This is a genomic window from Streptomyces sp. NBC_01551 (assembly GCF_026339935.1).
Lineage (GTDB): Bacteria > Actinomycetota > Actinomycetes > Streptomycetales > Streptomycetaceae > Streptomyces.
In genome coordinates, this window is the sequence record NZ_JAPEPX010000001.1 from 1,843,346 (window position 1) to 2,301,632 (window position 458,287).

The following is a 458,287-nucleotide window of genomic DNA, read 5'->3' on the forward strand; positions in this document are numbered from 1 at the left end:
GAGGCCGGTGGCGGTCTCCGCGTACCCGAGGACGACCGCGGCGGCGGCCGCCTCGTCGCCCAGCAGGGCCCGGACCCGCTCGCCGAGCCCGTGTCCGGCGGCGTAGACGGCCTCCGGGGACTGGGGGACGTGCTTGCCCAGCACCTGCGAGACCAGCAGGTGCGCCCGCTTGGGGTTGCGGCGCAGCGCCAGTCCGAGCAGGGCGTCCAGCCGCGGGGCGGCCGGGTCGCCGCCCTCCCGCAGGCTCACGCCCAGCCGGTCAGCGACCCAGGTTCCCGACCACACCGTGTCGATCTTCTTGCCTTTCTCCATGGTCAAGGCCCGCTCACACCTGGAGCCCGGCCGTCAGGAGGTCGACGAAGCCGACCTCCTCCTTCGCCACACCGAAGACCTCGGCGCGCAGCATGGTGCGCTCGGCCCAGGCCCGGTGGGGCTTCACCTCGTTCATTTTGTTCGTATAGGCGGAACGCATCACTCCGCCGCCGCCGCGCTCGGGGCGCAGGATGTCCTGGGCGTCGCTGAACTCCTCGTGGGAGACCACCGACAGCGCGTGGACGGGTGTGACGTGGGCGGGGTGGATGCAGGTCTTGCCCAGCAGCCCGTTGGCCCGGTCGAGCTCGATCTCGCGGAGCAGCCCGTCGAGGTCGTGCTCGATGAGGGCGGTACGGAGTTCCTCGACGCCTTCCTCCAGGAAGGGGCTGCGGCGCAGCTGGGGCTTGAAGAGGCGCTGCTGGCTGCGGAAGTACTCCCAGACCGGGCCGGTGACCGTGAAGCCGGTGCCGTCGGCGCGGCTGAGCACGTTGACCACGTCGGCGATGACGCCGGCGACGATCTGGACGTCGTAGGCGGTCATGTCGGGGGTGCGGCGCAGCCCGTAGGCGGAGCAGAAGTCGGTGACGCCCAGGCGCAGGGCCAGGACCCGCTCGCGGTAGTCGTTGACCGTGCGGGAGATGCCCGAGAGGGTCTCGACGCGGGTTTCGAGGTGGAGCAGCTCGGGGGTCTCCAGGACCGGCATCGCATACAGGCGGGGCAGCCCGCTGTCCGCCTCGGCCTCGGCGACGGCGTCGAGGAAGCCGATCCCTCGGTGCTCGCCGAACTTGGGAAGTACGAATCCGGCCAGTCGGCGCGCGGAGCCGCCGAGCCGGCGCACCAGGTCGGGGATCTGCTCCGGCTCACGGACCCGGATGAACAGCAGTGGGAGCTCGCCGGAGTCGGCGTCGAGCTCGGCGAACTGCCGGACGAGGTTCTCCTCGCCGCCCTGGACGTCGGCGTCGGAGATCGAATCCTCCAGGCAGAGGACCATGGAGACGACCCCGCGCGCGGCCTGCTTGCGGATGTCCGCCGCGAGGGTGGGGCGGGTGGCCGGGCTGTAGAGGGTGGCCCCGAGCGCGGCGGCGAGCACACGGGCGGGAGAGGCGGCGTTGAACTCGGCCGGCTCTTGGTGGAAGAGGTCCTTGCGGACAGTGGGCGCTATGTGCCCGAAGTGACGCATGTGCTTCCCCCGTACTGCCTCGGCGGCCCGTCTGGCATGGCCGGTAATAGTACGTACGAATGTGATTCAAGAGTTCCTCAAAGACATGAAGTTCAGGTAACCCTCATGCACCATGCCCACGTCTTCGGGCAGGGACAAGGCCCGGGGCGAGGGCGCGGACACGCCAGGAGGGGGGCCGCATTGTCCGGTCCGGGCCCGGGAGGGCAGGATGACCGGCATGACGCACGCGATGCAGAAGGGCTCGAACATCCCGGTGACCGCCGTGGCGGTCCGGGCGGTGCTGCGCTGGACCACCGGCCCCGAAGTACCGGACGTGGACGCCTCGGCGCTGCTCGTGGGGGCGGACGGGCGTGTGCGTTCGGACGAGGACTTCGTCTTCTACAACCAGCCCCGGCACCCCTCGGGAGCCGTGTGGCGCCTCGGCAAGAAGCAGATCGGCGAGGGGATCACCGACGCCGTGCAGGCGGACCTGCGGGCGGTGACCCCGGCGGTGGACCGGATCCTGGTCGTCGCCTCCGCCGAGGACGTGCCCTTCGAGCGGGTACGGGACCTGCGGATCCTGCTGTACGACGCCACGGCGACGGGCGGCTCCGAGCCGCTGGCCTACTTCGACGTGCGGCCCGAGACGGGCGCCGAGACGGCGCTGATCTGCGGGGAGCTGTACCGCCGGGGCGAGGCGTGGAAGTTCCGCGCGCTGGGCGAGGGCTACTCGGACGGGCTGGTGGGGCTGGCGACCGACCACGGGATCTCCGTGGACGAGAACGCCCCGGAGGCCGGGGCGGCCTCGGCCGCCACCGGCCCCTCCGCCGACCAGACGGCGGCGATGCGGCCGCCGACCCCGCCGGTGCCTCCCACGCAGGCTCCGCCGGCCGTGCAGCCCGCGTACGGGTACCCGCAGCCGGTGTCCCCGGCCCCGGTGCCGGTTCCGGGCGGGGACCCGACGTTCCGGCTGCCGGTGCAGGGCCCGCAGTTCATCCGGCGCTGACGGCTGCCGGTGCTCAGGCCTTCGTGCTCTTGTAGCCGCGGCCCCACTGGAGCCCCCAGCCGTACAGCCGGTCCAGCTCGGCCTGGAACCCGTACACGAACTTCACCTCGCGCCGGACGATCAGCTCGCCCTTGACCTTCTCCAGCGAGACCACCGCGCAGGAGCGCGCCTGCGGGTGCCGCTCGTCGAGGGCGATCTCGATGCGCGGCCCGGTGGTCGGATAGAGGGTGACCAGGGCGTGCGTCCGGTCGAAGGCCGGCGTCTGGTCGTAGATGTAGACGAACACGAGCAGCCGCTTGATCTCCTCGGCGTGGTCGAGGTTGACGAAGATCGTCTCGCCCGACGGAGCCCCGAACCGGTCGTCGCCGCTGAGCTTCACGTACGGCGGGCTGTTGATGTCGCCGTGCAGGTTGCCGAGCGGCTGGACGACGCCCCGGGTGCCGTCGGTGAGCTCGTAGAGGCAGCCGATGTCGAGGTCGACGTTGACCATGCCCTGGGTGTGCGCCTGCACCATGTCCGGCTTGAACAGCTTGAACGGGTGCCGCAGCAGCTGCCCGCTCTGGCCCGAGCGGCCTCCGATGTCGGAGGTGCGCATCCGCCACGACAGGTTGACCCGCAGGTTGCCGTGCACCGCCTGCTGTTTGGTCAGCGACACCGTCGGCTGCCGCCTGGTCAGCTCGATCGCGTTCGACGAGGCGTTGCCCGACTGGAACTGCATGGCGCGCGCGCCCCTGAGTCCGTCGAAGAATCCCATCCCTGTTCCCCCCTTGATCCCTTGGTCCCCTGGCCCCTTGGTCCCCTGGTCCCCGGACTGCCCGACCCTCTGGCCGTACGGAAAAAGCGGGGCGGCCCGCAGGGTCCGAAGACCCCTCGGGCCGCCCCGCAATGGAGCGTTCCGCATTACCGCCGCGGTCATGCCTCCGCGGCGGATCCCTCCAGCTCCAGGCGCTTGTTGCGGCGCACGGAGGACCAGAAGGACCAGGCGATCAGGATGACGCCGACGAGGCCGGTGATGACCTCGTTGATCTCGTACTGGATGGTGACGAGCAGGATCAGGGCGAGCGCGCCGATGGCGTAGTGCGCGCCGTGTTCCAGGTAGACGTAGTCGTCGAGGGTGCCCTGGCGGACCAGGTAGACCGTGAGCGACCGGACGTACATGGCACCGATGCCGAGGCCGAGGGCCATGAGCACGATGTCGTTGGTGATGGCGAAGGCGCCGATGACCCCGTCGAAGGAGAACGAGGCGTCGAGGACTTCGAGGTAGAGGAACATGAAGAACGCGGCCTTGCCGGCCATGGTGACGGCCGAGACGGGCTTGCCGGCCTTCTTGGCCTCTTCCTCGGCCTCGTGCTCGGCTTCCTCCTCTTCCTCCAGCTTGTTCTCGAAGTAGCCGGAGAGGCCACCGACGATCATGTAGGTGATCAGGCCGAGAACACCGGAGACGAGGACCGTCTGCGCCTTGTCCACGTGCACGCCGCCGTGCTGGTGCGCGTTGGCCGCGAAGGTCATCGAGGTGATGACCAGCACGATGAGCGCGATGCACGCCGAGAGCATGTCGATCTTGCCCAGCTTGGCCAGCGGACGCTCCAGCCAGGCGAGCCACTTGATGTCGCGGTCCTCGAAGATGAAGTCGAGGAAGATCATCAGCAGGAACATGCCGCCGAAGGCGGCGATGGACGGGTGAGCGTCCGTGACCAGCTGCTCGTACATTTCCTTGTCGGTCAAGGCCAGATCGACGGCTTCAATCGGCCCGATCTTGGCGCTGATCGCGACGATGACGACGGGGAAGACCAGTCGCATACCGAAGACCGCGATGAGCACACCGACCGTGAGGAAGATCTTCTGCCAGAAGGCATTCATCTTCTTCAGGATCCCGGCGTTGACCACCGCGTTGTCGAAGGACAGCGAGATCTCGAGGACGGACAGGATCGCGACGATCCCGAAAGCGGTCCATCCCCCGTAGAACACCGCTGCGACCAGACCGAGCGCAGTGACTGCGAACGACCAGCCGAAGGTTTTCAGAACCACTGGCACCCCATCGTCTTGTACGGCTTTACGAAACGTTGACCCCGAAGTCTAGAGCGATGCCTCGGAGCCCCGACGCGTACCCCTGCCCCACGGCCCGGAACTTCCATTCGCCGCCGTACCGGTAGACCTCGCCGAAGATCATCGCGGTCTCGCTGGAGGCGTCCTCGGTGAGGTCGTAGCGGGCCAGCTCCTGGCCGTCCGCCTCGTTCACCACGCGGATGAAGGCGTTGCTGACCTGGCCGAAGCTCTGCCGGCGGGCCTCCGCCTCGTGGATCGAGACCGGAAAGACGATCTTGTCGACCCGGTCCGGCACCTTGGTGAGGTCGATGATGATCGACTCATCATCGCCTTCACCCTCGCCGGTGAGGTTGTCCCCCGTGTGTTCGACGGAGCCCTCGGGGCTCTTCAGGTTGTTGTAGAAGATGAAGTACTCGTCCCCGAGCACCCGGCCGCTGTTGCACAGCAACGCGCTGGCGTCGAGGTCGAAGTCGGCCCCCGTGGTCGAGCGCGCGTCCCATCCGAGCCCGACGAGAACCCGGGTCAGGTTCGGTGCGGCCTTGGACAGGGAGACATTGCCCCCCTTGGCGAGTGTGACGCCCATGTTGTGGTCCTCCCCGGACGACGTGGGGGCCGCGGCATGGCGTTTCGCGGCCCTGCTGTGGTGAAACCCGCGGAACGCCCGCGGTAAACCCAATCCGGCGCCGTACACACAGTGCACGGCGCCGGACGGAGACTGCCCTGAGACGCGGGCCGCGATGCGACTCAGACGTTGACGCCGAAGTCCTGCGCGATGCCGCGCAGGCCGGAGGCGTAGCCCTGGCCGATGGCGCGGAACTTCCACTCCGCGCCGTTGCGGTACAGCTCGCCGAAGACCATGGCGGTCTCGGTCGAGGCGTCCTCGGAGAGGTCGTAGCGGGCGAGCTCGGTGTTGTCGGCCTGGTTCACGACGCGGATGTACGCGTTGCGGACCTGGCCGAAGCTCTGCTGACGGCTCTCGGCCTCGTAGATCGAGACCGGGAAGACGATCTTGGCGACATCGCCCGGGACGCCGGCGAGGTTGACCTTGATCGCCTCGTCGTCGCCCTCGCCCTCACCGGTGGTGTTGTCACCGGTGTGCTCAACCGAGCCGTCCGGGCTCTTCAGGTTGTTGAAGAACACGAAGTTCGCGTCGCTGGCGACCTTGCCCTGGTCGTTGGTCAGGATCGCGCTGGCGTCGAGGTCGAAGTCGACACCGGTGGTGGTGCGAGCGTCCCAGCCCAGACCGACGATGACCGCCGTCAGGTTAGGCGCGGCCTTGGTCAGCGAGACGTTGCCGCCCTTGCTGAGGCTGACTCCCACGGGTCCTCCAGAGGTAATTGTGTGGGGCGGGGCCCCGTCGTGCGGTTTCTACGGGATCAACGTTTCGATCCTAGTGACGGGTTCCCGCCCGCAGGCGGTTTTCGCACGGAACCTCGTACGGAACTCGTACGACGAGGCTCCTCAGGAGTTTCAGAGGCTGTCGAGCGCCTTGATGTACTCGTTCAGGTCACGCGCGTCGGGCAGCCCGTTGACGACGGTCCAGCGCACGACGCCGTCCTTGTCGATGATGAAGGTGCCGCGGACCGCGCAGCCCTTCTCCTCGTCGAAGACGCCGTACGCGCGGGAGGTCTCCCCGTGCGGCCAGAAGTCCGACAGCAGCGGGTACTCCAGGCCCTCCTGCTCGCCGAAGACCCGCAGGGTCGGCACCGAGTCGTTGGAGACCGCGAGGAGCTGGACGTCGTCGTTCTGGAAACGGGGCAGCTGGTCGCGCAGCTCGCACAGCTCGCCTGTGCAGACGCCGGTGAAGGCGAACGGGTAGAAGAGCAGCACGACGGCCTTCTCCCCCCGGAAGTCGGAGAGCCGCACGGTGGCGCCGTGGTTGTCCTTGAGCTCGAAGTCCGGGGCCTTGTCGCCGACCTCGATCGCCATCTGTCGCATCCCTTCGTTCCCGCATCCCTGCGTTGGGCCGTCCGGGTGACAGCCGCCTTGTCGTGGCCAGCCTAGGCGCGGCGCGGCCCCGGGTACGCACGCACCCCGCCGACCGGGGTTGGAATCCGGTCGACGGGGTGCGTGTCTGTTTGGCTGCGGGGCGCGGCTCAGCGCTTGGCCTTGGCTGCCTTCGGCGTCACCAGCTTGGTGGAGGTCCACTCCTTGCCGACGGGCAGGCCCTTGGCAAGGGAGAGGCCGGCCGTTTCGGCCGCCTCGCTGATGTCGCTGGCCTCGACGTAGCCGTCACGGCCCGTCTTGGGGGTCAGCAGCAGGATCAGTGCGCCGTCCTCGACCAGCTCGGTCGCATCGACCAGGGCGTCCGTCAGATCGCCGTCCTCGTCGCGGAACCACAACAGCACCGCGTCGGCGACGTCGTCGTAGTCCTCGTCGGCGAGCTCGCTGACGAGCTTCTCGACGGCGTCACGGAATTCCTGATCGACGTCGTCGTCGTAGCCGATCTCCTGGACCACCTGTTCGGACTGGAAACCCAGCCGGGCGGCCAGGCTCTCCGCGTGGTCCGCGGTCGCGCTCACGGGGTGCCTCCTGCTCATGTTCGGTGAATGTCTTTCGGCGGCGCGCGTACGCGCAGCATTGGGCGTAGTCCACACGGGCGCGGCGGATCGCGCAAGTACCCGGCCGCCGAGACCGTCGAAACGGTGACGATTGCGGCCGTCTCGCCGCAACTTTCAGCCTCCCCGTGTGCACCTCTGGTGATTCATCCCACACCATTCCAGCTCATTCGGCATCATCGGCGACGCTCGACGGCTTTCCTACCTGTTTGAGGGACGAACAGCCTTACGAGCCGGCTGATCGACTTGGGGCGTAAGGTGCGGTTTGGCCGGACTCGCTCCCTGCCGCGAAGCCGCCCGCTCCCGGACGCCACCCCCGATGGCCGGAAGTTCCAAGGGTTACCCGGGGGTAAAGATGAAGATTGCCGCCGAGCGTACGACCATGGGAGGCGGCGACCCCAGGCGCGACTCCCCAGGCGCGACTCACACGACAGCGAAGGAACAGCGTGGCTTCCGCATCCGATCGCAATCCGATCATCATTGGCGGCCTTCCGAGCCAGGTCCCGGACTTCGATCCGGAGGAGACGCAGGAGTGGCTCGACTCCCTGGACGCGGCGGTCGACGAGCGGGGCCGTGAGCGGGCCCGCTACCTGATGCTGCGCCTGATCGAGCGCGCCCGCGAGAAGCGCGTGGCCGTGCCCGAGATGCGCAGCACGGACTACGTCAACACGATCGCGACCAAGGACGAGCCGTTCTTCCCCGGCAACGAGGAGATCGAGCGCAAGGTCCTCAACGCGACCCGGTGGAACGCGGCCGTGATGGTCTCGCGTGCCCAGCGTCCCGGGATCGGCGTCGGCGGCCACATCGCCACCTTCGCCTCCTCGGCCTCCCTCTACGACGTGGGCTTCAACCACTTCTTCCGGGGCAAGGACGAGGGCGACGGCGGCGACCAGATCTTCTTCCAGGGCCACGCCTCCCCCGGCATCTACGCCCGCGCCTACCTCCTGGACCGGCTCTCCGAGCAGCAGCTCGACGCGTTCCGCCAGGAGAAGTCGAAGGCCCCGTACGGCCTCTCCAGCTACCCGCACCCGCGGCTGATGCCGGACTTCTGGGAGTTCCCGACCGTCTCGATGGGCCTCGGCCCGCTCGGTGCGATCTACCAGGCGCGGATGAACCGCTACATGGAGGCGCGCGGGATCGCGGACACCTCCAAGTCCCACGTTTGGGCGTACCTCGGCGACGGCGAGATGGACGAGCCGGAGTCGCTGGGCCAGCTGTCGATCGCCGCCCGCGAGGGCCTGGACAACCTGACCTTCGTGGTCAACTGCAACCTCCAGCGCCTCGACGGCCCGGTGCGCGGCAACGGCAAGATCATCCAGGAGCTGGAGTCGATCTTCCGGGGCGCCGGCTGGAACGTCATCAAGCTGATCTGGGACCGCTCCTGGGACCCGCTGCTGGCCCAGGACCGCGACGGCATCCTGGTCAACAAGATGAACTCCACCCCCGACGGGCAGTTCCAGACGTACGCCACCGAGTCGGGCGCGTACATCCGCGAGCACTTCTTCGGCGGCGACCAGCGGCTGCGCGCGATGGTCGAGAACATGTCCGACCGGCAGATCCAGCACCTGGGGCGCGGCGGCCACGACCACAAGAAGGTCTACGCGGCGTACGCGGCGGCCAAGGCCCACAAGGGCCAGCCGACGGTGATCCTGGCTCAGACGGTCAAGGGCTGGACGCTCGGCCCGAACTTCGAGGGCCGCAACGCGACGCACCAGATGAAGAAGCTGACGGTCGACGACCTCAAGCGCTTCCGCGACCGCCTGCACATCCCGATCACGGACGCGCAGCTGGAGACCGGCGCCCCGCCGTACTACCACCCGGGCCGCAACTCGCCCGAGATCCAGTACATGCACGACCAGCGCAGCGCGCACGGCGGCTACGTGCCGACCCGCGTGGTGCGCGCCAAGCCGCTCCAGCTGCCGGACGACAGCGCGTACGCGACGGCCAAGAAGGGCTCCGGCCACCAGTCGATCGCCACGACGATGGCCTTCGTCCGCATCCTGAAGGACCTGATGCGGGACAAGGAGATCGGCAAGCGCTTCGTGCTGATCGCGCCGGACGAGTACCGCACCTTCGGCATGGACGCGTTCTTCCCGAGCGCCAAGATCTACAACCCGCTGGGGCAGCAGTACGAGGCCGTCGACCGCGAGCTGCTGCTCGCGTACAAGGAGTCGCCGACCGGCCAGATGCTGCACGACGGCATCTCGGAGGCGGGCTGCACGGCCTCGCTGATCGCGGCGGGTTCGGCGTACGCGACGCACGGCGAGCCGCTGATCCCGGTGTACGTCTTCTACTCGATGTTCGGTTTCCAGCGCACCGGTGACCAGTTCTGGCAGATGGCCGACCAGCTGGCGCGCGGTTTCGTCCTGGGCGCGACCGCGGGCCGGACCACCCTGACGGGTGAGGGCCTCCAGCACGCCGACGGTCACTCCCAGCTGCTGGCGTCGACCAACCCGGGCTGTGTCGCGTACGACCCGGCGTACGGGTACGAGATCGCGCACATCGTCAAGGACGGCCTGCGGCGCATGTACGGGCCGACCGCGACGAACGAGCCCGGCGAGGACGTCTTCTACTACCTGACGGTCTACAACGAGCCGATCCAGCACCCGGCCGAGCCGGCGGGCGTCGACGTGGACGGCATCCTCAAGGGCATCCACCGGGTGTCGCAGGGCACCACCGGCGCGATCGGGGCGCAGATCATGGCCTCGGGCGTGGCGGTGCCGTGGGCGCTGGAGGCGCAGCGGATCCTGGCCGCGGACTGGAACGTCAAGGCGGACGTCTGGTCGGCGACCTCCTGGAACGAGCTGCGCCGCGAGGCCGTCGAGGTGGAGGAGCACAACCTGCTCCACCCGGAGGAGGAGCAGCGCGTCCCGTACGTGACGCGGAAGCTGTCGGGCGCGGAGGGACCCTTCGTCGCGGTCTCGGATTGGATGCGCTCGGTTCCGGACCAGATCTCGCGCTGGGTCCCGGGCCGGTACACCTCGCTGGGCGCGGACGGCTTCGGCTTCGCGGACACCCGCGGCGCGGCCCGCCGGTTCTTCCACATCGACGCGCAGTCGGTGGTCCTGGCGGTGCTGACGGAGCTGGCCCGGGACGGCCGGATCGACCGCTCGGCCCTGAAGCAGGCGATCGACCGCTACCAGCTGCTGGACGTGGCCGCGGCCGACCCGGGCGCGGCGGGCGGGGACGCGTAGCCGTCACGGGCGACCGTCACGCGTAGCGCGTCACTCTTCCGTGGGGCGCTGGGACACCTGTCCCAGCGCCCCTTACGCGTTCTTTACGATGCTTGTCATGAAGGAACCCTCCCGCCAGGCGCGGTGGGAGCGCCGTACGCAGGCTCCCCTGCTGGTGCTCGCCGTGGCTTTCGCCCTCGCCTACGCCGTGCCGATCGTCGCTCCCGACGCGAGCCCGCAGGTCCACCGGGCGTGCACCCACGCGGAGTGGGTGGTGTGGGGTGCCTTCGCCGTCGACTACCTGGTCCGGCTGGGGCTCTCGGCGGACCGGAAGCTGTTCGTGCGTACGCACTGGCTGGACCTGGCGGCCGTGGTGCTGCCGCTGGTCCAGCCGCTGCGGCTGCTGCGGCTGGTGGCCACCTTGATGCTGGTGGGCCGGCGGGCCCGGATGGCCCCGCAGATCCGGCTGACGACCTACGTGGCCGGGGCGGTGGTGGGGCTGCTGATGTTCGGCTCCCTCGCCGTGCTGAGCGTGGAGCGGGACGCCCCGGACGGGAACATCAAGAACCTGGGCGACGCGGTGTGGTGGTCCTTCACCACGATGACGACCGTCGGGTACGGCGACCACTCCCCCACCACGGGGCTCGGCCGGGTCCTGGCGGTGGGCCTGATGCTGTCGGGGATCGCCCTGCTCGGTGTGGTGACCGCCAACATCGCGGCCTGGTTCATCGCCCGCTTCGAGCGCGACGACCGGGTGGAGCTGGCGCAGACCGCCGCGATCACCGCGCTCGCCGAAGAGGTACGGGCGCTGCGCGCCGAGGTGGCGCTGCTGCGCGGCCCGGCCGGCGCTCCGGCGCGGGAGGACCACACCGGAGGGCCGGAGGAGCAGGACCGGGAACGCGCCCCGGACCGGGAACGGGACCGTGACCCGGACCGGGATCAGTCCGCGGTGGTCACGGCTAGCGCTCCCACACCTTGAACGCCCGCACCTGGTAGGGCGACTGCGGCAGCCAGACCCCGTCGCCCGGGTAGGTCTGGAACTCGCCGGTCTCGGCGCACTCCGCCGACTGGTAGGTGGTCACGGGGCGGCCGGTCCGGTTGACGAGCGACTGGGCGGTGGTGCCGGCGGGCAGCGCGGTGCAGCTGTTGATGTCGAGGGTGCTGAGCTCGTGGGTCCGCTTGGTGCCCTTGAACTCCGCCTTGCCCCACAGGCACAGCTGCCCGGTGGCGCAGGCCCCGAGCGTCGGCGGCCCCGAGGCGTGACCGCCGGGCCGGACCGCCGCGCGGCCTGCCGCCGGGTCCGCCGCGTGGGCGGCGGCATGGGCGGCGGCATGGGCGGATCCGGCCGTGCTCGGGATCAGGGCGGTAGCGGCCAGCACGGTGGCGGCGAGAGTGGTGCTCCACGTACGCATGACGGGTCAACTCCTTGTGGACGTACGGGCCCCGGACCGCTTCCGGAGCTCCGTCGCCACCACGCTGACCTGCGGTGACGGCCGGGCGGAAGGGGGCACGAGCGGGTCCACCCTGATAGGCGACAGCCCCGCCGGAACCATCCGGCGGGGCTGTCCTCCGTACGGAGTTGACGCCTCCGCGGCCTGCGAGAGCGGGGATCAGATGTGGGCCGCGCCCGCCCCCGCGCCCGCGTGCTCGCCGCGCTTGGTGAAGCAGGCCACGACCGCGGCGAGGACCGCGACCACGCCGGCGACGGTGAAGGCGGTGCTCATGCCGGACACGAACGTGTCGTGCGCGACCCCGGTGATCGCCTGGGCCACCGGCTCCGGGGCCCCCGGCGGGACCGGGGCGATGCCGACCTGGACCCCCTTCTCGGCGAGGGCCTGCTGCTCCGGGGTGAGCGGCGGCAGCTCGGCCTTGGCCCAGTTGTCCCCGAACGAGTCACCGACGGTACTGGCCATGACCGCGCCGAGGACCGCGGTGCCCAGGCTGCCGCCGACCTGCATGGCGGCCTGCTGGAGCCCGCCGGCCACCCCGGACAGCTCCAGCGGGGCGTTGCCGACGATGACCTCGGTGGCGCCGACCATGACGGGCGCGAGCCCGAGGCCGAGCAGCGCGAACCAGAGGGACATGGTGAGGGTGGCGGTGTCCGGGGTGAGGCGGGCCATCCCGAAGCAGGCGACGGCGGTGGCGACCATGCCCGCGACGAGCGGGACGCGCGGGCCGACCTTGGTGATCGCGGCGCCGGCCAGCGGCGAGCCGACGATCATCATGCCGGTGAGCGGCAGCAGGTGCAGGCCGCTGTCGACGGGGCTCATCCCGTGCACGTTCTGCAGGTAGAAGGTGACGAAGAAGAGGCCGCCCATGAACGCGAAGGCCATCAGCACCATCAGCACCGTGCCCGCGGACAGCGGCAGCGAGCGGAACATGCCGAGCGGGATCAGCGGCTCGCGGACGCGGGTCTCCCAGAGGGCGAAGAGCGCGAAGCACAGCACGGACAGGGCGAGGAAGAGCACCGTCCTGGAGTCGCCCCAGCCCCACTCGGCGGCCTTGATCAGCGCCCAGATCAGGGAGAACATCGCCCCGGACAGCAGCAGGACACCGAGCACGTCAAAGGAGCGCGGGGCGTTCTCGGCGCGGTGGTCGACCAGGATCACCAGGCCGAAGACGAGCGCGATGACGCCGACGGGCACGTTGATGAAGAAGACGGACTGCCAGCTGACGTGCTCGACGAGCAGGCCGCCGACAATCGGCCCGGCGGCGGTCGAGGCGCCGATGACCATGCCCCAGATCCCGATGGCCATGTTGAGCTTCTCGGCGGGGAAGGTGGCGCGCAGCAGGCCGAGCGCGGCGGGCATCAGCAGCGCGCCGAAGAGGCCCTGCGCCACGCGGAAGCCGATGACGAGCTCGACGCCGCCGGAGAGGCCGATGGCGGCCGAGGAGACGGCGAAGCCCGCGATGCCTATGAGGAAGGTCTGGCGGTGGCCGAAGCGGTCGCCGAGCTTCCCGGCGGTGATCAGGGAGACCGCGAGGGCGAGGAGGTAGCCGTTGGTGATCCACTGGACGTCGGCGAGCGAGGCGCCGAGGTCCTTCTGGATCGCCGGGTTGGCGACGGCGACGATCGTGCCGTCGAGGGTGACCATCATGACGCCGATCGCCACGGCGAAGAGGGTCAGCCAGGGGTGGCCGCGCAGCCCGGAGGCCGGGGCGGGCGCCGGGCCGGATTCCTTGGTCAGCGACGGGGTGCCGGCGGTGATCTGACTAGTCATGCGAACAGGCTAGTGACAGCGACTGACACTTCACAAACGGCTTAACGGGACAGTCGCTGTCAGGTCGGTCACAGGTACCCTGACCGCTTGCCCAGCGCTTACCCAGCGTCAGAATTCAGCGTCAAAGGGGACCTCGCGGTGATGACCGACCAGCGGCCCGCGCCGGCTGCACCGGCGGCCGGACTGCGCGAACGCAAGAAGCGGCGCACCCGCGACGCGCTGCTGCGCGCCGCCCTCGTCCTGTTCATCTCGCAGGGGTACGAGCAGACGACCGTGGACGAGATCACCGACGCCGTCGACGTCTCCCAGCGCACCTTCTTCCGCTACTTCGCGAACAAGGAGGAGGTCGCCTTCGCCGTCCAGGACCTGGTCGAGTCGCACTACGTGGCCGCGCTGCGGGCCCGGCCGGCCGCCGAGGGGCCGCTACAGGCCATGCGGAGCGCGGTGCTCGAAGCCTGGGACACCGTCGGCGAGGCGATCTCGGAGGTGGTCCCGGTCGACCTCTACATGCGGACGTACCAGCTCATCGAGTCGACCCCGGCCCTGCTCGCCGTGCACCTGCGCCGCTCCACCGAGCTGGAGGAGCGGATCGCCCGGCTGATCGCCGCCCGTGAGGGCCTGGACCTGGACGCCGATCCGCGGCCCCGGGTCGCGGTCGCCGCGTTCTCCGGGGTGATGAGGGTCACGGGGCGGCTGTGGGGGCAGGGCGAGGACACCAGTGTGGCCGCGATCCGGCGGATGACCGAGGCCTACCTCGACCAGATCGGCCCGGCCCTGGCCTCCGACTGGCGGTGACTCCCGTCACGCGGAGCGCCACGGCCCGAAAGGGTCTCTTACGCTGGTCCCAGTGAACGTGCCCGGCCTCGCCCAACTCCCCCCGCCCAGCGCCGCCCCGCGCCTCACCGCCCCGCGCAGCCTGCTCGCGCTGGCGGTGGTGTTCGTCATGCTGGCGATCACCGGCTGGACCGCCGTGCACCGGCCCGAGGCCGGCGTCGCCCCGCGGGCCGTCGCCCTCGCCGCCTGGGCCTCCGCGCGGATCGACGGCCGGCCACTGCCCGCCGCCAACGCGCCCGTCCGTACGGTGAAGCGTTTCTTCGCCGGCCTCGACGGAGCCCAGCGGGCCCGCCTCGCCGACGGCTACCCGCTCGTCGTCGGCAACCTCGACGGGGTCCCCGCCACCACCCGCTACCGGGCCAACCTGCGCTCGCTGGAGCAGGCCCAGCGGATCGAGGAGGCCCGCGGCCGCGACGTCGCGCTGACCCCCGCCGACCGCACCACGGCCACCCGGCGCGCCCACCGCTTCGCCTCGCTCGCCCAGCCCGGCCGCCAGATCCTCGCCTTCGACCCCACCGGCGGCGGCCTCGTCGCCGAGGTCTTCGGCGACCTCGACCGGGCCCGCCGGGTCTCGGTCGTCGTCCCCGGCGTCGACACCGACCTGCTCACCTTCGAGCGCACGCAGCGCCGCCTCACCGCCCCCGCCGGCATGGCCGCCTCGCTCTACGAGGCCGAGCGCGCGGCGGCGCCCGACACCCCGACGGCCGTCATCGCCTGGGCCGGCTACACCGCGCCCAACGGGGTCGGCGTGGACGCGGCCACCGGCCGGCTGGCCGTCGAGGGCGCCGTACGCCTGGAGTCGCTGACCGCCTCCCTGCCCGGGGACTCGGGCGTGGCGCTGTTCTGCCACAGCTACGGGTCGGTGGTCTGCGGGGTCGCCGCGCACGACCTGCCGCGCCGGGTGACCGACCTGGTCGTGGCGGGCAGCCCCGGCATGCGCGTCGGGAAGGCCGCCGAACTCGGCACCTCGGCCCGCGTCTGGGCGATGCGGGACGCCGGCGACTGGATCGCGGACGTACCGCACCTGGAGCTCGGCGGAGTGGGCCACGGCGCGGACCCGGTGTCCCCGGAGTTCGGCGCGCGGCTGCTGTCCTCGGCCGGGGCCAAGAGCCACACCGGCTATTTCCAGCCAGGTACCGCCTCTCTGGACAACTTCGCCAAAATCGGAACCGGCGCGTTCGGTTCGATCGCCTGCGTGACCGGCGGCGATGCCTGCCGGAGTGGAATTTCCGGGGCAGACGGGGACTGACACGTGTAGAGGTCCGGAAAACGGGCTCCGCACCGAGGGGGACGCATGGGCGTGCCTCCCTTTACCATGTGCCGCATGGGTGACGTACTGGCCGGAAATCATGCCGTCTGGGAGTTCGACTCGGACTCGGTGCTCATCCGCTTCGCACGGGGGATGCGAACGCCTCGCCTCTGGCACGCCCTCGGGCCGCGCCGGATCCCCCTGGAAGCGCTGTCCGAGGTGACCGTGAACCCCGGGAAACGGGACACGGTGATCCTGCGTGCCGTCCCGAGACCGGGCGCGGACCCGCTGATGGAGGCCGCCGCCGGGCAGCTGCGCGAGGCCTGCGACCCGTACCGGCTGGTGCTGCCGGGCGACCGGAACCCGCAGGCCACGGCCTTCGCGGAGGCCGTACGGGGGCAGTTGGGGCCCGAGGCCGCCGAGCCGGCGCCGCGCTTCCTGGTGGACGTGCCCGAGCCGCAGCGCCACCTGAAGGCCTCCGACGCGCGGGTCGGCTTCGACGGCTCGGCCGTCACCTTCCACTGGTCCCGCACGGGCGCCACCAGCACGAAGTGGAGGGCGGGCGACCAGCGTTACCCGCTCGGCGAACTCGCCGGCGTCGAATGGCACTCCCCCGAAGGACCGGGCGACGGCCACCTGCGGCTGCTGCCGCTGGTTCCCCGCAGCGGCGGCGGCCACGACCCCCGGCCCGCCTACGACCTGGCGGCCGCCGTCCTCGGTATCGGGCACGGGGCCGTCCACGAGTCCCTGCCGTTCACGGCCGCCGTGCTGGCCGCCCTGCCGCGCGAGCGCCGGCCGGCCTCCGCGCGGGGCCTGCTCCCCGCCCCGCCGCCCCCGCACTGAGCGGGGGACGGGCGCGCGGGGAGCCCGGGGTCACGCCTCGCGCTCGACCGAGGTGAAGGTCATGTCCGGGTAGCGGTCCCCCGCGACCCGCCCGGCGATCGGCTCCAGCAGGGCCAGCTCGGCCGCGCTCAGCGTGATCCGCGCCGCGGCCGCGTTCTCCGCGAGCCGCTGCGGCTTGCGGGTGCCCGGGATCGGAACGACCGTCAGCCCGTGCACCGCCGCCCGCTGGTGCACCCAGGCCAGCGCGATCTGCGCCGGGCTCGCCCCGTGGGCCCGCGCGATCTCCCGTACCGGCTCCAGCAGTTCCGCGTTGGCCCTGGCGTTGTCCCCGGTGAAGCGGGGCTGGTGCGCGCGGTAGTCCCCGGCCTCCAGGTCCTTGCCCGCGTCGGCGAACGCGCCCGTCAGGAACCCGCGCCCCAGCGGGGAGTAGGGCACGAAGGCCACTCCCAGCTCGGCCGCCGCGCCCACCGCGCTGTGTTCCACGTCCCGGCTGAACAACGACCACTCCGACTGGAGCGCCGCGATCGGGTGCACCGCGTACGCCTCGCGCAGCTCCGCGCCGGTGACCTCGCTCAGCCCCAGGTGGCGCACCTTCCCCTCGCGCACCAGCTCGGCCATCGCGCCCACCGACTCCGCCAGCGGCACGGCCGGGTCGCGCCGGTGCATGTAGTAGAGGTCGATCACGTCCGTCCCGAGCCGGCGCAGGCTGGCCTCGACGGCCTGCCGGATGTACGGCGGGTCGTTGCGGATGCCCCGGTGCCGCGGATCGTCGCTCCGCTCCAGGGCGAACTTCGTGGCCAGGGTGATCTCGCCGCGGTGCGCGGCCACGAACGGGGCCAGGAACTCCTCGTTCGCGCCGCGCCCGTAGGCGTCCGCCGTGTCGAACAGCGTGACCCCGGCGGCCAGCGCCGCGTCGAGGGTCGCGCGGGCCACCGACTCGTCGGTCTCCCCGTAGAACTCGCTCATGCCCATGCAGCCCAGGCCCTGGACGCCGACGACCGGGCCGCCCTTGCCGAGCTCCACCCGCTCCAGCCCGCCGTGCCGGGTCTCGCCGTGCTCCGTCTTGCCGTGCTCGATGTTGCCGTGCTCCGTCACTGCTCCGCCTTCCCCGCGACCGTGCTCATCGCATACATCCCGATCTTGAAGTCCAGTACGGAGAGCGCGTCCGTCAGCTCCGAGATCCGCGAGCGCACCTCCTGGCGGGTGCGTTCCAGCAGTTCCCGCCGCTCGTCGAAGGTGTGCTCCCCCTCGCGGACCAGTTCCGCGTACCGGACCATGTCCGCCACCGACATCCCGGTGGTGCGCAGCTTGCCCACGAAGGCCAGCCAGTCGAGGTCCCGGTCGCTGAACCGCCGCTGCCCCGAGTGGGAGCGGTCCACGTGCGGCATCAGGCCGATCCGCTCGTACCAGCGCAGCGTGTGCTGGGTGAGGCCGGTCCGGGCCTCCACCTCGCTGATCGTGTAGCGCGTCTCCGTCAGGCTCATGACGACCACGCTAAAACCTTGGAGTGCACTCCAAGCAAGTAGGCTCGGCCGCATGGAGAGCGTGGAGGGTACGGAGACCGTGAACACCATGGAAAGCCTGCGGATCATCGAGACATGGCCCGTGCCGACCGCCGCCGCGGCCGTGGTGCGCGCCGACGGGAGCCTGGCCGGCTCCCACGGGCCCGTCCACCACCGCTTCCCGCTCGCCTCGGTCACCAAGCCGCTCACCGCGTACGCCGCGCTCGTCGCGTACGAGGAGGGGGCGATCGAGCTGGACGAGCCGGCCGGACCCGAGGGTTCCACCGTCCGTCACCTGCTCGCGCACACCAGCGGCCTGGCCTTCGACGACCACCGCCCGACGGCCCCGGCCGGGACCCGTCGGCTGTACTCCAACGCCGGTTTCGAGGTCCTCGGCGACCACATCGCCAAGGCGACCGGGATCCCCTTCGCGGACTACCTGCACCAGGCCGTCTTCGAGCCGCTGGGCATGGCCTCCTCCGCCCTGGTGGGATCGCCCGCCAAGGACGGCGTCTCCACCGTCTCGGACCTGACCCGGTTCGCCGCCGAGTTGCAGGCGCCCCGGCTGCTGGACGTCCGTACGGTCGCCGAGGCCGTCTCCGTCGTGCACCCGGGCCTCAAGGGCGTCCTGCCGGGCTACGGGCACCAGTCCCCGAACGACTGGGGGCTCGGCCTGGAGATCCGCGACGGGAAGTCCCCGCACTGGACCGGCTCCGCGTCCTCCCCGCGCACCTTCGGGCACTTCGGGCAGTCCGGCACCTTCCTGTGGGTGGACCCGGACGCGCGCGCCGCGTGCGTGGCGCTGACGGACCGCGCCTTCGGCCCGTGGGCCGTGGAGGCCTGGCCCCCGTTCACCGACGCGGTCCTCGTGGAGCTGCGAGCCGGCTAGGTCGTGTCGTCGAACTAGGGCAGCTCCCAGAGCAGCAGTTCCCCGGGCGACCCGGCGACGATCTCCAGGCCGCTCTCCCCGGTGATCCGCGCCGAGTCCCCCGGCTCCAGCTCCTCCCCGTCGAGCCGCAGGTCACCCCGTACGACGTGCAGGTACACCCGCTCCGCCGCCGGCACGGGGATCCGCTCGCCCGCGCCCGGGCGCCGTACGTGCAGGACCGCGCCGGCCGCGGGGACCTCGTACGGCGTGCCGTCCCCGATGCCCCGGACCAGCTCGTACGAGGGCTCCCCGGCGGCGTTCAGCGGCGCGAGCCACATCTGTACGAAGCGCAGCGGCTCGGCGGCGTCGTTGCGCTCCACGTGCCGCGCGCCGGACCCGGCGCCGAACCGCTGGAGGTCCCCCGGCCGGACCACGGTGGACTCGCCGGTGGTGCTGCCCTTGTGGGTGAGCTCGCCCTCCACCACCCAGGTGACGATCTCGGTCTGGCTGTGCGGGTGCTCGTCGAACCCGGCTCCGGGGGCGAGCCGCTCCTCGTTGCAGGCCAGCAGCGGGCCGAAGCGGATGTTGTCCGGGTCGTAGAACTGCCCGAAGGAGAAGGCGTGCCGGGTCGTGATCCCGGCGGCCCGGTCCCCGCCCTCGTAACGGTCGGCGGCGCGGCGTACATCAATCATGGGGGCCACGGTAGCCCCGCGTGCGAGACCGGAGTCGGCGGCGCCGCCCCGATAAGGCAGTCTTGTTCCGTGCCCGAACCCGAACGTGAGCAGTCCCCCGCGACCCATCCCGCTCATCCCGCCCATCCGCACGCCGCGACGCTGCGCCGACTGGAGAAGTCCTCCGGCCGGCTCGCCGCCAACGCGATCACGCGCATGGACGAGACCCTGCCGTGGTACCGGGCGATGCCGCCGGAGAACCGGTCGTGGATCGGCCTGGTCGCCCAGGCCGGCATCGCCGCGTTCACGGAGTGGTTCCGGCATCCCGAGACCCCGCAGGCGATCTCCACCGACGTGTTCGGGACGGCTCCGCGCGAGCTGACCCGGGCGATCACGCTGCGCCAGACCGTCGAGATGGTCCGCACCACGATCGAGGTCATGGAGACCGCGATCGAGGAGGTGGCGGCCCCGGGCGACGAGTCGATCCTGCGCGAGGCGCTGCTGGTGTACGCCCGGGAGATCGCCTTCGCGACCGCCCAGGTGTACGCGCAGGCCGCCGAGGCGCGGGGGGCGTGGGACGCCCGCCTGGAGTCCCTCGTCGTCAACGCGGTGCTGTCCGGCGAGGCCGACGAGGGCGCGCTGTCGCGGGCCGCGGCGCTGGGCTGGAACTCCCCGGAGCACGTGTGCGTGGTGCTCGGCACCGCCCCGGACGGGGACAGCGAGCTGACGGTCGAGGCGATCCGGCGCGCCGCCCGGCACCACAAGCTCCAGGTCCTGACGGGGGTGCTGGGCGACCGCCTGGTGGTCATCGCGGGCGGCAGCGACAACCCGCTCCAGGTCGCGAAGTCCCTGATCGGCCCGTTCGCGGCGGGTCCGGTGGTGGCGGGTCCGGTCGTCTCGGACCTGCTGAACGCGACCAAGTCCGCGCAGGCGGCGGCGGCCGGCCTGAAGGCCTGCACGGCCTGGCAGGACGCGCCGCGGCCGGTGCTGGCGGACGATCTCCTGCCGGAGCGCGCGATCGCCTCGGACCCTTCAGCGCGCGAGCAGTTGGTGGAGGAGATCTACAGACCGCTGGAGGAGGCGGGGTCCGCGCTGCTGGAGACGCTGAGCGTCTATCTGGAGCAGGCGAGCAGCCTCGAAGGCGCGGCGCGGATGCTGTTCGTGCACCCCAACACGGTGCGCTACCGGCTCCGACGTGTGACCGACGTCACCGGCTGGTCGCCCTCTGATGTCCGTTCCGCGTTCACGCTGCGAATCGCCCTGATCCTGGGACGTCTGGCCGACGGCGATCTCCAGTCCTAGACTTTTGTCGGACATCAACAATTACCCTGACGGTTCTTGGTCCCTGTCCCCACGGGCGGCGGGGACCCACCACAAGAGAGAGTGTGAGGGTGCTCGTACTCGTCGCTCCCGGCCAAGGCGCACAGACGCCCGGCTTCCTGACTCCCTGGCTCGAACTCCCCGGCGCGGCCGACCGCGTCGGCGCGTGGTCGGACGCCATCGGGCTCGACCTTGCCCACTACGGCACGAAGGCCGACGCGGACGAGATCCGCGACACGGCCGTGGCCCAGCCCCTGCTGGTCGCCGCCGGTCTGCTGTCCGCCTCCGCGCTGGCCACGGCCCACGCCGACAGCCGTACGGCCTTCGGTGCCGTCTCGGGCCACAGCGTCGGTGAGATCACCGCCGCCGCGTACGCCGGCGTCCTGTCCGAGGCCGAGGCCCTGTCGTTCGTACGGACGCGCGGGCTCGCGATGGCCGAGGCGTCCGCGGTCACCGAGACCGGCATGGCCGCGATCCTCGGCGGGGACCCCGACGTGGTCGTCGCGCACCTGGAGAAGCTGGGTCTGACCCCGGCCAACATCAACGGCGCGGGCCAGATCGTGGCCGCCGGCACCATGGAGCAGATCGCCGCCCTGGAGGCCGAGAAGCCCGAAGGCTCCATGAAGGTCGTCGCCCTCAAGGTCGCGGGCGCCTTCCACACGCACCACATGGCCCCCGCGGTCGCGACGCTGGAGAAGGCCGCCCAGGCCCTCTCCCCGGCCGACCCGGAGCTGAAGTACGTCTCGAACAAGGACGGCCTCGTCGTCGCCACGGGCGCCGACGTCGTCGCCCGCCTGGTCGGCCAGGTCGCGAACCCGGTCCGCTGGGACCTGTGCATGGAGACGTTCGCCGAGCTGGGCGTCACGGGGATCATCGAGCTCTGCCCCGGTGGCACCCTGACGGGTCTGGCCAAGCGCGCGCTCAAGGGCGTGCCGAGCGTGGCTCTGAAGACCCCGGACGATCTCGAGAAGGCCGCCGCGCTCATCGCCGAGCACGCGGCCTGAGAGAAGGAGCCCACACAGCATGTCGAAGATCAAGCCTGCCAAGGGCTCCCCGTACGCCCGCATCCTCGGGGTCGGCGGCTACCGTCCGGTCCGGGTGGTGCCCAACGAGGTCATCCTGGAGACGATCGACTCGTCCGACGAGTGGATCCGCTCGCGCTCGGGCATCGCGACCCGGCACTGGGCCTCGCCGCAGGAGACGGTCTCCGCGATGTCGGTGGAGGCCTCGGGCAAGGCGCTCGCCGACGCGGGGATCGCCCCGGAGCAGATCGGCGCCGTGATCGTCTCGACGGTCTCGCACTTCAAGCAGACGCCGGCGGTCGCGACCGAGATCGCCCACCGGATCGGCGCGGGCAAGCCCGCCGCGTTCGACATCTCCGCGGGGTGCGCCGGGTTCGGCTACGGCCTGACGCTCGCCAAGGGCATGGTGGTGGAAGGTTCCGCCGAGTACGTCCTCGTCATCGGCGTGGAGCGGCTCTCGGACCTCACCGACCTGGAGGACCGCGCGACGGCCTTCCTCTTCGGCGACGGCGCGGGCGCCGTCGTCGTGGGCCCCTCGGACGAGCCGGCCATCGGCCCCACGGTGTGGGGTTCGGAGGGTGACAAGTCCGAGACCATCAAGCAGACCGTGCCGTGGGACGAGTACCGCACCACCGACAGCGGCGAGAAGTTCCCGGCCATCACCCAGGAGGGCCAGGCGGTCTTCCGCTGGGCCGTCTTCGAGATGGCCAAGGTGGCCCAGCAGGCACTCGACGCGGCCGGGATCACCCCCGAGGACCTGGACGTCTTCATTCCGCACCAGGCGAACATGCGGATCATCGACTCGATGGTGAAGACTCTGAAGCTGCCGGATCACGTCACGGTCGCCCGTGACGTCGAGACCACCGGCAACACCTCGGCCGCCTCGATCCCGCTCGCCATGGAGCGGCTCCTGGCGACCGGAGCGGCGAAGAGCGGCGACACCGCGCTCGTCATCGGCTTCGGGGCGGGACTCGTCTACGCCGCGACGGTCGTTACCCTCCCCTAGGGCCGGGACACACGTCCCGCGTCCTGATCCACCAGTTAGCAACAAGAAGGAGCGCCACATGGCCGCCACGCAGGAAGAGATCGTCGAGGGTCTCGCGGAGATCGTCAACGAGATCGCCGGCATCCCCACCGAGGACGTCGAGCTCCACAAGTCCTTCACGGACGACCTGGACGTCGACTCGCTGTCCATGGTCGAGGTCGTCGTCGCCGCCGAAGAGCGCTTCGACGTCAAGATCCCCGACGAGGACGTCAAGAACCTCAAGACGGTCGGCGACGCCGCTGACTACATCCTGAAGCACCAGGCCTGAGCCTGACGAGCGTTTGTCGCCACCTGGCGGTGGCGCCGTGACAATTCAGCACCCCCTTACACGTGGAGAAAGAATTCCTGTGAGCCCGACCAATCGCACCGTGGTCGTCACCGGTATCGGCGCAACCACTCCGCTGGGTGGCGACAGCGCTTCGACCTGGGAAGGTCTGCTTGCCGGCCGTTCCGGCGTAAAGCCCCTGGAGGGCGAGCGCTTCGCCGAACTCCCGGTCCGCATCGCCGCCCCGGTCGCTGTCGACCCGAGCGAGGTTCTGCCCCGGCCGCTGGCCCGCAAGCTGGACCGCTCGGCGCAGTTCGCCGTCATCGCCGCCCGTGAGGCCTGGGCCGACGCCGGCTTCACGGCGCCCGCGGGCGAGGACGAGTCCATCGTGCCGGAGCGCCTGGGCACCGTGATCGCCTCCGGCATCGGCGGCGTCACCACGCTGCTGGACCAGTACGACGTCCTGAAGGAAAAGGGTGTGCGCCGGGTCTCCCCGCACACCGTCCCCATGCTCATGCCGAACGGCCCCTCGGCCAACGTCGGCCTGGAGGTCAACGCCCGCGCGGGCGTGCACACCCCCGTCAGCGCCTGCGCGTCCGGCGCCGAGGCCATCGGCTACGCCGTCGAGATGATCCGTACCGGCCGTGCCGACGTGGTCGTCGCGGGCGGCACCGAGGCGGCGATCCACCCGCTGCCGATCGCCGCGTTCGCCAACATGATGGCGATGTCCAAGAACAACGAGAACCCGACCGCGGCCTCCCGCCCGTACGACAAGGCCCGCGACGGCTTCGTCCTCGGCGAGGGCGCGGGCGTCGTGATCCTGGAGTCCGCCGAGCACGCCGCCGCGCGCGGCGCCCGGGTCTACTGCGAGGTGCTGGGCCAGGGTCTGTCCGCGGACAGCCACCACATCGCGCAGCCGGAGCCGACCGGCCGCGGTGTCGCGGCCGCCGTGCAGAACCTGCTCGACAACACCAACCTGGACACCTCCGAGCTGGTGCACCTGAACGCGCACGCCACGTCCACCCCGCAGGGTGACACGGCCGAGCTGAAGGCCCTGCGCAAGGTGCTGGGCGACGACCTCGACCACATCGCGATCTCCGCGACCAAGTCGATGACGGGCCACCTGCTGGGCGGCGCCGGCGGCATCGAGACCGTCGCGACCGTGCTCGCGCTCTACCACCGGATCGCCCCCGCGACGATCAACGTGGACGAGCTGGACGACGACATCGACGCGGACATCGTCGTCGGCGAGCCGCGCAAGCTGCCGGCCGACGGCCCGATCTCCGCGATCAACAACTCGTTCGGCTTCGGCGGCCACAACGTCACCCTGGCCTTCCGCACCGTCTGACCGGACGCGGCAGTACGTACGGAAGGGCCCGCCCGGCATTCGCCGGGCGGGCCCTTCCGCGTTCCCGTGTGCTCGGGAGCTCAGACCACCTGGTGGAGCCAGCGGACCGGGGCGCCCTCGCCCGCGTAGCGGAAGGGTTCCAGCTCGTCGTCCCAGGGCTTGCCGAGCAGTCTGGCGATCTCCGCCTCCAGGTCGGTCTCGCCGCGCGCGGAGCGGGCGAGGGCGGCGCGCAGCCGGTCCTCGGGGATGAGGATGTCGCCGTGCATTCCGGTGACGGCGTGGAAGATGCCGAGTTCGGGGGTGGAGCTGTAGCGCTCGCCCTCGGCGGTGGCGCAGGGTTCCGCGGTCACTTCGAAGCGCAGCAGGTGCCAGCCGCGCAGCGCGGAGGCGAGCTTCGAGGCGGTGCCCGCTTCGGCCTGCCAGGAGAACTCGGCTCTCCAGGTGCCGGGGGAGGCGGGCTGCCTGATCCAGTCGAGGTTCACCCGCACCCCGAGCACGCCCGCAACAGCCCATTCCACGTGCGGGCAGAGCGCGCGCGGTGCGGAATGCACGTACAGAACTCCACGTGTCGTCACCGGGACCTCCAGTGTGGGACGAGGTCGGGAATAAACTCCAGAAAACGGACAGTATGTGACGTGATGTAATTTAGCGGAAAGAATCTGACAATGCGTCGCGGGACCTGCGGCCGAAACGCCACGGGAAAAAGCTACCGTGCGCCAGGGGTCCTGGTGTGACGTACGGTCGGTCCAAACCCGGTAAACACAGAGCTTTCACTCAGCAGGACGCCCCCGAAGGACACGGGGCGACGAGGGAGGGGACCAACCCGATGCGCACCACCGCTCCGCACCGCCGCGCGCGTCGCACTCTCGCGGGAGCGCTCGCGACGGCGGCCGTCCTGGCCGGGACGGTTACGGGGTGCCACTCGGGCGAGTCGGACGCCGGCGGCGAGCGCGGGGCGCAGGCCGCGCCGCGCTGGAACACCGCGCCCGCCTCGATCGCCGCCGTGGGTGACTCCATCACACGCGGTTTCGATGCCTGTTCGGTGCTGGCGGACTGCCCGGAGGTCTCCTGGGCCACCGGAGACGACCCCGCCGTGCAGTCGCTGGCCACCCGGCTGCTCGGGCAGGCCGAGGCGCCCTCGCGCAGCTGGAACTACGCGGTGACGGGCTCGCGGATGGCGGACCTGCCGGGGCAGCTGGCCTCGGCCGCCGAGCACAAGCCCGCCCTGGTCACGGTGATGGTGGGCTCGAACGACGCCTGCCGGCCGCTGGCTTCCTCGATGACCCCGGTCGCCGAGTTCCGGGCCGGGTTCGAGAAGGCGCTCGCCGGGCTGCGGGCCGCCTCGCCCGAGTCCCAGGTGTACGTGTCCTCCGTGCCGGATCTGCAGCGGCTGTGGGAGCAGGGCAAGGACAGCCCGATGGTGCGGCAGATCTGGAAGCTGGGCATCTGCCAGTCGATGCTGGCCGACCCGCTGTCGGCGGCGACCGGGGCGACGTCCCGCCGCGAGCAGGTGCGGGCGCGGGTGGTCGAGTACAACGAGGTGCTGCGCGAGGTCTGCGCGAAGGACGAGCTGTGCCGCTACGACGGCGGCGCGGTCTTCCAGTACCCCTTCGAGGCGGACCAGTTGAGCCGCTGGGACTGGTTCCACCCGGGGAAGAACGGGCAGGCGCGGCTGGCCGAGCTGGCGCACCGCCAGGTGACCTCGGCCGAGCCGCCGCGCTGAGCACGGAGACGGACCAGGGGCCGGGAGCACCTCCCAGCGGTGGCTGGGGAAGCGTCAGGGCCCGCCCCCGGTCCGGTTTATGGGTGATTTCCGGCCATATCGCGAACCGGAGCTCTGGCCTTAGATCTCCAGGGCCGCCGTGAGGCGCGTATCGGTGTGGGAGTGGCTCGCGCGGACCTCGTAGGCGCCGCCGATCCGGCGCCAGCCGCGCGCCTCCTCGTCCCAGATCTCGAAGGCGCGGGCGGGCAGCGCGATCTCGGCCTCGACGCTCTCCCCAGGGCCCGCCTCGACGCCCGCGAAGCCGGCCAGCCAGCTGGCCGGGCGCTCGACGGAGTCCGCGACGGGTGCCAGGTAGACCTGGACGGTCTCGCGGCCGCGCCGGGCGCCGGTGTTGGTGAGGCGGACCCGGGCCGTGTCGGGCGTGACCTCCAGGGACTCGTAGGTCCAGGCGGTGTAGCCGAGGCCGTGCCCGAACGGGAAGGCGGGGGCGATGCCCTGCTTCTCGTAGGCCCGGTATCCGATGAAGAGCCCCTCGCGGTACTCCAGGCGCCCCTCGGCGGGGACGACCTCGGTGACGGGCGCGTCGGCGAACTCCGCGGGCCAGGTGGTGGGCAGCCGCCCGCCAGGCTCCGCGTCCCCGAGGAGTACGTCGGCCAGCGCGGCGCCGCCCTCCTGCCCGGGGAACCAGGTCAGCAGCACGGCGGCGACGTCCTCGCGCCACGGGAGCGCCACCGGGGAGCCCGCGTTGACGACGACCACGGTGTTCGGGTTGGCGGCGGCGACGGCGCGGACGAGGTCGTCCTGCCGGCCGGGCAGGGTCAGGTCCTTGCGGTCGAAGCCCTCGGACTCGACGCGCTCGGTGGTGGCGACCACCACCACGGCGGTGTCGGCGGCCCGCGCGGCCCGGGCGGCCTCGGAGATCAGCTCGTCGGCGTCGCGCCGCGGGCCGAGGTGGAGCAGCGAGAACATGATCGCCTTGAGCGGCAGCGTGCTCGTGTCGGGGACCTGGAAGGTCAGCGACACCTCGACGGGCTCGCCCTCGGTGAGGGTGACCCGGGCGCGCTCGCTGGGTGCGCCGAAGAAGGCCTCGAAGGGGTCGGCCTCGTCGCCCATCGGCTGGACGCCCTCCCAGAGGGTCTCGCCGCCGACGGCGAGGGCGAACGCGCCGAGCCCGCGCGTGCCGAAGGCGTGCTCGCCGCTCTCGCGCGGCAGATACGTGCCGGTGACCTCTATGCTCGCCATCGTCTCGTACGTGGCGCCCGCGGGCAGGTCGTCGCCGATCCACTGGACCTGACCGGTGGGCAGGCTGCCCGCGCCGAGGAGCGCGCCGGAGGCGTCGCGGCAGACGGCGCGCAGCTCGAAGCCCTTGTCGGCGGGGGCGAGTTCCTCGCTGGGGTCGGCGCCGACGCTGAAGGTCAGGGCCCCGTCGGGGAGGGCTGCGGTGAGCCCGTCGAGCGGGGAGACCACCCGCTCGGGGAAGACGGTGGCGGAGCCGCCGCCGAGGACCCGGGCGTCGCGGGCGGCGGCGCCGATGAGGGCGACGGTGCCTGCGGCCGCCGCGTCCAGCGGCAGGGTCGCGTTCTCGTTGCGTACGAGGACGAAGCCGCGGGCGGCGAGTTCGCGGGCCAGCGCCTGGCCGTCGACGGCCGCGGGCGGCTCGGTGACGACGGCGGGCGCGCCCTGAAGGATCCCGACGCGGGCGGCGAGGCGCAGCACGTTGCGCACGGCCGCGTCGACGGCGGACTCGGGGACCTCCCCGGCGCGCACGGCCTCGGCGAGCGCGGGCCCGTAGACGGTGGCCGGGCCGGGCATGGCGACGTCGAGGCCGCCGAGGATGTCGCCGGTGGTGGAGCGGGCGGCCATCCAGTCGGAGACGTTGTAGCCGTCGAAGCCCCATTCGGCGCGCAGGACGTCGTTGACCAGGTACTGGTGCTCGGTCATCGTCGTGCCGTTGACCCGGTTGTACGCCGTCATGATGCCCCAGGGGTGGGCGTTCGCGACGATCGCCTCGAAGGGGGCCAGGTACAGCTCGCGCAGCGGGCGCGGGGCGATGACGCTGTCGACGGTGAAGCGCTCGGTCTCGGCGTCGTTGCCGACGAAGTGCTTGACGGTGGTGCCGACGCCGCCGTCCTGGACCCCGCTGACGTAGCCGCTGCCGATGGCGCCGGTGAGGTACGGGTCCTCGGAGTAGCACTCGAAGTGGCGGCCGCCGAGCGGGGAGCGGTGCAGGTTGACGGTGGGCGCGAGGAGGACGTGGACGCCCTTGCGGCGGGCTTCCTGGGCGAGGAGCCGGCCGGCGCGGCGGGCGAGGGCGGGGTCCCAGGAGGCGGCGAGCGCGGTCGGGGAGGGCAGGGCGACGGAGGGGTCGTCGGCGGTCCAGCGCACGCCGCGCACCCCGATGGGGCCGTCGGACATGACCAGGGACTTCAGCCCGATCTCGGGGACGGCGGGCAGGGACCACATGTCCTGGCCGGCCAGGAGACGGGCCTTGGTGTCGAGATCCAGCTTGCCGAGCGCCGCTTCGACGGCGTCTTCACGAACCTGATCGGCATCGGTCACGGCCGTGCCTCCTCATGTGAGTGCGGGTGCGGGGTGCGAGTGCGGTTGCGGGGGTGTTGCGGTGCGGTTTCCTCATCGTGGACCGATTACCTGGTGAACGGTAGGGTTTGTTATATACCCGTAACCTCCAGTTGTGTCGTACGGTCCTGCTGGCATGCAGTGGACGGAAGGGGAGCCGGGGCGATGGCCAGGGCGAGGAGCGAGGAGCGGCGCGGCGACATCGTCCGCGCGGCCGTCGAGGTGATCGCGGAGCGCGGCTACCGGGGGGCGTCCCTGGGCGCGGTCGCCGAACGCGTGGGCCTGACCCAGCAGGGCCTGCTGCACTACTTCCCGACCAAGGAGGCGCTGCTGGTCGCGGTGCTGGAGGAACGCGACCGCTGGGACACCGGCGGCGGCTCGCGGGCCTCGACCGGGACCTGGCGCCTGGACCTGCTGGCCTCGCTGGTGGAGTACAACGCCATGCGCCCGGGCATCGTGCAGACCTTCTCGGCGCTGCTCGGCGAGAGCGTCACCGACGGGCACCCGGCCCGGGAGTTCTTCACCGAGCGCTACGCGCAGGTCCGCGCCGAGATGGCCGCCGTCCTGCGCGCCGAGTTCGGCGACCGGCTGCCCTCGGGCCTCACCCCGGAACAGGCCGCCCCGCTGCTGACGGCGGTGATGGACGGCCTCCAGTACCAGTGGCTGCTCGCCCCGGAGTCCGTGGACATGGCGGCGGCCTTCCGGTCGTTCCTGACCCTGCTGCGGGGTCCCGGGGCCTGACCCCTCAGGACCCCAGCAGCGGGTCGTGGACCGGACAGGGCGGGCGCCGGGACGGAGCGGGCACGCGGTAGTAGGCGCGGTCGCGCAGGCGGCCCGTCCAGGGGTCGGCCGTCGAGGGGCGCTTGACGAGCAGATGGCGGCTGCTGCCGGTCCGCAGGTGCGCCCGGTACTCGCCGAGCAGCGGGTCCGCCTCGCCGAGGAAGTCCCGGATCTGGTCCTCCAGCAGGCAGAACGGGCAGTCCGGTCCGGGCATGACGTGGAACTGCGTGCCCTCGGGGTTGTCGTCGCCGGGGAAGGCGGTGAGGGCGACGGAGCCGCTGAACAGCACGCAGACGCCCATGACCTGCGGGCCTTCCGCACTCGCCACCCGCCGCACGAGGGTGCGGAACACAGGGGCGTCGATCCGCCGGATCCGGGCCATGGTGGTGCGCGCGGCGGCGAGCAGGTTGTAGACCGCGGCCACCAGCGAGACGGCGGCGACCACCGGCAGCGACCAGGACGGCCCCTTGTCCCACACCAGCCACAACAGCAGCGCGTTCGCCACCACGACGTAGAGGACGCAGACGCGCAGCCCGGCGCCGCTGACCCGGATCGACCGGGTGCACAGGATCAGGAGCGCGCAGGCCAGGACGGTGTAGAGCCAGGCGGGCATCGGGCGACCTCCGTCAACTCCCTTGAGTGAGCAGGCGGTTACAGCATCACCCGCATCGCGGCGGTACGTCGAGCCCCCTGCCCGGCGCTCCCCGGCACCCCGGCTGGCATGCTGGGGCGGTGAAGATCGCCGCAGCCCAGCTGACCTGCGTCCCGGCCGACATCGCCGCGAACACCGCGCAGGCCGCCGCCCTCGCCGCCCGGGCCGGCGACCAGGGCGCCGAACTGGTCGCGTTCCCCGAGTTCGCGCTCACCGGGTACGAACTGGAGTCGCTGGCCGCCGACCCGGGCCTGTGGATCACCGGCGCCGACGACCCCCGCCTCGACCCCGTCCGCTCGGCCGGCATCGCGACCGCCGTGAACGTCGCCCTGCGCACCGCCGGCCCGCTCCCCGCCATCGCGACGCTGGTCTACGGGGCGGACGGCGCGCACCTGACGACGTACGCCAAGCGCCACCTCTACCAGCACGAACAGGGCGCCTTCCACCCCGGGGACACCGACGGCCGCTTCGAACTCGGCGGGATCCGCTTCTCCCTGGGCGTCTGCTACGACAACCACTTCCCCGACCTGACCGGGCGGGCCGCGGCGGACGGCTGCCGGGTCCATCTGGCGGGCTCGCTCTACGGCACCGGCGACGGGATCCGCGAGCGGGCCACCGTCTACCCCGGGATCGCGCGGGAGCACGGCCTCTACGTCGTCCTCGCCAACCACGTCGGCCCGGCGGGCCCGTGGACCGGCTGCGGCCGCGCCGCCGTGTGGGCCCCGGGCGGAGCGCTGCTGGCCGAGGCGGACGACCGTACGCCCTCGGTGGTGACGGCCGACATCGACGGGGCCGCCGCCCGTCCCCTCTAGGCCGAGTCCGGGAGCAGGTGTTTGGCGCCCCACTCCCCCAGGGACGTCAGGGCCGAGCCCAGGTCCTGGCCGCGCGGGGTCAGCGAGTACTCCACGCGCGGCAGAACCTCGTCGTAGACCTCGCGGTGGACGATGCCGTCCGCCTCCAGCTCCCGCAGCTGGGCCGAGAGCACCTTCTCGGAGACCCCGGGGACCAGCCTGCGCAGCTCGCCGAACCGACGCGGGCACTGCTCCAGCTCCCACAGGAGCGAGACCTTCCACTTGCCGTCGATCACGGACATCGCCGCGGCGATCCCACAGTGATCCGCACCGGGCCTTCGCGTCAGCGCCATCGCACACCCTTCCCGACCTGCTCGCTCACCCTGGGGTAAGCACCCACTCCAAAGTGCGTACTTGAGGCCCTGTCAGCCCGCCACCAGGCTAAACGTCATGACCGACAACCTCACGAAGACCCCGCTCACCCTCCTCGGCCTCGGCGCGATGGGCACCGCCCTCGCCCGCACCTGGCTCGCCGCCGGCCACCCCCTCACCGTCTGGAACCGCACCCCCGCCAAGGCCGAGGCCCTCGCCGCCGAGGGCGCCGCCGTCGCCGCGAGCCCCGCCGGGGCGGTGGCCGCGAGCGGGCTCGTCGTCCTGTGCCTGCTCGACGACGACACCGTCGGCTCCGCCCTGGAGGGCGTCGACCTGACCGGCAAGGACCTCGTCAACCTGACCACCGGAACCCCCGCCGAGGCCCGCGCCCGGGCCGCCTGGGCCGAGCGGCGCGGCGCCCGCTTCCTCGACGGCGGGATCATGGGCACCCCGTCGATGATCGGCGCCCCGGCGGCCGGCGGGTACGTCTTCTACAGCGGCTCCCGCGCCCTCTTCGACGCCCACCGGGCTGTGCTGGAGGTCCCGGCCGGGGCCCGGTTCGCCGGGGAGAACCCCGGCTACGCCGCCCTGCACGACGTGGCGCTGCTGAGCGCGATGTACGGGCTGTTCGGCGGGATCTCGCACGCGTTCGCGCTGATCGAGGGCGAGGACATCGCCCCGCAGGACCTGGCGCCGCTGCTCGGCGAGTGGCTGGGCGCGATGGGGTTCTTCGTCGGGAACGCGGCCGGACGCCTCGCCTCCGGGGACTTCACCACCGGCGTCGAGTCGAACCTGGCGATGCAGGTCGCGGCCGGCGGCACCCTGCTGCGCACGGCGGCGGAGCAGGGGGTCAGCGCCGAGCTGATCACCCCGTACCTGGAGCTGATGCGGGAGCGACTGGAGGCCGACCCGGCGGCGCACGGCGCCGAGGACACGACGGGCGCGATCGCCCTGCTGAAGCGGTAACCGGCCGGCCGGCGGCTCCTACATGCGCGGCGGCGGCCCGAAACCCCCGGCGGCGGGCGGCTGTGACGCCACCCCGCCGTCGGCCCGGGCTTCCCCGGACTCCTGGCCCGCCTCCCCCGAGGCACTGTCCTCCCCCGTCAGCTCCCGCGCCATCAGCGTGGCCCCCGCCACCGCCCCCGGCATCAGGAACACCGCCACCAGCGGCACCAGGAACGCCAGCACCAGCGGCACCCCGAACCCGAGCACCAGCATCCGCCGCGACCGCAGCAGCTCCAGCCGCTCGGCCAGCTCCACCTTGCGCCGCTGTAGCGCGACGGAGGTGAGCTCCTCGGTGAGGAAGTACCCGGAGACGCAGAACCCGATGGCCGGGATCACCGTCTGCCCGACGACCGGGATGAACCCGAGCGCGAACAGCAGGATCCCGTACAGGGCCACCCGGCAGAGCACCTTCAGGCTGTCCCGGGCCGAGATCCACAGCTCCCGCCCCAGCGAGAGCCCGGACTCGGGGACCGCGCCGCCCTCGGTGCGGTCGACCTGCTCCGAGAGCGACTCGTAGAAGGGCTGGCCGATGAGCAGGGTCACCGCGGTGAAGGTGATCACCGCGAGGAAGAGGCCGAGGCAGAAGACCAGGCCGGTCAGGAAGCCCCGGAACAGCCCGAGCCACGGCGAGGACCAGCCGTCGGCGAAGGGCGTGGCCCAGGCGGTGAGGTCGTCGGCGCCGTAGCCGAGCCCGATGAGGGCGCCGGTGTACAGCACCAGGGACACCAGCCCCGGCAGCAGGCCGAAGCCCAGCCAGCGGCCGTGCCGGAACACCCATCGCTGTCCGGCCAGCAGATGGCCGAATCCCCCCGCAAGATCACGCATGGGTCCAGCTTAAGACCGCGTACGGCGAAGGCCGCACCCCGGTGCGGGGTGCGGCCTTCGGCGAGCGGGGTGCCGGATCAGACGGCGAGCTCGACGGTGATGTTGCCGCGGGTCGCCTTGGAGTACGGGCAGACCTGGTGGGCCTTCTCGATGAGGTCCTTGGCGGTGGCGACGTCCACGTTCGGGATCGAGGCGGAGATCTTGACGATCAGGCCGAAGCCGTCGTCGTTCTTGCCGATGCCGACCTCGGCGGTGACGGTGGAACCGGAGATGTCCGCGTTCTCGTTGCGGGCGACGACACCGAGCGCGCCCTGGAAGCAGGCGCTGTAACCGGCGGCGAAGAGCTGCTCCGGGTTGGTGCCGGCGCCGCTGCCACCCATCTCCTTGGGCGGGTTCACCACGACGTCGAGCTGACCGTCGTTGGTCGCGACGCGACCGTCACGGCCGTTCTCGGCGGTGGCGACGGCGGTGTACAGGACGTCGGACTGCTGGATGGACATGTAAGAGGATCCTCCTGGTAATCGCCGCGACTCGCGCCCACGATCGCGACGGTGTGGAGTGAGCCTAACCGGTGAAAGAAACGATCATCTTTCCGGTGTTCTCACCGCGCAGCATTCCGAGGAACGCGTCGGTCGCGTTCTCGACGCCCTCGACGACGGTCTCGTCGGCCACGAGCTCGCCCGAGCGCAGCCAGCCGGCCACGTCCTGGACGAACTGCTGCTGGAGACCGGCGTGGTCGCCGACCAGCACGCCCTGCAGGCGCAGCCGCTTGCCGATGACCTGCATCAGGTTGCGCGGGCCGGGAGCGGCCTCGGTGTCGTTGTAGTGGGCGATGGCCCCGCACAGGGTGGCCCGGCCGTGCACCTTCAGGGAGGAGATGGCGGCCTCCAGGTGGTCGCCGCCGACGTTGTCGAAGTAGACGTCGATGCCCTCGGGGGCGGCCTCGGGGAGCTGCTGGGCGACGGGGCCGTTCTTGTAGTTGAAGGCGGTGTCGAAGCCGTACTTCTCCGTGAGGAGCGTCACCTTCTCGTCCGAGCCGGCGGAGCCGATCACCCGGGAGGCGCCCTTGATCTTGGCGAACTGGCCGACGAGGCTGCCGACGGCACCGGCGGCGCCTGAGACGAAGACGGAGTCGCCCTCCTTGAAGGAGGCGACCTCGAAGAGGCCCGCGTAGGCGGTCAGGCCCGGCATGCCGAGGACGCCGAGGTAGGCGGAGAGCGGGGCGAGGGCGGCGTCGACCTTGGTGCCGTGCGCGGCGTCCAGCTCCGCGTACTCGCGCCAGCCCAGGTGGTGCAGGACGTGGTCGCCGACCGCGAAGCGCTCGTCGGCGGAGGCGACGACCTCGCCGACCGCGCCGCCCTGCATGGGCTCGTCCAGCTGGAACGGCGGTACGTAGGACTTCGCGTCGTTCATCCGGCCGCGCATGTAGGGGTCCACGGACATGTGGAGGTTGCGGACGAGGATCCGGCCGGCGGCGGGCTCGGCGTTCACCGGGGCCTCGCGCAGGGCGAAGTCCTCGGCGACGGGCCAGCCCTGCGGGCGGCGGACGAGGTGCCACTCACGGCTGACGGCGGGGATCTCGAAAGACATGCGGAGCTCCTGACGAAGGAAGGTGGGCCGGCGAAGAAATACTTCACCAGGTGAAACAACCATGCGCCTGGATATTTCATGTTGTCAAGTAAATGGGTACGCTGGTTCCATGCCCAGTCGTCGCGCAGACCCCCTGACCCTTGAGGTCGTCGAACTCATCGGCGATGTCGTGGCCCGCTACCACGTGGAGTACGAGCACGCGGCCGCCCAGCACCAGCTCACCGGTGCCCAGGCCAGGGTGCTGACCATGCTGTCGCTGGAGCCGTCGCCCATGCCGATGCGCAAGATCGCGCAGAAACTGCGGTGCGAGCCCTCGAACATCACCGGCATCGTGGACCGGCTGGAGACCCGCGGCCTGGTCGAGCGGTTGCCGGATCCGGCCGACCGCAGGGTGAAGCTGGCCGCGCCGACGCAGGAGGGTCTGCAGACGGCGGACCGGCTGCGCGAGTCGCTGGACTTCGCGCGGGAGCCGCTGGGCGGCCTGTCGACGGCCGAGCGGACGGCGCTGCGGGACCTGCTCAGGCGGATGCTGGGCTGACGGCGGCCCGCGCCGCCCTGGGCTCAGCCGCCACCCCTGGACTCAGCCGCCGCCCTCGGCTCAGCCGCTCCTGGGCTCAGCCGCAGATGAACCAGAAGATGCAGCCCTTGGTCTTGGTCGGGCTCGGCTGCGGGGAGGGCGTGCCCGGCCCCGGCGTGGCGGGGCTCCCGCCGGCGGAACCGCTCGGCGAGGGCTCCCCGGACTTCGACGGCTGTACGACGACCCCGCCCCCGGGGCCACTCTGCGTCGGCCCCGGCTTCCCGGAGGCGGAGGCACTCCCACCCGGCCCCGGCTGCGCACTGCCGCTCGGGGACTGCCCCGGGGCGGCCGACTTCGACATCCCGGCGGCGCCCTTCGCCGGCCCGGGACCCTTCGCCGACGGCAGCGCCGAGGGCGCGGCGGGCGCCCGGCTGGGCAGCGGAGCCGGCTGATCCGGTCCGGTGTCGTCGGTCAGCATCACCTTGGAGGCCCGGTCGGAGCCCTCCGCCCCGGTCACCATCCTGGCCACCGCCACCCCGCCCCCGACGGCGAGCAGCAGGCCGAGCCCGATGCTCATCCCGGTCCGGCGCCGGCGGCGGTTCACGCTGCGTCGGCGGGCCCCGGGGTTGCGCTCGTTCGGCGCCGAGAGGGTGACGACCCAGTCCTCGGCCCCGGCCCCGGTCTCGGCGGGCCCGGGGACCTCCGCGGGTCCGGCGGGCTCGGGGGACTCGGCGGACTGGGCCTGCGAGGGCCCTGGCGGCGCGACCCCGGGCTGCGCGGGCCCGGGGTACACCGGCCCGGGGTACGCCGGCGCCGGGTACACCGGCCCGGGATACACCGGCGCCGGGTACACCGGTCCCGGCGCGGGCTCGGCGGCCACCGGGGCGGCGGGTATCAGGTACTCGGCCGGGGTTCCGCACCCGGCGCACGCCAGTGCGCCGTTGAGGTGTCTGTGGCAGGCGTGGCAGTAGTTCATGGCGCCCGCAGGCTACGTGGTCCCCCGCAACATCCACATCGCGGGAACGTAAGGATCCTGTGTGGAATCGTGTCCTCCATGACCGCGCCACCCCCCTCGGGCCGCTTCGGGCCGGCCTCCTTCCAGCTGGTCCTGCTGCGCCGGATGGCCGACTTCCGGCCCGACCTCGCGGAGGCGGCCCGGCTGCGGCTGGGCGCCTCCCTCGCCGAGCAGCGGGAGGCGAACAAGCGCTGGCAGGCGATGGTCCGCTCGCCCCGTTCGCGCGGCGCCCTGGCCCGCTACCGCTCGGTGCTCGGCCCGCCGGAGTCGGTGTCCGCGCGCACCATCGGGGACCTGGCGTGCGAGGCCCTGCTGTGGCCGGTGCCGCTCTGGCCGGACCTGCGCTTCGAGGTGCTGGCCGGGCCGGACGGCGCCGTGTGGAACGAGTGGCTGGTGCGCGCCCCGGGTGCGCCGGGGCCCGTGCTGGAGGGACCGCAGGACCTGAGGCCCTGGTCGGCCACGGTGGACGAGGTGGCCCGCGCCTTCGCCCCCGTACGCCCCATGGAGGGCACCGCGCCGACCCGGTGGCGGCTGGCGTTCGCCGCCCGGGGGCGGCCGTACGTGGCGGAGTTCACGTACGGCCTGCTCCAGCGGGTGCTCGTGGACGGGGTCGAGACGGACCTGCCCGGATCGCCCTAGGGGGTGTCGCGGCCCTGGGAGGCGAGGAAGGCGCGGACGCCGGCCGAGGTGGCGTCGTCGCCGAGCAGGTCGTTGTGCTTCAGGCAGCCGACCGGCGTGTTGACCGCCCCGGCCAGCGGGACGCTGCCGTCCGGGTTGATGACCTCGTCGCAGTTCGACCAGAAGGTCGCGTACTTGACCGCGCCCGGGGTCTCGTCCCCGCCCGCCAGGTTCCTCACCACGTACGAGCCGGGGGTCATGTCCCGGCACGCCTGGTCCCACAGCGCGCACGCCCAGGCGGTGGAGGTGCCGTGGTTGGGGCCGGCCAGCGAGACCCAGTGGTTCACGGTCGCGGTGCCGCCGCCGTGGCTGACGTACCAGCGGCTGACCAGGGAGCCGAACGAGTGCGCCACGATGTCGACGCGGGCGGCGCCGGTCTGCCGGCGGACCTCCTCGACGTACGCGCCGAGCTGCCCGGCGAGCACCTCGTTGACGGAGCGGTGGGTGTCGTAACCCCAGGAGAAGAGCTCCGAGTCGGCGTACCCGTCGGCCCTCAGGTCCTCGCGCAGGGCGCCCCAGACTCCCGGGTCGGCGTTGTAACCGTGCACAAAGACGACCGGATCACGGGGGGCGGCCCGCCCGGACGCCTGGGCGGCGGACCAGTCCCGGGACGGGCTCGCGGCCTGCGCCGGGAAGGGCGCCGACAGGGCCAGGCAGAGCGTCAGGAGTGCCAGGATTCGCTGGCGGGGCGTCAGCATCGGGTCCCCTTTACCTTGTTACGCACGAGTAGCGCGGGCGGTGTGCGCATGGTGCTGCCTGTCGGTACAGAAATCCACCCCCGTGCAGCACCCGGGCCACCCCCTCGGCGCACCCCGACCGGAGCACCACAACGGGCGAAATGTCCCATCTACCCGAGAAGATTGAGCTGCGCCCGGCACCCGCCGGTCTTCTTGCGCCAGCGCTCTCGGGAGGATCTGCCGTGACCGTCAGTCTTGAGCAGTTGCGTCGCTGCCACGTCGCCGTCGACCTGGGCGCGGCCAGGACCCGCGTCTACGTCAAGGGCGCCGGCCTCGTCGTCGACGAACCCAGCGTCGCCGCGGTGAACACCCGCACCGGCGCACTCATCGCCGTCGGCACCTTCGCCGAGCGGATGACCGGCCGCACGCCCGACTACATCCGGGTCGTACGCCCCGTCTCCGGCGGCACCGTCGTCGACATCGAGATGGCCCAGCGGATGCTGCGTCACCTCCTCGGCGAGAAGCTGCGGCGCGCCCTGCGCCGCAAGCCCCGGCTGCGGGCCGCCGCCTGCACCCCGCACGACGCCGACCCGCTCGCCCAGCGCGCGGCCGTGGAGACGATGGTCGGGCTCGGCGCCCGCCGCGTCGAACTGGTCGACACCCTGATCGCGGCGGCCGTCGGCTGCGGCCTGCCCGTGGAGCAGCCGACCGCGACGATGATCATGGTGTGCGGGGCGGCGGCCACCCAGGTGGCGGTGCTCTCGCTCGGCTCGATCGTCACCGCCGAGCGGATCCCCGTCGGCGGCGAGGCCGTCGACCACGCCGTCGTCCAGCACCTGCGCCACGCGCACGACCTGATGCTGCCCAGCCAGGCCGTCCGGCCGCTCCAGCTGGCCCTGCACGGCAACGGCCTCACCGCCGAGGGCCCGGCCTCCACCCTGATCCACGGCCGCGACGTGGCCACCGGACTGGCTCGTTCCGTCCACGTGGACACCGCGGCCGTACGGGACGCCATCCACACCCCGCTGACGGCCGTGCTCGACGGCATCGGCAAGGTGCTGCGCGACTGCCCCCCTGACCTGGTCGCCGACCTGACGGACCGGGGGATCATGATGGTGGGCGGCAGCGCCCTGCTGCCGGGGCTCGACCAGATGCTGCGGGACGCCACCGGAATGCCCGTCGCCATCGCGGAACGCCCCGACGTGTGCGCCGTACTCGGTCTCGGCGCGATGCTCGAAGGGAAGATCTCGCCCATGGTGCTGAACCCGCTGGCCGAATGACGTTCGCCGATCGAGTCGATCCCGGGGACCCCCGGGATCCCGGGGGTGCCGTCGGTACGGGGCCCGAGCGGCCGTCCGCCCTCCCGGTCCTGCTGGAGGCGGTCCTCAGCGTCGGCTCCGAGCTGGAGCTGAACACCACTCTCCAGCACATCGTGGACTCGGCGGCCGAGCTCTGCGACGCCCGGTACGCGGCGCTCGGGGTCATCGACCCCGAGCGCGTCCGGCTGACCGCGCTGATCACGACCGGGCTCACCGCCGAGGAACGCGCCGCGATCGCCGGACCGCCCGACGGACACACCGGCGTCCTCGGCGCGCTCGTCCGCGACCCCCGCCCGCTGATGCTGGACGACCTGACGGCGGACCCGCGCTTCGAGGGCTTCCCGCCCGGCCACCCGCGGATGCGCGGCTTCCTCGGCGTCCCCATCCGGGTGCACACCGAGGTGTTCGGGAACCTCTACGTGACCGAGAAGCGGGGCGGCGGCCCCTTCACGGACGCGGACCTCTCGCTGCTGCGGGTCCTCGCCTCACAGGCGGGCATAGCGATCGGCAACGCCCGGCTGTACGAGACCGCGCGCCGCCGGGAGCGCTGGATCGAGGGCGCCGCCGCGGTGACCACCGCCCTGCTGGCCGGGCGCCCGGCGGCGGACGCCCTGATGTGCGTGGCCGAACGGGCCCGGCTGCTGGCGGACGCGGCGGCCGGCGTGATCCTCCAACCGACGTCCGAGGGCGGCATGGAGATCGTGGCCGCCTCCACCCACGGGGATCCCGGGGACCTGGTCGGCACCTCCATCGCACCGGGTTCGGCGGTGCTGGAGCAACTGCTGGGCGGCGAGCCCGTCTTCATAGAGGACTCGGCGACGGACCCCCGGATGACGACCCACGTGCGGGAACGTTTCGGCCCGAGCATGATGCTGCCGCTCCAGAGCGGCGGCCAGCTGATCGGCACCCTCGCCCTGCCGCGCGCCCGGGGCGGCCAGCCGTACGACGCGGTGGACCGGCTGCTGGCCTCCCAGTTCGCCTCGCAGGCCGCGCTGGCCCTCGTCCTGGCGGATGCCCAGCACGACCGGGAGCAGCTCGCGGTGTACGAGGACCGCGACCGGATCGCGCGGGACCTGCACGATTTGGTGGTCCAGCGGCTGTTCGCGACGGAGATGATGCTGGAGAGCACCCGGCGCCGCTCCTCGAACGCGCCCACCGGGGACACCGTGGAGGACGAACTCGGCCGTGCGGTGGACGAGCTGGACTCCACGATCCAGGAGGTCCGCACCGCCATCTTCGCCCTCCAGCAGCCCCCGACGGACGCCCCGACGACCTTCCGCGGCCGGGTCCTGCGCGAGACGGGCGGCGCGGCGGTGCTGCTCGGCTTCCAGCCGTCGGTGCACTTCGCGGGCGCGGTGGACGCGCTGCTCCCCGACCCGGTGGCGGCCGGCCTGCTGGCGGCGCTGCGCGGCGCGCTCGCGGCCGCCCACCGGCGCAGCGGCGTCACCTCGATCGACGTCGCGGTGGACGCCACCCCCGCCCGCGCGCGCCTGACCGTCTCCGACGACGGCATCACGGAGCCGGGCGCCCGGGGCACGACGGTGACGTGGGAGTCGGCGCTGTAGCTGGCCCGACGCGTGAGAGGTCTCCGCGTGGCCGCGTGCCGTCGCGCGGCCGCATGCCGTCGCGCGGCCGCGTGCCGTCGCGTGGCCGCGTGCCGTCGCGTGGCCGCATGCCGTCGCGTTCTCGCGGCGCGGCGGGCACGGCACCGGGGCTCGTCACGGCCGTACCGGCCCGCCCGAACCCGGCCGGGTGGCTGCCCGGAGCGCGATGCGGGTGCTGGACTGGGCCACCCCGGCATCCCGCTTGAGCCGGCGCAGCAGCGCGTCGAGGGCGGCCGGGTCGGCGGCCCGGGCCCGTACGAGGTAGTCGTACTCCCCCGTGACGTGCACGACCTCGGTGATCCCGGGCAGGTGCGCGACCTGCCGCTCGAACTCCTCGTTGGTGGTGTCCTGGCGCAGCGTGAGGTCGATGAAGACGACCAGCCCGCCGCGCGTGTCGGCGGCCGGGTCTACGACGACGGTGAACCCGCGGATCACCCCGTCACGGCGCATCCGCCGCACCCGGTCGGCGGACGCGTTCGCGCTGAGACCGACGCGGACGCCGAGGTCGCGGTACGAGATCCGCGCATCCTCCTGCAGGATTCCGAGAATTTCCCTGTCGAGGCGGTCCATGCCGCGATTCTCGCAGCCGGGGCCGATATGCGCTGCCGCGTTCCGGGGCCGCCGCGCACCCTCGCCTCCATGAGCGAACTGTTGACGCCGGCCCTGTCGGGCGCGGTGGCGGGCCTGGGCGTGGCGATGCCGATGGGTGCGATGAGCGTGCTGCTGCTCCAGGAGGCGATCCGGCACCGCCGCACGGCGGTGGCGGCGGCCGCGGGCATCGCCGCGGTCGACCTCGGATACGCGGCCCTCGCCACCGCGCTGGGCCCCTGGGTCGCCGCGCACGTCACCCCGGTGGAGGCCTGGGTCCGCCTCGCCTCGGCCACGATCCTCCTGACCATCGCCGCCCACGGCCTCTGGACGGCCCGCCGCACTCCACCCCCGAACGCCTCGGTCCCGGGCTCCGACTCCGCTGCGGGCCCGCACTCGGGCCCTGGCCGGGCCGAGCCGGTACCGGCCCCGGCCGGCGCCCGGGCCACGGGCCGCGGCCCGGGACCTTCTCCGACCCCCGCTTCGGACACGGACGCGGGGTCCGGGGCGGGGCCGGGGAGGGCGTTCGCCCGGTATGTCGGGCTCACCGCCGTGAACCCCACCACCGCCCTCTACTTCGCCGCGCTCACCACCGCCCAGGGCGCCTCGCTCCGCGCGGGCGCGGCCGGGGCGGCGTTCCTCGCCGGGGTCGCGGTCGCCTCGCTCCTGTGGCAGCAGACCCTCGTCGCCATCGGCGCCTTCGCCGGCAGCCGGATCTCCCCGACCGCCCGGGCCTGGACCTTCCGCCTCGGCTACGGCCTGGTCGCGGCGTACGCGCTGAAGATCGCCTTCCCCTTGCCGTAGCGCCCCCCGGGCCGGCCGGCGGCCGCCACTTCGACGACAGGACCTAGGGTGGGCGCGTGACGATCCGCCTCTCGGCCCGCGCGGCCATCGCCTCCGTGAGCGACCCCGGCAGCTTCACCGAACTCCCCGCGCCCCACCGGGAGTCACCCCCCGACGGCCCGCTCGGCTGGTCCGGGTACGACGACTCCCGCGCCCGCGCCGCGCAGCGGACCGGCGAGGAGGAGTCCGTCGTCACCGGCACCGCCCGCATCGGCGGCCGCGAAACCGCCCTGATCTCCTTCGAGTTCGGCTTCCTCGGCGGGTCCCTCGGCGAACGCACCGGGGACCGTCTCGAAGCCGCCTACGCCCACGCCCGCGCGCACCGGCTGCCCCTGGTCTCCCTCATCGCCACCGGCGGCTCCCGGATGCAGGAGGGCATGCTCGCGCTGACCCAACTCCAGCGCGTGGCCCGCCAGTCCGTGCTCACCCGAGCTGCCGGGCTCCCGCAGATCGCCGTGCTGCGCGACCCCACCACCGGCGGCGGCTGGGCCACCCTCGGCGCCGGGGCCGACGTCGTCCTCGCGCTGCCGGGGGCGCAGGTCGGCTTCGCCGGCTCCCGGGTGCGGCCGGCGGACGCCGACCCGGCGGCGTACACCGCCGAGGGGCAGTACGCGGCCGGGCACGTGGACGCCGTCGTTGCGGCCGCCGGCTTCCCCGAGGTACTGGCGGACTGGCTGCGCCTGCTGGCCGGACCCCGCGCCGAAGGCCCCGTAGAGCCGGTCGAGCCCCCGGCGGCGCTGGGAGGCGTACTCGACGGGCCGCCGCCGGCGACGGGGTGGGAGGCCGTCTCCCAGGCCCGCCATCCGCGGCGCCCGCGCGCCGAGGCGTACCTCGACTCGTACTTCAGCATGCGGCGCCCGCTGTCCGGGGACCGGGCCGGGGGCACGGACCCCGGGATGCTGTGCGGATTCGGGCTGCGGGAGGGCCGGGCGGTCGCGTACGCGGCCCAGTGCGGCACCGCGACCCGCCCGGCGGGCTACCGTACGGCCGCCCGCGTCATCCGGCTCGCGGACCGGCTCGGCATCCCGGTGCTCACCCTGGTGGACACCCCGGGCGCGGCCAACGACGCGGCGGCGGAACACGCCGGCGCCGGCGCGGCCATCGCGGACACCTTCGCGGCGGTCGCGGCGGCCGCGGTCCCGGTGACCACCCTCCTGATCGGCGAGGGCGGCTCGGGCGGAGCCCTCGCGCTGGCCGCGCCGGGGAACACGTGGGTCACGCCGGACAGCTACTTCTCGGTGATCGCCCCCGAACTGGCGGCGGCCATCCTGAAGCGCCCCCCGTCGCAGGCCCCCGCCACGGCGGACCAGCTCCGCATCCGCCCCCAGGACCTGGTGGCCCTGGGCGTGGCCCGCGGCGTGGTCGGCCCCGCCTGACCCGGCTCCCCGGCGTTGTCAGAGGCCTCGGCCAGGATGTCCCTCATGACAGACGGAATAACCTGGCTGGCGGCCCCCCGGTCGATCGCCTTCGGCGGGTACAGCGTGGTGATGGCCCGAGGCCTCACCCCGCAGGAGCTCGTCGGGCGCCTCACGGAGACCGTGTACGGGCCCGAGCACACCGCGGTACCGGTGGGCGACCTCACCGGAGCCGACCTCCTCGCCCTCTTGGTCGACTACGAGGACATCGGCCTGCGCTACGGCCGCTGCGGCGACTGGTCGTACACGGTCGCGTACGGGGGCTGGATGGGCGAGTTCGGCGACGGGCCGCCGCTCTCCCGCGGTGGCGTGGACATCTGCCACCTGGAGTTCGAGGAGGAGAACGGCAAGCCGGTCCCGCCGCAGTTCGCGTACACCCGCGACGAGGTCCTGCTCAGCGCCTTCAACCTGCACCTGGACGGCTCTTGGGGCTATGACGGAGTCGACGGCGACCCCGAGACGGCCTCGCGCGTACAGGCCGAGCTGACCGCCGCGGGCCTCCCGGCGGACGAGGGCGCCTGCGACGACGCGGACGACAGGGAGGTCCACCGCACCGCCCTCGGCGTGCTGGAGCGCCACTTCGGCCTCTCGCTGCCCCGGGAGGAGATCGTGAGCGGCACGCTCCCGGCCGTACTCCTGGAACCGGCGTGAGCCCCGGACGGGCAGGCCCCCGCGGCGGCGGCCTGCCCGTCCGGACCTACCGCCGCCGCGGCGGGCGCACGCAGCCACGGATCACGCCTGCGGCGACCTCGCGTCGTACCGGGCGAAGTCGCGCCAGCGCAGGGCCAGCAGGAGCAGCACCAGTACGCATCCCAGCCCGCCGCCCGTGATCGCCACCGCCGGGGAGGTCAGGTCGGCGGTGGTCCCGGCGAGGAAGTCACCGAGCCGGGGCCCGCCCGCGACGACCACGATGAACACGCCCTGCAGGCGCCCGCGCATCTCGTCCGGGGTCGCGGCCTGCATCATCGTGGAGCGGAACACCATGGAGATGGTGTCGGCCCAGCCCGCCAGGGCCAGGAAGAACAGCCCGAGCCACAGGTTCCGGGTGAGCCCGAAGACGGCGATGGCCAGCCCCCAGGCGGCCACGGAGATCAGGATCGCCAGCCCGTGCCGGCGGATCCGGCCCTGCCAGCCGGAGAACAGCCCGCCCAGCAGCGCACCGACGGCGGGGGCCGCCACCAGAAGGCCGACGGTCTTGGCGTCGCCGCCGTACCAGAGCACGGCGATGGCCGGGAACAGCGCCTTCGGCTGGGCCAGCACCATGGCGGCCATGTCGGAGAAGAAGGTCATCCGGATGTTCGGCCGGGTGCCGAGGAAGCGCAGTCCGTCCAGTACCGAGGCCCGCCCGCGCTTGTCTCCCTCCCGCTCGGGCAGCATCGCGGGCAGCCGCCACACCGCGTAGAGCGCGGCGCAGAAGGTGACGGCGTCGATCAGGTACGCCGCCTGGTAGCCCCACCAGCCGACGATGACCCCGCCGAGCACCGGGCCGAGCATCGTCCCGGAGGTCATGGTCACGGAGTTCAGCGCGTTCGCGGCGGGCAGCTGCTCGGCCGGCAGCAGGCGCGGGATCATCGCGGAGCGGGCCGGCCCGTTGAGCGCCCCGCAGACCGCCTGGAGCGCGACGACCGAGTACAGCAGCCAGACCCGGTGGTAGTCGAGGAGCGCGGCGCCGGCCAGCGCGATCGACAGCGCGGCGAGACCGGTGGAGCTGTAGAGGCCCAGCTTGCGCCGGTCGACGGTGTCGGCGATGGCCCCGCCGTACAGTCCGAAGGCGACGAGCGGGACGAGCGAGAAGAGGCCGACCAGTCCGACGGAGAAGCTGGACCCGGTGATCTCGTAGACCTGGAGCGAGATCGCGAGGGCGGTCATCGCCTGGCCCATCCAGGAGATGGTGCCGCCGAACCACAGCCGTCGGTAGTGCGGGGAGGTACGGAGCGGGGTCAGGTCCGCGAATATGCGCGGCCGGGGGCGGGTTTGCTCGGAAGTACCAGTCACATCGGATGATAACCGGCGGCCCCGGCGGGCCCCGGGCGGCCGGTGGCCCGTTCACGCTCCCGCAACAGTCGTCCCACGCGGACCGGCGGCCCCAGCCAGGGGGCACCCTTGCCGGTAACTCGCCATTATCACCTGACATTTGACTGAATCGACGTGCGCTCCTCGCCTCTTGTTCAGCTCATGATGAAAAGACTCGTATGTCCAGGGAGGCGCAGTGATCGAACCTGGCACCAGCACCACGAGCACCAGCTCCCCGACCGACACGGTCCCCCTCACCGTCGGGGTCGAGGAGGAGTTCCTCCTCGTCGACGCCCGTACCTTCCGGGTGGTCCCGGCCGCCCCGCTCGTCCTCGACACGGCCGCCGGGCTTCCGCAGGAGCTGCACCCCGAGGGCACCCGCTACCAGGTGGAGATCTCCACCCCGGTCGCCGACTCGGCCATCACCCTGCGGGCGGAGCTCGCCGCACTGCGGCGGACCCTCGCCCGGGCGGCCCGCACGCACGGCTGCCGACTGCTGGCCGCCCCGTCGCCGGTCGTGGCCGTGGAGGGGCCGCTGCACCTGACCGACGACGAGCCGCGCCAGCGCGAGCAGCACCGGCGGTTCGGCGCGCTCACCGACACCCTGGTCAGCTGCGGCCGGCACATCCACATCGGCACCCTCGACGTGGACACGGCGGTCGCGGTGTCGAACCGGGTCAGGCCGTGGCTGCCCACGCTGATCGCGCTGGCCGCCAACTCCCCGTTCTGGGGCGGCCGTGACACGGGTCACGCCAGCTGGCGGGCGATGGCCTGGTCGGGCTGGCCGTCGGCGGGGCTGCCCCCGCACTTCACGTCCACGGCCCACTTCCGGCGCTCGGTGCAGACCCTGCTCGGCTCCGGGGCGGCCCTCGACACCAAGATGGTCTACTGGGACCTCCGGCCGTCCGGGCACTGGCCCACGCTGGAGATCCGGGCTCCGGACATGTCCCCGGCCATCGACACGGCCGTCCTCCAGGCGGAGCTGGCCCGCGCCCTGGTGGCGGTGGCGCTCCGGGAGATCGCCGAGCACCGCCCGGAACCCGCGCTACGGGACGACGTGCTCCGCCTCGCCCGGTGGCGGGCCGCCCACGACGGGCTGGAGGGCTTCGGCCTGGACCCGTACACGGGCGCGGAGCTCCCGGCGGCCGACCTCGCGGAGGCCCTGCTCGACCACGTCGCCCCGGCACTGGCCGCCGCCGGCGATCTCGACCACGCGGCGAAGACGATGGGCGACCTGCTCCGCGACGGCTCGGGCGCCCACCGCCAACGCGCGGCCTTCGCCCGCCGCCAGGACCTGACGGACGTCCTGCGCCACCTGACGGACGAAACGGAGAACTTCTAGCCCGCTCCCCCTGCGGCCGCAGGCTCACCCTCGCCTGCGGCCTTCAGGGCCGTTCGGAACGTGCTGCGGCCTACCCCCGGAGAAAGGCGTGGATCGCCGAGGCGATCGCCGTTCCGAGTGGGATGGGAACGGCGTTCCCGATCTGGGTGGCGATCTCGTTCTTGCTCCCGCACCAACGGAACGTCCTGGGGAATCCCTGGATGCGCGCCGCCTCGTAGTGCGTGATCGGACGCAGCTCCGTGGGGTGGAGGTAGCGGCCCTTCTCGGGCTTGAAGAATTCCGTCCGAATAGTCACGGACGGAGCACTCGTGCGAAGTCGACCCATGACGTCGCCCGTTCCGTTGGTGTGCCTGTCCCAGCTCTCCGTCGAGAGGTACTCGACAGGGGTCGTCACACCCGGCGGATTCGGCACGTCGAAGACCTGGACATCTCCGCTCTCCTCGACCGTGAACCACTTTCCCCGCAGGTCCTTCCGATTTCCGCCCGGCGGAATGGCCTTGTATCGGGCTATCGAAAGCGGCTTGGGATTGCGGCCGATGTGCAGCTCGGTCGTGCTGAAGGTGCCCGCGATCTCGGAGTCGATCTCGGCGATGCGCTTCTCCCTGTTCGGGAGTTCGGTCCCCCGGATAGAGAGCTTCTTCGATTCGGCAAAGACACTGCCGACGGGCTGCCAATGGCCGACGGCGCCATCAAGCCCGTCGAAGGCCTGCACGCCGTTACCCTTGGCGCTCTTCGGCGGCTGCTTGTGCGTCGCGACCGGATAGGACATGCGTCGGTCCTGAACCGCATCACGTCGGACCCCGATGACGATGGCGCGCTTACGAGCCTGGACGGCTCCGTGGTCCGCCGAGTTCAGGACATAGCGCTTGTTCTTCACCTCTGCCTTTTCGCCGAGCTGGTGCCCGGGCGGATCGACCAGCACGTAGTCCTCCAACTGGCCGCCCTCCCCGACCTCCCCGAGCAGGTTGAGGAACTCGTCGGATTTCACGAAGTCCACGACGTTTTCGATCACGAAGACCTTGGGTCGGATCGTGCGGACGACCCGTACGTATTCCTCCCAGAGGCGATTGCGTTCCACGCCCTTCTTGTCCCGGTTCAGGGCGGAGAATCCCTGACAGGGCGGACCGCCGACCACCACGTCCACGTCGAGTTCGGCCGCCGTCGGCTCCCACTCCTCGATCGGGCCGACGTGCACCCGCGCCTGCGGCAGGCTCGTGTCGGTCCGGCCGCTGCCGAAGTTCGCCGCGTAGGTCGCGGCGGCGGCCCTGTTGTGCTCGACGGCCGCGAGGCTGTGGAAGACCGGCCCCCCGTCGTTCGCTCCGGCGGGCCGGAATTCGTGGAACCCCTGGGTGAAGCCGCCACAGCCGGAGAAGAGATCCACGACGGTGATCGGGTCGGAGGTGTGGGAACGGGGTTCGCGCATAGGGGTGATCCTAGTCGTGGAGAGCCGCTGCGATGGCCCGCCCGACGGCGGCCGCGAGCGGCGGGGGCATGGCATGGCCGATCTGCCGATACCGGGACGTCTTGCCGCCGGAAAAGCGCCAGTCCTCCGGGAAGGCCTGGATCAGTGCGGCCTGGTCCAGAGTCAGTCGCGGCGAGCCGTCCTCGGGGAATGCGGAGTCGGGGACACTGTCTCCGAGGCTGGTCCCGTTGACCCGAAGGGCGGCCCATGCCTTCTTGCTTCCCGTCGGCCCCAGGTCGGCGCCGCCCCGTCGCTCCGAGCCCCCGACTAGAGCGGGCGCGATCCGATCGGCCTCCTTGGTCCATTGCGCCGCCCCCGGCCACCCGCCGCCGGCCATGGACGGGCCGAGGACGTCGCCGACCGTCGGAGGAACCTCGTGGTCCGGCTCGGGCCAGACGAAGCCGGCGGCGTACTCGTGGCGCAGGGCCACGAGGAAGCCACTGTTTCGGTTCTGCGGCACTCCGAAGTCCGCGGCGTTCAGGACGCGCCACCGCGGCTGATATCCCATGCTCCGCAGCTCGGCCTCGATCCACTGGCGCTCGTCGGCGAAGTTCTCGCCCTCCACCAGTTCCGGCAGGTTCTCCAGCAGGACGGCCTTCGGCCTTATCCGGAGCGCCAGTTGCACGGCGCGGTTCAGGACGTTCCGTTCCTCGTTGTCCTCGGCGCGGCCGACGGTGGCGGAGGACTTCACCCGTGGCAGTCCACCGCTCACAAGATCGACGCCGAGGATCTCCGGCCGGTCGTCGGGCCGAAAGTGACTCAGGTCCATGCAGATGACGTCCCAAGCCGGCCGGTTGAGGTCGATCGTGAAGCACGCATCGGCCTTGCTGTCGATCAGGACGACCGGATCGAATCCCGCGCGCTCGAGGCCGAGGGCTTGGGCGCCCGCGCCCGCGCAGATCTCCACCGACGTGAAACGGCGAGGGGTGGCCGGGACCCGGCGATCCTGTCGGGGCAAGGAGGGAGTCGAGGACGCTCCGGGTTCGGACGAGGCGGCTGCCACGGCGCGGCTGCCCGCATCCGCCGCGGACTCCGCTCTCACCCCGCCGACACCGCGCTGCGCCTCGACGGATTCCATGGCCACCCTGCGCAGCTCTTCGTCCAGGGCGTCTTCCTCCACCCCGTCGAAGAGGACGAACGGCGCCAGCCTGAGCAGCCTCTTGAGAAAGTCGCGCAAGGTGTCACGCTCGGTGACGGAGGTGAGGTCGAGCCCACTCCAAACCCGCAGGATCGCCCGGACGAGATGAGCGCTCCCGCCCAGAGCCGCCCGACGTGCGTAAATCTGGTCGAACGCCGCCTCCCCGAGGATGTCGAGGGCGTCGTACGGCTCAGGGCGGTCGGGGGAATGGACGAGTTGCGCCCTCCACCACAGTCGCCCCAACACGTGCCGGGTCAGATCGGTGCCGAGGACTCGGTCCCCCGGCGGCTTCGGATAGCGCCAGAAGGCGACATCGGGCAACAACACCAGGGCAAGGAAGGCCCAGACATCGGGCGCGGCCGCCTCGGCCGGCACCATGTCCATCTCCTTGTGCAGGAGGACGGCCAGCTTCAGGTCGAACTGCGCCCTGCGGGCCCGGTCGCTTTCACCCGGAAATCCCGCCTGCTCCGCCAGGCCCAGGACGAGTTCGCGCAGTTCGCGAAGTCGAGCGGGCGATACCCGGTCCCCGCCGGTGGCCACGTAGACCGCCGCGTCGTGGGCATCGGCCACGCGGCCGGTCAGCTCCGGGATCTCCAGTCGCCCGTAGCCCTCGAAGAGGGGCTTGGCCTGCGCGGAGAGCAGCCGAGGGTAGAGGAAACTCATCACGCAACCTCGAAGATTCTGACCGCCGCCTGGAGATCCGAGGCGAACAGCGCGGGCGCCTGAAGTCGACGCAGTCGGACATCCGTGATCGATTGCTCCGGGAAGAGCCGGTCGAAGAGACCCAGCAGAGTGGAGCCGAGCGACCCCTCGGGAAAGTCCGCCTCATCGACGAAGTCGTCGCTGTTGAGCCCGTGCTCGATCATCACGCGCGCCACGTCCGCGTACACGGCGGAGAGCACCACGCGGTCGACCGGCCGGGGCCGGGCCGCATTCCGGAAGGCGCTGGTCGTCACCGTATTGCGCTCGTTGACGAGCAACAGCAACGACCCCATGGTGGCGCTCTCGAGGCCACCGGTGATCTGCAGGTGCCACGCAGCCCCTTCGGGAAACGACGTGCGGGCAAAATCGATCACCGCCATGGGGTACTGAGGCGCATCACCCTGGAGTCGTACCGACGCACGGTCGCTCCACAGCACCGACCCTGCACGACGCGGCGCGGCCGGTCGTGCGGAGTCGAGCCGGTCGGCCAGGAGGAGTGCCGTGTCGAGACGGACCACGCCGCCCAGGTCCGCACCACGGAGACGGACGTCGAGCGGGACGGAAACGACCCCGGAGTCCGTCAGCCGCACCTGTCGCGCAGGCCCGCTGAGCCTGGACCCGGTGGCGGTCCACACCGTGGACAACATGAGCGGCGCGTCGGCGGGGAGGCCCGACCCGGAACGGGCACGATCCAGATCGACCCGCACGACCCTGACCACGTGCAGGTCCATGCCGTAGTCCCAGTCCGGCAGGGCGTCCGAAAGCGGCAGCTCGCCGTCCTCGACCACGCGGCGCCAGCCCTCGGCGCTCACGACGTCCTCGGGCGGAACGCGGTACGGCAGAACACGCCTGCTCACGGACCCGTCACCGCCTCGACACGGACGCCGATCTCGGTCATCGTGTCGGCCGCAGGCCTCACGAGAGCTCGCCAGACACTGTTGCCGCCCTCGATCACGCAGTCCTCCGGCTCGTGGAACCGCTCTTCATGGTCCTGCCAACCGATCAACGTCGGCATGCTCGCGCCCACGGGCGGATCGGTCTCACGAACCCCGGCCCCTGGGAGCACGACGGCCAGTTCGATCCTGACCCGTTGCTGCCCGGGCACCGGCAGACGGAACTCCTGGACTAGCACAGAGTCGGCAGCGCGATCCTCGTAGTAGGGCTCGCCGACGTACTCCACCCGTGGTCGGCGGCGCGGTGGCGTCGTCGTGTCCCCGGCAGCGGGTGCGCCTGGCCGTGGACCGTCGCCGACCGCAGTCGAGGACGACCGGCCCTCCAGGGATGGTGAGGAGCCTGCCGCCGGCTTGCGGCGCCGCGGGTCAGGGACGGTCGTGCTGCCGGGCTTCCCGTAGTCGGTCGCCCCGCCGATGCCCCAGGCACCTCCCACCAGCCCGGAAAAGTGGCTGCTCGCCGCTCCGAGGGCAACGCTGCTAGCACCGGGTCGGACAACGCCGTGCAGGCTGAGGAGACCCTCGAGTGCCTCGTCTATGCGGGTGAACGTCGTCTTCACGAAAGTGCTCTCCGGGTACGAGAGCGACTGGGGATGCCACGCGTCGTGTGTGGGAGGCTCGGCCTTCGCGTAGACCTCGTCCATGCTCACGTCGGCGCGAAAGACGCCCGCGTATCCCTGGTTCTCGCTCGGCGGCTTCGGCCCCCGGCGATAGGTGACGACAAGTTCGGCGGGACGCATGAGACACACGTGGTGGACAAGATCCTCGACGTCCATCAGTCGAGAGGCGCGCGTCGGCTCCAACGGCGGCAGGACCCGCTTGACCAGTCCGAGGCGACCCAGATACCGCTTGGGACTCTTGCACTCCAACCGGCTTCCCCCGGGTCCCACCATGTTCTCGTACGCGGCGACGAACAAGTTGAGCGGACGCGTCTGCCGAGGGTCCGGCACCGGCTGTGGAACGCCGTCGCAGGACACGGAGAAACGCATGGCCGACGGCTCGCCACCGACGGAGATCATCTTGGGCCACAAATGCCAGGCGAGCGAGTCGGCCAGGTACGAGGTGGCCTCCATCGGCTCGAGTTCGTCGAGGTCCGGGTCGACGACGACGATCGTCGTACCCGTCTCGGCCGGACCGAACGGCTTGAGTCCCAGACGGTGCGCGACGGACTCGGCCTCAGGGCCGACAAGCGGCTCCACCACGTCGCCGGACGTGTCGCCCCACCAGTGTCGCCCCGTGTAGCGCCGACTCCCCCCGGGCTCGGCCCCGGTGTAGCTCTTGTACAGCGTGCAGCCGATGAGCCGCGTCTCGGCGCCCTGCGCGGTCCGGCACCGCGAGTGCACCAGGACGGTACCCGGACGGGACAGGAGGAAGAAGATGCCCTTGCCGAAGCCGTACGTCCCGCCGCCCAGGGGTGTGTCCCGGGGCTCACCGATGTTGCGGATGAAGTTCACGAAGTCTCGGTCGGGCCCCACCGCCGCGTCGGCTCGGGTGGGCCCGCCCAGACCTCGTGTGCCTCGGTCGGACACGGCGAGCACGCGGATCGAACCCTGCTTGAGGGTGTCCCGCAGGGGGAAACGCTCCGCTCCGGCCGGCGCACCGTTGAGGAGCATGCGACGCCAGGCCTCGGCGTGCCCGGGGCCGACCGTCCACAGGTCGATCCCGTAGTCGATCGGTGCGGAGGAATCGAGCGGGCGCGCGTCCCAACTGTTTTGCGCCGACTCGCGCACCAGGATGGTGAGGAGGTCCAGCTCGGGGCGACCGAGCTGATTGCGGATGCCTTCGGCGGCGCTCGCGCCTTCCGGTGGGTAAGGCTGTGAGTACCAGGACGGCTGGATCACGCGGCTCCCTGCAACAGACTCGCGACCGTCCGGGAGGCCTCGGACGGTTCCATGGGAAGGGGGACCGCGCCCGACAGGTCGACGGTGTAGGAGACGTCCAGCACGGCCACGGGCACGCCCGCCGCCGTGAGCGCCTGCGCGGTCAGTCCGGGGAACTCCGGGCCCACCCGGTACCACCGTTCCTCGCGTACGACGAACCAAGTGTCCTGGTACCTCTCGGCGTCCGTCACGCGATATCCGACGCGGGCCAGCGAGTCGAGAAGGGCACTCTCGTCGTCGCACAGACGCAGCAGTCGATCGACGAGCCCGGGGACACTCTCCCCCACGGTGGGGCCGGCCGCGCGCCGCAGCCCCAGCCATACGAGCGACAGTTCTCCGCCCGTGGGCGCTTCGAGCTGGTCAAGGCCGTGTATCCGGGCTCGCCTGCCCTCATCGACCGTGCTCGTCTTCACCTCGACGGCATCGGTCGCACCAGAGAAGTCGTGGCGGTGGCCGTCGGGACCCGACCACAGGCGGTGTGCGCTCGGGTCCAGCTCCAGCAGCCGGTGCAAAACGGTGAGTTCGCCGAACAGACCCGCGAGTTGGTCCGGCCCCAGCAGCGTCCCCTGCGTGCGGAAGAGAGACCGCCACCGGTCCAACACGCGGTACAGCGCTTTGACCGGGTTCTCGGGCAGGTCCTCCGCGGCACTCATGATGTCGACGCACAACTCGGTGAACAGATCACCCAGGTCGTCGCGCAGGCAGGAGAGGTCTGCGTAGTACTGATACGTGTCCTCGTCCTCCAACGGCCGCTTGCGCAGACGCAGACCCGGGCCGTCGATACCGGCGCGCAGCCGCCTGTCGGAGGGGATCGGTATCAGGATGTGGCGTCGGCCCTCGTAGTCGATCCCGACCGCGAGCGGTCCATGGACAACGTCGACCGGAAGCGGGGCGACACGCAGACGCCCGTCGCCCGTGGGCGCCTCGGCCTCCAGCCCTGCCCAGCTCTGCGCCATGACCCGACGGAAAGTCTCCTCGCTCACGTGTCCTCGCCCTCGAGGAGACTGAACACGTCCTCCTCTTCAAGCAGACCCATGGGGAGCTTGGCGGAGATGTACTTCTCCACGGTGCTGTCCTTGCCCACCGACTCGGGGAACACGAGTCCGACGCCGATCACATGTTCTTCGGCCCCCAGCGCCTCACGTGACCCCTCCTTGGAGGGGTGCGGCTCGGAGTCCTTGTCGATCGGGTACAGCACCAGGAGACCGGTGTCCGGCGCCTGGGCCTTTCGTAGTTCCTTGATGCCCGCCTCGTTGAGCCGTGACGTCTCCCCGGTCAGGTCGACGGCCGCATCGCGGCGGCTCATCAGCGTCTTGATGTCCACCGTGCCGACCTTGGCACCCTTGCTCTTGAGCCGGGCACGCGTGATGCGGCCGACGGTCACGTCGGGCCCAAAGGTGTAGTCCTTCTCCCCGGCCGGATTGCCGATGACGGCGATGTTCCACCGCCCCAAGGAACCGGCGTTCGAGACCCGCTTGCGGATGTAGCCGATGATCAGGTCGGCGTCGTTCTCCGGGGAGTCCTCGTGGAACTTGTAGGTCTGCAGGAAGTCGACGACCGCCCCGTGAGGTACGTCGCGGAAAACGTACCGGCCGTCCTCAGGGCATTCATCGGCCCGCACGGAAGTGGCCACCGAGGCCTCGATCAGCGTGTGCGCGGCCTCGGCATTCCGGCGCAGCCACGCCGCGTCGGTCTGGAAGTAGTGGGTCTGCACGCGCCGGCCGCTGTAGGAAGAGGCAGCTGTGACGGCGTCGCGCATTTTCGCGGCCGCGGTCACCCTCAGGGACGGATGTGTCCGCAGACGGACGGCGAAGGTGAGGGGGTCCTCGCTTTCGGTCAGGTAGACGTCGATGTCGCGCCGCATCTCGGTCTCCACCGTGGCGAGGTGACGGAACCACTCGGCGAGCTCGTCCGTCATCCAGATCCTGGGCAGATCGGCGTAGCCGTTGCGGAAACCGAACCAGCGACCCATCTGCAGCAGGGTGTCGTAGGCGGAGACGGCGCGGACGAAGTAGCTGACGGAGAGACCTTCGAGCGTGAGACCGCGGGAAAGGGTATTGCCGCCGACCGCGATGGCGACGACCGGACCGTTCTCGTAGTCGAGGCGGTCTTCACTGCTGGAGTTGTCCATGATGACCCGGCAGTCGTCCAGGACTGCCGGCAACACTTGGAGCAGTTCGTCGAACAGCACGGGCTTCTCGCCGAACTCCTCGGCCGGGACGCGCGCGGTCTCCTCTTCCCACAGTCGTCGAAGTCCTTCGACGGCTGTGGTGTCCGTCAGGGACTGGGCAACACGCTTGCGCAAGTGCAGCAGAGGCCCCCTGAAGCTGTTGTGCACGGAGGTGTTGACGCTGGTGTGGATCAGCATCGTGTTGTGCGGGTTTCCCGTTCCGCGCACCCGCCGAGCTGCTGTGACCAGCCAGAAATACTCGACGGCGCGTCGCAGCGTGTCAGTGATCACGGGCTCGAAGCCTTCGACCTCGTCCCGCGTCATGGGACGCACGCACGGCACGTCATCCTCTGGAACGGACCTGATCATGTCGTGACCGTCGTCGACCTCGTTCGGATCCTCACCGTCGAGTGCGTAGCGGCCGAACAGGACCTCCGTACCGAAGTGTCCCTTCGGCTTGGGCAGGTTGACGACGAAGTGCTCGGGATAGAGGTCCTGGCTGCTCGGGTCGATAAGGAGGTTCGCAAAGGGGGAGGCCGTGTAGCCCACATAGGCGGACTTCGGCAGAGACTTCATGATGGACAGGATGAGCGGGTTGATCGATTTCGTCGCCACCGTCGCCTGGTCGGCCTCGTCATCGATGATCAGCGCCGGGCAGTCCTTGAGGTAGTCCGAGGCGCTCTCCAGCCATCGGGACAGCTTGCGCAGCACCGTGGCGTTCTTCTTGACCACGCACAGGACATGGGTGTTGTTGCTGCTGCCGAAATAGGCGGCCGGGTTCTGCAGCGGGGTGAAATCCTTGTCGAGCCCCGTCAGCTGGGACCACCGCGAGGGGTTCGGTTCCACCAGCTGCTGGACGAGCCGCGCCTGGGTTTGGCGCCGGAGGCCGTTGTGGATGCCGGCGAGGACGATGAACAGCTTGTAGCCGCGATCCGCTGCCTTCGCCATGACCGAGGTGAAGCTGGTCGTCTTGCCCGACTGAACGTAGCCGACGACCAGGCCCTTCGTGGTGAAGGCCCGTTCCTTGGGGTGATTGAGGAGGGAGGTGATCCGCGTGGAGGAGTCGTCAAGGCTGCGGATCGCGGGCTCCTGTGGCCAACCGTCCTTCCGGAGCAGTTCCGCGATCGCCGGCCAGTACTTGTCCCCCGGCTGCGGCCCTGTGTACCAGGTGTCCCGGTTGCCGAGGACCACGGACTGCGGCTCCTCGAGCTCCTTGATCCGGATCGTATCGGCCTCGTGTCGCTCGCGGATGCGCTGCATGACGTCCTGGCTGACGCCGAATGACTCCAACCGCTTCACTGCCTCAACCGGAGGGAAACGATCGAGAAGGGCCACGAACGTCTCGTAGTTGTCGTTGAACTCATCGGTCATAGCCTCGACCGCCCCCGGTTCTCGCTCGTCTTGGCCGGTGGGGCCCCCGGGACCCTTCCGCCTCCACGGTTGTGTTCGGCGAACGACGTGGGCGCCCCGAAGAGCGCGCACCGGCGTGGCACCCTCATGCAACGTCACACATTATTGAGTTAATCCGTCTCGCCGCACAGGTTCTCAGCCATGATCCACCACTCAGGGTGGCCATGGGCATGACGCGAATCAAGAAATATCTGCTGGAACAGGACAAAGGGTACCGATGGTTCGGAGGCGAGTGTCTCGGGCACTCCACCAACGATTCGGGCACGGGGCGCGGCCGCCGGGCAGTCAACGGCATCGTCGAGTACCGCGTCGCCGGCGACCCCTGCGGGGCCCGTCGCAGGACACGGCGACCGGGTGGCCGAGGCCCAGCGAGGCGGGTGCCCAGCGCGCACGCACCGCGCGCGTGCGGGGCCCGGGCCGGGCGCGCAGCATGGAAGTGTCGCCGTTCCACCACCGCCCGGCCGGGGCGATCGCCGCAGCCGACGCCGGTCAGCTGCCGGGGCGGGACGCCTTCGTTCGCCTGGAGCCCCGTATGTCCCCCCACCCGCTCCCGGGCCCGCCCAAGGCCGCCTCCGCGGCCTTCGCAGCCGTGCTGGCAGCCGCCCTGGCCGTCGTACCGGGCGGCCCTGCCCACGCCTTCACCGGCGCCAACCACGAGGAGATCACCCGGGCCGCGCTGCCCTGGGATCCCGTCACGCTGACCGCGATGGCCGACGCCCACGACGGGGCGATCAACGCCAACGACCGCCGCCCCTACTTCGACATCGGCCCCCTGCACTGCGACAACGCCGACTACCTCGCCCCCCGCCACTCCGCCGGCTACCCCCGCACCCGGGACGAGGCCTCCACGGAGCTCCTCGCCTGCGTCCGTACGTCCGTCGCCCGCTTCCGCGACGCGGTCCGGGCCGCCGACGGCCTCGTCGACGCCGACGGCACGGTGCGCGCTGGCGAGAGCGACCTGTCCTCCCCCTGCACGTGGGACGAGAAGCCCGGGCGCGCCAAATGCGCCGTCCTCGAACAGCTCGGCCGCGGCTGGCACCAGATCGAGGACTTCTACGCGCACTCCAACTGGAGCGACCGGCCCGCCGCCGGTCCGATCGGCCTCGACAACCCGCCCGGCCTGGGGCGTACGGACCACCCGCCGTTCCTCGACATCCGCCGCTACAGCGCCATGGACGACGCCGACTGGACCCGCGAGGCGCGCGAGCGCATCCCCGCGGACCTCACCACCGGCTGCTACCCCGACATCGACTCCACCGGCGTCAAACCCGCCGACTGCGACGGCCGCGTCGCCCACACCCGCACCCTGAACAAGGACACCGTCGCTTCCCCGCGCGCACGGACGGGCGACAATTTCCGCCGGGCGACGGCCGGGGCCACCGCCGAACTCACCCGCCAGTGGAACGACTTCAAGGCCGAGCTGCTCACGGCGTACCCCGACCACCGGCGCGGCGCACAGATGATCTGCGCCCTCGTCCACGACGCCCCGGCCGCGGCCTGCCCCTGACGCGTCAGGCCGCCTGAGGAGCGAAGGGGAACAACGCGTCCGCGCCCGGCCGCACGACGCCGTAACTGCTCTCCGGTACCTGGTTCCAGGCGCCGGGCAGATCGCCGAGGGGCTCGGAGACGACGAGGCGGGTCTCGTCCGAGACCTCCTGGAGGAACGCCATGTCGGGGTGGAGCCTGCGCAGGCTGTCCACCCGGCTGCTGTAGAACAGCGACCTGGATTCGCCCTTGCTGGAGTAGCGGAAGGCCCAGACGCTCTCGCCGTCGGTCACGGCCACCGTCATCTGCAGCGGGAACTCCACGCCCCGCTCGTGTCCGATGCGCTCCACGACTCCGGCCATCCGCGCCACGGCGCCCGGCGGGTCCTGCTCCAGGCCGAAGGTGACGGCGAGGTAGAACATCACCTCGGAGTCCGTCGTTCCCTCGATGTCGGTGAACAGCGCGGGGTCGACGAGCAGGCACAGTTCCCGGCGCATCAGGTGGAACCCGGAGATGGCCCCGTTGTGCATCCACAGCCAGCGGCCGTGCCGGAAGGGGTGGCAGTTCGTCTGCTGCACCGCCGTTCCGGTCGACGCCCGGATGTGGGCGAAGAACAGGGGGGACTGCACGTGATCGGCGATCTCCCGCAGGTTGCGGTTGTTCCAGGCGGGCCCCACGTCCCGCAGGACCGCCGGAGTACCGGCGTGATCCGTGTACCACCCGACGCCGAAGCCGTCGCCGTTCGTCGTCTCCACACCCAGTTTCGAGTGCAGGCTCTGGTCGATCAGCGAGTGCGCCGGCTTGTACAGGATGGTGTCGAGCAGAAGGGGTGAACCCGAGTACGCGAGCCATCGGCACATGAGTCATCACCTGTTCCTCGTTGTACCGGCAGTCTCATCGTCGGCCCATCCCACGGTGATCGCCACGCAGGCGGGAGGCGCACACGCAAGTGCCCCGCCCGGGAAGCCCGGGCGGGGCACGAGACCGGCCGGTCGCAACGTTTCTGCGGACCAGCCCTTCGGTGGGGCGGGTGGGACTCGAACCCACGGCCGACGGATTATGAGTCCGCTGCTCTAACCGGCTGAGCTACCGCCCCTTTACGGCGTGGCGCGTACATGTGTGCGCGCCGTCTGCCGCAGCATAGCCGCTCATACGATCTCCTGCCTCGGATGCCTCGCATGATCGGCTTCGCCTGTTCAGAGAGACCGCGCCGAGGGCTGCCCGGTTCCGTTCCGGGGGCAAAAAAAGAAGAGGACCCCCCTGGGGCCCTCTTCCTTCACGCTCCCCCGGCTGGACTCGAACCAGCAACCCTCCGGTTAACAGCCGAATGCTCTGCCAATTGAGCTACAGGGGACTGCGCTCCCCCGACTGGACTCGAACCAGTAACCTGCCGGTTAACAGCCGGCTGCTCTGCCAATTGAGCTACAGGGGATTGCTGCGGTGCACCGAACAGCCCACCTCCGGCCATTTCCGGGGGGCGAGCGCTCGCTGCGAGTCATAGATTAGCGCAAGCAGGGGGGTGCTCCGCCAATCGGTATCGGAAGCAGGCCGGGCACCACACGACGAAGGGTGACAGGCATGCGGTACAAGATCGCTTTCGCGCTCGGACTGGGCGTCGGCTACGTGCTCGGGACCCGGGCGGGGCGGGAGCGGTACGAGCAGCTGCGGAAGTCCGCGCGCCAGGTCGCGCAGAACCCCGCGGTGCGCAACGCGGCCGAGAGCGCCGGGCAGACCGGCCGCCAGTTCGCCGGGAAGGCCTTCGCCGCCGTGAGCGACAAGGTCGGCGACGCGGTGCCGGGCTCGCTGGCCGGACGGGTGCGCGGGCTGCGCGACCGGGTCGGCGGTGGCTCCGGCGCCGAGGACGACTGGGGTACGAGCAACACCTGAGGCACCGGGGCCCGCGGAGCCCGCGGGCCCCGGGGTGCCGCGCCGGTGGAGCCCGTCACCCCGTGCGGCAGAATTCTCCGCATGGGGATAGTCGCCGGGCTGGACAGTTCTTCCGCCTTCACTCGCATCGTCGTCTGTGACACCGACACGGGTGCCGTGCTGCGCCAGGGCTACGCGCCCCATCCGCAGCCCGCGGGAGAACCGGAGGGTGCGCACCCGTACGAGACCGACCCGCAGGCCTGGCTGCTCTCCCTCGGTGAGGCGGCCGGCGGCGGGCTCCTCGAAGGGGTGCAGGCCATCGGCGTCTCCGCCCAGCAGCACGCCGTACTGCCGCTGGACACGCAGGGCGCGCTGGTACGCCCCGCCCTGGTCGGCAACGACAAGCGCGGGCAGGCCGCCGCGGCCGATCTGATCGACGCGCTCGGCGGGCGGCACGCCTGGGCCGAGGCCGTCGGGTCCGTCCCGCACTCCGCTCAGCCCCTCGTGAAGCTGGCCTGGCTGGCCCGCGCCGAGCCGGAGGCGGCCCGGCGGGTGGCGGTGCTGCTGTCCCCGCACGACTGGCTGGTCTGGCAGCTGCTGGGCCGGCCCGCGCGGCGCACGACCGACCGGGGCGGCGCCTCCGGCACCGGCTACTGGTCGCCGGCCACCGGCTCCTACCGCCCCGACCTGGTCGAGCTGGCGCTCGGCCACATGGCCCTGCTGCCCGAGGTGCTCGGCCCCGCCGACGCCGCCGGGACCACCCCCGAGGGGCTGCTGATCTCCGCCGGCACCGGCGAGACGATGGCCGCCGCGCTCGGGCTGGGCCTCGGCCCCGGCGACGCGGTGGTCTCGCTGGGCGCCTCGGGCTCGGTGATGGCCGTCCACCGCGAGGCCCTGTCGGAGCCGGGCGGGCTGATCACCTCCCTCGCGGACGGCGCCGGCATGCACCTGCCCGTGGTGAACACCTCCAACGCGGTACGGGCCCTGCGCGGCACCGCCGAACTGCTCGGCACCGATCTGGAGGGGCTGTCCGCGCTCGCGCTGAAGTCGACCCCGGGTTCGCACGGCCTCGTCCTGCTGCCGTACCTGGAGGGCGAGCGGACGCCGAACCTGCCGCACGCCGCCGGGACCCTGACCGGGCTGCGGCGGGACGCCATGAAGCCCGAGCACCTGGCGCGGGCCTCCTTCGAGGGCATGCTGTGCGGGCTGGTCGACGCCCTCGACGTGCTGCGCTCGCGCGGCGTCGAGATCCGCCGGGTCTTCCTGCTGGGCGCGGCGGCCGGGCTGCCCGCCGTACAGGCCTTCGCCCCGGGGCTGTTCGGGACGCAGGTCGTCGTGCCGGCGCCCGCCGACTACGCGGCGCTGGGCGCGGCGCGGCAGGCCGCGTGGGCGCTGGGGGTGCAGCAGGGCACGCTGGCCCCGCACACCCCGCCGGTGTGGCCGTCCCCGGCGGCGCAGGTCTTCGAGCCGGACGAGGAGTACCCGGCCTGGCAGGCGGTGCGCCAGCAGTACATCGCCACGCGCGAGCAGATCCACCCCGGGGCGTTCTGAGCGGGAGTTCCGGGCGGGGCGCTGCGGCGGCGGCGCGGGCGGCGTTGCGTGCGGCGTTCCGGCGGCCCTTCCGGCGGCGTTCCGCGCGGGCCGCGTTCCGGGACACAGCGGGTCGAATCCCCGGCCTAGGACCCCCGTCGGGCCCCTACTCCTTTTGACCGGCCTTTGCGAAAACCGGTGGGGTTCCGGCCGGGCGGTGGCTCAAGATGGAGTGAACCCCCTCGATCTTGCCGACCGGAGCCTGCGCGTGCTCATACGACTTCTGCGGACCCATCTGGGTCCGTACCGGAAACCGATCGCTCTCCTGGTCCTGCTCCAGCTGCTGCAGACCAGTGCGACCCTCTACCTCCCGACGCTGAACGCGGACATCATCGACAAGGGTGTCGTCAACGGTGACACCGGCTACATCCTGCGCTTCGGCGCCCTGATGCTCGGCGTCTCGCTCGTCCAGCTCGGGTGCAACATCGGCGCCGTGTACTACGGCGCCCGCACGGCGGCGGCCGTCGGCCGGGACATCCGCGCCGCCGTCTTCGACCGGGTGCAGAGCTTCTCCGCCCGGGAGCTGGGGCAGTTCGGCGCCCCGTCGCTGATCACCCGTACGACGAACGACGTGCAGCAGGTCCAGATGCTGGTCCTGATGACCTTCACCCTGATGGTGTCCGCGCCGATCATGTGCGTCGGCGGCATCGCCATGGCGCTCTCGCTCGACGTGCAGCTGTCGGGCGTGCTGCTGGCCGTCGTGCCCGTGCTCGGCGTCTCGGTCGGCGCGATCGTCTTCCGGACGCGGCCGCTGTTCCGGCAGATGCAGGAGCGTCTGGACACCGTGAACCGGGTGCTGCGCGAGCAGATCACCGGCAACCGGGTGATCCGCGCCTTCGTCCGCGACGAGTACGAGAAGGAACGGTTCCGGGAGGCGAACGCCGACCTGACGGGCGTCTCGCTGGCCGCGGGCAAGCTGCTGGCGCTGATGTTCCCCACCGTCATCGTGGTCGTGAACATCTCCAGCGTCGCCGTCATCTGGTTCGGTGCGATGCGCGTCGACAGCGGCGACATGGAGATCGGCCAGCTGACGGCCTTCCTCGCGTACCTGATGCAGATCGTGATGGCCGTGATGATGGCCACGTTCATGTTCATGATGGTGCCGCGCGCCGAGGTCTGCGCCGAGCGCATCCAGGAGGTCCTGGACACCGAGTCCAGCGTGGTCCCGCCCACCGACCCGGTACGCAAGCTGCTGCGGCGCGGCCTGCTGGAGCTGCGCGGCGCCGACTTCCGCTACCCGGGCGCCGAGGCGCCGGTGTTGCGCGGGGTGGACCTGGTGGCCCGCCCCGGCGAGACCACGGCGGTGATCGGCTCCACCGGAAGCGGCAAGTCCACGCTGCTGGGCCTGGTGCCCCGGCTGTTCGACGCCACCGGCGGTGACGTGCTGGTCGACGGGGAGGACGTACGCCGCCTGGATCCGGAGCTGCTGGCCAAGACGGTCGGCATGGTCCCGCAGAAGCCGTACCTGTTCTCCGGAACCGTCGCGTCCAACCTGCGTTACGGGCGCCCGGACGCCACCGACGAGGAGCTGTGGCAGGCCCTGGAGGTGGCGCAGGCGAAGGACTTCGTGTCCGAGCTGGAGGGCGGCCTCGACGCCCCCGTCACACAGGGCGGAACCAACGTCTCCGGCGGCCAGCGCCAGCGGCTGGCGATCGCCCGCACGCTCGTGCAGCGCCCGGAGATCTACCTCTTCGACGACTCCTTCTCGGCCCTGGACTACGCGACGGACGCGGCGCTGCGCGCGGCGCTGGCCCGCGAGACCGAGGACGCGACGGTGGTCATCGTCGCGCAGCGGGTCTCGACGATCCGCGACGCCGACCGGATCATCGTGCTGGACGAGGGCCAGGTCGTGGGTGAGGGACGCCACCACGAGCTGATGGCCGGCAATGAGACCTACCGGGAGATCGTGCTCTCCCAGCTGACGGAGGCGGAGGCCGCATGAGCGGGCCCGGAGGACGGATGATGATGGGGCCGGGCGAGCGGTCCCTGGACTTCAAGGGCTCGGGCAAACGGCTGCTGGGGCAGCTCGCGCAGGACCGGGCCAAGCTGTGGGGCATGGTCGTCGCCGTCATAGGCAGCGTCGGCTGCGCGGTGGTCGGGCCGAAGATCCTCGGCCGGGCGACCGACCTGGTGTTCGCGGGGATCGTCGGCCGCCAGATGCCGGCCGGCGTCACCAAGCAGCAGGCGCTGGACAAGCTGCGCGCGGACGGCCACGGCGGGATGGCGGACATGCTGTCCGGCACCGACTTCACGCCGGGCGAGGGCATCGACTTCGGCGCCGTCGGCGTCGTGTCCCTCTGGGCGCTGGTGGTCTTCACGCTGGCCGGTCTGCTGATGCTGGTCGCGACGCGGCTGTCGAACCACGTCATGAACGGCACCGTGTACCGGATGCGCGAGGAGCTCCAGGCGAAGCTGTCGCGGCTGCCGCTGTCGTACTTCGACAGTCAAAAGCGCGGCGAGGTGCTGAGCCGGGCGACGAACGACATCGACAACATCGGGCAGACCCTCCAGCAGACGATGGGTCAGCTGCTGAACTCGCTGCTGACGATCGTCGGCGTGCTGGCGATGATGTTCTGGATCTCGCCGCTGCTGGCGCTGGTCGCGCTGGTGACGGTGCCGGTGTCGGTGGTCGTCGCGGCGAAGATCGGCAAGAAGTCGCAGCCGCAGTTCGTGGCGCAGTGGAAGACCACCGGCACGCTGAACGCGCACATCGAGGAGATGTACTCGGGCCACAACCTGGTCAAGGTATTCGGCCGGCAGAAGGAGTCCGCGGCGGTCTTCGCCGAGCAGAACGAGGAGCTGTACCGGGCCTCGTTCAAGGCGCAGCTGGTCAGCGGGATCATGCAGCCGGTCATGCTGTTCATCTCGAACATCAACTACGTGTTGATCGCGGTGGTCGGCGGTCTGCGGGTGGCCTCGGGCACCCTGTCGATCGGTGACGTGCAGGCGTTCATCCAGTACTCGCGCCAGTTCTCGATGCCGCTGACGCAGGTCGCGTCGATGGCGAACCTGGTCCAGTCGGGCGTCGCCTCGGCGGAGCGGGTGTACGAGCTGCTCGACGCCGCGGAGCAGGAGCCGGACGCGGTGGTGCCGGAGCGTCCGCAGGACCTGCGCGGGCAGGTCACCTTCGACAAGGTCGCCTTCCGCTACGAGCCGGACAAGCCGCTCATCGAGAACCTGTCGCTGACGGTCGACCCGGGTCACACGGTCGCGATCGTGGGCCCGACGGGCGCCGGCAAGACCACGCTCGTGAACCTGCTGATGCGGTTCTACGAGGTCACCGGCGGCCGGATCGCCCTCGACGGCACGGACATCGCGAAGATGCGGCGCGAGGAGCTGCGCGAGGTCATCGGCATGGTGCTCCAGGACACCTGGCTGTTCGGCGGCACCATCGCGGAGAACATCGCCTACGGCGCTCCGCGCGAGGTGACGCGCGCGCAGATCGAGGAGGCCGCGCGGGCGGCCCACGCCGACCGGTTCATCCGTACCCTGCCGGACGGCTACGACACCGTGCTGGACGACGAGGGCGCGGGTGTCAGTGCCGGCGAGAAGCAGCTGATCACCATCGCCCGGGCGTTCCTGTCGGACCCGGTGATCCTGGTGCTCGACGAGGCGACGAGCTCGGTGGACACCCGTACCGAGGTGCTGATCCAGAAGGCGATGGCGCGTCTCGCGCACGGCCGGACGTCGTTCGTGATCGCGCACCGGCTGTCCACGATCCGCGACGCGGACGTGATCCTGGTGATGGAGAACGGCACGATCGTGGAGCAGGGCACGCACGAGGAACTGCTGGCCGCGAACGGCGCCTACGCGCGCCTGTACACGGCGCAGTTCGCGCAGGCGGTGGCCGAGGTCGACTAGGCCGGCCCGCGCGGACCGGTGCGGGCCGCGGATCGGGTGCGGACCGGGGGTGCCCTCGTAAGGGGGCACCCCTTACGCGTCTGCGCGGGCGGCGGCCGTCAGTCCAGGTAGCCGCGGAGCTGGTCGGCGAAGGCGTGGTCGCGCAGCTTGTTGAGGGTCTTGGACTCGATCTGCCGGATGCGCTCGCGGGTGACGCCGAAGATCCGCCCGATCTCCTCCAGGGTGCGCGGGCGGCCGTCGGCGAGTCCGTAGCGGAGCTGGACGACCTTGCGCTCCCGCTCGCCGAGCGTGGACAGCACGGCTTCGAGGTGTTCGCGCAGCAGGAAGAACGCGGCGGACTCCACGGGCGAGGCGGCGTCGCCGTCCTCGATGAGGTCGCCGAGGGCGACGTCGTCCTCCTCGCCGACGGGTGCGTGCAGCGAGACCGGCTCCTGGGCGAGGCGCAGCACCTCCAAGACCCGCTCGGGGGTCAGTTCCAGGTGGGCGGCGACCTCTTCGGCGGTGGGCTCGTACCCGCGCTCCTGGAGCATGCGGCGCTGTACGCGGACGACGCGGTTGATGAGCTCGACGACGTGTACGGGCACGCGTATGGTCCGGGCCTGGTCGGCGAGGGCCCGGGACATGGCCTGGCGGATCCACCAGGTGGCGTATGTGGAGAACTTGTAGCCGCGGGCGTAGTCGAATTTCTCAACGGCCCGGATCAGTCCGAGGTTTCCCTCCTGGACCAGGTCGAGCATGGTGAGGCCGCGGCCGACGTAGCGTTTGGCGACGGAGACCACGAGCCGCAGGTTCGACTCGATGAGGCGGCGTTTGGCCATCCGGCCCATGACGACGAGCTTGTCCAGGTCAAGTGTGAGCTGCAAATCAAGATCGGTGTGGCCGGCGAGCTTCTCCTCGGCGAACAGCCCGGCTTCGACGCGCCGCGCGAGCTCGACCTCCTCCGCCGCCGTGAGCAGCGGGATCCTGCCTATCTCGCGCAGGTACTGCCGGAAGAGGTCGGCGGAGGGACCCGATCCGCTCCCGCTGTCGGCGGCGCGCTTGCGCTGCTCCGGCACCTGCTCGATCAGCTCCAGGGGCTCGGGTTCGTCTTCCACGGCCTCGGCCTCGGGCTCTTCGGCCTCGGCGACGTCGGCGTCGTGGACGGGCCGGCTCAGGTTCACGGTCAGGGTCTGGGTCTGCACGGGGGCGACCTCCAGGGCTCCGAGGACTCAAGCACCGCACCTCAGTGTGGGGTACGACACATCGCCGCCACGAGGGGCGTGCGAGCACTTTCTGAGTCCGGTGCGTGACCGGATGGTTACCCCCCGCCGGGAGCCCCGACGCCTACCGGACGCATGTCCGACCGGACTTCCGCCGCTCCCCGGGCGGCCCGGCGGGGCTACCGGCCCGTGAGGTTCCGCGCCGTCAGGCCGGCCGTCCAGCCGCCGTCCACCGCGAGTTCGGCGCCCGTCACGTACGCGGCGGCGTCGGAGAGGAGGAACGCGACGGCGGCCGCGATCTCCCGCGGGACGCCGACGCGGCCGAGCGGGGCGCCGGGGAAGCCGCCCTCGCCGGCCTGGATGCCGATCGGGGCGGTCATCGGGGTGAGCGTCATGCCCGGGTGCACCGAGTTGACGCGGATCCCGTCGTCGGCGAGTTCGACGGCGCCGATCTTCGACAGTCCGCGCACGCCCCACTTGGAGGCGCCGTACCCGGCGGTGAGCGCGAGCCCGGTCAGGCCAGCGGCGGAGGAGATGTTGACGATGGAGCCGCCACCGCCCGCGCGCAGCAGCGGGATCGCGGTCTTGACGCCGATGAAGGTGCCGACCAGGTTGATCTCGACGACCCGGCGGAAGTGCTCGACGCTCTCGTGTTCCAGCAACTGGCCGGTGGGGATGCCCGCGTTGTTGACCAGGCCGTCGAGGCGGCCGAACTCGGCCACCGCGTAGTCGAGGGCGGCCCGCCAGTCGGACTCGCTCGTCACGTCGTGCCGCAGGAAGCGCGCCGCGCCGCCCAGCTCCGCCGCCGTCTCGGCGCCCTCCGCCTCCAGCACGTCGGTGATCAGCACCCGGCCGCCGCCGTCCACCACGGCCCGCGCGGCCGCCGCGCCCAGCCCCCGGGCCCCGCCCGTGATGACGACGGCCTTGCCGCTCAGATCCACTCCGGCCACGGTTTCCCCACCCCTGACGCGCCGACAGACGAATATGACTAATCGGCATACGCCGACAGCGGCGTCAGTCTGCCAGAGCGGCCAGGGCCCGCGACACCCCTTCCTCCTTGGGTCCCAGGAACCGCGGCTGCGGCTTGAACGCCGCGTCCAGCGCCGCCTTTCCGGCGGCGAAGACCTCGCGCGTGCCGCCGTAGTACCAGGTCGCGTCGTGCACGGCGTCCACCCCGACCCCGTACGAGTCCACGCCCGCCGCCTGGCACAGCGCGACGGCCCGGCGGATGTGGAAGCCCTGGCTGATCAGCACCGCCCGGTGCACGCCGAAGATCTCCTTGGCGCGCACGCAGGAGTCCCAGGTGTCGAAGCCGGCGAAGTCGCTGACGATCCGCTCCCCCGGCACCCCGTGGGCGGTCAGGTACGTCCGCATCGCGTCGGGCTCGTCGTACTCGGTGCGGCTGTTGTCCCCGGTCACCAGGACGACCTTGACCTTGCCGGCGCGGTACAGCTCGGCGGCGGCGTCGAGGCGGTGGGCCAGGTAGGGGGTGGGGCGCCCGTTCCACAGGCCGGCCCCGAACACCACGGCCACCCCGGCCGCCGGGGCGTCAGCGGTGGTCCGCAGCCGGTCGGCGGCGACCGCGTGCGTCCACGCGGACGGCAGCAGCGCCAGCACGCACCCGGCCATCACCGCCCGCACGGCCCGCCGCCGGGCCCGTACGGTGCGCGGCAGCAGCTTCCGCGCCCCGCGCGCGATCTGGGTCAGGCGCGCTCCGCGCATGTTCGGGTTCCCCCTCGGTTCCGTTGGCCGTGACGGCCGTCGTGGCCGGTGATCCGCTGGTCAGGACGCCCTGGAGGAGCGCGCGGTTTCACCCGCGGCCCGGGCCGGCGCCGCCCGGGAACCCCCCGAGGGCCGCCGTGCCCCCTGTGAGCAGGTGGAAAAGACCCGTCACCCCGGCGCAACGCCCCGGCAACCTCGGACCCCCAGGATCGGTTCATGACGGAGCCGGTGCACCCTCCCGAGTCCTTGACCCTCCCCCTTACCCCCGCCACCACCGCGGAGCTGCTGGGCCGGATCACCGCCCAGCTCGGCACGCAGCTCAGCGGCCTGCGCCCTCGGCACAGGACGGGGGACCGGCCCCCCGGAGTCCTCCCATGCAGCCCACCCTCGTCGCCGTGGCCCACGGAAGCCGGGACCCGCGCGCGCCGCACGCCGTCGAAGCCCTCCTCGAACGCGTCCGGGAGCTCCGGCCCCGCCTCGATGTCCGGCTCGGCCACATCGAGCTGAACCGGCCGCTGCTCGGCGACACCCTCCGGGAGGTCTCCGGGTCGGCGGTGCTTGTGCCGCTGCTGCTCGGGCGCGGCCACCACGTCAAGCGGGACCTGCCCGCCGGCGCCGCCCGGGCCGCGCACCTGCGGATCCGGATCGCCGCCCCGCTGGGTCCGCATCCGCTGCTCGTGGAGGCCCTGTACGACCGGCTGCTGGAGGCCGGGTGGACACCGGGGGCCGCCGTGGTGCTGGCCGCGGCCGGGTCCCGCGACCCGGACTCCGCCGCCGACACCCGGCGCACCGCCGCCCTGCTGTCGGAGCGGCTCGGCGGGATCGCGGTGGTGGCGGCCTACGCCTCCGGGGCCGGCCCGCGCGTGCCCGACGCGGTACGGGCGCTGGCGGCGCGGGGCCACCACCGGGTGGCCGTGGCCTCGTACTTCGCCGCGCCGGGGCGGTTCGCCACCGAGTGCGCGGCCGCCGCGCCCGGTCCCGCGGCCGCGCCGCTCGGGGCCCATCCGGCGCTCGCCCGGCTGGTCTTGCAACGCTATGAGGCCGCCCGGGCGGCCTTCGTACAAGAGGAACGGCGGGAACTGGCCACCGCGTGAGGACGCCGCCGGTTCGGATTGCTCCGATTGTCGGTCCCTGCGGTTAACGTCTGAGCATGGAAGGCTTGCAAGGATCCCCCGCACCCCACCGACCCGATGGCCCCGAAAGCCCCGCGGACGCGTACGGTCCGTCGGACACCGAGCGCTGGTGCGCCGAGCCCGACAAACGCCCGGGCCGCACCGCCTTCCAGCGCGACCGCGCCCGGGTGCTGCACTCCGGCGCGCTGCGCCGCCTCGCGGGCAAGACCCAGGTCGTCACGCCCGGCACCCGCTCCTACGACTGGGACGCCAGCCCGCGCACGCGCCTGACGCACTCGCTGGAGTGCGCCCAGGTCGGCCGTGAGCTCGGGGCGGCGCTCGGCTGCGACCCCGATCTCGTCGAGGCGGCCTGCCTCTCGCACGACATGGGCCACCCGCCCTTCGGCCACAACGGCGAGGAGGCGCTCAACGAGTTCGCCAAGGACTGCGGCGGCTTCGAGGGCAACGCCCAGTCGCTGCGGCTGCTGACCCGGCTGGAACCCAAGCGGTTCATGCCCGATCCGGTCACCGGCGAGCTGATGAGCGTCGGCCTGAACCTGACCCGGGCCTCGCTGGACGCCGCGACCAAGTACCCGTGGGCGCGCGGCGGCCACCCCACGGACCCCGGCTCGGTCAAGTTCGGCGCGTACGACGACGACCTGCCGGTCTTCGAGTGGCTGCGCCGGGGCGCGCCCGCGGACCGCAAGTGCTTCGAGGCCCAGGTGATGGACTGGGCGGACGACGTGGCGTACTCCGTCCACGACTTCGAGGACGGTCTGCACGCGGGGCACCTCGACCCCAACCTGCTCTTCTCCGAGCCCGAGCGGGCCGCGATCTGGCGGGTCGCGATCGGCCGGTACGTCCCGGCCGACACCGAGCCTGAGGAGCTCCGCGAGGCCCTGGACCGGCTGATGGAGGAGGAGTGGTGGCCGCACGGGTACGACGGTTCGGCCGTCGCCCAGGCCCGGCTCAAGGACGCCACCAGCCAGCTCATCGGCCGGTTCTGCCTCGCCGCCGAGGGGGCGACGCGCGAGGCGTACGGTTCGGGTCGGCTCACCCGGTACGCGGCGGAGCTGGTCGTTCCGCGGGCGGCGCGCAACGAGTGCGCGGTGCTGAAGGCGGTCGCCGACCTGTACGTGATGCAGCGCGACGAGCAGGAGCGGATCCGCGCCGACCAGCGCATCGTCCTGGCCGAACTCGCCGAGGCGCTCAGCGCCCGCGCACCGGAGGGGCTGGACCCGCAGTTCCGGGCGATCTTCGACGCGGCGCCGGACGACAAGGCCCGCAAACGCGCGGTCATCGACCAGATCGCCTCGCTGACCGACGCGGCGGCGCGCTCCCTGCACGACCGCCTCACGCGGCGCACGCGACGCGCCGAAGGGTGAGCTGATCGGGCCACGGCCCCTTCACGCGGCAGGCTCAGTGCGGGACGCTCGCATGTGGTCGCATGTGACGGTGAGGTTATGAGGAGGCATCAGGTGGTCGACGCACACCGGACGTTTGTCATCGTCGGCGCGGGGCTCGCCGGGGCGAAAGCGGCGGAGACGCTGCGGTCCGAAGGCTTCACGGGCCGGGTGATCCTGATCGGGGACGAGCGCGACCATCCCTACGAGCGGCCCCCGCTCTCCAAGGGCTACCTGGCGGGCAAGGAGGAGCGCGAGAGCGTCTTCGTGCACGAGGCGTCCTGGTACGCGCGCTCCGACATCGAGCTGCACCTCGGCCAGCCGGCGGTCCACCTGGTCCGGGACGAGAAGAAGGTCGTCCTCGGCGACGGCACCGCGCTGCACTACGACAAGCTGCTGCTGGCCACCGGGGCCGAGCCGCGGCGCCTGGACATTCCCGGCACGGGCCTGGCGGGCGTATACCACCTGCGCCGGCTGGCGCACGCCGAGCGGCTGCGCAACGCGCTGTCGCGGCTCGGCCGGGACAACGGCCACCTGCTGATCGCGGGCGCGGGGTGGATCGGCCTGGAGGTCGCCGCCGCGGCGCGCGGGTACGGGGCGGAGGTCACGGTCGTCGAGCCGGAGCCCACGCCGCTGCACGCGGTGCTCGGTCCGGAGATCGGCCGGCTCTTCGCGGACCTGCACGCGGAGCACGGGGTCCGCTTCGCCTTCGGGGCCCGGCTGACGGAGATCGTCGGGCAGGACGGCATGGTGCTGGCGGCCCGTACGGACGACGGGGAGGAACACCCGGCGCACGCGGTGCTCGCGGCGATCGGGGCCGCGCCGCGCACGGCGCTCGCCGAGACCTCCGGGCTGGCCCTGGTGGACCGGGAGCACGGCGGCGGGATCGCGGTGGACGCCTCGCTGCGCACCTCCGACCCGGACGTCTTCGCGGTCGGGGACGTGGCCGCCGCCCACCACCCGGTGCTCGGGACCCGGCTGCGGGTGGAGCACTGGGCGAACGCGCTCAACGGCGGCCCGGCCGCGGCGCGGGCGATGCTGGGGCAGGAGGTGTCGTACGACCGGGTGCCGTACTTCTTCTCGGACCAGTACGACGTGGGCCTGGAGTACTCGGGGTACGCGCCTGCGGGGGGCTACGACCAGGTGCTGATCCGCGGGGACGTGGCCAAGCGGGAGTTCATCGCGTTCTGGCTGTCGCAGGGGCGGGTGCTGGCCGGGATGAACGTGAATGTGTGGGACGTCACGGATCCGATCCAGGCCCTGATCCGGTCCAAGACGCCGGTCAACCGCGAGGCGCTGGCGGACCCGAGCGTTGCGTTGACCTCGCTCCTGGAGGCGGAGGGGGCCTGACGGGTTTGCCGGCGCCCGGCCGTAGACTTCACGGGTGGCAGGACGGATCAACGACGACGACGTGAAGGCGGTACGGGACGCGGTCCCGATCGACGCCGTGGTCTCCGACTACCTCCAACTGCGCAATGCGGGCGGCGGCAACCTCAAGGGCCTCTGCCCCTTCCACGACGAGAAGTCCCCGTCCTTCCAGGTCAGCCCGAGCAAGGGCCTGTACCACTGCTTCGGCTGCCAGGCGGGCGGGGACACCCTCGACTTCATCATGAAGATCGACCACCTCTCGTTCTCGGAGGCGGTCGAGCGGCTGGCCGGGCAGGCCGGCATCACCCTGCGGTACGAGGAGGGCGGCTACACCGCCGGCACCAGCGGCCGCGGCGAGCGCATCCGCCTCGTCGAGGCGCACAAGGCCGCGGCCCAGTTCTACGTGGACCAGCTGGGCGGCCCCGAGGCCGAGATCGGCCGCAAGTTCCTGGCGGAGCGCGGCTTCGACCAGGCCGCGGCCGCGCACTTCAGCGTCGGGTACAGCCCGGCCGGCTGGGACCACCTGACGCGCTTCCTGCGCGGCAAGGGGTTCAGCGACAAGGAGCTGATCACCTCCGGTCTGGCCCAGGACAGCCGCAGCGGGAAGCCGATCGACCGCTTCCGCGGCCGGCTGATGTGGCCGATCCGCGACATCAGCGGCGAGGTGGTGGGCTTCGGCGCGCGCAAGCTGCGCGACGACGACAACGGCCCCAAGTACCTGAACACGCCGGAGACGGCGATCTACAAGAAGTCCCAGGTGCTCTACGGCATCGACCTGGCCAAGAAGGAGATCGCCAAGACCTCCCGGGCCGTGGTCGTCGAGGGCTACACCGACGTCATGGCCTGCCACATGGCCGGGGTCACCACCGCGATCGCGACCTGCGGCACGGCGTTCGGCGGGGACCACATCAAGATCCTGCGGCGTCTGCTGATGGACAACGCGACCGCCGAGGTGATCTTCACCTTCGACGGTGACGCGGCCGGGCAGAAGGCGGCCCTGCGGGCGTTCGAGGACGACCAGAAGTTCGCCGCCGAGACCTCGATCACCATCGCCCCCGGCGGGATGGACCCCTGCGACCTGCGCCTCGCGCAGGGCGACGCGGCCGTGTCCGGCCTGGTGGAGGCCCGCACGCCGCTGTTCGAGTTCGCCCTGCGGCACATCGTGTCGCGGCACAACCTGGAGAACCCGGCGGGCCGGGCGGCCGCGCTGGACGAGGCCGCGCCCGTCGTCGCCAACATCAAGAACATCGCGATCCAGCACGAGTCGGCGGTCCAGCTGGCGGGGATGCTGGGCATCCGCGACGAGCAGTTCGTCGTCAAGCGGGTCGCGCAGCTGGCGCGCTGGGCGCGCGAGCGGGGCAACCAGCCGCAGCCGTCGTCGTCGCGGGGCCGCCCCTCCGCGTACGAGAGCGCCGCCCCGGCACCCGCCGCCCCCGCCGGCGGTCCCGCGCTGAACCTGCGCAGCCCGGCCCACCGCACCGAGCGCGAGCTGCTGAAGCTGGCGTTGCAGCGGCCGGCCCTGGTCTCCCCGGCCTTCGACGCGTACGGGATGGACGAGTTCACCGCGCCGCCCTACGCGGCGGTGCGCCAGGCCATCCTCGACGCGGGCGGCGCGGCACAGGGCAGCGACGACTACCTGGCCCGGGTGCGCGAGGCCGCCCCGAACGACACCGTCCGGGCGCTGGTGACGGAGCTGGCGGTCGAGGCCATCCACGCGAAGACGGTGGACGAGATCTACGCGGGGGTCCAGCTGGTGCAGGTCCGCCTGCGCGCGGTGGACCGCCGGGTGCACGAGATCCAGGGGACGCTGTCCCGGCTGGGCCCGCACGCCCCGGCGGAGCAGCTGGCCGCGGTCCAGGAGGAGCTGTGGGTCCTCCAGCAGTACGGCCAGCGCCTGCGCAACCGCGGCGCCGAGGGCCTCTGAGCTAGCGCCCGAACCAGTCGCCACCCGGTATCTCGGTGCCCGACTCGCGCAGCCGGCGGGCCAGCAGCGGAGCCGCCAGGTAGACCCAGGCGGGGATGCTGGTCCCGTCCGGGCGGATCGCCTCCCTCCGGACCCGGTCGTAGACGTTCAGCGGTCGGCCGGGCCCGTGGTACTCCTCCAGCCGGTCCAGCTCGGCCAGCAGCCTCCCGTAGGCGCCGGGCGCCGCGGTGACCAGCTCGCCCACGATCTGCGACCCCGGGTGGTGGACGGCGTACGGGTAACCGGGGCCGTCGTAGAGCAGCGCGTCGGGCAGCCGGGCGGGCTCCTCCGCGGCGGTGCGGCCCTTGAGGAACAGGTCGTGGTTGACCTCGCCGGGGCGCAGGGTGCCGTAGACGAAGAACGGCAGCTCACCGCTCATCCGGCCGCCACCTCCGCCGGATCGACGGTGGTCAGAACGGAAAAAATCCCCGATGCCATGGCCCCTCCTTCTCACACCCGCGAACACCACCAGTGTCCCCGCCGGACGCCCGGGCCGGGGTCAAGCCCCAGGACCGTCCGGCAGGGGGCAGCCGTACCCGCCCGGCCAAGACGGAGTCACCCGGACGGTGTCCCCCCACCCGGACGGCCCCCCAGGCCGTCTGACGTGCGCCGATGTGGATACAGCCGGACTCGGCCACCGGATCTGACACACCCTCAGCAGGCGCGCCCCCCGTACGCCGGTTTATCTCGAACCACGACCCCGCGTCACCCAGGAGCCGCCATGCGCCGACGCACCGCCCACGTGCTCACCGCCTCCGCGCTGACCGCCGTCGCCTTCGCCGGCCCGGTCGCCGGAGCGGTCGCCGCGGCCGAACTCGGCGTACCCGGCCTTCCCGGTCTCCCCGGCTCGCACGGTTTCGCGCCCGGCGACTTCGCCTCGCTGGAGGTCTGGCCCAAGTCCGCCGCCCCCGGCGCCACCGTCACGGTGAACACCACCGCCTGCGGCAACGGCAGCCACGCCGAGGGCGACGCGACCACCGTGCGAGGCGGCCGCTTCAAGCTGGTCCCGGGCACGCACAAGGAGGTGGTCGTGGGGCAGTTCCAGGTCGCCCACGACCTCCGCCCCGGCTCCTACGAAATCGGCGCGACCTGCGCCAACGGCAAGTTCGCCACCGGCGACCTCGTCGTCACCGAGCGCGGCCCACAGGGCCACGTGAAGACCGGGGTGGGCGGTGGGACGACCACCACCACCGACCCCGCCAAGATCGCGGCGGGAGCGGCCGTCCTGGCCGCGGCCGCCGCCGGCGGTACCTGGCTCCTGCGTCGCCGGGCGAGCGGCACGCGGAGCTGACGGGCGCCCACCGCGGCTTCGGCCGCGGTCCGACCGGTACCGTCCCCCGTTGCCCGCCCCGCGAGGTCCCCCCGTTCGCGGGGCCGGGCGACGGCCAGTCATCCGCACACCCCAGGGGGCAGGCATGGGCAGCTCCGGCCACGCCGGACCCGGCGGTCGCGCCGGCCGCGGCGGGCTCCTCGCACTCGCCGCCTGCGTCGGCATCTGGCTCGTCGGCAGCGGGTCCAGCGAGCCGGTCCGGCCCCCGCAGCCCTCCCCCGCCGACTCCCTCAGCGCCCGGGCCGGCGACTACGGCCCGAGCATCGCCCCGCTCCCCGGATCCCCGCCCACGAGGATCCGGATCCCCTCCATCCACGTGAACGCCCCGCTGACCGGGCTCGGCCTGGCCCCCGACGGCAGCCTCGAAGTGCCCCCGCCCGCCCGTCGCGACCTCGCGGGCTGGTACCGCGACGGCACCACGCCCGGCGCCACCGGCACGGCCGTCATCGCCGGGCACGTGGACCACGCCACCGGTCCGGCCGTCTTCTACAACCTGGGCGCGCTGCGCCGCGGGGCCGCCATCGAGGTCCCGCGCGCGGACGGCCGTACGGCCGTGTTCACCGTCCACGCGATCGAGGTCTACGACGCCGACGCCTTCCCCGACTCCCGCGTCTACGGACCCTCACCGCGCGCCGAACTCCGGGTGATCACCTGCGGCGGCGGCTTCTCACCACGCACCGGCTACAAGGGGAACGTGGTGGTCTTCGCCCACCTCACGGCGACGTACTGACCGCCGCCCGGTCCTGACCGCCGCATGGGCCGGCTGAGGCCCTGAGCGCCGCCCGGCCCGGCCTCCTCATCCCCACTGCTCGAAGCCCAGCTTGACCACCAGCGCGGACACCACCGTCAGCAGCACGGCACGGACGAACCCGCTGCCCTTCTTGAGTGCCATCCGCGCCCCGATCATGCCGCCGGCCAGGTTGAACACGGCCATCAGCGCGGCCAGCTGCCACAGCACCCTGCCCTGGTAGGCGAACATCGCGAGCGCCCCGGCGTTGGTGCAGCAGTTGACGATCTTGGCGGTGGCCGAGGCGGAGACCAGGTCGAGGTGGAGCAGCGCGGTCAGCGCGAGCACCAGGAAGGTGCCGGTGCCCGGGCCGATCAGGCCGTCGTAGAAGCCGATGCCCAGGCCCGCGAGCCCGATGGCGAGCAGCACCCGCTGCCGGCTGACGGGCGTGGCGCCCGGGGCGGTGCCGAAGGCCGGACGGAAGATCACGAACCCCGCGACGACCACGAGCACCACCATGATCAGCGGGCGCAGGGCGTCCTTGCTGATGCCGCCGGCCAGCGCGGCGCCGCCCATCGAGCCGGCGAGCGCGGCCAGGCCGATCCGGACGGCGAGCTTCACGTCCACCGGGGCCTTGCGCACGTACGTTACGGCCGCGCCCGAAGTGCCCACGATGGCGACGGCCTTGTTGGTGCCGAGGACGGTGGCGGGGTGGGCGTTCGGCAGACCGAGCAGCAGGGCGGGCAAGAGCAGGAGTCCGCCGCCGCCCACCACCGCGTCGATCCAGCCGGCCGCCGCGGCGGCCACGCACAGCACGATGATCATGGTCGTTGATATGTCAGGCACGCCCATGACCCTATGGATCCGATGGGTGCAGTAACCATCAATCCCCGGAAACTTGCGCAAAGGTTGAGGTTTGCCGGGCCGGCACCCGGTCCGGGGCCACCGGAGCCGCCGGGTCCACGGCCGCCGTCAGCACCGTCGCGGCCAGCACACTGGCCAGCCCCAGCCCGGCCGCGACCCGCCGCCCGGGCGGTACGCAGGCCAGCGCGACCGCCCCCGCCCGCAGGGCGGAGGGCCCGCGCGGCTTGCGGTGCCGGGGCGCGGCGGCCGACGCGGTCGAGGGGGCCGGCGCGGACACGGGCGCGGACACGGGCAGAGGCGCGGACACGGGCAGGGCAACGTGCAGCGGATGGCGCATGACTCGGTGTGACCTCTCGCGGGGCGGGGATCGGACGAGGCTCGGAGCAGGGGTCGGACGGGGCTCAGAAGCTGAAGCACTCGGAATGGACGCGCCCGGCCGGCACCCCGGCCCGCAGCAGCGCCGAGCGGGTCGCGTCCGCCATCCCCGGCGGCCCGCACAGGTAGACGTCGTGCTCCGCCAGGTCCGGCACCAGCTCGGCCAGCGCCTGCGGAGCCAGCGGATCGTATGCGGCGCCCGACGACCCGAGCAGGTAGTGCAGCCCGGCCTGCCGCTCGGCGGCGATGGCCTCAAGCTCCTGGCGCAGCACGAGCTGCTCCTCGGCCCCGGCCCGGTAGAGCAGGGTGAGGTCCCCGGGCCCGCCGGGCAGCGTCTCGAACAGGGCCCGCATCGGGGTGATCCCGACGCCGCCCGCGATCAGCAGCACCTTGGGCCGGGTCCGCCGGGCGGCGGTGAGCGCCCCGAACGGCCCGGTGGCGATGACCCGGGTGCCCGGTCGCAGCCGCCGGATCCGGCGGGAGTGGCCGCCCAGCGCCTTCACCGTGATCCGCAGGGTGGCGCCGCCGGCCGGCGCGGAGAGCGAGAACGGCAGCGCGGTGTGCCAGAGCCGCCGTTGCAGGAACCGCCAGCGCAGGAACTGCCCGGGCTCGGCGCGCAGTTCCGCCAGGTGCGTCCCGTACATGACGACGGAGACCACCCCGGGCCCCTCGGCCCGCACCTCGCCCACCCGCAGCGCGTGCCGCAGGGCCTGCCGTACGGGGACCACGGCGCGGTACCAGACCAGCAGGACGGCGACGGTGGCGTGGGCGAGGGCCCAGAACCAGGCGGCGACCGCGAGGTCGGGCCCGGCGAGCTGGTGGCCGAAAGCGAGCGCCGCGGCGACGTAGACCAGCAGGTGCACACCGCGCCAGGTTTCGTGCGGGACGCGGCGGCGTACGGAGCGGGCGGAGCTGACGCCGACGGCGGCCAGCAGCCCCGTACCGGCCGTGGCGGCGGCCACGGCCGGGTAGCCGAGCAGGTCCCGGACGGCGCAGACCACGTCGGCACCCTGGTGCACGGCGTAGCCGAGGAGCGCGAGCAGCCCGTGTCCGAAACACAGCAGCAGCACGTACCGGCCACCGAGCGCGTGCCAGCGGGCGAGCCGGTCCGCGCCGACCCCGTGCTCGACGGCGGGCACCCGCGCCATCAGGAACAGCAGCACCAGCACCCCGTACCCGGCGAGCAGCCCGGTCAGGTGGGCGGCGGTGGCGAAGAGCGCGTCGAGCCGGGCGGAGGGCCGCACCTGCGCCGCCCACAGCAGGGCGACGACCCCCGCCCCGCCGAGCATCCCGCCCTTGACCCGCACCGCCGCATCTCGCATGGCGCCCACGCTAGGGGCCCTCCCGGGCCGTCAGGGCCCGCTCCGGGCCCGGCGGATGATCCTTAAGCCCGCCTTGAGGAACGCCTCACGGGCGCTTAATCCGGGTGCTGAGGTCAGCGTTCCGCTCGGGTAACAACGGCGATGCGGCGGGGAAACAGCGGCGGCGCACGCTCGTTCCATGCCCTCGGAGCAGGGTGCGGTGGCAGGTCGGCGGCGGCCTCCCCGGCGCCCCGGCCCGCCCCCGGTCCACCGGACCCCCGTCGCCCATCCCCCGGTCCACCGTCCCCCGGACCCCGCGCTCACCCGCCGCACCTACCGCAGGAGGCTCCTGATCATGGCCGCAGCCACGCCCACTCCCGCCATCGTGCTCATCGGCCACGGCATGGTCGGCCAGCGCTACCTGGAGGCCCTCGCCGAGCGCGGCGCCACCGCCACGCACCGGATCACGGTGCTCTGCGAGGAGCCCCGGCCCGCCTACGACCGGGTGCACCTGACCTCGTACTTCTCCGGCACCACGGCCGAGGAACTGTCCGTCACCCCCGCCTCCTTCATGGCCGAGCACGGCATCGAGCTGCACCTCGGGGACCCCGCCGAGAGCGTCGACCGCGAGGCCCGCACCGTCACCTCCCGCTCGGGCCGGGTGTTCCCGTACGACGTGCTCGTCCTCGCGACCGGCAGCTACCCCTTCGTCCCGCCCGTCCCCGGCAAGGACGCCCCGGGCTGCTTCGTCTACCGCACCATCGAGGACCTCCTCGCGATCGAGGAGTACGCGAAGGCCGGCGCGGTCACCGGCGCCGTCGTCGGCGGCGGCCTCCTCGGCCTCGAAGCCGCCGGCGCGCTCCAGGGCCTCGGACTGGCCACCCGCATCGTCGAGTTCGCCCCGCGGCTGATGCCCGTCCAGGTCGACGAGGGCGGCGGCGCGGCCCTGCTGCGCACCATCGAGAACATGGGCCTCACCGTCCACACGGGTGTCGGCACCCAGGAGGTCGTCACCGGCGAGGACGGCTCGGTCAGCGGCATGCTGCTGTCCGACGGCTCCACCGTCCCCACCGACCTGGTCGTCTTCTCCGCCGGGGTCCGCCCCCGCGACGAGCTCGCCCGCGCCGCGGGACTGGCCGTCGGCGAACGCGGCGGCATCGGCGTCGACTCACGCTGCCGGACCTCCGACCCGCGCGTCTACGCCGTCGGCGAGTGCGCCTTGGCCACCGACGGCCGGGTCTACGGCCTGGTCGCCCCCGGGTACGAGATGGCCGAGACCGCCGCCGAGGACCTGCTCGGCCGCGACAAGGAGTTCACCGGAGCCGACCTCTCCACCAAGCTCAAGCTGCTCGGCGTGGACGTGGCCTCCTTCGGCGACGCCCACGGCACCGCCCCCGGCAGCCTGGACGTCGTCTACTCCGACTCCCGCTCCGGCGTGTACAAGAAGCTGGTCGTCTCCCCCGACGGCGTCCTCCTCGGCGGGGTCCTGGTCGGCGACGCCGACTCGTACGGCCTGCTGCGCCCGCTCACCGGCAGCGTCCCGCCCGTCGCCCCCGAACAGCTGGTGCTCCCCGCCGGCCTCGGCGCGCCGGTCGCGCTCGGCCCGTCAGCGCTCCCCGACACGGCGGTGATCTGCTCCTGCCACAACGTCACCAAGAAGGCCGTCACCGCCTGCGCGGACCTCGCCGAGGTCAAGAAGTGCACCAAGGCCGGCACCGGCTGCGGCAGCTGCGTCAAGGTGATCGGCCAGCTGCTGCCGAGCGCCAAGGACAAGGGGCTGTGCCGCTGCTTCCCCTTCACCCGCGCCGAGCTCTACGAGATCGTCCGCACCCGGCGCCTGACCTCGTACCGGCGGCTCCTCGACGGCCACGGCCGCCCGCAGGCGCGCGGCGGCGAGGGCTGCGAGGTGTGCAAGCCGGCCGTCGGCTCGATCATCGCCTCGCTCGCCCCCACCCTCGGCGCGAGCGGCTACGTCCTGGACGGCGAGCAGGCCGCCCTCCAGGACACCAACGACCACTTCCTGGCGAACCTCCAGCGCAACGGCTCGTACTCGGTCGTCCCGCGCATCCCCGGTGGCGAGATCACCCCGGACAAGCTGATCGTGATCGGCGAGGTGGCTCGCGACTTCGGCCTCTACGCGAAGATCACCGGCGGCCAGCGCATCGACCTCTTCGGCGCCGCCGTGGACCAGCTGCCGCGCATCTGGGCGCGGCTCGTGGACGCCGGATTCGAGTCCGGGCACGCCTACGGGAAGGCGCTGCGGACGGTGAAGTCCTGCGTCGGGCAGACCTGGTGCCGTTTCGGGGTCCAGGACAGCGTGCGCATGGCGATCGACCTGGAGCTGCGCTACCGGGGCCTGCGCGCCCCGCACAAGCTCAAGTCGGCGGTGTCCGGCTGCGCCCGCGAGTGCGCGGAGGCACAGAGCAAGGACTTCGGGGTCATCGCGACCGCGAGTGGCTGGAACCTGTACGTCGGCGGCAACGGCGGGGCCACTCCGCGCCACGCGGACCTGCTCGCCCAGGACCTGTCGGACGCCGAGCTGGTCCGGCTCATCGACCGGTTCCTGATGTTCTACATCCGCACCGCCGACCAGCTGGAGCGGACCTCCACCTGGCTGGACCGGCTGGAGGGCGGCCTGGAGCACCTGCGGGACGTGATCGTGCACGACTCGCTGGGGCTGTGCGCGGAGCTGGAGTCACTGATGGCCGACCACGTGGCGCACTACCGCGACGAATGGGCCGAGACGCTCCAGGACCCGGAGCGGCTGCGCCGGTTCGTGTCGTTCGTCAACGCCCCCGGCGCCCCCGACCCGACCGTGAAGTTCGTTCCCGAGCGCGATCAGGTCAAGCCCGACCTGAGCGTCCTGACCCTTCTTCCTGTGGGAGGTCCCCGATGACCGTGGAACTGCGTGTGGCCGAAGGCTGGCTGACGGTGTGCGAGCTGTCCTCGCTCACCCCCGGGCGCGGGGTGGCGGCCCTGCTGCCCGACGGGAGCCAGGCCGCGGTGTTCGTCGACCGCGCGGGGCGCCCGTACGCCATCGCCAACCAGGACCCCTTCACCGGGGCGCAGGTGCTCTCGCGGGGGCTGGTGGGGACCGTGGCGGGCCGGGCCTTCGTGGCCTCGCCGCTGCTGAAGCAGCGCTTCGACCTGGAGTCGGGGCACTGCCTGGACGACGAGGCGGTGGCGGTCCGGACCTACCCGGTGCGGACCGCCGTGACCTCGGGCGCCGCGGCGTAGCGGGGCATCAGCCCTGGACGGCCGCCGGGTCCATCCACACGTACTCCCAGACGTGGCCCTCCAGGTCCTCGAAGGCGCGGCCGTACATGAAGCCGAGGTCCTGGGCCGGGCGGGGCTCGGTGGCGCCCGCCGCGAGGGCGGCGCCGACCACCTCGTCGACCTGCTCCCGGCTCTCCGCGCTCAGGGCGAGCATGACCTCGGTCGTCTTGCCGGCGTCCGCCACCTCCTTGGTGGCGAAGTCCTTGAAGCGGGCCTCGGTCATCAGCATCGCGAAGATCGTGTCGCTGATGACGAGGCAGCCCGTCGACTCGTCGCTGAACTGGGGGTTGAAGGAGTAGCCGAGCTTGCCCCAGAACGCCTTGGTGGCCTCGATGTCCTTGACGGGCAGGTTGACGAAGATCATGGTGGGCATCTCGGTCCCTCTTCCTTCTCTCGTGTGCGTGCTTTCGAGAGGTAGACCGGGGACCCGGGGGAAACTCATCGCTCCCGCGGAAAATTTTCCGGACTTCCCTCGACGGGACATGAAACCGCAGGTCAGCTGGCTGAGGTCGGAGCCTCGCCCCGAGCCGGTCGCTCCCGCGTCATGAGGAATTGACGTCACGTCAATTCGGCGCCCCTAGGTTCCTCGACGCGTGCGATCCCGCGGCCGACCGGACGCGGGCTTCCCTCCCCACAGGAGTGACCGTGGAACGTCGTACCTTCCTGCGCGGCGCTGTGATCGGATCCTCGGCCGCCGCCTTCGGCGGCACGCTCATGCGCGGGGCCGCCTACGCGGCGCCCGCCCAGCCCGGCGCCGGTCCCTACGGCGCGCTCGGCGCGGCCGACGCCAACGGCATCATGCTGCCGGCCGGCTTCAGCAGCCGGGTGATCGCCCGCTCGGGCCAGAGCGTCCCCGGCACCTCGTACAGCTGGCACAGCGCCCCCGACGGCGGCGCGTGCTTCGCCGACGGCGCGGGCTGGATCTACGTGTCGAACTCGGAGGTCAACCCCGGCGGCGGCGCGAGTGCGGTGAAGTTCGATTCCTCCGGCACGGTGACCGGCGCCTACCGGATCCTCTCCGACACCCGGCAGAACTGCGCGGGCGGAAAGACCCCGTGGAACACCTGGCTGTCCTGTGAGGAGGTCAGCCGCGGCTACGTGTACGAGACGGACCCGTACGGGGTGAACGCGGCCGTGCAGCGCCCGGCGATGGGGCAGTTCAAGCACGAGGCGGCCGCCGCCGACCCGGTGCGCAGGGTGGTCTACCTGACGGAGGACGAGACCGACGGCTGCTTCTACCGCTTCGTCCCGACGACCTGGGGAAACCTCTCTTCGGGCACGCTCCAGGTCCTCAAGGCCTCCAGCGCCGCCTCCGGCTCCTTCACCTGGGCCAACGTCCCGGACCGTGACGGCTCCCCCACCGCCACCCGCAGCCAGGTCTCGGGCGCGAAGAAGTTCAACGGCGGCGAGGGCTGCCACTACGCCAACGACACCGTCTGGTTCACCACCAAGGGCGACAACCGGGTCTGGCAGCTCAACCTCGCGAACAGCACCTACGAGCTCGCCTACGACGACTCCCTGGTCCCCGGCGGCGCGGCGCCGCTGACCGGCGTCGACAACGTCACCGGGTCCTCGTACGGCGACCTGTACGTCGCGGAGGACGGCGGCAACATGGAGATCTGCGTGATCACCCCGGACGACGTGGTGGCCCCCTTCCTGCGGATCACCGGACAGTCCTCCTCGGAGATCACCGGCCCCGCCTTCTCGCCCGCCGGGAACCGGCTGTACTTCTCCAGCCAGCGCGGCACCTCCGGCAGCTCCTCGGCCGGCATCACGTACGAGGTCATGGGCCCGTTCCGGGTCTGAGGCGACCGGCGACGCCTACAGCCGGCAGCCGGCACCCGGCAGACAGCAGCCGAGGGCCGGCTGCCGGCGAGCGGAGGGCCCGGACGACCGGCCCTCCGCTCCCCGCCCCTACGAGGCCACCGCGCCGCCCTTGAGCAGCGCGGCCCCCAGCGGCGTCACCGTGTGCAGCACCGCGTTGCCCCGGCGCAGGGTCGTCACCAGGCCCGCCTCCCGCATCACGCAGGCGTGCTGGCTCGCGGAGGCCAGCGAGACCCCGGCCCGGCGGGCGAGTTCGCTGGTGGTGGCGCCGTCGCCGATGGCCCGCAGGACCACCGACCGGGTGTGCCCGACGAGCTTGCCCAGGGTCCGCTGGCGCTGCTCCTCCACGGGCCGCCGGGCACCCCCCTCGCCCCCGGCCGGCGCCGACACCAGCTGCGCCGCCGCCGGGTAGACCAGCACCGGCGGCAGCTCCGGGTCCTGCAGCGTGACCGCGGTGCGCCGGCAGAAGAACGACGGCTGGAGCAGCAGCCCGCGCCCCCGCAGCCGTACGTCCCGGTCCACCGGGTAGTCGCACTCCAGGACGGGCGCCCGCCAGCGCAGCATCGGCGGCAGCGAGGCCAGCAGCTCGTCCGCGCCGCCGTCCAGCAGGGCCCGGCCCCGCGCGGCCCGCTCGGCCTCGATCTGGGCCTGGATGTGGGTCCAGTACGGCTCCACGGCCGCGCGGTGGTACCCGCGCAGTTCGCCCAGCAGGCGCGGCAGGTGCTTGGTGCCGGCGTCCAGGAACTCCCGTACGCGCGGCGACGGCGGCGCCGCCCCCGCGCCCAGCAGCGTCAGCTCGCGCCGCAGCCGCTCGGGGCGGATCCCGCGCAGCGCGTCGAGGCCCACGTCCCAGCCGTACTGCCCCTCGACCGGGGTGAGGAAATCCGGGAAATAGCCGCGACTCGGTATGAGCGCCCCGAGCAGACGTGTTTCACTATTCAACCGGCTCCGGGCTTCAGTACGCCATTCACCGAACAACCGGGCGTCACGCCGGTCTCTTAAACGGTGAAAACTAAGAATCGTTTCCCACAACGCATCGGGACGCCCTGCCATCCGTACGCGTGCCAGGTCCACTCCAGTGAAATGGATACGAAGCACCGAACCCCCACCTGTGCAACCGCAATCCCCCCGCCTCATGAGTATGCATGCCGTCACACGTGGTCACCACGCCCTTTCGGCCACAGTTGAAACCCCTTTCGGCAGGGGCGTGACAACCGAAATCCTGTACTCCGCCGGGCACACTCCGGTGCGACCGAAACGCTCCGCGAAGGCCGTGGGGGGCTTTGCGGGGCCTGGCGGTCGGTCGCACCGGGAAGCGCCGACGTGCTTGGCGGATTGGCGGCAGGCGGTGGACGGGTGGGGATCCGTCCACCGCCTGCTGCCGTAAACATTTGTTGAATATTGCGCCGTCGCAAAACAAGACCGCGCCCGCCCCCGGTGGTCAGGGAACCCGGGGCAGGCGCGGTCGGTGGGACCGAATAACGGTCCTGTGGCCGGGCCGCCGTTCGTGCGACGGCCCGGCAGCGGCCCGAGGGCCGCGTCAAGGGGGGCTCGGCGAGCGCCGGAGCCCTTCGGCTCAGCGGCTGTCGGAGCCCTTCGACTCGGCGGCCGCGCGGCCGGCCTCCAGACGCGCCACCGGAATCCGGAACGGCGAGCAGGAGACGTAGTCGAGACCGACCTCGTGGAAGAAGTGGACGGACTCCGGGTCGCCGCCGTGCTCGCCGCAGACGCCGAGCTTGAGGTCGGGGCGGGTGGCCCGGCCGGCCTGGACCGCGCTGCGGACCAGCGCGCCGACGCCGTCCTTGTCGATGGTCTCGAACGGGGAGACCCCGAAGATGCCCTTCTCCAGGTACGCGGTGAAGAAGCTGGCCTCGACGTCGTCGCGGGAGAAGCCCCACACCGTCTGGGTCAGGTCGTTCGTGCCGAAGGAGAAGAACTGCGCGGCCTCGGCGATCTGGCCGGCGGTCAGCGCGGCGCGCGGCAGCTCGATCATCGTGCCGATGCTCAGCTTGAGGCTGGTGTCGGTGGCGGCCTCGACCTCGGCGATGACCTGGTCGGCCTCCTCGCGGACGATCTCCAGCTCCTGGACGGTGCCCACGAGCGGGATCATGATCTCGACGCGGGGGTCGCCCTTGGCGTTCTTGCGCTCGGCCGCGGCCTCGGCGATCGCCCGGACCTGCATGGCGAACAGACCGGGGATGACCAGGCCGAGGCGGACACCGCGCAGACCCAGCATCGGGTTCTGCTCGTGCAGCTTGTGGACGGCCTGGAGCAGGCGCAGGTCGTTCTCGTTGGCGTCCTTGCGGGACTCGGCGAGGGCGACGCGCACCGACAGCTCGGTGATGTCGGGCAGGAACTCGTGCAGCGGCGGGTCGAGCAGCCGGACGGTGACGGGCAGGCCGTCCATCGCCTCGAAGAGCTCGATGAAGTCCTTCTTCTGCAGCGGCAGCAGCGCCTCCAGCGCGCCCTCGCGCTCGGAGTCGGTGTCCGCGAGGATCAGGCGCTCGACCATCTCGCGGCGCTCGCCGAGGAACATGTGCTCGGTGCGGCACAGGCCGATGCCCTGGGCGCCGAAGCGGCGGGCGCGCAGCGCGTCCTCGGCGTTGTCGGCGTTGGCGCGCACCCGCAGGCGGCGCACCCGGTCCGCGTAGGCCATGATCCGGTGCACGGCGGCGACGAGCTCGTCGGCGTCGTCGGCGCCGGCGTGCATGCGGCCCTCGAAGTACTCGACGACCGGGGAGGGTACGACGGGTACCTCACCGAGGTAGACCTTGCCGGTCGAGCCGTCGATGGAGACGACGTCGCCCTCCTCGATGACCGTGTCGCCGACCGTCATCCGGCGGCGCTTGGTGTCGACCTCCAGGTCCTCGGCGCCGCAGACGCAGGTCTTGCCCATGCCGCGCGCCACGACGGCGGCGTGCGAGGTCTTGCCGCCGCGCGAGGTCAGGATGCCCTCGGCGGCGATCATGCCGTCCAGGTCGTCCGGGTTGGTCTCGCGGCGGATCAGGATGACCTTCTCGCCGGAGCGGGACCACTTGACGGCCGTGTACGAGTCGAAGACGGCCTTGCCGACGGCCGCGCCCGGCGAGGCGGCGATGCCGCGGCCGAGCAGCTCGGTCTTGGCGTTCTCGTCGAAGCGCGGGAACATCAGCTGCGCGAGCTGGGCGCCGTTGACGCGCTGGAGCGCCTCGGCCTCGTCGATGAGGCCCTGGTCGACGAGCTGGGTGGCGATCCGGAAGGCGGCGCCGGCGGTGCGCTTGCCGACACGGGTCTGGAGCATCCACAGCTGGCCGCGCTCGATGGTGAACTCGATGTCGCAGAGATCCTTGTAGTGGGTCTCCAGCGTCGTCATGATCGTCATGAGCTGGTCGTACGAGGCCTTGTCGATCGACTCCAGCTCCGCCAGCGGGACGGTGTTGCGGATGCCCGCGACGACGTCCTCGCCCTGGGCGTTCTGCAGGTAGTCGCCGTAGACGCCCGCGTGGCCGCTGGCGGGGTCGCGGGTGAAGGCGACGCCGGTGCCGGAGTCGGGGCCGAGGTTGCCGAAGACCATGGAGCAGATGTTGACCGCGGTGCCCAGGTCGCTCGGGATGCGCTCCTGGCGGCGGTAGAGCTTGGCGCGCTCGGTGTTCCAGGAGTTGAAGACCGCCTCGACGGCGAGGTCCATCTGGTCGCGGGCGTCCTGCGGGAACTCGCGGCCGGCCTCCTTCGCGACGATCTTCTTGAAGGCCTTGACCAGCTTCTTCAGGTCGGCGGCGTCGAGGTCGGTGTCGACGGTGACCTTCTTGGCGGCCTTGGCCTCGTCGAGGGCGTCCTCGAAGAGCTCGCCCTCGACGCCGAGGACGGTCTTGCCGAACATCTGGATCAGGCGGCGGTACGAGTCCCAGGCGAAGCGCTCGTCACCGGCCTGGGCGGCGAGGCCCTGGACCGACTCGTCGGACAGGCCGATGTTGAGGACCGTGTCCATCATGCCGGGCATCGAGAACTTGGCGCCGGAGCGGACCGAGACCAGCAGCGGGTCGTCCGACTGGCCGAGCTTCTTGCCCATCTTCGCTTCGAGGGCGGCAAGGTGGGCGCTGACCTCGTCGCGCAGCGCGGCCGGGGCCTCACCGCTCTCGAGGTAGACCTTGCAGGCCTCGGTGGTGATGGTGAAGCCGGGAGGGACGGGAAGACCAAGGTTGGTCATCTCGGCGAGGTTGGCCCCCTTGCCGCCGAGAAGGTCCTTGAGGTCCCGGTTCCCCTCGGTGAAGTCGTAGACGAACTTCTGATCTTTGTTTTCCGACACGGGTCTCGACTCCTCGAGGACTCGGGTGGCTGCCCTGACGGCCAGGAACATACCCAGATCGAAGGCGTCTGGGTACGTCCACTTGGTCGTCATACGGCTGTAACCACTCGTGCGCCAGCAGATCGAAAGTAACTCACGGGTAGCTGGATCGGACTGAGAGCGTTCACCTCCCGAAGGGGGAAGGGGCTTCTGAGGCTTGTTTACGCTCGGATGAGCGATCATCGATACATTTGCGTTCAAGTCTTGAACGCACAAAGGGTGGCACCCAGTGCCACCCTTTGGAAGTCATACCCTTGGTTTTGACGCTCATCTGAGCGCAACCCCACCCATGCGTGGCGTATATCACGCTACCGCGAGGGCGAAATGTCAGCCTCCGGACGTGTCCAGCTCGGCGTCCTCGCTCACGCCGGCGCAGTCGTACGGATCCTTCAACCAGCCGTCCGGCAGGACAACCCGGTTGTTTCCGGACGTCCGGCCGCGCGGACCGTCCGCGCTCTCGGGCCAGGACTGGTCCAGGTCCAGCTCGCTCAGATGAGCGTCCAGCTCGGCCAGTGACGAAGTGACCGCGAGCTTCTTGCGCATCTCGGATCCGACCGAGAAGCCCTTGAGGTACCAGGCCACGTGCTTACGGAAGTCGATCACCCCGCGCGCCTCGTCGCCGATCCACTCCCCCAGCAGCTGGGCGTGCCGGTGCATGGTCGCCGCGACCTCGCGCAGCGTCGGCTTGTGGAAGTCCTCCGGGCGCCCCTCGAAGGCCGCCACGAGGTCGTTGAACAGCCACGGCCGCCCCAGGCAGCCGCGGCCGACGACCACGCCGTCGCAGCCGGTCTCGCGGACCATCCGCAGCGCGTCCTCGGCGCACCAGATGTCGCCGTTGCCGAGCACGGGGATCTCCGGCACGTGCTCCTTGAGCCGCGCGATGGCGTCCCAGTCGGCGGTGCCGCCGTAGTGCTGGGCGGTGGTGCGCCCGTGCAGGGCGATGGCGGTGACGCCCTCCTCGACGGCGATCCGGCCCGCGTCCAGGTAGGTGAGGTGCTCGTCGTTGATGCCCTTGCGCATCTTCATCGTCACCGGCAGGTCGCCGGCGCCCGCGACGGCCTCGCGCAGGATCGCCCGCAGCAGGTTCCGCTTGTACGGGAGGGCCGAGCCGCCGCCCTTGCGGGTCACCTTCGGGACCGGGCAGCCGAAGTTCAGGTCGATGTGGTCGGCCCGGTCCTCCTCGACGATCATGCGGACCGCCTTGCCGACCGTCGCCGGGTCTACTCCGTACAGCTGAATCGAGCGAGGCTTCTCGGTCTCGTCGAAGTGGATCAGCTGCATGGTCTTCTCGTTGCGCTCGACCAGGGCGCGGGTCGTGATCATCTCGCTCACGAACAGCCCCTTGCCGCCGCTGAATTCGCGGCAGAGGGTACGGAACGGGGCATTGGTGATGCCGGCCATCGGCGCGAGCACCACCGGGGGCTGCACGGTGTGCGGGCCGATCGCGAGAGGCGGAGGGAGCGTGGTCATCCCCCCATTGTCGCGCATGCCCGGGTCGTTAGTTAGCCGTACTATCTGCCACATGTCCGACTTGAGCCACCGGCGGCGCGTGCTCGTCCTGGCGATCTGCTGCATGAGCCTGCTCATCGTCAGCCTCGACAACACCGTCCTGAACGTCGCGCTCCCCTCCATGCGGCGCGAGCTGCACGCCTCGGTCGCGGGGATGCAGTGGACCATCGACGCCTACACCCTGGTGCTCGGTTCGCTGCTGATACTGGCCGGCTCCACCGCGGACCGGATCGGGCGCCGCAAGGTGTTCTCCATCGGCCTGGCCGTCTTCGTCGCCGGATCGCTGCTGTGCTCGCTGGCGCCCAGCCTGGAGTGGCTGATCGTCTTCCGCGGGATCCAGGCGATCGGCGGCGCCATGCTCAACCCGGTCGCCATGTCGATCATCACCAACACCTTCACCGAGCCCGCCCAGCGGGCCCGGGCCATCGGCATCTGGGGCGCGGTGGCGGGCGTCTCCATGGCCGCCGGGCCGCTGATCGGCGGTGTGCTGACGGACTCGGTCGGCTGGCGCTCCATCTTCTGGGTCAACGTCCCGGTCGGGCTGGTCGCCCTGGCCCTGACGCTGCGGTTCATCCCCGAGTCGCGGGCCGAGCGGCCGCGCCGCCCCGACCCGGTGGGGCAGCTGCTGGTCATGGCGCTGCTCGGGACGGTGACGTACGGGATCATCGAGGCGCCGACGGCCGGCTGGAGCTCCGGGCTGATCCTGGGCTGCGGGGCGGTCGCCGTCGCCTCGGTGGTGGGGCTGCTGGTGTACGAGCCGAGGCGGGCGGACCCGCTGATCGATCCGCGGTTCTTCCGCAGCGCCCCGTTCAGCGGCGCCACGGTGATCGCGGTGTGCGCCTTCGCGGCGATGGCCGGGTTCCTCTTCCTGAACACCCTGTACCTCCAGGAGGTACGCGGGCTGGACGCCCTGGACGCGGGGCTCTACATGCTCCCAATGGCGGCGTGCACCATCCTGTCCGCCCCGGTGGCGGGCCGGCTGATCGGCGCCCGGGGGCCGCGGCTGCCGCTGCTGATCGCGGGCGTGGCCATGGCCGTGAGCGGGCTGCTGTTCGCGGCGTTCTCCGCCGAGACCTCCACCCCGCTGATGTTCACCGGGTACGTGCTCTTCGGGCTGGGCTTCGGCATGGTCAACGCGCCGATCACCAACACGGCCGTCTCCGGGATGCCGCGTTCGCAGGCGGGTGTCGCGGCCGCCATCGCCTCCACGAGCCGGCAGACCGGCAGCACGCTGGGCGTCGCCGTGATCGGCGCGGTGCTGGCGGCCGGGATGGCGGGCGGCGGCGACTTCGGCTCCGCGACCGGTCCGGCCTGGTGGATCATCACGGGCTGCGGGATGTTCGTGCTGGTCGTGGGCGCCGTGAGCAGCGGGCCGTGGGCCATGGCGACGGCCGAGCGGACGGCGCGGACCCTGGAGCCCGCCCACACCGACCGCGCCTCGGCCGGGGCGCCTCCGCACTCCTGACGGCAGGGTCGGAGCCGGGCGCCCCCGCGTGGGGGCGCTCGGCTACTCCTGGCAGTCGAATGCGTCCGGGTGGGCGTCGATCCGGGCCAGCAGTCCGCGCAGGACGTCGCGGTCCTGCGCGGAGAGCCCGGCGAACAGTGCGCGTTCCACCTCGTCGAGCGCCGCGTTGGTGCGGGCGAGGACGGCGGAGCCGGCGTCGGTGATGACGACGTTGTGGCGGCGGCGGTCGGCGGGGTCGCGGCGGCGTTCGACGAGGCCGTCGCGCTCCAGGTCGTTGAGGAGGCCGACGAGCACGCTCGGGTCCACCTCCAGCCGCTCGGCGAGCGCCCGCTGGCCGATGGGGCCGCCTTCCAGGTGCATGAGCGTCATGGCGTGCCGGGGGGTGATTCCGGCGGTGCCGAGCGCCTTGCGCATGCGGGTCTGGGTGACCGCTCCGTGCCAGGCCAGCAGCATGCCCAGCCGCTGCGGCGGGTGCGGGGCCTCCTGCGCCTCCTGCGCCGCCGTCGCTTCCTGTGCTGCCGTCATGTTCCACACCGTAGCAGCCGAGGAATGATTGCGATCAGTCGATCGTTGATGCTATTCAATGGTTCCTGACTTTCGACCATTGGAGACCGTCATGTTCATCGCCTACGCCGTCGTCGGCACCCTGCTGGCCCTGGCCCTCGCCGCGTCCGCCACCCTCACGCTCCAACGCAACGGCCAGATCGTGGCCAACATGCGGGCGGTCCAGGTTCCGGATTCCTGGCTGCCACGGCTCGCCGCCCTGAAGGCGGCCGGCGCGGTGGGCCTCCTCGTGGGCCTGTGGGTGACCCCCTTGGGCATAGCCGCCGCCATTGGCGTGACCCTCTACTTCGTCGGCGCGGTCATCAGCCACCTGCGGGTAAGGAACTTCGAGCTCGCCCCGGCGGCCGTCCTGGCCGCGGTCGCGGTGGCGGCGCTGGCGCTGCGTGCGGCCGCCTGACCCTGACGGGTGACAGATATTGAAATCTGTCACCCGTCATGCCATTCTCGTTCCATGACGAAAAACGTGACGAAGAACGAGAACGCCAACCCCCCGCGCCGCGCGCTCGGCACCACCGGCCCGGCCGTCTTCCCGATCGGCCTCGGCTGCATGGGCATGTCCGCCCTCTACGGGGAGGCCGACCGGGCGGAGTCGATCGCCACGATCCACGCCGCCCTGGACGCCGGGATCACGCTGCTCGACACGGGCGACTTCTACGGCATGGGCCACAACGAGCTGCTGATCGGCGAAGCCCTGCGCACCGCTCCGGCGGCGGCCCGCGAGCAGGCGCTGACCAGCGTCAAGTTCGGCGCGCTGCGCACGGTCGAGGGCGGCTTCACCGGGTACGACGGGCGACCCGCGGCCGTGAAGAACTTCCTGGCCTACTCGCTCCAGCGGCTCGGCCGGGACCACATCGACATCTACCGGATCGCCCGGGTGGACCCGGACGTGCCGATCGAGGAGACCGTCGGCGCCATCGCCGAGGCCGTCCAGGCGGGGCACGTCCGGCACATCGGCCTCTCCGAGGTCGGCGCGGACACCCTGCGCCGGGCCGCCGCCGTGGCCCCGGTCTCCGACCTGCAGATCGAGTACTCCCTGATCTCCCGCGGCATCGAGGAGGAGATCCTGCCGACGGCCCGCGAGCTCGGCATCGGCGTCACGGCGTACGGGGTCCTGTCCAGAGGCCTGATCAGCGGGCACTTCAGCCGTGACCGCACGCTGGCCCCGGGCGACTTCCGCGGGATGAGCCCCCGCTTCCAGGGCGAGAACCTGGACCGCAACCTCGACCTGGTCGAAGCGCTGCGCAAGGTCGCCGAGGGCAAGGGCGTGAGCGTCGCGCAGACCGCCATCGCCTGGGTGCTCTCGCGGGGCGAGGACATCGTGCCCCTGGTGGGGGCCCGGCGCCGGGACCGGCTGAGCGAGGCACTGGGTGCCATGGAGGTGGAGCTGACCGCCGCCGACCTGGCGGCGATCGAGGAGGCGGTTCCCGCCGGGGCCGCGGCCGGCGAGCGGTACCCGGCGGCGCAGATGGCCCACCTCGACAGCGAGCACTGAGCGGGCGGTACGGTCGTACTCATGCCACCCGCTGCCGCCGAACCCCTGACGCCCGAGCGCATCCTCGAAACCACCGAGGAAGTGCTGCGCCGCTTCGGCCCGGGCAAGGCGACCGTGGTGGATGTGGCGCGCGCCCTGGGCGTCAGCCACGGCAGCGTGTACCGGCACTTCCCGTCCAAGGCGGCGCTGCGCGAGGCCGTCACGGACCGCTGGCTCGCCAAGAGCGTCGTCGCGCTGGAGAAGATCGCCTCCGCACCGACGGGGACGGCCCCCTCCAAGCTGGAGGCCTGGCTGGAGGCGCTGTTCGAGGCCAAGCGCCACAAGGCGGGTGACGACCCGGAGCTGTTCGCGACGTACACCGTGCTGCTCGGCGAGAACAGCGGGGTGGTGGACCAGCATCTGACCGAGCTGATCGACCAGCTGGCCCGGATCATCGCCGACGGTGTCGCGGACGGGTCGCTGTCCGCCCCGGACGTACCGGCCGCCGCCCGCGCGGTCTTCAACGCCACCGGCCGGTTCCATGATCCGCAGTACGCGGCGGAATGGCTTTCGCCCACCATCGTCGCGGAGTTCGAGGCGGTCACCGCCCTCGTGATCCGGGGCCTGCGGGCCTGATTCGGCCAACCCCATCCGGAATGGCTAATTCCGGACAGCTTGGTGATCATTTGGGGCGGGGGCCCTGTCGCAGAGCCGCACACCTGCCCTAGGTTCCCCCCGATCACATCTCATCAGGCACTTCTCAGGGGGAACCATGTCCGCTCCAGAGCCTTCGGGCGACCGCCCGGAACCGCCCGCCCGCTCTCGTTCCGCGGCGGCGCTCGGCTGGATTCTGACCATCGGTCTCAACGTGGTCGCGCCGATCATCACGTACAACCAGCTGCGCGACCATGGCTGGAGTGAGTTCGGGGCGCTGCTGGCCAGCAGCGCCTGGTCCGTGCTCGACACCGCCATCAGCGTGGCCTGGCGCCGCAAGGTCGACGAGTTCGCCATCATCACCATGGTGTTCCTGGTGATCACGGCCGTCGTCTCGCTGATCGGCGCCCATTCGGCCCGGGCCTTGCTGATCAAGGACTCCGGGGTGACCGGGCTGTTCGGGGCGCTCTGCCTGGCGACCCTGCTCGCGCCGCGTCCGCTGATGTTCTACTTCGGCCGGAAGTTCGCCACCGACGGCACGCCCGAGAGCACCGCGTGGTGGAACGGCCTGTGGCAGTACGAGGGCTTCCGCCGGACGCTCACCGTCATGACCACGGTGTGGGGCGTGGCCTACATCGCCGAGGCCGCGGTGCGGATCGCCCTGGCGTACGCGCTGCCCACCGACACGATGGTGATCATCAGCCCGATCATGATCTACGCGGTGCTCGGCATGCTGGCCGTGTGGACCGCGCTCTACGGCAAGCGCTCGCAGCGCGAGGGCGAGCGCCGCGCCGCCGAGGCGGCCGGAGCCGCGGCCTCGTAGGCGCGGCGGACGACGGAAGCAACAGTGGCCCGGTGCGCAGTGCGCGCCGGGCCACCGGTCGTTCAGGTGCGGAACCTAGCAGCCGAGCAGACGGCTGCCGAGGTAGCTCTGGATCTGGTCCAGGGAGACGCGCTCCTGCTTCATGGTGTCGCGCTCGCGCACGGTCACCGCGTTGTCGTCCAGGGTGTCGAAGTCGACGGTGACGCAGAACGGCGTGCCGATCTCGTCCTGGCGACGGTAGCGGCGGCCGATGGCGCCCGCGTCGTCGAACTCGATGTTCCAGTTCTTGCGCAGGTCGGCGGCGAGGCCCTTGGCCTTCGGCGACAGCTGCGGGTTGCGGGACAGCGGCAGGACGGCGACCTTGATCGGCGCCAGGCGCGGGTCGAAGCGCATCACGGTGCGCTTCTCCATGACGCCCTTGGCGTTCGGGGCCTCGTCCTCGTTGAACGCGTCGAGCATGAAGGCGAGCATGGCGCGGTTGACACCGGCCGCCGGCTCGATGACGTACGGGGTGTAGCGCTCACCGGCCTCCTGGTCGAAGTAGGTGAGGTCCTGGCCGGAGGCGGCGGAGTGGGCCTTGAGGTCGAAGTCGGTGCGGTTGGCCACGCCCTCGAGCTCGGAGAACTCGTTGCCACCGAAGTTGAAGCGGTACTCGATGTCGGCGGTGCGCTTCGAGTAGTGGGACAGCTTCTCCTTCGGGTGCTCGTACCAGCGGATGTTCTCCTCGCGGATGCCGAGGTCGCGGTACCAGTTCCACCGCTCGGCCATCCAGTACTCCTGCCACTGCTCGTCCTCGCCCGGCTTGACGAAGAACTCCATCTCCATCTGCTCGAACTCGCGGGTGCGGAAGATGAAGTTGCCCGGAGTGATCTCGTTGCGGAAGGACTTGCCCATCTGCGCGATGCCGAAGGGCGGCTTCTTGCGCGAAGTGGTCTGGACCTGGGCGAAGTTGGTGAAGATGCCCTGGGCGGTCTCGGGGCGCAGGTACGCCTTCGAGCCGGTGTCCTGGGTCGGGCCGAGGTGGGTCTCCAGCATGCCGGAGAACTGCTTGGGCTCGGTGAACTGGCCCTTCACACCGCAGTTGGGGCAGTTGATGTCGGCGAGACCATTGGCGGGCAGGCGGCCGTGCTTGGCCTCGTACGCCTCTTCCAGGTGGTCCGCGCGGTGGCGCTTGTGGCAGGAGGTGCACTCGGTCAGCGGGTCCGAGAAGGTCGCGACGTGGCCGGAAGCCACCCAGACCTCGGGGGCCAGGATCACGGAGGAGTCGATACCGACGATGTCCTCACGTCCGGTGACCATCGCCTTCCACCACTGGCGCTTGATGTTCTCCTTCAGCTCGACACCGAGCGGGCCGTAGTCCCAGGCAGCCCTGGAGCCGCCGTAGATCTCACTGCACGGGAAAACGAAGCCACGGCGCTTGCTCAGGCTGACGATGGTTTCGATCTTGTCGGCGGCCACGGTGCTCTCTTCATTACGAGGACGAACGGCGAATGCCTCAGGTTACCGGCGCCCGCACCCTCCCTTTCAAATCGGGATCCCCTTCCACGACCCTACGCCCGGCCGCCCACCAGGGTTTTTGACAATCGTTTCCATCTTTGATGAAAATGGATGTCATGAACGTACGACGCCTCATACCCAACGCCGCCCTCGCCGCGGTCGCCGCCCTCGGTGCGGCGGCCCTCACCGCCTGCTCCGGAGCCGGGGCCGACGGCGGCGCGGACGGCAAGCTCGGCGTGACGGCGTCGTTCTACCCCATGCAGTTCCTCGCCGAGCAGATCGGCAAGGACCACGTGCAGGTCACCACCCTGACCAAGCCGGGTGTCGAGCCGCACGACCTGGAGATCACCCCGAAGCAGACCAGCCGGCTCGGCAGGTCCGACGTGGTGCTCTACCTCAAGTCCCTTCAGCCCGCCGTCGACAAGGCCGTCGCCCAGTCCGGCGTGAAGACCGTCGTCGACGCCGCCGCCCTCACCTCGACGGAGTCCCACGGCGCCGCCGGCCACTCCCACGAGGGCGAGGAGGGACACGGCGACGACCACGGCCACAGCCACGGCGAGGACGGCAAGGACCCGCACGTCTGGCTCGACCCGGTGAAGTACGCCGAGGTCGCCAAGGGCGTCGGCGCGGCCCTGGAGAAGGCCGACCCCGGCCACGCGGCGGACTACCGCAAGAACACCGGGGAACTCGTGGCCAAGCTGACCGCGCTGAACACCGAGTTCGAGGACGGCCTGAAGAACACGGCCACCAAGACCTTCATCACCACCCACTCCGCCTTCGGCCACCTCGCCGAGCGCTACGGCCTCGAGCAGGAGGGCATCTCCGGCGTCGACCCCGAGGCCGAGCCGAGCCCGGCCCGGATGAAGGATCTCCAGGCCATCGCGAAGAAGGACAATGTGTCCACCGTGTTCTTCGAGACCCTGGCCAGCGACAAGACGGCCAAGAGCCTCGCCTCGGACACCGGCCTGAAGACCGACGTCCTCGACCCTCTCGAGGGCATCAGTGACAAGTCCCAGGGCGCCGACTACTTCGAGGTCATGCGTTCCAACCTGAAGAACCTGCAGAAGGCGCTCGGCACCAAGTGATGGCAGCAGTAGCAGCAACGGAGGCGCGAGCCATGGAGTCCGCGACAGCCGCGACGGCGGCCGAGCAGCCCGTCATATCCCTGCGCGGGGCCACGGCCTCGCTCGGCTCGCGCCCCGTGCTGCGCGGAGTCGACCTCACCGTCCGCCGCGGCGAGGTCGTCGCCCTGCTCGGCGCCAACGGCTCCGGCAAGTCCACGGCCGTTCGCGCCGTGGTCGGCCAGGTCCCGCTGAGCGACGGCGAGCTCTCCCTGTTCGGCACCGGCTTCAAGCGGTTCCGCCAGTGGTCGCGCATCGGGTACGTCCCGCAGCGCACCACCGCCGCCAGCGGCGTCCCGGCCACCGTCCGCGAGGTCGTCTCCTCCGGGCGGCTGGCCCGCTCCCGCTTCGGGATCCCGCGCAAGGCCGACCGGGCCGCCGTCACGCGGGCGCTGGAGCTGGTGGAGATGGGCGGGTACGCCGACGCCTCGGTCAACGCCCTCTCCGGCGGCCAGCACCAGCGCGTGCTGATCGCCCGGGCCCTCGCCGTCGAACCCGAACTCCTGATCATGGACGAGCCGATGGCGGGCGTGGACCTGGCCAACCAGGAGGTCCTCGCGAACGCCCTGCGCGAGCAGGTGGCCGCCGGCGCGACCGTGCTGCTCGTCCTGCACGAGCTGGGCCCGCTGGAGCCGCTGATCGACCGCGCCGTCGTCCTGCGTGACGGCTGCGTCGTCCACGACGGGCCGCCGCCGGAGGCCGTGGGGCAGCACGCCCTGCCCGGCCACGACCACGTACACCCGCACGCGGCGCACGACGCCGAGCCCCTCCGGACGGGACTGCTGAGCTGATGGACCTCCTCCAGGACCCCTTCATGGTGCGTGCGCTGATCGCCGCCGGGCTGGTCGGACTGACCGCCCCGGCCATCGGCACGTACCTCGTCCAGCGCCGCCAGGCGGTCATGGGCGACGGCCTCGGCCACGTCGCCATGACCGGCGTCGCGCTGGGCTTCGTGCTCAACACCAGCCCGGTGTGGATGGCCACGCTCGTCACGGTGCTCGGCGCCATCGGCATGGAGATGATCCGGGCCCGCGGCAAGACCAGCGGCGACGTCGCGCTCGCGATGCTCTTCTACGGCGGCCTGGCCGGCGGCGTCATGATCATCAACGTGGGCGGCGGAACGACGGCCATGCTGCTCGGGTCGATGTTCGGCTCGATCACCACCGTCGCGCCCTCGGACGTCGTCGCCATGGTGATCCTGGCGGTCTTCGTCCTCGCCGTCACCGTCGGCCTGCGCCGCCAGTTCTTCGCCGTCTGCCAGGACGAGGAGTTCGCCCGCGTCACCGGCCTGCCCGTGCGGGCGCTGAACCTGCTGATCGCGATCACCGCCGCCGTCACCGTCACCGTCGCGATGCGGATCGTCGGCCTGCTGCTCGTCAGCGCCATGATGGTGATCCCGGTCGCGGCCGCGCAGCGCCTGACCCGCGGTTTCGCCGCCACGCTCGGCCTCGGCATGGCGATCAGCCTCACCGTCGCGCTGACCGGCACGGCCGCCACGTACTACATCGACGCGCCGTCGGGCGCCACGATCGTGCTGCTCGCCATCGGCGTCTTCATGGTGATGACGGCCCTGTCCGCCCCGCTCGCCCGGCGCCGGGCGAACGCGGCCCGCGCCGCCGAGCAGATCTGTACCCGTGACGACGTAAAGGTCTAGTTCGGGCCGATCGGTCGCCTGGCACAATGGGCCGAGACCGACACGAGGAGGAACCGGTGGCGACTGCGCCTGGCGAGACCGCGCCAGTACGAGGACGATCCACCCGGCAGCGGGCGGCCGTCGCCGCGGCGCTGGACGAGGTGGACGAGTTCCGCAGCGCCCAGGAGCTGCACGACATGCTCAAGCACCGCGGTGACTCCGTGGGCCTGACCACCGTGTACCGCACCCTCCAGTCGCTCGCCGACGCCGGCGAGGTCGACGTCCTGCGGACCAGCGACGGCGAGTCCGTCTACCGCCGCTGCTCCACTGGGGAGCACCACCACCACCTGGTCTGCCGCAAGTGCGGCAAGGCCGTCGAGGTGGAGGGACCCGCGGTGGAGAAGTGGGCGGAGTCCATCGCGGCCGAGCACGGCTACGTCAACGTCGCGCACACCGTGGAGATCTTCGGCACCTGCGCCGACTGCGCCGCCGCCTCCGCCTAGAGCCGGCGCAGGTTCGCGTCCAGGAGGGCCCGCAGGCCGTCGGCGTCGGCCGGGGCCTGGATGCCCCGCTTGGGCAGGACCGTCATGGCCACCGCCCCCTTGTCGTCGCTCAGCATCACGAACGCGTCGGCCGTCTCCGCGTACGTCGGCTGCGCGGCCCAGCCGATGCGCGTCTCGGAGGACGCCGTCGCCACCAGGACGCCCGAGCCGTCGACGACGGCCCGGGTCTCCCCCGCCTTCTCCAGCAGCCCCCGGAAGGCCCGCGCCTGGAGCCGCGGGCCGAACAGGGTGATCATCCACAGCAGCGCGCCGGCGGCCACGAGGCCCAGCGCCGGGCCGGTGACGGCGCCGTCGGTCACCATCTCCAGCACGCCGACGCCCAGTCCGAACGTCCCGGCGACGGGAAACGCCCAGCGCCTGCGCCGCCCCGCGGCCGTGTGCGCGTCGCGGGCGCGGAGCGCACGCGCGACGTCCGCCGTGGAGGTCCGGTAGACGAGCTCGACCGTCCGCTCGTCCCGCCGAACCGCCTCGTCATTCGTGTTCATGACGGCAGAGCCTACGGTCCGGTCAGCCGGCCGAGCCCTCCGACTGGTTCGGGACGGCGCCGCCGAACCGGCGGTCGCGCTGCGCGTACTCCAGGCAGGCCTGCCAGAGGTTGCGGCGGTCGAAGTCCGGCCAGAGCACGTCCTGGAAGACCATCTCGGCGTACGCGCTCTGCCAGAGCAGGTAGTTGGAGGTGCGCTGCTCGCCGCTCGGGCGCAGGAAGAGGTCCACGTCCGGCATGTCCGGGTAGTACATGTACTTCGCGAAGGTCTTCTCGTTGACCTTCGACGGGTCCAGCCTGCCCGCCGCGACATCGCGGGCGATGGCCTGAGCCGCGTCCGCGATCTCGGCGCGGCCGCCGTAGTTGACGCAGAAGTACAGGGTCATCGCGTCGTTGTCGACGGTCTGCTCCTGCGCGACCTGGAGCTCCTGGACGACCGACTTCCACATCTTCGGCATGCGGCCGACCCAGCGGATCCGGATGCCGAGCTCGTTCATCTCGTCCCGGCGGCGCCGGATGACGTCGCGGTTGAAGTTCATCAGGAAGCGGACCTCGTCGGGCGAGCGCTTCCAGTTCTCCGTCGAGAAGGCGTACAGGGAGAGGTTCTTGACGCCCATCTCCAGGCAGCCCTTGAGCACGTCGAGGACGACGCCCTCGCCGACCTTGTGGCCCTCGGTGCGGGGCAGGCCGCGCTCCTTGGCCCAGCGGCCGTTGCCGTCCATGACGACGGCGACGTGGTTCGGGACCAGTTCGCCGGGGATCTTCGGCGGGCGCTCACCGGACGGGTGCGGCTCGGGAACCTTGTACTCCCGGCGAGAGCGTCCCAGAATCCCGCGTCGTGCCATGTGTCCAGCTCCTATTTCTCGACGTATCGCAGGGAGCGTAGCCCGCGCTCCAGATGCCAGTGCAAATAGGCCGAGACCAGCCCGCTGCCCTCCCGCACGTGACGCGCCTCGCAGGCGTCCGCGTGGCTCCAGTCGCCCGTCAGCAGGGCGCTGAGGAGGGCGATGGCCTCCGATGAGGGTACGACGCTGCCGGGGACGCGGCAGTCGCCGCATATGACACCGCCGGCGGCGACGGAGAAGTGCCGGTTGGGGCCGTGGATCCCGCATTTCGCGCAGTCGTCGAAGCTGGGCGCGTAGCCGTTGACGGCGAGCGAGCGCAGCAGGAAGGCGTCCAGGATCAGGTGCGGTTCGTGCTCGCCCCGGGAGAGGGTGCGCAGGGCGCCGACGAGCAGCAGGTACTGCTGTACGGCGGGCTCGCCCTCGTTCTCGGTGAACCGCTCGGCGGTCTCCAGCATCGCGGTGCCCGCGGTGTACCGGGCGTAGTCGGTGACGATGCCGTTGCCGTAGGGGGCGATGATCTGCGTCTGGGTGCAGAGCGGGAGGCTGCGGCCGATCAGCTCGCTGCCCCGGGCGAAGAACTGCACGTCGGCGTGGGAGAAAGGTTCCAGCCCGGCCCCGAACTTGGACTTCGTACGCCGCACCCCGCGGGCGACGGCCCGGACCCGGCCGTGGCCGCGGGTGAGGAGCGTGATGATGCGGTCCGCCTCACCCAGCTTCTGGGTGCGCAGCACGATGCCGTCGTCGCGGAACAGACTCATGGGCCCATTGTCGCCTGTGCGGGCGCGGCGGCGGCCCTGCGTCCGGACACGGGTCCGGACGCAGGGCCGTCACCCCTTGGGAGGGTCAGGGGGCGGGCGTCGCGGCGTCGTCCGCCTTCTCGGCCGCGGCGCTTTCGCCGTCGGCCTTCTCCGCGTCGGCCGGGGCGGCGGCCGCCTGGGCGGGCAGCGCGGTGGGCGGATCGGCGGGGGCGGCGGCGTGCGGGTCGCCCTTGCCGAGGCCGTTGAAGATCAGGTTCAGTACGATCGCGGCCGTGGCGCCGAGGGTCACACCGCTGTTGAGCAGCGAGGACAGGTCGGCGTCCATGTGGTCCTTGAAGAGCACCGGGACGGTCGCCGGGAGCAGCGCGAAGGCCAGGGAGACGCCCACGACGAGGGCGTTCTTCTCCTCCTTGAGGTCCACCTTGGCCAGGGTCTGGATGCCCGCCAGGGCCACCATCGCGAACATCACCGTCGCCGCGCCGCCGAGCACCCCGTGCGGGACGGCGGCGACGATCGCGGCGGCCTTCGGGATCAGGCCGAGCACGATCATGAAGACGCCCGCGGCGACCACGACGAAGCGGCTCTTGACCTTGGTCATGCGGACCAGGCCGACGTTCTCGGCGAAGGCCACGTACGGGAAGGAGTTGAGGACGCCGCCGAGGGCGGTCGCCGCTCCGTCGGCGCGCAGGGCGCGGGCCACGGTCTCGCTGTCGATCTCCTTGCCCACGATGTCGCCGACGGCGTACGTGTCGCCGGTGGTCTCGACCATGGTGATCAGCATGACGATGAGCATCAGCAGGATCGGGAACCAGGCGAACTTCGGGGCTCCGTAGTGGAACGGGGTGGTCACGCCGATCCAGTCCGAGTTGCCCACGTCGCCGAACTTGGCGTCGCCGAGCAGGAAGGCGACGACGGTGCCGCCGACCAGGCCGAGCAGGATGGAGATGCTGGAGAGGAAGGGCTTGCCGAGCTTCATCAGGACGAGGATGAAGAGCATCGTGCCGCCGGCGTACGCGAAGTTCTTCGGGTCGCCGAAGTCGGGGCTGCCGAGGCCCCCCGCGGCGTCGTTGAGGCCGACGGGGATCAGCACGATGCCGAGGACGGTGATCACCGTGCCGGTGACGACCGGCGGGAAGAGCCGCATGACCGCGCGGAAGGCCTTGGGGGGCAGCCAGGCGAAGGCGAACGTCGCGATGCCGGCCGTGATGACGGCGCCGTAGATGACGAGCAGGCCGGCCGTTCCGCCGCCCGCGCCGAGGCCGATGGCGATCATCGGGGAGACCGCGGTGAAGGTGACGCCCTGGATCAGCGGCAGTCGGGCGCCGATCCGGCCGATGCCCCAGGCCTGCAGGATCGAGGCGATGCCGCAGGTGAGCAGGTCGGCGTTGATCAGGTAGACCAGCTGCTCGGTGGTGAGGCCGAGGGCGCCGCCCACGATGATCGGGACGATCACCGCGCCGGCGTAGAAGGCGAGTACGTGCTGGAAGCCGTACAGCGCGAGCTTGGGGAGGGGGAGCACCTCGTCGACCGGGTGCGTGCTCTGCTCTCCACTGGCGGAAAGCCGGGCGGCGACACGTGCCATCTCTGCCTTGCCCTTCAAGAGGTAGGTAATCGAGAGGAATCTGGTTATCCCTGGTCGGAGTGGGTCGCTATCCCGTTGGTCCGCCAGGGTTGTCAGTGCGATCACGTGAATCGAAGCCCCGCGGTGTTTCCGCCGGCGTCTCGTCGTGTGACCGGAATTGAACGCCTGTGGGCGTGCTCACAGATATCGTCGACTTCCACAAACTGTTGACGTCTGGTGGCCCCAGCGTTGGAGGTTCGCCCAATGGCGGGCGCAGCGGCGACGCCGTATGGGCGCGCGTCGGGTGAACACCCCGCTCCTGCCCCACGAGCGTGAAGCGCCCACGGCCTGACCTGCGCGTACAGGGTTCGCGGCCGTTCGGCCCCGCAAACCCGGGCAGCTGGTTCCGCGTGTCCGGCCGGTGCGTCACATGAGCCCGGAGCGATCAGCTCCACCCCTCGCACGGACGGCACGGCATGCCGGTTCAGGCCCCGTGAGGCCGGATCGTTACCTCGTCCCGGGCTACGCCCCGGTCGCCCGTACCGCCGACAGCAGCCGGGACACCTCGTCCGGGCTCATCCGCAGCGCCGCGCCCACCGTGGCCAGCACCTCGCGCTCGGCCGGGATGTACGGGCCGTCCGCGAGGGCGATCCGGGCGCCCTGGAGCAGGATCGACTCCCGGCCCGGCGCGGCCAGGTGCGGGGCCAGCGGCTCCAGGGCCTCGTGGAGCTCTATCGACAGCGCGGCCCCGCAGCACTCCGGGCCGTCGTACAGGCCGAGCCGACCCTCGTCGGTCGCCAGCGCCTCCACGAGGGACTCCAGCTGCTCCTCCGTGCAGTCCTGGAAGCCCGCCGACCGTACGGCCGACACGGCGCCCTCCAGCGCGCTGCGCGAGGCCGTCCCGCCCGCCGCCAGCACGGCCAGCGCCACGGTGTGCACGGCGTCGCGCAGCAGCGCCGTGAACCGGTGGGTGGTGAGGTGGTCCAGGACCTCGGTGTCGTAGCGCTCCCGGCAGGCCTGGCACTCGACGATCGGCCCGGCCTGTCCGCGCGGCAGCAACGGCACGCCGAGGACCGTGAAGCGCCGCCGCCCGATGCGTCGGCGGTAGTTGCGGTCGCCGCCGCAGTCGGGGCAGAAGAACTCCCCGTCGCCCACGGTGCTCCAGGTGGTACGGATCCCCCAGACCGTCAGCTTCCGGCCGTCCCCACCCCGAACTGGCAGCACGTCGCACCTCCGTCACCAGCCGGCAACATCGCCGGTTTGGCGTGATGTTAGCCACATCGGTGAGGATCCGTCAGTCGTGTGACAAGACAACCTGCGCCACCCGGGGGACTTGGCCGAACTGCGCCCCCGGCGCCCTCCGCTTTTCCCTACGCTCGGCGGCGTGAACGAGAAGTCTTGTCTGGTGACCGGTGCCGCGAGCGGTATCGGCAAGGCCACCGCCCGGTTGCTGGCCCGCTCCGGGGCCCGCGTCACCGCGGCTGACATCGATGGCCCCGGGGTCGAGGAACTGCGTACGGATCTGGCCGCCGAGGGCCTGCGCATCGCCGTCGTGACGGGTGACGTCTCCGATCCGCGGGCCAACCGCGCGATGGTCGACGCGGCCGTGGAGGCGTACGGGAGGCTCGACGTCGCCGTGGCGAACGCCGGGGTGCTGCCCCTTTCGGACGTACGGGAGACCAGCCCCGAGGACTGGGACCGCGTCATGGCGGTCGACGGCCGGGGCATGTTCCTGACCTGCAAGTACGCGATCGAGGCCATGACCTCGCAGGATCCGCCCGGCGGCGCGCTGGTCTGCGTCTCCTCGATCTCCGGGGTGGCCGGGCAGGCCCGGCAGGCGGCCTACGGGCCGGCGAAGTTCGTGGCGTCGGGACTGACCAAGCACCTGGCGGTGGAGTGGGCGGCTCACGGGATCCGGGTCAACGCGGTGGCCCCGGGAACCATCCGGACGGAGCGGGTGGTGGCGCTGCGCGACGAGCCGGGCGGCCCGGAGTACCTCGAAGAGGTGACCGCCGCGCACCCGATGGGGCGGCTCGGCGAGCCGGAGGAGGTGGCCCGGGTCATCGCCTTCCTCGCCTCGGACGCCGCCTCCTTCGTGACCGGGGTGGTGCTCCCGGTGGACGGCGGCTACCTGGCCCGCTGAACCCGGGAACGACGCGGCCCCCGCCCCTGCGCGAGGAGGGACGGGGGCCACGGACGAGCGGTCAGCGGCCCGCGCGGTTGACGGCGGAGATGACCGCCTTCAGGGAGGCGCGGGTGGTGTTGGCGTCGATGCCGATGCCCCACAGGACGCGGCCGTCGATCGCGCACTCGATGTACGAGGCGGCCACGGCGGAGGCGCCCTCGCTCATCGTGTGCTCGGTGTAGTCCAGCAGGCGGGCGTCGACGCCGATGCCGGCCAGCGCGTCGAAGAACGCGGAGATCGGGCCGTTGCCGGTGCCGTTCAGGACCGTCTCCACGCCGTCCACGACCGCCTCGACGGTCAGCGTGTCCGTACCGTCCTTGTCGGTGGCCGTCGAGCCCGAGCGCAGCTGGATGCGGCCCCACGGGTTCTCGGGGTTGGGCAGGTACTCGTCCGCGAACACGTCCCAGATCGCCTTCGGCGTGACCTCGCCGCCCTCGGCGTCGGTCTTGGCCTGGATGATCCGCGAGAACTCGATCTGCATGCGGCGCGGCAGGTCCAGCTTGTGGTCGTTCTTCAGGACGTACGCGATGCCGCCCTTGCCGGACTGCGAGTTGACCCGGATGACCGCCTCGTACGAGCGGCCGACATCCTTCGGGTCGATCGGCAGGTACGGGACCGCCCACTCGATGTCGTCGACGGTCTTGCCGGCGGCGGCCGCGTCGGCCTCCATGGCGTCGAAGCCCTTCTTGATGGCGTCCTGGTGGGAGCCGGAGAAGGCGGTGTAGACCAGGTCGCCCGCGTAGGGGTGGCGCGGGTGGACCTCCATCTGGTTGCAGTACTCGCTGGTGCGACGGATCTCGTCGATCTGCGAGAAGTCGATCTGCGGGTCGATGCCCTGCGAGAACAGGTTCATGCCCAGGGTGATCAGGTCCACGTTGCCGGTGCGCTCGCCCTGCCCGAACAGGCAGCCCTCGATGCGGTCGGCGCCGGCCATCAGGGCCAGCTCGGCGGCGGCCACGGCGGTGCCGCGGTCGTTGTGGGGATGAACGGAGATGCAGATGTGCTCGCGGCGGGTCAGGTTGCGGGCCATCCACTCGAAGCGGTCCGCGTGCGTGGACGGCGTCGAGCGCTCCACGGTGGCGGGCAGGTTCAGGATGATCTCGCGGCCCTCGGACGGCTGCCAGACGTCACAGACCGCCTCGCAGACCTCCAGGGCGAAGTCCAGCTCGGTGTCGGTGAAGATCTCCGGGCTGTACTGGTAGCCGAAGGTGGTCTCGGGACCCAGCAGCTTCTCGGCGTACTCCATGACCAGGCGGGTGCCGTCGACGGCGATCTGCTTGATCTGCTCCTTGGAGCCGCGGAAGACGACCCGGCGGAAGGTCGGGGCGGTCGCGTTGTACAGGTGCACGGTCGCGCGCCTGGCGCCGACCAGCGATTCCACGGTGCGCTCGATCAGGTCCTCGCGGGCCTGGGTCAGTACGGAGATGGTGACGTCGTCCGGGATCGCGCCCTCTTCGATGATGGAGCGCACGAAGGCGAAGTCGGTCTCGCCGGAGGAGGGGAAGCCGACCTCGATCTCCTTGTAGCCCATGCGCACCAGCAGGTCGAACATCTCGCGCTTGCGGGCGGGGGTCATCGGGTCGATCAGCGACTGGTTGCCGTCGCGCAGGTCGGTGGAGAGCCAGCGGGGGGCCTTGGTGACGCGGGCGTCCGGCCAGGTGCGGTCCGGGATGTCCACCTGCTCGTAGGAGCCGTACTTGTGGATCGGCATCCCGGAGGTCTTCTGGGTGTGGGTCGCGTTGGTGATGGGCGTGGGGCGACCGACAAAAGGCTGCTGGCTCATGGCGTTGGGCTCCTCGCGTGTCCGCGTGTAGTTCGCTGGGACGGCCGACGGCGGTAGTGAAAACCGCAACACCAAACTCCGCGGGGAGGGGGCCGGCCTACGACTACAGACCCTCGCCGCGGCAGCTAAGGAGAAGCAGCCCGAAACGCATGATGGACCGAGCCTAGCCGAGCCGCGCCGTAACGCGAGGACCTGTTTCAGTATGCAAGACCCGGGTGTCCGATTTGTAACGAATGTGAGCTACGCCTCCTTCTTGCCGAGAGGTCCGGGCGATCCGTCAACGCCACGAGGCCGCTTTCAGACAACCGAATGAATCATGGTCACCAGTAGTGACATCAGCATGACCGAATGCGACATTTCCCGGCATGGATGCCTCCCACGCCCCCACGCACCCCCACCGCCACCCCGTGTTCTGCACCGTCGTGCCGCCGCACCTCCTCGACAAGATCGCCCAGTCCGAGGACACCCGGCGCGCCGACGCCGCCCAGCGCACCCTCGAACAGGACTCCCTGCTGCGCACCAGGCGCCGGGTCACCACCGTCCGGGGCATCGCCCCGGCGCTGGGCACCCCCGTCGGGGACGACCCCCGCCGGACCGTCTACGACGCCGAGCACCGCACCCGGCTGCCCGGGAAGAAGGTGCGCGCGGAGGGCGACGCGGCGCACAAGGACGCCACCGTCAACCGCGCCTACGCCGGGCTCGGAGCCACGTACGAGCTGTTCCTCAAGGGCTTCGGGCGGCACTCGATCGACGACGCCGGGCTGGCGCTGGACGCGACCGTGCACTACGGCGAGGACTACAACAACGCCTTCTGGGACGGCCAGCAGATGGTGTTCGGCGACGGGGACGGGGACCTGTTCCTCGACTTCACGGTGTCGGTGGACGTGATCGGGCACGAACTCGCCCACGGGGTCACCCAGTACTCGGCCAACCTCGTCTACCGGGGTCAGTCGGGTGCGCTCAACGAGTCGATGTCCGACGTGTTCGGCTCCCTGATCAAGCAGTACTCCCTCGGCCAGAGCGCCGACCAGGCGGACTGGCTGATCGGCGCCGGGCTCCTCGGCCCCAACGTCACCGGGGTCGCGCTGCGCTCGATGAAGGCGCCCGGGACGGCGTACGACGACGACGAGCTCGGCAAGGACCCGCAGCCGGCCACCATGGACGACTACGTCGACACCTACAGCGACAACGGCGGGGTGCACATCAACTCCGGCATCCCCAACCACGCCTTCTACGTGGTGGCGACGGAGCTGGGCGGCAAGGCCTGGGAGCGCGCCGGGCAGATCTGGTACGACACCCTGACGGGCGGGGAGCTCTCCTCGAAGGCGACGTTCAAGGACTTCGCCCGGCTGTCGCTCGCGGCGGCCGTCGCGCGCTACGGGGACGGCGGAGCGGAACACCAGGCGCTCCAGAAGGCGTGGTCGACGGTGGGTGTGCCGACCGCCTAGGGGCGGGGTAGACAGCCCCCATGCGGATTCTGGTGGTACGTACGGGAGGGTTCACGGGCATCGAGCGCCGGGTCGAGGTGGACACCTCGGGCCGGCCCGACGAGGACGAGTGGCGGGCCCTGGCGCAGCTGGCGCTGCGGCCCGGCCCGCCCGGGGGCGAGGCGCACCGGGTGCGGGACGGGTTCTCGTACCGGATCACGGTGGACGGCCGGACGGTGTCCTGCGCGGAGCCGAACCTGTCGGACGCGCAGCGGTCGCTGATCTCGCGGGTGCTGAAGGAGGGTGCGTAGGGAGCCCGGGCGGCGGGGCCCCTCGGCCCGGACCGGCCCCTCGGCCCGGGCGGCCGTGAAAGCAGGTGACCGCGCCGGGCGGCTTTGCTTGTATGACCGGATGACCAAGATCTTGGAATTGCTGGAGCGGTACTACGACGCGGTACCGCGCGTGGGCGGGGCACGGGGCGAGGACTTCGGGGCGCTGACCCTGTTCGTGCAGGAAGGCGACGGCTGGCCGTACTACGCCCGGCCCGCGCTCGGCGGGCCGGACGCCGAGGCGGCCGACGTGGAGCGGGTCCTGGCCCGCCAGCGGGAGCTGGGCGTCCCGGAGTCCTTCGAATGGGTGGCCGAAACCAGCCCCTCCCTGCGGGCCGCCGTGGAGGCGGCGGGGCTGCACGTCCACGAGCACCCGCTGATGGTGCTGGACCCGGCGGCGCAGCCGCTCGCACCGCATCCGGACGTGACGCTGCTGGGCGCCGACGACCCGCTGCTCGCGGCGGCGGTGGCCGTGCCGATGCTGGCCTTCGCGAACCCCGGGACGGCGCGCGGCGAGGCCGGTCCGGCCGAACTGGCGGTGGCGGTGACGGACCCGTCGGTGGAGGCGCGCCGGGCCATGGTGGCGGGGAAGCTCACGGAGGGCACCACGGGCATGGCGGCGGCCGCGCGGGACGGGGTGGTGCTGTGCTCCGGCCAGTACAACCCGGTCGGCGAGGTCGCCGAGGTCGTCGCCGTCGGCACGCTGCCCGCGGCCCGTCGCCAGGGCCTGGCGCTCGGCGTGACGGCGGCCCTGGTCGCGGACGCCCTGGCCCGCGGCGCGGCGACGGTGTTCCTGACGGCGGGCGACGAGGACGTGGCCCGCGTCTACGGCCGCGTCGGCTTCCGCCGGGTGGCGACGGCCCTGATCGCGGAGCCGCCGGAGCGGCCCTGACCGGTGTTGCCGGAACGGCAAGAATTGTTGCCCGTGCGGGACGGGCGGGCGGAGCATCGACGGCACAGGCACCGCACCCGGTGCGCGAACAGGGAGAGGCCCCGATGTCCGAGCAGCGCACGCACGACCACCGGCACCCGCACGGCCACGACCACAGCCACGGGCCCGGCCCCGGCCACGCCGCCCACTCGCCCGCCCGCGCGGGCGAGGAGTTCTGGAACGCCCGCTACCAGGAGACCGACCGGATCTGGAGCGGCGAGGCCAACGCCATGCTGGTGCACGAGGTGTCCGGCCTGGCCCCGGGCCGGGCCCTGGACCTCGGCTGCGGGGAGGGCGGCGACGCGGTGTGGCTGGCCCGCCTCGGGTGGACCGTGACCGGGACCGACATCTCCGGGGTCGCCCTCGGCCGGGCCGCCGAGCACGCGGCGGACGCCGGGGTCGCGGACCGCGTCACCCTGGAGCGGCACGACCTGACCGAGTCCTTCCCGGAGGGGGAGTTCGACCTGGTCTCGGCGTGCTTCCTGCACAACTACGGGGACTTCCCACGCGACCGCGTCCTGCGCGCCGCCGCCTCGGCCGTGGCGCCGGGCGGCACGCTGCTGGTCGTCGGCCACGCGGGCTGGGCGCCCTGGCAGGAGGACCGCGAGGAGGCGTACTTCCCCACGCCGCAGGACGTCGTCGCGCAGCTGGAGCCGGTCACGGCGGGCTGGGAGGTGCTGCGGGCCGAGGAGACCGAGCGGGTCCAGAACCAGCCGGACGGCACGCCCGGTACCCGTACGGACAACGTGGTGCGGCTGCGCCGTCCCGCGTAGCGGGTGGGCCGGCCCGGTCCCCGGCCGGTCTCCCGCGCGGGGGACCGGCCTGGTGGACCGGCCGGTGGACCGGCCGCCGTGGAACCTGGAACCCGCGTCAGAAGCCGAGCTTGCGGAGCTGCTTGGGGTCGCGCTGCCAGTCCTTGGCGACCTTCACGTGCAGGTCGAGGAAGACCGGGGTGCCGAGCAGCGCCTCGATGTGCTTGCGCGACTTCATCCCGACCTCCTTCAGGCGGGCGCCCTTCGGGCCGATGATGATGCCCTTCTGGCTGGGCCGCTCGATGTAGACGTTCGCGTGGATGTCCAGCAGCGGGCGGTCCGCCGGGCGGTTCTCCCGGGGGATCATCTCCTCGACCACGACGGCGATGGAGTGCGGGAGTTCGTCCCGTACGCCCTCCAGCGCGGCCTCGCGGATCAGCTCCGCGACCATCACCATCTCGGGCTCGTCGGTGAGGTCGCCCTCCGGGTACAGCGGCGGGCTCTCCGGCAGCAGCGGCGCGATCAGGTCGGCCAGCAGCTGGACCTGGGTGTCGCCGACCGCCGAGACGGGGACGATCTCGGCCCACTCGAAGCCCAGCTCGGCGCCGAGCTGGTGGACGGCGAGGAGCTGCTCGGCCAGCTGCTTGGACTCGACCAGGTCGGTCTTGGTGATGATGGCGATCTTGGGGGTCTTCTTGATCCCCGCGAGCTCCTTGGCGATGAACTTGTCACCGGGACCGAGCTTCTGGTCGGCCGGCAGGCAGAAGCCGATGACGTCGACCTCGGCCCAGGTGGTCCGGACGACGTCGTTCAGGCGCTCGCCGAGCAGCGTGCGCGGCTTGTGCAGACCCGGGGTGTCGACCAGCACGAGCTGGGCGTCGGGGCGGTGCACGATGCCGCGGACGGTGTGGCGGGTGGTCTGGGGCCGGTTGGAGGTGATCGCGACCTTGGTGCCCACGAGTGCGTTGGTCAGGGTCGACTTCCCCGCGTTGGGGCGGCCGACGAAGCATGCGAAGCCCGCGCGGTGCGGGGCGGTGGGCTCGGGGGAACGATCGCTCATACGGGCCATTCTCCCCGATGCCGGTCCCAGCGCCGACCAGGCCACGGCCAGGAGGGCCAGAGCGGCGGAGAGCGCGGTCGCGAGATCCGGCCGCGCGGCGTGGCCGACGGAGGCCCGGGCGGCCGCTCCGACGCCGCTGACCTGCACCGTCACCTCGGCCCACTCGACGGCGGGCGGGCCGGTCCAGGGCGTGGAGAGCCGGACCCGCTGGCCGGGCAGCAGCTCGGCGGGCAGCCCGGAGAGCTCCCGGTCGAGCAGTCGGCGGCCGAAGGCGCCGGAGGCGGTGAGGGTGGCGCGGGGCCGGAGCGTGACGTTGCCGAGGTTGTGGAGCGTGTACGAGACCTCCGCGCCGGGGGCGCCGCCGGGGCGCGGGGTGACGCGGAGGCCCTGGACGGCGATCGCCGGGGCGGTGGGGCCGCTGACGCGGAGGTAGAGGCGGGCGGCGACGGCCTGCCGCACGCCGATGCCGGCGGGCGCCCCGCTCGGGGCGTCCTGCACGGCCATGGCCACGATGGCGCCGGGGTGGTCCCCCGGCTCCGCCCGGTCGGGGACGGTGAGCGTGAAGGCGACGTCCGCCGAGCCGTGGGCCGGGACGGTGACCCGCTCCTGGGCGAGCTTCGCCCAGGCGGCGGTGGCGCGGCGCGGCTCGTCGGGGCCGCGGAGGGCGAAGCCGCCGTCGCGGGGCGTGTTGTACGCGTCGGCGGCGTAGAGCCGGAAGGTGCGGGGGCGGTCGGTGCGGTTGGTGACGGTGACGGTGTCGCCGACGCTCCCGCCGGGCTCGGCGGCGAGGTAGAAATACGGCCGCCGGGTCACGGCGTTGGCGGCGGGCCCCACACCCCACTCCCCGTTGTCAGCCGCCCCGGCCGCCACGGCCGCCCCGGCCCCGCCGCCCAGCAACCCCCCGAGCCCGATCACGACGCCCACGACCCCGCGCAGCAGCACCCGACCGCGACGAGACGGGCCGGACCCTGCGCCCACGGCCCCGCCGCCACGCGGCGAAACCCGTCGCACGACCGCGGCCGCCGCCCCGCCGCGCAGCGGAACGCGTCGTGCGACCGCAGCCCCGCGGCCGCGCAGCCGGCGCCCGAGCCCGGTCTCCCACACGTGCCTCCCGCTCGGCCGCGTGGAGCGGAGGGGGTGCGGCGCGGTCGCGAGGGGGGTGGGCGCGGGGGCTACGGGGCGGGTCACGACAGGGTCAGGGTCAGGACCGCCTGGTAGGCGTCCGGTGGGGTGTACGGGGGCACCCGCAGGGTGACGGTCGCGTCGATCGTGAAGGTTCCGCCGACGGCACCGGCGTCCGGGGCCGACGCCAGGACCGCCCCCTCCGGCCCCACCACCCCCGCACTGCCCGCCACGCACCGGCTCGGGCTGCCCTCGGCGGCCACGCAGGACGGGGTCCAGCTCAAGGACGCGCCCGGGATCCGCACGCCGCCCGGACCGGTGAAGTCCGTGACCTTGCCGGTCAGGGTCCACCCCGCCGGCCCGCCCCGCGCGTCCTTGACCGTGACCGTCCCGATCCGACCCGGCGCCGCGCCCCCGTCCCCGTACGGCACCGCGCCCAGCACCACCGACTCCCCCGCCTGGGACATCGACAGCGCCCCCGGCTCCACCACCGCCGTCACCTTCTGCGTCCCCGGCGGCGGCGGAACGGCGTCGATCACCGTGTACGCCGCCGGTCCCGAGCCCCGCCCCGCGGACCAGGCCGTGCCCTCGTACGCCACCACCGCGGTCGTCGCCTTGTCCGACACCGGCAGCTCGGCCTCGAAGGCCCCCCGGTCATCGGCCTTGGCCGCCACCCGGTCCGGGGTCTCGGCGGCGCCCGCCCGGCCGGCCACCGTCACCGATGCCCCGGGGGCGAACCCCGCGCCGGTGACCTTCACCCGCGCGCCCGGTTTCCCGTACGCCGCGGCGAGCGAGACGCCCCGCAGGTTGGCCGTGGGCAGCGGGCTCGCGGTGAGCCGCTCGGAGACCGGGGTTCCGGTCGCCGTGCAGACGGTGTCCAGGTCCAGCGGGTGGCTGGTGTGCAGCGTGTAGCCGCCCGGGGCGAGCGTGACCTCCCCCGGCGCGGTGACGGTGAAGGTGCCCGTCATGGTGACCCCGGGCAGCGCCGCACCCGCCTCGACGGGGTCGTTCCGCTTGGCGCCGACGACGGTGACCTCACCGCTCTGCGCGCCCCCGAGCAGGACCCGCCCGGTCGGGGTCAGCGCGTCGGCGGGCAGCTCGCCGCCGACCGGGTTCACGGCCGGGGTGGTGGCCACCTGGTACGTCACGGTGACGGTGTCCCCGACGCGCGGCGCCGGGTCGCCGACGGTGATCCGGGCGGTCGTCGTCCCGTCGGCGGGCGGGAGTCCGGCCTCCTGCGGCGGCAGGCAGTGCGTCGGGAACTCCACCTGCCCCGGGGGCGTTTCGCCTTGGGCGACGGCCGGCGAACCCAGCCCTCCCCCGGCCGTGGCCGCGAGGACGGCCAGACCGGCGGCCAACGCCCATCTCCTGCTGCCCGCCCCTGTCCGCACTGTCCGCCCCCTGGGTTCCGTCCCGCCGCGACAGGGGGCCATTCACGAGCGGGCGGCGGGAGAAGTCAATGCACGGACCCGGCATCAACTGATGGCCCATCAGGAGATGGCAGAGACGCCCGCACCCGCACCCGACGACGCCCGGAACGTCCGCCGGTACTCCGTCGGGCTCACCCCCAGCGCCGCCTGCAGGTGCTTGCGCAGCGACTGCGCCGTCCCGAACCCCGCCTGCCGCGCCACCTGTTCCATCGGCAGGTCGCTCTCCTCCAGCAGCGACCGGGCCCGCTCCACGCGCTGCCCGACGATCCACTCGCCGGGGCTGGCCCCGCACTCCTCGCGGAACCTGCGCGTGAAGGTCCGCACCGACATGGCCTCCTGCCGCGCCAGGTCGGCCAGCGCCAGCGGCTCGTGCAGCCGGTCCAGCACCCACGCGCGGGCCGCCGCCGTGCTGGCCTGCGCCGGTTCGGGCACCGGACGCTCGATGAACTGGGCCTGGCCGCCGGGCCGGTGGGGCGGTACGACGGTCCGCCGGGCCACCTCGTTGGCGACGGCCGCGCCGTGGTCGCGGCGCACGATGTGCAGGCACAGGTCGATGCCGGCGGCGACCCCCGCGGAGGTCAGCACGTCCCCGTCGTCGGTGTAGAGCACGCCCGCGTCCACCCGTACCGCCGGGAACATCCGCTGGAAGTGCTCGGCGGAGGCCCAGTGGGTCGTGGCCGGGCGGCCGTCCAGATACCCGGCGGCGGCCAGCACGTATCCGCCCGTACAGATGGACACGAGCCGGGTGCCCGGGCGGATGTGCGCGAGGGCCGCCGCGAGTTCGTCGGTCAGCCTGCCCTCCTCGTGGACCGGGCCCAGCTCGTACGAGGCGGGCACCACCACCGTGTCGGCGGTGGCCAGCGCCTCGGGGCCGTGCTCGACGTGGATCGCGAAGTCGGCCTCCGTGGCGACCGGGCCGGGGGCGAGTCCGCAGGTGACGATCGTGTAGAGCGGCCGCCCGGCGGAATCCTTGGCGCGGCCGAAGATCCGGTGCGGGATGCCGAGCTCGAAGGGCAGCAGCCCGGTGAGGGCGAGTACGACCACGCGGTGTGTCTTCCGCTTCGACTCCATGGCCCGATCGTACCGAAGCATGGCATTCAAGCCACTGTCCTGCGGACGCCCCGGACCGGAAGCTGGTCCGCGTGACGCAGACAGAGTCCTCCACGACGCCCTCGACCGCCCCCCTCGCTCCCCCGGCGAAGCCCGGCCGCGTCCACCGCGCCTGGTTCGTCGCGGCCGTCGGCTTCGTGACGATCATCGGCGCGGCCGCCTTCGCCTCCCTGCCGGGACTGCTCATCGAACCGCTGCACAAGGAGTTCGACTGGTCGCGCGGCACGATCGGCTTCGCCGTCTCCGTGAACCTCGCGCTGTACGGGCTCACCGCGCCGTTCGCGGCCGCCCTGATGGACCGCTACGGCATCCGCCGGGTCGTGGCACTGGCCCTGATGGTCATATCCGCCGGCACGGCCGCCACGGTCTGGATGACCGCGTCCTGGCAGCTGGTGCTGTTCTGGGGTGTGCTGGTGGGCCTGGGCAGCGGCTCGATGGCGCTCTCCTTCGCCGCGACGATCACCAACCGCTGGTTCACCGCCCGGCGGGGCCTGGTCACCGGCATCCTGACCGCCGCCGGCGCCTCCGGCCAGCTGATCTTCCTGCCGCTGCTGTCCTGGCTGGTGGAGCACCACGGCTGGCGCCCGGCGGCGGTGACGGTCTCGCTGGCGGCGCTGGCCGTGGTCCCGCTCGTGTGGCTGCTGCTGCGCGACCACCCCGCGGACGTGGGGCTCGCCCCGTACGGAGGCACGTACGCGGCGAAGCCGGCCCCCGTGGCGGGCGCGGCGCGGCGCACGGTGACGGTGCTGTTCAAGGCGGCCCGCACCGGCCCGTTCTGGCTGCTGGCGGGCACCTTCGCGATCTGCGGGGCCTCGACGAACGGGCTGGTCAAGACCCACTTCGTGCCGGCGGCGCACGACCACGGCATGCCGGTGACGGCGGCGGCCGGGCTGCTGGCGGTGATCGGAGTGTTCGACGTCGTCGGCACGGTGGCGTCGGGCTGGTTCACGGACCGCTTCGAGGCGCGGCGGCTGCTGGCCGTCTACTACGCGCTGCGCGGGGTCTCGCTGCTGTTCCTGCCGCTGCTGCTGGCTCCGACGGTGCATCCGCCGATGGTGTTCTTCATCGTGTTCTACGGGCTGGACTGGGTCGCGACCGTGCCGCCGACGATCGCGCTGTGCCGCGAGCAGTACGGGGAGGACAGCGCGATCGTGTTCGGCTGGGTGCTGGCCTCGCACCAGGTCGGCGCGGCGCTGGTGGCCTTCCTGGGAGGCGTGGCGCGGGACGCGTTCGGCTCGTACGACGTCGTCTGGTACGCGTCGGGCGCCCTGTGCGCGATGGCCGCCCTGATGTCCATGGTCATCCGCCGCCGCCCGGCTGCCGCCGCCCCCGCCGTGGCCCCCGCCGCCGCGTAGGCACCCAGGCCCCGCAACCCGGCGGGGGCCGAAGCCCCGCCGGGGTCAGGCCCCGGCCGGGATGGTGGAGCGGAGGGTGCCGTCCGGGGCGGCGAGCAGGACCGGGGTGGTGGCGCCGCCGAGGTCGCGGACGGCCGCGCGGTCGGCGTCGGGCACCGACTCCGCCGCGCTGACCACGGCCGCGGCCTCAAGGGAGCGGGCTCCGCTGGCCACCGCCATCGCCACCGCGGTCTGGAGCGCGCTCAGCTTCAGGGAGTCCAGCTCCACCGTGCCGGCGACGTACGTGCGGCCCGTCTCGTCCCGTACAGCCGCCCCTTCCGGCACCCCGTTGCGGGCCCGGGCGCTGCGCGCCAGCGTGATGATCTTGCTGTCCTCGGGGTCGAGCCCGGTGGTGTCGGTCATGGCGAAAGCATAAGGAGCGGCTCCCGGCCCGGGCGCGACCACCCCGCCGCAGCGGTCAGGGCCGGTCCAGCCGCAGCCGCTGCGCCCTCGGCAGACCCGCGACCACCAGGTCGTACGAGTCCTCGACCAGCTCCCGCACCAGCGCGTCGGGGAGTTCGGACACCGTCACGGTGTTCCAGTGGCGCTTGTTCATGTGATAGCCCGGCTGGATCGCCGCGTGCTCCGCCCGCAGCCGTACCGCCAGCTCGGGCTCGCACTTGAGGTTGACCTTCAGCGGGTCCGCGTCCAGCGCCGACAGTGCGAACACCTTGCCCAGCACCTTGAACACCGAGGTCTCCGGCGTGAAGGGGAACTCCTCCACCGCCGCGTTGAAGCCGAGGCACAGCGCCCGCAGCCGTTCCGGAGTCATTGCGCCGCCTCCTCGCCCTCGCCCGCAGCCGGAACCACCGGCTCCACGAGCACCGTCACGATCTTGTTCCGGCGTCCGGCCGGGGACTCGGCCGTCAGCCTCAGCGGCCGCCCGTCCGGGAGCTCCACGACCGCCGAGGCGCCCGCGATCGGCACCCGCCCCAGCGCCTTGGCCAGCAGGCCGCCGACCGTCTCCACGTCCTCGTCGTCGTAGTCCTCGACCTTGAACAGCTCGCCGAGGTCGGTGATGTCGAGGCGCGCCGTCACCCGGTAGCGGTCCTCCCCGAGGTCCTCGACGGGGGCGAGCTCGCGGTCGTACTCGTCGGTGATCTCGCCGACGATCTCCTCCAGGATGTCCTCGATGGTGACGATGCCCGCCGTGCCCCCGTACTCGTCGATGACGACGGCCACGTGGTTGCGCACCTGCTGCATCTCGCGCAGCAGGTCGCCCGCGTTCTTGGTGTCCGGCACGAACACCGCCGGCCGCATCGCCGTGGAGACCAGGTCCGACTCGGCGTCCCGGTTGATGTGGGTCTTGCGAACCAGGTCCTTCAGGTACACGATCCCGACGATGTCGTCCTCGTTCTCCCCGGTCACCGGTATGCGCGAGAACCCGGAGCGCAGTGCGAGCGTGGTCGCCTGACGGATCGTCTTGTACCGCTCGATGCAGATCAGGTCCGTGCGCGGCACCATCACCTCGCGCACGAGCGTGTCGCCGAGCTCGAAGACCTGGTGCACCATCCGGCGCTCGTCGTCCTCGATCAGCGATTCCCTCTCCGCCAGGTCCACCATCGCGCGCAGCTCCGCCTCGGAGGCGAACGGCCCCTTGCGGAAGCCCTTTCCGGGCGTGAGCGCGTTGCCGACGAGGATCAGCAGCTGCGGGATCGGCCCCATCACCCGGGCGAGGGGGACCAGGACGTACGCGGCCGCCGTCGCCGTGTTCAGCGGGTGCTGGCGGCCGATGGTGCGCGGGGACACGCCGACGGCGACGAAGGAGACGAGCACCATCACGCCGATCGCCACGAACAGCGCGGTCCAGTTCTCGCCGAACTCGTCGAGGCAGACGTACGTGACGAGCACGCCCGCCGCCATCTCGCAGGTGACCCGGACCAGCAGGGCCACGTTCACGTAGCGGGTGGGGTCGGCGGCGACCTGCGCCAGCTTCGCGCTGCCGCGCCGCCCCTCCCGTACGGCCTGCTCCGCGCGGAAGCTGGAGACCCGGGCGATCCCGGACTCGGCGCACGCCGCGAACCAGGCGACCACGACCAGCAGGACCGCCCCGGTGATCAGCTGCGGGGCGCCGGTCACGAGACGGTCGGGGCCGGGGACGGGCCGGTGATGCCGCGTTCGCCGCGCCAGCCGTCGACGATGGCCGCCTGGAGGCCGAACATCTCGGCCTTCTCGTCCGGCTCCTCGTGGTCGTAGCCGAGCAGGTGCAGCACCCCGTGGACGGTCAGGAGCTGGAGCTCCTCGTCCATGGAGTGCTGCGTCGGGGCGTCCTCGCCCTGCTTCTTGGCCACCTCGGGGCAGAGCACGATGTCGCCGAGGAGCCCCTGCGGGGGCTCCTCGTCGTCCTTCGCCGGCGGACGGAGTTCGTCCATCGGGAACGACATGACGTCGGTGGGTCCGGGCAGGTCCATCCACTGGATGTGGAGCTGCTCCATCGCCCCCTCGTCCACGACGATGACGGAGAGCTCGGAGAGCGGGTGGATCCGCATCCGGGTGAGCGCGTAGCGGGCGATGTCGAGGATCGCCTGCTCGTCGACCTCGATCCCGGACTCGTTGTTGACGTCGATCGACATGGTGCGCTGAGTTCTACTTCCGCTGGTAACCGTTCGGGGCCTGCTGGCTGCCGTCGTACTTCTCGTACGCGTCGACGATACGGCCGACCAGCTTGTGCCGGACGACATCCTCGGACGTGAGCCGCGAGAAGTGGATGTCGGGCACGCCTTCGAGGATGTCCTGAACCTGCCGCAGGCCGCTCTTGGCCCCGCCCGGGAGGTCGACCTGCGTCACGTCACCGGTGACGACGATCTTGGAGTCGAAGCCGAGGCGGGTCAGGAACATCTTCATCTGCTCGGTGGTGGTGTTCTGCGCCTCGTCGAGGACGACGAACGCCTCGTTGAGCGTGCGCCCGCGCATGTACGCCAGCGGGGCCACCTCGATGGTCCCGGCCGCCATGAGCCGCGGGATCGAATCCGGGTCGATCATGTCGTGCAGCGCGTCGTAGAGCGGACGCAGATACGGGTCGATCTTGTCGAAGAGCGTGCCCGGCAGGAAGCCGAGCCGCTCGCCGGCCTCGACGGCGGGCCGGGTCAGGATGATCCGGCTGACCTGCTTGGACTGCAGGGCCTGGACCGCCTTGGCCATGGCGAGGTAGGTCTTGCCGGTACCGGCGGGGCCGATGCCGAAGACGATCGTGTTCTTGTCGATCGCGTCGACGTACCGCTTCTGGTTGAGGGTCTTGGGACGGATGGTGCGGCCGCGGCTGGAGAGGATGTTCTGGGTGAGCACCTCCGCGGGCGTCTCCTCCGGCCCCTCGCCCTTGCCGTTGCCGCTCGCCTTGAGCATGGCGATCGAGCGTTCCACTGCGTCCTCCGTCATCGGCTGCCCGGTGCGGAGCACCAGCATCATCTCGTCGAACAGGCGCTGGATCAGGGCGACTTCGACCGCCTCGCCGATCGCGCTGACCTGATTGCCCCGAACATGGATGTCGGCCTTCGGGAAAGCCTTCTCGATCACGCGCAACAGGGCGTCGCCGGAACCGAGCACGGTCACCATCGGATGGGCGGCCGGAACGGTGAAGTGGGCTCGCGCCTGCCCGGGCGCCGGGGTGTGGGCTGTCGGTGTCTGAGTCATGGGCCGGCACTGTGGCCTGCGCATACCTCCCGCTGAGGGGCCGCGCCGATCGACGACCTCCGGAATACCAAGGGTACGACTTGGCCGCCGCTTCCCCGAGGCCTTTTCCGCGCCGCCCGGCGGGGCCTGAAACCGACGACAGGGCCTAGGCGCCCGGCCGGAAGCCGATCGTCGGCACCGCCCGGCGCCGCGGGGCCGGGGTCGCCGGCGGCGGGAGGAGCGCGTCCAGGAAGCCGTACCGCGCGCGCAGCGCGTCCGGCGCGGAACTCCACCAGTGCGCCACCTCGGCCCATCCCGGAGCCGACAGCGAGCCCCCGAACTCCTGCACCGACAGCGCCGCCGTCAGCCCCGCGAACGCCAGCCGGTCCGCCAGCGGCCACCCCGCCAGGGTGCCGGTGACGAAGCCCGCCACGTACACGTCGCCCGCCCCGGTGGGATCGAGCGCGTCCACCGCGATGCCGGGGACCTCGGCCGTCTCGCCCGTGCGGCCGTCCACCGCGCAGGAGCCTTCCGGGCCCATCGTCACGACCGCGATCGGCACCTTCTCCGCGAGCGCGCGGGCCGCCGCCCGGGGGCAGTCGGTGCGCGTGTACCGCATGGCCTCCCCGGCATTGGGCAGGAACGCCTCGCAGTGCTCCAGGTCGGCCAGCGCCCCCAGGTCCCAGCGCCCGCTCTCGTCCCACCCCACGTCGGCGAAGACCCGCGCCCCCTGCCGGGCCGCCGTCGCGATCCACTCCTCCCCCCGGCCGGGCCCCAGGGAGGCCACGGCCGCGCGGGCGCGCGGCGGGCACTGCGGGAGCCGGGGGTCGGCGGGCGGCGGGGCCTCGTGGCCGTGCGAGACCATCGTGCGCTCGCCCTCGTAGGCCATCGAGACGGTGACCGGGCTGTGCCAGCCGGGGATGGTGCGCGACATGGACAGGTCGATGCCCTCGCCCTGTTCGAGCGCGTCCCAGCAGTACTCGCCGTAGTGGTCGTCACCGAACGCCGCGGCCAGCGAGGTGCGCAGGCCGAGCCGGGCCAGCGCGGTGGCCATGTTGGCCACGCCGCCGGGGCTGGAGCCCATGCCGCGCGCCCAGGACTCCGTGCCGCGCACCGGGGCCGAGTCGAGGCCGGTGAAGATGATGTCGAGGAAGACCGTGCCGGTCAGGAAGACGTCGCAGCCGGGTTCGCGGGGGTCGCGGAGGGGGCCGAGCGGGTCCACGGCCGCGGTGTGGTCCACGGCGGTGATGTCGCTGGTACGGCTGTCCCGACTGGTCACGGTGTACTCCCCGGCTGGTGCGCGTGCGGTCGAAGGGTCGTTTCTGCAAGACGGGTTTCTGCGGAAAGCTCCCAGCCCTCCCCGCCCAGGCGCAACCCAAACCCAAGTGTGGCCCAGATCACCCTCAGGGCGCTCTTCTCCCGCCTTCGCGCCGTTGATAGACAGAGCCTCCGCCATCCTGCGGAGTATCCCGTTCCACCTGCGCGCCACCAGGAACACCCGTGTCCGACACCCCCTCCGCGCCGCCTGCCGCACACCCCTGCGCACCGGCTTCCGCGCGCTCCGCCGACTGGCCCCTCGTGGCCCTCTTCACGGCCGGGTACGCCGCCCCGTACTTGCTGCCCACCGTGGTGGGACGGCTCGACGCGCATCTCCCGCTCAGCCCCGCGCAGGCCGGGCTGGCCGGCTCGGCGCTGCTGCTCGGATCCGCCGCCGCCGGCTTCACGCTCGCCTCCCGCCTGCCCCGCCGCGGGCCGCGCCCGCTCGCCCGGCTCGGGCTGCTCCTCGCCGTCATCGGCTACGGGAGCGCCGCCGCGAGCACGCTGCTCCCGCTGGTCGTCGCCGGGGCGGTCGTCGGCGGCTTCGGTTCCGGTACCGCCACCGCCGTGGCCGCCGCCGGGATCGCCGGGCACCGCGATCCGCACCGCACCTCCGCGCTGGGGCTGTTGTCGGTCTCGGCGACGGCCGGCGCGCTGTACCTGACCCTGCCGCGCCTCGGCGGCGGCCACGGGCTGCCGTTCGCCGCGCTCGCGCTGGTCGCGGCCGCCGCCTGGCCGGCGACGGGCCGCCTGGGCGGGCCCGCCCGCGCGGAGCGGGCCGTACGGGCGTCCGGGCGGCTGCCGTACCCGCGGGCCGGAGTGGTCCTGGCGGGCGGCCTGATGCTGTGGTCGCTGGCCCAGAACGCCCTGTGGGGCGTCAGCGGCCGCATCGGCGCCGAGCAGGCCGGCCTGTCCGAGGTCACCCTCGGCGTGGTCTTCGCGGCGGCGCTGGGCGCGGGCCTGCTCGGGGTCACCGCCGCCTCCGCCCTCGGCGCCCGGCTGGGGCGGGCCGTGCCGATCGGCGCGGGCACGGCGCTGATCGCCTGCTGCGTGGTGGCGGCCTCCTGCGCGCGGGGGCTCGGCGGCTTCGCGGCCGGGGAGATCCTCTGGAACGCGCTCTACCCCGTCGTGCTGTCCTACGTCATCGGGCTGGCGGCCGCCCTCGACCCGCGCGGCCGCTGGGCGGTGCTGGCGGGCTCCGCGTCCTCGCTGGGCGTGGCCTGCGGGCCGGTCACCGGGAGCCTGCTCGCCGAGGCAGCCGGGTTCCCGGGCATGGGACTGGTGCTGGCCGGGCTGCTGCTGGCGGTGGCCGGGCCGATGACCGCCGTCGCGCTGCACGCCGGCGGCCGCCCGCTGACCCCGGGCTCGGTCCGGCGGCGCGGCGGGGCCCCGGCGGCCGTGGTCGCGGCCGGCGCGGGCGCCCCGTCGGGCGCGGTGCCCCGGGTGGGGTCGCCGGAGCTGGAGGTCGCGCAGATCCCGGTGCGCCGGCTGCGCCCCGTACGCCGCGCCCCGCTGCGGGTGCTGCTGCTCAGCCCCGCTTCGGCAAGGGAACTCGTACGAGGTCGGCGGCGATCGTGAGCTCCCCCTCGAACCCGGCCGCGCGGGCCTGGCGTTCGAACTCGGCGGGGTCGGAGTAGCGCTGCGAGAAGTGCGTCAGCACGAGGTGCCGTACGCCCGCGTCGCGCGCCGTCCGGGCCGCCTGGCCCGCGGTGAGGTGCCCGTGGTCGGTGGCGAGCCGCTCGTCCTCGTCGAGGAACGTCGACTCGATGACCAGCATGTCGCAGTCTTGGGCGAGTTCGTCGACGCCCGGGCAGAGCCGGGTGTCCATGACGAAGGCGAAGCTCTGCCCCGGCCGGTGCTCGCTGACCTCCTCCAGGCTCACGCCGTCCAGCCGGCCCTCGCGCTGGATCCGGCCGACGTCCGGCCCCTTGATCCCGTGCCGCGCGAGCAGTTCGGGCACCATGCGGCGCCCGTCGGGCTCGCTGACGCGGTAGCCGAAGGACTCCACCGGGTGCGACAGCCTGCGGGCCTCCAGCGTGTACGAGGACCCGCGCGCCAGGGTCCCGTCCCCGGACACCGGCTCCTCGGCCAGGGGCACGGTCTCCCGGTAGGCGGTCGCGTACCGCAGCCGGTCGAAGAACTTCTGCCCCGAGGCCGGGTAGTGCGCGGTGACCGGGTGCGGGACCTGGTCGAGGTTGATCCGCTGGATCACCCCGGCGAGGCCGAGGCTGTGGTCGCCGTGGAAGTGCGTGACACAGATCCGGTTGATGTCGTGCGCGGCGACCCCGGCGCGCAGCATCTGGCGCTGCGTGCCCTCGCCCGGGTCGAAGAGGATGCCCTCGCCGTCCCAGCGCAGGAGGTAGCCGTTGTGGTTGCGGTGGCGGGTGGGCACCTGGCTGGCGGTACCCAGCACCACGAACTCTCGTACGGACACGGGCTATCCGGGGGGCCACTGGAGGCCGCGGCCCCCGAGGACGTGGGCGTGGGCGTGGAAGACGGTCTGGCCGGCGCCGGCGCCGGTGTTGAAGACGATCCGGTACCCGTGGTCGTCGATCTTCTCCTCGGCGGCGATCCGGCCGGCCTCGCCCAGGACGTCGGCGGCGACGGCGGGTTCGGCGGCGGCCAGGGAGGCCGCGTCGGGGTAGTGGACGCGCGGGATCACGAGCACGTGCGTGGGCGCCTGCGGGTTGATGTCCCGGAAGGCGACGGTGGTCTCGGTCTCCCGGACCACGGTCGCGGGGATGACCCCGGCGACGATCTTGCAGAACAGGCAGTCGGCCTGCGGTTCCCCGGCCATTGCGTTCGCCTCCCGTGACGTTGGATCGGTCGGGGCATCGTATCCACCGTGCCCCCGGCCGGAGTTCCACCACCCCCCGGCCGCAATCCCGGCCGCAACCCCGGCCGCCGGCCCGACCGCAGCCCCCGTCGGCCCGACCGCAACCCCCGCCGCCGGACGGGCCGCAGCCCCGGCGCCCGGCCGCAGCCCCGCCATCGGCTCGGCCGCAGCCACGGCCCCGGGCTCAGGACCAGCGGCCCGTCCGGGCCAGGAGGACCGCCGTCGCGGCGGTGCCGGCGGTGGAGGTGCGCAGGACCGGGCGGCCCAGCCGGTACGGGTGGGCGCCGACGGCCGCGAAGGCGGCCAGCTCCTCCGGGGAGACCCCGCCCTCGGGGCCGACCACCAGCACGATCGACCCGGCGGCGGGCAGCTCGGCCGTCGCCAGCGCCTGCGAGGGCGCGTCCCGGTCCTCGTGCAGGACCATCGCCAGGTCGGCGTCCGCGAGCAGCGCCGCGACCTGCTTCGTGGACATGGCCTCCGCGACCTCGGGGAAGCGGACCCGGCGGGACTGCTTGCCCGCCTCCCGGGCCGTGCCCCGCCACTTGGCCAGGGACTTCGCGCCCCGGTCGCCGCGCCACTGGGTGATGCACCGCGAGGCCTGCCACGGCACGACGGCGTCCACGCCGGTCTCGGTCATCGTCTCGACCGCCACCTCGCCCCGGTCTCCCTTGGGAAGGGCCTGCACGACGGTGATCCGGACGGCGGGTTCCGGCTCCGCGTGGACCCCGGACACCGAGACCACCAGCCGGTCCTTGCCCTCCGCCGCCTTGACGACGGCGTCGGCCCAGCCGCCGCGGCCGTCCGTGAGGACCACCGCCTCGCCGGGGTTCAGCCGCTTCACCGACACGGCGTGCCGGCCCTCGGGGCCGTCCAGCACGAATTCCGGCCCCGCGGGGACCTCTTCGACCACGAACACGGGGGCCGTCATGACACTCTCCTCGTCTGCGTTTCCTTCAGCACGCCCTGCGCCTCGGCGAGTTCCGCCGCCAGCACCTCCACCAGCTCGCCCGCCGGCAGGGTCCGGGCCAGCCGGTGCCCCTGGCCCGCCCACAGGGCCATGCCCTGCGGGTCCCCCGCCGCCGCGGCCGCCTTGCGCAGCCCCGCCGTGAGGTAGTGGACCTGCGGGTACGCGGCCGGGGCGTACGGCCCGTGCTCCCGCATGAACCGGTTCACCAGCCCCCGCGCGGGCCGCCCGGAGAACGCCCGGGTCAGCTCGGTGCGCACGAACAGCGGGTCGGTCAGCGCCGCCTTGTGGAGCGGGTGGGCGCCGGACTCCGGGCACGTCAGGAACGCGGTGCCGAGCTGCGCCGCCTCCGCTCCGGCCGCGAGCAGGGCGGCGATCTGCGAGCCGCGCATCAGGCCGCCCGCCGCGATGATCGGGAGGGCCACCGCCTCGCGCACCTGCGCGACCAGCGCGAGCAGCCCGATGCCCGCCGTGCCGTCGGCCTGCGGGTCGTCTCGGTGGGTGCCCTGGTGGCCGCCGGCCTCGATGCCCTGGACGCAGACGGCGGCGGCGCCCGCCTCCTGCGCGGCGCGGGCCTCGTCGACCGAGGTCACGGTGACGACGGTGTGCGTGCCGGCCTCGCGCAGCCGGGCGAGCGCCGAGGGCGAGGGGCAGCCGAAGGTGAACGAGACGACCGGGACCGGGTCTTCGAGGAGGATGGCGAGCTTGGCGTCGTAGCCGTCGTCGCAGGTGCCGATGGTGTCCTCGGCGGCGAGTGAGACCTCGTACCAGCCGGCCTCGCCGGCCAGCTGCCCCCGGTAGGCCTCGACGACGACCGGGTCGACGTAGGCGGTCTGCGGCATGAAGAGGTTCACGCCGAAGGGGCGCCGGGTGAGCCCGCGCGTCCGCTTGATCTCCTGGTACATGCCGTCGGCGGTCTTGTAGCCGCCGGCCAGGAAGCCCAGCCCGCCCGCCTCGCACACGGCCGCGGCGAGCGCGGGACAGGAGGCGCCGCCCGCCATGGGAGCCTGCACGATCGGGAACTGGTGGAGACCGTTCGGTGCGGAGGACATGGACTGCATCGTGCCATGTCCCGCTCACCGCACCGAATCACGGCATTCGCCTGGCATAGTCCGCTTCCGCGCTGCGGCGGTCATCCGCCGGGCGCCGCCGCACCGCCCGCCGGTCGCACGCGTCGAGCCCGGTCCGGGGCGTCCCCGGACCGGGCTCGTACGTGCGGTGCGGGGCGCGGCCCGCCGGCGGCGTCAGCGGCCGTTGAACGCGTCCTTCAGGCGGCTGAACAGGCCCTGCTGGCCCGGCGCGAACTGGCCCGTCGGCCGCTCCTCGCCGCGCAGCTTGGCGAGCTGGCGCAGCAGCTCCTCCTGCTGGGCGTCCAGCTTGCCCGGCGTCGTGACCTCGACGTGGACGATCAGGTCGCCCCGGCCGCCGCCGCGCAGGTGCGTGACGCCGCGCCCGTGCAGCGGGATCGACTGGCCGGATCCGGTGCCGGGCCGGATGTCGATCTCCTCCATGCCGTCCAGCGTCTCCAGCGGGCACTTGGTGCCCAGGGCCGCGGCCGTCATGGGGATGGTCACCGTGCAGTGCAGGTCGTCCCCGCGCCGCTGGAAGGTCGGGTGCGGCAGCTCGTGGATCTCCACGTAGAGGTCGCCGGCGGGGCCGCCGCCGGGGCCGACCTCGCCCTCGCCCGCGAGCTGGATCCGGGTGCCGTTCTCGACGCCGGCCGGGATCTTGACCGTGAGGCTGCGCCGGGAGCGGACCCGGCCGTCGCCCGCGCACTCGGGGCACGGGGTCGGGACCACGGTGCCGAAGCCCTGGCACTGCGGGCAGGGGCGCGAGGTCATGACCTGGCCCAGGAAGGACCGGGTGACCTGCGAGACCTCACCGCGGCCGCGGCACATGTCACACGTCTGCGCCGAGGTGCCGGGTGCGGCGCCTTCGCCGGAGCAGGTGTTGCAGACGACCGCCGTGTCGACCTGGATGTCCTTGGTCGTCCCGAAGGCCGCCTCGTCCAGCTCCAGGTCCAGGCGGATCATCGCGTCCTGGCCGCGCCGGGTCCGCGAGCGCGGGCCGCGCTGCGAGGCCTGGCCGAAGAAGGCGTCCATGATGTCGGAGAAGTTGCCGAAGCCACCCGCACCGAATCCGCCCGCGCCCGCGCCGCCGCCCGAGGAGGACAGCGGGTCCCCGCCGAGGTCGTAGACCTGCTTCTTCTGCGGGTCCGAGAGAACCTCGTACGCCGCGTTGATCTCCTTGAAACGCTCTTGCGTCTTCGGGTCCGGATTCACATCCGGGTGGAGCTCACGCGCGAGGCGGCGGAAGGCCTTCTTGATCTCGTCCTGCGATGCGTCGCGGCGTACGCCGAGGACGGCGTAATAGTCCGTGGCCACTTACGACTCCGCCAGGATCTGTCCGACGTAACGTGCCACTGCGCGTACCGCTCCCATCGTTCCGGGGTAGTCCATGCGGGTCGGTCCGACCACGCCGAGTTTGGCGACTGTTTCGCCGCCCGAACCGTAGCCGACCGAGACGACGGACGTGGAGTTCAGTCCCTCGTAGGCATTCTCATGCCCGATCTTCACGGCCATCCCCGACTCGTTGGCCTCGCCCAGCAGCTTGAGGAGCACGACCTGCTCCTCCAGCGCTTCGAGCACCGGCCTGATCGTCAGGGGGAAATCGTGTCCGAAGCGGGTGAGATTGGCGGTGCCGCCGATCATCAGCCTCTCTTCGGCCTCCTCGACCAGGGTTTCGAGGAGGGTGGCGAGCACGGTCGAGACCGTGCCCCGGTCCTCCGCCTCGAAGGATTCGGGGAGGTCCTGCACGAGCTGCGGCACGTCGGTGAACCGACGGCCGACGACCCGGCTGTTGAGCCGCGCCCGCAGATCGGCGAGGGAGGCCTCGCCGAAGGGGGCCTGGCAGTCGACGAGCCGCTGCTCGACCCGCCCGGTGTCCGTGATCAGTACGAGCATCAGCCGGGCCGGGGCCAGCGACAGCAGCTCGACGTGCCGGACGGTGGAGCGGGTCAGCGACGGGTACTGGACGACGGCGACCTGCCGGGTGAGCTGCGCGAGCAGCCGCACCGTACGGCCGACCACGTCGTCGAGGTCCACGGCGCCGTCGAGGAAGTTCTGGATGGCCCGGCGCTCGGGCGTCGACAGCGGCTTGACGCCCGCCAGCCGGTCGACGAACAACCGGTAGCCCTTGTCCGTGGGGATCCGGCCGGCGCTGGTGTGGGGCTGGGCGATGTAGCCCTCCTCCTCCAGCACGGCCATGTCGTTGCGCACGGTGGCGGGCGAGACGCCGAGCCGGTGCCGCTCGGTGAGCGCCTTGGAGCCGACGGGCTCCTCGGTCCCGACGTAGTCCTGGACGATGGCGCGCAGCACTTCGAGTCTGCGTTCGCTGAGCATCGCGCACACCTCCAGCTGTGATGCGTGGTCGTGGTCTCGGTGGTGATCCCGGCCCCCGTTGGCACTCGGGGCGTACGAGTGCCAGAGAACCCCCGGTCAGTGTACGGCCGGGTGGTACACCGGAGGCAAGGGCGGTCGCCCGGAGGTCGCGCGCGGGGTCGCCAGGGTAGCGTCACGGCATGGACGTCCGATGGGAAGAGGCGGGCTGGGAGCGGTTGACCGGGCGGACCGGCCGACGGCGGCTTCCGGTGTGGGATTGCACGGTGGGGCTGGTGGTCGGGGACGATTCGGTCCTCTTGATCGATCCCGGATCGTGCGTGCGGGAGGGCGCGCAGGTGCGGGCCGAGGCGGAGCGGTTGACCGGCCGGCGCGTGACCCATATCGCATTCACCCACGGCCATTTCGATCATGTGCTGGGCGGCGCCGCGTTCTCCGGGGCCGAGGTGTTCGGGGCGGTCGGGCTGGACGCGCTGCTCTCCACCGGCCGCGACGAGCTGCGCGGGGACGCGGTGCGGCACGGGCTGGCGGAGGCGGAGGCGGTCGAGGCGGCGGACCTGCTGGTGCCGCCGAAGCACCTGGTGTCGGGCGAGTGGACGCTGGATCTGGGCGGGGTGCAGGTGCTGCTGGCGAACGTGGGCCCCGGGCACACCCGGCACGACCTGGCGGTGTTCGTGCCGGGCGTACGGGAGGTGGTGTTCTGCGGGGACCTGGTCGAGGAGTCGGGCGACCCGTCGGTGGGCCCGGACGCGGTGCCCCGGCAGTGGCCGGCGGCGCTGGACCGGCTGCTGTCGCTGGGCGGTGACGACGCGCTGTACGTGCCGGGTCACGGAGCGGTGGTCACGGCCGGGTTCGTGCGTGCGCAACGGGACACACTGCGGGCGCAGTTCGGCGTGTCGCAGGCGTGAGCGCGGGCCCTCTCGTACCGTCGGCCGGATGCGCGAGTACTCCCCCGACCTGACCCCCCAGTGGAAGCGCCCCAAGCCGGCACCTGAGGTACCGGCGGACACGGACCTGGTGGTGGAGGTGGCCGGTACGGACTTCTGCGGCGCGGTGGTGGCCTGCGAGGCGGGCACGGTGACGCTGGAGGACCGCTTCGGCAAGCGGCGGGTGTTCCCGCTGGAGCCGCGCGGGTTCGTGCTGGAGGGCGCGGTGGTCACGCTGACCCGCCCGTCGCGGGGCCCGGCGGCCCCGGCCCGTACGGCGTCGGGCTCGGTGGCCGTGCCGGGGGCGCGGGCACGGGTGGCGCGGGCGGGCCGGATCTACGTCGAGGGGCGGCACGACGCGGAGCTCGTGGAACGGGTCTGGGGCGACGACCTGCGCATCGAGGGGGTGGTGGTCGAGTACCTGGAGGGCATCGACGACCTCCCCGCCGTCGTCGCCGACTTCGCCCCGGCCGCGGACGCCCGCCTCGGCATCCTGGTCGACCACCTCGTCCCGGGCTCGAAGGAGTCCCGCATCGCGGCGTCGGTGACCTCCCCGCACGTGTTGATCGTGGGCCACCCGTACGTGGACGTCTGGCAGGCGGTGAAACCGTCCTCCCTGGGCATCCCGGCATGGCCGGTGATCCCCCCCGGCCAGGACTGGAAGACGGGCGTCTGCCGCGCCCTGGGCTGGCCGGAGAACACGGGGGCGGCCTGGCAGCACATCCTGTCCCGCGTGACGTCGTACAAGGACCTGGAGCCCACCCTCCTCGGCGCGGTGGAACACCTCATCGACCACGTCACGGCCTGACCGCCGCCGCGGGGCCCGGCGGGCGGGGTCAGTCGACCAGGTCGCGGACCACCGCGTCGGCCAGGAGGCGGCCGCGGAGGGTCAGGACGGCGCGGCCCGCCGCGTAGGGGCCGGGATCCAGCAGGCCGTCCGACAGGGCCCGCCCGGCAGCGGCGAGACCGGCGGGGGCCAGCAGCGACAGCGGGACCCCGTCCACCAGCCGGAGCTCCAGCAGGATCCGCTCCACCCGCCGGTCCTCCGCGGACAGCAGCTCCCGCCCGGCGCCCGGCGAGCGGCCCTCGGCCAGCGCCGCCGCGTACGCGCCCGGGTGCTTCACGTTCCACCACCGCACCCCGCCCACGTGCGAGTGCGCGCCGGGACCCGCGCCCCACCAGTCGGCACCGCGCCAGTACAGCTCGTTGTGCAGGCAGCGCCCCGCCTCCGAGGTGGCCCAGTTCGACACCTCGTACCAGGAGTACCCCGCCTCGGCCATCACCGCGTCCGCGATCAGGTACCGGTCCGCGTGCACGTCGTCGTCCGTCATCGGGACCTCGCCCCGCCGAATCCGCCGAGCCAGCTGGGTGCCCTCCTCCACGATCAGCGCGTACGCCGACACGTGGTCCGGCCCGGCCCCCAGCGCCGCCGCCAGCGAGTCCCGCCAGTCCTCGTCGGACTCGCCGGGCGTGCCGTAGATCAGGTCCAGGTTGACGTGCTCGAAGCCGGCCGCCCGCGCCTCCGCGACGCACGCCTGCGGCCGCCCCGGCGTGTGCGTGCGGTCGAGCACCTTCAGGACGTGCTGCTTGGCGCTCTGCATGCCGAAGGAGATCCGGTTGAAGCCCCCGGCCCGCAGCTCCGCCAGGTACCGCGGGTCCACCGACTCCGGATTGGCCTCCGTGGTGATCTCGGCGTCCTGCGCCAGCCCGAACTCGTCGCGGATCGCCGCGAGCATCCGTACGAGGTCCCCGGCCGGCAGCAGCGTCGGCGTACCGCCGCCCACGAACACGGTCCGCACGGCGCGCGGGTCGTCGCCCAGCACCTTCCGGGCCAGGCGCACCTCGTCGATCAGGGTGTCGGCGTAGTTCTCGCGCGAGGCGAGCACCCCGCCGGTGCCCCGCAGCTCGGTGGCGGTGTACGTGTTGAAGTCGCAGTACCCGCAGCGCGTGGCGCAGTACGGGACGTGCAGGTAGAACCCGAGCGGCCGGTCCCCGGCACCCGCCAGGGCGTGCGACGGCAGCGAGCCGTCTTCGGGCATGGGTTCACCGTCGGGCAGTGCGGAAGGCATGCACCCATTGTCCCGCACTGCCCGAAGGTCGTTTACGCCTCGCGCGTCCCGGCGTACATCTCGTCGATCAGGTGCTTGAACTCGCGCTCGACGACCGGCCGCTTCAGCTTGAGGCTGGGCGTGAGGTCACCGTGCTCGACGTCCAGGTCCCGCGGCAGCAGCCGGAACTGCTTCACGGTCTGCCAGCGCTGGAGGCCCGCGTTCAGCGTCTGTACGTACGTCTCGATCAGGCGCGTCGTCTCCGGCGCGGCCACGATCTCGGCGTACGTCTTGCCCTCCAGCCCGTTCTCCCCGGCCCAGACCTCGATGGACGGCCCGTCGAGGGCGATCAGCGCCGAGCAGAAGTTCCGGTCCGCGCCGTGCACCACGATGCTGGAGACGTACGGGCAGATCGCCTTGAACTGGCCCTCGATCTCCGCCGGGGCGACGTACTTGCCGCCCGACGTCTTGATCAGGTCCTTCTTGCGGTCGGTGATGCGCAGGTAGCCGTCGGGCGACAGCTCGCCGATGTCGCCGGTGTGCAGCCAGCCGTCCGGCTCCAGCACCTCGGCGGTCTTCTCGGGCTGGCCGTGGTAGCCCTGCATGATGCCGGGGCCGCGCAGCAGGATCTCGCCGTCGTCGGCGATGCGGACCTCGGTGCCGGGGAGCGGCTTGCCGACGGTGCCGGTGCGATAGGCCTCGCCGGGGTTCACGAAGGAGGCCGCGCTGGACTCGGTCAGCCCGTAGCCCTCCAGGATGTTGATGCCGGCGCCGGAGAAGAAGTAGCCGATCTCGGGGGCGAGGGCGGAGGCGCCGGAGACGGCCGCGCGCAGCCGCCCGCCGAAGGCCTCGCGGAGCTTGGAGTAGACGAGCGCGTCGGCGATCTTGTGCTTGGTGGAGAGGCCGAAGGGGGCCGTCGCGTTGCCGGTGCGCCGGTAGTTGTCCTGGGTGACCTTGGCGTATTCGCGGGCGACGCCGACCGACCACTGGAAGATCTTGTACTTGGCGCCGCCGCCGGCCCGGGCCTTGGCGGCGACCCCGTTGTAGACCTTCTCGAAGATGCGCGGGACGGCCGCCATGTAGGTCGGCTGGACCACCGGCAGGTTCTCGATGATCTTGTCGATCCGGCCGTCCACGGCGGTGACGTGCCCGACCTCGATCTGGCCGGAGGTGAGCACCTTGCCGAAGACGTGCGCCAGCGGCAGCCAGAGGTACTGGACGTCCTCGCTGGAGATCATGCCGGTCGCCACGGTGGCCTTGGCCATGTACGACCAGTTGTCGTGCGGCAGCCGCACGCCCTTGGGGCGGCCGGTGGTGCCCGAGGTGTAGATGAGCGTGGCGAGCTGGTCGGCGGTGATGGCCCCGATCCGCTCCTTGATCGCCTCGGGGTGCTTGGCGAGGTACTCCCTGCCGCGCGCCTCCAGGTCGGCGAGGGAGAGCACCCAGCCCTCCGGATCACCCTCGGCCGGGACCGCGTCGGCGCTCTCGATGACCACCACGTGCGACAGCGCGGGCAGGTCGGCCCGCCGCTCGCGGGCCTTGGCCAGCTGGGAGGCGTCCTCGGCGATCAGTACGTGGCTGTCGGAGTCGGCCAGGATGAACGCCGACTCCTCGGCGTTGGTGCTGGGGTAGATGGTGGTGACCGCGCCGCCCGCGCACATCACGCCGAGGTCGGCGAGGATCCACTCCACCCGGGTGCCGGAGGCCAGCGCGACGCGCTGCTCGGACTCCAGCCCGAGGTCGACCAGACCGGCCGCGATAGCGAACACGCGGTCGGCGGCCTGCCCCCAGCTGAGCGACTTCCACTCGTCCGGGCCCTGGCCGCCGGCCGCGGGGACGGGGAACCGGTAGGCCTCCGCGTCCGGCGTGGCGGCGACACGCTCAAGGAACAGGGCCGCCACGGTGGGCGGGCGGTTCTCGATCAAGGTCTGTGTGTCGCTCACGGACGTCCTCCGGACCACGCGGCAAGGCCTGCATTGGGCAAGTGACTCTGGGCTGAACAGTGACTCGATGCTTTGGTGACTGGCGAGTAACCAGAGATCAGACTAGGGGTCCTCCGGCTGGCGCGTAAGGGCCAGCGGGCGGCCGGTTCATAACGAAACAGGCCCCCGCGCTCTCGTGCGGGGGCCTGTTTCGCATACAACGGCTACTTCTTCTTGCCGCCGGAGTCGTCGCTGGACAGCACCGCGATGAAGGCCTCCTGCGGAACCTCCACGGAGCCGACCATCTTCATCCGCTTCTTGCCTTCCTTCTGCTTCTCCAGCAGCTTCCGCTTACGGGAGATGTCACCGCCGTAGCACTTGGCGAGGACGTCCTTGCGGATGGCGCGGATCGTCTCGCGGGCGATGACGCGGGAGCCGACGGCCGCCTGGATCGGCACCTCGAAGGCCTGCCGCGGGATGAGCTCGCGCAGCTTGGCGACCAGGCGCACGCCGTACGCGTAGGCCGCGTCCTTGTGCGTGACGGCGGAGAAGGCGTCGACCTTGTCGCCGTGCAGCAGGATGTCGACCTTGACCAGGCTGGAGGCCTGCTCGCCGGTGGGCTCGTAGTCGAGCGAGGCGTAGCCGCGCGTCTTGGACTTCAGCTGGTCGAAGAAGTCGAAGACGATCTCCGCGAGCGGGAGGGTGTAGCGGATCTCGACCCGGTCCTCGGAGAGGTAGTCCATGCCGAGCAGGGTGCCGCGACGGGTCTGGCAGAGTTCCATGATCGCGCCGATGAACTCGCTGGGCGCGAGGATCGTCGCCCGCACGACCGGCTCGTACACGTCCGAGATCTTGCCCTCGGGGAACTCGCTCGGGTTGGTGACGGTGACCTCCTTGCCGTCCTCCAGGACGACGCGGTAGACCACGTTCGGCGCGGTGGCGATCAGGTCGAGACCGAACTCGCGCTCCAGGCGCTCGCGCACCACGTCCAGGTGGAGCAGGCCGAGGAAGCCGACGCGGAAGCCGAAGCCGAGCGCCGCCGAGGTCTCCGGCTCGTAGACGAGCGCGGCGTCGTTGAGCTGCAGCTTGTCCAGGGCCTCGCGCAGGTCCGGGTAGTCCGAGCCGTCGAGCGGGTAGAGGCCCGAGAAGACCATCGGCCGCGGGTCCTTGTAACCGCCGAGGGCCTCGGTCGCGCCGTTGTGCAGGCTGGTGATGGTGTCACCGACCTTGGACTGACGGACGTCCTTCACGCCGGTGATGATGTAGCCCACCTCGCCGACGCCGATGCCGTCGGCCGGGGTCATCTCCGGGGAGGAGACGCCGATCTCCAGCAGCTCGTGCGTGGCGCCGGTGGACATCATCCGGATGCGCTCGCGCTTGTTGAGCTGGCCGTCGACCACACGGACGTACGTGACGACACCGCGGTACGAGTCGTAGACCGAGTCGAAGATCATCGCGCGGGCGGGGGCGTTCTTGACGCCGACCGGCGCCGGGACGGTGGCGACGACCTTGTCGAGCAGCGCGTCCACGCCGAGACCGGTCTTCGCGGAGACCCGCAGGACGTCCTCGGGCTGGCAGCCGACCAGGTTCGCGAGCTCCTCGGCGAACTTCTCCGGCTGGGCCGCCGGCAGGTCGATCTTGTTCAGCACGGGGACGATCGCGAGGTCGTTCTCCATCGCCAGGTACAGGTTGGCGAGGGTCTGCGCCTCGATGCCCTGGGCGGCGTCCACCAGGAGGATCGTGCCCTCGCACGCGGCGAGGGAACGGGAGACCTCGTAGGTGAAGTCGACGTGCCCGGGGGTGTCGATCATGTTGAGGATGTGCGTCTTGCCCTCGTCCTCGCCCGTGGTGGGCGCCCACGGCAGTCGGACCGCCTGGGACTTGATCGTGATGCCTCGCTCACGCTCGATGTCCATGCGGTCGAGGTACTGGGCGCGCATCTGCCGCGAGTCGACGACACCGGTGAGCTGGAGCATCCGGTCGGCAAGGGTCGACTTGCCGTGGTCGATGTGCGCGATGATGCAGAAATTGCGGATCAGCGCCGGGTCGGTACGGCTCGGCTCGGGCACGTGGCTGGGGATCGCGGGCACGCAGTGTCCTGATTCTCGGGTCGCGGTCGGAACGAAGTCTGAGCGAAAGTCGAATGTCGTCGCCCTCGTCGGCGCGCGATGTCGGATCTGTACGCAGACTCCCATGGTCCCATGGACGGGGCAGTGCGCTCGGTTTGGGCCGGTCGGAGCCTGCCTGGTAGCCTGGGCAGCTGTGTCTCGTATGCCCTCTCAGCTGTCGGGACACAATCCGAAGATCAAATCTCTGAACCTGAAAAGGCTCTTTCGTGGCGAACATCAAGTCCCAGATCAAGCGGAACAAGACGAACGAGAAGGCGCGCCTGCGCAACAAGGCCGTCAAGTCCTCGCTCAAGACCGCGATCCGCAAGGCCCGCGAGGCCGTCCTCGCCGGTGACGTCGAGAAGGCCACCGTGGCTTCCCGTGCCGCCGCGCGTGCGCTCGACAAGGCTGTCTCGAAGGGTGTCATCCACAAGAACGCCGCCGCCAACAAGAAGTCGGCGCTGGCCTCCAAGGTTGCCACCCTGCAGGGCTGAGCTCCCTGATGCGAAAGCCGGGTAGGGACCCAGTGGGCCCTCTCTCCCACTCCTGACCGGCACCCCGCGCCGCACACGAAGCGTTCGCCACGCGGGTACGGCGCAACCAAGCACCACCCGAAGGCCCCGACCACTCCCCTTCCCCAGGGGAGCGGCCGGGGCCTTCGCCTTCCCCAGACCCCACCGGCCCCGGCCCGAGGCGCCGCCCGGCCCCGCCGGCGTTTGAGCCGAAGCGGCCCCGCCCGGCGGGGCAGAGGCCCGCCCGGCCGGAAGAACTAGCGCCGGTGCGGCCGCGCCGCACGGGCCACGGCCACGACCGCCTTCTCGAGCGCGTACTCGGGATCGTCACCCCCGCCCTTCACCCCGGCATCGGCCGCGGCCACGGCCCGCAACGCATCCGCGACCCCGTCCGCCGACCACCCCCGCATCTGCTGGCGAACCCGGTCGATCTTCCACGGCGGCATCCCCAGATCCCGCGCCAGGTCACCCGGGCGGGCCCCGCGCGGCGCGGACGCCAGCTTGCCGATCGCCCGAACCGCCTGCGCCAGCGCGCTGGTGATCAGCACCGGCGCCACCCCCGTGGACAGGGACCAGCGCAAGGCCTCCAGGGCCTCCGCCGCCCGCCCCTCGACCGCGCGGTCGGCGACCGTGAAGCTGGAGGCCTCCGCCCGGCCCGTGTAGTAGCGGCCCACCACGGCCTCGTCGATGGTGCCCTCGACGTCCGCGCACAGCTGCGCCGCCGCGCTCGCGAGCTCCCGCAGGTCGCTGCCGATCGCGTCGACCAGCGTCTGGCACGCCTCGGGGGTCGCCGACCGGCCCAGCGTCCGGAACTCGCCCCGTACGAACGACAGCCGGTCCGCCGCCTTCGTCATCTTCGGGCAGGCGACCTCCCGGGCCCCCGCCTTCCGCGCCGCGTCCAGCAGGCCCTTGCCCTTGACGCCGCCCGCGTGGAGGAGGACGAGGATGATCTCCTCGTACGGCGCCGCGAGGTACGCCTTCACTTCCTTCACCGTGTCCGCGGACAGGTCCTGCGCATTGCGCACGATCAGGACCTTGCGCTCGGAGAAGAGCGAGGGGCTGGTCAGCTCGGCCAGCGTGCCGGGCTGGAGCTGCTCGGACGCGAGGTCCCGCACGTCCGTGTCGGCGTCGGCGGCACGGGCGGCCGCCACCACCTCCCGGACGGCACGGTCGAGCAGCAGGTCCTCCTGCCCCACCGCGAGGGTGAGCGGGGCGAGCGGATCGTCGGTGGGGTTCTTCCTGGTGGCCATCGGCTCCAGCATCCCATGCCGCACTGACAGTCCCCCGCGTCCCGGCCCCTCCCACCGCATGCCCGAGAATGGCCGGGTGAACGTGCGACATGTGCTGGTGCTGCCCGACCGCGACGCCGCCGAGGAGGTGGCGCAGGAGGTCGTCGACCGCTTCGGGCTCTCCGAGGACCCGCGGCTGGTCCGCGACGCCCTGGCCGGCGAGGACGACGCGGACGACGCCCAGTGGCTGGTGGTCGTCGAGGACCCGAGGCAGCAGCTCGACCCCACCGCCCTGGACGCCCTCGCGGCCGACCACGAAGGCTGGCTGGAAGCCCCCGACGGGGCCTAGCCCGCCCCTCCCGGGCCCTACGCCTTGTGGACGATCTGGACGTCCAGCTCCACCTCGACGTTCGAGCCGACGGCGGCGATCCCCTGCGCCAGGATCGACTGCCAGTTCAGGGTGAAGTCCTCGCGGTGCAGTTCGGCGGTGGCCCGGCAGGCGGCTCGGGGCTCGCCCTCCAGGCCCGTGCCGAGGCCGAGGTACTGGGTGTCCAGGGTGACGGAGCGGTTGACGCCGTGCAGCGTCAGGGCCCCCGCGACCGTCCAGCGGCTGCCGCTGCGGTGGATGAACCGCTCGCTGTAGAACTCCACGGTCGGATACCGGGCGGAGTCCAGGAAGTCGGCGGAGCGCAGGTGGTCGTCCCGCATCCGCAGCCCCGTGTCGATGCTCGCCGCGTCGATGATGACGTGCATGGAGGAGTCCTCCATGCGGTCGGCTATCCGCACCGCTCCGGCGAACGTGTTGAACCGGCCGTGGATCCGGGCGAAGCCGATGTGCCGCGCCGTGAAGGCGATCGACGAATGCGCCGGGTCGAGCTCCCAGTGCCCCGGCGCCGGGAGCAGCGGGGGCTCCACCGCGTCGAGGATGATCTCCCCCGTGCCCGGCTGCGCCGGGTCCCCGACGAGCGTCGCCCCGTGGAAGGGCGCGTAGCCCTCGGCCGTGACGGAGAGCCGGTACTCCCCCTCCGGCACTGCGGCGGTGAACCCGCCGAACGGATCCGTCTCGCCACTGACGATCCGTCGGCCGATCGGGTCGGTCACCTCGAACCTGGCCTGGCGGACGGGCTGATGGACCGTGTCCAGGACCCGGCAGCTCAAGAGGCCCGCGGTGGCCGGCAATGACAAGGTCGCGGATGTGTGTGAGCTGGCACTCCCGGCCGTCTCCATCCCCCGTCGACGTCCGAACATGGTTGATGCACCCCCGTGCGGTGTGAACTTGTGCCGTTCTGGCGAAAACGCATTCGATCATGCTGTCGGGTTGTGGGCAAACAGAGTGGTGCCGCCCGGTATGCCCGCGCCGGTTCCGGCGCCGTCCGGCCGGAAATGCCCTCATCCGCGAGCCGCTTCCGGAGATGGCCACGGAGCCGTCCGTATCGGTGCGCAGGACGGTCGCCCCCAGTGCCCGCAGCCGCGCGAGCGTACCCGGCGCGGGGTGCCCGTAGCGATTTCCCGCGCCGACGGGGACGATCGCGATCCGGGGCCTGAGCCGGGCCTGAAGGGCCGGGTCCTGGTGCGCCGAACCGTGGTGGGCGACCTTGAGCACGTCCACGGGACCCAGCTCCGGACGGACCCTCAGCAGGGCCTGCTGGGCGGGTGGTTCGAGATCGCCGAGCAGCAGCAGCGTGAGCCCCGGGCCCCGGATCAGCAGGGCGACGCTCGCGTCGTTCGGCCCGTCCGGCGGCGGGCCGTCGGCGGGCGGCCAGAGCACCTCCCACTCCACCGGACCGGCCCGGCGGCGCTCCCCCGCCGCCGCGGTGACGACGGGCACCCCGGCGGCCGCCGCGGCCCGCCGCACGGCCGCTGCCTGCCCGGGCGGCTCCGCCAGGGCGGTGGTCTGAATCACACCCACCGCCCGGCCCCGCAGCACCCCGGACAGGCCGCCCACGTGGTCGGCGTGAAAATGCGTCAGCAGGAGCAGCGGCACCCGGCGCACGCCCAGGGTGCGCAGGCAGTCGTCCACCGGCCCCGGCTCGGGGCCCGCGTCGACCACCACGGCGCTGTCCGGGCCGACGGCGAGCACCCCGGCGTCGCCCTGGCCCACGGCGCACTGGACGTAGCTCCAGTCGGGCGGCGGCCAGCCGGTCAGGCCCCGGGTGAGCTGCGGGGGCCGCAGCACGGCGAGGAGCAGCAGCACGGCCACGGCGGCGCAGGCCCACTTCCGGCGCCCGAACCACCCTCCGAGGCCCACGACGGCCAGCGTGGCGGCGGCCAGCAGCAGGCCGCCGGTGACCCCGCCCGGCCAGGCCAGCTCCGCTCCCGGGAGCCCCGCCCCGGCCCGCGCGACTGCGGCGATCCACCCGGCCGGCACGCCCGCGCACCAGGCGAGCAGCTCCGCCGCCGGCATGCACAGCGGCGCGACGGCGAGGGCCGCGAAGCCGAGCACGGTCGCCGGACCCGCCGCGAGCTCCGCCAGCAGGTTGCACGGCACCGCCACCAGGCTCACCCGGGCGGAGAGCACGGCGACGACCGGCGCGCACACCGCCTGGGCGGCCGCCGCGGCCCCGAGCGCGTCCGCGAGCCGGGGCCGCACTCCGCGCCGCCGCAGGGCCTCGCTCCACCGGGGCCCGAGGGTCAGCAGGGCCCCGGTGGCCAGGACGGAGAGCAGGAAGCCGTAGCTCCGGGCCAGCCACGGCTCGTACAGCACGAGGAGCAGCACGGCGGCGGCCAGCGCGGGGATCAGGGACCTGCGCCGCCCGGTCGCGAGCGCCAGCAGGGTGACCGACCCGCAGGCGGCCGCCCGCAGCACGCTGGGCTCGGGCCGGCACACCACGACGAACGCCAGCGTCAGGGCCGCGCCGCTCAGGGCCGTCGCCCGCAGGGAGAGCCCGAGCCGGGGTGCCAGCCCGCGCCGCTCCACGTGCTGGGCGCCGGCCGGGGGCCCGAGGAGCACGAACAGGACCACGGTCAGGTTGGCACCCGACACGGCCAGCAGATGCAGCAGGTCGGTCGCCCGGAAGGCCTCCCGCAGGTCGGGCGGCACCCGTGAGGTGTCCCCGACGACCAGCCCGGGCAGCAGGGCCCTGGCATCCGGGGGGAGCCCCTCGGTGGCGGTCCGCAGCCCGGCCCGCAGGCTCCCCGCGACGCGCTGCGCGGCGTCCGGGCCGCCCGTCACCCCGGGCGGGGTGCCGCCCGACGGGCGGACCAGCGCGACGGCGCGCTCCCCGCTCCGCGCCGGAGCCAGCCGGGCGACCACCTGCACCCGGGTCGAGGGCAGCAGCCGGGCCCAGTCCGGATGCCCGGCGAGCACCCGTACCGGAGTCCCGACCCGGGTCCGCGACCCGTCGGGCCCGGTCACCCGGGTCACCACCGCGTCCAGCATCACCAGGGGCGGGCCGTTCCCACCGCCGACGGTCCGCGGGTCGGAGCCGACGGTGAGCTCCACGGACACCCGGGCGTGCTCCCGGGCCAGCGCCTCCACCGGCCCGGCCCGCGCCTCGGCCCGCTGGAGCCCCGCCACCCCGGCCGCCGCGGCCGCGCACAGCAGGGCCGCGGCGGCGGCCGTACCGGCCCTCCACCAGGACTCCGGGCGGCAACGGCCGCCTGCCAGCATCAGCAGCCCCGCGCCGGCGACGCCGAGCCCCACCCCGGCAGCCGTCCAGCCGGCCGGCGCGTCCAGCGCCAAGGCGGCCGCCGCCCAGGCGGCCGCGGCCGGCGCCACGAGCCGCAGATCCACCGGCCCGGGCCCCTCCACGCCCCGCTCCCCGGGCCCGTTCACGGCCGCACCAGCTTGCGCAGGTCGGCGAAGCGGCGCTCACCGATGCCGTTGACCTGGCGGAGCTCCTCCACGGAGCGGAATCCCCCGCGCGCGGTCCGGAAGTCCACGATGTGCTGCGCGAGCACCGGGCCCACCCCGGGCAGGCCGTCCAACTGCTCGACGGTGGCACTGCCGAGGCTCAGCGGCCCGGCCCCCGCACCCGGCCCCGCACCGGCACCGGCACCCGGACCGGAAGCCCCGGGAACGGGCTGCGCGGAGGCGCCGACGAGCACCTGCTCCCCGTCCACCAGCACCCGGGCCCGGTTCAGCCCGGTGGTGTCCGTGCCCGGGCGCACTCCCCCGGCGGCGGTCAGCGCGTCCTCCACCCGCGATCCGGCGGGCAGCCGGCGGACCCCGGGATCCCGGACCTTCCCGCTGACGTCGACCACGATCCGGCCGCCCCCGCCGGCGGACGACGGCACGGGCCCAGGCCCGGGCGCGGGCGCCGGGGCCGGGACCGGAGCGGGAGCCACCACGGCCGGCGCGGTCACGGGCTGCGGGCGCCCCGACCAGTACTGCTGCGCGGCGAACCCGACGGCGGCGACGAGCACCACCCCCACGGCGGCCACCGTCCGCGGCTCCACCCCGCACCGGACTTGCAGCCACACCGGCAGCCGCTCCCGTAACGCCAGACTCCGGCCCACCCCGGCGGGCAGCCGCCCAGGCTGCTCCACCTCCGGAGGCGGCGGCTCGGGCGGCGGCAGAGGATCCGGCGGCAGCTCGGGCACGGGTGGTGCCACCGCCGCACCACCACCCAGCAGGGCCTCGGCCCGCCGCCGCACCACACCGGGATCCGGATGCGGATCGGCGCCCCGCCGGCCGCCGCGGCGATACCGCAGACGGCCGTCGGAGAGCCGGGGACGGCCGGGGCCACTGGTGGCGCGGGCGGGACGGGAGGTACGCGTTCGAGTCGTTCGAGTCGTCATGCCACGACCGTAGGGGCCGATCCCGATCCCCGTTCGGACGCTCCAATTCCGGTGGATGGAACCGGCGTTGTGGATATCCGAGCCACTCGTTCCGGTGATCAGCCGGGTGTAGCCGCCGAGATCGTCACCAGGAGGGGGCGGTCAGCGAGGCGACACGACCGCCGCCAGCAGCCCCGGCCCCGTGTGCGCGCCGATCACCGCGCCGACCTCGCTGACGTGCAGCTCGACCAGCCCGGGGATGCGCTCGCGGAGCCGCTGCGCGAGCTTCTCAGCCCGCTCCGGCGCCGCGAGGTGGTGCACGGCGACGTCCACGCTGGCGGTGCCCGCCCGCTCGACGGCCAGCTCCTCCAGCCGGGCGATCGCCTTGGAGGCCGTACGCACCTTCTCCAGCATCTCGATCCGCCCGCCGTCCAGCGTCAGCAGCGGCTTGACCGCGAGGGCGGACCCGAGCAGAGCCTGCGCGGCGCCGATCCGGCCGCCGCGGCGGAGGTAGTCGAGGGTGTCGACGTAGAAGTACGCGGACATGTCGGCGGCGCGCTTCTCGGCGGCGGCCACGGCCTCGTCGACGGATCCGCCGGCCTCGGCCGCCTCGGCGGCGGCGAGGGCGCAGAAGCCGAGGGCCATCGCGACCATGCCGGTGTCGACGACGCGCACCGGTACCGGGGCGGTCTTCGCGGCGACCACGGCCGCGTCGTAGGTGCCGGAGAACTCGGCGGACAGGTGCAGGCTCACGATCCCGCTCGCGCCCGCGTCGGCGGCGGCCCGGTAGGCCCGTACGAACTCCTCCGGGCTGGGGCGGGAGGTGGTGACCGAGCGGCGCTTCTGCAGGGCCACGGCGAGGCTGCGGGCCGAGATCTCGGTGCCCTCCTCAAGGGCCTCGTCGCCGAGCACCACTGTGAGGGGGATGGAGGTGATCCCGTGCCGCGCCATCGCCGGTTGGGGCAGGTAGGCCGTGGAATCGGTGACGATCGCGACATGGCGGGACATGAGCCGGAGGTTACCGCCAGTGGGGGTCCGACGGCAGCCCGGGCACCCGCGAACCCGTCCCCGGGCCCCGGGGAGCGCCCCGGAAGCGCCCAGGTCTCAGGACGTCAGAACGCCAGGGCGCCAGGACGCCAGGTCGTCAGGTCGTGGTCTCCGGCCGCGGCGCCTTCTGCCAGGGGTAGGGGTGCGCCGGAGCGGACGGGTTCAGCGCCGCCGGCCGGGCCTGCGCCTCGGGCCGCGCGTGCGGCGCCTGGGCCTGACCCGGATGAGCCTGACCCGGAGCCTGCCCCTGTGCGGCCCGCCCGGGAGCCTCCCCGGGCTGCTGCCCGGCCTGCGCCGCGTCCCAGGCCGCCGCGGCGGCGGCCAGGTCGTCCACCGGCTCCCGCGACCAGTCCCGCAGCGCTCCGGACTCGACCTCGATCTGCTCCGACAGCGACGACAGGTCGTCCTCCGCGAACCGGCGGGCCCGCTCCCGCGCGGCCCATCGCAGCGAGTCGGCCGACTGCTTGATCGTGGCGGTGCGCTCCCGCAGACCGGGAAGCATCTCGGCGATCCGCTTGCGGTCCGGCTCCTGCTCCAGGCGCCGCAGCTCCTCGTCCAGCTCGCGGCCGTGCACGCTCAGCCGCTCGAACAGCCCGATCGACTCCTGCAGCGAGGGATCGGAGCGCACGCCCTCCTGCAGCGCCTGCTGCGTGGCCCGCATCGACGTCCGCAGGTCCAGCCGCAGCTGCGCCAGCGAGGCCGTGACCCCGACCTGGCCGAAGCTCTTGGCCTTCAGGGTGGTGTCCTCCACGGTCCGGCGGGCCTGCGAGATCGTCCGGTCCACGCCGCGCTTCGCCGCGCCGACCGCCTTCACCGTGGCCCACGCCCCCAGTCCCAGGACGGTGAAGAGCACCAACAGGGCAAAGATGATGATCAAAGCGCCGGCCTCCATGAGGCTCCCTTCCCCTGCCTTTGTCCGTCCCCTCCACCGTAAACGCCACGGGCAGGCCAGGGGTTCCAATCGAACCCCCAACCTGCCCGTACGGGATCACCCTCAGAGGGACCCGAAACCGTCAGAGAGACCGGGAACGCGTCAGACGACGCCGTTCACGTCAGACGACGATGTTGACCAGCTTCGGCGCGCGCACGATCACCTTGCGGATCTCCGCACCGCCCAGCGCCGCCACGACCGCCTCGTCGCCCAGCGCCAGCTTCTCCAGGTCGCCCTCGGAGATCGTCGGCGCCACCTCCAGCCGCGCCTTGACCTTGCCCTTGATCTGCACCACGCAGGTCACGGTCTCGTCCACGACGTACGCCGGGTCCGCGACCGGGAAGTCCTGGTGGACGACCGACTCGCGGTGCCCCAGCCGGTGCCACAGCTCCTCCGCGACGTGCGGGGCCAGCGGCGCGACCAGCAGCACCAGCCGCTCCGCGACGGACCGCTCCAGCGGCCGGCCCGCCTTCGTCAGGGCGTTGTTCAGCTCGGTGATCTTCGCGATGGCGGTGTTGAACCGCAGCCCCGCCAGGTCGCCGCCGGCTCCGTCGATCGCCTTGTGCAGCGCGCGCAGCGTGTCCTCGGCGGGCTCGGCGTCGACGACCGTCACCGCGCCCGTCTCCTCGTCCACGATGTTGCGCCACAGGCGCTGCAGCAGCCGGTACTGGCCCACCACGGCCCGGGTGTCCCACGGACGCGAGACGTCCAGCGGGCCCATCGCCATCTCGTACAGGCGCAGCGTGTCGGCGCCGTACTCCTCGCAGATCTCGTCGGGCGTGACGGCGTTCTTGAGGGACTTGCCCATCTTGCCCAGCTCGCGCTTGACCGGCTCGCCCTCGAAGAAGAACTTGCCGTCGCGCTCCTCGACCTCGGTGGCCGTGACCGGGAAGCCGCGCTCGTCGCGGTAGACGTAGGCCTGGATCATGCCCTGGTTGAACAGCTTGTGGAACGGCTCGACCGAGGAGACGTGGCCCAGGTCGAACAGCACCTTCGACCAGAAGCGCGCGTACAGCAGGTGCAGTACGGCGTGCTCGGCGCCGCCCACGTACAGGTCGACGCCGCCGTGCGGCTGGCCCTCGCGCGGGCCCATCCAGTACTGCTCGATCTCCGGGTCCACCAGCGCCGACGCGTTGTTCGGGTCCAGGTAGCGCAGCTCGTACCAGCAGGAGCCGGCCCAGTTCGGCATGGTGTTGGTCTCGCGGCGGTACGCGCGCACGCCGCGCCCGTCGCCCAGGTCCAGCTCCACGTTGACCCAGTCGGCCTTGCGCGACAGCGGGGTCTCCGGCTGCGACAGCGCGTCGTCCGGCTCGAAGGTGCGCGGCGAGTAGTCCTCGACCTCCGGCAGCTCCAGCGGCAGCATCGACTCGGGCAGCGAGTGCGCGACGCCGTCCTCGTCGTAGACGATCGGGAAGGGCTCGCCCCAGTACCGCTGGCGGCTGAACAGCCAGTCGCGCAGGCGGAAGTTGACGGTGCCCTCGCCGATGCCGCGCTCGGCCAGCCAGTCGGTGATGGCGGCCTTGGCCTCGGCGACGCCCAGGCCGTCCAGGGAGATGCCCTCGCCCACCGAGTTGACCAGCGTGGCGTCGTGGGAGACGAACGCCTCGTCCCACTCGGCCGGGTCGGTCCCGCGGCCGTCGCTCGGCTGCACGACGCAGCGCATCGGCAGCTCGAAGGCGCGCGCGAACTCGAAGTCTCGGCTGTCGTGCGCCGGGACGGCCATGATCGCGCCGGTGCCGTAGCCCATCAGCACGTAGTCGGCGATGAAGACCGGGACCTTGTCGCCGCTGACCGGGTTGATCGCGTACTCGCCGGTGAAGACACCGGTCTTGTCCTTGGCCTCGGCCTGCCGCTCGACGTCGGACTTCGAGGCGGCCTGCTTGCGGTAGGCCGCGACGGCCTCCGCGGGGGTGGCGTGCCCGCCGGTCCACACGTCGTGGGTGCCCTCGGGCCAGGCGGCCGGGATGAACTTCTCGACCAGCGGGTGCTCGGGCGCCAGCACCATGTAGGTGGCGCCGAACAGGGTGTCGGGGCGGGTGGTGAAGACGGTGATCGCCTCGTCGCCCAGCGCGAAGTCGACGCGCGCGCCCTCGCTGCGGCCGATCCAGTTGCGCTGCTGCAGCTTGATGGCCTCGGGCCAGTCCAGCGCGTCCAGGTCGTCCAGCAGGCGGTCCGCGTAGGCGGTGATCCGCATGTTCCACTGGCTCAGCTTGGCCTTGAAGACGGGGAAGTTGCCGCGCTCGGAACGGCCGTCCGCGGTGACCTCCTCGTTGGCCAGGACGGTGCCCAGGCCCGGGCACCAGTTCACGGGCGCGTCGGAGGAGTACGCCAGCCGGTACTCGTTCAGTACGTCGGCCCGCTCGCCGGCGGTCAGCTCCGCCCAGGCGCGGCCGCCCGCGACGCCGGCCGGGACCTCACGGGAGCCGTCCTCGAAGGCGGCGATCAGCTCGGCGATCGGCCGGGCCTTCCTGGCCTGCGCGTCGTACCAGGAGTTGTAGATCTGCAGGAAGATCCACTGGGTCCACTTGTAGTAGTCCGGGTCGATCGTGGCGAACGAGCGGCGCTTGTCGTGGCCCAGGCCCAGGCGGCGCAGCTGGACCTTCATGTTCTCGATGTTCGCCTCGGTCGACACGCGCGGGTGCGTGCCGGTCTGCACGGCGTACTGCTCGGCCGGCAGGCCGAAGGCGTCGAAGCCCAGGGTGTGCAGGACGTTGTGGCCGGTCATCCGCTGGTGGCGGGCGTAGACGTCGGTGGCGATGTACCCGAGCGGGTGCCCGACGTGCAGGCCCGCACCGGACGGGTACGGGAACATGTCCATGATGAACTTCTTGGGCCGCGCGACGACCGCGGGGTCCCCAGCCAGGTCACCGGTCGGGTTGGGGGCCTCGTACGTGCCCTGTGCGTCCCATACGTCCTGCCAGCGTGCCTCGATGTCGGCGGCCATGGCAGCCGTGTAGCGGTGCGCCTCGGCCGCCTCGGGGGCCGGGGTGTTCGTCTCGCTCATGATTTCTGAAGCTCCATCGATCGTCTCTGCCGTCTCTGCCTGCCCAAACGAAAAAACCCCTCGCACAGGAGGGGGCGCCGCGCCGATGCCGACCGTTTCGAAAGGTCGGCGCTGATCAGCGCGGCTCGGTAAGCAGAAGGCGTACGGCACGCATGGCGTCAGGGTACCGCAGCGGCCCCCGCCACCGCTCGGCCGTCCACCGTGCGGGCACAACGAGAAGCGGGCCACCCGATCCGGGTGACCCGCTTCTCTTCACTGTGGAGCTAAGGAGAATTGAACTCCTGACCTCCTGCATGCCATGCAGGCGCTCTACCAACTGAGCTATAGCCCCTTGTCTTGCCCGCCGCTTCGGTTTCCCTTGCCGGTTCCCCTTGGCGACGTCCCAAACATTACACGGTCATGGCCCTGGTCCAAAAATCGGTTTCCACCGGGCCGGGGCCATGTCCGAAATGCTCCACTCCGTCAGGCTCTCAGGCCTTCAAGCCGCCAGACCCTCAAGCCGCCAAGCCGCCAAGCCTCAGGCTCTCGCGAACTGGTAGAACCGCTTGAGCGTGCAGTGCTCGTCGAGCAGCCGGCCGTAGATCGGCTCCCCCTCCAGCTCGCGGTACGTCTCGATCGGGTCGCCTTTTATGATCAGCGCCCGCGCGCATTCCTCGCACCAGTACTGGTAGTCGGGGTTGACCGGGTCCATGTCCCGCACGATCGGCGTGCCGTTGTTGCACCAGTCGCACCGCCGCCGGTGTGCACCCATCCGTCAGCGACTCCCTCCCGCGTCGGGCCGTCGTGTCCCCCTCCGGCCGTCCGATTCTGCCATGACCGTACGGGCAGGGTCAGCCTGCGCAAAAGGAGCAAACGCAAGGATCCCGCCCCCTGTTGGGGACGGGATCCTGATTGTGGAGCTAAGGAGAATTGAACTCCTGACCTCCTGCATGCCATGCAGGCGCTCTACCAACTGAGCTATAGCCCCGCTCTCCGCTGCGCTCCCCCCGTTTCCGGTGTTCTGCGCTGCGAACAAGAAGAACTCTAGCCTGTGACCAGCCGGAAAGTGAAATCCGGGTGGGAGCCCCGGTCCGGAGCCGCCCGAAGCCCTGCGGGAGGCCTCAGTCGTCGTCGCCGAGGACGGGTTCCGGCAGCGTGCCGGCGTTGTGCTCCATCAGCCGCCAGCCGCGCGCGCCCTCGCCGAGGACGGACCAGCAGCAGTTGGAAAGCCCGCCCAGGCCCTCCCAGTAGTACGACTCCAGGCCGAGCAGGCGGCCGATGGTCGTACGGATGGTGCCGCCGTGGCTGACCACGACGAGCGTGCCGCCCTCCGGCAGCCGGTCGGCGTGCGCCAGCACCACCGGCGCGGCCCGGTCGGCGACCTCGGTCTCCAGCTCGCCGCCGCCGCGGCGCACGGGCTCACCGCGCTTCCACGCCGCGTACTGCTCGCCGTACTTGCCGAGGATCTCGTCGTGCGTGAGGCCCTGCCACTCGCCGGCGTACGTCTCGCGCAGCGCCGCGTCGTGCGTCACGGGCAGGCCCGTGACGGCGGCGAGCTCGGCGGCCGTGTTGGCGGCCCGCCGCAGGTCGGAGGCCACGATGGCGTCCGGCTTCAGCGAGGCGAGCAGCCGGGCGGCGCGGCGCGCCTGCGCCACACCCGTCTCGGTCAGCTCGATGTCCGTGGAGCCCTGGAAGCGGCGCTCCAGGTTCCACGAGGTCTGGCCGTGCCGCCAGAGGACGATCTTGCGGCCGGTCTTGCCGGTCCTGGCGGTCGTGCCGGTGCTCGTCGCGCTCAGAACAGATCACCGTCCAGGTCCTCGTCGCCCTGCGCCTCACGCAGCTTGGCGTGCTCCTCCGCCTTGCCCTTGGTGAGCTTGGCGTCCTCGGGGAGGTCGATCTCGGGGCAGTCCTTCCACAGGCGCTCCAGCGCGTAGAAGACCCGCTCCTCGCTGTGCTGGACGTGCACGACGATGTCGATGTAGTCGAGCAGGATCCAGCGGGCGTCGCGGTCGCCCTCGCGGCGCACCGGCTTGGCGCCGAGCTCCTTGAGCAGGCGCTCCTCGATCTCGTCCACGATCGACTTGACCTGGCGGTCGTTGGGGGCCGAGGCGAGCAGGAAGGCGTCGGTGATCGACAGCACGTCGCTGACGTCGTACGCGATGATGTCGTGCGCGAGCCGGTCGGCCGCGGCCTGGGCGGCGGCGGTGATGAGCTCGATGGAGCGGTCCGTGGCGGTCACTGGCCATGCTTTCGGGTTGGCGGGCAGATCCTTACAAGGGTCTCATGTACCGCCGACCCCGCCCGCGCGGAACGTCCCGCGCGGGCGGAGCCACATGCCCGGGGCCTGGTCAGGACGGTTTGTAGTCCTTGCCCAGGGTCACCACGACGTCCGCGTTCACGGCGTTCTCGGCCTTCTTCACGGCCGTCTCCGCCAGCCCCAGCGTCTTGGCGACCTCGATCGCCCGTTCCCGCTGCGCGTCGTCCTGGTACGTGATCTGCGAGGCGGTCTGGGTCTTGTCGGCCTTGCCGCCGTCCACGAAGGTGTAGCCGCCGTTCAGCAGTGCCGCCTTGGCCGCGACCTGCGTCTTCGCGTCGCCGGTGGCGTCCTTGAGGCCGACCCGGGGCGCCGCTCCGGCCGGCGCGGCCGTGAAGTTGCCGCCCAGGACCTCCTTGACGACGGTCTTGTTGGCCTCGTCGGTGAGGGAGCCGTCCGCCTTCACGGCGAGGAGCTCGGTGCGGTAGTCCCCCACCTTCGCGTGCTCGCCGATCCTGGCGAGCATGGCGCCGAGGGTCTGGGCGTTCAGCGCGGGGTCCAGGATCTGGCCCATGCTCTCGACCGTGACCGCGGCCGCCTTCGGATCGCTGGGGATCTTGCGCAGGACGGCGTGGAGCACGCCGCCGGTCCGCTGGAGCTGCTTGGCCTCCGGCTCGCCCTGGGCTCGGTACGTGGCGTACGCGACGGCCATCGCGCCGCTCAGGTGCTGCTTCTGGCCCTGGCCCACGGCCGGGGTCTTGGCCTTGTCGTCGGCCGGGACCGCGGTGTCGGTGTCGACGTCGATGCCGCCGACCAGCTCGACCAGCCGCTCCAGGAACGGCGTGTCCAGCCGCCAGGTGCCGCCGATGCTGGTGCCGAGGACGGTGTCGAGGGCCTCGCCGGTGCCGAGGCCGCCCTCCTCGACCGCCTTGCCGAGGGCCAGGCCGGCCCCGTCCTGCTGGGGGACGGTGAGGGTGTTCGGGAGCAGGACGGTGGCGCCCTGCTTGGTGGTGACGTTGTCGACGAGCAGCGCCGTGGAGGTGCCGCCCTTCTTGGTGTTGTGCAGGTGGACGACGATCATGTCGCGCTTCTGCGCCCCGCCCGCGGCAGCGGCGCCCTTCTTCTGCCCGGGGCCGTCGAGGAACGGCAGCTTGCCCGCGTACCAGAGGTAGCCGAGGCCGCCGACGACGAACAGCGCGAGGACGACGATCAGCGCCACCACCCGGTTGCGGCCGCGGCGGCGGGCCTCCTCGCGGCGTTCGGTCCGGCTCTCGGTGAAGGCGAGCCAGTCGATGACGTCGTCGGATTCCTCGTCGGCCTGGTCGATGAAGGCGAACTGCTCGGTGCGGTAGTCGCCGCCCGGCGCGGACTCGGCCCGGCGCGGTTCGGGGATCCGCTCCGCCGTGCGGGACACGGGTTCCGGTTCCGGCGCGGACTCCGGCTCGGGGGCCGTCTGCTGCGGGATCCACTGCTGGGCCTGCGGGGCCTGCTGCGTCTCGTAGCCGTAGCCCTGGTCGGCGCCCTGCCGGGGGTACTCCTGGGCGGCGGGCTGCTGCGGGTAGTACTGCTGCTGGTCGTAGCCCTGGTAGTCGTAGCCGTACTGCTGCTCGTACGACGGCTCGTACTGCTGCGGGGCCCCGGCCGGGGCGGCGGGCTGCGCGGGCACCTGGCCGTACACCGGCCGACCGTACGCGTCGTAGCCGATGAGCTGCTGCTCCTGGGCGGCGTACGGGTCGTACGGCTGCTGCTGTCGGTCGTTCACCGCGGGGCCCCTCTCTCCGGAAGCTCAGACTCCCCGGTACAGCTCACGCTTGTCGATGTAACGCACGACACCGTCCGGTACCAGGTACCAGACGGGGTCCCCGTTGGCGACCCGCACGCGGCAGTCCGTGGACGAGATCGCCAGCGCGGGCACCTCGACCAGCGAGACGCCGCCCTCGGGCAGTCCGTCGTCGGTGAGCACGTGCCCGGGGCGTGTCACGCCGATGAAGTGGGCGAGCGAGAACAGCTCGTCGGCGTTGCGCCAGGTCAGGATCTGCGCGAGCGCGTCGGCGCCGGTGATGAAGAACAGGTCGGCGTCGACGTTGAGGGCGCTCAGGTCCCGCAGGGTGTCGATGGTGTACGTCGGCCCGCCGCGGTCGATGTCGATGCGGCTCACCGAGAACTGGGGGTTCGAGGCGGTCGCGATGACCGTCATGAGGTAGCGGTCCTCGGCGGGCGACACGGCCCGCTGGGACTTCTGCCACGGCTCACCGGTCGGTACGAACACCACCTCGTCGAGGTGGAACAGCGCGGCCACCTCGCTGGCGGCGACCAGGTGTCCGTGGTGGATCGGGTCGAATGTCCCGCCCATCACGCCGAGCCGGCGCTTGACCGGGCCGGTAGGCACTTCCTGCTCTCCCATGAGCGCAGAGCCTACTGGCCCGGCGGAGCGGCCCGGACCTCGGTCGGGCGCCCGCCGGACGACGCCGAGAGCGCGCTCTAGCGGTCGCGGTTCAGGCGCGTGGTCACCCAGAGCATGAGGATCAGGATGAAGAACGCGGCGCCGCCGGTCAGGTACGGGCTCAGGCTGTCGTGGTTGCCGCCGTGCTGCTCGGCCCCCTCCGAGGCGAGGACGACCAGGTTGTGGGCGGTGGAGGAGAGGCTCATCAGGCTGATACCTATCGAGTCGGGGAGCGGGCGGAGACTTCGCTCACATCGTATGCGGGGGCCTGGGGCACGCTCACGCCGACTCAGGCGTTGGAGAGGATAGACGCACGCAGAGTCAGATCGATCTAGGGGGAGGGCGCACATGACGGACACGGGATTCGAGAAGGTACCGGCGCGGGACCGCAGGAGGTTCCCCGGTATCTCCTCGCGGGCGTACGAGCACCCGGCGGACCGCTCGGCGCTGGTCGCGCTGCGCAAGCTGAGCGGCTTCGACACGGTGTTCAAGGCGCTGAGCGGGCTGCTGCCGGAGCGGAGCCTGCGGCTGCTGTTCCTGTCGGACTCGGTGCGGGTGGGCGAAACCCAGTTCCCGCATCTGTACGCGATGCTGAGGGACGCCTGTTACATCCTGGACCTGGAGAAGGTCCCGCAGATGTACGTGCAGCAGGACCCGAAGCCGAACGCCATGTGCATCGGGTTGGACGAGCCGATCATCGTGGTGACGACGGGCCTGGTCGAGCTGCTCGACGAGGAGGAGATGCGGGCGGTCGTGGGCCACGAGGTGGGCCACGCGCTGTCGGGGCACGCCGTGTACCGCACGGTGCTGCTGTTCCTGACGAATCTGGCGCTGCGGGTGGCATGGATCCCGCTGGGCAACGTGGCGATCACGGCGATCGTGACCGCGCTGCGGGAGTGGTTCCGCAAGTCGGAGCTGTCGGCGGACCGCGCCGGGCTGCTGGTGGGGCAGGACGTGACGGCCTCGATGCGCGGCCTGATGAAGCTGGCGGGCGGCAACCACCTGCACGAGATGAACGTGGACGCCTTCCTGGCCCAGGCCGACGAGTACGAGAAGGGCGGTGACCTGCGCGATTCCGTCCTGAAGATCCTCAACATGCTGCCGCGCACGCATCCCTTCACCACGGTCCGGGCGGCCGAGCTGAACAAGTGGTCGCAGAGCCGGGACTACCAGCGGATCATGGACGGCCACTACCCGCGCCGCGAGGACGACAAGGACGCCTCGGTCACGGACTCCTTCCGGGAGTCGGCCGCGCACTACGCGGACGCGGTACGGGGCAGCAAGGACCCGCTGTTCAAGCTGGTCGGCGACATCGCGGGCGGCGCGGCCGACATGGGCGGAAAGCTGCGCGACAAGTTCACGGGGGCCGCCGGGCCCGGGGGCGCCGGCGGCGCCGAGGGCAAGGGCGGCTCTACGGAGCAGGGCTGACGGGCTCGGTCGTGGTCGGCGGCGCCGCCAGGACGCCGCACAGCCCGGCAGCGCGCCGCGGGTGGCCGCTGGCGTACGGGTCGCTCGCGGCCGGGCCGACGGTGGTCGGGGCGGCGCCCGCGGTCAGCGGACGGAAGCCCTGCGCCGGGTCGGCGGAGCAGTCCTGCGGCCCGGCCATCACGTAGGCGGCGGCGAGTTCCGTCCGGCGGGCCATGAGGTCCTCCCGGTCGAAGCGCAGCCGCAGCTCGCGGCGGACGGTGAAGAGCGAGGCGCCGTCGGTGGCGGCTCCGGTCGCGGTGGCGGGGCGTACCGCGTACACGAAGGTGTGGTCGCTGGTCACCTGGAGCACGTCGGGGGCGACCTCCTCGTATCCGAGGGTGCCGCTGACCCGGACGCGGGAGTCCGCCATGACCGCGGTGGCGGGGTCGAAGCGGACGAGCCAGCCGGTGGCGGCGTAGCGGCTGTCGCCGGAGGGCGAGGTCACGCTGCGGTCGAACTGGGCGAGCTGGTCGGGGTCGAGCAGGACCCGCACGGGCCGGGTGGCGGCGCCGGACAGCACGTCCGGGTCCAGGGAGGACTGCACCAGGTAGTCCTTGGCGATGGACAGGGCGGTGACGACCTGGCTGTCGGTGAAGTGCTGGGTGCGGCGCACTGCGGGCATGGTGATCCCGGCCGCCCCGACGCGGTACTGGGCCGCGGGGCTCTTCGCGTACAGCTCGGCGGGCTTCCCGCCGGGCACGACGGCGGTCGGCGCGAGCGGGACGACCGTGCTGCTGAGCGGCTCGGCGTGGCTCCCGGGCGGCGGCTCGTACGGGTTGCGCAGGCCCATGTAGACGGCGGCCGCGAAGGCCGTGGCGATGAGCAGCACGAGCAGCATGCCCTGGCGGGCGCCCCGGCCGGGGCTGCCGGTGCCGGACCGGCCGGAGCCCGCGCCGGACCAGATGGAGCGGCTGCGCACGGCCCGGGCGTGCTCGCCCATGCGTTCCTGGGCGGAGTACTCCTGGAGCCGGGCAGCCCGGACGAAGTCCTCGTCGAACACGACCGACCGGTACTCGTCCGAGCGGAACTCTTCGTCGCCCCCGCCGGTGTTCTCGGGGGTGCCGTTGGGTGGATCTCCTGGAACGGCCATCGCTTCTCCCCGCTGTCCCCGCTTCAGAGAAGCCCCCAGCTCGGCCTAGGTGAGTGGGGTCGTTACCTTCAGGGTTGGCGGCCTGCGGGGTAGGTAAACGCTCCGGCGCCGGTGACTTCCCCGAGCGGCGTACTGGCGGGCGCCGGAGCGGGTTCCGCCGACCCCGAGGCGCTGCGGTAGACGGCGCTGAAGGCGAGCGCGACCATGCCGAGGCCCATCACACAGGCGAGCACCCACGCGACGGGGCGCAGCCACGGGGAGCGGCCGCGGTACGGGCGCAGGCTGCCGCCGTAGGCCCCGTACGGGCCGTCGGGGCCGAGGTGGCCCGGCTCGTGCTCCCAGCCGCGGTCGTCGAGGCCGTAGGCGTACCCGTAGGGGTCGTGGTCGTCGTCTCCCGGCCAGCCGCCGGCGACGGCGCGGGCGGCTTCCGCCTCCGCGCGCGCCCGGTCGGCGGCCCGCTGCCGCTCAGCGGCGCTCGGTTCATGGATCTCGGCGTTCCGGACGAAGTCCTCGTCGAACACCACGGAGGCGAAGTCCTCTTCCGCGCCTCCGCGGTCGTCGTTGGGCTCCCCGTCGTCCGGGAACGGCTTGCCCCCCACGTCGTCCGGCACAGGACCAGCGTAGACCTGGGGGGCTGCTTTGGGCAGGGTGTACGCCGAAATCCGGCCACACGGTGTTCAGGTTCCGGCTACCGGACGTGACCGTCGCCGGTGACGATGTACTTGGTGGAGGTGAGCTCCGGAAGGCCCATCGGGCCCCGGGCGTGCAGCTTCTGCGTGGAGATCCCGATCTCGGCACCGAAGCCGAACTGGCCACCGTCCGTGAACCGGGTGGAGGCATTCACGGCGACCGTGGTCGAGTCGACCAGCTGGGTGAAGCGGCGCGCCGCGGCCTGCGAGGTGGTGACGATCGCCTCGGTGTGGCCGGAGGTCCAGCGGCGGATGTGGGTGACGGCGTCGTCGAGGGAGTCCACGACGCCGGCGGCGATGTCGTACGAGAGGTACTCGGCGGCCCAGTCCTCGTCGGTGGCGGGCAGTGCGGTGACCTTGGAGTTCTCGGCGGCCGCGAGGACCCGGCCGTCGCCGTGGACGGTGACGCCGGCTTCGGCGAGGGCGTCGAGGGCGCGCGGCAGGAAGGCGTCGGCGATGTCGCGGTGGACGAGGAGCGTCTCGGCGGAGTTGCAGACGGAGGGCCGCTGGGCCTTGGAGTTGATGAGGATGTCCACGGCCATGTCGAGGTCGGCCTGGGCGTCCACGTAGACGTGGCAGTTGCCGGTACCGGTCTCGATGACCGGAACGATGGACTCCTCGACGACGGTCTTGATGAGGGAGGCGCCACCGCGCGGGATGAGGACGTCGACGAGGCCGCGGGCGCGCATCAGCTCGCGGACGGAGTCGCGGGACTCGCCGGGGACGAGCTGGATCGCGTCGGCGGGCAGGCCGGCGGCCTCGACCGCGTCGCGGAGGATCCCGACGAGGGCGGTGTTGGAGGCGTAGGCGGAGGAGCTGCCGCGCAGCAGGACCGCGTTGCCGGACTTCAGGCAGAGGGCGGCGGCGTCGACGGTGACGTTGGGGCGGGCCTCGTAGATGATGCCGACGACGCCGAGCGGGACGCGGATCTGGCGCAGGTCGATGCCGTTGGGGAGGGTCGAGCCGCGAACGACCTCGCCAACGGGGTCGGGGAGCGCGGCGACGTCGCGGACGTCGGAGGCGATGGCGGCGACGCGGGCCGGGGTGAGGGTGAGGCGGTCGATGACGGTCTCGCTGGTGCCGGCCGCGCGGGCCTTGTCGGTGTCGACGGCGTTGGCGGCGACGATCTCGGCGGTGCGGGCCTCCAGCGCGTCCGCGATGGCCAGGAGGGCCTTGTCCTTGGCGGACCGCGGGAGGGGGGCGATGGTGGCGGCGGCCGTGCGGGCCGCTTGCGCGGTGGCGAGGACGGGGGAGGTCGTGGCATCGAGCGAGGTCATGCGGCCAGGGTAGTCCCCGGCCCGGCCCCCGCCGATGGGGTTTCACCCCGCGAGACGGCCGCCGGTGGGGTGGGGCGGGCCGCTGCGCGGGCTTCTCTCCCCTCCCCGCCCTTTCGCCGTATCCCGGGCTCCGCCCGGACCCGGTCCTCAAACGCCGGACGGGCTGGAAGGATCCCGGCCCGCCAGGGCCGATCCGTGCGAGGGGCGCGTCAATAGGGGTGGACGCCCACGGGGTGGGCCGGGGGTGGGCCGTAGCCCTCGGCCACGCGTTGGTGGTAGGTGGCGCGGTCGATGACCTCCAGGCCGACGATCTCCCACGGCGGGAGCTGCGCCGACGAGCGGTGTTCGCCCCACAGCCGCAGGGCGACGGCAGCCGCGTCGTGGAGGTCGCGGGCCTCCTCCCAGTAGCGGATCTCCGCGTGGTCGTCCGCGTACCGGCTGGTCAGCAGGAAGGGGTGGTCGTAGGCGAGCTGCTCCAGCCCCCGCCGCACCTCGGACAGCGGCGCCGGCTTGCCGGAGACGCTCAGGGTGACGTGCCACAGGCGGGTGGCGTCGCGCTCGTCCCCGCCTCCGCCGCCGTCACCGTCCCCGGTGCCGACGCTGGTCAGCGCTCGTCTCACCAGCCGCCTCCTGTCTGCGCTACGCGTGTCCGCCCCTCACAGTTGACCAGTCCCACGGCCACCGCGCGGCGGTTTTGCCGAACCTCAGCCCTGCAGCAGGACCAGATCGTCACGGTGGACGACCTCCCGCTCGTACGCGGGTCCGAGTTCCCGCGCGAGGTCGCGGGTGGAGCGGCCCAGCAGCTGCGGGAGCTCCTTGGCGTCGAAGTTGACCAGGCCCCGGGCGACGGCCCGACCGGTGGTGGAGCGCAGTTCGACCGGGTCGCCCGCGACGAAGTCGCCCTCGACCGCCGCGATCCCGGCGGCCAGCAGCGAGCTGCCGCGCTCGGTCACCGCGCGGACGGCGCCCTCGTCGAGCACGAGGTGTCCCTGCGGGGTGGACGCGTGCTGGAGCCACAGCAGCCGGTCGGCCGAGCGGCGCCCGGTGGCGTGGAACAGCGTGCCGGTCCCCCGCCCGGCCAGCGCGTCGGCGGCCTGGCTGGCGGAGGTGAGGACCACCGGGATGCCGGCGGCGGCCGCGATCCGCGCCGCCTCGACCTTGGTGACCATGCCGCCGGTGCCGACGCCCGCCTTTCCGGCGCTGCCGATGGAGACGTGGGCGATGTCCTCGGGGCCGCGCACCTCGTCGATGCGGGTGGTGCCGGGCTGGGACGGGTCCCCGTCGTAGAGGCCGTCCACGTCCGAGAGCAGGACGAGCAGGTCGGCGCGGACCAGGTGGGCCACCAGCGCCGCCAGCCGGTCGTTGTCGCCGAAGCGGATCTCGTCCGTGGCGACGGTGTCGTTCTCGTTGACGACGGGCAGCGCGCCCATGGCCAGCAGCTGGTCCAGCGTCCTGTAGGCGTTGCGGTAGTGGGCGCGGCGGCTGGTGTCGTCGGTGGTCAGGAGCACCTGGCCGACGCGGACGGAGTAGCGGGCGAACGAGGCGGTGTAGCGGGCGACGAGCAGGCCCTGCCCGACGCTCGCGGCGGCCTGCTGACGGGCCAGGTCCTTGGGGCGGCGGCGCAGGCCGAGCGGGGACAGGCCGGCGGCGATGGCTCCGCTGGAGACCAGGACGATCTCCTTCTCGCCGCCGCTGCGGGCCTTGGCCAGTACGTCGACCAGCGCGTCCACCCGGTCGGCGTCGAGCCCGCCGGCCGCCGTGGTCAGGGAGGAGGAGCCGACCTTGACCACGATCCTGCGGGCGTCCACGACACCTTGCCTAGCCGCTGACACGTCTTTCCCCTTGCCCCTTGCCTCCGCCGATTCCTGCCCGCTCAATCTACGGGGTGGCGCGGGGGCCCCGCCCTCGGGTTTCAGACCGTGGACGAGCGGGGCGACCGCTCCGGTTCCCCGGCCCGGGCGCGGCCGCCGGGGACGAGGATCTTGCGGGACAGCAGGAAGGTGAACGGGATGGCCACGACGGCCGCGACGAGCGGCGCGATCCGGGTGTCCATCCCGGCCCAGGTCACCAGGGCGTAGAGGCCGACCGACTGGATCACGTAGTTCGTGACGTTCGTCAGCGGGAAGAGCAGGAACTTCTTCCAGGTCGGCCGGGTGCGGTAGGTGAAGTAGGTGTTCATGAAGAACGAGCCGACCATCGACAGCAGGAAGGCGAGGGTGTACGCGGCGAAGTACGGCATCCACGGGTGCAGGAGCAGGTAGATGCCGAAGAAGGTGGCGGTGTTCACCCCGCCCACGAGTGCGAAGCGGACGATCTGGCCGAGCTGGTCCTTCCGGTCCTTCGTCATCGGCGGAAGCGCTCCGCGATGACGGGGTCGGTGACCTCGGCGGCCAGGGCCGCCGCGGGAGCGCCGGGGGCCGGGTCCACGCCGTGCGCCTCCTTGACCAGGAAGTGCGGGCGGCGCTTGGTCTCGTAGTAGATGCGTCCGATGTACTCGCCGATCAGACCCAGCATGATCATTTGGACGCCCCCGAGGCCGGTGATGATGGCCACGAGCGTGACATAACCCGGCGAGTCGACCCCGTTGGTCATCGCCATGACGGTGATCCACAGCGCGTACAGGCCGGTCAGGCCCACCAGCGACACGCCGAGCCAGATCGCGATCCGAAGGGGTCTGTTGTTGAAGGAGATCAGGCCGTCCATGCCGTAGTTGAGCAGGGACCCGAACTTCCACTTCGTCTCGCCCGCCTCGCGCTGGGCGTTGCGGTAGTCGAAGTGGACGGTGTCGAAGCCGATCCAGGAGAAGAGGCCCTTGGAGAAGCGGTTGTACTCCGGCAGCGACAGCAGGGCGTCCACGGCGGGCCGGGACAGCAGCCGGAAATCCCCCACGCCGTCGGTCAGCTCCACGTCGACCCAGCGGTTGATGCCCCGGTAGTACAGGCGGCTGAGCGCGCTGCGGAGCTTCTTGTCGCCCTCGCGGGTGCGCCGGGCGATGATCTGGTCGTGGCCCTGCCGGTAGTACTCCAGCATGGTGGCGATGAGCTCCGGCGGGTGCTGGAGGTCGGCGTCCATGATCACGACGGCGTCGCCGGTGGCCTCGCGCAGGCCCGCCAGCATGCCCGCCTCCTTGCCGAAGTTGCGGCTGAAGGAGACGTACCGGGTCTGGTCCCGGTACTCGGCGGCGATCCTGCGGAGCTTCTCCAGGGTCCCGTCGCGGCTGCCGTCGTCGACGTAGCAGACCTCGTAGTCGACCGGGAGCGTGTCGAGAACCTTTCGAATCTCGACATCGAAACTTTCAATGACGGCTTCTTCGTTGTAGCAAGGGACGACTACAGACAGCTTCGTCATGACACATCCTGCTGGGTCCGAACGGGTGATTGTCGGCGACCAGACCTGTAACTCACCTCTTCCTTAGAAGTATGCACGGCGAGGTTCGGGCTTCCCGGGTCGTCTGCGGCGCACGGTAGCTTTGACGGGTTAAGAGCAATGAAACAAAGGGATTCGAGGTGCACGTGCCTGACGTCTCCGTGGTCGTCATCGTCTACAACGACGCAGAGCGCCTGCCGGCAGCTGTCCAGTCGGTTTTGGACCAGACCCTGCGCGGCGTCGAGGTCGTGATCGTCGACGACTGCAGCAAGGACGCGTCCTTCGCGGTCGCCCGGGAGCTGGAGGCGGCGCACCCGGGAAGGGTGCGCGCGTTCCGGCTGCCGGAGAACAGCGGCGGCTGCGGCGCCCCGCGCAATCACGGCATCCAGCGGGCGACCGGCACCTACGTGATGTTCCTGGACAGTGACGACGTACTGGAGCGCAACGCCTGCCGGAACATGCTGGCGGCGGCGCAGCGGACCGGCGCCGACCTCGTCTCGGGCATGTGCGTCCGCGTGCACCTCGACGACCGCTGGCACCGGACCACCGAGTGGTACCCCTGGATCTATTCGCGCACGCGTACGCTCGAATCCATCACGGAGTACCCCGACCTGCTGGTTTACGACACCCTTTCGACGAACAAGTGCTATCGGCGCGCATTCCTGTTGGAACAGGGGCTCGAATTCCCCGTCGGTATCCACTACGAGGACCTGCTGTTTTCCGCGCAGGCGTATGTGGCCGCCCGCCGGATCACCCTCATCCCGAACCACGTCTACTTCTGGAACGTCATCGAGAAGGCCTCGGCGAAGTCGATCAGCAATCGGCGCCACGAGATCGAGAACTTCGTCCACCGGATGGAGATCCACCGCCGCGTCGACGAACTGCTCGCCGCCAAGGGCCACACCGCCCTCAAGTCGGCCAAGGACACCAAGTTCCTCAAGCACGACCTGGTCCTGCACCTGCGTGACCTGCCGCTCCTCGACGACGCGTACCGCCGCGAGTTCGCCCGCCTGGCCAACGGCTACCTGGCCGGCATCGACCCGGCCGCCTACGAGAGCGTCAACCACCTCCAGGCGATCTGCGCCTACCTGTTGGGCAAGGAGGACTGGGACAACCTGCTCCCGGCCGCCGACGCCATGGCCAACAAGGGCCGGCTCTCCTCACCGCTCGCCGAGCGCGACGGCCGCGTCTACTGGTGCGCCGAGCACCTCGACGACACCGAGGGCCGCCGGATACTGGACGTCACCGACCAGGGATTCCACACCACTGCGCTCTCGGCCCTGCGGCTCGGCAACCGCCTCACCTCGTACGCGGACGACGGGCGCGGAACGGTCACCCTCAGCGGCTCCGTCGTGAACCCGCTGGGGCGCATCAAACCCGACGCCGACCTCAAGGCGACGCTCGAATTCCGGGCCCGGCGGCAGATCGGCGTACGGTCTTTCAGCTTCCCGGTGGCAACCGTGCGCCACGCGGGTGACTCGATCGAGTGGACTGTGACGGCCGACGTCGCCGGCACCGTGCGCCCCCTCGGCATCATCGACGCCGTCTGGGACGTCCGCCTGAAACTGACGGCGGGCCGCGACCGGATCACCAGCCGCGTCGCGATCGGCGGGGTCGACCTGGAGAACGCGGCCCGACTGCGCGTGCGCCCCCGGCTGACCCGGCTGGTCTCCGACCGATTCGAGCCGGAGATGACCCGCAAGGGCAACCTCTCGTACGTCCTGACCGCCCAGGGCCCCGCCGCCGTCCGCACCCGGACGCTGATCGACAGCGCCATGCACGGCAAGGCCGCGGGCGTGGTCAAGCGCGGCCTGCGGCGGGCGCTGAAGGCCCGCAGGAACATCGGCTCGGGTGAACAGAAGGTGAAGCTGTACCACGAGGTCTTCTCGAAATTGCCCGTCCGCAAGGGCACGGTGGTCTTCGAGAGCCACATGGGCAAGCAGTACAGCGACAGTCCGCGGGCGATCTACGAGGAGCTCGTCCGCCAGGACGCCCCCTTCGAGGCGATCTGGTCCTACGCGGGCGCCAAGCCCACCGGCTTCCCCCCGGAGGCCACCCTCGTCAAGCGCTGGAGCTGGCCGTACCTGCGGGCGCTGGCGCAGGCCGAGTACTGGGTCGACAACCAGGGCTTCCCGCTGGCCCTCGCCAAGCGCCCGGGAACCACGTACATCCAGACCTGGCACGGCTCCGCGCTCAAGCGGATGGGCTTCCACGAACCCCGTACCAAGGCCCAGGGCAAGGACGGGCAGGACCGCTTCCAGGCGGCCATCGACCGCTTCGACCACTTCCTGATCCGCTCCGAGCACGACGCCCGCACGCTCGCCAAGGCCTTCCGGCTGCGCGAGGAGGTGCTGCTGCGCACCGGCTACCCGCGCAACGACGCCCTGGTCGCGGCGCAGCGGGAGGAGGCGCAGAGCGGGGAGCGGGTGCGCGGGCCGCTCGCCGCCGAGCTGGGCATCGACCCTGAGAAGAAGGTGCTGCTGTACGCGCCGACGTTCCGCGCGGGTGCGGACGGCGCGGTGGAGGGCTTCGAGTTCCCGTTCGACGTGGACGAGTTCGCCGACCGGCTCGGCGACCGCTTCACGCTGCTGGTGCGCACCCACTACCTCAACAGCGTGTCGCTGCCGCCGTCGGTCGCGGGCCGGGTCGTCGACGTGTCCCGGTACCACGACATCACCCCGCTGCTGGCGCTCGCCGACGCCCTGATCACCGACTACTCGTCCGTGATGTTCGACTACGCGGTGCTGGACCGGCCGATGTTCTTCTTCGCGTACGACTACGACAAGTACGCGACCGACATCCGCGGCACGTACTTCGACCTGAAGGAGAAGGCGCCGGGCCCGGTGGTGGCCACGGCCGACGAACTCCTCCAGGCGCTCGCCGCCTTCGAGGAGGCGGACGCGAAGTACGCGGAGGCGCGCCAGCGCTTCCTGACCGAGTTCGGCGAGTACGACCACGGGGACGCGGCCCGCCGGATCGTCGCGAAGTTCTTCACCAGGAGCGGCAAGTGAGCCAGCAGAGCGCCGCCGGGGCCGGCGGCCGTGACATCTTCCTCGTCTCCAACAGCGTGGACGAGCTCGGCGGCGTGACCACCTGGTCGCACCAGATCGCGCGGCTGTTCAGCGAGCGCGGGCACCGGGTGCACGTCATCGGGATCGCACCGGTCGCCGAGGAACTGCGCCAGCGGCTCCCGCGCGACCTGCCGTACGAGACGACCACCCTGTACGACGCCCACCCGCCGCAGGCTCGCGCGCTGCACGGGATCAAGGGCCGGCTCAACGCGCCCGAGCGCCGCCGCCAGGCGTCCCGGCGCGCCGGGATGCGCGCGCGGGCGGAGAAGCTGAGCACGCTGTTCCGGGCGGCCGGGCCGGGGGCGGTCGTGATCGTCACCCAGGTGTGGGCGATGGAGTGGGTGGCGCTCGCCGACACCAAGGGCCTCACGGTCATCGGGATGAGCCACGAGTCGTACGAGGCCAGCCACAAGTCCTCGCGCGCCGCGCGGGTCCGGCGCCACTACCGGGAGGTCGACCGGCTGCTGGTGCTGACCCAGGAGGACGCGGACCTGTGGATCCGGGCCGGCATGGAGAACGTCGCGAGCATGCCGAACCCGCTGCCGTTCATGCCGGACTCCCCCGCTCCGCGCACCGGGAAGGTGGTGGCGAGCATCGGCAGGCTGTCCTTCGAGAAGGGCCTGGACCTGCTGCTCGACGCGTGGGCGGACGCGGCACCGCGCCACCCCGACTGGGTCCTGCGGATCTACGGGGCCGGCACGGAGGAGCCGGCGCTGCGGGCGCACTGCGCCTCGCTCGGGCTGGACGACTCGGTGGAGTGGATGGGCAGCACGGACGACGTGCTGGGCGCGCTGCGCCAGGCGTCGGTGTTCGCGCAGGCCTCGCGGGCCGAGGGGTTCCCGATCACGCTGCTGGAGGCGATGGCGGCGGGCCTGCCGGTGGCCGCGTTCGACTGCGCGCCCGGCGTACGGGAGATCGTGACGCAGGGGGAGGACGGGCTGCTGGCCCGGCTAGGCAACACGATGGAGCTGGCCGGGCACTTGGACGTGCTGATGTCGGACCGCGGGCTGCGCGATCGGCTCGGGGACACCGCGTTCCGCCAGGTGCGGCGGTACTCCAGTGCCGAGATCACCGACCGCTGGGAAGAGCTGCTGGCGTTCCTGGAGCGCTGAGCGCGGCGTGAACGTGTGAGACCGCCCGCCCCGGAAGGTGATCCGGGGCGGGCGGTCTCACGCGATCGGCCGTGTTCAGCGCTCGGCGTGCTGGAGGGCGCCCTTGCGGTTGGCCTCCCAGCCGGCCCAGGCCGAGGTGATCATCTCGCGGACGTCGTGGCGGGCCTTCCAGCCCAGCTCGGCGGCGATCTTGTCGGCCGAGGCCACGACCTTCGCCGGGTCACCGGGGCGGCGCGGGGTGATCACCGGCGCGTAGGTGTGCCCGGTGTTGGCGTTGAGGAGCTCGACCATCTCCTTGACGGAAACGCCCTCGCCTCGGCCGATGTTCACGGTGAGGTCCTTGTACTCGCCCGCCGCGCCCCACTCGGCGAGCTTGCGGGCCGCGACGACGTGGGCGTCCGCGAGGTCCTCGACGTGGATGTAGTCACGGATGCAGGTGCCGTCCGGGGTCGGGTAGTCGTCGCCGAAGATGCGGGCGCCCTGGCCCGCGTCGTAGCGCTCGAAGACCATCGGGACCAGGTTGAAGACGCCGGTGTCGGCGAGCTCCGGGGTCGCGGCGCCCGCCACGTTGAAGTAGCGCAGGCAGGCGGTGGAGATGCCGTGCGCCTTGCCGGCGGCACGGACCAGCCATTCGCCGGCCAGCTTGGTCTCGCCGTAGGGGCTGAGCGGCGCGCACGGGGTCGTCTCGGTGACCGAGTCCACGTCGGGCATGCCGTACACGGAGGCGGAGGAGGAGAAGAGGAAGTTGCGGATTCCGGCGGCCGCGACCTCGCCGAGCAGGACCTGGAGGCCCTCCACGTTCTCGTGGTAGTAGTACATCGGCTTCTCGACGGACTCGCCGACCTGCTTCTTGCCCGCGAGGTGCACCACGCCGGTGATCTTGTGCTCCCGGATGGTCTTCTCCAGGACCAGGCGGTCCAGGACCGAACCGATCACGAGCGGGACACCCTCCGGCACACGGTCCTCGTTGCCCGTGGACAGGTCGTCCAGGACGACCACCTTCTCACCCGCGAGCAGCATCGCGCGGACGACGTGCGCGCCGATGTAGCCGGCGCCACCGGTGATCAGAAACGTCATGCGTATCTCCCTGAGGGTCCCCCCGGACGGCGTCCGGGGGACTGTTCGATATATCCGTGCTGTAAACCTGTTGAGCCATGTCCGGGAAAGCGGCCATCGTACGGCGGTCGCCGTAGGAAGCCCGTCAACCCGACCGTCAACCCGACCGGCAGCCCGCCCGGGTCCGGTCCAAGCGGTTGCGAACGAGGGCCAGCGCGCCCTGCGCACCGGGCGCGAGCCGCAGCGCCAGCGAGCCGGCCGCCGTACGGTAAGGCTGCGCCAGCAGAACACCGTACCGGCTGCTCGGCAGGACCCGGCGGCCGAGCAGGTCGCCGAAGGGCCGCACCGCGGTGTGCACGGCGCTCCCGTCGGCGCAGCGCACCTCCACCCGGACGTCCCAGGCCTGCATGCCGCGCAGCCCCCGGCGCCGTCCCGTGACGGCCAGGCCGCCCACGCGCAGCGGCAGCTCGGCGACCCAGCCCCCGCCGCCCGGCGCGGCGGCCAGCGCGACCGGGTGCCCGAGGGCGGGTTCGCCTCCGTGCCGGGGCAGGAAGCTCAGCCGGGCGGTGTCCGGGCCGGCCGCGGCGAGCCGCCCGTACAGGTCGTGCACGCGGATCCGGACCGCGGCGCGCCCGGCCCGCTCCACCTCGACGGCGACGGGCAGTTCGGCGAGCGGCATCGCGGCCAGCCCGTCCAGCTCGACCGGCAGCTCCTCGCTCCACACCGCCGCCCCGTCGGCGCCGGTCGCGTAGGGCGGCAGCAGGCACGGCGGGGCCGAGGCGAAGCGGGTCAGCCGGTCCATGTCGGCGGGCGGGGCGTCACTGGCCCGCAGCAGCCGCACGATCCACCGGCCGTGGGCAGCGGCGGCGGCGATGTCGCCCTCGGAGAGGCAGTCCAGGCCGTGGCGGGTCAGGGTCCACCAGGCGGCCCGGTAGCGCGGGTCCGGGTCGAGCTCGCGCAGGTATATCGGCAGGTCGTATTCGAGGAACTTGACCTTGCAGGCGCGGCCGAGCGCGGGCGCGGCCTCGCCGAGGATGCGGGCGGCCTCGTGGTGGGCCTCGACGCGGGCGTGCCAGTTGCCGACGTCCGCCCGGTCCAGGGAGATCGAAACCCGGGCGGCGGTGCGGCGCACGTGCCAGACGTAGACGAGGTCACCGACGACCGCGATGCGCGGGGCGGCGGCCAGCACCCGGGCCGTGAAAACGAAATCCTCGTAAACGAACCGGCCGTCGGGAAAGCGGATCGCATGCTTGTCCAGGAAGTACCGGTCGTACAGCTTGTTGACGCACAGGGTGTCGCGGACCAGTTCGGGCCGGTCGGTGGGCTGCTCGATGACCTCGCCCGGCGTGTAGAGACCGGGCACCCACGGCAGGTCGCGGCCCCGCGGCAGCTCGCGCCGCACGCACGCGCCGACGGCGACGGGCGCGGCGTGCCGCTCGGCGGCCGCCACCAGGGCGTCCGCCGCGCCCGGCGGCAGGACGTCGTCGCTGTCCAGGAACATGACGTACGGGGCGGTCGCGGCCGCCATCCCGTCGTTGCGCGGTGTCCCGCAGCCCCCGCTGTTCTCCGCCCGGTGCACCACCTTCAGCCGGGGGTGGACGGCCGCCAGAGCGTCCAGGACCCGGCCCGTGCCGTCCGTGGAGGCGTCGTTCACCGCGACGACCTCGGAGACGACCGGGCCCTGGGCGAGAGCCGAGGAAACGGCCTCGCCCACGAGCCCGGCGTCGTTGAACGCGATCACCACAACGGTGACCGTGGAGGATGGGCAGCTGTTCACCCGGCGGACCATAGCCGACCTGGCAGGGGCCTAAATCAAGGTGAAGAGGGCGCTGACATGGACAGGATTAGAACGGACGGAACTCGTCGTACTCCTGCTGGGCCGAGTCACCACGCTTGGCTTCCTTCTCCTTGCGGCGCTGGGTGGCCGGGCGCGGGGCCTCCATGCGGTGGTCCTCACCGCGGCGGCCCAGCATCTCGGCGCCGGCCATCATGGTCGGCTCCCAGTCGAAGACGACCGCGTTCTCGTCGGAGCCGATGGCGACACCGTCACCCGCACGGGCGCCCGCCTTCTTGAGCGCCTCCTCGACGCCGAGGCGGTTGAGACGGTCCGCGAGGTAACCGACGGCCTCGTCGTTGTTGAAGTCGGTCTGGCGCACCCAGCGCTCCGGCTTCTCGCCGCGCACGTTGTAGACGTCCTCGACCTCGTCGTACGTGACGGTGAAGCCGGCGTCGTCCACGGCCTTCGGGCGGATGACGATACGGGTCGCCTCCTCCTTCGGCTTGCGGGCGCGCGCCTTGGCGACGACCTCGGCGAGGAAGTACGAGAGCTCCTTGAGGCCCGTACGGGCGACGGCGGAGACCTCGAAGACCTTGTAGCCGCGGGCCTCCAGGTCCGGGCGGACCATGTCGGCGAGGTCCTGGCCGTCGGGGATGTCGACCTTGTTCAGGACGACGAGGCGCGGGCGCTTCTCCAGGCCGCCGCCGTAGATCTTGAGCTCCTCCTCGATCACGTCGAGGTCGGCCACCGGGTCGCGGTCGGACTCCAGGGTGGCGGTGTCCAGGACGTGCACGAGCACCGAGCAGCGCTCGACGTGGCGCAGGAACTCCAGGCCGAGGCCCTTGCCCTGGCTGGCGCCCGGGATCAGGCCCGGGACGTCGGCGATCGTGTAGACGGTCGAGCCGGCGGTGACGACGCCCAGGTTCGGGACCAAGGTGGTGAAGGGGTAGTCGGCGATCTTCGGCTTGGCGGCGGAGAGCACCGAGATCAGCGAGGACTTGCCGGCGCTCGGGAAGCCGACCAGCGCCACGTCGGCGACGGTCTTGAGCTCCAGGACGATGTCACCGGTCGTACCGGGGACACCGAGCAGCGCGAAGCCGGGGGCCTTGCGGCGGGCGGAGGACAGGGCCGCGTTGCCCAGACCGCCGCGGCCGCCCTCGGCGGCGACGTACGTGGTGCCCTGGCCGACGAGGTCGGCGAGGACGTTGCCCTCCTTGTCGAGGACGACGGTGCCGTCCGGCACGGGCAGGACCAGGTCCTGGCCGTCCTTGCCGGAGCGGTTGCCGCCCTCGCCGGGCTTGCCGTTGGTGGCCTTGCGGTGCGGGCTGTGGTGGTAGTCCAGCAGGGTGGTGATCGCCTGCTCCACCACCAGGATCACGTCGCCGCCACGGCCGCCGTTGCCGCCATCGGGGCCGCCGAGCGGCTTGAACTTCTCCCGGTGAACGGAGGCGCAGCCGTGGCCCCCGTTACCCGCGGCGACGTGCAGCTCGACGCGGTCCACGAAGGTGGTCATGGTTGTTCCTCCAGTTACATGCGGGAATGTCCCGGACAGGCCTTGCTGTCCATTAAAACGTCTGTACGTACCAACGCGCCGAGGGCGGACCTCTCTTCCCGGCTTGCGCCGGAAAGAGCTGAGATCCGCCCTCGGGAAGTTACGAACGCTTGATCAGCCGAAGCTGGATCAGGCGGCCGGAACGATGTTGACGACCTTGCGGCCACGGTGCGTGCCGAACTGCACGGCACCGGCCTGCAGCGCGAACAGCGTGTCGTCGCCGCCACGGCCGACGCCCGCGCCCGGGTGGAAGTGCGTGCCGCGCTGGCGGACGAGGATCTCACCAGCGGAAACGACCTGACCGCCGAAGCGCTTCACGCCGAGCCGCTGGGCATTGGAGTCGCGCCCGTTCCGGGTGGACGATGCGCCCTTCTTGTGTGCCATGTCTCAGTCCCTCTTACTTCGCAGCCGCGGGGATACCGGTGACCTTGATCGCCGTGTACTGCTGGCGGTGACCCTGGCGACGGCGGTAGCCGGTCTTGTTCTTGTAGCGCAGGATGTCGATCTTGGCGCCCTTGTGGTGGTCCACGACCTCGGCCTGGACCTTGATGCCGGCCAGGACCCACGGGTCGCTGGTCACGGCGTCGCCGTCGACAACGAGCAGGGTCGAGAGCTCGACCGTGTCGCCAACCTTGGCAGTGGAAATCTTGTCAACCTCAACGATGTCGCCGACAGCAACCTTGTGCTGGCGACCACCGCTGCGCACGATGGCGTACACGCGGATCTCTCTCTCACTCGGGACGGATGCTCCTGAAGCCAGCCGCTCAGGCGGGCCGGAGCCCGAACTGATCCGGATTGGACGAGCGGCCTCTCCGGGCAGAGCCTGGAGGAAGGTGCTCAGGAGCGCGGCGCGTACATACGACACGCCGACGGTCTAGGTTACGGGGCCGGTTCCGGAGGGTCAAACCGGGCCCCGCAAGGCCGTGGGCCCCGCCTCTCGGCGGGGCCCACGGCCACGGGTGGATCAGGCTTCGGTCGGAGCCGAGACGGACGGGGCCGTCTGCTCCGCCGCGGCGGTCTTCTTCGTCGTCCGCTTCGCAGCGGTCTTCTTGGCCGTCGTCTTCTTGGCGACGGTCTTCTTCGCGGTCGTCTTGGCCGCGGCCGCCTTCTTGGCCGGTGCCTTCTTCGCCGTGGTGGTCGCCTTCTTGGCCGGGGCCTTGCGGGCGGCCTTCTTGACCGGCGCCTCGGCCTCGGCCTCGGCCTCCGCGGCGGGCTCGGCCGCGACGGGCTCCGGCTCCGCCACCGGGGCCGCCTCGACGACCACGATGGCCGCCTCGGCCGCGCCCGCCGGGGAACCGGCGGGGGCGGTGGCCTTGCGGGTGGCACGGCGGCGCGGACGGGCCGGGGCCGCCTCCGCGACGGGCTCGGCCGGGGTCTCGGCGACGACCGGCGCGGGCTCGGGCGCGGCCTCCACGACCGGCTCGGGCTCCACGACCGGCTCCGGCTCCGCGACGACGACCGGCTCGGCCTCGGCGACCGGGGCCGGGGCGGTGGCCTTGCGGGTGGCACGGCGGCGGGTACGGCCCTTCGGCGCGGCCTCCTCGGCCACGGCCTCGGCGACGACCTCCGCGACGACCTCCGACGCCTCGACGGCCTCGGTGACGACCTCGGCGGCCGGCTCCAGGACCGTGTCGGCCGGCTCGGTCACCGGCTCGGCCAGGGCGACCGTCTCCACCACGGGCTCGGCCACGGGGGCCGGAGCCGCCGCGGAGGTGGCCCTACGGGTGGCACGGCGACGGTTGCGACGACCGCTGACCGCGGCCTCCGCCTCGGCCGGGCTGCTGTACAGCTCCTCGTCCGGGACGAACTCCGGCTCGGGCAGCGCCCGGGGAGCGGCGGCCTCGGCGGCCACCTCGGCCTCGGTCTCGGTCTCGAAGGACTCCACGTGCTCGTGCTGGTCGGAGTCGGCCTTGCCGCCGCGGCGCTTGGCGCGCTTGCCGTTGCCACCGCCGCCGACCGCGGTCGGCGTCTCCATGTGCACGATGACGCCGCGCCCGTTGCAGTGGACGCAGGTCTCGGAGAAGGACTCCAGCAGACCCTGGCCCACCCGCTTGCGGGTCATCTGGACCAGGCCCAGCGAGGTGACCTCGGCCACCTGGTGCTTGGTGCGGTCGCGGCCCAGGCACTCCAGCATGCGCCGCAGCACCAGGTCGCGGTTGGACTCCAGGACCATGTCGATGAAGTCGATGACGACGATGCCGCCCAGGTCGCGCAGCCGCAGCTGGCGCACGATCTCCTCGGCCGCCTCCAGGTTGTTCCTGGTGACGGTCTCCTCGAGGTTGCCGCCCTGACCGGTGAACTTGCCGGTGTTGACGTCGATGACGATCATCGCCTCGGTCTTGTCGATCACGAGGGAGCCGCCCGAGGGCAGCCACACCTTGCGGTCGAGCGCCTTGGCGAGCTGCTCGTCGATCCGGTACGTCGCGAAGACGTCGACCTCGGAGGTCCAGCGCGACAGCCGGTCGGCCAGGTCCGGGGCCACGTGGTTCACGTAGCCGTGGATGGTCTCCCAGGCGGTGTCGCCGCTGACGATGACCTTCGAGAAGTCCTCGTTGAAGATGTCGCGCACGACGCGGACGGTCATGTCCGGCTCGCCGTACAGGAGGCTCGGCGAAGAGGTCGAGATCTGCTTCGACTTCTTCTGGATGTCCTCCCACTGGGCCTGCAGACGCTCGACGTCACGGCGCAGCTCGTCCTCGCTCGCGCCCTCGGCGGCGGTGCGCACGATGACGCCCGCGTCCTCGGGGACGATCTTCTTGAGGATGGTCTTCAGGCGCGCGCGCTCGGTGTCGGGCAGCTTGCGGCTGATACCGGTCATCGAGCCCTCGGGCACGTAGACCAGGTAGCGGCCGGGCAGCGAGACCTGGCTGGTCAGGCGGGCGCCCTTGTGGCCGATCGGGTCCTTGGTGACCTGCACCAGGACGGACTGGCCGGACTTGAGGGCGGACTCGATGCGGCGCGGCCCGTTGGCCATGCCGAGCGCCTCGAAGTTGACCTCACCGGCGTACAGGACCGCGTTGCGGCCCTTGCCGATGTCGATGAAGGCGGCCTCCATGGACGGCAGCACGTTCTGGACCTTGCCCAGGTAGACGTTGCCGACGTACGAGGTGGCCTCTTCCTTGTTGACGTAGTGCTCGACGAGCACGTTGTCCTCGAGGACGCCGATCTGGGTGCGCTCGCCGCTCTGGCGGACGACCATCACGCGCTCGACGGCCTCGCGGCGGGCCAGGAACTCGGCCTCGGTGATGATCGGGACGCGGCGGCGGCCCTGCTCGCGACCCTCGCGGCGGCGCTGCTTCTTCGCCTCCAGACGGGTCGAGCCCTTGATGGACTGCACCTCGTCGGACGGCTCGGCCTTCTCGCGGGCCGGGCGCGGCTCGCGGACCTTGACGACGGTGCGTACGCCGTCCTCGTCGCCCGCTTCGGCGTCCGCGGCGGTGTCACCGCTGCGGCGGCGACGGCGACGGCGACGACGGCTGGAGCTGGAGCCGAGGGCCCCGGCGTCCTCGTCCTCGTCGGCCTCTTCCTCTTCCGCCTCCTGCTCGGCGGCCTCGGCCTCGGCCTCTTCCTCGGCGGACTCGTCGAGGTCGGCGGCCTCACCGCGGCGACGGCGACGGCCACCGCGGCGGCGGCGGCGCGACGGGCGCTCGCCGTCGCTCTCGTCCTCGTCGAGGTCGGCGGCCTCGGCCTCCGGCTCCTCGATCTCGGCGAACTCGACGTCGGCCACGGACAGCGGGCCGGACTCGGCGGCCACCGGCGCGGCGGGCTCGGCGGCGGCGCCGCGGCCACGGCGGCGGCGACGGCCGGCGGGCTGCGCGGCGGGGGCCTGCACGACCTCGGCCTCGACCTCGGTCTCCTCCTCTTCCTCCTCGGCCTCTTCGGCGCGGGAGGCGGCGGCAGCGGCCGCGGCGGCCATGGCGGCCGTCTCCGGGGTCTGGAACATCGGCTCGGCGAAGACCGGGGCCTGGAACACGGCCACGGCGGGACGCGCGGCGCGGCGGCCACGAGCCGGCGCGGCGGGCGCCTCGGGCTCGGCGGCGGGCGCGGGCGCCTGCTGCGCGGGGGCGGCCGGGGCGGCGGAGGAGCGGGTGGCGCGACGGCGGCCACCGCGCTTCGGGGAGTCCACGGCGTCGGCGACCGTGACGGTGGCCTTCGCGGGCTCCTCGACGACGGGAGCGGCCGGGGCCTCCGCGACGGCCTCGGCGGCCGGGGCGGCGACGGCGCGGGTGGCACGGCGACGGGCGCGCGGCGCCGGTTCGGCGGCGGGCTCCTCGGCGGCCGGTGCGGTCGGAGCCTCGACGACGGCCTCGGCAGCGGTCTCGGGCGCGGCGACGGCACGGGTCGCACGGCGACGGGCACGCGGCGCCGGAGCGGCGGCGGCTTCCTCGGCCACCGCGGCGGCCTCTACGACGACCTCGGCGGCCGGAGCCTCAGGGGCGGCGACGGCGCGGGTGGCACGGCGACGGGCACGCGGCGCCGGAGCGGCCGGAGCCTCCTCGCCAGCCGGAGCGGCCTCGACGACGGCGGCCGGAGCAGCCTCGACGACGGCCTCGGCAGCGGCAGGAGCCTCCGGAGCGGCGACGGCACGGGTCGCACGGCGACGGGCACGCGGCGCCGCGGCGGCCGGAGCCTCCTCGGCGGCCGGCGCGGCCGGAGCCTCGACGACGACCTCGGCAGCGGCAGCGGCCTCCGGAGCGGCGACGGCACGGGTGGCACGACGGCGGGCACGCGGCGCCGGAGCGGCGGCCTCCTCGGCGACCGGCGCGGCGGGGGCGGCGTCAGGAGCGGAATCAGAAACAGCAGCAGCGGCGGCCGTCGCGCCGGGCGGGCCGGCGGGCCGGGATGCCGCGCGGCGACGCCTGCGCGGGGGCAGGTTGTCGCTGGGGCTGTCGCCGTCGGCGTTACCGGCGGCGGGGGTGTTTTCGTTGTTGAGCATGCGGGCGGTTCTCCCGTCACGCTCCCGGGCGCCGCGGCTGACATCCGGTCCGGCGCGGCCTCGCGCCATGAGCGCGGAGCCGGCCTCCGGGGCGCGTTCGCCACACGGGAGCTGTAGTCCATGGCCGCCGGTTCCGTACGTCTTGTCCGTACGGCCTGGCGGAAGTCTTCAGGTCAGTTGCGCTGCCCGACCCAGGTGGCTCCCGAGTGCCAGGGCGGCGCGGCAACGACGATCCTTACGCGGCGGGACCTTCCGGCGCCGTCGCGTCGGCGGCTACGGCGGCCGTGGGTGGGGCGGCCGTGACAGCCTCGCGGTCGGGCGCGAGCGGGTCGGTCACCGTGCCGGACTCTTCGTCGAAGAGCCCCTGCGCCAGCCTGGTCACCGCTGCGGGGACCGGCGGCGCCAGGTCGGCCACGACATGGAGACCGGACAGGACGTCGTCGGGTCGCACGGCAGGTGTCAGATGCCGAACAACCAGGCGCAGTATCGCACAGGCATTGTCCAGGGGCCTATCAGCCGGCGCGGGAAGCGCCTGGAGGCTGACCACGGCCCCGCGGGTGTCGAAGGTCCGGATGCCGTTCTTGGTGCGGCGCTGGACCTCCACGGTCTCGGCCGCGAGGAACGCGGCCACGGCCCGCTCGGCGTCTGCCGGCGCCACGCCTTCCAGGCGCAGCTCCCAGACGGAGGCGGTCAGGCGCTCGGCGAGCCCGGAGGTGCGGGCCTCGACGGCGTCGATGATGTCGAGCCCGACCGGCATCGACTCGTCGAGGAGCTCACGGAGCTTCTGCGGGTCGCGGGGCGCGGCGAGCGCGATCTCCAGGTACTCGGCCTCGCTGCCGGTGCCGGTGGGCGCGGCGTTCGCGTACGAGACCCGGGGGTGCGGGGTGAAGCCTGCCGAGTAGGCCATGGGCACCTCGGAGCGGCGCAGGGCCCGCTCGAAGGCGCGCTGGAAGTCTCGGTGGCTGGTGAACCGGAGGCGGCCGCGCTTGGTGTAGCGCAAGCGGATGCGCTGCACCACCGGTGCGGGAGGCGGGCCTTCGGGCTGTCGCTTGCCCAGTGGTTCTTCTCCTTGTGCGGGGCTCCGCGGCTCGCGCGTCGCCCTGAGTGTCCGTGGGACCCGGCAGGCCGTGCCCTGCCCCCGGCTCACCCCCGCGCTGTGCGCGGGGGGCTCTCGGGGGCGGGCGTGTCGCCTACGGGTGTCGTACTACCCAGAGTACGCGCCCGTGACCTCGCCGGTTCCCCGGCAGGAGTACCGAAGAGCGCGCGCTTGACGTCGGCCCTGACCTCGCGGACGGTGTGCCGGACGGTCCGCCACACCGCGCGCACCGCGTGCCCGGCCGGGGTCAGGACGTGCCGGTAGACGCGGGAGAGGGGCAGGCCGACGAGGACCCAGCCGGTCCGTTTGAGCCCGCGCCACAGGGCTCGCAGGATCAGCCCGGCCACGTGCCAGGCCCAGGCGAGGACCCGCCCGAGCGGGGCGAGCACCCACCGGTACAGCTCGCGCGCCAGCCAGGCGACGCCCAGGGCGACGGGGCGCAGGAGGTACCGGTACAGGGCCGATCCCAGCAGGGCGAGGCCGTGTCCGAGCGGGGTGAGCAGGTACCGGTAGGCGGCCCGGGCCAGCCAGCCCAGCGCCTGCCCGGCGGGGGTGAGGACGTAGCGCCACAGTCCGATCCAGGGCCAGACGAACAGGGTCATGGCCAGGACCCACGCCGCCCAGCCCAGGCCCTTGGCCAGCGGGGCGAGCACCCAGCGCAGCCCGCCGCGGCCGGCCCAGGCCAGTGCCGCGCCGACCGGATGGAACACGTACGTGTACAAGATCCGCCCGACCGGCGCGAGCAGGTGGGCGTGGACGCCGGCGGCCAGCCACGCGACCGCGCGGCCGACGGGTGCCAGGACGTACCGCCACAGCGCGACCCACGGCCAGACGAGGACCAGCTTGAGCACCGTGGCCAGGAGCCGGCCGAGCGCGCGCAGCACCGGCTCGACGACGTGGACGTACAGCGGCCCCAGGACGTGCCGGTGAGCGGCCCGGCCGGACGCGACGAGGAGGTCCCAGACCAGGCGTACGGGCAGGACGACGAGCACGGCGACGATCTTCACGGGGATCCGCACGACGCCCACCAGGCATCCCTCGCCACCGTCCCCGCCGCCGCCGGAAGATCGCTTGTCGGGTTCCATGCCCGGTAGGACACACGAGAGGCCCCCACCCGTTGCGGGTGGGGGCCTCTCGTGACGCAAGGGTTACCTGCCGGTTCGCGCCGTGTCCTACTTCACGACCGACAGCGGCAGCAGCTTCTTGCCCGTCGGGCCGATCTGGATCTGCGTGTCCATCTGCGGGCAGACGCCGCAGTCGAAGCAGGGGGTCCAGCGGCAGTCGTCGACCTCGGTCTCGTCGAGGGCGTCCTGCCAGTCCTCCCAGAGCCAGTCCTTGTCGAGACCGGAGTCCAGGTGGTCCCAGGGCAGGACCTCCTCGTAGGTGCGCTCGCGGGTGGTGTACCAGGCCACGTCCACGCCGTACGCGGGCAGCGTCTTCTCGGCGGCCTCCATCCAGCGGTCGTACGAGAAGTGCTCGCGCCAGCCGTCGAAGCGGCCGCCCGACTCGTACACGGCGCGGATGACGTCGCCGATGCGGCGGTCGCCGCGCGAGAGCAGGCCCTCGACGATGCCGGGCTTGCCGTCGTGGTAGCGGAAGCCGATGGAGCGGCCGTACTTCTTGTCGCCGCGGATCTTGTCGCGCAGCTTGGTCAGGCGCGCGTCCGTCTCCTCGGCCGACAGCTGCGGCGCCCACTGGAACGGGGTGTGCGGCTTCGGGACGAACCCGCCGATCGACACGGTGCAGCGGATGTCGTTCTGGCCGGAGACCTCGCGGCCCTTGGCGATGACGTTGACCGCCATGTCGCCGATCTGGAGGACGTCCTCGTCGGTCTCGGTGGGCAGGCCGCACATGAAGTACAGCTTCACCTGGCGCCAGCCGTTGCCGTACGCGGTGGCGACGGTCCGGATGAGGTCCTCTTCCGAGACCATCTTGTTGATGACCTTGCGCATGCGCTCGGAGCCGCCCTCGGGGGCGAAGGTGAGGCCCGAGCGGCGCCCGTTGCGGGTCAGCTCGTTGGCGAGGTCCACGTTGAACGCGTCCACGCGGGTCGACGGCAGGGACAGGCCCACCTTGTCGTCCGAGTAGCGGTCCGCGAGGCCCTTGGCGATGTCGGCGATCTCGGTGTGGTCGGCGGAGGACAGCGAGAGCAGGCCGACCTCCTCGAAGCCGGTCGCCTTCAGACCCTTCTCGACCATCTCGCCGATGCCGGTGATGCTTCGCTCCCGCACGGGGCGCGTGATCATGCCGGCCTGGCAGAAACGGCAGCCGCGGGTGCAGCCGCGGAAGATCTCCACGGACATGCGCTCGTGGACGGTCTCGGCGAGCGGGACCAGGGGCTGCTTGGGGTACGGCCACTCGTCGAGGTCCATGACGGTGTGCTTGGACACGCGCCACGGCACGCCGGAGCGGTTCGGGACGACGCGGCCGATGCGGCCGTCCGGCAGGTACTCGACGTCGTAGAAGCCCGGGACGTAGACGCCGCCGGTCTTCGCGAGGCGCAGCAGGACCTCCTCGCGCCCGCCGGGGCGGCCCTCGGCCTTCCAGGCGCGGATGATCTCGGTCATGTCGAGGACGGCCTGCTCGCCGTCGCCGATGACCGCGCAGTCGATGAACTCGGCGATCGGCTCGGGGTTGAAGGCCGCGTGGCCGCCCGCGAGGACGATCGGGTGGTCCACCGTACGGTTCTTGGCCTCCAGCGGGATGCCCGCGAGGTCCAGCGCCGTGAGCATGTTGGTGTAGCCGAGCTCGGTGGAGAAGGACAGCCCGAACACGTCGAAGTCACCGACGGGGCGGTGGCTGTCGACGGTGAACTGCGGGACCTTGTGCTCGCGCATGAGCTCTTCCAGGTCCGGCCACACGCTGTACGTGCGCTCGGCGAGGACGCCCTCGCGCTCGTTGAGCACCTCGTACAGGATCATGACGCCCTGGTTGGGGAGCCCGACCTCGTACGCGTCCGGGTACATGAGCGCCCAGCGGACGTCCGCGCTCTCCCACGGCTTCACGGTGGAGTTGAGCTCACCACCGACGTACTGGATGGGCTTCTGCACATGCGGGAGCAGAGCTTCGAGCTGTGGGAAGACCGACTCGGACATCACGCGACTTTCGTGAAGCGGGCAGGGGGCAGCTCTCAAGCGTACCCCGCTGCCCGGGCGGCCCCCGCCGCGTCGATCACCGGCTAGCCGGCGAGGGGCGCGCGCCGCGCGGGGTCCGAGGCCTTCTCCCATACGTCCGGAAGTTCCCGTTCGCGCCGGTCGGCCAGGGCTTCCTCGCGGGCGTGCAGGACGCCCCAGGTGAAGGCGGACTCCCCCGCGGCGGCGGCCTGGACGCCGAGGCCGAGCAGGGCCTCGCGGGCGACGACGCTGTCCTGGTGGTCGCCGAGCAGGGTCTGCACCTTCTTCACGGCCTTCGCGAGGCGTTTCGCGGGCTTGCCGAGGGCCGGTACGGCGGCTTCCGCCGCGTAGCGGGAGCGCTTGGCGGCCTTGCGGGCCTCGTGCAGGGCCAGGTCGCGTTCGTGGCCCGGCTCCAGGTCCAGCGCGGCGCCGATCCGCTTCGCGAGGCGCCCGTGGTCGTGGATGACGGCCTGGGGCAGGACGTCCTCGGCGGGTCGGGCGGCGCCCTCCAGCAGCGGCGGGTCGGCGAGCAGGGCGTCGAGGGAGTCCAGGAGGGTCAGGTACCGCTTGCTGTCCAGGGCGGCGAGGGCGCGGCGCCGGGAGCCGGAGCGGCGGGCGTTGTTCCACACCCGGAGCCGGCCGCGGACCGGGCCGAGCAGCAGGGTGCGCGGGAGTTCGCCGAGCCGGGTCTGGAGCCGCTCCAGCAGGACTTCCTGGTCGCGGTCGACGCCGAGTTCGGCGGCGAGCCAGCGCAGCTCGTCGCCGAGGGGGTCGGTGACGTCCCGGTCGAGCACCTCGCGGTAGGTCTTGAAGGCGCTGCGCGTCCGCCGGGTGGCGACGCGCAGTTGGTGGACGGAGTCGGGCAGGTTTCGGCGTACGGCGGGGTCCTGCGCGATCACCGCGTCGAGCTGTTCCCGCAGGTACGACAGGACGTACGCGCCCGCGCTGTCGTCGTCGGGGGCGGGCTCGGGCCGGGCCGGCGGCGGGGCGCCGGTCTCGTCCAGGGCGCGGGCGACTTTCGAGGGGGCGTCGGACACCCGGAGGCCGGCCTTGCCGAACCTCTTCTCCACGGCGTCGAGCAGCGCCGGGTCCACGCCGTCGGCGAGTTCGACCTCGACCTCGGTCCAGGCGGCGGCGGCCTCTTCGCGCTCGGCCCGGACGGTGTCGGTGGACAGCTCGGCGAGCACGGCTCCGTCGGCGTCGAGGAGGTGGCTGACCTTGCGCGAGGAGCGCAGCCGGACCTGGGGCTCCAGCGCGGCGCCCCGCACCCGGGAGCGGACCAGGGCGGCGAGGGCGGGCGGCACGCTGTCGCCGAGCGGGGCCGAGACCTCGTCGCGGACACCGGGCGAGACGGGGAGTTTGAGGTGCCAGCCGGCGTCGCCGCCGCCGGTCCTGCGCCGCAGGGTCAGGCCGTCGGCGGCGAGCCGCTGGTCGCGGGTGTCGTAGTAGACGGCGTCGAGGTCGACGGTGCCCTCGTCGCGGACGGCCGCGATGCCGGCCGTCCCCGCCAGGTCCGGCAGCGCGTGCCGGGCCGCCTTCGACGCCTTCTTGCCGGATTTCCCGGCCTTGCCGGTCCCACCGGCCCCGTCGGGCTCAGGGAACTCGAATTTCCGCTCGATCTCGCGCTTCGTGTCCGCCATAGACCGAACTTAGTCCTGAACGGATCACGACGGCAGGGTGAACGGCGAATCGACGGCCGATCGGCGGCGGATCGGCGGCGGATCGGCCAGGACTAGGCCGACATCGGACGTTGCACCCGGATCGACTGCAACAGCCCGACCGCCACCCAGACCGCGAACATCGACGAGCCTCCGTAGGACACGAACGGCAGCGGGAGCCCCGCGACCGGCATGATCCCGAGGGTCATCCCGATGTTCTCGAAGGCCTGGAAGGCGAACCAGGCGATGATCCCGGCCGCCACGATCGTCCCGTAGAGCTCGGTCGTCTCGCGGGCGATCAGGCAGGCCCGCCACAGCACCACGCCGAGCAGCAGCAGGATCAGCCCGGCCCCGAGGAAGCCCAGCTCCTCCCCCGCCACCGTGAAGACGAAGTCGGTCTGCTGCTCCGGCACGAACTGGCCGGTGGTCTGCGAGCCCTTGAACAGCCCGGAGCCGGTGAGCCCGCCGGAGCCGATCGCGATGCGCGCCTGGTTGGTGTTGTAGCCGACGCCGGCCGGGTCGAGCTCGGGGTTGGCGAAGGCCGCGAAGCGGTTGATCTGGTACTCGTCGAGGACGCCGAGCTGCCAGATCAGGATGGCGCCGGCCGCGCCCGAGCCCAGCAGCCCGAGCACCCAGCGGTTGGAGGCGCCGGAGGCCAGCAGGACACCGAGCACGATGATGACCATGACCATGACCGAGCCGAGGTCGGGCATCAGCATGACGATGCCCATCGGGGCGGCGGCCAGGCAGAGCGCCTTGACCACGGTCCGGTGGTCGGGATGGGCGAGGTCACCGGCGTCGACCCGGGACGCCAGCAGCATCGCCATGCCCAGGATGATCGTGATCTTCACGAACTCGGAGGGCTGGAGCGAGAATCCGCCGCCGATCACGATCCACGCGTGGGCGCCGTTGATGGTCGCGCCGAGCGGGGTGAGCACGGCGAGGATCAGCAGCAGCGAGAGCCCGTACAGGATCGGCACGGCGCCGCGCAGGGTGCGGTGCCCGAGCCAGACCGTGCCGATCATCAGCACCAGGCCGATGCCGGTGTTCAGGGCGTGCCGCAGCAGGAAGTAGTACGGGTCGCCCTGGTTGAGGGTGGTCCGGTTGCGGGTCGCCGACCACACCAGCAGCGAGCCGATGAAGGACAGCGCGAGGGCGGACAGCAGTATCGGCCAGTCGAGCCGGCGCAGCACCGAGTCGCGGGAGGTGAGCTTGGCCATCGGCCCGCGCTCGGGCGCGTACCGGGAGACGGAGAACTTGTTGGCGGTCTGCATCGGGGCCTCAGTCCTGCCGCGTCGCGGGCGGCGCGGGCGGTCCGGCGAGCGCGGGCACCGAGTCCTCCGGGGACGGGGGCACGTACGGCTTGACCTCGGGGGCGTCGATGGAGCCGTCGGGCTGGATGGTGGGCAGCTTCGCCTCGGGCTTGAGCAGCAGGGCCTTCTTCGGGTCCTGCTTGCCGGCCATGTCGAGTCCGTAGATGGCGTTGTAGACGTTGCGCACGGCGGGACCGGAGGCACCGGAACCGGTACCACCCTGGGAGATCGTCATCACGATCGTGTAGTCCTCGGTGTACGTGGCGAACCAGGAGGTCGTCTGCTTGCCGTAGACCTCGGCGGTACCGGTCTTGGCGTGCATCGGGATCTGCTTCTGCGGCCAGCCGCCGAAGCGCCAGGCGGCGGTACCGCGGGTGGCGACGCCTTCGAGTGCCTCGTCGATCTGGTCCCGGGTCTGCTGGGTCATGGGCAGCTTGCCGTGGGCCTTCGGCTTGATCTCCTCGACCTTCTTGCCGTCGGCGCTGATGACGGCCTTGCCGATGGTCGGGTTCCACAGGGTGCCGCCGTTGGAGATGGCCGCGTAGATGGTGGCCATCTGGATCGGGGTGACGAGCGTGTCGCCCTGACCGATGGAGTAGTTGACGGCGTCACCGGCGCGCATGAGGTTGCCTTCGAGGCAGTTCTCGTAGGACAGCAGCTCGACGTAGGTGCCGCCCTTCTTGCCGGTCTTGCACCACTGGTCCTTGTTGGCCTCCCAGAACCGCTGCTTCCACTGGCGGTCGGGGACGCGGCCCTTCTCCTCGCCCGGCAGGTCGATGCCGGTCTCCGCGCCGAGGCCGAACTGGTGGGCGGTCTTGTAGAAGATCTCCGCCGGGTTCTTCACCGGCTTGAGCCCACCGTCCTTGAGCCACTGCTGGTGGCCCAGCGCGTAGAAGACGGTGTCGCAGGAGACCTCCAGGGCCCGGCCGAGGGTGATCGATCCGTGCCCCTGGGACTCGAAGTTCTTGAAGACCTGGCCACCGATGGAGTACGAGCTGGGGCAGGGGTAGCTGCCGTCGAACTTGTAGCCGGCGTTGACCGCGGCCGCCGTGGGGATGACCTTGAAGATGGAGCCCGGGGCCGCCTGGCCCTGGATGGCCCGGTTCATCAGCGGGACGTTGGACTCCTTGGCGGTGAGCTTGGCGTAGTCCTTGCCGGAGATCCCGCCGACCCACACGTTCGGGTCGTACGTCGGGTTGGAGGCCATGGCGACGACGCGGCCGGTCTTGGACTCCAGGGCGACGATGGCACCCGCGTCGGCCTTGTAGGGGACGCCGGTGTTGCGGTCGATCTGCTTGCGCGCTTCCTTCATGGCCGCGTCCAGCTCGTACTCGGCGACTGCCTGGACACGGGCGTCGATGCTGGTCACGAGGTTGGCGCCGGGAATCGCCGGGTCGTTGTTGGCCTCGCCGATGACCCGGCCGAGGTTGTCCACCTCGTAGCGGGTGACGCCGGACTTGCCGCGCAGCGCCTTGTCGTAGGTGCGCTCCAGGCCGAAGCGGCCGACCTGGTCGGAGCGCAGGAACGGCGAGTTGGTGTTCTTCGCCTTGACGATCTCGTCGTCGGTGACCGGCGAGAGGTAGCCGAGCGCCTGGCCGGTGTTGGCGCCGCCGGGGGCCGGGTAGCGGCGGACGGCGGTGGGCTCGGCGGTGATGCCGGGGAAGTCCTCGGGGCGTTCGCGGATCTGGAGGGCCTGCTGGGTGGTGGCCTCGTCGGTGACCGGGATGGGCTGGTACGGGGAGCCGTTCCAGCAGGGCTGCGGGGTCTGGGAGTCGCAGAGGCGGACCTTGTCCATGACCTCCTGCGGCTTCATGTCGAGCACGCCGGCGAGCCGGGTCAGGACGTCCTTGCCCCTGTCCTTTATCTTCATCAGCTCGGTGCGGCTGGCCGAGACGACCAGGCGGGTCTCGTTGTCGGCGAGCGGGACGCCGCGGGCGTCCAGGATCGAGCCGCGCACGGCGGGCTGTACGACCTGCTGGACGTGGTTGTTCTTGGCCTCGTCGGAGTACTCCGAGCCGTTGCGGATCTGGAGGTACCAGAGCCGCCCCCCGAGGGTGAACAGCAGCGAGAAGACGAGCACCTGGATGATGACGAGCCGGATCTGCACCCGGGGGGTGCGGCCGGTCTCCGGAATGTTGGTCACGCCTGCTCCCCCGTCACAGCTTCTTGACGCTCTTCACGCCCTTGACGCCCTTGACACCCTTTATGCGGCCGGCCCGGTTGGCGCGGCCGCGCGCGGTCCGCAGCCGCAGGCCGCCGCGCTGGCTGCCGATCCGCAGGCCCGTGCCGCCGGCCAGCCAGCCGGAGGCGACGTCCTTGCCCTGCGGGGCCCCGCCGTTGGCCTCGACGGCCATCGGATCGTTCTCGGCGCGACGCGCCAGGGCCATGATGAAGGGCACCGTGAACGGCGCGAGCAGCAGGTCGTACAGGGTCGCCGTGAACAGCAGCCCGGTCAGGCCCACGTGGCGGGCGGCGGTGTCGCCGACGAGGGCGCCGACACCGGCGTACAGCAGGGTGGAGCCGATCGCGGCCGCGACGACGGTCAGCATCGGGCCCCAAGCGGAGCGGAAGCGCCCGCTGTCGGGGCGGGCCAGGCCGACGAGGTAGCCGATGAGGCACAGCACGAGCGCGTACCGCCCGGCGGCGTGGTCGGCGGGCGGGGCCAAGTCCGCGAGGAGACCGGCGCCGAAGCCGATGAGGGCGCCGCTCACGTGCCCGTAGACGAGCGCGAGGGCGACGACGGTGAGCAGCACCAGGTCGGGTACGGCGCCGGGCAGCTGGAGCCGGCCCAGGACGGAGACCTGGACGACGAGGGCGACCACGACCAGCGTGGCCGAGAGCAGAATCCGGTTGAAGCGCATGGCGGTCAGCTCCTACTCGTCGTCCGGCTTGGCGGGGACGCTCGCGGACGCGGACGGGGTGACCGTGACGGTGACCGTCGGGGTCGGCTTGGCCGGCTCGGGCTTGGGCGGCAGGACGGCGTCGCGCGGGTCCTCGCGCGGGGGCATGACCACGACGCCGACGATGTCGAGGCGGGAGAACCCGACGAACGGGCGGACCCACACGGTGCGGGTCAGGTCGCCGCGCGAGGGGTCGACCTTGACCACCTCGCCGATGGGGACGCCGGGGACGAACGGCTTGTTGCCGCGCGATCCGAAGGTCAGCAGCCGGTCGCCGGGGTTGATCTTGGCCTTGCCGTTGAGCATCTGGACGGAGAGGGCGCGGTCGCCCTGGCCGGTGGCGAAGCCCAGCTCGCCCGTCTTCTCCAGGCGGGTGCCGACGGTGAAGTCGGGGTCGTTGGCGAGCACCACGGTGGCGGTGTCGGGGCCGACGGTGGCGACGCGGCCGACGAGCCCGTCGCCGTTGAGGACGGTCATGTCGCGCTCGATGCCGTCCTTGGTGCCGGCGTCGATGGTCACGGTCCAGGAGAAGCCCTGGGCCGCTCCTATGGCGATGACCTCGGCGCCCTTGATGCCGTACTGGCCGGCGCCGGCGCGCTTGAGCATCTCGTCGAGCTCGTGGATCCGGCTGCGGGTCTGGTCCGCGCTGCCCAGCTTGGCCTTCAGGGCCGCGTTCTCGCGCGTCAGCGTGGCGATCCGGTTGTGGCGCTCGCCGGAGTCCCGTACCGCCCCTATGGCGTTGGCGACCGGGTCGACCGCGGTCGCGACGCCCTTCTCGACCGGGCCGAAGACCGCCGCGGCGGCCTGCCGGGCACCGTCGACCGGAGAATCCTCGCCCGTTCTGATGTCCACCGTGATCAGCGCGAACGCGATGGCGATCAGAAGAACCAGGAGCAGCCGGCTTTCTCGTGTGTCCCTCACGTGCGGCGGCCGTGCCTTCCTCGTAGATACCCGTGCGGCGGAGCCGCTCCGGTGGAGCCGGGAGCCGTGATCCCACCGGACTGTGCCTGTATATCAACGATCCGCCGTACGGGCTCGGTAGCACCCGTACGGCGGATCCTTGTGTTCCGCATGACCCCCTGGCCGGGGGGGCTGTATCAGCGCCGGGGCTGGGCGTCCAGGACCTGCTGGAGTGCCTCGAACTCCTCCACGCACTTGCCGGAGCCGAGGGCGACGGAGTCGAGGGGATCCTCGGCGATGTGGATCGGCATGCCGGTCTCGCGGCGCAGCCTCTCGTCCAGGCCGCGCAGCAGGGCGCCGCCGCCGGTGAGGACGATGCCGCGGTCCATGATGTCGCCGGAGAGCTCCGGCGGGCACTTGTCGAGGGTGGTCTTGACCGCGTCGACGATGGCGTTGACCGGTTCCTCGATGGCCTTGCGCACCTCGGCGGCCGAGATGACGACCGTCTTGGGCAGGCCCGAGACCAGGTCGCGGCCGCGGATCTCGGTGTGCTCGTCCTTGTCGAGGTCGTACGCCGACCCGATCGTGATCTTGATCTGCTCGGCGGTGCGCTCGCCGAGGAGGAGCGAGTACTCCTTCTTGATGTGCTGGATGATCGCGTTGTCCAGCTCGTCGCCGGCGACCCGGATGGACTGCGCCGTGACGATTCCGCCGAGGGAGATGACGGCGACCTCGGTGGTGCCGCCGCCGATGTCCACGACCATGTTGCCGGTGGCCTCGTGGACGGGCAGGCCCGAGCCGATGGCGGCGGCCATGGGCTCTTCGATGATGTGCACCTGGCGGGCGCCGGCCTGCGTGGACGCCTCGATGACGGCGCGTCGCTCCACTCCCGTGATGCCGGAGGGGACACAGACCACGACGCGCGGCCGGGCCAGGTAGCGACGCTTGTGGATCTTGAGGATGAAGTACCGGAGCATGCGCTCGGTGATCTCGAAGTCGGCGATCACGCCGTCCTTGAGGGGCCGTACGGCGACGATGTTGCCGGGCGTCCGGCCGATCATCTTCTTCGCCTCGGAGCCGACCGCCAGGATGCCACCGGTGTTCGTGTTGATGGCGACCACGGACGGCTCGTTCAGGACGATCCCCCGGCCCCTCACGTACACCAGCGTGTTGGCGGTCCCGAGGTCGATCGCCATGTCACGGCCGATGAACGACATGTTGTTCCCCTTGTTCCCCATGAGGAGCGTCTGGCCTTCCAGTTGATAGCGGCTGCTGTCAGGTCGGCGAGGTGGGTGTGTGGGTGGAGGCCCCATCGTAATGCCGCAAGTATGAACACCGCGCGACGGGACTCCGGCAATCCCGCCGGAACGGATACCCGCCCCCATAGTGGTGACGTCGTGTCCTGTGCATGCGTTCCCGGTCGAGCCCGGTAATACCAAAGGGCGACCGAAATTACTTCGGTCGCCCCAGGTCATGAGCGCTATTCGGCTGATGTCTCGTCAGGAAGGACTCATCCGAGGGTGGGGAAGAACAGCTTCAGCTCACGCTCGGCGGACTCCTCGGAATCCGAGGCGTGGATCAGGTTCTCGCGGGTGATGGAGCCGAAGTCACCCCGGATGGAGCCGGGCGCCGCGGCGATCGGGTCGGTGGGTCCGGCCAGCTGGCGGACACCCTCGATCACGCGTTCCCCTTCGACGACCAGGACGACGACCGGGCCGCTCGCCATGAAGCCCATGAGGGGCTCGTAGAAGGGCTTGCCCTTGTGCTCGCCGTAGTGGGTCTCCAGGGTCTCCTGGTCCAGCGTACGCAGCTCCATCGCGGGGACGGTCCAGCCGGCCTTCCGCTCGATGCGGCCGATGATCTCGCCGATCAGGCCGCGACGGACGGCGTCGGGCTTGAGGATGACGAGGGTGCGCTGGGTCATGTTGCGGCTCCTTGCGGCAAACGGGTGCGGTCCCACGAATCTACAGGGGCTCGGCGGGGGCCCGGCCCGCAGCCCGGGCCCCGCGGCGCACCCGTACGAGGCGCCTCAGGCCTGCTGGGCCTCGGCCGGGGCCTGCGCCTCGGCCTGTGCCGCCCAGCGGGCCTTGATCGTGTCGATGCGGCGGCCGTAGTGCACCGAGCACCACCACAGGCCCGCGAAGACCGCGCCCAGGATGAACATCATCGGAACGACGAGCCCGCTCAGGATCAGCCCGATCTGGAGCGCCCAGCCGATCTGGACGGCCCCCGGCCGCGACAGCATCCCGCACAGCAGCACCGACAGCAGCATGGCGACCCCGCACACCGTCCAGACGGTCGCCTGGGTCAGGTCCGGGTTCTTCATCGCGACCAGCCCCGCGAAGCCGATCACGAAGAACTCGCCGATCAGCGTCGAAGCACACAGCGTGCGCATCCCTCAGCCCCTCTTCAGCAGCAGGCGGGCCTCGCCCACCGTGATCACGGACCCGGTCACCAGGACCCCGGCCCCTCCGTACTCGGCCTCTTCCTCCGCCAGGGTGATCGCCGCCTCCAGTGCGTCGTCCAGCCGCGGCTCCACCTGCACCCGGTCCGGGCCGAAGACCTCGACCGCGATCGCGGCCAGGTCGTCCGCGCTCATCGCCCGGTGGCTGGTGTTCTCCGTGACCACGACCTCCGCGAAGATCGGCTCGAACGCCTCGAAGACGCCCTTGACGTCCTTGCCGTCGCTCGCGCCCACGACGCCGATCAGCCGGCTGAACCCGAACGCCTCGGTCACCGCCTCCGCCGTGACCCGCGCCCCGGCCGGGTTGTGCGCGGCGTCCAGGACCACGGTGGGGCTGCGCCGGACGACCTCCATGCGGCCCGGCGAGGTCACCGAGGCGAAGGCCCGCCGTACCGTCTCCGCGTCCAGGACCCGGGCCTGCTGCCCGCCGATGCCGAAGAACGCCTCGACGGCCGCCAGGGCCACCGCCGCGTTGTGCGCCATGTGGGCGCCGTACAGCGGCAGGAAGATGCCGTCGTACTCGCCGCCCACCCCGCGCAGGGTCAGCATCTGGCCGCCGACCGCCACCTCGCGGGAGACGACGCCGAACTCCATGCCCTCGCGGGCGACGGTCGCGTCGACCTCGACGGCCTTCTTCAACAGCACCTGCGCCGCGTCCACCGGCTGCTGCGCCAGGATCACGGTGGCGTCCTGCTTGATGACGCCGCCCTTCTCCTGGGCGATCTCGCCGGGCGTGGAGCCGAGCCGGTCCGTGTGGTCCAGGCTGATCGGGGTGATCACCGCGACCGTCCCGTCGATCACGTTGGTCGCGTCCCAGGACCCGCCCATGCCGACCTCGACGACGGCCACGTCGACCGGGGCGTCCGCGAAGGCCGCGTAGGCCATCCCGGTGAGGACCTCGAAGAAGGACAGCCGGTACTCCTCGGCGGCGTCGACCATCTCCACGTACGGCTTGACGTCGTGGTACGTCTCGACGAACCGCTCGGCGCTGATCGGCGCGCCGTCCAGGCTGATGCGCTCGGTGATCGACTGCACGTGCGGGCTGGTGTAGCGGCCGGTGCGCAGCTCGAAGGCGTTCAGCAGGGCCTCGATCATGCGGGCGGTGCTGGTCTTGCCGTTGGTGCCGGTCACGTGGATGGAGGGGTACGCGCGCTGCGGCTCCCCCAGTACGTCCATCAGGGCGGCGATCCGCGAGACGGACGGCTCCAGCTTGGTCTCGCCCCAGCGGGAGGAGAGCTCCTCCTCCACCTCGCGCAGGGCCTTGTCCACCTCCGGGTCGGCGGGGCGGGAGGGCGCCTGGTCGGTCTGCGGGGCTCCGCCGTGTGCGCGCAGGGTGCGGCTGCCGGCCTCGATCACCGCCAGGTCGGGGTCTCGGTCGGACTCTTCCGCCACGATCCGGTCGAACGCGTCGGGGCCCTCGCCGAGGTCGTCGGGGCCGTGGCTCTCGGGCTGCTGCTCACTCACAGGGCCAGTCTACGGACGAGGGGCGGGAGGACTTTCGGCCCGGCTGTTTCAGGACCTTCGACGGGAAGGTCGACCAGATCGTTATGCAAGCCTTGCGGGCAGGAGATTGGGGAACAAATGCCGCAGGCGCGCAGCGAGAAGACAGGTTCGGACAAGCCGGCCAGGACGGCTTCCGGCCGCGACATCCGCGACATAGGCATCGACCTGGGGACCGCGAACACGCTCGTCTACGCGCGGGGGCACGGGATCGTCCTCAACGAGCCGTCCGTGGTGGCGGTCAGGGCGGGGACGACCACGGCGCTGGCCGTCGGTGCCGAGGCGAAGGAGACCATCGGCCGCACCCCCGGCTCCATCACCGCCATCCGCCCGCTCAAGGACGGGGTGATCTGCGACTACGAGGCCGCCGAGGAGATGATCCGGCACTTCGTGCGCAAGGCCGTCCCGGGGCGCCGGCCGCGCACCCGGATGGTGATCTGCGTGCCGTCCGGGGTGACCCCGGTGGAGCGGCGGGCCATCGTCCACGCGTCCACCCGGGCGGGGGCCAGGAGCGTGCACCTGATCGAGGAGCCGATGGCGGCGGCGATCGGGGCCGGGCTGCCGGTGGCCGAGCCGCGCGGCTCCATGGTGGTGGACATCGGCGGCGGTACCTGCGAGGTCGCCGTGATCTCGCTGGGCGGCATCGTCACCGCGCGGTCGCTGCGGGTCGGCGGGGACCGGCTGGACGCCGCGATCATGGACTACGTGCGCAAGGAGCACGGGCTGCTCATCGGCGAGCGCACCGCCGAGGACGTCAAGGTCGGCATCGGCTCGGCCTGGCCGGTCCCGGACCGGCCGGAGCTGGAGACGCGGACGTTCACCGTGCGCGGCCGCGAGCGGGTCGGCGGCATGCCGAAGACGCTCTCGCTGGGCGCCGCGGACGTACGGGCCGCGCTGGACGAGCCGGTCGAGGCGATCATCGCCGCGGTGCGCACCACCCTGGAGGAGTGCCCGCCCGAGCTGTCCGGCGACGTGATGGAGCACGGCATCGCCTTGACCGGCGGCGGTGCGCTGTTGCCCGGCCTGGACCTGCGGATGGCCTCGGCGACCGGGATCCCGGTCTTCGTCGCCGACGCCCCGCTCGACTGCGTGGCTCTGGGCTCCGGCAGGTGCGTGGAGGACCTGGACACCCTGAACAGCCTGCTGGTCCCGGCGAAGGCCTGACCGCGACTGACCGCGACTGCCGCGACGGCCCCGGCCGTCTGCGGCTAGGCCGTGTTTTAGAAGTGATCCCATGCCTTGCCGCGTGCCGTGATGATCTCTGGTGTGGGGCGAGGGGACCTTTCTGACGAGCAGTGGGTAGTGCTGGAACCGATGCTGCCGGAGGCAGTTTCGGGCAGGCCGGCGGCATGTCGACGGAAGCTGATCAACGGGATCCGCTGGCGGGTGCGGACTGGCGTCCCATGGCGGGATCTGCCGCCGGAATACGGGCCATGGCAGACGGTCTACGGCCTCTTTCGCCGGTGGCAGCGAGACGGCACCTGGGCCGCCGTGCTCACTGGCTTGCAGGCGCGGGCGGACGCGGCCGGGTTGATCACGTGGGAAGTGAGTATCGACTCCACGATCTGCCGGGCCCACCAACATGCCGCAGGCGCCCGCCGTGCTGGAGCGTCCCAGAAGGAGTCACCGGGCGGGGTCCGGGTTGAGCCCGACGATCACGGCCTGGGCCGGTCCCGGGGAGGATTCACCACCAAGATTCATTTGGCCTGTGAGCAGGGGCAGCGTCCGCTGTCGCTGCTGGTGACCGCCGGGCAGCGTGGTGACAGTCCCCAGTTCACCGCGGTCCTGGAGGCCATCCGGGTGCCGCGCATCGGGCCGGGGCGTCCCCGGGTCCGTCCGGTGCGGGTGAGAGGCGACAAGGCGTATTCGTCCCGTGCCAACCGGGCCTACCTGCGGCGGCGGGGGATCCAGTGCACGATTCCCGAGCCGGCGGACCAGGTTGGGAGCCGAAAGCGACGTGGGCAGGCTGGAGGTCGACCTCCCGTCTTCGACCCTGAGGACTACAAGGCCCGGCATGCAGTGGAGTGCGGAATCAATCGCCTCAAGCGCAACCGCGCGGTGGCCACGCGGTTCGACAAACTGGCCGTCCGTTTCGAGGCCACCGTCGTGGTCGCAGCGATCAACGAATGGATGTGACCGGACATTACTGTCACACGCGCGTGCCATCCTGACCCCTATCAGAGCGTGCAGACGAGGGGAGAGCAGCCAGTGGGCCGCCTGTACTACCGGGCAGACAGCGAGGACGGCGACCGAATCGACGACCCCTCCGAGGACGCGCTGTTCATGATGATCAGTGATCTCAACGGCTCGGACAACACCTTCGTCGTAGTCCAGCCCGACGAGGACGACCCCGTCTGGTTCGCCTCCGTCACCGTCGCGGGCGAACGCGGCTACGAGGTCGTCCGCCGCGATACCTCTCGGAACGAGCACGAGGTCACCATGGCAACCAGCATCAACGACATCGCCCGAGACCTCACCGTCTGGATGGCCGCCCGGCACTTCCCTGGCCGGTAGCCAGAACAATCACCACGTCTAAACACGACCTAGCCGCGCGGGAGGGTGGCCACCACCGTGTACGAGTCCGGCGTGCGCGTCGCCGTCAGGGTGCCGCCCAGGCTGCGCACGCGCTCGGACATGCTCGCGGTGCCCGAGCCCGCCGAGACGGGGGCGCGGGCCGGGACGCGGGCCGGGAGGCCGTTGCTGACGGCGATCCGCAGCTGGGGGCCGTCGGCGGCGATGGAGACCTCGATGGTCTCGCCGTGGGCGTGCTTGGCGGCGTTGGTCAGGCATTCCTGGACGACCCGGTAGACCGCCGCCTGCCGCAGCGGCGACAGCCCGTGCACCTCGGGGTCCATGACCAGCCTGACGGGCGAGCCCGCCCGCCCGCTCTCCTCCGCGAGCGCCGCCAGCCCGTCCGCTCCCGGGGTCGAGGCCCGCTCCCCGCGCTGCACGATGATCTCGTTGAGCACCAGGTGCGCCCGCCGCGCGGTGTCGGCGAGTTCCTCGAAGTCCTTCGCGTACGCCGTCTCGCGCGACCGCATCGAGAGCACCTCGGAGCGCACCGTCAGCAGCGTCAGCTCCCGCCCGACGAAGTCGTGGACGTCCCGCGCGACCGAGGTGCGCTCCTGCTGGACGGCCTGGAGCACGGCCGACTCGGCCCGGCGGACGTCGAGCTCGCGCACCAGGTCGTGCCGGTAGGCGGCGATGCCGACGGCCGTGGCGAGCGCGCCGATGGGCACGACCAGGCTGAGGAAGGAGCTCAGGTCCTGGCCGGCGGGCTCGGGCCAGCCCGGCACGCAGAACATGGCCAGCGCGAAGGCGACGTAGCCGACGGTGGCGAGGATGCCGGCCCGGCGCCCCCGGTAGCGGCCGACGGAGTACAGGGCGAACTGGATCAGCGTCAGCTCGTGCAGCCACCCGATGAAGACCAGGGCCACGGCGTACGCGATCCACGGCATCCGGCGCCGCGCGAGCAGGCTCGTACAGCCGACGGCCAGCACGGCGGCGGCGCTCGGGCCGCTCAGGGAGTTGTCGGCGGCGGCGAGGCCGGGCAGGTCGAGGGCCATCAGGGCGAGGCAGCTCAGGGCCGTGAGGACGTCCAGTGCCCGCGGGGACCCGGCCCAGCTCTCGCTCAGGCGGCGGCCGGCGGCCACGACCCGGTGGAGCGCCGAGGCGGCGGGCTTGACGTGCATGCCCTCCATCATCCGTGGTCGGCTCCGCGAACGCCTCGGCCGACTGGTGGATAGAACGTGATATGCCGCACTCCGGACATCACGGCATCGCCGCATCGCGACGTCACGGCATCGCGACGTCACGGCATACGGCCCCGGGCAGGCCGCCCCGGCCCCGGCCTCAGGAGGCCAGGACCGCCGGGGCGGCGGAGACGCGGACCGCGTGCGCCGGCAGCCGGACCCCGCAGTCGATGCGCAGACCCGCCGTCAGCTCGTTGTCCGGGCCGATCACCGCGCCGTCCCCGACCACCGTCGAGAGCAGGACGCTGCCCTCGCCGATGGCGGCGTGCGCGCCCACCACGGAGCTGCGCACCAGGCCGCGCGCCGCGATCCGGGCGCCGGGCAGCACGACGCTGGCGTGCACGACCGCCCCCGCCTCGATGACGGCGTCCTCGCAGACGACGGTCCCGCCGCTGAGCCGGGCGCCGGGATCCACCCGGGCCCCGGGCAGGACCAGCGCCTCACCGACCGGGCCGGGCAGCGCGGGCGAGGAGACGAGACCGCGTACGAGATCGGCGGAGCCGCGTACGAACGCCTGGGGCGTGCCGAGGTCGAGCCAGTAGCCGTCCTCGACGACTCCGTTGACCAGGGCTCCGTCGGCGAGCAGCGCCGGGAACGTCTCGCGCTCGACGGACACCTCCCGGCCGGCCGGGATGGTGTCGATGACGGAGCGGGTGAAGACGTAGCACCCGGCGTTGATCTGGTCGGTGATGATCTCGGCCTCGGTCTGGGGCTTCTCCAGGAAGGCCCGTACCCGGCCGTCCGCGTCGGTCGGGACGAGCCCGAAGGCGCGGGGGTCCTCGACGCGGGTGAGGTGCAGGGTGACGGCCGCCCCGGATGCCGTGTGGGCTTCCCGCAGTCCGGCGAGGTCCACGCCGGAGAGGATGTCGCCGTTGAAGACGAACACCGGCTCGCCGGGGCCGCAGGTGAGCAGCTCCGCGGCGTTGCGGATGGCCCCGCCGGTGCCGAGCGGGACGTCCTCCTGGGCGTAGACCAGTTCCAGGCCGAGCGAGGAGCCGTCCCCGTACTCCGCCTCGAAGAGCTCGGCGAGGTAGGAGGTGGCCAGCACCAGCCGGGTCACCCCGGCCGCGGCGGCGCGCGCGAGCTGGTGGGTGAGGAAGGGGACCCCGCCCACCCGCAGCAGCGGCTTCGGGGTGTGGGTGGTCAGCGGCCGGAGTCGGGTCCCCTTGCCGCCGACCAGCAGGATTGCCTCGCTCATGCCGGGCGCGTCGCTTTCTCGTGGTGGGTGTCGGTCACGGCGCGGTGGTGCCCGGACCCGCGTAGTCGGAGCCGAAGCAGGTCCGGATGGCCTCTTCGGTCGCCGGACGTCCCGCGAAGTTGAAGCGGGACTCCGATTCCTTGGGCGCCTTGCGGGGGTTGGAGTCGAAGTAGATCGACCACCAGTACACGCCCGCCAGCTTGCGCTGCTGCACGACCTGGCAGACCGCCTCGTACCAGTTGGCCTGCACCTGCGGGTTGACCTTGCGCTTGGTGTAGAAGTCGCCGGGCGAGTGGTAGGCCCCGTCCATGGCGCTGATGCCCGCCTCGGCGAGAAGGATCTTGGGCAGCGGGCCCTTGCCCTTCTTGTCGAGCCACGTGTTCCAGCCGTCCACGAGCCGGCCGACGGGTGCGTCGTCGTCCACCTTCACGGGGAAGTAGGCGTCCACACCGAGCCGCTTGACGGGGACGTCGATCTTGCCGGTCGAGAAGTTGTCCCAGTTGGCGTCGTAGGAGATCTCGCCCGTGAAGTGCTTGCCGGCCGCGGAGATCAGGGGCTTCCAGCCGGCCTGCCCCTCCATGGAGTTCAGCTCGGTGCCGAGCACGAAGGTCGACACCTGCTCGCGCTGCGCCACCTGGAGGTAGGGGGCCAGGAAGGCCTCGTACGAGGCGAACCAGGCGGCCTTGTCGGACGGCTTGATGTTGCCCCGCCAGCCCTCCGGCGGGATGAGCGAGGCCTCGTCCAGGATCGGGCGGACGGTGGTGCGCAGGCCCGCCTCGTGGAAGACGCGCAGGACCGTGTCGAGGTGCTCGGGGGTGGGGGTGTTCTTCCCGGCCGCGAGCTTCGTCGAGGTGCGGCCCTCCGTGTAGAAGGGGAAGGAGAGCGCGACCGAGTTGGCCTTCAGCCCGACGATGTAGTCGGCCTGTTCGCGGGCCTTCTTGGCGAGGTACTCCTCGCTGTGCTCCTTCTTGTCCTCCCAGAAGATCTGCACGCCCCACTCCGGCATGCCGGCCTTCCAGGGACTGGCCACCGTCTTGGCGGGCTTGGCGGGCTTGGCGGACTTCCCGTCGCCGGAGCCTTCGCCGCCGTCGGCGAGCAGAGCGTCACCGTCGCCGCCGCCCTTGGCATCGGAGTCGTTGAGGACCACGATCGGCTTGAAGGAACCCGCCTTCCAGCGCAGCGGGTGGTCGCCGATCACGAACGGCAGGCCGAGGACCAGGGAGGTCACGGTCACCGGCAGGATCGCGAGCAGGGGGACCTTGGAACGCTTCTTCTTCATGACGGGCTTCCGGTTGCTCACGCGGGCTTGGCGATGACGACGAACTTGTTCTCTTCGCGCTTGATGAACTTGATCAGCCCACGCAGGCCGCCCAGTCCCTCCATCACGGAGAACAGCGGAATGAGGCCGAGCACCGCGATCGGCTCCCACCAGCGGCGCTTGCCGTCCGCGGAGACCAGGGAGTTGAGCCGCAGCCCCTCCCAGTACGTCCAGATGACGTACGCGAAGCTCAGCGACCACATGATCACGACGGACTGGGTCACGGGCGAGGTGTTGAAGTCACCGATGAACCAGGCCACGAGCAGGACCGTCGCGACGTGCTGGAGCGGGCCGAGGACCCAGCTGACCATGCAGAGCATCAGGAACCAGCGGTAGCGGAAAGGCACCGTCCGGTTGAAGCAGAGCGCGACCAGGCCCCAGGCCCAGCGCTCGCGCTGCTTGATGAAGTCCCTGGTGTTGGCCGGCGAGGCGCCGTAGCAGCGGCCGTTGAACCAGTCGCTGCGGCCGGGGTACTTGCGGCAGAACGTCAGCGCCAGCTGCGCGTCCTCGACGATGGCCTTGGGCCCGAAGTCCCAGCCGATGGTGGCCTCGATGGAGGCGCGGAGCAGCAGCAGCTCGCCGTGCACGCCGGCGACGGGGGTGCCCAGACCCGTGAAGGCCCGGAAGCGGGCTATGTCGTCGGCGGGCCGCACCGCGTCGGCCAGCCAGGTGAAGCGGTTGACCGCGTTCTCGCGCGGGTAGGCCAGGATGCCCTGCGCCATGTGCTTGGCCTCGTCGCCTGCGCGCCGCTGCCGGTTGATGAACTGGGCCATGGAGGCAGCGGTGTCGGGGCCGACGCCGGTGTCGTCGTCCATGTGGAGCACCCAGACGTCGTCGAGGGCCTCGCCCTCCTCGATCCGCAGCTCGTGGGCGTAGTTGTTGGCCCGGGCCTTGAACCGCGTCCCGTTCGCCGTCTCGTACACCTTGGGTACGGCGACCACCCGGATCAGCGGGTTCATCGCGGCGAGCCCGTCGATCCGCTCGGTCGCCTCGCAGCCCTCCTCCGTGAGCACGTCGACCCGCATCCGCGGGAAGTACGGCGGGAGGTGCTCCACGTAACTGAGGACCGAGCGCTCCAGCGCCGGGTAGGTGTCGTGGCGGCCGATGGTCGGCACGAGCACGACGAGGAAGTCCTCCTCGACCGGGGCCGCCGGGACCATCTCGTGCGACTTGCGGACCCGGCGGCGGATCAGCAGGACGCCCTGGAAGCCGACCAGCACACCGATCGCGGGCAGCGACCAGATCACCGACAGCGTCCAGCCCAGCGGAGTCGGGTTCGGCTCGAACACCCAGAGGCCGAAGCTGACGAGGACCAGGAAGGGCAGCAGGAACGCCAGCACGCTGGGCTTCCAGTCTGCATGCCGCTGAACGATCTTCGCGTCGCGCCGGGACGTGGGGGGCGCGACTTCTTGAACGGGGACGGGGGACATAAGGAGTGGTCCTTCTGGATTCGCCGGGTCAGCTCGCGCTGGGGCGGTGTCTGCTGGGCGTGGCGGCGGCGGCCCCCGGGAACGGGTGGGGCGTTCCCGGGGGCCGCCGCCCGCCGCCTACTGCTGGGGCGGCTGCTGGGGCTGGTCCTGCGGCTGCGCGGGCTGCTGCGGCTGCTGCCAGGGACCGCCGTACGGGCCGGCGGTGCCGTAGCCGGGCTGCGGCTGGCCGTAGCCCGTCTGGGGCTGCTGCGACGGGGGCTGCGGGGGCTGACCCTGCTGCTGCGGCAGGGGCTGCGGCTGGGCGTAGCCGGTCTGCGGCTGCTGCGGGTACTGCTGCGGGGCCCCGTACGGCGGCTGCGGCTGCTGCTGGGCCGCCGCGCGCTGCGCCGCCTCGTGGGCCTGGCGCGCCTCGTGCGCCTGCGCGCTCCAGGGGTTCACCGGGGGCTGCCACGGCTCGTAGGCCGCGAAGTCTCGGAGCAGCAGCACGATGAGAGCGATCGTCACGAGGAACCCGACGGCGAAGGTCGTCAGCTTCAGCCCGCCCTGGAGGGTGTTGGTGAAGTAGTCGGTCTGCTTCGCGTCGAACAGCGCGCCGGTCAGGCTGCGCGTGCGGTTGTAACCCTCGATGGCCGCACCGCCGATGATGACGCCCCGGCCGAGGGTGTTGCCGCGCAGCACCAGCAGGCCGCCCGCGACGTAGACGATGCCCCAGTTGAGGTTGAAGGTCTCGGCGGCACCGGAGCCGTCGCCGATGCCGTAGTAGACGATTCCCTGCAGGAAATCGACGATGCCCACCTGCCAGAAGCAGTTGTACAAAGCCCAGATGAGCAGGACGCCTGCCCAGCCCATGGCCACGAAAGCGGCTACACGGTGGGCGCGCGGCGTTGAGGCGGTCAACTTCACTCCTATTCAACTTCCCCGACAGGGTCTGGCCGGCCAGTGGTGCCTGGTCCGGACCCTCCGAAGCATCCCATCTGAAAATAACGAAACTACGACGTTCCCTCGTGCAATGAGGGCCAACTCACACCCGTGGGGCCGGTTTCCTTGCCACCGATGACCGTCTTCGGGTCGTTGTACGTCCGCTCAACGTCCTTTGCGGAATTCTTCGCTGTCAGTCCGTCACCCCAGACGGTCCATAGGACCCAAGGGGCGTCGTCGAGCGTCGTGCGCTGCTTGGCGTTGAGCGGAACGTGGAAGGACTCCGCCAGGATCCGCGGTTTTCCGTAGTCCTTGAGCTCCCGGTGCCACTTCGACGTCCAGCCGCCCTTGCCGAACGGTTGCTCAGGTGAACCGCTGTAATCGTCGACCCCGACCACGTCCACGTAGTCGGCGCCCGGGTAGAAGTCCCAGGGTTCGACGCCGTGGAGGCCGTCCCAGGCCGTGGGCGCCCACACGAAGATGAGGTTGTGCAGCCCGCGCGAGCCCACCAGGTAGTGGTACAGCAGCTCCCAGAGCTTCACGAACTGCTCGGGCTCCAGGCCCGCCCACCAGAAGCGGCGCTCGTCGTCGATCGCGTTCATCTCGTGGTACGGCCGCAACAGCACCGGCACGTCGTGGGCGGCCAGGTATCCGAGGTGGTCCGCGAGGAACGACAGGTCGAGCAGCAGCGCCGCGTGCTCCGTCGTGCCGGGCGTCAGGACCCGGTCGATCCACCGGGGGTCCTTCGCCGCCGGGGACTTGCCGCGCATCGTGTGCTCGAAGCTCTTGACCGGGCTGCCCGGCCACGGCTGGTGGAACGACATGCCGACCAGGCCGGCCGGCGCTCCCCCGTTGGTGGGCAGCACTGTCTTCGAGCCGGTCCAGATCTTCTCGGTGCCGGTCGGGTTGTACGAGCCGTCGGCCGGGCGCGGCAGTCCGTGCCAGACGCCCATCGCGAGGTCCACGACGTCGTTCGTGTAGGCCCAGAACTCCTGCCGGGCGGGCCAGGCGGCGCGCGAGTAGTCCCGCGGTTCGCCCACGCCCCAGCTGCCTTGCTGGTAGCCGGGGCCCAGGTCCAGTTCGAGGAAGCCGGGCAGCTTCCCGGTGATGTCCTGGGGCTTGCGGTAGTAGTACCCGGGCACCTTGGGGCCGTTGTGGTCGCCGTACTCCGGGTTGTACCGCTCGTTGTGGACCTCGGCGTGCTGGCCGATGATCGTGCCGCGGCGGTGGCCGGCGCGGGCGTCGGCCTCCAGCGCGGCCAGCAGCTTGTAGACGGCCCGCGCCGTGTCGCAGGCCCTGGGGTCCCGTGACACCAGGTCCTTCTGCAGGCCCTTGTCGGCCGGGCGCGACGTGCTGAAGGCCGCGACCCCGGCGAGCGTGCCTCCCATGGCGGCGGTCGCAGCCGCCCCGATGAGGACATTGCGACGCTTCATGTACTCGCGTACCACTGCCAGACACACCCCCTCGTTCCCCAGCCGCACCGCCACACACTTCATGTGACGGGCATACAGACTGCTCAAGCCGGGAAACGGTTGCGAGAAACCCCTGGGGTGTACGTCACAATACGCGTCGGCCCCCGGGCGGTTCGCCCGGGGGCCGACGGCGCTACGAGGTGCTACGCGGGCGGCAGCGCGTCCAACTGGGCCTGGATCCGCGCGATGTCGGCCCCGGCCTTGGCCAGCCGGTCCTTGATCTTGTCGACCACGTTGTCCGGGGCCTTGGCGAGGAACGCCTCGTTCCCGAGCTTCGCCTCGGCCTGCTGCTTCTCCTTCTCGGCGGCGCCGAGGTCCTTGGAGAGCCGCTTGCGCTCGGCGGCCACGTCGATCGTGCCCGACAGGTCCAGCGCGACCGTGGCACCGGCGACCGGGAGCGTCGCGGTGGCGCTGAAGGAGTCACCCTCCGGCTGGAGCCGCAGCAACTGCCGGATGGCGCCCTCGTGCGCGGCCAGCGGCGTGCCGGCCAGGTCCAGGCGGGCCGGAACCTTCTGGCCCGGCTGCAGACCCTGGTCGGCGCGGAACCGGCGGACCTCGGTGACGACGGCCTGGAGGTTCTCGATCTCGGCCTCGGCGGCCTCGTCACGGAACCCGCTGTCCGAGGGCCACTCGGCGATCACGACGGACTCGCGGCCGGTGAGGGTGGTCCACAGGGTCTCGGTGACGAACGGGACCACCGGGTGCAGCAGGCGCAGGGTGACGTCCAGGACCTCACCGAGGACCCGCGCGGAGACCTTGGCCTGCTCGCCGCCGGCGAAGAACGTGGTCTTCGACAGCTCGACGTACCAGTCGAAGACCTCGTCCCACGCGAAGTGGTAGAGGGAGTCCGACAGCTTCGAGAACTGGTAGTCCTCGTAGAAGGCGTCGACCTCGGCCACCGTCTTGTTCAGACGGGACAGGATCCAGCGGTCGGTGGCGGACATCCGCTCGGCCGGCGGCAGCTCGCCCTCGACCGTGGCGCCGTTCATCATCGCGAAGCGCGTGGCGTTCCAGATCTTGTTGGCGAAGTTGCGGGACGCCTGGACCCAGTCCTCGCCGATCGGGACGTCGACGCCCGGGTTGGCGCCGCGCGCCAGGGTGAAGCGGACGGCGTCGGAGCCGTACTTGTCCATCCAGTCGAGCGGGTTGACGGCGTTGCCGAAGGACTTCGACATCTTCTTGCCGCGCTCGTCGCGGACCATGCCGTGCAGGGCGATGGTGTGGAACGGCGGGGTGCCGTCCATCGCGTAGAGGCCGAACATCATCATCCGGGCGACCCAGAAGAAGAGGATGTCGTAGCCCGTGACCAGGACGGAGTTCGGGTAGAACTTCGCGAGGCTCTCGGTCTGGCGCGGCCAGCCCATGGTGGAGAAGGGCCACAGGCCGGAGGAGAACCAGGTGTCCAGGACGTCCGTGTCCTGGGTCCAGCCCTCGCCGGCCGGCGGCTGCTCGTCGGGTCCGACGCAGACGACCTCGCCGTTCGGGCCGTACCAGACGGGGATGCGGTGGCCCCACCACAGCTGGCGCGAGATGCACCAGTCGTGGAGGTTGTCGACCCAGTCGAAGTAGCGCTTCTCCATCTCCTGCGGGTGGATCTTGACCCGGCCGTCGCGGACCGCGTCACCGGCGGCCTTGGCGAGCGGGCCGACCTTGACCCACCACTGCATGGACAGCCGCGGCTCGATGGTGGTCTTGCAGCGCGAGCAGTGGCCGACGGAGTGGGTGTACGGGCGCTTCTCGGCGACGATCCGGCCGTCGGCGCGCAGCGCGGCGACGATGGCGGAGCGGGCCTCCAGCCGGTCCAGGCCCTGGAAGGGGCCGTGGGCGGTGATGATCGCGTGCTCGTCCATGACCGCGAGGTTCGGCAGGTTGTGGCGCTGGCCGATCTCGAAGTCGTTCGGGTCGTGCGCCGGGGTCACCTTGACGGCGCCGGTGCCGAACTCGGGGTCGACGTGCTCGTCCGCGACGACCGGGATGCGGCGGCCGGTGAGCGGCAGCTCGATCTCGGTGCCGACGAGGTGCTTGTAGCGCTCGTCCTCGGGGTGGACGGCGACGGCCGTGTCACCCAGCATCGTCTCGGCGCGGGTCGTCGCGACGACGATGGACGCTTCCCCGTCGCCGTACCGGATGGAGACGAGCTCGCCGTCGTCGTCCTGGTACTCGACCTCGATGTCGGAGATCGCGGTCAGGCAGCGCGGGCACCAGTTGATGATGCGCTCGGCGCGGTAGATCAGCTCGTCGTCGTAGAGCTTCTTGAAGATGGTCTGGACGGCCTCGGACAGGCCCTCGTCCATGGTGAAGCGCTCGCGGGACCAGTCGACACCGTCACCCAGACGGCGCATCTGCCCGGAGATCTGCCCGCCGGACTCGCCCTTCCACTGCCAGACGCGCTCGACGAACGCCTCGCGGCCCAGGTCGTGGCGGGACTTGCCCTCCTTGGCGAGCTCGCGCTCGACGACGTTCTGGGTGGCGATGCCGGCGTGGTCCATGCCCGGCTGCCACAGGGTCTCGAAGCCCTGCATGCGCTTGCGGCGGGTGAGGGCGTCGATCAGGGTGTGCTCGAAGGCGTGCCCCAGGTGGAGGCTTCCCGTGACGTTCGGCGGCGGGATGACGACGGTGTACGGAGCCTTGTCGCTCTTCTCGTCCGCCTCGAAGTAGCCACGCTCTACCCAACGCTCGTAGAGCTTCCCCTCTACCTCGGCCGGCGCGTACTGGGTCGGCAGTTCGGAGTTGGGGCTGCTGGGTGTCTGCGTGTTCTCGGTCACGAGTCACAGTTTAGGGCCGTAACAGTCCAGTCATGAAACCGGTAATCGGGGGGCCCGGAGACCCTTGCCGCTCCGCCTTCCGTCAGGATGTCTGAAACGCATAAGGATTCCTGAAGGGGGACGCGGGCATGAGTTTCAACCAGCCGGGACCGTACGGGGGCCAGCAGCCTCAGCAGCCGGGGCCGTACGGCGGCCAGCCGGGACCGTACGGGCAGCCGCCGCAGGCTCCCCAGCCCGGGTACGGCTACCCGCAGCAGCCCCCGCAGGGTTACCCCCAGCAGCCGGGCTACCCCCAGCAGCCCCCGCAGCCTGGCTACGGCTTCCCCCAGCAACAGCAGCAGCCCCCGTACGGCATGCCGGGCCAGCAGCCCCCGAAGAAGTCGAAGGCGGGCGTCGTCATCGCGGTCGTCGTCGCGGTCGCGGTGGTCGCGGGCGCCGGCTGGTACTTCACCCAGGGCGGCGGCGCGGGCAGCATCGCGGCCGACACCAAGGGCTACAAGCTGGTCGCCCCGGAGACGGTGGACGACTTCAAGAAGAGCACGAAGTACCAGGAGCCGCCGTTCACCGACAAGGACAAGAAGGAAGCCGAGCAGGCGGGCGTGAAGAACCCCGCCCAGGTCAGCATGGACTACCAGTCCGGTGACCCGGGCAACCCGCTGTCGACCAAGGGTCTCAACTTCAAGGGCGTGTACGGAGAGCTCTCCGACCCGGAGAAGGCGGTGGACGCCTACTTCGCCATGGCCAAGCTGAACGCGAGCAAGGGCGGCCAGGGCATGACGGCTGAACTCATCGGAAGCCCCAAGGAGATGAGCCCGGCCGGTTTCAAGGGCGCCGTGATGAAGTGCCAGGAGGTCAAGTTGATCTCGACGAAGAACGACCCCTCCTACAAGGGCCCCAAGGAGATGACGCTCCCCATCTGCATCTGGGGTGACTACAGCACCCTGAGCATGGTCACGGCGTCGGACGTCGCCTCCCTGCTCGCCGGCAAGCAGGGCTACACCCTGGAGCAGACCGCGGACCTCACCGCGAAGGTCTACAACACCGCCCGCGTCAAGAAGTAGTTCGCACCACACGAAGAAGGGGCGCCCCCGGCCGGGGGCGCCCCTTCTGGATGTCCGACTGCCGGCTACGCCGACTTCTCGTGCGGGCCCTGGTCCTTCGGGACGATGCGGGGGACCAGCGTCGGGTTGACGTTGGAGCGGACCACGTCCGGGGTGATGACCACGCGGGCCACGTCCTTGCGGGACGGGACCTCGTACATCACCGACATCAGGACCTCTTCCATGATGGCCCGCAGACCGCGCGCGCCCGTCTGGCGGAGGATCGCCTGGTCCGCGATGGCCTCAAGCGCCTCGCGCTCGAAGTCCAGCTCCACGCCGTCGAGTTCGAAGAGGCGCTGGTACTGCTTCACCAGCGCGTTGCGCGGCTCGATCAGGATCTGGAGCAGGGCCTCGCGGTCCAGGTTGTGCACCGAGGTGATGACGGGGAGACGGCCGATGAACTCGGGGATCATCCCGAACTTCACCAGGTCCTCCGGCATGACCTCCTGGAACTGGTTGCTCGCCTCGATCTCGCGCTTCGAGCGGATCGTCGCGGCGAAGCCGATGCCCTTGGCGCCCGCGCGCGACTCGATGATCTTCTCCAGGCCGGCGAAGGCGCCGCCCACGATGAAGAGCACGTTCGTCGTGTCGATCTGGATGAACTCCTGGTGCGGGTGCTTGCGGCCGCCCTGCGGCGGGACCGAAGCCGTCGTGCCTTCCAGGATCTTCAACAGGGCCTGCTGCACGCCCTCGCCGCTCACGTCGCGCGTGATCGACGGGTTCTCGCTCTTGCGGGCGACCTTGTCGATCTCATCGATGTAGATGATCCCGGTCTCGGCCTTCTTGACGTCGTAGTCGGCCGCCTGGATCAGCTTCAGCAGGATGTTCTCGACGTCCTCGCCGACATACCCGGCCTCCGTCAGCGCCGTCGCGTCGGCGATGGCGAACGGGACGTTGAGCATGCGGGCCAGGGTCTGAGCCAGCAGGGTCTTGCCCGAACCCGTCGGACCCAGCAGCAGGATGTTGGACTTCGCGAGTTCGATCGCGTCGTCCCGGCCCTGCGCGCCGCCGTTCTCGCCGGCCTGGACCCGCTTGTAGTGGTTGTACACCGCAACCGAGAGCGCCTTCTTCGCCGGCTCCTGGCCGACGACGTAGCTCTCCAGGAACTCGTAGATCTCACGGGGCTTGGGGAGTTCCTCCCACCGGACCTCGGAGGTCTCGGCGAGCTCCTCCTCGATGATCTCGTTGCAGAGATCGATGCACTCGTCGCAGATGTACACACCGGGTCCTGCGATGAGCTTCTTCACCTGCTTCTGGCTCTTTCCGCAGAACGAGCACTTGAGCAGGTCGCCGCCGTCACCGATGCGTGCCACGAGGTGCTTCCCCTTCGCCTGGGAGCCGCCTGGTTCAGCGACTCCTGGTGCCTCATATCCGACGGTACCTTGCCGGGGGCCCCGTGCGGGGCCCCCTTGACGTGGTTCACATCGCCGAATGTGACGACGTGCCCACGCCAACTGGCGGCAAGGATCAGGCCGCGTTCATCTTTCGGGTGGAGACGACCTGGTCGACCAGGCCGTACGCGAGCGCGTCCTCGGCAGTGAGGATCTTGTCGCGCTCGATGTCGTCGCGGATCTTCTCGATCGGCGTCGTCGAGTGCTTGGCCAGCATGTTCTCCAGCTGGTCACGCATGCGCAGGATCTCGTTGGCCGCGATCTCCAGGTCGGAGAGCTGCTCGCGGCCGGTGCCGCCCGACGGCTGGTGGATCAGCACGCGGGCGTTCGGCAGCGCCAGACGCTTGCCGGGGGTGCCGGCGGCGAGCAGGACGGCGGCGGCCGAGGCCGCCTGGCCCATGCAGACCGTCGAGATGTCCGGCTTCACGAACTGCATCGTGTCGTAGATCGCCGTCAGCGCGGTGAAGGAGCCGCCGGGGCTGTTGATGTAGATCGAGATGTCGCGGTCCGGGTCCATCGACTCCAGGCACAGCAGCTGCGCCATGACGTCGTTGGCGGAGGCGTCGTCGATCTGCACGCCGAGGAAGATGATGCGCTCCTCGAAGAGCTTCGCGTACGGGTCGTACTCGCGCACGCCCTGCGAAGTGCGCTCGACGAAGCGCGGGATCACGTAGCGGTTGTCCACCTGCGGGCCGGTGTAGAGGCCGCTCGCGGGAGAGAGATTGTTCATGTGCATCTGGGTGTTCACCATCCTGGTGGCGTTCTGCGGGCTGTCGGCTGCGGGGTACTGACGGTGGGTACCGGGATCAGGCCCCGGTGCCGCCGCCGCCCGGAACGTTGGACGCGGCCGAGATGATCTCGTCGATGAGGCCGTAGTCCTTGGCCTCCTCGGAGGTGAACCAACGGTCGCGGTCACCGTCGCGGATGATCGCCTCGACCGTCTGGCCCGAGTGGAACGCGGTGATCTCGGCCATGCGCTGCTTGGTGCGCAGCAGGTACTGGGCCTGGATCTTGATGTCGGAGGCGGTACCGCCGATACCCGCGGAACCCTGGTGCATCAGGATGTCGGTGTTCGGCAGGGCGAAGCGCTTGCCCTTGGCGCCGCCGGTGAGCAGGAACTGGCCCATCGAGGCGGCCATGCCCATGCCGATGGTGACGACGTCGTTCGGGATGTACTGCATGGTGTCGTAGACCGCCATGCCGGCCGTCACGGAACCACCGGGGCTGTTGATGTACAGGTAGATGTCCTTCTCCGGCTCGGCGGCCAGGAGCAGGAGCTGCGCGGTGATCTTGTTCGCGATGTCGTCGTCGACCTGCTGGCCGAGGAAGATGATCCGCTCGCCGAGCAGCCGGTTGTAGACATGGTCGCCGAGGCCGCCACCGATGGACGGCTCACCCGCGGCGTAAGGCTTCAGATTCGTCACGTATCCACCTGCTCGTCTCCGACGGCCACATGCCGTCTCAGCGTCTCGTTCTGGGGCGCGGACCGGCCGGTGCGGACGACGTCCGCCGGCTTCGGGTACTCCCGTGCCCTCGTATTCATGGACCCTAACGCGCAGGTCGGACAACGCCATCCCGCTTCCCGAACTGTTCGCTCGGAGCGCAAGCTCCGCGGCCCTTCCCGCGGGCATGCCGAAGGGCCCGGACGCGGCTGCGTACGGGCCCTTCGGGGCACTGCTCAGTGGGCTTCGCCCGGGGTGTTACTTCGCCTCGTCGGCCTTGGCCTCGTCCTCGGCGGCGTCACCCTCGACAGCGGCCTCGACGGTCTCGGCGGCCGTCTCGACCTCGTCCTCGTCGTCGGAGAGGTCGACGACCTCACCGTTGGTGTCGACGACCTTGGCGGCCTCGACGACGACCGCGAGGGCCTTGCCGCGCGCGACCTCGCCGACCAGCATCGGGACCTGGCCACCCTCGACGACCGCCTGGGCGAACTGGTCGGGGGACATGCCGGAGGACTGGGCACGGCGCATGAGGTGCTCGGTGAGCTCCTCCTGGTTGACGCCCAGCTTCTCCTTGTTGACCAGCGCGTCGAGGACGAACTGGGTCTTGATGCCCTTGATCGCCTGCTCGGAGGTCTCGGCGTCGAACTCCTCGACCGTCTTGCCCTGGAACTCGAGGTACTTCTCGAGGGTCAGGCCCATCTGGCCGAGCTGGTGGTGCTCCAGGTTGTGCTTGCGGGTCTGGACCTCGTCCGCGAGCAGCTTCTCGGGGATCGGGACCTCGACCAGCTCCAGCAGCTTCTCCAGGACGCGCTCCTGGGCCTGCGTGGCCTGGTCGTACTGCTTCATGTTCTCCAGGCGGGTACGGCTGTCCGCCTTGAGCTCGTCGAGGGTGTCGAACTCGCTCGCCATCTGGGCGAACTCGTCGTCCAGCTCCGGCAGCTCGCGGGCGGAGACCTTGGTGACCTTGACGGTGACCTCGGCGTCCTTGCCCTCGGCGGAGCCGCCCTTCAGCTGGGAGGTGAAGGTGGTCTCGCCACCGGCCTCCAGGCCCTTGACGGCCTCGTCGATGCCGTCGAGGAGCTCGCCCGAGCCGATGGTGTACGAGACGTCGGAGGCGACTCCGTCGGGCAGCACCTCGCCGTCGACCTTGGCCTCCAGGTCGATGGTGACGACGTCACCCTCGACGGCGGCGCGCTCGACGTCCTTGGTGGACGCGAAGCGGCCGCGCAGCTGCTCGACCGACTTCTCGATGTCCTCGTCGGAGACCTCGATGGCGTCGACCTCGACCTCGATGCCGGAGTAGTCCGGGATCTCGATCTCGGGGCGGACGTCGACCTCGGCGGTGAAGGCCAGCAGCTCGCCGTCCTTCAGCTCCGTGATGTCCACGTCGGGCTGGCCCAGCGGGTTCAGGTCGGCCTCGTTGACCGCCTCGGTGTAGAACTTCGGGAGGGCGTCGTTGACGGCCTCCTCCAGCACCGCACCGCGGCCGAAGCGCTGGTCGATGACGCGGGCAGGGATCTTGCCCTTGCGGAAGCCCTTCACCGTGACCTGCTGGTTGATCTTCTTGTACGCCGCGTCGAGGCTGTCCTTGAGCTCCTCGAAGGGCACCTCAACAGTGAGCCGAACCCGAGTCGGGTTCAGGGTCTCCACGGCGCTCTTCACGGTTCGGTCTCCTTGTGGCTGACTGCTGGGGGTTCTGCCGTCACGCTGCGATTCAGCGGTTCAGCGGACTTCGGCCCGGTACATCAGACACACGGGCACGCAGCTTGCATAGTAACCGCAAGCGGCAATCAGCCCACAACGCGATCTTCGTGAGGAGAGTGCTGGTGGTCGGGGTGGCCGGATTCGAACCGACGACCTTCCGCTCCCAAAGCGGACGCGCTACCAAGCTGCGCCACACCCCGTCGGTGCGACACGTAGGGTACATGCCCGAACGCCCTCCGACACGCCGCGGCCGCGCGCGGTCTCCCGGGATCGCACGCGAACGCCCGCACGGGCGCCCGCGCGGGCGCGCACGCCGGTCCGCGCTCCGGCTCCCGGATGTGGTGTGCACTCCCCCTGCTCGACCCGCTAGGATGCTGCCTGTGCCGCGGTCCTCGACCTGCGGCGCACGTGTTGCGGGTGTAGCTCAATGGTAGAGCACTAGTCTTCCAAACTAGCTACGCGGGTTCGATTCCCGTCACCCGCTCTGAACGAGAAAGGGCCAGGTCAGAGGATGTTTCCTCCGCCTGGCCCTTCGTCGTGTCCGGGGGCGCTCCCGGGGTCCGCCGCTAGAGCTTGATGCCCGCGATGGTGTCCGCGAGGGAGTTCAGGAAGCGGTTCACGTCCGGGGCGATGGAGCTGGACGCGAGGAAGAAGCCGAAGAGGACCGCGACGATCGCGGGGCCGGCCTTGATGTGGTTGCCGCGGATCAGCACCACCAGGATGACCGCCAACAGAACCACCACTGACAGCGAAATGGCCACTACTGATCACACCTTCGGTCGTCCCCTGGTCGGCCCGGGGCGTACGGCCACGCGCGCCCCCACATGGACCATCCTCCCACCAACGAGCCCTGGGTATCCGCCCCGTGACGAATCGACATCGTCACGTTTGCGCCAACCGCATGCGCCTGGGGCATGTTTCGGGTGCGGCGCCGCCGGTCACGGCGCGGCGAGGCCGAGGAGCGAACGGACATACGCGTACTTCGCGGACAGCCGCTCCCGGGTCGGGCCGTCGAGTACGGAGAGCCGTGCGGGGTCGGCGTTGTGCGCGAGGTCGGCCTCCTTGACGAGAAGGGCGCCCGGGGTGGCGAGGATGCGGGCCGTGTACTCCTCGACCGGCTCGCCCGGGCGCTTGGTCAGCGCCAGGACCATGTCCTTGACCGGCCGCGGGAGGGCCGCGCCTTCCAGCCACGCCGGGGTGAGCGCGTCGTCCTCGATGGCGTCGTGGAGCCAGGCCGCCGCCTGCTGCTCGGCGCTGCCGCCGCGGACGCGGACGCCCTCGGCGACGGCCGCGAGGTGCTCGGCGTAGGGCCGGCCGGCCTTGTCGGTCTGCCCCTCGTGCGCCGAGCGGGCGAGGGCTTCGACCTCCATGAGGGTCAGGGGGCTGCTCGTCATGCGATCTCCCTTGCTGCCGTACGGAGGGCCTCGGCGGCCCGGCGCACATCCGCCTGCGTCGTACGCCAGTTGGAGAACGCCGCACGCAGGGCCGGGGTTCCCGCGAGGACGGTGGGGGTGACGAACACCTCCGCGCCGGCGGCTTCCCGCAGGGCGGTGAGGCGGGCCGGGGTGGGGTCTTCGGCGAGGGTGAAGCAGACGACGTTCAGGCGGACCGGTGCGAGGAGGCGGAAGGCCGGGTCGGCGTCCAGTTCCGCGCCCAGCGCCCGGGCGCAGGCGATGTCGCGCTCGACGATCTCCCGGTGGCCCTGGCGGCCGTAGGCGCGGAGCGTGAACCAGGCGGCGAGGGCGCGCAGCCGGTGGGAGTTCTCCGGGGTGAGGTGGACCAGGTCGGGGTGGCTGCCGAGGGGGCCGAGGTAGGCGGCGGCGTTCTGGAAGACGCGGGCCTGCAGGTCCTGGCGGCGGGTGAACTGGACGGCGCTGTCGTAGGGGACGTTGAGCCACTTGTGCAGGTCGACGCAGAGGGAGTCGGAGGCGTCGAGCCCGGCGGCGAGGTGGGCGTGCTCCGGGGAGAGGGCGGCGAAGGCGCCGAAGGCGGCGTCGGTGTGCAGCCAGAAGTCGTGGCGCCGCTTGAGCGCGGCGACGGCGCGGAGGTCGTCGAAGTCGACGGTGTTGACGGTGCCCGCGTTGGCGACGACGACGGCCGGGCCGGGGGTGTCGGCGAGGGCCCGGTCGAGGGCGGCCGGGTCGACGGCCTCGCGGCCGGGGAGGGTGGGCACGGGGACGAGGCCGGCGCGGCCGAGGCCGAGGACGGCGAGGGCCTTGGCGATGGAGGAGTGGGGCGCGCCGGAGAGGACCCGGACGCGGCCGAGCGCGGCCGCGCCGTCCTCGGCGACGCGGACCCCGAGCCGTTCGCCGAGCCATTCGCGGGCGATGGCGAGGCCGGTGGTGTTGGACATGGTGGCGCCGCTGACGAAGGTGCCGGAGTGGGCGTCGGAGATCCCGAAGAGCTCCCGGAGCCAGCCGACGGTCTCGCGTTCGAGGTCCTGCCCGGCGCCGTCCAGGGCGGAGTTGGAGTTCTGGTCGTGGGCGGCGGTGAGCCAGTCCCCGGCGAGGGCGGCGGGGGTGGCCCCGCCGGTGACGAAGCCGAGGTAGCGGGGTCCGGCGGTGGCCGACAGGCGGGGCTCCCAGCGGTCGCGGAAGGCGGCGAGGGCGGCGTCCGCGCCGACGCCGTGGTCGGGGAGCGGCTCGGGCGGCGGGGTGGCGCCGGGTACGACGACGGGACGTGTGTCCAGCGTCGCGAGGGCGTCGGCGGCGGCGCGGCGGGTGGCGTCGAGGAGTTCGGGGAGCCGGGCGAGATCGGCGGCGAGCGTGCGGTCCATGGGGGCACGGTAGGGCGCGGGCCGGGGCGGCGGGCGGGCCAATCCGGGGTGAGTGGCCCGCGCCGGCGGGGCCGCGTCGTAGGGTCTACGGATGATCGCGAAGCGGTGGGTGCGGGGGCTGGTCGGGGGCGTGATCGCCGTGGGCGCGGTGGCGGGGTGCGACGTGGCGCCCCCGCCGCCGTCCGCCCCGGGTCCGACGGCGGCGTCGTGGCCGCCGCGCGTGCAGCAGCCCTCGGGGCCGCAGCAGCCGTCGGGGCCGCCGCGCCCCTCGCAGGAGCCGTGCCCCGAGGGCGGCGTGCGGCTCCGCGAGGACGGCGGGGACGCCGCGATGGGGCTGCGGCTGTCCTCGGTCGCCCTGGTCAACTGCGGCGCGCAGCCCTACGTACTGGAGGGCTACCCGGAGATCCGGATCCTGGACAAGCAGGGCGCGCCGGTCGAGGTGTCGGTCGGCACCGGGACGAACGGGGTCACCACCTCCGTGACGGGCGTGGAGGCCTCCCCGCAGAAGGTGACGCTCCGCCCGGGCGCCGAGGCGACGTTCTCGATGGTCTGGCGCAACACGGTCACCGACACGACGGTCCCGGCGGCCGAGGGCTGGGAACTGGAGATCACCCCCCGCCCGGGCGCGCCCCGCGCACGGCTGCGCCTGACCCAGCCGATCGACCTCGGCAACACCGGCAAGCTCGGCTACGGTCCCTGGATCGCCCGGGCCACCCGCTGACCGCCTGACTCGGCGCGGCCCGGACCGGCGCCACGCCGACCGGTGTGCGCCCGGACGAGCGGCCGACGACCGACCCGAGCTCCGGACGGCCCTCTTCTCCCAGGTCACGCTCGTACACGAGCCGACCACTGGCCGGAACGCGGAAGTCCGACGCCCAGCGCCCCCCTAGGCCGCGGTCGGCACCGGGCCCGGGCCCGGGCCCGGGCCCGGGACCGGGCCCGTGAGCGCGGCCATCCGGGCGGCGATCGTCGCCGCCGAGGAACGCGGGAGGCGGTCCGCGAGGGCGCCGTCGGCGAGGAAGAGGACCTGGTCGGCGTGGGCCGCGGCCGACGGGTCGTGGGTGACCATGACCACGGTGGCCCCGAGGCTGTCGACGGCCGTCCTGAGCAGCGCGAGCACCTCGGCGGCGGTGGTGGTGTCGAGGGCGCCGGTCGGCTCGTCCGCGAAGACGACGTCGGGCCGGGTGACCAGCGCCCGGGCGATGGCGACGCGCTGCTGCTGCCCGCCGGAGAGCTCGGCGGGGCGGCGCCGGCCCTTGCCCTCCAGGCCGACGCGGGCGAGCAGGTCGGCGGCGCGGGCCCGGTCCTGGCGGCCGCCCGCCAGCCGCATCGGGAGCAGCACGTTCTGCTCCACGGTGAGGGAGGGCAGCAGGTTGAACGCCTGGAAGACGAAGCCGAGGCGGCTGCGGCGCAGTTCGGTGAGCTCGTTCTCGTCCATGCCGGTGATCTCGGTGCCGCCGAGGCGGACGGATCCGGCGGTGGGCAGGTCGAGCCCGGCCGCGCACTGCAGGAACGTGGACTTGCCGGAGCCGGACGGGCCCATCACGGCGGTGAAGCTGCCGCGCGGCAGGCTGAGGTCGATCCCGCGCAGCGCGTGCACGGCGCCGGGCCCGCGCCCGTACTCGCGCCGCACGCCCCGCAGCTCGACGGCGGGGGCCAGGGTGTCCCCGTACCCGTACGCGTCCTCGCGCTGCCGCCTGCTCCGCCGGAGCCCCATGGTGTGCCGCCTTCCGCGTTGGCCGTGCGCCGCCCGTCCGGGCCGACGGAGCCGACGCTACGGAGCCGGGCGGGGCCCCGGCCATGGCGGAGCCCGGGGGATCAACGGTCGGGAAAACCCCACCCCGCCCCTGAAGAGGCTCAGGCGGACCGGCGGATCAGCAGCAGCGCCCGGTCGTCGTTGACGTCCTTGGCCACCTTCTCGATCAGGTGCCAGGCCGCGCCCTCCCAGCCGGCGGCGACGTAGCGGTCGGCCTCGCCCGTGAGCCGGTCGATGCCCTCACTGATGTCGCGGTCGGCGGTCTCGACGAGGCCGTCCGTGAACAGCATCAGGACGTCGCCGGGGCGGAGGTTGCCCCGCTCGGGCTCGAACTCGGCGCCGTCGTAGACGCCGAGCAGCGGGCCCTCACCGGACTTCTCCTGCCAGCGGCCGGTGCCTGCCGAGAGCTGGAGGGCGGGGAGGTGTCCGGCGGAGAGGAGCTCGTAGTCGCCGGTCTCCAGGTCCAGAACGAGGTGGATGGAGGTGGCGAAGCCCTCGTCCCAGTCCTGGCGGAGCAGGTAGCCGTTGGCGGCGGGCAGGAAGCCGTGTGGGGGCAGCGCCCCGAGCAGCCCGCCGAAGGCCCCGGAGAGCAGCAGGGCTCGGGAGCCGGCCTCCATGCCCTTGCCGGAGACGTCGGTGAGGACGACCTCCAGGGTCCGGCCGCCGTTGGTGCGGGCGGCGACCACGAAGTCGCCGGAGAAGGACTGGCCGCCGGCCGGGCGCAGCGCCATCTCGCGGTGCCAGCCGCGCGGCAGTCCGGGCAGCTTGCTCTGGACCCGGATCCGTTCACGGAGGTCGAAGAGCATGGTGCCGCCGCGCCGCCAGGGCACGCCGACGCGGCTGCGGAACTGGGCGATGACCAGGCCGAAGAACCCGCAGGCGGCCACGACCAGGACGGTGCCGGGCGTGACCCGGGCCGGGCCCTGCGTGTACGGCCCGAGGACGAGAGCCTCGACGATCAGGGCGGCCGCGGAGGCCGCGTACAGCCCGAGCAGGCTGGCGGGGCGCAGCAGCAGACCGCCCGCGACGATCGGCAGGACGAGGGCGGAGGGCGAGAACCAGACCGGCAGCATCAGGGTGCCGCAGGCGATGGCGGGGACGGTCAGGAGCAGTCCGCCGAAGGCGAGCCAGTCGGAGGCGTCGCCGCGGAAGTAGTCGACGGCGGATTTGCGCAGGGCGGTGCGGGCCCGGTGCCACAGCATGCGCGTCCGGGCCAAGAGCGTCTCCACGCGTGCTCCGGCCATTGCTTCGGGACCTTATCCATCCTGGCTGTGCGTGTGCAGGGGTACCCCCGGACCGGGGGCCCGCGGCCGCTCGAAATCCCTTCGACTGGGACGGAATGCCCTGATAGGGATGGCCGTATGGCCCTTGAGATGCGCGTATTGCAGGCTGATGAGTGGGATGTCTGGTACGACCACCTGGAACTGGCGTTCGGTGGTGTGCCCGAGTCCCCCGAGGAGCGCGACCTCTACCGGTCGCTGACCGAACGAGAACGTTCGCTGGCGGTCTGGGACGGCGAGAGCTGTGTCGCTTCGGCCGGCGCCTTCTCCTTCCGCCTCTCGGTCCCGGGCGGCGCGCTGGTGCCCGCGGCCGGCGTCACCATGGTCGGCGTCGCGCCGACGCACCGCCGCCGCGGGGTGCTCACCTCGATGATGCGGCGCCAATTGGACGACATCCGGGCGGGTGGTGAGCCGCTCGCCGTGCTGACGGCCTCGGAGCCCGAGATCTACGGGCGGTTCGGCTACGGCACCGGCGCCTACTCCCTGTCGGTGGACATCGACACCACCCGCGTACGGCTCTGCGTGCCGCCGGGGACGGACGAGGTCCGGCTCCGTCTCGTCGACCCGGAGAAGGCCCTGCCCGACTGCGAGCGGGTCTACGCGCAGCTGCTGTCCCGGCGGCCCGGCATGACCGCCCGGCAGCCGGGCTGGGAGCGGCTGGGGCTGCTGGACCCGCCCTCGATGCGCGGCGGCGGGTCGCCGGTGAAGTGCGTGGTCGCCGAGCGGGAGGACGGCGAGGTGGTGGGGTACGCCCGCTACCGGGTCAAGCCTGACTGGGACCTGACCGGTTCGCAGGGCGCGGTCGTGGTCAACGACCTCGACGCCCTGGACCCGGCGGTGACGGCGGCGCTCTGGCGCTACCTGTTCGAGATCGACCTGACCTGGTCGGTACGGGCGACCAAGCGGCCGGTGGACGACCCGGTCCTGCACCTGGTCAGCGACGTCCGGCGGACCCGGCCGACCCAGCGTGACTCGCTGCACGTACGGCTCGTGGACCTCCCGGCCGCGCTGGAGGCGCGGACGTACGGGGCGCCGCTGGACGTGGTCGTGGAGGTCGAGGACGCGTTCTGCCCGTGGAACGAGGGCCGGTGGCGGCTGACGGCCGACGCGAAGGGCGCGGCCGCCTGCGTACGGACCGCGGACCCGGCCGATCTGGAGCTGTCCGTACGGGAGCTCGGCTCCGCCTACCTGGGCGGGACCTCCCTCACCTCGCTCGGTGCCGCCGGGCGGGTGCGCGAGCTGCGCGCGGGCGCCCTGCCGGAGGCCTCCCGGGCGTTCGCCGGGGACGTGGCCCCCTGGCTGCCGCACGGGTTCTAGGGCCAGGCTCCACTTTGACGACAGGCCCTGGACGGTGTCCCTAGCGCTGCTGGCAGCCGGGGCACCAGAAGAGGTTGCGGGCGGCGAGATCGGCGGTGCGGATCTCGTCCCCGCAGATGTGGCAGGCCATGTTCGCCCGCCGGTAGACGTACACCTCGCCCCCGTGGTCGTCGACGCGGGGCGGGCGGCCCATCGCCTCGGGCAGGTGCTCGTCACGGACGGTGTCGATCCGGTTGTTCCGCACGCCCTCGCGCATCAGGGCTGCCAGGTCGAGCCACATCGCGTCCCACTCGCCGCGCGTGAGGTCCTTGCCCAGGCGGTACGGGTCGATGCCGTGCCGGAAGAGGACCTCGGCGCGGTACACGTTGCCGACGCCCGCGACCACCTTCTGGTCCATCAGCAGCGCGGCGACGGTGGTGCGGGAGCGGGAGATCCGCTTCCAGGCCCGGTCGGGGTCGTCGGCGGGGCGCAGCGGGTCCGGGCCGAGCCGGTCGTGTATCGCCTTCTTCTCGCCCTCGCCGATCAGCGCGCAGGCGGTGGGGCCGCGCAGGTCGGCGTAGTGGTCCTCGTTGAGCAGGCGCAGCCGGACCGTGTCGGTGGCCGGGGGCGCCGGGGCGGGGCCGAAGCCGAGCTTGCCGAACAGGCCGAGGTGGATGTGGATCCAGGCGTCGCCGAGTTGCAGGAACAGGTGCTTGCCGTGCGCCTCGGCGCTCTCCAGCTCACGGCCGTCGAGCAGGGCCGCGCTCTGCGCGAACCGGCCCTGCGGGCTGCTGACCCGGACCGGGCGCGCGGCGAACCGCTCGGTGTGGTCCTGGGCGAGGCGGTGGATCGTATGCCCCTCGGGCACGGCTGCGCTCCTCGATCTTCCTCGATGGGTCCCGGAAACGAAACGGCCGTGCCGCCGGGGGCCCCGGCGGCACGGCGAGGCGGAAATCAGCCCTGCGGGTGGTGGGCCGGGATCGGGGGCAGCTCGCCGGTCCGCTCGTAGGCGGAGAGCATCTCGATGCGGCGGGTGTGGCGCTCCTCGTCGGAGTACGGGGTCGCCAGGAAGGCCTCGATGAAGGAGACGGCCTCGTCCTGCGTGTGCATCCGGCCGCCGACCGAGATGACGTTGGCGTTGTTGTGCTCGCGGCCGAGCTTCGCGGTCTCCACGCTCCAGGCGAGGATGGCGCGGACGCCCTTGACCTTGTTCGCGGCGATCTGCTCGCCGTTGCCGGAGCCGCCGATCACGATGCCGAGGCTGTCGGCGTCCGCGGCGGTCTTCTCCGCGGCGCGCAGGCAGAACGGCGGGTAGTCGTCCACCGCGTCGTAGATGTGGGGCCCGCAGTCGACGGGCTCGTGGCCGTTGTTCTTGAGCCAGTCCACCAAGTGGTTCTTGAGCTCAAAGCCGGCATGGTCGGATCCGAGGTACACGCGCATGGGTCGAGTGTGGCACGAGGGGGTTGTCCGGGCCGCAACGGGTGTCGCGTAAGTCACTTCTAAAGCTCAAGTAAACCCAAAGAACGCAGATGGGACACGGCGGGACCTCCGTCTTGGACGTTCGTCCCATCGCAACGATCCGGACTGAGGTCTTCCGTCTTGCGTTCATCTCAGGTTTGAATGCCGGGGCTCGCAACCCGAGAACCTAAGGATCCGTCCATGAGCTCCACGACGACCCTGCAGAAGGCAGGCGACCCCACCGGCAACCCCGGTGACGGCCAGTCCTCCGATGGTCTGAAGGCCGGTCTCAAGAACCGCCACCTGTCCATGATCGCCATCGGCGGCGTCATCGGCGCCGGCCTCTTCGTCGGCTCCGGCGGCGGCATCGCCAAGGCCGGCCCCGCCATCCTCGTCTCGTACGCACTCGTCGGCGCCATGGTCGTCTTCGTGATGCGGATGCTCGGCGAGATGGCCGCCGCCAGCCCGAACTCGGGCTCCTTCTCCGCGTACGCCGACCGTGCGCTCGGCCGCTGGGCCGGTTTCTCCATCGGCTGGCTGTACTGGTTCTTCTGGGTCGTCGTGCTGGCCGTCGAGGCCACCGCCGGCGCCGTCATCCTCGAAGGCTGGGTCCCGGCCGTCCCGCAGTGGGCCTGGGCGCTGATCGTGATGGCGGTCCTGACCGTCACCAACCTCGGCTCGGTCGCCTCATACGGCGAGTTCGAGTTCTGGTTCGCGGGCATCAAGGTCGTCGCCATCGGCGCGTTCGTGGTCATCGGCATGCTGGCCGTCTTCGGCGTGCTGCCGGGCTCGGACAACCCGGGCGCGGGCTTCGCGCACCTGACCGACGCGGGCGGGTTCATGCCCAACGGCTGGGGCTCGATCCTCACCGGTGTGCTGATGGTCGTCTTCTCCTTCATGGGCAGCGAGATCGTCACGCTGGCCGCCGGCGAGTCCGAGAACCCGCGGCGCGCGGTCACCAAGGCCACCAACTCGGTGATCTGGCGCATCGGCGTCTTCTACCTGGGTTCGATCTTCATCGTCCTGACGCTGCTGCCGTGGAACGACGAGTCGATCGTCAAGAAGGGCTCGTACGTCGCCGCCCTGGACTCGATCGGCATCGCGCACGCCGGTCAGATCATGAACGTGATCGTCCTGACGGCCGTGCTGTCCTGCCTGAACTCGGGCCTGTACACCGCTTCCCGCATGGCGTTCTCGCTGGGCGAGCGCGGTGACGCCCCGAAGGCCTTCGCCAAGGTCAACAAGAAGGGCGTCCCGACGGCCGCCATCCTGGGCTCCGTGGTCTTCGGCTTCGTCGCCGTGTACTTCAACTACGCGTTCAAGGACACCGTCTTCAACTTCCTGCTGAACTCCTCGGGTGCGATCGCGCTCTTCGTGTGGCTGGTCATCTGCCTGACCCAGCTGCGGATGCGCAAGATCCTGGTCCGCGAGGCGCCGGAGAAGCTGACGGTCAAGATGTGGCTGTTCCCGTACCTGACGTGGGCCACCGCCGCGATGATCAGCTTCGTCCTGGCCTACATGGTCTACGACAAGGACAACCGCGAGACGGTGATGCTGTCGCTGCTCGTCGCGGCCGTGGTGCTGGTCATCGGCGTGGTGCGCGACAGGCGCCGCAAGGCCGTCGCCGCCTCCGCCGCCTCCGTCGAGGCGTAACCTCCGCGGCACCCCGCCCGCACAGCACGCAGCCCCGGACCGCCGATCGCGGTCCGGGGCTGCTGTGTACACGGGGTGCTACGCGCGCCCGATCAGCTTCCACGTGGCCGGCAGCAGGCCCATGGCCAGCGCCGCCTTGAGGGCGTCGCCGATCAGGAACGGGGTCAGGCCCGCCGCGACGGCCGCGCCGAAGGACATGCCGGTGGACAGCGCCAGGTACGGCACGCCCACCGCGTAGATCAGCGCGGAGCCCAGCACCATCGTGCCCGCCGTACGGAGCGCCGAGCGGTCGGCGCCGCGCCGGGCGAGGGCGCCGACGACGGTGGCGGCGAGCAGCATGCCGAGGACGTAGCCGAAGGAGGCGCCGCCCGCGCCCGAGGTGCCGCCCGCGAACCACGGCACGCCGGCCATGCCGACGAGCGCGTACAGGGCGAGCGAGAGGAAGCCGCGGCGGGCGCCGAAGGCGGTACCGACCAGCAGGGCCGCGAAGGTCTGGCCGGTGACGGGGACCGGGGAGCCGGGGACGGGCACGGCGATCTGCGCGGCCAGGCCGGTGAGCGCGGCTCCGCCCACGACGAGCGCGATGTCGCGGACGCGGCTCGCGGGCAGCAGGTCGGCGAGGACGGCGCCGGGGCGGAAGGAGACGGAAGCAGTGCTCATCAGGGGGCTCCGCGGGGTGAGGGGTGGGGTGACGGGACGATCACCGACGCTAGCCCCGGGCCGGGCGCCGCCCCACAGTCGTCCGGGACAAAGCCCTGCTCACCGCTTTGGTGGGGAGTGCACAAAGAAGCCGGTTCACACCCGAGTCACAGTGATCCGCGTCACGAGTCAGATCAGACCGCAAAACCGTTTTGCGCGGATGGGGCGCATCCGGTGAGACTGTAGGGTCCCGCCAATCCCTCACAGCCGACCACCGGCACGTCCCCCCAGCCGGCCCCAGCCGGGCCCCGCCGCCGCCGAGCACGAGAGTACGAGCACCCCTCATGCGCGACCCCCTGCCCGAAGCACCTCCCCTCACGGCCGAACTGCCCGCGGAACCCCTCAGTCACAGCCTCAAGCAGCGTCACCTGACGATGCTGGGCCTCGGTGGCGTGATCGGCGCCGGGCTCTTCGTCGGCTCCGGCGCCGGCATCGGCATCGCCGGTCCGGCGATCATCTGCTCGTACCTGCTCGCGGGCGCCCTCGCCATGCTGGTGATGCGGGCGCTCGGCGAGATGTCGGCTGCGATGCCCGCCTCCGGCTCGTTCTCCGTGTACGCGCACAAGGCGCTGGGCCGCTGGGCCGGCTTCTCCGCGGGCTGGCTCTACTGGTTCCTGCTCGTCGTGGTGCTGGCCGTGGAGGCCACCGGCGCCGCGAAGATCGCGAACGGCTGGCTGCCCTCGGTCGACCAGTGGGTCTGGGTGCTGATCTTCATGGTGGTCTTCACCGTGAGCAACCTGGCCGCCGTGAAGAACTTCGGCGAGTTCGAGTTCTGGTTCGCGGCCCTCAAGGTCGGCGCGATCGTGCTGTTCCTGATCCTCGGCACCCTGGCGATCTTCGGCCTGCTCCCGGACACCGACCCGGTCGGGATGGCCAACCTCACCGGACAGGGCGGCTTCTTCCCCGAGGGCTTCGGCGGCGTGGTCGCCGGCATGCTCGCCGTCATCTTCGCCTTCGGCGGCCTGGAGGTCGTCACCATCGCGGCTGCCGAGTCCGACAACCCGGCCAAGTCCGTGGCCCGCGCGGTGCGCAGCGCCGTGTGGCGCATCCTCTTCTTCTACGTCGGCTCGATGCTGGTCATCGTGACCCTGCTGCCGTGGGACTCGCTGGAGCCGGGGCAGAGCCCGTACGTCGCCGTCCTGGACTCCATCGGCATCCCGGCGGCCGGCCAGATCATGAACATCGTGGTGTTCGTGGCGCTGCTGTCGGCGCTCAACGCCAACCTGTACGGGTCCTCGCGCATGGTGTTCTCGCTGGCCGAGCGGGGCGAGGCGCCCAAGGCGCTGCTGAAGGTGTCGGGCGGCGGGGTGCCGCGCCGGGCCGTGTTCGCCTCGGTGGCCTTCGGCTTCGTGTCGGTGGTGCTGAACCTGCTGTGGCCGGACACGGTGTTCCTCTACATGCTCAACGCGGTCGGCGCGGTGCTGCTGTTCGTGTGGGCGCTGATCGCCGTCTCGGAGCTGCGGCTGCGGCGCGTCCTGGAGCGGGACATGCCGGAGCGCCTGACGCTGCGGATGTGGTGCTTCCCGTACCTGACGTGGGTGGCGCTGATCGGCATGGCGGCGGTGCTGGTGCTGATGCTGTTCGACGACTCGGCGCGGCCGCAGCTGCTGTGGTCCTCGGGCGCGGCCGGCGCCGTCCTGCTGGTGGCGTGGATCAGGGAGCTCCGGGCCCGGCGGGCCTGAGGTTCCCGGCCCGGGTTCGCGGCCCGGTTCGCGGCCCGGTTCGCGGCCCACCGTCCGCATATTGGACAGCGAGTGTTCGATAAACGGACGGTGGGCAGTATGGCCCTCATGAGTCAGAGCACCATCACACCCCCCGAGCAGCAGCAGGCGGCACCCGGATCCGGGTCTCCCCTCGGCAACGGCCTCAAGCAGCGCCACCTTTCGATGATCGCCCTCGGCGGGGTCATCGGCGCCGGACTCTTCGTCGGCTCCGGCGCCGGCATCGCCGCCGCGGGCCCGTCGATCGTGATCGCGTACGCCGCGTCCGGTCTGCTCGTGATGTTCGTGATGCGGATGCTCGGCGAGATGTCCGCGGCGAACCCCGCCTCCGGCTCCTTCTCGGTCCACGCCGACCGGGCCATCGGCCCGTGGGCCGGGTTCACGGCCGGCTGGATGTTCTGGACGCTGCTGTGCGTCGGCGTGGCGATCGAGGCGATCGGCGCGGCGCACATCATGACGGGCTGGTTCCCGGGCACCCCGTCCTGGGTGTGGGTGCTCGCCTTCATGGCGCTGTTCTGCGGTTCCAACCTGGCCGCCGTCTCCAATTTCGGCGAGTTCGAGTTCTGGTTCGCCGCCCTGAAGATCGGCGCGATCGCGCTGTTCCTGGGCCTGGGCGTGCTGGCCGTCCTGGGCCTGCTGCCCGGCACCTCCTCCCCCGGTACCGCGAACCTGCTGCACGACGGCGGCTTCCTGCCCAACGGGGTGGACGGCCTGCTGGTCGGCCTGCTCGCCTCGGTCGTCGCGTACGGCGGGCTGGAGACGGTGACCATCGCGGCCGCCGAGTCGGAGAACCCGGTCAAGGGCGTGGCCAAGGCCGTGAAGACCACCATGTGGCGGATCGCGATCGTCTACGTCGGCTCGATGCTGATCATCGTCACGCTGCTGCCGTGGAACGACCCGGCGGTGGTCGGGAACGGCCCGTACGCCGCCACCCTGGACCACCTGGGCATCCCGGGCGCCGGCCAGATCATGAACGTGGTCATCCTGGTGGCCCTGCTGTCCGCGATGAACGCCAACATCTACGGCTCCTCGCGCATGGCCTACTCCCTCGTCTCCCGGGGCCAGGGTCCGAAGGCGCTGGGCAAGGTCACCGGCCGGGTGCCGCGGCGCGCGGTGCTGGCCTCGTCGGGCTTCGGCTTCGTCACCGTGCTGCTGTCGTACTGGTACCCGGACACCCTGTTCGCCTGGCTGCTGAACATGGTCGGCGGGGTCATCCTCGTCGTCTGGGGCTTCATCGCGGTCTCCCAGTTCGTGCTGCGCCGGCGGCTGGAGCGGGAGGCGCCCGAGAAGCTGGTCGTGAAGATGTGGGGCTTCCCGTACCTGACGTGGGTGGCACTGGCCGGGGTGGCCGGCGTGCTCGCGCTGATGGCGATGGACGGGGACACCCGGGTCCAGGTGATCTTCACCGGCGGCCTGACGGTCGCCCTCGCGGTCACCGGCTACGTCATGCAGCGCCGGGCGGCCAAGGCCTGACGCTCCCCCAGATCCCCGGTGGGCCCCTGTGCGAAGGCACGGGGGCCCACCTGCATTTTAGGCAGGTAACCCTTACATGTGAGCCGGAATAGATACTGCTAGCGTGCAGTTGCGCATGTGTTGCAATAAGAACTTGGCACGCCGAGGGGACCGGATTACGCATGGCCATCTACACGCTTCCTGAGCTTCCTTACGACTACGCGGCGCTGGAGCCGGTGATCAACCCGCAGATCATCGAGCTCCACCACGACAAGCACCACGCGGCCTACGTCACGGGCGCCAACAACACGCTGGAGCAGCTGGCGGAGGCCCGTGACAAGGAGAACTGGGGCGCACTGAACGGGCTGGAGAAGAACCTCGCGTTCCACCTCTCCGGCCACATCCTGCACAGCATCTACTGGCACAACATGGCCAGCCCGAAGACCGGCGAGGGCGGCGGCGAGCCCACCGCCGCCGACGGCCTGGGCGAGCTCGCGGACGCCATCACCGAGTCCTTCGGCTCCTTCGCCAAGTTCAAGAAGCAGCTGACCTTCGCGTCCTCCGCCACCCAGGGCTCCGGCTGGGGCGTGCTCGCGTACGAGCCCGTCAGCGGCCGCCTGGTCGTCGAGCAGGTCTACGACCACCAGGGCAACGTCGGTGTGGCCAGCACCCCGATCCTGGTCTTCGACGCCTGGGAGCACGCCTTCTACCTTCAGTACAAGAACCAGAAGGTGGACTTCATCGAGGCCATGTGGAACGTCGTCAACTGGCAGGACGTGGCCAAGCGCTACGCCGACGCCAAGGCGAACACCCCGCTGCTGATCCCCGTCAAGGGCTGACCTGCCCCACCGGACCCGCCCGCCTCGTGATCGTCTTCTCAGCCTTCGCGTGCGGGCGTGCAGAGCGGAAGACCCCCGTGAGGACGTGACTCACGGGGGTCTTCTGTGTGCACTGCCGGTCGGCTACTCGAAGCTGGGGCCCTTGGTGCGGGTCCGCTTGATCTCGTAGAAGCCGGGGGTGGAGGCGACCATCAGGGTGCCGTCCCACAGCCGGGCGGCGGCCTCGCCGCGCGGGGCCGGGGTGACGACCGGGCCGAAGAAGGCCACGTCCTCGCCGTCGGCGCCGGGAACGGAGATCACCGGGGTGCCGACCTCCTGGCCGACCCGGTCGATGCCGTCGTTGTGCGAGGCGCGCAGCACCTCGTCGTACTCGTCGGAGTCGGCGTACGCGAGCAGTTCGGCCGGCAGGTCGAGCGCGGCCAGCGCCTCGGCGATCACCTCGCGGGTCGCGCCCTTGTCCTCGTTGTGGATGCGGGTGCCGAGCTCGGTGTACAGCTTGCCCGTTATCTCGTCGCCGAACTTCTGCTGGGCCGCGACGACCACGCGCACCGGCGCCCAGCCCTTGGGGCCGAGCAGCTCGCGGTAGCGCTCGGGCAGCTCGTCGAGCCGGTTCTCGTTCAGGACGGCGAGGCTCATCACGTGCCAGCGCACCTCGACGTCGCGGACCTTCTCGACCTCCAGCATCCAGCGGGACGTCATCCAGGCCCAGGGGCACAGCGGGTCGAACCAGAAATCGACCGGGGTCTTCTCGCGCACCTGGGTGTCGGACATGTCTCTCCTCACGTCGCTCAGGGCTTCCGTCGCCCCGTTTCCCCCAGGCCAACCAGCACGGGGGCGCACGCATTCCCCATGGGAGTATTCGGTCGAAGGAACGCGACCACGCACGAAGGAGTGCACGTGCCCGGAGAGAATCTGTCCCGTGACGAGGCCCGCGAGCGGGCCGAGCTGCTGTCCGTCGACGGGTACGAGGTGGTGCTCGACCTGAGGTCCGCCGTGGAGGAGGCCGAACCGGCCGAGGGTCCCCGGACCTTCCGCTCGGTGACGACCGTCCGATTCCGGGCCGCGGCCCCCGGTACCGCCACCTTCGCGGACCTGATCGCCCCCTCCGTGAACACGGTGACCCTCAACGGGCGCGCGCTGGACCCGGCCGCCGTCTTCGACGGGGCGCGGATCGCCCTCGACGGGCTGGAGTCCGAGAACGTCCTGGTGGTGGACGCGAACTGCGCGTACAGCCGGACCGGCGAGGGCATGCACCGCTTCGTCGACCCGGAGGACGGCGAGGTCTACCTCTACACCCAGTACGAGCCGGCCGACGCCCGGCGGGTGTACGCGAACTTCGAGCAGCCCGACCTGAAGGCGCCGTACCGCTTCGAGGTGAGCGCGCCCGAGGGCTGGCAGGTCTGGAGCAACGGCGCGGAGGAGTCCCGCGAGGGCGGCACCTGGCGGTTCGCGCAGACCGCGCCGATCTCCACGTACATCACCTGTGTGGTGGCGGGCCCGTACCACTACGTGACGGACACCTACACCCGCGGGGACCTGACTGTCCCGCTGGGCGCGATGTGCCGCAAGGGTCTGGCGAAGCACTTCGACGCGGACGAGATCTTCCTGGTCACCAAGCAGGGCTTCGACTTCTTCCACGAGCACTTCGACTACCCGTACCCCTTCGGGAAGTACGACCAGGCGTTCGTGCCGGAGTACAACCTGGGCGCGATGGAGAACCCGGGGATGGTGACCTTCCGCGAGGAGTACATCTTCCGCGGCCAGGTGACGCGGGCCCAGTACGAGCGCCGGTGCAACACGATCCTGCACGAGATGGCGCACATGTGGTTCGGCGACCTGGTCACCATGAAGTGGTGGGACGACCTCTGGCTGAAGGAGTCCTTCGCGGACTTCATGGGCACCTTCTCGCAGGTGGAGGCGACCCGCTTCGACCAGGCGTGGGTCACCTTCGCCAACAACCGCAAGGCATGGGCGTACCGGGCCGACCAGCTGCCGTCCACGCACCCGGTCACGGCCGACATCCGTGACCTGGAGGACGCGAAGCTGAACTTCGACGGGATCACCTACGCCAAGGGCGCGGCGGTGCTCAAGCAGCTCGTCGCGTACGTCGGGCGGGAGGCGTTCCTGGAGGGCGCACGGCGCTACTTCAAGGCCAACGCGTACGGGAACACCACCCTGGACGACCTGCTGTCGGTGCTCGGCGAGGTGTCCGGGCGGGACATGGCCGAGTGGTCGCGGGCGTGGCTCCAGACGGCGGGCGTGAACACGCTGACGCCGGTGGTGACCTACGACGCGGGCGGCCGGGTCACGGAACTTGCCGTGGCTCAGGAGGGTGACGAGCTCCGTCCGCACCGGGTGGCCGTGGGCCTGTACCGGGTGGACGCCGACGGGAGCCTGGTGCGCTACGCCCGGGCGGAGGCCGATGTCGCGGGGGCCCGCAGCGTGGTCGCCGAGCTGGCCGGCCAGGAGCGGCCCGACCTGGTGCTGGTCAACGACGACGACCTGACGTACTGCAAGGTGCGCTTCGACGAGGGCTCGCTGGCGACGCTGCGCTCGCACCTGGGCAGTGTCACGGACCCGCTGGCGCGGGCGCTGTGCTGGTCGGCCCTGTGGAACATGACGCGTGACGCGCTGATGCCCGCACGGGACTTCGTCTCGCTGGTGCTCGCCCACGCGGGTCGCGAGAGCGACGTCGGCGTGCTCCAGATGCTGCACGCGCAGGCGCTCGGCGCGGTCACGCACTACGCGGCGCCCGAGTGGCGCGAGCAGGGCGGGCGGGTGCTGGCGGCGTGCGCGCTGCAGGAGCTGCGCTTCGCCGAGCCGGGTTCGGAGCACCAGCTGACCTGGGCCCGCTTCTTCGCGGCGAGCGCGACGTCGGAGGGCGACTTCCAGCTGCTGCTGGGGCTGCTGGAGGGTTCGGCTCGGATCGACGGGCTGGAGGTGGACCAGGAGCTGCGCTGGGACTTCCTGCTGCCCCTGGCGGCGCACGGCGCGGTGGACGAGGGCGTCCTGCGGGCCGAACTCGGGCGCGACGACACGGCGTCGGGCAAGCGGCACCAGGTGCGCTGCCTGGCGGCGCGGCCGTCGGCGGCCGTGAAGGACCAGGCCTGGGCGGCGGTGGTCGAGTCGGACGCGCTGTCGAACGCGCTGGTGGAGGCCACCATCTCGGGCATGCAGCAGCCCTCGCAGCGGGCGCTGCTGGCCGGGTACGCGCAGCGGTACTTCGAGGCCATCGAGCGGGTCTGGGACGAGCGGTCGATCCAGATCGGCATGGACGTGGTGAAGGGGCTGTATCCCGCGCTGCAGGACGACGCGGCGACGCTGGACGCGACGGACGCGTGGCTCACGGCCCACGCGGACGCGGCCCCCGCGCTGCGGCGGCTGGTCCTGGAGTCCCGCGACGACCTGGCCCGGGCGCTGCGCGGCCAGGCCTGCGACGCGGCCGCGGGCTGACGCCGGCGGACGGTGCGTGACGGGGCGTGACGGGGCGGGGCCGGTTCGGTCCCGCCCCGGTTGCGTGGGGGCCGCGTGGGGCAGCCATGGACCGCTGCGCAGTGTCGGCAGTCGAACGCCCGTACTTTAGTGCGGGCTTGTCCCGATTTGTCGACGGGAACGTAACAGGGGTTAGCAAGCCCTCGGACAGCGGGAATCTCCGCGTCATGAACCACAACGCACCCCTCCCCCTCGCCCACCTCACCGGCACCCGCCCCCGCGTCCTGAGCCTCGCCCAGCTCCGCGAGCACGGCGTCACCGCCTCCGACGCCGCCGGCCGACCCTGGCAGCAGATCCTGCCCGGGGTGTTCCTGCTCCACTCCGGCCCCGCGACCAGCGAGGAGCGGCTGCACGCGGCCCTGCTGTACGCCGGCCGGCGCGGCAACGACGAGGCCATGATCACCGGCCTGGCGGCCCTCGCCCTGTACCGGTTCGCCTCCGCCCCCGCGCTCCTCGCGCTCTCCCACATCGACGTGCTCGTCCCGAACACCCGCCGCCTGCGCTCCACCGGGGACGTCCGGATCGTCCGCGCGCACACCCCGCCCCAGCCCGTCGAGGTGACCGGCCTGCCCGTCGCGCCGGTGGCCCGCGCGGTCGCGGACGCCGTCGCCGGACTCTCCGACGCCGGCACCGTACGGCGGCTGCTCAGCGAGGCCGTGCGCGCCGGGCACTGCGAACCGGCAGCCGTCGTACGGGAGCTGACGGTGGCCCGGCTGCTGAACCGGCCCCACGTCGTGGACGCCGTCGAGTCGCTCCTGGCCGAGGGCCGGGCCATCGCCGAGGACCGGCTCTACCAGGTCGTACGCGGCTACGACCTTCCCGAGCCGGTGTGGAACGTGGACCTTCGCCTGCCGGGCGGCCCGCACCTCGGCGGGGTCGACGCGTACTGGCCCGAGCAGGCCGTCGCCGTCGAGATCGACACCCGGGCCCCGCGCCAGGGCGAGGACGAGCAGTTCTCCGAGTGCGTCCGCAAGCGGGAGACCCTGGAGCGGCTCGGGGTGACCGTCATCCACCTCACCCCGCGCAAGCTCCGCGACTGGCCCGAGCAGCAGGCCTCGGTGATCCGGACCGCCCTGACGGCCTCCGGCGACCGCGAACCGGCGGCCTACCTCGTCGTACTGCCCAGGTGAGGCGGCGACGACGGCACGACCGGCGGGTTGGCCGGCGAGTACTCCGGGGCGCTCCACAGCAGCCGCCCCGGGTGCAGGCCCTCCACCACCGCGTCGACGAAGAAGCGGACCCGGCGCTCCCCGCCCGCCCCGAACTCCGGCCGGGCCCGCCCGCTGAGCTGGAGCACCGCCCCGCTCTCCCAGTCGGGGAACAGCAGCCCCGCCCGCGGATCGGCGGTCAGGTTCCCCAGGGTCAGGAACATCGCGTTGCCCGCGTAGTCCGGCCAGGACAGCTCGCCCGGCGCGTGCACCTCGACGAACCCCGGCAGGCCGCCCCGGTGACTGGCCTCGACGCCGTCCTCGGCGGCCGTGGCGACGAAGAAGGTGTCGGCGGCGCGGACGGCCCGCTCCTGGTCGGGGACGAGCGCGTCCCCGCGCCGCACGACACCGGCTCCTTGGGCGGCGAGCGCCAGCGGCTGCCGCTTCTGCAGGTACTTCGGGCAGTTTCCGAAGACGCGCCCCGCCGCGACGGCGAACCCGCCCGGCGCCGCCTCGTCGAGGGTCCCGTTCAGCCGCAGCCGGCGGCGGGTGCGCGGGTCGAGGGAGATCGTCCCGACCCGGGTCCCGGCCGTGGCCAGTGCCCCGGCGAGCGGGTCGCCGTCCGGCAGGCCGCCCGCGACCGCGATCCGGTCCGGGGCGGTGGCTCGTACGAAGCCGGGGGCGGCAGTGAGCAGCGAGGCCCACAGGCGCCCCGCGCCGTCGGCGGCGCCGACGACGAGGTGCGGCTGGCGGGCGAGGAACGCCGCCGCGGCGAGCGGGATGTCCGGGCCGATCGAGCGGCCGACGTGGTCGGCGAGCTCTCGTACGCCGAGCCGGTCCTGCACGGCCAGCGAGCCCCAGTGGTACGCCATGGCTCCGCTCCTTCCACCCCCTGAAACCTAACCCTCTAAATCAAAAATAACGGTTAGGGCGGCGAGCGTCAACCGTTCACGTACTCTTGAGGGGTTAGTCGGCGCCACGGGAGGCAGGACCATGACGGCACGCACGGCGGATCCGCGCCCGCTGACCGGGGAGCCGCTCGCCCTGGACCTGCTGAACACCCGCTGGGCCGCCGACGGCGAGCCGCTGGACCTGTTCGCCGGGGCCGCCGGGCTGAGCCGGGTCGAAGGCCTCGCCGTCTGGCTGGAGAGCGTGGGGCTGGCCGGCCGTTTCCGCGCCGACGCCGCAACCCTCGTCCACCTGCTGACCGCCCGCGAGGCGCTGGCGCGCGCAGTCGCCGACCCCGCCGACGAAAGCGCCCGCCGGCTGATCGACGCCGTTCTCGAACACGGCCGGATCCGCGCCACCCTCACCGCCGAAGGCCCGGGCGAGCGCGCCGAGTTCAACGACCCGGCCTGGGGCCCGGCCTGGCTCGCCGCCCGCGACTACCTCGGCCTGCTCGCCTCCGCGCCCGACCGGATCCGCGAATGCGCCTCCCCGGCCTGCGTGCTGCACTTCCACGACACCTCGCGCAACGGCACCCGGCGCTGGTGCTCCATGGCGGCGTGCGGAAACCGGGCCAAGGCCTCCCGCCACTACGCGCGCACGCGCGAGCGCTGAAGGCGCGAAAGTTGTCACACCGGACCCCCGACGAAACCCCGCCGGGGGTCTGCCGTGTGGCCGTTAAGTCGATAAATCGACTACCCAGACCCTGGGTTTGATACCACTCTGCCCCGGTACGGGGCCGCTGGCGCATTCTCCGCACTGGCGAGTCTCCGCCATGACAGGTATCGGTCAATGACAACCCTCCCCAAAGAGCTGTCACTTGCGCAAAGCTGACCGGTCATCCGGCACCGAAATCCGGACCGTATCTTTCACTTAGCCAGGGATGCTGATGACCCTCGAATCCCCCAGCTCCATATCCGGGGCCAGACGTGTGGCCCGTGTCGCGGCAGCCGCGGGCCTCGTGGCCGCGCTGTGCACGGCCGGAGCCATGCCGGCCTTCGCCGCCGGCACCACCGACGGCCCGGGGAGCCCCACGCCGGTCAAGTCGGCGGACCAGAAGCTCGGTTCGGCCGACGCCGAGCTCCTGCAGGAGGCCAAGGCCAAGGGCGACAAGACCGTCACCGTGATGGTGGCGACCGCCCCCGGCGAGACCAAGCAGGTCGCCCAGCAGCTCGACGCCGTCCAGGGCGCCTCGGTGGGCCAGACGTACGACAAGCTCGGCTACGTACGCGCCACCCTGCCCACGGACAAGGCCGAGACCGCGCTGAAGGCGGCCGCCAAGCTGTCCTCCGTGCACGGCATCGACCTGCGGCACGAGATCCAGCTGCCGGACCCGCGCCCGTCCTCGGACCGCGAGACCGGCACGGCCAAGAAGACCTCCGAGTCCTACGCGGCCCCGGACAAGAACACCCCGGCGAAGAACCCGTACAACCCGTCCTTCGAGACCGGCGCGGTGGACTTCGTCAAGCAGAACCCGCAGGCCGACGGCCGCGGCGTGACCATCGGCATCCTGGACTCGGGCGTCGACCTCGGCCACCCGGCGCTCCAGAAGACCACCACCGGCGAGCGCAAGATCGTCGACTGGGTCACCGCGACCGACCCGATCGCGGACAACGACGCGACCTGGCGCCCGCAGATCACCCCGGTCACCGCCACCGGCGGTTCCTTCACCGCCGGCGGCCAGAGCTGGAAGGCCCCCGAGGGCAGCTTCCAGTGGAGCCGCTTCAGCGAGTCGATCACCGCCACCGGTGACATGAAGGGCGACGTCAACCGCGACGGGGACACCACCGACCGGTTCGGCATGCTCTACGACGCCGCCGCCGGCACCGTCCGCGTCGACACCGACCAGGACGGCGACTTCACGAACAACGAGCCGATGAAGCCGTACAAGGACGGCTACCAGGTCGGCTACTTCGGCAAGGACAACCCTGCGACCGACGTCGCCGAGCGCATCCCGTTCGTGATCGAGATCCGCAAGGACGTCCCGATGGACCCCTTCGGGGGCGACTGGGTCGGCAAGAAGGCCGACTTCGTCAACATCGGCATCATCGAGTCGGAGCACGGCACGCACGTCGCCGGCATCACCGCCGCCAACAGCCTCTTCGGCGGCAAGATGAACGGCGAGGCGCCCGGCGCGAAGATCGTCTCCTCGCGCGCCTGCACCTGGTCCGGCGGCTGCACCAACATCGCGCTGACCGAGGGCATGATCGACCTCGTCGTCAACCGCGGCGTGGACATCGTCAACATGTCCATCGGTGGCCTGCCGGCGCTGAACGACGGCAACAACGCCCGCTCCGAGCTCTACAAGAACCTCATCGACACCTACGGTGTCCAGCTCGTCATCTCGGCGGGCAACGAGGGCCCGGGCGTGAACACCATCGGTGACCCCGGCCTCGCCGACAAGGTCATCTCGGTGGGCGCCGCGGTCTCCAAGGAGACCTGGGCCGCCAACTACGGCTCCGGCGTGGCCAAGAAGTACAACATGTTCCCCTTCTCCTCGCGCGGTCCGCGTGAGGACGGTGGCTTCACGCCCACCATCACCGCCCCCGGCGCGGCCATCAACACCATCCAGACCTGGCTGCCCGGCGCACCCGTGAAGGAGGCCGGCTACGACCTGCCGGCCGGTTACGGCATGCTCCAGGGCACCTCGATGTCCTCCCCGCAGGCGGCGGGCGCCAGCGCCCTGCTGATCTCGGCCGCGAAGCAGCACAACATCGCGCTCAAGCCGGCCGGCCTGCGCGTGGCGCTGACCAGCACCGCGAAGAAGATCGCCGACGTCCCGGCGCACGCCCAGGGCTCCGGTCTGATCGACATCGTCGAGGCGTGGGAGTCCATCCAGCGCGACGCGAAGGCCAACGAGTTCACCGTCAAGGCCCCGGTCGACACCGCGATCGACCAGTTCCTGAAGACCCCGGGCTTCGGCACCGGCCTCTACGACCGCGAGGGCGGCCTCAAGGTCGGCCAGAAGAAGGTCTACGACGTCGTCGTCACCCGCACCACCGGCGTCAAGTACGGTACCCGGCACAACCTGAGCTGGCGCAACAACGACGGCACGTTCAAGGTCATCGGCGGCTACGACTACGTCACGCTGCCCCTGAACAAGCCCGTCACCATCAAGGTCGAGGCCAAGGCCACGTCGGCCGGCGTCCACAGCGGCATCCTGCAGCTGGACGACGAGACCACCGAGGGCATCGACAAGCAGATCCTGACCACGGTCGTCGCCGCCACCCCGCTGGCGAAGCCGTCGTTCACGATGTCGGACACCTCCTCGGTGCAGCGCAACAGCCACAAGTCCTACTTCGTGACCGTCCCGCAGGGCGCCAAGACCCTTGAGGTCGCCCTCGGCGGTCTGAAGCCGGGCAGCCAGACGCGCTTCATCTCGATCCACCCGTACGGCGTGGGCGTCGAGGACAGCGCGACGACCCAGTGCTACCCGAACTACGACAACCCGGCCAACACCTGCCGCCCCGACCTGCGCTCGTACGCCGAGCCGACGCCGGGCGTCTGGGAGATCGAGGTCGAGTCGCGCCGTACGTCGCCGCTGCTCGACAACCCGTACCGGCTGGACGTCAGCGTCCTCGGTGCGGCCTTCGACCCGGCGGTCAAGGTGCTGCCCGAGGTCAAGCAGGGCACCGCGGCCCCGGTCCAGTGGACCGTCAAGAACGACGCCGCGGCCATCTCCGGCGGCAAGCTCCAGGGCGGCTCGCTCGGTTCCGCGAAGGTCGCCAAGCCGACCATCGCCAACGGTGAGACCCAGACCAGCACCGTCACCATCGGCGAGGGCGTCTCCCGCCTCGACGTGGCCATCGGTGGCGTCTCCGACACCGGTGCCGACCTCGACCTCACCGTCCTCAAGGACGGCGTGAAGGTCGGCTCGTCCGCCGACGGCGACTCCGAGGAGTCCGTCAGCCTGGTCAACCCGGCCGCAGGCACCTACACCATCGAGGTGGCGGGTTACGCGGTTCCGGCCGGCACCACCACGTACAACTACCGCGACGTGTACTTCTCGTCCGCCCTGGGCTCCGTCCAGGTCGACGAGGCCGCCGCGGTGAACCTCGCCAACGGCGCCACCGCGTCCGTCTCGGCGAAGGTCCTGGCCACTGCCCCGGCCCCCGAGGGCCGTCAGTTCTTCGGCGAGGTCAAGCTGCTCAACGGCCGCGGCACCGCCGCCGGCACCGGCAGCGTCCAGATCGAGAAGGTCCTCCCGTAACGGGTGACCGGCTGATCGCATGACGGAGGGGCGGGCGCCCGGATCGGACGCCCGCCCCTTCGCCGTTCCCCCCTCGGGAGCGCTGCCTGTTACTTGCCCAGCGAGCGCAGGTCCTGGGCGTAGGTGCCGACCGCGTGGGCGATCACGTCCAGGTTGGTGTCGAAGGCCTTGAGGTCGAGGTTCTTCAGGTTGTCGCCCGCCCCGTGGTAGTTCGGGTCGTACGCGGCGCCGGCCGTGCCCCCGTACCGCTTGGCCTGCTCGGCGGTCTTGATGCCCTCGGCGCCGGTGAAGGTGCCGCCGGCCGGGATGCCGTTCGCGATGAACGGGCCGTAGTCGGAGCGGCCGTCGAAGTCGCTGCCCTCGTGCGGCTTGCCCTTCCTGTCGAGGAAGCCGTTGATCAGCGCCTCGATCTGCGCGGAGCCGGCCGGGCCCGCGCCCGAGCCGGTCTTGTCCGAGTCGTCGCCGTCGTAGACGAACTGCACCGGGTTCGGCGAGGCGATCATGTCGAAGTTCAGGTACAGCGCGATGTCCTTCTTCTGCTTCTCGGACAGCTGCGCGACGTAGTGCTCGGAGCCCAGCAGGCCCAGCTCCTCCGCCGACCACCAGGCGAACCGCACCTTGTTGGCGGTCCCCTTGCCCTTCTTGTTGGCGCCCTCGTCGGCGAGCCGCAGGGCCACCTCCAGCAGGCCGGCCGAGCCGGAGCCGTTGTCGTTGATGCCCGGGCCCTCGGGGACCGAGTCCAGGTGCGCGCCGACGGTGACGACGCGGTCGGAGCGGCCGCCCTTCGTCTCGGCGATCACGTTGCGGGTGGTCTTCTTCACGTGCTCCTGGTCGAGGTCCAGGCGTACCTTCACCTCGCCCTGGGCGGCGGCCGCGGCCAGCGCCTCGCCGTCCGCCAGGGTGATCCCGGCGCTGGGGATCAGGCCCTCGGCCGGCGAGGAGAACCCGCCGCGGACCGGGGTGGTGCCGCTGTGGTTGTAGACGATGACGCCGATCGCGCCGGCCGCCGCGGCGGCGTTCTGCTTCTCCACGAAGGTGCAGGTCCCGCGCTTGACCAGGGCGATCTTGCCGGTGAAGGCGCCCGCCGGGTAGTCGTCGGCGGTGCAGCCGGGGGTCTCGTCGACCCGGGCGAGCGCGAGCGGCGCGGTCAGCCCGGCCGCCGGGGTGGACTTGGTGAAGGTGAACGCGGCGGTGGCCAGCTCGCGCGGCTGCGCGCCGAGGACGGTGGTCTTCTCCGTCTTCGTGTGCGCCTCGTAGATGTCGAAGTCCTGGTACGAGACCTGGTACCCGGCCTTCTTCAGCGTGTCGTGGACGTACGCGGCGGAGGCCAGGTGGCCGGGCGTGCCGGCGGCCCGGTTGCCGCCGTTGGCGTCGGCGATCTGCTGGAACTTCGCCAGGTGGCGGTAGGCCCCGCGCGCGGTGACCTCCTCCACCAGCTCCTTGGCCAGCTTGCCCGGGCGCCGGTCGGGCCCGTGGGCGGCGGCCGGGGTGGCGGTCAGCAGGACGGGTGCGGCGACGGCGGCGGCCGCGAGGGCGGCGAGCGCCGGTATGGACCGGCGGCGGTGGCGGATGGCGCGCACGGTGGTTCTCCCCGAGGTAGGCGGTTCGTTCTGCGGTCGGCCGTGTCCGGACAACGGACACGACAGACCGGACGCTAACCGGCCGCGACCAGGCAAAACGGGTGTTCGGGGGCCGTGCAACACGCCCGCCACGGACTCGTCACACGGGTTAACGCCGGGGACACCGTCCGTACCTCGGACAATGGATTGGACAAGCCTCGTGGGGTCGAACGCATGATGGCTGTACGCGCGCCCGCGTCGTACGTACCAAAGGAGTCACCGTGAGGGTCGGAATCGTCGGAGCCACCGGACAGGTCGGCGGAGTCATGCGCGGCATCCTCGCCGAGCGGAAGTTCCCGGTGGACGAGCTGCGGCTGTTCGCCTCGGCCCGTTCCGCGGGCTCCACCCTGGAGTGGGAGGGCCGCGAGATCACCATCGAGGACGCCTCCGCGGCCGACTACTCCGGCCTGGACATCGTGCTGTTCTCGGCGGGCGGCGCCACCTCGCGCGCCCTCGCGGAGAAGGTCGCCTCGCAGGGCGCCGTCGTGATCGACAACTCCTCCGCCTGGCGCGGCGACCCCGAGGTGCCGCTGGTCGTCTCCGAGGTCAACCCGCACGCGATCAAGAACCGCCCCAAGGGCATCATCGCGAACCCGAACTGCACCACCATGGCCGCGATGCCGGTGCTGCGCCCGCTGCACGACGAGGCCGGTCTGACCGCGCTGGTCGCCACCACCTACCAGGCCGTGTCCGGCTCGGGCCTGGCCGGCGTGGCCGAGCTCAAGGGCCAGGCCTGCGCCGTCTCCGAGGCCGCCGACCAGCTCACCTTCGACGGCGGCGCCGTGGACTTCCCCGAGCCGCAGGTCTACAAGCGCCCGATCGCCTACAACGTGGTCCCGCTCGCGGGCAACCTGGTCGACGACGGCTCCTTCGAGACCGACGAGGAGCAGAAGCTCCGCAACGAGTCCCGCAAGATCCTGGAGATCCCGGAGCTCAAGGTCTCGGGCACCTGCGTGCGCGTGCCGGTCTTCTCGGGCCACTCCCTCCAGGTCAACGCCCGCTTCGCGCGCCCGATCGGCGTGGAGCGCGCGGTCGAGCTGCTGACGGGCGCGCCGGGCGTGGAGCTCTCGGAGATCCCGACCCCGCTCCAGGCCGCCGGCCGGGACGCCTCGTACGTGGGCCGCATCCGCGTGGACGAGACGGTCGAGAACGGCCTCGCGCTGTTCCTGTCGAACGACAACCTGCGCAAGGGCGCCGCGCTGAACGCGGTCCAGATCGCCGAGCTCGTCGCCGAGGAGCTGCGCGGCTGATTCCGCGGCCGTGGTGAAGGGGCGGCACCGGTCGGTGCCGCCCCTTCCGCGTGCGCGAACCTGGTCAGGTCCGCCTGCGGGCCTCGAAGAGGAAGCAGCCGAACTCGACCGCGCGGACGTGCACGAGGGCGACGGCCGGGTCGGCGAACGCCTCGGTGAGGGCCGCCTCGATCTGCGCGTCGGGGTCGGCGGCCAGGGTGAGCACGCGGCCGCCGAGGATGTGCCCCGCGGCGTCGTAGCGGCGGGCGGCGCGCAGGGCGCCGGGATGGGCGAAGGGGTACCCGGACTCCGCCGCCGGACCGCCGCAGTCGGCGGCGTGGACGAAGACCGGGCCCTGCTCGTCGTACGCGCCCGGGTCCACCCCGCGCTCCGCGGCCCAGCGGCGCAGCGGCGCGTACGAGACGAGGGCGATCCGCTCGCCGGGCCGGCTGCGGCGCAGGCAGCAGCGCAGCGGGGCGCCGCCCTCGGGGTCCTCGTACGGGAGGGCGGGGCGCCCGGCGTCGTCGCGGACGCGCAGGGCGACGAGCACGGCGGGGGCGATCGGGAGCACGGTGTGCGGCGTCGTGGTGGTGGTCATACGCACCAGGGTGCGCGGCCGGAGCGGGTGAAGCTGGCGGAAATCGGACGTCGCGTTCGGGGCCCGCGTTCGCTCGTGGATTACCCCGGGGCGGTGAGGGGGTCCGCGTGGAAGGATGGCCGGGCAACGTCACCATCAAAGGAGATGACCGCGTGCCTGGCACGAATCTCACCCGTGAAGAGGCTCAGCAGCGGGCGAAGCTGCTCACCGTCGACTCGTACGAGGTCGAACTCGATCTCAGCGCGGCGCAGGGGGGCGGCACCTTCCCCTCCGTGACCACCGTGCGCTTCCAGTCGGCCGAGGCAGGTGCCGAGACCTTCATCGACCTGGTCGCGCCGGCCGTGCACGAGGTCGTCCTGAACGGCAAGTCCCTCGACGTGGCCGCCGTCTTCCGGGACTCCCGGATCGCGCTGGACGACCTCGCGGCCGGGGCGAACGAGCTCCGCGTCGTCGCGGACTGCGCGTACACCAACAGCGGTGAGGGCCTGCACCGCTTCGTCGACCCGGTCGACGAGCAGGCGTACCTGTACACCCAGTTCGAGGTGCCGGACGCGCGGCGGGTCTTCGCCAGCTTCGAGCAGCCCGACCTGAAGGCGACGTTCCAGTTCACCGTGACCGCCCCCGAGGGCTGGAAGGTGATCTCGAACTCCCCGACGCCGAAGCCCGAGGACGTCAAGGACAACGTCTGGCGCTTCGAGCCGACCCCGCGCATCTCCACGTACATCACCGCGCTGATCGTCGGCCCGTACCACGAGGTGCACAGCTCGTACGAGGGTCCCGACGGGCAGTCCGTGCCGCTCGGCATCTACTGCCGGCCCTCGCTCGCCGAGTTCCTCGACGCGGACGCGATCTTCGACGTCACGCGGCAGGGCTTCGACTGGTTCCAGGAGAAGTTCGCCTACGCCTACCCGTTCGCCAAGTACGACCAGCTCTTCGTCCCCGAGTTCAACGCGGGCGCGATGGAGAACGCGGGCGCGGTCACCTTCCGCGACCAGTACGTCTTCCGCTCGAAGGTGACGGACGCGGCGTACGAGACGCGCGCCGAGACGATCCTCCACGAGCTCGCCCACATGTGGTTCGGCGACCTCGTCACCATGGAGTGGTGGAACGACCTGTGGCTGAACGAGTCGTTCGCCACCTACACCTCGATCGCGTGCATGGCGTACGCCGACGGCTCGAAGTGGCCGCACGCGTGGACCACGTTCGCCAACTCCCTCAAGACCTGGGCGTACCGGCAGGACCAGCTGCCGTCCACGCACCCGATCATGGCGGACATCCGTGACCTCGAAGACGTCATGGTCAACTTCGACGGGATCACGTACGCCAAGGGCGCCTCGGTGCTCAAGCAGCTCGTCGCCTACGTCGGCACGGACGCCTTCTTCAAGGGCGTGCAGGCGTACTTCAAGGCGCACGCCTTCGGGAACACGCGCCTGTCCGACCTGCTGGGCGCCCTGGAGGAGACCTCCGGCCGCGACCTGACCACCTGGTCGAAGGCGTGGCTGGAGACCGCCGGCATCAACGTGCTGCGCCCGCAGATCACGACCGACGCGGACGGGGTCATCACCTCCTTCGCGGTCCGCCAGGAGGCCCCGGCCCTGCCGGCCGGCGCCAAGGGCGAGGCCGTCCTGCGCCCGCACCGCATCGCGGTGGGCTTCTACTCGCTGGACGGGGCGACCGGCAAGCTCGTGCGCGTGCAGCGGGTCGAGCTCGACGTCGCGGCCGCCGAGCTGACGGAGGTGCCGGAGCTGGCCGGCCTGCGCCGCCCGGACGTCGTGCTGCTGAACGACGACGACCTCTCGTACGCGAAGGTCCGCCTCGACGAGGAGTCCCTGGCGTTCGTCACCGGGCACCTCGGCGACTTCGAGGCCTCGCTGCCGCGCGCGCTGTGCTGGGCCTCCGCCTGGGACATGACCCGCGACGGCGAGCTCGCGACCCGCGACTACCTCGCCCTGGTGCTCTCCGGCATCGGCAAGGAGTCCGACATCGGCGTCGTCCAGTCGCTGCACCGCCAGGTGAAGCTGGCCGTCGAGCTTTACGGGGACCCGGCCTGGCGCGAGCAGGGTCTGGCGGCCTGGACCGAGGCCACCCTGGAGCACCTGCGCGCGGCGGAGCCGGGCAGCGACCACCAGCTGGCGTGGGCCCGCGCCTTCGCGGCCACGGCCCGCACCGAGGAGCAGCTGACGTACCTGTCGGCGCTGCTGGACGGCACGGCCGAGGTCGAGGGCCTGGTCGTCGACACCGAGCTGCGCTGGGCGTTCCTGGAGCGCCTGGCGGCGACCGGGGTCGCGGACGAGCCGGTCATCGCGGCCGAGCTGGAGCGGGACCCGACGGCGGCGGGCGAGCGCCACGCGGCCACCGCCCGGGCGGCGTTCCCGACGGCCGAGGCCAAGGCCGCGGCGTGGGCCTCGATGGTGGAGGTCGGCGGGCTGCCCAACGCGGTGCAGGAGGCGGTGATCGGCGGCTTCGTGCAGACCGACCAGCGCGAGCTGCTGGCCCCTTACACCGCGAAGTACTTCGCGGTGGTCAAGGAGGTCTGGGACACCCGCAGCCACGAGATCGCCCAGCAGATCGCGGTGGGCCTGTACCCGTCGCTGCAGATCTCGGCGCAGACCCTGGCCGCGACGGACGCCTGGCTGGCCTCGGCCGAGCCGAACCCGGCCCTGCGCCGGCTCGTCTCGGAGTGCCGCGCGGGCATCGAGCGCGCTCTGAAGGCCCAGGCGGCGGACGCGGCCGCCGCGTCCTGACCCGGCCGTACGGCTGACACCACCGGTGCCCCGGTCCGCTTCGGCGGGCCGGGGCACCGGCGTTCCCCGCGCGTACGGGGCGCCCGTGCGGCTCAGTCGGACGGGGCGCCGCCGCCCGCGCGCAGCCGGGCCGCGTCCCGCAGGGCGTCCAGCACCCGCGCCACCGCCGGGGCGGCCTCCGCCCCGCGCCGGGTCGCGGCGATGACGTGGCGGGTGGGGCGGTCCCGGCCGAGGTCCCGGACGGTGACGCCGGTGGCCCGGCCCGCGGCCATCCGGGGGATCAGGGCCACGCCCATGCCGGCCTCGACCAGCGCCAGGATCGCCGACCAGCCGGCGGCGGAGTGCGCCTGCTCCGGGACGAAGCCGGCCGCCTCGCAGGCGCTGCGGGTGATCTGCGACCAGGGGCCGGAGCCGCCGTAGATCCAGGGTTCGCCGGACAGGTCCGCCAGGCGCAGCCGGGGCGCCCGGGCGAGCGGGTGCTCGGGCGGCAGGGCCACGTCCAGGGGGTCCGCCAGCAGCGGGACGCGGGTGAAGCGGGGATCGCGGGCGGTCGGGGCGTGCGCCGCGAGGGAGAGGGCGAGGTCCACGGCCCCGGCGGAGAGCAGTTCGTACGACTCGGCGGCCTCGGTCTCCCGTACCCGGACCTCCACGCGGGGGTGGGTCAGCCGCAGGGCGGCCGCCGCCGGGACCACCAGGGCCGGGACGGCGGTGGAGAAGGCGCCGACCCGGACCTCGCCGGCCTCGCCCGCCAGATATCCGGCGATCTCGGCGTCGGCGCGCTCCAGCTGCGCGAACACCGCTTCCGCGTGCCGCAGGACGAGGTGCGCGGCGTCGGTGAGGCGGACCCGGCGGCCCTGCGCCTCCAGCAGCGGGACGCCCAGCTGCCGGGCCAGGTTGGTCAGTTGCTGCGAAACGGCCGAGGGCGTCATGTGCAGCGCCTCGGCCGTCGCGGTCACGGTGCCCCGGTCGGCCAGGGCCCGCAGGATCCGCAGCTTCTTGATGTCCCACTCGGTCATGGGACCGAACCTACCGGCGGGCACCGAGGGCGACGCCGCCGAGGATGAGCGCCATGCACAGGAGCTCGGCCGGGCCGGTGCGCTCGCCGAGGAGCAGGAGGCCGAGGCCGGCGACGCAGACCGGCTGGAGGTAGTAGACGACGCCGGCGCGGGCGGCGCCGATCACCGAGACGGCCTTGTTCCAGGCGAAGAAGGCGACGGCGGAGGACATGACGCCGACGTAGAGCAGCATGCCGCCGGTGGCGGGGGTGAGGGCGAAGCCGCCCTGGACGGTGACGGAGACGGCGTAGGCGGGGGCCAGCATCAGCGCGCCGAAGACGAAGGTGGTGAGCAGGAAGGCCAGGCCGCCGAGTTCGGCGGGCTTTCGCCTGAGGAGCGCGCTGTAGGTGGCGAAGGACAGGGCGGCGCCGAACATCCACAGGTCGCCGGCGGTGAAGTCGAAGGCGAGCGAGCCGTCCCCGACGAGCAGCAGCACCCCGAGGGCGGCGAGCAGCAACCCGGACACGCGGCGGGCGCCGAGGCGTTCGCCGCCGACGCGGGCGTAGAGCGCCATGACGACCGGGGAGGCGGCCATGATCATGCCCATGTTGGAGGCGGAGGTGGTCAGTCCGGCCTGGTGCACCAGCGTGTTGTAGAGGGCGACGCCGAACAGGGTGGCGAGGGCGACGTAGCCGAAGTGCCGGCGGATCAGGGCCCGCTGCCGCCAGGCCTGGCGGGCGGCGAAGGGGGTGACGGCGACGGCCGCGATGACCCAGCGCCAGAACACGGCCTGGACGGGCGGGACGGACTCGGCCATGCCGCGGGTGGCGACGAAGCTGCCGGACCAGACCACCGTCGCGACCAGGGCGAGCAGGACGCCGAGCCCGGCGGCGCCCTTCTTCGGCTGGACTGGCTGAGCGGTACGGACGCGGTCCATGACGGCCACGGTGTGTTCCCCCTCGGGTGCGGTGTCGTCGGTTCGTGGGTCTACCGTCGCACCGGCTCACCCGTCAGGTCCATCGAAACATTATGAGCATTCCCTTCAGCAGAACTGAACGATCGAACGACTTCCCGGGACGGCTTCCCCTGCTGCGCCCGGCCGGCGAAGAGCTGGCCCGCGACGGTGGCCCCGAAGGCGATCGCCATCCCCACCAGCTGTACGGGCGACAGCGCCTGCCCGAGCGCCGACCAGCCGATGACGGCCGCGGTCAGCGGGGACAGCGGGCCGAGCAGGGTGACGGAGGTGGCGGTGAGCTGCCCGATGCCGCGGAACCAGAGCCAGTACGCGATGCCGGTGTTGATCAGCATCATGTAGCCGTAACCGAGGAAGGCCTTGCCGTCGAGCGCGGGCGGCGCTCCCTCGACGAGCGCGGCGATCGGGATGATGACCAGCCCGCCCGCGGTGAGCTGCCAGCCGGTCATGGCCAGCGGACCGACGCCCTCGGGGCGGCCCCAGCGCTTGGTCATCACGGTGCCCGCGGCCATGGAGGCGGAGGAGACCACACCGGCGGCAATGCCGACCAGGTCGAGCCGGGCGTCGGCGGTGAGCACCACCATGCTGACTCCGAACGCCCCGGTGACGGCGGCGAGGACCGTCTTCAGCTGCGCCCGCTCCCCCAGCAGCAGCGCGGCCAGTCCTACGACGAACAGCGGTCCGGCGCTGCCCAGTACGGCGGCGACACCGCCCGGCAGCCGGTACGCGGAGAGGAACAGCAGCGGGAAGAAGGCGCCGATGTTCAGCGCGCCCAGCACGGCGGACTTCCACCACCAGGCGCCCTTGGGCAGCGTGCGGGAGAGCGCGATCAGCAGCAGCCCGGCGGGCAGCGCCCGCATGACCCCGGTGAACAGCGGCCGGTCGGGCGGGAGCAGCTCGCTGGCGACGGTGTAGGTCGAACCCCAGGAGATCGGGGCGAGGGCGGTCAGGGCGACGGTGGCGGAGCGGTTCACGGTAACTCCTCGGTCAGGTGAGGGAGGTTCAAGCGGTCGCGGAGACGGAACCGGTGGCCGGCGCGGCGGCGGGCGCGGTGGCGGGCGCGGTGGCCGCGGCGGCGGGTCCGGTGGCCGCGGCGGCGGGTGCGGTGGCCGGCTCCGCGTACACGGCCTCGGCCGGCAGGTGCCGCTCCAGCCGGACCAGCGCCGCGGCGGCGCCGAGGGCGGCGACGGCGAGGACGGCCCAGGGCAGCCGCCCGTCCACCGCGAGCAGTCCGGTGAAGAGGGACGGGGCCAGCGCGGTGGCCAGCGAGTAGGACAGCTGGTAGGTGGCGAGGTAGCGCCCCCGCACCGCCTCCGGGGCGGCGGAGACCGACAGGGCCCCGCCGGAGGGGCTGTGCACCAGCTCGCCGAGGGTGTAGACGACCACGATGGCCAGCAGGGCGACCAGTGTCGCGCTCTGCCCGGGGCGCAGCGTCCCGAGCAGGATCTGGGCGACGAAGGCGGCGGCGAAGAGCAGCGAGCCGAGGGCCGCCGAGCGGGTCCGGCGGGCTCCGGAGCGGCGCACCCGGCCCGCGATCAGGACGCCGATCCCGGCGCACAGGGCGGTGTTGACGGTGAAGGCGGCTCCGGTGAGGGAGTCGGGGCCGTGCAGCCAGGTGGCGATGTAGAGCGGGAAGAGCACCGAAAGGGCCGCGTAGCCCAGCGCGGTCAGGAAGTTGGCGGCGGTCAGGCCGAGGAAGGGCCGGTCGCGCAGCACCATCCGGTATCCGGCCTGTGCGCGCTTCGCCGGGGGCGCCCCGGCGTCGCGGACTGGCCGGACCCGGCTGACGAGCAGTCCGGCGAGGGCGAAGGCGAGGGCGTTCCCCCAGGCGGTGTAGGTGAATCCGCCGGTCCCCCACAGGGCGAGCACCCCGGAGACCAGCAGGGCCCCGGCGCCCATCCCGGCGTTCTGGAGGGCGCGGAGCGAGGCCTGGAGCCGGTCCCGGGCGCCGCCGCGCGCCACCTCCCCGATCAGGGACTGCTGGACCACCGGGAAGGACCGGTCGGCGAGCGCGGTGACCAGGGCGACGGCCGCGAAGGCGGGCAGGGAGCCGGCGAGGGGGTAGAGGGCGAAGCCGGCCGCCCGGATCGCGTACAGCGCCAGGTTGACCCGCTTGGCGCCGTACCGGTCGACGGCCGCGCCGGCCAGCGGCATGAACGCCAGTCCGGTCAGCCCGGTCACGGTCATGACCACGCCGACGAGGGCGAAGGAGAGGCCGGTGACGTGGTGGAAGAAGACGAGCGAGAAGGGGACGTACATGCCGATCCCGATCGCGCTGATCCCGGCTCCCAGGAGCAGGGACCGCTCCCCCGTCACCCTCGTTTCCCGCGCCGTGGCCGCTCTGTTCGCCCGCATCCGCTTTCTCCCCCCGAGTAGGTCGCTTGGCAGTAGCTTACCGCTAAGCTACTTTTCGTCAAGCAACTTTCTTGCGAACGACCAATCAGAACCCGATACTTTGCCCATGACCGAGGCCAACAAGGACGCCGTGGACGCGATCACCGCGCAGTGGCACGTGGTACGACCGGACCTCAACACCGACGCGATGGCCCTGTTCGGCCGGATCTACCGGATCGCCAAGGCCATCGGCGACGCGATGGAGCAGACGTACGGGCGCTACGGGATCTCCCGCGGCGAGTTCGACGTCGTCGCCACCCTGCGCCGCTCCGGCGAGCCCTACACCCTCTCGCCGCGCCAGCTGTCGGCCACGCTCATGCTCACCACGGGCGGCATGACCGGGCGCCTGGACAAGCTGGAGAAGGCCGGACTGCTCGTCCGCAAGCCGGATCCGCACGACCGGCGCGGGCTCCAGGTGACGATCACCGAGCGCGGCCTGAACCTCATCGACCAGGCCGTCACGGCCGGGCTGGAGACGCAGCGGGCGGCGCTCGTCGGCCTGACCGACGACGAGGCGGAGGTGCTCAGCGGCCTGCTGCGCAAGCTGCTGGCCGGAATGCCGTAGGGGCCGACCGGCCCCGGAACACGACGGGGCGCCGGAGGTCCGCCACAGAGCCGATACGCGTCGGCCCGCGGACCCCCGGCGCCCCGGAAGTCTGAAGAGATGACCGGCACTGCCGGGCAAGTCGGATCAGCTGATCAGCTGTGCGCCTGCTGCTTGTCCGACTTGTCGAGGACCATCACCAGGCCCGCGATCACCAGGAACAGCACGATCGGCAGGAACACGTACAGACCGAGCGTCTGCGCGACGCTCAGGCCCGGGCCCGGGTCGTCGCCGTCGTCCCGGGTCACCGCGAGGGCGGGAGACGTCATCAGCAGCATCATCAGCGTCGATCCGGCCGTGACGGCGCCGGCGCGCAGAGCGTTCTTCTTGTCCACGGTGCAAACGTAGCGAACACCTAAACGGGGCGCGCGCCCGGGGGTGCCGTACGGGTGCGCACGCCCTCCCGTACGGCGCTCAGCAGGGCGTTCGCGCGGGGCGAGGCCGTCAGCGCCTCCAGCGTCACCGGCCGGCCCCCGCCATCGGCGACGGGCAGCCGCCAGTTGGGGTACTGGTCCCAGGTCCCCGGCAGGTTCTGCGGCCGCCGGTCCCCCACCGCGTCCGGCAGCCACACCCCGACCAGCCGCGCCGGAGTGCGCAGCAGGAACCCGTACAGGGCCTGCACGGCGGCCTCCTCGCCCTTCGCGTCCAGGCCGAGGCCGTCCAGCACCGCCAGCCACTCGGCGGTGTCGGCGGCGTCCTCGGCCCGCTCCGCCCCGGCCGGGCGGGTCAGCAGGCCCAGCCGGTCGCGCAGTTCCACATGGCCCCCGGCCAGCTTGGCGGCCGTGGGCGGCAGATCGTGGGTGGTGACGGTGGCCAGGCAGTCCGCCCGCCAGGCCTCGGGGGCCAGCGGCCTGCCGTCGCCCGCCCAGTCCCGCTCGAACCACAGCACCGAGGTGCCGAGCACCCCGCGCCGGGCCAGCGCCTCGCGGACCCGCGGCTCCACCGTCCCGAGGTCCTCGCCGATGACCAGTGCCCCGGCCCGGTGCGCCTCCAGCACCAGGACCGCGAGCATCGCCTCCCCGTCGTAGGAGACGTACGTGCCCTCGGCGGGCAGCGCGTCCCGCGGGATCCACCAGAGCCGGAACAGGCCCATGACGTGGTCGATGCGCAGCGCGCCCGCGTACCGGAACACCCCGCGCAACAGGGCCCGCAAGGGCTCGTACGCCGCTTCCTCCAGCCGGTCGGGCCGCCAGGGCGGCAGGCCCCAGTCCTGGCCGCGCGCGTTGAAGGCGTCGGGCGGGGCGCCGACCGAGGCGTGCCGGGAGTAGTGGGGGAGCCCGAGGACGTCGGAGCCCTGGGGGTGCACCCCGACGGCCAGGTCGTGCACGATGCCGACGGACATGCCGGCCTCCCGCGCGGCCCGCTGGGCGGCGGCGAGCTGGGACTCCGTCAGCCAGACCAGCCAGCGGTGGAAGTCGCCCCGTTCCTTCGGGTCCTCCCCGGCGCGCCCGGCGCACCAGGCGGCGTGCAGCTCCAGCGGAGCCCCCTGCTCCGTACGGAACGCCTCGTAGGCGGCCTCCCGTTCGGGGGTGCGCGGGACGGTGTACAGCAGTTCCAGGGCCTGCCGCTTGAGTTCCCAGACGGCGTCGCGGTCGATCAGCGCGCCCTTCTCCAGGACCTGCCGGCGCAAGTCCCCGCCCCGGGCGGCGAGGTCGTCGAGGGCGTCGCGGTCCGGGCAGTCGGCGTACTCGGGGACGTCCTCGATCCGCAGGTACACCGGGTCCGGGAAGCGCCGCGAGGACGGGCGGTACGGGGAGGGGTCGGTCGGGGTCCCGGGCACGGCCGCGTGCAACGGGTTGACCTGGATGAACCCGGCGCCGTGGGCGCGGCCGGCCCAGCGGGCGAGTCCGGCGAGGTCACCGAGGTCGCCCATGCCCCAGGAGCGCTCGGACAGCAGCGAGTACAGCTGGACGAGGAGCCCGTGGGCCCGACCGGGCGCGGCCGGGGCCCGCGGCGGGGCCACGATCAGGGTGGCGCGGCCCGTCCGGCCGTCCGGGGCCTCGGCGGTGAGCCGGTGGACGCCGAGGGGCAGTCCGGGGCCCCAGGCGAGCTCCTCGCCCGACTCCTCCGCCACCACCCGCACCCGGGTGCCCGGCGGCAGCCCGGCCGGCTGCGGCGGCAGGGGTTCCCCCTGCCAGAGCACCACCGTCGGCGGCAACAGCCGCTCGGCCGCCTCCCGTACGGCGCCGTCGAGGGACGCCCGGACGCTCTCGGCGTCGTCGGTGACGACCCCCAGCAGGCCGAGGACCGCCTTGACGGTGGCCTCCGGCACCGGAACGGTGACGTCCGCGGCGGGCTGGTAGGCGGTGGCGACGCCGTGCAGGGCCGCGAGCCGGGCCAGGTCGTCCATCTGCATCCCTATCCATATCTGACGGTCGGGCCGTCAGGCTCAAGACCCGGACGGCGGTCGGACGTACCCCTGCGACACCCGGATGAATAACGCAGCCATACCCAGTCGGGGGCTTCGCATTCCTGGCGTATACCGGTCAGATCACCCTCTCGCATTGACACTCCGGGCGCACGGGTGGTGGGCTCGGGCTCATTCGTACGAGCGGGTGACGACCCGCGACGAGGAGGCTCGGTGCAGCTCAGGGGCAGGAAGCGGACCACGGCCGCGGCCGTGGCCGTCGTCGGCACACTGCTCGGCGGCACGGTGATCGCGGGGCAACCGGGGGCGTTCGAGTGGCTGACGGCCCCGCAGACGCCCGCGCCGGAACCGGGCGTCGGCGCGGCGACGGGGAACGCGCCCGCGCCCGCGACGGGGGCGTCGTCCGCGGAGGGCGTGGCCCTCGGCCAGGCGCCCCGGTCGGCCGACGGGAGCCCGACCGTGTGGCCGCGGCCGCAGTCGATGGCCACCGATCCGAAGCGCGCTGTTCCGCTGGGCTCCGAGGCCGTACTGGTACTGCCCGCCGACGCCGACCCCGACGCCGCCAAGGCGGTACGGACGGCCCTGCGCGGGGCGGGCGTACGGACCCTGCGCGAGGCCCGACCGGGCGCGGCGCTGCCCGAACGGGGCACCGTCGTACGGCTCCAGGGCCCCGACGCGGACCAGGCGCTGCGGGAGCTGGGCGCGGCCGACGCCGGCGACCTGCCGGCCGGGGGCTACCGGATCGCGGTGGGCCGCGCGGGCGGCCGGGACACCGTCGCCCTGTCCGGCGTGGGCGAGGACGGGCTGTTCCACGCGGCGCAGACGCTGCGTCAGCTGCTGGCCGGAGGCGACGGGAAGGTCCCCGGAGCGACGGTGCGGGACTGGCCGATCGCGCCGGTGCGCGGCATCACCGAGGGCTTCTACGGGCAGCAGTGGACGCGGGAACAGCGCCTCGCGCAGCTGGAGTTCATGGGCCGCACCAAGCAGAACCGGCTGCTGCTCGCCCCGGGCGACGACACGTACCGCACGACGGGCTGGCGCGAGGAGTACCCGCAGGAGCGCAAGGACGAGTTCCGGGCGCTGGCGGAGCAGGCCCGCGCCAACAAGGTGGTGCTCGGCTGGGCGGTGTCCCCGGGGCAGTCGATGTGCCTGGCCTCGGCGGAGGACCGGGCGGCGCTCGCCCGCAAGGTCGACGGGATGTGGGAGCTGGGCTTCCGGGCGTTCCAACTGCAGTTCCAGGACGTCAGCTACACGGAGTGGGGCTGCCGGGCGGACCGGGTGCGCTACGGGACGGGCCCGGAGGCGGCGGCGAAGGCGCATGCGGAGGTCGCCGGCGAGCTGGCGGCCCACCTGGCGGCGCGGCATCCGGGGGCGGCCCCGCTGTCGCTGCTGCCCACCGAGTACTACCAGGACGGTGCCACCGCCTACCGGACGGCCCTGGCGGGCCGGCTGGACGGGCGCGTGGAGGTGGCCTGGACCGGCGTGGGCGTGGTGCCGCGCACCATCACCGGCAAGGAACTGGCCGGGGCCCGGGCCGCGTTCGGGCATCCGATGGTCACCATGGACAACTACCCGGTGAACGACTGGGAGCCCGGCCGGATCTACCTCGGCCCGTACGTCGGGCGGGAACCCGCGGTCGCGGGCGGTTCGGCGGGCATGATGGCCAACGCCATGCAGCAGGGCACGCTGTCGCGGATCCCGCTGTTCACGGCGGCGGACTACTCCTGGAACCCGCGCGGTTACCGGCCTGCGGAGTCCTGGGCGGCGGCGGTCGCGGAGCTGGCCGGGCCGGACGCGCGGGCCCGGGAGGCGCTGGGCGCGCTGGCCGGGAACACGGCGTCGTCGGGTTTGAAGCAGGAGGAGTCGGCGTACCTGAAGCCGCTGGTGAAGGAGTTCTGGCGGACCCGGGGCTCCGGCGACGCCGCGAAGGCGGCCGGGGAGCGGCTGCGCGCGGCGTTCACCGTCATGCGGGAGGCGCCGCGGCGGCTGGCGTACCTGGCGGGCGAGGACGGCGAGGCGGGGCCGTGGCTGGAGCGGCTGGCCCACTACGGGACGGCCGGTGAACTGGCCGTCGACGTCCTCCAGGCGCAGGCGCGCGGGGACGGGGCGGCGGCCTGGAAGTCCTCGCAGGCGCTGGCCGCGGCCCGCAAGGGGCTGTCGGAGCCCGGGGACGCGCGGGTGGACACCGCGGTGCTGGATCCGTTCCTGAAGAAGGCGGTGGCCGAGGCCGACGCGTGGACGGGCGCGTCCGCGCAGCCCGGCACGGTCGTGAAGCTGCCCGGCACCTGGGCGGTCGAGCTGGACACGGCGCGGCCGCTGTCGGCGGTGACCGTGATGACGGACCCGCTGCCGGAGGGGACGCGGGGCGCGATCGTGGAGGTGCGGGTCCCGGGCGAGGGCTGGCGGAAGATCGCCGACGCCTCGCCGTCCGGGTGGACGCAGGCGGACGCGGCGGGCGTACGGGCGGACTCGGTCCGGCTGTCGTGGTCGGGTCCGTCGCCGGAGGTACGGGGCGTCGTGCCGTGGTTCGCCGACGGGCCGCAGGCGCGGTTCGAGCTGTCCGACGGGGGCAAGGCGGACGTGGAGATCGGCGGGGCGGTCAAGCGGGTGACGGCGGAGCTGTCGGGCCTGCGGGCCGACGAGGTCCGCGGGCCGCTGGCGGCGCAGGCGCCGAAGGGGGTCGAGGTACGGCTGCCCTCACAGGCGGCGGCGCCGCGCGGCACCCGGGTCTCGGTCCCGGTGGAGATCACGATCCCGGCGTCGACCCCGGCGGGCGTCTACTCCATCCCCGTCACGTTCGCCGGGGAGACGCGGACGCTCACGGTCCGGGCGGTGCCGAAGACGGGCGGGCCGGACCTGCTGCGGACGGCGCGGGCCACGTCCTCGGGGGACGAGGCCCCGCAGTTCCCGGCGTCGGCGGTGGTGGACGGCTCGGAGAGCACCCGCTGGTCCTCGCCGGCGGTGGACGGCGCGTGGTGGCAGGCCGAGTTGGCGGCGCCGGCGCGGGTGGGCCTCCTGACGCTGCACTGGCAGGACGCGTACCCCTCCGCCTACCGCGTGGAGACGTCCCCGGACGGCATCACCTGGCACCCGGCGGTCGACGTCCCCGCGTCCCGAGGCGGCCGGGAAACCCTCCGCCTGGACGCCCCGGACACCCGCTTCCTCCGCGTCACCTGCACCACCCGCGCCACCCGCTTCGGCTGCAGCCTCTGGTCGGCAACGGCCTTCGCGGTCACCCCCTGACCCGCGCCCGACGCCCGGCCCCCAGGGTCGGCGCACCCCCAACCCCACCGGGCGCCCTCCCGGGCCCCGTTGCCGCCGAGGCGCCTTCCAGCCTCGCCGGCCCACCCCGGCCTCGCCGGCGTTTGAGGCGCGGGGTCTGGGGAGGAGCCCCAGGAACCCGGCCGCGCCGGGCACCGGGCTCCGTCCGGACCCGCGCCTCAAACGCCGGCGAGGCTGGAAGGCGCGGCAGCGTTGCCCGGCGCACCGGAAGGCCCGGAAGGGGCCCAGGAACGGCCCCGGTGGGGCGAAAGGCCCGGCAGCGGGGCCGCCGGGCCGGGGGAAAAGACCTGCGGAGCTATGAGGCGGCCACGCCGATGCGTTCCAGGGCGTCGTCCGCCCCGTACGGCTGGAGGTACGGCATCCAGCGCGGGTCCCGGTGCCCCGTGCCGATGATCCGCCACGCCAGCCCCGACGGCGGAGCAGGATCGTGCCGCAGGCGCCAGCCGAGGTCGACCAGGTGCCGGTCGGCCTTGACGTGGTTGCACCGCCGGCACGCGGCGACGACGTTGTCCCACGCGTGCTGCCCGCCCCGGCTGCGCGGAATCACGTGGTCGACGCTGGTGGCGACCCCGCCGCAGTACATGCAGCGCCCGCCGTCCCGCGCGAACAGCGCACGCCGGGTGAGTGGAACGGGCCCCCGGTAGGGGACCCGCACGAAGCGCTTGAGCCGGACCACGCTGGGAGCGGGCACGGCCCTCGTCGCGCTGTGCAGAAAGGCGCCGGATTCCTCCAGGGAGACCGCTTTGTTCTCCAGGACGAGGACGAGCGCGCGGCGGAGCGGTACGACGCCGAGAGGCTCGTACGACGCATTGAGGACCAGGACGTGCGGCACGGACTGCCTCCTTGTACGCCGGCGGCGCGTGGCTCGCGCCGGGACGATCTGCTCTCCAGTCTCTCCTTACGGCTGGTCGAAGCGCCACCACGCGCCCGTAACGGGTCGGAGGTGTTTTCAACCACACCCCAGTTCATCCCCACGTGAATCCGGTCTCTCCCTCGAACACGGCGAACAGCGGGCAACAGAGTCAAGGGAATGCCCCGTTAGTGTGGATGTTCTGCCCGCACCCCCCCGTCCGCCGGCAGACCGCTATACCTGGAGGTACCCGTCGTGCCCTGGCCCGCCGCCACGCTGCTCCCGCTGGCAGCCGAGATCCCGGACGCCGCCGAAGCCCAGCAGAGCGTGACCAACGCCGCGAGCTTCATCGAGGAGAACTGGGCCACCTGGCTGAGCATCGGTCTGAAGATCCTCCTGATCATCGTGATCGCGGCCGCGCTCCGCTCGGTGGTCCGCAAGGCTCTGACCAGGCTGATAACCCGGATGAACACCAGCGCCGAGGCTGTCGAGGGGACCGCCCTCGGCGGCCTGCTGGTCAACGCCGAGCGGCGCCGCCAGCGGTCGGAGGCGATCGGCTCGGTGCTGCGCTCGGTGGCCTCGTTCCTGATCCTCGGCACCGCCGCGCTGATGGTCCTCGGCGCGCTCAAGATCGACCTGGCCCCGCTGCTCGCGAGCGCCGGTGTGGCCGGTGTCGCGATCGGTTTCGGCGCCCGGAACCTGGTGACCGACTTCCTCTCCGGCGTTTTCATGATCATGGAGGACCAGTACGGCGTCGGCGACAAGATCGACGCGGGTGTGGCCTCCGGCGAGGTCGTCGAGGTCGGCCTGCGGGTGACCAAGCTGCGCGGGGACAACGGGGAGATCTGGTACGTCCGCAACGGCGAGATCAAGCGGATCGGCAACCTCAGCCAGGGCTGGGCCACCGCGGGCGTGGACGTACAGGTCAAGCCGACGGAGAACCTGACCCACATCCGCGAGGTCGTCCAGCAGGTCGCGGACGGTCTGGCCAAGGAGACCCCGTGGGACGAGCGCCTGTGGGGCCCGGTCGAGGTGCTGGGCCTGGACGAGGTGCTGCTGGCCTCGATGACGGTGAAGGTGTCGGCGAAGACGATGCCGGGCCAGCAGTTCGCCGTGGAGCGCGAGCTGCGCTGGCGGATCAAGGAGGCCTTCGACGCGGCCGGCATCCGGATCATCGGCGGCGTCCCCGCCGCCGACGACGAGGAGGCTCCGGCGGACCCGGCGGCCGCCGTCGCCGCGCCGTCCGCGCTGGCCAACCCGGCGTCCCCGCAGTCCCTGGCGACCGCCCCGATCCCGGCCCCCGGCGGGCCCCGCATCACCAAGTAGCCGCGGCCCCCATCAGGCTCGCGACACCCGCTGCCCCGCAGGTCATTCCTGCGGGGCAGTTCCATTGACACGGAACGAACGCCGATAGGAAACTTACCTAACAGTTCATCTCGGTGAGGGAGAAACGCGCCATGCCCGCCGCCACGCCCGGAACGCCCAGCCTGCTGCGCGCCATGAACGACCGGGCCGCGCTTGAGCTCCTGCTCACCCACGGCCCGCTGTCCCGCACCAGGATCGGCCACCTGACCGGACTGTCCAAGCCCACCGCCTCCCAGCTGCTGGCCCGCCTGGAGGACGCCGGGCTGGTCGTGGCCACCGGCACCGACGGCGGCCGCCCGGGCCCCAGCGCCCAGCTGTACGCGCTCAACCCCCGCGCCGCCCACGTCGGCGGCCTCGACGTCACCCCCGAGCGGATCACCGCCGCCGTCGCCGACCTCACCGGCGAGGTGGCCGGCAGCTTCGAACTCCCGTACGCCGAGGGCGCCGGGGCCGTCGACCAGGTCACCGAGGCGCTCGGCGAGGCCGTCAAGGCCGCCGGGCTCCAGCGCTCCGACCTGCACCGCCTGGTCATCGCGACCCCGGGCGCCTTCGACCCGCAGACCGGCCAGCTGCGCTACGCGAGCCACCTCCCCGGCTGGCACTCCCCCACCCTCCTCGACGAACTGGCGGCGGCCCTGCCGATGCCGGTCGAGTACGAGAACGACGTGAACCTCGCCGCGATCGCCGAGCAGCGGCTCGGCGCGGCCCGCGGCCACGAGGACTTCGTCCTGCTCTGGAACGAGGACGGCCTCGGCGCCGCCCTGGTGCTCGGCGGCCGGCTGCACCGCGGCTGGACCGGCGGCGCGGGCGAGGTGGGCTTCCTGCCCGTGCCGGGACACCCCCTGGTCCGGCAGGTCACCCGGGCCAACACGGGCGGCTACCAGGAGCTGGCCGGCGTACAGGTGCTGCCCCGGCTCGCCGCCGAGCTCGGGATCGAGGCAGCGCCCGAGCACGCGCCCGGCGCCCCGCAGGCGCCGCTGGTCGACGAGGCCGTCGCACTGCTGAGGCGGGCCGCCGCCGAGCCCGAGGGGCCGCACCTGCGCTTCCTCCAGTCCTACGCCACCGTGCTCGCGACCGGTCTGGCCTCGCTGGTCGCCGTACTGGACCCGGAGATCGTGGTCCTGTCCGGAGCCGCGATCGCGGCGGGCGGCGATCCGCTGCGCACGCTGCTGGAGGCCGAACTCGCCGAACTGGCCCCCGCCCGGCCGCGCCTGGTCGCGGGCCAGGTGCACGAGCGGCCCGTGCTGCGCGGCGCGCTGGAGAGCGCCCTCGCCACCACCCGCGAGGAAGTCTTCGACACCTCCCGCTGAACCGCCACCGCTCCACCCAGCACCGCTCCACCGCACCTCCCCTCACCGGAAGTTCCTCCCGCAGAGAGCGAGCACCGCCATGCCCGGAATCGGACGCCTGGCCCCCGCGGCCACCCTGCTGGCCGCGATATCCGTCCTCGCCACCGCCTGTACGGGCCAGAGCGGCGCCGCGGCCGCCGACGACCCGAAGGCCGACGTCACCCTCAACTTCTGGCACGGCTGGTCCGCGCCCGGCGAGGCCAAGGCGATCGAGGAGAACATCGCCCGGTTCGAGAGGGCGCACCCGAACATCAAGGTCAAGGTCACCGGCAACATGACCGACGACAAGATCAACCAGGCGCTCCGGGCGGGCGGGGACAAGGCCCCCGACGTGGTCTCCTCCTTCACCACCGACAGCGTCGGAAAGTTCTGCAACTCCGGCGCGTTCGCCGACCTGAACCCCTTCCTCCAGAAGTCCGGGGTCGACAAGGCGAAGGTCTTCCCCAAGACCCTGCTGGAGTACACCCAGTTCAACGGCAACCAGTGCACCCTGCCGCTGCTGAACGACGCGTACGGCCTCGTCTACAACAAGGACGCCTTCAAGGCCGCCGGCATCACCGAACCGCCCAAGACCTGGAGCCAGTTCACCGAGGCGGCGCAGAAGCTGACCAAAGCCAACGGGGACTCGTACGACCAGCTCGGCGTCATGCCCACCTTCCACGGCTACGAGACCACCCCCATGCGCCTGGCCGCGCAGTGGAGCCCGACCTACTTCACCGCCGACGGCAAGTCCAACCTGGCCAAGGACCCGGCCTTCGCGAAGATGCTGACGGCCCAGAAGGACCTGGTCGCCCGGCTCGGCGGCTACGAGAAGCTGGAGAAGTTCCGCAGCACCTTCGGTGACGAGTGGAGCGCCGAGCACCCCTTCCACAAGGGGCTGGTCGCCATGCAGGTCGACGGCGAGTGGCGGGCCGCCATGGCCAAGGAGGCCGGGGTGAAGTTCGAGATCGGCACCGCTCCGCTGCCCGTCCCGGACGACCAGGCCGCCGACTACGGCAAGGGCTACCTCTCCGGCACGATCATGGGCATCGCCTCCGCGAGCAAGAAGCAGAACGCGGCCTGGGAGCTGGTCAAGTACATGACCACGGACACCGAGGCGGTCGTGGCCTTCGCCAACGCCATCCACAACGTGCCCTCCACGCTGGCGGCCCTGGAGTCCCCGAACCTCCAGGTGACGCCGGAGTTCAAGACCTTCCTCGACATCGCCCGGCACCCGAAGTCGAACACCACCCCGGCCCAGGCCGACGGCGGCACCTACCAGCTGACCTTCCAGGACTTCGCGTACTCCGTCGAGAAGGGCGACGTGGCCGACGTCCCGGCCGGCCTCGCCAAGACCGACCAGCAGATCGACACGGACATCGCGAAGGCGAAGTAGCCCCGATGACCAGCGCGCACTCCCTGAGGGCGAAGCGCCGGCGGTCCGCTCTGCGAACCGCGGCCTTCATGTCGCCCTGGCTGATCGGGTTCTCGTTCTTCTTCGCGTACCCGCTGCTGTCGACCGTGTACTTCTCCTTCACCAAGTACGACGGCTTCCGCCCGCCCGCCTTCAACGGCCTGGACAACTGGACGTACGTCCTCACCGACTACCCGCTGTTCTGGCCTGCCATGTGGAACACGTTGTGGCTGGTCGTGGTCATGGTCAGCTGCCGGGTCGTCTTCGGCCTCGGCGTCGGCCTGCTCATCACGAAGATCAAGACCGGCTCGGGAATCTTCCGGACCCTGTTCTACCTTCCCTACCTGGCCCCGCCCGTGGCCGCGACCCTGGCCTTCGTCTTCCTCCTCAACCCCGGCACCGGCCCGGTCAACGTCCTGCTGGACTCGGCCGGGCTGCCCACGCCCGGCTGGTTCACGGACGCCGACTGGTCCAAGCCCGCGCTGACCATGCTCGCCCTGTGGGGGGTGGGCGACCTGATGGTGATCTTCATGGCCGCGCTGCTCGACGTACCCAAGGAGCAGTACGAGGCCGCCGAGCTGGACGGGGCCGGGGCCTGGGGCCGGTTCCGGCACATCACCCTGCCGAACATCACCCCGATCATCCTGTTCGCGGTGGTCACGGGGGTCATCCAGGCCATGCAGTACTACACGCAGCCGCTGGTGGCGGGGAAGGTGTCGGCCGGTGTCATCGGCGGCTCGGGCCAGCAGTTCGAGCCGGGCTACCCGGACAAGTCCACCCTGACCCTGCCCCAGATCGTCTACAACGCCGGCTTCCAGCGCTTCGACTACGGCGCCGCCTGCGTCGTCGCGCTGGTGCTGTTCGCCCTCTCCATGGCCTTCACCGCGCTCCTCATGCGCCGCCGTGGCGGACTGATCGGAGCAGGTGACTGAGATGGCCGTCGTCATCGATCGCACGAGCGCGCACCGCGGGGCCGTACGCCACCGGGCGGTACGCCGCAGGGCCGTGCTCCAGTGGATCGGCGTGCACTCCCTCGGGGTCGCCGCCGCCCTGTTCTTCGTCCTCCCCTTCGTCTTCCTCTTCCTCACGTCCGTGATGAGCGACCAGCAGGCGCTGACCCGCGATCTGACACCGGACACCTGGGAGTGGGGCAACTACTCGAAGGTGTGGCACACCCCCGGCTTCCTGACCTGGTGGCGCAACACCCTGCTGTACGCGGGGCTCGGCACCGTGCTGACCGTGCTCTCGTCCGTGCCCGTCGCCTACGCGCTCGCCAAGTTCCGCTTCCGCGGGCGGCGGCTGTCGCTGCTGCTGGTCATCGCCATGATGATGCTGCCGCCGCAGGTCGTCGTCATCCCGATGTACCTCTTCTGGGCCAAGCAGCTGGACCTGTCCGGCACGCTGTGGCCGCTGATCGTCCCGATGGCGTTCGGCGACGCGTTCTCCGTCTTCCTGCTCCGCCAGTTCCTGCTGACGATCCCCGACGAGTACCTGGACGCGGCCCGGGTCGACGGCTGCGGCGAGGTCCGCACCCTGCTGCGCGTCGTCGTGCCGATGGCCAAGCCGGGGATCGCGGCCGTCGCGCTGTTCCAGTTCTTCAGCGCCTGGAACGACTACTTCGGCCCGCAGATCTACGCCTCCGACAATCCGGCGGCCTGGACCCTCAGTTACGGGCTGGAGTCCTTCAAGGGGGCTCACCACACGAACTGGAATCTGACCATGGCCGCGACCGTGCTGGTCATGGCACCCGTGATCGTCCTCTTCTTCTTCGCCCAGAAGGCGTTCGTCGAAGGCGTCACCCTGACCGGAGTGAAAGGCTGATGACCATGAAACTCGCAGTGGTGGGTGGCGGTTCCACCTACACCCCCGAGCTGATCGACGGCTTCGCGCGGCTGCGCGACACCCTGCCGATCAGCGAACTGGTCCTGATCGACCCCGCCACCGAGCGGCTGGAGCTGATCGGCTCCCTCGCCCGCCGGATCTTCGCCCGGCAGGACCACCCGGGCCTGATCACCACCACGTGCGACCTCGACGCGGGCGTGGCCGGCGCCGACGCGGTCCTGATCCAGCTGCGCATCGGCGGGCAGGCCGCCCGGCTCCAGGACGAGACCTGGCCGCTGGAATGCGGCTGCGTCGGGCAGGAGACCACCGGCGCGGGCGGGCTCGCGAAGGCGCTGCGCACGGTGCCGGTGGTCCTCGACATCGCCGAGCGGGTCCGGCGGGCCAGCCCGGACGCCTGGATCATCGACTTCACCAACCCCGTCGGGATCGTCACCCGCGCCCTGCTCCAGGCCGGGCACAAGGCGGTCGGGCTGTGCAACGTCGCCATCGGCTTCCAGCGGAAGTTCGCGGCGCTGCTGGACGTGGCGCCCGCCGAGGTGCACCTCGACCACGTCGGGCTCAACCACCTGACCTGGGAACTGGGCGTACGGCTCGGCGGCCCGCAGGGTACGGACGTCCTGCCCGGGCTGCTGGCCGAGCACGGCGACGCGGTCGCCGCCGACCTGCGGCTGCCGCGCGCGGTGCTGGACCGGCTCGGCGCGGTGCCCTCGTACTACCTGCGCTACTTCTACGCGCACGACGCGGTGGTGCGGGAGCTCGGCGAGAAGCCCTCCCGGGCCGCCGAGGTCGCCGCGATGGAACGGGAGCTGCTCGCCCTGTACGCCGATCCCGCGCTCGACGAGAAGCCGGCGCTGCTGGCCAAGCGGGGCGGGGCCTTCTACTCGGAGGCGGCCGTGGACCTGGCGGCGGCGCTGCTGGGCGACGGCGGCTCCGCCGTGCAGGTGGTGAACACGTACAACGAGGGGACCCTGCCGTTCCTGCCGGACGACGCGGTCATCGAGGTGCAGGCCGCCGTGGACCGCTCCGGGCCGGCGCCGCTGGCCGCCCCGCGCCTGGACCCGCTGTACGCCGGACTGATCTCGCACGTGACGGCGTACGAGGACCTCGCGCTGGACGCGGCCCTGCGCGGCGGGCGCGAGCGGGTCTTCAAGGCGCTGCTGGCGCATCCGCTCGTCGGGCAGTTCGACCTCGCCGAGGGGCTGACGGACCGGCTCCTGGCGCACAACAAGGAGCATCTGCCATGGGCGTGAACCGGCCCGCCGGCACAGCGGCGGCCGTACTCGCCGTCGACGCGGGCAACAGCAAGACGGACGTCGCGCTGATCGCGGCGGACGGCGCCGTCCTCGGCACCGGGCGCTCGGGGGGCTTCCAGCCGCCGCGCGACGGTGTCGAGGCGGCCGTGGAGGTACTGGGGCGGGCCGTCGCGGAGGCCGCCGAGGCGGCCGGACTGCCGCCGCTGCGACCGGGCTTCCCGCACGTCGGCCAGGTCGCGGCGTGTCTGTCCAACGCCGACTTCCCGGTGGAGGAACAGCAGCTCGCGGACGCCATCGGCGCGCGCGGCTGGGGCGCGGCGACGCGGGTGCGCAACGACACCTTCGCGATCCTGCGGGCGGGACTGTCCGGGTCGGAGCCGCCGCGCGGGGTCGCGGTGGTGTGCGGAGCCGGGATCAACTGCGTGGGGATGCTGCCCGACGGGCGCACCGCGCGGTTCCCGGCGGTCGGGACGATCTCCGGCGACTGGGGCGGCGGGGGCGGCCTGGCGGAGGAGGCCCTGTGGTGGGCGGCGCGGGCCGAGGACGGGCGCGGCGGCCCGACGGAGCTCGCGGCGGCGCTGCCGGGACATTTCGGTCTCGGCTCCATGGGGGAGCTGATCGAGGCGCTGCACCTGGGCCCGCTCGCCCGGGGGCGGCTGCACGAGCTGGTGCCGGTGCTGTTCGCGGTGGCGCGGGCGGGCGACCCGGTGGCCTCGGCGATCGTGGAGCGGCAGGCGGACGAGGTGGTGGCGCTGGCCTCGGTGGCGCTGGGGCGCCTCGGCCTGCTGGGCGAGGCGGCGCCCGTACTGCTCGGCGGGAGCGTGCTGACGGCCGGCCACCCGCAGCTGAACGGGCGGATCGAGGCGGGCTTGGCGCAGCGGGCGCCGCACGCCCGGGTGTCGGTGGTCTCGGCGCCGCCGGTGCTGGGCGCCGGACTGCTGGGGCTGGACGCGCTCGGGTCCCCGCCCGAGGCGTACGGAAAACTCCGTGCCCATTTCGGGTGAACCCGCCCGGGCTGCCCGCCGGTCTGGAACCGTGGCGGTCGTGTGGACGTATTCACGGTGAAGGGGTGACGGGGGCGCCCGCAGGGGTGGATCGCCCAAGATCCAGCACTGGGTGATGTGGTTGACCGTCACTACGGCCATACTGCTGCGGAGCAAGAGGGACCGAGGGGGAGGTCACGGTGGTCGTCACAGCACGCGCGCTCGCGCCCGGGGGCGGCCCCGCCGCGCCTGCCGCCCCGCCGCCGGCGCGGGGTTCCGCCTGGTCCGAGGGTGTGGAGCAGCTGCGCCGGGCGGCGACGACCGAGCCCGGCAAGCTGCGCATCATCGGCGCGGGGCTGGCCGCGGTGGTGCTGCTGTTCGGCCTGGTGACGGTGTGGGAGATCTCCGACCGGGCCGCCGCCGCCGATGACGTGGTCAGCCGCAGCCAGCCGCTCAGCGCGGACGCGGCGAGCATCTACCGCTCCCTGGCGGACGCGGACACGGCTTCCTCCAGCGGGTTCCTCGCCGGTGCGCAGGAGCCGCACGAGGTCCGCCAGCGGTACGAGAAGGACATCGCCAACGCCTCCCGGCTGCTGGTCAGCGCGGCCTCCAACGCCGGGGCCGGCGACAGCTCCCGCAAGGAGATCGCGCTCCTCGGCGAGCAGCTGCCCCGGTACACCGGGCTGATCGAGCAGGCCCGGGCCACCAACCGGCAGGGCCTGCCGCTCGGCGGCGCCTATCTCCGGTACGCCAACGAACAGATGAGCACGGTGCTGCTGCCGGCGGCTCAGCGGCTGTACGAGGCGGAGACCGGCCGGCTGTACACGGACTACGACGACGCCCGGTCCTGGCCGCTGGCCGCCCTCGCCGCGGGCGTGCTCGCGCTGGCCGCCCTGGGCTGGGCGCAGCGGCGCAACTACCACCGGACGAACCGGGTCTTCAACCACGGTCTCGTCGCCGCGACGGCCGCCTCGATGGTGGTGCTGCTGTGGCTGGCGGTGGGGCAGGGCGTCGCGCGGGCGGGGCTGAGCGAGGCCCGGTCGGACGGCCAGGAGTCGCTGAAGGTGCTCAACGACGCGCGGATCGCCTCGCTGCAGGCGCGGGCCAACGAGAACCTGACGCTGATCTCGCGGGGCGCCGTACTGGCCGATGACAAGAAGTCCGACAAGTACGACGTGGACTTCACCGCGAACATGAAGCAGCTGGACGACGGCCTGGCGAGAGCGCTGCGGCTCGCCGACGACGACAGCGGCCGTACGCCGGTCAGCCGCGCCGCGAGCGGTGTGACGCAGTGGAAGCAGCGGCACGCGGCGGCCCGTGAGAGCGACCTGAAGGGCGACTACGAGGGCGCCCTGCCCCAGGTCATCGGGGACGCCGACCACAAGGACAGCAGCGGCGCCTCCTTCGACACGGTGGACGCCTCGCTGGAGCTGGCTGTGGCCCATGAGCAGAAGGAGTTCACCCGGGCGGCCCGGGACGGGCTCGGCGCGCTGGGCGGATTGGTGACGGGCGCGGCGGCCCTGGCGGTCGTCGGCGCGGCGGCGGCGCTGCTCGGTATCGGGCGCAGGCTTTCGGAGTACAGGTGAGAGCGATGCGGACGATACGAGTGCGGCGCGGTGCGGGCGAGGGCGACGCACCCCGGGTGTCGGGGGTGCGCCGGCTGGCGGGCCGGCTGCGCGGCTGGGGCGGGGTCACCGCGATGGCCGCGGCCTGTGCGCTGACGGCCGCGGCCGTGCTGCTGCCACTGGCCCAGGCCGCGCCGGAGAGCGGCGGGCCGGCGACGGTCCACCCGCCCGCGGCGGTGCAGGTGGCGCCGGATGCGCTGTGGGGCCCCGGGGACACCTGCCAGGACCCGGAGGCCAGCCTGCGCCCGTCCGCGGTGGACGGGCCGACGATCGAGCGGATCCGCAGCGCGGGCAAGCTCGTCGCGGGCGTGGACCAGAACAGCTTCAAGTGGGGCTACCGCAATCCCGACGGCCACCTCGACGGCTTCGACATCGCCCTGGTCAAGGCCATAGCCAAGGACATCCTGGGCGACGAGTCCAAGGTGATCTACCGGGCCATCCCCACCAGCCAGCGCATCCCGGCCCTCCAGGAAGGCCGCGTCGACATCGTCGTGCGGACCATGACGATCAACTGCAAGCGGCTGGAGGACGTCGCCTTCTCGACGGCGTACTTCGAGGCCGGGCAGCAGGTGCTGGCCCCCAAGGGCTCCACGATCACCGGGTACGACGCCTCCCTGAAGGACCGGAAGATCTGCGTCGCCGCCGGCTCCACCGCCGAGGCCGCCCTCGCGTCACAGTCGTACGGCTCGGCGGCGGTCACCGTGCCCAACCAGCTGGACTGCCTGGTGCGCCTCCAGCTGGGCGAGGTGGACGGCATCATCACCGACAACGCCCTCGCGGCCGGCCAGGCCGCCCAGGACCCGTCGGTGCGGCTCGTCGGCTCCCCGTTCACCAAGGAGTTCTACGGGGTCGCGATGAACAAGGAGGCCACCGATCTGGTGCGCCGCGTCAACAAGGTGCTGGAGAACTACCGCGCGGGTGGGAACGACAGCCCGTGGATGGTCGCCTACCGTGCCCACTTCGAGGGTGTGCTGCCCAAGGCGGTCGCACCGCCCGAGCCCAAATACCGGGACGGCTGAGGCCTGTGGCGGGATCGGAGCCCTACGTGAGGCGACCGGAAGCGGGACCTGCCCTGATGGACCGGGACGAGGTCGACCGCGCGCTGTCCCGGCTGGGCGCGGAGCACGAGGCCGTCGAGACCTCGCTGCTCGCCCTCCAGGACCACGCCGGGCGGCGGCTGCTGGAGGGTGCCGGGCTGACCGGTGTCACCAAGGAGCGCTGGACCGCCGCCGACGCGGCGATCACCCGGCTGTGGACGTACTTCGAGGCGTACACCGGGGCGCTGGACGCCGCCCGGCGGATCCGCGAGCGGCGCCGCTGGCCGAGCCGTGACGACCTGGTCGAACTGACCGACCGGCTGCGCGGACCCGGCGTGACGATCGCCGGGGCCGGGGTCGAGGGCGCCGCGCTGGCGGAGCGGTTCTCGCTCGCCGAGCTGGTGGCCCGGATGAACGAGTTGTACGCGAGCTCGCTGGACGTGGTGGTGGCCGCCGACGCGGTGTGGTCGGCGCTGCCCGCCCGCATCGACCTGCTCGCCGCCGAACTGCACCGCACCCGCTCGCTGGCCCACTCGGTGGGGGTGCGCCCGGGCGAACACCCCTCGGGGGACGACCTGGAGGACATCACCGCCGAGCTGGCCGAGCTGCGGGAGCGGGTGATCGCGGACCCGCTGGCGTTCTGGGTGCCGGTGGCGGGGAGTTCCGCGCCCGGCGGCGGCCGCCCGGACACCGGCCGCTACGACCGGGCGGCGCGCGCGTTGGAGGACGTACGCCGTGAGGTGGAGGCGGTGCTGGACGTTCGGCAGGACGCCGAGGCCCGGCTGATCAGCCTGCGGGACGTGCTCTCGCGGGCCGACCGGACCCTGGCTGAGGCGCGGACGGCGCGCGGCGAGGTGCTGGCGAAGATCGCGGCGTCGGAGGTCCCGGCGGTGAGCGGGCCCCCGACGGCGTTGCAGGAGCAGCTGGCGGCGGCCGCGGAGCACCGTCGGCAGGCCCGGTGGCACCGGCTGTCGCCGCTGCTGGAGTCGTTGGAGGAGCGGGCCGAGGAGGAACTCCGCCGGGCCCGCGAATCGTTGACCGCGGTGACGGCCCCGCTGGCCGTACGGGCGGAGCTGCGCGGGCGGCTCGACGCGTACAAGGCGAAGATGGCACGGCACGGCATGGCCGAGGATCCGCTGCTGATCGAGCGGTACGACACGGCCCGGCGGATGCTGTGGAGCGCGCCCTGCGACTTGCGGGCCGCGGAGCAAGCCGTGCTGCGCTACCAGCAGGCGGCGGCCGAGGCACTGGCGCCGCGGCAGTACCGGCCCGAGGGGCCGGGGGAGGAGGACGCATGAGTCTGGCCGGAACCGCGTGCGTTCGCCCCGGCTGCCCGGGGACGTACGAGGACATGGGCGGCGGCGAGCTGTACTGCGACACCTGCGGGCTGGCGCCGGTCGGCTCCGTCGCGGCGGGCGCGGAGGAACTCGTGTCGCCGCCGACGGGGATGACCAGCGCGGCGCGCCGCGGTGAGGCGTACGGATCCCAGGGGTCACAGGCGTCTCACGGGTCGCATGGATCCCAGGGGTCTCACGGATCCCAGGGGTCGCAGGGCTCGCACGGGTCCGGGCGGTCCTCGTCGGCCTCGGCCCGTTCCTCGCGGTCCTCGCGTTCGTCCTCGTCCCGGCGCTCGGTGTCGGGGCGGCTGTCGCGCTCGCTGTCGGGAGCCGCGTCCACCCGGTCGGTGTCGGTGCGCAGTTCCTCCTCCGGGGCCTCGGCCTCGGGGCGCAGCCGGCTCGGGGCCGGGCTGGTCAACGTCCCGGAGGTACCGCGTCCGGACCCCTCGGCGGCAGTGCTGGAGAACCCGGAGGTGCCGGAGCGCAAGCGGTTCTGCTCGCGCTCGGACTGCGGGGCCCCGGTCGGCCGGGCGCGGGGCGACCGTCCGGGCCGGACGGAAGGGTTCTGCACCAAGTGCGGGCACCCGTACTCCTTCGTGCCCAAGCTGCGCGCGGGTGACGTGGTGCACGGCCAGTACGAGGTGGCGGGCTGCCTCGCGCACGGCGGCCTCGGCTGGGTGTACCTGGCGGTGGACCGGGCGGTCTCGGACCGGTGGGTGGTGCTCAAGGGCCTGCTGGACACCGGGGACCAGGACGCGATGGAGGCGGCGATCTCCGAGCGGCGCTTCCTCGCGGAGATCGAGCACTCCAACATCGTGCGGATCTACAACTTCGTCGAGCACCTGGACCAGCGGACCGGTTCGCTCGACGGGTACATCGTCATGGAGTACGTCGGCGGCAAGTCCCTGAAGGAGATCGCCAACGAGCGGCGCCGGCCCGACGGCCGGCGCGACCCGCTGCCGGTGGAGCAGGCGTGCGCGTACGGCATCGAGGCGCTGGAGGCGCTCGGGCACCTGCACAGCAGAAACCTTCTGTACTGCGACTTCAAGGTCGACAACGCGATCCAGCAGCAGGACCAGCTGAAGCTGATCGACATGGGCGCGGTACGGCGGATGGACGACGAGGAGTCGGCCATCTACGGCACGGTGGGCTACCAGGCGCCGGAGGTCGCGGAGTTGGGGCCGTCGGTGGCCTCCGACCTGTACACGGTGGCGCGCACCCTGGCGGTGCTGACGTTCGACTTCCAGGGCTACACGAACGTGTTCGTGGATTCGCTGCCGGATCCGGAGCACATCGAGGTCTTCGGCCGGTACGAGTCGTTCTACCGGCTGCTGGTACGGGCGACCGACCCGGATCCGGGTCGGCGGTTCGCGTCCGCGCAGGAGATGGCGGACCAGCTGACGGGTGTGCTGCGGGAGGTGGTCGCGCTCCAGACGGGGCGGCCGCGGCCGCAGGTCTCCACGCTGTTCGGGCCGGAGCTGCGGGTTCCGGACACCCGGCTGTTCGCGGACGCGGCGGGGGCGGAGGTGTCCCGGCTGGGGGCGCGGGCCGTCTCGCGCAAGGGGCGGCCGTCGTCGGCGGCCGCCGGTGCGGGCGTCCCCGCGCCGCGCCGGGCCCCGGAGGGGATCCGGCGGCGGGTCCGGCCGCGGATCCGGCGGCGCAGGCCGTCCGGCACACGGAGCTCGCCTCGCTGGACGCGCACGTCGCGGCGCTGGCCCTGCCGGTGCCGCTGGTGGACCCGGCCGACCCCAACGCCGGTTTCCTGGCGGGCCTGCTGGCCTCCGCGCCGGCCGACCTGCTGGGCGCGCTCGGCTCGGCGGCCGCGGACTCGGCGGAGCTGCGGCTGCGGGAGCTGCGGGCGCGCCTGGAACTGGGCGAGCCGGAGGTGGCCGGGGCCGAGGGGCCGCTGGCGCGGCTGGAGACCCTGTATCCGGACGACTGGCGGGTGGTGTGGGCACGCGGGATCGTCTCGCTGGCCGGCGGGGACGACGAGACGGCGGCCCTGTCCTTCGACGCCATATACGACGCGTTCCCGGGCGAGCCCGCGCCGAAGCTGGCGCTGGGCCTGTGCGCGGAGATCCTGGGGCAGCTGGACAACGCGGCCGAGTACTACCGCCTGGTGTGGGCCACGGACCCCGGTTTCGTCAGCGCGGCGTTCGGGCTGTCCCGGGTCCAGCTGGCGGCGGGCGACCGGGCCGGGGCGGTGGCGACGCTGGAATCCGTGCCGGAGGCGTCCATCCACTACACCGCCGCACGGGTGGCGGCGGTACGGGCACGCCTGCGCGACCGCTCTCCCGACGAGGCCCTGCTGCCCGACCTGACGGCGGCTGCCGCGCAGGTGGAGGCCCTGGAGCGGTTCGGCCTGGACGCGCAGCGGCACGAGCGGTTGTCGACGGAGGTTCTGGGCTCGGCCCTGGACTGGGTACTGTCGGGTAGCCGGGGTGCCGACCCCGGCCGGTCCCGGCTGCTCGGCAGTCAACTGGACGAGCGGGGGCTGCGCTTCGGCCTGGAGCGCTCGTACCGCGTCCTCGCCCGGCTGGCGCAGCGGGGCGAGGAGAGGATCGAACTGGTGGAACGGGCAAACCGTTTCCGTCCCCGGACGTGGGTGTGAGTGATGTCGATGCATCGGCTGTCGGGATGCCCGAGCTGCGCGGAACCCCTGGAGGAGGGTGACCGTTTCTGCGGTGTCTGCGGCTACGCCCTCTCCTCCCCACCCCCATCCCAGGACCACCCCACCCTCCCCCTCCCGGCCCCGGCCGGCCGGGGCCCGGCGGGCGAAGCTGCCGGCGGCCGGGGTCGCGCGACCGCTACGAGCGACCACCCCGGGCCGCAGGCTCGTGCCGCCGAAGCCCCGGGCGGGCGCGGCTACGCCGGGACCGGCACGGACACGGACGAGGCTCCGGCCTCGGCGGGCGGCTCCTGGGGGCCCGGCGCGAACGCGGCCGTTCCCGCGGGCCGTCACCGCGGGGCGGACGCCCGTGCGGGCGAGGCCGCGGGCTCCGTCGACGGGTATCCCCTCGCCGGGCCGGACGCGTACTCCGGTGCGGGTGCCGCCATCGGCGGGCCGGGGTACGCGGGCTCCGGCGGTGAGCACCACGCCCCGGCAGAGCGCGCGGGCGTGCGCCTCGACGGTGGCCGGGAGCACGGCGACGACTGCGGGTACGGGGCCGTACCCGCGCCCGGGTGGGGGAGCACGGACGAGGCCGCGCCGACGCTGGTCGGGGACGCGGCCGGCTGGTCCGCGGCCGCGTCCGTGTCGGACCCCGGCGACACCGCGCCGCGGCCGTCCGGTGAGACCGCCCCGGAGGGCACCGGTGAGACCCGGTACGACCCGCCGGGCGACGGCGGCAAGACCTGCGTCGCCTGCCGGGCCGGGCGGGTGGACACCGACGGGTACTGCGAGCACTGCGGCCACGCCCAGCCCCGCGAGCGCGACCACCTCGAAGAGGAACTCGGCAGCGTCGCCGCCGTCAGCGACCGCGGCCTGCGCCACCACCGCAACGAGGACTCCTTCGCGGTCGCGGCCACCGCCCTCCCCGACGGCTCGGCCGCCACCGTCGCCATCGTCTGCGACGGCGTCTCCTCCGCCAGCCGCCCCGACGAGGCGTCCGCCGCCGCCGCGGCCGCCGCCAACGAGGCGCTGCTGGAGGCCCTCCCCCGCGGCACCCACCCCCAGAAGGCCATGCACGAGGCGATCCTCGCCGCCGCGGCCGCCGTCAACGCCCTCGCACCCGACGTGCCGGGTGCCCAGAACGCCCCCGCCTGCACCCTGGTCGGCGCCGTCGTGAGCGGCGGCCTGCTGACCATCGGCTGGGTCGGCGACAGCCGGGCGTACTGGGTCCCCGACGACCGCGCCGCCCTCCCCCGCCGCCTCACCGAGGACGACTCCTGGGCGGCCCAGATGGTCGCGGCCGGCCTGATGGGCGAGGCCGAGGCCTACGCCGACGTCCGCGCCCACGCCATCACCGGCTGGCTCGGGGCCGACGCGTACGACCTCGAACCACACACCGCCAGCTTCAAGCCGGACCACGACGGCGTGGTGGTCGTCTGCACCGACGGCCTCTGGAACTACGCCGAATCCGCCCACGACATGGCCCAGGTGCTCCCCGAGGACGCCGCCGCCCGCCCCCTGCACAGCGCGCAGGTCCTGGTGGGGCACGCCCTCGACGGGGGCGGCCACGACAACGTCACCGTGGCCCTCGTCCCGTTCAACGCACCCCCGGACGCGGACCCCGCCGCGGCGGCGCAACCACAAGCGGAACCGCAAGCGGAAGCGGACCCCCGCACCCAGGCCTGACCCTAGGAGTCCAACCGATGGCGAACTTCGCCAAGCCGAGCGCCCCGCGCTTCAGCGTGGAGGTGTACCAGAACGAGTTCCTCCCCGAGGGCGGCCGCGACGTCCACGCCATCGTGACGGTCACCTCCACCGGCGGGGCGACCGCGACCCGTGCCGCCGTCCCCGCCCAGGCCGGTGCGGCCGTCGTGATCATGGTCGACTGCTCCGGTTCCATGGAGTACCCGCCGGACAAGATGCGCGGCGCCCGCGAGGCCACCGCCGCCGCCGTCGACACCCTGCGCGACGGCACCGCCTTCGCCGTCGTCGCCGGTACCCACGTGGCCAAGGAGGTCTACCCCGGCCAGGGCCGCCTCGCCACCGCGGACCCGGCGACCCGCGCCCAGGCCAAGGAGGCCCTGCGCGGCCTCAGCGCCGGCGGCGGCACCGCCATCGGCACCTGGCTGCGCCTCGCCGACGGCCTGCTGCGGCAGTCCCCCGCCGCCATACGGCACGGCATCCTCCTCACCGACGGCCGCAACGAGCACGAGGACCCGGCCGTCCTGCGCGCCACCCTCGACGCCTGCGCGGGCCGTTTCACCTGCGACGCCCGCGGCGTGGGCACCGACTGGGAGGTCAAGGAGGTCACCGGCATCGCGAGCGCGCTGCTCGGCACCGCCGACATCGTCGCCGACCCGGCGCACCTCGCCGAGGACTTCACCCGCATGATGGGCAACGCCATGGGCAAGGAGGTCGCGGACGTATCACTGCGCCTGTGGACCCCGGTCGGCGTGGAGATCCAGTACGTCAAGCAGGTCGCGCCCTCCGTCCAGGACCTGACCGCCCGCCGCGTCGAGGCGGGTCCGCGCGCCGGCGACTACCCGACCGGTTCGTGGGGCGACGAGTCCCGCGAGTACCACGTGTGCGTACGGGTGCCGGGCGCGGCCGTCGGCCAGGAGATGCTGGCCGCCCGGGCCACGCTCGTCCTGCCCGGAGCCCCGGGCGAACCGCCGGCCAGCCTCGCCCAGGGACTGGTCCGGGCGGTGTGGACGACCGATCTCGCCGCTTCGACCGCCATCAACCCGCAGGTCGCGCACTACACCGGACAGGCGGAGCTCGCGCAGGCTATCCAACAGGGCCTGGAAGCCCGCAAACTGGGTGATGTCGACGGCGCCACGGCCAAGCTCGGCCGTGCCGTGCAGCTCGCGTCCGCGTCGGGGAACGCGGACACGGCCAAGTTGCTCGCGAAGGTGGTGGACGTCGTGGACGCGGCGGCGGGTACTGTGCGGCTGAAAGCGAAGGTCGCGGATGCCGACGAGATGACTCTTGAAACGCGTTCGACCCAGACCGTCCGAGTGAAGAAGACCTGAGAAGAAGACCTGACGCGATGACGCAGGGTGAAGGGGGAAGGGCCGACATGCCGACCTGCCCGAACGGGCACCACTCGGGTTCCGACGACTGGTGCGAGGTCTGCGGCCACCGCATGGCTGCCTCTTCCCCTGCCCCCGCCGCCACGGGGGCTCCCGCGGCGCCGTCGTACGGTTACGGCTTTCCTCCCACCGCGGGCGAGCCGACCGCCCAGGCCGAGCTCTGCCCGCAGTGCCGGACCCCGCGCGAGGCCATGGCCCCGTTCTGCGAGGAGTGCCGGTACAACTTCCTGACGCGTACGGCGACCTCGTACACGCCGCTCGCCCCGGAACCCGGCATGGGGACCGGCGGCGGCCCGGGTGCGGGCGCGGGCATCGCCCCGCCACCGCCGCCGCCCGCACCGCCGGTGGCGCCCCCCGCACCGCCCGCGCCTCCGGTTCCGCCCGCGTACTCCCAGGACCACTTCGAGTACCAGGGATCCCGTCCCTCCCGGGTCAACCGGCCGGCCGAGCCGCTGCAGCGCGAGGACGACTGGCTGCTCCCGCCCCCGGCGCACGAGCAGCACCAGCAGCCCCACTACCAGCAGCAGCCCCCGCCGCCGCCCGCGCAGCAGGAGTACCAGCAGCCGGAGTACCAGCAGCCTGCGCAGCACCAGGAGTACGCGCCCGCGCAGCAGCAGCCCGCGTACGAGCGGCCGGAGTACGAGCAGCCGGAGTACGAGCAGCCCCGCCGGCAGCACGAGTCCTTCCCGTCCCAGGGCGGCGGCTCCTGGAGTGCGACGATCGGACCCGACCGCTCGTACTTCATGGCGATGATGCAGCGCAGCGGCCCGGACGCGGCAGGGCTCAACCTGCCGGCGTACTCCCCGGAACTCCGCCTTCCGCTCGCCGGCGGCCAGATCACCATCGGCCGCCGCCGCGCCTCCACGGGCGAGTCCCCGGACGTCGACCTGTCGGTGCCGCCGGAGGACCCGGGCGTCTCGCACCAGCACGCGGTGCTGGTCCAGCAGCCCGACGGCAGCTGGGCGGTGGTGGACCAGAACTCCACCAACGGCACCACCATCAACGGCGGCGAGGAGCCGATCCAGCCCTACGTACCGGTCCCGCTCACCGACGGCGACCGCGTCCACGTCGGCGCCTGGACCACCATCACCATCCGGCGCGGCTAGTCCGAGTACGACCGGGCCGCCTCCCCCAGGGGCCACACGTAGGGCCCCTGGGGATCGTCGAGCCATGACCACTGGCCCTCCGGGGTGACGGTCACCCCGAAGCGCTCGCGCGCCGGGCGGCCCTCGCCGCGCCACAGGTCCAGCGCCTCGCGGGCGTGCAGGGCCCCGGCGGTCAGCACCAGCATGAACTGGAAGCGCTCGTTCTCCACCAGCTCGTACGGGAGTCCGTACGAGGCCCCGGGCTCGGCGGGCGGCGCGGCCGTGGCCCCGCGCAGCGGGACGAAGTAGGCCGCGGTGTGCAGGAACCGGCCCTCGGCGAGCTCGGCGTCCCGGACCGTGAGCGCGATCAGCCCGGTCGACAGCGGTGCCAGGATCCGCGCCCCCGGGCGGCACTGGGCGAGCCAGGCGGGCGGGATCCGCGGCAGCGTGCAGGTCACCAGGATCCGGTCGAAGGGGGCGCGGGAGGGGCAGCCGCGCGCCCCGTCGCCGGTGACCACCGCCGGCCGGTAGCCGAGCGCGGCCAGGTGCGCCCGCGCGGACTCGGTGATCTCCTCGTCCAGGTCGATCGTGGTGACGCGCTCGTCGCCGAGCCGGTGGCACAGCAGCGCCGCGTTGTAGCCGGTGCCCGCGCCGATCTCCAGCACGTGGTGGCCGTCGCGCACGTCCAGGGCGTTCAGCATCTTCGCCATCAGGGAGGGCTGGCTGCTGGAGGAGACCAGCTCGCCGTCACGGAGCCGGGTCGCGAGCGGGGTGTCCGTGTACACGCCGCGCAGCCAGCGGGCCCGGCGCTCGGGGTCGGGGTCCTCGCCCCACAGCCGCTCGTGGCCGGCGCCGCGGCCGGTCCAGAAGTACGGCACGAAGGCGTGCCGGGGCACGGCCTCGAAGGCCGCCCGCCAGGCGGGATCGACCAGCACCCCGGCGGCGGTCAGTTCCCGTACCTGGGCGGCGTGCGCGATTTCCCGCATGTCGCGTACCTCGGCGTGTGCGCCCATGCCTCCACTGTCCTGCGCCGGGCCCGGGGGTGCGAACGCGCGCGGGCCCCGGCGCGGCCGGGCGCGACCGCCTGCCGCCGGCCGCCGCGAACGGGGGTCCTAGGACCGGGGTCCTCCGTCCGGGTGTCTGAGACGATGGTCAGGTGAATGACATTCCGCGGAGCACGGTCCAGGAGCAGACCTTCTACGAGCTGGTGGGCGGCGAGGACACCTTCCGCCGGCTGGTCCACCGCTTCTACCAGGGGGTCGCGGAGGACCCGCTGCTGCGCCCCATGTACCCGGAGGAGGACCTCGGCCCCGCCGAGGAGCGGTTCACGCTGTTCCTGATGCAGTACTGGGGCGGCCCGACCACGTACAGCGAGAACCGCGGCCACCCGCGGCTGCGGATGCGGCACGCCCCGTTCCAGGTGGACACGGCGGCGCACGACGCGTGGCTGAAGCACATGCGGGTCGCGGTGGACGAGCTGGGCCTGGCGCCGGAGTACGAGGAGAAGCTGTGGCGCTACCTCACGTACGCGGCCGCCTCGATGATCAACACGGCCGGCTGAACCGCAAGCGGAACCCCGACCGGAAGGCCGGCCGGGGGCGGTCGGCCCGCCCGGTCGGCCCGCGCGGGGTCCGCCGGCGCGCGGCCGGACCTGGAGCGGCCGGAACTGGACCGGCCGGACCTACACCGGCAACCTAGACCGGCCGGACCTGGAGCGCGCCCAGCCCGCCGACCCGGCCCGGGCGGCGCGTGGCGATGGAGCCGTACGGGGTGCGCAGCCGCAGCCAGCCCCCGGAGGCCAGCAGCGCCACCGGCTCGGGGCCCCCGGCAGCCGGGGCCCCGGCTGCCGCGGAGGCGACGGGCGTCCGGATCGGGCGCAGGAAGCCCAGGGACTGCGCGGCGTGCACGGCGCGCAGCGGAAGTTCGGTGTCGCCCAGCGTGCGGGACCAGATCTCGCGGCCGATGCGGTCGCGCTCGGACCGGGTCCGGTGCTGCGGGGGCAGGGCCTCGTCACGGGCCCGGAATTCGGCGACGGCGGCGGCCACGGCGCCCCTGATGGCCTCGTCGGCGGGCAGCCCCGGCACCTGTCGCCAGCCGCCGCGCGGCGGCAGCACCCCGGCCCAGGGCGGGCCGGTGACCGGCCCGGGCACGACGGCGCCCGCGGCGGCCTCGTCCACGGACTCCAGCAGCTCACCGGCGGACACCGTCAGGTCCAGCGGGGTGCCGACGGGCACGGCGAGCCGCACCGTGCGGATGGCCAGCACGTCGAAGGACGGCGGCCGCCCGAAGACGGCGAGCGCGCCGCCACCCGCCTGGAGGCGAACGGCGGCGGCGCGGTCGTAGTGCACCAGCCGGCCCAGGAAGGCGGCGAGGTCCGCCGCCTCCCCGGAGTCGGCGAAGTGCAGCTGTCCGGTCATGCCGCGAGGCGCCCTTCCGAGGCCTTGGCGCTCTGCGGCGTGTCGAGGTACTCCTCCAGGAAGCCCCGCTCCTCGGCCGTGATGCGGCGGGGCCGCCCCTCGGCGAGGTTGTAGGGCACGACCACGGTCTCGGCACGCACGTAGACCGTCTCCGGCCTGTCCGCGGTCGCCTCGTCCTTGACCTCGTAGCGGATGGTCAGGGACGCGGCGCCTATCCGGGTCACCCAGGACTCGATGAGCACCGGCTCGTGACGGTGCACGAGGGGCAGCTTGTAGTCGATCTCGTGGCGGGCGACGACGGAGCCGCCCGTGAAGGACTCGCTGCCCTCTCCCGGCGCCAGGCGGAACATGAAGTCGATCCGCGCCTCCTCCAGGTAGCGGAGGAAGACGACGTTGTTGACGTGCCCGAAGGCATCCATGTCCGCCCAGCGGAGGGGGCACCGGTATTGGTGTCTGGCCATGGTCTTCGACCTAGCCTCGGGTGAGCTTCTTGTAGGTGGCGCGGTGCGGACGGGTCGCGTCCGGGCCGAGCCGCTCGATCTTGTTCTTCTCGTAGGACTCGAAGTTGCCCTCGAACCAGAACCACTTGGACTCGCCCTCGTAGGCGAGGATGTGCGTGGCCACCCGGTCCAGGAACCAGCGGTCGTGGGAGACGACCACGGCCGCACCGGGGAACTCCAGCAGCGCGTTCTCCAGGGAGCCCAGGGTCTCGACGTCGAGGTCGTTGGTGGGCTCGTCGAGGAGCAGCAGGTTGCCGCCCTGCTTGAGGGTGAGCGCGAGGTTCAGGCGGTTGCGCTCGCCGCCGGAGAGCACGCCGGCCGGCTTCTGCTGGTCCGGGCCCTTGAAGCCGAAGGCGCTGACGTACGCGCGGGACGGCATCTCGACGTTGCCGACGTTGATGTAGTCCAGCTCGTCCGACACGACCGCCCAGAGGGTCTTCTTGGGGTCGATGTTGGCGCGGCCCTGGTCGACGTAGGAGATCTTGACGGTCTCGCCGACCTTGATCTCGCCGGAGTCCGGGTGCTCCAGGCCCTGGATCATCTTGAAGAGCGTGGTCTTGCCGGCGCCGTTCGGGCCGATGATGCCGACGATGCCGTTGCGCGGCAGCGTGAAGGACAGGTCGTCGATGAGGACCTTGTCACCGAACGCCTTGGAGAGGTTGTTGACCTCGACCACGATCGAGCCCAGACGCGGGCCCGGCGGGATCTGGATCTCCTCGAAGTCGAGCTTGCGCATCTTGTCGGCCTCGGCCGCCATCTCCTCGTAGCGAGCGAGACGGGCCTTGGACTTGGCCTGGCGGCCCTTGGCGTTGGAGCGGACCCACTCCAGCTCTTCCTTGAGGCGCTTGGCGCGCTTCTCGTCCTTCTTGCCCTCGACCTTGAGGCGCTCGGCCTTCTTCTCCAGGTAGGTGGAGTAGTTGCCCTCGTAGGGGTGCGCGCGGCCGCGGTCGAGTTCGAGGATCCACTCGGCGACGTTGTCGAGGAAGTAGCGGTCGTGGGTGACCGCCACGACGGCGCCCTTGTACTGGGCCAGGTGCTGCTCCAGCCAGTTCACGGACTCGGCGTCGAGGTGGTTGGTGGGCTCGTCGAGGAGCAGCAGGTCGGGGGCCTCCAGCAGGAGCTTGCAGAGGGCGACGCGACGCTTCTCGCCACCGGAGAGGTTGGTGACGGGCCAGTCGCCGGGCGGGCAGCCCAGGGCGTCCATGGCCTGCTCCAGCTGGGCGTCGAGGTCCCACGCGTTGGCGTGGTCCAGGTCGTCCTGGAGCTTGCCCATCTCCTCCATCAGCTCGTCGGTGTAGTTCGTCGCCATTTCCTCGGCGATCGCGTTGAACCGGTTGAGCTTGCCCTTGATCTCGGCGACGCCGTCCTCGACGTTCTCCAGGACCGTCTTGGACTCGTCGAGCTTGGGCTCCTGCATGAGGATGCCGACGCTGTAACCGGGCGAAAGGTACGCGTCACCGTTGGACGGCTGCTCGATGCCCGCCATGATCTTCAGGACGGTGGACTTGCCGGCACCGTTCGGGCCGACCACGCCGATCTTCGCCCCCGGCAGGAAGTTCAGGAAGACGTCGTCGAGGATCACCTTGTCGCCGTGCGCCTTGCGCGTCTTGCGCATGGTGTAGATGAACTCAGCCAAGAGAAACCGTCCGGCAAATCGATGGTGGGCAGATACACCCCATCTTGCCTGACGTCCATCCCTCGGGGGAAACCCGAATGGTCCCGGGGCCCTGACCTGCACACCGACCGCAGGGGGCCTGACGATCGCGGCCGTCGTCGCGCTCCGGGCCCGTTCTCGCAGGTGACGGGCCCTGGCGGCCGCCTCCGGACACCCGGGCCCTGCCTGGTAGGCGGGGCCCGGGCTGCCAGGTCACGGCCTGAGGTGCGCGACCAGGAACACCACCCGGCGGTTCTCGCGGCGCTCCGTCTCGCCCGCCGGGACCGGGTGCACGAGGTCGGCGGCGCCGGCGGCGGCGGTGAAGATCGAGGTTCCGCGCAGATCGGCCACGGTCGCCGGCGGGGTGATGCCCGACGCCTGGAGGCGCAGGACGATCTGCCGGAAGAGCCATGCGGCGGCGGCGTCGGCGCGGCGCCGGCTCGCGTTGCGTTCGCTCTCGCGCCGCTGCTCGGGGGTCAGTCCCGGGGTGTCGTCCCGGTCGGAGTGGCCGACGACGGTGATCACGCAGGCCTGGCCGTCGAACTCCTCCGCGTTGGCCGCACGGTCCGCTACCTCCAGGTTGACCGCGTCCACGGCCGCCTGGGGCCGGGTCGCCAGGACGGCGCCGAAGTCGTACTGCCCCGCCCCGTAGCCCGGGATGGGGATCTCCGCCTCGAACTTGATCATGGTGGCTCCTTGGTGGATGCTGCGTCCGCTCCACCTTCCGCCGGGTTCCCGGGGGACGCACGGGCAAGGTCCGTCGCGGCGGGGTGGCGCCGGAGTCAGGACCCCTACCGCTTGGAGGCAGCACCGTGGGCGACACCCTGCTCGCGCTCAGCGTCGCGATAGTCGGCGTGACGGGCACGCTGTTCGCACCCGTCCTGTCCCACCGGCTTCTCGCGCGCGTCCAGTCCGACCAGTTCGAGCGCCAGGAACGGATGACCAACGCCCAGTGGCTGCGCGAGCAGCAGGCCATCGAGCTGGACAAACGGCGCGGTTGCTACGTCACCGCCAACTCCGGCTACCGCCGCTACCGCGTCGAGCTGATGAACTACCTGTGGCTCGTCCACAAGGGGGAGACCACCGCGCAAGGGCGGGCGGACCTGGGGGACGCCCGGCACGCGATGCACGCGTCCTTCGCCGAGGCCCAGATGGTCGCGTCCGATGCCGTACTGGAGGAACTGGACTCGCTGGCCCAAGCCCTCGCGCACGCGTACGACCGGGTCATGCGCCTGGAGGACGGCACCCCCGCACCGGACGGCTCGTTCGAGGACGTACAGGCCACGCTCCTGCGCATCAACGACGCGTGGATCGTCATGCGCAGCGCGATGCGGGCCGACCTGGGGCTGGATTCGGGAGCGGGGGGCCGCTCCTCGGTCGCCCCCGACGACGCCCCGGCCGCCGCGGACCTGCCCGCGGCGGCCGAGGAGCGCTGAGCCGGCCCCTCCTCGGACCCGGGCCCCGGGATCAGGCGCGGGCAGCCAGGTTCCAGCCGCTGTCGGCGCCCGATCCGGCGCCGGCGCCGGCTCCGGTGGCGTTCCAGCCGCTGTCGAAGGACAGGGCCGCGGACGGGGCGGGGGACGCGGTGACCGCTACGGCGGCCCGGGACGAGTTCACAGACGGCACCAGCTAACTCTTCACAAGCTTCATGATCATCAATCTGGCATCACTGTAGGGAAGCCTGCCGGTCCGGGTCGACCGTGGGACGAGACTTCGTCACGTTCTGACTCAATCCGAACGTTCGGGCCGGTACACGACGAGCGCGTCGGGCAGCTGGTCGATGACGAGGGCGGCCGGCGCCCGCGCGTACTCGCCGTCGTAGGCGAGGGCGGTGCCGGGCGGGATGTCGCCGACGCGCAGGCTGCGGAGCCGGGTGGCGGTGTGGACCGGCGAGCGGGAGAGCGGGCCGGTGAGGGCGGCGGCGAGCAGCCGCGGGGCGGGACGGCCGCCGCCGTAGACGAGGCGTACGTCGAGCAGCCCCTCGCCGAGGTTGTCGCGGCGGCGGGGCGTGGGGCCGGTGCCGTGGTACGTGCCGTTGCCCGCGAACAGCAGCCAGACGGCACGGGGCCGCCCCGCCAGCGTCAGCCGCACCGGCCGCTCGGCCCGCAGCACCCGCCACGCGGCGAGCAACGCCGCCGCCCCGCCTCCGATCCGCGGCCCCCACCGCAGCCGGTGCGCGAGCAGCTCGGGATACGCCCCGATGCTGAAGGTGTTCAGAAAGTACCCGGACCCGCCGCTTCCCGGGGCGGCGGTGGGGGCCGCGTCGGAGGTTGAGTCCAGGCCGACGACCGGGGTGCCCGTCGGGGTGAAGCGGCCCACGCCTACGTGGACGGCCTGGCCGGCGGCGATGGCGTCGCAGGTGTCCGCCGGGCCCGCGAGGCCGAGGTCGAGGGCGAAGTGGTTGAGGGTGCCGCCGGGGAAGACCGCCAGCGGCACGCCGGCCCGCAGGGCGGCGGTGGCGGCCGCGTTGACGGTGCCGTCGCCACCGCAGACGCCGAGCACCGCGGACCGGGAGGCCGCCGAGGCCAGCGTCTGCGCCAGGTCCGGGCCCTCGCACTCGATCAGCTCCGCCTTGGGCAGCCGGGCCCGCAGTACGTCGAGGCCCGCGCCGGCCGCCGTGCCCGAGCCGGAGTTCACCACCACGGTCAGCCCGGCCCCGTCGGGCAGCGCCGGCGCCCCGGCCGCCTTCCGCTCGTCACCGGGCACGACCCGGGCGTCCTCCGCGTCCCGCGCGAGCCGGTTGACGACGAACCCCGCCGCCGCCCCGAGCGCGGCGCCCGCCGCCACGTCCGACGGGTAGTGCACGCCCGTGTACACGCGGGAGAACGCCACCGACGCGGCCACCGGCGCCACGACGGCCCCCCACCCCGGGGACCGCAGTGCCAGCCCGGTGGCGAAGGCGAAGGCGGACGCCGAGTGCCCCGACGGGAACGAGGTGGTCTGCGGCTGCGTGGCCAGCTGCCGGACCGCCGGCACCCCGACCAGCAGCGGCCTCGGCCTGCGCACGGACCACTTCCCGACGGTGTTGACGGTCGCCGAGGCCAGCGCCAGCGAGGCGGCCCCGCCCAGGGCGGCCTTGCGCGCCCGGGCCGAACCGAAGACGGCGATCGCCGCGGCGGTCCCGCCCCACAGCACCCCGTGGTTCGCGGCCCGGCCGAGCGCGGGCAGCACCCGGTCGGCGCCGGGCCAGTGCCGTCGCGCCACCGCGTCGAACAACGCCCGGTCCCACCGCGCGACCGCGCCCCTCCAGGTCAGCTCCTGATCAGCCATTCCATCCGCCTACCCGAAGGTGCGGGGAGGGAATCAGCGCGCGCGATCGGGACCGCGGCGTCCGGCCCCGCCCGCCGGGGCCGGACCGCTCAGTTCTCCTCGTCCTCCAGCGGCCGCTTGCGCAGCAGCAGGACGACCATCCCGCCCAGTACCACCAAGCCCACCGCCAGCGAGGCGATCACCGGCGTGGCCGCGGAGCTGCCGCTGGTGGCCAGCCGCTCCCCGTCCGGGGTGTCCTCCGAGGCGGCCCCGGATGTCACCCCCGTGGCGGATCCGGCGGACGCCCCCGAGGCGCCCGCGGCCACCGAGCCCTGCCCGGGGGCGGTCAGCTCGCCGACCGTGACGGCGTGCGGGCTGACCCCCTCGCCCGACGGGACCGTCCGCGCCTTCGGCCACATCGCCTTCGCGGTGACGGTCGTCGCCGACTCGCTGGAGCCGGCCACGATCTGCGCCTGTGAGGGGATGCCGCTGGTGAAGACCCGCCCGACCGGCACCTTCGTGGCGCCCTGGACGGTGACCGAGGCCGACCCGTCGGGCGTGCCCACCGGCACCTCGAAGTACAGCCGGGTGCCGTTGGCGGCGGTGGTCAGCGGCCGCCCTTCGGCGTCCACCACCCGCACCCCCATGGCGGCGGCCGCCGCGTCGGGGGTCACGGTCACGCTCTGCGCACCCGTCCGCACCGTGATCGGGCCGAGCCGGCTGCCGACCGGTCCCGACACCTCGCCCGAGACCTCGCCCGGGTCCAGCCCCAGCGATGCCGGCGGCTCCGGCAGCTTGCCGGCGGCCCGCTGGAGGTAGTCGGCCAGCTTCTCCGCCGCCGGGTCCGCGGCCTCGACCTGGGCCCCGTCCGCCAGCCGCCAGATGGCCACCTGCGTTCCGGCGGCCGCGCTCTCCGCCGTGAGCGACCCGGCTCCGGCGGCCTTCGCGAGGCCCACCAGGTCGTTCAGCTGGGGGTAGGAGTGCTCCAGCACCCAGCGGATCCGGCCCGCCTCCCCGTTCCCCGCGAGCGCGCTCGCGCCCCATCCGCTCTCCGTGTACCGGGCCTGGGGCTGCGCGTAGCCCGCCGCGCCGACCCCGTAGGTCTGGAGCATGCCGCCGCCGTCGACCCGCATCTCGTACAGCCCTGCCGGGATCTGCCGGACCGAGCCGTCTCTGGTGCGCACGACCGCCTGGCCGTAGGTCTTCAGCCCGTCCAGCACGGCCCTCGCACCCTCCGGTGCGCGGCCCGCCGGGTCGGCGTCCGCGGCTGCCTGCGCCCCCGGCGCGGCGGCGAGGGCGGCGGTGAGCAGCGCCACCGCCAGCGGACGCCGGGCGGAGCCCCGTACCGGACCCGGAACGGAAGCGGAATCCGCGGCCGCGGCCCGGGCGGGAGCAGGCACGACAGGAGTATCCGGAACAGCGGTGCGAGCGGCGCCGGTTGAGGCCGTCCGCGACGCGGACGCGATGGTGGGTACGGAGGATGCGGGAACGGCAATCGACACAGTCTTCCCCTTCGGGCCAAAGACCCTGGTGCCCGTGAGTACCGGGGAATCCTAACCGCCTCGAACACTCAGACCACCGCCGCCTTCTGAGTGGCCATCAGCGGGACGTCCGTCCTGACGACCCTGCGGAAGGCCGCCGTACCGCGGCTGAGGTCGTGTCCGATGGCGATCGCGTCGATGTCCGCCGAGAACCAGCGGTTGCCCTCCGTGTCGGGCGGATCCTCCCGGACGCGCAGCCGGCCGTGCACCACGAGCGGTTCGCCGACCGACACGGACCCGGCCAGGTTCACCGCGAGGGTGCGGTGCGCCCACACCGTGTAGAAGCTGGTGGGCGCGTCCGTCCAGGTTTCCCTCTTCCGGTCGAAGTACCGCGGTGTCACCGCGAACCGGAACCTCGCCGACGGCCCGCTCGGCGTCTCCTTGAAGTCGATCTGCGTCGCCACATGGCCCACGAGCGTCACTCGGGTGTCGTTCATCCCGGCCACCCCTCCCCTGCGTACCGCACCCGTACGGACCATCCGCACGAGGTACGACCATGCTGGCGCGGCCCCCGGATTCCCGCTCCGGCCTGTGGATTACTGGCGGGTTGTGGAAAACTTCGCCACCGTCGCGTACTGCTCGCGCACCTCCCGGTAGCGCAGCAGTTCCGCCGCCACCGGCTCCAGCACCCGGGCCCGCCCGCAGCCGGCCGCCGCCTGCCGCAGCCGCCGCTCGGCGTCCTGCCCGTAGCGCCGGGCCGGCCCCCGGGCGGCGAGGGAGCAGGCCCACTCCACCAGCGGCCCGCCGACGATGCCCGCCACCATCAGCAGCACCGGCGGCAGCAGGCGCGGCTCCAGGACCCCGACGATCTGGCCGACCAGCCACAGCCCCCCGTAGACCTGGAGCAGCGTCATCGCGGCCTGTGCCAGCACCGCCGCCGGCCACCACGTGGGCCGCGGCGGCTTGGCGCCCGGCACGGCGACCGCAGCGCCCAGCGTCACCGCGATCTCGTCCAGCGCCTCCGGGAGCCGTTCGGCGCCCCGCACCGCGGTCTCGCGCACCGCCTGCGCCCAGGGGTCGGGCAGTCCGATGACCGCTTCCTCGGCGACGGTCCGTACCGCCTGCTCGACGCGCTGACGCGCGGTCACCTCCTCCTCGGCCGGCGCGTCGTAGGGCGTGTAGGTGCGCCCGATCGCCGCGAGGGCCGCCAGCCCGGCCAGCGAGCGCGGGGCGCGCCGGCTCTCGTACCACCGCCACAGCCGCAGCCACGGTGTCCCGCAGGCCTTCCCGGCGTTGCGGCGCCAGGCGCGCTCGGCGGCGAGCCCGGCCGCGTACGCCCCGACGGCCTCCGCGAGCCGGTCCTCGAACTCGGCGCGGGTGGCTTCGCCGATCTCGGGCCCGGCGTGCCCGTCGGCCACGTACAGCGGGCGCAGCCGTACGGCGGCCCGGTCCACGTCCGCCGAGATCCGCCGGGTCGCGGCTCCCTTCTCCTGGGTGAACTGTGCGAGGAGTTCGCGCAGTTCCCCGACGCCTTCACCCGTGAGGGCGGAGAGTCCGAGCACGGTGGCGCCCGGTTCGCCGTGCTCGCCGAGCGCGATGCCGTCGTCGTCGAGCAGTCGCCGCAGGTCGTCCAGTACGAGATCGGCCGACTCCCCCGGCAGCCGGTCCACCTGGTTCAGGACGACGAACGTCACCTCGGCGTGCCCGGCCAGCGGCCGCAGGTAGCGCTCGTGGAGCACCGCGTCCGCGTACTTCTCCGGGTCCACCACCCACACCACGGCGTCGACCAGTCCCAGCACCCGGTCCACGTGGTCCCGGTGCGCGCCGACCGCCGAGTCCAGGTCCGGCAGGTCGACGAGGACCATCCCGCGCAGCGCCTCCGCCTCCGAGGTCTCGCGGGGCCGCCGGCGCAGCCGTCCCGGGATCTCCAGCCGGTCCAGGAGCCCGGCGGCCCCGTCCGACCAGCTGCACGCGATGGGCGCGGCGGTGGTCGGGCGGCGCAGACCGGTCTCGGAGATCTGCACTCCGGCGAGTGAATTGAAGAGCGTGGACTTGCCGCTTCCGGTGGCTCCGGCGATCGCGACGACCGTGTGCTGCGGTGACAGCCCGCGGCGCGCGGCCGCCTCGTCGAGGACCCGGCCGGCCTCGGCGAGGGTCTTGCCGTCGAGCCGGGTCCGGGACAGTCCGACGAGCTGGCGCAGCGCGTCGAGGCGCAGCCGCAGGGCCTGCCCTTCGGGGCTGAGCGGGGCGGCGGGCGCCTTGCCGCCGTCGCTGCCCGCGCCGGAGACGGTGCCGGAGACGGCCCGTACGAGGGCGTCGTCGCCGTCCTCGCCGTCGCGCTCGTCGTCCTGGTCGAGGGCCTGGGGGCGCGAGCGCGCGATGAGTCCGTCGTCCCAGCGGTCGTCGGTGCGGTCGGTCAGGGCGGTCACGGCGTCACCTCTCCTTCTGCAGTACGGACAGCGCGGCGATCAGCTCGGCCTGTGGTTCCGGGGTCACTTCGAGCGCTTCCAGCGGTGCGAGGCGGCGGTCCCGTTCGGCGCGCAGCACCTGGTCGAGGTGGTCGCCGACGAGTTCCCCGCCCCGGTCGCGCAGCCGTACGGCGGCCTGGACGCCGATCCGTTCGGCGAGTTTCTCCCCGGCGGGCCGGGCCCGCTTGCCGCCGAGGAGGGCGGCGACGAGGAGGGCCGCGACCGCGTCGGGGTCGGGCGCGGGCTGCTTGTCGAGCTTCCCGACCTCTTCCTCGGCGAGTTCCTCCAGGACCCGCCGCCAGCGCCGTACGGCCATGCCGATACGTTCCGCCGCCTCCCGGTCGGGCGCGGGCAGGGCCACCGCTCCGGAGGCGGGTTCGCGCCGCCAGGCCTCGGCGATCCGCTCGTCTGCGGCGGCCACGGCGCACTGGAGGAGCGCGGCGAGGGATTCGGCGAGCGAGTCGAGCAGCTCGTCGGCGGTGGTGTCGAGCGGGTAGCCGCGCCAGCGGGTGAGCGCGTCCCCGGAGAGGACGGCGCCGCTGTCGAGCCGGCTGCGGACCCGCTTGCCCTCCCTCTTGTACGCGTCCTCGACGGCCGAGGTCAGCCGTACGGCGGCGGCGTGCTGGGCGGCGACGGCGGAGGCCAGCTCGGGCATCCGCCGCTTGAGGGAGTCCAGCGCGCCCAGCGCGGTGCGTCCGACGGCGTACTGACGGGCCGCCGGGTCCTGCGCGTGGTGGGTGAGCCAGGCGGACAGCGGCGCGACGGCGCTGGCCGGCAGCAGCCCGCCTCCGCCGGCCGATTCGGGCAGTTCGGGCACGGTGAAGCGCGGCACCTCGCCCAGCCCGGCCCGGGTCAGCAGCGCCCCGTACTGGCGGGAGACCTCGGCGAGCACCTGGTGCGGGACCCGGTCGAGGACGATGACGAGGGCTGCCTTGTACTGCTTCGCGGTGCGCAGCAGGTGCCAGGGGATGGCATCGGCGTAGCGGGAGGCGGTGGTGACCATGACCCAGACGTCGGCGGCGCAGATGAGCTCGGCGGCGAGGGTCCGGTTCTCGACGACGAGGGAGTCGATGTCGGGGGCGTCGAGGACGGCGAGCCCGCGGGGCAGGGTCGAGACGGTCTCGATCCGCAGCTCCCGGGTGGCGTGCGTGGTCCCGTGGGAGCCGTGGCGCTGCGGGGGTGGAGGGGGTTCCTCCTCCCCCTGCGGCGCCCAGACGCGCATCAGGTCGGGCAGGACCCGCATCCCGGCGAACCAGTAATGATCATCCGGATGGCAGACAAGCACCGGGGTGCGCGTGGTCGGGCGCAGCACCCCCGCCTCGCTGACCTGCCGTCCGACGAGGGAGTTGACGAGCGTTGATTTGCCGGCCCCGGTCGACCCGCCGACTACGGCGAGCAGCGGCGCCTCGGGCGCCTTGAGCCGGGGTACGAGGTAGTCGTCGAGCTGCGCGAGCAGCTCGGCTCTGGTCTGGCGGGCGCGTGGAGCGCCGGGCAGGGGCAGCGGCAGACGCACGGACGCGACCCGGTCGCGCAGGGCGGACAGGGCATCGAGCAGCTGAGGCCGAACATCCAAGGTCACCACATGCGAAGAATGCCCAATTTGGGACCATTTTTGAAGCTTATACGCCCTCTGCGCGCCGACCGCGACTTCAGCGGGACATGATGGACAGAGCGGACGAGTGGGGCGCAGGCATAACGAGTGCACAACACCCAGGGCGCCGCGGCGCAAAAGCGGTGCGAGAATCGCACCTGCCTGCGATTATCGGGACCGCTTCACCGAACCTCCACATCGTGGCACGCGGGTGAAGCAACCGGGACAAGGCAACCGGAGCCCTATCCTTGACCCGGCATGGACCACAGCCCCACCCCCACCCGGGGCTCCAGGCCACACGGCCACCTTCCGGCCCCCGTAGCTCAGTGGATAGAGCAGGTGCCTTCTAAGCACTTGGCCGCAGGTTCGAGTCCTGCCGGGGGCACTCTCCACGTCCCACCCCGGAGCCCTCCCTCAGTGGAGGGCTTTCGTGCAGGTCAGCGGGACTTTAGCGAGCAGGCCGTAGCGAGGCCGTAAGCACCCCGCCGAGCCGGTCGGTGCGGCTTCGGGTCAGGCCGCGGGGGTGTCTTGCGCGGGGACACCGAAGGCCTTGACCGCCTGGTAGTAGGTCCAGGCCGTGCCGGTGCAGGAGGTCTTCCTGGCTCCCGAGTACCGCGCGCAGACCCGCTTGAGGTCCGCGTGGAAGGCCTCGTCCAGACGGGACTTGTTGGCGTCGAAGGACCCGGCCGCCCTGTAGTTGCGGTAGCCGAAGTCGTGGCGGGCGCACGCGGTCCGGAAGGGGAACCCGAACGGGTTGTCCGGGGACGTGGTGCAGTAGTCGGTCGACCAGTCGAAGCCGTACGCCGACCACTGGCCCCGGTTCGCGCGCGCCGCGGCCCACGCGTCCTGGCTCGCCGCGCTGGTCCGCGTCCAGCCGCTGAGCACCTGGGGCTTGTCCGCGGGCGCGGCGGGGCCGGGGGTGGCGGACGCGGGGGCGGCGACGGCCAGGACGGCCGCCATGGCGGCGGCGGAAAGGGCGGGTACGGGACGACGGCGCACGGGAGTCCTCCGGGAGTTGGCGTCCGCCGCCCGGACTCCCGGGCGGCGGCTGGGGATCACTCTCGGAGAAGGAATATCGGCGCCGTCCGCGGTCCGGATGCGTTCGCGGCTTCACCGCCGGAACGGAGTACACGGAACTCGGGTGTGCCGGCCGGGACTCAGGTACGACGACCGGGACTCAGGTATGACGCCGTGTGCTACTTCCGGCAGACGTCCGGTTCGTCCTGGGGAGGGACGCGCCTCGGGGGTCGCGCGGCGAACACTTGTGGCATGAACCGCCGTCGCCCGCTCGTCGTCGCAGCAGCCACCGTGGGAGCCCTCGCCACCGCGGCCTTCGCGCTGCCCAACCTCCCGCCCAACCCGGTCACAGATGCCGTCAACGACCGCGTTTTCAAGGAGCGGCAGAAGCGGTTCGCGACCGCCGCCGAGGCACCGGCGCGCGGGGAGACCGCGTTCGCACTGCCGTCGTGGATACCCAAGGACGCCACCGACGTACGGATACGGGCGCGCACCAGCGGCGAGGCCCGGCTGATCCGGTTCACGCTGGGCGCGACCCCGCTGGACGGCCCGCAGTGCACCGCCGGGAGCCCGAAGCGGCTGGGCGCGACGGAGCTGGCCGCGAAATGGTGGCCGCGCGACACCCGGGCCGAGGAGCGGCCCGAGTGCCGGGACTTCCACCAGTACCAGGTCGCCGTGCGGGGCAAGCACGTCTACGCCTGGACCGACGGGACTCCCTCCCCGGGCTCCCGGATACCGGAGCGCACCACGGCCTCGGCCGGCGTGCGGCGTTAGTCGCGGGCGAGGGCGGCCGCCGTGGCCCGGGCGAAGGCCTTGGGGTTGTCCAGCATGATGTTGTGCCCGCAGTCCGGGACGGGGACGACGGCCACGCCGGCCGCCTCCAGCGCCTCGGCCCCCGCGAGCGGCCCGTCCGCCTCCGGGAGCAGGTAGGTGCGCGGGATCTTCAGCTCCAGCAGCAGCTCCCGCATGGTGGGCGTGGTACCGGCGGCGAGGTGGACCGCGGTGCGGTGCAGGGCGGCACGGTCCGCCAGCCGCATGGTGGACCACCAGTGCGCGCCGACCCGGTCGCGGACCTCGGCCCAGCCGCCTGCCAGGAACTCCTCCTCGGTGTAGGAGGCGATCCCGCTGCTGCCGACGGCGGCGGGGACCGGCGGCGCCGGGTCCAGGTTGGCGTCCACCAGCACCAGGCGGGAGACCAGCCGGGGATGCCGGGCGGCCAGCACGATGGCCACCGCGCCGCCCATGCTGTGCGCGATGACCTCGGCTCCGTCCGCGCCGGCCGCGTCGAGCGCCTGGGCCAGGGCGTCCGCGTGCGCCTCCAGGGTGTACGAGAACGCCTCGGGCCGGTCGCTGTGCCCGTGCCCGAGCAGGTCGACCAGCAGCGAACGCCGGCCGACCAGCAGCGGGTGCACGGCGCTCGCCGCGAAGTAGGCGGGCGAGGTCGAGCCCAGCCCGTGCAGGTACACGCGGGCGGGCTCCGCTCCGGGCAGTTCGACCCAGCGGATCCGGTCGCCTTCCGGTGTCACGACGGCGTTGTGCATGGTGGGAGTCCCCCTGGTATCGGTGCGGTGGAAAGGGCAAGCATCAGAGACAACCAGCGCGTCAACCGCCTCGTCTACCCTCAGCGGGTGACCGAGTACGTGAACCAACTCAGCGGCGACACACCCCTGATCGGCGCTCCTCCGGTCGGCACGGACATCACGGTGTGGTCCCTGGACACCACACTGGCCGCGGTCGGCGGGCTCCGGGTCGAGGAAGCGCTGCCGATCCTGGACGCGGCCGAACGGGAGCGGGCGGGGCGGCTGGTGCGGGCCGGCGACCGGCAGCGGTACCTCGCCTCGCACGTCGGGCTGCGGGTGCTGCTCGGCGGATACCTGGGGCTGGCGCCGGAGAAGGTCGCTCTGACGCGGGAGGACTGCCCGTGCTGCGGCGCTCCGCACGGCCGGCCGGCTGTGGTCGGGGGCGGGGTCCACTTCTCGCTGTCGCACAGCGGGGACCTGGCGTACTTCGCCTTCGCGGCGGCCGCGGTGGGGGTCGACGTGGAGGCCGTCCCGACCCCGGCGGCGGTGGCGGACGTGGTGGGTTCGCTGAACCCGGCGGAGAGCGCCGAGCTGACCGCGCTGCCCGAGGAGCAGCGGCGGGTGGCGCTGGCGCGGGTGTGGTCGCGCAAGGAGGCGTACCTGAAGGCGACGGGGGCCGGCTTGGCGCTGGGGCTGACCGAGCCGTACGTCGGGGCGGGGCCGGCGCCGGCGGTGGTGCCGGGGTGGGTGCTGCTGGATCTGGCGGCGCCTGTGGGGTACGCCGCCGCCGTTGCCCTCCGGGGGTGAACCGGACGCCGCCGGGGCGTGCCCCGGGCCTGCGCCTCGATCGCCGGCGGGGCTGGAGGCTTCGGTGCGGCGCCGTTGCGGGGGCTCCGCCCCCGGACCCCCGCGCCTCAAACGCCGGCGAGGCTGATTTTGCCGCCGGGGCTGTTTTGCCGCAGGGGCTGAATATTGCGCGGGCGGGGCTGAGGTCGCCACGCTGTGCGGGAAACGCGGTCGTTGCTCGTCGCGGGGCCATTATCGTGACGGCCATGGACATCCGCCCCGCCCGTACCGTCGCCGACTTCCAAGCCGCGGAGGGGCTCTTCGACGGCCCCGCCCGACTGGACTGGTCCGAGCGGTTCCTCGCCTCGCAGGGTCACCTGATGCTCATCGCCTACGTCGACGACATCCCCGCCGGCATGGTCTCCGGCGTCGAGATGACCCACCCCGACAAGGGCACGGAGATGTGCCTGTACGAGCTCTCCGTGGACGAGGGCTACCGCCGGCGCGGCATCGGACGCGCCCTGACCCTGGCCCTCGCCGACGAGGCCCGGGCGCGCGGGTGTTACGGCATGTGGGTGGGCGTGGACACCGACAACGAGGCCGCCCTCGCCACCTACGCCTCCTCCGGCGCCGAGGACGAGGGCCTCTTCACGATGCGCGGCTGGGTCGTCACCCCGGAACACCCCGGGCAGGCGCCCCACCCCGGGTAACTCCCCCGTCGGCGTGTCGTGCGCCCACTCGGCGCACCCTCCGCGCGCCCGCGCCGCGCCTCGCCGAGCATCGGCCGCATGACCGCATTCACCGCCCTGCTCCCGGCCGCCGCCCTGCTCGCGGCGGCCACCGCCCTGCCGCCCGGATCCGACGGCTCCGACGGCTCCGACGCCTCCGCCCACAACGCCGTCGCCCCGTACGTCGTGGTCCTCAAGGACACCGCCCGGCGGGCCCCGCTCCGCGCCCTCGCCGCCGAGGCGGCCGAGGCGGGCGACAAGGTCGGCGCCGTCTACAACACCGCCCTCAGCGGGTTCGCGGTCCGTACCACGGCCGCCCGCGCCGCCGCCCTGGCCAAGGACCCGCGGGTGGCCTCCGTGGAGCCGGACGCGGAGTTCCGTACCAACGACACCCAGACCCAGACCTCCGCGCCCTGGCCACTGGACCGCATCGACCAGCGCGAGCTCCCGCTCGACGGTTCCTACGCGTACGCGACCAAGGCGCAGGGGGTCACCGCGTACATCGTGGACACCGGGATCAACACCCTCCACCAGGAGTTCGGCGGCCGCGCCCGGGCGGGCTACAACGCCGTGTTCATGCAGTCCTCCGCCGACTGCAACGGCCACGGCACGCACGTCGCGGGAACCGTCGGCGGGGCCACGTACGGGGTGGCGAAGGGGGTCTCCCTGGTCGCGGTGAAGGTGGCCGACTGCCGGGGCTCGGGCAGTCTGTCGGACATCCTCAGCGGCCTCGAATGGCTGGTGAAGGACGCCGCCAAGACCCCCGGCACCCCGGCCGTCGCGAACATGAGCATGGGCGGGACCCCGAGCTTCGCCCTGGACTCGGCGGTCAGGCGGGCGGTGCGCGCCGGGATCACCTTCACGGTGGCCGCGGGCAACGACGGCTCGAACGCCTGCACCGGGTCGCCGGCCCGCGTGCCGGAGGCCATCACGGTCGGCGCGACCGACGCCGAGGACCGGCGGGCCCCGTTCTCCGCCTACGGCCCCTGCGTGGACATCTCGGCGCCCGGCGTGGCGGTGACCTCGGCCTGGAAGGGCTCGCCCACGGCCCTCGCCCGGGCGACCGGGACCTCCATGGCCGCCCCGCACGTGACGGGTGTCGCCGCGCTGATCCTGGCGGGCGGCACGGCGAAGACCCCGGCCCAGGTCTCCGAGGCCCTGGCACGCGCCGCCCTGCCCGACCACATCACCGGCCTCCCGGCCGGCACCCCGAACCGGCTGCTGCACACACCGGCCGACGGGCGGCCGTAGACCTCACCAACCGGTCGGTATCCGATGTGCCATCAGACCTGTTCTGATGGCACATCAATTTCTGTGCCCTTCACCCGAAAACAAGTCATTGACTTCTCATCACCGCGACGCGTCAATGTCGGCCACCGCACCGGCTCGACCTCCTCCACACAGCGGGTGGGGGGAGGGGTTCGTCTGACGAAGGAGTCGCGACCCAGTGAGTACAACGTTCCGACGAAGAGTTCTGGCCGGGGCGGGCGCGTTGTCCCTGGCCCTGACGGGTGGCGTCGTGGCCTTGACGGGCACGGCGCAGGCCGCGACCAAGACCACAGCGGTGTTCGTGGAGTGCGACGCCCCGGCGCCGCAGCCCGACGGTTCGGGCAATCAGAACTTCACGGTGACCGTGCCGGACGGCGCGAAGGCCGGGGACGTCGTCCCGATCACGATCGACCCGGGCGCCAGCCCGCTGATCCCGCAGTTCGCGGTGACCACCAAGAACACCACCAAGGTCGCCCTGCTCGTGGGCGGCTCCGCCCAGACGGTCACCGGCGCACCCGAGACGGTCACCGTCACCCCGGGCGTGCCCCTCGACCCGGGCCCGGTCACGGGCACCATCAAGATCCCGGACGGCACCGAGGGCCAGACGATCGACGTCAAGCTCGACCAGATGGTGACCGACGCCGACCTCGGCGGCACGGTCTTCACCACCGTCTGCACGCCGAAGCCGCGCCCCAGCGCCGCGCTCGGCTCGATCGCCGTCGAGGCCCTGCCCAAGGACCCGGTCACCACGAAGCTGACGCCCAACAGCGGCAAGGCGGGCACCGCCGTCGTCGTCACCGGCGCCAACTTCCCGGCCGGCCCGGTCACCTGTTCCGCGCTGCTCGCCGGTGTGGCCACCGGTGACGCCGGCACCGGCTCGGCGGCCGCGTCCGGCGCCGCCACCTGCAACATCACGGTCACCAAGAAGGCCGACGCCATCAAGATCGACGGATCGATCACCCCGTACAAGGCCTTCGTGTACCTGGAGGACCAGGCGGGCGTGAAGAACCCGGTCGACGTGGAGGTGCTGCCCGGACCGCTGGCCCTCGGCCCGAAGGACGGCCAGCCGGCCGTCAGCTTCGGCTCGGTCACCATCAACGGCAAGGCCCAGTCGGTGGTCGGCGTCTTCAACGCCGCGACCGTCCAGGACTTCCGCGGCGGCTCCCTCGGCTGGGACGTGACGGCGACGCGTACGCCGTTCCTGAACCAGACGACCGGCCACTCGATGGCGAAGGCGCAGATCGGCATCCAGCCGTCCTGCACCGTGACCAACCCGGACAGCCCGAGCACCTGCTCCGCGGGTACGCCCGGCGCGATCTCCGACACGCCGATGAAGGTGGCTTCCCAGGCCGCCGGCGGGGACGAGCTGACCGGTGGTGAGTTCGCCGTCGGCGGCGCCGGGATGATCCAGCTGCCGCCGTTCATGTTCGCCGACACCTACCAGACGGTCGTCACCTTCTCGATCGCCTGACCGGTCCGGCACGGCTCCAGGGTGGTGCGGCGCTCCGGCGCCGCACCACCTTTCCCGCTCTCCGCACCCGAAACGCGCTCTCCGCATCCGAAGAAAACGCCGCCCGTCCCGTCTGGAGACCGCCCATGCGCACCCGCACCTCCCTGTACGGTCTGCTCCTCGGCCTCCTCGTGCTGGGCTCGGGGCTGCTCCCGGCCGCCACCGCGACGGCCGCGGACAACGGCACCTGGGGCGTCTTCCCCACGCCCCCGGCCGGGGCGGCGATGACGGACCGCGCGTACTTCTTCCACCAGGGCGCCGCCGGGACCACCGTCAGCGACAGCGCGACGATCCTGAACTCCTCCGACAAGGAGCTGACGTTCCAGGTCTTCGCCACCGATGCCACGAACACCCGGGCGGGCGGCGCCTTCGCGCTGTACCCGGTCGAGACGAAGCCCGAGGACGTCGGCTCGTGGGTCGCGCTGCCCCCGGAGGCCGCGACCACCGTCACCGTGCCGCCCAAGGGCCGCAAGGACATCCCGTTCACCGTGAAGGTCCCCGAGGACGCCACTCCGGGCGACCACGTCGGCGGGATCGTCGCCGTCAGCACCGTCGTCGAGGGCGTCCGGCAGGACGGCAAGGTCCAGGTCGGCGTCAAGCGCCAGGTCGGCGCCCGCCTGTACTTCCGGGTGCCGGGACCGCTGACCCCCGGTCTGAGCGTGGAGAACGTACGGGTCGACCGGGGCGCGCCGCTGGTGCCGTGGGTCAAGGACGCCCGCGCCACCGTCTCGTACTCCCTGGTCAACCGGGGCAACGTGGTGATCGGGCCGAAGGTGACGGTGTCCGCCGAGGGCCTGTTCGGGCGGGAGGTGCTGGACCGGCCGGCCCGCGAGCTGAAGCTGGTGCTGCTGCCCGGCCAGCGGATCGACCTGACGGAACCCTGGCCGGACGCCCCGCAGTTGGACTGGGTGAGCGTCAAGGTGGCCGCGGGGGCGGCGGCTTACCCGGATCTGGCCTCGGAGTCCGAGACCGGATTCGTCGCCGTGCCGTGGCCCGCGGCGGGCGCGGCCCTGCTGCTGGCCGGCGCCGGGATCGCCTTCCGGGTGCTGCGGCGCCGGCGCCTGACTACCGGAGAACAAGCGGAACCCGCCCCGGACTTGGCTGACGCCCGCTGACCGGCGAGGGTGTCCCCCAGGGGACGGCGACGGCATTCGGCCATCGCCGCCGCAGGGGGGAAGGCACAGCGGATGGCACGAGAACACAGCGGGACCCGGCCCGACCCGTCGGCTCCCGCCGCCCTGGGCTTCGGGCTGCTGACCCGCGTCGAGGGCGCCCTGGGGACCGGAACCGCCGCCTACGCGCCCGGCGACGGCTGGATACGGCTCACGCTGCCGCTCGCGGACGGCGGCCCGGCGCCCGTCACCGTGGACGTGCTCGCCGACGCTGCCCGGGCGCCGCACGGGATCGCGTACCTGCTGCCCGGCGGCGGACTGAACTTCACCGCGGACTTCCTCACTGCGGGCAGCGCCCGTCGGGACGGCCTCGCCCAGCACCTGCGCCGCCAGGGCCTGCTCGTCGTCGGCGTCACCCCGCGCGAGGACGCCGCGACGGCCGCCGACGTCGGCGCCGGCTGGGGGCTCGCGGCGCACCGCCGGGATCTGGCCACGGTGGTGGGCGCGCTGGACTCCGTACTGCGGCTGCCGTACCAGTACGTCGGGCACTCGGCCGGGGCCGCCCTCGCGCTGGACGCGGCCGCGCACGACGAAGGGCCGCGGCTGCGCCGGGTGGTGGCCCTGGACACGACGGGCCCGTACGAGGGTGAGGCCGCGCTGCGGGCGGCCCGTACCCGGGATGCCTTCGCGGGCCTGCTCGCCCGGGGCACGTACGCCGTCGACCCGGGTCTCGCCCCGCTGATCGCCCGGGCGGTGACCGACCCGGCCGCCCCCTCCGCGGTGCCGTGGCCGCCGGATCCCTCGCTCCGGTTCACCGCCGCCGGGCTCGCGCATTTCGCGCTGATCCGGACCGCCTCCCTCCCCGGCGAGGCGAACTGGATCTACACCCGGGGCCACAGCGCCGGCGACTACGCCTTCGGAGCCACCCCGGCCGAGGACCGGTTCTCCCTGGCCCACACCCCGGTGACCGCCTGGCACGCCGCCACCGCCGCCCTGGGCAGCGGGCTGATCCCGGCCGCCCTGATGCGGGATCTCGCCGCCGTGTGGGCGGGGGACGGGACGACGTACGCGATCCCCTGGGAGCGGATCGGCGCCGAGGTGGTGTGGGTCAACACCGAAGGGGGCCGCGGCCACGAGCCCGGCGGTGCGGAGCTGATCCGGGCGGGCGGCAACGACCGGGTGCGCTTCGCGGTCGTCCCCGGCTACGGCCACGGCGACGCGGTGTGGAGCGCCACGGCGGCCGAGGACGTCTGGTCCCTCCTCGGCACCTGAGCGGGCGCAAGGACGGCATACGGAACTCGCCCCCCGCGTGAGGGATGCGGGGGGCGAGCGGCCGAGCCAGGGGTCAGCGGTCAGCGGTCAGGGGCCAAGGCGAGCGGTCAAGGCCGGCCGTCGAGGCGAGCGGTCAAGGCCCGCAGTCAAGGCCCGACCGTCAGTGGTTGCGCGGGAACCCGAGGTCCACGCCCGCCGGGGCATCGGCCGGGTCCGGCCAGCGGGTCGTGACGACCTTGCCGCGGGTGTAGAAGTGGATGCCGTCGTTGCCGTAGATGTGGTGGTCGCCGAAGAGCGAGTCCTTCCAGCCACCGAACGAGTGGTAGCCCACCGGCACCGGGATCGGCACGTTCACGCCGACCATGCCCGCCTCGATCTCCAGCTGGAAGCGGCGGGCCGCGCCGCCGTCCCGCGTGAAGATCGCGGTGCCGTTGCCGAACGGCGAGGCGTTGATGAGCGCCACGCCCTCCTCGTAGGTCTCGGCGCGCAGCACGCACAGCACCGGGCCGAAGATCTCGTCGCGGTAGGCGTCGGAGTCCGTCTTGACGTTGTCCAGCAGCGACAGCCCGATCCAGTGGCCGTTCTCGTTGCCCTCGACCGTGTAGCCGGTGCCGTCGAGGACGACGTCGGCGCCCTGCGCGGCCGCGCCCGTGACGTACGAGGCGACCTTGTCGCGGTGGGCGGCGGTGATCAGCGGGCCCATCTCGGAGGTCGGGTCGTTGCCGGGGCCGATCTTGATCTTCTCGGCGCGCTCGCGGATCTTCTCGACCAGCGTGTCGCCGATCGCGCCGACGGCCACGACGGCGGAGATCGCCATGCAGCGCTCGCCGGCCGAGCCGTAGGCGGCCGAGACCGCCGCGTCGGCGGCCGCGTCCAGGTCGGCGTCCGGGAGCACCAGCATGTGGTTCTTGGCGCCGCCCAGCGCCTGGACGCGCTTGCCGTTGGCGGAGGCGGTGGTGTGGATGTGACGGGCGATCGGCGTGGAGCCGACGAAAGACACGGCCGCGATGTCGGGGTGCGACAGCAGCGCGTCGACGGCCACCTTGTCGCCGTGGACCACGTTCAGCACGCCCGCCGGCAGACCGGCATCGCTCATCAGCTCGGCCAGCTTGTTGGCGGCCGACGGGTCCTTCTCGCTCGGCTTGAGGATGAAGGTGTTTCCGCAGGCCACGGCCAGCGGGAACATCCACATCGGGACCATCGCGGGGAAGTTGAACGGGGTGATGCCCGCGACCACGCCGATCGGCTGGCGGATCGAGGAGACGTCCACGCGGTTCGAGACGGACGTGGACAGCTCGCCCTTGAGCTGCGTGGTGATCCCACAGGCCAGCTCGACGATCTCCAGACCGCGCGCGACCTCGCCCAGCGCGTCCGAGTGCACCTTGCCGTGCTCGGCGGTGATCAGCTCGGCGATCGCGTCACGGTTGGCGTCCAGCAGCGCGCGGTAGGCGAACAGCACCTTGGTACGGGCGGCGAGCGAGGACTGGCCCCAGGTCTGGAAGGCGTCCTTCGCGACCTGTACCGCCGCGTCGACCTCGGCGGCCGAGGCGAGGGCGACCTGCGTGGTGACCTCGCCGGTCGCGGGGTCGGTGACCGGGCCGTAGTTGCCCGACGCGCCCTCGACGGTCTTGCCACCGATCCAGTGGTTGACGGTCTTCATTGCCTTGCTCCTTCACAGATGGCGACGTCGCTGCGCGGCTTGCCGGTCGTACTCTTCGCGGGCCTCGATCGCCGCCGCACGGGTCGCGGTCTCGGCCACAGGAACATCCCACCACGCCTGTGCCGGGGGTGGGCCCGACACAGTGTCGGGTGTTCGGGTCTGTGCGTAGACACATGTGGGACGGTCCGCCGCTCGCGCCTCCGCGAGGGCTTTCCGCAGGTCACCGACGGTGTGGGCGCGGATCACGGCCATCCCGAGGGAAGCGGCGTTGGCCGCGAGGTCCAAAGGCAGCGGCGCGCCGCTGTACACACCGTCCACCGCCCGGAAGCGGTACGCCGTCCCGAAGCCCTCGCCGCCCACCGCCCCGGAGAGGCCGCCGATGGAGGCGTAGCCGTGGTTGTCGAGGATGACGACCTTGACCGGGATGCCCTCCTGCACGGCGGTGACGATCTCGGTCGGGTTCATCAGGTACGTCCCGTCGCCGACCAGCGCCCACACCGGGCGGCCGGGCGCGGCCAGCGCCACCCCGATGGCGGCCGGGATCTCGTAGCCCATGCAGGAGTACCCGTACTCCACGTGGTACTGGTCGGCGGACCGGGCCCGCCAGAGTTTGTGCAGGTCGCCGGGGAGCGAGCCGGCGGCGTTGATCAGGATGTCGCCGTCGTCGACGAGCGCGTCGAGCAGCCCGAGCACCTGGGCCTGCGTCGGGGCGTCGTCCTCGCGGGAGACGGCGTAGGCCCGGTCGACGCGCTCCTCCCAAAGCCGTTTGCCTTGCCTGTACGCGGACTCGTACGCGGCGTCGACCCGGTACCCGGCAACCGCCCGGCGGAGCCCCTCCAGTCCTTCGCGCGCGTCGCCCACGAGGGGCCGGGCGGCGAGTTTGTGGGCGTCGAACGGGTCGAGGTTCAGGCCGACGAACCGGACGGCCGGATCCTGGAAGAGCGTCGCGGAGGCGGTGGTGAAGTCCGTCAGCCGGGTCCCGGCGGCGATCACCAGGTCGGCCCCCCGCGCCAGCTCGGCGGCGGCCGCCGTCCCCGTGTGCCCGACCCCGCCCACCTCGGCGGGATGGTCGTACGGGAGGACGCCCTTGCCCGCCTGGGTGGTGGCCACGGGGATCCCGGTGGCCCCGGCGAACTCCGCCAGGGCGGCCTGCGCCCCGCTGTGCCGGATCCCGCCGCCGGCGATGAGCAGGGGGCGCGCGGCGCCCCGTACCGCCTCGGCGACCGCGGCGAGCTCCGCCTCGTCGGGCCGGGGCCTGCGCACGCCCCACACCCGCTCGCGGAAGAACTCCTCGGGCCACTCCCACGCCTCAGCCTGCACGTCCTGCGGCAGCGCGAGCGTGACGGCGCCGGTCTGCACCGGGTCGCTGAGCACCCGCATCGCCTGGAGCGCGGCCGGGATCAGCGCCTCGGGCCGGGTGACGCGGTCGAAGTAGCGGGAGACGGGCCGCAGCGTGTCGTTGACGGAGATGTCGCCCGCGTGCGGAACCTCCAGCTGCTGGAGCACCGGATCCGCGGGCCGCGTCGCGAAGCTGTCGCCGGGCAGCAGGAGCACGGGGATCCGGTTGATGGTGGCGAGCGCCGCCCCGGTCACGAGGTTCGTCGCCCCGGGTCCGATGGAGGTGGTGACGGCGTGCGCGGACAGCCGGCCGCACTGGCGCGCGTACCCGACGGCGGCGTGCACCATCGCCTGCTCGTTGCGGCCCTGGAGGAACGGCATCTCCTCGCGGCCGGTCTCCAGGAGGGCCTGGCCGATGCCGGCGACGTTGCCGTGGCCGAAGATCCCCCAGGTGGCGGCGATGAGCCGGTGGCGCCCGCCGTCGCGCTCGGTGTACTGGCGCGCGAGGAAGCGGACGAGGGCCTGGGCGACGGTGAGCCTCATCGGGTCTCGTCCTCGTCTCGGCGGAGCGGCCGGGGGTAGAAGGGGAGCCGGGGGTCGATGCCCTGTCCGGCCCAAGTGCCACGGATCCAGGCGTGGTCGGGATGGTCGCGGATCAACCACGCGCGGGGCGGTCCCGGCGGCCCGGCCATCACGTTGAGGTAGTACATGTGGTGCCCGGGCGCGGCGATGGACGGCCCGTGCCAGCCGTCCGGAATCAGCACCGCGTCCCCGCTCCTCACTTCGGTGAGGATGTCGGTCTTCCCCGCCGGGGAGGGGGTGACACGCTGGTAGCCGAGGCCGGGGGTGTCACCGTGCGGGGCGATCTCGAAGTAGTAGATCTCCTCCAGCCTCGATTCCCGGCCGGGGTGGTCCTCGTCGTGCTTGTGGGGCGGGTACGAGGACCAGTTGCCGCCGGGGGTGAGGACCTCGACCGCGATGAGGCGGTCGCAGTCGAAGGTGTCGGCGGCGGCGAAGTTGTTGACCTGGCGCGAGCACTGGCCGGCCCCGCGCAGCTCGACGGGGACGTCCGCCGCCGCCCCGTACCGGGCGGGCAGCCGCCGCTCGCACCGGGCTCCGACCAGCGCGAACCGGCCGCCGGCGGCGGAGACGACCTCGACTTCCGCGTCCCGGGGCGCGTAGGCGAAGTCACTGACCGCGCTGAACACCCCCTCCCGGCCCCGCAGTTCGAACACCGACGCCGACGCCGACACCGCCCCGTCAGCCTCGGGCGACGCCGCCGGCGAGGCGCCCGGCGAGGCACCCGGCTCCGCGCAGCGGACCACGCAGGCGCCGGCCAGCGGGAGGACGATCCACTCCCGCTCCCCGCACGCGTGCGCGTACGTCTCCCCCGCGCCCAGGCTCAGCACCCGCAGCGCGGTGTGCTCCGTCTCGTACGACGCGGTCACCGGCACGACTCCAGCACCTCCTCCACCTCGGCGGGGAACGGCATCGCCGTCGAACACGCCAGCCGCGTGGCGACGATCGCCCCGGCCGCGTTCGCGTAGCGCATCGTCCGCTCCACGTCCCATCCGGCGAGCAGCCCGTGACACAGCGCGCCGCCGAACGCGTCGCCCGCCCCTAGGCCGTTGACCACTTCCACCCGGACGGGCGGGACTTCGACCGCCGTGCCGTCGCGGTGCACCGCGAGCACGCCCGCGGGGCCCTGCTTGACCACCGCCAGTTCCACCCCGGCGGCCAGCAGCGCCCGCGCCGCCGCGTACGGCTCCTTCTCGCCCGTGGCGATCGCGCACTCCTCCAGGTTGCCCACCGCGACCGTCGCGAGGCCCAGCGCCCGCTCGTACCAGGGGCCGGGCTCGCTCGACCACAGCATCGGCCGCCAGTCCAGGTCGAAGACGGTGGTCCCGGACTTGGCCCGGGCCTCCAGGGCGCCCAGCGTCGCGGCGCGGCTCGGCTCCTCGCTCAGTCCCGTCCCCGTCATCCAGAACACCTTCGCGGCGCGCACCGCCGCCGTGTCCACCTCCCCCGGCTCGATCTCCAGGTCGGGCGCCTTCGGCGAGCGGTAGAAGTACAGGGGGAACCGGTCCGGCGGGAAGATCTCGCAGAACGTCACCGGGGTCGGGTACGCGGCGACCTCCGCCACCCACCGGTCGTCGACCCCGAACCCGCGCAGCTCCGCCCGCAGATACGCCCCGAAGGGATCCGCTCCGGTCCGGGTGATCACCGCCACCCGCCGCCCCAGCCGGGACGCCGCGACCGCGACGTTCGTCGGCGATCCGCCGAGGAACTTCCCGAAGGTGTCCGCCTCCGCCAGCGGTACGCCCGTTCTCAGCGGGTAGAGATCAACCCCGATGCGCCCCATCGTGATCAGGTCGAAAGCGTTACCGTCCCCGGTAGTCACCGGCAGTCCTCCCACTCGTCTCGCACCCTAAGGTGGCCGTCATGACCTCCTCCCCACCCCCGTTGACCCGTATCCGCGTCGGTTCGGCTCCGGACTCCTGGGGTGTCTGGTTTCCCGACGATCCCCGGCAGACCCCTTGGGAGCGTTTCCTCGACGAGGTGGCCGACGCCGGCTACGAGTGGATCGAACTCGGCCCGTACGGCTACCTCCCCACCGATCCCGCCCGCCTCGCCGACGAGACCGCCAAGCGCGGGCTGCGCGTCTCGGCCGGGACCGTCTTCACCGGACTCCATCACGGGCCCGGCGTCTGGGAGGACACCTGGGAGCACGTGTCGCGGATCGCGGCGCTCACCCAGGCCATGGGCGCGGCCCATCTCGTCGTGATCCCGTCGTTCTGGCGGGACGACAAGACCGGCGAGGTGCTGGAGGACCGCACGCTCAGCCCCGCGCAGTGGCGCGAACTGACCACCCAGACCGAGCGGCTGGGCCGGGAGGTCGCGGACCGCTACGGGCTGCGGATCGTCGTGCACCCGCACGCCGACACCCACATCGACACCCCCGAGAACGTGGCCCGCTTCCTGGACGCCACCGATCCCGGGCTGGTCTCCCTCTGCCTGGACACCGGGCACTACGCGTACTGCGGCGGCGACAGCGTCCAGGCCATCGAGGCCTTCGGGGAGCGGATCGGCTACCTCCACCTCAAGCAGGTGGATCCGGCGATCCTCGCCGAAGTGGTGGCCGGGCAGGTCCCGTTCGGGCCGGCCGTGGCCCGGGGGGTGATGTGCGAACCGCCGTCGGGGGTGCCCGCGCTGGAGCCCGTGCTGGCCGCCGCCGAGCGGATCGGCGTGGACCTCTTCGCCATCGTGGAGCAGGACATGTACCCCTGCCCGCCGGACAAGCCGCTGCCGATCGCCCGCCGCACCCGTTCCTACCTGCGCTCCTGCGGCGCACGCTGACCCCGCTCCGGGAAGGACCTCGCACATGAGCAGCACCCTCGGCATCGCCGTCATCGGCACCGGGAGGATGGGCGCCGACCATGCCCGCCGGATCGGCCACACGGTCGGCGGGGCCCGGGTGGTGGCCGTGGCCGACCCGGACGGGGACCGGGTCAAGGAGGTCGCCCGGGGCTTGGAAGGAGCCGGCGCCTACACGGACCCGGCGGCCGCCGTGGCCGCCCCCGGGGTGGAGGCCGTCCTGATCGCCTCGCCGGGACCCGCCCATGAGGAAGCGATCCTGCACGCCCTGGAGCGGGAGCTGCCGGTGCTGTGCGAGAAGCCGCTGACCCCGGATGCGGCGGGGGCGCTGCGCGTCATGGAGGCGGAGCGGCGCCTCGGCCGCAGGCTCGTCCAGGTGGGCTTCATGCGGCGCTACGACGCCGAGTACGAGCGGCTGAAGGCGCTCCTGGACGCGGGCGCCATCGGGCGGCCGCTGTTCCTGCACTGCCGGCACCGCAACGCCTCCTCGCCCTCGTGGTTCACCAGCGACATGCTGATCAGCGACTCGGTGGTGCACGAGGTGGACGCCGCCCGCTGGCTGCTGGGCCAGGAGATCACCGCCGTGACGGTGCTCTCCCCCAAGCCGTCCTCGGCGGCCCCCGAGGGGCTGAGCGATCCCCGGCTGGTCCTGCTGGAGACCTCCGGCGGGGCGATCGTCGACGTGGAGATCTTCGTCAACTGCGGCTTCGGCTACCAGGTTCGATGCGAGGCGGTCGGCGAGTCCGGCAGTGCCCGGATCGGCGACGGCCACGCGATGGTCGTCGAGTCCGCCGGCCGCTGGGGCGGGGAGATCGCCCAGGACTTCACCGTCCGGTTCGCCGACGCCTACGACCGCCAGCTGCGGCGCTGGGTGGCGCAGGCCGCCCGGGGCCGGGTCGAGGGTCCGACCGCATGGGACGGCTACGCCGCGGCGGCCGTCTCCGAGGCGGGCCTCACCGCCGGGCGTACCGGCGTGCGGACCGAGGTGGAACTGGCCGAACGGCCACCGCTGTACCGCTGACCCCAGGTGCCGCTTCCGTCACGGCCGTCACCCTTGTGTCACGCATGTCCGCATTATGCGGGTCTTCCGTCACAGCCGGTCGACAGCCACTCGCCTGCCTTCACTGTGCGTCGTTCTCCGGGCACAACCCGAGTGATCGTCACTGTCCACGTGCCGGCTCCCCCGACGGCCTCCCGGCCGGCCCCGCGGCGTGGACCAGGAGGTGTCGTTGATGAGCGACCGACAGCTGTGGTCCTACAAGGAAATCGCCGCCCATATTCGGGTCCAGCCTGACACCGTGCGCTCCTACCGCAAGCACGGGCTGCTTCCCCCGCCCGACCACGTGGAGGGCGGCAAGCCCTACTGGTACGCCGACACCATCCGCGCCTGGGTGGCCCGCCGCCCCGGCAACCGGAGCCGCCGCGAGGACTGACCCCCGGGGCCGGGCCACGGACGGGGCCGCACCACGCGCCCCGTCCGCCCACGGCCCGCGCCCCGCTAGTGCTGCCCGGCCGGTATCTTCTCCGGCCGCCCGGCCTCCGGCTCCGCCGGGACGGCGGCCGCGGCGGCGGGAGCGGACTCCCCCTCGCTCAGACCGAACCGCTCGTGGAGCCTGCGCAGCGGACGCGGCGCCCACCAGGTGGCCTTCCCGGTCAGCTTCATGACCGCCGGGACCAGCAGGCTCCGCACGACCATCGCGTCCATCAGCACGGCCAGCGCGATCCCGAGCCCCAGCATCTTGGTGTTGGTGACCCGCGAGGTGCCGATGGCCACCATCACCACCGCCAGGATCACGGCCGCCGCGGTGATCAGCCCGCCCGTGCGGGCCAGCCCGGTGCGCACCGCACCCTCATGGTCCCCGGTCCGGTCGTACTCCTCCTTGATCCGGGATATGAGGAACACCCCGTAGTCCATGGAGAGCCCGAAGGCGATGCAGAACATCAGCACCGGCAGGGTCGTCTCGATGTCCCCGGTGGAGGTGAAGGAGAGGAAGCCGGAGAGGTTGCCCTCCTGGAACACCCAGACCACCGCCCCGAACATCGCCGTCAGGCTCAGCGCGTTGAGCAGCACCGCCTGGAGGGGTATCAGCACGCTGCCGGTGAGCAGGAAGACCAGCAGGAGCGTGGCCAGCACCACCAGTGCCAGCGCGGCCGGCAGCTTCTCGGCTATGGCCTCCTGGGCGTCGACCAGCACCGCCGCCTGCCCGGTCACCGAGGTCTCGAACGGGGCCTGCACCTTGCGCACCTCGCCGACCAGGTCCTGGGCCCGCTCCCCCACGGCCTCGCCCTCGGTGGCGACGGAGAAGTAGGCGTACCGCGCGCCCGGGCCGGAGCTGACCGGCCCGTCCACCCGGACCACCCCGTCCAGGCCGGCCACCCGCTGCCGGTAGGCGTCGAGGTCGCCGGCTCCGGCGGCCCCCTCGGTCAGCACGATCAGCCCGCCCCCGGGGCTGCCGGGGAAGCCGTCCCGGATCTGCTGCTGGACCACGTGCGAGGACGCGGTCTTCGGCAGCTGCCGGTCGTCCACGGTGCCGAACTTGACGCCGAGGAAGGGCAGCCCGAGGAGCAGCAGCCCCGCCGTGGTGACGATGGCGAACACCGGGGCCCGGCGCATCACCAGCGCGGTCAGCCGCGCCCAGCCCCGCCCGGCCCCGTCGGCGGAAGCTGCGGCCGCGCCGTCGGCCCCCGCCGCACCCCGGCGCCGGCGCCACAGGCGCCGCAGGTCGAGGGAGTTGACCCGCTCCCCGAGCAGCACCAGCGCCGCCGGCAGCAGGATGAGCGCGGCCGCCGCCGCGAGGAGGACCACCGCGACCCCGGCATAGGCGAAGGAGCGCAGGAAGTACATCGGGAAGAACAGCATCGCCGAGAGCGCGACCGCGACGGTCAGGGCGGAGAACAGCACCGTACGCCCGGCGGTGCGCAAGGCGGCCCCGACGGCCGCCACCGGGTCCCGCCCGGCGGCGAGTTCCTCGCGGAACCTCCGCACGATGAACAGGGCGTAGTCGATGGCGAGTCCGAGGCCGAGCGCGGTCGTCAGGTTCTGGGCGAAGACGGAGACGTCGGTGAACTCGGTGAGCCCGCGCAGCACGGCGTTGGTGCCCAGGATCGCGACGATGCCGACGCCGAGCGGCAGCAGGGCCGCGACGGCGCTGCCGAACACGAGGATCAGCAGCACGAGCGTCACCGGGAGGGCGATCAGCTCGGCGCGCAGCAGGTCCTCCTGGATCGTGGCGGTCACCTCCCGCTGGACGGCGACCGGCCCGCCGAGGGAGACCCGCAGCGGGCCGTGATCACCCTCGTAGCGCGGGGCGATCCGCTCCAGCGCCTGGGTGGCGGTCTTCTCGTCGCCGAGCACCCGGGCGGCGATCAGCGCTTGGCGGCCGTCCTCGGAGCGCAGGGCGGGCAGCGGGGTCCGCCAGTAGGAGCCGACGCCGGTCACCCCCCGCTCGGCGGCGAGCAGCCCCGTCAGCCGCTCGGCCTCGGCGGCGACGGCGGGGGCATCCACCCCGCCGGCCGCGTCGGCGTCCACGAGCAGCAGCAGGTTGGGCTGGGAGGCCGGGAATTCGCGCTCCAGGGCCTCGGCGGCGTAGGTGGACCGGGCGTCCGGGTCCTCCCAGCCGCCGCTGCCCATCCGGTCGGCGGCGCCACCGCCCGCGAACACGGCCAGCGCCGTGACGACGAGGGCGAGCAGCAGCGAGAGCCGCGGCCGGGCCGTGACGAACCGGGTCCACCGGCCGCTCTCCCCGGGCGGCGGCGGATTTTTGACTTCGGACATGACTCGGTGTCCCCTTCACCGTGATTGCCAGGCCAAATTAGACTGGCAAACACGAGCAGTCGCTCGCGTTCCCCAAGAATGCGAGCGCCCTCTCGCGTTTGTCAATCGCCCACGGGAAGCAAGGGATCGGACATGCCGGAGAGCCCTCAGGCCCAGCCGAAGGACAAAAAGGGAGAAAAGACCTCGGAAGCGGCGGCCGCGCCGCGCCGCCGCCAGGCCCGCGGGGAACGCCGGATCGCCCAGCTCCTCGCGGCCGCCGCCGGCGTGTTCTGCCGTACCGGCTACGCCGCGGCGAGCACGAACGCCATCGCCCGCGAGGCCGGCGTCTCACCGGGCACCCTCTACCAGTTCTTCCCGAACAAGGAGGCCATCGCGGTCGAGCTCGGCGGCCAACTGCTGCACCGCGCGCACGAGATGCACGGCCAGGCGTTCCTGCCCGAGAACCTGGCCAAGCCGCTGCCCGAGCTGCTGGACGCCGTCCTCGACCCGGTGATCGCCTTCAACTGCGAGAACCCGGCCTTCTGGGCGCTCATGCACGGCTCCGGCGTCCCCGGCATCCAGCAGGAGCACGAGGAGCTGCACTCGAGCCTGCTGACCCGCGTCGAAGGCGTCATGCGCAGCTTCTGCCCGGACAGCACGCCCGCCGAGCTCGCCCGCGTCTCCAACATGGTCCTGGGCATCTTCAAGTCCTCGCTCGACCTGATCCTCGCGACCGAGGGCGCCGAGCGGGCCGCCTACGTCGCCGAACTGAAGACCGTGCTGCTGCGCTACGTGGAGCCGATGATCACCACGTCCCGCCCCCACTGACCGGGCCGACACGCGGCGGGGCGGAAAAGAACGCCGGAAGATGCTCGCCTGATACCCCCTAGGGGTATAGTCTCTGAGTGGCCGGGGAGGACGGTGGGAGGATCCGCCACCACACCCGGCACCGGACACGCAAGCCCCCGAAGAGGAGAACGACATGACCGCCGAGACGGAAACCCAGCAGTCGGCCGGTTCCTGCTGCTCCCCCGCAGGTTCCTGCCACGACACCGCGGCCGACGTCCAGATCGGCGCCGTCACCGCCGTCTACCGGGTGACCGGCATGACCTGCGGGCACTGCGAGGGCGCGGTGACCGCCGAGCTCACCGCGCTGCCGGGGGTCAGCTCCGTCAAGGCCGTCGCCGCGACCGGCGAGGTCACCGTGGTCTCCGCCGCCCCGCTCGCCGAGGACGACGTGCGCGCCGCCGTGGACGAGGCCGGGTACGAGTTCGCCGGCCAGGCCTGAGCAGCCCCCACCGCGACCGCGGGCAGCAGGCAGCAGGCAGCAGGCAGCAGGCAGCACGAAGAACGCGCACGCAGTACCCCGCCGGGTCGTACCGGCCAGCTCATACTGGTTCCGTACGGCTCGGCCCACCCCCTGGAGCCGGACATGAGCAGCAGCACAGTGCACGACGGACCCATAGCGGCGCAGGCCCAGACCGCCGAGGTCGAGCTGACCATCGGCGGTATGACCTGCGCCTCCTGCGCGGCCCGCATCGAGAAGAAGCTGAACCGGATGGACGGGGTCACCGCGACGGTGAACTACGCCACCGAGAAGGCCCGGGTCTCGTACGCCGGTGACGTGCGGGTCGCCGATCTCATCGCGACCGTCGTGAAGACCGGGTACACGGCCGAGGAACCCCCTCCGCCGACCCCGGAGCCGGAAGCGGGAGCCGGGGCGGAGACCACCGGAGCCGAGGCCCCGCGCGATCCCGAGTTGGCCGCGCTGCGCCAGCGGCTGCTGGTCTCCTCGGTGCTCGCCCTTCCCGTCGTGCTGCTCGCCATGATCCCGGCCCTCCAGTTCGACAACTGGCAGTGGCTCTCGCTGACCCTGGCCGCCCCCGTGGTCGTCTGGGGCGCCCTCCCCTTCCACAAGGCCGCCTGGACCAATGCCCGGCACGGCGCGGCCACGATGGACACCCTGGTCTCGGTGGGCACGCTGGCCGCCTTCGCCTGGTCCCTGTGGGCCCTGTTCTTCGGCGACGCCGGGATGCCCGGCATGCGGCACGGCTTCACCCTCTTCACAGTCCAGGGGGGCACCATCGGCCGCACGGACGGCGCCTCCGCCATCTACCTGGAGGTCGCGGCCGGAGTCGTCAGCTTCATCCTGCTCGGCCGCTACCTGGAGGCCCGCTCGAAGCGGAAGGCGGGCGCCGCCCTCAAGGCCCTGCTGGAACTCGGCGCCAAGGACGTGGCCGTCCTGCGCGGCGGCGCCGAGGTACGCGTCCCCGTGAGCGCGCTCACCGTCGGCGACCGGTTCGTCGTCCGCCCCGGCGAGAAGATCGCCACCGACGGCACCGTCGTCGAGGGCAGCTCCGCCGTGGACGCCTCGATGCTGACCGGCGAGTCCGTCCCGGTCGAGGTCGCGGTCGGCGACTTCGTCACCGGCGCCACCGTCAACGCCTCCGGCCGTCTCGTCGTCCGGGCCACCCGGGTCGGCTCGGACACCCAGCTCGCCCGGATGGCCCGGCTCGTCGAGGACGCGCAGAACGGCAAGGCCGAGGTGCAGCGGCTGGCCGACCGGATCTCCGGGGTGTTCGTGCCGGTCGTCCTGCTGCTCGCGCTCGGCACCTGGGTGACCTGGCTGCTGATCACCGACAACCCGACCGCCGCCTTCACCGCCGCCGTGGCCGTCCTGATCATCGCCTGCCCGTGCGCCCTGGGCCTGGCCACGCCGACCGCGCTGATGGTCGGCACCGGCCGGGGGGCCCAGCTCGGCATCCTGATCAAGGGCCCCGAGGTGCTGGAGTCCACCCGCCGCGTGGACACCGTCGTCCTGGACAAGACCGGAACCGTCACCACCGGCCGGATGACCCTGGCCGGCGTCCACCCCGCCGAGGGCGTCGACGAGAACGAGCTGCTCCGCCTCGCGGGTGCCCTGGAGCACGCCTCGGAGCACCCGATCGCCCGGGCCATCGCCACCGGCGCGGCCGAGCGCAGCGGCGAACTCCCCGTACCCGAGGGCTTCGAGAACCTCGCCGGGCTGGGCGTGCAGGGCGTGGTCGACGGTCACGCCGTCCTGGTCGGCCGGGAGAAGCTGCTCGCCGACTGGGCGATCACCCTGCCCGCCGGGCTCTCCGAGGCCAAGGCGGCCGCCGAGGGCGCCGGCGCCACCGCGGTGCTGGTGGCCTGGGACGGCGCGGCGCGCGGCGTGCTGACGGTCGCGGACGCGGTCAAGGAGACCAGCGCGGAGGCGGTGTCCCGGCTGCGGGCGCTCGGCCTCACCCCGATCCTGCTGACCGGCGACAACAAGGCCGTCGCCGAGACGGTGGCCCGCGAGGTGGGCATCGACGAGGTGATCGCCGAGGTGCTCCCGCAGGACAAGGTGGACGTCGTGCGCCGGCTCCAGGCGCAGGGCCGTACGGTCGCCATGGTGGGCGACGGGGTCAACGACGCGGCCGCCCTCGCCCAGGCCGATCTGGGCCTGGCCATGGGCACCGGCACCGACGCCGCGATCGAGGCCGGCGACCTGACCCTTGTACGGGGCGACCTGCGGGTCGCGGCGGACGCGATCAGGCTCTCCCGCAGGACCCTCGCGACCATCAAGGGCAACCTGTTTTGGGCCTTCGGCTACAACGTGGCGGCGCTCCCGCTCGCCGCGGCCGGCCTGCTCAATCCGATGATTGCAGGGGCCGCGATGGCGTTCTCCTCCGTTTTCGTGGTGAGCAACAGCCTCCGGTTGCGATCCTTCCGATAGGGGCCCTCCTCCTTCACTCTGACACCGTTTCTTCACAAGAGACGCAAATCACAGTGATGGGAGCGTAACCATCGGGCGGTCGGGTGGGTCTAATGGGGCGATGCCAAGAACGTCTTGGGGGACGTTCACGGGGGTCTTGGGGGACGTCCGAGGCATCAGCCGGCCGGGACGCGTGCCCACTGGGAAGCTTTGAGCGGCCCTCCCGACCCGTACGGGTCCCGGCAGAAAACCCATCGGAGCGCGCCTCGTGCGCGCTCCTCGCCGACGCCCCGGCTCGGGTCCCGTGGGGGGAATCCGTTCCGGGGAAAAGGAAAGCGCCCCGACCGTCGACCCGTGGGGGGATCGACGGCGGGGCGCTTTTCGCTGCCTGCGCCAAAGGCCGCCACGAACGTGGCGGCCTTTGACTGTGCGCAATCGCGTGGAGCCGTGTGCGGCCTCAGCCTCAGCGGGCCTCGACCGGGACGAAGTCGCGCAGGACCTCGCCGGTGTAGATCTGGCGCGGGCGGCCGATGCGGGAACCCGGCTCCTTGATCATCTCGTGCCACTGGGCGATCCAGCCGGGAAGCCGGCCGAGCGCGAAGAGCACGGTGAACATCTCGGTCGGGAAGCCCATGGCCCGGTAGATCAGACCCGTGTAGAAGTCCACGTTCGGGTAGAGGTTGCGCTCGACGAAGTAGTCGTCGGCCAGCGCGTGCTCTTCCAGCTTGAGCGCGATGTCGAGCAGCTCGTCGCTCTTGCCGAGCGCCGAGAGGACGTCGTGCGCCGCAGCCTTGATGATCTTCGCCCGGGGGTCGAAGCTCTTGTAGACGCGGTGTCCGAAGCCCATGAGGCGGACGCCGTCTTCCTTGTTCTTCACCTTGCGGATGAAGGCGTCGACGTCGCCGCCGTCGTTCTTGATGCCTTCCAGCATCTCGAGGACGGACTGGTTGGCGCCACCGTGCAGCGGGCCCCACAGGGCCGAGATGCCGGCGGAGATCGAGGCGAACATGTTCGCCTGCGAGGAGCCGACCAGGCGCACGGTGGAGGTCGAACAGTTCTGCTCGTGGTCCGCGTGCAGGATCAGCAGCTTGTCGAGCGCCGACACCACGACCGGGTCCAGGTCGTACTCCTGGGCCGGCACGGAGAACGTCATGCGCAGGAAGTTCTCGACGTAGCCGAGGTCGTTGCGCGGGTAGACCACCGGGTGGCCGACCGACTTCTTGTACGCGTACGCCGCGATCGTCGGGAGCTTGGCCAGCAGCCGGATCGTCGAGAGGTGCCGCTGCTTCTCGTCGAACGGGTTGTGGCTGTCCTGGTAGAACGTCGACAGCGCGCTGACCACGGAGGACAGCATCGCCATCGGGTGCGCGTCGCGCGGGAAGCCGTCGTAGAAGCGCTTCACGTCCTCGTGCAGCAGCGTGTGCTGGGTGATCTCGTTGCGGAACGACGCGAGCTGGTCGACGGTCGGCAGCTCACCGTTGATCAGCAGGTACGCGACCTCGATGAAGGTCGAGCGCTCGGCCAGCTGTTCGATCGGGTAACCGCGGTAGCGCAGGATGCCCTGCTCACCGTCGAGGTAGGTAATCGCGGACTTGTAGGCGGCGGTGTTTCCGTAGCCACTGTCCAGAGTGACGAGCCCGGTCTGGGCCCGCAGCTTCGAGATGTCGAAGCCCTGGTCACCGACGGTGCTCTCGACCACCGGGTAGGTGTATTCACCGTCCGCGTACCGGAGTACTACAGAGTTGTCGCTCACGTCATCCCTCACCGACGTAGTGCCTCTTCTTCGAGGTGCCCTGACTGCCTCTACCTTCCCCCATTTGGCGCAGGAGAGTGCACTCGGGGTCGGCCTTTGGTCTTTTTGACGGCACTGAGTGCCTTCAACCTGCTCATCCTGCCCCCTCCGCACCGGTGCGGGAACCCCAAATGATCGATCATCTAGGTGATGTTTCCCACCGGTATCCGACCGGACAGCCTGGGTGCGACCGCTGTGAACCTCCTGCCTGCGGAAACGGTACGCACAGCCTGGCCGAGAGCCTTGCGGGACCCGACCAGCACGACGAGTTTCTTCGCCCTGGTCACCGCCGTGTAGAGCAAGTTGCGCTGGAGCATCATCCAAGCCCCGGTGGTGACAGGGATCACGACGGCCGGATATTCACTCCCTTGGGAACGGTGGATGGTGACGGCGTACGCGTGGGCCAGCTCGTCGAGCTCCGAGAACTCGTACGCGACCTCCTCGTCCTCCTCCGTCCGGACGGTCAGGCGCTGTTCGTCCACGTCGAGTCCGGTGACCACCCCGACGGTGCCGTTGAACACGCCGTTGGCCCCCTTCTCGTAGTTGTTGCGGATCTGGGTCACCTTGTCGCCGACCCGGAAGACCCGGCCGCCGAACCGCTTCTCGGGCAGGTCCGGCCGCGCCGGGGTGATCGCCTGCTGGAGCAGTCCGTTGAGGTTGCCGGCGCCGGCCGGGCCCCGGTGCATGGGCGCCAGTACCTGGATGTCGCGGCGCGGGTCGAGGCCGAACCTGGCCGGGATCCGCCGGGCGGCCACGTCCACGGTGAGCCGCCCGGCCTCCTCGGTGTCCTCCTCGGGGAAGAGGAAGAAGTCCGGGAGACCGTCGGTGATCGGCGGCGCGCCGGTGTTGATCCGGTGGGCGTTGGTGACCACGCCCGACTGCTGGGCCTGCCGGAAGATCCGGGTCAGCCGCACCGCGGGCACCGGCCCGCCTTCGGCCAGCAGGTCCCGCAGCACCTCCCCCGCGCCGACCGACGGCAGCTGGTCCACATCCCCCACCAGCAGCAGGTGTGCACCCGGTGCCACGGCCTTGACCAGCTTGTTCGCGAGCAGCAGGTCCAGCATCGAGGCCTCGTCGACCACCACCAGGTCCGCGTCCAGCGGCCGTTCGCGGTCGTACGCCGCGTCCCCGCCCGGTTTGAGCTCCAGCAGCCGGTGCACGGTGGAGGCGTCCGCCCCGGTGAGCTCCGAGAGCCGTTTCGCGGCCCGGCCGGTCGGCGCGGCGAGCACCACCTTGGCCTTCTTCGCCCGGGCCAGCTCCACGATCGAGCGCACCGTGAAGGACTTCCCGCACCCCGGGCCGCCGGTGAGGACGGCGACCCGCCGGGTGAGCGCCAGCTGCACCGCCTCCCGCTGCTCGGGCGCCAGCTTGGCGCCGGTGCGCCCGGCCAGCCAGTCCAGGGCCTTGGCCCAGTCCACGTCCCGGAAGCCCGGCATCCGGTCCTCCTCGGCGTTGAGCAGCCGCCGTACCTGCCCGACCAGCGACAGCTCGGCCCGGTGGAAGGGCACCAGGTACACGGCGGTCAGGGGGTCCGGGCCGCCCTGCGGATCCGGCACGGATTCCCGTACGACGCCTTCCGGGTCGGCGGCGAGCTCGGCCAGGCACTCGATCACCAGCCCGGTGTCCACCTGGAGGAGCTTGACCCCGTCGGCGATGAGCCGCTCCTCGGGCAGGAAGCAGTGCCCCTGGTCGGTGGACTGGGACAGGGCGTACTGGAGCCCTGCCTTGACCCGCTCGGGGCTGTCGTGCGGTATGCCGACGGCCTGCGCGATCCGGTCGGCGGTGAGGAAGCCGATGCCCCACACGTCGGCGGCGAGCCGGTAGGGCTGGTTCTTGACCACCGAGATGGAGGCGTCGGCGTACTTCTTGTAGATCCGGACCGCGATGGAGGTGGAGACGCCGACACCCTGGAGGAAGACCATGACCTCCTTGATCGCCTTCTGCTCCTCCCAGGCGGCGCCGATCAGCCTGGTCCGTTTGGGACCGAGGCCGGGCACCTCGATCAGCCGCTTCGGCTCGCCCTCGATGACGTCCAGGGTGTCGAGGCCGAAGTGCTCCACGATCCGGTCGGCGATCTTCGGGCCGATGCCCTTGATCAGGCCGGAGCCGAGGTAGCGCCGGATGCCCTGGATGGTGGCGGGGAGGATGGTCGAGTAGTTCTCGACCGTGAACTGGCGGCCGTACTGCGGGTGGGAGCCCCAGCGGCCCTCCATGCGCAGCGATTCGCCCGGCTGCGCCCCGAGGAGGGAACCGACGACGGTGAGCAGGTCGCCGGCGCCGCGGCCGGTGTCGACCCGGGCGACCGTGTACCCGCTCTCCTCGTTGGCGTAGGTGATGCGCTCCAGCACCCCCTCGACCACCGCCTGTTGTACCGCCCCGTTCGTCGTCATGGCACGAAGCTACCGGTAGCCGCCGACAGCCCGCCGGGCCTGTGGACAACTCGGGAACGACGAGGCCGCGGAACCCAGAGGGGGTCCGGCCTCGCGGCCGGACCCCCTCACGGTTACCCCTCCCTCGTCGGACTTCCCGATCCCCCCAGATCCCCTCCCGGAAGTGCCGACGCACCATATGACCCTCGATCCCCCCAGACGGTTGCACGCGGAATCGCAGATTTATTTTTCGTTGACCCGAGGTGCCGGAAAATCGGGACGGACGTAGCGTTTCCGGCATGAGTGAATCCTCGTTCCAGGACGACGTGCTCGGAGAGCTCGGGCCCGACCGGCTGACCGAGATCGCGTCCCTGCTCGGCACCGACGAGAGCGGTGCGAAGGAGACCGTCGCGACCACGGTCGGCGCCATGACCGGCGGCCTCCAGCAGAAGGCCGACGCCGATGACGACGACGGCAACGAGGTGCGCCAGGCCTTCGCCGAGGTGGCCGAACCCCCGCTGCAGGGCGTGGCGACGCTCGGCGGCGGGCTGCTCGGCGGCGGGCTGATGGCCGGGGTGCTCGCGAAGGTGAGCAAGCCGGTGGCCGCGGCCGTCTCGAAGAAGACCGGCATCCCCGCGCCCACCATCGCCCGGGTCATCGAGATGCTGATCCCCGTTCTGCTGGCGGTCTTCGCCAAGCGCGCGGCCGGCGCAGGCAATGCGGGCAACGTCGCCGGCCAGGGCTCCCCGACCGCCTCCGGGACGGCCCCCGCCGGCGCGGCCCCCGGGTCCGCCCCGGCGCAGGGCGGCGGGCTCGGCGACCTGCTCGGCCAGATCCTGGGCGGCGGCAAGAAGTAGCCGGCGCGCTATCCTCGGGGGCCATGGAGCCCCCTGCTGACACCCCTCCCGCGAAGGTCCTCCTGCGGGATCCGGAGCCCGGCGAGCTGGGCTGGATCGTGCAGCGGCACGGCGCGCTCTACGCCGGCGAGTTCGGCTGGAACCAGGAGTTCGAGGGCCTGGTCGCCCGTATCGTCGCGGACTTCGCCGAGGACCACGACCCCCACCTGGAGCGCGTCTGGATCGCCGAGCTGGACGGGGCGCCCGTCGGCTCGGTGATGTGCGTACGGGAGGACGGCGCGCCCGGGACCGCCCGGTTGCGGCTGCTCCTGGTGGAACCGGCCGGCCGCGGTCACGGCATCGGGAGCCTGCTGGTCGACACCGTGGTCGCGTTCGCCCGTTCCGTCGGCTACCGCGAGCTGGTGCTCTGGACCAACGACGTGCTGACCTCGGCCCGTTCCCTGTACGAGCACGCCGGGTTCACGCTGGTCTCCGAGCAGCCGCACCGCTCGTACGGCGTCGCGCTCACGGGGCAGGACTGGCGACTGCCGTTGCGGGAGAGCTCCCCGCGCTGACGGCGGTGCGAGCCGGCGTACGGGCCGGGGCCAGCGAGGTCACCGCCACTCCGCCGACCAGCAGCACCGCCGCGACCCAGCGCAGCCCCGAGATCCCCTCACCCAGCACCAGCGCGGCCGAGGACATCCCGAACACCGGCACCAGCAGCGAGAACGGCGCCACCGCGGAGGCCGGGTAGCGCCGCATCAGGTAGCTCCAGGCGCCGAAGCCGAACACGGTGGACACCCACGCCACGTACGCGATGACGGCCGCCCCGGACCAGTCCAGGCCGCGCAGCGCCGCCAGGTCCCGGCCGGGCCCCTCGAACAGCAGCGAGAGCGCGAACAGCGGCAGCACCGGGACGGTGCAGACCCACACCATGAAGTTCATCGCGTCGGGCGGCGCCGCCTTGCGGGTCAGCACGTTGGAAACGCCCCAGCAGGCGGCGGCCGCCACGACCAGCGTGAAGCCGAACACCGGCCCGGAGGCGCCGCCGTCCACGGCGGCGACGGCGATCCCGGCGAGCGCGACGCCCATGCCGAACACCCGCACCCGGCCGGGCCGCTCGCGCAGCACGACGGCGGCGAGCACGGCGGTGAACACGGCCTGGATCTGGAGCACGAGCGAGGACAGCCCGGCCGGCATCCCGGCGTCCATCCCCGTGAAGAGCAGGCCGAACTTGGCGATCCCGAGGGCCGCGCCGACCCCCAGGATCCACTTCCAGGCGACCTTGGGCCGCCCGACGAAGAACACGGCGGGCACGGCGGCGACGAGGAAGCGCAGGGCGGACAGGAGCAGCGGCGGGAAGTGGCCGAGACCGATCTGGATGACGACGAAGTTGAAGCCCCAGACGGCGGCGATGAGCACGGCGAGTGCGGTGTGTACGGGACGCATGCTCCGAGCATCGACGCCCGGACCATGTAGCACCAGCGCGGATCTCTTCCGGGATGGATGAAGCATCCCTTACGAATGCCGGTCGGTGCGGAGCTGCCTACGATGGGCCGCATGCTCGACCTCTCCCGGCTGCGCGCCCTGCACGCCGTCTCCGTCCACGGCTCGGTCGCGGCCGCGGCCGCCGCCCTCGGCTACACCCCCTCGGCCGTCTCCCAGCAGATCACCAAGCTGGAGCGCGAGACCCGCACCACGCTGCTGGAGCGGCGCGGCCGCGGGGTCGCGCTCACCGAGGAGGCCCGGCACCTGGCCGACACCGCCCAGGAGTTGCTGGCGATCGTGGAGCGGGCCGAGACCACCCTGGAGGAGCGGCGCGGGCAGCCGAGCGGGCTGCTGCGGGTGGCCGCCTTCGCCTCGGCGGCGCGCGGGCTGCTGCCGGGCGTGCTGGCCGACCTGGCCCACCGGCATCCGGCCCTGGACGTCCGCCTCACCGAGGTGGACCCGCACCTCTCCGTGGACCTGGTGGCCCGGGGCGTCACCGATCTGGCGGTGGCCCACGACTGGGACATCGCCCCGCTGCCGGCGCCGGAGGGAGTCGAGCAGGCGGTGATCGGGAACGACCGCTGTGAACTCGTCGTACCCGAGGGCCACCCCTTCACCACCCGCGGCGTGATCCGGCGGGCGGACCTCGGCGGCCAGCGCTGGGTGTGCCAGCCGCCCGGCCGGGTCTGCCACGACTGGCTGACGCGGACCCTGCGCACGGCCGGGATCGAGCCCGACATCGCGCACGTCGCCGAGGAGAACCACACCATCGTGGCGCTGGTCGCGGCGGGGCTCGGGGTGGCCGTCGTACCGCGCCTCGGCACCGGCCCGCTGCCGTCCGGGGCGGTGGCGGTCCCCCTCGAACCGGCGCCCGTACGCCGGCTGTACGCCCTGTGGCGGGCGGGGGCCGCGCGCCGCCCGGCGATCACGGAGGCCGTCCGGACACTGCGCGAACACTGGCCCCACGTAGCCCAGGAGGCCCCACTTCCGGGGGATCCGGCGAGTGTCCCCTGCCCGGCGGACCCGGCGCCGCAGTAGGGTCCGGCGCGTGCCGTATCACGCCTCACGCCGGACCCTGCTCGCCGCGGCCGCCGTCGCCGCCGTCACGGCCGGCGGGGCGGTGTCCGTCGCCGGCCGGTCCCGGGCCGCGCCCGACGACGCGCGGCCCGGGGACCGCGCGCCCGAGCCGGCGTCGCCGGCCCGCCTGCTGGGCCTGATGAGCCTGGAGGAGAAGGTCGGGCAGCTCTTCGTGTCCCGGGCGTACGGGCATTCGGCGACCGATCCCGACCCGGAGGACGCCGAGAAGAACCTGGCGCAGTTCGGCGTCCGCACGGCCGCCGAGCTGGTCTCCCGCTACCACCTCGGCGGGGTCATCTACTTCGCCTGGGCCCACAACACCCGTACCCCGCACCAGATCGCCGAGCTGTCGAACGGTCTCCAGCGGGCGGCCGCCTCCTCCGGCCCGGGCATCCCGCTGCTGCTCTCCACCGACCAGGAGCACGGCATCATCGCCCGCATCGGCAAGCCCGCGACCCTGCTGCCGGGGGCGATGGCGCTGGGCGCCCGGGGCTCCACCGCCGACGCCCGCCGGGCCGGGCGCATCGCGGGCGCCGAGCTGGCCTCGATGGGGATCCGGCAGGACTACGCGCCGGTGGCCGACGTGAACGTGAACCCGGCCAATCCGGTGATCGGCGTACGGTCCTTCGGCGCCGACCCGGGCGCGGTGGCGGGGCTGGTCACCGCCCAGGTACGGGGCTACCAGGGCGCGGGGGTGGCCGCCACGGCCAAGCACTTCCCGGGACACGGGGACACCGAGACCGACAGCCACGTCGGGCTGCCGGTGATGCGCCACACCCGCGAGCAGTGGGAGGAGCTGGACGAACCGCCGTTCCGGGCGGCCGTGGAGGCGGGCGTGGACGCCGTGATGACGGCGCACATCGTCTTCCCCGCGCTCGACCCCTCGGGGGACCCGGCGACCCTCTCGCGGCCGATCGTGACGGGGATCCTGCGCGAACGCCTGGGCTTTGGGGGCGTGGTGGTCACCGACGCGCTGGACATGGCCGGGGTCCGCCAGAAGTACGGGGACGACCGGGTTCCGGTGCTGGCCCTGAAGGCTGGCTGCGACCAGCTGCTCAACGCCCCGGACCTGGCCTTGGCGCAGCGCGCCGTGCTGGCGGCCGTGGCGGCGGGCGAGCTGTCGCAGGACCGGATCGACGAGTCGGTGCTGCGGATCCTGGAGCTCAAGGCCCGCCGGGGCCTGTTCACCGAGCCGTACACGACGGCGGAGCGGGTGGATGCGGAGACGGGCACCGCCGCCCACCTGGCGGCGGCCGACGCGATCGCGGCCGGTACGACGACGCTGCTGGCCAATCCGGTGAAGCTGCTCCCGCTGGATCCGGCAGCCGAGCCCCGGCTGGTGGTGACCGGGACCGACCCGGCCTCCCCCAGCGGTACGACGGGACCCCCCACCTCGGTACTGGCCCGGGAGCTGACCGCCCTGGGCTGCCGGGCGAGCGCCGTGCCGCCCGCGCGGGCGGTGGCGGCGGCACCGGGCAACGCCGCGGTGCTGGTGTGCACGTACAACGTCCCGGAGGGGGAGAGTCCGCAGCGCACGCTGGTCGAGGAGCTGCTGGCCACCGGGGTGCCGGTGGTCGTGGTGGCGATCCGCAATCCGTACGACCCGGCGCGGCTGCCGCGGTGCGCGGCGGAGCTGGCGACGTACGCGTGGACGGACGTGGAGCTGAGGGCGGCGGCCCGGGTACTGACCGGGGCGGTGCGGCCGCTGGGCCGCCTCCCGGTACCGGTGCCGGGCCGGTACCCGCTGGGCCACGGGCTGGCGTACGACTGACGGGTACGCCGGCCCGTGGCCCCTGGGGCTGACCCCTTGGGCGCTGGGGCTACCTGGGAGCTACGGGCGCAGCTGCTGCTCGCGCTCCAGGTCATGCTGGTCGAGCCGCGCGTCCGGCTTCGCCAGCGGCGTCGCCCGGCCCGCGTCGGTGAGCGTGGCGGCCGGGGCCACTCCGGCCCACTGCAGGATCTTCGCGGTGGCCAGCGTCTTCTCGCCGTCCAGGAGCTTGGAGACGCTGGCTCCGTGGTTGGCGCCCGGAGCCGTCATCACGTAGCTGTCGCGCACCCCGTAGCCGAGGTGGAACGGTTCCGCGCCCCACGGGTCGTTCTGCCCGTACACGAACAGCATCTGGTTGGCGTTGTCGCGGACCCAGCTGTCCACGTCCGCCATGGCCGTCGGCTGGAAGGACATCGGGATGTCGCGGGGGACGAAGTTCCGCGGGCCCTGGTAGCCGTAGCGGCTCAGGTTGCCCAGGTGCGGCAGCTTGATGGTGGGCGCACCGAGCTGGGTACCCGCCTGGTAGTAGTACGGCGTGTACGTCTCCAGTCCCTGGTCGGTGTAGGCCGAGAAGCCGGAGATCGTGTCGATCGAGTCCCAGATCTCCTGGTCGGTCGCGGTGGCGGCCGTCGGGATGGTGCCGCAGTCGGAGAGCAGGCTGTACTGCCAGTAGGCCCACACGTAGTCGAGGACGACGGCCTCGTAGGCCTTGTCAAGGTTGCCGATGGTGGTGAAGGTCCAGCCGTTCTCGGCGGCGGCGGCCGCGTACTTGACCTCCAGCGCGTCGCGGCGCACGAGCGCCTCGCGCTGCACGGCGTTCAGCTTGTCGCGGCACTCCTTGGTGCCGACCTTGGTGAAGAACCGGTCGTAGGCCGAGTCCTCCTTGTTGACGACGTCGTTGGGCGCGACGTACGCGACGACGCCGTCCATGTCACGCGGGTAGAAGCGCTCGTAGTAGGTGGCCGTCATGCCGCCCTTGCTGGCGCCCGTGGCGAGCCAGTTCTTGGTGTAGATCTTCTTCAGGGCGGTGAAGACGCGGTGCTGGTCGCTGGCGGCCTGCCAGATGTCCAGGTTCGCCCAGTTGGCGGGATCGGGCCGGGAGGGAGTGAAGAACCGATACTCCAGGGACACCTGGTTGCCGTCGACGATGGTCGTCGGCTCACTGCGGCGCGGGTTGGTGTTGACGTTGTAGCCGGACGTGAAGAACACCGTCGGGCGGGACGTGTCCTTGTGCAGCAGCGTCAGACGCTGCTGGAAGGTGCCCTTCCAGGGGTTCTTGTGGTCCACCGGCTGCGTGTAGTTCAGGACGAAGAACTGGTACCCCGGGTACGGCTTCTCCTCGACCAGGCTCATCCCCGGGACGCCGAGAATCCGGTCCTTGATGTCCGGGCCGGCGGCGCGGCCGGCGGCTGTGGCCGCCTGAGCCGTGAACCCGGCCGCACCCATGGTGCCGATGAGCACCACGAGCGACAGCAGCCATCCGAGCGTCTTGCGCATAGACCCTCCCCTTCAGTTCACTGCGGTGCGCGTGAACCTAGCGGGGTCAACACATGCATGACCAGACCAAGTTGGGCCGCAAGAGCTGCCTTTCGGGCCAGGCCGGACCCGGGACGGCCCGCCGACCTGCGGGTCAGGTGCCGATCAGCACAGAATCCAGCCGGAAGCGACCGATCCGGCCCCCACGCTGCCCTTTACATACACACAGCGGTTGATCGCACCAACGGTGACAGGTCCGGCATAGCGGGTGAATTGCCCGGAATCGCGGACAGGGACTCCGCCACGCGGCTGGATGCTGACCGACATGGCGCGGCGCGTGCCCGGGCGGTGGGTCACGGTCATGGCGCACGCCTGGGTGCGGCTCTTGTAGACGCGGACCTCGCCCGTCGAGAACGGCAGCGACGTGACCAGCCGCCCCGGGCAGCCACCGCCCGCGGCGTGCGCCGGGGTGGCCGTCAGCAGCCCGCCGACGCAGAACCACAGAGCCGATGCCAACGCCCCGAGGAGCGCGGCCCGTCGGCCCCTCCCCTTGCCTCCGTACAGCATGTAGTCCCCCGATCGGTCGTACGTAACACGGCGCGCGGTACGCACGTACGTACGACGCGCGGACCCCCTGGATGGTTGCGCGGGGCAAGGGCCGTCCAGGGGGTCCAAAAGGGCAGACTTGGGAAACCGCCGGTCAGGGCGGTCCGGGTTCCGCTCAGGCGGCGGCCCGCTCGTCCTCCCCGACGAACGTGCGCCACAGCTCGGCGTACCGGCCGCCGCGGGCCAGCAGTTCGGCGTGGGAGCCGTCCTCCACGACCCGGCCGCGGTCCATCACCACGACCCGGTCGGCACGGGCGGCGGTGGTCAGCCGGTGCGCCACGACCAGGGTGGTCCGCTTGCCCGCGAGCCGGTCGGTGGCCTGGTTGACCTGCGCCTCGGTGGCGAGGTCGAGCGCGGCGGTGGCCTCGTCGAGCAGCAGCACGTCCGGGTCGACGAGTTCGGCGCGGGCCAGCGCGATCAGCTGGCGCTGGCCGGCCGAGAGGTTGCGGCCGCGCTCGGCGACGGCGTGCAGGTAGCCGCCGTCCAGGGTGGCGATCATGTCGTGGGCGCCGACCGCGCGGGCGGCCGCCTCCACCTCGGCGTCGCTCGCCCCGGTGCGCCCGTAGGCGATGGCGTCGCGGACCGTCCCCGGGAACAGGTACGGCTCCTGGGGGACCACGCCGAGGCGGTGGCGGTACGCGGTCATGTCGAGCTCCCGCAGATCGGTGCCGTCGGCGGTGACCCGGCCGGAGGTCGGGTCGTAGAACCGGGCCACGAGCTTGACCAGGGTGGACTTGCCGGCCCCGGTCTCGCCGACGAAGGCGACGGTCTGCCCGGCGGGTATCCGCAGGCTGATTCCGGACAGCGCCTCGCCCTTCTCGCCCCGCTCCTCGGCGGTGCCGTAGGCGAAGCGGACGTCCTCGAAGGCGATGTCGCCACGCAGCTCCCGCACCTCGACCGGGACCTCGGGCCGCGGGGTGGTGGTGGGTTCGCGCAGCAGCCCCTGGATGCGGCCGAGGGAGACGGTCGCCTGCTGGTAGCCGTCGAAGACCTGGGAGAGCTGCTGCACGGGGGCGAAGAACAGGTCGATGTAGAGCAGGTACGCGACCAGCGCGCCGGTGGTGAGGGTGCCGGCCTCGACCCGGCCCGCGCCGACGATCAGCACGGCGGCCGCGGCGCCCGAGGACAGCAGCTGCACGAACGGGAAGTAGACGGATATCAGCCACTGCCCGCGCACCCGGGCCTCGCGGTACGAGTCGCTGCGCTCGGCGAACCGGGCGGCGCCAGAACCCTGGCGGCGGAAGGCCTGGACGATGCGCAGGCCGGAGACGGACTCCTGGAGGTCGGCGTTGACCAGGCTGACCCGGTCGCGGGCGAGCTCGTAGGCGGCGACCGACCTGCGGCGGAAGACGATCGTGCCGACGACCAGGACGGGGAGGGTGGCGAAGACGATCAGCGCGAGTTCGACGTCGAGGACGAGCAGGGCGACCAGGATGCCGAAGAAGGTGAAGACGGAGACGACGGCGGTGACGAGCCCGGTCTGCAGGAAGCTGGAGAGGGAGTCCACGTCGGTGGTCATCCGGGTCATGATCTTGCCGGTCAGCTCGCGCTCGTAGTAGTCGAGGCCGAGGCGCTGGAGCTGGGCGAAGATCTTGACGCGGAGCGCGTACAGCACGCGCTCGCCAGTACGGCCGGTCATCCGGGTCTCGGCGAACTGCGCGGCCCACTGCGCCACGACGACCACGAGGGCGAGGAGGGCGGCCGCCCAGACGGCACCGAGGGCGGCCTGCTCGACGCCCTTGTCGATGCCGTGCCGGATCAGGATCGGCAGGAGCAGCCCGGAACCGGCGTCGACGGCGACGAGGCCGAGGCTGATGGAGAGCGGCGCCCAGAAGCCGTGGAGCAGCCGGCGCAGGCCGTAGCTGTCCTCGGCGGCCGCGGCGCGGGTCTCGTCCACGTCGGGGGTGTCCTCGGCCGGCGGCAGCGCGGCCACCTGCGCGAGCAGTTCGGGGGTCGCGGGCATGCCGTCGATGGCGGGACCGGTGACGGCGTCGGTCGTCTCCCGGCGGCGCCAGAGCTCGGGGGTCACCCCGTCGGCGACCCGGCGCTTGGCGCTGACCTGTTCGGAGTCGATCTCGGCTTCGAGTTCGATGTCGCGCTCGATGTTGCGGTCCAGGTCGCGCTCGAACTCGGCCATCGGCGGCGCGTCGGGGGTGCGCGGCGATCCGGCGCCCAGCGCGTCCGGGTCGGTGAGCAGCCGGCGGTAGAGGGGGGAGCGGCGCTCCAGCTCCTCGTGGGTGCCGATGTCTGCGAGGCGGCCGCGGTCGAGTACGGCGATCCGGTCGGCCAGGCCGAGCGTGGAGCGGCGGTGGGCGATGAGGAGGGTGGTGCGGCCGGCCATGACGGCCCGCAGCGCCTCGTGGATCTCGTGTTCGACGCGGGCGTCCACGGCGGAGGTGGCGTCGTCGAGGAGCAGCAGCCGGGGGTCGGTGAGGATGGCGCGGGCGAGGGCGATGCGCTGGCGCTGGCCGCCGGAGAGGGTGAGCCCCTGCTCGCCGACCTTGGTGTCGTAACCGGCGGGCAGGGCCTGGATGAAGCCCTCGGCCTGGGCGGCGCGGGCGGCGCCCTCGATCTGCTCGTCGGTGGCGGCGGGGTGCCCGTAGGCGATGTTGGCGCGGATGGTGTCGGAGAAGAGGAACGAGTCTTCCGGGACCAGGCCGATGGCGGCGCGCAGGGAGTCGTACGTCAGGTCGCGGACGTCGTGGCCGCCGACGCGGACGGTGCCGCGGTCGGTGTCGTAGAAGCGCGGCAGCAGGAGGGAGACGGTGGACTTGCCGGAGCCGGAGGTTCCGACGAGGGCCACGGTCTCGCCTTCGGCGAGGGAGAGGGAGAAGCCGTCGAGCACGGGCCGCTCGGGGTCGTACCCGAAGGCCACGTCCTCGAACTCGACGGTGGCGGGCGCGTCGGAGGGCAGCTCGGTGGTGCCCTCCCGGATGACGGGCTCGGTGTCGATCAGCTCGCAGACCCGCTCGACGCCGGCGCGGGCCTGCTGGCCGACGGTGAGCACCATGGCGAGCATGCGGACGGGGCCGACGAGCTGGGCGAGGTAGGTGGAGAAGGCGACGAAGGTGCCGAGGGTGACCTGGCCTTCGGTGGCCATCCAGCCGCCGAGGGCCAGCATCGCGACCTGGGCGAGGGCGGGCACGGCCTGGAGGGCGGGGGTGTAGCGCGAGTTGAGGCGGATGGTCCGCATCCGCCCGGCGAACAGGCGGCGGCCGGCGGCGCGCAGCTTGCCGGTCTCCTGCTCCTCCTGCCCGAAGCCCTTGACGACGCGGACGCCGGTCACGGCGCCGTCGACGACGCCGGCGACGGCGGCGGCCTGGCCCTGGGCGTACCAGGTGGCGGGGAAGAGCTTCTTGCGGCTGCGCTTGGCGATGAACCAGAGGGCCGGGGCCATGAGCAGCGCGACGAGGGTGAGCAGCGGGGACAGCCACAGCATGACGCCGAGGGATATCCCGAAGAGGAGGAAGTTCCCGATGGTCATCGGGAGCATGAAGAGCAGGCCCTGGATGAGCTGCAGGTCACTGGTGGCCCGCCCGACGACCTGTCCGGTGGACAGCTCGTCCTGGCGCCGGCCGTCGAGGCGGGCGATGGTGTCGTACATGTCGGTGCGGAGGTCGTGCTGCACGTCGAGCGCGAGCCGGCCGCCGTAGTACCGGCGTATGTAGGTCAGCACGTACACGAGCACCGCGGCGCCTATGAGCAGGCCGGCCCAGACGCCCATGGACTTGGTCTTGTCCCCGATGACGTCGTCGATGATCACCTTGGTGATCAGCGGCACGAGCGCCATGACGGCCATCCCGGCCAGCGAGGACCCGAGCGCGAGCAGCACATTGAGCTTGTACCGCCAGGTGTACGCGGCGAGCCTCCTGCCCCAGCCCTGTTTTCCCTCAGCCGCCGTCTCTGCCGCCGCCACGTGATGCCTCCCCGTTCGTCCGGTCCTGCCGCCTCCCCCAACGCGCCGACCGGCGGATTTCATCCCGCTGCAACAATCGCACTCCCGTACGTGACCCCGCGCGCGCACTTCACCCTTCCGGGGAACGCCCGGCCGAGGCGGCCGGATCGGCGCGGCTGAGGCCGCGGGCCGGTATCGGGGTCTTCGAGGGGTTCCCGGTGGCGGCGGATCAGGTCGTGGAGCGCGGCTCGCCGTCGTGGCCGCGCTCGCCCTGCGGTGGGGGCAGTGTCCACGGCGGTGCGGGATCGGGAAGGCCGTGTGGGCCGAAGTCAGAGGTGGGTCGGGGTGAAGATCTTGAGGGTGGTGGGGAGGATGACGACCGAGGGGCCCCGGGTTTTGAGGGCCTTGGTGAGGTCCGCGCGGAGGGAATCCGGGGTGGTGGTCGTCGCCGGGACGTCGAAGGAGGCGGCCAGGGCCGCGAAGTCGGGGCCGGGGAGGTCGGTGCCCGTCGCGCAGCCGTACTCGCGCAGGATGCCGTAGCCGCCGTCGTCCACGATCAGCCAGGTGACGTCCAGGGCGTGCTGGACGGCGGTGGCCAGTTCGGCGATCGAGTACATCGCGCCGCCGTCGCCGGAAACGGCCAGGACCGGGGTGCCCGGTTCCGCGAGGGCCGCGCCGAGGGCCGCCGGGAAGGCGTAGCCGAGGCCGCCCGCGCCCTGCGCCGAGTGCATGGTGTTGGGGTGCTTCGCGTCGAAGGCCGACCAGGCCCAGTAGGACAGGATCGTCATGTCCCAGAAGGACGGGGAGCGCGGGGGCAGGGCCGCGCGGATCGAGGTCAGGAGCTGTTGTTCCAGGGCCACGTCCTGCGCGGCGAGGCGGGTCTCGATGTCCGCCAGGAGCAGGCGGACGCGCTCCGGAGCCGACGGGTCCTCGCGTTCGGACACCGTTTCCAGCAGGGCCTGGAGCGCCAGGCGGGCGTCCGCGTGGATGCCGAGGCCCGCGTGGTTGGACTCCAGCTTGCCGAGGTCCGCCTCGATCTGGATGACCCGGCCCGTCGGGAAGAACGTGTGGTAGTTCGAGGAGAGTTCGCCGAGCCCCGACCCCACGACCAGCAGGACGTCCGCGTCCTCCAGGAAGTCCGTCATGTGGCGGTCCTCCAGCCAGGACTGGAGGGAGAGGGGATGGGTCCAGGGGAAGGCGCCCTTGCCGCCGTAGGTGGTGACCACCGGGGCGTTGACCCGTTCCGCGAGTCGGCGCAGCTTGCCCGCCGCGTCCGACCGGATGACCCCGCCGCCCGCGATGATCACGGGGCGGGCGGCGTTCTCCAGCCAGTGGGCGGCCACGGCGGTGAGCTCGGGCCGCGGCGCCAGCTCGTGCGGGGTCGCGTCCACGCCCGTGACCTGCGGGATCACGGTCTCGGCGCGCAGGACGTCCTCCGGGATCTCGACGAACACCGGGCCGGGCGGGGCCGCCAGGGCCGACTCCCAGGCCTCCGCGATCACCGAGGGGATCTGGGAGGGGGTGCGCGCGCTGTGGACCGACTTCACCACCTCGCGGAAAGAGGCGGACTGGTCGCGCAGCTCGTGCAGGTGGCCGCGGCGGCCGCCGCCGAGGCCCGCGGTCGGGACCTGGGCGGAGATCGCCACGACCGGGGCGGACGCCGCGGCGGCTTCCGCCAGGGCCGGCAGGGACATCAGGGCACCCGGGCCGGTGGACAGCAGCAGCGGGACCGCCTCGCCCGTCATCCGGCCGTACGCGTCGGCCGCGAAGGCCGCGCTGCTCTCCGTACGCAGGCCCACCAGGCGCAGGTCGGAGCGGCCGACCGCGGTGAAGAGGGCGAGCGCGTGCTGGCCCGGCAGGCCGAAGACGGTGTTCGCGCCGAGCGAGCGCAGCGTCTCCACGACCAGGTCCCCGCCCGTCCGGCCCGGCGGCGGCGCGAGGGCGGCCGCCTTCTGGGCGTCGGTGGGACGGAGTACCAGGTCGTGGTCGTGCGTCACGGTGCTTAGTTGCCCTTCGCCTTCGCCGCAGCGATCTGACGGCTCATGATCGTGGTGAGCTCGTACGCGGTGTGCGAGGCCGCGACCGAGGTGATCTCGGCGTGATCGTACGCCGGGGCGACCTCGACGACGTCGGCGGAAACCAGGTTGCAGGACGACAGGCCGCGGATGATCTCCAGCAGCTCGCGGGAGGTCATGCCGCCCGCCTCCGGGGTGCCGGTGCCGGGCGCGTGCGCCGGGTCGAGCACGTCGATGTCGATCGAGATGTACAGCGGACGGTCGCCGATGCGCTGGCGCAGCTGGTCCGCGACCTCGTCGGCGCCGCGCCGGTAGACGTCGGCCGAGGTGACGATGCCGAAGCCCATCTTGGCGTCGTCGTCCAGGTCCTGCTTGCCGTACAGCGGGCCGCGGGTGCCGACGTGGGAGAGCGCCTCGGTGTCGAGGATGCCCTCCTCCACGGCGCGGCGGAACGGGGTGCCGTGCGTGTACTCGGCGCCGAAGTACGTGTCCCAGGTGTCGAGGTGCGCGTCGAAGTGGAGCAGGGCCACCGGGCCGTGCTTCTTGGCGACCGAGCGGAGCAGCGGGAGCGCGATGGTGTGGTCGCCGCCGAGGGTCATCAGGCGGGAGCCGGAGCCGAGCAGCTCGTCGGCGGCGGCCTCGACCGTCTCGACGGCCTCGTTGATGTTGAAGGGGTTCACCGCGATGTCACCGGCGTCGGCGACCTGGGCGAGCGCGAACGGGGAGGCGTCCTGGGCCGGGTTGTACGGGCGCAGCAGGCGCGAGGCCTCGCGGATGGCGTTGCCGCCGAAGCGGGCGCCGGGGCGGTACGAGACACCGGAGTCGAACGGGACACCGACGACGGCGACGTCGGCGGAGCCGACCTCGTCGAGGCGGGGCAGGCGCGCGAAGGTGGCGGGGCCCGCGTAGCGCGGGATGCGGGAGGAGTCGACGGGTCCGCGCGGCTGCGTGCTCATGAGGGGTGCCCCTTTTGTCTCTGTACGTACTGACGTGTGCGGTCCTTCGAGCGTAAGCGGACCCCGGGGAGCCGCGAAGTGTACGTTTCATCCACAGGTCATCGCTGATATGTACGGAGTATCCATGCCGGCCATGCCGTCCGCCCCGCCCACACCACCCACACCACCCACACCACCCATGCCGCCCACGCCGCCCACGCCCGGCGTCGCGCTCGCGGCCCTCCTCGCCGACCGCGAACTCGGCCTGCGCGCGCTGGTGGGCGAGGGCGGCCAGGCCGCCGCGGGAGACACGGACGGCGCCCCGGTCGGCGTCGCCGTGCACGCCGTCCACGCGTCCGAGATGGCGGACCCCTCCCCCTACCTCCTGGGCGGGGAGCTGCTGCTCACGGCCGGAGCCCAGCTGGAGGCGGACGCCGACGCCTACGTGGCCCGGCTCGTCGCGGCCGGCGCGGCCGCGCTCGGGTTCGGCGTGGCGCCGGTGTACGAGGAGGTGCCCCCGGCGCTGGTCGCCGCATGCGCGCGGCACGGGCTGCCGCTGCTGGAGGTCCCGCCGCGCACCCCCTTCACCGCGGTCGCCCGCACCGTCTGGCGACTGATGGCCGAGGCCCGGACCCGCGAGCTGCGCCGGGTCACCGAGGCCCAGCAGTCGCTGGCCGCGGCCGCCGCCCGGCCCGATCCGGTGCCGGCGCTGCTGCGCCGGCTGGCGGCGACGCTGGCCGGCCACGTCACCCTGCTCCCGCCCGGCCAGGCGGAGCCGGCGGGCCGGGCCCTGCCCGCCGAGGCCGCCGGGGCGCTGGCCGCGCTGCTCACCCGGGTCGGCGCGCCGGGCGGCCCGGCCACCGCGACCGACTCCGCGGCGGGGTGGCACCTGACGGCGTACCCCCTGGGCGGCGAGGGGCGGGTGCTCGGTGTCGCCGTCCCGGACCGCACGCCGGGCGATCACGCGATCACCGCGATCGCCGCCGTGCTGCTGACGCTGCTGACCACGCACCGCCCGGCCGGGACGGAGGCCGGGACGCTGACCCGGCTGCTGCTCGGCGACTCCCCCGCCGAGGCGCTCGGCCCCGGCCCGTGGCACGTGGTGCACGCCCGGGGCACCGGGGATCCGCAGGCCCTCGCGGCGGCGCTGGGCACCGTACTCGTGGACTCCCACGGGGAGGACGTACGCCTGCTGGCCGAGCGGGAGCCCGCCCCGCGGCCCGGCTGGCGCCTGGGGGTGAGCGCTCCGGCCGGACCGGGGGCGCTCGCCACCGCCGAGGCGCAGGCCCGGCGGGCGCTGCGCCGCGCCGAGGCGGCCCGGGCCCCGCTGGCCCGACACACCGCCGGGGGCCTGGACGCCCTGCTCGACCCGGCGGAGGCCCTGGCCCACGCGAGGGCCCTGCTCGCCCCGCTGAACCCGGAGCACGCACGGACCCTGCGCGCCTGGCTGGCCCACCACGGCAGCTGGGACCGGACGGCCGCCGACCTCGGAGTCCACCGCAACACCGTCCGCCAGCGCATCGCCCGGTGCACGGCGCTGCTCGCGCGCGACCTCGACGACCCGGACACCCGGATGGAGCTGTGGTTCGCGCTACGTTCTCTGGACAGGCATGACAACCGGCCGGTAACTTAATTGAGCAAGCGCTTAGACATCAGCCATCAATTGAGCAACCACGACGGCGCGCGACCACCTCCGCGAGAGCGGTCGGCGGTTTAGCCGCAGAGGGAGGGTCGGCCGTGCGCCGTACCGTTTTCAGCGAGGACCACGAGGCATTCCGCGAGACCATCCGCGCCTTCGTCGAGGCCGAGGTCGTCCCCGTCTACGACGAGTGGTTCGCCGCCGGCCAGGCGCCGCGCGACTTCTACTACAAGCTCGGCGAGCTGGGCATCTTCGGCATCAACGTGCCCGAGGAGTTCGGCGGCGCGGGCCTGGACACCCACAAGTTCGAGGCCGTCCTCTACGAAGAGACCGCCCGCGCGGGCGTCAACTTCGGCGGCTCCGGCGTGCACGTGCTGCTCGCCCTCCCCTACATCAAGATGCTGGCCGACGACGAGCAGAAGAAGCGCTACCTGCCGAAGTTCGTCTCCGGCGAGGAGATGTGGGCCCTGGCCATGACCGAGCCGGGCACCGGCTCCGACGTCGCGGGCATGAAGACCACCGCCAAGCTCTCCGAGGACGGCACGCACTACGTCCTCAACGGCGCCAAGACCTTCATCACCGGTGGCGTGCACGCCGACCGCGTGATCGTCTGCGCCCGCACCTCCGCTCCGCGCGAGGACGACCGCCGCTTCGGCATCTCCCTCTTCGCCGTGGACACCAAGTCCGAGGGCTACTCCATCGGCCGCAAGCTGGACAAGCTCGGCCTGCGCACCTCCGACACGGCCGAGCTGGCCTTCGTCGACGTCAAGGTGCCGGTCGAGGACCTGCTGGGCGAGGAGAACAAGGGCTTCTACTACCTCGGCGCCAACCTGCCCTCCGAGCGCTGGGGCATCGCCTTCGGCGCGTACGCGCAGGCCAAGGCCGCCATCCGGTTCGCCCAGCAGTACGTGACCGAGCGCACCGTCTTCGGCAAGCCCGTCGCGCACTTCCAGAACACCAAGTTCGAGCTGGCCGCCTGCCAGGCCGAGGTGGACGCGGCCGAGGCCGTCGCCGACCGCGCCCTGGAGGCCCTGGACGCCGGTGAGCTGACCGCTGCCGAGGCCGCCTCCGCGAAGCTGTTCTGCACCGAGGTCGCGCACCGCGTCATCGACAAGTGCCTCCAGCTGCACGGCGGCTACGGCTACATGAACGAGTACCCGATCGCCCGCCTGTACGCCGACAACCGCGTGAACCGCATCTACGGCGGCACCAGCGAGGTCATGAAGTCCATCATCGCCAAGTCGATGGGCCTGTAAGGGCCTTCCGGGACAAGGGACTCACCCCTTCCGGACTTACCCTTCCCCTCATGAACGAGGCACTGACGACCCTCCTCGATCTGCTCGACCTGGAGCAGATCGAGGAGAACATCTTCCGCGGTACCAGCCGTCCGTCGCTGGTACCGCGCGTCTTCGGCGGTCAGGTCGCGGCGCAGGCGCTGGTCGCGGCCGGCCGCACCGTGCCCGCGGACCGCACGGCGCACTCGCTGCACTCGTACTTCCTGCGCGCCGGGGACCCGGGCGCGCCCATCGTGTACTCGGTGGACCGGATCCGCGACGGGCGCTCCTTCACCACGCGCCGGGTCGTCGCCGTCCAGCACGGGCAGCCGATCTTCCACCTCTCCGCGTCGTTCCAGACGTACGAGGAGGGCCTCGACCACCAGGTCGCGATGCCGGACGCGCCCGATCCGGAGACCCTGCCGACCGCCGCCGAGTCGCTGCCCGCGTACCGGGAGATCTTCCGCGACCCCGGCACGGTGGAGCGGCTGATCGACGCGCGCGGCGCGGTGGACCTGCGGTACGCGACGACCCCGCCGTGGGGCAGCGTCGGCGAACCGGTGGAGCCGCGCACGCAGGTGTGGTTCCGTACGGCGGGCAAGCTGGAACGCGATGACGCCCTGCTGCACACCTGCCTGGCCACATACGTCTCGGACATGACCCTGCTGGACTCGGTGCTGCTCGCGCACGGCCGGGGCGGCTGGGCGGTCGGCGACGTGGTGGGCGCCTCGCTGGACCACGCGATGTGGTTCCACCGGCCGTTCCGCGCCGACGAGTGGCTGCTGTACGACCAGGAGTCTCCCTCCTCGTCCGCCGGGCGGGGCCTGGGCCAGGCCCGTATCTGGACGCAGGACGGCCGGCTGGCCGTCACCGTGATCCAGGAAGGCGTGGTGCGGGTCCCGCGCACCTAGTGCGGTCACAGCACTGGCGGCGCCCCCGGATCAGTCCCACCAGAACCCCCAGGACGCGGAGCCGGTCACGGCCTCGTCCGTGTAGGCGCCCACGCTGCCGGATCCCTGCCAGACGTTGTCGGGGCAGAAGGCGAAGTGCTCGGCGGCGACCGGCAGCGCGGCGGCCGTCGTCAGCGGCGGGGCGGCCACGGACAAGTGGAGCTCGTCGAAGCCGAGGGCGAGCACGCGGGCGCCGAAGCGGTCCTCCCAGGAGCGCAGGACGGTGCTGATGAGGGCCATGTCGCTCTCGTAGTTCGTCGGCCCGCGCCAGCCCATCGCCGTGGGTACGTCGGCTCCCCGGCCGGCGGGTATCAGCGCCAGACGCGGGCCCGGCAGGACGCCGTCCCGGATCAGCTCGTCGGCAAGCGCGAGGGCCACGGCCTCCGGGTCGTCCTCGTCCGGGCCCCCCTGCGGGGTCCGGTGTTCCGCCAGGCCCGGCCAGTCGCGGCCGAAGGGGGCGATCAGCCCGGCGCCGTCGGGACCGTCGCCCTCCTCGGGGTCGGGGACGACCCGGGCCCAGAACGCGCGCAGGACCGGCTCGACGTGGTGGTCGTCGGGGTCGGACATCGAGGCGGGGCTCAGCTCGTCGCGGGTCCACCAGCTCTCCAGACCGCGCCGCTCCTGGAACAGCACGGCCTGAAGGCCCGCGGCCAGGGCGGGACCGCGGCAGGCGGCGAGCGCACCGGCGCCCACGGGCGCGTCGGAGACCCACAGCAGCGGCTCGCGCCGCGCGTTGCCCCGCAGCCACGCCCGCCCGCCGGGCCGGCCGATCAGCGTGCCCGGCGGCAACTCCAGTCCCAGGGAGCGGCCTTGCGGATCGTCGGCCAGTACGGACAGCGGGTTCGGTGTCTTCGGCGGATTCGTCACGCCTTCGACGCTAGCGGCCGGCACTGACAACGCCCGTTCGCCGGAAGGGCGGTGGCAGCGGGGGCGCTATTCCCTCGGCTGGGCCTTGAGCTTGGCCCAGACGGCCTCCAGCGCGGCTATGTCCGCGTCGTCGAGGCGGGAGTCGAAGACCTCGGCGAGGGCCTCGCGGCGGGTGGCGTCGGCCTCCGCGAAGGCGCGGCGGCCGTCCTCGGTGAGGGCGATGCCCACGGACCGGGCGTCCGTCGGGGACGGGACCCGCTCGACCAGGCCGCGGGCCCTGAGGGAATCGGCGACGCGCGAGACCTGGCTGCGGCTGAGCAGGGTCCTGGCGCCCAGCTCGGAGGGGGCGACCGGCTCGTGCTGGACGCTCAGCCACAGCATGACCTCGAACCACGACAACGGCAGGTCGTGGCGGCGCGTGAGGGCCTGGTCGACCCGGGCGGTGAGGGTGGTGCCGGCCCAGACCAGGCCGTAGAAGGCGTGGTCGCGGGGGGTGAGACCGTCCAGGTTCAGATTCGTGTGCGCCATGGGGCAAGGATACCGGGTTGCGTGCACACGCACACAAAGATAATGTGTGTGTGCACGCACAAACCTAGGGAGCCTTCCATGAGTGCCAAGACCACCAAGACCGTCCTCATCACCGGCACCTCCTCCGGCATCGGCCTGGCCGCCGCGGTCGCCGCCGCCCGGGCGGGCTGGCACACCGTCGCCACCATGCGCGACACCACCAAGGCCGACGCCCTGCTGAAGGCCGCCTCCGAAGCCGGCGTCGCCGACCTGGTCCAGGTCAAGCGGCTCGACGTGACCGACGCGGACTCCGCGGCCGCGTGCGTGGCCGAGGTCGTCGCCGAGCACGGGCACCTCGACGCGGTCGTGAACAACGCGGGCGCCGGCTTCGTCGGGACCATCGAGCAGCACAGCATGGAGCGGCTGCGGGACGTCATGGAGGTCAACTTCTTCGGCGTCGCCGAGCTCACCCGGATCGCGCTCCCCCACCTGCGCGCCTCGGGCGGCCGGGTCATCACCGTGACGAGCGTCGGCGGAGCAGGCGGCGGCGCCGGTCATCGAGGCGCTGACCGCCGAGAAGATGCCGTTCCGGATCCAGACCTCCGACTGGGCCCGCGACTTCGTGGGCATGAAGCTCGCGGACCTCGACGGCTCGGCCGTCCAGACCGAGATGACCGACTGGCTCGGCTAGGACGCTCGCGGGCCGCTGGCACGGGGCGCCCGCACAGCCCGGTGCCGGCGCCGCGCCGGGCGCCGGCGTCGCTAGAGAAGGCCCGCCGTGGACAGCAGGTACGCCACCATCGGGTCGTAGAAACGCGGGTCGCGAACGTGGTCGTCCAGCGGGATCGCCACCTGGAGGGTGCCCTCCGCCTCGCCCAGGAACAGCGCCGGGTCGTTGCAGTCCGCGTAGCCCACCGCGTCCAGGCCGCGCTGCGCCGCGCAGCCCGCCCAGCCGTGGTCGGCGACGACCAGGTCCGGCTGCGGGCGCCCGGTGGCCGCCAGGCCGTCCAGGATCGCCGCCATCGGGGCCGGCGAGTGGGTGTGCCACAGGGTCGCGCCGCGCTCCAGCACCGCGACGTCCGCGAACTGCCACACCGAGCCCTCGTCGGCCATCAGGCCGGACGGGATGACGACGATCTCGCACCCCGCCGCGCGCAGCGCCGCCGCCGTCGCCCGGTGGACGTCCAGCAGGCCGCCGGGGTGCCCGGTGGCGAGCAGCACGCTCTGCCGGTCCAGCGCGGCCTTGTGCAGCCGGGCCGCCAGCCGGTCCAGGCCCGCGACCGTCAGTTCCGGGTCGATCGTGTCCTGGCCGTAGCGGTGCGCCGGGTCGTCCACGACCCCGCACCGCTCCGCCATCACCGCGAGCACGTCCTGCTCGTCGGCCCAGCGGTCGCCCAGTTCCAGGCCGAGCCAGTAGTGCCGATCGCCGTTGGCGAGCTTGCGGTAGTGGGAGAGGTTGTTCTCACGTGGCGTCGCGACGTCCCCGGCGATCCGGGTGCGGACCAGGTGGTCGACGAGTTCGGCGCGGGTGGGTACGGACGTCTCTATCGGCATCGGCATACGCCCATTCTGCCGCCGCCCGGGCGGAGCCGTCCCGTCCATCCCGCCCACCGGACGCGCCGGGTCATCCGGAGAGCGCGCCGAAGGCCCCGTGCGCGAGCCTGCGCAGCAGTGATTCCGTCGCCTCCCGGCCCAGCGCCGCCAGGTGCGGAGTGGAGTTGAGCAGGCCGAACACCGCGTGCACGGACACCCGCACCTCCGCCTCGCCCACCTGGGGGTGCAGTTCGCGTACGACGGTCACCCACAGCTCCACGTACTGGCGCTGCAACTGGCGCACGAGCTTGCGGTCGGCGTCGCGCAGCCGGTCCAGCTCCCGGTCGTGGACGGTGATCAGCGCCCGGTCGTCGAGCGCGAAGTCGATGTGGCCGTCGATGAGGGAGGCCAGCACCAGGGAGGGGTCACCGGCCGCCTCCTGCGCCCGGCGGCGCCCACCGGTCAGCAGCCGTTCGCTGATGCCGACCAGCAGCTCGGCGAGCATGGCGTCCTTGCCCGCGAAGTGGCGGTACAGGCCGGGGCCGCTGATGCCCACCGCGGCCCCTATCTCGTCCACGCCCACGCCGTGGAATCCGCGCTCGGCGAAGAGGCGGGCGGCCTCGCTGAGGATCTGCTCGCGACGGGTCGGGGCGGCGGCACTGGTGCTCATGGGAATCCATTCTAGACAGGGCCGTTAGCGCTCGTTAACCTAGGCGGTACATGCGTTAACGCTCATTAACAGCGTGCACCGAGCAAGGGAGCTCGACCGATGCAGCAGGCACCAGTGCTGACGAGCGCCGCGGACCCGGCGTCCGAGGCCTGGCGGACCAACGAGGCCGCCCACCGCGAGCTGACCGAGGGCCTGCGCGCCCGGCTCGACGCGGCCCGGCTCGGCGGCGGCGACAAGGCCCGCGCCCGCCACACCGCCCGCGGGAAGCTGCTTCCCCGCGACCGCGTGGACACCCTCCTCGACCCCGGATCCCCGTTCCTGGAGCTGGCCCCGCTGGCCGCCGAGGGGATGTACGGGGGCGCGGCCCCTGCCGCCGGGGTCATCGCGGGCATCGGCCGGGTCAGCGGCCGCGAGTGTGTGATCGTCGCGAACGACGCCACCGTCAAGGGCGGCACGTACTACCCGATGACCGTCAAGAAGCACCTGCGCGCCCAGGAGGTGGCCCTGGAGAACCGTCTCCCCTGCCTCTACCTGGTCGACTCGGGCGGCGCCTTCCTCCCCATGCAGGACGAGGTCTTCCCCGACCGGGAGCACTTCGGCCGCATCTTCTACAACCAGGCGCGCATGTCCGGCGCCGGCATCCCGCAGATCGCGGCCGTCCTCGGCTCCTGCACCGCCGGCGGCGCGTACGTCCCGGCGATGAGCGACGAGGCCGTCATCGTGCGCGGCCAGGGCACGATCTTCCTCGGCGGCCCGCCGCTGGTGAAGGCCGCCACCGGCGAGGTCGTCACCGCCGAGGAACTGGGCGGCGGCGAGGTCCACTCCCGGACCTCCGGCGTCACCGACCACCTCGCGGAGGACGACGCGCACGCGCTGCGGATCGTACGGAACATCGTGGCCACCCTGCCCGAGCGCGGGGCCCTGCCCTGGGCGGTCGAGGCTCCGCAAGAGCCCAAGGTGGACCCGGCCGGGCTGTACGGCGCGGTCCCGGTGGACTCCCGCACCCCGTACGACGCGCGCGAGATCATCGCCCGGATCGTGGACGGGTCCCGCTTCCAGGAGTTCAAGGCCGAGTTCGGCACGACGCTGGTCACCGGCTTCGCCCGGATCCACGGACACCCGGTCGGCATCGTCGCCAACAACGGCATCCTCTTCTCCGAGTCGGCCCAGAAGGGCGCGCACTTCATCGAGCTGTGCGACCAGCGCGGGATCCCGCTCCTCTTCCTCCAGAACATCTCCGGCTTCATGGTCGGCCGCGACTACGAGGCCGGCGGCATCGCCAAACACGGCGCCAAGATGGTCACGGCCGTGGCCTGCACCCGCGTCCCGAAGCTGACCGTCGTCGTCGGCGGCTCCTACGGCGCGGGCAACTACTCGATGTGCGGCCGGGCGTACTCGCCGCGCTTCCTGTGGATGTGGCCCAACGCGAAGATCTCCGTCATGGGCGGCGAGCAGGCCGCCTCGGTGCTCGCCACCGTCAAGCGCGACCAGATCGAGGGCGCGGGCCAGGACTGGCCGGCGGAGGACGAGGAGGCCTTCAAGGCCCCGGTCCGCGCGCAGTACGAGGAGCAGGGCAACGCCTACTACGCCACCGCGCGGCTGTGGGACGACGGGGTCATCGACCCGATGGAGACCCGGCAGGTGCTGGGACTGGCCCTGACCGCGTGCGCGAACGCCCCGCTGGGCGATTCGGCTTTCGGCATCTTCCGTATGTGACGTGTGACGTGAGGACCTCTTCGATGTTCAGCACTGTTCTGGTCGCCAACCGGGGCGAGATCGCGGTCCGGGTCATCCGCACCCTGCGGGAGCTCGGCGTACGGTCGGTGGCCGTCTTCAGCGACGCGGACGCCGACGCCCGGCACGTACGGGAGGCCGACACGGCCGTCCGGATCGGCCCGGCGGCGGCCGCCGAGAGCTACCTGTCGGTGGAGCGGCTGCTCGACGCGGCCCGCCGCACCGGGGCCGAGGCGATCCACCCGGGGTACGGGTTCCTCGCCGAGAACGCGGGTTTCGCACAGGCGTGCGCGGAGGCGGGCCTGGCCTTCATCGGGCCGCCGGCCAAGGCGATCTCCCTGATGGGGGACAAGATCCGGGCCAAGGAGACGGTGAAGGCGGCGGGCGTGCCCGTGGTCCCCGGCTCATCCGGGAGCGGCCTGTCGGACGCCGAACTCGTGGCGGCGGCCGAGGAGATCGGCATGCCGGTGCTGCTGAAGCCCTCGGCGGGCGGCGGCGGCAAGGGCATGCGGCTGGTGCGGGACGCCGGGCTGCTGGCCGAGGAGATCGCGGCGGCGCGGCGCGAGGCGCGGTCGTCGTTCGGCGACGACACGCTGCTCGTGGAGCGGTGGGTGGACCGGCCCCGGCACATCGAGATCCAGGTGCTGGCCGACGCGTACGGGAACGTCGTGCACCTGGGCGAGCGCGAGTGCTCGCTGCAGCGGCGCCACCAGAAGGTCATCGAGGAGGCGCCGTCGGTCCTGCTGACGCCTGAGCTGCGGGCCTCGATGGGCGCGGCTGCGGTGGAGGCGGCGCGGTCGTGCGGGTACGTCGGCGCGGGGACGGTGGAGTTCATCGTTCCGGGCGGGGACCCGTCCTCTTACTACTTCATGGAGATGAACACCCGGCTCCAGGTGGAGCACCCGGTGACGGAGCTGATCACCGGGCTGGACCTGGTCGAGCAGCAGCTGCGGGTCGCCTCCGGCGCGGAGCTGGGCTTCGGCCAGGCGGACGTCACCCTCACCGGGCACGCCATCGAGGCCCGGGTCTGCGCGGAGGACCCGGCGCGCGGTTTCCTGCCGTCCGGGGGGACGGTGCTGGCGCTGTCCGAGCCGTCGGGCGGGTCCGTACGGACGGACTCGGGCCTGGTGGCCGGGGTCGACACGGGCTCGACGTACGACCCGATGCTGTCGAAGGTGATCGCGTACGGTCCCGACCGGGCGGCTGCCCTGCGGGTGCTGCGGGGCGCGTTGGCGGACACCGTGATCCTGGGTGTCCAGACCAATGCGGGTTTCCTGCGGAGGCTGTTGGCGCATCCGGACGTGGTCAGCGGGGACCTGGACACCGGTCTGGTGGAGCGCGACCTGTCCACCATGCTCCCGGACGGCGTCCCGCCCGAGGTGTACGCTGCCGCGGCCCTGTTGGCCGTCCCCCACCCCGCCCCTTCCCGAAACCGGGCTCTGCCCGGATCCGCGCCTCAAACGCCGGCGGGGCTGGGGGTTGACGCCCCGGCGGGGCCGCAACGGTGGGTCGACCCGTTCGACGCCGCCAACGGCTGGCGCCTGGGCGGCACCCCCGCCTGGACGGTCCACCACTTCCGCCTCCCGGGTCAGGACCCGGTCGGCGTCCGTACCCGGCCCACCCGGCCGGGGGGGCAGCACACGGAGCTCCTCCTCGACGGCGGCGCCGACCACGATCCGGCCCGGGGCCGGATCGTGGCCCGCACCACCGACACCGTCACCGTCGAACTCGACGGCGTCACGCACCGCTTCGCCTACGCCGCCTCCCCGGAGGGGACCTGGCTCGGCCGCGACGGCGACAGCTGGCACGTGCAGGACCACGACCCCGTCACCGCCGCCCTCACCGGCGCCGGCCACGCCGGCAAGGACACCCTCGCCGCCCCGATGCCCGGCACGGTCACCGTCGTCAAGGTCTCGGTCGGCGACAAGGTGACCGCCGGGCAGAGCCTCCTCGTCGTCGAGGCCATGAAGATGGAGCACGTCATCTCCGCCCCGCACGCGGGCATCGTCGCCGAGCTCGACGTCTCCCCCGGCACCACCGTCGCCATGGACCAGGTCCTCGCGGTCGTCACCCCGGAAGAACCGGAAGAAGAGGAGGCGGCCAAGTGAACGGGCTGCCCATGACCGTCCCGGCCCCCGAGCTGCCGCCCCGCGTCCGGATCCACGAGGTCGGTGCCCGCGACGGGCTGCAGAACGAGAAGTCGGCCGTGCCCACGCACGTCAAGGCCGAGTTCATCCACCGGCTGGCCGCCGCCGGGCTCACCACCGTCGAGGCCACCAGTTTCGTGCACCCCAAGTGGGTCCCCCAGCTGGCAGACGCCGAGCAGCTGTTCCCCGAGCTGCGGGACCTGCCCGGGGTGCACCTGCCCGTCCTCGTGCCCAACGAGCGCGGGCTCGACCGGGCCCTCGCCCTCGGGGCCACCCGTATCGCGGTCTTCGGCTCGGCCACCGAGACGTTCGCCTCCCGCAACCTCAACCGGACCGTCGCCGAGTCCCTCGCCATGTTCGAGCCGGTCGTGGCCCGCGCCAAGGAGGGCAAGGCGCACGTGCGCGGCTACCTCTCCATGTGCTTCGGCGACCCCTGGGAGGGTCCGGTCCCGGTCCACCAGGTGGTCCGCGTGGCCAAGGCCCTGCTCGACCTCGGGTGCGACGAGCTCAGCCTCGGCGACACCATCGGCGTCGCCACCCCGGGGCACGTCCAGACGCTCCTCGGCGAACTCAACGAGGAAGGCGTCGCCACCGACCGGATCGGCGTGCACTTCCACGACACCTACGGCCAGGCCCTGTCCAACACCCTCGCCGCGCTCCAGCACGGCGTGACCACGGTCGACGCCTCCGCCGGCGGCCTCGGCGGCTGCCCGTACGCGAAGAGCGCGACCGGCAACCTCGCCACCGAGGACCTGGTGTGGATGCTCGACGGCCTCGGCATCGAGACCGGTGTCGACCTGGCCGCCCTCACCGCCACGAGCGTGTGGATGGCCGAACAGCTGGGACGCCCCAGCCCCTCCCGTACCGTCCGCGCCCTCTCCCACAAGGAGTAACGAAGACATGTCCCTCGACCACCGGCTCACCCCCGAGCACGAGGAACTCCGCCGCACCGTCGAGGAGTTCGCGCACGACGTCGTCGCCCCCAAGATCGGCGACCTCTACGAGCGGCACGAGTTCCCGTACGAGATCGTCCGCGAGATGGGCCGCATGGGCCTGTTCGGCCTGCCCTTCCCCGAGGAGTACGGCGGCATGGGCGGCGACTACCTCGCCCTCGGCATCGCCCTGGAGGAGCTGGCCCGCGTCGACTCCTCGGTCGCGATCACCCTGGAGGCGGGCGTCTCCCTCGGCGCCATGCCCCTCCACCTCTTCGGCACCGAGGAGCAGAAGCGCCAGTGGCTGCCGAAGATGTGCTCCGGTGAGATCCTCGGCGCCTTCGGCCTGACCGAGCCCGACGGCGGCTCCGACGCCGGCGGCACCCGCACCACCGCCGTCAAGGACGGCGACGAGTGGGTGATCAACGGCTCGAAGTGCTTCATCACCAACTCCGGTACGGACATCACCGGGCTGGTCACCGTCACCGCCGTGACCGGCCGCAAGGCCGACGGCCGCCCGGAGATCTCCTCGATCATCGTCCCGTCCGGCACCCCCGGCTTCACGGTGGCCGCCCCGTACTCCAAGGTCGGCTGGAACTCGTCGGACACCCGTGAGCTGTCCTTCCAGGACGTACGTGTCCCGCTCGCCAACCTGGTCGGCGAAGAGGGCCGCGGCTACGCCCAGTTCCTGCGCATCCTCGACGAGGGCCGCATCGCCATCTCCGCCCTGGCCACCGGGCTCGCCCAGGGCTGCGTGGACGAGTCGGTGAAGTACGCGAAGGAGCGCAAGGCCTTCGGCCGCCCCATCGGCGACAACCAGGCCATCCAGTTCAAGCTGGCCGACATGGAGATGCGCGCCCACATGGCCCGCATCGGCTGGCGCGACGCGGCCTCCCGCCTGGTCGCCGGGGAGCCGTTCAAGAAGGAGGCGGCGATCGCCAAGCTGTACTCGTCCACGGTCGCGGTGGACAACGCCCGGGACGCCACGCAGATCCACGGCGGCTACGGCTTCATGAACGAGTACCCCGTGGCCCGCATGTGGCGCGACTCGAAGATCCTCGAAATCGGCGAGGGCACGAGCGAGGTCCAGCGCATGCTCATCGCCCGCGAGCTGGGCTTCTCCGCCTGACGCGGAGCCGGCGGGCAGACCGCGCACCGAGGGGGTCCTAAAAAACTTAGGGCCCCCTTACCGTTTTCGGCCAAGGTTAGGCTAACCTTCCCTCCGAACGGCCCAGTGGCCGCCTGACACGCACGAAAGCGGACATCGACATGCCCAAGTCCCGTACCTCCTACCTCTCCCGCCGCGGTCTCATCGCGGCCGGCGGCGCCCTCGGCCTCGTCGCGGCGCTCACCGCGTGCGGTGGCTCCGACTCCGCGAAGGGCGAGACGGGCGGCAAGGACAAGGACAAGGCCGCCGCCGCCTCGGGCCCCTGGACCTTCAAGGACGACCTCGGCAAGGACATCAGCCTGAAGGCCGCCCCGAAGAACATCGTGGCCTACACCGGCACCGCCGCCGCGCTCTACGACTACGGCATCCAGGTCAAGGGCGTGTTCGGCCCGACCAAGACCGCCGACGGCAAGCCCGACGTCCAGGCCGGCTCGATGGACATCTCCAAGGTCGAGATCCTCGGCAACGTCTACGACGAGTTCAACGTCGAGAAGTACGCCGCCCTCCAGCCCGAGCTCCTCGTCACCAACACCTGGGACGGCACCTACTGGTACGTGCCCGCGGCCTCCAAGGACAAGATCCTGAAGCTGGCCCCGGCCGCCGCCATCGGCGTGGGCGGCGACGCCTCCCTCGACAAGTCCCTGGAGCGCACGGCCGACCTGGCCAAGTCCCTGGGCGCCGACCTGAGCAGCAAGAAGACCGCCGACGCGAAGGCCCGCTTCGAGGCCGCCGCCGCGAAGGTGCGCGAGGCCACCAAGGCCAACCCGGGCATCAAGGTGCTCGTCGGCTCCGGCTCCGCCGACCTGTTCTACGTCTCCACCCCGAAGACCTCGGCCGACCTGAAGTACTTCGAGACCCTCGGCGTCGAGTTCGTCACCCCGGACAAGGACAAGCTGGACGCGGGCGGCTTCTTCGAGAGCCTCAGCTGGGAGAACGCCGGCAAGTACAAGGCCGACCTGGTCCTGCTCGACAACCGCACCGGCACCCTCCAGCCGGAGGAGCTGAAGGCCAAGCCGACCTGGGCCGAGATGCCCTCCGTCAAGGCCGGCCAGGTCACCCCGCGCGTGACCGAGCCCATCTACTCGTACGAGAAGTGCGCGCAGATCCTGGAAGACCTCGCCAAGGCCATCCAGAACGCCAAGAAGGTCAGCTGACCCTCGGCGCCCGACCCGGCGCCGATCCCGATTCCCAGGGGGGACTCACCGCATGACCGTCACCGCACCCGACGCCGCCCCGGCCGTCGCCCACTTCCGGTTCTTCGAACTCGAAGTGCTCCGCACGCGCCGCCTCGGGCACTCGTTCCTGCGGGTCACGTTCGGCGGTGAGTCCCTGAGGGACTTCCGCTCGGGCGGCTACGACCAGAGCCTCTCGCTCTTCCTGCCGCCCGCGCACCTCGAACACACGGTGCTCCCGTCCACCGACGAGGACACCTGGTTCGGCGCCTGGCGCGCGATGCCCGACGCCGACCGCCCGGTGATGCGCTCGTACACCGTGCGCGAGCAGCGCCGTACCCCCGAGGGCGTGGACGAGGTCGACATCGACTTCGTCCTGCACGGGGACTCCTCGCCGGCCTCCCGCTGGGCCGGCGGGGCCGTCACCGGCCGCCGGATCATGGCGATCGGCCCGGCCGTCGCGGAGAACAAGTCCGTACGCTTCCAGCCGCCGGCCGACACCGACGCGCTGCTGATGTACGCGGACGAGACCGCGCTCCCCGCCGCCGCCGCGATCCTGGACCGGCTGGCCAACGGCACCCGCGTACGGGCCTGGTTCGAGGTCCCGCACGAGGACGACAGGCTCGTCCTGCCCACGCTCGCCGACGCGGAGATCACCTGGATCGTGCGCGACGCCGGCGTCGGCCGCGAGGAGCGCGTCCAGCGGGTGCTCGACGCGATGCGCGTGGCCGAACTGCCCGACGCCGAAGCCCCGTACGCCTGGCTGGCGGGCGAGGCGGGCACCGTCCGCGCCGTCCGCCGGCACGTCGTACAGGAACGTTCCGTCAACCGCCGCGCGGTGCGCTTCACCGGCTACTGGCGGCTCGGCGCGAGCGAGGAGGAACTCCTCGCCGAGGCGTACGCCGGCAAGGCCCCCAGCGAGGACCCCGCGTCCGAGCTGTAGCCCAGGACACCCGCTGTTCACGGGCCCGCCGCTCGACACCAACTTCCGTCGCCCACCGGTGACTTCAGGGATGGGCCCCGGCTTCGGCCGGGGTCCATCCCTATTTGGTTTGCGACTTAGGTTAGGCTAACCTAAGCAATGCATCCCCACCCCCCCCTGCTTCCCCTGCCTGCCCGGAGGAAAGTTGATGCGTTCGCATCTGCTGAATGAGACGACCGCGGACATCTACCGGCGTACCGTCACCGAGGGCGTCGAGCGCGTCGCCGCCAAACTCGCGACCACGGAACGGCCCCACACCGGCATATCCGTCGACGAACTCGCCCCGGTCATCAACGGGATCGACCTGGACCGCCCGCTCGAAGACCCGGCCGCCGTCCTCGACGAGCTGGAGGACGTCTACCTGCGCGACGCGGTGTACTTCCACCACCCGCGCTACCTGGGCCACCTCAACTGCCCCGTCGTGATCCCCGCCGTACTCGGCGAGGCGGTCCTCTCGGCCGTCAACTCCTCGCTGGACACCTGGGACCAGTCCATCGGCGGCACGCTCATCGAGCGCCGCCTCATCGACTGGACCGCCCAGCGCATCGGCCTCGGGGAGGGCGCGGACGGCGTCTTCACCTCCGGCGGCAGCCAGTCCAACTTCCACGCGCTGCTGCTGGCCCGCGACGAGGCCTGCCGGATCGTCATGAAGCAGGCCCTGAACGAGGGCCGGGAGCTCCCGAAGTCCGAGGTCCTCCCGAAGCTGCGCATCTTCACCTCCGAGGCCAGCCACTTCAGCGTCAAGAAGTCGGCCGCCATGCTCGGGCTCGGCTACGAGGCGGTCATCTCCGTCCCGGTCGACCGCAACCGCCGCATGGACACCGCGATCCTCGCCCTGGAGCTGGAGAACTGCCGCCGCGACGGCCTCTTCCCCATGGCCGTCGTCGCCACCGCCGGCACCACCGACTTCGGATCCATCGACCCGCTCCCCGAGATCGCCCGCCTGACCGACGAGCACTCCGCGTGGATGCACGTCGACGCCGCCTACGGCTGCGGACTCCTGGTCTCGCCGACGCGCCGGCACCTCCTCGACGGCATCGAGCACGCCGACTCGGTCACGGTCGACTACCACAAGTCGTTCTTCCAGCCCGTCAGCTCCAGCGCCGTGCTGGTCCGCGACCGGGACACCCTCAAGCACGCCACGTACCACGCGGACTACCTCAACCCCCGCCGCATGGCGGAGGAGCGGATCCCGAACCAGGTCGACAAGTCCATCCAGACCACGCGCCGCTTCGACGCGCTCAAGCTCTGGATGACCCTGCGCACCATGGGCGCCGACGGCCTCGGCTCGCTCTTCGACGAGGTCATCGACCTCGCCGCGGCCGGCTGGGACATCATCGACGCCGACCCGCGCTTCGAGGTCGTCGTCAAGCCGCAGATCTCCACCCTGGTCTTCCGCTACGTCCCCGAGGGCGATGTCCGGGGGGACCTCGTCGACGAGGCGAACCTGCACGCCCGCAAGGCGCTGTTCGCCTCCGGCGAGGCAGTCGTCGCCGGCACCAAGGTGGACGGCGACCAGTACCTGAAGTTCACCCTCCTCAACCCGCAGACCACGACGGCCGACATCGCGGCCGTCCTCGACCTCCTCGCGTCCCACGCCGAGCAGTACCTGGGAGAATCCCTTGTCCACGCCTCGTGAACTCCGCCGGCCCCTCGATTTCATCGGTATCGGCCTCGGTCCCTTCAACCTGGGACTCGCCTGCCTTACCGCGCCGATCGACGAGCTCGACGGCCTCTTCATCGAGACGAAGCCGCACTTCGAGTGGCACGCCGGGATGTTCCTGGACGGCGCGCACCTGCAGACGCCCTTCATGTCCGACCTGGTCACGCTGGCCGACCCGACCTCGCCCTTCTCCTTCCTGAACTACCTGAAGGACAAGGACCGGCTGTACCAGTTCTACATCCGGGAGAACTTCTACCCGCTGCGGGCCGAGTACAACGACTACTGCCGCTGGGCCGCCGACCGCCTGGACAACGTCCTGTACTCCACCTCCGTCACCGAGGTCACGTACGACGAGCAGGCCGGCCTGTACGAGGTCCACACGGACAAGGGCGAGACGTACCGCGCCCGCCGCCTGGTCCTGGGCACCGGCACCCCGCCGTACATCCCCGAGGCGTGCGCGCAGGTCGGCGGCGACCTCACGCACAACTCCGCCTACATGCAGAACAAGGCGGAGCTCCAGAAGAAGAAGTCGATCACCCTGGTCGGTTCCGGCCAGAGCGCGGCGGAGATCTACTACGACCTCCTCTCCGAGATCGACGTGTACGGCTACCAGCTCAACTGGGTGACCCGCTCGCCGCGGTTCTTCCCGCTGGAGTACACGAAGCTGACCCTGGAGATGACCTCCCCGGAGTACGTGGACTACTTCCACGCCCTCCCGGAGGAGACCCGGTACCGCCTGGAGACCCAGCAGAAGAACCTGTTCAAGGGCATCGACGGCGAGCTCATCAACGCGATCTTCGACCTGCTCTACCAGAAGAAGATCTCCTCGCCCGGTCCGGTCCCGACCACCCTGCTGACGAACACCTCGCTGAACTCGGCGGCGTACGACACCACCACGGGCGTCTACACCCTGGGGCTGCGCCAGGAGGAGCAGGAGCGCGACTTCTCCCTGTCCACCGAGGGCCTGGTGCTGGCCACGGGTTACAAGTACTCCTTCCCCGAGTTCCTGAACCCCGTCCGCGACCGTCTGAACTTCGACGGCCACGGCCGCCCCGACGCCGCCCGCAACTACAGCATCGACACCACCGGCCGCGGCGTGTTCCTCCAGAACGGCACGGTGCACAACCACTCCATCACCTCGCCCGACCTGGGCATGGCCGCGTACCGCAACGCGTACATCATTGGGGAGCTGCTCGGCCGCGAGTACTACAAGGTCGAGAAGTCCATCGCGTTCCAGCAGTTCGCAGCCCCGGAAGGCACGCACGCATGAGCACCACCGAAACCCTGTACAGCCGCACCGACGCGGAACTGGGCACCTTCTCCGTGAGGCCCCTGGACCCGTTCGCCGACGCGGAACTGCTGCACGGCTGGGTCACCCACCCGAAGGCCTCGTTCTGGATGATGCAGGACGCCTCGCTCCCGGACGTCGAGCGCGAGTACATGCGGATCGCCGCCCACGAGCACCACCAGGCCTTCATCGGCCTGCACGAGGGCCGCCCGGCCTTCCTGATGGAGACGTACGACCCGAGCGAGCTGGAGCTCGTCGGCCTGTACGACGCCCAGCCCGGCGACGTCGGCATGCACTTCCTCGTCGCCCCGAGCGAGAAGCCGCTGCACGGCTTCACCCGCGCGGTCATCACCACCGTCATGGCGGCCGTCTTCGCGGACCCGGCGACCGAGCGCGTCGTCGTCGAGCCGGACGTGCGCAACACGGCCGTGCACGCCCTCAACGAGGCCGTCGGCTTCGTCGCGGAGCGCCCGGTGACGAAGCCGGAGAAGGAAGCCCTGCTGAGCTTCTGCACCCGCGCCCGGTTCGAGGCGGCCACCGGCCTGACGGGGGCCTCCATATGAGCCTCGCCGACGCCATCTCCCACCTCTCCCCCGAGCTGTGGGACCGCGCGAACCGCGCCCTGGTCCGCAAGGCCCTCGCCGAGTTCTCGCACGAGCGCCTCCTGACCCCGAAGCCGCTCGGCGGCTCCGCGTACTCCGTCCTGAGCGACGACGCCACCGTGGAGTACCGCTTCGAGGCCGTCCTGCACGCCCTGGACCACTGGTCCGTGGACGAGGCCTCCATCACCCGCCACCGCGACGGCGCCGAGCTGCCGCTGGACGCCCTCGACTTCCACATCGAGCTGCGCGAGGCCCTCGGCCTGAGCGCGGAGGTGCTGCCGGTCTACCTGGAGGAGATCTCCTCCACCCTGGCGGGTTCGGGCTTCAAGTACACGAAGCCGCAGGTCTCCTCCGCCGTCCTCGCGAAGTCCTCCTTCCAGGACATCGAGACCGGCATGACCGAGGGCCACCCCTGCTTCGTGGCCAACAACGGCCGGCTCGGCTTCGGCGTGCACGAGTACCTCTCGTACGCCCCGGAGACCGCGAGCCCCGTCCACCTGGTGTGGGTCGCGGCCCGCAAGGACGTGTCCACCTTCACGGCGGGCGCGGGCCTGGACCACGACTCGTTCGTCCGCGACGAGCTGGGCGAGGAGACCATCGCGGCGTTCTCGGCGCGGATGGCGGACCTCGGCCTGGACCTGGCGGACTACCACCTGCTGCCGATCCACCCCTGGCAGTGGTGGAACAAGACCACGGTCACCTTCGCGGCCGAGATCGCCAACCGCCGCCTGGTCCTGCTCGGCGAGGGCTCGGACGCGTACCTGGCCCAGCAGTCGATCCGTACGTTCTTCAACACGAGCGCCCCCGAGAAGCACTACGTCAAGACGGCGATCTCGGTGCTCAACATGGGCTTCATGCGGGGCCTGTCGGCCGCGTACATGGAGGCCACGCCGGCCATCAACGACTGGCTGCACCAGCTCATCGAGGGCGACGAGGTGCTCCGGTCGGTGGACTTCTCGATCATCCGCGAGCGCGCGGCGATCGGCTACCACCACCGCCAGTACGAGCGCGCCACCGACCGCTACTCGCCGTACCGCAAGATGCTGGCGGCCCTGTGGCGAGAGTCCCCGGTCGCCTCCCTGCAGGGCGGCGAGCGCCTCGCGACGATGGCCTCGCTCCTGCACGTGGACGCCGAGGGCAAGTCCTTCGTCGGCGCCCTGATCGCGGAGTCGGGCCTGACCCCCGAGGAATGGCTGCGCTCCTACCTCAAGGCGTATCTGGTCCCGCTGCTGCACTGCTTCTACCAGTACGACCTCGCGTACATGCCGCACGGCGAGAACACCATCCTCGTCATCGAGGGCGGCGTCGTGAAGCGGGCGATCTTCAAGGACATCGCCGAGGAGATCGTCGTCATGGACCCGGACGCGGTCCTGCCGCCCGCGGTCGAGCGGGTCCGGGCGGACATCCCGGAGGACATGAAGCTGCTGTCCATCTTCACGGACGTCTTCGACTGCTTCTTCCGCTTCCTGGGCTCGATCCTGGTCTCGGAGGGCATCTGCGAGGAGGACACCTTCTGGAAGGCGGTCGCCGACTGCGGCCACGACTACCAGGAGTCGATGCCGCAGCTCGCCGAGCGCTTCGAGCGGTACGACTACTTCGCGCAGGAGTTCCAGCTGTCCTGCCTGAACCGCCTCCAGCTGCGGAACAACAAGCAGATGGTCGACCTCGCCGACCCGTCGGCGGCCCTCCAGCTGATCGGCACCCTCAAGAACCCCGTCGCGCGCTTCGCGCGCCGGTAGGCATCGCGCGGGCCTTGCCGGACGATACGGTCCCTCGTCCGGCAAGGCCCGCCTTTGCGTTCCGCGCTACCGCCCCCAGGGGACGTCCGGGGCGCGGTGGAAGGCGATGTCCTGGGCTTCCAGGCGCGGGGCCTGGGCCGACAGGCGCTGCCGGTACTCCGCCCAGTCCAGGGCGCCCGGCGGGGACCAGCCCAGTTCCGCGAGGCCGAGGACCCGGGGGAACGCCATGTACTCCAGATCGGCACGGGTCGCGATGGTCTCCGTCCACAGCGGCGCCTCGACGCCGAGGACGGCGGATTCCGCGACGCCCGCCAGGTAGGTCCCCGGGTTCCAGGAGTAGGCGCGCTGCACCGGGACGTACCCGGCCCAGGCCAGGCCCGGCTTCGTCGTCTTGTCGTACTTCATGTCGAGGTACAGCCGGTCCGCCGGCGAGAGGATCACCGGGTGGCCGGCCTTGGCCGCCGTGGCCACCGCCGCCTTCTCGGCCGCCGGGGTCTTGTCGTGGCCCCAGTACTGGAGCACCGCGCCCGGCGCCGGGCGGGCCGTCGCCAGCTGGTGCCAGGCCACCACCGTCTTCCCGTGCCGCGCGACGACCTGCTGCGCCCGGTCCATGAACGCCGCGTAGTCCGCCGCCGGGGTCGAGTGCGCCTCGTCGCCGCCGATGTGGAGGTAGCGGCCCGGGGTCAGCTCGGCCAGCTCGCCGAGCACGTCGTCGATGAACTCGTACGTCCGCTCCTTGCCGACGCACAGCGAGCTGAAGCCCACGTTGATCCCGGTGTACCGCTCCCGCGCCTTGCCGTCGCAGTTCAGCTCGGCGTAGGAGGCCTGCGCCGCGTTGACGTGCCCCGGCATGTCGATCTCGGGGACCACGTCCACGAACCGCTCGCCCGCGTAGGCCACCAGCTCCCGGTACTCGTCCTTCGTCCAGTACCCGCCGGGGCCGCCGCCGACCTCGCTGCCGCCCCCGTACTCCGCCAGCCGCGGCCAGCCGTCGACGGCGATCCGCCAGCCCTGGTCGTCCGTGAGGTGCAGGTGCAGGGTGTTGACCTTGTACTGGGCGAGCTGGTCGACGTACCTCTTGACCTGGTCCACCGTGAAGAAGTGCCGGGCGATGTCGAGCATCGCCCCGCGGTACGCGAACCTCGGCGCGTCGGTGACGGTCCCGCCGGGCACCGTCCCCGCCCCGGCGACCGGCAGCAGCTGGCGCAGCGTCTGCCCCGCGTGGAAGAGCCCCGCCGGGGTGCGGGCGGTCAGGACGACGCCCGAGGCCGAGGCCTCCAGCCGGTACCCCTCGGCCCCCAGCCCCCCGGCCCCCTCGTCGAGGCGCAGCCGGACGCCGTCGCCCCCCTCGCCGTCGACGACGGGCAGCGGCAGCCCGCTGGGGCCGCGCAGCTGCTGCGCGAGGAGCTCGCCGACCCGGCGGACCTCCTCGTCGCCGTCGGCGCGGCCGGTACGGATGACGGTGCCGGCCCCGAAGGCGTACCCGGGGCCGCCGGGGCGGGCGGAGGCGGGCGCGGGCAGGAGCCGTTCGTAGGGGGTCAGGGCCGCGGGGCGGTCGCCCCCGGGTTTGGCGTCGTCGCCGTGGGCCGCGGTGCAGGAGACGGCCGCGGCGAGGACGAGGAGGGTGCCGAGCGTGCGTCGCAGGACTCTCATGTGCCAGATATAGGCCAACTCCCGTCTCCGCGTGAGTGTGGGAATCACAAGATGGCGGAAATCATCCGGAAGGACGGCACCTGGACCTCGGCGGGCGACGAATTCGCGGCGGCGAAGGCCTTGATTCTGCGCTGCTTCTGACCGCCCCCAACCGGAATCACCCCTCCACTTGGTCCAGACCAGCAGGATCCTGCCCGAAATCGGGCAGGATTTTTGCATTCCGCCCCGCTGCCGGTCAGTATCTACGGATGCTCGACCGCCGCCCGTCGCACGACGATCTCGTCGACCACCTGATCCGCAGCACCGCGCTCCAGCGCGGTGAGGCTGCCCGGGTGGTGCTGGACGTGCTCGCGTACTTCAACGAGACGACGGAGGAATTCGTCCGCCGCCGCCACCGTGAACTGCAGTCCGGTGGCGCGGTCAACACGGAGATCTTCGAGCGGATCGCGGCGGAACTGCCGCACCGCGCCGTGGCGCCACCGGAGCTCTCGCTCCGGCAGCTGCGCCGCATCGTCTACGGCTGAACCGCAGCCACAGGACGGACAGGGCAAGGCCGCGGCCGCAGACAGGGGCGGCAGCGGCAACAACGGCACGAGCGAACGAATTTCAGGAGGGGTAACACCGTATGTGCGGAATCGTGGGTTACATCGGCAAGCGCGACGTGGCGCCGCTGCTGCTGGAGGGTCTCCAGCGCCTTGAGTACCGCGGCTACGACTCGGCGGGCATCGTCGTCAACACGCCCAAGTCGTCGGCCCTGAAGGTCGTCAAGGCCAAGGGCCGCGTCCGCGAGCTGGAGTCCCGCGTCCCCAAGCGCTTCGCCGGCACCACCGGTATCGCCCACACCCGCTGGGCCACCCACGGCGCCCCGAGCGACATCAACTCCCACCCGCACCTGGACACCGACAACAAGGTCGCCGTCGTCCACAACGGCATCGTCGACAACGCCGACGAGCTGCGCGCCAAGCTGGTGGCCGACGGCGTCGTCTTCATCTCGGAGACCGACACCGAGGTCATCGTCCACCTCATCGCGCGCTCCCAGGCCGACACCCTGGAGGAGAAGGTCCGCGAGGCGGTCAAGGCGATCGAGGGCACCTACGGCATCGCCGTCATGCACGCCGACTTCGCCGACCGCATCGTCGTCGCCCGCAACGGCTCCCCCGTCGTCCTCGGCATCGGCGAGAAGGAGATGTTCGTCGCCTCGGACGTCGCCGCGCTGATCGCCCACACCCGCCAGATCGTCACCCTCGACGACGGCGAGATGGCCACCCTGAAGGCCGACGACTTCCGCACCTACACCACCAGCGGTGCCACCACCACCGCCACCCCGGAGACCGTGGAGTGGGAGGCCGCCTCCTACGACATGGGCGGTCACGACACCTACATGCACAAGGAGATCTCCGAGCAGTCCGACGCGGTCGACCGCGTCCTGCGCGGCCGGATCGACGACCGGTTCAACACCGTTCACCTGGGCGGCCTGAACCTGGACCCGCGCGAGGCGCGCGGCATCCGCCGGGTCAAGATCCTGGGCTGCGGCACCTCGTACCACGCGGGCCTCATCGGCGCCGGCCTCATCGAGAGCCTGGCCCGCATCCCCGCCGACGCCGAGCCGGCCTCCGAGTTCCGCTACCGCAACCCGGTCGTGGACCCCGACACCCTGTACATCGCGGTCTCCCAGTCCGGTGAGACGTACGACGTGCTCGCGGCGGTGCAGGAGCTCAAGCGCAAGGGCGCCCGCGTCCTCGGCGTGGTCAACGTGGTCGGTTCCGCGATCGCCCGCGCGGCCGACGGCGGCGTCTACGTGCACGCCGGCCCCGAGGTCTGCGTCGTCTCCACCAAGTGCTTCACCAACACGGTCGTGGCGTTCGCGCTGCTCGCCGTGCACCTGGGCCGCATCCGCGACCTGTCGGTCACCGACGGCAAGCGGATCATCGAGGGCCTGCGCAAGCTGCCCGCGCAGATCCAGGAGATCCTCGAGACCGAAGAGGACATCAAGAAGCTGGCGGCCGAGTACGCCGACGCCAAGTCGATGATGTTCATCGGCCGTGTCCGGGGTTACCCGGTGGCCCTGGAGGCCTCCCTCAAGCTGAAGGAGATCTCCTACATCCACGCCGAGGCCTACCCGGCCTCCGAGCTCAAGCACGGCCCGCTCGCGCTCATCGAGCCGGCGATGCCGACGGTCGCGATCGTCCCGGACGACGACCTGCTGGAGAAGAACCGCGCGGCGCTGGAGGAGATCAAGGCCCGCAGCGGCCGCATCCTGGCGGTGGCCCACCGCGAGCAGGAGAAGGCCGACCACACCATCCTCGTGCCCAAGAACGAGGACGAGCTGGACCCGATCCTGATGGGCATCCCGCTCCAGCTGCTGGCGTACCACACCGCCCTGGCCCTGGGCCGGGACATCGACAAGCCGCGCAACCTGGCGAAGTCCGTCACGGTCGAGTAGTCCTCCCCGGACACCGGCACCCGGACATGAGTACGGCCCCCCGAGCTTCTCGGGGGGCCGTACTCGTACCCGTACTCGTACCCGCACTCGTACCCGTACTCGTACGCGTACCCGGATCGCGTCAGCTCGCGGCGACCGCGCCGCGGCCCGAGGCCTTGCCGAAGGCCATGGGCCAGCTGGCCACCGCGGCCGTCGCCCCGTACCAGGCCAGCAGCCCGGAGACGGCGGCCACCCAGCCGGCGGCCTTGGTCAGCCCGCCGCTGTCGGCGAAGGCGCCTATCGCGAGGAGCAGCAGGGAGAGGGTGAGCAGGGCGTACACGCCCTGGCCGAACAGTCCGCTCGACGCTCCCATCGTGAGGGTCAGCGCGAGCAGGGCGAAGAGGACGAGGAAGAGTCCGGCGGCGTCTGCCGAAACCTTTCCGTCGGCCCCTTGGGCCCAGGTGAACCAGAAGGCACCGAGACCCGCGAACGCCGTCCCGTTGAACCCGTTGCCCGCACGGAATTCGAGGACTCCGAGGACGAAGAGGGCGAGACCGCCGATGTAGGTCGCGAGTGACACGGAGTTGGCCGCGGTCACGCCGTCGATGATGCCGGTGTGGCCGATACCGAACGCGAGAAGGGTGAGACCCAGGGCGATGTTCCCGAGGGTCGAAGTCGAGGCCGTGCTTCCCGCAGAGACACCATTGTCCACGGCGGGCTCCCTTCGATCTGCAGTTGTTTGCTGCGTCCCAGCAGCATTTATCTACCCTTTACAAGGGGGTTCACAACCGCACGAGCGAAGTACAGCGGGTTACGGAATGACAACAACCGGTCGCTGCGCACGCTTGGCCAACCGCCCCGCCACCGAGCCGAAGATCCTGCCGACGATCCCGTGGGTGGATCCGACGACGATCGCGTCGGCCGAATACTCCCGGCCGACCTCCTCCAGCTCATGGCAGATGTCCCCACCCCGTTCGACCAGGATCCATGGCACTTCCGACAGGTAGTCGGCGCAGGCCAGTTCCAGCCCCAGCACCTCGGTGCGATGGTCCGGGACGTCCACGAAGACGGGCGGCTCGCAGCCGGCCCACACGGTGGTGGGCAGCCGGTTGGCCACATGGACGATGATCAGACCGGATCCGGAGCGCCGGGCCATCCCGATCGCGTAGGCGAGGGCTCGCTCACTGGAGGTCGAGCCGTCGAATCCCACGACGACGCCGTGCCGGAAGGCAGGGTCGCAGGGATGACGTGTCTGTTCCGCCGCGCGCAGGTCGCTGGACGCCTGGTCGGCGACCGGCTTGCGCTTGCGGTCCGCGGGTTCGGAGAATTCGTGACCGGCCATGAGTGTCTCGGCGGAGAGGTCCTTGGGGGAAGCAACAGGGGCGTTTTCGGCAACACAGGTTTTTTGACGACGCAGTGTGACGGAGCTCTGTCCGGGAAGCATCTTCCCAAGCCCATACCCACCAGGGTACGGCGACACTCCCGTCCTGCACAGGGCATGCCGCCCTTGGAGAGCGTCCCAGGGAGCATGCCGGAGAGGCCGCTCCTTGGCAATGGCCGCTGTCCCCTACAGCCAGTGACGAGCCACCCGTGCGCGCAGTGACCGAGCCCGGCCGCGGTGCGTTGGACAGGCGTCCGACCGTCCAGGAAGAGCCGCAGGGAGTACGCCGTGCCCGGCCATCCGGTTCACCCCGTCCAGCCCGCTCAGCCGACGCAGCCCGTCCACACCCCGCATCCTTTCCCACCCTCCCCCGTTCACTCGTCCGTGCACCCCGGAAGGCGGCCCCATGACGACCCCGCGGGTGACGTGGTGCGCTGGGCGGCCTTCAGCTGCCTGCTCGTCCCCGTGGTCCTCGTCGTCTACGGAACCTCCTTCGGCGGCGCGGCGGTCGCGACCCTCGGGCTGGCCGCCGTCACGGCCGCCTGCCGGGTCCTGCTGCGGCACTCGGAGAAGGTCGAGCGGGCCGGCGCCGCCGGGGTCCTGGCGCAGGGCCGCCCGTACCCGGGCGCGGCCTCAGGCCACCGCGGCCGGCACTCGCGCGCCGGGTCAGGTCCGCAGCGCGGCTGCCACGCCTCCGCGACGGTCCCGGGCGGACTGCCGGGAGGGGCGTCCGGCGGTTCGTCCCCTCAGGACTGACCGGTTCGCACGCACACACCCGCATGTTTTCAGCCAACTTCCGGACAGGGTGCCCCCCTTGCCGGAATGTCCACCCAACCCCCCTACCACCAGCGACGACAGAGCCCGGGGGAGCTCGCGACCCTATGGGTACTGGCCATGGCCGGGCGGCGCGCTTCCCACCCCGGTAGCGGAATGGAACGCTTCCTGATCGAATGCTTTTCGCCAAGTTGCCAAGTCGACATAGCGCTGCGTGCTGAACTTGTCACGCCGACACCACGGGACGCAGTAGATTCGATCATGTATTTACGGCGGGGGATCCACGTGCAAGGCCGAGGGGAAACGTGCAGGTGCGACCAGACCAAGGAGTCGCGACACCCAAGGGGGGCTTAGCGCCATGAGCCAGGATTCCACCGTCGTCGTGGACGCGGGCAGGAAGCTCGCGGGGCGTCGCCGCAGGGAGATCGTCGCGGTGCTGCTGTTCAGCGGCGGACCGATCTTCGAGAGTTCCATTCCACTCTCCGTGTTCGGCATCGACCGGCAGGACGCGGGAGTTCCACGCTATCGACTGCTCGTGTGCGCCGGGGAGGACGGTCCGCTGCGGACCACCGGCGGACTCGAACTGACCGCGCCGTACGGGTTGGAGGCGATCGCCCGGGCAGGCACGGTCGTCGTTCCGGCCTGGCGGTCCATCACCTCACCGCCGCCGCCGGAGGCGCTCGACGCGCTGCGCCTGGCGCACGAGGAGGGGGCCCGGATCGTCGGACTGTGCACGGGGGCCTTCGTGCTCGCCGCCGCCGGTCTGCTGGACGGGCGGCCCGCGACGACGCACTGGATGTACGCGCCGACGCTGGCCAAGCGGTACCCGTCCGTCCATGTCGATCCGCGCGAGCTGTTCGTCGACGACGGCGACGTGCTGACGTCCGCGGGCACCGCGGCCGGAATCGACCTGTGCCTGCACATCGTGCGCACGGACCACGGCAGCGAGGCGGCCGGGGCCCTGGCCCGCCGGCTCGTCGTGCCGCCGCGCCGCACGGGCGGACAGGAGCGCTACCTCGACCGGTCGCTGCCGGAGGAGATCGGCGCCGACCCGCTGGCCGAGGTCGTCGCCTGGGCGCTGGAACACCTCCACGAGCAGTTCGACGTGGAGACGCTGGCGGCGCGCGCCTACATGAGCAGGCGCACGTTCGACCGGCGGTTCCGCTCGCTGACCGGCAGCGCGCCGCTCCAGTGGCTGATCACCCAGCGGGTGCTCCAGGCACAGCGGCTGCTGGAGACCTCCGACTACTCGGTCGACGAGGTCGCCGGACGCTGCGGGTTCCGCTCGCCGGTCGCACTGCGCGGGCACTTCCGGCGGCAGCTGGGGTCCTCCCCGGCCGCCTACCGCTCCGCGTACCGGGCGCGCCGGCCGCAGGCCGACGCGGCGCAGGTCTCGGACATCTCGTCCGGCCCGCTGCCGCACCAGCGCACCCCGCAGCCCCAGCGGGCCGCGGCCGCCCTGGCGGCCTCCGGTCCGACGGTGACAGAGCTGTACGCCCCGGGCCGGGTGCTGCGCGAGCACGCGTAGCGCCGCCCGCGGGCACTGCCTGACGGAGGTCCCCCCATCGGTCGTCACCGGCGGGGGGACCTTCCGTGTGTCCGGGCACCGGGCCCTGCGGGTGTGCGATCGGGCCGCGGGCCCGCCACGATCGGCGAGCTACCGCATAAGGTGGGACGCATGAACGATCGCATGGTGTGGATCGACTGCGAGATGACCGGGCTCTCGTTGACGGACGACGCACTTATCGAGGTGGCCGCACTGGTCACCGACTCGGAGCTCAACGTGCTCGGCGAAGGCGTGGACATCGTGATCCGCCCGCCGGACGCGGCCCTGGAAACCATGCCCGACGTGGTGCGCGAGATGCACACCGCCTCCGGCCTGCTCGACGAGCTGGCCGGCGGGACCACCCTCGCGGATGCCGAGGCGCAGGTCCTGGCGTACGTACGGGAGCACGTGAAGGAGCCCGGCAAGGCGCCGCTGTGCGGGAACTCGGTCGGCACCGACCGCGGCTTCCTGCTGCGCGACATGGCGGCGCTGGAGGGGTACCTGCACTACCGGATCGTGGACGTGTCCTCGGTCAAGGAGCTGGCCCGCCGCTGGTACCCGCGGGCGTACTTCAACAGCCCGCCGAAGAACGGTAACCACCGGGCGCTCGCGGACATCAAGGAGTCCATCGCCGAGCTGCGCTACTACCGGGAGGCGGTCTTCGTGCCGCAGCCCGGTCCGGACTCGGACACCGCGCGGAGCATCGCCGCGAAGCACGTGGTGCCCGCCGAGTAGGCCCCTTCCGACGGCACGGAGACGGGCGCGGGGAAAGGGGGGAGCGAGCACCCTCCCGGACCCTGTACCCTTTTCTTCGGCCGGTCGGTTTTCCGACCGGACATGGTGGGTGTAGCTCAGTTGGTAGAGCACCTGGTTGTGGTCCAGGTGGCCGCGGGTTCAAGTCCCGTCACTCACCCTGCGAGAAGGCCCCGGCCCGCGAAAGCGGACCGGGGCCTTCTGTGTGTACGGGGTCAGGCGGGCCTACGAGGACTCCCGGACCACCAGCTCGGTCGGGAGCACGATCGCGTGCTCCGGGGACTCCCCCGCGATCCGCTCCAGCAGGACGCGGGCCATGGTGCGGCCCATCTCCTCGATCGGCTGGCGCACGCTGGTCAGCGGCGGGTCCATGTGCCGGGCCACCACCGAGTCGTCGAAGCCGACGAGCGCCACGTCGTCCGGTATCCGGCGGCCGGCCGCGCGCAGCTCGCGGCGGGCGCCGGCGGCCATCACGTCGGAGGCGGCGAAGACCGCGTCGAGCCCGGGGCGGCGCTCCAGCAGCTCGCGCATGGCCCGGCGGCCGCCCTCCTCGGTGAAGTCCCCGACGACGATCAGCGACTCGTCCACGGGCTGCCCGGCGGCCGCCAGGGCCTGCCGGTACCCGTCGAGGCGGCACTGGGCCCCGTACACGTCCGGCGGCCCGGTGATCGTGGCGATCGCGCGGCGGCCCCGGCCGAGGAGGTGGCGTACAGCCTCGGCGGCGCCCGCCAGGTTGTCCGAGTCCACGCAGGGCAGCACCTCGTCGGCGGAGCGGCGGCCGCTGATGACGGCGGGGATGCCCAGCTCGGCCAGCAGTTCGGGCAGCGGGTCCCCGGCGTGCACGGAGACCAGCAGGACGCCGTCGACCCGGTGGCCGGAGAGGTACTGGGCGAGGCGGCGGCGCTCGCGGTCGCTGCCGGCCAGGGTGAGGACGAGCTGGACGTCCGTCTCGGCGAGGGTGGCGCCGACCCCGCGGACCACGTCCGAGAAGTAGGGCTCGGCGAAGAAGCGCGCCTCGGGCTCGGGGATGACGAGGGCGATGGCGTCGGTGCGGTTGGCCGCGAGGGCGCGGGCGGCGCGGTTGGGCACGTACCCGAGCTCGGCGACGGCGGCCTCGACGGCGGCCCTGGTGTGCTCGCTGACCTTGGACGATCCGTTGATCACCCGGGAGACGGTGCCGCGCCCGACCCCGGCCCGGACCGCCACCTCTTCCAGGGTCGGCCGTCCCCCGCTGCGCCCTTGCCCGTTCATGGCTTCCTCCCGGGTGTGAATCTACCTCTTGACGCGAATGGGAGCGCTCCCACACTGTGTCACACGACACCCGGCACGTTCCGTCCTTCAGGGAGGATGCCCATGCGAGCCAGCGCCCGAGCCCACGCGAAAGTCCGAAGAACCCTCGTCAGCGCGGGAGCCTCGGCGGCCACCGCGGCCCTGCTGCTCACGGGCTGCTCGTCGGATCCGGCCGAGACCTCGAAGCAGGGCGGCCAGAGCGGCGGCAAGGACCAGACCACGCTCACCGTCGGCGTCTTCGGTGCCTTCGGCCTCCAGGAGGCCGGCCTCTACGACGAGTACATGGCGCAGAACCCCGGCATCCGGATCGAGCAGACCTCCATCGAGCGCAACGAGAACTACTACCCGCAGCTCCTGACCCACCTGGGCACCGGCAGCGGGCTCGCCGACATCCAGGCCGTCGAGGTCAACAACATCGCGGAGATCACCGCCACCCAGGCGGACAAGCTGGTCGACCTGGCGAAGGCCCCGGGCGTGGACAAGGCGGCGTACCTGCCGTGGAAGTGGGCCCAGGGCACGGCGCCCGCGGCGAAGGGCGGCGCGACCGTCGGGCTCGGCACCGACATAGGCCCGCAGGGCATCTGCTACCGCAAGGACCTGTTCGAGGCGGCGGGGCTGCCGACCGACCGGGCGGCGGTCGGCGCGCTGTGGGCGGGCGACTGGAACAAGTACCTGGAGACGGGCAAGGCCTACAAGGCGAAGGCCGGCGAGGGGAAGGCCTTCGTGGACTCCGCCTCGGGCGTGATGGCGGCCGTCACCGGCAGCAGCGCCCAGCGGTTCTACGACGAGCAGGGCAAAGTCGTCTACAAGACCAACCCGGCGGTGCGGGGCGCGTTCGACCTGGCGGCCTCCTTCGCCACCGAGGGCCTGAGCGCCAAGCACCAGCAGTTCACCCCCGCCTGGGACCAGGGCTTCTCCAACGGCACCTTCGCGACCGTCTCCTGCCCGGCCTGGATGCTCGGCTACATCCAGGACAAGGCGGGCCCGGCGGGCAAGGACAAGTGGGACGTGGCGCAGGCGCCGAAGCCGAGCAACTGGGGCGGCTCCTTCCTGGTGGTGCCCAAGGCGGGCAAGCACGCCGAGGAGGCGGCGAAGCTGGCGGCCTGGCTGACGGCCCCGGCGCAGCAGGCCAGGCTGTTCGAGAAGCGCGGGAGTTTCCCGAGCGCGAGCGCGGCGTACCGGCTGCCGGCGGTGTCGGGGGCGAAGCACGACTACTTCGGCGGGGCCCCGATCGGGGAGATCTTCGCGCGGGCGGCCGAGGGCGTGCCGGTGGCGGTGGTCGGCCCGAAGGACCTGGTGATCGCGCAGAACCTGGCGGACATCGGAATGCTCCAGGTCGACCAGAAGGGCCGCTCGCCGCAGGAGGGCTGGGAAGCCGCGGTGAAGGCGATCGACAACGCCCTGGACCAGTGAGGGCGGTGGGCGCGGATGACTGACGAGACCGCGCTGCTGTCCCCCTCGCCCGCCCGCCCCGTGCGGGAGGGCGAGGGGGGCGGCCGGGGCCAGGTGTGGCGCTCGCGCCGCTACCGGTGGGACCTGCGCTTCAGTCCGTACGCCTTCGTGGCGCCGTTCTTCCTCTTCTTCGCCGCCTTTGGGCTGTTCCCGCTGCTGTACACGGGCTGGGCGGCGCTGCATCAGGTGGAACTGACCGATCCGGATTCCATGACGTGGGTGGGGCTGAAGAACTTCACCCGGCTGTGGGACGACGAGTTCTTCTGGAACGCGCTGCGCAACACCGTCACCATCGGGCTGCTGTCCACGGTGCCGCAGCTGCTGATCGCGCTGGGGCTGGCGCACCTGCTCAACTACCGGCTGCGGGGCTCCGCCTTCTTCCGCGTGGCCGTGCTCACCCCGTACGCGACGTCGGTGGCGGCGGCCACGCTCGTCTTCGTGCTGCTCTTCGGCCGGGACTACGGGATGGTCAACTGGGCGCTGTCCGGGCTCGGGTTCGGGCCGGTGGACTGGCAGAACGGCCCGCTGGCCTCCCAGGTGGCGGTGTCCACGATCGTCGTGTGGCGGTGGACCGGCTACAACGCGCTGATCTACCTGGCGGCCATGCAGGCCGTGCCCGGGGAGCTGTACGAGTCCGCCGAGCTGGACGGGGCCTCGCGGTGGCGGCAGTTCGTCCACGTGACGGTGCCCTCGCTGCGGCCGACGATCTTCTTCACCTGTGTGGTCTCGACGATCGGGGCGACCCAGCTGTTCGGCGAGCCGCTGCTGTTCAACGGCGGGGCGGGGGCGACGGGCGGCTCGGACCACCAGTTCCAGACGCTGGGGCTGTACCTGTACGAGCAGGGCTGGGTGAACCTGCACCTCGGGCGGGCCTCGGCGATCGCGTGGGCGATGTTCCTGATCCTGCTGCTGATCGCGGGCGCAGCCCGGCTGCTGCGGGGGCGGGGGGAGGCGCGATGAGGTCACTGCGCGCGGGCAGGCTGACGTACGTGATCCTCGGGGTCTTCACCCTCGGGTCGCTCTTCCCGCTGGTGTGGACGGCGATCGCGGCGTCGCGCAACAACACGCGCCTGGCCCAGACGCCGCCGCCGTTCTGGTTCGGCGGGAACCTGGGGCGCAACCTGTCGGTCGCCTGGACCGACGCCAACATGGGCACGGCCCTGCTGAACACCGTGGTCGTGGCGGGGACCGTCGCGGCCGGCACGGTGGTGTTCTCCACGCTGGCCGGGTTCGCTTTCGCCCGGCTCCGGTTCCGGGGCAGCCGGGTGTTGCTGACGCTGGTGGTGGGGACGATGCTGATCCCGCCGCAGCTGAGCGTGGTGCCGCTGTACATGCTGATCGCGGAGCTGTCGTGGACGGACCGGCTCCAGTCGGTGATCCTGCCGACCCTGGTCTCGGCGTTCGGGGTGTTCTTCATGCGGCAGTACCTGGCGCAGGCCCTGCCGATGGAGCTGGTGGAGGCGGCGCGGACCGACGGGGCGAGTTCGCTGCGGATCGTGTGGCACGTCGTGTTCCCGGCGGCCCGGCCCGCGATGGCGGTGCTCGGGATGCTGACCTTCGTGATGGCCTGGAACGACTTCTTCTGGCCGATCGTCGCGCTGACCCAGAACGGCAGCCCGACGGTGCAGGTGGCCCTGACGGGGCTGGGCCGGGGCTACATCCCCGACCAGTCGGTGATCATGGCGGGCGCGTTGCTGGGCACGCTCCCGCTGTTGCTGGTGTTCCTTCTCTTCGGCCGCCAGATCGTGGGCGGCATCATGCAGGGGGCGGTCAAGGGATGACGGACAGGACATTCCCCGAGGGGTTCCTCTGGGGCACGGCCACGGCGGCCTTCCAGATCGAGGGCGCGGCGGACGGACGCGGGCCGTCCATCTGGGACACCTTCTGCCGTACGCCGGGCAAGGTGCTCGGCGGGGACACCGGCGACGTGGCCGCCGACCACCACCGGCTGTGGCGGGAGGACGTCCGGCTGATGGCGGGGCTGGGGCTGGGGGCGTACCGCTTCTCGGTGTCCTGGCCGCGGGTGCTGGCCGGCGGGATCGGCTTCTACGACGCGCTCGTGGACGAGCTCCTCGCGCACGGGATCCAGCCCTGCGTGACCCTGTACCACTGGGACCTGCCGCAGGAGCTGGAGAGCGCCGGCGGCTGGCCGGAGCGGGAGACGGCCTACGCGTTCGCCGCGTACGCGGAGACCGTCGCCGGGAAGCTCGCCGACCGGGTGTCGCTGTGGACAACCCTCAACGAGCCCTGGTGCAGCGCCTTCCTGGGCTACGCCTCCGGAGTGCACGCGCCCGGCCGGACCTCCCCGGCCGATTCCCTGCGGGCCGCCCACCATCTCAACCTGGCGCACGGGCTGGCGGCGTCGGTGCTGCCCTCCTCGGTGCGGGCCGGGATCGCGCTCAACCCGAGCGCGGTACGGGCGCTGACGGACGCCCCGGCCGACCTGGACGCGCGGCGCCGGATCGACGCGCTGGCGAACCGCGTCTTCACCGGGCCGCTGCTGCACGGGGCCTACCCCGAGGACCTGCTGGAGGACACCGCCGCGCTCACCGACTGGTCCTTCGTACGGCCCGGCGACGCGGCGCTGATCCACCGCCCGCTCGGCTTCCTCGGGGTGAACTACTACAGCCCGGCGCTCGTCTCGGCGTCCCCGGACGGCCCCCGGGCCGACGGCCACGGCGCCACCGGTCGCTCGCCCTGGCCGGGGGCGGACTCCGTCGCCTTCCACCAGCCGCCGGGCGAACTGACCGACATGAACTGGTCGATCGACCCGACCGGCCTGTACGACCTGCTGATGCGGTTCACCCGCGAGGCGCCGGGGCTGCCGCTGCTGGTCACCGAGAACGGCGCCGCGTACGCGCCGGACCTGCACGACCCGCTGCGCATCTCCTACCTGGAGGCGCACCTGGCCGCGGTCCACCGGGCGATGGGCGACGGCGCCCCGGTGGGGGGCTACTTCCTGTGGTCGCTGATGGACAACTTCGAATGGTCCTACGGCTACAGCAAGCGGTTCGGCATCGTCCACGTCGACTACGAGACCCAGATCCGCACCCCGCGTTCCAGCGCCCACTGGTACGCCGCCCTAGCCCGCAGCGGCACCCTGCGAGCCCCCTTGTAGATTCAGCCGCATGACCCGCACGACCGCGCCACGCCCGATCGACGTCGAGGCCCTCTTCCCCGGGCTGGCCGGCCACCGGCGCACGACGACCCGGCTGCACCCGCGCCCCGGTGCGCCGGGCGTGCGCGACAGCCACGTCGGCGGGCCGCTGCTGTGGCCCGCCGACGAGCCGTGGCCGGTGTGCGAGGCGCCGCACAAGCGGGGCGGCGGGCTGCGCCCGGCCGAGATCCGGGCAGCGCGGGCGGGCCTCGCCGAGCCCGCGCCCCGGCACAAGGTGTCCCGGCTGTCGCCTGCCGACCCGCTGCCGATGCTCGCCGTCGCGCAGCTCTTCGCCCGTGACGTCCCCGACCTCCCGGCCGGCCCGGCGGGCCTGGACCTGCTCCAGGTGTTCTGGTGCCCCTTCGACCGCCACGGCCCGACGGGCCACGGCATGCACCTCCACCTGCGCTGGCGCTCCTGCGCCGAGGTGCGCGAGCCCCTGGCGGAGCAGCCGGAGCCGGAACTCGTCGGCTCCGAGGGATACCTGCCCGAGCCGTGCGTGCTGCACCCGGAGCGGGTCACCGAGTACGAGTACATCGAGCTGCTCCCGGGCCGGCTCGGCCGGCGCGTGGAGGCCTGGGAGGAGGACCAGGAGGAGCGGGAGGGGGCCCCGACCTACATGTCCGACCTCTCCATAGCCCCCGGCTGGAAGGCGGGCGGCTTCGCCGCCTGGAACCTCACCGGTCCGGGCGAGCTGCACTGCGCGGCCTGTTCCCGCGTGCTGGAGCCGCTGCTGACGATCGGCACCCACGAGTGGGGATCCGACACCGCCGGCTGGCGCCCCCTGGAAGACCCCGCCGACGCGTGCGCACCCACCCGCGTCGTGGTCGGCAACCACGGCAAGCTGAACGTCTTCGCCTGCCCCGGCGATCCCTCCCACCCGCACGCGTTCAGCGTGCAGTAGGCCAGCGCTCCAGCGTGACGTGCAGGGCGTCGATGACCCGGGCCCAGGACGCCGAGGTGTCCCGGGCATGCCCGAAGCCGCCGGCGGCCTCCAGGCTGCTGTAGCCGTGGAAGGTGCTCCGCAGCAGTCGCACCGCGTCGGTCAGGTCGGGCTCGTCCAGGCCGTAGCCCCGCAGCATCCCGTACGTCAGCTCCACACAGCGCAGCAGCGCCGGGGACGCGGCGACGACCTCCGGGTCGAGCCGCATCTGCGTGGCCGCGTACCGCCCGGGGTGTTCGAGGGCGAACTCCCGGTAGGCGTGCGCGAATCCGCTGAGCGCGTCCTTGCCCGACCGGCCGGCGACGGCCGGCCCGATGCGGTCGGTCATCTCGACGGTGGCGAGTACCGCGACCCGGGTGCGGAGGTCCTGGACGTTCTTGACGTGCGAGTACAGGCTCGCGTCCTTCACGCCGAAGCTCCGGGCGAGCGCGGACACGGTGATGCTGTCGAAGCCGACCTCGTCCGCGAGATCGGCCGCGGCCCGCGTGACCCGCTCGGCCGTCAGGCCCGCACGGGGAGCCATGTACCCACCTCCACTGACATGTCCCCGCATTCTAGGTCGGCCGGCAGAGCCTCCTAAGCGGTCGGCGCGAACTCGGCGGCGTGCTCCTCCACCCAGCTCTCGAAGGAGCGCGCCGGGTGGCCGGTGAGCTGCTCGACGGCGTCGGTGAGTTCGGCCGGGAGCCCGTCGGAGGCGGCCCAGTAGTCGAGGAGCGCGTCGGCGTACGGGCCGGGTATGTAGCCGTCCACCTCGGACTTCCACTGCTCGGCGGAGACCTCCTCGAAAGCCGTGGGCCGGCCGAGGACCCGGCCGATCACCGCGATCTGGGTCGCGAACGTGAGCGAGTGCGGGCCGGTCAGGGTGTAGGCGCGGCCGCCGAGTCCGGGGTCGGTGAGGACGGCGAAGGCAGCCTCGGCGATGTCGGCCTCGTGGATGGCGTCGCAGTGGGAGCCCGGGTAGGGCAGGTGGACCGGACGGCCGGCCTTCAGGGACCAGGCCCAGCCGCGCGCGTTGCCCGCGAAGGCACCAGGTCGCAGCATGGTGGTGCGCAGCGGGGAGGCCTCCAGGGCCCGCTCCACGGCCAGGTGCGCGGCGGCCAGCGGGCTTTCGGCGGCGTCGGGGCTCAGCACCGAGGAGGAGGACAGGAGGACGACATGCTCGACTCCGGCGGCGACGGCCTCCTTGACGAAGCCCTCGATCCCGGACGCCTCGGCGTAGAGGAAGACGGAGCGGATCCCGGCCAGGGCGCCGGGGAAGGTGGACGGATCGGTGAGATCGCAGCGGACGGTACCGGGCGAGTCCGGCTCGCGGGAGGCGAGGCGGTAGGGGACACCGCGGGCGTGCAGCAGGGCGGTGAGGCCACGGGCTACTGCGCCGCGGCCGCCGGTGACGAGGATCGTCTGCTGGTTCGACGAGATCGACGGGTTCGGCTGGTTCGGCTGGTTCGACATGGGGGCTCCCGCTTCCTAAAGTAGGTACGTGGTGCAGATTCTGTGCGACACATTCCCTGCGTCACACAGATAAATTTGGAGCATGGAGAAGCCGATGTCAACCGATTCCCCCCGTTCGAGTGAGGCGTGGACCCGCGCCGAACTCCTCGCGCGCATCGTCACCGAGAGCCAGCGGCACTACGCCGACTACTCGCTGTTCAGCCAGGCCATGGCCGACCACGTCGGACTGCACCCCACCGACATGCAGTGCGTGGCACTCCTCGACATGGAGCCCGGTCCGGTCAGTACCGGCGACATCGCCCGTCTCACCGGCCTGACCTCCGGCTCCGCAACCCGCCTCGTCGACCGCCTCGTCAAGGCGGGCATCGTCGAGCGGCACGCCGACCCGCACGACCGCCGCCGCTCCCTCGTGACGCTCGCCCCCGAGGCACGCGAGCGGATCGGCGCCGCCTGGGACATCCCCGGCCGGGCGTTCGGAGCCGTCCTGGACGGCTACTCGGACGCCGAACTCGCCGTCATCGGCGACTACCTGCACCGGGCCGCCGAAGTCGGCCGGGCCCAGGCCCAGCGGCTGAACTCCGGCGCGTGATCTCCGGCGCCTGAGAACGGGCCGCGGCCCGGACACGCCGCGGGCGCGCCAGGGACAGGCCCCGCACCCGGGCTACCGAACCCCCCGTTCCGCGACTACGGTCCGCTCAACGGGCACCAGCGCGCGCCGGAGACACGGGAGGGTCGGCGTGCGGATGGAGGTTGCCCGCATTGTCCACGTCCCCCGCCGCCGCCCCGCGCGGCCTCCGCGGAGTGCTCGCACTCGGCGGCAGCGCCCTGCCCGTCTTCGCGTTCCTCGCCCGGCTCCCCGCCGCGCTGTGCCCCATCGGAACGCTCTTGCTCATCAACGCCCGCGACGGCATCGGCGAGGCCGGCGCCGTCGCGGCCGCGCTCTGGCTCGGCCAGGCCGTCGGCGGCCCGGTGATCGGCCGGCTCGCCGACCGGCGCGGCCACCGTCCCGTGCTGCTCGCCGCCTGCGCCGCGAACGCCACGGTCCTGGCCGCCCTCGTGGCGGCCGTCCTCGGCGGGCTGCCGCCGGCCGCCCGGATCGCGCTCGCCGTCGCCGCCGGGCTCACGGTCCCGCAGGTCGGGCCGCTGGCGCGGGCCCGCTGGGCGCGGCTGGCCGGGCCGGACAAGGCCCTGCTCGGCTCGGCCCTGTCCTTCGACACCACCCTCGACGAGGTCGGGTTCATGGTCGGCCCCGCGCTGGCCGGGATCCTGGCGGTGACCGTGCACCCGGCCTCGGCCCTCGTCCTCGCGGCCGTGCTGATCCTGGTGTTCGGAACCCTCTTCGCCGTCCATCCGACGGCGCCCGGGCCCGTCGAAGCGGCCGGCGCGCGGGCCGACGTACGCCTGTGGTCGCCGGGGCTGCTCCTGCTGTTCGCGCTGGCGCTGCTGCAGGGCGCCGCGTGGGGCGGGGCCAACACGGGCGTGAACGCGCTGGCCCGGGCGCTGGGCGAGCCGGGCACCGCCGGGCTGGTGTGGTCCGCGATGGCCGTGACCAGCTCGGTCGCCGGGTTCGTGACGGTGGCCCGGCCGGGCTCGGCGGATCTGACGGTCCGGCTGCGGTGGACGATCGCCGTCCAGGCACTGCTGACGCTGCCGCTGCTCGCGGTGTCGGGGCTGTGGGGCGCCACGTTCGCCGTCGCCGGGATCGGGCTGGCCGTGGCCCCGCACCTGATCGCGCTGTTCGGCCTGGTGGAACGGGCCGGCCCGGCGGAGCGGATGGGCGAGGCCATGACGGTACTGGGCAGCGGCCTGATCGTCGGTCAGGCGCTGGCCGCAGCCGTGGCCGGCCCCCTGGCGGGGGCGTACGGGTACCGGGCGGCCTTCGCCGTGGCCTGCGCGGCAGCCGCCGCCTCGGCGGTCCTCGCCCTGACGTGCACCGGCCCGGCCGCGGGCACGGCGGCAAGCCCGGACGCGGGCACGACCGACGGAGCAGGCGGGGGCACAACAGGCAGCGCAAGCCCAGGCACAGCCGACGGCCCAGGCGCGGGCACAGCAAGCAGCCCCGGCGCGGGCGCGACCCACAGCCCAGGCACGGGCACAGCAGGCACCCCAGGCGCGGGCACGACCGACAGCCGAAGCGCGGGCGCACCACGCAGCGCAGGCACAGCCGACAGCCCAGGCGCGGGCGCAGCAAGCAGCCCAGGCGCGGGCGCGAACGCCCGTCGGTGGGACCGGCTCCGGCCTGCGCTCAGCCCCGTGAGGACATGGCCGCCAGCCCCTTCGCCAGGTCCTCCTGGTTCATCACCGGAGCGACCTCGACCTCGGCGTTGAACTGGAGGAACAGGTCCTCCATCAGCGCCGGCATCTGCGAGCTGTCCTTGAGGTCGAAGACGATCCAGCAGGACCGGACGCCCTCGTGCAGGCCGAAGTAGGCAGCCTCCGGCTTGACCGCTTCCATCAGCTTGGTGATCGTCTGCGGCAGGGCGCCGGTCTTGATGCCCTCGTTGGTGGCGGCCGTGTCCAAGTGGGCGCGGAGCATGACTCTCATGCGGGACTCCTTCCGTCACGCCCACCCTCGATCCGCCCGCGGGCGGCGGCAACATCTCCGCCACCGTCCGGGCGCGGACCGAACGGGCCCGCCTCCGGGAGCCGCCACCAGCCGCAGGCCGCCGGGCGCTCAGAGGTGATGGACCGGCACGCTCCCGTCGTCGGCCCAGTGCCAGTTGACCGGTTCCCACCGCTTCTTCAGGGCCGTGCGCTGCTTCCCGTACGTCCGCAGCGCCTCCTCGACCACCGCGCCCAGCTCCCCGAGGTCGTCCGGGGCGGGCACCCGCAAGACGAGCTGCTGCTTCCCGTGGACCAGGACGAGATCCCCGGTCGGCGAGGCCTCCATGAGCGTGAAACGGGTCAGCGCCTTGAAGGCCTTGCTCTCAGTGGACAGCTTCGCCCGAAGCTGCCCCTCGGGGCCCCACGCGTACAGGCCGTACCGGTTGAGGTGGAAGGCGTGCCCGCGCCGCGGGTCGGCGACCACCCGCCAGCAGAAGCCGGTGAACGGGCTGTCCCGCCACGGCTGCATGCCGCCCAGGCTGCCCGTCATCTCCCCCTGGCCGTTGAGGAGGACGAACGAGAACGGCCGGCCCCGGCTGCCACCGCGGTAGGTCCGCGAGAAGACCGGCACGACGAACCGGTCCTCGCCGAGCACGGCGGGCCGGCCGAGGTGCGAGCCGTCGTACGCGTACGACCGCTCGGAGCCCGGCGTCAGGAGCTCCGTCAGCGCCGGCGACGGCCGGTTGCCCAGACCCACCGGCTCGTCCCGGTAGCGGACGTACGGGCTGAGGTCGGCCTCGCTCTGGTGCGCCGGCTCGGGGTCGAGCGAGGCGATGGCGCGCAGGGCCGGCTTGGCGTCCGGAGTCGGGAGCGTGTCCGCGAGCGCGACGATGTTGGGAATGCGGCTGCCGTACCGGTGGACGCCGTACTCCGTGGTCACGCACACCGCGCGGCCCGCGGGCGTGAGGCTCATCGAGGTCACGAAGGGGCCGCCCGCTTCGCCCGCCCCGGGTTCCTCGGACACCTCGCGGCCCCGCCCGGTGAAGTGCCCGAGGACGGTGCTCAGATCGGGCGCCAACAGGTGGGTCCGGTCCGCCTGCGCGCTCACCGCTAGCGTGCCGTCGGGCAGCGGGCACAGGGCGAACTCGCCGCCGTGGGCGAGTGCGGAGGGAGACTCCCCCGACCCGGGGCGGCGGAACACGGCGGTGGCCAGCGGGGTGCCGTCCGGTGCGTACCGGGTGAGGATCCGGTACGAGAAGTTCTGCCGGGCCGGGTCCGGTTCGGCCCTGTCGACGCCGTAGGTGTGGCGGTACGCCCCGTACAGCGCGTACGTGTCACCGCAGGGCGCGGTGGCGACGTCGTCCGCGGCCATCCACCAACCGGTGGTGTAGGTGCCGTTCAGGTCGATGGCGTGGGTGTCCACCAGGGACGCGGGCAGCGACAGGGGCAGTGTCTGGACCATGCGGGCCATTGTCCGCCCGGCCACTGACAACGCCGTCAGCCGGAGGTGGAGGTTCCGGCTCCCCGGGCGCCCTGGATCTGGAAGTTGAAGTCGGTGTGCCCCAGCGCACCCATCAGCCGGAGCCAGATCGGGAGCAGCATCTCCGTGCCGCGCGCGGTCTCGATCCCGCCGAGGTCGAGGACGCTCGCCTCCGGCCAGCCGAAGGAGCCCAGGAGTTCGCGTACGAAGGCCTTCGCCGCGGCGTCCTCGCCCGAGACGAAGACGGTGTGCTCGCCGGGGACCCTGGCGGGGTCCACCATGATCCGGCAGTTCATGGTGTTGAGCGTCTTGACCACCCGCAGCCCCGGGAAGGCCCGCTGGATCTGCTCGCCCAGGCTGTCGTCGTCGACCGGGTCCAGGGTGGGCGGGAACCCCTTGGAGAAGTCGAGCGGGTTCGCGACGTCGATCAGGACCTTGCCGTCCAGGTGCGCGGCGTCCGCGTCGGCCAGTGCGGCGAGGCTGACGCGCCCGCCGGTGGCGTTGACCAGGGTCTCGCCCTCGCGCGCGGCCTCCGCGAAGCCGGCGAGCCGGACGCCCGGGTGGGCCGCCTGCCAGTCGGCGTACTCGGTGCGGGCGAGGGTGGCCGCGGGGTCCCGGGTGCCGATGACCGCCTCGTGGCCGAGGGAGGCGAGCCGGGCGGCGATGGTACGGCCGACGATCCCGGTGCCGAGGACTGCGTAACGCATACGGGGTTCCTTCGCGGTCGCGGACGGAGCGGCTGCTTCAGATGCCGAGGTCGTGGAAGAGCTCGTACCGGCTCGGGTCGTCCGGCAGGAACCAATGGAACCCCTCCTCCAGGAACACCGCCACCAGATTCGCCGCGATGACGAGACCGAGGAACCACAGGGCGGACAGCCCCACCGTCCGGTACGCGCCGGGTCCCGCGGTCGGAACGGCCCGGTCCGCCGTGGCGTGCGCGAAGGCGAGGACGACGCCGATCGCGACGACCGAGAGCTGGAAGAGGATCCACGCCCACACGTACAGGTGCAGCCCGAACAGCTCGCCGCCGTAACCCTTGTCCCCCGGCAGGACGTGCAGCATGGTCTGCCGCCACGACGCGAACGAGCCCGCGACGACGGCGACGAGGGCCAGCCCCCAGCCCGTCATGTAGTCCCGGCCGGTCACCGCCCCGTCCCTGAGCGCCGTGCGGACGATGTGCCCGGCGCCCAGCGCCGCGAGCACCATGCACATCCGCTGCACGACGCACAGCGGGCACGTGTGCTCCCCCGCCCCGAACTGGTGGAACAGCCCGCCGCAGACGACGCCCGCCCAGCCGACGACGAAGAAGCAGGCGAACCAGTACTGGACCCGCCCCAGCAGCCCGCCCTGCAGCGGCGCCTCCGGGAGGAGGCTGTGCATGGTCGCCGCCATCAGTGGCTCAGGGTCAGGGCGGGGCCGCCGGTGACGTGGTACGCCATCAGCAGGATCACGGCGAGGAGCGAGACCCACCAGGCCGCGAGCACGACCGTCCGGGACGAGTCCCGGTACATCGCGATCAGCGTGGCGAGGAGCCCGCCGAAGATGAGGGTGTCCATGCGGCGGACCGTACCGAGCGCGGAACACCACAGCGGCCAGGCGCGCCCCCGGCCGCCCGCCGGTTACGTCAGTTGCCGCGCCGTTTGCGGCGGCCGCGGCGGGCGCGGCCGCCGTCGGAGCCGCCGCGGGCGCGGTCGTCCAGGGCGATCCAGACGCGGACCTCGGTGCCGCCGAGCATCGAGCGCCCGATGCGCACGTCGCCGCCCGTGGACTCCGCGACCCGCCGGACGATGTCCAGGCCGAGCCCCGTCGAGCCGTCGCGGCCGCCGTCGTTGCCCCGGCGCAGGGCCGCGTCCGGGTCGGCGATACCGGGGCCGGCGTCCGAGACGAGGACGATGACCGCCTCCCCGGCGTCGTGCACGTCGACCGCGAACGGGGTCGCCTCGGGCGTGTGCCGGAAGACGTTGCCGAGCATGGCGTCCAGCGCGGCCGCGAGCTCCGGCCGGGCCACCGGTATCCGTACGGGACGGTCCACTCCCGCGAGCCGCACCTCGCGGCCCTCGTCCTCCGCGAGCGCCGACCAGAAGGCCATCCGGTCGCGGATCACCTCGGAGGCGTCGCACCCGGCGACGGCGACGGCCGCGGCGGGCGAGCGCTGTTCGCGGGCGGTACGGATGATCGTGTCGACCTCCCGTTCCAGCTGCTCCACCGCCGCCCGGGTCTGCTCGGCGGCCGGACCGTCCCCGAGCGAGGCCGTGTTGAGCCGCAGCACCGTCAGCGGCGTCCGCAGCCGGTGCGACAGGTCGGCGGCCAGCTCCCGCTCGTTGGCGAGGAGTTCCACGACCTGGTCCGCCATCGCGTTGAACGCGACGGCCGCCGAGCGGAGTTCCTTGGGCCCGTCCTCGGGCACCCGCGCCCCGAGCCGCCCCTCGCCCAGCTGGTGCGCGGCGTCCGCGAGCCGCTCGGCGGGCCGCACCAGGCGGGCGCCGAGCCGGTCCGCGACCGCCACCGAGCCCACGATCAGGGCGAGGCCGACGCCGGCGAGGATCACCCAGGCGGTCGTGACGCCGTTGCTGACCTCGCTCTCGGGCACGTAGATCTCGATCACCGCGATGTCCCCGGAGCCGAGCGCGGTGGGCTGGAGCAGCGCCGAACCCCCGCCCGCCACCGAGGCGGTGGTGGCCCGCCCCATCCTGCGGGTCTCGGACACCGCGTGCTCGCCCGCGCGGCCCTTGCCGATGTCCGCGGCCGGGCTGTCGCCCACGGGCGGCAGGTGGACGGCCATCCGCCCGGCCGCGCCCATCTGCGTGGACTCGACCGCCTTGCGCAGCTGCGTGGGGTCGGTGGTGATGGAGAGGGTCGGCGCCATCGTGGCGGCCTGCCGCTCGGCGTTGGAGAAGGCCCGGTCGCTGGCCATCTCCTGGACCACCAGCCCGAGGGGTACGGCGAAGGCCACGACCACCATGGCGGTGACCGCGAGGCACACCTTGACCAGGGCCCACCTCACTGCGGCGGCTCCGGGACCGGCGGCTCCAGCTTGACTCCGACCCCCCGCAGCGTGTGCAGGTAGCGGGGGCGGGCGGCGGTCTCGCCGAGCTTGCGGCGCAGCCAGGACAGGTGCACGTCGATGGTCTGGTCGTCCCCGTACGACTGCTGCCAGACCTCGGCCAGCAGCTCGCGCCGGGCCACGACCACCCCGGGCCGCCCGGCGAGGAAGGCCAGCAGGTCGAACTCCCGCCGGGTGAGGTCCAGTACGGCCCCGTCCAGTTCGGCCTGGCGTCGCAGCGGGTCGATGGCCAGCCCGCCGACCCGCAGCACGCGCGAGGGCGGCTCGGCCCCGGCGGCCGCGCGGGCGCGGCGCAGGACGGCGGCCATCCGGGCGGAGAGGTGCTCGACGGAGAAGGGCTTGGTCAGGTAGTCGTCGGCGCCGTCGTTCAGCAGCCGGACGATCTCGGCCTCGTCGTCGCGGGCGGTCGCGATGATCACGGGCACGTCGGTGATGCCGCGCAGCATCTTCAGCGCCTCCGACCCGTCGAGGTCGGGCAGCCCGAGGTCGAGGATGACCACGTCGAAGCGGTGGTGGGCGACCTCGCGCAGCGCCTCCAGGGCCGTACCGACGCTGCGCACGGTGTGCGCGGCCTCGGTCAGGTGCCGGATCAGGGCGGAACGTACGAACTGGTCGTCCTCGACCACGAGCACACTTGCCATGGGCGGCACCGTAGTCCATTCGGGGGACCGGGCGGGGTGTCGGGCCGCCTCCTGGGCGGGTGGTGCAGTATGTGCCCTGATGCACCGAGGATTCGTTCATGCGCTCGCCTGGACGCTGGCGACCGGGGCGGCGGTGACGCTGTCCTGGTGGGGCGTGCACACGGTGATGTCCGGAACGGCCTACGATCCGCCGCTGGCGGTGCCGCTGACCACGCGGCCGCTGTCCTCCTCGACGCACGACGCGGCGACGCCCTCACCCGCGCGGGCCTCGGACTCCCCGTCCCCCTCCGCCTCCGCCTCCCCCTCGGCGTCGCCGTCCACGAGCGCCTCCGCCGCGAAGCCGTCGCAGAAGGCCGCCCCGCCGGGCCCGAGCCCGGACGGTCAGCGGGGCGGCGGCGGGGATCCGGGCAACGTGAAGGCCTACCCGGTCACGGGCGGCCGGGTGGTCTTCGACCTCGGGACGTCCTCGGCCGAGCTGGTCTCGGCGACGCCGGACGCGGGCTGGCAGATGCAGGTGTGGAAGCAGCCGTACTGGATCCGGGTCACCTTCACCAAGGACGGCAAGGAGATGTCCGTCTTCTGCACCTGGAACGGCCACCCGCCGATGGTGGAGACGTACGAGGGCTAGGCCCTGTCGTCAAAAGGGGCGCCCTCCCGGGCGCCCTCCCGGTCAGGCCGGGCCCGCGGCCCTCAGCGGAACACGGACGGCGGCGGCTGCGGCGAGGCCACCGCCGAGGCGTCGGCGACCGGGGCCGCCCCGCCCGCGAAGTCCGCGAGGGCCCGGCCGTGCTCGACCCGGCCCGGGTGCGGGTCGCTCGCCACCCGGCGCGTGAACTCGCCGACCGGAAGCTCCCGGTCCGCGGCCACCAGGACCGCGTTGCCGAACCGTTTCCCCCGCCACACCACCGGGTCGGCGGCCAGCGCCAGGTGCTCGAAGCGGGACGCGGCCGTCGCGATCTGGCCCTTCAGGTGCGCGAGCGGCGGGCCGTCCGCCAGGTTGGCCACGTACCACCCGCCGGGCGCCAGGGCCCGCCGTACGTCGTCCAGGAACTCGGCGCTCGTCAGGTGCGCCGGGGTCCGCGCGCCGCTGAACACGTCCGCGATCACCAGGTCCGCCCAGCCGTCCGGGACCTTGGCCAGGCCCGCCCGCGCGTCCACCGCGCGGACCCGGACCCGCGCCTGCGGGTCCAGCGGCAGGTGTTCCCGTACGAAGGCCACCAGCCCGGCGTCGATCTCCACCACCTGCTGGGAGGAGCGGGGCCGGGCGGCCGCGGTGTAGCGCGCGAGCGTGAAGGCGCCGCCGCCCAGGTGCAGCACGTTCAGGGGCTGCCGGGCGGGCGCGACGAGGTCGATCAGGTGGCCGATCCGGCGCTGGTACGCGAAGTCCAGGTGTCCGGGGTCGTCCAGGTCGACGTGCGACTGCGGGGCTCCGTCGATCAGCAGCGTCCAGGCGTTGCCGCGCTCCCGGTCGGGCGCCAGCTCCGCCGTGCCGCCGTCCACCTGCCCGACGACCGCCTCGGAGTTCCCGCGCCCGCGCTGCCTGCTGCCCTTGCCCTTGCCTGCCACCACCCCATTGTGACGGGCCGGGGCGGCGCGGGCCTCAGCGGCAGTTGTCGGCGGCCTCGATCAGCCGGGCCGCCTCGCCGAGCGCCGCGCGCAGCACCTCCGGGTCGGTGACGGGCCCGACGGCCTCCGGCGGGAGCAGCCAGCCGGTGCAGCCCGCCGTGGGGGAGGCCGCGCCGGCGTCGACCACGACCGCCACCTCGACGTCGCCGAAGCGCATGCCGCGCCCGTTGGTCTGCGTACAGGCGCTGCCCGGCAGGTCCCAGGCGTCCGCCGTCCCGGGCGGGACGAGGAAGCCGAGGGTGTCGCCGGAGCCGTCGTGCAGTACGGGGCCGACTCCGACGCAGAGGCCCGCGGTGGCGTGGCCGGCGGTGCGGCGGATGATGTCCACCGCCTCCAGCCCCTGGCGGGCGGGGACGGTGACCAGGTCCGGCGCCTCGACCAGCAGCGGGGTGGCCGCTCCCGGCTCGGACGCGGTGTTCGTTCCAGTGCTCTCCATGCCGCCCTCCACCAAGGGAATCTCTCCTCGATCCGCATACGAGTGCAGGAGTCTGCGCCGGAGATCCGGGAGTCGCCTCCCACTCCGCACGGGTTCAACGCGCGGGAACGTCAACGGGTGCGGCGCAAGGATGCCGCAAAGGATGGCAGTTCATGGCGGATCGTGGGTGAGATATCCGTTTTGTAGCCAAACACCGCATGCGGGGGCGGTCGCTGGCGGTACGTTCATGCGCGCCGGGCAGGCAACCGCATCACACGTCACATGACCGGCAGCGCATTCCTCGCCAGAGAGGTCACGTCCATGGCGGCGTCCCCCCACTCACCCAACTCCACGTTCCGGCGGCTGCGCGGACCGCACTCCCCGGCCGAGTTCGCGGCCATGGTGCGCCGGGCTGCACGGGAGATCGGCGAAACGGTTTCCTGCGACGCCCGTTACATCGGCCGGGTCGAGTCCGGCGAGATCCGCTGCCCCAACTACGCCTACGAGCGGGTCTTCCTGCACATGTTCCCCGGCCGGACCCTGGCCGACCTGGGATTCCCGCCGCGCGAGGCCGTCCGCGGCCGGTCCGCGCAGCGCACCCCCCTCACCCCCAAGGAGAGCGACGTGCTGCGTCGCGCGTTCATGGCGGGCGGCTCCGCGACGGTGGCCGCCGCGACGCTGGGTCTCACCCTGCTCGGCGACGGCCGCCGCGTCCCCTCCCGCGCCGGCGAATCCGAGGCCGCGGCGGTCGAGGAGGCCGTACGCCAGATCCGGCTGCTGGACGACCGGCACGGGGCCGACGCCCTCTACCGGCGGGCCGCGGAACCCCTGCGCACCGCCTACGCGTTGCTCGACGCGGGGGCCACCCGGCAGTCCACCGAGGACCGGCTGCACGCGGGCGCGGGCGAACTGGCCGTCTCGGTGGGCTGGCTGGCGCACGACTCGGGCCGCTTCGACGACGCCCGCTCGCACTACGCCGAGGCGCTGGCCACGGCCCGGGTCTCGGGCAACGCCGGCCTGGAGGCGCACGCCTTCAGCAACATGGCGTTCCTGGCCGGGGACTGCGGGCGCGCCCGCGAGTCCGTACGCGCCGCCCAGGCGGGCCGGCGCGCGGCCCGCTCGCTGGGCTCCCCGAGGCTGCTGTCGCTGCTCGCGCTGCGGGAGGCGGGCGGCTGGGCGGGGCTGGGCGACCGCAGGGCCTGCGAGGAGGCGCTGACCCGGGCGCACACGGAGTTCTCCCGGGGCGGGACGGGCGCCGACCCGGAGTGGATGTCCTTCTTCGGCGAGGCCGAACTGGAGTCCCTGGAGGCGCGCTGCTGGGCGGCGCTCGGCGAACCCGCCCGCGCGGCCCGGCACGCCCGCCGCGCGGCCGACCTCCAGGACCCGCACTTCGCCCGGAACGTGGCCCTCTACACCGCCGAACTGGCCGACAACCTGGCCCACGCCGGCGCCCCCGACGAGGCGGCCTGGGCGGGCGGGCGGGTCCTGGACCTGCTCACCGAGGTGCACTCCACCCGGATCCGGTCGATGCTCTCGTCCACGGCCCGCACCCTGGTCCCCCACCAGCGCTCCCCCCGCGTCGGCGCGTTCCTGACCCGCCACGCGACCGCCTGACCGGGCCGGGCCCGGCGCCACGGAGCCTGCGGGCGGGCCGGCGGGACCGGACGCCGTCAGACGCCGACGTACTCGTACACCGCGCCGTCGGGGTGCCGCAGGACGGCCCGGCGCCCGTTGGGCGTGTCCGCGGGGGCACCGATCACCTCGGCCCCGGCGGCCTCGCCCGCCGCCACGACGGCGTCCAGGTCCGCCACGGTCAGCGTGGCCGACACCGCGGCGAACCGCTCCGCGATCCCGTCGGGCCCGGTGAAGAGCAGGAACGGACCGGTGCTCGCCAGCTCCAGCCCCGCGAAGGCGAACCGGGCCGCCGGTTCGCCGGTCAGCTCCTCGTAGAAGGCCACCGCCGCGCCGAGGTCGTCCACCCGCCGCCGGAGCACCACAGAAGTGATCGTCACGGCCCCATTCTCACAGCCGCGCCCCGACCCCAACCAGCAGCCCCCGTACGGGACTTCGGGCCCCGGCTACGAGTCCAGGTGCCCGGTGTCGTTCCAGCGCTCCAGCGCGGGGGCGCCGTAGGCCCAGCCCAGCACCGAGAGGGAGGTCGGCTCCAGGCGGATGCGGGCGCCGAAGGAGACGTCGAAGCCGAGCCAGCGGGCGGCCAGGGTGCGCAGGATGTGGCCGTGGGCGAAGACCAGGACGTCGCGGTCGGCCGCGCGGGCCCAGGCGACCACCTCGTCCGCGCGGGCGCCGACGTCGGCGACGGACTCCCCGCCGGGGACCCCGTCGCGCCAGATCAGCCAGCCGGGCCGGACCGCCTGGATCTCGGCCGGGGTCATGCCCTCGTACTCCCCGTAGTCCCACTCCATCAACGCGTCCCACGGCTCCGCCTGCACGCCGAACCCGGCGAGCTCGCAGCTCTCGCTCGCGCGCACCAGCGGGCTGGTGCGGACCTCGACGCCGGGCAGGCCCTTCCACGGATCGCGCGCCAGCCGCTCGCCGAGCAGCTTCGCGCCCCGCTTGCCCTCCTCCAGCAGGGGCACGTCGGTGCGTCCGGTGTGCTTGCCGAGCTGGGACCACGCCGTCTGGCCGTGGCGGGCCAGCAGGATGCGGGGGGCCATGTCAATTCTCCCGGGCCGTGTGGATGCATACGGTATGCACGGATTCGCGGCTTTCCCTGCGATTCCGTCGTCCGCCCATCATCCAACACACGAACACCAGGCAACTCCTCGCACCTCACGCGCGTCATACACCGTATGACCAAACGGCAGCGGCCTACGCGATGGTGGGCAGAACTGCTGCTCCTGGGACTCGTCTACGGGGCGTACTCGGGCGGCAGACTCCTCGTACGCGGCGACGTGGCGCTCGCCACGGAGCACGGGCTCGCCATCCTGGACGTCGAGGGACCGCTCGGCATCGACTTCGAACGCCCGCTCAACCGGCTCTTCTCGGAGACGGGCTGGCTCGGCATACCCGCCGACTTCATATACGCCTCGATGCACTACCTCGTCACCCCGGCCGTGCTGCTCTGGATCTACCACCGGCGGCCCGCCCACTACCGCGCCGCCCGCACCTGGCTGGTGGCCTCCACCCTCCTCGGGCTCGTCGGCTTCAGCCTGATGCCCACCTGCCCGCCCCGGCTGCTCGACGCCGCGCAGGGCTTCACGGACACGATGGCCCAGTACAGCGCCTACGGCTGGTGGGGCGCCGAGGCCAGCGCCCCGCGGGGGCTCGGGGCACTCACCAACCAGTACGCGGCGATGCCGAGCCTTCACGTCGGATGGGCCCTGTGGTGCGGGGTCCTGCTGTGGACGCACGGCCGCCGCCCGCTGGTGAAAGCTTTCGGCATCGCGTACCCCACGGTCACCACCCTGGTGGTGATGGGCACGGCCAACCACTACTTCCTCGACGCCGCCGCGGGAGCGGCCGTGATGGGCCTCGGTTTCCTGCTCGCGCGCGGCCTCGTGACCCGCGGCTTCGGTACGACAGTCGCCGGTTTCCGGCGTAAGACCACGATTGTCAGTGGCGGATGGGACACTTCCGCCCGTGAGCTCCTACCCGCCCAGCGGCCCTCCGCAGATCACACCGCAGACGACGACACTGCGGCAGCGGCTCGCTGACCTGCGCGGCCCCGCCGTGCCGCCCCGCCCGCTCGACGCCCGGGCGCTGGCGGCGCTCGCCGCCAACCCCGGATGCGGCAGACGCGCCCTGCTGGACGGCGCCGGAGTGGACAAGACCGCGCTCGCCGCGGCCCTCGGCTCTCCCGCCGCCTTCGGGCAGTCCCAGTTCGCGATCGTCCGCGGGAACTCCTTCGAGGCCAAGGTCAAGGGCGACGGCGGCGCCGAGCTGCTGCGGCTGGTCCACGCGCGGCTCGACGCCGGTACGGAGCCGCCCGGTCCCGGGGCCCGCGTCCCCGACCTGACCGCCGCCGGGCCCGAGGGCCGCGCCGCCCGCACCGCGCTCGCGCTGCGCGAGGCGACCGCCGCCGGGGCCGCGGCCGGCGCCTGGACCCTGCTGGACCACCCGATGCTGGCCCTGGAGGTGGCGGGCTCCCCCGCCTACCTGGAGCCGGACGCCGTCGTGGTGCATCCCGACGGCCGCTGGACCGTGGTGGAGATCAAGTCGTTCCCGATGATCGACGGGGCCGCCGACGCCGCGAAGGTGGGCGCCGCCGCCCGGCAGGCCGCCGTGTACGTGCTGGCCCTGGAGAAGACCGCCGAGAAGCTGGACGGCGCCACCGTCGGCCACCAGGTGCTGCTGGTCTGCCCCAAGGACTTCTCCAACCTGCCCACCGCCGCCGTGGTCGACGTCCGCCGCGAGCGGGCCGTGACCCGGCGCCAGCTGGAGCGGCTGACCCGGGTCGAGGAGCTGGCCGCGGCCCTGCCCGAGGGGCTCAGCTTCGACCCGGCGCGGCCCTGCGAGGAACTGACCGAGGCCGTCTCCGCCGTCTCCGCCGCATACGCCCCCGAGTGCCTGGCCGCCTGCGAGCTGGCCTTCCACTGCCGGGAGCGGGCCCGCGCCGCCGACGAGGTGACCTCGCTGGGCCGTTCCGTACGGGGCGAGCTGGGCGCGCTGACCACCGTCGGGGCGGCGCTCGCGGCGGCCGCCGGGTGCGGTTCCCCCGACGACCCGACCGCGGCCGCGCTGCACCGGGCGGCCCGGCTGCGCGCCGAGGCCCTGGAGCAGGCCCCCGCCCGCATCGCGGCGGAGGAGGCCGAATGTCCCTGCTGACCACCCTGGCCCGGCTGGAGGCCGTCCGCGCGGGGCGGGCGCAGCCGCTGGCGACCGTACGGCACCGGCATCTGAGCGCCGATCCGCTGGTCTTCGTACCGCTGACGACGGCGGGCGAGGCCGGGGCCCCGCTCGGGGCGATGGTCGGCACCGACCGGCACGACCCGCGGATCCTCGTCATACCGCAGCCGCGCGACCGGGACCTGCGCTGGGAGTTCCTGGCGGACCTGGCGGAGCGGGTGATGCCGTACATCGACGGGTACGCGGACGCCGTGGAGCCGGCCGAGCGGACCGAGACCGACCCGGAGACGGGCAAGCGGGTCAAGGTCGAGACCGAGCTGTGCGTCGACGCGCCGCAGCTGATCGTGCCGAGCAGGGCCGGCATCGAGTACGTCCGCCTGCTCGGGCGGTCGATGCGGTTCCGCCGGACCGCCGAGGAGGACCCCGACAACCCGTACCCGGCGCCCACCCAGGTGCCGCTGCTGGGCCGCTGGTTCACGCACCTGGGCGAGCGCGCCCGGGTGCCGGGCTCCTCGATGCTGCTGTCGGCGACGGACCTGCTGTCCCGGCACTGGGCGACCGGCCAGAGCAACCTGGAGGACCAGCACCTGCGGGCGCTGCTGGAGTGGATCGACCCCGGTGAGGGGGCGTCCGGCGCCGAGCGGGCGCTGCGCGTGGAGCTCGGCCGGGACGCGGCCGGCCAGCTGCTGGTCCCGCCCGCCGGTCCCGCCACGGATCCGGCCTTCGACAACAAGCTGCTGGCCCCGGCGATCGCGAAGTTCGACGCGGCGCGGGCTGCCGAAGCCCGGGACGGGGACGGGCCGCGGTTCGCCGAGCGGGCGATCCGCCGGCTGGTCGTGGACCAGATGCAGAGCACCTGGTGGTCGGTGTGGCACGCCCTGGACCTACTGCGCGAGCTGCCGCCCGGGGAGCGGGCCGAGGAGCGCTGGACCCGCGACCGATGGTCGTACACCGGCCACCGGGACCGGGTCCGAGCGGGCGAACCCCCGCAGCCGCGCCGCGACGACGCGGTGACGGCGGCGCAGAAGCTGGCCACGCGCGAGACCGAGCAGGTCCGCCTGGACGCCCAGGAGGCGCTGGACGACGCCCTGGTGATGGCGGGCCGGCGGCTGGCGGGCGAGGCGTTCGCCGGTGAGGTCACCGAGGTCGTCATGGAGTGGACGCAGTCAAAGCGGCCCAGCCCGCGCCCGCTGGTGACGGTGGCGACGGAAGACCGGCCGCAACTGGAGGACGGCGGCGGCGGGAAGGTGTTCCGCTCGCTGGACGGGCGCCCGCAGGCCGCCGAGTTCGTGCGCTTCGAGGAGGACGGACGGCTGGTGCTGCGGCTGCTCGACAAGATGGGCCGCGGCCGGGAGCCCGAGCCGGGCTCGGTGCCGGAGAAGGGCGACCGGGTCTGCTGGACGCTGTTCGAGCACGACGCGCGCGGCGGCCCGAAACTGCCCGACCCGGAGCAGACCCCGTGGACGCACGGCGGACCGCCCGGGCACCTGACCGGCCCCGTCCCGCCCGACCCCGTGACCGCCGAGGACGTGCTGTGACCTCCTTCGACCCGGGGGCCGCGGCCGCCCAGGCGACCGCCGCGATCCTGCGCGACACCCTGCACGGGAGCGAGCGGGGTGTCGTCGTCGACTCCCCGCCCGGGGCCGGCAAGTCCACGCTCGTGGTCCGGGCGGCCCGGGAACTGGCCGCCGCCGGGCGCCGCCTGATGGTGGTGGCGCAGACCAACGCGCAGGTCGACGACCTGGTGCTGCGGCTCGCCGACAAAGACCCGGAGCTGAAGGTCGGCCGACTGCACAGCAGCGACGGCGACGCGTACGACCCGGCGCTGCGCGAGCTGGCCTCGGTCACGCTGTCGGCGAAGCCGGGGGACCTCGCGGAGCTCCCGATCACCATCTCGACCGCGGCGAAGTGGGCCTACGTCAAGGACGTGGAGCCGTGGGAGCACGCCATCGTCGACGAGGCGTACCAGATGCGTTCGGACGCGCTGCTTGCCGTGGCGGGGCTGTTCGACCGGGCGCTGTTCGTGGGCGATCCGGGGCAGCTGGACCCGTTCAGCGTGGTCGGCGCGGAGCAGTGGGCGGGGCTGTCCTACGACCCGTCCGCCTCGGCGGTGTCCACGCTGCTGGCGCACAACCCGCAGCTGCCCCAGCACCGGCTGCCGGTGTCCTGGCGGCTCCCGGCGACGGCGGCGCCGCTGGTCTCGCGGGCGTTCTACCCGTACACGCAGTTCCGCAGCGGTACGGGTCCGGGCGAGCGGCGGCTGTCGTACGGGGTCGCGGGCGACGGCTCCGGCCCGGACCGGGTGCTGGACGAGGCGGCCGAGTCGGGCTGGGGTCTGCTGGAGCTGCCCGCCCGGCACACCCCGCGCACGGACCCGGAGGCGGTACGGGCGGTGGCGCTGGTGGTGCGGCGCGCGCTGGACCGCGGGGCGGTGACGCGGGACGAGCAGAGCGAGGGCCCGGCCCCGCTGACGGCGGACCGCATCGCCGTCGGCACGGCCCACCGCGACCAGGCGGCCGCGGTCCGCTCGGCGCTGGCCTCGCTGGGCGTCACCGGGGTCACGGTGGACACCGCGAACCGGCTCCAGGGGCGCGAGTACGACCTCACGGTGGTGCTGCACCCGCTGTCGGGCCGCCCCGACGCGACGGCGTTCCACCTGGAGACGGGCCGGCTGTGCGTGCTGGCCTCCCGGCACCGGCACGCCTGCGTGGTGGTGGCCCGGGCGGGCATAGCGGAGCTGCTGGACGACCACCCGTCGACGGAGCCGGTGCAACTGGGCGTGACGGTGAAGTTCCCGGACGGGTGGGAGGCCAACCACTCGGTCCTCGCCCACCTGGCGGAACACCGCGTGCCCTGGCGACCGTGAACCCCGTCGGCCGACGCCGGGGCCACGCGCCCGCGCCCCGATCGCCGGACGGAGTCCGGCACGCCGCCGCAGGCGGCCGACGGACACAGCCCGGACGGGTGGGAGGCCAACCACTCGGTCCTCGCCCACCTGGCGGAACACCGCGTGCCGTGGAAGCCGTAGGCATTCCGGCTCGGCGCCCGCGCCCCCGGCGGGCGCCCTGCCGCGCCCTTGCGCGGCGTTGGACAATGGACGGTGGCCCGGAATCCGTACCAGCAGGAGGACACGCATGGCAGAGCCCGAGCGGACCGAGCGGAGGTTGCGGCCCGCGCCGCTGCTCTTCGAGCCCTCGGAGGCGGCCAAGGACCCGGAGCACTTCTTCGACCTGGAGTCGATAGAGGACCCGGCCGAGCTGCTGGCGCGCGCGACCGAGCTGGCGCTGGCGTTCCGCGCCGCCGAGGACCGGGCCGTGGAGTTCCAGGCGCTGGCGGCGGCCCAGCTGGCGGATCCGCGGCGGTTCGACCGGCTGTCCCCCGCCGCGATCGCCGAGCGGGCGGAGTGGACCGAGGACTACGCGCGCCGGATGATCGAGTTCGGCGAGGACCTGCAACGCGGCCCGGGCCCGGAGGCCTCGTAGGACGACCCCGGCACCGAGGGGGCGGAACGTGACGCGCGCCACATCCGGCATATGCGGCGCGCAACATACCCCACCCGCCGGAGCGGTGTCCCGGTTTTGAGTAACTCCACGGATTCGCTGCGCTACGGGCGGTACACCTGGCATATGACGACCCTGACCGGCTGCCCCGCCCTCGACGTCCGGCCCACCGCTCCCGCGACGCACGTCACCCCGCCCGGTGCCGCCTGGCTCGCCTCCGCCTCCGCCCAGCCCCGCGACACCCTCGCGCTCTGGGAGGCCCGGCCCACCGCCCCCGCCGTGCTGCCCTGCGGGACCGCCTTCGACGTCGTCAACGTCCCGCTCGTCCTCGGCCGCCGCATGCTCGACCTGCTCTGGTCCGAGGGCCCCGGCTCCGGCCCGGCCGCCGTGCACCGCGGCCGGCTGCTGCTCTTCGCCGCCCCCGGCGCGGCCCACCGGCTGCCCGCCCTGCTGGCGTGGGAGGAATCGACGGCTCCGGTCGCGGCCCCGCTCTGCCACGGGCTCGGCGACGCCGTCACCGTGCCGCCGCTGGCCGCGGGCCCCGGGCCGTCCCGCTGGCTGGTGGCCCCCGACGCGCGGACGCCGTGGCTCCCGGGGCCCGAGGCGCTGCTCTGGGCGTTCGTGCGCGCCGCCCGAGCTGCGGATATCGATTTTTCCTTCCGCCGGTCCTGATGCTAATGTCTTCCTCGTCAGCAAGCGCCGCTAGCTCAGTTGGTTAGAGCAGCTGACTCTTAATCAGCGGGTCCGGGGTTCGAGTCCCTGGCGGCGCACAGACGGAAGAAGCCCTCCGCAGCGAAAGCTGCGGAGGGCTTCTTCGTTGCGCCGGCGGTCTGCGCCACCAGGAGACCGCCGGACGACATCGGGCCGCTAGGTCGTGATTTTGACCGTGTACGCGCCGGACTGGGTCCGGTCGGCCACCTCGATGGTGATCCGCTCGCCCGGCACCGTGAACGTCTCCCCCACCTCCAGCGGCGCGTCCGCCAGCGGCGGGTAGACCGAGCGGTCCCAGCAGGCCTCCGAGTCCGGATGCGCGTCCAGCACCTCGATCGGGCCGCCGCCCGAGGCCGCCTCGTTGCGGACCCGGTAGACCAGGACCCCCTCCGTGCAGGTGTCCCCGTCGTTTCCGGCGGAACCCCGCGCCTCGACGGCGATCGCGCTGCCGGCGCCCGTACGGACGACCGCGAGCCGGGTCCCGCCGGTGCCGCCCGGCAGCGGGGCCTCGGCGAGCGGCTGGAGGGTGTGCAGCGAGGAGCCGGACTGCACGCAGTCCACCTGCGAGGCGTCCAGCCAGCCCAGCTTCCACTTGTGCCAGGCGAACAGGTCCGGGGCCATCCCGAACTGGCTGCCCATGACGTCCCAGTCTCCGACGTAGGTGTCCCAGTCGCCCTTGCCGTCCGAGGGCCGGTGATAGAGGTCGGGCAGGTCGAAGACGTGCCCGGTCTCGTGGGCCAGCACGTTGCGGTCCGGCGGGTGCTGCTCGAAGACGGTGACGATCCGCCGCAGCTCGGTGCCGTCGGCCGTCAGGGGGCGGTCGAAGTTGACGACCTTCGTGGCGTCGGAGTCCACCCCGGGCGCGTCCGGGTCGGCGACGAAGTACACGACGTCGTACTTGCCGAAGTCCACCTCCGGGTCGGCGCTCGCGACCGCGTCCCGCAGGTAGGCCGCCCGGTCCTCGGGGGCCCAGTCGCGCTGTATCCCGTACGCGGTCGACGGCTTGGGCATCCGGATCCACTGCCTCTGCGGGTGCGGGACCAGCCGGAACCGTCCGTACGAGGCGCGCTCGAAGAACTCGCTGGTGGCGGGGAAGTAGTCGCGGGTCAGTTCCGCGGGCGTGAGGGCGGTCCGGTGGTCGGGGAAGGAGAGGAAGACCATGACGGCGTTGAGGGTGCGCTCGGGCCTGGGGTACGCGGCGTTCCAGGTGTCCAGGCCCAGCGAGTGGTGCGCGGCCGTCCGGCTCAGCGCGCACGGTCCGGCCCCGGGTTGGGCCACCGCGGGGCCCGCGACGAGCGACATCGCGGCGAGCGCCGCCAGGGACGTCACCCCGGCCGCGGCGCTGCGCAGGCGGGAGCGGTCCACTCCCCCGGGTGTCTGCTGTCGCGGCACGTCGACCTCCGGTGGTGGATTGGTACCTTTCTAGCCACCTTGAGGCGATTGTCTTATTAATGCCCTGTTCCGCTGCCCCACACGAGTGAGCGGTGCGGCAAGTCGGTGACCCCCGGGATTCACGCGGTGCCTACAGAACGTCACGATCGATCACGCGAGATCAGGCGAGGTCGGCAGGTGCTCACAGTCGCGCGGAAACGATCGCCCGGCGCCCGGCCGATGAGGCGTCATCACGGCGAAGTGCCGCGCCCCACACGGCGACGCCGCTGGATAGGGCCGTCCGGTGCCTCTATGATCGGCACACTTTCCTGCACGGACACTCACGAGCACTGCGGGAGCCAACGGTGAGCGGAACCTCAGAGGGAACCGGTTCGGCGGCCGACAGCATCCTTTCGGCCATTACGGAGCGTCACCCCGCAGTGTCGGCGACGGCAACTCCGTCGCGGACGGAGTCCGAACTGCGCGACTACCGGGCCGCCTTCAACGCGGCCCATCTGGCGATGGCCGTCGTCGACCGGGGCGGCTACGTCGTCGCCGCCAACGACGCCCTCGCCGAGCTGCTCGGCACCGAGCCGCACGCGCTCGTCGAGCAGCACGCCGCCGACCTGGTGGACCTGGCCGCGGAGGCCCGTACCTGGCAGGCGTACCAGGAGGTGCTGCGCGGCCGGCAGGCCCGGCTGCGCTGCACCCGGCGGCTCAAGCACCCCGACGGGCACTCGCTGTGGACCGAGGTCACCCTCGGGCCCGTGCCCGGCACGGGCGAAGTCCTGCTGTCGGTCGCCGACATCAGCGACCGGCGCGACCTCCAGGCCCGGCTGCGGCACCTCCAGATGCACGACCCGGTGACCCGGCTGCCCAACCGGGCGCTGTTCTTCGAGCGGCTCTCCGCCGCCCTGGAGCACTCCTCGTACGAGCAGGGCGGCACGGGCCGGATCGGGCTGTGCTACCTCGACCTGGACGGGTTCAAGGCGGTCAACGACACCATGGGGCACCGCGTCGGCGACCGGCTGCTGACCGCCGTCGCGGCCCGGCTGACCCAGTGCGCCGACCAGTCCGGGTACGGGCGTACGGGCGGGCACCTGGTGGCGCGGCTCGGCGGCGACGAGTTCGCCCTGCTGGTCGAGGACTCCACCGGCACCGAGCAGCTCGCGGACCTGGCGCGCAGCGTGCTGGCCGCCGTACAGGAGCCGTTCGACCTGGCCGGGCAGCGACTGTCGGTCTCCGCGTCGATCGGCGTGGTGGAGCGGGCCGCCGCGGACACCTCGGCGACCGCGCTGATGCAGGCCGCGGACACCACGCTGTACTGGGCGAAGGCGGACGGAAAGGCCCGCTGGACCCTCTTCGACCCGGAACGCAACGCCCACCGCATGACGCGGCAGGCGCTCAGCTCGACGCTGCGGCCAGCGGTGGAGCGGGGCGAGTTCGCGCTGGAGTACCAGCCGCTGGTGGACCTGGAGAGCGGGGCGGTGCGCGGGGTGGAGGCGCTGGTGCGCTGGAACCACCCGCAGTTCGGCACGCTGACGCCGAATCGGTTCATCGGAATTGCGGAAGAGGACGGGTCCATCGTCCAGCTGGGCAGCTGGGTGCTCCGGACGGCCTGCCGGCAGGCCCGGCGCTGGCAGATCGAGCAGCCGAGCGACTCCCCGGTCTTCGTGTCCGTGAACGTCGCGGTGCGGCAGGTGTGGGACTCCGACCTGGTCGGGGACGTGGCGGAGATCCTGGCCGAGACCGGGCTCGCGCCGCAGCTGCTCCAGCTGGAGCTGACGGAGTCGGCGGTGATGGGCTCGGCGGGGCGGCCCTTGCAGGCGCTCCAGGCACTCAGCGACATGGGGGTGCGGATCGCCATCGACGACTTCGGCACCGGCTACTCGAACCTGGCCTACCTGAGCCGGCTGCCGGTCTCGGTGCTGAAGCTGGACGGCTCGTTCGTGCGCGGCTTCCGCTACGACGAGGGCGCGCACCCGAACCCGGCCGACGAGACCATCGTGGAGGCCCTGGTCCAGCTGGCGCACCGGCTGGGCCTGACGGTGACGGCGGAGTGCGTGGAGACCGCCGGGCAGGCGGCCCGGCTGCGGCGCGTGGGCTGCGACACGGGCCAGGGCTGGCTCTACTCCCGCGCGGTGGCCCCGGAGCTGATCGCCCAGATGATCGGCACCCGCCCGGGCGCCGACGACCACCGGTAGGGCGCCCCCGCCGAGAGCGGGCGCCAGTGCGCCCCGCACCCGGATTCCGGGGCGGGGCGCAGTGGCTCTCGGCGCGGGGTGGGGGGATCAGCAGGCGCCGAGGTCCTTCCAGACACCCCATTCACCGGTGGTGCCGGGCACCTCGTTCTGCGTCCACCACTGGGCCTTGTACTTGCGGCCGTTGTGGGAGACCTCGTTGCCCGCCGTGTAGACGGTGCCCGCGACGTAGGCCGGGACGGAACCGCAGCCGGTGGTCGGCGGGGTCGTCGGAGGCGTGGTCGGCGGGGTCGTCGGAGGCGTGGTGGGCGGAGTCGTGGGCGGAGTGGTCGGCGGCACTGTGGTCCCGCCGAGGGCGTCCGAGATCTGGTTCAGCAGCGTGGCGTTCGCGTCCAGGCCGAGCAGGGAGTACATCATCGCGCCGGCGAGGCCGCGCTGCTTGCCGTAGTCGACCCGGGCCTGGATGGACTTCTGGTTGAGGCCGGTGAAGAACTCGCCGTCCTTGTAGAAGTACGAGGCCTTGGCCTGGTCGTCCCAGAAGGTGGTCGCCGGGTTGTCGACGATCCCGCCGAGCTCCTTGTAGTTCGCGATGCCGGCCTGCTGGCTGGTGGGCCGGGCGGCGGAGGGGCCGGTCGCCGTCTGGGCGAGGCCGTGGGTGGTCCCGGCGGGGACGCCCTTCCAGCCGCGGTAGTAGAACTCGTAGCCCAGCGTCAGCTTGTTGGCGGGGAAGCCGCCGGCGATCCCGTAGGCCGCGTTGCCGTCGAGCCAGGAGTCGATGGCGTTCTTGATGCCGTACTTCTGGGTGCCCGGCGCGATCGGGTCGGTCGGGTCGGCCGCCGAGTTGTCCAGCGGGGACTGGTGGTAGGTCGGCCCGTCGCCGTCCCAGGCGCCGTGCATGTCGTACGTCATGATGTTCGCGTAGTCGAGGTACGAACCGATCTTGTCCGTCTCGATGTACTTGATCTTGTCCTGGCCGGCCGGGAGGGCCGCGGTCAGCAGGTACTTCTTGCCGCCGTTGGCCGCGCCGTAGGCGTCGAGCTGCTCGCGGAACTCCTTGAGCAGGAGCGTGAAGTTCTGCTTGTCCTCGGGGGCGTAGTGGTTGCCCAGGTGGCCGCCGGAGGAGCCGGGGTACTCCCAGTCGATGTCGATGCCGTCGAAGACGCCGGCCGCCGTGCCCGCGCCGCCGAAGCCGCCCTCGACCGGCAGGTTGCCCTTGATGTACTGGTCGATGCAGGAGGACACGAGCTTCTTGCGGGAGGCGTCGGTCTTCGCCGCGTCGCTGAAGTACTTGGAGTACGTCCAGCCGCCGATCGAGATGTTGATCTTCAGATGCGGGTACTTCGCCTTCAGCTGCTTGAACTGGTTGAAGACGCCCACGATCGGCTGGTCCCACTTGTCGGCGACCCCGCTGACGCTGTCGGCCGCGCCGAAGGACTTCTGGTAGTCGGCGTACGAGTCGCCAGCGCCGTCACCGGCGTTGGGGTTGTTGTCGTCCCCCGCCGCCTTGTTCGCCTCGAAGCAGGTGAGGTTGGTGGGGTGGATGTTGCCGAACGAGTAGTTGATGACATCCAGCTTGCCCGCTATGCCGCGGGTGTCGAGGTGCTTGGGGTAGAAGGCGTTCCCGTACACGCTCCACTGGTCGTAGTAGGCGATCCGGACGCCGCCCGCCGAGGCGGTGGTCGAGGAGTCGGCGGCCGCCGCCGTGCCGAGTCCCGCGAAGGAGGCCAGCGCCCCGGCTGCCAGCGCGGCCGTGGCGGCGGCCGCGATGAGGGGTTTACGGATGTGCATGAACTGACTCCGTGGGGGTGGGAGGGGAAGCGAGAGATCAGGTGGGAGAAGTGATAGCGATCACCCCGCGCCCGAGTCAATGGTTTGGACCAAAGAAGGACTAGACCACTCCCGCGTCAAATCCCCTCGTCAGAGACCTGAGCGCACATCAGAAACCGCTCGCCACCCCGGGTGACGAGCGGTTTAAGGGTGCCTTCAGGCACCTGCGCGCAAGGTTTCGGCAACAAACCAGCCAAACCCCGTTCGCAATCAATCAGTCACGTTCGGCGGGGAGTTCCGTCATCCCGTACGCATCTGCGACGAGCTCGTACGACCGCACCCGGGCGGCGCCGCTGTGCGCGTTGACGGTCAGCATCAGCTCGTCGGCGCCCGTCCGCTTCGCCAGGTCGTCCAGCCCGTCGCAGACCTCGTCGGGGGTGCCGTGGGGGATGTTCGCGAGCCAGCTCTCGGTGAACTCCCGCTCCGCCGGGGAGAAGGGGTACGCGGCCGCCTCCTCGGGCGTCGGGACCAGCCGCGGCCGGCCGGTGCGCACCAGCAGCGACGACAGCGCGCCCGCGCGGGCCTGGGCGCGGGCCTCCGCCTCGGTGTCGGCGGCGAGCGCCGCGACGCCGATCACGGCGTACGGGGCATCCAGGACGGCCGACGGGCGGAAGGACTGCCGGTAGAGGTCGAGCGCGGGCAGGGTCCCGGCGGGCGAGAAGTGGTGGGCGTACGCGAAGGGCAGGCCGAGTTCGCCGGCCAGCCGGGCGCTGTAGCCGGAGGAGCCGAGCAGCCAGATCGGCGGCCGCCCGGTCAGACCCTGCACGGGCCCGGGTATGGCGTGCACGCGGGAGTACGGGTGCCCGTCGGGGAAGTCGTCGTCGAGGAAGCGGGTGAGCTCCGAGAGCAGGCGCGGGAACTCGTCCGCGGCTTCGTCGAGGCGCCCGGGCCCGCGCAGCGCGGCCGCCGTGCGCCCGTCGGTGCCGGGTGCGCGGCCGAGCCCGAGGTCGATGCGGCCCGGGGCCATGGCCTCCAGGGTGCCGAACTGCTCGGCGATGGCGAGCGGGGCGTGGTTGGGCAGCATGACGCCGCCCGAGCCGAGCCGGATGCGGGAGGTGTGGGCGGCGAGGTGCGCCAGGATCACGGCCGGGGAGGAGCTGGCGACCCCGGGCATGGAGTGGTGCTCGGCGACCCAGTGGCGCGTGTAGCCGCGGGACTCGGCGAGCCGGGCGATGTCGACACTGGTGCGCAGGGAGGCGTGGGCGGTGCTGCCCGCTCCGACGGTGACGAGGTCCAGCACGGAGAGCGGCACCGGCGCCCGGCCCCGCACGGTCCCGCGGACCGGGTCCGCGTTCCCCGCCGCCCCCTCGCGCCCCGCGCCCCGACCCGCGTCCCTGATGTCACTCATCGTCGCTCCCGTCCCTTTCGATATCCGTACGAAGATGTCGAACCGTGGCGCGGCGCCGGGCATTCCCGGCGCATTCCGGGAATCCTGGACCCCGGTCATGCCGGTGGCATATGCCAAACGAATAGGGCCTGCCAGAGGGACACGATCGAGCCATCAATCTCCCCAACCGGCGCTCCACGTCGGCCTCTTGATGGCTATCGTGGTAAGGCAAGCGGTAGCAACCTGGTAGGGGGAAAACCGTGGCGCTGAAGCCCGAGCCGACCGCGCCGTTCCACTCGGTGCAGTACGCCCTTCGCGTACTCGAAACGATCGCCCGCCACACCGGCGGTGTGACCGACGTACAGATCGCGCGTGAGACCGGCCTGCCCGCGGTCCATCTCACCCCGATGCTGCTCATGCTGCGCCGGGAAGGGTACGTGCTCCAGGTGTCGGACGGCGCGTACGCGATAGGTGATTCCCTCGTGCTGCTCGGCTCGGGGATCGATCGCCAGCAGGCGCTCCAGGACAAGCTCCAGGAGACCCTGGACCGGCTGCGGGACTCCGTCGGCGCGGCGGTCTACATCAGCCGGTACGTGGACGGCGAGGTCAGGATCACGCAGTTCGCGGACAGCCCGCGCACCCCGAAGGTGCACGAGTGGGTCGACTTCCGCTCGGCGGCGCACGCCAGCGCGGTCGGCAAGTGCCTGCTGACACAGCTCGACCAGAACGGTCGGCGCGACCACCTGTCCCGCCACAAGATCGCGCGGCTCACGTCGAAGACGATCGTGAACGAGCGGATCCTGTTCTCGAAGCTCGACGCCCAGCCCGCCACGGTTCCTGTGCTCGACCTCCAGGAGTACGCCGTCGGCACGGTCTGCGCGGCGGTGCCGATCACGGCGGGCGCATCGGTCGGCTGCCTGGCCCTGTCGATGCCGGTCGAGCACGCGCACCGGCTGCGGGCCGCCGCGGACGCGCTGAACCGGAAGGCCGCGCCGCTGCTGCTGTCGCTGACGCTCTGAGGCGGGTGCGGGGCGGGGTCGCACACCCCGGAAAACACTTCGGGCGGTTCCCGGTGAACCGGAAACCGCCCGAAGGACAGGTGCGCCGCCAGGGACTCGAACCCCGGACCCGCTGATTAAGAGTCAGCTGCTCTAACCAACTGAGCTAGCGGCGCCTGCTGACAGAGAAAATACTACCCGGTCCCGAGGGGTGCTCAAAACCAATACCCCCCGGGCCGGGCGAGGGCGTGATCACCAGGTGGTCACGACTTGCGAATCCTCCTCGGTGCGCACGCCGACCGTGCCGGTGTCCCCGTAGATCTCGTGCCGCCACGCGCCGAACACCGCGGCGATCCGGCGGGCGTCCTCGGCCAGGCCCTTGCCGACGCTCCCGGTGGAGAAGGTGACCCAGGCCTCGGAGGTCTTCGCCGTCTTGCGGACCCGGACCTCTTTGACGCCGTTGCGCGCAACGAAGTGGTCCGCGTCGGTGCGGTGGGCGGCGTAGTACGCGTTGAAGTCGCGGGTCATGTCGTACCAGCCGGCCACGACGGCGCAGGGGGCCGCCGCGCTGCCGTCGGTGGGGACGTTCGGGCCGCCGGTGTCCTCCTCGGTGGGGACGTCGGGTGTGCCGGTGTCTTCCTCGGTCGGGATGTTCGGGGTACCCGTGTCCTCCTCCGTCGGGATGTTCGGCGTGCCGGTGTCCTCCTCGGTCGGAATATTCGGCGTGCCGGTGTCCTCCTCCGTCGGGATGTTCGGGGTACCCGTGTCCTCCTCCGTCGGGAGGTTCGGGGTGCAGGTCGGCGCGGCCGGGGCCGCGGAGGGCGGGGCCGCCGCGGTCTGGCCCGCCACGCGGGTGCCGCAGGCTGCCAGCGCGAGGCAGCAGAGGCCCGTCGCGGCCAGCCGTGCGGTCGCGGCAAGGGTTGCGGAAAGGCTCGTGGAAACAGCTGTCATGGTCATCCCCCCGTTTCTCCGTGAAGAGGGGCCACGGCCCCCGGGGGTTCCCGCTAGCGGTCCAGGAGCTCGGCCCGGCCCTGCGCCTCGTACGCCGCGAGGAGGTCCGCCAGCGCCTCCGGGTCCAGCGGGCGGTAGCCCGTGGCGCCGGGCGGGGACCACCAGACCGGGTCCGGGGCGGCGCGGAAACCTGCCTTGCGCAGGCCGACCCGGTGGACCTTGTTCGTGGCCGTGGTCGGCATGGCCCCGACGATCCGGACGTAGCGCGGGGACATCTTCGTACCGAGGTCCGGCTGGGCGGCGAGGAACGCGGCGAAGGCCTCCGGGTCGAAGACGGCGCCTTCACGCAGGGCCACGGCGGCCATCACCTGGTCGCCCGCCACCTCGTCGGGCACCGCGTAGACGGCGACGGCCGCCGCCTCGGACCAGCGGGCCAGGATGTTCTCGATCACCGCCGCGGCCAGGTTCTCGCTGTCGACGCGGAGCCGGTCGTCGGTGCGGCCCGCGAAGTAGAGGAACCCGGCGGGGTCGCGGAAGAAGAGGTCCCCCGTCCAGTACCAGCCGTCGCGGGTCCGGGCGGCCTCCGCGCCGGGGTTGCGCCAGTAGCCCTCGAAGAGGCTGCGGCCCCGGTTGACCAGCTCCCCGATGGCCTCGTCCCCGTTGGCCAGGCGGCCCCGCGCGTCCAGGACGGCCGGCGGGCACTCCGCGCCCGTGTCGGGGTCGATCACCGCCAGGTCGTCCCCGGCGCCCGCCCGGCCCAGGGCCCCGGGCGGGGTGTCCGGTGTGCGCACGACGGAGGCGCCGCCTTCGGTGGCCCCGTAGCCCTCGACCAGCCGGACCCCGAACCGCTCGGCGAAGCGGGCCGCGTCCACCGCCCCGGCCTCGGTGCCGAAGCCGAGGCGCAGGGTGTGCTCGCGGTCGTCGGGGCGGGGCTCGGTGGCCAGGAGGTACTGCACGGCCCGGCCGACGTACGTGAAGTACGTCGCCCCGTAGGCCCGTACGTCGTCCAGGAACGCGGTCGCCGAGAAGCGGCGGCGCAGCGCCACCGGGGCCCCGCCGACGAGGGCCGGGAGCCAGTCGGCGATGACGGCGTTGCCGTGGAAGAGCGGCATGCAGATGTAGTGGACGTCGTCCGGGGTGACCGAGAACTGGCGGGCCAGGGAGTCCCCGGCGGCGGCGAGCCGGCCCTGGGTGCAGATGGCGGCCTTGGGGGCGCCGGTGGAGCCGGAGGTGAAGTAGAGGAGCAGCCGGGTGCCCGGGCCCGGGGCGGCGATCGCGGCCTCGCCGGGCTTGGCGGCGGCGTACGGGGCGAGGAGGGCCTCGTACTCCTCGGTGTCGGTCACGAGGATCCGTACGCCGGGCAGGTCGAGCCCGCGCAGCAGCGGCAGGTGGGCGCGCTCGGTGACCAGGATCCGGCAGTCGGTGTGCAGGATGTCGCGGGCGAGCTCGGGGCCGCGCCGGGTCGGGTTGATCCCGGCGACGGCGGCCCCGGCGAGGGCCGCCGCGCCGAGCCAGAACGGGAACTCGGGGGTGTTGTCGAGCAGCACCCCCAGGTGCGGCTCCGCCCCCGGCGGCAGGAGGTCGACGAGCAGCGCGGCGCGCGCGGCGGCCTCCTGGGCGGTCCGGTGGCGGCTGAGGACGGTGTGCTCGCTCTTCAGCCCGGGCCGGTGGTCGCCCCATTGGCACGCGATGAGCTCCGCGACGGTTTCGGGTGTCGTCCGCATGCCGCCGGAGGGTAGCTGACGTTCAATCAGAACTGAACGTCAGAACTGAACGTCGGAGCAGGCGTAGAAGGCCATGGGGGTGTCGTTGACGGTCCAGACGGCGAGGATCATGTGCCGGCCGGTCTTGCCGCTGGGCATGATGCCCTGGTGGACGGTCGTCATGTCGGGGCGGGCGCCGTTGTAGGTGACCGTGAGGAAGGGCTGCGGGTCGAGGGCGGAGCGGGTGAGCGGCCTGGTGGGGTCCCAGCCGTTCTTGGTGACGTAGTACTTGAAGTCGGTGGTGGAGTGGTTGGCGGTGAACTGCCAGCGGAAGCCGTAGTTCTGCCCGCTGGTGACCTTGGTGGTGGGCCAGGTGCCGCCGCGCGGGTCGTCGAGCTGGGCGAACTCGCTGTGCCCGCCGGAACATATGGTGCCGTCGGCGGGGCCTTGGGCCGGGAAGCCCTTGAAGCCCTCGACGCTCTGCGGCTCCCACTGGATGGGGCCGCAGTCGAGGACGGTCTTGTTGGCGCAGAGCTTCTGGCGGCTGATGGGGGTGTCGGTGTAGCCGTGGCTGCTGGCGCTGGGGGCGCCGAGGAGGCTCACGCCGGCGACGATGCTGACGCCGAGGGCGGCGACGCCGGCGCGGCGGGAAATTCTGGGCATGCGGACGGTACGCATGGTGCTCCTTGGGCGTGGGGGGAGTGCGACTGGCGCGTGCGCACGCATGGGGATGAGTGCCAGGTCTAGACCAAGTCCCACAGTATTGACGGGAGTTGGCCGTGTCTAGACCAATGCGGGAACGGGTGGTCCGGTCGATTCCGGCCACCCGTTCCGTGTGCGTCGTGTCCGCGGTCGCGGTCCGCTTCCCCGCCGCTTCCCCTGCCGCTTCCCCTGCTACTCCGCCCGGCCCGTGTAGAAGGCGACGGTGAGGTCCTTCACCAGGGCCTTGCGCTCGTAGTCGTCCAGCTCCACGAGCCCGCGCGAGGTCAGCCGGTGGACGGTGTCGTCGACCGCGTCCACGACCGAGGTCAGCACGGTGTCACGGTGCTTGGCGTCGATCGCCGCGACCCGGCGGCGGCGCATGGCCTCCGCGACCTCGGGGGCGTACTCGATCCGGATCGGCTGGGCCGAGTACACCTCGATCCCGACCGCCTCCGTCTCGGCGGCCAGCATCCTGGTCAGCGCGTCGCCGACGGCCTCGGCGTCGCGCAGGGTCGGGGCGTCCTCGTGGAAGGCGTCGGCCGGGAGCTGCGAGAGCACGCGGGCCATGGCCGATTCCACCTGTTCGGCGAGGTACTCGGTGTGGTCCTCGACGGCGAGGGTGGCGCGGGCGGTGTCCTTGACCTGCCAGACGACCTGGACGACGACCTGGAGGGCGAGGCCGCCGGAGTCCACGGCGGGCATGGGGTCGCTGCGCCAGTGGCGCAGGCGGACGTCGACGCGGCGGCGCAGCAGGAGGGGGCTGACCCAGGTGAGCCCGGTACGCCGGACCGTGCCGCGGTAGCGGCCGAAGAGGGTGAGCACCCAGGCGTGGCCGGCCCGGGCGCGGCCGAGACCGCCGAGGGCGACGAGCGCGACGACCCCGAGGAAGGCGAGCGGGGGCCAGTGCGTGGCCCGGAGCCCGTGGTAGGCGCGGGGGGTGGCCCCGAAGGCGGCGACGACGACGGCGGGGACGACGCCGGCCCGCCAGAGCACGGCCGCGCAGCCGGTGAGGGCGAGAGCGCCGACGAGCACGGCGGCCCAGCCGGGCAGGACGGGCCCGCGGTGCTCGCGGAGCCGGTCGTCGCCGCGGGGGACGCGCCGGCCGGGCGCCGCGGGGGTACGGCGGGGGGCCGCGCTCGCCGGGGCCGGGGCCGCCGGGGGGTTGGGGTGCGCGCGGAACGGGAGCCGCACGGGCACCTCCGTCACGCCGGACCCCCGCCGGGGGCCGCCGGCCCGGAGCCGGGAGCGCTGACCGTCGTCTTCCGCGTCCTCCCGCTCCCGGATCCCCCGGGCCACGGCCCGCGCGACGAGCTCGGCGACGCCGGGCCCCTCCTGGGGGTGCGGGATCTCCACCGCCGCGGGCTCGGGGTCGTCCCCGGCCGGGGCGTGCACCGGCTCCGGCTCGGCCTCGGGATCGACCCGCGCCGCCGGTACGTCGCTTCGCGCCGGGCCGCCGTACCACCCGTACGGCACGCCGGTCCGGGTATGCGGCACCCCCGCGGCCACCTCGCCCTCGGGGCCGTCCCCGTCACCGGGACCTTCGGGCTCGCCACCCGACGCCGACTCCGCCGGGACCGGCGGAACGCCACCTTCGCTCCCCTGCCCCGGCCACCCGGCCTCCGCCGCCAGACCGGGCCCACGCCCGGCCGCGGCCACGAGGGCGGGCTCCTCGCCCCAGCCCCCGGACACACCACCCGGCGCCGACCGCCCGCACCCGGCCGGGTGGGCCGGGGCCTCGCCCCGGGGTTCCGGCGAGACGCCGACCTCCGCCCACCGCCCGGGGCGGGCCTCCGCCCGTGGGTCAAGGCCCAGCTCCGGCGCGGCCACCGGAACCGGGGCCTCACCCCGGGCCTCCGGCGACCCGTCGGCTCCGGACCACCGCCCCGGACGCGCGGCCATGCCATCGGCCTCCGCCGGGCGACCGTGCCCCGCCAGAGGGGCCGGAACCTCGCCCCGGGGTTCCGGCGGACCACCGGCTTCGGACCACCGCGCAGGGCGGGCGGCCATGCCGTCGGCCTCTGCCTGCCACGCCACGGGGGCCGCGACCGGCCGCGCTGAGCGGGGTGCCGGGGCTTCGGTCGCCGCCACGGGCGGCAGTACGGCGTCCGCCCACCGCCCGGGGCGGACCTCCGCCCGGTGGTCAAGGCCGGGCTCCGGCGCGGCCACGGGGGCCGTTGCCTCGCCCCGGGCTTCCGGCGGACCACCGGCTGCGGACCACCGCCCCGGGCGTACGGCCAAGCCGTCGGGCTCCGCCGACCGACCGTGCCCCGCCACGGGGGCCGGGACCTCGGCCCGGCCTTCCGGCGGACCACCGGCTTCGGGCCACAGGCCCGGGCGGGGCGACGGGGTCGGGGCCTCGCCGCGGGGTTCCGGCGCCGACGGCAGCGGCTGGGCGTCGGCCTCCGCCCGCTCGGATCGCAGGGCGGTGTCCGGCCAAGTGGCGACGGGGCCGGACTTCGGCCCGGTCGGGGCCTCGACCGCCGCCAGCGGCGGAACGCCGGCCTGGTCCCACTGGCCCGGGCGGAGTGCAGAGGCCTCGGTCCGGACTTCCGGTGTGCCGGCTGTCGTGACCCCCTCCCTGCTCCCCGGGCGGGGCGATGTGGCGAACGCTTCGGACCGGGGTTCCGGTGCGCCGGCCGTCGGGCGCGGCGCGGCGCCGGCCGCCGTCGGCGGGAGAACGCCGGCCTCCTCCCACCGGCCCGGGCGGGGCGACGGGGCGACGGCTTCGGGCCCGGAGTCCGGGGCACCGGCCGCGGGGAGCGGCGCGGCGTCGGCCTGGTCCCGGCGGGCCGGGCGGGGGACCTCCTGCCAGCGGCCCGGGCGGGGGCGGTGGAGTTGGGCGGTGCCCGTCGCGTACGTGGTGCGGGTGGGGTACATGGTTGCCTCCGTCATGCGAACAGCCGCCGCCAGGTTTCCGGGCCCGGGTAACCGTCGGCCTCGGCGCCGCGCCAGCCCTGGGCGCGCTGGAACGCCTCGACGGCACGGCGGTCGGCCTCGGTCCAGCGGGGCCCCGTCCCGGACGTGTAGTACTTGCCGAAGCCCTTCTTCACGAGCTGCCAGCCGAGCGCGGCCACCGCCGCGTGGGACGCGCCCGGGCGGAAGAGCGCCGCGCCCGGGTAGGCCCGTACCCCGCCCGGACCGGCCGCGCCCCCGACCGTCGGCCGGATGTCGTTGCCCGTCTTCTCCACCAGCAGCCGCCAGGTGTGCGCGCCCGGGATCCCGTCCGCGTCCGCGCCCGTCCAGCCCTGCGCCTGTTGGAACGCCTGCGTGGCCAGCTTGTCCGCGTCGCTCCACTTCGAGCTCGCGCCCTTGGGGTAGAAGCGCCGCCCGCCCCGGTCGATCAGCATGTTGCCGAGCTGCTTGACGTACTCGTTGTCCGCGCCCGGCCCGAACTTCGCGACGCCCGGGAACACCGTCGAGGTGCCCGGCTTGGCGCCGCCGGCCGGGTCGTCGGGAACGATGCCGCCCGTCACCCCGTTGAACCGGTACGGGAGGTACTTCGTCGAGTTGGTCCAGTACCCGTACGGCGTAGCCAGCTTTCGGGTGTACGGCCGGGTCTGCTCGTAGGCGATGTAGTGCGTCTGCGTCTCGTCGGCCCAGCCGCCGAAGATGACGACGTGCGAGCCGTTGGTGGGGTCCGAGGGGTTGTGGAACAGCAGCATGTCCCCCGGCAGCAGCTCCGCCTTCGTGATCTTGGTGGCGAACTTGTCGAGGCTGCCGGTCCACTCGTTGGAACCAAGGTTCCAGACCATCGAGACGTAGCCCGAGCAGTCCTGCCGGTAGCCGTCCGACCAGTACTCGGACATGCTGTACGGGACCTCCGCGTCCAGCCACAGCTTGGCCCGGTTGATCATCGTCGCCCGGTCGATCCGCTTCACGGCGGAGGGCGCTCCGGGCGCGCCGCCCGGTTTGCCCTTCGGCCCGTGCAGCGGGGCCCGGCCGCCCTGCGGGGTGTCGGCGCCGTCCCGCTTCACCGGGCCGGGACCCGGCACCGGGTTCGCGGTGGCGAGGGCGACACTGCCGCCCCCGCTGAGGACGACACCGGCCGCGGTGGCGAGCACCAGTGCCCGGCGGGCGCCGCGCGCGGCCGGGTGGCCGCCGTCCCGGAGCGGTATGGCCCGCGCGCGGGCGAGGGCGCGACGGCGCTGCGTACACCCCAGGCACACGCAGTCGCCCGCGGGCTCGTACTCCTGGAAGGCCGGCATCGACATCGGCGTCGGCATCTGCACATGCGTCGGAGGCTGCATCGTCATGCGGTTCCGTCCACTCCCCTGCTCGTCCATTGATCGGCCCGCACGAATCTGGCGGGGCATCAGATTCAGTGCGGCCAGACATATCGTGCACGATAATCCCCTCAAACGTGGGTTAATCGGACAAGGCGGGCGTGGCTGGTCACGAACACCTCCGCAGGTGGGGTAGAGTTTTCTCTGTCAGCAGGCGCCGCTAGCTCAGTTGGTTAGAGCAGCTGACTCTTAATCAGCGGGTCCGGGGTTCGAGTCCCTGGCGGCGCACAGACGGAGGAAGCCCCTCGCAGCGAAAGCTGCGAGGGGCTTCTTCGTTTCACCGTACGGACCACGGCCTACACCACGGTCCCCGCCCCGGCTTTCTCCCCCGTCAGGTACGCCGACACCACCACGTTCGCCGAGTACTGCTTGGCCGTCTTGTCGTACGTTCCGCCGCAGGTCACCAGCCGCAGCTCGGCCCGGCCCGGCACCTTCGGCCCGTACGCCTTGTGGGGGTCGAAGCCCGCGCGCTCGTAGACCTGGACGTCCTCGATGGTGAACTCGGCGATGGTCCCGTCCGCGCGCACCACCCGCACGGTGTCCCCCTGTCTGGCCGAGCTCAGGCCGTAGAAGACGGCCGGCTTCGATGCGGTGTCGACATGGCCGACGAGCAGCGCGGTCCCGGCCGTGCCCGGCTGGGCTCCGCCGCCCCACCAGCCCACCGTGCCCGGACGGTCATACGGGGGCGGGTCGATCGCGCCGTCTTTGTCCAGACCCCGGGAGATCACCGGGGCCTGGACGCCTATGGAGGGCACGTCGACCCGCGCGGGCAGGGCCGCGCCGAGCGGGGCGTGCGCGGCGGGCAGCGGCACGCCGGGCGCGCCGGCGACCGCGCCGCCGGGCAGGCCGGGGACCTGGGCGGGGACCCCGGTGATCTCCCGGCCCCACAGCCACAGGCCCAGCACCAGCACGGACCAGGCGGCGAAGGTCAGCAGCTTCGCGCCGCCGCTGGACTTCGGCTCGTCCGAGGCCGTCACCGGCCGGCCCTCACTCGCCGCTGCGGCGCCGGCGCAGGGTCAGCGCCCTGCCCGCGACCGCGAGCGTGGCCGCGGCGGCGAGGACCGCGCCGATCAGCGTGTGCGGCAGGCCCGGGCCGTCGTCGCCGTGGTGCTTCTTCTCGGCCGCCGCGTCCGCCATCCGGTCCGGCTGCGCGGCGAGCTCCGCGGCCATCCCGCCGCCGCCCGCGTGGACCGGCCAGACGGGGGTGTGGTGCGGGTAGGGCTTGGACGGCTCTTGGCGGTGGTGGCTGATCTGGATCGAGCCGCGCACCGCCCCTTCCTTGCCGTCGCACTTGATCCGGATGTCGTGCCATCCCGGTTCGGCACGGGAGCTGATCAGGGCGTCGCCCGTCAGACCGCGGCCGCCGTCACGGCCCGACAGGTCGACGTCCGCCACGAAGACGGCGGACTTGGCCGACGCCCAGTGGCCGTTGCAGCCCTGGACGCGCAGCGTGACCCGCGCCCCCGGCTCCGCCGGGTTCGGGTCTGCCGAGACACTGCCGCGGTCGTCGTCGCCCGCGAGGGCGGCGGGCGCGGTCGCGGCGGAGACGGCCGTCAAGGCGACGGCCACCCCGGCGGTACGGAGAGCGATGACAGCACTGCGCATGGTGGACCTCCTCAACAAGGAGGTTCACGTGCGAGGCGCCGCTCCGCATCCGGAGCGGCGCCCGCTTGGCCCGTACGTGTCAGACCAGGCCGGGTCAGACCAGGTCGACCAGGTCCGCGATCGAGTTCACCGTCTTGGTCGGCCGGTACGGGAACTTCTCGGTGTCGGCGAGCGTGGTCAGGCCGGTCAGCACGAGGAAGGTCTGCATGCCCGCCTCCAGTCCGGCCAGGACATCGGTGTCCATCCGGTCGCCGATCATCGCGCTGCTCTCGGAGTGCGCGCCGATGGCGTTCAGTCCGGTCCGCATCATCAGCGGGTTGGGCTTGCCGGCGAAGTACGGCTGCTTGCCGGTCGCCTTGGTGATCAGCGCGGCGACGGCGCCGGTGGCCGGGAGCGGACCCTCGGTGGAGGGGCCGGTCTCGTCGGGGTTGGTGCAGATGAAGCGGGCGCCCCCGTTGATCAGGCGGACCGCCTTCGTCATCGCCTCGAAGCTGTACGTTCGGGTCTCGCCCAGGACCACGTAGTCGGGCTCGTGGTCGGTCAGGATGTAGCCGATGTCGTGCAGGGCGGTGGTCAGTCCGGCCTCGCCGATGACGTACGCGGTGCCGCCCGGGCGCTGGTCGTCGAGGAACTTGGCGGTGGCGAGCGCCGAGGTCCAGATGTTCTCGACGGGGACGTCCAGGCCCATGCGGTGGAGGCGGGCCTGGAGGTCGCGCGGGGTGTAGATGGAGTTGTTGGTCAGCACCAGGAAGGGCTTGCCGGACTCGCGCAGCCGCTTGATGAAGGCATCGGCGCCGGGGATGGGCGTGCCCTCGTGGATGAGGACCCCGTCCATGTCGGTGAGCCAGGATTCGATCGGCTTGCGCTCTGCCACTGGATTGTTCTCCGCTCTCGGTGGCCGTACCTCTGACCTGTGACCCGTGGTCTCGACCACCCTATCGGGGCCGGGCCGCGGACGCCGAGGGCGTCCACGGCCCGGACCGCGCGGGGTCGATCAGCCGAGGCGGACGTCGTCGACGGTCCAGAACCAGTTGTTGTTGCCGCTGTAGCGGAACCGGACCTGGACGTCGGTGGCGCCGGCCGGAACCTGGAGCGTCAGGGACTCCGCCTTGGCGATCGCGTCGGCGGTGTAGGTCTTGACGACGGCCGGCGCACCGCCGTTGTACGAGACCAGGACCTGGGCGCTCTGGCCGGCCTCGTGGCGGTAGTGCGTCTGGAAGGTGAGCTTCTTCGTCGAGGCGCCGGTCACGGCCCACTTGGGGGTGATCAGGGTGGAGTCGAAGGTGCCGGTGTGGGTCTTGTCGTCCCACTCGTCGGAGTCGGCGACGGCGAACACGTCACGGGAGCGGACGTTCAGCTCGCGCCACTGGTCGCGCTGGGACTGGCTCCAGAACTCGTCGGTCGCGAAGGCCCAGCCGGCCCACTCGGTGACACCGCCGGTGCCCATCTTGGAGTTGTCGACCGACCAGCCGGCCGGCGGGGTGTGCGTGAAACCCTTGACGCCCGCCGGGATGCCCATCTCGTCCACGCGCGCCTGGAGGTTGGGGCGCACGGTGTCGAACGGGTCGTTGTCGTCAGGCGCGTTCACCGGGACGCCGTCGATCGCGGAGCCGGGGTTGACGCCGACCTGGGCGAGCGCGGTCGCGGCGACGTCGACGAGCTTGACGTCGTCGCGTACCGAACCGGCGGGGATGCCCGCGCCCTTGGCGATGACGAAGGTCCCGCGCTCCTGGATGGTGGAGCCGCCGTGGCCGCCGGCGTCGGTGTGGCCGTGGTCGGTGGTGACCAGGATCTTCCAGTTCTCCTGGGCGTACGTCGGGCGGTTCTGGACGGCGGTGAGCAGCTGGCCGACCAGCGCGTCGACACGGCCGATGGCGTCGAGGTACTGCTGGCTGGCGGCGCCGTAGGAGTGGCCGGCGCCGTCGACCTGGCCGAAGTAGACGAAGGCGGCGTCCGGGTTCTGGCCCTGCAGTTCGGCGGCGGCCGCGGTGGCGATCTTCGGGTCCTCGGTGCCGTAGCCGTCGCGGTCGCCCTTGAGGCTGAGGCGCTTGTCGACCTTGGCGGAGAAGATCGGTCCGCCCGCGTCGGTGGAGGTGATGGGCTCCCAGTCGGCGGCCGCGTAGGTGTTGAGGGAGGGCTTGGCGTTCTCGGCGCGGGTCAGGAAGTCCGGGTAGGCCGTGTAGTTCTTGCCGGTGAAGGAGTTGTCCTTCACGCCGTGCTTGTCGGGCCAGACGCCGGTGGCGATGGCGGACCAGCCCGGGCCCGAGGAGGTGGCGGCCATCGGGTTCGCGTACAAGGTGCTCTTCGCGGTCAGCCCCTGGGCCATCAGGCCCTTCAGGTGCGGGGCGTTGGCGGCCTTGACTCGGTCGAGAACCACGCCGTCCAGGCCGATGACGAGGACCTTGTCGGTGCCGGCCGCGGTGCCGGTCGCGGTGGTGGCGGCGCCGGCGGTCTGGGTGGCGAGCGCGGTGGCGAGCAGGGCCGTGGCGGTGGCGGCCACGGCGAGGGCGCGTCCTGACAGGACAGTGGGCACGTACTCCTCCGGGAGTAATCGTGGGAATGCGCGAGTGGACATGCGCCGGGTCCGGACCGAAGGTGCGATCTTCGGTCCAGACCCGTTACGCAAGCGTCACTATTGCGGCCACGAGTGGCCGCAGGGTTAAGCGTCAGCTGCCGGTCGCGGACTTCCACGCGTCGACGTGGCCGGTGAGGTTCTTGTCGATGTCGGCCCAGTCGGGCTCGAAGATCTCGACACCGGTCATCAGCTTGGTGAGTTCGACGGCGTTGGCGTCGGTCGGCTTGACGTCGGAGCGCGCCGGGAAGCCGCCGCCGACCTCGCTGACCAGCTTCTGGGCGTCCTCGCTGAGCAGGTAGTCGAGGAGCTTCTTGCCGTTCTCGGTGTGCGGGGCCTTGGCCACCAGGCCGGCCGCGTACGGGAGGGCGAAGCTGGTGGGCTTGCCGCCGTCCTTGGCGGGGAACCAGATGCCCAGGTTCGGCATGGACTTGGACTGCGCGAAGTTCATCTGGACGTCGCCGTTGGCGACGAGCAGCTCGCCCTTGTCGGTCTTCGGCGCGAGCTTGCTGGTGGAGGAGGACGGGCCGACGTTGTTGGCCTGGAGCTTCTTCAGGTACTCCATCGCCGGCTCCTTGCCTCCGAAGTCGTGCATCGCCTTGATGAGCACGGCGGTGCCGTCGCCCGCGACGCCCGGGGTGGAGTACTGGAGCTTGCCCTTGAACTTGCCGTCCAGCAGCTCTTCCCAGGTCTTGGGCGCCTCGGTGAGCTCCTTCTTGTTGTAGACGAAGCCGAAGTAGTTGTTGACGACCGAGGTCCACTTGCCGTCGGTGGCCTTGTCGCCGCCCTTGACCTGGTCGGAGCCCTGCGGCTTGTAGGCCTGGAGCAGGCCCTTGCCGTCCGCCTGCTGGATGAACGGCGGCAGCGTGATCAGGACGTCGGCCTGGGTGTTGCTCTTCTCGCGGACGGCGCGCTGCACCATCTCGCCCGAGCCTCCCTCGACGTACTTGACCTCGATGCCGGTCTTCTTGGTGAAATCGGCGAAGACCTTGTCGTACCAGCCGTCGCCCTTGTCGCTCTTGAGGCCGTCGGCGCTGTAGACGGTGACGACCTTCTCGCCGCCGCCCTTGGAGTCGGCGGCGGTGGAGGAGCCCGCGCAGGCGGTGAGGCCGGCGGCGAGGGCGAGGCTGCCGGTGACGGCGGCCGTGAGGCGCGGGTACTTGCTGCTGGGCATGGAACTTCCTTACGGGGAAAGGGAGTCAGCGGTAGGTGGCTCTGGTGCGGATACGGGAGACGGCCAGCAGGACCAGCAGGGTGGTGGCCATCAGGACCACGGCGACGGCGGAGCCGCTGAAGAGCGAACCGCGGTCGGTGGCGGTGAAGATCCGGACCGGGAGGGGCATCCAGTCCGGCGGGTAGAGCATCATCGTGGCGCTCAGCTCGCCCATGGACAGGGCGAAGCAGAGTCCGGCGGCCGCGGTGAGGGACGGCAGCAGGAGGGGGAGCTTGACCCGCCACAGCACGTGCGCGGGACGGGCGCCCAGGGAGGCCGCCGCCTGTTCGTACGCCGGGTCGAGACGGACGATCGCAGCCGAAACCGACTGGTAGGCGAACGCCGTGACAAGAATGGTGTGCGCCAGGATCACGATTGAGCTCGTGCCGTTGAGCAGCATCGGGGGCTTGCTGAACGCGACCAGTACGGCGAGGCCGACGACCACGGACGGCACGGCGACCGGGAGCATGAACAGGGCGTCCAGGGAACGCTTTCCGCGCTTCTTCAGCCCGGCGGCGGCCAGCGCCGCCCAGCTGCCGACGGTGAGCGCGAGCAGGCTCGCGACCAGGGCGGTGACCAGCGAGGTCGTCAGTGCCTGGAGGGATTCGCCGCGCGCGGCGGAGGCGTAGTTCTCGGTGGTCGGGCCGGAGGGGAAGGCCCCGGACCAGTGGGTCGAGAAGGACGCGGCCACCACGACGAGCAGCGGCAGGGCGAAGAGGGGCAGGAAGAGGAGGCCGAACAGGCCCCAGGCGGCCCAGCGGCCTGTCTTGCTATGCACCAGCACGCTTGCTCACCACCCGGTAGAGGCCGAACAGGCCGACGGAGATCGCGATGTTGACGACGGCGACCACGCAGGCGGCCGCGTAGTCGGATTCGAGGATCGCCTTGCCGTAGATGAGCATCGGGAGCGTGGTGACGTCCTTGGCTCCGGTGAACAGGACGATCCCGAACTCGTTGAGGCACATGACGAGGACGAGGCTTCCGCCGGCGGCGAGGGCCGGGAGGGCCTCGGGGAGGATGACCCGCCGGATGATCCGGGCGGGCTTCGCGCCGAGCGAGGAGGCCACCTCCAGCTGTGCGGTGTCCAGCTGGGAGAAGGCGGCGAGCAGCGGGCGCATCACGAAGGGCGTGAAGTACGTGATCTCCGCGAGGAGGACGCCCCAGGGGGTGGTGAGGAAGTGGAACGGGCCGTCGGCGGCGCCGGTCAGGTCAGTCCAGACCCCGTTGGCCATGCCCACCGTCCCGTAGATGAAGAGGAGGGCGAGGGTGATGAGGAAGGAGGGGAAGGAGAGGAAGACGTCGATGAACTTCGCGACGGCCTTGGCCCCGGGGAAGGGGACGAAGGCGATGATCAGGGCGAGCGCGAAGCCGAGGACCAGGCAGCCGACCGTGGCGCCGACGGCCAGCCAGACCGTGGTGCCGAGGGCTTCGCGGAAGCCGTGGGAGGCGAACACGGAGGCGTAGGCGTCGAAGGCGCCGCCGCCGTTCTCGGGGGTGAACGACTGCTGGACCACCAGCGCGAGGGGGTAGAGGAAGACCAGCGCGAGCACGGCCACGGGCGGCACGCTCCACAGCCACCGCGGGACACCGGTCCCCTGCGGGGGGCGGATCCTGTGCGGGGTGCGGGAGCCGGACGGGGTGGCGGTGTGGCCGGGGGCGGTGGTGGCGCTGCCCGCGGTGGTGCCGTGGTCGGCAAGGGTGCCGCCGGCGGTGGCGTGGGCGGTCCGGGTGGGGGTGTCCGGTGTGGCGTCGGTGTGCTCCGGGGTCCGGGTGCCCGGCAGGTGCGCGGTTCGGCGCCCGTCCAGGCGGGGGGCCTCAGCCATCCGACACCCCTGCGGCCAGCAGCACGGCGTCGCGGGGTTCGAAGTGCAGGGTCACCTCGTCGCCCAGCGCCGGGGTCTCGCGCAGCTCCGGCAGGTCGGCCTTGACGCGGTGGCCGTCCACGTCGACGTAGAGCCGGTGCGTGGAGCCGCGCCACTGCACCTCGGCGATCGTCCCGGTCAGCGCGTTGGGCCCGGCCCCGAGGCCGAGCAGGTGCGGCCGTACGCACAACGTCGCACTCACGCCCGGCGCGGCCCGCCCACGGTCCAGCTCCAGCGCCCGCCCCGCGAAGAGCGCCCCGGATTCGGCGACGGTCACCGGCAGCAGGTTGGCGTTGCCGACGAACGAGGCGGTGAACTCGGTGCGCGGGGCCCGGTACAGCTCCTGCGGGGTGCCGCAGTCCTGGAGCCGGGCCCGGTCCATGACCGCGATCCGGTCGGCCAGAGTGAGCGCCTCCACCTGGTCGTGCGTGACGTAAAGGATCGACACGTCGGGCAGTTCGCGGTGCAGCCGGGCCAGTTCGGCGAGCATCCCGGAGCGCAGCTGCGCGTCGAGCGCGGAGAGCGGCTCGTCGAGCAGGAGCACCCCGGGGCGGATGGCGAGCGCGCGGGCGATGGCCACGCGCTGCTGCTGTCCGCCGGAGAGCTCGCGCGGGTAGCGCTTGGCGTAGGCCGCCATCCCGGTCATCTCCAGGGCCTCGGCGACCCGGCCCGGGATCTCGGCCTTGGGGGCTTTCTGCGCCTTGAGGCCGAAGGCGACGTTCTCCTCGACCCGCATGTGCGGGAACAGCGCGTACTGCTGGACGACCATCCCGATGCCGCGCTTGTGCGGCGGGAGCGCGGTGACGTCCCGGCCGCCGATCAGCACCCGGCCGGCGGCGGGCCGTACGAACCCGGCGACCGCGCGCAGCGCCGTGGTCTTGCCGGAGCCGGAGGGGCCCAGCAGCGCCATGACCTCGCCCGGCTCGACGGTCAGGTCGAGGGAGTCCAGGACGGTGTTGCCGGCGTAGGCGACCGATACGGAGTCGAAGCGGATGCCGCTCACGCGCCGGACTCCCTCGCCAGGAGCGCGGGGAGGTCGGCGATGGAGGCGAGGACGTGGGTGGCGCCGTGCTCGTCGAGGGTCGCGCGGTCGTGGGCGCCGGTCAGGACGCCCGCCACGATCCCGGCTCCGGCGCGGCGGCCGCTGAGCATGTCGTACGCCGTGTCGCCGGCCACCACGGTCTCGCGGACGTCGGTCGCGGCGCCGGTGCGCAGGAACGCGGCGAGCACCATGTCCGGGTACGGGCGGCCCCGGCCGCCGGCGTCGGCGGGGCAGAGGGTCAGGTCGGCCAGGCCCTGCCAGCCGAGGGCGTCGAGGATGGCGTCCTGGGTGACGCGGGCGAAGCCGGTGGTCAAGGCGACGGTGTGGCCGTCGGCGCGGAGCTTCTCGATGGCCTCGCGGGCGCCGGGGATCGGGGCGATCAGGCCGCCGTCGACGAGTTCCCCGTACGCCTGCTCGAAGGCGGAGTTGGCGCGCTGGGCCAGTTCCTCGGTGCCGAAGAGGTGGCGGAAGACCGAGATCTTCGACTCGCCCATGGTGTCGCGGACGTACTGGAGCTTGGCGGCGTGGTCGGCGCTGCCGGGCTCGACTCCGAGGCGCTCGGCGGCGCGCTCGAAGGCGCGCTCGACGAGGCCGCCGTCGGCGACGGTGGTGCCGGCCATGTCGAGGACGATCAGCCTGCGGGTCTCGTTCGTGCTGCCCGTGCTGCCCGTGCTGCTCGGGCCGCTCGCGTCGTTCAGGTCGCTCATGGTGTCTACCAGCCCAGTTCGTTCGCGGTGGTCTCGGCTATGGCGGGCGAGCAGGTCATCCCGCGCCCGCCGGGTCCGGTCACCAGCCAGACGCCGTCGGCCACCTGCTGGCGGTGGACGACGCGGGTGGTGTCGGTGCACTGCGCGTACACGCCCGCCCAGCGGTGCCGGATCTTCGGCAGCGGGCGGCTCAGGAAGGACTCGACCACCTCGGTGAGGTGCTCGTAGGAGTCTTCGAGGGTGTCGAACGCGAAGGGGTGCTCGTATTCGTGGGTGTCGCCGATGGTCAGCCCGCCGTCGAGGCGCTGGACCATCAGGAGCTGCATCTTGTGCGCGGCGGCGATCGGCGCCTGCGCCTGCCCGGCGTTGAGCGCGTCGAGCGCCTCGCTCTTGTACGCCGGGTAGTAGCGAAAGCTGTCGGCGTCGGCGACCGAGGTGGTCAGCGGCTCGCCGAGCGGGGCGGTCTGCATCATCTGGAGCCGGACGCGGCGCACGGGCAGCTCCGGGGCCAGCTCGCGGACCAGGCCGGACAGCCAGGCGCCGGTGGCCAGGACGACGGTGTCACCGCGGTGGACGTCACCGTGGTCGTCGCGGACGGCGCCGGGGCCGACGACCTCGCGGACCTCGCGTCCGGGGAGGAAGGTGTACCGGCCGGTGGCGCGCAGGGCCTCGCGCAGGTGGAGCTGGGCGGTGCGCGGTTCGACGGCCGCGTCCCGCTCGCACCACAGGGCCGCCTCGAAGGCGCCGCGCAGGGCCGGGTTGATCTGTCGCGCTTCCGCGGCGGTGACCAGTTCGTAGCCACGGGCCGCGGCGTCCGGGCGGGCGGTGGCCGCCTCGGCGACCGCGTACTCGCGGGCGCCCCGCACCGGGGTGAGGGAGCCGATGGCGCGGAAGCCCAGGCCGGGCACCTCCGCGCCGATGCGCTCCCAGAGCTCGCGGGCCCGCAGGGCGGTGTCGAGCTCCTCGCCCCCGGCCCGCCCGCTGACCCAGATCTGGCCGAAATTGCGCAGCGACGCGCCGCGGGCCTCCGCTTCTCGCTCGATCTGGACGACCTCGTGGCCGCGTTCGACTGCTTGCCAGGCGTGCATGGTGCCGACCACGCCGCCTCCGACGACTATGACTCTCACGCCGTCCAAGGTGGGCGCGGCCCGTGACCCGAGGGGATCCGGATGGCAACGGGCCGGTGAACAGCCCTCGACGTTTGGACTAGACCCGTTACCTTCTTGTGATGTCAGTGCGTCCCTTTTTTCAGGATTGATGGCGTTTCCCCTCCCGCTACTCGGGCTTCAGACGGGTCGTGAAGCTGAACCGATCACCACGGTAGAGCGAACGCACCCGCTCCAGCGGCCCGCCGTCCTGATCCCGCGAGAAGCGGTGGATCAGCAGCATCGGAAGGGCCGGCGGGGTGCCGATCAGCAGGGCCTCGCGCGGGGTCGCCAGGACGGTCTCCAGCTTCTCGTCCGCGTCGCCGAAGGAGATGCCGAGGCTGTCGCGGAGGTAGCCGTAGAAGGAGGAGTCCGGCGGGAAATCGCTGTCCAGGCGGGGCGCCCGGGCCACCCGGATGTACGTGCTCTCCAGGCCGACCCGCTCGTCGTCGGCCAGCAGGACGCGCTCCAGGTGCCAGACGGGCTCGCCGGCCTCGGCGCCGATGCCCCGGGCCAGCTCGGGCGGGCACGGGAACCGCTCCAGGCCGATCAGGTTGCGGCCGGGCCGGCGGCCCTGGCGGCGGACGCCCTCGGTGTAGCTCGCGAGCGACAGCGGCTGCTCCAGCTTCGGCCCGGCGACGACGGTGCCCCGCCCCGCGCGGCGCAGCCGGCCCTCCAGGAGCAGCTCGCGCAGGGCCTGCCGCACGGTCTCGCGGGACACCTCGTACCGCTCGGCGAGATCGCGCTCGGTGGGCAGCAGGCCGCCTTCGCCGAGTTCGTCGAGCAGCTCCGCGATGCGGGCCCTGACGGCGTAGTACTTGGGGACGCGGCCGTGCTCGGGGATGCCGGAGCGGACGGGCGAGCCGGGGCGATGGGGCTGGATCTGTTCTTCCACGCTCGGACTTTACGTGCCCTCGGTGAACCGGGATCAGCGCAGGCGGCGCGCCCCGAGCAGCAGCCCGCCGCCGGCCGCGATCGCGGCGATGGCGGCGCTCCCGTACGCCCACTCGCGTGGGCCGGTGTGCGGGCCGGTGTGGGCGAGGGCCCCGGCCTCGCCCGACTCCTCGTCCGGGCCCTCGACCGAGAAGCGGTAGCCGCCGGCCTCGCCGACCCAGTCGCCGTCGTCGCCCTTGCGCTGGACCAGGGCGGCGTCGGCGACGACCTCGCCGTGCGGGGCGTCGGGCGAGAACGCGAGCCGAACCTTGACGGTCATCGAGCCGCCGGCGCCGACGGAGAACCCGGGGAAGGCGTCGCCGCCGTCGAACACGGCGATGATCTCGTCGCGGTCGGTCCGCTCCAGGCTGACCGGGAAGCTGCCGCCGGGGGCGTCGAACTCCATCCGGAGGTGAGCGGGGCGCAGGGCGCGGGCCTTGTCGGTGAACACGACGACGGGGTGGATGGCCGTGCAGGCGGAGCCGGTGGTGTTGGTCAGGTCCAGGAACCAGGTCTGCGCCCCGCCGCCGGTCCGGTACACGGCCGGCCCGCCGCGGATCCGGGCCCCGATGGGGAACGCGGTGCTCTTCCCGTCCCCGCAACTGGCCTGCGCCCGCGAGGGCAACGCGGGCGCGGGGTGGGCGCCACCGCCGGTACCGACGTCCGCGAGGGCGCCGGGCGCCGCGCCGGCGAGGAGGACGCCGGACAGGACGGCCGAGAGGGCAAGGGCTTTGCGCAGTCGCATGGAAGACCTTCGCTGCTCGCCGGACGATGGACGTTGACGTTGACGTTGACGCTGGACGATTGAGGGGAGACCGGCCACCACGGCCGGAGCCACCGAACCTACCCGGAGCACCCCGACCGGACACCGCACCACCGGCCCACCGGCCCGCCGGAACTCCGCACCACCGAAACACCGGTACGACAACCCGACGATCACCCCGGACCTTGCCCGCACCCTCCCACGCCCACCCGACCCCCCACGTCCCACCACGCCTGCCCCACCCCCGTTTACGCCTGATTGGCGCACCTCCGTGGGCGCCACGCACCGACACCATCGAGCGCCGCCGGGACCACGCGGCCCCGCCGGGACCATCCAGCCCCGCCGGCGATTGAGGCGCGGGGGTCCGGGGGCCGGTCCCCGGGAACGGTGCCGCACCGGTGTGATCGGGGGCGCCCCGTCCGGCCCGACGGGGGTTGACGTGTCCGCCGGAGAGGCTCCGTACCGCGGAGGGGCGGGAACCGATCGGCGTCAGCCCGAGCGGCCGAAGAAGGGGGCCAGGATCAGTTCCGCCGCCCCCTCGGCCACCCCCCGCCCGGCCAGGGCAACGGTGGCACCGGCCCCGCGCGCGGCCAGCGCGCCGGAGACGCCGGACACGAACACCCCCGGCGCCCCCTCCACCACACGCCCGCCCAGCACCACCCGGTCCACGTCCAGCAGCGCGACCAGGTTCGCCGCCGCCTCCCCCAGCACGCGCGCGGCCTCCGCCAGATCACCCCGCGCCACGGCATCCAGGCACAGCGCCTCCACACACCCCCGGCCCCCACACCGGCACGGCGGCCCGTCCAGCATCAGCACCTGGTGCCCGAACTCCCCCGCCGCCGACCGCGCCCCGCGGTACACCTCGCCGTTCAGCCGGAGTCCCGCACCCAGGCCGGTGCCGACGTGCAGGTACACCGAAGCCCCGAAATCCCCGCCCGCGCCCGCGCCGGCTCCGGCCCCGGCGTTGGTGTCCTTGTCCACCACCACCGCCACCCCCAACCGCCCCGCCAGTTCCTCCCCCAGCGGGAACCCCTCCCACTCCGGGAACCCCGTCACCCGCCCCAGCACCCCGGTCCGCCGGTCGAGCGGGCCCGGCGCGGCAATTCCCACCCCCAGCACCTGCGACGGCCCCGCACCGGACCCCGGATGCGCGAAGGTCCGTACGACCGCATCCGCCACCGCGTCGACGACCACCCCCGGCCCGGCGCCGAAGTCCAGCGGACCCCGCCAGTCCGCGGTGACGCGGCCCGCCAGGTCGACCCGGACCACCCGCAGCTCGTCCCGGTCCACGTGCACCCCCACCGCGCTCCGCGCCTCCGGCACCAGCCGCAGCAGCGTCCGCGGCTTGCCCCCGGTCGACGCGCCGCGGCCGGCCTCCGCCACCAGCCCCTCGGCCCGCAGCCGCGCCGTGATCTTGCTGACCGCCTGCGGGGTGAGCCCCGTGCGCTCCGCCAGCTCCGACCGCCCGAGGCCCGGCCCCGCCGCTCCCGGGCGCGCACCCGCACCGGCGCCCTCGCTCGCGCCCTCGCTCGCGCCCGCGCCGCGCAGCAGATCCAGCACCAGCGCGTCGTTGTGCCCGCGCAGCGCCGGCAGATTGACGCCGCGCCCCTCACCGTTCGCCCTGTTCACCCGCCCATTCTCCACCCTCCTTGCACTTAAGCAACACTGTTGCCAAAGTAGGGGCATGAACGCCACCGCCCCCGCCGCCACCCCCTACACCCCCGCCGCCCCGCTCCGCGTCGGCCTCGTCGGCTACGGACTCGCCGGTTCCGTCTTCCACGCCCCGCTGGTCTCCGCCACCCCCGGGCTCGTCCTCGACACCGTCGTCACCTCCGACCCCGGCCGCCAGGCCCAGGCGCGCGAGGCCTACCCCGGCGTCCGGATCGCGACCGACGCCGCCGAGCTGTGGGAGGGGCCGGGCGAGCGCGTCGACCTCGTCGTCATCGCCTCCCCCAACAAGACGCACGTCCCGCTCGCCACGGCCGCCCTCACCGCCGGCGTCCCCGTCGTCGTGGACAAGCCGCTCGCCGCCACCGCCGCCGAGGCCGACGCGCTCGCCGACCTGTCCGAGCGGACCGGGACCTTCCTCTCCGTCTTCCAGAACCGCCGCTGGGACAACGACTTCCTCACCCTGCGCCGCCTCATCGCCGACGGCGAACTCGGCGAGATCCAGCGCTTCGAGTCCCGCTTCGAGCGCTGGCGCCCGCAGCTCAAGGGCGGCTGGCGCGAGTCCGGCGCCCCGGAGGAGATCGGCGGCCTGCTGTACGACCTCGGCAGCCACGTCGTGGACCAGGCCCTGGTGCTGTTCGGCCCGGCGGTACGGGTCTACGCGGAGGCGGACGTACGCCGTCCGGGCGCCGAGGCCGACGACGACACCTTCATCGCCCTCACCCACGAGAGCGGGGTCCGCTCGCACCTCTACGTCAGCGCCACCACCGCCCAGCTGGGACCCCGCTTCCGCGCCCTCGGCTCCCGGGCGGGCTACGTCAAGTACGGCCTCGACCCGCAGGAGGCCGCCCTGCGCGACGGGCTGCGGCCCGGCTCGGATCAGCCGTGGGGCGAGGAGCCGGAGCACCTGTGGGGGCGGGTCGGCTCCGGCGAGTCCCCGCTGACCGGCGGCGGAACTCCCGTGGAGACCCTCCCGGGCGACTACCCGGCGTACTACGCGGCCGTGGCGGCGGCGCTGCGCGAGGGCGGACCCTCCCCGGTGGGCGCGCGGGAGGCGGCGCGCTGTCTGGCGGTACTGGAAGCCGCGCGGGTCTCGTCCCGCGACGGGGTGAGCGTGGACCTGCGGTCCGCCCGGGCATGACGAAGACGGGTGAGGGGGCGGCCCGCTCCCTCACCCGCCGTATGTTCACGCGCCGCCGACGCCAACGGCGGACGGCGCGACGGCGCAACGACCGCTAGGCGCTCTTGAACTCCTGCCGCTGGCGGCCGAGGCCCTCGATCTCCACCTCCACGACGGCGCCGGCCCGCAGGAACGGCTTCGGCTCCGGCTGGCCTGCGGCCACACCGGCCGGCGTACCGGTGACGATGACGTCGCCCGGGTACAGGGTCATGAAGTGGCTCAGGTACCGCACGACCTCGCCGACCGGGAAGATCTGGTCCGAGGTGTGACCGTCCTGCTTGAGCTCACCGTCGACCCAGAGCTTCACGTCCAGGGCCTGCGGGTCCGCCACCTCGTCGGCCGTGACCAGCCACGGGCCGAGCGGGGTGAAGGTCTCGCAGTTCTTGCCCTTGTCCCAGGTGCCGCCGCGCTCGATCTGGAACGCGCGCTCCGTGACGTCGTTGGCCAGGACGTAGCCGCCCACGTGCGCCAGACCCTGCTCGGCGGAGTCCAGGTAGCGGGCGGTGGCGCCGATGACGACGCCGAGCTCGGCCTCCCAGTCGGTCTTCACGCTGCCGCGCGGGATCAGCACCGTGTCGTCCGGGCCGACCACGGTGTCCGGGGCCTTCAGGAACACGATCGGCTCGGCCGGCGCCTCCGCGCCGACCTCGGCCGCGTGGCCGTGGTAGTTCAGCCCGATGCCCACGATCTTGCCGATGCGGCCGATCGGGGAGCCGATGCGCAGCCCCTCCGCGTCGAGGACCGGGAGCCCGCCGGACTCCGCCGCGTCCCGTACGCGGGACAGCACGGAGTCGTCGGCGAGCAGGTCGCCGTCCACATCCGTGACCAGGGCGGAGAGGTCGCGGAGGGTGCCGTCCTGGGCGAGCAGCGCGGGGCGCTCGGCGCCGATCGGTCCGACACGCAGCAGCTTCATGGGCGTTCTCCCGTGGTCGAGGGTGGTCGGCCCATGGGCGTGCCACGGGCCGGCCGATGGGTTGCGGCCATCGGAGGATTGGTTGATCCTCCAAGAAGTACGACCAATCCGCAAGACCCTGTTCACAGACTGGAACGCACGCCCGCCCCCTCGCTCACGCTCACGCTCGCGCTCGCCCGGTCCTTGCGGTGCTGGAGCCAGGCCCGCTCCGCCACCGACCAGGCGGTGGTGGTCAGCAGGTAGAGCCCGGCGGCCAGCGGCACCACACCAGCGGTGATCAGCGTCCCGAACGACAGCAGGGGCAGTACGCCGCCCAGCTTCCGCATCGCCTCCAGCTGCTCGGCGGTCACCGCCGCCGGCGCCCCGCCCTTGGGCCCCTTGGCACCCTTGGCGCCCTTGGCCCCCTTGGCCGTCGACACCTGGGGCAGCACCGGAGCCGGGGCAGCCGCCGCGGCACGCCGTCCCCGTACCGCGCTCACCGCGGCCACGACACCGATCGCCGCGAACAGCCCCAGGAACACCAGCCCCTGGGCCCCGAACAGGCCGCCCTCACCCAGCGCCTCGGTCCAGCGGGCCCCGAGCGGCGCGGCGAAGAGCCGGTGCCCGAGCAGCTCGTTCGCCGCTCCGCCGACCTCGGCGGAGGAGAACGCCTGGTACATGACGAAGAACACCGGCAGCTGCAACAGCACCGGCAGGCACCCGGCGACCGGGGTCGCGCCCCGGAACGCCGCACGGCTGAGAGGGTGCAGGGCAAGCCGTACGAGCACGGTGAACAGCACGATCGCGGCAGCGGTCGCGGACTCGGCCAGTACCGGCTCCAGGAGCCGGCCCAGCTGGGCAACAAGATGAACGAAAACGGACACGCGGGCCCTCCGAGGGGTCTCGTCGAACGTCGAAAGAGATGCATTTCGGCGTGACGACCCGCGAGGGGCGACGACAGTGATCAGAGAACAGCTGGTGCGTGCGTGAGTACTGCGCGCCCCTACGCGGCCGTCAGGACGAGACGGCCGGGTGCCCTCGGCCGCGAACGGCCCGAGGCGTCGGGATCGCGCTGCGGCAGGAAGGCCGTGCGCTGCTCGCGATCACGGATCGCGGTGCGTATTCGGTGCGGCGGCACGGGCCGCACGAGCCGGGCCGCCAGAGCGGCGGCGCCCACGGCCACGGCGGCGGCGAACACCACCACGGCACCGGCCAGGCCGCTCTCTCCGAGCACCAGCCCGAGGAACCCGCCGAGCACCAAGAGCGATATGAGAAGGGCACCCAGGGAAAAGCGCGAACCAACCGCCCTGTCCATCGAAGGCCCTCCTCTCCTCGCGAACTCCTCGCGAACCGCGAACGTGTGCTCGACCCGATCCTAACGGCCCGCACTGACAGCACCAGAGCCGGAACCAGAACGTGACCCGGAACCGGGACCCGGACCAGGCCCGGGACCGGAGCAGCTGGCTGGCGAGCCAGCTAGCGCTTGAGCGTTCCCCACACCACGAGCCGGTACTTCGAGCTGTACTCGGGAGTGCAGGTGGTGAGCGTGATGTACGCACCGGGCTCGCTGTATCCGACCTCCGGCTTCACGACACTGCGCGGCACCGGCGCGATCACCCCGGTGTCCCGCTCGCTCGTCTCCGGAAGGATCTTCCCCACGACGTACACGAAGCGCCGCCCCCTGACGTCGACGGTCAGCTCGTCCCCCGCCCGCAGCCGGTTGACGTACCGGAACGGCTCCCCGTGGGTATTGCGATGCCCGGCCAGCGCGAAGTTCCCGCGCTCCCCGGGCGCAGCCGTCCCGGGGTAGTGCCCGACGTAGCCCTTGTCGAGCACGCCCCGCTTGTCGATCCCCTGCGCGACGGGCACGGTCAGCCCGAGCCGCGGAATCCGCAGCACGGCGTACGCCCCTTTCGGGGCCTGAGCCGGGCTCCGAGGCTTGGCCGCACCACCCCCGCCCCCGGGCGAGGACGCCGCCGGCGCCCCCGACCCACCACCCTCAGGCTCAGGGACATCACCCTCACCGGCACCCACAGGGTCAGGACCAGCCTCTACCCCAGCCCCAGGGGCATCCCCAACCCCAGGGTCAGGATCAGGGTCAGGGTCAGGACCACCAGCCCACCGACTCTCCAGCTCCCGCACCTGCTCCTGGGCGGCGGCAGCGGCCTGCCGGTTGGTCCACCACACCTGGTGCACCACCAGCAACAACACCACCACACCCACCGTGACGGTCAGTTCGGCGACGGCCCACAACACCCGCGCGAGCCCGGCGCCGCGCGCCCGCCGGCCGCTCCCCTGCACCACCACACGCAAGTGATCCCGCACGGGCGGCACCCTAAGTCCTCCCCCGTCAACTGACCAGCAGCAGTACGGTGTGAACCATGCGCCCCGACACGCCTGCCGAGCACATCGCCGAAGCCGAGCGCCTCATCCGCACGGCGACCCGCTACCCCGAGGACCAGGAGCCCTTGCTCCTCCAGGCCGCGGCCCACCTCGAACTGGCCGACGCACGCGAACGGGCGAGCACGCTCTACGACCAACTCCTGGCCGCCTCGCCCGCGAACCCGCACCTGATCAAGGCCCTCCAGGCCGCCAACCTCTGGGAGTACGGCCACGAGCCCGAGGCCCGCGCCCTCATCCAGGGCATCCGCGCGGCAGCCCCCGCGGACCCGGCCCCGTGGGAGGTCATCGCGGAAGCCCTCGAAGCCCACGACGAGTTGACCACCTCCGAGGAATGCTTCACCGAGGCCGCGACCCTCCTCATCCCGGAGCACGCGCCCCTCACGCAGGCCACCACCGCGCTCCTGACGGGCCGCCACCGCGTCCGCCGCCTCCTCGGGCTCCCGCACGACGACTGGGACATGGTCGCCGACACCCGTCACATCGGCCCGATCCCGCTGGACGAGCTCCACGACCCCAAGCGCATCTGGGCCCTGGGCTCCGACGACCCGGCCGAACTCCGCGCCGAGATCGCCCGCCTCCGCGCCGAACTCGGCGACCGCCGCGCGGCGCTCTCCCGCCCCTTCCCGGTGGCCATCCTCCACTGGCCCCAGCGCGAACTGGCGGAACTCCTCACCTCGTACCCGACCCTGGCAGCGGAATACCCGTCCCACGAGGCACACCTCCGCGAAATCGAGGCATCCCTCCGCGCCCTCGCCGCCTCGGGCACCACCAACCTGGGCATCGTCACGGCGAGCGTCCCCTCCTACGAGGCCTTCGCGGCCTCGGAGAAGACCTCCCCGGCCTCCCCGTCCCTCCTGGCCGAATACGCCACCACCCTCGCGGCCCGCGGCAAAGCCACCCCCTGGCCCCCCACCCCCACATCCCCCTGCTGGTGCACCTCAGGCAAGCCCTACCCGGAGTGCCACGGTTAGTCCGGCCTCGGCGGCGTTCCCGGCGTCCGATCGGCCTGAGTCATGTACACCGGGCCCGACGCCGGCAAACGTCAAACAAGGCGCTTCGCCTGCGCTTTGGCCGCCATGTCGCGTCGACGCGACAGCACGGTCAGTCGCACGCGCTCTGCCGCCTCGTCCGCCGCCTCGTGTTCCCAGACGCGGACGGACAGCCAGCCGAATTCCGCGAGACGCGCGTCGGTGTCGTGGTCGCGGGCTCGGTTGCCCTCGATCTTCGCGCGCCAGAACTCCGCGTTGCGGCGGGGCCACGTCGCGTGTTCGGGGCACCCGTGCCAGAAGCAACCGTCCACGAAGACGGCGACGCGCGCGGGGCCGAAGACGATGTCGGCCTCCCGCCGCACCCCCTTCACCGGGCGCCGATGCACCCGATAGCGCAGACCTGCCGCGTGCAGCGCACGCCGCAAGGCCACTTCGATCCGCGTGTCCTTGCTCTTCTGCCGGCTCATGCGAGCGCGGACGGCAGGCGTGCTCTCGAAGGCTTCCACCCTGCCATTGTCAGGGAATCGGCAGCTCCAGTTGGACGTGGCCGCGGGCTAGGGCTGTGGGTGGGGTGGGGCGGGTGGAGCCTAGGGTCAGGAGGGTGCGGAGGGCTGCGAGGACTTCCGTCGGGGTGTCGCGGATCATCGACGGGGTTGCGCTGGCGACGAGGATGCCGTGGGACTCCAGGCGGAGGCGGCGGCGGAGGGTGGCGTGCCAGGCGTCGCGGGTGTAGTGGTACTCCGCCGAGTCGATCTCCAGGGCCACGCCCTCGTCGGGCCAGTAGGCGTCCGGGGAGGCCAGGAAGGTGCCGGCCGGGGTGTAGAGGCGGGCGTTCCACAGCGGGGTCGGGAGGTCCGTCGCCGTGAGGGTGTCGCGGGCCTGGGCCTCGGCGACCGAGCGGACGCCGGCCAGGAGTTCCGCCGCGGCCGCGCGGATCGCGGGGCGGGCCAGGAGGCGGGAGAGACGGAGTTCGGCGTGCAGGTCCTGCGGGTGGCACCAGCCGGACTGGACGACGCCGGCCAGGACCGAGCGGACCAGGTCGGGGTCCTCGGTGCGCGAGGCGAAGTCTGCCGCCGCGCGGACCGGGCGGGTGCTGGGGATGCCCGAGACGGTGATGGTGCGCGGCCAGCGGGTGGTCGGGAGCGGGCGGACCTCCGGGGTGCCGGCGGGCCGGCGCGGGGCGCGGACCAGGACGTCCGCCGGGGTGTGCGGGGCGTCGCGGATGCCGAGGAGGGCCAGGGCGGCGCCGCCGGTGAGGGCGGCCGTGTCCCCGGACAGGGGGTCGGAGGTGGGCTCGGCGGCGTACAGGACGGCAGCGAGGGCGCGTTGGCGGTGGTCCGGGGGCCCGGTCTGGAGCAGGTACACCCGGGGCAGTAAGCGCTGCCAGGGGCCGCCGGTGCGGGAGGTGCCGGAGGTACGGGAGGTGATGGTGCCCGGGGGGATTCCGGCGGCGGTGAGCTGGTGGCGGGTGGCCAGGTTGAGCTGCCTGCGGGCCACCTTCGCGGCCTGGCCGGCGCCGCCGACGACGACGCCTGACGAGTTCGTGATCATGCTGCCGGTATGCCCGGACGGCGCGGCCCCCAAGACACCGGCAATCGGCGCTACCCCGCTACTCCCCGGACCCGCCGTCCTCGCGGCCCGGGTGGTCCGGGGCCAGGAAGACGACGACGCCCGTCTCGGTGCCGGGGAGCGGCGTGACCTCGTGCCAGCCGAGCCTCCGATACGTCGCCACCGTGTCCTTGGCCAGCCGGGACGTCAGCAGCCAGGCCCGCCGGTCGGGGGCGTCGGCGGTGATCTCGGTGAGCAGCGCCCGGCCGGTGCCGTGGCCGCGCGCGTACGGGCGTACGGCGAGCTCGTCGATCTCCAGGGCGCCGGTCAGGAGTTCCCGTACGCGCTGCGGGCCGAGCTGCGAGGCGACCTGGGCGTACGCGCGGTTCTTCGGGAAGGCGGCCGGGGTGATCCAGCCGGTGGCGAAGCCGTCGATGCCGGTCGCGGACTGGGCGAGGGCGGTACGGAATCCAGCGCGCCGGGAGTCGGCCTGGAGGCGGGTGGCGAACTGGCGAATGGTTTCTTCGCCTTCGTTCCACGGTGGGCCCGAGAAGACCTCGGCGTAGGCGTCGACCAGTTCGTCCACGAGGTCGAGGACGGCCTGTCCGTAGCAGATCACGATGTGCCGGCTCCTGGTGTGGTGGGGTGGTGGAGGTGGGGTGGGGGTGATTTTCCCGTTTGGGGTGGGAGAGCGAATTTAGGTGCTTCGGGTTCCCGGGGCACGCATCGCACGGATCAGGAGAGTGTGCGACAAATCCCCTCAGTGTCGTCCGTGTCGGGACACCCGGCGGCCGCGTTGAACAGCCCGTGGACAGACTGCTGCGGGCGGCCGGCCGGTGCGGGCTCGCGTTCCTGCTCGTCCTCGGGATCGTGGCGCTGCTGCCGGGTGCCGTGCGGGACGCGGTGCCGGACGCGGTGATCGGCGGGGCCGTGCTCGTGCTGGGGGCGCTGGGCGCCCGTCGGGTGGCGAGGCGGCCGCGTTAGCCTCGTAGGACGTGTGACCGGTACGACTCGTACGACTCGTACGACAACGACGTGAAGGTGGGCGGCATGGAGCGGGTACCGACCTCGGTGGTGGCGGCTGCCGGCCTGGTGGGCGGTTACGCCGTGGCCCGGTGGACCAAGGTGCGGCCGCTGGGCGGTGTCGTCCTCGGCGCCGCCGGGCTGGTGGCCGGGCGGGAGTGGCACCGGCGGGCCGGCGCCCCGGCCGCGGCCGGGCTCGGCGCGCTGTACGTCGCCGGGTTCGCGGGCTCGCACCCGCTGGCGAAGAAGGTCGGGGCCTGGCCGGCGGTGTTCGGCGCGGCCGGGGTGGTCGCGGCGGCCGCGTGGGCGGTCGCGGACCGCGGCTGAGCCGCCTGCCTCCGGCAGGCGGGCGGTCGGTGCGGAGCTCGGCTGAGCTGCTGCCGCTGCCTCCGGCGGGCGGCCGGTCTGCGCGCCGGCGACCGGCGGGGCAGGCTCGCGCCGACGGGCTGACAGCGACCCGGCGGCCGGTGGGCCGGTGGGCCGGCGGCCGGTGACCAGCGGGCCGGCTCACGTCGATCAGCCGACGACCGGCCAGCCGACGGAGCGACAGCCCGCCCGCAGTGGACCGGCCGACGGCCTCAGAGCGAACGGCAGGCTGACGGCGACCGCCCGGCGACCCGGTCGTGGGCCGGTGGGCCGGTGGGCCGGTGGGCCGGTGGGCCTGCTCGCGCCGATCGGCCGACGGCTGGGCCGACGGCAGGGCGGCAGCCCGCCGGCGGTGGGCCGGCCGACGGCCTCGGGGCGGGCGGCCGAGGCGCCGCCCGTGTTCTGAGCCGGACGTTCTCCGCCGGATCGCGACCGGGCGCCACGCGTCGCCGCCCGCCCGCGCCCGACACCCGACCTCGCTGACGGCCGCCCGCGCCGACGTCCGGCCTCGCTGACCGCCGGCCCGACCGCAGAGCCTGCACGGGCTCCGCCCGGACCGCCCGGCGGGGCCTGCCTCGCGGTTGCCGCCCGGGCCGGGCCTACGCGCCGAACGCCCTCGACACCGTATAGATCAGCAGCCCCGCCAGCGCGCCGACCACCGTGCCGTTGATGCGGATGAACTGCAGGTCCCGTCCGATGTGGGCCTCGATCTTCCGCGAGGTGTGCTCGGCGTCCCAGCCCGCCACCGTGTCCGTGATCAGCGAGGTGATCTCCGCGCGGTAGTGGGTGACGACGTACACCACCGCACCCTCGATCCAGCCCTCCACCTTGTCTTGGAGCCGGCTGTCCGTGGCCAGCCGCGCCCCCAGGGACATCAGCGACGACCGTACGCGCAGGCGCAGCTCGCTCTGCTCGTCCTCCGCCGCCGAGAGGATCATCGACCGGATCGCCGTCCAAGCGGAGGCGATCACGTCCTGCACCTCGCCCCGCGCGAGGATCTCCGACTTGAGCCGCTCCACCCTCGCGCGCGTCTCCGTATCGGACTGGAGGTCGGCGGCGAAGTCGGTGAGGAACCGGTCCACGGCGCCGCGCGCCGGGTGCTCCGGCATGTCGCGCATCTCCGTGACGAAGCGGAGCAGCTCCTTGTACACCCGGTCGCCGATCTTGCGGTCGACGAAGCGCGGGGTCCAGCCGGGGGCGCCGCCCTGCACGGCGTCCATGACCGAGTCCCCGTGGGTGACCAGCCAGTCGTGGGCCTTGGCGCAGATCAGGTCGACGGCGCGGTGGTGGCCGCCGTCGGCGACGACCCGTTCCAGGGTCTTCCCCATCGCGGGCGCGATCTCGGCGGTCTCGGCGCGTCTGGTGATCGCCTCGCCCACGACGGCCTGGACGTCGGAATCGCGCAGTACGGTCAGGGCTCCGCGCAGCGCGGCGGCGAGTTCCGCCGTGACGCGGTCGGCGTGCGCGGGTTCCGCCAGCCAGGCGCCGAGGCGGCCGCCGATCCCGAGGGAGTGCAGGCGGGCCTTGACGACGTCGGCGGAGAGGAAGTTCTCGCCGACGAACTCGCCGAGGGAGAGGCCGAGCTGGTCCTTCTTGGTCGGGATGATCGCGGTGTGCGGGATGGGCAGGCCGAGGGGGCGGCGGAAGAGGGCGGTGACGGCGAACCAGTCCGCGAGCGCGCCGACCATGCCGGCCTCGGCGGCGGCCGCGACGTAGCCCGCCCAGGGGCCGGCGCCGGTGTCCTGGGCCCACTTGGCGAGTGCGTAGACCAGCGCGACCAGGATGAGCAGCCCGGTCGCGATGGTCTTCATCCGGCGGACTCCGGCGCGGCGCTCTTCGTCGGCCGCGCTGAACACGAACGCCGTGCCGCTGCCACGGGTGGGGCGTGGTGGTGCGGGGGGTGGGGCGGCCGGTGGGGCGGTGCCGCCTCCGGCTGCGCTGCGGTGATCCACGTGCTCCTGCCTTCCCCCGGGGGCGCCGGTTTTGTCTGCATAGCATCCGACTCCCGGGAGCCCCGAGGAGTTCCCGGCGCGCCGGACCTCTCGCCGATGCCGTGCGAGGCGGGGCCTACCCTCCCCAGCCTGCCGGAACGCCATCCCGAAGGCGAAGCGCCGGGGGTGGGGCCCGCCCTTACGCCCACGGGGCCGGGCCGCGCGGGGCCGCCGCCGACGCCCCGGCGCCTCCGGTCTGTCCATGGCTCCACCCAGGGGGCGCGCCCAGCACCCGCGTGGCCGACGGCAGCGCCACAGCCCGTGGCCAGGCCGCGCACCGCGCCACCCGTCAGCGGGGCGGCTCCCGCGTTGGGGACCCGACCCACCCCGGCAGGCCGACCGGGGGCCTCCCTGGCTCCCTGGGCACCCGGGCCTCCCTGGGCACGGTCCTACGGCCGGTCGGTCGGCAGGAGTACCGCAGCCGCAGCGACCGCTGGACGGTGGCCCACGGCCCGCGTCAGGCACAGCCACCCTGGGCACAGCCCGCGCGGTCCGGGCCCCGGGCCGGCCCGGGGCCCGGACCGCGCGCGGGTGCCGCCCCGTCAGAGTTCCTTGCGGGGGCGGCGGTCGGTGGTGCGTTGGGGCTTCGGGGGCTTCGGGGGCTTGATCTTGATCTCCACGCCGCCCCAGAAGGCGAGGCCCGTGACCACCACGCGCGGGGCGCCCGGCTGGAGGGGGCCCGGGGTGCCGCGTTGGTCGAAGGCGCCCATGACGCCGATGCCGCGGACGTCGACCTCCACGCCCGGCGGCACCGTGATCTGGATGCCGCCCATCACCGCGAAGCAGTTGATCACCACCTCGCGCTGCGAGAAGCTCGCCTCGCGCAGGTCGAGTTCCCCGCCGCCCCAGAAGGCGACCGCGTTGAAGCGCCCTGGCACCGTCCACTGGCCCTTGCGCTGGAACCCCGACATGACCGCCACGGCCGTGGACGAGGTCCCCGCGCCGCCGATCCGCTCGGGCCAGGAGGCGGACCCGTGGTCCGTGGCCGGCGCGCCGGCCGGGAGCCCCGTGGCGCCGGGGGCCGGCAGGTCGCGGGTCAGCGGTTCGAGCTCGGCGTACGTACGCGAGGCGTACGCCGCCTCCAGCCGCTCCTGGAACTCCTCCATGTCGAGGCGGCCCTCGGCGACGGCATCGCGCAGCCGCTCCACCACCCGCTCCCGGTCCGCGTCCGACGCGCGCAGCGCCGGTGCCGAGGAGACCCCGGGAGAGGAGGCCTCGGGAGAGGGGACCCCGGGACCGGACGGCGACGGCGGTGCCTTCTCCAACGACGTCGCCTTCTCCAACGACGTCGCCTTCTCCGGCGACGTCGCCTTCTCCGGCGACGCCGTCTCCCGCGACAACTGCTCTTCCGGCAACGGCTTCTGCGTCCGCTCGTCACTCATGTGGACCACCCTATGCAGTCATACCGCGCAGGAGTACGCCTCTACCCCGAGCCGGACCCCGGACCGACCCCTGATTTCTCCCTCACCCCCGCCCCGCGTACATCCGCGCGATCACGTCCTCGATGTCCGGCTCCCGCACCGACAGGTCCACCAGCGGGTAGTCCGCCGCCACCGCCGCCACCAGGGGCGCCGCCGACGCCCCCGCCGGGAACGCCAGCCACTGCCGCGGCCCGTCCACCTTCACCACCCGCGCCCCCGGCACGCTGATCGCCGGCAGCTCCCGCTCCAGGTCCACCACCAGCGTCCGCTCGCTGTCGGCCACCGAGCCAGCCGAGTGCAGTCCGGCCAGCGGCCCGTCGTACATCAGGCGCCCGTGGTCGATCACCATCACCCGCTCGCACAGCTGCTCGATGTCCTGGAGGTCGTGCGTCGTCAGCAGCACCGTCGTGCCGAGCTCCTCGTTCAACTGCCGCAGGAATCCCCGTACCTTGGCCTTGCTCACCACATCGAGCCCGATCGTCGGCTCGTCCAGGTACAGCACGTCCGGATCGTGCAGCAGCGCCGCCGCGATGTCCCCGCGCATCCGCTGCCCCAGCGACAGCTGCCGCACCGGTACGTCGAGCAGCTCGGCCAGGTCCAGCCGGTCCACGCAGCGGTCCAGGTTCTCCCGGAACCGCGCCTGCGGGATCCGGTACATCCGCCGCATCAGCCCGTACGAGTCCTTCAGCGGCAGGTCCCACCACAGGGTCGTGCGCTGCCCGAACACCACCCCGATCCGGTGCGCCAGCCGCATCCGCTCCCGCGCCGGGTCGATGCCCGCGACGCGCAGCCGGCCGCCGCTCGGGGTCAGGATCCCGGTCAGCATCTTGATCGTGGTCGACTTCCCGGCGCCGTTGGGCCCGATGTAACCGACCACCTCGCCCCGCGCGACCTCGAAACTGATCCCGTCCACCGCCCTGACCTGGCGTTTCTCCCGCCTCATCAGGCTCACCCGACGCCGTACGTCGAAGACCTTCTCGACCCCGTCCAACGAGATCAGCACGTCACCCGTGTTCACGCCCACCACTCAGCTCCCCGTGCTCCGGTACGAACGAACTCCCGCGCGCCACGCCAGCGACGCGGGCAGGAACGCCACGAACGCCACGAGCGGGCTCAGGTACCCCACCCACCCCGGCAGCCCCAGCGGATCGGGCCGCCCGAGCACGTGCAGTGCGGGCAGCCAGTTGACGAAGGCCAGCGGCACGATGAAGGTCACCCCGCGCAGCAGTTCCTTCCCGAACACCGTCGGCGGGTACTGGAGCATCGCGTTCCCCCCGTACGTGAAGGAGTTCTGCACCTCCGCCGCGTCCCCGGCGACGAACTGGAAAGCCGCCCCCGCCACCATCACCGCCGCGAAGATCGCCGCCCCCGCCACGATCATCACGGGCACCAGCAGTGCCTTCCCGGGCGTCCACTCCACATCCAGCACCGCAAGCGCCCACCCCAGCACCGCGAGCCCCTGCACGATCCGCCCCAGCCGGCGCAGCGCGAACCGGTCCGCCGCGACCTGTGCGAGCACCGGGACGGGGCGCACCAGCATCGTGTCGAGCGAGCCGTCGCGGACGCGCGCGCCGACCCGGTCGGTGTTGCCGAGCAGCAGGTCGGCCAGGCCCAGCGAGGCCGAACAGGACCCGTACAGCAGGGCGATCTCGGGCAGCGAGAAACCGCCCAGGGAGTCCACGTGCGAGAACATGATGTAGATCGCGACGAAGTCCAGGAGTTGGATCGTCGCGTTCCCGAACAGCGCCAGGAAGAAGGACGTCCGGTACGTCATCGTCGACCGGATCCACATCGCCACGATCAACCCGTAGCCGCGCACTCCCTCCAGGGCCCGATTGCGCCGGGGCACCTCCAGCCGGCCCGCGACCCGCCGACCACCGGAACCGGAACCAGAACCGGCACCTGGACCGGGATCGGAACCAGAACCGGGACCCGAATCAGGACCGGGACCCGAATCCGCCGCCCCCGCCCCTGCCTCCGCCACCGCCTCAGCCACCCTGGACCACCACCTTCCGCGTCGCCGCCGACTGCATCAGCCGCCCCAGCCCCAGCAGTACGAGCGCCCAGCCGGCCTGGAACCCCAGTGCCCCCGCCGCACCCCCGGCCCCCGCGTGCTCGCCCATCAGCACGTCCAGCGGGACCTGGAGCATCGCCGCCCACGGCAGCGTCCGGACGAACTCCCCGAATCCGCCCGGGAAAACGGTCAGCGGCAGCAGCATCCCGGAGAAGAAGACGGTGACGACGGTGGCCATCATGTTGACCCCCGTCCCGTCCATCAGCCAGAACGCGGACAGCCCCACCAGGTAGCGCACCGCGAAGCTCACCACCAACGCGAGCCCGACGGACACCAGGAACAGCAGCCAGCGCACCGGATCCACCGGCAGCGCCAGCGGGAACGCCAGCGCGCCCACCAGCAGCGGCACCACCCCGCGGCCCAGCAGCTGGAACCCGGCCCGGCCCAGATCGGCGGCGAGCCACCACGCCTGGAGGTCGGCCGGCCGGTACAGGTCGACGGCGATGTCCCCGGTCCGGATCCGCTCCTGCATCTCCTCCTGGAAGCCGCCCCCGAGGAGCGATCCGGCGGCCAGCAGAGACTGGCTGACCCACACGAACGTGAGGGCCTGCGCCTGGTCGTAGCCGCCCAGCCCGGGCCGCTCGTCCCACAGCGCGATGTACGTGTACGCGACGATGAATCCGAACACGGTGTTGGTGAACACACCGGCCGCGGTCGCCGTCCCGTAGGTGGCGTACCGGCGGAATCCCCCGGCCGCCACCGCCGTGTAGAGAACAGCTCTCTGATGCACGCTCTGCCGCGCGCTCTGACGGAGTTCCTGACGGAGTTCCTGACGCACTCTCTGACGCACCGTATCCCTCCGTTTCCCACGTCGTTCCTACGTCGGCCAAAGCGCGCGAGCTTAGTGCGGAGGGGCGAGCCACGCGAACGATTTACGCCCGTCCGGGGCGGAATCACCCGGCATCGGGTAGACACCATGAGGTACGGAAGTGGATATTTCGCACGGCGCCGAGGAGTTCCGGAGATGAGCGACCAGTCACCACCACCGGGCTGGACCCCTCGTGATCCGGACACCCCCGACGAACCGCCGAACCGCCCCGAGGGCGACCGGTCCGCAGAGGCCGGCCCGGCCGCCCGAACCCAGACCCCCGCCACGCCCGAAGCCCCCAACGCGAGGCGGAGGCGCACCGGCTGGCGCCGCTTCGTTCCCGGTTGGCGCCTGGTCGTCGGCTGCCTGCTGCTCTTCGCGCTGCTCCTCGGCGGCGCCCTCGTCGCCGGCTACCTGCTGGTCGACATCCCGCCCGCCAACTCCGCCGCGATCGCGCAGTCCAACGTCTACCTCTACTCCGACGGTTCCCAGCTCGCCCGCGACGGCGAGGTCAACCGCGTCAACGTGCCGCTCTCCCAGATCCCCCGGACCGTCCAGGAGACCGTACTGGCGGCGGAGGACCGGGACTTCTACTCCGAACGGGCGGTGGACCCCAAGGCGATGCTCCGCGCCGCCTGGAACACCCTGATGGGCAAGGGGAAACAGTCCGGCTCGACCATCACCCAGCAGTACGTCAAGAACTACTACCTGGGCCAGGAACAGACCGTCAGCCGGAAGGTCAAGGAGTTCTTCATCGCGATCAAGCTCGGCCGCGAGGAGTCCAAGGACTACATCCTGGAGGGCTACCTGAACACCAGCTACTTCGGCCGCAACGCCTACGGCATCCAGGCCGCCGCCCAGGCCTACTACGGCAAGGACTCCGCCAAACTCACCACCGCCGAGGGCGCGTACCTCGCCACCCTCCTCAACTCCCCCAGCGCGTTCGACGTCGTGGCCCACCCCCAGAGCCGCGCCCGCGCGGTGGCCCGCTGGAACTACGTACTCGACGGCATGGTCAAGAAGGGCTGGATGACCCCCTCCGACCGGGCGGCCACCCGGTTCCCCGAGCCCGGGAAGATCCGCCCGGCCGCCGGTCTGTCGGGGCAGCGCGGTTACCTCGTCGAGGCCATCAAGGACTACATCCTCGACCGGAAGATCCTCGACGACGCCACCCTCGCCGAGGGCGGCCACCGCATCACCACCACCATCGACAAGCGCCGCCAGAACGCCTTCGTGGACGCCGTCGACGAGGAGATGGTCAGCAAACTCGACCCGGTGACGCGCAAGGCGGACCGTCTCGTGCGCGCCGGCGGGGTCTCCATCGACCCGGCCACCGGCAAGGTCGTCGCCATGTACGGGGGCATCGACTACACCAAGCAGTACGTCAACAACGCCACCCGGCACGACTACCAGGTGGCCTCCACCTTCAAGCCGTTCGTCTTCACCTCCGCCGTCGAGAACGACTCCCGCACCCAGGACGGCCGCCGGATCACCCCGAACACCCTCTACAACGGCGACAACAAGCGCCCGGTGGTCGGCAGTACGATCCCCTTCAGCCCCGAGAACGAGGGGCAGGTCTCGTACGGCGACATCACCGACAACACCGCCACCGACCTCTCCGTCAACGCTGTGTACGCGCAGATGGTGGTCGACGTCGGCACGGCCAAGGTCAAGAAGACCGCCATCTCCCTCGGCATCCCCGAGAACACCCCGAACTTCGTGTCGGGCCCCGCCATGGCTCTCGGCACCATGCAGGCCAGCGTCCTCGACATGACCCAGGCCTACGCGACGCTCGCCGACCACGGCCGCTACACCCCGTACACCTTCCTGGAGAAGATCACCAAGGAGGGGGAGACGGTCGAACTGCCCGACCGCACCCCGCGCCAGGTCGTCTCCCGCGAGGCCGCCGACACCACCACCTCCATGCTGATCAGCGTCGTCGACAACGGCACGGGTACGGCCGCGCTCGCCGCCGGGCACCCGGCCGCCGGCAAGACCGGCACCGCCGAGCTGGACCGCTCGGCCTGGTTCGCGGGGTACACGCCGGACCTGGTCACGGTGGTGTCGATGATGGGTCAGGACCCGGACACCGGCACCCTGGAGTCCCTCTACGGGGCGCTGGGCGAGGCCAGGATCGGTGGCGGCGGCTACCCGGCCCGGATCTGGGCGGCGTACACGAAGACGGCCCTGGAGGCCTCCGACCCCTTGGACTTCGACCTCGACCTCCAGCCGGGCGCGGCCGTGTCGCCACCCCCGCCGCAGCCGCCGAGCACCCCGGAGCAGTCGCCGGGCGAGGAGGAGAGCCCGAGGCCGCCGGTACGTCCGTCACCGCCGACGGGCGGGCAGAACCAAGGGGGCCAGGACAACGGCGGCCGGAACAACGGCGGCCAGTCGCAGGGGGGTCAGAACCAAGGCCAGAGCCAAGGCCAGAACCAGGGCCAGAACCAGGGCCAAACCCAAGGTCAGAGTCAGGGGCAAAGCCAAGGGCAGGACCAAGGCGGCCAGGACAACGGCGGCGCCAGTCAAGGCAATGACGGCGGCGCCTCCCAGGGCGCCGACCGGGGCGCGACCCAGGGCGCGGACGCCGGCACGAGCACCGCCGGCACCCAGGGCTTCGCACAAGGCGGCACCACGGCCGGCCGGCGCCCGGGCCCCGACTTCCTGGAATGACGGGCCCGGAATGACGGGGCCCGCAATGACGGGGCCCGGAAGACGGGTCAGTGACCGGAAGTCGCCTTGAGCCCCACCACGGCGACCAGCAGCAGACAGATGAAGAAGATCCGGGCGGCGGTGACGGGTTCCCCCAGCACCGCCATGCCGAGCACCGCCGCCCCGGCCGCCCCGATGCCCACCCAGACCCCGTACGCCGTACCGATGGGCAGGGTCTTCGCGGCGTACGACAGCAGCACCATGCTCGCGACGATGCCGGCGCCCGTGAACACACTGGGCCAGAGACGGGTGAAGCCCTCGGTGAATTTCATGCCGATCGACCAGCCGACCTCGAGCAGACCGGCGACGAGAAGCAGAACCCAGGCCATGACAGGCACCTCCGGAACGAGAGCGAACGGGGTGCGTCGTCTTTTCAGCCAGCTACCCGGTACGGCGCGTCTCGTCGGGGGTCCCCTCCACCGTAGCAAAGGGGCACGAAAAGGGCCGGTGACCTCGGTCACCGGCCCTGGATCACAGGGGGAGCAGGGTGGTCACAGGTAGAGCCCGGTGGAGTCCTTCGACCCCTCCAGCCGCTCGGCGGCCACGGCGTGCAGGTCCCGCTCGCGCATCAGCACGTACGTCGCCCCGCGCACCTCGACCTCGGCCCGGTCCTCGGGGTCGTACAGCACCCGGTCGCCCGGCTCCACGCTCCGTACGTTCTGCCCGACCGCGACCACCTCGGCCCAGGCCAGCCGCTTGCCCACCGCGGCCGTCGCCGGGATCAGGATCCCGCCGCCCGAGCGGCGTTCGCCCTCCGGGGTGTCGGACTTCACGAGCACGCGGTCGTGCAGCATGCGGATGGGCAGCTTGTCGTGGGTGGTGGTGTTCTCGCTCACCCCTCGAACCTACCCGCCCGCGCCCGCCCCGGACCCCGCAGGGTCGTCAGTGCTTGCGGCGCGCCGACACGACCAGCAGGCCGACCACGCCGACGGCGAGCAGCGCCACCGGCACGATGCGCTCCGGACGCGGGGTGCCGTCCTCGTTGCACAGGCCGGCCTTCACGTCGTTGACGAGACGGTTCACGGCGACGACCGCGCGCCCGGCGGTGTGGTCGACGGTCGAGGCGACCCTGGCCTTGGCGTCCCCGACGATCGTCTTCGGATGCATGCGCACGCCGATCTCGTCGAGCGTCTCGGCGAGCTGCTCGCGCCTGCGGACGATGTCCGCCTCGATCTGTGCGGGGGTCCTGGCTTCCGGCACCGCGCTGCCTCCGTCGTCGTGTCGTGCGAGTGGTCGCTTGGGGGGCGTGATCCGCCTGTGGACAGTCTGTCAGCTTAGTCTCGTGCCGTACCGATCCCCTCCCGAGGAGACTGCTGACATGAGTGAGCGACTTCAGCCGGGCGACACCGCCCCTGCCTTCACCCTGCCCGACGCGGACGGCAACGAGGTCTCGCTCGCCGACCACAAGGGCCGCAAGGTCATCGTGTACTTCTACCCGGCCGCCCTGACTCCCGGCTGCACGAAGCAGGCCTGCGACTTCACGGACAACCTGGCCGTACTCGCCCAGGCGGGTTACGACGTCATCGGCGTCTCCCCGGACAAGCCGGAGAAGCTGGCGAAGTTCCGGGAGCAGGAGCACCTGAAGGTCACCCTGGTCGGCGACCCGTCCAAGGAGGTCCTGACGTCGTACGGCGCCTTCGGCGAGAAGAAGCTGTACGGCAAGACGGTCACCGGGGTCATCCGCTCCACCGTGATCGTCGACGAGGAGGGCAAGGTCGAACGCGCCCTCTACAACGTGAAGGCCACCGGCCACGTAGCCAAGATCATCAAGGACCTGGGCATCTGACCTCGGCACCCGCCACCCGCAGCGGCCCGCACCCAACCGGTGCGGGCCGCTGCGTTCGTCGGCGCCCCAATCCTCGTGCGCTCACCGACGCCTGGGGGCGCGGCAGTCGGGCCAAGTCCCTCGCCGTTCCCCGTCCGGCAGCCGTACACTGACCGCAGCCACTCACGACCGGTGTCCGAATCGAGCCGGTTGATAGGCGGTTGTGGTGGAATTGGCAGTCACGCTGGGTTTAGGTCCCAGTGGGGTAAAACCCGTGGGGGTTCGAGTCCCCCCAACCGCACCTCATCGAAGGCCCCGCACGCGATCACCGCGTACGGGGCCTTCGGCGCAGCCGGGCCTCAGCCCAGCAGGGCGCGGATGAAGGGGACCAGGGCGCGGAAGGCCTGGCCGCGGTGGGAGATGGCGTTCTTCTCCGCCGCGGTGAGTTCCGCGCAGGTACGGGTGTCGCCCGCGGGCTGGAGGATCGGGTCGTAGCCGAAGCCGCCGGTGCCGGCCGGGGTGTGGCGGAGGGTGCCGAGGAGGCGGCCCTCGACCACGCGCTCCGTGCCGTCCGGGAGGGCGAGCGCGGCGGCGCAGGCGAAGTGGGCGCCGCGGTTCTCGTCGGCGATGTCCCCGAGCTGGGCCAGGAGCAGGTCCAGGTTGGCCTTGTCGTCGCCGTGGGTGCCGGCCCAGCGGGCGGAGAAGATGCCGGGGGCGCCGTTCAGGACGTCCACGCAGAGGCCGGAGTCGTCGGCGACCGCGGGCAGGCCGGTGGCCTGGGCGAGGGCGTGGGCCTTCAGGAGGGCGTTCTCGGCGAAGGTGACGCCGGTTTCCTTGACGTCCGGGATCTGCGGGTACGCGTCCGCGCCGACCAGCTCGTGCGGCAGGCCGGCGTCGGACAGGATGGCGCGGAGTTCGGAGACTTTGCCCGCGTTGCGGGTGGCGAGGATCAGGCGGCTGGTCGTCATGCGTCCATTATTCCGGCCGCCGCCCGGCGCCCCCGTACGGCCCGTGGCCCGTGGCCGTGGCCTGTGCCAGTGGCCCGTGGCCGTGGCCTCAGCCCGGCGTGCAGACCTTCGAGATCTCCGACGCCGCGTCCGCGACCGGCGTGATGTCGGGGGCGGAGGTCCCGCTCTCCAGGGACGTACGGACGTTCTTGACGGCCGTGTTCATCGAGTCGATCGCCTTGCGCAGATCGGCGTTGTCCGTCTGGTCGCCGATCTTCTTGAGGTTCGTGTCGATCTGGTTGAGGGCGTTCTGCGCGTCCTGCGGGCTGTTGCCGGCCTGCGAGATGGCCTGCTGGAGGTCGTTGGCCCCGTCCGTGATGGCCACCGCCGTGTTGGCGCAGTCCATCGCCGTCGAGATCGCGTCGCAGGACGTGAGGGCGGGGACGGTCAGGACGGCGGCCACCGCGACGGCGGCTATGCGGAGCTTCATGCGGATCCCCCAGTGAGGCGTGTGTGGGTGCGTGCGTGGTGACGCGGTGACGTGATGACGTGGACGGACGGGCGCACGGTAGTGACCACCGCGCGCCCGTGTCTACGTATGACGCCGCCGCGGGCCCGGCGGTTGCCGCCGAAGCGCGTGGGGCCGCGGCCCTACGGCCCTACGGGGCCTGCAAGGTCGAGCGCGCCCAGCTGGAGGGCCTGGAGGTCGGCGCAGCCGCCGGCGGCCAGGTCGAGGAGGGCGTTGAGCTCCTTGCGGTCGAAGGGCTCGCCCTCGGCGGTGCCCTGGACCTCGACGAAGCGGCCGTCGCCGGTGCAGACGACGTTCATGTCGGTCTCGGCCCGCACGTCCTCCTCGTAGCAGAGGTCGAGGAGCGGCTCGCCGTCGACGATGCCGACGCTGACGGCGGCGACGGTGCCGGTGAGCGGCTTGCGGCCGGCCTTGATCAGCTTCTTCTTCTGGCCCCAGGCGACGGCGTCGGCGAGGGCGACGTAGGCGCCGGTGATGGCGGCGGTGCGGGTGCCGCCGTCGGCCTGGAGGACGTCGCAGTCCAGGACGATGGTGTTCTCGCCGAGGGCCTTGTAGTCGATGACGGCGCGCAGCGAGCGGCCGATGAGGCGGGAGATCTCGTGGGTGCGGCCGCCGATCTTGCCGCGGACGGACTCGCGGTCGCCGCGGGTGTTGGTGGAGCGGGGCAGCATCGAGTACTCGGAGGTGACCCAGCCTTCGCCGCTGCCCTTGCGCCAGCGCGGGACGCCTTCGGTGAAGGAGGCGGTGCAGAAGACCTTGGTGTCTCCGAAGGAGATGAGGACGGAGCCCTCGGCGTGCTTGCTCCATCCGCGTTCGATGGTGACCGGGCGGAGCTGTTCGGGCGTACGGCCGTCGATGCGAGACATGCCTTTGAGCCTAGTCCCTGCGCGAGAGCGCGAGGACCCCGTCCGGGTGCGTCCGGTACGGGGTCCTCGTGGTGCTGCGGGAGCCGGTGGGCTCAGCTCACATCATGTCTTCGATGTCGGCGGCGATCGGGTCGGCGTCGGTGCCGATGACGACCTGGATCGCGGTGCCCATCTTCACGACGCCGTGGGCGCCGGCGGCCTTCAGCGCGACCTCGTCGACCTTGCTCGGGTCGATGACCTCGGTGCGCAGGCGGGTGATGCAGCCCTCGACCTCTTCGATGTTCTCGATGCCGCCGAGCCCGGCGACGATCTTCTCAGCCTTGGTGGCCATGTGTTTCTCCCTGAGTGTCCGAAGAACGAGTCTCGGCGGCCGTTGGCTGCCGGTCCGGCCGGCGACCTGCCGGCGCGGTCCGCTTTGTCACGTTAGCCCACGCTTGGCCCCGGTTGGCCCATCTACGCGAGCGCGTGCCCGGCAGCTGCCGAATGATGACGATCAGCAGCAACCTGCCCGTCAGGCGGGTGACATGCGATCACATCACTAGTGGTCTACACCAGTGTGCCGCAACAGTCGCGACCGCCAAAACGGGCCCCCGAGGGAGGACTCCGATGAGCGCGAGCAGCGCCGCAGCAGTGCCCCGACAGAAGTGGTGGAACGGCCTCTTCCAAGGGCTGCAGAAGATGGGGCGCAGCCTCCAGCTGCCCATCGCGGTGCTGCCCGCCGCCGGCATCCTGACCCGCTTCGGCCAGCCGGACGTGTTCGGGTCGGAGGGCCTGGGCTGGACGGACGTGGCCAAGGTGATGGCGAGCGCGGGCGGCGCGCTGCTGGATTCCGACCTCGGCCTGCCGCTCCTGTTCTGCGTCGGCGTCGCGATCGGCATGGCGAAGAAGGCGGACGGCTCGACGGCGCTGGCGGCGGTGGCGGGCTTCCTCGTCTACCGCGGCGTACTGCACGCGTTCCCCAAGCCCTGCCCCCCGCTGAGCAAGAACATCGGGGGCGGCTGCCTGGCACGGGGCGACACCTTCGTCGGGTTCACGTACCAGAACCCGGGGGTGTTCGGCGGCATCGTCATGGGCCTGCTGGCGGCCTGGTTCTGGCAGCGCTACCACCGGGTGAAGCTGGTGGACTGGCTGGGCTTCTTCAACGGGCGCCGACTCGTCCCGATCGTCATGTCGTTCGTCGCGATCGCGTTCGCGGCGCTGTGCCTGTGGATCTGGCCGCCGGTCGGCGACGCGCTGGAGAGCTTCTCTGACTGGCTGGTGGGGCTGAGCTCGTGGGGCGCGGGGATCTTCGGGGTCGCGAACCGCGCGCTGCTGGTGATCGGCCTGCACCAGTTCCTGAACGTGCCGGTGTGGTTCCAGTTCGGCAGTTACACCAAGCCCGACGGACAGACGGTGCACGGTGACATCAACATGTTCCTGGCGGGCGACCCGAACGCCGGGATGTTCCTGTCCGGCTTCTTCCCGATCATGATGTTCGCCCTGCCCGCGGCGGCGCTGGCCATCACACACTGCGCGAAGCCGGCGCGGCGCAAGGAGGTGGGGGGCCTGATGCTCTCGGTGGCCCTGACCTCGTTCGTCACGGGGATCACCGAGCCGCTGGAGTACTCGTTCCTCTTCGTGGCACCCGCGCTGTACGCGATCCACGCGCTGCTGACGGGCGTGTCGATGGCGGTGACGTGGGGGCTGGGCGTCCACGACGGCTTCAGCTTCTCGGCGGGCCTGATCGACTACGTCATCAACTGGAGCCTGGCCACGAAACCGGGGCTGATCATCCCGATCGGGCTGTGCTTCGCGGTCGTCTACTACGCCGTGTTCCGGTTCGCGATCACGAAGTTCGACATCCCGACCCCGGGGCGGGAGTCGGACGAGGAGATCGCGGTCATGGAGGCGGAGAACACCAAGGCCTGAGCCCGCTCCCCCACCAGGGCCGCGGCCCGCTCCCCAACAGGGCTCCGGCCCGCCCGTCAAGGGCCCTCGGATCACGATCCGGGGGCCTTTCGCACACCCCGGAACATGTGATCCAGGCCACAGGAAATCGAAGGTTCCTTATCTAACCCTCACCGTGTTACAACTGGTCTACACCATGCATTGGTGTAGACCACGACCGCTTCCCCCGGCGGCGTGTCCCCCCTTTTTTTGAGACGTCGCCGTCCCTCTTGGTTCCACCCCTTGGCGGCGCCTTGCTCCCCGGAGGAAGTTATGAGTACGGCTACTGACGCCGCCGCGCCGCCCGCCAAGAAGTGGAGCTCCGGCCTGATCCAGGGTCTGCAGAAGGTCGGCCGCAGCCTCCAGCTGCCCATCGCCGTCCTGCCGGCCGCCGGCATCCTGCTGCGCCTCGGCCAGCCCGACGTCTTCGGCAAGGACGGCCTCGGCTGGGGCAAGGTCGCCACGGTGTTCGCCACCGCCGGTGACGCCGTCTTCGCGAACCTGCCGCTGCTGTTCTGCATAGGCGTGGCGATCGGCTTCGCCAAGAAGGCCGACGGCTCCACGGCGCTCGCCGCGCTCGTCGGCTTCCTCGTCTACAAGAACGTCCTCACGGCGTTCCCCGTGACCGAGGCCGTCATCAACACCACCGAGAACAAGGGTGTCGACGTCGCCGCGACGTACAACAACCCGGGCGTCCTCGGCGGCATCGTGATGGGTCTGCTCGCCGCGGTCCTGTGGCAGCGCTACCACCGCACCAAGCTGGTGGACTGGCTCGGCTTCTTCAACGGCCGCCGTCTCGTCCCGATCATCATGGCCTTCGTCGGCGTCATCGCCGGTGTGTTCTTCGGCCTGGTGTGGGAGCCGATCGGCGAGGTCATCTCCAACTTCGGCGAGTGGATGACCGGACTGGGCGCCGCCGGCGCCGGCCTCTTCGGCGTCATCAACCGCGCGCTGATCCCGATCGGCATGCACCAGTTCGTCAACACCGTCGCCTGGTTCCAGATCGGTGACTTCACCAACGCCGCCGGCGAGGTCGTCCACGGTGACCTGAACCGCTTCTTCGCCGGGGACCCGGACGCCGGTCTGTTCATGACGGGCTTCTTCCCGATCATGATGTTCGGCCTCCCGGCCGCCGCCCTGGCCATCGCGCACACCGCCCGCCCGGAGCGCCGCAAGGCCGTCACCGGCATGATGGTCTCGCTCGCCCTCACCTCGTTCGTCACGGGTGTCACCGAGCCCATCGAGTTCTCGTTCATGTTCATCGCACCGGTGCTGTACGCGATCCACGCCGTCCTGACCGCCATCTCCATGGCCGTCACCTGGGCTCTCGGGGTCCACGCGGGCTTCACCTTCTCCGCGGGTCTGATCGACCTCGGCCTCGGCTGGAGCAAGGCGACCAACCCCTGGATGATCATCCCGATCGGCCTGGTCTTCGGAGCGGTCTACTACTTCGTGTTCCGCTTCGCGATCACCAAGTTCAACCTCCCGACGCCGGGCCGCGAGTCCGACGAGGAGCTGGCCGAGATGGCGAAGGCCGAGGCCAAGTAGCCCCTGCCGGACGCCCTGTCGCACGCACGCCGAAGCCCCGCTCGTTCCGTAAGGAAGGGCGGGGCTTCGGCGGTCGCGGTGTCGCTCAGACCTCGTAGACGGCGCCGGGGTACGCGAGGTCGACCGGGCCGTCGTAGAGCGCGCGGGCGTCGGCGAGGTTCTGCTCGGCGTCCGTCCACGGCGGGATGTGGGTGAGCACCAGCCGGCCGACGCGGCCGCCCCGGGCGTACTCGCCGGCCTCGCGCCCGTTGAGGTGGAGGTCCGGGATGTCCTCCTTGCCGTGGGTGAAGGAGGCCTCGCAGAGGAAGAGGTCCGCGCCGTCGGCGAGCTGCGCCAGCTCGGGGCAGGTGCCCGTGTCCCCGGAGTACGTGAGGGAACGGCCGCCGTGCTCGACGCGGATGCCGTAGGACTCGACGGGGTGGGAGACCCGCTCGGTGCGGACCTGGAACGGGCCGATCTCGAAGGTGCCGGACTTCAGGGTGCGGAAGTCGAAGACCTCGCTCATGGAGCGCTCGTCGGGGACGTCCTCGTAGGCCGTGGTCAGGCGCTTCTCGGTGCCTTCGGGGCCGTAGACGGGGATGGTGCCGCAGCGGCCGCCCTCGTGGCGGTAGTAGCGGGCGACGAAGTACGCGCACATGTCGATGCAGTGATCGGCGTGCAGATGGCTCAGGAAGATCGCGTCGAGGTCGTAGAGACCGATGTGGCGCTGCAGCTCGCCGAGGGCGCCGTTGCCCATGTCGAGGAGCAGCCGGAAGCCGTCGGCCTCGACGAGGTAGCTCGAACAGGCCGAATCCGCGGACGGGAACGACCCCGAACAGCCGACGACGGTGAGCTTCATGGAGCGTGAACCTCCGTGGACGGTCCGGAGACGGAATGCGGGCCGTGCGTGGGTCGAGCGTAAGGCGCGAAACCTCTGGTCGCTCCTCCGCGGCGGGCCGTTGTGGGGGGAATCACCTGTGGTGTCACCCGGGGGAGCGACGGGGGGTACGGACGTTGCCGTCGCGCTGCCGTGCCGGGCGGTGGCGGCACGGCTACGGTCGGAGTATGGACACGTCCTGGTGGCCCGCGGTCGCCGCGGTGGTCGCGGTGACGCTGGTGGTGATCGTCGCGGGGCGCCGGCCGGGGTCCCCGGCGTCCCCGCGCCGGGTGCCGGCGGCGCACGGGAGCGGTCCCCCGCCGCAGCCGCGGTCGGGTGAGCTGTGGCGCGTGGCGGACGGGCGGCCGTGCCTGGTGCTGGCGGTGGCGTCGGTACGGGGCCACCGGGCGCGGGTCGCGTGGATCACCGGGAAGTACGACGACCGGCGCGCCGGGGTGATCCCGCTGTCCCCGGGGATCCCGGGGATAGGGGGGCGGGCGGCGTTCCTGGAGGCGGACCGGCCGGCGGAGGTGTCGCTGTGGGAGTTCCGGCAGAGGCTCGGGGTACTGGACCCGGCGGTGTGGGACGAGGCGAGGGGCCTGGGCGGGGGCAGACCGTGACGACGATCCGGCTGCGCCGCGTCTACGACCCTCCCGACCCCGGGGCGGACGGCGTGCGGGTCCTGGTCGACCGGCTGTGGCCGCGGGGCCTGGCGAAGGCGGTCGCGGCGGTGGACGAATGGCCGAAGGAACTGACCCCGTCCTCGGAACTGCGCAAGGCGTTCCACGCGGGCGGGCTCTCCGAGGCGGAATTCCGCGCCCGCTACGAGGCGGAACTCGCCGCCCCGGAGGCCGCCGCGGCCCTGGCCCACCTGCGCACCCTGGCGCGATCGGCCTCCTTGACCCTCCTGACGGCGGTCAAGGACCCCGGATCCAGCCATGCCGCCGTCCTGGCCTCCCTCCTGCGCCCCTGACCCGCCTCGACCGCCGGCGGGCCGCTTCGGCCTCGCCGGCGTGTGAGGTGCGGCCGGGTTGCGGGTGGGGCCAGGGCTAGGGCTAGGCCCAGAGTTGGCCCTGGAGGACTTCGATGGCTTCTTCCGTGGTCGCCGCCGTGTAGACGCCCGTCGAGAGGTACTTCCAGCCGCCGTCGGCCACGACGAAGACGATGTCCGCCGGCTCGCCCGCCGCGACCGCCTTGCGGCCCACACCGATGGCCGCGTGCAGTGCCGCGCCGGTGGAGACGCCCGCGAAGATGCCCTCCTGCTGGAGGAGTTCGCGCGTGCGCGTCACCGCGTCGGCCGAGCCCACCGAGAAGCGGGTGGTGAGGACGGAGGCGTCGTACAGCTCCGGGACGAAGCCCTCGTCCAGGTTGCGCAGCCCGTAGACCAGGTCGTCGTAGCGCGGTTCGGCCGCGACGATCTTCACGCCGGGCACGTGCTCGCGCAGGTAGCGGCCGACGCCCATCAAGGTGCCCGTGGTGCCGAGGCCCGCGACGAAGTGGGTGACGGACGGGAGGTCCGCCAGGATCTCCGGACCCGTCGTCGCGTAGTGCGCGCCCGCGTTGTCCGGGTTGCCGTACTGGTAGAGCATCACCCACGAGGGGTTCTGCTCCGCCAGCTCCTTCGCGACCCGCACCGCCGTGTTCGAGCCGCCCGCGGCGGGCGACGGGATGATCTCGGCTCCCCACATCCGCAGGAGGTCACGGCGCTCCTGCGAGGTGTTCTCCGGCATGACGCAGACGATCCGGTAGCCCTTGAGCTTCGCCGCCATCGCGAGCGAGATGCCGGTGTTGCCCGAGGTGGGCTCCAGGATCGTGCAGCCGGGGTACAGCCGGCCGTCCTTCTCCGCCTGCTCGACCATGTGGAGCGCCGGGCGGTCCTTGATCGAGCCGGTCGGGTTCCGGTCCTCCAGCTTCGCCCAGATCCGCACGTCGGCGGAGGGCGACAGCCGGGGCAGCCGGACCAGCGGCGTGTTGCCGACGGCGGCCAGCGGGGAGTCGTAGCGCATTACTTCGATCCGCCGGCCACGGCCGGGAGGATGGTGACGTTGTCGCCGTCCTTGAGCGCGGTGGAGATGCCGTCGAGGAAGCGGACGTCCTCGTCGTTGAGGTAGACGTTCACGAAGCGGCGCAGCTGCCCGGCGTCGACGATGCGCTCCTCGATGCCCTTGTGGCGGGTCTCCAGGTCGGCGAACAGCTCGGCCAGCGTGGCGCCCTCGCCGTTGACGGCCTTCTCGCCGTCGGTGTAGGTGCGGAGGATGGTGGGGATGCGGACCTCGATGGCCATGGCAGGCTCCAGTGTCGTGAAGGGGCTTGAGGGCGCGCGGCGTGAAGGCCCCCGCGCGAGGTGGGCTCTGGCTGTACTCAGGCAGCAGCGGGACAGATGGCGCTGGCGAGGCGGCACAGGTCGACGTGCAGCCGGGCCACGAGCAGCAGGCTGCTGGGCGTCTCGATGCTCACGTCGTGGGAAACCATGCGGTCATGTTAACGATTCCCGGTCCCCCGTTTGGAGTGTGATCCCACATCTTGGACCGAAAGCGCTCACATCCTGGTCAGTAGGCGGCTACGACCTGCACTTCTTCCTCCGTGATCACGCCGTCGACGATCCGGTACGAGCGGAACTGGAACTCCCCGAGGCCGTCCTGGTCCGCCGTGGAGACGAGGACGTAGTGCGCGCCGGGCTCGTTCGCGTACGTGACGTCCGTGCGCGAGGGGTAGGCCTCGGTCGCGGTGTGGGAGTGGTAGACGATGACGGGCTCCTCGTCCCGGTCGTCGAGTTCCCGGTAGAGCTTCAGCAGATCCTTCGAGTCGAACTCGTAGAACGTGGGCGAGCGTGCCGCGTTGAGCATCGGGACGAACCGCTCCGGGCGGTCGGTGCCCGCCGGGCCGGCCACGACTCCGCACGCCTCGTCGGGGTGGTCCTTGCGGGCGTGCTCGACGATCTGGTCGTACAGGGCCTGGGTGAGGGTCAGCATGAGCGACAGGATAAGCAGACGGGCCCTCCCGTACCGAGGAGCGGTACGGGAGGGCCCGGATGCTGGACAGGACCCTGGGCGGGACCCGGTTAGGAGGCCTTGGCGAAGGCCTTGCCTCGCGGGTCGCGGGACTTCATCACCAGGTACGAGACGCCGAGGATGAGACCCCACAGCGGGGCGCAGTAGAGCGAGACGCGGGAGTCCTTGTCGGCGCCCATCATCACGATGACCATGCCGATGAAGAGCAGCGCGAACCAGCTCGTCCACGGGGCGCCCGGGGCGCGGAACGCGGACTGCGGCAGCTCGCCCCGGTCGGCCTTGGCGCGGTAGCGGATCTGGCAGACCAGGATCATGATCCAGGCCCACATGCCGGAGATGGTGGCGAAGGAGACGACGTAGTCGAACGCCTTGCCCGGGGCGACGTAGTTGATCCAGACGCCCACGAGCATCAGCGCGGCGGAGAACGTGGTGCCGACGAGCGGGGTGCCGCTCTTGGTCAGCTTGGTGAAGAACTTCGGGCCCTGGCCGTTGAGCGCGAGGTCGCGCAGCATGCGGCCGGTGGAGTACATGCCCGAGTTGCAGGAGGACAGGGCGGCCGTCAGGACGACGAAGTTGACGATCGCGGCGCCGATGCCGAGGCCCATCTTCTCGAAGGCCGCGACGAACGGGCTGACGCCGGGCTGGAACTCGTGCCACGGGACGACCGACAGGATCATGATGAGCGCGCCGACGTAGAAGACGGCGATGCGCCACGGCACGGTGTTGATGGCCTTGGGCAGGGTCTTCTCGGGGTCCTTGGACTCGCCGGCGGTGACGCCGACCAGCTCGACCGCGAGGAACGCGAACATCACGATCTGCAGGGTCATCAGCGTGCCGCCGATGCCCTTGGGGAAGAAGCCGCCGTCGCTCCACAGGTTCGTCACGGTCGCCGTGTCGGCGGCGTCGGAGAAGCCGATGGTGAGGATGCCGGCGCAGATCAGGATCATGCCGACGATGGCGGTGACCTTGACCATGGAGAACCAGAACTCCAGCTCACCGAAGAGCTTCACGGAGATCAGGTTGGCGCCGTAGAGGATGACGGTGAAGATCAGCGCGTAGGCCCACTGCGGGAAGCTGTCGTGGGTCCAGTACGACATGTACTGCGCGGCCGCGGTGACCTCGGTGATGCCGGTGACGACCCAGAAGAGCCAGTACGTCCAGCCGGTCACGTACCCCCAGAAGGGGCCGAGGAACTCGCGGGCGTAGTCCGAGAACGACCCGGACACGGGGCGGTACATGAGCAGCTCGCCCAGGGCCCGCATGATGAAGAAGATGACCAGGCCCGCGATGGCGTACGCCAGGATCAGGCTGGGGCCCGCCTTGGAGATGGCCTTGCCCGCCCCCAGGAAGAGGCCGGTGCCGATGGCTCCGCCGATCGCGATCATCTGGATCTGGCGGGCGCCGAGCGCGCGGTGGTAACCCTCGCCGCCCTCGCCCTCAGTGCCCTCGCCGGGCTTCTTGCCGTCCTGCTCGACCTGCACAGAGGTCATGTTTTGGTGCGCCTTTCTCCACGCCGACCCGCGCCTTCGACTGGCTGCGGATCGGGTCCTCGATCCCCCCGGATACGGATGGAGTTGCACGCCGGCGGTCAGCCGGTTCAAGCGGGCCGGGGGACATGGGTGGCGTCCCTTCGGCAGTCGTGAAGATTTATCACGTGCTTATGGGTGGACGCGGAGGAGAAAAGTGACGCGGGTCACCAAAAATTACGGACAATGACCCTGAAATGGATCAGATCACCGCATGACGGTGATCTGATCGTTATCCGGATTTGAGCGTCCGCTGAGCGAACACGGTGCACCGCTGAGGGTGCGCGGGGGTTTCCCGGTGGATTCTCAGAGGGTTTCGATCAACGTCTCCTGAAGGCCACCGAGCCACAGGTACGCCATCACCATCGGCTTGCGCGGATCATCGTCCGGCAGCCGGAACAGCACCGCGCTCTCGTCGTCCTCCGTGATGTCGAGGCGGGCCGCGATGGTCAGCCGGAGGTCGTTGAGCGCGCCGAGCCAGCGCAGCGCCTGCTCCCCGGTCAGCTCCAGCACCGCCGCGCCGTCACCCCCGGGGGTGAGGCCGTTGAGGCTGTGGACGACGGCCAGCGCGTCCTCCCGCTTGCGGGTGCGCAGGTCGTTCTCGGTGTACCGGCGGAACTCGGCCGACCGGGCGGCCAGCTCCTCGGGGTCCACACCCTGGTCACCGGGGCCCGGACCGCCGTACGCGTCGGGGAAGAGCCGGGCCAGCGCCGGGTCGGACGGGGGCTCGGTGGGGCCGTCGGAGGCGAAGAGCACGGCCAGCGGGTCGGCGTCGGCGGCCGGCTCGGGCTCGCCCGGGCCGATCAGCTCCAGCAGCTGCACGGCCAGGGAGCGCAGGATCGAGATCTCGATCTCGTCGAGCGCGATGGCGGCTCCGCCGCCCTTGAGGGACTCGAAGGTGCCGCCCATCAGAAGCGGTCCTGCGAGAGCGTCGCCCACAGGCCGTAGCCGTGCATGGCCTGCACGTCGCGCTCCATTTCCTCGCGGGTGCCGCTGGACACGACCGCCCGCCCCTTGTGGTGCACGTCGAGCATCAGCTTGTGCGCCTTGTCCTTGGAATAGCCGAAGTACGCCTGGAACACGTACGTCACGTAGCTCATGAGGTTGACCGGGTCGTTGTGCACCAGGGTCACCCAGGGGACGTCGGGTTCGGGGACCGCGTAGGTCTCTTCGGCCGACTCGGTGCGTTCGATCTCAATGGGAGCAACACTCACTTGTCCCATGCTGCCACTGCGAAGGGCCGGTCGCACAAACGGGTCCCGACATCTCGTCACTCTGACGAAATGTGCGCTAGCATCCGTGACATGAACCCTGCGGACCTGGGCCTGCCGGTGGACGTGCCGTCGACAGCGCTCTTCACGGACCATTACGAGCTCACGATGCTGCAGGCCGCCCTGGCCAGCGGCACGGCCGACCGCCGTTCGGTCTTCGAGGTGTTCACCCGGAGGCTGCCGGAAGGACGGCGCTACGGCGTCGTCGGCGGCACCGGCCGGGTGCTGGACGCGGTCGAGAACTTCCGCTTCGACGGCGCGGTGCTGGAGTTCCTGCGCGAGCGGGCCGTCGTCGACATGCGGACCCTGGACTGGCTGGCCTCGTACCGCTTCTCGGGCGACATCTGGGGCTACCCCGAGGGGGAGGTCTACTTCCCCGGCTCCCCGATCCTGCGGGTCGAGGGCAGCTTCGCCGAGTGCGTGCTGTTGGAGACCGTGATCCTGTCGATCCTCAACCACGACTCCGCGATCGCGGCGGCCGCCTCCCGGATGGCCTCGGCCGCCGGCGACCGGCCGCTGATCGAGATGGGGGCGCGCCGGACGCACGAGCTCGCGGCGGTCGCGGCCTCGCGGGCGGCGTACGTGGGCGGCTTCACCTCCACCTCGGACCTGGCGGCCGGCTTCCGCTACGGGATCCCGACGGTCGGGACCTCGGCGCACGCGTTCACCCTGCTGCACGACACCGAGCGGGACGCGTTCCAGGCGCAGGTGGCCTCGCTGGGCGGGGGGACCACGCTGCTGGTGGACACCTACGACGTCGCGGAGGCGGTACGGACGGCCGTGGAGGTCGCCGGGACGGGGCTGGGCGCGGTCCGGATCGACTCCGGGGACCTGCTGCTGGTCGCGCACCGGGTGCGGCAGCAGCTGGACGAGCTGGGGGCGACGGGCACGAAGATCGTGGTCACCTCGGACCTGGACGAGTACGCCATCGCCTCGCTGGCGGCGGCCCCGGTGGACACGTACGGGGTCGGGACGCAGCTGGTGACGGGCAGCGGGCACCCGACGTGCTCGATGGTCTACAAGCTGGTGGCGCGGGCGGCCTCGGCGGACCCGAAGGCGGCGCTGGTGCCGGTGGCGAAGAAGTCCTCGGGCGGCAAGACGTCGATCGGCGGGCGCAAGTGGGCCGCGCGCCGGGTGGACGCGGAGGGTGTGGCCGAGGCCGAGGTGATCGGCACCGGGCCGGTGCCGGCGCCGCTGGCGGACCGGCAGCTGCTGATCCAGCTCGTCAAGGCGGGCGAGGTGGTGGCCCGCGAGCCGCTGGAGGCGGCCCGCGACCGGCACCGCGAGGCCCGCGCGGCCCTTCCGCTGTCCGCGACCCAGCTCTCGCGCGGCGAGGCGGTCCTCCCGACCGAGTACGTGTAGCGGGCCCGAGCCCCTGCGGCGCCGCTGCCGGGGGCGGAGCCCCAGGTTCGGGAAGGGGCGGGGTGGGGGAAGAGCCCCGCGCAGCGGCAAACACATCAACCTAAGGACACGCGACATGCACCGCGCACTGATCGTCGTCGACGTACAGAACGACTTCTGCGAAGGCGGCAGCCTCGCGGTCACCGGCGGAGCCGACGTCGCGGCCGCCGTCACCGAGCTCATCGGCCAGGCCACCGCCGGCTACCGGCACGTCGTCGCCACCCGCGACCACCACATCGACCCCGGCGCGCACTTCGCGCACCCGCCGACCGAGCCGGACTACGAGACCTCCTGGCCCGTCCACTGCGTCGCCGGCACCGAGGGCGTCGGGTTCCACCCGAACTTCGCCCCCGCCGTCGCCTCCGGCAGCGTCGCCGCCGTCTTCGACAAGGGCGCGTACGAGGCGGCGTACAGCGGCTTCGAGGGCCAGGACGAGAACGGCCTCGGCCTGGCCGACTGGCTGCGCCGGCGCGAGGTCACCGAGGTCGACGTCGTCGGCATCGCCACCGACCACTGCGTCCGGGCGACCGCCCTCGACGCCGTCCGCGCGGGCTTCCGTACGCACGTCCTGCTCGACCTGACCGCGGGCGTGGCCCCGCACACCACCGCGCGGGCCCTGGAGGAGCTCCGCACGGCCGGGGTCCACCTCTCCGGCACCCCGGTCGTCGGCGGCTAGCGGGACGGCTGGCGGGAACGGCTGGCGGGACGGGCCCGCGCGGGCCCCTACGCGCCCCTCAGGAGCGCCCGGATCGGGTGCCAGAGTTCCTGGGCGTGATCGGGGGCTCCGCGCCAGAGGAGGCCGTCCGGGTGGTGCAGGACGGCCGTGACCTCGTCCGGGGTCGGAGGCTGGGCGTTGCCGCGCAGGTAGACGGCCCGCATCCCGAGGTTCCGCAGCCTGGTCAGGGCGCGGGCGCGGTTCGCGGCGTGGACGAGAACGCGGACATTTCCGCCCTCACCGGACGGCCTCGGCAGCGTGAGCGCGACCACCACGCTGCCGCCTGGCAATCTGACGAAACCTCCACCGGGCATGATCTTCAGCTCCCCCGTCAATAAGACAACTCGCACCCGCATCTAAACGCGATCGGCCGCCGCCCGCTAGAGGGCGACGGCCGATCATGCTTTGACCTGCGGCTTTACCGAATTACTTGGCGGCGGGGCCGACCTCGATCGTCATCTGGAGACCGTCGTACGTCTCCTTCGCGATCTTGATCTTGGTGTTGGTGTCAGTGACCTTCACCGAACCGGTCGGGTTCTCGTCGTAGAAGTACTTGCCCTTGTGGTCGTCGAAGACCAGGTTCGCGGGCTTCGGCTTCAGGAACAGCGCCTCACCGTTCTTGTGCAGGGTGAAGGCGTCCGTCGAGTACGCGCTGAACGTCGCGTCGTACGGCTGGATCTTGTTCCGCAGCAGGGTGCCGTCCGACCACTTCATCGGCTTGGCGTTGGCGTCGATCGGGAGGATCAGACCCGAGCCCGGGTGCTGGCTGGTGTTGTTGTCCTTCTGGGACTTGTCCCAGAGCCAGATCAGCAGGCCGTCCTGGTACGGGTAGTGCTCGACCCAGCCCGGCTTCGTGTTGGAGAAGCCGAAGTTGTACGGGCCGACCTTGAGGGTGGAGTCGTACGAGACGTAGCGGCGGTTCTCCGCGATGTAGTACTGCTCGTAGTCCTTGGTGAAACCGGCGCCGATGCGGGAGAAGCCCTTGCCGGTCCAGCCGTTGTCGCCGTTCTCGGCGCCGTCGGTGAACAGCGCGGAGCCGTCCGCGGTCAGGGTGACGGCGTCGGCCGTGAAGCCCTTGCCGCCCGCGCCGCCGTCCGTCTGGTAGCGGAAGCGGAGGTCGATCTTCTTGCCCGCGTAGGCGTCGAGCGGGAAGTTGAGCGCCTGCCAGGCACCCGAGACACCGGTCAGCGACGGGCTGCCGGAGGCGTCGGCCGGGATGGCCTTGCCGTCGGCGGTGCCGGCCAGCGCGGTCCAGTTGGCGCCGCCGTCCGTGGACACCTCGGTGTAGAGGTAGTCGTAGTCCGCCTCGATGTCCCACCAGCCCTTGAGGGACAGGGCGGCGGACTTCTTGCCGGTCAGGTCGACCGAGCGGGTGAGGGTGTTCTTGAGGTCGTCACCCATGTTGCTCCACCACTGCGAGGAGCCCTCGGCGGGAGCGACGATGTCGGTCTTGACCTGCTTCTTCGGCAGCTCGACGAGCAGCGCCTGCTTGTCCTTGGTGTTGTACTCCGAAACGCCCAGCTTGTGGGTGGACTTCGTCGCGGCCTTGGCCGTGTCGTAGTTCAGCCAGCCCAGCTGGAGCTTGTCCCAGGCAGTCATGTCGCCCGGGAGGTCGCCTATGGAGTCCTTGCCCTCGCCGAGCCAGGAGCCGGCCGACATCAGGGACCAGAAGCCGACGCTGTTGTCGCCGCCGCCGGAGGTGTCGTAGAGGTCCGGCAGACCGAGGTCGTGGCCGTACTCGTGCGCGAAGACGCCGAGGCCGCCGTTCTCCGGCTGCATCGTGTAGTCGCCGACCCAGATGCCGGTGCTGCCGATCTGCGTGCCGCCGGCCTTGTTGTTCTCCGGGCCGGTCTTGCCCGCCTGGGTGCCGTACGCGTACCAGCGGTGCGCCCACAGCGCGCTGGTGCCCTGCACACCGCCGCCGGCCGACTCGTCCTCGCCCGCGTGGACGATCTGGAAGTGGTCGATGTAGCCGTCGGGCTCGTTGAAGTTGCCGTCGCCGTCGAAGTCGTAGCGGTCCCACTGGTCGTACTGGGCCAGCTGCGCCTTGATCTGGGCGTCGGTCTTGCCCGCCTTCTTCTGGGCCTCGGTCCAGGCGGTCACGCCGTCCTTGACGGTGTCCCAGACGTTGGAGCAGTTGGTCTGGCCGCAGTAGTTCGAGCCGTAACGACCCTCGTTGTACGGGATCTTGACCCAGTCGGCGACCTCGCCCTCGACCGAGTAACGGCCCGAGGAGGTCTTCTCGTAGTAGGTCTTCAGCGAGTTCTTGCCCTTGCCGGTACCGAAGTACAGGTCCTGGAAGTAGTCGCGGCTGAAGTCCTTGCGCCAGGCGGTGCTGTTGTTCTCCTTGCGGTCCGGCTGCGCGATGGTGTTGTGCAGCGGACCGGGGGTGCCGCCGTACTTCGGGACCGGGGGCTTGGGGCCCTCCGGGCCGTCCGGGTCGAACATGGTCGTGTTGTCGACCTGGTCGCCGAACTCGACGAGGATCGTGAAGATCTTGTCGGTCTTCTCGCGGCCGAGCTCGACGTACTTCTTGTCGTCGAGCTTGACGACCTTCGAGGCACCGCGCTGCTCGACGTCCTTCTTGCCGGACAGCACCTGCTGCAGGGCAGCCTCGCGCTGCTGGTCCTGCACCTTGCTGAACGGGCCTTCGAGGTCGTGCTTGACCTGCTCCTTCGCGGGAGCGGTCGGGTCCTCGCGGTGAGCGGCGGGCGCGGTCCACTGGTCGTCGGCCTGCGCGGCCGTCGTGAAGACGGCGAAGCCGGAAGCGGCGGTGGCGGCCATGGTCACGGCCACGGCGGCCGCGCGCAGCGAACGCCTACGGGCGGAATTGCTGGTCACTTGATGTCGTTCCCCTCCCGCGGCCGCGACGTAGGTCGGAACGTCTCCATGGGAGCGGGGGGTTCCGCGCGGCGCGCGTCTCAAGTGACGACATTTGACCGGAGAGTCTAAAGAAAAGACAGACCTTGACTTGTTCCTTACAACTGCACTATGCGGTCAACGAGTTCCGCTATTCGGACGTTCCGCAGCCATATGGGACGAAGGCCGCTTCACCACCCCCGCGTGGCACGGGCGAATGACCCCGTGCGCCCCCCGTGCTCCGGCACCGTGGGTTAGGTCACGCTTACCGGTAGTTCCGCTCGGGCATCTCCCGTCGTAGAGTCACTTGACGCGCGACCTAGTTGAGCCGACTCCCCCTCCCCGCCTTGAGGACGGATATCGCCATGCCGCGTCCGACTGCCGCACAGCTCGCCTACGGGTCCGCCACCGTCGTCGTCTCGACGATCGCCATGCTGCTGCTCTCGCAGACGAGCACGGGGCTCGGGGTCGCGGTCATCTCCGCCGCCGCGCTCGCCCTCGGGCTGCTCGTCGCGCTCACCGTGCCCTCCCCGCGCCGCCGCGGCCGGCACGCGGCCACCCGGGCCGGAGCGCCCGCCTCCGCGGCGGAGCCCGCGGACACGACTGCGGCCGCCCGGGTGTCAGCTCCCCGGACGGCCGCTGCCGAACACCCCGTGCACCACTGAGCGGCTGCCGCGGGGGCACGCTCGGCGCCCGTTCCGCATGCGGAACGGGCGGCCTCCCGTGAGGGAGACCGCCCGCGAGCGCCGGTGGTCGAGGGACGGGGCTGTCAGGTCGACTTGACCACCACGGTCTTGGCGACCTTGTCGTGCAGCGCCTGCTTGTACGGCTTGTCGACGAGCATCGAGACGATCAGCGCGAGCGGCCACAGGCAGAGGCAGCACACCAGCGTCGGGATCCACAGCACGGCGGCGCGGCTGAGCGAGGGGCCGGAGCCGGGCACGCTGCCGTCGTTGAGCATCGCGACGCGCAGGCCCAGCCACTGCTTGCCGAGGGTCCGGCCGTCGCGCTTGGTGAACCACCAGTCGTAGCCGACGTACGCGACGATGCCGATCAGCGTCCAGAGCAGGCCGCTGCCGCCGTACGAGTTGGAGATGACCTCGGTGACGTCCTCACCCTTGTCGGTGTCGACCATGTACCGCCGGTTGCCGAAGGGCAATTGGATGAGGAACAGCGGGATCGTGACGATGAGCGCGTCGATGATGCGGGCGGACAGCCGCCTGCCGAAGTCCGCGAGCGGGGGCATGCCGGCGAGCGGGTCGGGCATGCCGGATCCGCCGCCGGAGCCGCCGTACGGGTCTCCCCCGCCGCCGTACGGGGGCGGCGGGGGCGGAAACCCCCCGGGCCCGCCGGGGGCTCCGCCGCCGGGGGCTCCGGGGGGTGGCGGCGGCGAACCGTACGGCGAACCGCCCGACGGAGGTGTCGGTTCCTGGGGCTTCTTCCGGAACGGGTCTTCCTCGGGCGGCTCGCCCGGCGGCGGCTGATCGGTGCTCATGGCCCGAGTCGAACCCGCCGCCGCGACCCCCGCAACGGGACCGCGTCCGTCCGGGCGACCGACCCCGGCGGGGCGGGGCGGGGCCTGGGGCGCCTCCCAGCGGTGGCTGACGGAGCGCCGCGCCGGGCGGGGGCTTTGCGGGCTGCCCCCTTGGGCCTGTCGTCACAGTGGCGCCGGTCAGGCCCGCGGCGTCCGGCGCCGCGCATCGCAAGGCGGAGGGGCACCCGCGTACTGGACGTACTCCGGTGCCCCGACAACGCGGCGAGGCGCGGTGCCGGGCGTCGCGGGCCAGGCGCCACCTTGGCGACAGGCCCTAGCGCGCTACGTAGGTGCCCGCCGCGCGGTCGTGCCAGGCGCGGCGGCGGGGGCGGTCCAGGAGGCACCAGAGGCTGCCGGGGAGCCCGAGGAGCGCGTACACCAGCCAGCGGCGCAGGGCCGCGCCGAAGGTCGGCGGGCGGAGGGTGGCGGTGGCCAGCACCCGGACGCCGAACAGCTTCTTGCCCGGGGTGCGGCCCCAACGGGCGGTGGGCAGGGCCTCGTAGAAGACCCCGAAGAGGAGGACGGCGCCCAGGACGATGCCGAGGTAGCCGGCGATGGTGCCGTCCAGCAGCCAGACGGTGGTGGTGCGGCCGGTGCCCCGGGCGGCGTCCACCTTGGCCTGGAGGTGGGCGGTGGCGTCGGGCACGAGGGGCTGGGCGGCTGCCGCCGCGACGGCGGTGAGGACGAGGGAGTCCAGCGCGCGGGCGAGCCCCCGGCGGACGAGCCCGGCGGGGCGCACGGCCCGCTCCGCCATGCGCTCGAACACGGCCCGGGCGGTGGGCCGGGGCGCGGCGTCGTCGCCGGGCGCGGCCGCCTCGGCCTCGGCCCCGGCCTCAGCGGCAGCCGCCGGGCGGGCCGTCCGAGCCGAGTCGGGCCCCTGGCCCCGGGCCGGGTCCTGCACCGCACCCGGGGTGGGAACCTGAGCCTGTGCCGCGGCAGGAGCCGCCGCCTGATCCCGGACCTGCCCGTGGGACTGGCCCCCGGCTTGATGCGAGGCCTGCCCGGAAGCCTGTCCCTGGCCTCGGGCCTGAACCTGGGCCCCGGCCTGTGCCTGTGCCTGTGCGGGGGCATGGGCCTGTGCGGGGGCATGGGCCTGACCCGGAACCTGAGCCTGGCCCGGAACCTGAGCCTGCCCCGAGGGCTGGCCCTGCCCCAAGAGGTGGGCCTGACCCGGGGCTTGGACCGAGACCGAGCCCAGGACCTGTCCCGGGAACTGAGCCTGTCCCAGGAACCGGCCCTGGCCCTGACCTTGGCCGTGTCCCTGACCCTGACCCTGGCCCTGGGCCTGGGCCTGGGCCTGGGCCTGGGCCTGGCCGTGTCCCTGGGCCTGGCCGTGTCCCTGGGCCTGGCCCTGGGCCTGAGCCCGGGCAGGGGCAGGGGCAGGGGCAGGGGCGGGAGCCGGCGAGCGGATCGGCGCGGGGCTCGGAGCGGCAGCCTGGGCGGCGCCGGGCCAGGAGGACGTGAGTCCGGACCCGGGGAGCCCGCCGGGAGCGTCGGGCCACTCCGGGGAAGGCGCCGGGGCGGCCTGGCTCGCCGCGGAACGCGCCGACAGGATCCCCACGCCCTCCGCGGCCGCGTACGGGGCATCGGACCACTCCGGGACACCCGTCGGCGGCCGACCCGACGAGCTCCCGGCACCCCCCGCAGCGGGGCCATGGGCATCGGGCCACGCCGGTCCGGCCGCCGGCGACCGGGCCGAGAGGATCCCCACGCCCTCCGCAGCCGTGTACGGGGCATCGGGCCACGCCGCGCCGGGCCCTGGAGCCCTGCTCGCCGGGGACTGGGCCGACAGGATGCCCACGCCCTCCGCGGCCGGGTACGGGGCGTCGGACCACTCCGAGGCAGGCGTCGGGGGCCGACCCGACGAGCGCCCGGCACCCCCCGCAGCGGGGCCGGGGGCGTCGGGCCACGCCGGGCCGGCCGCTGGGGCCTGGCTCACCGGTGACCGAGCCGAGAGGATCCCCACGCTCTCCGCAGCGGGGTGGGGGGCGTCGGTCCAGCCCTGGGCGGGCGCCGGGGGTGCGCTGGACGGGGAGCGGGCCGCGAGGACGCCCGCGCCCTCCGCCGGCCGGTGGGCGGTGCCGGACCACTCCGGGGCCGGGGCCGCGGGGCGGGCCGACACGATGCCCGCCGCGGCCGCCGCGGGGTGGGAGGGGCCGGGCCACTCCGGGGAGGCCGCCGGCGAGCGGGGTGGCGCGGACGGCGCCTGGGCCGGGATCGGGGCCGGGGGCGCCGTGCGCGCCAGGGAGACACCGGCCGGGCGGCGCGCCGGGTCCTCCGGGATGGCCGCCGAACCCCGTGCACGGTCCCCCGGCATGCCTACCGAACGCCCGGCAGGATCCTCCGGCATGCCAACCGAACGCCCCGCCATGTCCCCCGGCATAACCGCCGAACCCCGTGCGGGGTCCCCCGGCATGCCTACCGAACGCCCCGCAGGATCCCCCGGCACGGCCGTCGAACGTCCTGCCGGGGCCTCCGGGTTTCCCCAGGACACCCGTGCGTCCCGCGGGCCCCCGAAGCCCTGCTGGTGCGCGGGGTCGGCCTGCCACCTCACCGGGTCGACGGCCGGCGCGGCCCCCGTCTCGTCCAGGAACACGGGGCCCGTCTCGTCCACGGTGGGCGCGGGGCGGCTCGTACCCGGAACCCAGGACAGTCCGTTCCAGTACCGGACGTACCCGGGGATGGACGGATCGGGGTAGTAGCCCTCGCGGGCCGCGTGCTCGCCGTCACCAGGGGAGGCCGTCAATGTCCCCAACTCCGTTCGTGGCTTGAGGCTTGTGCAGGGCAGGACCATAGCCAAGAACCTCGGCCCGACAGGTCCGGTAACGGGAGAATCCAAGCCTTCGGGCGAACACTTCTTCTCCCGACTGCTTTCGGTCAGCCGACATGATTCGGCCAACCTGCAATTCCCTGCCGGAAGTCGCGTCATAGCCGGGCACACCGGCGCTCTCTCCAGGCGCGGGGCCCGAACCAGGCCCCGTGCCCGCCTGTACACACCGCAGAGCACGAAGTGAGGCCGTCATGCACCACCCCGTCATCGAGCGCGAGCTGGAAGTCAAGCTGGTCCTGTCCCCCGAGCGCAGCGTCCCCGTCCCCGCTCGGCTCCTGTACCTGACCGACGACCCGTACGCCGTCCACATCGTCTTCCACACCGGCTCCAGCACCCCGGTCAACTGGACCTTCGCCCGCGAGCTGCTCGTGGAGGGCGTGTTCCGGCCGTCCGGCCACGGCGACGTGCGGATCTGGCCCACCAAGCTCGACAACAAGGGCGTGATCTGCATGGCGCTGAGCTCCCCCGACGGCGACGCGCTGCTGGAGGCCCCGGCCGGCTCGGTGTCGGCCTGGCTGGAGCGCACCCTGCGCGTGGTCCCGCCGGGCACCGAGGCGGACCGGCTCGGCCTGGACGCCGCGCTGGCCGAGCTGCTCACCCCGACCCCGGCGGACGACCTGTGGCTGCGCGACCCGTGGCCCTCGGACGAGTCCGCGGACGGGGACGCCTGATGGGCGCCCGCGCCCCCCGCGAGACGGCCTCAGAAGAGCTTGCCGGGGTTGAGCAGGCCCAGCGGGTCGAAGGCCTGCTTGACCGCGCGATGCATCTCCAGCCCCACCGGTCCCAGTTCGCGCGCCAGCCACTCCTTCTTCAGGATCCCGACCCCGTGCTCGCCGGTGATGGTGCCGCCCAGCGCCAGCCCGAGCGCCATGATCTCGTCGAAGGACTCGCGGGCCCGCCGGGCCTCGTCCGCGTCGGCCGGGTCGAAGCAGACCACGGGGTGGGTGTTGCCGTCGCCCGCGTGCGCGCAGACCCCGATGAGCAGGTCGTGCGTACGGGCGATGGCGGCCGTGCCGTCCAGCATCTCGGCGAGCCGCGAGCGCGGCACGCACACGTCGTCGATCATCGTGGCGGGCCGCAGCTCCTCCAGGGCGGTCAGCGACATCCGCCGGGCCTGGAGCAGCAGTTCCGTCTCCGCCTCGTCCTCGGCGGGTACGACGGCGGTCGCCCCGGCGGCGGCGCACAGCTCCCCCACGTCGGCGAGACGGGCGGGCGCGTCCGGAGTGTCGAAGGCGGCGAGCAGCAGCGCCTCGGTGGTCTCGGGCAGTCCCATCCTGCCGAGGGCGTTGACGGCGCGGACGGTCGTACGGTCCATCAGCTCCAGCAGCGAGGGGGTGAACCCGGCCTCCATGACGGCGCAGACGGCCTCGCAGGCGGCCGCGGCGGAGGGGAACTCGGCGGCGAGCGCGAGCTGCCGGGGCGGCGCGGGCCGCAGGGCGAGGACGGCCCGGACCACGACGCCGAGGCTGCCCTCGGAGCCGACGAACAGCCGGGTGAGGTCATATCCGGCCACGCCCTTGGCGGTACGGCGGCCCGTGCGCAGCAGCCGCCCGTCGGCCAGGACCACGTCGAGGCCGAGGACGTACTCGGCGGTGACCCCGTACTTGACGCAGCACAGGCCGCCGGAGGCGGTGCCGATGTTGCCGCCGATGGTGCACTGCTCCCAGCTGGAGGGGTCCGGCGGGTAGTACAGGCCGTGTGCGGCGACGGCCCGGGACAGGACGGCGTTGACCACGCCGGGTTCGACGACGGCGATCCGGTCGACGGTGTCGATCTCCAGGACGCGGTCCATCTTGACGAGGGAGAGCACGATGCAGCCGTCGGAGGCGTTGGCGGCGCCGGACAGTCCGGTACGGGCGCCCTGGGGGACCACGGGGACCCGTAGGGCGGTGGCGGTGCGCAGGACGTGCTGGACCTGTTCGACGGTGCGGGGCAGGACGACGGCCGCCGGGGTGCCGGCGGCGCAGAAGCCGGCCATGTCGGTGGCGTAGGAGACGGTTACCTGAGGATCGGTCAGGACGGCCTCGGCCGGGAGCCCTTCGAGCAGGCTCGCGTGGAGGCGGTCGTGGAGGCGGTCGTGGAGCGGCGTTGAGGGGTCGTCGGCCATGGGGCCAGCGTGGCAGCCGGGGCCATCGGTGTGAACACGCCCGCGACCCTCTTCGGACACCTCGGCGAACTCTTCATATTGACGCACAGTGACCCCATGCACCGCTTGCACCGTACGCACCGTATCGACCCGATCGATGAGGAATCGCAGCCGGCTCCGCCCGTGACCTTCACCGGCCGCAAGACGCTCGTGGCGGCCGCGGTCGCGGTGGTCCTGATCGCGGGGGCCCTGGTGATCCGGCCGGCCCGCACGGGCGACGACGCACGCCCTCCGGGGCCCAGCGAACGCGCCGCGGCGGCGGTCGGGATGGGCGCGCCGGCGGCCGCGGTGGATCTGACGGCGCTGCTCGCGGACCGGGAGAAGTGGGTCGCGGCGCACCCGGACGACGACGCGTCGTGGGCGGTGCTCGGCTCGGCGTACCTGGAGCAGGCGCGGCGGACGGCCGGATCCGGGTGGTACCCGAAGGCGGAGAAAGCCCTGAAGCGGTCGCTGGAGGTCCGGCCGGCGGAGAAGGGCAACTTCGACGCGATGACGGGCATGGGCACGCTGGCCAACGCCCGGCGGGACTTCGGGACGGCGAAGAAGTGGGGCGAGCTGGTACGGGCGCAGGCGCCGCGGCGCTGGACGGCGTACCCGGTACTGGTGGACGCGTACTCGGGGCTCGGCGACTACAAGGCCGCGCAGAAGGCGCTGGAGCGGCTGGAGCAGCTGCACTCGGGGCTGGCGGCGCTGACGAAGGCCTCGCAGGTGTACCGGGACCGGGGCTGGCGCGAGGACGCGGTGCTGGCGATGGAGCACGCGGGCGGCGCGGCGAAGAGCCCGACGGAGAAGGCGTACGTGCTGTTCCGGCTCGGGGAGCTGGCCTTCGAGCGCGGCGACGCGGCGGAGGCGCTGGGCCTGCACGAGGGCGCGCTGCGGACGGATCCGGGCCAGCCGGAGGCACTGGGCGGCCGGGCGCGGGCGCTGACCGCGCTGGGGCGGGGCGGGGAAGCGGTACGGGACTACCGGATGGCGCTGGGGCGGGCTCCGGTGCCGCGCCTGGAGCTGGAGCTGGGCGAGCTGCTGGAGTCGCTGGGGCGGGCGGACGAGGCGCGTACGCACTACGGCAACCTCGGCGCGCTGGCGGCGCGGGGCGCGGCGGACGGGGTGAACGAGGAGGTGGTCCTCGGGCTGTACGAGGCGGACCACGGGGACCCGGCGGCGGCGGTGCGGCGACTGTCGGCGGAGTGGTCCCGGCACAAGAACGTGCAGGTGGCTGACGCGATGGGGTGGGCGCTTCACCGGAACGGGGACGACGCGTCGGCGCTGGAGTACGCGAAGAAGGCGACCGAGGCGGGGCTGCGGAACGCGGAGTTCTCCTACCACCGGGCGATGGTCGAACGGGGCCTGGGCGACGAGGCGGCCGCGCGGCGGCACTTCCAGGACGCGATGCGGACGAACCCGCGGTTCTCGCCGCTCCGTGCCCCGCTGGCGAAGGAGGCCCTGGCCTCGGTGGGCCAGCCGGCGCCGGGCGGCCCGGAGAACATGCAGCCGCGCACTCCGTGGGTCGAACCGGAACTCCCCAAACCGAACCCGAAACCCAAACCGGGCGAGAAGCCGGCCCCGTCCCCGTCGGCGACCTGACCGGTCGGCCGGGCAAACGCCGGCGGGGCCGGAAGATCCAGCCCCGCCGGGGAGGAGGAGCAGGGGCCCCTAGAGGTTGCCGCGCTTCTCCTGCTCGCGCTCGATCGCCTCGAACAGCGCCTTGAAGTTGCCCTTGCCGAAGCCCATCGAGCCGTGCCGCTCGATGATCTCGAAGAACACCGTCGGGCGGTCCTGCACCGGCTTGGTGAAGATCTGCAGCAGGTAGCCGTCCTCGTCCCGGTCGGCCAGGATCTTCAGCTCGCGCAGCTCGTCGATCGGCACCCGCGTGTCGCCGACCCACTCGCCGAGCGTGTCGTAGTACGAGTCCGGGACCGACAGGAACTGCACGCCCGCCGCGCGCATCGTCCGCACCGTCGCGACGATGTCGTTCGAGGCCAGCGCGATGTGCTGGACGCCGGGGCCGCCGTAGAACTCCAGGTACTCGTCGATCTGCGACTTCTTCTTCGCGATCGCCGGCTCGTTGATCGGGAACTTGACCTTCTTGGTCCCGTCCGCGACCACCTTCGACATCAGCGCCGAGTACTCGGTCGCGATGTCGTCGCCCACGAACTCCTTCATGTTCGTGAAGCCCATGACCTTGTTGTAGAACGCGACCCACTCGTTCATCCGGCCGAGCTCGACGTTGCCCACGCAGTGGTCGATGGCCTGGAAGGTGCGCTTGGCCGGCGCGGCCACCATCGGCTCGACGGCGACGTAGCCCGGCAGGTACGGCCCGGTGTAGTCGACGCGCTCGACGAGCGTGTGGCGGGTCTGCCCGTACGTGGCGATGGCGGCCAGCACGACCGTGCCGTGCTCGTCCTTCACCTCGTACGGCTCGTCCAGCCCGCGCGCGCCCTGCTCGACGGCGTACGCGTACGCCGCCCGCGCGTCCGGGACCTCGATCGCGAGGTCGATGACACCGTCGCCGTGCTCGGTGACGTGCTCGGCGAGGAAACGGCCGTGGTCCGTCGTCGGCTTGATCACCGAGGTGAGGACGAAGCGCGCGGAGCCGTTGGTCAGGACGTAGCTGGCCGTCTCGCGGACGCCGTTCTCCGGTCCGGAGTAGGCGACGAGCTTCATGCCGAAGGCGGTGGAGTAGTAGTGCGCGGCCTGCTTGGCGTTGCCCACGGCGAAGACGACCGCGTCCATGCCCTTCACCGGGAAGGGGTCTGCCTCACGCGCGGTGTGCGGGGTGGTTTCGAGGTTCGACAAAGACTCAGTCATGAGCGCAGAGTCCCGCCGATCCACAAGCTGCGCAATAGTTTCAAATTTGGCTGTACAGAATGCCCAGCACAGCCGGAGGATTGCTGAATGATCTGTGCAGTATGACCACCCATCGCACCCACCCCGGAGGAATCATGGGCATCGACGAACTCGACGGGCGGCTCATCGTCCTGCTCGCCCGCGAGCCCCGGATCGGGGTCCTGGAGGCGTCGCGCCGACTGGGCGTGGCCCGCGGCACGGCGCAGGCGCGCCTGGACCGGCTCCAGGCCAACGGGGTGATCCGCGGGTTCGGCCCGCAGGTGGACCCGGCGGCGCTCGGGTATCCGGTCACCGCGTTCGCCACGCTGGAGATCAAGCAGGGCCAGGGGTCGGACGTACGGGCGCACCTGGACGGCGTGCCGGAGGTGCTGGAGCTGCACACCACCACCGGGCACGGGGACATGCTGTGCCGGCTGGTGGCGCGCTCCAACGCGGATCTCCAGCGGGTGATCGACCGGGTCGTCGGCTTCGAGGGGATCGTGCGGGCGTCGACGGCGATCGTGATGGAGAACCCGGTACCGCTGCGGGTCATCCCCCTGGTGGAGCAGGCGGCGCACGAGGGCTGAGAGCCACCCCCGGAGTTCCAAAGAACCAGTTGCAAAGAAACCCTTGCACAGGAGTCTTTGCAACCCTAGAGTTGAGGCATGCCCGAAGAGCCGGAAGCCCCGAAAACCCCGGCGGACGAGGAACTCCTGGTCCGCAAGCTCGATGCCCGCTCCCTGCGCGGCCTCGCCCACCCGCTGCGCATCCGCATGCTGGCCGCCCTGCGCCACGACGGTCCGGCCACCGCCTCGCAGCTGGCGGAGCAGTTCGGGGAGTCCAGCGGGGCCACCAGCTACCACCTGCGCCAGCTCGCCGCGCACGGGTTCGTCGAGGACGCACCCGGGCACGGCAAGGGTCGCGAGCGGTGGTGGAAGGCCGCCCACGACGGCACGCAGTTCGACGAGTCCCTGATGTACGCCACCGACCCGGAGACGCGCGGCGCCGCCGAGACCTTCCTGCACTCGATCATGACGATCCACGCGCAGGAGATGAGCACCTGGCTCGGCAACGCCCACACCTGGCCCCAGGAGTGGCGGGCCGCCTCGGACCTCAGCGACTTCACGCTGCGCCTGACGCCCGCCCAGAGCCACGAACTCGTCCACAAGATGCACGAGTTGGTCAACAGCTACCGCGACCTGCCGGCGGCCGACGACGCGGAGACGGTCCGCATCCACACGCACGCCTTCCCGCGCCACAACGGCGACTAGCGGCTCGCCGCCGGCCGCCCCGCCTCACCGATTTCCCTTTTCCGCTCGCCAGAAGGAGTCGTCCTGCCATGAACACCTTCACCCACGCCGAGATGCACGCCGAGACCCACACCGCCCGCACCGCCGAACTGGCCGTCGAAGCCGCCGCGCGGCACCTGGCCCGGTCGGCGGACACCACCCCCGCCCTGCGCGACCGGCTCGGCGAGGCCCTCGTCAGCGCCGGGATACGGGTGATGCAGCCCGCCCACGTCCAGGCCCGCTTCCAGCACGCCGCATGAGCCGGCGCCGGCCCTTCGCGGCCGTACTGGCCGCCAACACCGTTTCCATCGCCGGCAGTTCGCTCACCCTGATCGGCGTCCCGTGGTTCGTCCTCCAGACCACGGACAGCGCCGGCCGGGCCGGGGTCGTCGCCTTCTGCGCCACCCTGCCCGTGGTCGTCGCCGCGCTCGTCGGCGGCCCCGTCATCGACCGGATCGGCCGCCGCCGGGTCTCGGCCGTCTCCGACCTCGTCTGCGCCGTCTCCGTCGGCGCGATCCCGCTGCTGCACTACGCGGGCCTGCTGGAGTTCTGGATGCTGTGCGCGCTGATGGCCGTCGGCGGCCTCGTGCACACCCCAGGCCTGACCGCCCGCTACGTCCTGCTGCCCAGCCTCGCCGAACACGCCGGCACCACCGTCACCCGGGCGGCGAGCCTCTACGACGCGGTCTCGCGCGGGGCCCGGATGCTCGGGGCCGCGGTGGCCGGTGTACTGATCGCGGCGTTCGGGGCGGAGACCGTCCTGCTGCTCGACGCGGGCACCTTCGCGGTGTCGGCGCTGCTGGTCACCGCGTTCCTGCGCGGCGTACCGGCCGCCGAGCCGCAACGCGCCTCGGGGAAGGTCTCGTTCGCGCGATACCGGGCCGAACTCGCCGAGGGCTGGGCCTTCCTGACCCGCTCGCGGCTGCTGACGGGCGTCACCCTGATGGTGATGGTGACCAACGGCCTCGACCAGGGCTGGTCGTCGGTGCTGCTGCCCGTGCACGGCCGCGAGGACCTCGGCGGGGCCACGGCGCTCGGCCTGCTGGTCTCCCTGTTCGGCGGCTTCGCCCTGCTCGGCGCCCTGCTGTACGGGGCGTGGGGCGAGCGGTTCCCCCGTAGAGCGGTGTTCGCGGCGGCCTTCCTCGCCTCCGGGTCCACCCGCTACGTGGTCGCCGCCCTCACCGACACCACCCTGCCGCTCGCGGTGACCATGGCCCTGGCGGGCCTGGGCGCGGGCATGCTCAACCCGATCCTGACCACGATGACGTACGAGAAGGTGCCCGAGGAGCTGCGCAGCCGCGTCGCGGGGGTCACCACGGCGGGGTGCGAGCTGACGATGCCGCTCGGCGGTCTCGCCGCCGGGCTGCTGGTCGACGGGTTCGGGGCGGCGCGGGCGCTGCTGCTCTTCGGCGGCGCCTACCTGCTGACCACGCTCGCCCCGGTGGTCTTTCCCGCCTGGCGCGACCTGGACCGGCAGGTCAGCAGGACGGAACCGTCTCCCCCCGGTTCAGCGCGCGCAGGGCGTCCACGGCACCCGTCAGCGAAGTGACGGGGATCAGCCGGAGCCCCTCGGGAAGTTCGGACTGGGCGTCCGAGCACTCCGCCTTCGGTACGAGGAACACCGTGGCCCCGTCGCGCCGCGCGGCCTGAGTCTTCAGGGCCACGCCGCCGACCGCGCCGACCTTGCCGTCGGCGTTGATGGTCCCCGTACCGGCGATGCTGCGGCCGCCGGTGAGCTCGCCGCCGCTGCCGTCGCCGTCGAGCTTGTCGACGATGCCGAGGGAGAAGAGGAGGCCGGCGCTCGGCCCGCCGACGTCGGCGAGGTTGAGCTCGACCTTCACGTCCTTCGGGTCCTTGTGGAGATAGCCGAGGGCGGCCTGGGCGGCGTCCGACTGGGACGCCGCCATTTCCTCCAGGTTGTGCTCCTCGATCTCCTTGTCGCTTCCGCCCGAGGGGTAGACCGCCTCCCGGGGCATGACCGCCCGGGTGGTGTCGAACCAGTGGTCGAGGAGCTCGGGCAGTTTCACCGAGGTGGAGGGGCCGGTCGCCTGGATGGTGGTCATCCGCAGCTGGCCCTTGGTCGCGCGCGTTGGAGCGCCGGTGACGGTGATGACGGACTTGCCGTCGCGGGCACCGAGGACGTCGGCCGTGAGCCCGGGCTGGGCGATCACGAACGGCAGCGGCGCGAAGGCGACCGCGGCGAACAGCGCGACCGCGGGCAGGGCGCAGAGGGCCAGGGCGGCGGGACGCGGCAGACGTGTGAGGCGAGAGAGCACGCGGCCAATCTATCGGGCCGGGGTTCGTCCCCCTCCGCCCGCACGGCCGACCGGGCGCGCGGGGCGGGGACGACACCGGGGCGGGAGCGCGGCGCGGGCATGACGGAGTCGGGTGGCGGGCCGCCCACCACCCGTACCCGCGAGCCCGCGCGGCGTCAGCGCAGGGCGTCGGCCACCTCCCGGGCGGCGTCCACGACGCGCGGACCGACCCGCTCCGGCACGGCGTCGGCCAGCATGACGACGCCGACGCTGCCCTCCAGCCCGGTGATGCCGACCAGGGGCGCGGCGGCGCCGCTGGCGCCCGCCTCCAGCTCCCCGTGGGTCAGCGTGTACCCGGGCTCGGTCAGGGTGCCCTGACGGGCCGCCAGGATGGCCCGGCCGGCGGCCCCGCGGTCGAGCGGGTGGCGGAACCCGGCCCGGTAGGCCACGTGGTAGTCGGTCCAGGTCGGCTCGACCACGGCGACGGCGAGCGCCTCGGTGCCGTCGACGAGGGTCAGGTGCGCGGTCGCCCCGATGTCCTCGGCGAGGGACCGCAGCGCGGGCAGGGCCGCCTCGCGCACCAGCGGGTGCACCTGGCGGCCCAGCCGCAGCACACCCAGCCCGACGCGCGCCCGGCCGCCGAGGTCGCGGCGGACCAGGGCGTGCTGTTCGAGCGTGGCGAGAAGCCGGTAGACCACGGTGCGGTTCACACCGAGGCGGTTGGAGAGCTCGGTGACGGTCAGACCGTGGTCGGTGTCGGCGAGCAGTTTGAGGACTCTGAGCCCTCTGT

At 72.3% G+C, this 458,287-nt stretch carries 398 protein-coding genes, 13 tRNA genes, 11 pseudogenes and 1 riboswitch (2 of these 423 cut by a window edge); of the genes and pseudogenes, 174 read left to right on the forward strand and 248 right to left on the reverse strand.

Features of this window, described 5'->3' with window-relative positions; translation table 11 throughout:
- Window positions 1-312, reverse strand: partial view of a phosphoribosyltransferase gene (locus tag OG982_RS08270; protein WP_266949863.1) — the 5' portion only. The gene continues 2,229 nt to the left of window position 1, outside the view; only the first 312 of its 2,541 coding nucleotides appear in the window; it begins with the start codon at window positions 310-312; its stop codon lies beyond the left edge, outside the window.
- Between the two features lie 13 nt (window positions 313-325).
- A complete protein-coding gene (locus tag OG982_RS08275) occupies window positions 326-1,492 on the reverse strand; it encodes an HpcH/HpaI aldolase/citrate lyase family protein (protein ID WP_266788243.1) in 1,167 nt (388 codons plus the stop codon).
- 217 nt (window positions 1,493-1,709) lie between these two features.
- On the opposite strand from OG982_RS08275, the gene OG982_RS08280 reads away from it, so the two are divergent.
- Window positions 1,710-2,477, forward strand: a complete 768-nt coding sequence (locus OG982_RS08280) for a TerD family protein (RefSeq protein ID WP_266788242.1) — start codon at window positions 1,710-1,712, stop codon at window positions 2,475-2,477.
- Window positions 2,478-2,490: 13 nt separating this feature from the next.
- Here the strand turns inward: OG982_RS08280 and OG982_RS08285 are convergent, their stop codons facing one another.
- The 6 genes from OG982_RS08285 to OG982_RS08310 all read right to left on the reverse strand — a co-directional run bounded on the left by OG982_RS08285 (window position 2,491) and on the right by OG982_RS08310 (window position 7,045).
- Complete coding sequence (locus tag OG982_RS08285; protein ID WP_266788241.1) at window positions 2,491-3,231, reverse strand: Tellurium resistance; 741 nt, start codon at window positions 3,229-3,231, stop codon at window positions 2,491-2,493.
- A 158-nt stretch (window positions 3,232-3,389) separates the two neighbouring features.
- A complete protein-coding gene (locus OG982_RS08290) occupies window positions 3,390-4,505 on the reverse strand; it encodes a DUF475 domain-containing protein (RefSeq protein ID WP_266788240.1) in 1,116 nt (371 codons plus the stop codon).
- Between the two features lie 25 nt (window positions 4,506-4,530).
- Complete coding sequence (locus tag OG982_RS08295) at window positions 4,531-5,106, reverse strand: TerD family protein (protein WP_266788239.1); 576 nt, start codon at window positions 5,104-5,106, stop codon at window positions 4,531-4,533.
- Between the two features lie 161 nt (window positions 5,107-5,267).
- The gene (locus OG982_RS08300; protein WP_266788238.1) at window positions 5,268-5,843 is read right to left on the reverse strand and encodes a TerD family protein; all 576 of its coding nucleotides are present in this window, start codon (window positions 5,841-5,843) and stop codon (window positions 5,268-5,270) included.
- Window positions 5,844-5,993: 150 nt separating this feature from the next.
- Window positions 5,994-6,452 (reverse strand): peroxiredoxin, encoded by a 459-nt coding sequence (locus OG982_RS08305; protein ID WP_266788237.1) that lies wholly within the window; start codon window positions 6,450-6,452, stop codon window positions 5,994-5,996.
- A 167-nt stretch (window positions 6,453-6,619) separates the two neighbouring features.
- Window positions 6,620-7,045 (reverse strand): DUF3052 domain-containing protein, encoded by a 426-nt coding sequence (locus OG982_RS08310; protein ID WP_030009300.1) that lies wholly within the window; start codon window positions 7,043-7,045, stop codon window positions 6,620-6,622.
- A gap of 482 nt (window positions 7,046-7,527) precedes the next feature.
- Here OG982_RS08310 and aceE point away from each other — a divergent pair, with 482 nt between their 5' ends.
- Both aceE and OG982_RS08320 read left to right on the forward strand, forming a co-directional pair.
- The gene (gene aceE, locus OG982_RS08315; protein ID WP_266788236.1) at window positions 7,528-10,275 is read left to right on the forward strand and encodes a pyruvate dehydrogenase (acetyl-transferring), homodimeric type; all 2,748 of its coding nucleotides are present in this window, start codon (window positions 7,528-7,530) and stop codon (window positions 10,273-10,275) included.
- A gap of 97 nt (window positions 10,276-10,372) precedes the next feature.
- Window positions 10,373-11,233, forward strand: coding sequence for a potassium channel family protein (locus OG982_RS08320; protein WP_266788235.1), 861 nt, complete (start codon window positions 10,373-10,375; stop codon window positions 11,231-11,233).
- Here the strand turns inward: OG982_RS08320 and OG982_RS08325 are convergent.
- Window positions 11,214-11,666, reverse strand: coding sequence for a peptidase inhibitor family I36 protein (locus OG982_RS08325; RefSeq protein WP_266788234.1), 453 nt, complete (start codon window positions 11,664-11,666; stop codon window positions 11,214-11,216). The two genes, OG982_RS08320 and OG982_RS08325, sit on opposite strands and share 20 nt — an antisense overlap.
- Window positions 11,667-11,864: 198 nt before the next feature.
- The gene (locus OG982_RS08330; protein WP_266948223.1) at window positions 11,865-13,475 is read right to left on the reverse strand and encodes an MFS transporter; all 1,611 of its coding nucleotides are present in this window, start codon (window positions 13,473-13,475) and stop codon (window positions 11,865-11,867) included.
- 141 nt (window positions 13,476-13,616) lie between these two features.
- Between OG982_RS08330 and OG982_RS08335 the strand changes: the two genes are divergently transcribed.
- The 3 genes from OG982_RS08335 to OG982_RS08345 all read left to right on the forward strand — a co-directional run bounded on the left by OG982_RS08335 (window position 13,617) and on the right by OG982_RS08345 (window position 16,401).
- Window positions 13,617-14,270, forward strand: a complete 654-nt coding sequence (locus tag OG982_RS08335) for a TetR/AcrR family transcriptional regulator (protein ID WP_266788232.1) — start codon at window positions 13,617-13,619, stop codon at window positions 14,268-14,270.
- Between the two features lie 148 nt (window positions 14,271-14,418).
- Window positions 14,419-15,558 carry an alpha/beta hydrolase gene (locus OG982_RS08340; protein ID WP_323139292.1) on the forward strand — a complete coding sequence of 380 codons (1,140 nt, stop codon included), beginning with the start codon at window positions 14,419-14,421 and terminating at the stop codon, window positions 15,556-15,558.
- A 75-nt stretch (window positions 15,559-15,633) separates the two neighbouring features.
- On the forward strand, window positions 15,634-16,401 hold the full coding sequence (locus tag OG982_RS08345; RefSeq protein WP_266788231.1) for a DUF4429 domain-containing protein: 768 nt from the start codon (window positions 15,634-15,636) through the stop codon (window positions 16,399-16,401).
- Between the two features lie 30 nt (window positions 16,402-16,431).
- Here the strand turns inward: OG982_RS08345 and OG982_RS08350 are convergent, their stop codons facing one another.
- Window positions 16,432-17,478 (reverse strand): aldo/keto reductase, encoded by a 1,047-nt coding sequence (locus OG982_RS08350; RefSeq protein WP_266949866.1) that lies wholly within the window; start codon window positions 17,476-17,478, stop codon window positions 16,432-16,434.
- A 14-nt stretch (window positions 17,479-17,492) separates the two neighbouring features.
- Window positions 17,493-17,885 carry a MerR family transcriptional regulator gene (locus OG982_RS08355; protein WP_266788230.1) on the reverse strand — a complete coding sequence of 131 codons (393 nt, stop codon included), beginning with the start codon at window positions 17,883-17,885 and terminating at the stop codon, window positions 17,493-17,495.
- Window positions 17,886-17,973: 88 nt separating this feature from the next.
- Between OG982_RS08355 and OG982_RS08360 the strand changes: the two genes are divergently transcribed.
- Window positions 17,974-18,792 (forward strand): serine hydrolase, encoded by an 819-nt coding sequence (locus tag OG982_RS08360; RefSeq protein ID WP_266949867.1) that lies wholly within the window; start codon window positions 17,974-17,976, stop codon window positions 18,790-18,792.
- 14 nt (window positions 18,793-18,806) lie between these two features.
- Here the strand turns inward: OG982_RS08360 and OG982_RS08365 are convergent, their stop codons facing one another.
- A complete protein-coding gene (locus OG982_RS08365; protein ID WP_266788229.1) occupies window positions 18,807-19,463 on the reverse strand; it encodes a pirin family protein in 657 nt (218 codons plus the stop codon).
- Window positions 19,464-19,532: 69 nt separating this feature from the next.
- On the opposite strand from OG982_RS08365, the gene OG982_RS08370 reads away from it, so the two are divergent.
- The 5 genes from OG982_RS08370 to fabF all read left to right on the forward strand — a co-directional run bounded on the left by OG982_RS08370 (window position 19,533) and on the right by fabF (window position 24,442).
- Window positions 19,533-20,744 carry a CdaR family transcriptional regulator gene (locus OG982_RS08370; RefSeq protein WP_266788228.1) on the forward strand — a complete coding sequence of 404 codons (1,212 nt, stop codon included), beginning with the start codon at window positions 19,533-19,535 and terminating at the stop codon, window positions 20,742-20,744.
- Window positions 20,745-20,833: 89 nt separating this feature from the next.
- Window positions 20,834-21,766: an ACP S-malonyltransferase gene (locus tag OG982_RS08375; protein WP_266788227.1), complete on the forward strand. Its 933-nt coding sequence runs from the start codon at window positions 20,834-20,836 to the stop codon at window positions 21,764-21,766.
- A gap of 19 nt (window positions 21,767-21,785) precedes the next feature.
- Window positions 21,786-22,790 carry a ketoacyl-ACP synthase III gene (locus OG982_RS08380; RefSeq protein ID WP_266788226.1) on the forward strand — a complete coding sequence of 335 codons (1,005 nt, stop codon included), beginning with the start codon at window positions 21,786-21,788 and terminating at the stop codon, window positions 22,788-22,790.
- Window positions 22,791-22,848: 58 nt separating this feature from the next.
- The gene (locus tag OG982_RS08385; RefSeq protein ID WP_266788225.1) at window positions 22,849-23,097 is read left to right on the forward strand and encodes an acyl carrier protein; all 249 of its coding nucleotides are present in this window, start codon (window positions 22,849-22,851) and stop codon (window positions 23,095-23,097) included.
- 79 nt (window positions 23,098-23,176) lie between these two features.
- Window positions 23,177-24,442, forward strand: a complete 1,266-nt coding sequence (gene fabF, locus OG982_RS08390; protein ID WP_266788224.1) for a beta-ketoacyl-ACP synthase II — start codon at window positions 23,177-23,179, stop codon at window positions 24,440-24,442.
- 80 nt (window positions 24,443-24,522) lie between these two features.
- Here the strand turns inward: fabF and OG982_RS08395 are convergent, their stop codons facing one another.
- On the reverse strand, window positions 24,523-25,017 hold the full coding sequence (locus OG982_RS08395) for a DUF3145 domain-containing protein (protein ID WP_266788223.1): 495 nt from the start codon (window positions 25,015-25,017) through the stop codon (window positions 24,523-24,525).
- Between the two features lie 251 nt (window positions 25,018-25,268).
- On the opposite strand from OG982_RS08395, the gene OG982_RS08400 reads away from it, so the two are divergent.
- On the forward strand, window positions 25,269-26,165 hold the full coding sequence (locus OG982_RS08400; RefSeq protein WP_266788222.1) for an SGNH/GDSL hydrolase family protein: 897 nt from the start codon (window positions 25,269-25,271) through the stop codon (window positions 26,163-26,165).
- 120 nt (window positions 26,166-26,285) lie between these two features.
- Here OG982_RS08400 and OG982_RS08405 read toward each other — a convergent pair whose 3' ends face one another.
- A complete protein-coding gene (locus tag OG982_RS08405; protein WP_266948225.1) occupies window positions 26,286-28,724 on the reverse strand; it encodes a beta-glucosidase in 2,439 nt (812 codons plus the stop codon).
- A gap of 183 nt (window positions 28,725-28,907) precedes the next feature.
- Between OG982_RS08405 and OG982_RS08410 the strand changes: the two genes are divergently transcribed.
- Window positions 28,908-29,483, forward strand: coding sequence for a TetR/AcrR family transcriptional regulator (locus OG982_RS08410; RefSeq protein ID WP_266788220.1), 576 nt, complete (start codon window positions 28,908-28,910; stop codon window positions 29,481-29,483).
- A 4-nt stretch (window positions 29,484-29,487) separates the two neighbouring features.
- Here OG982_RS08410 and OG982_RS08415 read toward each other — a convergent pair whose 3' ends face one another.
- Entirely contained in the window at window positions 29,488-30,135 is a 648-nt protein-coding gene (locus OG982_RS08415) for a hypothetical protein (RefSeq protein ID WP_266788219.1), read from the reverse strand.
- A gap of 119 nt (window positions 30,136-30,254) precedes the next feature.
- Here OG982_RS08415 and OG982_RS08420 point away from each other — a divergent pair, with 119 nt between their 5' ends.
- Window positions 30,255-30,986, forward strand: coding sequence for a carbon-nitrogen hydrolase family protein (locus OG982_RS08420; protein WP_266788218.1), 732 nt, complete (start codon window positions 30,255-30,257; stop codon window positions 30,984-30,986).
- Here OG982_RS08420 and OG982_RS08425 read toward each other — a convergent pair.
- Window positions 30,983-31,267: a helix-turn-helix domain-containing protein gene (locus tag OG982_RS08425; protein WP_323139238.1), complete on the reverse strand. Its 285-nt coding sequence runs from the start codon at window positions 31,265-31,267 to the stop codon at window positions 30,983-30,985. The two genes, OG982_RS08420 and OG982_RS08425, sit on opposite strands and share 4 nt — an antisense overlap.
- A 148-nt stretch (window positions 31,268-31,415) precedes the next feature.
- Between OG982_RS08425 and OG982_RS08430 the strand changes: the two genes are divergently transcribed.
- Window positions 31,416-32,303, forward strand: a complete 888-nt coding sequence (locus OG982_RS08430; protein ID WP_266788216.1) for an NAD(P)-dependent oxidoreductase — start codon at window positions 31,416-31,418, stop codon at window positions 32,301-32,303.
- A gap of 18 nt (window positions 32,304-32,321) precedes the next feature.
- Here OG982_RS08430 and OG982_RS08435 read toward each other — a convergent pair whose 3' ends face one another.
- The 3 genes from OG982_RS08435 to OG982_RS08445 all read right to left on the reverse strand — a co-directional run bounded on the left by OG982_RS08435 (window position 32,322) and on the right by OG982_RS08445 (window position 34,757).
- A complete protein-coding gene (locus tag OG982_RS08435; protein WP_266788215.1) occupies window positions 32,322-33,167 on the reverse strand; it encodes an EI24 domain-containing protein in 846 nt (281 codons plus the stop codon).
- 77 nt (window positions 33,168-33,244) lie between these two features.
- The gene (locus OG982_RS08440) at window positions 33,245-33,667 is read right to left on the reverse strand and encodes an organic hydroperoxide resistance protein (protein ID WP_266788214.1); all 423 of its coding nucleotides are present in this window, start codon (window positions 33,665-33,667) and stop codon (window positions 33,245-33,247) included.
- Window positions 33,668-33,731: 64 nt separating this feature from the next.
- Window positions 33,732-34,757: an NADP-dependent oxidoreductase gene (locus OG982_RS08445; protein ID WP_266788213.1), complete on the reverse strand. Its 1,026-nt coding sequence runs from the start codon at window positions 34,755-34,757 to the stop codon at window positions 33,732-33,734.
- 109 nt (window positions 34,758-34,866) lie between these two features.
- Between OG982_RS08445 and OG982_RS08450 the strand changes: the two genes are divergently transcribed.
- Window positions 34,867-35,295, forward strand: a complete 429-nt coding sequence (locus OG982_RS08450; RefSeq protein ID WP_266788212.1) for a MarR family winged helix-turn-helix transcriptional regulator — start codon at window positions 34,867-34,869, stop codon at window positions 35,293-35,295.
- Between the two features lie 76 nt (window positions 35,296-35,371).
- Here OG982_RS08450 and OG982_RS08455 read toward each other — a convergent pair whose 3' ends face one another.
- Window positions 35,372-36,250: a hypothetical protein gene (locus OG982_RS08455; protein WP_266948229.1), complete on the reverse strand. Its 879-nt coding sequence runs from the start codon at window positions 36,248-36,250 to the stop codon at window positions 35,372-35,374.
- A 78-nt stretch (window positions 36,251-36,328) separates the two neighbouring features.
- On the opposite strand from OG982_RS08455, the gene OG982_RS08460 reads away from it, so the two are divergent.
- Complete coding sequence (locus tag OG982_RS08460) at window positions 36,329-36,928, forward strand: hypothetical protein (RefSeq protein ID WP_266788210.1); 600 nt, start codon at window positions 36,329-36,331, stop codon at window positions 36,926-36,928.
- On the opposite strand, the gene OG982_RS08465 is transcribed toward OG982_RS08460, so the two are convergent.
- Window positions 36,925-37,665, reverse strand: a complete 741-nt coding sequence (locus OG982_RS08465) for a triacylglycerol lipase (protein ID WP_266788209.1) — start codon at window positions 37,663-37,665, stop codon at window positions 36,925-36,927. The two genes, OG982_RS08460 and OG982_RS08465, sit on opposite strands and share 4 nt — an antisense overlap.
- 221 nt (window positions 37,666-37,886) lie before the next feature.
- Between OG982_RS08465 and OG982_RS08470 the strand changes: the two genes are divergently transcribed.
- Together OG982_RS08470 and OG982_RS08475 are read left to right on the forward strand one after the other, a co-directional pair.
- A complete protein-coding gene (locus tag OG982_RS08470) occupies window positions 37,887-38,924 on the forward strand; it encodes a rod shape-determining protein (protein WP_266788208.1) in 1,038 nt (345 codons plus the stop codon).
- Window positions 38,921-40,528 (forward strand): GAF domain-containing protein, encoded by a 1,608-nt coding sequence (locus OG982_RS08475; protein WP_266948231.1) that lies wholly within the window; start codon window positions 38,921-38,923, stop codon window positions 40,526-40,528. The genes OG982_RS08470 and OG982_RS08475 overlap by 4 nt, the downstream gene beginning before the upstream one ends.
- 153 nt (window positions 40,529-40,681) lie before the next feature.
- Here OG982_RS08475 and OG982_RS08480 read toward each other — a convergent pair whose 3' ends face one another.
- Entirely contained in the window at window positions 40,682-41,137 is a 456-nt protein-coding gene (locus OG982_RS08480) for an Lrp/AsnC family transcriptional regulator (protein WP_266948233.1), read from the reverse strand.
- A gap of 69 nt (window positions 41,138-41,206) precedes the next feature.
- Between OG982_RS08480 and OG982_RS08485 the strand changes: the two genes are divergently transcribed.
- From OG982_RS08485 to OG982_RS08495, 3 genes are read left to right on the forward strand one after another with little or no spacing between them, the layout of a single operon-like run.
- Window positions 41,207-41,959 carry a hypothetical protein gene (locus tag OG982_RS08485; protein ID WP_266788205.1) on the forward strand — a complete coding sequence of 251 codons (753 nt, stop codon included), beginning with the start codon at window positions 41,207-41,209 and terminating at the stop codon, window positions 41,957-41,959.
- 56 nt (window positions 41,960-42,015) lie between these two features.
- Window positions 42,016-43,374 (forward strand): carboxyl transferase domain-containing protein, encoded by a 1,359-nt coding sequence (locus OG982_RS08490; protein ID WP_266788204.1) that lies wholly within the window; start codon window positions 42,016-42,018, stop codon window positions 43,372-43,374.
- Between the two features lie 45 nt (window positions 43,375-43,419).
- Entirely contained in the window at window positions 43,420-44,064 is a 645-nt protein-coding gene (locus OG982_RS08495; protein WP_266788203.1) for a hypothetical protein, read from the forward strand.
- An 81-nt stretch (window positions 44,065-44,145) separates the two neighbouring features.
- Here the strand turns inward: OG982_RS08495 and OG982_RS08500 are convergent, their stop codons facing one another.
- Window positions 44,146-45,408, reverse strand: coding sequence for an MFS transporter (locus OG982_RS08500; RefSeq protein WP_266788202.1), 1,263 nt, complete (start codon window positions 45,406-45,408; stop codon window positions 44,146-44,148).
- Window positions 45,409-45,622: 214 nt separating this feature from the next.
- Here OG982_RS08500 and OG982_RS08505 point away from each other — a divergent pair, with 214 nt between their 5' ends.
- Complete coding sequence (locus tag OG982_RS08505) at window positions 45,623-46,768, forward strand: glutamate--cysteine ligase (protein ID WP_266788201.1); 1,146 nt, start codon at window positions 45,623-45,625, stop codon at window positions 46,766-46,768.
- 70 nt (window positions 46,769-46,838) lie between these two features.
- On the opposite strand, the gene OG982_RS08510 is transcribed toward OG982_RS08505, so the two are convergent.
- Genes OG982_RS08510 through OG982_RS08540 form a run of 6 tightly spaced genes read right to left on the reverse strand, consistent with a single transcriptional unit; the run spans window position 46,839 to window position 56,441 of the window.
- Window positions 46,839-48,191, reverse strand: coding sequence for a DNA cytosine methyltransferase (locus OG982_RS08510; RefSeq protein WP_266948235.1), 1,353 nt, complete (start codon window positions 48,189-48,191; stop codon window positions 46,839-46,841).
- A 10-nt stretch (window positions 48,192-48,201) separates the two neighbouring features.
- A complete protein-coding gene (locus tag OG982_RS30955) occupies window positions 48,202-50,031 on the reverse strand; it encodes a DUF6339 family protein (RefSeq protein ID WP_323139239.1) in 1,830 nt (609 codons plus the stop codon).
- On the reverse strand, window positions 50,031-50,882 hold the full coding sequence (locus OG982_RS08525; RefSeq protein WP_266948237.1) for a hypothetical protein: 852 nt from the start codon (window positions 50,880-50,882) through the stop codon (window positions 50,031-50,033). Before OG982_RS08525 ends, OG982_RS30955 begins: the two co-directional genes overlap by 1 nt.
- Before the next feature lie 41 nt (window positions 50,883-50,923).
- The gene (locus tag OG982_RS08530; protein ID WP_266948238.1) at window positions 50,924-52,861 is read right to left on the reverse strand and encodes a hypothetical protein; all 1,938 of its coding nucleotides are present in this window, start codon (window positions 52,859-52,861) and stop codon (window positions 50,924-50,926) included.
- Window positions 52,858-53,883, reverse strand: a complete 1,026-nt coding sequence (locus tag OG982_RS08535; RefSeq protein ID WP_266948239.1) for a PD-(D/E)XK motif protein — start codon at window positions 53,881-53,883, stop codon at window positions 52,858-52,860. The genes OG982_RS08530 and OG982_RS08535 overlap by 4 nt, the downstream gene beginning before the upstream one ends.
- Window positions 53,880-56,441, reverse strand: coding sequence for a Z1 domain-containing protein (locus OG982_RS08540; protein WP_266948240.1), 2,562 nt, complete (start codon window positions 56,439-56,441; stop codon window positions 53,880-53,882). Before OG982_RS08540 ends, OG982_RS08535 begins: the two co-directional genes overlap by 4 nt.
- A gap of 469 nt (window positions 56,442-56,910) precedes the next feature.
- Here OG982_RS08540 and OG982_RS08545 point away from each other — a divergent pair, with 469 nt between their 5' ends.
- On the forward strand, window positions 56,911-57,987 hold the full coding sequence (locus OG982_RS08545) for a hypothetical protein (protein WP_266948241.1): 1,077 nt from the start codon (window positions 56,911-56,913) through the stop codon (window positions 57,985-57,987).
- A 4-nt stretch (window positions 57,988-57,991) separates the two neighbouring features.
- On the opposite strand, the gene OG982_RS08550 is transcribed toward OG982_RS08545, so the two are convergent.
- The 4 genes from OG982_RS08550 to OG982_RS08565 form a co-directional block, all read right to left on the reverse strand.
- A complete protein-coding gene (locus OG982_RS08550) occupies window positions 57,992-58,825 on the reverse strand; it encodes a class II glutamine amidotransferase (RefSeq protein WP_266788199.1) in 834 nt (277 codons plus the stop codon).
- A gap of 162 nt (window positions 58,826-58,987) precedes the next feature.
- Window positions 58,988-59,061: transfer RNA gene (locus tag OG982_RS08555), tRNA-Ile, on the reverse strand.
- Window positions 59,062-59,246: 185 nt separating this feature from the next.
- A tRNA-Asn gene (locus tag OG982_RS08560) sits at window positions 59,247-59,319 on the reverse strand.
- Window positions 59,320-59,324: 5 nt separating this feature from the next.
- Window positions 59,325-59,397 (reverse strand) — tRNA-Asn (locus tag OG982_RS08565).
- 146 nt (window positions 59,398-59,543) lie between these two features.
- On the opposite strand from OG982_RS08565, the gene OG982_RS08570 reads away from it, so the two are divergent.
- The 4 genes from OG982_RS08570 (at window position 59,544) to OG982_RS08585 (ending at window position 65,282) form a co-directional block, all read left to right on the forward strand.
- Window positions 59,544-59,852 (forward strand): YtxH domain-containing protein, encoded by a 309-nt coding sequence (locus OG982_RS08570; RefSeq protein ID WP_266788198.1) that lies wholly within the window; start codon window positions 59,544-59,546, stop codon window positions 59,850-59,852.
- An 81-nt stretch (window positions 59,853-59,933) separates the two neighbouring features.
- Window positions 59,934-61,382 (forward strand): FGGY-family carbohydrate kinase, encoded by a 1,449-nt coding sequence (locus OG982_RS08575; protein WP_266788197.1) that lies wholly within the window; start codon window positions 59,934-59,936, stop codon window positions 61,380-61,382.
- A gap of 247 nt (window positions 61,383-61,629) precedes the next feature.
- Window positions 61,630-63,363 carry an ABC transporter ATP-binding protein gene (locus OG982_RS08580; protein WP_266788196.1) on the forward strand — a complete coding sequence of 578 codons (1,734 nt, stop codon included), beginning with the start codon at window positions 61,630-61,632 and terminating at the stop codon, window positions 63,361-63,363.
- The gene (locus OG982_RS08585; RefSeq protein WP_266788195.1) at window positions 63,360-65,282 is read left to right on the forward strand and encodes an ABC transporter ATP-binding protein; all 1,923 of its coding nucleotides are present in this window, start codon (window positions 63,360-63,362) and stop codon (window positions 65,280-65,282) included. Before OG982_RS08580 ends, OG982_RS08585 begins: the two co-directional genes overlap by 4 nt.
- Window positions 65,283-65,380: 98 nt before the next feature.
- Here OG982_RS08585 and OG982_RS08590 read toward each other — a convergent pair whose 3' ends face one another.
- The 3 genes from OG982_RS08590 to OG982_RS08600 all read right to left on the reverse strand — a co-directional run bounded on the left by OG982_RS08590 (window position 65,381) and on the right by OG982_RS08600 (window position 68,203).
- Window positions 65,381-66,463, reverse strand: a complete 1,083-nt coding sequence (locus OG982_RS08590; protein ID WP_266788194.1) for an RNA polymerase sigma factor — start codon at window positions 66,461-66,463, stop codon at window positions 65,381-65,383.
- A 197-nt stretch (window positions 66,464-66,660) separates the two neighbouring features.
- A complete protein-coding gene (locus OG982_RS08595) occupies window positions 66,661-67,431 on the reverse strand; it encodes a glucose 1-dehydrogenase (protein WP_266788193.1) in 771 nt (256 codons plus the stop codon).
- Window positions 67,432-67,495: 64 nt separating this feature from the next.
- Entirely contained in the window at window positions 67,496-68,203 is a 708-nt protein-coding gene (locus OG982_RS08600; RefSeq protein ID WP_266788192.1) for a vancomycin high temperature exclusion protein, read from the reverse strand.
- Window positions 68,204-68,577: 374 nt separating this feature from the next.
- Here OG982_RS08600 and OG982_RS08605 point away from each other — a divergent pair, with 374 nt between their 5' ends.
- The 4 genes from OG982_RS08605 to dnaG all read left to right on the forward strand — a co-directional run bounded on the left by OG982_RS08605 (window position 68,578) and on the right by dnaG (window position 74,010).
- Complete coding sequence (locus OG982_RS08605) at window positions 68,578-69,297, forward strand: sirohydrochlorin chelatase (RefSeq protein ID WP_266788191.1); 720 nt, start codon at window positions 68,578-68,580, stop codon at window positions 69,295-69,297.
- Window positions 69,298-69,353: 56 nt separating this feature from the next.
- Window positions 69,354-70,700, forward strand: coding sequence for a deoxyguanosinetriphosphate triphosphohydrolase (locus tag OG982_RS08610; protein ID WP_266788190.1), 1,347 nt, complete (start codon window positions 69,354-69,356; stop codon window positions 70,698-70,700).
- 93 nt (window positions 70,701-70,793) lie between these two features.
- On the forward strand, window positions 70,794-72,068 hold the full coding sequence (locus OG982_RS08615) for an NAD(P)/FAD-dependent oxidoreductase (protein WP_266788189.1): 1,275 nt from the start codon (window positions 70,794-70,796) through the stop codon (window positions 72,066-72,068).
- 34 nt (window positions 72,069-72,102) lie between these two features.
- Window positions 72,103-74,010, forward strand: coding sequence for a DNA primase (gene dnaG / locus OG982_RS08620; protein ID WP_266788188.1), 1,908 nt, complete (start codon window positions 72,103-72,105; stop codon window positions 74,008-74,010).
- Window position 74,011: 1 nt separating this feature from the next.
- Here the strand turns inward: dnaG and OG982_RS08625 are convergent, their stop codons facing one another.
- Complete coding sequence (locus OG982_RS08625) at window positions 74,012-74,428, reverse strand: gamma-glutamylcyclotransferase family protein (protein WP_266788187.1); 417 nt, start codon at window positions 74,426-74,428, stop codon at window positions 74,012-74,014.
- 342 nt (window positions 74,429-74,770) lie between these two features.
- Here OG982_RS08625 and OG982_RS08630 point away from each other — a divergent pair, with 342 nt between their 5' ends.
- Window positions 74,771-75,340, forward strand: a complete 570-nt coding sequence (locus OG982_RS08630; protein WP_266788186.1) for a hypothetical protein — start codon at window positions 74,771-74,773, stop codon at window positions 75,338-75,340.
- A 124-nt stretch (window positions 75,341-75,464) separates the two neighbouring features.
- On the forward strand, window positions 75,465-76,109 hold the full coding sequence (locus OG982_RS08635; RefSeq protein ID WP_266788185.1) for a class F sortase: 645 nt from the start codon (window positions 75,465-75,467) through the stop codon (window positions 76,107-76,109).
- Window positions 76,110-76,175: 66 nt separating this feature from the next.
- On the opposite strand, the gene OG982_RS08640 is transcribed toward OG982_RS08635, so the two are convergent.
- The 3 genes from OG982_RS08640 to OG982_RS08650 form a co-directional block, all read right to left on the reverse strand.
- On the reverse strand, window positions 76,176-76,952 hold the full coding sequence (locus tag OG982_RS08640; RefSeq protein WP_266788184.1) for a TSUP family transporter: 777 nt from the start codon (window positions 76,950-76,952) through the stop codon (window positions 76,176-76,178).
- Between the two features lie 37 nt (window positions 76,953-76,989).
- Window positions 76,990-77,259: a hypothetical protein gene (locus tag OG982_RS08645; protein ID WP_266788183.1), complete on the reverse strand. Its 270-nt coding sequence runs from the start codon at window positions 77,257-77,259 to the stop codon at window positions 76,990-76,992.
- Window positions 77,260-77,371: 112 nt separating this feature from the next.
- Window positions 77,372-78,667, reverse strand: coding sequence for a ferredoxin reductase family protein (locus OG982_RS08650; protein ID WP_266788182.1), 1,296 nt, complete (start codon window positions 78,665-78,667; stop codon window positions 77,372-77,374).
- Between the two features lie 334 nt (window positions 78,668-79,001).
- On the opposite strand from OG982_RS08650, the gene nirB reads away from it, so the two are divergent.
- Complete coding sequence (gene nirB, locus OG982_RS08655) at window positions 79,002-81,542, forward strand: nitrite reductase large subunit NirB (RefSeq protein WP_266788181.1); 2,541 nt, start codon at window positions 79,002-79,004, stop codon at window positions 81,540-81,542.
- Window positions 81,539-81,883: a nitrite reductase small subunit NirD gene (gene nirD / locus OG982_RS08660; protein WP_266788180.1), complete on the forward strand. Its 345-nt coding sequence runs from the start codon at window positions 81,539-81,541 to the stop codon at window positions 81,881-81,883. Before nirB ends, nirD begins: the two co-directional genes overlap by 4 nt.
- A 7-nt stretch (window positions 81,884-81,890) precedes the next feature.
- On the opposite strand, the gene OG982_RS08665 is transcribed toward nirD, so the two are convergent.
- Window positions 81,891-82,295: a VOC family protein gene (locus OG982_RS08665; protein ID WP_266788179.1), complete on the reverse strand. Its 405-nt coding sequence runs from the start codon at window positions 82,293-82,295 to the stop codon at window positions 81,891-81,893.
- A gap of 272 nt (window positions 82,296-82,567) precedes the next feature.
- On the opposite strand from OG982_RS08665, the gene OG982_RS08670 reads away from it, so the two are divergent.
- Window positions 82,568-83,728, forward strand: a complete 1,161-nt coding sequence (locus OG982_RS08670; RefSeq protein WP_266788178.1) for an alkaline phosphatase PhoX — start codon at window positions 82,568-82,570, stop codon at window positions 83,726-83,728.
- Between the two features lie 108 nt (window positions 83,729-83,836).
- Here OG982_RS08670 and OG982_RS08675 read toward each other — a convergent pair whose 3' ends face one another.
- The 3 genes from OG982_RS08675 to dusB form a co-directional block, all read right to left on the reverse strand.
- On the reverse strand, window positions 83,837-84,844 hold the full coding sequence (locus tag OG982_RS08675) for a helix-turn-helix transcriptional regulator (RefSeq protein ID WP_266788177.1): 1,008 nt from the start codon (window positions 84,842-84,844) through the stop codon (window positions 83,837-83,839).
- 478 nt (window positions 84,845-85,322) lie between these two features.
- The gene (ppdK, locus tag OG982_RS08680) at window positions 85,323-88,031 is read right to left on the reverse strand and encodes a pyruvate, phosphate dikinase (protein ID WP_266788176.1); all 2,709 of its coding nucleotides are present in this window, start codon (window positions 88,029-88,031) and stop codon (window positions 85,323-85,325) included.
- 366 nt (window positions 88,032-88,397) lie between these two features.
- Window positions 88,398-89,558 (reverse strand): tRNA dihydrouridine synthase DusB, encoded by a 1,161-nt coding sequence (gene dusB, locus OG982_RS08685; RefSeq protein WP_266788175.1) that lies wholly within the window; start codon window positions 89,556-89,558, stop codon window positions 88,398-88,400.
- A 34-nt stretch (window positions 89,559-89,592) separates the two neighbouring features.
- On the opposite strand from dusB, the gene OG982_RS08690 reads away from it, so the two are divergent.
- Window positions 89,593-91,044, forward strand: coding sequence for an MFS transporter (locus OG982_RS08690; protein ID WP_266788174.1), 1,452 nt, complete (start codon window positions 89,593-89,595; stop codon window positions 91,042-91,044).
- A gap of 42 nt (window positions 91,045-91,086) precedes the next feature.
- Here the strand turns inward: OG982_RS08690 and OG982_RS08695 are convergent, their stop codons facing one another.
- Window positions 91,087-91,569 (reverse strand): MarR family winged helix-turn-helix transcriptional regulator, encoded by a 483-nt coding sequence (locus tag OG982_RS08695; RefSeq protein WP_266788173.1) that lies wholly within the window; start codon window positions 91,567-91,569, stop codon window positions 91,087-91,089.
- A gap of 91 nt (window positions 91,570-91,660) precedes the next feature.
- Between OG982_RS08695 and OG982_RS08700 the strand changes: the two genes are divergently transcribed.
- The 4 genes from OG982_RS08700 to OG982_RS08715 all read left to right on the forward strand — a co-directional run bounded on the left by OG982_RS08700 (window position 91,661) and on the right by OG982_RS08715 (window position 94,556).
- Window positions 91,661-92,005 (forward strand): DoxX family protein, encoded by a 345-nt coding sequence (locus tag OG982_RS08700; RefSeq protein WP_266788172.1) that lies wholly within the window; start codon window positions 91,661-91,663, stop codon window positions 92,003-92,005.
- A gap of 54 nt (window positions 92,006-92,059) precedes the next feature.
- Window positions 92,060-93,100 (forward strand): aldo/keto reductase, encoded by a 1,041-nt coding sequence (locus OG982_RS08705; RefSeq protein ID WP_266788171.1) that lies wholly within the window; start codon window positions 92,060-92,062, stop codon window positions 93,098-93,100.
- 21 nt (window positions 93,101-93,121) lie between these two features.
- A complete protein-coding gene (locus OG982_RS08710) occupies window positions 93,122-93,715 on the forward strand; it encodes a TetR family transcriptional regulator (RefSeq protein ID WP_266788170.1) in 594 nt (197 codons plus the stop codon).
- 136 nt (window positions 93,716-93,851) lie between these two features.
- Window positions 93,852-94,556 (forward strand): VC0807 family protein, encoded by a 705-nt coding sequence (locus OG982_RS08715; RefSeq protein WP_266788169.1) that lies wholly within the window; start codon window positions 93,852-93,854, stop codon window positions 94,554-94,556.
- 75 nt (window positions 94,557-94,631) lie between these two features.
- Here the strand turns inward: OG982_RS08715 and OG982_RS08720 are convergent, their stop codons facing one another.
- Window positions 94,632-96,014 (reverse strand): glycine--tRNA ligase, encoded by a 1,383-nt coding sequence (locus OG982_RS08720; protein ID WP_266788168.1) that lies wholly within the window; start codon window positions 96,012-96,014, stop codon window positions 94,632-94,634.
- A gap of 155 nt (window positions 96,015-96,169) precedes the next feature.
- Between OG982_RS08720 and OG982_RS08725 the strand changes: the two genes are divergently transcribed.
- From OG982_RS08725 to OG982_RS08740, 4 genes are read left to right on the forward strand one after another with little or no spacing between them, the layout of a single operon-like run.
- A complete protein-coding gene (locus OG982_RS08725; protein ID WP_266788167.1) occupies window positions 96,170-97,138 on the forward strand; it encodes a metal ABC transporter substrate-binding protein in 969 nt (322 codons plus the stop codon).
- Window positions 97,139-97,170: 32 nt separating this feature from the next.
- Complete coding sequence (locus OG982_RS08730) at window positions 97,171-97,965, forward strand: metal ABC transporter ATP-binding protein (RefSeq protein WP_266788166.1); 795 nt, start codon at window positions 97,171-97,173, stop codon at window positions 97,963-97,965.
- Window positions 97,965-98,828, forward strand: coding sequence for a metal ABC transporter permease (locus tag OG982_RS08735; RefSeq protein ID WP_266788165.1), 864 nt, complete (start codon window positions 97,965-97,967; stop codon window positions 98,826-98,828). The genes OG982_RS08730 and OG982_RS08735 overlap by 1 nt, the downstream gene beginning before the upstream one ends.
- A 56-nt stretch (window positions 98,829-98,884) precedes the next feature.
- Window positions 98,885-99,310, forward strand: a complete 426-nt coding sequence (locus OG982_RS08740; protein ID WP_266788164.1) for a Fur family transcriptional regulator — start codon at window positions 98,885-98,887, stop codon at window positions 99,308-99,310.
- Here the strand turns inward: OG982_RS08740 and OG982_RS08745 are convergent.
- The 5 genes from OG982_RS08745 to OG982_RS08765 form a co-directional block, all read right to left on the reverse strand.
- Entirely contained in the window at window positions 99,307-99,855 is a 549-nt protein-coding gene (locus tag OG982_RS08745) for a YcxB family protein (RefSeq protein WP_266948243.1), read from the reverse strand. The genes OG982_RS08740 and OG982_RS08745 overlap by 4 nt on opposite strands.
- 22 nt (window positions 99,856-99,877) lie before the next feature.
- Window positions 99,878-100,699, reverse strand: coding sequence for an isoprenyl transferase (locus OG982_RS08750; RefSeq protein ID WP_266788162.1), 822 nt, complete (start codon window positions 100,697-100,699; stop codon window positions 99,878-99,880).
- A gap of 11 nt (window positions 100,700-100,710) precedes the next feature.
- On the reverse strand, window positions 100,711-101,457 hold the full coding sequence (gene recO / locus OG982_RS08755) for a DNA repair protein RecO (protein WP_266788161.1): 747 nt from the start codon (window positions 101,455-101,457) through the stop codon (window positions 100,711-100,713).
- An 85-nt stretch (window positions 101,458-101,542) separates the two neighbouring features.
- Window positions 101,543-103,039: a nucleobase:cation symporter-2 family protein gene (locus OG982_RS08760; RefSeq protein ID WP_266788160.1), complete on the reverse strand. Its 1,497-nt coding sequence runs from the start codon at window positions 103,037-103,039 to the stop codon at window positions 101,543-101,545.
- 501 nt (window positions 103,040-103,540) lie between these two features.
- Complete coding sequence (locus OG982_RS08765; RefSeq protein ID WP_266788159.1) at window positions 103,541-104,242, reverse strand: TerB family tellurite resistance protein; 702 nt, start codon at window positions 104,240-104,242, stop codon at window positions 103,541-103,543.
- Between the two features lie 160 nt (window positions 104,243-104,402).
- On the opposite strand from OG982_RS08765, the gene OG982_RS08770 reads away from it, so the two are divergent.
- Entirely contained in the window at window positions 104,403-105,161 is a 759-nt protein-coding gene (locus tag OG982_RS08770; RefSeq protein WP_266788158.1) for an SDR family NAD(P)-dependent oxidoreductase, read from the forward strand.
- A gap of 61 nt (window positions 105,162-105,222) precedes the next feature.
- Here the strand turns inward: OG982_RS08770 and leuA are convergent, their stop codons facing one another.
- Window positions 105,223-106,986: a 2-isopropylmalate synthase gene (gene leuA, locus OG982_RS08775; RefSeq protein ID WP_266788157.1), complete on the reverse strand. Its 1,764-nt coding sequence runs from the start codon at window positions 106,984-106,986 to the stop codon at window positions 105,223-105,225.
- Between the two features lie 365 nt (window positions 106,987-107,351).
- On the opposite strand from leuA, the gene OG982_RS08780 reads away from it, so the two are divergent.
- The 4 genes from OG982_RS08780 to OG982_RS08795 all read left to right on the forward strand — a co-directional run bounded on the left by OG982_RS08780 (window position 107,352) and on the right by OG982_RS08795 (window position 110,446).
- Window positions 107,352-108,434 carry a M4 family metallopeptidase gene (locus OG982_RS08780; protein ID WP_266788156.1) on the forward strand — a complete coding sequence of 361 codons (1,083 nt, stop codon included), beginning with the start codon at window positions 107,352-107,354 and terminating at the stop codon, window positions 108,432-108,434.
- Window positions 108,435-108,454: 20 nt separating this feature from the next.
- Window positions 108,455-108,724 carry a protealysin inhibitor emfourin gene (locus OG982_RS08785; protein WP_266788155.1) on the forward strand — a complete coding sequence of 90 codons (270 nt, stop codon included), beginning with the start codon at window positions 108,455-108,457 and terminating at the stop codon, window positions 108,722-108,724.
- Between the two features lie 100 nt (window positions 108,725-108,824).
- The gene (locus tag OG982_RS08790; protein WP_266788154.1) at window positions 108,825-109,634 is read left to right on the forward strand and encodes a GNAT family N-acetyltransferase; all 810 of its coding nucleotides are present in this window, start codon (window positions 108,825-108,827) and stop codon (window positions 109,632-109,634) included.
- 104 nt (window positions 109,635-109,738) lie between these two features.
- Entirely contained in the window at window positions 109,739-110,446 is a 708-nt protein-coding gene (locus OG982_RS08795) for a cyclopropane-fatty-acyl-phospholipid synthase family protein (protein WP_266788153.1), read from the forward strand.
- A 97-nt stretch (window positions 110,447-110,543) separates the two neighbouring features.
- Here OG982_RS08795 and era read toward each other — a convergent pair whose 3' ends face one another.
- The 4 genes and pseudogenes from era to OG982_RS08815 all read right to left on the reverse strand — a co-directional run bounded on the left by era (window position 110,544) and on the right by OG982_RS08815 (window position 115,108).
- The gene (era, locus tag OG982_RS08800; protein ID WP_266792096.1) at window positions 110,544-111,494 is read right to left on the reverse strand and encodes a GTPase Era; all 951 of its coding nucleotides are present in this window, start codon (window positions 111,492-111,494) and stop codon (window positions 110,544-110,546) included.
- 513 nt (window positions 111,495-112,007) lie between these two features.
- Window positions 112,008-112,673 (reverse strand): annotated as a pseudogene (locus OG982_RS30960) (DUF916 domain-containing protein); the annotation flags it as partial.
- Window positions 112,670-113,965: a WxL domain-containing protein gene (locus tag OG982_RS08810; protein ID WP_266948245.1), complete on the reverse strand. Its 1,296-nt coding sequence runs from the start codon at window positions 113,963-113,965 to the stop codon at window positions 112,670-112,672. The gene OG982_RS08810 and the pseudogene OG982_RS30960, both read right to left, overlap by 4 nt.
- A gap of 132 nt (window positions 113,966-114,097) precedes the next feature.
- Entirely contained in the window at window positions 114,098-115,108 is a 1,011-nt protein-coding gene (locus tag OG982_RS08815) for a GlxA family transcriptional regulator (RefSeq protein ID WP_266948247.1), read from the reverse strand.
- Window positions 115,109-115,179: 71 nt separating this feature from the next.
- Between OG982_RS08815 and OG982_RS08820 the strand changes: the two genes are divergently transcribed.
- A complete protein-coding gene (locus OG982_RS08820; protein ID WP_266948249.1) occupies window positions 115,180-116,502 on the forward strand; it encodes an MFS transporter in 1,323 nt (440 codons plus the stop codon).
- Window positions 116,503-116,547: 45 nt separating this feature from the next.
- On the opposite strand, the gene OG982_RS08825 is transcribed toward OG982_RS08820, so the two are convergent.
- The 6 genes from OG982_RS08825 to OG982_RS08850 form a co-directional block, all read right to left on the reverse strand.
- Complete coding sequence (locus tag OG982_RS08825) at window positions 116,548-116,904, reverse strand: cytidine deaminase (RefSeq protein ID WP_266788149.1); 357 nt, start codon at window positions 116,902-116,904, stop codon at window positions 116,548-116,550.
- 55 nt (window positions 116,905-116,959) lie between these two features.
- The gene (locus OG982_RS08830) at window positions 116,960-117,313 is read right to left on the reverse strand and encodes an MmcQ/YjbR family DNA-binding protein (RefSeq protein ID WP_266788148.1); all 354 of its coding nucleotides are present in this window, start codon (window positions 117,311-117,313) and stop codon (window positions 116,960-116,962) included.
- Window positions 117,310-118,620, reverse strand: a complete 1,311-nt coding sequence (locus OG982_RS08835; RefSeq protein WP_266788147.1) for a hemolysin family protein — start codon at window positions 118,618-118,620, stop codon at window positions 117,310-117,312. Before OG982_RS08835 ends, OG982_RS08830 begins: the two co-directional genes overlap by 4 nt.
- Window positions 118,617-119,114 (reverse strand): rRNA maturation RNase YbeY, encoded by a 498-nt coding sequence (gene ybeY, locus OG982_RS08840; RefSeq protein WP_008738873.1) that lies wholly within the window; start codon window positions 119,112-119,114, stop codon window positions 118,617-118,619. Before ybeY ends, OG982_RS08835 begins: the two co-directional genes overlap by 4 nt.
- Before the next feature lie 13 nt (window positions 119,115-119,127).
- Window positions 119,128-120,171: a PhoH family protein gene (locus tag OG982_RS08845; RefSeq protein WP_266788146.1), complete on the reverse strand. Its 1,044-nt coding sequence runs from the start codon at window positions 120,169-120,171 to the stop codon at window positions 119,128-119,130.
- A gap of 145 nt (window positions 120,172-120,316) precedes the next feature.
- Window positions 120,317-121,546: a carbohydrate kinase family protein gene (locus tag OG982_RS08850; RefSeq protein ID WP_266792094.1), complete on the reverse strand. Its 1,230-nt coding sequence runs from the start codon at window positions 121,544-121,546 to the stop codon at window positions 120,317-120,319.
- Window positions 121,547-121,728: 182 nt separating this feature from the next.
- Here OG982_RS08850 and OG982_RS08855 point away from each other — a divergent pair, with 182 nt between their 5' ends.
- Window positions 121,729-123,045, forward strand: a complete 1,317-nt coding sequence (locus OG982_RS08855) for an MFS transporter (RefSeq protein ID WP_266949870.1) — start codon at window positions 121,729-121,731, stop codon at window positions 123,043-123,045.
- On the opposite strand, the gene OG982_RS08860 is transcribed toward OG982_RS08855, so the two are convergent.
- The 6 genes from OG982_RS08860 to hrcA form a co-directional block, all read right to left on the reverse strand.
- Window positions 122,996-123,901, reverse strand: coding sequence for a ribonuclease Z (locus OG982_RS08860; RefSeq protein WP_266948251.1), 906 nt, complete (start codon window positions 123,899-123,901; stop codon window positions 122,996-122,998). The genes OG982_RS08855 and OG982_RS08860 overlap by 50 nt on opposite strands.
- Before the next feature lie 3 nt (window positions 123,902-123,904).
- Window positions 123,905-124,264: a histidine triad nucleotide-binding protein gene (locus OG982_RS08865; protein ID WP_266788144.1), complete on the reverse strand. Its 360-nt coding sequence runs from the start codon at window positions 124,262-124,264 to the stop codon at window positions 123,905-123,907.
- Between the two features lie 223 nt (window positions 124,265-124,487).
- The gene (locus OG982_RS08870; RefSeq protein WP_266788143.1) at window positions 124,488-125,231 is read right to left on the reverse strand and encodes a 16S rRNA (uracil(1498)-N(3))-methyltransferase; all 744 of its coding nucleotides are present in this window, start codon (window positions 125,229-125,231) and stop codon (window positions 124,488-124,490) included.
- The gene (locus OG982_RS08875; protein ID WP_266948252.1) at window positions 125,228-126,319 is read right to left on the reverse strand and encodes a nitronate monooxygenase; all 1,092 of its coding nucleotides are present in this window, start codon (window positions 126,317-126,319) and stop codon (window positions 125,228-125,230) included. Before OG982_RS08875 ends, OG982_RS08870 begins: the two co-directional genes overlap by 4 nt.
- A gap of 192 nt (window positions 126,320-126,511) precedes the next feature.
- Window positions 126,512-127,651, reverse strand: coding sequence for a molecular chaperone DnaJ (gene dnaJ / locus OG982_RS08880; RefSeq protein WP_266788141.1), 1,140 nt, complete (start codon window positions 127,649-127,651; stop codon window positions 126,512-126,514).
- Window positions 127,652-128,668: a heat-inducible transcriptional repressor HrcA gene (gene hrcA / locus OG982_RS08885; RefSeq protein ID WP_266788140.1), complete on the reverse strand. Its 1,017-nt coding sequence runs from the start codon at window positions 128,666-128,668 to the stop codon at window positions 127,652-127,654. It lies immediately after the preceding gene.
- 179 nt (window positions 128,669-128,847) lie between these two features.
- Here hrcA and OG982_RS08890 point away from each other — a divergent pair, with 179 nt between their 5' ends.
- Both OG982_RS08890 and OG982_RS08895 read left to right on the forward strand, forming a co-directional pair.
- Window positions 128,848-129,573 carry an MBL fold metallo-hydrolase gene (locus tag OG982_RS08890; protein WP_266948253.1) on the forward strand — a complete coding sequence of 242 codons (726 nt, stop codon included), beginning with the start codon at window positions 128,848-128,850 and terminating at the stop codon, window positions 129,571-129,573.
- A gap of 28 nt (window positions 129,574-129,601) precedes the next feature.
- Complete coding sequence (locus OG982_RS08895; protein WP_266948254.1) at window positions 129,602-130,399, forward strand: DUF3097 domain-containing protein; 798 nt, start codon at window positions 129,602-129,604, stop codon at window positions 130,397-130,399.
- Between the two features lie 28 nt (window positions 130,400-130,427).
- On the opposite strand, the gene hemW is transcribed toward OG982_RS08895, so the two are convergent.
- The 3 genes from hemW to lepA form a co-directional block, all read right to left on the reverse strand.
- Window positions 130,428-131,660 carry a radical SAM family heme chaperone HemW gene (gene hemW, locus OG982_RS08900; RefSeq protein ID WP_266788137.1) on the reverse strand — a complete coding sequence of 411 codons (1,233 nt, stop codon included), beginning with the start codon at window positions 131,658-131,660 and terminating at the stop codon, window positions 130,428-130,430.
- A gap of 32 nt (window positions 131,661-131,692) precedes the next feature.
- Window positions 131,693-133,582, reverse strand: coding sequence for a long-chain fatty acid--CoA ligase (locus OG982_RS08905; protein WP_266788136.1), 1,890 nt, complete (start codon window positions 133,580-133,582; stop codon window positions 131,693-131,695).
- 203 nt (window positions 133,583-133,785) lie between these two features.
- Window positions 133,786-135,651, reverse strand: a complete 1,866-nt coding sequence (gene lepA / locus OG982_RS08910; RefSeq protein WP_266788135.1) for a translation elongation factor 4 — start codon at window positions 135,649-135,651, stop codon at window positions 133,786-133,788.
- A 245-nt stretch (window positions 135,652-135,896) separates the two neighbouring features.
- Between lepA and rpsT the strand changes: the two genes are divergently transcribed.
- Complete coding sequence (gene rpsT / locus OG982_RS08915) at window positions 135,897-136,163, forward strand: 30S ribosomal protein S20 (RefSeq protein WP_266788134.1); 267 nt, start codon at window positions 135,897-135,899, stop codon at window positions 136,161-136,163.
- A gap of 275 nt (window positions 136,164-136,438) precedes the next feature.
- On the opposite strand, the gene holA is transcribed toward rpsT, so the two are convergent.
- Window positions 136,439-137,431: a DNA polymerase III subunit delta gene (gene holA, locus OG982_RS08920; protein ID WP_266948256.1), complete on the reverse strand. Its 993-nt coding sequence runs from the start codon at window positions 137,429-137,431 to the stop codon at window positions 136,439-136,441.
- Window positions 137,432-137,489: 58 nt separating this feature from the next.
- Between holA and OG982_RS08925 the strand changes: the two genes are divergently transcribed.
- Window positions 137,490-137,759: a hypothetical protein gene (locus OG982_RS08925; RefSeq protein ID WP_266788132.1), complete on the forward strand. Its 270-nt coding sequence runs from the start codon at window positions 137,490-137,492 to the stop codon at window positions 137,757-137,759.
- Window positions 137,760-137,776: 17 nt separating this feature from the next.
- Here the strand turns inward: OG982_RS08925 and OG982_RS08930 are convergent, their stop codons facing one another.
- The 14 genes and pseudogenes from OG982_RS08930 to OG982_RS08995 form a co-directional block, all read right to left on the reverse strand.
- A complete protein-coding gene (locus OG982_RS08930) occupies window positions 137,777-138,637 on the reverse strand; it encodes a YceI family protein (RefSeq protein WP_266792091.1) in 861 nt (286 codons plus the stop codon).
- Between the two features lie 157 nt (window positions 138,638-138,794).
- A pseudogene (locus tag OG982_RS08935) lies at window positions 138,795-141,020 on the reverse strand (ComEC/Rec2 family competence protein); the annotation flags it as partial.
- Window positions 141,021-141,181: 161 nt separating this feature from the next.
- Window positions 141,182-142,150 (reverse strand): ComEA family DNA-binding protein, encoded by a 969-nt coding sequence (locus tag OG982_RS08940; protein WP_266948257.1) that lies wholly within the window; start codon window positions 142,148-142,150, stop codon window positions 141,182-141,184.
- A 141-nt stretch (window positions 142,151-142,291) separates the two neighbouring features.
- Window positions 142,292-143,137 (reverse strand): DegV family protein, encoded by an 846-nt coding sequence (locus tag OG982_RS08945; protein ID WP_266788130.1) that lies wholly within the window; start codon window positions 143,135-143,137, stop codon window positions 142,292-142,294.
- Window positions 143,138-143,273: 136 nt separating this feature from the next.
- Complete coding sequence (locus OG982_RS08950; protein ID WP_266788129.1) at window positions 143,274-144,068, reverse strand: hypothetical protein; 795 nt, start codon at window positions 144,066-144,068, stop codon at window positions 143,274-143,276.
- A gap of 160 nt (window positions 144,069-144,228) precedes the next feature.
- Entirely contained in the window at window positions 144,229-147,111 is a 2,883-nt protein-coding gene (gene leuS, locus OG982_RS08955; protein WP_266948258.1) for a leucine--tRNA ligase, read from the reverse strand.
- Between the two features lie 258 nt (window positions 147,112-147,369).
- Window positions 147,370-147,442: transfer RNA gene (locus OG982_RS08960), tRNA-Ala, on the reverse strand.
- A gap of 186 nt (window positions 147,443-147,628) precedes the next feature.
- Entirely contained in the window at window positions 147,629-147,862 is a 234-nt protein-coding gene (locus OG982_RS08965; protein ID WP_008738908.1) for a hypothetical protein, read from the reverse strand.
- Window positions 147,863-148,005: 143 nt separating this feature from the next.
- Window positions 148,006-148,078: transfer RNA gene (locus OG982_RS08970), tRNA-Ala, on the reverse strand.
- Between the two features lie 133 nt (window positions 148,079-148,211).
- Window positions 148,212-148,886 carry a histidine phosphatase family protein gene (locus tag OG982_RS08975; protein WP_266792089.1) on the reverse strand — a complete coding sequence of 225 codons (675 nt, stop codon included), beginning with the start codon at window positions 148,884-148,886 and terminating at the stop codon, window positions 148,212-148,214.
- The gene (gene rsfS / locus OG982_RS08980; protein ID WP_266788127.1) at window positions 148,883-149,329 is read right to left on the reverse strand and encodes a ribosome silencing factor; all 447 of its coding nucleotides are present in this window, start codon (window positions 149,327-149,329) and stop codon (window positions 148,883-148,885) included. The genes OG982_RS08975 and rsfS overlap by 4 nt, the downstream gene beginning before the upstream one ends.
- 109 nt (window positions 149,330-149,438) lie before the next feature.
- Window positions 149,439-151,106, reverse strand: a complete 1,668-nt coding sequence (locus OG982_RS08985) for an LCP family protein (RefSeq protein ID WP_266948259.1) — start codon at window positions 151,104-151,106, stop codon at window positions 149,439-149,441.
- A 24-nt stretch (window positions 151,107-151,130) separates the two neighbouring features.
- Window positions 151,131-151,748 (reverse strand): nicotinate-nucleotide adenylyltransferase, encoded by a 618-nt coding sequence (gene nadD, locus OG982_RS08990; RefSeq protein WP_266788125.1) that lies wholly within the window; start codon window positions 151,746-151,748, stop codon window positions 151,131-151,133.
- Window positions 151,749-151,825: 77 nt separating this feature from the next.
- Window positions 151,826-151,993, reverse strand: coding sequence for a hypothetical protein (locus tag OG982_RS08995; RefSeq protein WP_266788124.1), 168 nt, complete (start codon window positions 151,991-151,993; stop codon window positions 151,826-151,828).
- A gap of 142 nt (window positions 151,994-152,135) precedes the next feature.
- Here OG982_RS08995 and OG982_RS09000 point away from each other — a divergent pair, with 142 nt between their 5' ends.
- Complete coding sequence (locus OG982_RS09000) at window positions 152,136-153,215, forward strand: M48 family metallopeptidase (protein WP_266788123.1); 1,080 nt, start codon at window positions 152,136-152,138, stop codon at window positions 153,213-153,215.
- Here the strand turns inward: OG982_RS09000 and OG982_RS09005 are convergent.
- From OG982_RS09005 to OG982_RS09035, 7 genes are all read right to left on the reverse strand, one after another.
- The gene (locus tag OG982_RS09005; RefSeq protein ID WP_266948260.1) at window positions 153,199-154,344 is read right to left on the reverse strand and encodes a hypothetical protein; all 1,146 of its coding nucleotides are present in this window, start codon (window positions 154,342-154,344) and stop codon (window positions 153,199-153,201) included. The two genes, OG982_RS09000 and OG982_RS09005, sit on opposite strands and share 17 nt — an antisense overlap.
- 68 nt (window positions 154,345-154,412) lie before the next feature.
- Window positions 154,413-154,955: a hypothetical protein gene (locus OG982_RS09010; RefSeq protein WP_266788121.1), complete on the reverse strand. Its 543-nt coding sequence runs from the start codon at window positions 154,953-154,955 to the stop codon at window positions 154,413-154,415.
- Window positions 154,956-155,032: 77 nt separating this feature from the next.
- On the reverse strand, window positions 155,033-156,310 hold the full coding sequence (locus tag OG982_RS09015; protein WP_266788120.1) for a glutamate-5-semialdehyde dehydrogenase: 1,278 nt from the start codon (window positions 156,308-156,310) through the stop codon (window positions 155,033-155,035).
- 209 nt (window positions 156,311-156,519) lie between these two features.
- Entirely contained in the window at window positions 156,520-156,918 is a 399-nt protein-coding gene (locus tag OG982_RS09020; protein ID WP_250568512.1) for a hypothetical protein, read from the reverse strand.
- Window positions 156,919-157,014: 96 nt separating this feature from the next.
- Window positions 157,015-158,142, reverse strand: coding sequence for a glutamate 5-kinase (proB, locus tag OG982_RS09025; RefSeq protein WP_266788119.1), 1,128 nt, complete (start codon window positions 158,140-158,142; stop codon window positions 157,015-157,017).
- Window positions 158,143-158,222: 80 nt separating this feature from the next.
- Window positions 158,223-158,657 carry a GtrA family protein gene (locus OG982_RS09030; protein ID WP_266788118.1) on the reverse strand — a complete coding sequence of 145 codons (435 nt, stop codon included), beginning with the start codon at window positions 158,655-158,657 and terminating at the stop codon, window positions 158,223-158,225.
- Window positions 158,654-159,658 (reverse strand): glycosyltransferase family 2 protein, encoded by a 1,005-nt coding sequence (locus tag OG982_RS09035; RefSeq protein ID WP_266788117.1) that lies wholly within the window; start codon window positions 159,656-159,658, stop codon window positions 158,654-158,656. The genes OG982_RS09030 and OG982_RS09035 overlap by 4 nt, the downstream gene beginning before the upstream one ends.
- Window positions 159,659-159,816: 158 nt before the next feature.
- Between OG982_RS09035 and OG982_RS09040 the strand changes: the two genes are divergently transcribed.
- Together OG982_RS09040 and OG982_RS09045 are read left to right on the forward strand one after the other, a co-directional pair.
- The gene (locus tag OG982_RS09040) at window positions 159,817-162,687 is read left to right on the forward strand and encodes a bifunctional glycosyltransferase family 2 protein/CDP-glycerol:glycerophosphate glycerophosphotransferase (protein ID WP_266788116.1); all 2,871 of its coding nucleotides are present in this window, start codon (window positions 159,817-159,819) and stop codon (window positions 162,685-162,687) included.
- The gene (locus tag OG982_RS09045; RefSeq protein ID WP_266948261.1) at window positions 162,684-163,859 is read left to right on the forward strand and encodes a glycosyltransferase; all 1,176 of its coding nucleotides are present in this window, start codon (window positions 162,684-162,686) and stop codon (window positions 163,857-163,859) included. The genes OG982_RS09040 and OG982_RS09045 overlap by 4 nt, the downstream gene beginning before the upstream one ends.
- A gap of 75 nt (window positions 163,860-163,934) precedes the next feature.
- Here the strand turns inward: OG982_RS09045 and galE are convergent, their stop codons facing one another.
- The 18 genes from galE to OG982_RS09135 all read right to left on the reverse strand — a co-directional run bounded on the left by galE (window position 163,935) and on the right by OG982_RS09135 (window position 188,088).
- Window positions 163,935-164,936: a UDP-glucose 4-epimerase GalE gene (galE, locus tag OG982_RS09050; RefSeq protein ID WP_266788114.1), complete on the reverse strand. Its 1,002-nt coding sequence runs from the start codon at window positions 164,934-164,936 to the stop codon at window positions 163,935-163,937.
- A gap of 136 nt (window positions 164,937-165,072) precedes the next feature.
- Window positions 165,073-166,692 carry a glycosyltransferase family 2 protein gene (locus OG982_RS09055; RefSeq protein ID WP_266788113.1) on the reverse strand — a complete coding sequence of 540 codons (1,620 nt, stop codon included), beginning with the start codon at window positions 166,690-166,692 and terminating at the stop codon, window positions 165,073-165,075.
- A gap of 67 nt (window positions 166,693-166,759) precedes the next feature.
- On the reverse strand, window positions 166,760-168,205 hold the full coding sequence (gene obgE / locus OG982_RS09060; RefSeq protein ID WP_266788112.1) for a GTPase ObgE: 1,446 nt from the start codon (window positions 168,203-168,205) through the stop codon (window positions 166,760-166,762).
- Window positions 168,206-168,373: 168 nt separating this feature from the next.
- The gene (gene rpmA, locus OG982_RS09065) at window positions 168,374-168,628 is read right to left on the reverse strand and encodes a 50S ribosomal protein L27 (protein ID WP_008738950.1); all 255 of its coding nucleotides are present in this window, start codon (window positions 168,626-168,628) and stop codon (window positions 168,374-168,376) included.
- A gap of 13 nt (window positions 168,629-168,641) precedes the next feature.
- Window positions 168,642-168,962: a 50S ribosomal protein L21 gene (rplU, locus tag OG982_RS09070; RefSeq protein WP_042812502.1), complete on the reverse strand. Its 321-nt coding sequence runs from the start codon at window positions 168,960-168,962 to the stop codon at window positions 168,642-168,644.
- Window positions 168,963-169,208: 246 nt separating this feature from the next.
- A complete protein-coding gene (locus OG982_RS09075) occupies window positions 169,209-173,180 on the reverse strand; it encodes an Rne/Rng family ribonuclease (RefSeq protein WP_266948263.1) in 3,972 nt (1,323 codons plus the stop codon).
- 235 nt (window positions 173,181-173,415) lie between these two features.
- Entirely contained in the window at window positions 173,416-174,195 is a 780-nt protein-coding gene (locus tag OG982_RS09080; protein WP_266792085.1) for a TIGR03936 family radical SAM-associated protein, read from the reverse strand.
- Window positions 174,196-174,323: 128 nt separating this feature from the next.
- Window positions 174,324-175,361, reverse strand: coding sequence for a hypothetical protein (locus OG982_RS09085; protein WP_266948264.1), 1,038 nt, complete (start codon window positions 175,359-175,361; stop codon window positions 174,324-174,326).
- 87 nt (window positions 175,362-175,448) lie between these two features.
- Complete coding sequence (locus OG982_RS09090) at window positions 175,449-177,374, reverse strand: TIGR03960 family B12-binding radical SAM protein (RefSeq protein WP_266788109.1); 1,926 nt, start codon at window positions 177,372-177,374, stop codon at window positions 175,449-175,451.
- An 80-nt stretch (window positions 177,375-177,454) separates the two neighbouring features.
- Window positions 177,455-179,029: a CYTH and CHAD domain-containing protein gene (locus OG982_RS09095; RefSeq protein WP_266948265.1), complete on the reverse strand. Its 1,575-nt coding sequence runs from the start codon at window positions 179,027-179,029 to the stop codon at window positions 177,455-177,457.
- Between the two features lie 92 nt (window positions 179,030-179,121).
- On the reverse strand, window positions 179,122-180,321 hold the full coding sequence (gene rodA / locus OG982_RS09100; protein ID WP_266788107.1) for a rod shape-determining protein RodA: 1,200 nt from the start codon (window positions 180,319-180,321) through the stop codon (window positions 179,122-179,124).
- A 7-nt stretch (window positions 180,322-180,328) separates the two neighbouring features.
- Window positions 180,329-182,503 (reverse strand): penicillin-binding protein 2, encoded by a 2,175-nt coding sequence (gene mrdA, locus OG982_RS09105; protein WP_266788106.1) that lies wholly within the window; start codon window positions 182,501-182,503, stop codon window positions 180,329-180,331.
- Between the two features lie 13 nt (window positions 182,504-182,516).
- Window positions 182,517-183,221: a rod shape-determining protein MreD gene (mreD, locus tag OG982_RS09110; RefSeq protein WP_266788105.1), complete on the reverse strand. Its 705-nt coding sequence runs from the start codon at window positions 183,219-183,221 to the stop codon at window positions 182,517-182,519.
- A gap of 12 nt (window positions 183,222-183,233) precedes the next feature.
- Window positions 183,234-184,181 (reverse strand): rod shape-determining protein MreC, encoded by a 948-nt coding sequence (mreC, locus tag OG982_RS09115; RefSeq protein ID WP_266788104.1) that lies wholly within the window; start codon window positions 184,179-184,181, stop codon window positions 183,234-183,236.
- Between the two features lie 176 nt (window positions 184,182-184,357).
- Window positions 184,358-185,377 (reverse strand): rod shape-determining protein, encoded by a 1,020-nt coding sequence (locus tag OG982_RS09120; RefSeq protein ID WP_008738981.1) that lies wholly within the window; start codon window positions 185,375-185,377, stop codon window positions 184,358-184,360.
- 293 nt (window positions 185,378-185,670) lie between these two features.
- On the reverse strand, window positions 185,671-186,084 hold the full coding sequence (gene ndk, locus OG982_RS09125) for a nucleoside-diphosphate kinase (RefSeq protein ID WP_190031316.1): 414 nt from the start codon (window positions 186,082-186,084) through the stop codon (window positions 185,671-185,673).
- Window positions 186,085-186,189: 105 nt separating this feature from the next.
- A complete protein-coding gene (locus tag OG982_RS09130; protein ID WP_266788103.1) occupies window positions 186,190-186,555 on the reverse strand; it encodes a DUF4233 domain-containing protein in 366 nt (121 codons plus the stop codon).
- A gap of 3 nt (window positions 186,556-186,558) precedes the next feature.
- Window positions 186,559-188,088, reverse strand: coding sequence for a folylpolyglutamate synthase/dihydrofolate synthase family protein (locus OG982_RS09135; protein WP_266788102.1), 1,530 nt, complete (start codon window positions 188,086-188,088; stop codon window positions 186,559-186,561).
- 117 nt (window positions 188,089-188,205) lie between these two features.
- On the opposite strand from OG982_RS09135, the gene OG982_RS09140 reads away from it, so the two are divergent.
- From OG982_RS09140 to OG982_RS09150, 3 genes are all read left to right on the forward strand, one after another.
- Entirely contained in the window at window positions 188,206-189,288 is a 1,083-nt protein-coding gene (locus OG982_RS09140; protein ID WP_266948266.1) for a rod shape-determining protein, read from the forward strand.
- 102 nt (window positions 189,289-189,390) lie between these two features.
- Window positions 189,391-190,260, forward strand: coding sequence for an IS5 family transposase (locus OG982_RS09145; protein WP_266949872.1), 870 nt, complete (start codon window positions 189,391-189,393; stop codon window positions 190,258-190,260).
- Between the two features lie 72 nt (window positions 190,261-190,332).
- Window positions 190,333-190,638: a hypothetical protein gene (locus tag OG982_RS09150; RefSeq protein ID WP_266948268.1), complete on the forward strand. Its 306-nt coding sequence runs from the start codon at window positions 190,333-190,335 to the stop codon at window positions 190,636-190,638.
- 29 nt (window positions 190,639-190,667) lie between these two features.
- Here OG982_RS09150 and OG982_RS09155 read toward each other — a convergent pair whose 3' ends face one another.
- From OG982_RS09155 to OG982_RS09185, 7 genes are all read right to left on the reverse strand, one after another.
- A complete protein-coding gene (locus OG982_RS09155; protein WP_266788100.1) occupies window positions 190,668-191,816 on the reverse strand; it encodes a sensor histidine kinase in 1,149 nt (382 codons plus the stop codon).
- Between the two features lie 160 nt (window positions 191,817-191,976).
- Window positions 191,977-193,074, reverse strand: a complete 1,098-nt coding sequence (locus tag OG982_RS09160; RefSeq protein ID WP_266788099.1) for an NDP-sugar synthase — start codon at window positions 193,072-193,074, stop codon at window positions 191,977-191,979.
- Window positions 193,075-193,108: 34 nt separating this feature from the next.
- On the reverse strand, window positions 193,109-194,353 hold the full coding sequence (locus tag OG982_RS09165) for a hypothetical protein (RefSeq protein WP_266948270.1): 1,245 nt from the start codon (window positions 194,351-194,353) through the stop codon (window positions 193,109-193,111).
- Window positions 194,354-194,370: 17 nt separating this feature from the next.
- Window positions 194,371-195,732: a glycosyltransferase family 2 protein gene (locus OG982_RS09170; protein ID WP_266948272.1), complete on the reverse strand. Its 1,362-nt coding sequence runs from the start codon at window positions 195,730-195,732 to the stop codon at window positions 194,371-194,373.
- 207 nt (window positions 195,733-195,939) lie between these two features.
- Window positions 195,940-196,719: a hypothetical protein gene (locus tag OG982_RS09175; protein ID WP_266948273.1), complete on the reverse strand. Its 780-nt coding sequence runs from the start codon at window positions 196,717-196,719 to the stop codon at window positions 195,940-195,942.
- Window positions 196,720-196,811: 92 nt separating this feature from the next.
- Window positions 196,812-198,173 carry a glycosyl hydrolase gene (locus OG982_RS09180; RefSeq protein WP_266788095.1) on the reverse strand — a complete coding sequence of 454 codons (1,362 nt, stop codon included), beginning with the start codon at window positions 198,171-198,173 and terminating at the stop codon, window positions 196,812-196,814.
- A 182-nt stretch (window positions 198,174-198,355) separates the two neighbouring features.
- Window positions 198,356-200,977 (reverse strand): valine--tRNA ligase, encoded by a 2,622-nt coding sequence (locus OG982_RS09185; protein ID WP_266788094.1) that lies wholly within the window; start codon window positions 200,975-200,977, stop codon window positions 198,356-198,358.
- Window positions 200,978-201,105: 128 nt separating this feature from the next.
- On the opposite strand from OG982_RS09185, the gene OG982_RS09190 reads away from it, so the two are divergent.
- Window positions 201,106-202,038, forward strand: coding sequence for a hypothetical protein (locus OG982_RS09190; protein WP_266948274.1), 933 nt, complete (start codon window positions 201,106-201,108; stop codon window positions 202,036-202,038).
- 65 nt (window positions 202,039-202,103) lie between these two features.
- On the opposite strand, the gene clpX is transcribed toward OG982_RS09190, so the two are convergent.
- The 5 genes from clpX to OG982_RS09215 all read right to left on the reverse strand — a co-directional run bounded on the left by clpX (window position 202,104) and on the right by OG982_RS09215 (window position 206,814).
- Entirely contained in the window at window positions 202,104-203,390 is a 1,287-nt protein-coding gene (clpX, locus tag OG982_RS09195; protein ID WP_266788092.1) for an ATP-dependent Clp protease ATP-binding subunit ClpX, read from the reverse strand.
- A 154-nt stretch (window positions 203,391-203,544) separates the two neighbouring features.
- Window positions 203,545-204,219: an ATP-dependent Clp protease proteolytic subunit gene (locus OG982_RS09200; protein ID WP_123078325.1), complete on the reverse strand. Its 675-nt coding sequence runs from the start codon at window positions 204,217-204,219 to the stop codon at window positions 203,545-203,547.
- 55 nt (window positions 204,220-204,274) lie between these two features.
- Window positions 204,275-204,892, reverse strand: a complete 618-nt coding sequence (locus tag OG982_RS09205) for an ATP-dependent Clp protease proteolytic subunit (RefSeq protein ID WP_030026957.1) — start codon at window positions 204,890-204,892, stop codon at window positions 204,275-204,277.
- A 276-nt stretch (window positions 204,893-205,168) separates the two neighbouring features.
- Window positions 205,169-206,572 carry a trigger factor gene (tig, locus tag OG982_RS09210; RefSeq protein ID WP_266788091.1) on the reverse strand — a complete coding sequence of 468 codons (1,404 nt, stop codon included), beginning with the start codon at window positions 206,570-206,572 and terminating at the stop codon, window positions 205,169-205,171.
- A gap of 165 nt (window positions 206,573-206,737) precedes the next feature.
- A tRNA-Pro gene (locus OG982_RS09215) sits at window positions 206,738-206,814 on the reverse strand.
- A gap of 213 nt (window positions 206,815-207,027) precedes the next feature.
- Here OG982_RS09215 and OG982_RS09220 point away from each other — a divergent pair.
- Window positions 207,028-207,098, forward strand: a tRNA-Gly gene (locus OG982_RS09220).
- Between the two features lie 82 nt (window positions 207,099-207,180).
- Here the strand turns inward: OG982_RS09220 and OG982_RS09225 are convergent.
- The 3 genes from OG982_RS09225 to OG982_RS09235 all read right to left on the reverse strand — a co-directional run bounded on the left by OG982_RS09225 (window position 207,181) and on the right by OG982_RS09235 (window position 209,390).
- Window positions 207,181-207,375, reverse strand: a complete 195-nt coding sequence (locus OG982_RS09225) for a hypothetical protein (protein ID WP_030159386.1) — start codon at window positions 207,373-207,375, stop codon at window positions 207,181-207,183.
- A 177-nt stretch (window positions 207,376-207,552) separates the two neighbouring features.
- Window positions 207,553-208,008 (reverse strand): HD domain-containing protein, encoded by a 456-nt coding sequence (locus OG982_RS09230; protein WP_266788090.1) that lies wholly within the window; start codon window positions 208,006-208,008, stop codon window positions 207,553-207,555.
- Complete coding sequence (locus OG982_RS09235) at window positions 208,005-209,390, reverse strand: pyridoxal-dependent decarboxylase (RefSeq protein WP_266788089.1); 1,386 nt, start codon at window positions 209,388-209,390, stop codon at window positions 208,005-208,007. Before OG982_RS09235 ends, OG982_RS09230 begins: the two co-directional genes overlap by 4 nt.
- A gap of 91 nt (window positions 209,391-209,481) precedes the next feature.
- Here OG982_RS09235 and OG982_RS09240 point away from each other — a divergent pair, with 91 nt between their 5' ends.
- Window positions 209,482-210,111 (forward strand): DUF4232 domain-containing protein, encoded by a 630-nt coding sequence (locus OG982_RS09240; RefSeq protein ID WP_266788088.1) that lies wholly within the window; start codon window positions 209,482-209,484, stop codon window positions 210,109-210,111.
- 165 nt (window positions 210,112-210,276) lie between these two features.
- Here the strand turns inward: OG982_RS09240 and OG982_RS09245 are convergent, their stop codons facing one another.
- Together OG982_RS09245 and OG982_RS09250 are read right to left on the reverse strand one after the other, a co-directional pair.
- The gene (locus OG982_RS09245) at window positions 210,277-211,107 is read right to left on the reverse strand and encodes an ABC transporter ATP-binding protein (protein WP_266948277.1); all 831 of its coding nucleotides are present in this window, start codon (window positions 211,105-211,107) and stop codon (window positions 210,277-210,279) included.
- A 140-nt stretch (window positions 211,108-211,247) separates the two neighbouring features.
- A complete protein-coding gene (locus OG982_RS09250; RefSeq protein WP_266788086.1) occupies window positions 211,248-212,390 on the reverse strand; it encodes a PP2C family protein-serine/threonine phosphatase in 1,143 nt (380 codons plus the stop codon).
- Between the two features lie 117 nt (window positions 212,391-212,507).
- On the opposite strand from OG982_RS09250, the gene OG982_RS09255 reads away from it, so the two are divergent.
- On the forward strand, window positions 212,508-213,743 hold the full coding sequence (locus OG982_RS09255) for a GNAT family N-acetyltransferase (protein WP_266788085.1): 1,236 nt from the start codon (window positions 212,508-212,510) through the stop codon (window positions 213,741-213,743).
- 40 nt (window positions 213,744-213,783) lie between these two features.
- On the opposite strand, the gene OG982_RS09260 is transcribed toward OG982_RS09255, so the two are convergent.
- Together OG982_RS09260 and OG982_RS09265 are read right to left on the reverse strand one after the other, a co-directional pair.
- Window positions 213,784-214,590, reverse strand: coding sequence for an Fpg/Nei family DNA glycosylase (locus tag OG982_RS09260; protein ID WP_266948278.1), 807 nt, complete (start codon window positions 214,588-214,590; stop codon window positions 213,784-213,786).
- Between the two features lie 86 nt (window positions 214,591-214,676).
- On the reverse strand, window positions 214,677-215,162 hold the full coding sequence (locus OG982_RS09265) for a ribose-5-phosphate isomerase (RefSeq protein WP_266948279.1): 486 nt from the start codon (window positions 215,160-215,162) through the stop codon (window positions 214,677-214,679).
- A 219-nt stretch (window positions 215,163-215,381) separates the two neighbouring features.
- Between OG982_RS09265 and OG982_RS09270 the strand changes: the two genes are divergently transcribed.
- Window positions 215,382-216,833, forward strand: a complete 1,452-nt coding sequence (locus OG982_RS09270; RefSeq protein WP_266948280.1) for an amino acid permease — start codon at window positions 215,382-215,384, stop codon at window positions 216,831-216,833.
- A gap of 78 nt (window positions 216,834-216,911) precedes the next feature.
- On the opposite strand, the gene OG982_RS09275 is transcribed toward OG982_RS09270, so the two are convergent.
- Complete coding sequence (locus tag OG982_RS09275; protein ID WP_266788081.1) at window positions 216,912-217,493, reverse strand: biotin transporter BioY; 582 nt, start codon at window positions 217,491-217,493, stop codon at window positions 216,912-216,914.
- Between the two features lie 323 nt (window positions 217,494-217,816).
- Between OG982_RS09275 and OG982_RS09280 the strand changes: the two genes are divergently transcribed.
- The 3 genes from OG982_RS09280 (at window position 217,817) to OG982_RS09290 (ending at window position 221,544) form a co-directional block, all read left to right on the forward strand.
- Window positions 217,817-219,214, forward strand: a complete 1,398-nt coding sequence (locus OG982_RS09280) for an amino acid permease (protein ID WP_266788080.1) — start codon at window positions 217,817-217,819, stop codon at window positions 219,212-219,214.
- Window positions 219,215-219,322: 108 nt separating this feature from the next.
- Window positions 219,323-220,726, forward strand: a complete 1,404-nt coding sequence (locus OG982_RS09285) for an amino acid permease (RefSeq protein WP_266788079.1) — start codon at window positions 219,323-219,325, stop codon at window positions 220,724-220,726.
- A 161-nt stretch (window positions 220,727-220,887) separates the two neighbouring features.
- On the forward strand, window positions 220,888-221,544 hold the full coding sequence (locus OG982_RS09290; protein ID WP_266788078.1) for a superoxide dismutase: 657 nt from the start codon (window positions 220,888-220,890) through the stop codon (window positions 221,542-221,544).
- A gap of 123 nt (window positions 221,545-221,667) precedes the next feature.
- Here the strand turns inward: OG982_RS09290 and OG982_RS09295 are convergent, their stop codons facing one another.
- Window positions 221,668-222,315: a DsbA family protein gene (locus OG982_RS09295; protein WP_266788077.1), complete on the reverse strand. Its 648-nt coding sequence runs from the start codon at window positions 222,313-222,315 to the stop codon at window positions 221,668-221,670.
- 126 nt (window positions 222,316-222,441) lie between these two features.
- On the opposite strand from OG982_RS09295, the gene pepN (OG982_RS09300) reads away from it, so the two are divergent.
- Window positions 222,442-224,997: an aminopeptidase N gene (gene pepN / locus OG982_RS09300; RefSeq protein WP_266948282.1), complete on the forward strand. Its 2,556-nt coding sequence runs from the start codon at window positions 222,442-222,444 to the stop codon at window positions 224,995-224,997.
- 206 nt (window positions 224,998-225,203) lie between these two features.
- On the forward strand, window positions 225,204-226,166 hold the full coding sequence (locus OG982_RS09305; RefSeq protein ID WP_266788075.1) for a hypothetical protein: 963 nt from the start codon (window positions 225,204-225,206) through the stop codon (window positions 226,164-226,166).
- Here the strand turns inward: OG982_RS09305 and OG982_RS09310 are convergent.
- On the reverse strand, window positions 226,142-227,056 hold the full coding sequence (locus OG982_RS09310; protein ID WP_266788074.1) for a pyridoxamine 5'-phosphate oxidase family protein: 915 nt from the start codon (window positions 227,054-227,056) through the stop codon (window positions 226,142-226,144). The genes OG982_RS09305 and OG982_RS09310 overlap by 25 nt on opposite strands.
- 121 nt (window positions 227,057-227,177) lie before the next feature.
- On the opposite strand from OG982_RS09310, the gene OG982_RS09315 reads away from it, so the two are divergent.
- Both OG982_RS09315 and OG982_RS09320 read left to right on the forward strand, forming a co-directional pair.
- On the forward strand, window positions 227,178-227,744 hold the full coding sequence (locus tag OG982_RS09315; protein WP_266788073.1) for a CGNR zinc finger domain-containing protein: 567 nt from the start codon (window positions 227,178-227,180) through the stop codon (window positions 227,742-227,744).
- A 274-nt stretch (window positions 227,745-228,018) separates the two neighbouring features.
- Window positions 228,019-231,339 (forward strand): S8 family serine peptidase, encoded by a 3,321-nt coding sequence (locus OG982_RS09320; RefSeq protein ID WP_266788072.1) that lies wholly within the window; start codon window positions 228,019-228,021, stop codon window positions 231,337-231,339.
- A gap of 89 nt (window positions 231,340-231,428) precedes the next feature.
- On the opposite strand, the gene OG982_RS09325 is transcribed toward OG982_RS09320, so the two are convergent.
- Entirely contained in the window at window positions 231,429-232,919 is a 1,491-nt protein-coding gene (locus OG982_RS09325; protein ID WP_266788071.1) for a M28 family metallopeptidase, read from the reverse strand.
- Window positions 232,920-233,179: 260 nt separating this feature from the next.
- Here OG982_RS09325 and OG982_RS09330 point away from each other — a divergent pair, with 260 nt between their 5' ends.
- Window positions 233,180-234,208: an aspartate-semialdehyde dehydrogenase gene (locus tag OG982_RS09330; RefSeq protein ID WP_266788070.1), complete on the forward strand. Its 1,029-nt coding sequence runs from the start codon at window positions 233,180-233,182 to the stop codon at window positions 234,206-234,208.
- Window positions 234,209-234,272: 64 nt separating this feature from the next.
- On the opposite strand, the gene OG982_RS09335 is transcribed toward OG982_RS09330, so the two are convergent.
- Window positions 234,273-234,785, reverse strand: coding sequence for a DUF1203 domain-containing protein (locus OG982_RS09335; protein ID WP_266788069.1), 513 nt, complete (start codon window positions 234,783-234,785; stop codon window positions 234,273-234,275).
- A 152-nt stretch (window positions 234,786-234,937) separates the two neighbouring features.
- On the opposite strand from OG982_RS09335, the gene pepN (OG982_RS09340) reads away from it, so the two are divergent.
- Window positions 234,938-237,529 (forward strand): aminopeptidase N, encoded by a 2,592-nt coding sequence (gene pepN / locus OG982_RS09340; protein WP_266948284.1) that lies wholly within the window; start codon window positions 234,938-234,940, stop codon window positions 237,527-237,529.
- Between the two features lie 92 nt (window positions 237,530-237,621).
- Here pepN (OG982_RS09340) and OG982_RS09345 read toward each other — a convergent pair whose 3' ends face one another.
- Genes OG982_RS09345 through OG982_RS09360 form a run of 4 tightly spaced genes read right to left on the reverse strand, consistent with a single transcriptional unit; the run spans window position 237,622 to window position 241,852 of the window.
- Window positions 237,622-238,545, reverse strand: a complete 924-nt coding sequence (locus tag OG982_RS09345) for a LysR family transcriptional regulator (protein WP_266788067.1) — start codon at window positions 238,543-238,545, stop codon at window positions 237,622-237,624.
- Between the two features lie 10 nt (window positions 238,546-238,555).
- Window positions 238,556-239,461 carry a DMT family transporter gene (locus OG982_RS09350; protein WP_266948285.1) on the reverse strand — a complete coding sequence of 302 codons (906 nt, stop codon included), beginning with the start codon at window positions 239,459-239,461 and terminating at the stop codon, window positions 238,556-238,558.
- Window positions 239,462-239,511: 50 nt separating this feature from the next.
- Window positions 239,512-240,471 carry an EamA family transporter gene (locus tag OG982_RS09355; protein ID WP_266948287.1) on the reverse strand — a complete coding sequence of 320 codons (960 nt, stop codon included), beginning with the start codon at window positions 240,469-240,471 and terminating at the stop codon, window positions 239,512-239,514.
- Window positions 240,472-240,499: 28 nt separating this feature from the next.
- Complete coding sequence (locus tag OG982_RS09360; protein WP_266948288.1) at window positions 240,500-241,852, reverse strand: MFS transporter; 1,353 nt, start codon at window positions 241,850-241,852, stop codon at window positions 240,500-240,502.
- A 106-nt stretch (window positions 241,853-241,958) separates the two neighbouring features.
- Between OG982_RS09360 and OG982_RS09365 the strand changes: the two genes are divergently transcribed.
- A complete protein-coding gene (locus OG982_RS09365) occupies window positions 241,959-242,456 on the forward strand; it encodes a MarR family winged helix-turn-helix transcriptional regulator (protein WP_266948289.1) in 498 nt (165 codons plus the stop codon).
- Between the two features lie 134 nt (window positions 242,457-242,590).
- Here OG982_RS09365 and OG982_RS09370 read toward each other — a convergent pair whose 3' ends face one another.
- Both OG982_RS09370 and OG982_RS09375 read right to left on the reverse strand, forming a co-directional pair.
- A complete protein-coding gene (locus OG982_RS09370; RefSeq protein ID WP_266788062.1) occupies window positions 242,591-242,830 on the reverse strand; it encodes a hypothetical protein in 240 nt (79 codons plus the stop codon).
- A 20-nt stretch (window positions 242,831-242,850) separates the two neighbouring features.
- Window positions 242,851-244,851, reverse strand: coding sequence for a 4-alpha-glucanotransferase (locus OG982_RS09375; protein WP_266948290.1), 2,001 nt, complete (start codon window positions 244,849-244,851; stop codon window positions 242,851-242,853).
- A 225-nt stretch (window positions 244,852-245,076) separates the two neighbouring features.
- On the opposite strand from OG982_RS09375, the gene OG982_RS09380 reads away from it, so the two are divergent.
- Entirely contained in the window at window positions 245,077-248,106 is a 3,030-nt protein-coding gene (locus OG982_RS09380; RefSeq protein ID WP_266948291.1) for a beta-N-acetylglucosaminidase domain-containing protein, read from the forward strand.
- 334 nt (window positions 248,107-248,440) lie between these two features.
- Here OG982_RS09380 and OG982_RS09385 read toward each other — a convergent pair whose 3' ends face one another.
- A complete protein-coding gene (locus OG982_RS09385; protein ID WP_266788059.1) occupies window positions 248,441-248,977 on the reverse strand; it encodes an HNH endonuclease in 537 nt (178 codons plus the stop codon).
- A gap of 273 nt (window positions 248,978-249,250) precedes the next feature.
- On the opposite strand from OG982_RS09385, the gene OG982_RS09390 reads away from it, so the two are divergent.
- The 14 genes and pseudogenes from OG982_RS09390 (at window position 249,251) to OG982_RS09455 (ending at window position 267,988) form a co-directional block, all read left to right on the forward strand.
- A complete protein-coding gene (locus OG982_RS09390; RefSeq protein ID WP_266788058.1) occupies window positions 249,251-250,321 on the forward strand; it encodes a mechanosensitive ion channel family protein in 1,071 nt (356 codons plus the stop codon).
- A gap of 131 nt (window positions 250,322-250,452) precedes the next feature.
- Entirely contained in the window at window positions 250,453-251,670 is a 1,218-nt protein-coding gene (locus OG982_RS09395) for an ROK family transcriptional regulator (RefSeq protein WP_266788057.1), read from the forward strand.
- A gap of 79 nt (window positions 251,671-251,749) precedes the next feature.
- Window positions 251,750-253,084, forward strand: coding sequence for an ABC transporter substrate-binding protein (locus tag OG982_RS09400; protein WP_266948292.1), 1,335 nt, complete (start codon window positions 251,750-251,752; stop codon window positions 253,082-253,084).
- A gap of 5 nt (window positions 253,085-253,089) precedes the next feature.
- Complete coding sequence (locus OG982_RS09405; RefSeq protein ID WP_266788055.1) at window positions 253,090-254,034, forward strand: carbohydrate ABC transporter permease; 945 nt, start codon at window positions 253,090-253,092, stop codon at window positions 254,032-254,034.
- Between the two features lies 1 nt (window position 254,035).
- The gene (locus tag OG982_RS09410; protein ID WP_266788054.1) at window positions 254,036-254,923 is read left to right on the forward strand and encodes a carbohydrate ABC transporter permease; all 888 of its coding nucleotides are present in this window, start codon (window positions 254,036-254,038) and stop codon (window positions 254,921-254,923) included.
- A gap of 5 nt (window positions 254,924-254,928) precedes the next feature.
- A complete protein-coding gene (locus OG982_RS09415; RefSeq protein WP_266788053.1) occupies window positions 254,929-256,194 on the forward strand; it encodes a 6-phospho-beta-glucosidase in 1,266 nt (421 codons plus the stop codon).
- On the forward strand, window positions 256,185-257,201 hold the full coding sequence (locus tag OG982_RS09420; protein WP_266788052.1) for an N-acetylglucosamine kinase: 1,017 nt from the start codon (window positions 256,185-256,187) through the stop codon (window positions 257,199-257,201). The genes OG982_RS09415 and OG982_RS09420 overlap by 10 nt, the downstream gene beginning before the upstream one ends.
- Window positions 257,202-257,473: 272 nt before the next feature.
- Entirely contained in the window at window positions 257,474-258,766 is a 1,293-nt protein-coding gene (locus OG982_RS09425) for a hypothetical protein (RefSeq protein WP_266792083.1), read from the forward strand.
- A 113-nt stretch (window positions 258,767-258,879) separates the two neighbouring features.
- A complete protein-coding gene (locus OG982_RS09430) occupies window positions 258,880-259,824 on the forward strand; it encodes a glutamate ABC transporter substrate-binding protein (protein WP_266792082.1) in 945 nt (314 codons plus the stop codon).
- A gap of 56 nt (window positions 259,825-259,880) precedes the next feature.
- Entirely contained in the window at window positions 259,881-261,140 is a 1,260-nt protein-coding gene (locus OG982_RS09435) for a hypothetical protein (protein WP_266948293.1), read from the forward strand.
- Window positions 261,137-263,790: pseudogene (locus tag OG982_RS09440) on the forward strand (tetratricopeptide repeat protein). Before OG982_RS09435 ends, OG982_RS09440 begins: the two are co-directional and overlap by 4 nt.
- A gap of 3 nt (window positions 263,791-263,793) precedes the next feature.
- A complete protein-coding gene (locus tag OG982_RS09445) occupies window positions 263,794-265,476 on the forward strand; it encodes a protein phosphatase 2C domain-containing protein (protein WP_266948295.1) in 1,683 nt (560 codons plus the stop codon).
- 17 nt (window positions 265,477-265,493) lie between these two features.
- A complete protein-coding gene (locus OG982_RS09450) occupies window positions 265,494-266,822 on the forward strand; it encodes a VWA domain-containing protein (RefSeq protein WP_266948297.1) in 1,329 nt (442 codons plus the stop codon).
- A gap of 47 nt (window positions 266,823-266,869) precedes the next feature.
- On the forward strand, window positions 266,870-267,988 hold the full coding sequence (locus OG982_RS09455; protein ID WP_266948299.1) for an FHA domain-containing protein: 1,119 nt from the start codon (window positions 266,870-266,872) through the stop codon (window positions 267,986-267,988).
- Here OG982_RS09455 and OG982_RS09460 read toward each other — a convergent pair.
- On the reverse strand, window positions 267,985-268,980 hold the full coding sequence (locus tag OG982_RS09460) for a methyltransferase domain-containing protein (protein WP_266948301.1): 996 nt from the start codon (window positions 268,978-268,980) through the stop codon (window positions 267,985-267,987). The genes OG982_RS09455 and OG982_RS09460 overlap by 4 nt on opposite strands.
- Window positions 268,981-269,123: 143 nt before the next feature.
- On the opposite strand from OG982_RS09460, the gene OG982_RS09465 reads away from it, so the two are divergent.
- A complete protein-coding gene (locus OG982_RS09465) occupies window positions 269,124-269,528 on the forward strand; it encodes a globin (RefSeq protein WP_266788045.1) in 405 nt (134 codons plus the stop codon).
- A gap of 133 nt (window positions 269,529-269,661) precedes the next feature.
- Here the strand turns inward: OG982_RS09465 and OG982_RS09470 are convergent, their stop codons facing one another.
- The 4 genes from OG982_RS09470 to OG982_RS09485 form a co-directional block, all read right to left on the reverse strand.
- Window positions 269,662-270,384, reverse strand: coding sequence for a hypothetical protein (locus OG982_RS09470; protein ID WP_266948303.1), 723 nt, complete (start codon window positions 270,382-270,384; stop codon window positions 269,662-269,664).
- The gene (locus OG982_RS09475) at window positions 270,381-270,845 is read right to left on the reverse strand and encodes a thioesterase family protein (protein ID WP_266788043.1); all 465 of its coding nucleotides are present in this window, start codon (window positions 270,843-270,845) and stop codon (window positions 270,381-270,383) included. The genes OG982_RS09470 and OG982_RS09475 overlap by 4 nt, the downstream gene beginning before the upstream one ends.
- Window positions 270,846-270,855: 10 nt before the next feature.
- Window positions 270,856-272,520, reverse strand: coding sequence for an energy-dependent translational throttle protein EttA (gene ettA, locus OG982_RS09480; protein WP_266788042.1), 1,665 nt, complete (start codon window positions 272,518-272,520; stop codon window positions 270,856-270,858).
- A 231-nt stretch (window positions 272,521-272,751) separates the two neighbouring features.
- Entirely contained in the window at window positions 272,752-273,225 is a 474-nt protein-coding gene (locus tag OG982_RS09485; RefSeq protein ID WP_266948304.1) for a hypothetical protein, read from the reverse strand.
- 125 nt (window positions 273,226-273,350) lie between these two features.
- Here OG982_RS09485 and OG982_RS09490 point away from each other — a divergent pair, with 125 nt between their 5' ends.
- Window positions 273,351-273,974 (forward strand): hypothetical protein, encoded by a 624-nt coding sequence (locus tag OG982_RS09490; RefSeq protein WP_266788040.1) that lies wholly within the window; start codon window positions 273,351-273,353, stop codon window positions 273,972-273,974.
- A gap of 31 nt (window positions 273,975-274,005) precedes the next feature.
- Here OG982_RS09490 and OG982_RS09495 read toward each other — a convergent pair whose 3' ends face one another.
- From OG982_RS09495 to OG982_RS09520, 6 genes are all read right to left on the reverse strand, one after another.
- Window positions 274,006-274,164 (reverse strand): hypothetical protein, encoded by a 159-nt coding sequence (locus OG982_RS09495; RefSeq protein ID WP_266788039.1) that lies wholly within the window; start codon window positions 274,162-274,164, stop codon window positions 274,006-274,008.
- A 102-nt stretch (window positions 274,165-274,266) separates the two neighbouring features.
- The gene (locus OG982_RS09500; RefSeq protein WP_266788038.1) at window positions 274,267-275,808 is read right to left on the reverse strand and encodes a bifunctional phosphatase PAP2/diacylglycerol kinase family protein; all 1,542 of its coding nucleotides are present in this window, start codon (window positions 275,806-275,808) and stop codon (window positions 274,267-274,269) included.
- An 89-nt stretch (window positions 275,809-275,897) separates the two neighbouring features.
- Window positions 275,898-277,187, reverse strand: a complete 1,290-nt coding sequence (locus tag OG982_RS09505; protein ID WP_266948306.1) for a TQXA domain-containing protein — start codon at window positions 277,185-277,187, stop codon at window positions 275,898-275,900.
- Window positions 277,188-277,357: 170 nt separating this feature from the next.
- A complete protein-coding gene (locus tag OG982_RS09510) occupies window positions 277,358-277,765 on the reverse strand; it encodes a single-stranded DNA-binding protein (RefSeq protein WP_266788036.1) in 408 nt (135 codons plus the stop codon).
- Window positions 277,766-277,864: 99 nt separating this feature from the next.
- The gene (locus OG982_RS09515; protein WP_266948308.1) at window positions 277,865-279,697 is read right to left on the reverse strand and encodes a GTPase; all 1,833 of its coding nucleotides are present in this window, start codon (window positions 279,695-279,697) and stop codon (window positions 277,865-277,867) included.
- Between the two features lie 4 nt (window positions 279,698-279,701).
- Window positions 279,702-281,309, reverse strand: coding sequence for a GTPase domain-containing protein (locus tag OG982_RS09520; RefSeq protein WP_266788034.1), 1,608 nt, complete (start codon window positions 281,307-281,309; stop codon window positions 279,702-279,704).
- A 330-nt stretch (window positions 281,310-281,639) separates the two neighbouring features.
- On the opposite strand from OG982_RS09520, the gene OG982_RS09525 reads away from it, so the two are divergent.
- Window positions 281,640-281,712: transfer RNA gene (locus OG982_RS09525), tRNA-Arg, on the forward strand.
- A 125-nt stretch (window positions 281,713-281,837) separates the two neighbouring features.
- Here the strand turns inward: OG982_RS09525 and OG982_RS09530 are convergent.
- Window positions 281,838-282,326: a phospholipase gene (locus OG982_RS09530; protein ID WP_266788033.1), complete on the reverse strand. Its 489-nt coding sequence runs from the start codon at window positions 282,324-282,326 to the stop codon at window positions 281,838-281,840.
- A 270-nt stretch (window positions 282,327-282,596) separates the two neighbouring features.
- On the opposite strand from OG982_RS09530, the gene OG982_RS09535 reads away from it, so the two are divergent.
- Window positions 282,597-283,118 (forward strand): hypothetical protein, encoded by a 522-nt coding sequence (locus OG982_RS09535; protein WP_266948310.1) that lies wholly within the window; start codon window positions 282,597-282,599, stop codon window positions 283,116-283,118.
- On the opposite strand, the gene OG982_RS09540 is transcribed toward OG982_RS09535, so the two are convergent.
- Window positions 283,115-283,885, reverse strand: a complete 771-nt coding sequence (locus OG982_RS09540; protein ID WP_266948311.1) for an alpha/beta fold hydrolase — start codon at window positions 283,883-283,885, stop codon at window positions 283,115-283,117. The genes OG982_RS09535 and OG982_RS09540 overlap by 4 nt on opposite strands.
- An 87-nt stretch (window positions 283,886-283,972) precedes the next feature.
- Here OG982_RS09540 and OG982_RS09545 point away from each other — a divergent pair, with 87 nt between their 5' ends.
- The 6 genes from OG982_RS09545 to OG982_RS09570 all read left to right on the forward strand — a co-directional run bounded on the left by OG982_RS09545 (window position 283,973) and on the right by OG982_RS09570 (window position 290,541).
- Window positions 283,973-284,671, forward strand: a complete 699-nt coding sequence (locus OG982_RS09545) for a 4'-phosphopantetheinyl transferase superfamily protein (RefSeq protein WP_266948313.1) — start codon at window positions 283,973-283,975, stop codon at window positions 284,669-284,671.
- A 245-nt stretch (window positions 284,672-284,916) separates the two neighbouring features.
- Window positions 284,917-285,360 (forward strand): GNAT family N-acetyltransferase, encoded by a 444-nt coding sequence (locus OG982_RS09550; RefSeq protein ID WP_266948315.1) that lies wholly within the window; start codon window positions 284,917-284,919, stop codon window positions 285,358-285,360.
- A 78-nt stretch (window positions 285,361-285,438) separates the two neighbouring features.
- Window positions 285,439-286,629: a S8 family peptidase gene (locus OG982_RS09555; protein ID WP_266948317.1), complete on the forward strand. Its 1,191-nt coding sequence runs from the start codon at window positions 285,439-285,441 to the stop codon at window positions 286,627-286,629.
- Between the two features lie 196 nt (window positions 286,630-286,825).
- On the forward strand, window positions 286,826-288,118 hold the full coding sequence (locus OG982_RS09560) for a hypothetical protein (RefSeq protein WP_266948319.1): 1,293 nt from the start codon (window positions 286,826-286,828) through the stop codon (window positions 288,116-288,118).
- A gap of 125 nt (window positions 288,119-288,243) precedes the next feature.
- Window positions 288,244-289,272: a DUF916 domain-containing protein gene (locus tag OG982_RS09565; protein ID WP_266948320.1), complete on the forward strand. Its 1,029-nt coding sequence runs from the start codon at window positions 288,244-288,246 to the stop codon at window positions 289,270-289,272.
- A 72-nt stretch (window positions 289,273-289,344) separates the two neighbouring features.
- Window positions 289,345-290,541 carry a hypothetical protein gene (locus OG982_RS09570; RefSeq protein ID WP_266948322.1) on the forward strand — a complete coding sequence of 399 codons (1,197 nt, stop codon included), beginning with the start codon at window positions 289,345-289,347 and terminating at the stop codon, window positions 290,539-290,541.
- A gap of 160 nt (window positions 290,542-290,701) precedes the next feature.
- Here the strand turns inward: OG982_RS09570 and OG982_RS09575 are convergent, their stop codons facing one another.
- The 4 genes from OG982_RS09575 to iolC are packed head-to-tail and all read right to left on the reverse strand — an operon-like array spanning window position 290,702 to window position 295,901.
- Entirely contained in the window at window positions 290,702-292,201 is a 1,500-nt protein-coding gene (locus OG982_RS09575) for a CoA-acylating methylmalonate-semialdehyde dehydrogenase (RefSeq protein ID WP_266788024.1), read from the reverse strand.
- Between the two features lie 12 nt (window positions 292,202-292,213).
- Complete coding sequence (iolD, locus tag OG982_RS09580) at window positions 292,214-294,082, reverse strand: 3D-(3,5/4)-trihydroxycyclohexane-1,2-dione acylhydrolase (decyclizing) (protein WP_266948324.1); 1,869 nt, start codon at window positions 294,080-294,082, stop codon at window positions 292,214-292,216.
- On the reverse strand, window positions 294,079-294,993 hold the full coding sequence (gene iolB, locus OG982_RS09585) for a 5-deoxy-glucuronate isomerase (RefSeq protein ID WP_266788022.1): 915 nt from the start codon (window positions 294,991-294,993) through the stop codon (window positions 294,079-294,081). Before iolB ends, iolD begins: the two co-directional genes overlap by 4 nt.
- Complete coding sequence (gene iolC, locus OG982_RS09590) at window positions 294,984-295,901, reverse strand: 5-dehydro-2-deoxygluconokinase (protein ID WP_266792080.1); 918 nt, start codon at window positions 295,899-295,901, stop codon at window positions 294,984-294,986. Before iolC ends, iolB begins: the two co-directional genes overlap by 10 nt.
- An 80-nt stretch (window positions 295,902-295,981) precedes the next feature.
- On the opposite strand from iolC, the gene OG982_RS09595 reads away from it, so the two are divergent.
- The 3 genes from OG982_RS09595 to OG982_RS09605 all read left to right on the forward strand — a co-directional run bounded on the left by OG982_RS09595 (window position 295,982) and on the right by OG982_RS09605 (window position 298,347).
- Window positions 295,982-296,896 carry a sugar phosphate isomerase/epimerase gene (locus OG982_RS09595; protein WP_266788021.1) on the forward strand — a complete coding sequence of 305 codons (915 nt, stop codon included), beginning with the start codon at window positions 295,982-295,984 and terminating at the stop codon, window positions 296,894-296,896.
- Window positions 296,897-296,921: 25 nt separating this feature from the next.
- A complete protein-coding gene (locus OG982_RS09600) occupies window positions 296,922-297,935 on the forward strand; it encodes a Gfo/Idh/MocA family protein (RefSeq protein ID WP_266788020.1) in 1,014 nt (337 codons plus the stop codon).
- 211 nt (window positions 297,936-298,146) lie between these two features.
- Window positions 298,147-298,347 carry an AlpA family transcriptional regulator gene (locus OG982_RS09605; protein WP_266788019.1) on the forward strand — a complete coding sequence of 67 codons (201 nt, stop codon included), beginning with the start codon at window positions 298,147-298,149 and terminating at the stop codon, window positions 298,345-298,347.
- 65 nt (window positions 298,348-298,412) lie between these two features.
- Here OG982_RS09605 and OG982_RS09610 read toward each other — a convergent pair whose 3' ends face one another.
- Window positions 298,413-300,689, reverse strand: coding sequence for an MMPL family transporter (locus tag OG982_RS09610; RefSeq protein WP_266788018.1), 2,277 nt, complete (start codon window positions 300,687-300,689; stop codon window positions 298,413-298,415).
- 132 nt (window positions 300,690-300,821) lie between these two features.
- Here OG982_RS09610 and OG982_RS09615 point away from each other — a divergent pair, with 132 nt between their 5' ends.
- The 3 genes from OG982_RS09615 to OG982_RS09625 all read left to right on the forward strand — a co-directional run bounded on the left by OG982_RS09615 (window position 300,822) and on the right by OG982_RS09625 (window position 304,407).
- Window positions 300,822-301,496 carry a TetR/AcrR family transcriptional regulator gene (locus tag OG982_RS09615; protein WP_266788017.1) on the forward strand — a complete coding sequence of 225 codons (675 nt, stop codon included), beginning with the start codon at window positions 300,822-300,824 and terminating at the stop codon, window positions 301,494-301,496.
- A 154-nt stretch (window positions 301,497-301,650) separates the two neighbouring features.
- Complete coding sequence (locus OG982_RS09620) at window positions 301,651-301,956, forward strand: heavy-metal-associated domain-containing protein (RefSeq protein WP_266788016.1); 306 nt, start codon at window positions 301,651-301,653, stop codon at window positions 301,954-301,956.
- 144 nt (window positions 301,957-302,100) lie between these two features.
- Window positions 302,101-304,407, forward strand: coding sequence for a cation-translocating P-type ATPase (locus OG982_RS09625; protein ID WP_266948326.1), 2,307 nt, complete (start codon window positions 302,101-302,103; stop codon window positions 304,405-304,407).
- 442 nt (window positions 304,408-304,849) lie between these two features.
- On the opposite strand, the gene OG982_RS09630 is transcribed toward OG982_RS09625, so the two are convergent.
- Both OG982_RS09630 and OG982_RS09635 read right to left on the reverse strand, forming a co-directional pair.
- Window positions 304,850-306,139, reverse strand: coding sequence for a citrate synthase (locus tag OG982_RS09630; RefSeq protein ID WP_030010215.1), 1,290 nt, complete (start codon window positions 306,137-306,139; stop codon window positions 304,850-304,852).
- A 182-nt stretch (window positions 306,140-306,321) separates the two neighbouring features.
- Window positions 306,322-308,568, reverse strand: coding sequence for an ATP-dependent RecD-like DNA helicase (locus OG982_RS09635; RefSeq protein ID WP_266788014.1), 2,247 nt, complete (start codon window positions 308,566-308,568; stop codon window positions 306,322-306,324).
- 278 nt (window positions 308,569-308,846) lie between these two features.
- Between OG982_RS09635 and OG982_RS09640 the strand changes: the two genes are divergently transcribed.
- Together OG982_RS09640 and OG982_RS09645 are read left to right on the forward strand one after the other, a co-directional pair.
- A complete protein-coding gene (locus OG982_RS09640) occupies window positions 308,847-309,404 on the forward strand; it encodes a DUF937 domain-containing protein (RefSeq protein WP_266948327.1) in 558 nt (185 codons plus the stop codon).
- Between the two features lie 56 nt (window positions 309,405-309,460).
- A pseudogene (locus OG982_RS09645) lies at window positions 309,461-309,958 on the forward strand (GNAT family N-acetyltransferase); the annotation flags it as partial.
- Here the strand turns inward: OG982_RS09645 and OG982_RS09650 are convergent.
- On the reverse strand, window positions 309,909-310,832 hold the full coding sequence (locus OG982_RS09650) for an EamA family transporter (protein ID WP_266948329.1): 924 nt from the start codon (window positions 310,830-310,832) through the stop codon (window positions 309,909-309,911). The pseudogene OG982_RS09645 and the gene OG982_RS09650 sit on opposite strands and share 50 nt — an antisense overlap.
- Window positions 310,833-310,943: 111 nt before the next feature.
- Here OG982_RS09650 and OG982_RS09655 point away from each other — a divergent pair, with 111 nt between their 5' ends.
- A complete protein-coding gene (locus tag OG982_RS09655; protein WP_266788011.1) occupies window positions 310,944-311,909 on the forward strand; it encodes a LysR family transcriptional regulator in 966 nt (321 codons plus the stop codon).
- A 10-nt stretch (window positions 311,910-311,919) separates the two neighbouring features.
- The gene (locus tag OG982_RS09660; RefSeq protein WP_266948330.1) at window positions 311,920-313,719 is read left to right on the forward strand and encodes a glycoside hydrolase family 3 protein; all 1,800 of its coding nucleotides are present in this window, start codon (window positions 311,920-311,922) and stop codon (window positions 313,717-313,719) included.
- A gap of 60 nt (window positions 313,720-313,779) precedes the next feature.
- Here OG982_RS09660 and OG982_RS09665 read toward each other — a convergent pair whose 3' ends face one another.
- The 3 genes from OG982_RS09665 to OG982_RS09675 all read right to left on the reverse strand — a co-directional run bounded on the left by OG982_RS09665 (window position 313,780) and on the right by OG982_RS09675 (window position 319,714).
- Window positions 313,780-315,213, reverse strand: a complete 1,434-nt coding sequence (locus OG982_RS09665; RefSeq protein WP_266948332.1) for a S28 family serine protease — start codon at window positions 315,211-315,213, stop codon at window positions 313,780-313,782.
- A gap of 144 nt (window positions 315,214-315,357) precedes the next feature.
- Window positions 315,358-315,708 (reverse strand): hypothetical protein, encoded by a 351-nt coding sequence (locus tag OG982_RS09670; protein WP_323139240.1) that lies wholly within the window; start codon window positions 315,706-315,708, stop codon window positions 315,358-315,360.
- Between the two features lie 205 nt (window positions 315,709-315,913).
- The gene (locus OG982_RS09675; protein WP_266788007.1) at window positions 315,914-319,714 is read right to left on the reverse strand and encodes an ABC transporter ATP-binding protein; all 3,801 of its coding nucleotides are present in this window, start codon (window positions 319,712-319,714) and stop codon (window positions 315,914-315,916) included.
- Window positions 319,715-319,922: 208 nt separating this feature from the next.
- Between OG982_RS09675 and OG982_RS30965 the strand changes: the two are divergent.
- A pseudogene (locus OG982_RS30965) lies at window positions 319,923-320,042 on the forward strand (ATP-binding protein); the annotation flags it as partial.
- On the opposite strand, the gene OG982_RS09680 reads toward OG982_RS30965, so the two are convergent.
- Together OG982_RS09680 and speB are read right to left on the reverse strand one after the other, a co-directional pair.
- The gene (locus OG982_RS09680; RefSeq protein WP_266948333.1) at window positions 320,023-321,690 is read right to left on the reverse strand and encodes a thiamine pyrophosphate-binding protein; all 1,668 of its coding nucleotides are present in this window, start codon (window positions 321,688-321,690) and stop codon (window positions 320,023-320,025) included. The pseudogene OG982_RS30965 and the gene OG982_RS09680 sit on opposite strands and share 20 nt — an antisense overlap.
- Window positions 321,691-321,695: 5 nt before the next feature.
- Window positions 321,696-322,664, reverse strand: coding sequence for an agmatinase (gene speB / locus OG982_RS09685; protein ID WP_266788005.1), 969 nt, complete (start codon window positions 322,662-322,664; stop codon window positions 321,696-321,698).
- A gap of 178 nt (window positions 322,665-322,842) precedes the next feature.
- Here speB and OG982_RS09690 point away from each other — a divergent pair, with 178 nt between their 5' ends.
- From OG982_RS09690 to OG982_RS09700, 3 genes are all read left to right on the forward strand, one after another.
- Window positions 322,843-324,276, forward strand: a complete 1,434-nt coding sequence (locus tag OG982_RS09690) for a PucR family transcriptional regulator (RefSeq protein WP_266948334.1) — start codon at window positions 322,843-322,845, stop codon at window positions 324,274-324,276.
- Window positions 324,277-324,380: 104 nt separating this feature from the next.
- Window positions 324,381-325,538, forward strand: coding sequence for an acyl-CoA dehydrogenase family protein (locus tag OG982_RS09695; RefSeq protein ID WP_266788004.1), 1,158 nt, complete (start codon window positions 324,381-324,383; stop codon window positions 325,536-325,538).
- 50 nt (window positions 325,539-325,588) lie between these two features.
- Window positions 325,589-326,467, forward strand: coding sequence for an acyl-CoA thioesterase II (locus OG982_RS09700; RefSeq protein ID WP_266788003.1), 879 nt, complete (start codon window positions 325,589-325,591; stop codon window positions 326,465-326,467).
- A gap of 30 nt (window positions 326,468-326,497) precedes the next feature.
- Here OG982_RS09700 and OG982_RS09705 read toward each other — a convergent pair whose 3' ends face one another.
- Complete coding sequence (locus tag OG982_RS09705; protein WP_266788002.1) at window positions 326,498-327,373, reverse strand: DUF4253 domain-containing protein; 876 nt, start codon at window positions 327,371-327,373, stop codon at window positions 326,498-326,500.
- Between the two features lie 66 nt (window positions 327,374-327,439).
- Complete coding sequence (locus OG982_RS09710; protein WP_266788001.1) at window positions 327,440-327,901, reverse strand: MarR family winged helix-turn-helix transcriptional regulator; 462 nt, start codon at window positions 327,899-327,901, stop codon at window positions 327,440-327,442.
- 78 nt (window positions 327,902-327,979) lie between these two features.
- Here OG982_RS09710 and OG982_RS09715 point away from each other — a divergent pair.
- Window positions 327,980-328,571: pseudogene (locus OG982_RS09715) on the forward strand (SDR family NAD(P)-dependent oxidoreductase).
- A 71-nt stretch (window positions 328,572-328,642) separates the two neighbouring features.
- On the opposite strand, the gene OG982_RS09720 reads toward OG982_RS09715, so the two are convergent.
- Both OG982_RS09720 and OG982_RS09725 read right to left on the reverse strand, forming a co-directional pair.
- Window positions 328,643-329,434, reverse strand: coding sequence for a phosphatase (locus OG982_RS09720; RefSeq protein ID WP_266792075.1), 792 nt, complete (start codon window positions 329,432-329,434; stop codon window positions 328,643-328,645).
- Between the two features lie 70 nt (window positions 329,435-329,504).
- Entirely contained in the window at window positions 329,505-330,083 is a 579-nt protein-coding gene (locus OG982_RS09725) for a TetR/AcrR family transcriptional regulator (protein WP_266788000.1), read from the reverse strand.
- A gap of 99 nt (window positions 330,084-330,182) precedes the next feature.
- Between OG982_RS09725 and OG982_RS09730 the strand changes: the two genes are divergently transcribed.
- From OG982_RS09730 to OG982_RS09775, 10 genes are all read left to right on the forward strand, one after another.
- Window positions 330,183-331,799, forward strand: coding sequence for a carboxyl transferase domain-containing protein (locus tag OG982_RS09730; protein ID WP_266787999.1), 1,617 nt, complete (start codon window positions 330,183-330,185; stop codon window positions 331,797-331,799).
- 23 nt (window positions 331,800-331,822) lie between these two features.
- On the forward strand, window positions 331,823-333,925 hold the full coding sequence (locus OG982_RS09735; RefSeq protein WP_266948336.1) for an acetyl/propionyl/methylcrotonyl-CoA carboxylase subunit alpha: 2,103 nt from the start codon (window positions 331,823-331,825) through the stop codon (window positions 333,923-333,925).
- 11 nt (window positions 333,926-333,936) lie between these two features.
- Window positions 333,937-334,857, forward strand: a complete 921-nt coding sequence (locus tag OG982_RS09740; protein ID WP_266792074.1) for a hydroxymethylglutaryl-CoA lyase — start codon at window positions 333,937-333,939, stop codon at window positions 334,855-334,857.
- Window positions 334,858-334,864: 7 nt separating this feature from the next.
- Window positions 334,865-336,025 carry an acyl-CoA dehydrogenase family protein gene (locus OG982_RS09745; protein WP_266787997.1) on the forward strand — a complete coding sequence of 387 codons (1,161 nt, stop codon included), beginning with the start codon at window positions 334,865-334,867 and terminating at the stop codon, window positions 336,023-336,025.
- Between the two features lie 140 nt (window positions 336,026-336,165).
- The gene (locus OG982_RS09750; protein ID WP_266948338.1) at window positions 336,166-337,218 is read left to right on the forward strand and encodes an ABC transporter substrate-binding protein; all 1,053 of its coding nucleotides are present in this window, start codon (window positions 336,166-336,168) and stop codon (window positions 337,216-337,218) included.
- Window positions 337,219-337,270: 52 nt separating this feature from the next.
- On the forward strand, window positions 337,271-338,179 hold the full coding sequence (locus tag OG982_RS09755; RefSeq protein WP_266787995.1) for a siderophore-interacting protein: 909 nt from the start codon (window positions 337,271-337,273) through the stop codon (window positions 338,177-338,179).
- A 187-nt stretch (window positions 338,180-338,366) separates the two neighbouring features.
- Window positions 338,367-339,857 (forward strand): aspartate aminotransferase family protein, encoded by a 1,491-nt coding sequence (locus tag OG982_RS09760; RefSeq protein ID WP_266787994.1) that lies wholly within the window; start codon window positions 338,367-338,369, stop codon window positions 339,855-339,857.
- Window positions 339,841-341,151, forward strand: a complete 1,311-nt coding sequence (locus OG982_RS09765) for a lysine N(6)-hydroxylase/L-ornithine N(5)-oxygenase family protein (RefSeq protein ID WP_266787993.1) — start codon at window positions 339,841-339,843, stop codon at window positions 341,149-341,151. Before OG982_RS09760 ends, OG982_RS09765 begins: the two co-directional genes overlap by 17 nt.
- Window positions 341,148-341,732 carry a GNAT family N-acetyltransferase gene (locus tag OG982_RS09770; protein ID WP_266787992.1) on the forward strand — a complete coding sequence of 195 codons (585 nt, stop codon included), beginning with the start codon at window positions 341,148-341,150 and terminating at the stop codon, window positions 341,730-341,732. Before OG982_RS09765 ends, OG982_RS09770 begins: the two co-directional genes overlap by 4 nt.
- A complete protein-coding gene (locus OG982_RS09775; protein WP_266787991.1) occupies window positions 341,729-343,510 on the forward strand; it encodes an IucA/IucC family siderophore biosynthesis protein in 1,782 nt (593 codons plus the stop codon). The genes OG982_RS09770 and OG982_RS09775 overlap by 4 nt, the downstream gene beginning before the upstream one ends.
- Before the next feature lie 66 nt (window positions 343,511-343,576).
- On the opposite strand, the gene OG982_RS09780 is transcribed toward OG982_RS09775, so the two are convergent.
- Window positions 343,577-345,163, reverse strand: a complete 1,587-nt coding sequence (locus OG982_RS09780) for a beta-N-acetylhexosaminidase (protein ID WP_266787990.1) — start codon at window positions 345,161-345,163, stop codon at window positions 343,577-343,579.
- Window positions 345,164-345,411: 248 nt separating this feature from the next.
- Here OG982_RS09780 and OG982_RS09785 point away from each other — a divergent pair, with 248 nt between their 5' ends.
- Together OG982_RS09785 and glmS are read left to right on the forward strand one after the other, a co-directional pair.
- A complete protein-coding gene (locus OG982_RS09785; protein ID WP_266787989.1) occupies window positions 345,412-345,687 on the forward strand; it encodes a hypothetical protein in 276 nt (91 codons plus the stop codon).
- A 101-nt stretch (window positions 345,688-345,788) separates the two neighbouring features.
- A complete protein-coding gene (gene glmS, locus OG982_RS09790) occupies window positions 345,789-347,606 on the forward strand; it encodes a glutamine--fructose-6-phosphate transaminase (isomerizing) (RefSeq protein ID WP_266787988.1) in 1,818 nt (605 codons plus the stop codon).
- A 121-nt stretch (window positions 347,607-347,727) separates the two neighbouring features.
- Here glmS and OG982_RS09795 read toward each other — a convergent pair whose 3' ends face one another.
- Window positions 347,728-348,297: an acetate uptake transporter gene (locus OG982_RS09795; protein WP_266948339.1), complete on the reverse strand. Its 570-nt coding sequence runs from the start codon at window positions 348,295-348,297 to the stop codon at window positions 347,728-347,730.
- 99 nt (window positions 348,298-348,396) lie between these two features.
- Window positions 348,397-348,927: a universal stress protein gene (locus OG982_RS09800; RefSeq protein ID WP_266792073.1), complete on the reverse strand. Its 531-nt coding sequence runs from the start codon at window positions 348,925-348,927 to the stop codon at window positions 348,397-348,399.
- 423 nt (window positions 348,928-349,350) lie between these two features.
- Here OG982_RS09800 and OG982_RS09805 point away from each other — a divergent pair, with 423 nt between their 5' ends.
- The 4 genes from OG982_RS09805 (at window position 349,351) to OG982_RS09820 (ending at window position 352,199) form a co-directional block, all read left to right on the forward strand.
- Window positions 349,351-349,722: a hypothetical protein gene (locus OG982_RS09805; RefSeq protein WP_266787986.1), complete on the forward strand. Its 372-nt coding sequence runs from the start codon at window positions 349,351-349,353 to the stop codon at window positions 349,720-349,722.
- Between the two features lie 376 nt (window positions 349,723-350,098).
- Window positions 350,099-351,268, forward strand: a complete 1,170-nt coding sequence (locus OG982_RS09810) for a helix-turn-helix domain-containing protein (RefSeq protein WP_266787985.1) — start codon at window positions 350,099-350,101, stop codon at window positions 351,266-351,268.
- 150 nt (window positions 351,269-351,418) lie between these two features.
- Window positions 351,419-352,021, forward strand: coding sequence for an oligoribonuclease (gene orn / locus OG982_RS09815; RefSeq protein ID WP_266787984.1), 603 nt, complete (start codon window positions 351,419-351,421; stop codon window positions 352,019-352,021).
- Window positions 352,022-352,126: 105 nt separating this feature from the next.
- A tRNA-His gene (locus tag OG982_RS09820) sits at window positions 352,127-352,199 on the forward strand.
- Window positions 352,200-352,264: 65 nt separating this feature from the next.
- Here OG982_RS09820 and OG982_RS09825 read toward each other — a convergent pair.
- Entirely contained in the window at window positions 352,265-353,290 is a 1,026-nt protein-coding gene (locus OG982_RS09825; RefSeq protein WP_266948341.1) for a LacI family DNA-binding transcriptional regulator, read from the reverse strand.
- Window positions 353,291-353,392: 102 nt separating this feature from the next.
- Between OG982_RS09825 and OG982_RS09830 the strand changes: the two genes are divergently transcribed.
- The 5 genes from OG982_RS09830 to OG982_RS09850 are packed head-to-tail and all read left to right on the forward strand — an operon-like array spanning window position 353,393 to window position 358,842.
- Entirely contained in the window at window positions 353,393-354,742 is a 1,350-nt protein-coding gene (locus OG982_RS09830; RefSeq protein ID WP_266787982.1) for an extracellular solute-binding protein, read from the forward strand.
- A 15-nt stretch (window positions 354,743-354,757) separates the two neighbouring features.
- Window positions 354,758-355,741, forward strand: a complete 984-nt coding sequence (locus OG982_RS09835) for a carbohydrate ABC transporter permease (RefSeq protein ID WP_266787981.1) — start codon at window positions 354,758-354,760, stop codon at window positions 355,739-355,741.
- The gene (locus OG982_RS09840) at window positions 355,738-356,562 is read left to right on the forward strand and encodes a carbohydrate ABC transporter permease (RefSeq protein ID WP_266787980.1); all 825 of its coding nucleotides are present in this window, start codon (window positions 355,738-355,740) and stop codon (window positions 356,560-356,562) included. The genes OG982_RS09835 and OG982_RS09840 overlap by 4 nt, the downstream gene beginning before the upstream one ends.
- Complete coding sequence (locus OG982_RS09845; protein ID WP_266787979.1) at window positions 356,559-357,899, forward strand: GH1 family beta-glucosidase; 1,341 nt, start codon at window positions 356,559-356,561, stop codon at window positions 357,897-357,899. The genes OG982_RS09840 and OG982_RS09845 overlap by 4 nt, the downstream gene beginning before the upstream one ends.
- 10 nt (window positions 357,900-357,909) lie before the next feature.
- Entirely contained in the window at window positions 357,910-358,842 is a 933-nt protein-coding gene (locus OG982_RS09850; protein WP_266948342.1) for a hypothetical protein, read from the forward strand.
- Here the strand turns inward: OG982_RS09850 and OG982_RS09855 are convergent.
- Complete coding sequence (locus tag OG982_RS09855) at window positions 358,829-359,404, reverse strand: TetR/AcrR family transcriptional regulator (RefSeq protein ID WP_266787978.1); 576 nt, start codon at window positions 359,402-359,404, stop codon at window positions 358,829-358,831. The genes OG982_RS09850 and OG982_RS09855 overlap by 14 nt on opposite strands.
- Before the next feature lie 53 nt (window positions 359,405-359,457).
- Window positions 359,458-360,333 (reverse strand): NAD(P)H-binding protein, encoded by an 876-nt coding sequence (locus OG982_RS09860; RefSeq protein WP_266948343.1) that lies wholly within the window; start codon window positions 360,331-360,333, stop codon window positions 359,458-359,460.
- A gap of 94 nt (window positions 360,334-360,427) precedes the next feature.
- Here OG982_RS09860 and OG982_RS09865 point away from each other — a divergent pair, with 94 nt between their 5' ends.
- Together OG982_RS09865 and OG982_RS09870 are read left to right on the forward strand one after the other, a co-directional pair.
- Entirely contained in the window at window positions 360,428-360,922 is a 495-nt protein-coding gene (locus OG982_RS09865) for a MarR family winged helix-turn-helix transcriptional regulator (RefSeq protein WP_266787976.1), read from the forward strand.
- 170 nt (window positions 360,923-361,092) lie between these two features.
- Entirely contained in the window at window positions 361,093-362,661 is a 1,569-nt protein-coding gene (locus tag OG982_RS09870; protein ID WP_266948345.1) for an MFS transporter, read from the forward strand.
- On the opposite strand, the gene OG982_RS09875 is transcribed toward OG982_RS09870, so the two are convergent.
- From OG982_RS09875 to OG982_RS09905, 7 genes are all read right to left on the reverse strand, one after another.
- A complete protein-coding gene (locus OG982_RS09875) occupies window positions 362,579-362,878 on the reverse strand; it encodes a hypothetical protein (RefSeq protein WP_266787974.1) in 300 nt (99 codons plus the stop codon). The genes OG982_RS09870 and OG982_RS09875 overlap by 83 nt on opposite strands.
- 129 nt (window positions 362,879-363,007) lie before the next feature.
- A complete protein-coding gene (locus tag OG982_RS09880; RefSeq protein ID WP_266787973.1) occupies window positions 363,008-364,339 on the reverse strand; it encodes a hypothetical protein in 1,332 nt (443 codons plus the stop codon).
- A 35-nt stretch (window positions 364,340-364,374) separates the two neighbouring features.
- Window positions 364,375-365,064 (reverse strand): NADPH-dependent F420 reductase, encoded by a 690-nt coding sequence (locus OG982_RS09885; RefSeq protein WP_266787972.1) that lies wholly within the window; start codon window positions 365,062-365,064, stop codon window positions 364,375-364,377.
- A gap of 37 nt (window positions 365,065-365,101) precedes the next feature.
- A complete protein-coding gene (locus OG982_RS09890) occupies window positions 365,102-365,737 on the reverse strand; it encodes a disulfide bond formation protein B (RefSeq protein WP_266787971.1) in 636 nt (211 codons plus the stop codon).
- Between the two features lie 11 nt (window positions 365,738-365,748).
- The gene (locus OG982_RS09895; protein ID WP_266787970.1) at window positions 365,749-365,913 is read right to left on the reverse strand and encodes a DUF5993 family protein; all 165 of its coding nucleotides are present in this window, start codon (window positions 365,911-365,913) and stop codon (window positions 365,749-365,751) included.
- Window positions 365,914-365,981: 68 nt separating this feature from the next.
- The gene (locus OG982_RS09900; RefSeq protein ID WP_266787969.1) at window positions 365,982-367,361 is read right to left on the reverse strand and encodes a HAMP domain-containing sensor histidine kinase; all 1,380 of its coding nucleotides are present in this window, start codon (window positions 367,359-367,361) and stop codon (window positions 365,982-365,984) included.
- A complete protein-coding gene (locus OG982_RS09905; protein WP_266787968.1) occupies window positions 367,358-368,062 on the reverse strand; it encodes a response regulator transcription factor in 705 nt (234 codons plus the stop codon). Before OG982_RS09905 ends, OG982_RS09900 begins: the two co-directional genes overlap by 4 nt.
- A 79-nt stretch (window positions 368,063-368,141) precedes the next feature.
- Here OG982_RS09905 and OG982_RS09910 point away from each other — a divergent pair, with 79 nt between their 5' ends.
- Window positions 368,142-368,690 (forward strand): hypothetical protein, encoded by a 549-nt coding sequence (locus OG982_RS09910; protein WP_266787967.1) that lies wholly within the window; start codon window positions 368,142-368,144, stop codon window positions 368,688-368,690.
- 62 nt (window positions 368,691-368,752) lie between these two features.
- Here OG982_RS09910 and OG982_RS09915 read toward each other — a convergent pair whose 3' ends face one another.
- Together OG982_RS09915 and OG982_RS09920 are read right to left on the reverse strand one after the other, a co-directional pair.
- Entirely contained in the window at window positions 368,753-369,562 is an 810-nt protein-coding gene (locus OG982_RS09915) for a spermidine synthase (RefSeq protein WP_266792071.1), read from the reverse strand.
- 100 nt (window positions 369,563-369,662) lie between these two features.
- Window positions 369,663-370,124, reverse strand: coding sequence for a hypothetical protein (locus tag OG982_RS09920; protein ID WP_266787965.1), 462 nt, complete (start codon window positions 370,122-370,124; stop codon window positions 369,663-369,665).
- A 300-nt stretch (window positions 370,125-370,424) separates the two neighbouring features.
- Between OG982_RS09920 and OG982_RS09925 the strand changes: the two genes are divergently transcribed.
- The gene (locus tag OG982_RS09925) at window positions 370,425-371,717 is read left to right on the forward strand and encodes a tetratricopeptide repeat protein (protein ID WP_266792069.1); all 1,293 of its coding nucleotides are present in this window, start codon (window positions 370,425-370,427) and stop codon (window positions 371,715-371,717) included.
- 56 nt (window positions 371,718-371,773) lie between these two features.
- On the opposite strand, the gene OG982_RS09930 is transcribed toward OG982_RS09925, so the two are convergent.
- Complete coding sequence (locus OG982_RS09930; RefSeq protein ID WP_266787964.1) at window positions 371,774-372,115, reverse strand: VOC family protein; 342 nt, start codon at window positions 372,113-372,115, stop codon at window positions 371,774-371,776.
- A gap of 66 nt (window positions 372,116-372,181) precedes the next feature.
- Window positions 372,182-372,778: a histidine phosphatase family protein gene (locus OG982_RS09935; protein WP_266787963.1), complete on the reverse strand. Its 597-nt coding sequence runs from the start codon at window positions 372,776-372,778 to the stop codon at window positions 372,182-372,184.
- 135 nt (window positions 372,779-372,913) lie between these two features.
- On the opposite strand from OG982_RS09935, the gene OG982_RS09940 reads away from it, so the two are divergent.
- The 7 genes and pseudogenes from OG982_RS09940 (at window position 372,914) to OG982_RS09970 (ending at window position 379,179) form a co-directional block, all read left to right on the forward strand.
- Window positions 372,914-373,777: a phosphatase PAP2 family protein gene (locus OG982_RS09940; protein ID WP_266787962.1), complete on the forward strand. Its 864-nt coding sequence runs from the start codon at window positions 372,914-372,916 to the stop codon at window positions 373,775-373,777.
- Window positions 373,704-374,888, forward strand: a complete 1,185-nt coding sequence (locus OG982_RS09945; RefSeq protein WP_266787961.1) for a hypothetical protein — start codon at window positions 373,704-373,706, stop codon at window positions 374,886-374,888. Before OG982_RS09940 ends, OG982_RS09945 begins: the two co-directional genes overlap by 74 nt.
- Window positions 374,876-376,447: a hypothetical protein gene (locus OG982_RS09950; protein WP_266787960.1), complete on the forward strand. Its 1,572-nt coding sequence runs from the start codon at window positions 374,876-374,878 to the stop codon at window positions 376,445-376,447. The genes OG982_RS09945 and OG982_RS09950 overlap by 13 nt, the downstream gene beginning before the upstream one ends.
- The gene (locus OG982_RS09955) at window positions 376,444-377,775 is read left to right on the forward strand and encodes an AAA domain-containing protein (protein WP_266787959.1); all 1,332 of its coding nucleotides are present in this window, start codon (window positions 376,444-376,446) and stop codon (window positions 377,773-377,775) included. Before OG982_RS09950 ends, OG982_RS09955 begins: the two co-directional genes overlap by 4 nt.
- Before the next feature lie 268 nt (window positions 377,776-378,043).
- A complete protein-coding gene (locus OG982_RS09960; protein WP_266787958.1) occupies window positions 378,044-378,391 on the forward strand; it encodes a hypothetical protein in 348 nt (115 codons plus the stop codon).
- A gap of 144 nt (window positions 378,392-378,535) precedes the next feature.
- Window positions 378,536-379,115: pseudogene (locus OG982_RS09965) on the forward strand (bifunctional DNA primase/polymerase).
- Window positions 379,106-379,179 (forward strand) — tRNA-Lys (locus OG982_RS09970). Before OG982_RS09965 ends, OG982_RS09970 begins: the two are co-directional and overlap by 10 nt.
- A gap of 97 nt (window positions 379,180-379,276) precedes the next feature.
- Here OG982_RS09970 and OG982_RS09975 read toward each other — a convergent pair.
- Window positions 379,277-380,512, reverse strand: coding sequence for a M6 family metalloprotease domain-containing protein (locus OG982_RS09975; RefSeq protein ID WP_266787957.1), 1,236 nt, complete (start codon window positions 380,510-380,512; stop codon window positions 379,277-379,279).
- A 344-nt stretch (window positions 380,513-380,856) separates the two neighbouring features.
- Here OG982_RS09975 and OG982_RS09980 point away from each other — a divergent pair, with 344 nt between their 5' ends.
- Window positions 380,857-382,695 carry a bifunctional diguanylate cyclase/phosphodiesterase gene (locus OG982_RS09980; RefSeq protein ID WP_266787956.1) on the forward strand — a complete coding sequence of 613 codons (1,839 nt, stop codon included), beginning with the start codon at window positions 380,857-380,859 and terminating at the stop codon, window positions 382,693-382,695.
- 87 nt (window positions 382,696-382,782) lie between these two features.
- On the opposite strand, the gene OG982_RS09985 is transcribed toward OG982_RS09980, so the two are convergent.
- Together OG982_RS09985 and OG982_RS09990 are read right to left on the reverse strand one after the other, a co-directional pair.
- Window positions 382,783-384,480, reverse strand: a complete 1,698-nt coding sequence (locus OG982_RS09985; RefSeq protein ID WP_266948346.1) for a glycosyl hydrolase family 18 protein — start codon at window positions 384,478-384,480, stop codon at window positions 382,783-382,785.
- A 253-nt stretch (window positions 384,481-384,733) separates the two neighbouring features.
- Window positions 384,734-385,867: an LLM class flavin-dependent oxidoreductase gene (locus tag OG982_RS09990; RefSeq protein ID WP_266787954.1), complete on the reverse strand. Its 1,134-nt coding sequence runs from the start codon at window positions 385,865-385,867 to the stop codon at window positions 384,734-384,736.
- Window positions 385,868-386,106: 239 nt separating this feature from the next.
- On the opposite strand from OG982_RS09990, the gene OG982_RS09995 reads away from it, so the two are divergent.
- Window positions 386,107-386,865, forward strand: coding sequence for an IclR family transcriptional regulator (locus OG982_RS09995; RefSeq protein ID WP_266787953.1), 759 nt, complete (start codon window positions 386,107-386,109; stop codon window positions 386,863-386,865).
- Window positions 386,866-386,946: 81 nt separating this feature from the next.
- Here the strand turns inward: OG982_RS09995 and OG982_RS10000 are convergent.
- From OG982_RS10000 to OG982_RS10025, 6 genes are all read right to left on the reverse strand, one after another.
- Window positions 386,947-387,020: transfer RNA gene (locus OG982_RS10000), tRNA-Lys, on the reverse strand.
- A 76-nt stretch (window positions 387,021-387,096) separates the two neighbouring features.
- Entirely contained in the window at window positions 387,097-387,795 is a 699-nt protein-coding gene (locus tag OG982_RS10005; RefSeq protein WP_266787952.1) for a hypothetical protein, read from the reverse strand.
- A 53-nt stretch (window positions 387,796-387,848) separates the two neighbouring features.
- Complete coding sequence (locus OG982_RS10010; RefSeq protein WP_266948348.1) at window positions 387,849-389,519, reverse strand: AMP-binding protein; 1,671 nt, start codon at window positions 389,517-389,519, stop codon at window positions 387,849-387,851.
- A 39-nt stretch (window positions 389,520-389,558) separates the two neighbouring features.
- Window positions 389,559-390,161 carry a lytic polysaccharide monooxygenase gene (locus OG982_RS10015; RefSeq protein WP_266948349.1) on the reverse strand — a complete coding sequence of 201 codons (603 nt, stop codon included), beginning with the start codon at window positions 390,159-390,161 and terminating at the stop codon, window positions 389,559-389,561.
- Between the two features lie 231 nt (window positions 390,162-390,392).
- Window positions 390,393-391,694, reverse strand: a complete 1,302-nt coding sequence (locus OG982_RS10020; RefSeq protein WP_266948350.1) for an SPFH domain-containing protein — start codon at window positions 391,692-391,694, stop codon at window positions 390,393-390,395.
- Between the two features lie 1,394 nt (window positions 391,695-393,088).
- Entirely contained in the window at window positions 393,089-394,411 is a 1,323-nt protein-coding gene (locus OG982_RS10025) for a peptidoglycan-binding protein (RefSeq protein WP_266949874.1), read from the reverse strand.
- A 226-nt stretch (window positions 394,412-394,637) separates the two neighbouring features.
- On the opposite strand from OG982_RS10025, the gene OG982_RS10030 reads away from it, so the two are divergent.
- Window positions 394,638-394,711, forward strand: a tRNA-Lys gene (locus OG982_RS10030).
- A 68-nt stretch (window positions 394,712-394,779) separates the two neighbouring features.
- Here the strand turns inward: OG982_RS10030 and OG982_RS10035 are convergent.
- From OG982_RS10035 to OG982_RS10095, 13 genes are all read right to left on the reverse strand, one after another.
- Complete coding sequence (locus tag OG982_RS10035) at window positions 394,780-395,460, reverse strand: class F sortase (RefSeq protein WP_266787948.1); 681 nt, start codon at window positions 395,458-395,460, stop codon at window positions 394,780-394,782.
- A gap of 10 nt (window positions 395,461-395,470) precedes the next feature.
- Window positions 395,471-396,088 (reverse strand): hypothetical protein, encoded by a 618-nt coding sequence (locus OG982_RS10040; protein WP_266787947.1) that lies wholly within the window; start codon window positions 396,086-396,088, stop codon window positions 395,471-395,473.
- Between the two features lie 94 nt (window positions 396,089-396,182).
- A complete protein-coding gene (locus OG982_RS10045) occupies window positions 396,183-396,962 on the reverse strand; it encodes an HAD-IIA family hydrolase (RefSeq protein ID WP_266787946.1) in 780 nt (259 codons plus the stop codon).
- Between the two features lie 120 nt (window positions 396,963-397,082).
- The gene (locus tag OG982_RS10050; protein ID WP_323139241.1) at window positions 397,083-398,621 is read right to left on the reverse strand and encodes an alkaline phosphatase family protein; all 1,539 of its coding nucleotides are present in this window, start codon (window positions 398,619-398,621) and stop codon (window positions 397,083-397,085) included.
- Between the two features lie 133 nt (window positions 398,622-398,754).
- Window positions 398,755-399,834, reverse strand: a complete 1,080-nt coding sequence (locus OG982_RS10055) for a 2-aminoethylphosphonate ABC transporter substrate-binding protein (protein ID WP_266787944.1) — start codon at window positions 399,832-399,834, stop codon at window positions 398,755-398,757.
- A 25-nt stretch (window positions 399,835-399,859) separates the two neighbouring features.
- On the reverse strand, window positions 399,860-400,657 hold the full coding sequence (locus OG982_RS10060) for an ABC transporter permease (protein ID WP_266787943.1): 798 nt from the start codon (window positions 400,655-400,657) through the stop codon (window positions 399,860-399,862).
- Entirely contained in the window at window positions 400,644-401,696 is a 1,053-nt protein-coding gene (locus OG982_RS10065; RefSeq protein ID WP_266948353.1) for a 2-aminoethylphosphonate ABC transporter permease subunit, read from the reverse strand. The genes OG982_RS10060 and OG982_RS10065 overlap by 14 nt, the downstream gene beginning before the upstream one ends.
- Entirely contained in the window at window positions 401,689-402,738 is a 1,050-nt protein-coding gene (locus tag OG982_RS10070; protein WP_266948355.1) for an ABC transporter ATP-binding protein, read from the reverse strand. The genes OG982_RS10065 and OG982_RS10070 overlap by 8 nt, the downstream gene beginning before the upstream one ends.
- Complete coding sequence (locus tag OG982_RS10075) at window positions 402,735-403,484, reverse strand: phosphonatase-like hydrolase (protein WP_266948356.1); 750 nt, start codon at window positions 403,482-403,484, stop codon at window positions 402,735-402,737. Before OG982_RS10075 ends, OG982_RS10070 begins: the two co-directional genes overlap by 4 nt.
- Window positions 403,485-403,489: 5 nt before the next feature.
- Window positions 403,490-404,611: a TIGR03364 family FAD-dependent oxidoreductase gene (locus OG982_RS10080; RefSeq protein WP_266948357.1), complete on the reverse strand. Its 1,122-nt coding sequence runs from the start codon at window positions 404,609-404,611 to the stop codon at window positions 403,490-403,492.
- A gap of 148 nt (window positions 404,612-404,759) precedes the next feature.
- The gene (locus OG982_RS10085; protein WP_266787938.1) at window positions 404,760-405,524 is read right to left on the reverse strand and encodes a GntR family transcriptional regulator; all 765 of its coding nucleotides are present in this window, start codon (window positions 405,522-405,524) and stop codon (window positions 404,760-404,762) included.
- A gap of 33 nt (window positions 405,525-405,557) precedes the next feature.
- Complete coding sequence (locus OG982_RS10090; RefSeq protein ID WP_266948358.1) at window positions 405,558-406,307, reverse strand: hypothetical protein; 750 nt, start codon at window positions 406,305-406,307, stop codon at window positions 405,558-405,560.
- A 507-nt stretch (window positions 406,308-406,814) separates the two neighbouring features.
- Window positions 406,815-407,954, reverse strand: a complete 1,140-nt coding sequence (locus OG982_RS10095) for an ROK family transcriptional regulator (RefSeq protein WP_266948359.1) — start codon at window positions 407,952-407,954, stop codon at window positions 406,815-406,817.
- 55 nt (window positions 407,955-408,009) lie between these two features.
- On the opposite strand from OG982_RS10095, the gene OG982_RS10100 reads away from it, so the two are divergent.
- Window positions 408,010-409,134, forward strand: a complete 1,125-nt coding sequence (locus tag OG982_RS10100) for a Gfo/Idh/MocA family oxidoreductase (protein ID WP_266948360.1) — start codon at window positions 408,010-408,012, stop codon at window positions 409,132-409,134.
- 94 nt (window positions 409,135-409,228) lie between these two features.
- Here OG982_RS10100 and OG982_RS10105 read toward each other — a convergent pair whose 3' ends face one another.
- From OG982_RS10105 to OG982_RS10120, 4 genes are all read right to left on the reverse strand, one after another.
- Window positions 409,229-410,086: a fumarylacetoacetate hydrolase family protein gene (locus OG982_RS10105; RefSeq protein ID WP_266787934.1), complete on the reverse strand. Its 858-nt coding sequence runs from the start codon at window positions 410,084-410,086 to the stop codon at window positions 409,229-409,231.
- Window positions 410,087-410,208: 122 nt separating this feature from the next.
- Window positions 410,209-410,949, reverse strand: a complete 741-nt coding sequence (locus OG982_RS10110) for a YidC/Oxa1 family membrane protein insertase (RefSeq protein WP_266948362.1) — start codon at window positions 410,947-410,949, stop codon at window positions 410,209-410,211.
- 119 nt (window positions 410,950-411,068) lie between these two features.
- Window positions 411,069-411,380, reverse strand: a complete 312-nt coding sequence (locus OG982_RS10115) for a DUF6412 domain-containing protein (RefSeq protein ID WP_266948363.1) — start codon at window positions 411,378-411,380, stop codon at window positions 411,069-411,071.
- 161 nt (window positions 411,381-411,541) lie between these two features.
- Window positions 411,542-412,399 carry a class E sortase gene (locus OG982_RS10120; RefSeq protein ID WP_323139242.1) on the reverse strand — a complete coding sequence of 286 codons (858 nt, stop codon included), beginning with the start codon at window positions 412,397-412,399 and terminating at the stop codon, window positions 411,542-411,544.
- Between the two features lie 47 nt (window positions 412,400-412,446).
- Between OG982_RS10120 and OG982_RS10125 the strand changes: the two genes are divergently transcribed.
- Window positions 412,447-413,439 (forward strand): hypothetical protein, encoded by a 993-nt coding sequence (locus tag OG982_RS10125; protein ID WP_266948364.1) that lies wholly within the window; start codon window positions 412,447-412,449, stop codon window positions 413,437-413,439.
- Window positions 413,440-413,510: 71 nt separating this feature from the next.
- Here the strand turns inward: OG982_RS10125 and OG982_RS10130 are convergent, their stop codons facing one another.
- From OG982_RS10130 to OG982_RS10140, 3 genes are read right to left on the reverse strand one after another with little or no spacing between them, the layout of a single operon-like run.
- Window positions 413,511-413,963, reverse strand: a complete 453-nt coding sequence (locus tag OG982_RS10130; RefSeq protein WP_266948365.1) for a very short patch repair endonuclease — start codon at window positions 413,961-413,963, stop codon at window positions 413,511-413,513.
- Window positions 413,964-413,973: 10 nt separating this feature from the next.
- Window positions 413,974-415,008 (reverse strand): hypothetical protein, encoded by a 1,035-nt coding sequence (locus OG982_RS10135; protein WP_266948366.1) that lies wholly within the window; start codon window positions 415,006-415,008, stop codon window positions 413,974-413,976.
- A gap of 58 nt (window positions 415,009-415,066) precedes the next feature.
- Complete coding sequence (locus OG982_RS10140; RefSeq protein ID WP_266787928.1) at window positions 415,067-415,624, reverse strand: GNAT family N-acetyltransferase; 558 nt, start codon at window positions 415,622-415,624, stop codon at window positions 415,067-415,069.
- Window positions 415,625-415,812: 188 nt separating this feature from the next.
- On the opposite strand from OG982_RS10140, the gene OG982_RS10145 reads away from it, so the two are divergent.
- Window positions 415,813-415,989 carry a hypothetical protein gene (locus OG982_RS10145; protein ID WP_266787927.1) on the forward strand — a complete coding sequence of 59 codons (177 nt, stop codon included), beginning with the start codon at window positions 415,813-415,815 and terminating at the stop codon, window positions 415,987-415,989.
- A gap of 66 nt (window positions 415,990-416,055) precedes the next feature.
- Window positions 416,056-416,355, forward strand: coding sequence for a hypothetical protein (locus OG982_RS10150; protein WP_266787926.1), 300 nt, complete (start codon window positions 416,056-416,058; stop codon window positions 416,353-416,355).
- Window positions 416,356-416,993: 638 nt separating this feature from the next.
- Here the strand turns inward: OG982_RS10150 and OG982_RS10155 are convergent.
- The 5 genes and pseudogenes from OG982_RS10155 to OG982_RS10175 form a co-directional block, all read right to left on the reverse strand.
- Window positions 416,994-418,256: pseudogene (locus OG982_RS10155) on the reverse strand (DUF445 domain-containing protein); the annotation flags it as partial.
- Window positions 418,257-418,930: 674 nt separating this feature from the next.
- A pseudogene (locus OG982_RS10160) lies at window positions 418,931-419,566 on the reverse strand (DUF1707 domain-containing protein); the annotation flags it as partial.
- Between the two features lie 283 nt (window positions 419,567-419,849).
- A complete protein-coding gene (locus OG982_RS10165; RefSeq protein WP_266787924.1) occupies window positions 419,850-420,830 on the reverse strand; it encodes an ATP-binding cassette domain-containing protein in 981 nt (326 codons plus the stop codon).
- A gap of 3 nt (window positions 420,831-420,833) precedes the next feature.
- Window positions 420,834-421,598: an ABC transporter permease gene (locus OG982_RS10170; RefSeq protein WP_266792063.1), complete on the reverse strand. Its 765-nt coding sequence runs from the start codon at window positions 421,596-421,598 to the stop codon at window positions 420,834-420,836.
- 196 nt (window positions 421,599-421,794) lie between these two features.
- A complete protein-coding gene (locus tag OG982_RS10175) occupies window positions 421,795-422,610 on the reverse strand; it encodes an ABC-2 family transporter protein (RefSeq protein WP_266792062.1) in 816 nt (271 codons plus the stop codon).
- A gap of 234 nt (window positions 422,611-422,844) precedes the next feature.
- On the opposite strand from OG982_RS10175, the gene OG982_RS10180 reads away from it, so the two are divergent.
- Window positions 422,845-425,358 carry a transglycosylase domain-containing protein gene (locus tag OG982_RS10180; protein ID WP_266948368.1) on the forward strand — a complete coding sequence of 838 codons (2,514 nt, stop codon included), beginning with the start codon at window positions 422,845-422,847 and terminating at the stop codon, window positions 425,356-425,358.
- A gap of 47 nt (window positions 425,359-425,405) precedes the next feature.
- Here OG982_RS10180 and OG982_RS10185 read toward each other — a convergent pair whose 3' ends face one another.
- From OG982_RS10185 to OG982_RS10195, 3 genes are all read right to left on the reverse strand, one after another.
- Window positions 425,406-425,726: a multidrug efflux SMR transporter gene (locus tag OG982_RS10185; protein ID WP_030158619.1), complete on the reverse strand. Its 321-nt coding sequence runs from the start codon at window positions 425,724-425,726 to the stop codon at window positions 425,406-425,408.
- A gap of 30 nt (window positions 425,727-425,756) precedes the next feature.
- A riboswitch (guanidine-III (ykkC-III) riboswitch) is annotated at window positions 425,757-425,835 on the reverse strand.
- A 53-nt stretch (window positions 425,836-425,888) separates the two neighbouring features.
- Entirely contained in the window at window positions 425,889-426,233 is a 345-nt protein-coding gene (locus tag OG982_RS10190; protein WP_007264332.1) for a co-chaperone GroES, read from the reverse strand.
- Between the two features lie 46 nt (window positions 426,234-426,279).
- Complete coding sequence (locus OG982_RS10195; protein ID WP_266787922.1) at window positions 426,280-426,597, reverse strand: DUF3618 domain-containing protein; 318 nt, start codon at window positions 426,595-426,597, stop codon at window positions 426,280-426,282.
- Window positions 426,598-426,715: 118 nt separating this feature from the next.
- Here OG982_RS10195 and bcp point away from each other — a divergent pair, with 118 nt between their 5' ends.
- Complete coding sequence (bcp, locus tag OG982_RS10200) at window positions 426,716-427,183, forward strand: thioredoxin-dependent thiol peroxidase (RefSeq protein WP_266787921.1); 468 nt, start codon at window positions 426,716-426,718, stop codon at window positions 427,181-427,183.
- A 196-nt stretch (window positions 427,184-427,379) separates the two neighbouring features.
- Window positions 427,380-427,463 (forward strand) — tRNA-Leu (locus tag OG982_RS10205).
- Window positions 427,464-427,521: 58 nt separating this feature from the next.
- On the opposite strand, the gene rdgB is transcribed toward OG982_RS10205, so the two are convergent.
- The 4 genes and pseudogenes from rdgB to OG982_RS10225 all read right to left on the reverse strand — a co-directional run.
- Window positions 427,522-428,130, reverse strand: coding sequence for an RdgB/HAM1 family non-canonical purine NTP pyrophosphatase (rdgB, locus tag OG982_RS10210; RefSeq protein ID WP_266787920.1), 609 nt, complete (start codon window positions 428,128-428,130; stop codon window positions 427,522-427,524).
- A gap of 88 nt (window positions 428,131-428,218) precedes the next feature.
- Window positions 428,219-428,599 carry a hypothetical protein gene (locus tag OG982_RS10215; protein ID WP_266787919.1) on the reverse strand — a complete coding sequence of 127 codons (381 nt, stop codon included), beginning with the start codon at window positions 428,597-428,599 and terminating at the stop codon, window positions 428,219-428,221.
- A gap of 161 nt (window positions 428,600-428,760) precedes the next feature.
- Window positions 428,761-429,504 (reverse strand): ribonuclease PH, encoded by a 744-nt coding sequence (gene rph / locus OG982_RS10220; RefSeq protein WP_266787918.1) that lies wholly within the window; start codon window positions 429,502-429,504, stop codon window positions 428,761-428,763.
- A 97-nt stretch (window positions 429,505-429,601) separates the two neighbouring features.
- Window positions 429,602-429,841, reverse strand: a pseudogene (locus OG982_RS10225) (glucose PTS transporter subunit EIIB); the annotation flags it as partial.
- Window positions 429,842-430,110: 269 nt separating this feature from the next.
- On the opposite strand from OG982_RS10225, the gene OG982_RS10230 reads away from it, so the two are divergent.
- Together OG982_RS10230 and OG982_RS10235 are read left to right on the forward strand one after the other, a co-directional pair.
- Window positions 430,111-431,412: a PTS transporter subunit EIIC gene (locus OG982_RS10230; RefSeq protein WP_266787916.1), complete on the forward strand. Its 1,302-nt coding sequence runs from the start codon at window positions 430,111-430,113 to the stop codon at window positions 431,410-431,412.
- A gap of 291 nt (window positions 431,413-431,703) precedes the next feature.
- Window positions 431,704-432,978 carry a PTS transporter subunit EIIC gene (locus OG982_RS10235; protein WP_266787915.1) on the forward strand — a complete coding sequence of 425 codons (1,275 nt, stop codon included), beginning with the start codon at window positions 431,704-431,706 and terminating at the stop codon, window positions 432,976-432,978.
- Between the two features lie 85 nt (window positions 432,979-433,063).
- On the opposite strand, the gene OG982_RS10240 is transcribed toward OG982_RS10235, so the two are convergent.
- On the reverse strand, window positions 433,064-433,816 hold the full coding sequence (locus OG982_RS10240; protein ID WP_266787914.1) for an MBL fold metallo-hydrolase: 753 nt from the start codon (window positions 433,814-433,816) through the stop codon (window positions 433,064-433,066).
- Window positions 433,817-434,022: 206 nt separating this feature from the next.
- Here OG982_RS10240 and OG982_RS10245 point away from each other — a divergent pair, with 206 nt between their 5' ends.
- Window positions 434,023-434,454: a hypothetical protein gene (locus OG982_RS10245; RefSeq protein ID WP_266948370.1), complete on the forward strand. Its 432-nt coding sequence runs from the start codon at window positions 434,023-434,025 to the stop codon at window positions 434,452-434,454.
- Complete coding sequence (locus OG982_RS10250; protein WP_266787912.1) at window positions 434,451-434,807, forward strand: DUF488 domain-containing protein; 357 nt, start codon at window positions 434,451-434,453, stop codon at window positions 434,805-434,807. The genes OG982_RS10245 and OG982_RS10250 overlap by 4 nt, the downstream gene beginning before the upstream one ends.
- 82 nt (window positions 434,808-434,889) lie before the next feature.
- On the opposite strand, the gene OG982_RS10255 is transcribed toward OG982_RS10250, so the two are convergent.
- The 7 genes from OG982_RS10255 to clpS form a co-directional block, all read right to left on the reverse strand.
- Window positions 434,890-435,840 carry a PLP-dependent cysteine synthase family protein gene (locus tag OG982_RS10255; protein WP_266787911.1) on the reverse strand — a complete coding sequence of 317 codons (951 nt, stop codon included), beginning with the start codon at window positions 435,838-435,840 and terminating at the stop codon, window positions 434,890-434,892.
- Window positions 435,840-436,118, reverse strand: coding sequence for a MoaD/ThiS family protein (locus OG982_RS10260; RefSeq protein WP_266787910.1), 279 nt, complete (start codon window positions 436,116-436,118; stop codon window positions 435,840-435,842). The genes OG982_RS10255 and OG982_RS10260 overlap by 1 nt, the downstream gene beginning before the upstream one ends.
- Window positions 436,119-436,195: 77 nt before the next feature.
- On the reverse strand, window positions 436,196-436,306 hold the full coding sequence (locus OG982_RS30970) for a putative leader peptide (protein ID WP_008742605.1): 111 nt from the start codon (window positions 436,304-436,306) through the stop codon (window positions 436,196-436,198).
- A gap of 77 nt (window positions 436,307-436,383) precedes the next feature.
- The gene (locus OG982_RS10265; RefSeq protein ID WP_266948372.1) at window positions 436,384-436,806 is read right to left on the reverse strand and encodes a M67 family metallopeptidase; all 423 of its coding nucleotides are present in this window, start codon (window positions 436,804-436,806) and stop codon (window positions 436,384-436,386) included.
- Between the two features lie 89 nt (window positions 436,807-436,895).
- Entirely contained in the window at window positions 436,896-438,335 is a 1,440-nt protein-coding gene (locus OG982_RS10270) for an amino acid permease (RefSeq protein ID WP_266787908.1), read from the reverse strand.
- Between the two features lie 342 nt (window positions 438,336-438,677).
- Window positions 438,678-439,280 (reverse strand): DUF2017 domain-containing protein, encoded by a 603-nt coding sequence (locus OG982_RS10275; RefSeq protein WP_266787907.1) that lies wholly within the window; start codon window positions 439,278-439,280, stop codon window positions 438,678-438,680.
- A complete protein-coding gene (clpS, locus tag OG982_RS10280) occupies window positions 439,280-439,594 on the reverse strand; it encodes an ATP-dependent Clp protease adapter ClpS (protein WP_008742609.1) in 315 nt (104 codons plus the stop codon). Before clpS ends, OG982_RS10275 begins: the two co-directional genes overlap by 1 nt.
- A gap of 81 nt (window positions 439,595-439,675) precedes the next feature.
- On the opposite strand from clpS, the gene OG982_RS10285 reads away from it, so the two are divergent.
- Together OG982_RS10285 and OG982_RS10290 are read left to right on the forward strand one after the other, a co-directional pair.
- Window positions 439,676-441,004, forward strand: coding sequence for a nicotinate phosphoribosyltransferase (locus tag OG982_RS10285; RefSeq protein WP_266787906.1), 1,329 nt, complete (start codon window positions 439,676-439,678; stop codon window positions 441,002-441,004).
- A gap of 115 nt (window positions 441,005-441,119) precedes the next feature.
- The gene (locus OG982_RS10290; protein ID WP_266787905.1) at window positions 441,120-441,719 is read left to right on the forward strand and encodes a nicotinamidase; all 600 of its coding nucleotides are present in this window, start codon (window positions 441,120-441,122) and stop codon (window positions 441,717-441,719) included.
- Between the two features lie 47 nt (window positions 441,720-441,766).
- On the opposite strand, the gene OG982_RS10295 is transcribed toward OG982_RS10290, so the two are convergent.
- Entirely contained in the window at window positions 441,767-442,072 is a 306-nt protein-coding gene (locus OG982_RS10295; protein ID WP_266787904.1) for a hypothetical protein, read from the reverse strand.
- A gap of 112 nt (window positions 442,073-442,184) precedes the next feature.
- The gene (locus tag OG982_RS10300) at window positions 442,185-444,542 is read right to left on the reverse strand and encodes an immune inhibitor A domain-containing protein (RefSeq protein ID WP_266949878.1); all 2,358 of its coding nucleotides are present in this window, start codon (window positions 444,540-444,542) and stop codon (window positions 442,185-442,187) included.
- A 440-nt stretch (window positions 444,543-444,982) separates the two neighbouring features.
- Between OG982_RS10300 and OG982_RS10305 the strand changes: the two genes are divergently transcribed.
- Entirely contained in the window at window positions 444,983-445,282 is a 300-nt protein-coding gene (locus OG982_RS10305) for a hypothetical protein (RefSeq protein ID WP_266787903.1), read from the forward strand.
- 104 nt (window positions 445,283-445,386) lie between these two features.
- On the opposite strand, the gene OG982_RS10310 is transcribed toward OG982_RS10305, so the two are convergent.
- The 3 genes and pseudogenes from OG982_RS10310 to OG982_RS30975 form a co-directional block, all read right to left on the reverse strand.
- Window positions 445,387-446,112, reverse strand: coding sequence for an RDD family protein (locus OG982_RS10310; RefSeq protein ID WP_266787902.1), 726 nt, complete (start codon window positions 446,110-446,112; stop codon window positions 445,387-445,389).
- A 313-nt stretch (window positions 446,113-446,425) separates the two neighbouring features.
- The gene (locus tag OG982_RS10315) at window positions 446,426-447,052 is read right to left on the reverse strand and encodes an RDD family protein (RefSeq protein ID WP_266792058.1); all 627 of its coding nucleotides are present in this window, start codon (window positions 447,050-447,052) and stop codon (window positions 446,426-446,428) included.
- Between the two features lie 1,725 nt (window positions 447,053-448,777).
- Window positions 448,778-449,080, reverse strand: a pseudogene (locus OG982_RS30975) (DUF2510 domain-containing protein); the annotation flags it as partial.
- Window positions 449,081-449,172: 92 nt separating this feature from the next.
- Here OG982_RS30975 and OG982_RS10325 point away from each other — a divergent pair.
- Complete coding sequence (locus OG982_RS10325) at window positions 449,173-449,652, forward strand: SsgA family sporulation/cell division regulator (protein ID WP_266787901.1); 480 nt, start codon at window positions 449,173-449,175, stop codon at window positions 449,650-449,652.
- 29 nt (window positions 449,653-449,681) lie between these two features.
- On the opposite strand, the gene OG982_RS10330 is transcribed toward OG982_RS10325, so the two are convergent.
- Window positions 449,682-451,088, reverse strand: coding sequence for an FAD-binding oxidoreductase (locus tag OG982_RS10330; protein ID WP_266787900.1), 1,407 nt, complete (start codon window positions 451,086-451,088; stop codon window positions 449,682-449,684).
- 96 nt (window positions 451,089-451,184) lie between these two features.
- On the opposite strand from OG982_RS10330, the gene OG982_RS10335 reads away from it, so the two are divergent.
- Complete coding sequence (locus OG982_RS10335) at window positions 451,185-452,711, forward strand: tetratricopeptide repeat protein (RefSeq protein WP_266948374.1); 1,527 nt, start codon at window positions 451,185-451,187, stop codon at window positions 452,709-452,711.
- 69 nt (window positions 452,712-452,780) lie between these two features.
- On the opposite strand, the gene hppD is transcribed toward OG982_RS10335, so the two are convergent.
- Complete coding sequence (hppD, locus tag OG982_RS10340; RefSeq protein ID WP_266787898.1) at window positions 452,781-453,935, reverse strand: 4-hydroxyphenylpyruvate dioxygenase; 1,155 nt, start codon at window positions 453,933-453,935, stop codon at window positions 452,781-452,783.
- Between the two features lie 134 nt (window positions 453,936-454,069).
- Here hppD and OG982_RS10345 point away from each other — a divergent pair, with 134 nt between their 5' ends.
- The 4 genes from OG982_RS10345 (at window position 454,070) to OG982_RS10360 (ending at window position 456,791) form a co-directional block, all read left to right on the forward strand.
- A complete protein-coding gene (locus tag OG982_RS10345) occupies window positions 454,070-454,540 on the forward strand; it encodes an Lrp/AsnC family transcriptional regulator (protein ID WP_266792056.1) in 471 nt (156 codons plus the stop codon).
- A 78-nt stretch (window positions 454,541-454,618) separates the two neighbouring features.
- The gene (locus tag OG982_RS10350) at window positions 454,619-455,224 is read left to right on the forward strand and encodes a transcriptional regulator (protein ID WP_266948376.1); all 606 of its coding nucleotides are present in this window, start codon (window positions 454,619-454,621) and stop codon (window positions 455,222-455,224) included.
- 68 nt (window positions 455,225-455,292) lie between these two features.
- Complete coding sequence (locus OG982_RS10355; protein WP_266787896.1) at window positions 455,293-455,502, forward strand: hypothetical protein; 210 nt, start codon at window positions 455,293-455,295, stop codon at window positions 455,500-455,502.
- A complete protein-coding gene (locus OG982_RS10360; RefSeq protein WP_266787895.1) occupies window positions 455,499-456,791 on the forward strand; it encodes an MFS transporter in 1,293 nt (430 codons plus the stop codon). The genes OG982_RS10355 and OG982_RS10360 overlap by 4 nt, the downstream gene beginning before the upstream one ends.
- On the opposite strand, the gene OG982_RS10365 is transcribed toward OG982_RS10360, so the two are convergent.
- Together OG982_RS10365 and OG982_RS10370 are read right to left on the reverse strand one after the other, a co-directional pair.
- Complete coding sequence (locus OG982_RS10365; RefSeq protein ID WP_266787894.1) at window positions 456,721-457,518, reverse strand: S16 family serine protease; 798 nt, start codon at window positions 457,516-457,518, stop codon at window positions 456,721-456,723. The two genes, OG982_RS10360 and OG982_RS10365, sit on opposite strands and share 71 nt — an antisense overlap.
- Before the next feature lie 155 nt (window positions 457,519-457,673).
- Window positions 457,674-458,287, reverse strand: partial view of an IclR family transcriptional regulator gene (locus OG982_RS10370; RefSeq protein WP_030158675.1) — the 3' portion only. It continues 28 nt past the right edge of the window; the window shows 614 of its 642 coding nt (coding positions 29-642); its start codon lies off the right edge, out of view; it ends in the stop codon at window positions 457,674-457,676.

Bases quoted from the DNA above. Each gene is read 5' to 3' on its own strand.
- OG982_RS08275 (WP_266788243.1), bottom strand. From the start codon at position 1,492: ATGCGTCACTTCGGGCACATAGCGCCCACTGTCCGCAAGGACCTCTTC.
- OG982_RS08280 (WP_266788242.1), top strand. From the start codon at position 1,710: ATGACGCACGCGATGCAGAAGGGCTCGAACATCCCGGTGACCGCCGTG.
- OG982_RS08285 (WP_266788241.1), bottom strand. From the start codon at position 3,231: ATGGGATTCTTCGACGGACTCAGGGGCGCGCGCGCCATGCAGTTCCAG.
- OG982_RS08295 (WP_266788239.1), bottom strand. From the start codon at position 5,106: ATGGGCGTCACACTCGCCAAGGGGGGCAATGTCTCCCTGTCCAAGGCC.
- OG982_RS08305 (WP_266788237.1), bottom strand. From the start codon at position 6,452: ATGGCGATCGAGGTCGGCGACAAGGCCCCGGACTTCGAGCTCAAGGAC.
- OG982_RS08320 (WP_266788235.1), top strand. From the start codon at position 10,373: ATGAAGGAACCCTCCCGCCAGGCGCGGTGGGAGCGCCGTACGCAGGCT.
- OG982_RS08325 (WP_266788234.1), bottom strand. From the start codon at position 11,666: ATGCGTACGTGGAGCACCACTCTCGCCGCCACCGTGCTGGCCGCTACC.
- OG982_RS08330 (WP_266948223.1), bottom strand. From the start codon at position 13,475: ATGACTAGTCAGATCACCGCCGGCACCCCGTCGCTGACCAAGGAATCC.
- OG982_RS08335 (WP_266788232.1), top strand. From the start codon at position 13,617: ATGACCGACCAGCGGCCCGCGCCGGCTGCACCGGCGGCCGGACTGCGC.
- OG982_RS08340 (WP_323139292.1), top strand. From the start codon at position 14,419: ATGCTGGCGATCACCGGCTGGACCGCCGTGCACCGGCCCGAGGCCGGC.
- OG982_RS08345 (WP_266788231.1), top strand. From the start codon at position 15,634: ATGGGTGACGTACTGGCCGGAAATCATGCCGTCTGGGAGTTCGACTCG.
- OG982_RS08355 (WP_266788230.1), bottom strand. From the start codon at position 17,885: ATGAGCCTGACGGAGACGCGCTACACGATCAGCGAGGTGGAGGCCCGG.
- OG982_RS08360 (WP_266949867.1), top strand. From the start codon at position 17,974: ATGGAAAGCCTGCGGATCATCGAGACATGGCCCGTGCCGACCGCCGCC.
- OG982_RS08365 (WP_266788229.1), bottom strand. From the start codon at position 19,463: ATGATTGATGTACGCCGCGCCGCCGACCGTTACGAGGGCGGGGACCGG.
- OG982_RS08380 (WP_266788226.1), top strand. From the start codon at position 21,786: ATGTCGAAGATCAAGCCTGCCAAGGGCTCCCCGTACGCCCGCATCCTC.
- OG982_RS08385 (WP_266788225.1), top strand. From the start codon at position 22,849: ATGGCCGCCACGCAGGAAGAGATCGTCGAGGGTCTCGCGGAGATCGTC.
- OG982_RS08400 (WP_266788222.1), top strand. From the start codon at position 25,269: ATGCGCACCACCGCTCCGCACCGCCGCGCGCGTCGCACTCTCGCGGGA.
- OG982_RS08410 (WP_266788220.1), top strand. From the start codon at position 28,908: ATGGCCAGGGCGAGGAGCGAGGAGCGGCGCGGCGACATCGTCCGCGCG.
- OG982_RS08415 (WP_266788219.1), bottom strand. From the start codon at position 30,135: ATGCCCGCCTGGCTCTACACCGTCCTGGCCTGCGCGCTCCTGATCCTG.
- OG982_RS08425 (WP_323139238.1), bottom strand. From the start codon at position 31,267: ATGTCCGTGATCGACGGCAAGTGGAAGGTCTCGCTCCTGTGGGAGCTG.
- OG982_RS08430 (WP_266788216.1), top strand. From the start codon at position 31,416: ATGACCGACAACCTCACGAAGACCCCGCTCACCCTCCTCGGCCTCGGC.
- OG982_RS08435 (WP_266788215.1), bottom strand. From the start codon at position 33,167: ATGCGTGATCTTGCGGGGGGATTCGGCCATCTGCTGGCCGGACAGCGA.
- OG982_RS08440 (WP_266788214.1), bottom strand. From the start codon at position 33,667: ATGTCCATCCAGCAGTCCGACGTCCTGTACACCGCCGTCGCCACCGCC.
- OG982_RS08445 (WP_266788213.1), bottom strand. From the start codon at position 34,757: ATGTCTTTCGAGATCCCCGCCGTCAGCCGTGAGTGGCACCTCGTCCGC.
- OG982_RS08450 (WP_266788212.1), top strand. From the start codon at position 34,867: ATGCCCAGTCGTCGCGCAGACCCCCTGACCCTTGAGGTCGTCGAACTC.
- OG982_RS08455 (WP_266948229.1), bottom strand. From the start codon at position 36,250: ATGAACTACTGCCACGCCTGCCACAGACACCTCAACGGCGCACTGGCG.
- OG982_RS08460 (WP_266788210.1), top strand. From the start codon at position 36,329: ATGACCGCGCCACCCCCCTCGGGCCGCTTCGGGCCGGCCTCCTTCCAG.
- OG982_RS08465 (WP_266788209.1), bottom strand. From the start codon at position 37,665: ATGCTGACGCCCCGCCAGCGAATCCTGGCACTCCTGACGCTCTGCCTG.
- OG982_RS08475 (WP_266948231.1), top strand. From the start codon at position 38,921: ATGACGTTCGCCGATCGAGTCGATCCCGGGGACCCCCGGGATCCCGGG.
- OG982_RS08480 (WP_266948233.1), bottom strand. From the start codon at position 41,137: ATGGACCGCCTCGACAGGGAAATTCTCGGAATCCTGCAGGAGGATGCG.
- OG982_RS08485 (WP_266788205.1), top strand. From the start codon at position 41,207: ATGAGCGAACTGTTGACGCCGGCCCTGTCGGGCGCGGTGGCGGGCCTG.
- OG982_RS08495 (WP_266788203.1), top strand. From the start codon at position 43,420: ATGACAGACGGAATAACCTGGCTGGCGGCCCCCCGGTCGATCGCCTTC.
- OG982_RS08510 (WP_266948235.1), bottom strand. From the start codon at position 48,191: ATGCGCGAACCCCGTTCCCACACCTCCGACCCGATCACCGTCGTGGAT.
- OG982_RS30955 (WP_323139239.1), bottom strand. From the start codon at position 50,031: ATGAGTTTCCTCTACCCTCGGCTGCTCTCCGCGCAGGCCAAGCCCCTC.
- OG982_RS08540 (WP_266948240.1), bottom strand. From the start codon at position 56,441: ATGACCGATGAGTTCAACGACAACTACGAGACGTTCGTGGCCCTTCTC.
- OG982_RS08545 (WP_266948241.1), top strand. From the start codon at position 56,911: ATGGAAGTGTCGCCGTTCCACCACCGCCCGGCCGGGGCGATCGCCGCA.
- OG982_RS08550 (WP_266788199.1), bottom strand. From the start codon at position 58,825: ATGTGCCGATGGCTCGCGTACTCGGGTTCACCCCTTCTGCTCGACACC.
- OG982_RS08570 (WP_266788198.1), top strand. From the start codon at position 59,544: ATGCGGTACAAGATCGCTTTCGCGCTCGGACTGGGCGTCGGCTACGTG.
- OG982_RS08575 (WP_266788197.1), top strand. From the start codon at position 59,934: ATGGGGATAGTCGCCGGGCTGGACAGTTCTTCCGCCTTCACTCGCATC.
- OG982_RS08585 (WP_266788195.1), top strand. From the start codon at position 63,360: ATGAGCGGGCCCGGAGGACGGATGATGATGGGGCCGGGCGAGCGGTCC.
- OG982_RS08600 (WP_266788192.1), bottom strand. From the start codon at position 68,203: ATGCGCGGAGCGCGCCTGACCCAGATCGCGCGCGGGGCGCGGAAGCTG.
- OG982_RS08605 (WP_266788191.1), top strand. From the start codon at position 68,578: ATGCAGCCCACCCTCGTCGCCGTGGCCCACGGAAGCCGGGACCCGCGC.
- OG982_RS08610 (WP_266788190.1), top strand. From the start codon at position 69,354: ATGGAAGGCTTGCAAGGATCCCCCGCACCCCACCGACCCGATGGCCCC.
- OG982_RS08625 (WP_266788187.1), bottom strand. From the start codon at position 74,428: ATGAGCGGTGAGCTGCCGTTCTTCGTCTACGGCACCCTGCGCCCCGGC.
- OG982_RS08630 (WP_266788186.1), top strand. From the start codon at position 74,771: ATGCGCCGACGCACCGCCCACGTGCTCACCGCCTCCGCGCTGACCGCC.
- OG982_RS08635 (WP_266788185.1), top strand. From the start codon at position 75,465: ATGGGCAGCTCCGGCCACGCCGGACCCGGCGGTCGCGCCGGCCGCGGC.
- OG982_RS08650 (WP_266788182.1), bottom strand. From the start codon at position 78,667: ATGCGAGATGCGGCGGTGCGGGTCAAGGGCGGGATGCTCGGCGGGGCG.
- nirB (WP_266788181.1), top strand. From the start codon at position 79,002: ATGGCCGCAGCCACGCCCACTCCCGCCATCGTGCTCATCGGCCACGGC.
- nirD (WP_266788180.1), top strand. From the start codon at position 81,539: ATGACCGTGGAACTGCGTGTGGCCGAAGGCTGGCTGACGGTGTGCGAG.
- OG982_RS08665 (WP_266788179.1), bottom strand. From the start codon at position 82,295: ATGCCCACCATGATCTTCGTCAACCTGCCCGTCAAGGACATCGAGGCC.
- dusB (WP_266788175.1), bottom strand. From the start codon at position 89,558: ATGCGCGACAATGGGGGGATGACCACGCTCCCTCCGCCTCTCGCGATC.
- OG982_RS08690 (WP_266788174.1), top strand. From the start codon at position 89,593: ATGTCCGACTTGAGCCACCGGCGGCGCGTGCTCGTCCTGGCGATCTGC.
- OG982_RS08695 (WP_266788173.1), bottom strand. From the start codon at position 91,569: ATGACGGCAGCACAGGAAGCGACGGCGGCGCAGGAGGCGCAGGAGGCC.
- OG982_RS08700 (WP_266788172.1), top strand. From the start codon at position 91,661: ATGTTCATCGCCTACGCCGTCGTCGGCACCCTGCTGGCCCTGGCCCTC.
- OG982_RS08705 (WP_266788171.1), top strand. From the start codon at position 92,060: ATGACGAAAAACGTGACGAAGAACGAGAACGCCAACCCCCCGCGCCGC.
- OG982_RS08710 (WP_266788170.1), top strand. From the start codon at position 93,122: ATGCCACCCGCTGCCGCCGAACCCCTGACGCCCGAGCGCATCCTCGAA.
- OG982_RS08715 (WP_266788169.1), top strand. From the start codon at position 93,852: ATGTCCGCTCCAGAGCCTTCGGGCGACCGCCCGGAACCGCCCGCCCGC.
- OG982_RS08725 (WP_266788167.1), top strand. From the start codon at position 96,170: ATGAACGTACGACGCCTCATACCCAACGCCGCCCTCGCCGCGGTCGCC.
- OG982_RS08730 (WP_266788166.1), top strand. From the start codon at position 97,171: ATGGAGTCCGCGACAGCCGCGACGGCGGCCGAGCAGCCCGTCATATCC.
- OG982_RS08735 (WP_266788165.1), top strand. From the start codon at position 97,965: ATGGACCTCCTCCAGGACCCCTTCATGGTGCGTGCGCTGATCGCCGCC.
- OG982_RS08745 (WP_266948243.1), bottom strand. From the start codon at position 99,855: ATGAACACGAATGACGAGGCGGTTCGGCGGGACGAGCGGACGGTCGAG.
- OG982_RS08750 (WP_266788162.1), bottom strand. From the start codon at position 100,699: ATGGCACGACGCGGGATTCTGGGACGCTCTCGCCGGGAGTACAAGGTT.
- recO (WP_266788161.1), bottom strand. From the start codon at position 101,457: ATGAGTCTGTTCCGCGACGACGGCATCGTGCTGCGCACCCAGAAGCTG.
- OG982_RS08760 (WP_266788160.1), bottom strand. From the start codon at position 103,039: ATGGCACGTGTCGCCGCCCGGCTTTCCGCCAGTGGAGAGCAGAGCACG.
- leuA (WP_266788157.1), bottom strand. From the start codon at position 106,986: ATGAGCCAGCAGCCTTTTGTCGGTCGCCCCACGCCCATCACCAACGCG.
- OG982_RS08780 (WP_266788156.1), top strand. From the start codon at position 107,352: ATGGATGCCTCCCACGCCCCCACGCACCCCCACCGCCACCCCGTGTTC.
- OG982_RS08785 (WP_266788155.1), top strand. From the start codon at position 108,455: ATGCGGATTCTGGTGGTACGTACGGGAGGGTTCACGGGCATCGAGCGC.
- OG982_RS08790 (WP_266788154.1), top strand. From the start codon at position 108,825: ATGACCAAGATCTTGGAATTGCTGGAGCGGTACTACGACGCGGTACCG.
- OG982_RS08795 (WP_266788153.1), top strand. From the start codon at position 109,739: ATGTCCGAGCAGCGCACGCACGACCACCGGCACCCGCACGGCCACGAC.
- era (WP_266792096.1), bottom strand. From the start codon at position 111,494: ATGGCCCGTATGAGCGATCGTTCCCCCGAGCCCACCGCCCCGCACCGC.
- OG982_RS08815 (WP_266948247.1), bottom strand. From the start codon at position 115,108: ATGGAGTCGAAGCGGAAGACACACCGCGTGGTCGTACTCGCCCTCACC.
- OG982_RS08825 (WP_266788149.1), bottom strand. From the start codon at position 116,904: ATGACCGACACCACCGGGCTCGACCCCGAGGACAGCAAGATCATCACG.
- OG982_RS08830 (WP_266788148.1), bottom strand. From the start codon at position 117,313: ATGACTCCGGAACGGCTGCGGGCGCTGTGCCTCGGCTTCAACGCGGCG.
- ybeY (WP_008738873.1), bottom strand. From the start codon at position 119,114: ATGTCGATCGACGTCAACAACGAGTCCGGGATCGAGGTCGACGAGCAG.
- OG982_RS08845 (WP_266788146.1), bottom strand. From the start codon at position 120,171: ATGACTCAGACACCGACAGCCCACACCCCGGCGCCCGGGCAGGCGCGA.
- OG982_RS08865 (WP_266788144.1), bottom strand. From the start codon at position 124,264: ATGGCCGGGGAACCGCAGGCCGACTGCCTGTTCTGCAAGATCGTCGCC.
- OG982_RS08870 (WP_266788143.1), bottom strand. From the start codon at position 125,231: ATGACGGCCCCCGTGTTCGTGGTCGAAGAGGTCCCCGCGGGGCCGGAA.
- OG982_RS08875 (WP_266948252.1), bottom strand. From the start codon at position 126,319: ATGTCCTCCGCACCGAACGGTCTCCACCAGTTCCCGATCGTGCAGGCT.
- hrcA (WP_266788140.1), bottom strand. From the start codon at position 128,668: ATGCTCAGCGAACGCAGACTCGAAGTGCTGCGCGCCATCGTCCAGGAC.
- OG982_RS08890 (WP_266948253.1), top strand. From the start codon at position 128,848: ATGGACGTCCGATGGGAAGAGGCGGGCTGGGAGCGGTTGACCGGGCGG.
- OG982_RS08895 (WP_266948254.1), top strand. From the start codon at position 129,602: ATGCGCGAGTACTCCCCCGACCTGACCCCCCAGTGGAAGCGCCCCAAG.
- hemW (WP_266788137.1), bottom strand. From the start codon at position 131,660: ATGCCTTCCGCACTGCCCGACGGTGAACCCATGCCCGAAGACGGCTCG.
- holA (WP_266948256.1), bottom strand. From the start codon at position 137,431: ATGGCCACCAGGAAGAACCCCACCGACGATCCGCTCGCCCCGCTCACC.
- OG982_RS08925 (WP_266788132.1), top strand. From the start codon at position 137,490: ATGCCCGAGAATGGCCGGGTGAACGTGCGACATGTGCTGGTGCTGCCC.
- OG982_RS08930 (WP_266792091.1), bottom strand. From the start codon at position 138,637: ATGGAGACGGCCGGGAGTGCCAGCTCACACACATCCGCGACCTTGTCA.
- OG982_RS08940 (WP_266948257.1), bottom strand. From the start codon at position 142,150: ATGACGACTCGAACGACTCGAACGCGTACCTCCCGTCCCGCCCGCGCC.
- OG982_RS08945 (WP_266788130.1), bottom strand. From the start codon at position 143,137: ATGTCCCGCCATGTCGCGATCGTCACCGATTCCACGGCCTACCTGCCC.
- OG982_RS08950 (WP_266788129.1), bottom strand. From the start codon at position 144,068: ATGGAGGCCGGCGCTTTGATCATCATCTTTGCCCTGTTGGTGCTCTTC.
- leuS (WP_266948258.1), bottom strand. From the start codon at position 147,111: ATGAGCGAGACGAACACCCCGGCCCCCGAGGCGGCCGAGGCGCACCGC.
- OG982_RS08965 (WP_008738908.1), bottom strand. From the start codon at position 147,862: ATGGGTGCACACCGGCGGCGGTGCGACTGGTGCAACAACGGCACGCCG.
- nadD (WP_266788125.1), bottom strand. From the start codon at position 151,748: ATGGGAGAGCAGGAAGTGCCTACCGGCCCGGTCAAGCGCCGGCTCGGC.
- OG982_RS08995 (WP_266788124.1), bottom strand. From the start codon at position 151,993: ATGAGCCTCTCCTCCACCGCCCACAACCTGGTCGTCCTCGCCTCGGAG.
- OG982_RS09000 (WP_266788123.1), top strand. From the start codon at position 152,136: ATGACGGACACGGGATTCGAGAAGGTACCGGCGCGGGACCGCAGGAGG.
- OG982_RS09005 (WP_266948260.1), bottom strand. From the start codon at position 154,344: ATGGCCGTTCCAGGAGATCCACCCAACGGCACCCCCGAGAACACCGGC.
- OG982_RS09015 (WP_266788120.1), bottom strand. From the start codon at position 156,310: ATGACCTCGCTCGATGCCACGACCTCCCCCGTCCTCGCCACCGCGCAA.
- OG982_RS09030 (WP_266788118.1), bottom strand. From the start codon at position 158,657: ATGACGAAGGACCGGAAGGACCAGCTCGGCCAGATCGTCCGCTTCGCA.
- OG982_RS09035 (WP_266788117.1), bottom strand. From the start codon at position 159,658: ATGACGAAGCTGTCTGTAGTCGTCCCTTGCTACAACGAAGAAGCCGTC.
- galE (WP_266788114.1), bottom strand. From the start codon at position 164,936: ATGACGTTTCTGATCACCGGTGGCGCCGGCTACATCGGCGCGCACGTC.
- obgE (WP_266788112.1), bottom strand. From the start codon at position 168,205: ATGACCACCTTCGTGGACCGCGTCGAGCTGCACGTCGCCGCGGGTAAC.
- rpmA (WP_008738950.1), bottom strand. From the start codon at position 168,628: ATGGCACACAAGAAGGGCGCATCGTCCACCCGGAACGGGCGCGACTCC.
- OG982_RS09075 (WP_266948263.1), bottom strand. From the start codon at position 173,180: ATGCTCAACAACGAAAACACCCCCGCCGCCGGTAACGCCGACGGCGAC.
- OG982_RS09085 (WP_266948264.1), bottom strand. From the start codon at position 175,361: ATGGAACCCGACAAGCGATCTTCCGGCGGCGGCGGGGACGGTGGCGAG.
- OG982_RS09095 (WP_266948265.1), bottom strand. From the start codon at position 179,029: ATGGCGGACACGAAGCGCGAGATCGAGCGGAAATTCGAGTTCCCTGAG.
- rodA (WP_266788107.1), bottom strand. From the start codon at position 180,321: ATGCAGACCGCCAACAAGTTCTCCGTCTCCCGGTACGCGCCCGAGCGC.
- mreD (WP_266788105.1), bottom strand. From the start codon at position 183,221: ATGCGCTTCAACCGGATTCTGCTCTCGGCCACGCTGGTCGTGGTCGCC.
- OG982_RS09120 (WP_008738981.1), bottom strand. From the start codon at position 185,377: ATGTCGTTCATCGGCCGTGACATGGCGATCGACCTCGGGACCGCCAAC.
- ndk (WP_190031316.1), bottom strand. From the start codon at position 186,084: ATGACCCAGCGCACCCTCGTCATCCTCAAGCCCGACGCCGTCCGTCGC.
- OG982_RS09130 (WP_266788103.1), bottom strand. From the start codon at position 186,555: ATGCGCACGCTGTGTGCTTCGACGCTGATCGGCGAGTTCTTCGTGATC.
- OG982_RS09140 (WP_266948266.1), top strand. From the start codon at position 188,206: ATGCCGCAGGCGCGCAGCGAGAAGACAGGTTCGGACAAGCCGGCCAGG.
- OG982_RS09155 (WP_266788100.1), bottom strand. From the start codon at position 191,816: ATGCACGTCAAGCCCGCCGCCTCGGCGCTCCACCGGGTCGTGGCCGCC.
- OG982_RS09160 (WP_266788099.1), bottom strand. From the start codon at position 193,074: ATGAGCGAGGCAATCCTGCTGGTCGGCGGCAAGGGGACCCGACTCCGG.
- OG982_RS09165 (WP_266948270.1), bottom strand. From the start codon at position 194,353: ATGAAGAAGAAGCGTTCCAAGGTCCCCCTGCTCGCGATCCTGCCGGTG.
- OG982_RS09180 (WP_266788095.1), bottom strand. From the start codon at position 198,173: ATGAAGCGTCGCAATGTCCTCATCGGGGCGGCTGCGACCGCCGCCATG.
- OG982_RS09190 (WP_266948274.1), top strand. From the start codon at position 201,106: ATGAGTTTCAACCAGCCGGGACCGTACGGGGGCCAGCAGCCTCAGCAG.
- OG982_RS09200 (WP_123078325.1), bottom strand. From the start codon at position 204,219: ATGGTGAACACCCAGATGCACATGAACAATCTCTCTCCCGCGAGCGGC.
- OG982_RS09230 (WP_266788090.1), bottom strand. From the start codon at position 208,008: ATGACGAGCAGCCCCCTGACCCTCATGGAGGTCGAAGCCCTCGCCCGC.
- OG982_RS09235 (WP_266788089.1), bottom strand. From the start codon at position 209,390: ATGGACCGCACGCTCGCCGCCGATCTCGCCCGGCTCCCCGAACTCCTC.
- OG982_RS09240 (WP_266788088.1), top strand. From the start codon at position 209,482: ATGATCGCGAAGCGGTGGGTGCGGGGGCTGGTCGGGGGCGTGATCGCC.
- OG982_RS09245 (WP_266948277.1), bottom strand. From the start codon at position 211,107: ATGGGGCTCCGGCGGAGCAGGCGGCAGCGCGAGGACGCGTACGGGTAC.
- OG982_RS09250 (WP_266788086.1), bottom strand. From the start codon at position 212,390: ATGGCCGGAGCACGCGTGGAGACGCTCTTGGCCCGGACGCGCATGCTG.
- OG982_RS09255 (WP_266788085.1), top strand. From the start codon at position 212,508: ATGGCCCTTGAGATGCGCGTATTGCAGGCTGATGAGTGGGATGTCTGG.
- OG982_RS09265 (WP_266948279.1), bottom strand. From the start codon at position 215,162: ATGCGCGTGTACCTCGGATCCGACCATGCCGGCTTTGAGCTCAAGAAC.
- OG982_RS09270 (WP_266948280.1), top strand. From the start codon at position 215,382: ATGAGCTCCACGACGACCCTGCAGAAGGCAGGCGACCCCACCGGCAAC.
- OG982_RS09275 (WP_266788081.1), bottom strand. From the start codon at position 217,493: ATGAGCACTGCTTCCGTCTCCTTCCGCCCCGGCGCCGTCCTCGCCGAC.
- OG982_RS09280 (WP_266788080.1), top strand. From the start codon at position 217,817: ATGCGCGACCCCCTGCCCGAAGCACCTCCCCTCACGGCCGAACTGCCC.
- OG982_RS09285 (WP_266788079.1), top strand. From the start codon at position 219,323: ATGAGTCAGAGCACCATCACACCCCCCGAGCAGCAGCAGGCGGCACCC.
- OG982_RS09290 (WP_266788078.1), top strand. From the start codon at position 220,888: ATGGCCATCTACACGCTTCCTGAGCTTCCTTACGACTACGCGGCGCTG.
- OG982_RS09295 (WP_266788077.1), bottom strand. From the start codon at position 222,315: ATGTCCGACACCCAGGTGCGCGAGAAGACCCCGGTCGATTTCTGGTTC.
- OG982_RS09305 (WP_266788075.1), top strand. From the start codon at position 225,204: ATGAACCACAACGCACCCCTCCCCCTCGCCCACCTCACCGGCACCCGC.
- OG982_RS09310 (WP_266788074.1), bottom strand. From the start codon at position 227,056: ATGGCGTACCACTGGGGCTCGCTGGCCGTGCAGGACCGGCTCGGCGTA.
- OG982_RS09315 (WP_266788073.1), top strand. From the start codon at position 227,178: ATGACGGCACGCACGGCGGATCCGCGCCCGCTGACCGGGGAGCCGCTC.
- OG982_RS09320 (WP_266788072.1), top strand. From the start codon at position 228,019: ATGACCCTCGAATCCCCCAGCTCCATATCCGGGGCCAGACGTGTGGCC.
- OG982_RS09335 (WP_266788069.1), bottom strand. From the start codon at position 234,785: ATGACCACCACCACGACGCCGCACACCGTGCTCCCGATCGCCCCCGCC.
- OG982_RS09345 (WP_266788067.1), bottom strand. From the start codon at position 238,545: ATGACCGAGTGGGACATCAAGAAGCTGCGGATCCTGCGGGCCCTGGCC.
- OG982_RS09350 (WP_266948285.1), bottom strand. From the start codon at position 239,461: ATGGACCGCGTCCGTACCGCTCAGCCAGTCCAGCCGAAGAAGGGCGCC.
- OG982_RS09360 (WP_266948288.1), bottom strand. From the start codon at position 241,852: ATGCGGGCGAACAGAGCGGCCACGGCGCGGGAAACGAGGGTGACGGGG.
- OG982_RS09365 (WP_266948289.1), top strand. From the start codon at position 241,959: ATGACCGAGGCCAACAAGGACGCCGTGGACGCGATCACCGCGCAGTGG.
- OG982_RS09375 (WP_266948290.1), bottom strand. From the start codon at position 244,851: ATGCAGATGGACGACCTGGCCCGGCTCGCGGCCCTGCACGGCGTCGCC.
- OG982_RS09395 (WP_266788057.1), top strand. From the start codon at position 250,453: ATGCCCGCCGCCACGCCCGGAACGCCCAGCCTGCTGCGCGCCATGAAC.
- OG982_RS09400 (WP_266948292.1), top strand. From the start codon at position 251,750: ATGCCCGGAATCGGACGCCTGGCCCCCGCGGCCACCCTGCTGGCCGCG.
- OG982_RS09405 (WP_266788055.1), top strand. From the start codon at position 253,090: ATGACCAGCGCGCACTCCCTGAGGGCGAAGCGCCGGCGGTCCGCTCTG.
- OG982_RS09410 (WP_266788054.1), top strand. From the start codon at position 254,036: ATGGCCGTCGTCATCGATCGCACGAGCGCGCACCGCGGGGCCGTACGC.
- OG982_RS09415 (WP_266788053.1), top strand. From the start codon at position 254,929: ATGAAACTCGCAGTGGTGGGTGGCGGTTCCACCTACACCCCCGAGCTG.
- OG982_RS09420 (WP_266788052.1), top strand. From the start codon at position 256,185: ATGGGCGTGAACCGGCCCGCCGGCACAGCGGCGGCCGTACTCGCCGTC.
- OG982_RS09430 (WP_266792082.1), top strand. From the start codon at position 258,880: ATGGCCGCGGCCTGTGCGCTGACGGCCGCGGCCGTGCTGCTGCCACTG.
- OG982_RS09435 (WP_266948293.1), top strand. From the start codon at position 259,881: ATGGACCGGGACGAGGTCGACCGCGCGCTGTCCCGGCTGGGCGCGGAG.
- OG982_RS09445 (WP_266948295.1), top strand. From the start codon at position 263,794: ATGTCGATGCATCGGCTGTCGGGATGCCCGAGCTGCGCGGAACCCCTG.
- OG982_RS09450 (WP_266948297.1), top strand. From the start codon at position 265,494: ATGGCGAACTTCGCCAAGCCGAGCGCCCCGCGCTTCAGCGTGGAGGTG.
- OG982_RS09455 (WP_266948299.1), top strand. From the start codon at position 266,870: ATGCCGACCTGCCCGAACGGGCACCACTCGGGTTCCGACGACTGGTGC.
- OG982_RS09460 (WP_266948301.1), bottom strand. From the start codon at position 268,980: ATGGGCGCACACGCCGAGGTACGCGACATGCGGGAAATCGCGCACGCC.
- OG982_RS09470 (WP_266948303.1), bottom strand. From the start codon at position 270,384: ATGACCGGACAGCTGCACTTCGCCGACTCCGGGGAGGCGGCGGACCTC.
- OG982_RS09475 (WP_266788043.1), bottom strand. From the start codon at position 270,845: ATGGCCAGACACCAATACCGGTGCCCCCTCCGCTGGGCGGACATGGAT.
- OG982_RS09485 (WP_266948304.1), bottom strand. From the start codon at position 273,225: ATGATCAAGTTCGAGGCGGAGATCCCCATCCCGGGCTACGGGGCGGGG.
- OG982_RS09500 (WP_266788038.1), bottom strand. From the start codon at position 275,808: ATGGCTGATCAGGAGCTGACCTGGAGGGGCGCGGTCGCGCGGTGGGAC.
- OG982_RS09510 (WP_266788036.1), bottom strand. From the start codon at position 277,765: ATGAACGACACCCGAGTGACGCTCGTGGGCCATGTGGCGACGCAGATC.
- OG982_RS09535 (WP_266948310.1), top strand. From the start codon at position 282,597: ATGAACCGCCGTCGCCCGCTCGTCGTCGCAGCAGCCACCGTGGGAGCC.
- OG982_RS09540 (WP_266948311.1), bottom strand. From the start codon at position 283,885: ATGCACAACGCCGTCGTGACACCGGAAGGCGACCGGATCCGCTGGGTC.
- OG982_RS09550 (WP_266948315.1), top strand. From the start codon at position 284,917: ATGGACATCCGCCCCGCCCGTACCGTCGCCGACTTCCAAGCCGCGGAG.
- OG982_RS09555 (WP_266948317.1), top strand. From the start codon at position 285,439: ATGACCGCATTCACCGCCCTGCTCCCGGCCGCCGCCCTGCTCGCGGCG.
- OG982_RS09565 (WP_266948320.1), top strand. From the start codon at position 288,244: ATGCGCACCCGCACCTCCCTGTACGGTCTGCTCCTCGGCCTCCTCGTG.
- OG982_RS09570 (WP_266948322.1), top strand. From the start codon at position 289,345: ATGGCACGAGAACACAGCGGGACCCGGCCCGACCCGTCGGCTCCCGCC.
- OG982_RS09575 (WP_266788024.1), bottom strand. From the start codon at position 292,201: ATGAAGACCGTCAACCACTGGATCGGTGGCAAGACCGTCGAGGGCGCG.
- iolD (WP_266948324.1), bottom strand. From the start codon at position 294,082: ATGAGGCTCACCGTCGCCCAGGCCCTCGTCCGCTTCCTCGCGCGCCAG.
- iolC (WP_266792080.1), bottom strand. From the start codon at position 295,901: ATGGGGCGCATCGGGGTTGATCTCTACCCGCTGAGAACGGGCGTACCG.
- OG982_RS09595 (WP_266788021.1), top strand. From the start codon at position 295,982: ATGACCTCCTCCCCACCCCCGTTGACCCGTATCCGCGTCGGTTCGGCT.
- OG982_RS09600 (WP_266788020.1), top strand. From the start codon at position 296,922: ATGAGCAGCACCCTCGGCATCGCCGTCATCGGCACCGGGAGGATGGGC.
- OG982_RS09605 (WP_266788019.1), top strand. From the start codon at position 298,147: ATGAGCGACCGACAGCTGTGGTCCTACAAGGAAATCGCCGCCCATATT.
- OG982_RS09610 (WP_266788018.1), bottom strand. From the start codon at position 300,689: ATGTCCGAAGTCAAAAATCCGCCGCCGCCCGGGGAGAGCGGCCGGTGG.
- OG982_RS09615 (WP_266788017.1), top strand. From the start codon at position 300,822: ATGCCGGAGAGCCCTCAGGCCCAGCCGAAGGACAAAAAGGGAGAAAAG.
- OG982_RS09620 (WP_266788016.1), top strand. From the start codon at position 301,651: ATGACCGCCGAGACGGAAACCCAGCAGTCGGCCGGTTCCTGCTGCTCC.
- OG982_RS09625 (WP_266948326.1), top strand. From the start codon at position 302,101: ATGAGCAGCAGCACAGTGCACGACGGACCCATAGCGGCGCAGGCCCAG.
- OG982_RS09635 (WP_266788014.1), bottom strand. From the start codon at position 308,568: ATGACGACGAACGGGGCGGTACAACAGGCGGTGGTCGAGGGGGTGCTG.
- OG982_RS09640 (WP_266948327.1), top strand. From the start codon at position 308,847: ATGAGTGAATCCTCGTTCCAGGACGACGTGCTCGGAGAGCTCGGGCCC.
- OG982_RS09650 (WP_266948329.1), bottom strand. From the start codon at position 310,832: ATGCGTCCCGTACACACCGCACTCGCCGTGCTCATCGCCGCCGTCTGG.
- OG982_RS09655 (WP_266788011.1), top strand. From the start codon at position 310,944: ATGCTCGACCTCTCCCGGCTGCGCGCCCTGCACGCCGTCTCCGTCCAC.
- OG982_RS09665 (WP_266948332.1), bottom strand. From the start codon at position 315,213: ATGCGCAAGACGCTCGGATGGCTGCTGTCGCTCGTGGTGCTCATCGGC.
- speB (WP_266788005.1), bottom strand. From the start codon at position 322,664: ATGAGCACGCAGCCGCGCGGACCCGTCGACTCCTCCCGCATCCCGCGC.
- OG982_RS09690 (WP_266948334.1), top strand. From the start codon at position 322,843: ATGCCGCCCACGCCGCCCACGCCCGGCGTCGCGCTCGCGGCCCTCCTC.
- OG982_RS09700 (WP_266788003.1), top strand. From the start codon at position 325,589: ATGAACGAGGCACTGACGACCCTCCTCGATCTGCTCGACCTGGAGCAG.
- OG982_RS09710 (WP_266788001.1), bottom strand. From the start codon at position 327,901: ATGGCGCACACGAATCTGAACCTGGACGGTCTCACCCCCCGCGACCAC.
- OG982_RS09720 (WP_266792075.1), bottom strand. From the start codon at position 329,434: ATGCCGATAGAGACGTCCGTACCCACCCGCGCCGAACTCGTCGACCAC.
- OG982_RS09725 (WP_266788000.1), bottom strand. From the start codon at position 330,083: ATGAGCACCAGTGCCGCCGCCCCGACCCGTCGCGAGCAGATCCTCAGC.
- OG982_RS09730 (WP_266787999.1), top strand. From the start codon at position 330,183: ATGCAGCAGGCACCAGTGCTGACGAGCGCCGCGGACCCGGCGTCCGAG.
- OG982_RS09735 (WP_266948336.1), top strand. From the start codon at position 331,823: ATGTTCAGCACTGTTCTGGTCGCCAACCGGGGCGAGATCGCGGTCCGG.
- OG982_RS09740 (WP_266792074.1), top strand. From the start codon at position 333,937: ATGACCGTCCCGGCCCCCGAGCTGCCGCCCCGCGTCCGGATCCACGAG.
- OG982_RS09745 (WP_266787997.1), top strand. From the start codon at position 334,865: ATGTCCCTCGACCACCGGCTCACCCCCGAGCACGAGGAACTCCGCCGC.
- OG982_RS09750 (WP_266948338.1), top strand. From the start codon at position 336,166: ATGCCCAAGTCCCGTACCTCCTACCTCTCCCGCCGCGGTCTCATCGCG.
- OG982_RS09755 (WP_266787995.1), top strand. From the start codon at position 337,271: ATGACCGTCACCGCACCCGACGCCGCCCCGGCCGTCGCCCACTTCCGG.
- OG982_RS09760 (WP_266787994.1), top strand. From the start codon at position 338,367: ATGCGTTCGCATCTGCTGAATGAGACGACCGCGGACATCTACCGGCGT.
- OG982_RS09770 (WP_266787992.1), top strand. From the start codon at position 341,148: ATGAGCACCACCGAAACCCTGTACAGCCGCACCGACGCGGAACTGGGC.
- OG982_RS09775 (WP_266787991.1), top strand. From the start codon at position 341,729: ATGAGCCTCGCCGACGCCATCTCCCACCTCTCCCCCGAGCTGTGGGAC.
- OG982_RS09780 (WP_266787990.1), bottom strand. From the start codon at position 345,163: ATGAGAGTCCTGCGACGCACGCTCGGCACCCTCCTCGTCCTCGCCGCG.
- OG982_RS09785 (WP_266787989.1), top strand. From the start codon at position 345,412: ATGCTCGACCGCCGCCCGTCGCACGACGATCTCGTCGACCACCTGATC.
- glmS (WP_266787988.1), top strand. From the start codon at position 345,789: ATGTGCGGAATCGTGGGTTACATCGGCAAGCGCGACGTGGCGCCGCTG.
- OG982_RS09800 (WP_266792073.1), bottom strand. From the start codon at position 348,927: ATGGCCGGTCACGAATTCTCCGAACCCGCGGACCGCAAGCGCAAGCCG.
- OG982_RS09810 (WP_266787985.1), top strand. From the start codon at position 350,099: ATGAGCCAGGATTCCACCGTCGTCGTGGACGCGGGCAGGAAGCTCGCG.
- orn (WP_266787984.1), top strand. From the start codon at position 351,419: ATGAACGATCGCATGGTGTGGATCGACTGCGAGATGACCGGGCTCTCG.
- OG982_RS09825 (WP_266948341.1), bottom strand. From the start codon at position 353,290: ATGAACGGGCAAGGGCGCAGCGGGGGACGGCCGACCCTGGAAGAGGTG.
- OG982_RS09830 (WP_266787982.1), top strand. From the start codon at position 353,393: ATGCGAGCCAGCGCCCGAGCCCACGCGAAAGTCCGAAGAACCCTCGTC.
- OG982_RS09835 (WP_266787981.1), top strand. From the start codon at position 354,758: ATGACTGACGAGACCGCGCTGCTGTCCCCCTCGCCCGCCCGCCCCGTG.
- OG982_RS09840 (WP_266787980.1), top strand. From the start codon at position 355,738: ATGAGGTCACTGCGCGCGGGCAGGCTGACGTACGTGATCCTCGGGGTC.
- OG982_RS09845 (WP_266787979.1), top strand. From the start codon at position 356,559: ATGACGGACAGGACATTCCCCGAGGGGTTCCTCTGGGGCACGGCCACG.
- OG982_RS09850 (WP_266948342.1), top strand. From the start codon at position 357,910: ATGACCCGCACGACCGCGCCACGCCCGATCGACGTCGAGGCCCTCTTC.
- OG982_RS09855 (WP_266787978.1), bottom strand. From the start codon at position 359,404: ATGGCTCCCCGTGCGGGCCTGACGGCCGAGCGGGTCACGCGGGCCGCG.
- OG982_RS09860 (WP_266948343.1), bottom strand. From the start codon at position 360,333: ATGTCGAACCAGCCGAACCAGCCGAACCCGTCGATCTCGTCGAACCAG.
- OG982_RS09865 (WP_266787976.1), top strand. From the start codon at position 360,428: ATGTCAACCGATTCCCCCCGTTCGAGTGAGGCGTGGACCCGCGCCGAA.
- OG982_RS09875 (WP_266787974.1), bottom strand. From the start codon at position 362,878: ATGAGAGTCATGCTCCGCGCCCACTTGGACACGGCCGCCACCAACGAG.
- OG982_RS09880 (WP_266787973.1), bottom strand. From the start codon at position 364,339: ATGGTCCAGACACTGCCCCTGTCGCTGCCCGCGTCCCTGGTGGACACC.
- OG982_RS09885 (WP_266787972.1), bottom strand. From the start codon at position 365,064: ATGCGTTACGCAGTCCTCGGCACCGGGATCGTCGGCCGTACCATCGCC.
- OG982_RS09890 (WP_266787971.1), bottom strand. From the start codon at position 365,737: ATGCACAGCCTCCTCCCGGAGGCGCCGCTGCAGGGCGGGCTGCTGGGG.
- OG982_RS09895 (WP_266787970.1), bottom strand. From the start codon at position 365,913: ATGGACACCCTCATCTTCGGCGGGCTCCTCGCCACGCTGATCGCGATG.
- OG982_RS09905 (WP_266787968.1), bottom strand. From the start codon at position 368,062: ATGGCAAGTGTGCTCGTGGTCGAGGACGACCAGTTCGTACGTTCCGCC.
- OG982_RS09910 (WP_266787967.1), top strand. From the start codon at position 368,142: ATGCACCGAGGATTCGTTCATGCGCTCGCCTGGACGCTGGCGACCGGG.
- OG982_RS09920 (WP_266787965.1), bottom strand. From the start codon at position 370,124: ATGGAGAGCACTGGAACGAACACCGCGTCCGAGCCGGGAGCGGCCACC.
- OG982_RS09925 (WP_266792069.1), top strand. From the start codon at position 370,425: ATGGCGGCGTCCCCCCACTCACCCAACTCCACGTTCCGGCGGCTGCGC.
- OG982_RS09935 (WP_266787963.1), bottom strand. From the start codon at position 372,778: ATGGCCCCCCGCATCCTGCTGGCCCGCCACGGCCAGACGGCGTGGTCC.
- OG982_RS09940 (WP_266787962.1), top strand. From the start codon at position 372,914: ATGACCAAACGGCAGCGGCCTACGCGATGGTGGGCAGAACTGCTGCTC.
- OG982_RS09950 (WP_266787960.1), top strand. From the start codon at position 374,876: ATGTCCCTGCTGACCACCCTGGCCCGGCTGGAGGCCGTCCGCGCGGGG.
- OG982_RS09960 (WP_266787958.1), top strand. From the start codon at position 378,044: ATGGCAGAGCCCGAGCGGACCGAGCGGAGGTTGCGGCCCGCGCCGCTG.
- OG982_RS09985 (WP_266948346.1), bottom strand. From the start codon at position 384,480: ATGCACATCCGTAAACCCCTCATCGCGGCCGCCGCCACGGCCGCGCTG.
- OG982_RS09990 (WP_266787954.1), bottom strand. From the start codon at position 385,867: ATGAGTGACATCAGGGACGCGGGTCGGGGCGCGGGGCGCGAGGGGGCG.
- OG982_RS10005 (WP_266787952.1), bottom strand. From the start codon at position 387,795: ATGACAGCTGTTTCCACGAGCCTTTCCGCAACCCTTGCCGCGACCGCA.
- OG982_RS10010 (WP_266948348.1), bottom strand. From the start codon at position 389,519: ATGCGGACGACACCCGAAACCGTCGCGGAGCTCATCGCGTGCCAATGG.
- OG982_RS10015 (WP_266948349.1), bottom strand. From the start codon at position 390,161: ATGCCCAGAATTTCCCGCCGCGCCGGCGTCGCCGCCCTCGGCGTCAGC.
- OG982_RS10025 (WP_266949874.1), bottom strand. From the start codon at position 394,411: ATGTCGATGCCGGCCTTCCAGGAGTACGAGCCCGCGGGCGACTGCGTG.
- OG982_RS10040 (WP_266787947.1), bottom strand. From the start codon at position 396,088: ATGCGCAGTGCTGTCATCGCTCTCCGTACCGCCGGGGTGGCCGTCGCC.
- OG982_RS10055 (WP_266787944.1), bottom strand. From the start codon at position 399,834: ATGCCCAGCAGCAAGTACCCGCGCCTCACGGCCGCCGTCACCGGCAGC.
- OG982_RS10065 (WP_266948353.1), bottom strand. From the start codon at position 401,696: ATGGCTGAGGCCCCCCGCCTGGACGGGCGCCGAACCGCGCACCTGCCG.
- OG982_RS10075 (WP_266948356.1), bottom strand. From the start codon at position 403,484: ATGAGCGACCTGAACGACGCGAGCGGCCCGAGCAGCACGGGCAGCACG.
- OG982_RS10090 (WP_266948358.1), bottom strand. From the start codon at position 406,307: ATGCGACTGCGCAAAGCCCTTGCCCTCTCGGCCGTCCTGTCCGGCGTC.
- OG982_RS10100 (WP_266948360.1), top strand. From the start codon at position 408,010: ATGAACGCCACCGCCCCCGCCGCCACCCCCTACACCCCCGCCGCCCCG.
- OG982_RS10105 (WP_266787934.1), bottom strand. From the start codon at position 410,086: ATGAAGCTGCTGCGTGTCGGACCGATCGGCGCCGAGCGCCCCGCGCTG.
- OG982_RS10115 (WP_266948363.1), bottom strand. From the start codon at position 411,380: ATGGACAGGGCGGTTGGTTCGCGCTTTTCCCTGGGTGCCCTTCTCATA.
- OG982_RS10125 (WP_266948364.1), top strand. From the start codon at position 412,447: ATGCGCCCCGACACGCCTGCCGAGCACATCGCCGAAGCCGAGCGCCTC.
- OG982_RS10135 (WP_266948366.1), bottom strand. From the start codon at position 415,008: ATGATCACGAACTCGTCAGGCGTCGTCGTCGGCGGCGCCGGCCAGGCC.
- OG982_RS10150 (WP_266787926.1), top strand. From the start codon at position 416,056: ATGGAGCGGGTACCGACCTCGGTGGTGGCGGCTGCCGGCCTGGTGGGC.
- OG982_RS10170 (WP_266792063.1), bottom strand. From the start codon at position 421,598: ATGTGGATCCGGTCGACGATGACGTACCGGACGTCCTTCTTCCTGGCG.
- OG982_RS10180 (WP_266948368.1), top strand. From the start codon at position 422,845: ATGAGCGACCAGTCACCACCACCGGGCTGGACCCCTCGTGATCCGGAC.
- OG982_RS10185 (WP_030158619.1), bottom strand. From the start codon at position 425,726: ATGGCCTGGGTTCTGCTTCTCGTCGCCGGTCTGCTCGAGGTCGGCTGG.
- bcp (WP_266787921.1), top strand. From the start codon at position 426,716: ATGAGTGAGCGACTTCAGCCGGGCGACACCGCCCCTGCCTTCACCCTG.
- rdgB (WP_266787920.1), bottom strand. From the start codon at position 428,130: ATGACGACCAGCCGCCTGATCCTCGCCACCCGCAACGCGGGCAAAGTC.
- OG982_RS10215 (WP_266787919.1), bottom strand. From the start codon at position 428,599: ATGAAGCTCCGCATAGCCGCCGTCGCGGTGGCCGCCGTCCTGACCGTC.
- rph (WP_266787918.1), bottom strand. From the start codon at position 429,504: ATGTCTCGCATCGACGGCCGTACGCCCGAACAGCTCCGCCCGGTCACC.
- OG982_RS10230 (WP_266787916.1), top strand. From the start codon at position 430,111: ATGAGCGCGAGCAGCGCCGCAGCAGTGCCCCGACAGAAGTGGTGGAAC.
- OG982_RS10235 (WP_266787915.1), top strand. From the start codon at position 431,704: ATGAGTACGGCTACTGACGCCGCCGCGCCGCCCGCCAAGAAGTGGAGC.
- OG982_RS10240 (WP_266787914.1), bottom strand. From the start codon at position 433,816: ATGAAGCTCACCGTCGTCGGCTGTTCGGGGTCGTTCCCGTCCGCGGAT.
- OG982_RS10245 (WP_266948370.1), top strand. From the start codon at position 434,023: ATGGACACGTCCTGGTGGCCCGCGGTCGCCGCGGTGGTCGCGGTGACG.
- OG982_RS10255 (WP_266787911.1), bottom strand. From the start codon at position 435,840: ATGCGCTACGACTCCCCGCTGGCCGCCGTCGGCAACACGCCGCTGGTC.
- OG982_RS10260 (WP_266787910.1), bottom strand. From the start codon at position 436,118: ATGGCCATCGAGGTCCGCATCCCCACCATCCTCCGCACCTACACCGAC.
- OG982_RS30970 (WP_008742605.1), bottom strand. From the start codon at position 436,306: ATGGTTTCCCACGACGTGAGCATCGAGACGCCCAGCAGCCTGCTGCTC.
- OG982_RS10265 (WP_266948372.1), bottom strand. From the start codon at position 436,806: ATGCTGACCCTCACCCAGGCCCTGTACGACCAGATCGTCGAGCACGCC.
- OG982_RS10270 (WP_266787908.1), bottom strand. From the start codon at position 438,335: ATGACCTCTGTGCAGGTCGAGCAGGACGGCAAGAAGCCCGGCGAGGGC.
- OG982_RS10275 (WP_266787907.1), bottom strand. From the start codon at position 439,280: ATGGGCGGCACCTTCGAGTCCCTCAAGGGCGGCGGAGCCGCCATCGCG.
- clpS (WP_008742609.1), bottom strand. From the start codon at position 439,594: ATGGGACAAGTGAGTGTTGCTCCCATTGAGATCGAACGCACCGAGTCG.
- OG982_RS10285 (WP_266787906.1), top strand. From the start codon at position 439,676: ATGAACCCTGCGGACCTGGGCCTGCCGGTGGACGTGCCGTCGACAGCG.
- OG982_RS10290 (WP_266787905.1), top strand. From the start codon at position 441,120: ATGCACCGCGCACTGATCGTCGTCGACGTACAGAACGACTTCTGCGAA.
- OG982_RS10295 (WP_266787904.1), bottom strand. From the start codon at position 442,072: ATGCCCGGTGGAGGTTTCGTCAGATTGCCAGGCGGCAGCGTGGTGGTC.
- OG982_RS10300 (WP_266949878.1), bottom strand. From the start codon at position 444,542: ATGGCCGCCACCGCCGCTTCCGGCTTCGCCGTCTTCACGACGGCCGCG.
- OG982_RS10305 (WP_266787903.1), top strand. From the start codon at position 444,983: ATGCCGCGTCCGACTGCCGCACAGCTCGCCTACGGGTCCGCCACCGTC.
- OG982_RS10310 (WP_266787902.1), bottom strand. From the start codon at position 446,112: ATGAGCACCGATCAGCCGCCGCCGGGCGAGCCGCCCGAGGAAGACCCG.
- OG982_RS10325 (WP_266787901.1), top strand. From the start codon at position 449,173: ATGCACCACCCCGTCATCGAGCGCGAGCTGGAAGTCAAGCTGGTCCTG.
- OG982_RS10330 (WP_266787900.1), bottom strand. From the start codon at position 451,088: ATGGCCGACGACCCCTCAACGCCGCTCCACGACCGCCTCCACGACCGC.
- OG982_RS10335 (WP_266948374.1), top strand. From the start codon at position 451,185: ATGCACCGCTTGCACCGTACGCACCGTATCGACCCGATCGATGAGGAA.
- hppD (WP_266787898.1), bottom strand. From the start codon at position 453,935: ATGACTGAGTCTTTGTCGAACCTCGAAACCACCCCGCACACCGCGCGT.
- OG982_RS10345 (WP_266792056.1), top strand. From the start codon at position 454,070: ATGGGCATCGACGAACTCGACGGGCGGCTCATCGTCCTGCTCGCCCGC.
- OG982_RS10350 (WP_266948376.1), top strand. From the start codon at position 454,619: ATGCCCGAAGAGCCGGAAGCCCCGAAAACCCCGGCGGACGAGGAACTC.
- OG982_RS10355 (WP_266787896.1), top strand. From the start codon at position 455,293: ATGAACACCTTCACCCACGCCGAGATGCACGCCGAGACCCACACCGCC.
- OG982_RS10360 (WP_266787895.1), top strand. From the start codon at position 455,499: ATGAGCCGGCGCCGGCCCTTCGCGGCCGTACTGGCCGCCAACACCGTT.